The 454,316-nt window shown below is 64.9% G+C and carries 409 protein-coding genes, 7 tRNA genes and 1 pseudogene (1 of these 417 only partly in view); 223 read left to right on the top strand and 194 right to left on the bottom strand.

Features of this window, described 5'->3' with window-relative positions; all coding sequences use genetic code 11:
* From FHY55_RS14705 to glmM, 5 genes are all read left to right on the top strand, one after another.
* On the top strand, window positions 1-343 hold the 3' portion of the coding sequence (locus FHY55_RS14705) for a cell wall hydrolase (RefSeq protein ID WP_254695325.1). Its footprint begins 359 nt before the window's first position; the window shows 343 of its 702 coding nt (coding positions 360-702); the start codon falls outside the window, past its left edge; it ends in the stop codon at window positions 341-343.
* Window positions 344-473: 130 nt separating this feature from the next.
* Window positions 474-1,043: a L,D-transpeptidase gene (locus tag FHY55_RS14700; RefSeq protein ID WP_140014910.1), complete on the top strand. Its 570-nt coding sequence runs from the start codon at window positions 474-476 to the stop codon at window positions 1,041-1,043.
* A 52-nt stretch (window positions 1,044-1,095) separates the two neighbouring features.
* A complete protein-coding gene (locus FHY55_RS14695; RefSeq protein WP_140014909.1) occupies window positions 1,096-1,839 on the top strand; it encodes a dihydroneopterin aldolase in 744 nt (247 codons plus the stop codon).
* Window positions 1,836-2,831 (top strand): dihydropteroate synthase, encoded by a 996-nt coding sequence (gene folP / locus FHY55_RS14690; RefSeq protein WP_140014908.1) that lies wholly within the window; start codon window positions 1,836-1,838, stop codon window positions 2,829-2,831. The genes FHY55_RS14695 and folP overlap by 4 nt, the downstream gene beginning before the upstream one ends.
* Before the next feature lie 10 nt (window positions 2,832-2,841).
* Window positions 2,842-4,191: a phosphoglucosamine mutase gene (gene glmM, locus FHY55_RS14685; protein ID WP_140016129.1), complete on the top strand. Its 1,350-nt coding sequence runs from the start codon at window positions 2,842-2,844 to the stop codon at window positions 4,189-4,191.
* Between the two features lie 90 nt (window positions 4,192-4,281).
* Here the strand turns inward: glmM and FHY55_RS14680 are convergent, their stop codons facing one another.
* From FHY55_RS14680 to ilvC, 3 genes are all read right to left on the bottom strand, one after another.
* Window positions 4,282-4,848 carry a hemerythrin domain-containing protein gene (locus FHY55_RS14680; RefSeq protein WP_254695324.1) on the bottom strand — a complete coding sequence of 189 codons (567 nt, stop codon included), beginning with the start codon at window positions 4,846-4,848 and terminating at the stop codon, window positions 4,282-4,284.
* A gap of 70 nt (window positions 4,849-4,918) precedes the next feature.
* Window positions 4,919-5,836: a DMT family transporter gene (locus tag FHY55_RS14675; RefSeq protein ID WP_254695323.1), complete on the bottom strand. Its 918-nt coding sequence runs from the start codon at window positions 5,834-5,836 to the stop codon at window positions 4,919-4,921.
* Window positions 5,837-5,913: 77 nt separating this feature from the next.
* Window positions 5,914-6,936 carry a ketol-acid reductoisomerase gene (gene ilvC, locus FHY55_RS14670; RefSeq protein ID WP_140014907.1) on the bottom strand — a complete coding sequence of 341 codons (1,023 nt, stop codon included), beginning with the start codon at window positions 6,934-6,936 and terminating at the stop codon, window positions 5,914-5,916.
* Window positions 6,937-7,071: 135 nt separating this feature from the next.
* Here ilvC and FHY55_RS14665 point away from each other — a divergent pair, with 135 nt between their 5' ends.
* The 4 genes from FHY55_RS14665 (at window position 7,072) to FHY55_RS14650 (ending at window position 10,082) form a co-directional block, all read left to right on the top strand.
* Window positions 7,072-7,527 carry an Lrp/AsnC family transcriptional regulator gene (locus FHY55_RS14665; protein WP_140014906.1) on the top strand — a complete coding sequence of 152 codons (456 nt, stop codon included), beginning with the start codon at window positions 7,072-7,074 and terminating at the stop codon, window positions 7,525-7,527.
* Window positions 7,524-7,982 (top strand): Lrp/AsnC family transcriptional regulator, encoded by a 459-nt coding sequence (locus FHY55_RS14660; protein ID WP_140014905.1) that lies wholly within the window; start codon window positions 7,524-7,526, stop codon window positions 7,980-7,982. The genes FHY55_RS14665 and FHY55_RS14660 overlap by 4 nt, the downstream gene beginning before the upstream one ends.
* A gap of 75 nt (window positions 7,983-8,057) precedes the next feature.
* Window positions 8,058-8,879, top strand: a complete 822-nt coding sequence (locus FHY55_RS14655) for a universal stress protein (RefSeq protein ID WP_140014904.1) — start codon at window positions 8,058-8,060, stop codon at window positions 8,877-8,879.
* Between the two features lie 72 nt (window positions 8,880-8,951).
* Window positions 8,952-10,082 (top strand): aminotransferase class V-fold PLP-dependent enzyme, encoded by a 1,131-nt coding sequence (locus FHY55_RS14650; RefSeq protein WP_140014903.1) that lies wholly within the window; start codon window positions 8,952-8,954, stop codon window positions 10,080-10,082.
* A gap of 14 nt (window positions 10,083-10,096) precedes the next feature.
* Here the strand turns inward: FHY55_RS14650 and FHY55_RS14645 are convergent, their stop codons facing one another.
* Window positions 10,097-11,281, bottom strand: coding sequence for an FAD-dependent monooxygenase (locus FHY55_RS14645; protein WP_140014902.1), 1,185 nt, complete (start codon window positions 11,279-11,281; stop codon window positions 10,097-10,099).
* A 248-nt stretch (window positions 11,282-11,529) separates the two neighbouring features.
* Complete coding sequence (locus FHY55_RS14640) at window positions 11,530-12,174, bottom strand: pyrimidine 5'-nucleotidase (protein ID WP_140014901.1); 645 nt, start codon at window positions 12,172-12,174, stop codon at window positions 11,530-11,532.
* 102 nt (window positions 12,175-12,276) lie between these two features.
* On the opposite strand from FHY55_RS14640, the gene FHY55_RS14635 reads away from it, so the two are divergent.
* Entirely contained in the window at window positions 12,277-12,918 is a 642-nt protein-coding gene (locus FHY55_RS14635) for a GntR family transcriptional regulator (RefSeq protein ID WP_140014900.1), read from the top strand.
* On the opposite strand, the gene FHY55_RS14630 is transcribed toward FHY55_RS14635, so the two are convergent.
* Window positions 12,893-14,959 (bottom strand): glycosyltransferase, encoded by a 2,067-nt coding sequence (locus FHY55_RS14630; protein WP_254695322.1) that lies wholly within the window; start codon window positions 14,957-14,959, stop codon window positions 12,893-12,895. The two genes, FHY55_RS14635 and FHY55_RS14630, sit on opposite strands and share 26 nt — an antisense overlap.
* Before the next feature lie 155 nt (window positions 14,960-15,114).
* Window positions 15,115-16,269 carry a glutamine-hydrolyzing carbamoyl-phosphate synthase small subunit gene (carA, locus tag FHY55_RS14625; protein ID WP_140014899.1) on the bottom strand — a complete coding sequence of 385 codons (1,155 nt, stop codon included), beginning with the start codon at window positions 16,267-16,269 and terminating at the stop codon, window positions 15,115-15,117.
* Between the two features lie 225 nt (window positions 16,270-16,494).
* Here carA and FHY55_RS14620 point away from each other — a divergent pair, with 225 nt between their 5' ends.
* Entirely contained in the window at window positions 16,495-16,959 is a 465-nt protein-coding gene (locus FHY55_RS14620; RefSeq protein ID WP_140014898.1) for a GatB/YqeY domain-containing protein, read from the top strand.
* 48 nt (window positions 16,960-17,007) lie between these two features.
* Here the strand turns inward: FHY55_RS14620 and FHY55_RS14615 are convergent, their stop codons facing one another.
* The 5 genes from FHY55_RS14615 to FHY55_RS14595 form a co-directional block, all read right to left on the bottom strand.
* Complete coding sequence (locus FHY55_RS14615; protein WP_140014897.1) at window positions 17,008-17,919, bottom strand: hypothetical protein; 912 nt, start codon at window positions 17,917-17,919, stop codon at window positions 17,008-17,010.
* Window positions 17,920-17,927: 8 nt separating this feature from the next.
* The gene (locus tag FHY55_RS14610) at window positions 17,928-18,419 is read right to left on the bottom strand and encodes a DUF2244 domain-containing protein (RefSeq protein WP_140014896.1); all 492 of its coding nucleotides are present in this window, start codon (window positions 18,417-18,419) and stop codon (window positions 17,928-17,930) included.
* Window positions 18,420-18,599: 180 nt separating this feature from the next.
* Window positions 18,600-20,270 (bottom strand): cytochrome c oxidase subunit I, encoded by a 1,671-nt coding sequence (ctaD, locus tag FHY55_RS14605; protein ID WP_140014895.1) that lies wholly within the window; start codon window positions 20,268-20,270, stop codon window positions 18,600-18,602.
* A 182-nt stretch (window positions 20,271-20,452) separates the two neighbouring features.
* Window positions 20,453-20,851 (bottom strand): DUF5071 domain-containing protein, encoded by a 399-nt coding sequence (locus tag FHY55_RS14600; RefSeq protein WP_140014894.1) that lies wholly within the window; start codon window positions 20,849-20,851, stop codon window positions 20,453-20,455.
* A gap of 83 nt (window positions 20,852-20,934) precedes the next feature.
* A complete protein-coding gene (locus FHY55_RS14595; protein ID WP_168223020.1) occupies window positions 20,935-21,330 on the bottom strand; it encodes a DUF2177 family protein in 396 nt (131 codons plus the stop codon).
* A 294-nt stretch (window positions 21,331-21,624) separates the two neighbouring features.
* Between FHY55_RS14595 and FHY55_RS14590 the strand changes: the two genes are divergently transcribed.
* The 4 genes from FHY55_RS14590 (at window position 21,625) to FHY55_RS14575 (ending at window position 26,404) form a co-directional block, all read left to right on the top strand.
* A complete protein-coding gene (locus tag FHY55_RS14590; RefSeq protein WP_140014893.1) occupies window positions 21,625-21,993 on the top strand; it encodes a response regulator transcription factor in 369 nt (122 codons plus the stop codon).
* Entirely contained in the window at window positions 21,990-22,343 is a 354-nt protein-coding gene (locus FHY55_RS20975; RefSeq protein WP_371706931.1) for a hypothetical protein, read from the top strand. Before FHY55_RS14590 ends, FHY55_RS20975 begins: the two co-directional genes overlap by 4 nt.
* Window positions 22,333-25,023, top strand: coding sequence for an ATP-binding protein (locus FHY55_RS14580; protein WP_140014892.1), 2,691 nt, complete (start codon window positions 22,333-22,335; stop codon window positions 25,021-25,023). Before FHY55_RS20975 ends, FHY55_RS14580 begins: the two co-directional genes overlap by 11 nt.
* A gap of 112 nt (window positions 25,024-25,135) precedes the next feature.
* Window positions 25,136-26,404 carry a FliM/FliN family flagellar motor switch protein gene (locus FHY55_RS14575; RefSeq protein WP_140014891.1) on the top strand — a complete coding sequence of 423 codons (1,269 nt, stop codon included), beginning with the start codon at window positions 25,136-25,138 and terminating at the stop codon, window positions 26,402-26,404.
* Between the two features lie 75 nt (window positions 26,405-26,479).
* On the opposite strand, the gene FHY55_RS14570 is transcribed toward FHY55_RS14575, so the two are convergent.
* A complete protein-coding gene (locus FHY55_RS14570; protein WP_140014890.1) occupies window positions 26,480-26,905 on the bottom strand; it encodes a TIGR01244 family sulfur transferase in 426 nt (141 codons plus the stop codon).
* 128 nt (window positions 26,906-27,033) lie between these two features.
* Between FHY55_RS14570 and FHY55_RS14565 the strand changes: the two genes are divergently transcribed.
* Window positions 27,034-27,354, top strand: coding sequence for a TraR/DksA C4-type zinc finger protein (locus FHY55_RS14565; protein ID WP_140014889.1), 321 nt, complete (start codon window positions 27,034-27,036; stop codon window positions 27,352-27,354).
* Between the two features lie 130 nt (window positions 27,355-27,484).
* Entirely contained in the window at window positions 27,485-29,371 is a 1,887-nt protein-coding gene (locus tag FHY55_RS14560) for an enoyl-CoA hydratase-related protein (RefSeq protein ID WP_168223019.1), read from the top strand.
* A 27-nt stretch (window positions 29,372-29,398) separates the two neighbouring features.
* On the opposite strand, the gene FHY55_RS14555 is transcribed toward FHY55_RS14560, so the two are convergent.
* On the bottom strand, window positions 29,399-29,641 hold the full coding sequence (locus FHY55_RS14555; RefSeq protein WP_140014887.1) for a hypothetical protein: 243 nt from the start codon (window positions 29,639-29,641) through the stop codon (window positions 29,399-29,401).
* A gap of 102 nt (window positions 29,642-29,743) precedes the next feature.
* Between FHY55_RS14555 and FHY55_RS14550 the strand changes: the two genes are divergently transcribed.
* Window positions 29,744-30,022 (top strand): DUF2312 domain-containing protein, encoded by a 279-nt coding sequence (locus tag FHY55_RS14550; protein ID WP_140014886.1) that lies wholly within the window; start codon window positions 29,744-29,746, stop codon window positions 30,020-30,022.
* A gap of 66 nt (window positions 30,023-30,088) precedes the next feature.
* Here FHY55_RS14550 and FHY55_RS14545 read toward each other — a convergent pair whose 3' ends face one another.
* Together FHY55_RS14545 and FHY55_RS14540 are read right to left on the bottom strand one after the other, a co-directional pair.
* The gene (locus FHY55_RS14545) at window positions 30,089-31,162 is read right to left on the bottom strand and encodes a Hint domain-containing protein (protein WP_140014885.1); all 1,074 of its coding nucleotides are present in this window, start codon (window positions 31,160-31,162) and stop codon (window positions 30,089-30,091) included.
* 115 nt (window positions 31,163-31,277) lie between these two features.
* Window positions 31,278-32,153: a hypothetical protein gene (locus tag FHY55_RS14540; RefSeq protein ID WP_140014884.1), complete on the bottom strand. Its 876-nt coding sequence runs from the start codon at window positions 32,151-32,153 to the stop codon at window positions 31,278-31,280.
* A 131-nt stretch (window positions 32,154-32,284) separates the two neighbouring features.
* Between FHY55_RS14540 and FHY55_RS14535 the strand changes: the two genes are divergently transcribed.
* Both FHY55_RS14535 and FHY55_RS14530 read left to right on the top strand, forming a co-directional pair.
* Complete coding sequence (locus tag FHY55_RS14535; protein WP_140014883.1) at window positions 32,285-33,937, top strand: iron ABC transporter permease; 1,653 nt, start codon at window positions 32,285-32,287, stop codon at window positions 33,935-33,937.
* Window positions 33,938-33,981: 44 nt separating this feature from the next.
* Window positions 33,982-34,057: transfer RNA gene (locus FHY55_RS14530), tRNA-Thr, on the top strand.
* A 104-nt stretch (window positions 34,058-34,161) separates the two neighbouring features.
* Here FHY55_RS14530 and FHY55_RS14525 read toward each other — a convergent pair.
* The 10 genes from FHY55_RS14525 to xylF form a co-directional block, all read right to left on the bottom strand.
* Window positions 34,162-34,710 carry a fasciclin domain-containing protein gene (locus FHY55_RS14525; protein WP_140014882.1) on the bottom strand — a complete coding sequence of 183 codons (549 nt, stop codon included), beginning with the start codon at window positions 34,708-34,710 and terminating at the stop codon, window positions 34,162-34,164.
* Between the two features lie 107 nt (window positions 34,711-34,817).
* Window positions 34,818-36,041 carry an FAD-binding oxidoreductase gene (locus tag FHY55_RS14520; RefSeq protein WP_140014881.1) on the bottom strand — a complete coding sequence of 408 codons (1,224 nt, stop codon included), beginning with the start codon at window positions 36,039-36,041 and terminating at the stop codon, window positions 34,818-34,820.
* Between the two features lie 62 nt (window positions 36,042-36,103).
* Window positions 36,104-36,274 (bottom strand): hypothetical protein, encoded by a 171-nt coding sequence (locus FHY55_RS20565; protein WP_168223018.1) that lies wholly within the window; start codon window positions 36,272-36,274, stop codon window positions 36,104-36,106.
* Window positions 36,275-36,337: 63 nt separating this feature from the next.
* Window positions 36,338-36,682, bottom strand: coding sequence for a helix-turn-helix transcriptional regulator (locus FHY55_RS14515; RefSeq protein ID WP_140014880.1), 345 nt, complete (start codon window positions 36,680-36,682; stop codon window positions 36,338-36,340).
* Between the two features lie 12 nt (window positions 36,683-36,694).
* Window positions 36,695-36,946: a type II toxin-antitoxin system RelE/ParE family toxin gene (locus FHY55_RS14510; protein ID WP_140014879.1), complete on the bottom strand. Its 252-nt coding sequence runs from the start codon at window positions 36,944-36,946 to the stop codon at window positions 36,695-36,697.
* 52 nt (window positions 36,947-36,998) lie between these two features.
* On the bottom strand, window positions 36,999-38,303 hold the full coding sequence (gene xylA, locus FHY55_RS14505) for a xylose isomerase (protein ID WP_140014878.1): 1,305 nt from the start codon (window positions 38,301-38,303) through the stop codon (window positions 36,999-37,001).
* The gene (xylB, locus tag FHY55_RS14500; protein ID WP_140014877.1) at window positions 38,300-39,739 is read right to left on the bottom strand and encodes a xylulokinase; all 1,440 of its coding nucleotides are present in this window, start codon (window positions 39,737-39,739) and stop codon (window positions 38,300-38,302) included. The genes xylA and xylB overlap by 4 nt, the downstream gene beginning before the upstream one ends.
* On the bottom strand, window positions 39,739-40,515 hold the full coding sequence (locus FHY55_RS14495; protein ID WP_140014876.1) for an ATP-binding cassette domain-containing protein: 777 nt from the start codon (window positions 40,513-40,515) through the stop codon (window positions 39,739-39,741). Before FHY55_RS14495 ends, xylB begins: the two co-directional genes overlap by 1 nt.
* Window positions 40,515-41,807 carry a sugar ABC transporter permease gene (locus tag FHY55_RS14490; RefSeq protein ID WP_254695321.1) on the bottom strand — a complete coding sequence of 431 codons (1,293 nt, stop codon included), beginning with the start codon at window positions 41,805-41,807 and terminating at the stop codon, window positions 40,515-40,517. The genes FHY55_RS14495 and FHY55_RS14490 overlap by 1 nt, the downstream gene beginning before the upstream one ends.
* A 104-nt stretch (window positions 41,808-41,911) precedes the next feature.
* Window positions 41,912-42,931, bottom strand: coding sequence for a D-xylose ABC transporter substrate-binding protein (gene xylF / locus FHY55_RS14485; protein ID WP_140014875.1), 1,020 nt, complete (start codon window positions 42,929-42,931; stop codon window positions 41,912-41,914).
* Window positions 42,932-43,166: 235 nt separating this feature from the next.
* On the opposite strand from xylF, the gene FHY55_RS14480 reads away from it, so the two are divergent.
* Window positions 43,167-44,438: an ROK family protein gene (locus FHY55_RS14480; protein ID WP_140014874.1), complete on the top strand. Its 1,272-nt coding sequence runs from the start codon at window positions 43,167-43,169 to the stop codon at window positions 44,436-44,438.
* On the top strand, window positions 44,435-45,940 hold the full coding sequence (locus FHY55_RS14475) for a CRTAC1 family protein (protein WP_140014873.1): 1,506 nt from the start codon (window positions 44,435-44,437) through the stop codon (window positions 45,938-45,940). The genes FHY55_RS14480 and FHY55_RS14475 overlap by 4 nt, the downstream gene beginning before the upstream one ends.
* 9 nt (window positions 45,941-45,949) lie before the next feature.
* Here FHY55_RS14475 and FHY55_RS14470 read toward each other — a convergent pair whose 3' ends face one another.
* From FHY55_RS14470 to paaG, 4 genes are read right to left on the bottom strand one after another with little or no spacing between them, the layout of a single operon-like run.
* Window positions 45,950-46,558, bottom strand: a complete 609-nt coding sequence (locus FHY55_RS14470) for a TetR/AcrR family transcriptional regulator (protein WP_140014872.1) — start codon at window positions 46,556-46,558, stop codon at window positions 45,950-45,952.
* 3 nt (window positions 46,559-46,561) lie between these two features.
* Window positions 46,562-47,863 (bottom strand): phenylacetate--CoA ligase PaaK, encoded by a 1,302-nt coding sequence (gene paaK, locus FHY55_RS14465; RefSeq protein ID WP_140014871.1) that lies wholly within the window; start codon window positions 47,861-47,863, stop codon window positions 46,562-46,564.
* Window positions 47,860-48,297 (bottom strand): hydroxyphenylacetyl-CoA thioesterase PaaI, encoded by a 438-nt coding sequence (paaI, locus tag FHY55_RS14460; protein WP_140014870.1) that lies wholly within the window; start codon window positions 48,295-48,297, stop codon window positions 47,860-47,862. Before paaI ends, paaK begins: the two co-directional genes overlap by 4 nt.
* The gene (gene paaG, locus FHY55_RS14455) at window positions 48,294-49,076 is read right to left on the bottom strand and encodes a 2-(1,2-epoxy-1,2-dihydrophenyl)acetyl-CoA isomerase PaaG (RefSeq protein ID WP_140014869.1); all 783 of its coding nucleotides are present in this window, start codon (window positions 49,074-49,076) and stop codon (window positions 48,294-48,296) included. The genes paaI and paaG overlap by 4 nt, the downstream gene beginning before the upstream one ends.
* Before the next feature lie 79 nt (window positions 49,077-49,155).
* Here paaG and paaZ point away from each other — a divergent pair, with 79 nt between their 5' ends.
* Both paaZ and FHY55_RS14445 read left to right on the top strand, forming a co-directional pair.
* Complete coding sequence (paaZ, locus tag FHY55_RS14450; protein ID WP_140014868.1) at window positions 49,156-51,177, top strand: phenylacetic acid degradation bifunctional protein PaaZ; 2,022 nt, start codon at window positions 49,156-49,158, stop codon at window positions 51,175-51,177.
* A gap of 24 nt (window positions 51,178-51,201) precedes the next feature.
* The gene (locus FHY55_RS14445) at window positions 51,202-51,954 is read left to right on the top strand and encodes a PaaX family transcriptional regulator C-terminal domain-containing protein (protein ID WP_140014867.1); all 753 of its coding nucleotides are present in this window, start codon (window positions 51,202-51,204) and stop codon (window positions 51,952-51,954) included.
* A gap of 21 nt (window positions 51,955-51,975) precedes the next feature.
* Here FHY55_RS14445 and FHY55_RS14440 read toward each other — a convergent pair whose 3' ends face one another.
* The 5 genes from FHY55_RS14440 to FHY55_RS14420 all read right to left on the bottom strand — a co-directional run bounded on the left by FHY55_RS14440 (window position 51,976) and on the right by FHY55_RS14420 (window position 57,443).
* Entirely contained in the window at window positions 51,976-52,827 is an 852-nt protein-coding gene (locus FHY55_RS14440; protein ID WP_140014866.1) for a fumarylacetoacetate hydrolase family protein, read from the bottom strand.
* Between the two features lie 46 nt (window positions 52,828-52,873).
* A complete protein-coding gene (locus FHY55_RS14435) occupies window positions 52,874-54,328 on the bottom strand; it encodes an NAD-dependent succinate-semialdehyde dehydrogenase (RefSeq protein ID WP_305778334.1) in 1,455 nt (484 codons plus the stop codon).
* 170 nt (window positions 54,329-54,498) lie between these two features.
* A complete protein-coding gene (hpaD, locus tag FHY55_RS14430; protein WP_140014865.1) occupies window positions 54,499-55,479 on the bottom strand; it encodes a 3,4-dihydroxyphenylacetate 2,3-dioxygenase in 981 nt (326 codons plus the stop codon).
* Between the two features lie 69 nt (window positions 55,480-55,548).
* Window positions 55,549-57,051, bottom strand: coding sequence for a 5-carboxymethyl-2-hydroxymuconate semialdehyde dehydrogenase (gene hpaE / locus FHY55_RS14425; protein ID WP_140014864.1), 1,503 nt, complete (start codon window positions 57,049-57,051; stop codon window positions 55,549-55,551).
* Complete coding sequence (locus FHY55_RS14420; protein ID WP_140014863.1) at window positions 57,048-57,443, bottom strand: 5-carboxymethyl-2-hydroxymuconate Delta-isomerase; 396 nt, start codon at window positions 57,441-57,443, stop codon at window positions 57,048-57,050. The genes hpaE and FHY55_RS14420 overlap by 4 nt, the downstream gene beginning before the upstream one ends.
* Window positions 57,444-57,573: 130 nt before the next feature.
* Here FHY55_RS14420 and hpaR point away from each other — a divergent pair, with 130 nt between their 5' ends.
* From hpaR to FHY55_RS14400, 4 genes are all read left to right on the top strand, one after another.
* The gene (gene hpaR / locus FHY55_RS14415; protein ID WP_254695320.1) at window positions 57,574-58,050 is read left to right on the top strand and encodes a homoprotocatechuate degradation operon regulator HpaR; all 477 of its coding nucleotides are present in this window, start codon (window positions 57,574-57,576) and stop codon (window positions 58,048-58,050) included.
* A 158-nt stretch (window positions 58,051-58,208) separates the two neighbouring features.
* Window positions 58,209-58,844, top strand: coding sequence for an ATP-dependent Clp protease proteolytic subunit (locus FHY55_RS14410; RefSeq protein WP_140014862.1), 636 nt, complete (start codon window positions 58,209-58,211; stop codon window positions 58,842-58,844).
* Window positions 58,845-58,977: 133 nt separating this feature from the next.
* Window positions 58,978-60,243 (top strand): ATP-dependent Clp protease ATP-binding subunit ClpX, encoded by a 1,266-nt coding sequence (clpX, locus tag FHY55_RS14405; RefSeq protein ID WP_140014861.1) that lies wholly within the window; start codon window positions 58,978-58,980, stop codon window positions 60,241-60,243.
* 78 nt (window positions 60,244-60,321) lie between these two features.
* A complete protein-coding gene (locus tag FHY55_RS14400) occupies window positions 60,322-60,702 on the top strand; it encodes a RidA family protein (RefSeq protein WP_140014860.1) in 381 nt (126 codons plus the stop codon).
* Between the two features lie 88 nt (window positions 60,703-60,790).
* On the opposite strand, the gene FHY55_RS14395 is transcribed toward FHY55_RS14400, so the two are convergent.
* Window positions 60,791-61,096 carry a phosphoribosyl-ATP diphosphatase gene (locus tag FHY55_RS14395; RefSeq protein ID WP_140014859.1) on the bottom strand — a complete coding sequence of 102 codons (306 nt, stop codon included), beginning with the start codon at window positions 61,094-61,096 and terminating at the stop codon, window positions 60,791-60,793.
* The gene (gene hisF / locus FHY55_RS14390; RefSeq protein WP_140014858.1) at window positions 61,093-61,854 is read right to left on the bottom strand and encodes an imidazole glycerol phosphate synthase subunit HisF; all 762 of its coding nucleotides are present in this window, start codon (window positions 61,852-61,854) and stop codon (window positions 61,093-61,095) included. The genes FHY55_RS14395 and hisF overlap by 4 nt, the downstream gene beginning before the upstream one ends.
* A gap of 59 nt (window positions 61,855-61,913) precedes the next feature.
* Here hisF and FHY55_RS14385 point away from each other — a divergent pair, with 59 nt between their 5' ends.
* The gene (locus FHY55_RS14385) at window positions 61,914-63,002 is read left to right on the top strand and encodes a class I SAM-dependent RNA methyltransferase (protein ID WP_140014857.1); all 1,089 of its coding nucleotides are present in this window, start codon (window positions 61,914-61,916) and stop codon (window positions 63,000-63,002) included.
* 77 nt (window positions 63,003-63,079) lie between these two features.
* On the top strand, window positions 63,080-63,529 hold the full coding sequence (locus FHY55_RS14380; protein WP_140014856.1) for a DUF302 domain-containing protein: 450 nt from the start codon (window positions 63,080-63,082) through the stop codon (window positions 63,527-63,529).
* A 45-nt stretch (window positions 63,530-63,574) separates the two neighbouring features.
* On the opposite strand, the gene FHY55_RS14375 is transcribed toward FHY55_RS14380, so the two are convergent.
* Window positions 63,575-65,302 (bottom strand): GMC family oxidoreductase, encoded by a 1,728-nt coding sequence (locus tag FHY55_RS14375; RefSeq protein ID WP_140014855.1) that lies wholly within the window; start codon window positions 65,300-65,302, stop codon window positions 63,575-63,577.
* A gap of 169 nt (window positions 65,303-65,471) precedes the next feature.
* Window positions 65,472-66,191: a 1-(5-phosphoribosyl)-5-[(5-phosphoribosylamino)methylideneamino]imidazole-4-carboxamide isomerase gene (hisA, locus tag FHY55_RS14370; RefSeq protein ID WP_140014854.1), complete on the bottom strand. Its 720-nt coding sequence runs from the start codon at window positions 66,189-66,191 to the stop codon at window positions 65,472-65,474.
* Between the two features lie 294 nt (window positions 66,192-66,485).
* On the opposite strand from hisA, the gene FHY55_RS14365 reads away from it, so the two are divergent.
* Entirely contained in the window at window positions 66,486-66,875 is a 390-nt protein-coding gene (locus FHY55_RS14365) for a DUF2147 domain-containing protein (protein ID WP_140014853.1), read from the top strand.
* A 147-nt stretch (window positions 66,876-67,022) separates the two neighbouring features.
* On the top strand, window positions 67,023-67,418 hold the full coding sequence (locus tag FHY55_RS14360) for a DUF2147 domain-containing protein (RefSeq protein WP_254695319.1): 396 nt from the start codon (window positions 67,023-67,025) through the stop codon (window positions 67,416-67,418).
* Between the two features lie 24 nt (window positions 67,419-67,442).
* Here the strand turns inward: FHY55_RS14360 and FHY55_RS14355 are convergent, their stop codons facing one another.
* The 8 genes from FHY55_RS14355 to FHY55_RS14320 form a co-directional block, all read right to left on the bottom strand.
* Entirely contained in the window at window positions 67,443-68,093 is a 651-nt protein-coding gene (locus FHY55_RS14355) for an adenine nucleotide alpha hydrolase (protein ID WP_254695318.1), read from the bottom strand.
* Window positions 68,090-68,728, bottom strand: a complete 639-nt coding sequence (gene hisH, locus FHY55_RS14350) for an imidazole glycerol phosphate synthase subunit HisH (RefSeq protein ID WP_140014850.1) — start codon at window positions 68,726-68,728, stop codon at window positions 68,090-68,092. The genes FHY55_RS14355 and hisH overlap by 4 nt, the downstream gene beginning before the upstream one ends.
* Before the next feature lie 91 nt (window positions 68,729-68,819).
* Entirely contained in the window at window positions 68,820-69,407 is a 588-nt protein-coding gene (hisB, locus tag FHY55_RS14345; protein ID WP_140014849.1) for an imidazoleglycerol-phosphate dehydratase HisB, read from the bottom strand.
* A 109-nt stretch (window positions 69,408-69,516) separates the two neighbouring features.
* Window positions 69,517-71,580, bottom strand: coding sequence for a hypothetical protein (locus tag FHY55_RS14340; RefSeq protein ID WP_140014848.1), 2,064 nt, complete (start codon window positions 71,578-71,580; stop codon window positions 69,517-69,519).
* A 91-nt stretch (window positions 71,581-71,671) separates the two neighbouring features.
* Window positions 71,672-71,746 (bottom strand) — tRNA-Gly (locus tag FHY55_RS14335).
* An 85-nt stretch (window positions 71,747-71,831) separates the two neighbouring features.
* Entirely contained in the window at window positions 71,832-72,218 is a 387-nt protein-coding gene (locus FHY55_RS14330) for an MAPEG family protein (RefSeq protein WP_140014847.1), read from the bottom strand.
* Window positions 72,219-72,287: 69 nt separating this feature from the next.
* The gene (locus tag FHY55_RS14325) at window positions 72,288-75,725 is read right to left on the bottom strand and encodes a pyruvate carboxylase (protein WP_140014846.1); all 3,438 of its coding nucleotides are present in this window, start codon (window positions 75,723-75,725) and stop codon (window positions 72,288-72,290) included.
* 122 nt (window positions 75,726-75,847) lie between these two features.
* On the bottom strand, window positions 75,848-76,567 hold the full coding sequence (locus tag FHY55_RS14320; RefSeq protein WP_140014845.1) for a hypothetical protein: 720 nt from the start codon (window positions 76,565-76,567) through the stop codon (window positions 75,848-75,850).
* 213 nt (window positions 76,568-76,780) lie between these two features.
* Here FHY55_RS14320 and FHY55_RS14315 point away from each other — a divergent pair, with 213 nt between their 5' ends.
* Window positions 76,781-79,156: an ATP-dependent helicase gene (locus FHY55_RS14315; RefSeq protein ID WP_140014844.1), complete on the top strand. Its 2,376-nt coding sequence runs from the start codon at window positions 76,781-76,783 to the stop codon at window positions 79,154-79,156.
* Between the two features lie 193 nt (window positions 79,157-79,349).
* Here FHY55_RS14315 and FHY55_RS14310 read toward each other — a convergent pair whose 3' ends face one another.
* Both FHY55_RS14310 and FHY55_RS14305 read right to left on the bottom strand, forming a co-directional pair.
* On the bottom strand, window positions 79,350-80,234 hold the full coding sequence (locus FHY55_RS14310; protein WP_140014843.1) for an NAD(P)-dependent oxidoreductase: 885 nt from the start codon (window positions 80,232-80,234) through the stop codon (window positions 79,350-79,352).
* Between the two features lie 854 nt (window positions 80,235-81,088).
* Window positions 81,089-81,304 carry a DUF1127 domain-containing protein gene (locus tag FHY55_RS14305; protein WP_140014842.1) on the bottom strand — a complete coding sequence of 72 codons (216 nt, stop codon included), beginning with the start codon at window positions 81,302-81,304 and terminating at the stop codon, window positions 81,089-81,091.
* 248 nt (window positions 81,305-81,552) lie between these two features.
* Here FHY55_RS14305 and FHY55_RS14300 point away from each other — a divergent pair, with 248 nt between their 5' ends.
* The 14 genes from FHY55_RS14300 to FHY55_RS14235 all read left to right on the top strand — a co-directional run bounded on the left by FHY55_RS14300 (window position 81,553) and on the right by FHY55_RS14235 (window position 102,179).
* Complete coding sequence (locus tag FHY55_RS14300; protein WP_140014841.1) at window positions 81,553-82,632, top strand: Mrp/NBP35 family ATP-binding protein; 1,080 nt, start codon at window positions 81,553-81,555, stop codon at window positions 82,630-82,632.
* 652 nt (window positions 82,633-83,284) lie between these two features.
* Window positions 83,285-83,791: a division/cell wall cluster transcriptional repressor MraZ gene (gene mraZ / locus FHY55_RS14295; protein WP_140014840.1), complete on the top strand. Its 507-nt coding sequence runs from the start codon at window positions 83,285-83,287 to the stop codon at window positions 83,789-83,791.
* Between the two features lie 3 nt (window positions 83,792-83,794).
* Complete coding sequence (gene rsmH, locus FHY55_RS14290; RefSeq protein ID WP_140014839.1) at window positions 83,795-84,799, top strand: 16S rRNA (cytosine(1402)-N(4))-methyltransferase RsmH; 1,005 nt, start codon at window positions 83,795-83,797, stop codon at window positions 84,797-84,799.
* A gap of 6 nt (window positions 84,800-84,805) precedes the next feature.
* Entirely contained in the window at window positions 84,806-85,165 is a 360-nt protein-coding gene (locus tag FHY55_RS14285; RefSeq protein ID WP_140014838.1) for a cell division protein FtsL, read from the top strand.
* Window positions 85,162-86,943 (top strand): penicillin-binding protein 2, encoded by a 1,782-nt coding sequence (locus tag FHY55_RS14280; RefSeq protein WP_140014837.1) that lies wholly within the window; start codon window positions 85,162-85,164, stop codon window positions 86,941-86,943. Before FHY55_RS14285 ends, FHY55_RS14280 begins: the two co-directional genes overlap by 4 nt.
* A gap of 24 nt (window positions 86,944-86,967) precedes the next feature.
* Window positions 86,968-88,458 carry a UDP-N-acetylmuramoyl-L-alanyl-D-glutamate--2,6-diaminopimelate ligase gene (locus FHY55_RS14275; protein ID WP_140014836.1) on the top strand — a complete coding sequence of 497 codons (1,491 nt, stop codon included), beginning with the start codon at window positions 86,968-86,970 and terminating at the stop codon, window positions 88,456-88,458.
* Window positions 88,455-89,879, top strand: coding sequence for a UDP-N-acetylmuramoyl-tripeptide--D-alanyl-D-alanine ligase (gene murF, locus FHY55_RS14270; protein WP_140014835.1), 1,425 nt, complete (start codon window positions 88,455-88,457; stop codon window positions 89,877-89,879). Before FHY55_RS14275 ends, murF begins: the two co-directional genes overlap by 4 nt.
* 33 nt (window positions 89,880-89,912) lie before the next feature.
* A complete protein-coding gene (gene mraY / locus FHY55_RS14265; RefSeq protein WP_140014834.1) occupies window positions 89,913-90,998 on the top strand; it encodes a phospho-N-acetylmuramoyl-pentapeptide-transferase in 1,086 nt (361 codons plus the stop codon).
* Window positions 90,995-91,666 (top strand): SDR family NAD(P)-dependent oxidoreductase, encoded by a 672-nt coding sequence (locus tag FHY55_RS14260; protein WP_217524697.1) that lies wholly within the window; start codon window positions 90,995-90,997, stop codon window positions 91,664-91,666. The genes mraY and FHY55_RS14260 overlap by 4 nt, the downstream gene beginning before the upstream one ends.
* Window positions 91,667-91,872: 206 nt before the next feature.
* Window positions 91,873-93,276 (top strand): UDP-N-acetylmuramoyl-L-alanine--D-glutamate ligase, encoded by a 1,404-nt coding sequence (gene murD, locus FHY55_RS14255; protein WP_140014833.1) that lies wholly within the window; start codon window positions 91,873-91,875, stop codon window positions 93,274-93,276.
* 348 nt (window positions 93,277-93,624) lie between these two features.
* The gene (locus FHY55_RS14250) at window positions 93,625-97,314 is read left to right on the top strand and encodes an Ig-like domain-containing protein (RefSeq protein ID WP_210410491.1); all 3,690 of its coding nucleotides are present in this window, start codon (window positions 93,625-93,627) and stop codon (window positions 97,312-97,314) included.
* 82 nt (window positions 97,315-97,396) lie between these two features.
* Window positions 97,397-98,683 (top strand): TolC family protein, encoded by a 1,287-nt coding sequence (locus tag FHY55_RS14245; protein WP_168223017.1) that lies wholly within the window; start codon window positions 97,397-97,399, stop codon window positions 98,681-98,683.
* Window positions 98,680-100,977 carry an ATP-binding cassette domain-containing protein gene (locus FHY55_RS14240; protein ID WP_254695317.1) on the top strand — a complete coding sequence of 766 codons (2,298 nt, stop codon included), beginning with the start codon at window positions 98,680-98,682 and terminating at the stop codon, window positions 100,975-100,977. Before FHY55_RS14245 ends, FHY55_RS14240 begins: the two co-directional genes overlap by 4 nt.
* Complete coding sequence (locus FHY55_RS14235; protein ID WP_140014830.1) at window positions 100,974-102,179, top strand: HlyD family efflux transporter periplasmic adaptor subunit; 1,206 nt, start codon at window positions 100,974-100,976, stop codon at window positions 102,177-102,179. Before FHY55_RS14240 ends, FHY55_RS14235 begins: the two co-directional genes overlap by 4 nt.
* A 15-nt stretch (window positions 102,180-102,194) precedes the next feature.
* Here FHY55_RS14235 and FHY55_RS14230 read toward each other — a convergent pair whose 3' ends face one another.
* Genes FHY55_RS14230 through FHY55_RS14215 form a run of 4 tightly spaced genes read right to left on the bottom strand, consistent with a single transcriptional unit; the run spans window position 102,195 to window position 108,442 of the window.
* Window positions 102,195-103,190, bottom strand: a complete 996-nt coding sequence (locus tag FHY55_RS14230) for a hypothetical protein (protein ID WP_140014829.1) — start codon at window positions 103,188-103,190, stop codon at window positions 102,195-102,197.
* Between the two features lie 59 nt (window positions 103,191-103,249).
* Window positions 103,250-105,475, bottom strand: coding sequence for a S8 family serine peptidase (locus tag FHY55_RS14225; RefSeq protein WP_140014828.1), 2,226 nt, complete (start codon window positions 105,473-105,475; stop codon window positions 103,250-103,252).
* A gap of 42 nt (window positions 105,476-105,517) precedes the next feature.
* Window positions 105,518-106,702 carry a phosphatase PAP2 family protein gene (locus FHY55_RS14220; RefSeq protein ID WP_140014827.1) on the bottom strand — a complete coding sequence of 395 codons (1,185 nt, stop codon included), beginning with the start codon at window positions 106,700-106,702 and terminating at the stop codon, window positions 105,518-105,520.
* Between the two features lie 21 nt (window positions 106,703-106,723).
* On the bottom strand, window positions 106,724-108,442 hold the full coding sequence (locus tag FHY55_RS14215) for a FlgO family outer membrane protein (RefSeq protein ID WP_140014826.1): 1,719 nt from the start codon (window positions 108,440-108,442) through the stop codon (window positions 106,724-106,726).
* A gap of 169 nt (window positions 108,443-108,611) precedes the next feature.
* On the opposite strand from FHY55_RS14215, the gene FHY55_RS14210 reads away from it, so the two are divergent.
* On the top strand, window positions 108,612-109,859 hold the full coding sequence (locus FHY55_RS14210) for a glycerate kinase (protein WP_140014825.1): 1,248 nt from the start codon (window positions 108,612-108,614) through the stop codon (window positions 109,857-109,859).
* 26 nt (window positions 109,860-109,885) lie between these two features.
* Here the strand turns inward: FHY55_RS14210 and FHY55_RS20560 are convergent, their stop codons facing one another.
* From FHY55_RS20560 to FHY55_RS14145, 14 genes are all read right to left on the bottom strand, one after another.
* Window positions 109,886-110,053 carry a hypothetical protein gene (locus FHY55_RS20560; protein ID WP_168223016.1) on the bottom strand — a complete coding sequence of 56 codons (168 nt, stop codon included), beginning with the start codon at window positions 110,051-110,053 and terminating at the stop codon, window positions 109,886-109,888.
* 249 nt (window positions 110,054-110,302) lie between these two features.
* Window positions 110,303-113,116, bottom strand: a complete 2,814-nt coding sequence (gene tssH, locus FHY55_RS14205; RefSeq protein WP_140014824.1) for a type VI secretion system ATPase TssH — start codon at window positions 113,114-113,116, stop codon at window positions 110,303-110,305.
* Window positions 113,117-113,149: 33 nt separating this feature from the next.
* Window positions 113,150-114,232, bottom strand: coding sequence for a type VI secretion system baseplate subunit TssG (gene tssG / locus FHY55_RS14200; RefSeq protein WP_140014823.1), 1,083 nt, complete (start codon window positions 114,230-114,232; stop codon window positions 113,150-113,152).
* The gene (gene tssF / locus FHY55_RS14195; protein ID WP_140014822.1) at window positions 114,229-116,190 is read right to left on the bottom strand and encodes a type VI secretion system baseplate subunit TssF; all 1,962 of its coding nucleotides are present in this window, start codon (window positions 116,188-116,190) and stop codon (window positions 114,229-114,231) included. The genes tssG and tssF overlap by 4 nt, the downstream gene beginning before the upstream one ends.
* The gene (locus tag FHY55_RS14190) at window positions 116,187-116,741 is read right to left on the bottom strand and encodes a type VI secretion system baseplate subunit TssE (RefSeq protein ID WP_168223015.1); all 555 of its coding nucleotides are present in this window, start codon (window positions 116,739-116,741) and stop codon (window positions 116,187-116,189) included. The genes tssF and FHY55_RS14190 overlap by 4 nt, the downstream gene beginning before the upstream one ends.
* A gap of 161 nt (window positions 116,742-116,902) precedes the next feature.
* Window positions 116,903-117,385: a type VI secretion system tube protein Hcp gene (locus tag FHY55_RS14185; protein ID WP_140014820.1), complete on the bottom strand. Its 483-nt coding sequence runs from the start codon at window positions 117,383-117,385 to the stop codon at window positions 116,903-116,905.
* Window positions 117,386-117,613: 228 nt separating this feature from the next.
* The gene (locus tag FHY55_RS14180) at window positions 117,614-118,099 is read right to left on the bottom strand and encodes a type VI secretion system tube protein Hcp (protein WP_140014819.1); all 486 of its coding nucleotides are present in this window, start codon (window positions 118,097-118,099) and stop codon (window positions 117,614-117,616) included.
* Window positions 118,100-118,291: 192 nt separating this feature from the next.
* A complete protein-coding gene (gene tssC, locus FHY55_RS14175; RefSeq protein WP_140014818.1) occupies window positions 118,292-119,782 on the bottom strand; it encodes a type VI secretion system contractile sheath large subunit in 1,491 nt (496 codons plus the stop codon).
* 95 nt (window positions 119,783-119,877) lie between these two features.
* On the bottom strand, window positions 119,878-120,417 hold the full coding sequence (gene tssB / locus FHY55_RS14170) for a type VI secretion system contractile sheath small subunit (RefSeq protein WP_140014817.1): 540 nt from the start codon (window positions 120,415-120,417) through the stop codon (window positions 119,878-119,880).
* 95 nt (window positions 120,418-120,512) lie between these two features.
* Window positions 120,513-121,871 carry an ImpA family type VI secretion system protein gene (locus FHY55_RS14165; protein ID WP_140014816.1) on the bottom strand — a complete coding sequence of 453 codons (1,359 nt, stop codon included), beginning with the start codon at window positions 121,869-121,871 and terminating at the stop codon, window positions 120,513-120,515.
* 191 nt (window positions 121,872-122,062) lie between these two features.
* The gene (locus FHY55_RS14160) at window positions 122,063-122,578 is read right to left on the bottom strand and encodes an OmpA family protein (protein WP_140014815.1); all 516 of its coding nucleotides are present in this window, start codon (window positions 122,576-122,578) and stop codon (window positions 122,063-122,065) included.
* Between the two features lie 117 nt (window positions 122,579-122,695).
* The gene (tagH, locus tag FHY55_RS14155) at window positions 122,696-124,321 is read right to left on the bottom strand and encodes a type VI secretion system-associated FHA domain protein TagH (RefSeq protein WP_140014814.1); all 1,626 of its coding nucleotides are present in this window, start codon (window positions 124,319-124,321) and stop codon (window positions 122,696-122,698) included.
* Window positions 124,322-124,666: 345 nt separating this feature from the next.
* The gene (locus FHY55_RS14150) at window positions 124,667-125,260 is read right to left on the bottom strand and encodes a hypothetical protein (RefSeq protein ID WP_140014813.1); all 594 of its coding nucleotides are present in this window, start codon (window positions 125,258-125,260) and stop codon (window positions 124,667-124,669) included.
* 21 nt (window positions 125,261-125,281) lie between these two features.
* On the bottom strand, window positions 125,282-127,300 hold the full coding sequence (locus FHY55_RS14145; RefSeq protein WP_140014812.1) for a type VI secretion system Vgr family protein: 2,019 nt from the start codon (window positions 127,298-127,300) through the stop codon (window positions 125,282-125,284).
* 408 nt (window positions 127,301-127,708) lie between these two features.
* Between FHY55_RS14145 and FHY55_RS14140 the strand changes: the two genes are divergently transcribed.
* The 8 genes from FHY55_RS14140 (at window position 127,709) to aroQ (ending at window position 148,771) form a co-directional block, all read left to right on the top strand.
* On the top strand, window positions 127,709-136,237 hold the full coding sequence (locus FHY55_RS14140) for a hypothetical protein (RefSeq protein WP_140014811.1): 8,529 nt from the start codon (window positions 127,709-127,711) through the stop codon (window positions 136,235-136,237).
* Between the two features lie 228 nt (window positions 136,238-136,465).
* A complete protein-coding gene (tssK, locus tag FHY55_RS14135; RefSeq protein ID WP_140014810.1) occupies window positions 136,466-137,803 on the top strand; it encodes a type VI secretion system baseplate subunit TssK in 1,338 nt (445 codons plus the stop codon).
* The gene (gene icmH / locus FHY55_RS14130) at window positions 137,803-139,497 is read left to right on the top strand and encodes a type IVB secretion system protein IcmH/DotU (RefSeq protein WP_140014809.1); all 1,695 of its coding nucleotides are present in this window, start codon (window positions 137,803-137,805) and stop codon (window positions 139,495-139,497) included. Before tssK ends, icmH begins: the two co-directional genes overlap by 1 nt.
* Before the next feature lie 58 nt (window positions 139,498-139,555).
* On the top strand, window positions 139,556-143,152 hold the full coding sequence (gene tssM, locus FHY55_RS14125) for a type VI secretion system membrane subunit TssM (RefSeq protein WP_140014808.1): 3,597 nt from the start codon (window positions 139,556-139,558) through the stop codon (window positions 143,150-143,152).
* A 21-nt stretch (window positions 143,153-143,173) separates the two neighbouring features.
* Window positions 143,174-144,877 (top strand): type VI secretion system-associated protein TagF, encoded by a 1,704-nt coding sequence (tagF, locus tag FHY55_RS14120; RefSeq protein WP_140014807.1) that lies wholly within the window; start codon window positions 143,174-143,176, stop codon window positions 144,875-144,877.
* A gap of 74 nt (window positions 144,878-144,951) precedes the next feature.
* The gene (locus FHY55_RS14115) at window positions 144,952-145,731 is read left to right on the top strand and encodes a PP2C family serine/threonine-protein phosphatase (RefSeq protein WP_140014806.1); all 780 of its coding nucleotides are present in this window, start codon (window positions 144,952-144,954) and stop codon (window positions 145,729-145,731) included.
* A gap of 5 nt (window positions 145,732-145,736) precedes the next feature.
* Window positions 145,737-148,199: a serine/threonine-protein kinase gene (locus FHY55_RS14110; protein ID WP_140014805.1), complete on the top strand. Its 2,463-nt coding sequence runs from the start codon at window positions 145,737-145,739 to the stop codon at window positions 148,197-148,199.
* Between the two features lie 134 nt (window positions 148,200-148,333).
* Window positions 148,334-148,771, top strand: coding sequence for a type II 3-dehydroquinate dehydratase (aroQ, locus tag FHY55_RS14105; protein ID WP_140014804.1), 438 nt, complete (start codon window positions 148,334-148,336; stop codon window positions 148,769-148,771).
* Between the two features lie 9 nt (window positions 148,772-148,780).
* On the opposite strand, the gene FHY55_RS14100 is transcribed toward aroQ, so the two are convergent.
* Window positions 148,781-149,995, bottom strand: coding sequence for a threonine ammonia-lyase (locus FHY55_RS14100; protein WP_140014803.1), 1,215 nt, complete (start codon window positions 149,993-149,995; stop codon window positions 148,781-148,783).
* 72 nt (window positions 149,996-150,067) lie between these two features.
* Window positions 150,068-150,475: a RidA family protein gene (locus tag FHY55_RS14095; RefSeq protein WP_140014802.1), complete on the bottom strand. Its 408-nt coding sequence runs from the start codon at window positions 150,473-150,475 to the stop codon at window positions 150,068-150,070.
* Between the two features lie 319 nt (window positions 150,476-150,794).
* On the opposite strand from FHY55_RS14095, the gene FHY55_RS14090 reads away from it, so the two are divergent.
* From FHY55_RS14090 to FHY55_RS14060, 7 genes and pseudogenes are all read left to right on the top strand, one after another.
* On the top strand, window positions 150,795-151,898 hold the full coding sequence (locus FHY55_RS14090; RefSeq protein ID WP_140014801.1) for an ABC transporter ATP-binding protein: 1,104 nt from the start codon (window positions 150,795-150,797) through the stop codon (window positions 151,896-151,898).
* 82 nt (window positions 151,899-151,980) lie between these two features.
* Entirely contained in the window at window positions 151,981-153,096 is a 1,116-nt protein-coding gene (locus FHY55_RS14085) for an extracellular solute-binding protein (protein ID WP_140014800.1), read from the top strand.
* A 90-nt stretch (window positions 153,097-153,186) separates the two neighbouring features.
* Complete coding sequence (locus FHY55_RS14080; protein WP_140014799.1) at window positions 153,187-153,489, top strand: DUF1330 domain-containing protein; 303 nt, start codon at window positions 153,187-153,189, stop codon at window positions 153,487-153,489.
* Window positions 153,482-155,125, top strand: coding sequence for an ABC transporter permease (locus FHY55_RS14075; protein WP_140014798.1), 1,644 nt, complete (start codon window positions 153,482-153,484; stop codon window positions 155,123-155,125). Before FHY55_RS14080 ends, FHY55_RS14075 begins: the two co-directional genes overlap by 8 nt.
* Before the next feature lie 20 nt (window positions 155,126-155,145).
* Window positions 155,146-155,982 (top strand): annotated as a pseudogene (locus FHY55_RS14070) (ABC transporter permease); the annotation flags it as partial.
* Between the two features lie 135 nt (window positions 155,983-156,117).
* Entirely contained in the window at window positions 156,118-157,173 is a 1,056-nt protein-coding gene (locus tag FHY55_RS14065) for an MBL fold metallo-hydrolase (protein WP_140014796.1), read from the top strand.
* 154 nt (window positions 157,174-157,327) lie between these two features.
* The gene (locus FHY55_RS14060; RefSeq protein WP_140014795.1) at window positions 157,328-159,250 is read left to right on the top strand and encodes a TonB-dependent receptor domain-containing protein; all 1,923 of its coding nucleotides are present in this window, start codon (window positions 157,328-157,330) and stop codon (window positions 159,248-159,250) included.
* 15 nt (window positions 159,251-159,265) lie between these two features.
* Here the strand turns inward: FHY55_RS14060 and FHY55_RS14055 are convergent, their stop codons facing one another.
* From FHY55_RS14055 to FHY55_RS14025, 7 genes are all read right to left on the bottom strand, one after another.
* Window positions 159,266-160,195, bottom strand: a complete 930-nt coding sequence (locus tag FHY55_RS14055; RefSeq protein ID WP_140014794.1) for an AEC family transporter — start codon at window positions 160,193-160,195, stop codon at window positions 159,266-159,268.
* A complete protein-coding gene (locus tag FHY55_RS14050) occupies window positions 160,192-160,986 on the bottom strand; it encodes an MBL fold metallo-hydrolase (protein WP_140014793.1) in 795 nt (264 codons plus the stop codon). Before FHY55_RS14050 ends, FHY55_RS14055 begins: the two co-directional genes overlap by 4 nt.
* Window positions 160,983-161,768 (bottom strand): TatD family hydrolase, encoded by a 786-nt coding sequence (locus FHY55_RS14045; protein ID WP_140014792.1) that lies wholly within the window; start codon window positions 161,766-161,768, stop codon window positions 160,983-160,985. Before FHY55_RS14045 ends, FHY55_RS14050 begins: the two co-directional genes overlap by 4 nt.
* 15 nt (window positions 161,769-161,783) lie before the next feature.
* Entirely contained in the window at window positions 161,784-162,944 is a 1,161-nt protein-coding gene (locus tag FHY55_RS14040; RefSeq protein WP_140014791.1) for a DNA polymerase III subunit delta', read from the bottom strand.
* Window positions 162,941-163,570: a dTMP kinase gene (gene tmk / locus FHY55_RS14035; protein WP_140014790.1), complete on the bottom strand. Its 630-nt coding sequence runs from the start codon at window positions 163,568-163,570 to the stop codon at window positions 162,941-162,943. Before tmk ends, FHY55_RS14040 begins: the two co-directional genes overlap by 4 nt.
* Before the next feature lie 257 nt (window positions 163,571-163,827).
* A complete protein-coding gene (locus FHY55_RS14030; RefSeq protein WP_140014789.1) occupies window positions 163,828-164,991 on the bottom strand; it encodes a D-alanyl-D-alanine carboxypeptidase family protein in 1,164 nt (387 codons plus the stop codon).
* 88 nt (window positions 164,992-165,079) lie between these two features.
* Complete coding sequence (locus FHY55_RS14025) at window positions 165,080-166,177, bottom strand: SPOR domain-containing protein (protein WP_140014788.1); 1,098 nt, start codon at window positions 166,175-166,177, stop codon at window positions 165,080-165,082.
* A 239-nt stretch (window positions 166,178-166,416) separates the two neighbouring features.
* Between FHY55_RS14025 and FHY55_RS14020 the strand changes: the two genes are divergently transcribed.
* From FHY55_RS14020 to FHY55_RS13990, 7 genes are all read left to right on the top strand, one after another.
* Window positions 166,417-166,506: transfer RNA gene (locus FHY55_RS14020), tRNA-Ser, on the top strand.
* 185 nt (window positions 166,507-166,691) lie between these two features.
* The gene (locus tag FHY55_RS14015; RefSeq protein WP_140014787.1) at window positions 166,692-168,284 is read left to right on the top strand and encodes an alpha-amylase family glycosyl hydrolase; all 1,593 of its coding nucleotides are present in this window, start codon (window positions 166,692-166,694) and stop codon (window positions 168,282-168,284) included.
* Window positions 168,284-170,488, top strand: a complete 2,205-nt coding sequence (gene glgB / locus FHY55_RS14010; RefSeq protein ID WP_254695316.1) for a 1,4-alpha-glucan branching protein GlgB — start codon at window positions 168,284-168,286, stop codon at window positions 170,486-170,488. The genes FHY55_RS14015 and glgB overlap by 1 nt, the downstream gene beginning before the upstream one ends.
* A gap of 14 nt (window positions 170,489-170,502) precedes the next feature.
* Entirely contained in the window at window positions 170,503-171,762 is a 1,260-nt protein-coding gene (glgC, locus tag FHY55_RS14005) for a glucose-1-phosphate adenylyltransferase (protein WP_140014786.1), read from the top strand.
* Entirely contained in the window at window positions 171,759-173,183 is a 1,425-nt protein-coding gene (glgA, locus tag FHY55_RS14000; RefSeq protein WP_168223014.1) for a glycogen synthase GlgA, read from the top strand. The genes glgC and glgA overlap by 4 nt, the downstream gene beginning before the upstream one ends.
* Window positions 173,183-175,315, top strand: coding sequence for a glycogen debranching protein GlgX (glgX, locus tag FHY55_RS13995; RefSeq protein WP_140014784.1), 2,133 nt, complete (start codon window positions 173,183-173,185; stop codon window positions 175,313-175,315). Before glgA ends, glgX begins: the two co-directional genes overlap by 1 nt.
* Window positions 175,312-176,943, top strand: a complete 1,632-nt coding sequence (locus FHY55_RS13990; RefSeq protein WP_140014783.1) for an alpha-D-glucose phosphate-specific phosphoglucomutase — start codon at window positions 175,312-175,314, stop codon at window positions 176,941-176,943. The genes glgX and FHY55_RS13990 overlap by 4 nt, the downstream gene beginning before the upstream one ends.
* Window positions 176,944-177,000: 57 nt before the next feature.
* Here the strand turns inward: FHY55_RS13990 and FHY55_RS13985 are convergent, their stop codons facing one another.
* Genes FHY55_RS13985 through FHY55_RS13970 form a run of 4 tightly spaced genes read right to left on the bottom strand, consistent with a single transcriptional unit; the run spans window position 177,001 to window position 180,820 of the window.
* Window positions 177,001-177,696 (bottom strand): transporter substrate-binding domain-containing protein, encoded by a 696-nt coding sequence (locus FHY55_RS13985; protein WP_168223013.1) that lies wholly within the window; start codon window positions 177,694-177,696, stop codon window positions 177,001-177,003.
* 1 nt (window position 177,697) lies between these two features.
* Window positions 177,698-178,795, bottom strand: coding sequence for a tricarballylate utilization 4Fe-4S protein TcuB (gene tcuB, locus FHY55_RS13980; RefSeq protein ID WP_140014781.1), 1,098 nt, complete (start codon window positions 178,793-178,795; stop codon window positions 177,698-177,700).
* Window positions 178,785-180,176 (bottom strand): FAD-dependent tricarballylate dehydrogenase TcuA, encoded by a 1,392-nt coding sequence (tcuA, locus tag FHY55_RS13975; RefSeq protein WP_140014780.1) that lies wholly within the window; start codon window positions 180,174-180,176, stop codon window positions 178,785-178,787. Before tcuA ends, tcuB begins: the two co-directional genes overlap by 11 nt.
* A complete protein-coding gene (locus FHY55_RS13970; RefSeq protein ID WP_140014779.1) occupies window positions 180,173-180,820 on the bottom strand; it encodes a GntR family transcriptional regulator in 648 nt (215 codons plus the stop codon). The genes tcuA and FHY55_RS13970 overlap by 4 nt, the downstream gene beginning before the upstream one ends.
* A 63-nt stretch (window positions 180,821-180,883) precedes the next feature.
* On the opposite strand from FHY55_RS13970, the gene FHY55_RS13965 reads away from it, so the two are divergent.
* Together FHY55_RS13965 and FHY55_RS13960 are read left to right on the top strand one after the other, a co-directional pair.
* Entirely contained in the window at window positions 180,884-181,960 is a 1,077-nt protein-coding gene (locus FHY55_RS13965; RefSeq protein ID WP_140014778.1) for an AbrB family transcriptional regulator, read from the top strand.
* Window positions 181,957-183,762 carry a gamma-glutamyltransferase family protein gene (locus FHY55_RS13960; RefSeq protein ID WP_140014777.1) on the top strand — a complete coding sequence of 602 codons (1,806 nt, stop codon included), beginning with the start codon at window positions 181,957-181,959 and terminating at the stop codon, window positions 183,760-183,762. The genes FHY55_RS13965 and FHY55_RS13960 overlap by 4 nt, the downstream gene beginning before the upstream one ends.
* A gap of 9 nt (window positions 183,763-183,771) precedes the next feature.
* Here the strand turns inward: FHY55_RS13960 and FHY55_RS13955 are convergent, their stop codons facing one another.
* On the bottom strand, window positions 183,772-185,130 hold the full coding sequence (locus FHY55_RS13955; RefSeq protein ID WP_140014776.1) for a sensor histidine kinase: 1,359 nt from the start codon (window positions 185,128-185,130) through the stop codon (window positions 183,772-183,774).
* Entirely contained in the window at window positions 185,127-185,795 is a 669-nt protein-coding gene (locus FHY55_RS13950) for a response regulator transcription factor (protein WP_140014775.1), read from the bottom strand. Before FHY55_RS13950 ends, FHY55_RS13955 begins: the two co-directional genes overlap by 4 nt.
* Before the next feature lie 119 nt (window positions 185,796-185,914).
* On the opposite strand from FHY55_RS13950, the gene FHY55_RS13945 reads away from it, so the two are divergent.
* The 7 genes from FHY55_RS13945 to FHY55_RS13915 all read left to right on the top strand — a co-directional run bounded on the left by FHY55_RS13945 (window position 185,915) and on the right by FHY55_RS13915 (window position 194,988).
* Window positions 185,915-187,000: a tricarboxylate transporter gene (locus FHY55_RS13945; RefSeq protein WP_254695315.1), complete on the top strand. Its 1,086-nt coding sequence runs from the start codon at window positions 185,915-185,917 to the stop codon at window positions 186,998-187,000.
* 134 nt (window positions 187,001-187,134) lie between these two features.
* On the top strand, window positions 187,135-189,186 hold the full coding sequence (locus FHY55_RS13940) for a tripartite tricarboxylate transporter permease (protein WP_140014774.1): 2,052 nt from the start codon (window positions 187,135-187,137) through the stop codon (window positions 189,184-189,186).
* A gap of 58 nt (window positions 189,187-189,244) precedes the next feature.
* Window positions 189,245-190,333 (top strand): 4-oxalomesaconate tautomerase, encoded by a 1,089-nt coding sequence (locus FHY55_RS13935; protein ID WP_140014773.1) that lies wholly within the window; start codon window positions 189,245-189,247, stop codon window positions 190,331-190,333.
* Window positions 190,330-191,970, top strand: a complete 1,641-nt coding sequence (locus tag FHY55_RS13930; RefSeq protein WP_140014772.1) for a thiamine pyrophosphate-binding protein — start codon at window positions 190,330-190,332, stop codon at window positions 191,968-191,970. Before FHY55_RS13935 ends, FHY55_RS13930 begins: the two co-directional genes overlap by 4 nt.
* A gap of 117 nt (window positions 191,971-192,087) precedes the next feature.
* Window positions 192,088-193,065 (top strand): D-2-hydroxyacid dehydrogenase family protein, encoded by a 978-nt coding sequence (locus FHY55_RS13925; protein ID WP_140014771.1) that lies wholly within the window; start codon window positions 192,088-192,090, stop codon window positions 193,063-193,065.
* A complete protein-coding gene (locus FHY55_RS13920; protein WP_140014770.1) occupies window positions 193,062-193,808 on the top strand; it encodes a TSUP family transporter in 747 nt (248 codons plus the stop codon). Before FHY55_RS13925 ends, FHY55_RS13920 begins: the two co-directional genes overlap by 4 nt.
* 397 nt (window positions 193,809-194,205) lie before the next feature.
* Entirely contained in the window at window positions 194,206-194,988 is a 783-nt protein-coding gene (locus tag FHY55_RS13915) for a hypothetical protein (RefSeq protein WP_140014769.1), read from the top strand.
* A 225-nt stretch (window positions 194,989-195,213) separates the two neighbouring features.
* On the opposite strand, the gene FHY55_RS13910 is transcribed toward FHY55_RS13915, so the two are convergent.
* From FHY55_RS13910 to FHY55_RS13900, 3 genes are all read right to left on the bottom strand, one after another.
* Window positions 195,214-195,846, bottom strand: a complete 633-nt coding sequence (locus FHY55_RS13910; RefSeq protein WP_140014768.1) for a L,D-transpeptidase — start codon at window positions 195,844-195,846, stop codon at window positions 195,214-195,216.
* Window positions 195,847-195,946: 100 nt separating this feature from the next.
* The gene (locus FHY55_RS13905; RefSeq protein WP_140014767.1) at window positions 195,947-197,560 is read right to left on the bottom strand and encodes a long-chain fatty acid--CoA ligase; all 1,614 of its coding nucleotides are present in this window, start codon (window positions 197,558-197,560) and stop codon (window positions 195,947-195,949) included.
* A gap of 239 nt (window positions 197,561-197,799) precedes the next feature.
* A complete protein-coding gene (locus FHY55_RS13900; RefSeq protein ID WP_140014766.1) occupies window positions 197,800-198,558 on the bottom strand; it encodes an SDR family NAD(P)-dependent oxidoreductase in 759 nt (252 codons plus the stop codon).
* 114 nt (window positions 198,559-198,672) lie between these two features.
* Here FHY55_RS13900 and FHY55_RS13895 point away from each other — a divergent pair, with 114 nt between their 5' ends.
* From FHY55_RS13895 to FHY55_RS13855, 9 genes are read left to right on the top strand one after another with little or no spacing between them, the layout of a single operon-like run.
* Complete coding sequence (locus tag FHY55_RS13895; protein ID WP_140014765.1) at window positions 198,673-199,494, top strand: SDR family oxidoreductase; 822 nt, start codon at window positions 198,673-198,675, stop codon at window positions 199,492-199,494.
* A complete protein-coding gene (locus FHY55_RS13890; RefSeq protein WP_254695314.1) occupies window positions 199,491-199,949 on the top strand; it encodes a MaoC family dehydratase in 459 nt (152 codons plus the stop codon). Before FHY55_RS13895 ends, FHY55_RS13890 begins: the two co-directional genes overlap by 4 nt.
* Window positions 199,950-199,978: 29 nt before the next feature.
* Window positions 199,979-201,175 (top strand): acetyl-CoA C-acyltransferase, encoded by a 1,197-nt coding sequence (locus FHY55_RS13885; protein WP_140014764.1) that lies wholly within the window; start codon window positions 199,979-199,981, stop codon window positions 201,173-201,175.
* A gap of 11 nt (window positions 201,176-201,186) precedes the next feature.
* The gene (locus FHY55_RS13880; RefSeq protein ID WP_140014763.1) at window positions 201,187-202,422 is read left to right on the top strand and encodes an acyl-CoA dehydrogenase family protein; all 1,236 of its coding nucleotides are present in this window, start codon (window positions 201,187-201,189) and stop codon (window positions 202,420-202,422) included.
* Window positions 202,423-203,058, top strand: a complete 636-nt coding sequence (locus FHY55_RS13875; protein WP_140014762.1) for a histidine phosphatase family protein — start codon at window positions 202,423-202,425, stop codon at window positions 203,056-203,058.
* Window positions 203,055-204,077: a phosphotransferase family protein gene (locus tag FHY55_RS13870; RefSeq protein ID WP_140014761.1), complete on the top strand. Its 1,023-nt coding sequence runs from the start codon at window positions 203,055-203,057 to the stop codon at window positions 204,075-204,077. Before FHY55_RS13875 ends, FHY55_RS13870 begins: the two co-directional genes overlap by 4 nt.
* Window positions 204,070-204,855 (top strand): SDR family NAD(P)-dependent oxidoreductase, encoded by a 786-nt coding sequence (locus FHY55_RS13865; protein WP_140014760.1) that lies wholly within the window; start codon window positions 204,070-204,072, stop codon window positions 204,853-204,855. The genes FHY55_RS13870 and FHY55_RS13865 overlap by 8 nt, the downstream gene beginning before the upstream one ends.
* 8 nt (window positions 204,856-204,863) lie before the next feature.
* Window positions 204,864-205,667: an IclR family transcriptional regulator gene (locus FHY55_RS13860; RefSeq protein ID WP_210410490.1), complete on the top strand. Its 804-nt coding sequence runs from the start codon at window positions 204,864-204,866 to the stop codon at window positions 205,665-205,667.
* Window positions 205,664-206,092, top strand: coding sequence for a PaaI family thioesterase (locus tag FHY55_RS13855; protein ID WP_140014759.1), 429 nt, complete (start codon window positions 205,664-205,666; stop codon window positions 206,090-206,092). The genes FHY55_RS13860 and FHY55_RS13855 overlap by 4 nt, the downstream gene beginning before the upstream one ends.
* Here FHY55_RS13855 and FHY55_RS13850 read toward each other — a convergent pair.
* The 5 genes from FHY55_RS13850 to FHY55_RS13830 form a co-directional block, all read right to left on the bottom strand.
* Entirely contained in the window at window positions 206,083-207,123 is a 1,041-nt protein-coding gene (locus FHY55_RS13850; RefSeq protein WP_140014758.1) for an acyl-CoA dehydrogenase family protein, read from the bottom strand. The genes FHY55_RS13855 and FHY55_RS13850 overlap by 10 nt on opposite strands.
* Window position 207,124: 1 nt before the next feature.
* Entirely contained in the window at window positions 207,125-208,312 is a 1,188-nt protein-coding gene (locus FHY55_RS13845; protein ID WP_140014757.1) for an acyl-CoA dehydrogenase family protein, read from the bottom strand.
* A 9-nt stretch (window positions 208,313-208,321) separates the two neighbouring features.
* Complete coding sequence (locus FHY55_RS13840; RefSeq protein WP_140014756.1) at window positions 208,322-210,397, bottom strand: 3-hydroxyacyl-CoA dehydrogenase NAD-binding domain-containing protein; 2,076 nt, start codon at window positions 210,395-210,397, stop codon at window positions 208,322-208,324.
* The gene (locus FHY55_RS13835) at window positions 210,384-212,402 is read right to left on the bottom strand and encodes a TRAP transporter fused permease subunit (RefSeq protein WP_140014755.1); all 2,019 of its coding nucleotides are present in this window, start codon (window positions 212,400-212,402) and stop codon (window positions 210,384-210,386) included. Before FHY55_RS13835 ends, FHY55_RS13840 begins: the two co-directional genes overlap by 14 nt.
* An 86-nt stretch (window positions 212,403-212,488) precedes the next feature.
* On the bottom strand, window positions 212,489-213,625 hold the full coding sequence (locus tag FHY55_RS13830) for a TAXI family TRAP transporter solute-binding subunit (protein ID WP_140014754.1): 1,137 nt from the start codon (window positions 213,623-213,625) through the stop codon (window positions 212,489-212,491).
* A 269-nt stretch (window positions 213,626-213,894) separates the two neighbouring features.
* Between FHY55_RS13830 and FHY55_RS13825 the strand changes: the two genes are divergently transcribed.
* On the top strand, window positions 213,895-215,562 hold the full coding sequence (locus FHY55_RS13825) for a thiamine pyrophosphate-binding protein (RefSeq protein WP_140014753.1): 1,668 nt from the start codon (window positions 213,895-213,897) through the stop codon (window positions 215,560-215,562).
* Complete coding sequence (locus tag FHY55_RS13820; RefSeq protein ID WP_140014752.1) at window positions 215,562-217,208, top strand: long-chain-fatty-acid--CoA ligase; 1,647 nt, start codon at window positions 215,562-215,564, stop codon at window positions 217,206-217,208. Before FHY55_RS13825 ends, FHY55_RS13820 begins: the two co-directional genes overlap by 1 nt.
* Here the strand turns inward: FHY55_RS13820 and FHY55_RS13815 are convergent.
* Both FHY55_RS13815 and FHY55_RS13810 read right to left on the bottom strand, forming a co-directional pair.
* Complete coding sequence (locus FHY55_RS13815) at window positions 217,205-217,621, bottom strand: phage tail protein (RefSeq protein WP_140014751.1); 417 nt, start codon at window positions 217,619-217,621, stop codon at window positions 217,205-217,207. The two genes, FHY55_RS13820 and FHY55_RS13815, sit on opposite strands and share 4 nt — an antisense overlap.
* On the bottom strand, window positions 217,618-218,751 hold the full coding sequence (locus FHY55_RS13810; protein WP_168223012.1) for a phage tail sheath subtilisin-like domain-containing protein: 1,134 nt from the start codon (window positions 218,749-218,751) through the stop codon (window positions 217,618-217,620). Before FHY55_RS13810 ends, FHY55_RS13815 begins: the two co-directional genes overlap by 4 nt.
* A 244-nt stretch (window positions 218,752-218,995) precedes the next feature.
* Between FHY55_RS13810 and ytfQ the strand changes: the two genes are divergently transcribed.
* The 5 genes from ytfQ (at window position 218,996) to FHY55_RS13785 (ending at window position 224,344) form a co-directional block, all read left to right on the top strand.
* Complete coding sequence (ytfQ, locus tag FHY55_RS13805) at window positions 218,996-219,949, top strand: galactofuranose ABC transporter, galactofuranose-binding protein YtfQ (RefSeq protein ID WP_140014749.1); 954 nt, start codon at window positions 218,996-218,998, stop codon at window positions 219,947-219,949.
* An 89-nt stretch (window positions 219,950-220,038) separates the two neighbouring features.
* Window positions 220,039-221,565: a sugar ABC transporter ATP-binding protein gene (locus tag FHY55_RS13800; protein ID WP_254695313.1), complete on the top strand. Its 1,527-nt coding sequence runs from the start codon at window positions 220,039-220,041 to the stop codon at window positions 221,563-221,565.
* Window positions 221,566-222,624, top strand: a complete 1,059-nt coding sequence (locus FHY55_RS13795) for an ABC transporter permease (RefSeq protein WP_140014748.1) — start codon at window positions 221,566-221,568, stop codon at window positions 222,622-222,624.
* Window positions 222,621-223,613, top strand: coding sequence for a galactofuranose ABC transporter, permease protein YjfF (gene yjfF / locus FHY55_RS13790; protein WP_210410489.1), 993 nt, complete (start codon window positions 222,621-222,623; stop codon window positions 223,611-223,613). Before FHY55_RS13795 ends, yjfF begins: the two co-directional genes overlap by 4 nt.
* Window positions 223,610-224,344, top strand: coding sequence for a FadR/GntR family transcriptional regulator (locus tag FHY55_RS13785; RefSeq protein ID WP_140014747.1), 735 nt, complete (start codon window positions 223,610-223,612; stop codon window positions 224,342-224,344). Before yjfF ends, FHY55_RS13785 begins: the two co-directional genes overlap by 4 nt.
* 237 nt (window positions 224,345-224,581) lie before the next feature.
* Here FHY55_RS13785 and FHY55_RS20555 read toward each other — a convergent pair whose 3' ends face one another.
* On the bottom strand, window positions 224,582-224,737 hold the full coding sequence (locus tag FHY55_RS20555; RefSeq protein WP_168223011.1) for a hypothetical protein: 156 nt from the start codon (window positions 224,735-224,737) through the stop codon (window positions 224,582-224,584).
* Between the two features lie 27 nt (window positions 224,738-224,764).
* On the bottom strand, window positions 224,765-225,883 hold the full coding sequence (locus FHY55_RS13780; RefSeq protein WP_140014746.1) for a Gfo/Idh/MocA family protein: 1,119 nt from the start codon (window positions 225,881-225,883) through the stop codon (window positions 224,765-224,767).
* Between the two features lie 165 nt (window positions 225,884-226,048).
* On the opposite strand from FHY55_RS13780, the gene FHY55_RS13775 reads away from it, so the two are divergent.
* From FHY55_RS13775 to argE, 4 genes are all read left to right on the top strand, one after another.
* Complete coding sequence (locus tag FHY55_RS13775; RefSeq protein ID WP_140014745.1) at window positions 226,049-227,080, top strand: LacI family DNA-binding transcriptional regulator; 1,032 nt, start codon at window positions 226,049-226,051, stop codon at window positions 227,078-227,080.
* 190 nt (window positions 227,081-227,270) lie between these two features.
* Window positions 227,271-228,176, top strand: a complete 906-nt coding sequence (gene iolE, locus FHY55_RS13770) for a myo-inosose-2 dehydratase (protein ID WP_140014744.1) — start codon at window positions 227,271-227,273, stop codon at window positions 228,174-228,176.
* Window positions 228,173-228,382, top strand: coding sequence for a hypothetical protein (locus FHY55_RS13765; RefSeq protein ID WP_140014743.1), 210 nt, complete (start codon window positions 228,173-228,175; stop codon window positions 228,380-228,382). Before iolE ends, FHY55_RS13765 begins: the two co-directional genes overlap by 4 nt.
* A 372-nt stretch (window positions 228,383-228,754) precedes the next feature.
* Window positions 228,755-229,909 carry an acetylornithine deacetylase gene (argE, locus tag FHY55_RS13760; protein ID WP_210410488.1) on the top strand — a complete coding sequence of 385 codons (1,155 nt, stop codon included), beginning with the start codon at window positions 228,755-228,757 and terminating at the stop codon, window positions 229,907-229,909.
* Window positions 229,910-229,911: 2 nt separating this feature from the next.
* Here the strand turns inward: argE and FHY55_RS13755 are convergent, their stop codons facing one another.
* On the bottom strand, window positions 229,912-231,081 hold the full coding sequence (locus FHY55_RS13755) for a CaiB/BaiF CoA-transferase family protein (RefSeq protein WP_140014742.1): 1,170 nt from the start codon (window positions 231,079-231,081) through the stop codon (window positions 229,912-229,914).
* 79 nt (window positions 231,082-231,160) lie between these two features.
* Window positions 231,161-231,628, bottom strand: a complete 468-nt coding sequence (locus tag FHY55_RS13750) for a MarR family winged helix-turn-helix transcriptional regulator (RefSeq protein ID WP_140014741.1) — start codon at window positions 231,626-231,628, stop codon at window positions 231,161-231,163.
* A gap of 128 nt (window positions 231,629-231,756) precedes the next feature.
* Between FHY55_RS13750 and FHY55_RS20930 the strand changes: the two genes are divergently transcribed.
* The 8 genes from FHY55_RS20930 to FHY55_RS13710 all read left to right on the top strand — a co-directional run bounded on the left by FHY55_RS20930 (window position 231,757) and on the right by FHY55_RS13710 (window position 240,321).
* Complete coding sequence (locus FHY55_RS20930) at window positions 231,757-232,830, top strand: hypothetical protein (RefSeq protein ID WP_140014740.1); 1,074 nt, start codon at window positions 231,757-231,759, stop codon at window positions 232,828-232,830.
* Window positions 232,827-234,065 carry a 2-hydroxyacyl-CoA dehydratase family protein gene (locus tag FHY55_RS13740; RefSeq protein ID WP_140014739.1) on the top strand — a complete coding sequence of 413 codons (1,239 nt, stop codon included), beginning with the start codon at window positions 232,827-232,829 and terminating at the stop codon, window positions 234,063-234,065. The genes FHY55_RS20930 and FHY55_RS13740 overlap by 4 nt, the downstream gene beginning before the upstream one ends.
* Before the next feature lie 88 nt (window positions 234,066-234,153).
* Window positions 234,154-235,278, top strand: coding sequence for a CaiB/BaiF CoA-transferase family protein (locus tag FHY55_RS13735; protein WP_140014738.1), 1,125 nt, complete (start codon window positions 234,154-234,156; stop codon window positions 235,276-235,278).
* Window positions 235,275-236,270, top strand: a complete 996-nt coding sequence (locus FHY55_RS13730; protein WP_140014737.1) for a CoA transferase — start codon at window positions 235,275-235,277, stop codon at window positions 236,268-236,270. Before FHY55_RS13735 ends, FHY55_RS13730 begins: the two co-directional genes overlap by 4 nt.
* On the top strand, window positions 236,267-237,436 hold the full coding sequence (locus FHY55_RS13725; RefSeq protein ID WP_140014736.1) for a CaiB/BaiF CoA-transferase family protein: 1,170 nt from the start codon (window positions 236,267-236,269) through the stop codon (window positions 237,434-237,436). The genes FHY55_RS13730 and FHY55_RS13725 overlap by 4 nt, the downstream gene beginning before the upstream one ends.
* An 18-nt stretch (window positions 237,437-237,454) precedes the next feature.
* Entirely contained in the window at window positions 237,455-238,462 is a 1,008-nt protein-coding gene (locus FHY55_RS13720; protein ID WP_140014735.1) for a TRAP transporter substrate-binding protein, read from the top strand.
* A 57-nt stretch (window positions 238,463-238,519) separates the two neighbouring features.
* Window positions 238,520-239,008 carry a TRAP transporter small permease gene (locus tag FHY55_RS13715; RefSeq protein WP_168223010.1) on the top strand — a complete coding sequence of 163 codons (489 nt, stop codon included), beginning with the start codon at window positions 238,520-238,522 and terminating at the stop codon, window positions 239,006-239,008.
* A complete protein-coding gene (locus FHY55_RS13710) occupies window positions 239,005-240,321 on the top strand; it encodes a TRAP transporter large permease (RefSeq protein WP_140014733.1) in 1,317 nt (438 codons plus the stop codon). Before FHY55_RS13715 ends, FHY55_RS13710 begins: the two co-directional genes overlap by 4 nt.
* A gap of 74 nt (window positions 240,322-240,395) precedes the next feature.
* On the opposite strand, the gene FHY55_RS13705 is transcribed toward FHY55_RS13710, so the two are convergent.
* Window positions 240,396-241,817, bottom strand: a complete 1,422-nt coding sequence (locus FHY55_RS13705) for a diguanylate cyclase (protein ID WP_140014732.1) — start codon at window positions 241,815-241,817, stop codon at window positions 240,396-240,398.
* Window positions 241,818-241,916: 99 nt separating this feature from the next.
* Between FHY55_RS13705 and FHY55_RS13700 the strand changes: the two genes are divergently transcribed.
* The 6 genes from FHY55_RS13700 to FHY55_RS13675 all read left to right on the top strand — a co-directional run bounded on the left by FHY55_RS13700 (window position 241,917) and on the right by FHY55_RS13675 (window position 247,060).
* Window positions 241,917-242,195, top strand: coding sequence for a DUF3572 domain-containing protein (locus FHY55_RS13700; RefSeq protein WP_140014731.1), 279 nt, complete (start codon window positions 241,917-241,919; stop codon window positions 242,193-242,195).
* Complete coding sequence (locus tag FHY55_RS13695; protein WP_140014730.1) at window positions 242,192-242,893, top strand: HAD family hydrolase; 702 nt, start codon at window positions 242,192-242,194, stop codon at window positions 242,891-242,893. Before FHY55_RS13700 ends, FHY55_RS13695 begins: the two co-directional genes overlap by 4 nt.
* 106 nt (window positions 242,894-242,999) lie before the next feature.
* Window positions 243,000-244,559 carry a trimethylamine methyltransferase family protein gene (locus FHY55_RS13690; RefSeq protein WP_140014729.1) on the top strand — a complete coding sequence of 520 codons (1,560 nt, stop codon included), beginning with the start codon at window positions 243,000-243,002 and terminating at the stop codon, window positions 244,557-244,559.
* An 87-nt stretch (window positions 244,560-244,646) separates the two neighbouring features.
* Window positions 244,647-245,255 carry a heme NO-binding domain-containing protein gene (locus FHY55_RS13685; RefSeq protein WP_140014728.1) on the top strand — a complete coding sequence of 203 codons (609 nt, stop codon included), beginning with the start codon at window positions 244,647-244,649 and terminating at the stop codon, window positions 245,253-245,255.
* Complete coding sequence (locus tag FHY55_RS13680) at window positions 245,252-246,316, top strand: diguanylate cyclase domain-containing protein (RefSeq protein WP_254695310.1); 1,065 nt, start codon at window positions 245,252-245,254, stop codon at window positions 246,314-246,316. Before FHY55_RS13685 ends, FHY55_RS13680 begins: the two co-directional genes overlap by 4 nt.
* A gap of 33 nt (window positions 246,317-246,349) precedes the next feature.
* The gene (locus tag FHY55_RS13675; protein WP_140014727.1) at window positions 246,350-247,060 is read left to right on the top strand and encodes a M50 family metallopeptidase; all 711 of its coding nucleotides are present in this window, start codon (window positions 246,350-246,352) and stop codon (window positions 247,058-247,060) included.
* Here the strand turns inward: FHY55_RS13675 and FHY55_RS13670 are convergent.
* The 6 genes from FHY55_RS13670 to FHY55_RS13645 form a co-directional block, all read right to left on the bottom strand.
* Window positions 247,048-247,122: transfer RNA gene (locus tag FHY55_RS13670), tRNA-Glu, on the bottom strand. The genes FHY55_RS13675 and FHY55_RS13670 overlap by 13 nt on opposite strands.
* Before the next feature lie 78 nt (window positions 247,123-247,200).
* On the bottom strand, window positions 247,201-247,704 hold the full coding sequence (locus FHY55_RS13665) for an AAA family ATPase (RefSeq protein ID WP_140014726.1): 504 nt from the start codon (window positions 247,702-247,704) through the stop codon (window positions 247,201-247,203).
* Entirely contained in the window at window positions 247,701-249,446 is a 1,746-nt protein-coding gene (gene recJ, locus FHY55_RS13660; RefSeq protein ID WP_140014725.1) for a single-stranded-DNA-specific exonuclease RecJ, read from the bottom strand. The genes FHY55_RS13665 and recJ overlap by 4 nt, the downstream gene beginning before the upstream one ends.
* On the bottom strand, window positions 249,446-250,417 hold the full coding sequence (gene glpX, locus FHY55_RS13655) for a class II fructose-bisphosphatase (RefSeq protein ID WP_140014724.1): 972 nt from the start codon (window positions 250,415-250,417) through the stop codon (window positions 249,446-249,448). Before glpX ends, recJ begins: the two co-directional genes overlap by 1 nt.
* Window positions 250,418-250,516: 99 nt before the next feature.
* Complete coding sequence (locus FHY55_RS13650; protein ID WP_140014723.1) at window positions 250,517-251,803, bottom strand: homoserine dehydrogenase; 1,287 nt, start codon at window positions 251,801-251,803, stop codon at window positions 250,517-250,519.
* Window positions 251,804-251,860: 57 nt separating this feature from the next.
* A complete protein-coding gene (locus FHY55_RS13645) occupies window positions 251,861-252,154 on the bottom strand; it encodes a hypothetical protein (protein WP_140014722.1) in 294 nt (97 codons plus the stop codon).
* Window positions 252,155-252,253: 99 nt separating this feature from the next.
* Between FHY55_RS13645 and FHY55_RS13640 the strand changes: the two genes are divergently transcribed.
* Window positions 252,254-252,841, top strand: coding sequence for a TetR/AcrR family transcriptional regulator (locus FHY55_RS13640; RefSeq protein WP_140014721.1), 588 nt, complete (start codon window positions 252,254-252,256; stop codon window positions 252,839-252,841).
* A gap of 86 nt (window positions 252,842-252,927) precedes the next feature.
* Here FHY55_RS13640 and FHY55_RS13635 read toward each other — a convergent pair whose 3' ends face one another.
* Entirely contained in the window at window positions 252,928-253,839 is a 912-nt protein-coding gene (locus tag FHY55_RS13635; protein ID WP_140014720.1) for a pirin family protein, read from the bottom strand.
* A 134-nt stretch (window positions 253,840-253,973) separates the two neighbouring features.
* On the opposite strand from FHY55_RS13635, the gene FHY55_RS13630 reads away from it, so the two are divergent.
* Window positions 253,974-254,483 (top strand): hypothetical protein, encoded by a 510-nt coding sequence (locus tag FHY55_RS13630; protein WP_140014719.1) that lies wholly within the window; start codon window positions 253,974-253,976, stop codon window positions 254,481-254,483.
* 113 nt (window positions 254,484-254,596) lie between these two features.
* On the opposite strand, the gene FHY55_RS13625 is transcribed toward FHY55_RS13630, so the two are convergent.
* The 5 genes from FHY55_RS13625 to FHY55_RS13605 all read right to left on the bottom strand — a co-directional run bounded on the left by FHY55_RS13625 (window position 254,597) and on the right by FHY55_RS13605 (window position 260,769).
* Window positions 254,597-255,193, bottom strand: coding sequence for a TadE/TadG family type IV pilus assembly protein (locus FHY55_RS13625; RefSeq protein ID WP_140014718.1), 597 nt, complete (start codon window positions 255,191-255,193; stop codon window positions 254,597-254,599).
* Window positions 255,194-255,197: 4 nt separating this feature from the next.
* Window positions 255,198-255,812 (bottom strand): TadE/TadG family type IV pilus assembly protein, encoded by a 615-nt coding sequence (locus FHY55_RS13620; RefSeq protein WP_140014717.1) that lies wholly within the window; start codon window positions 255,810-255,812, stop codon window positions 255,198-255,200.
* On the bottom strand, window positions 255,812-257,239 hold the full coding sequence (locus tag FHY55_RS13615) for a TadE/TadG family type IV pilus assembly protein (protein WP_140014716.1): 1,428 nt from the start codon (window positions 257,237-257,239) through the stop codon (window positions 255,812-255,814). Before FHY55_RS13615 ends, FHY55_RS13620 begins: the two co-directional genes overlap by 1 nt.
* Before the next feature lie 365 nt (window positions 257,240-257,604).
* Complete coding sequence (locus FHY55_RS13610; protein ID WP_140014715.1) at window positions 257,605-258,993, bottom strand: TadE/TadG family type IV pilus assembly protein; 1,389 nt, start codon at window positions 258,991-258,993, stop codon at window positions 257,605-257,607.
* 381 nt (window positions 258,994-259,374) lie between these two features.
* Complete coding sequence (locus tag FHY55_RS13605; protein WP_168223009.1) at window positions 259,375-260,769, bottom strand: TadE/TadG family type IV pilus assembly protein; 1,395 nt, start codon at window positions 260,767-260,769, stop codon at window positions 259,375-259,377.
* A gap of 436 nt (window positions 260,770-261,205) precedes the next feature.
* Here FHY55_RS13605 and FHY55_RS13600 point away from each other — a divergent pair, with 436 nt between their 5' ends.
* On the top strand, window positions 261,206-262,636 hold the full coding sequence (locus tag FHY55_RS13600) for a Glu/Leu/Phe/Val dehydrogenase (protein WP_140014713.1): 1,431 nt from the start codon (window positions 261,206-261,208) through the stop codon (window positions 262,634-262,636).
* A 72-nt stretch (window positions 262,637-262,708) separates the two neighbouring features.
* Here FHY55_RS13600 and FHY55_RS13595 read toward each other — a convergent pair whose 3' ends face one another.
* Entirely contained in the window at window positions 262,709-263,083 is a 375-nt protein-coding gene (locus FHY55_RS13595; RefSeq protein ID WP_210410487.1) for a DUF1203 domain-containing protein, read from the bottom strand.
* Between the two features lie 303 nt (window positions 263,084-263,386).
* Between FHY55_RS13595 and FHY55_RS13590 the strand changes: the two genes are divergently transcribed.
* The 5 genes from FHY55_RS13590 to FHY55_RS13570 are packed head-to-tail and all read left to right on the top strand — an operon-like array spanning window position 263,387 to window position 269,407.
* Window positions 263,387-264,640: a sarcosine oxidase subunit beta family protein gene (locus FHY55_RS13590; protein ID WP_140014712.1), complete on the top strand. Its 1,254-nt coding sequence runs from the start codon at window positions 263,387-263,389 to the stop codon at window positions 264,638-264,640.
* Window positions 264,618-265,142 carry a hypothetical protein gene (locus FHY55_RS13585; RefSeq protein ID WP_140014711.1) on the top strand — a complete coding sequence of 175 codons (525 nt, stop codon included), beginning with the start codon at window positions 264,618-264,620 and terminating at the stop codon, window positions 265,140-265,142. The genes FHY55_RS13590 and FHY55_RS13585 overlap by 23 nt, the downstream gene beginning before the upstream one ends.
* Window positions 265,139-265,645, top strand: a complete 507-nt coding sequence (locus FHY55_RS13580) for a hypothetical protein (RefSeq protein WP_140014710.1) — start codon at window positions 265,139-265,141, stop codon at window positions 265,643-265,645. The genes FHY55_RS13585 and FHY55_RS13580 overlap by 4 nt, the downstream gene beginning before the upstream one ends.
* The gene (locus FHY55_RS13575) at window positions 265,642-265,905 is read left to right on the top strand and encodes a sarcosine oxidase subunit delta (protein ID WP_140014709.1); all 264 of its coding nucleotides are present in this window, start codon (window positions 265,642-265,644) and stop codon (window positions 265,903-265,905) included. Before FHY55_RS13580 ends, FHY55_RS13575 begins: the two co-directional genes overlap by 4 nt.
* 58 nt (window positions 265,906-265,963) lie before the next feature.
* Complete coding sequence (locus FHY55_RS13570; protein WP_140014708.1) at window positions 265,964-269,407, top strand: 2Fe-2S iron-sulfur cluster-binding protein; 3,444 nt, start codon at window positions 265,964-265,966, stop codon at window positions 269,405-269,407.
* Window positions 269,408-269,454: 47 nt separating this feature from the next.
* Here FHY55_RS13570 and FHY55_RS13565 read toward each other — a convergent pair whose 3' ends face one another.
* The 3 genes from FHY55_RS13565 to FHY55_RS13555 form a co-directional block, all read right to left on the bottom strand.
* Window positions 269,455-271,725, bottom strand: coding sequence for a glycosyltransferase family 2 protein (locus tag FHY55_RS13565; RefSeq protein ID WP_140014707.1), 2,271 nt, complete (start codon window positions 271,723-271,725; stop codon window positions 269,455-269,457).
* A 239-nt stretch (window positions 271,726-271,964) separates the two neighbouring features.
* A complete protein-coding gene (locus tag FHY55_RS13560; protein WP_140014706.1) occupies window positions 271,965-272,990 on the bottom strand; it encodes a hypothetical protein in 1,026 nt (341 codons plus the stop codon).
* 4 nt (window positions 272,991-272,994) lie between these two features.
* A complete protein-coding gene (locus FHY55_RS13555) occupies window positions 272,995-273,978 on the bottom strand; it encodes a hypothetical protein (RefSeq protein WP_140014705.1) in 984 nt (327 codons plus the stop codon).
* Window positions 273,979-274,432: 454 nt separating this feature from the next.
* Here FHY55_RS13555 and lon point away from each other — a divergent pair, with 454 nt between their 5' ends.
* From lon to FHY55_RS13525, 6 genes are all read left to right on the top strand, one after another.
* Window positions 274,433-276,844, top strand: coding sequence for an endopeptidase La (gene lon / locus FHY55_RS13550; protein WP_140014704.1), 2,412 nt, complete (start codon window positions 274,433-274,435; stop codon window positions 276,842-276,844).
* 170 nt (window positions 276,845-277,014) lie between these two features.
* On the top strand, window positions 277,015-277,923 hold the full coding sequence (locus FHY55_RS13545) for a MoxR family ATPase (protein WP_140014703.1): 909 nt from the start codon (window positions 277,015-277,017) through the stop codon (window positions 277,921-277,923).
* A gap of 70 nt (window positions 277,924-277,993) precedes the next feature.
* On the top strand, window positions 277,994-278,422 hold the full coding sequence (locus tag FHY55_RS13540) for a hypothetical protein (RefSeq protein ID WP_140014702.1): 429 nt from the start codon (window positions 277,994-277,996) through the stop codon (window positions 278,420-278,422).
* Between the two features lie 3 nt (window positions 278,423-278,425).
* A complete protein-coding gene (locus FHY55_RS13535) occupies window positions 278,426-279,682 on the top strand; it encodes a VWA domain-containing protein (protein ID WP_140014701.1) in 1,257 nt (418 codons plus the stop codon).
* A gap of 65 nt (window positions 279,683-279,747) precedes the next feature.
* Entirely contained in the window at window positions 279,748-281,757 is a 2,010-nt protein-coding gene (locus FHY55_RS13530; protein WP_140014700.1) for an OmpA family protein, read from the top strand.
* Between the two features lie 121 nt (window positions 281,758-281,878).
* A complete protein-coding gene (locus tag FHY55_RS13525) occupies window positions 281,879-283,006 on the top strand; it encodes a hypothetical protein (RefSeq protein ID WP_140014699.1) in 1,128 nt (375 codons plus the stop codon).
* Here the strand turns inward: FHY55_RS13525 and FHY55_RS13520 are convergent.
* The 7 genes from FHY55_RS13520 to FHY55_RS13490 form a co-directional block, all read right to left on the bottom strand.
* Window positions 282,986-283,495, bottom strand: a complete 510-nt coding sequence (locus FHY55_RS13520) for a paraquat-inducible protein A (protein ID WP_140014698.1) — start codon at window positions 283,493-283,495, stop codon at window positions 282,986-282,988. The genes FHY55_RS13525 and FHY55_RS13520 overlap by 21 nt on opposite strands.
* A 72-nt stretch (window positions 283,496-283,567) precedes the next feature.
* On the bottom strand, window positions 283,568-284,374 hold the full coding sequence (locus FHY55_RS13515) for a DNA repair protein (protein WP_140014697.1): 807 nt from the start codon (window positions 284,372-284,374) through the stop codon (window positions 283,568-283,570).
* 156 nt (window positions 284,375-284,530) lie between these two features.
* Window positions 284,531-285,109: a hypothetical protein gene (locus tag FHY55_RS13510; RefSeq protein ID WP_140014696.1), complete on the bottom strand. Its 579-nt coding sequence runs from the start codon at window positions 285,107-285,109 to the stop codon at window positions 284,531-284,533.
* A gap of 9 nt (window positions 285,110-285,118) precedes the next feature.
* Window positions 285,119-285,877 (bottom strand): ABC transporter ATP-binding protein, encoded by a 759-nt coding sequence (locus FHY55_RS13505; RefSeq protein ID WP_140014695.1) that lies wholly within the window; start codon window positions 285,875-285,877, stop codon window positions 285,119-285,121.
* Complete coding sequence (locus FHY55_RS13500; RefSeq protein ID WP_210410563.1) at window positions 285,874-286,605, bottom strand: ABC transporter permease; 732 nt, start codon at window positions 286,603-286,605, stop codon at window positions 285,874-285,876. The genes FHY55_RS13505 and FHY55_RS13500 overlap by 4 nt, the downstream gene beginning before the upstream one ends.
* A gap of 61 nt (window positions 286,606-286,666) precedes the next feature.
* Window positions 286,667-287,716 (bottom strand): alanine racemase, encoded by a 1,050-nt coding sequence (gene alr / locus FHY55_RS13495; RefSeq protein ID WP_140014694.1) that lies wholly within the window; start codon window positions 287,714-287,716, stop codon window positions 286,667-286,669.
* A 101-nt stretch (window positions 287,717-287,817) separates the two neighbouring features.
* Entirely contained in the window at window positions 287,818-288,612 is a 795-nt protein-coding gene (locus tag FHY55_RS13490; RefSeq protein ID WP_254695309.1) for a DUF1194 domain-containing protein, read from the bottom strand.
* A gap of 145 nt (window positions 288,613-288,757) precedes the next feature.
* Between FHY55_RS13490 and FHY55_RS13485 the strand changes: the two genes are divergently transcribed.
* Window positions 288,758-289,408, top strand: coding sequence for a hypothetical protein (locus FHY55_RS13485; protein WP_140014693.1), 651 nt, complete (start codon window positions 288,758-288,760; stop codon window positions 289,406-289,408).
* Window positions 289,409-289,677: 269 nt separating this feature from the next.
* Here the strand turns inward: FHY55_RS13485 and FHY55_RS13480 are convergent, their stop codons facing one another.
* From FHY55_RS13480 to FHY55_RS13460, 5 genes are all read right to left on the bottom strand, one after another.
* Window positions 289,678-291,168: a replicative DNA helicase gene (locus FHY55_RS13480; protein WP_140014692.1), complete on the bottom strand. Its 1,491-nt coding sequence runs from the start codon at window positions 291,166-291,168 to the stop codon at window positions 289,678-289,680.
* A gap of 232 nt (window positions 291,169-291,400) precedes the next feature.
* Window positions 291,401-292,078, bottom strand: coding sequence for an orotate phosphoribosyltransferase (locus FHY55_RS13475; protein WP_140014691.1), 678 nt, complete (start codon window positions 292,076-292,078; stop codon window positions 291,401-291,403).
* Between the two features lie 85 nt (window positions 292,079-292,163).
* Window positions 292,164-293,213: a dihydroorotase gene (gene pyrC / locus FHY55_RS13470; protein ID WP_140014690.1), complete on the bottom strand. Its 1,050-nt coding sequence runs from the start codon at window positions 293,211-293,213 to the stop codon at window positions 292,164-292,166.
* Window positions 293,214-293,265: 52 nt separating this feature from the next.
* The gene (locus tag FHY55_RS13465) at window positions 293,266-294,021 is read right to left on the bottom strand and encodes a hypothetical protein (RefSeq protein WP_140014689.1); all 756 of its coding nucleotides are present in this window, start codon (window positions 294,019-294,021) and stop codon (window positions 293,266-293,268) included.
* A 10-nt stretch (window positions 294,022-294,031) separates the two neighbouring features.
* Window positions 294,032-294,436 carry a hypothetical protein gene (locus FHY55_RS13460; protein WP_140014688.1) on the bottom strand — a complete coding sequence of 135 codons (405 nt, stop codon included), beginning with the start codon at window positions 294,434-294,436 and terminating at the stop codon, window positions 294,032-294,034.
* A 373-nt stretch (window positions 294,437-294,809) separates the two neighbouring features.
* Between FHY55_RS13460 and FHY55_RS13455 the strand changes: the two genes are divergently transcribed.
* Both FHY55_RS13455 and FHY55_RS13450 read left to right on the top strand, forming a co-directional pair.
* A complete protein-coding gene (locus FHY55_RS13455; RefSeq protein WP_140014687.1) occupies window positions 294,810-295,841 on the top strand; it encodes a transcriptional regulator in 1,032 nt (343 codons plus the stop codon).
* Window positions 295,842-295,935: 94 nt separating this feature from the next.
* Complete coding sequence (locus FHY55_RS13450) at window positions 295,936-296,373, top strand: hypothetical protein (protein ID WP_140014686.1); 438 nt, start codon at window positions 295,936-295,938, stop codon at window positions 296,371-296,373.
* Window positions 296,374-296,440: 67 nt separating this feature from the next.
* On the opposite strand, the gene FHY55_RS20900 is transcribed toward FHY55_RS13450, so the two are convergent.
* Complete coding sequence (locus tag FHY55_RS20900) at window positions 296,441-296,563, bottom strand: hypothetical protein (RefSeq protein WP_256377564.1); 123 nt, start codon at window positions 296,561-296,563, stop codon at window positions 296,441-296,443.
* 177 nt (window positions 296,564-296,740) lie between these two features.
* Here FHY55_RS20900 and FHY55_RS13445 point away from each other — a divergent pair, with 177 nt between their 5' ends.
* Together FHY55_RS13445 and FHY55_RS13440 are read left to right on the top strand one after the other, a co-directional pair.
* Window positions 296,741-297,358, top strand: coding sequence for a hypothetical protein (locus tag FHY55_RS13445; RefSeq protein WP_140014685.1), 618 nt, complete (start codon window positions 296,741-296,743; stop codon window positions 297,356-297,358).
* Between the two features lie 160 nt (window positions 297,359-297,518).
* The gene (locus FHY55_RS13440; protein WP_254695308.1) at window positions 297,519-297,746 is read left to right on the top strand and encodes a DUF1127 domain-containing protein; all 228 of its coding nucleotides are present in this window, start codon (window positions 297,519-297,521) and stop codon (window positions 297,744-297,746) included.
* A 102-nt stretch (window positions 297,747-297,848) separates the two neighbouring features.
* On the opposite strand, the gene FHY55_RS13435 is transcribed toward FHY55_RS13440, so the two are convergent.
* From FHY55_RS13435 to FHY55_RS13425, 3 genes are all read right to left on the bottom strand, one after another.
* Window positions 297,849-298,805 carry a phosphoadenosine phosphosulfate reductase gene (locus FHY55_RS13435; RefSeq protein WP_140014684.1) on the bottom strand — a complete coding sequence of 319 codons (957 nt, stop codon included), beginning with the start codon at window positions 298,803-298,805 and terminating at the stop codon, window positions 297,849-297,851.
* Between the two features lie 98 nt (window positions 298,806-298,903).
* On the bottom strand, window positions 298,904-300,091 hold the full coding sequence (locus FHY55_RS13430; protein ID WP_140014683.1) for an acyl-CoA dehydrogenase: 1,188 nt from the start codon (window positions 300,089-300,091) through the stop codon (window positions 298,904-298,906).
* A gap of 179 nt (window positions 300,092-300,270) precedes the next feature.
* On the bottom strand, window positions 300,271-303,204 hold the full coding sequence (locus FHY55_RS13425; RefSeq protein ID WP_210410486.1) for a VWA domain-containing protein: 2,934 nt from the start codon (window positions 303,202-303,204) through the stop codon (window positions 300,271-300,273).
* A gap of 125 nt (window positions 303,205-303,329) precedes the next feature.
* Here FHY55_RS13425 and FHY55_RS13420 point away from each other — a divergent pair, with 125 nt between their 5' ends.
* Window positions 303,330-304,472, top strand: a complete 1,143-nt coding sequence (locus FHY55_RS13420; RefSeq protein WP_140014681.1) for an MFS transporter — start codon at window positions 303,330-303,332, stop codon at window positions 304,470-304,472.
* Here FHY55_RS13420 and FHY55_RS13415 read toward each other — a convergent pair.
* The gene (locus tag FHY55_RS13415) at window positions 304,447-304,740 is read right to left on the bottom strand and encodes a DUF1330 domain-containing protein (protein ID WP_168223008.1); all 294 of its coding nucleotides are present in this window, start codon (window positions 304,738-304,740) and stop codon (window positions 304,447-304,449) included. The two genes, FHY55_RS13420 and FHY55_RS13415, sit on opposite strands and share 26 nt — an antisense overlap.
* A 125-nt stretch (window positions 304,741-304,865) precedes the next feature.
* Here FHY55_RS13415 and FHY55_RS13410 point away from each other — a divergent pair, with 125 nt between their 5' ends.
* Window positions 304,866-305,741, top strand: coding sequence for a LysR family transcriptional regulator (locus FHY55_RS13410; protein ID WP_140014679.1), 876 nt, complete (start codon window positions 304,866-304,868; stop codon window positions 305,739-305,741).
* A gap of 96 nt (window positions 305,742-305,837) precedes the next feature.
* Complete coding sequence (gene uvrA, locus FHY55_RS13405) at window positions 305,838-308,699, top strand: excinuclease ABC subunit UvrA (RefSeq protein ID WP_140014678.1); 2,862 nt, start codon at window positions 305,838-305,840, stop codon at window positions 308,697-308,699.
* Window positions 308,700-308,939: 240 nt separating this feature from the next.
* Here the strand turns inward: uvrA and FHY55_RS13400 are convergent, their stop codons facing one another.
* The 11 genes from FHY55_RS13400 to FHY55_RS13350 form a co-directional block, all read right to left on the bottom strand.
* Complete coding sequence (locus FHY55_RS13400; RefSeq protein ID WP_140014677.1) at window positions 308,940-309,671, bottom strand: hypothetical protein; 732 nt, start codon at window positions 309,669-309,671, stop codon at window positions 308,940-308,942.
* 61 nt (window positions 309,672-309,732) lie between these two features.
* Window positions 309,733-310,140 (bottom strand): RcnB family protein, encoded by a 408-nt coding sequence (locus FHY55_RS13395; protein WP_140014676.1) that lies wholly within the window; start codon window positions 310,138-310,140, stop codon window positions 309,733-309,735.
* A 112-nt stretch (window positions 310,141-310,252) separates the two neighbouring features.
* Window positions 310,253-310,456, bottom strand: a complete 204-nt coding sequence (locus FHY55_RS13390; protein ID WP_140014675.1) for a DUF2892 domain-containing protein — start codon at window positions 310,454-310,456, stop codon at window positions 310,253-310,255.
* A 120-nt stretch (window positions 310,457-310,576) separates the two neighbouring features.
* The gene (locus tag FHY55_RS13385; RefSeq protein ID WP_140014674.1) at window positions 310,577-311,083 is read right to left on the bottom strand and encodes a hypothetical protein; all 507 of its coding nucleotides are present in this window, start codon (window positions 311,081-311,083) and stop codon (window positions 310,577-310,579) included.
* 128 nt (window positions 311,084-311,211) lie between these two features.
* Window positions 311,212-312,081: a 3-hydroxyisobutyrate dehydrogenase gene (mmsB, locus tag FHY55_RS13380; protein WP_140014673.1), complete on the bottom strand. Its 870-nt coding sequence runs from the start codon at window positions 312,079-312,081 to the stop codon at window positions 311,212-311,214.
* The gene (locus FHY55_RS13375; protein WP_140014672.1) at window positions 312,078-313,133 is read right to left on the bottom strand and encodes an enoyl-CoA hydratase/isomerase family protein; all 1,056 of its coding nucleotides are present in this window, start codon (window positions 313,131-313,133) and stop codon (window positions 312,078-312,080) included. The genes mmsB and FHY55_RS13375 overlap by 4 nt, the downstream gene beginning before the upstream one ends.
* Window positions 313,130-314,269, bottom strand: coding sequence for an acyl-CoA dehydrogenase family protein (locus tag FHY55_RS13370; protein WP_140014671.1), 1,140 nt, complete (start codon window positions 314,267-314,269; stop codon window positions 313,130-313,132). The genes FHY55_RS13375 and FHY55_RS13370 overlap by 4 nt, the downstream gene beginning before the upstream one ends.
* Before the next feature lie 206 nt (window positions 314,270-314,475).
* Entirely contained in the window at window positions 314,476-315,246 is a 771-nt protein-coding gene (locus tag FHY55_RS13365; protein WP_140014670.1) for a hypothetical protein, read from the bottom strand.
* Between the two features lie 213 nt (window positions 315,247-315,459).
* Entirely contained in the window at window positions 315,460-316,593 is a 1,134-nt protein-coding gene (locus tag FHY55_RS13360) for a carboxylate-amine ligase (protein ID WP_140014669.1), read from the bottom strand.
* Window positions 316,594-316,838: 245 nt separating this feature from the next.
* The gene (locus tag FHY55_RS13355; RefSeq protein ID WP_140014668.1) at window positions 316,839-317,156 is read right to left on the bottom strand and encodes a hypothetical protein; all 318 of its coding nucleotides are present in this window, start codon (window positions 317,154-317,156) and stop codon (window positions 316,839-316,841) included.
* 65 nt (window positions 317,157-317,221) lie between these two features.
* Window positions 317,222-317,638 carry a hypothetical protein gene (locus tag FHY55_RS13350; RefSeq protein WP_140014667.1) on the bottom strand — a complete coding sequence of 139 codons (417 nt, stop codon included), beginning with the start codon at window positions 317,636-317,638 and terminating at the stop codon, window positions 317,222-317,224.
* Window positions 317,639-317,888: 250 nt separating this feature from the next.
* On the opposite strand from FHY55_RS13350, the gene FHY55_RS13345 reads away from it, so the two are divergent.
* Complete coding sequence (locus FHY55_RS13345) at window positions 317,889-318,893, top strand: glycosyltransferase family 2 protein (protein WP_140014666.1); 1,005 nt, start codon at window positions 317,889-317,891, stop codon at window positions 318,891-318,893.
* A gap of 48 nt (window positions 318,894-318,941) precedes the next feature.
* The gene (locus FHY55_RS13340) at window positions 318,942-319,718 is read left to right on the top strand and encodes a hypothetical protein (RefSeq protein WP_140014665.1); all 777 of its coding nucleotides are present in this window, start codon (window positions 318,942-318,944) and stop codon (window positions 319,716-319,718) included.
* Between the two features lie 68 nt (window positions 319,719-319,786).
* On the opposite strand, the gene FHY55_RS13335 is transcribed toward FHY55_RS13340, so the two are convergent.
* Entirely contained in the window at window positions 319,787-321,289 is a 1,503-nt protein-coding gene (locus FHY55_RS13335; protein ID WP_140014664.1) for a CoA-acylating methylmalonate-semialdehyde dehydrogenase, read from the bottom strand.
* 109 nt (window positions 321,290-321,398) lie between these two features.
* Here FHY55_RS13335 and FHY55_RS13330 point away from each other — a divergent pair, with 109 nt between their 5' ends.
* The 5 genes from FHY55_RS13330 (at window position 321,399) to FHY55_RS13310 (ending at window position 324,820) form a co-directional block, all read left to right on the top strand.
* Window positions 321,399-322,292: a LysR family transcriptional regulator gene (locus tag FHY55_RS13330; protein WP_140014663.1), complete on the top strand. Its 894-nt coding sequence runs from the start codon at window positions 321,399-321,401 to the stop codon at window positions 322,290-322,292.
* Between the two features lie 57 nt (window positions 322,293-322,349).
* Window positions 322,350-322,784, top strand: a complete 435-nt coding sequence (locus tag FHY55_RS13325; RefSeq protein ID WP_140014662.1) for a CBS domain-containing protein — start codon at window positions 322,350-322,352, stop codon at window positions 322,782-322,784.
* A 178-nt stretch (window positions 322,785-322,962) separates the two neighbouring features.
* A complete protein-coding gene (coaD, locus tag FHY55_RS13320; RefSeq protein ID WP_140014661.1) occupies window positions 322,963-323,454 on the top strand; it encodes a pantetheine-phosphate adenylyltransferase in 492 nt (163 codons plus the stop codon).
* An 18-nt stretch (window positions 323,455-323,472) separates the two neighbouring features.
* Complete coding sequence (locus FHY55_RS13315) at window positions 323,473-324,270, top strand: glycosyl transferase (protein ID WP_140014660.1); 798 nt, start codon at window positions 323,473-323,475, stop codon at window positions 324,268-324,270.
* 109 nt (window positions 324,271-324,379) lie between these two features.
* Window positions 324,380-324,820, top strand: coding sequence for a hypothetical protein (locus FHY55_RS13310; RefSeq protein WP_210410485.1), 441 nt, complete (start codon window positions 324,380-324,382; stop codon window positions 324,818-324,820).
* Window positions 324,821-324,853: 33 nt separating this feature from the next.
* Here FHY55_RS13310 and moaA read toward each other — a convergent pair whose 3' ends face one another.
* On the bottom strand, window positions 324,854-325,858 hold the full coding sequence (gene moaA / locus FHY55_RS13305; RefSeq protein WP_140014658.1) for a GTP 3',8-cyclase MoaA: 1,005 nt from the start codon (window positions 325,856-325,858) through the stop codon (window positions 324,854-324,856).
* A 98-nt stretch (window positions 325,859-325,956) separates the two neighbouring features.
* Here moaA and FHY55_RS13300 point away from each other — a divergent pair, with 98 nt between their 5' ends.
* On the top strand, window positions 325,957-326,454 hold the full coding sequence (locus FHY55_RS13300) for a hypothetical protein (protein ID WP_254695307.1): 498 nt from the start codon (window positions 325,957-325,959) through the stop codon (window positions 326,452-326,454).
* A gap of 150 nt (window positions 326,455-326,604) precedes the next feature.
* On the opposite strand, the gene FHY55_RS13295 is transcribed toward FHY55_RS13300, so the two are convergent.
* From FHY55_RS13295 to glmU, 3 genes are read right to left on the bottom strand one after another with little or no spacing between them, the layout of a single operon-like run.
* Entirely contained in the window at window positions 326,605-327,279 is a 675-nt protein-coding gene (locus tag FHY55_RS13295; protein ID WP_140014657.1) for a DNA alkylation repair protein, read from the bottom strand.
* 12 nt (window positions 327,280-327,291) lie between these two features.
* Entirely contained in the window at window positions 327,292-329,106 is a 1,815-nt protein-coding gene (glmS, locus tag FHY55_RS13290; RefSeq protein ID WP_140014656.1) for a glutamine--fructose-6-phosphate transaminase (isomerizing), read from the bottom strand.
* Entirely contained in the window at window positions 329,107-330,459 is a 1,353-nt protein-coding gene (glmU, locus tag FHY55_RS13285) for a bifunctional UDP-N-acetylglucosamine diphosphorylase/glucosamine-1-phosphate N-acetyltransferase GlmU (protein ID WP_140014655.1), read from the bottom strand.
* Window positions 330,460-330,591: 132 nt separating this feature from the next.
* On the opposite strand from glmU, the gene FHY55_RS13280 reads away from it, so the two are divergent.
* The 17 genes from FHY55_RS13280 (at window position 330,592) to FHY55_RS13200 (ending at window position 345,995) form a co-directional block, all read left to right on the top strand.
* Complete coding sequence (locus FHY55_RS13280) at window positions 330,592-331,248, top strand: HAD-IA family hydrolase (RefSeq protein WP_140014654.1); 657 nt, start codon at window positions 330,592-330,594, stop codon at window positions 331,246-331,248.
* Between the two features lie 31 nt (window positions 331,249-331,279).
* The gene (locus FHY55_RS13275) at window positions 331,280-332,473 is read left to right on the top strand and encodes a DegT/DnrJ/EryC1/StrS aminotransferase family protein (RefSeq protein ID WP_140014653.1); all 1,194 of its coding nucleotides are present in this window, start codon (window positions 331,280-331,282) and stop codon (window positions 332,471-332,473) included.
* Window positions 332,474-332,674: 201 nt separating this feature from the next.
* Window positions 332,675-333,316: an SH3 domain-containing protein gene (locus tag FHY55_RS13270; protein WP_140014652.1), complete on the top strand. Its 642-nt coding sequence runs from the start codon at window positions 332,675-332,677 to the stop codon at window positions 333,314-333,316.
* 151 nt (window positions 333,317-333,467) lie between these two features.
* Window positions 333,468-334,064, top strand: coding sequence for an SH3 domain-containing protein (locus FHY55_RS13265; protein WP_140014651.1), 597 nt, complete (start codon window positions 333,468-333,470; stop codon window positions 334,062-334,064).
* Between the two features lie 163 nt (window positions 334,065-334,227).
* Window positions 334,228-335,388, top strand: coding sequence for an isovaleryl-CoA dehydrogenase (locus tag FHY55_RS13260; RefSeq protein ID WP_140016107.1), 1,161 nt, complete (start codon window positions 334,228-334,230; stop codon window positions 335,386-335,388).
* Window positions 335,389-335,411: 23 nt separating this feature from the next.
* The gene (locus FHY55_RS13255) at window positions 335,412-335,705 is read left to right on the top strand and encodes a hypothetical protein (RefSeq protein ID WP_140014650.1); all 294 of its coding nucleotides are present in this window, start codon (window positions 335,412-335,414) and stop codon (window positions 335,703-335,705) included.
* Window positions 335,702-336,196: a lysozyme inhibitor LprI family protein gene (locus FHY55_RS13250; RefSeq protein ID WP_140014649.1), complete on the top strand. Its 495-nt coding sequence runs from the start codon at window positions 335,702-335,704 to the stop codon at window positions 336,194-336,196. Before FHY55_RS13255 ends, FHY55_RS13250 begins: the two co-directional genes overlap by 4 nt.
* Entirely contained in the window at window positions 336,193-337,011 is an 819-nt protein-coding gene (locus tag FHY55_RS13245) for an EcsC family protein (RefSeq protein ID WP_168223007.1), read from the top strand. Before FHY55_RS13250 ends, FHY55_RS13245 begins: the two co-directional genes overlap by 4 nt.
* Complete coding sequence (locus FHY55_RS13240; RefSeq protein ID WP_140014647.1) at window positions 337,008-338,612, top strand: carboxyl transferase domain-containing protein; 1,605 nt, start codon at window positions 337,008-337,010, stop codon at window positions 338,610-338,612. Before FHY55_RS13245 ends, FHY55_RS13240 begins: the two co-directional genes overlap by 4 nt.
* Before the next feature lie 10 nt (window positions 338,613-338,622).
* Window positions 338,623-339,102: a hypothetical protein gene (locus FHY55_RS13235; RefSeq protein ID WP_140014646.1), complete on the top strand. Its 480-nt coding sequence runs from the start codon at window positions 338,623-338,625 to the stop codon at window positions 339,100-339,102.
* Window positions 339,095-341,023 (top strand): biotin carboxylase N-terminal domain-containing protein, encoded by a 1,929-nt coding sequence (locus FHY55_RS13230; protein ID WP_140014645.1) that lies wholly within the window; start codon window positions 339,095-339,097, stop codon window positions 341,021-341,023. The genes FHY55_RS13235 and FHY55_RS13230 overlap by 8 nt, the downstream gene beginning before the upstream one ends.
* A 49-nt stretch (window positions 341,024-341,072) precedes the next feature.
* Window positions 341,073-341,723: a glutathione S-transferase family protein gene (locus FHY55_RS13225; protein ID WP_140014644.1), complete on the top strand. Its 651-nt coding sequence runs from the start codon at window positions 341,073-341,075 to the stop codon at window positions 341,721-341,723.
* The gene (locus FHY55_RS13220; protein ID WP_140014643.1) at window positions 341,717-342,589 is read left to right on the top strand and encodes a hydroxymethylglutaryl-CoA lyase; all 873 of its coding nucleotides are present in this window, start codon (window positions 341,717-341,719) and stop codon (window positions 342,587-342,589) included. The genes FHY55_RS13225 and FHY55_RS13220 overlap by 7 nt, the downstream gene beginning before the upstream one ends.
* Window positions 342,586-343,104: a DUF6653 family protein gene (locus FHY55_RS13215; protein WP_254695306.1), complete on the top strand. Its 519-nt coding sequence runs from the start codon at window positions 342,586-342,588 to the stop codon at window positions 343,102-343,104. Before FHY55_RS13220 ends, FHY55_RS13215 begins: the two co-directional genes overlap by 4 nt.
* A complete protein-coding gene (locus FHY55_RS13210) occupies window positions 343,097-343,879 on the top strand; it encodes a crotonase/enoyl-CoA hydratase family protein (RefSeq protein ID WP_140014642.1) in 783 nt (260 codons plus the stop codon). Before FHY55_RS13215 ends, FHY55_RS13210 begins: the two co-directional genes overlap by 8 nt.
* A gap of 140 nt (window positions 343,880-344,019) precedes the next feature.
* Entirely contained in the window at window positions 344,020-344,994 is a 975-nt protein-coding gene (locus FHY55_RS13205) for an XdhC family protein (RefSeq protein ID WP_140014641.1), read from the top strand.
* Window positions 344,991-345,995: a molybdopterin-binding protein gene (locus FHY55_RS13200; RefSeq protein WP_140014640.1), complete on the top strand. Its 1,005-nt coding sequence runs from the start codon at window positions 344,991-344,993 to the stop codon at window positions 345,993-345,995. Before FHY55_RS13205 ends, FHY55_RS13200 begins: the two co-directional genes overlap by 4 nt.
* A gap of 116 nt (window positions 345,996-346,111) precedes the next feature.
* Here the strand turns inward: FHY55_RS13200 and FHY55_RS13195 are convergent, their stop codons facing one another.
* The 3 genes from FHY55_RS13195 to infC all read right to left on the bottom strand — a co-directional run bounded on the left by FHY55_RS13195 (window position 346,112) and on the right by infC (window position 348,079).
* Window positions 346,112-346,534, bottom strand: coding sequence for a hypothetical protein (locus tag FHY55_RS13195; RefSeq protein ID WP_140014639.1), 423 nt, complete (start codon window positions 346,532-346,534; stop codon window positions 346,112-346,114).
* Window positions 346,531-347,364 carry a hypothetical protein gene (locus tag FHY55_RS13190; RefSeq protein WP_140014638.1) on the bottom strand — a complete coding sequence of 278 codons (834 nt, stop codon included), beginning with the start codon at window positions 347,362-347,364 and terminating at the stop codon, window positions 346,531-346,533. The genes FHY55_RS13195 and FHY55_RS13190 overlap by 4 nt, the downstream gene beginning before the upstream one ends.
* A gap of 169 nt (window positions 347,365-347,533) precedes the next feature.
* On the bottom strand, window positions 347,534-348,079 hold the full coding sequence (gene infC, locus FHY55_RS13185) for a translation initiation factor IF-3 (RefSeq protein WP_140014637.1): 546 nt from the start codon (window positions 348,077-348,079) through the stop codon (window positions 347,534-347,536).
* Window positions 348,080-348,311: 232 nt separating this feature from the next.
* Between infC and FHY55_RS20550 the strand changes: the two genes are divergently transcribed.
* Window positions 348,312-349,262 (top strand): hypothetical protein, encoded by a 951-nt coding sequence (locus FHY55_RS20550; protein WP_168223006.1) that lies wholly within the window; start codon window positions 348,312-348,314, stop codon window positions 349,260-349,262.
* Window positions 349,263-349,535: 273 nt separating this feature from the next.
* A complete protein-coding gene (locus FHY55_RS13175; protein WP_140014636.1) occupies window positions 349,536-349,742 on the top strand; it encodes a cold-shock protein in 207 nt (68 codons plus the stop codon).
* A gap of 122 nt (window positions 349,743-349,864) precedes the next feature.
* Here the strand turns inward: FHY55_RS13175 and FHY55_RS13170 are convergent, their stop codons facing one another.
* Entirely contained in the window at window positions 349,865-351,715 is a 1,851-nt protein-coding gene (locus FHY55_RS13170; RefSeq protein WP_140014635.1) for an ABC-F family ATP-binding cassette domain-containing protein, read from the bottom strand.
* 74 nt (window positions 351,716-351,789) lie between these two features.
* Window positions 351,790-352,485: an SDR family oxidoreductase gene (locus FHY55_RS13165; protein WP_140014634.1), complete on the bottom strand. Its 696-nt coding sequence runs from the start codon at window positions 352,483-352,485 to the stop codon at window positions 351,790-351,792.
* A gap of 123 nt (window positions 352,486-352,608) precedes the next feature.
* On the opposite strand from FHY55_RS13165, the gene ndk reads away from it, so the two are divergent.
* Window positions 352,609-353,031 (top strand): nucleoside-diphosphate kinase, encoded by a 423-nt coding sequence (ndk, locus tag FHY55_RS13160; protein WP_140014633.1) that lies wholly within the window; start codon window positions 352,609-352,611, stop codon window positions 353,029-353,031.
* Between the two features lie 81 nt (window positions 353,032-353,112).
* On the opposite strand, the gene FHY55_RS13155 is transcribed toward ndk, so the two are convergent.
* The 4 genes from FHY55_RS13155 to FHY55_RS20545 form a co-directional block, all read right to left on the bottom strand.
* Complete coding sequence (locus FHY55_RS13155; RefSeq protein ID WP_140014632.1) at window positions 353,113-353,634, bottom strand: hypothetical protein; 522 nt, start codon at window positions 353,632-353,634, stop codon at window positions 353,113-353,115.
* A gap of 85 nt (window positions 353,635-353,719) precedes the next feature.
* Window positions 353,720-354,130, bottom strand: a complete 411-nt coding sequence (locus tag FHY55_RS13150) for a DUF4112 domain-containing protein (RefSeq protein WP_140014631.1) — start codon at window positions 354,128-354,130, stop codon at window positions 353,720-353,722.
* Between the two features lie 59 nt (window positions 354,131-354,189).
* Complete coding sequence (locus FHY55_RS13145) at window positions 354,190-354,525, bottom strand: TfoX/Sxy family protein (RefSeq protein ID WP_140014630.1); 336 nt, start codon at window positions 354,523-354,525, stop codon at window positions 354,190-354,192.
* Between the two features lie 78 nt (window positions 354,526-354,603).
* Window positions 354,604-354,759, bottom strand: coding sequence for a hypothetical protein (locus FHY55_RS20545; protein ID WP_168223005.1), 156 nt, complete (start codon window positions 354,757-354,759; stop codon window positions 354,604-354,606).
* A 239-nt stretch (window positions 354,760-354,998) separates the two neighbouring features.
* Between FHY55_RS20545 and FHY55_RS13140 the strand changes: the two genes are divergently transcribed.
* Genes FHY55_RS13140 through FHY55_RS13130 form a run of 3 tightly spaced genes read left to right on the top strand, consistent with a single transcriptional unit; the run spans window position 354,999 to window position 358,084 of the window.
* The gene (locus FHY55_RS13140; protein WP_140014629.1) at window positions 354,999-356,651 is read left to right on the top strand and encodes a thiamine pyrophosphate-dependent enzyme; all 1,653 of its coding nucleotides are present in this window, start codon (window positions 354,999-355,001) and stop codon (window positions 356,649-356,651) included.
* 42 nt (window positions 356,652-356,693) lie between these two features.
* Window positions 356,694-357,413 carry a 3-oxoacid CoA-transferase subunit A gene (locus FHY55_RS13135; RefSeq protein ID WP_140014628.1) on the top strand — a complete coding sequence of 240 codons (720 nt, stop codon included), beginning with the start codon at window positions 356,694-356,696 and terminating at the stop codon, window positions 357,411-357,413.
* Window positions 357,413-358,084 carry a 3-oxoacid CoA-transferase subunit B gene (locus FHY55_RS13130; protein ID WP_140014627.1) on the top strand — a complete coding sequence of 224 codons (672 nt, stop codon included), beginning with the start codon at window positions 357,413-357,415 and terminating at the stop codon, window positions 358,082-358,084. The genes FHY55_RS13135 and FHY55_RS13130 overlap by 1 nt, the downstream gene beginning before the upstream one ends.
* Window positions 358,085-358,118: 34 nt before the next feature.
* Here the strand turns inward: FHY55_RS13130 and FHY55_RS13125 are convergent.
* Together FHY55_RS13125 and FHY55_RS13120 are read right to left on the bottom strand one after the other, a co-directional pair.
* Window positions 358,119-358,193: transfer RNA gene (locus FHY55_RS13125), tRNA-Asn, on the bottom strand.
* A gap of 69 nt (window positions 358,194-358,262) precedes the next feature.
* Entirely contained in the window at window positions 358,263-359,168 is a 906-nt protein-coding gene (locus tag FHY55_RS13120; RefSeq protein WP_140014626.1) for an MBL fold metallo-hydrolase, read from the bottom strand.
* A gap of 36 nt (window positions 359,169-359,204) precedes the next feature.
* On the opposite strand from FHY55_RS13120, the gene FHY55_RS13115 reads away from it, so the two are divergent.
* Window positions 359,205-360,530 carry an ATP-binding protein gene (locus FHY55_RS13115; RefSeq protein ID WP_140014625.1) on the top strand — a complete coding sequence of 442 codons (1,326 nt, stop codon included), beginning with the start codon at window positions 359,205-359,207 and terminating at the stop codon, window positions 360,528-360,530.
* Window positions 360,531-360,723: 193 nt separating this feature from the next.
* Here the strand turns inward: FHY55_RS13115 and FHY55_RS13110 are convergent, their stop codons facing one another.
* From FHY55_RS13110 to FHY55_RS13090, 5 genes are all read right to left on the bottom strand, one after another.
* Window positions 360,724-361,932, bottom strand: a complete 1,209-nt coding sequence (locus FHY55_RS13110; protein ID WP_140014624.1) for a methyltransferase — start codon at window positions 361,930-361,932, stop codon at window positions 360,724-360,726.
* Between the two features lie 50 nt (window positions 361,933-361,982).
* Window positions 361,983-362,738, bottom strand: coding sequence for a hypothetical protein (locus FHY55_RS13105; protein WP_140014623.1), 756 nt, complete (start codon window positions 362,736-362,738; stop codon window positions 361,983-361,985).
* Entirely contained in the window at window positions 362,731-364,173 is a 1,443-nt protein-coding gene (locus tag FHY55_RS13100; protein WP_140014622.1) for a hypothetical protein, read from the bottom strand. The genes FHY55_RS13105 and FHY55_RS13100 overlap by 8 nt, the downstream gene beginning before the upstream one ends.
* Window positions 364,170-365,270 carry a DUF4123 domain-containing protein gene (locus FHY55_RS13095; protein WP_140014621.1) on the bottom strand — a complete coding sequence of 367 codons (1,101 nt, stop codon included), beginning with the start codon at window positions 365,268-365,270 and terminating at the stop codon, window positions 364,170-364,172. Before FHY55_RS13095 ends, FHY55_RS13100 begins: the two co-directional genes overlap by 4 nt.
* 112 nt (window positions 365,271-365,382) lie before the next feature.
* Window positions 365,383-365,459 (bottom strand) — tRNA-Ile (locus FHY55_RS13090).
* A gap of 103 nt (window positions 365,460-365,562) precedes the next feature.
* Here FHY55_RS13090 and purM point away from each other — a divergent pair.
* From purM to rnd, 3 genes are all read left to right on the top strand, one after another.
* Window positions 365,563-366,609 (top strand): phosphoribosylformylglycinamidine cyclo-ligase, encoded by a 1,047-nt coding sequence (gene purM / locus FHY55_RS13085; protein ID WP_140014620.1) that lies wholly within the window; start codon window positions 365,563-365,565, stop codon window positions 366,607-366,609.
* Window positions 366,609-367,202 (top strand): phosphoribosylglycinamide formyltransferase, encoded by a 594-nt coding sequence (gene purN / locus FHY55_RS13080; protein ID WP_140014619.1) that lies wholly within the window; start codon window positions 366,609-366,611, stop codon window positions 367,200-367,202. Before purM ends, purN begins: the two co-directional genes overlap by 1 nt.
* 114 nt (window positions 367,203-367,316) lie before the next feature.
* On the top strand, window positions 367,317-368,471 hold the full coding sequence (rnd, locus tag FHY55_RS13075; RefSeq protein ID WP_140014618.1) for a ribonuclease D: 1,155 nt from the start codon (window positions 367,317-367,319) through the stop codon (window positions 368,469-368,471).
* Window positions 368,472-368,634: 163 nt separating this feature from the next.
* On the opposite strand, the gene FHY55_RS13070 is transcribed toward rnd, so the two are convergent.
* Entirely contained in the window at window positions 368,635-369,108 is a 474-nt protein-coding gene (locus tag FHY55_RS13070) for a hypothetical protein (protein ID WP_140014617.1), read from the bottom strand.
* A 123-nt stretch (window positions 369,109-369,231) separates the two neighbouring features.
* Here FHY55_RS13070 and FHY55_RS13065 point away from each other — a divergent pair, with 123 nt between their 5' ends.
* The 15 genes from FHY55_RS13065 (at window position 369,232) to FHY55_RS12995 (ending at window position 384,340) form a co-directional block, all read left to right on the top strand.
* Window positions 369,232-369,660 (top strand): SufE family protein, encoded by a 429-nt coding sequence (locus tag FHY55_RS13065; protein WP_140014616.1) that lies wholly within the window; start codon window positions 369,232-369,234, stop codon window positions 369,658-369,660.
* A gap of 14 nt (window positions 369,661-369,674) precedes the next feature.
* Window positions 369,675-370,661: an acryloyl-CoA reductase gene (gene acuI / locus FHY55_RS13060; RefSeq protein ID WP_140014615.1), complete on the top strand. Its 987-nt coding sequence runs from the start codon at window positions 369,675-369,677 to the stop codon at window positions 370,659-370,661.
* Between the two features lie 188 nt (window positions 370,662-370,849).
* Window positions 370,850-371,266, top strand: coding sequence for a universal stress protein (locus FHY55_RS13055; protein WP_140014614.1), 417 nt, complete (start codon window positions 370,850-370,852; stop codon window positions 371,264-371,266).
* 55 nt (window positions 371,267-371,321) lie between these two features.
* Entirely contained in the window at window positions 371,322-373,196 is a 1,875-nt protein-coding gene (locus tag FHY55_RS13050; RefSeq protein WP_140014613.1) for a BCCT family transporter, read from the top strand.
* Between the two features lie 143 nt (window positions 373,197-373,339).
* The gene (locus FHY55_RS13045; protein ID WP_210410483.1) at window positions 373,340-374,455 is read left to right on the top strand and encodes a VWA domain-containing protein; all 1,116 of its coding nucleotides are present in this window, start codon (window positions 373,340-373,342) and stop codon (window positions 374,453-374,455) included.
* A gap of 117 nt (window positions 374,456-374,572) precedes the next feature.
* Complete coding sequence (locus FHY55_RS13040; protein ID WP_140014611.1) at window positions 374,573-375,955, top strand: deoxyribodipyrimidine photo-lyase; 1,383 nt, start codon at window positions 374,573-374,575, stop codon at window positions 375,953-375,955.
* A gap of 157 nt (window positions 375,956-376,112) precedes the next feature.
* The gene (locus tag FHY55_RS13035; RefSeq protein ID WP_168223004.1) at window positions 376,113-376,598 is read left to right on the top strand and encodes a TrgA family protein; all 486 of its coding nucleotides are present in this window, start codon (window positions 376,113-376,115) and stop codon (window positions 376,596-376,598) included.
* Window positions 376,599-376,643: 45 nt separating this feature from the next.
* The gene (locus FHY55_RS13030; protein ID WP_140014609.1) at window positions 376,644-377,777 is read left to right on the top strand and encodes an NUDIX domain-containing protein; all 1,134 of its coding nucleotides are present in this window, start codon (window positions 376,644-376,646) and stop codon (window positions 377,775-377,777) included.
* A 216-nt stretch (window positions 377,778-377,993) separates the two neighbouring features.
* Entirely contained in the window at window positions 377,994-379,031 is a 1,038-nt protein-coding gene (locus FHY55_RS13025; protein ID WP_140014608.1) for a cysteine synthase A, read from the top strand.
* On the top strand, window positions 379,028-381,697 hold the full coding sequence (locus tag FHY55_RS13020; protein ID WP_140014607.1) for a DUF3772 domain-containing protein: 2,670 nt from the start codon (window positions 379,028-379,030) through the stop codon (window positions 381,695-381,697). The genes FHY55_RS13025 and FHY55_RS13020 overlap by 4 nt, the downstream gene beginning before the upstream one ends.
* Entirely contained in the window at window positions 381,694-382,410 is a 717-nt protein-coding gene (locus tag FHY55_RS13015; RefSeq protein WP_140014606.1) for an alanyl-tRNA editing protein, read from the top strand. The genes FHY55_RS13020 and FHY55_RS13015 overlap by 4 nt, the downstream gene beginning before the upstream one ends.
* A 118-nt stretch (window positions 382,411-382,528) precedes the next feature.
* Window positions 382,529-383,035, top strand: a complete 507-nt coding sequence (locus tag FHY55_RS13010; protein ID WP_140014605.1) for a hypothetical protein — start codon at window positions 382,529-382,531, stop codon at window positions 383,033-383,035.
* A gap of 139 nt (window positions 383,036-383,174) precedes the next feature.
* A complete protein-coding gene (locus FHY55_RS13005) occupies window positions 383,175-383,516 on the top strand; it encodes a hypothetical protein (RefSeq protein ID WP_140014604.1) in 342 nt (113 codons plus the stop codon).
* A 165-nt stretch (window positions 383,517-383,681) separates the two neighbouring features.
* Window positions 383,682-384,113 carry a hypothetical protein gene (locus tag FHY55_RS13000; protein ID WP_168223003.1) on the top strand — a complete coding sequence of 144 codons (432 nt, stop codon included), beginning with the start codon at window positions 383,682-383,684 and terminating at the stop codon, window positions 384,111-384,113.
* Window positions 384,114-384,250: 137 nt separating this feature from the next.
* A tRNA-Ser gene (locus tag FHY55_RS12995) sits at window positions 384,251-384,340 on the top strand.
* 273 nt (window positions 384,341-384,613) lie between these two features.
* On the opposite strand, the gene FHY55_RS12990 is transcribed toward FHY55_RS12995, so the two are convergent.
* The 9 genes from FHY55_RS12990 to FHY55_RS12945 form a co-directional block, all read right to left on the bottom strand.
* Entirely contained in the window at window positions 384,614-385,396 is a 783-nt protein-coding gene (locus tag FHY55_RS12990; RefSeq protein WP_254695304.1) for a GIY-YIG nuclease family protein, read from the bottom strand.
* Between the two features lie 198 nt (window positions 385,397-385,594).
* The gene (locus tag FHY55_RS12985) at window positions 385,595-388,636 is read right to left on the bottom strand and encodes a type I restriction endonuclease subunit R (RefSeq protein WP_140014601.1); all 3,042 of its coding nucleotides are present in this window, start codon (window positions 388,634-388,636) and stop codon (window positions 385,595-385,597) included.
* Window positions 388,633-389,256 (bottom strand): retron system putative HNH endonuclease, encoded by a 624-nt coding sequence (locus FHY55_RS12980; protein ID WP_140014600.1) that lies wholly within the window; start codon window positions 389,254-389,256, stop codon window positions 388,633-388,635. The genes FHY55_RS12985 and FHY55_RS12980 overlap by 4 nt, the downstream gene beginning before the upstream one ends.
* A 2-nt stretch (window positions 389,257-389,258) precedes the next feature.
* Window positions 389,259-390,506 (bottom strand): AAA family ATPase, encoded by a 1,248-nt coding sequence (locus FHY55_RS12975; protein ID WP_140014599.1) that lies wholly within the window; start codon window positions 390,504-390,506, stop codon window positions 389,259-389,261.
* A complete protein-coding gene (locus tag FHY55_RS12970) occupies window positions 390,503-391,741 on the bottom strand; it encodes a restriction endonuclease subunit S (RefSeq protein WP_254695303.1) in 1,239 nt (412 codons plus the stop codon). The genes FHY55_RS12975 and FHY55_RS12970 overlap by 4 nt, the downstream gene beginning before the upstream one ends.
* Window positions 391,738-393,714 carry a class I SAM-dependent DNA methyltransferase gene (locus FHY55_RS12965; protein ID WP_254695302.1) on the bottom strand — a complete coding sequence of 659 codons (1,977 nt, stop codon included), beginning with the start codon at window positions 393,712-393,714 and terminating at the stop codon, window positions 391,738-391,740. Before FHY55_RS12965 ends, FHY55_RS12970 begins: the two co-directional genes overlap by 4 nt.
* Window positions 393,715-393,787: 73 nt before the next feature.
* Complete coding sequence (locus FHY55_RS12960; protein WP_140014597.1) at window positions 393,788-393,991, bottom strand: type II toxin-antitoxin system Phd/YefM family antitoxin; 204 nt, start codon at window positions 393,989-393,991, stop codon at window positions 393,788-393,790.
* Window positions 393,992-394,449: 458 nt separating this feature from the next.
* Complete coding sequence (locus FHY55_RS12950; protein WP_140014595.1) at window positions 394,450-395,775, bottom strand: recombinase family protein; 1,326 nt, start codon at window positions 395,773-395,775, stop codon at window positions 394,450-394,452.
* Window positions 395,772-396,227 carry a DUF2924 domain-containing protein gene (locus FHY55_RS12945; RefSeq protein WP_140014594.1) on the bottom strand — a complete coding sequence of 152 codons (456 nt, stop codon included), beginning with the start codon at window positions 396,225-396,227 and terminating at the stop codon, window positions 395,772-395,774. The genes FHY55_RS12950 and FHY55_RS12945 overlap by 4 nt, the downstream gene beginning before the upstream one ends.
* Before the next feature lie 387 nt (window positions 396,228-396,614).
* On the opposite strand from FHY55_RS12945, the gene FHY55_RS12935 reads away from it, so the two are divergent.
* From FHY55_RS12935 to FHY55_RS12910, 6 genes are all read left to right on the top strand, one after another.
* Window positions 396,615-398,780 carry a hypothetical protein gene (locus tag FHY55_RS12935; protein WP_140014592.1) on the top strand — a complete coding sequence of 722 codons (2,166 nt, stop codon included), beginning with the start codon at window positions 396,615-396,617 and terminating at the stop codon, window positions 398,778-398,780.
* A 91-nt stretch (window positions 398,781-398,871) separates the two neighbouring features.
* Window positions 398,872-399,072, top strand: a complete 201-nt coding sequence (locus tag FHY55_RS12930) for a hypothetical protein (protein ID WP_140014591.1) — start codon at window positions 398,872-398,874, stop codon at window positions 399,070-399,072.
* Window positions 399,073-399,195: 123 nt separating this feature from the next.
* Window positions 399,196-399,903, top strand: coding sequence for a sigma-70 family RNA polymerase sigma factor (locus tag FHY55_RS12925; RefSeq protein WP_140014590.1), 708 nt, complete (start codon window positions 399,196-399,198; stop codon window positions 399,901-399,903).
* Window positions 399,904-399,983: 80 nt separating this feature from the next.
* Complete coding sequence (locus tag FHY55_RS12920; RefSeq protein WP_140014589.1) at window positions 399,984-400,163, top strand: hypothetical protein; 180 nt, start codon at window positions 399,984-399,986, stop codon at window positions 400,161-400,163.
* On the top strand, window positions 400,163-400,381 hold the full coding sequence (locus FHY55_RS12915; RefSeq protein WP_140014588.1) for an AlpA family transcriptional regulator: 219 nt from the start codon (window positions 400,163-400,165) through the stop codon (window positions 400,379-400,381). Before FHY55_RS12920 ends, FHY55_RS12915 begins: the two co-directional genes overlap by 1 nt.
* Window positions 400,382-400,384: 3 nt before the next feature.
* Window positions 400,385-403,417: a bifunctional DNA primase/polymerase gene (locus FHY55_RS12910; RefSeq protein ID WP_140014587.1), complete on the top strand. Its 3,033-nt coding sequence runs from the start codon at window positions 400,385-400,387 to the stop codon at window positions 403,415-403,417.
* Window positions 403,418-403,528: 111 nt separating this feature from the next.
* Here FHY55_RS12910 and FHY55_RS12905 read toward each other — a convergent pair whose 3' ends face one another.
* The 3 genes from FHY55_RS12905 to FHY55_RS12895 form a co-directional block, all read right to left on the bottom strand.
* A complete protein-coding gene (locus tag FHY55_RS12905; RefSeq protein ID WP_140012979.1) occupies window positions 403,529-404,914 on the bottom strand; it encodes an IS1182 family transposase in 1,386 nt (461 codons plus the stop codon).
* A gap of 127 nt (window positions 404,915-405,041) precedes the next feature.
* Window positions 405,042-405,293, bottom strand: a complete 252-nt coding sequence (locus tag FHY55_RS12900; RefSeq protein ID WP_140014586.1) for a DUF6552 family protein — start codon at window positions 405,291-405,293, stop codon at window positions 405,042-405,044.
* Window positions 405,283-405,987 carry an SDR family oxidoreductase gene (locus FHY55_RS12895; protein ID WP_140014585.1) on the bottom strand — a complete coding sequence of 235 codons (705 nt, stop codon included), beginning with the start codon at window positions 405,985-405,987 and terminating at the stop codon, window positions 405,283-405,285. Before FHY55_RS12895 ends, FHY55_RS12900 begins: the two co-directional genes overlap by 11 nt.
* Before the next feature lie 98 nt (window positions 405,988-406,085).
* Here FHY55_RS12895 and FHY55_RS12890 point away from each other — a divergent pair, with 98 nt between their 5' ends.
* From FHY55_RS12890 to FHY55_RS12860, 7 genes are all read left to right on the top strand, one after another.
* On the top strand, window positions 406,086-406,964 hold the full coding sequence (locus tag FHY55_RS12890; protein WP_140014584.1) for a LysR substrate-binding domain-containing protein: 879 nt from the start codon (window positions 406,086-406,088) through the stop codon (window positions 406,962-406,964).
* 305 nt (window positions 406,965-407,269) lie between these two features.
* The gene (locus tag FHY55_RS12885; protein ID WP_140014583.1) at window positions 407,270-408,529 is read left to right on the top strand and encodes a site-specific DNA-methyltransferase; all 1,260 of its coding nucleotides are present in this window, start codon (window positions 407,270-407,272) and stop codon (window positions 408,527-408,529) included.
* On the top strand, window positions 408,526-408,735 hold the full coding sequence (locus FHY55_RS12880; protein ID WP_140014582.1) for a hypothetical protein: 210 nt from the start codon (window positions 408,526-408,528) through the stop codon (window positions 408,733-408,735). The genes FHY55_RS12885 and FHY55_RS12880 overlap by 4 nt, the downstream gene beginning before the upstream one ends.
* Window positions 408,735-409,175: a hypothetical protein gene (locus FHY55_RS20765; RefSeq protein WP_254695301.1), complete on the top strand. Its 441-nt coding sequence runs from the start codon at window positions 408,735-408,737 to the stop codon at window positions 409,173-409,175. Before FHY55_RS12880 ends, FHY55_RS20765 begins: the two co-directional genes overlap by 1 nt.
* Before the next feature lie 215 nt (window positions 409,176-409,390).
* The gene (locus FHY55_RS12870) at window positions 409,391-409,780 is read left to right on the top strand and encodes a phage terminase small subunit P27 family (RefSeq protein WP_210410482.1); all 390 of its coding nucleotides are present in this window, start codon (window positions 409,391-409,393) and stop codon (window positions 409,778-409,780) included.
* A gap of 47 nt (window positions 409,781-409,827) precedes the next feature.
* A complete protein-coding gene (locus tag FHY55_RS12865) occupies window positions 409,828-410,313 on the top strand; it encodes a phage terminase small subunit P27 family (protein WP_254695300.1) in 486 nt (161 codons plus the stop codon).
* A gap of 73 nt (window positions 410,314-410,386) precedes the next feature.
* Complete coding sequence (locus tag FHY55_RS12860; protein ID WP_140014579.1) at window positions 410,387-411,091, top strand: recombinase family protein; 705 nt, start codon at window positions 410,387-410,389, stop codon at window positions 411,089-411,091.
* A 120-nt stretch (window positions 411,092-411,211) separates the two neighbouring features.
* Here the strand turns inward: FHY55_RS12860 and FHY55_RS12855 are convergent, their stop codons facing one another.
* The 6 genes from FHY55_RS12855 to FHY55_RS12830 form a co-directional block, all read right to left on the bottom strand.
* Window positions 411,212-412,504: a TRAP transporter large permease gene (locus tag FHY55_RS12855; RefSeq protein WP_140014578.1), complete on the bottom strand. Its 1,293-nt coding sequence runs from the start codon at window positions 412,502-412,504 to the stop codon at window positions 411,212-411,214.
* A complete protein-coding gene (locus FHY55_RS12850) occupies window positions 412,501-413,034 on the bottom strand; it encodes a TRAP transporter small permease (RefSeq protein WP_140014577.1) in 534 nt (177 codons plus the stop codon). Before FHY55_RS12850 ends, FHY55_RS12855 begins: the two co-directional genes overlap by 4 nt.
* The gene (locus FHY55_RS12845; protein WP_168223001.1) at window positions 413,031-414,059 is read right to left on the bottom strand and encodes a TRAP transporter substrate-binding protein; all 1,029 of its coding nucleotides are present in this window, start codon (window positions 414,057-414,059) and stop codon (window positions 413,031-413,033) included. Before FHY55_RS12845 ends, FHY55_RS12850 begins: the two co-directional genes overlap by 4 nt.
* A gap of 58 nt (window positions 414,060-414,117) precedes the next feature.
* On the bottom strand, window positions 414,118-414,999 hold the full coding sequence (locus FHY55_RS12840) for an NAD(P)-dependent oxidoreductase (protein ID WP_140014575.1): 882 nt from the start codon (window positions 414,997-414,999) through the stop codon (window positions 414,118-414,120).
* The gene (locus FHY55_RS12835; protein WP_140014574.1) at window positions 414,999-415,382 is read right to left on the bottom strand and encodes a carboxymuconolactone decarboxylase family protein; all 384 of its coding nucleotides are present in this window, start codon (window positions 415,380-415,382) and stop codon (window positions 414,999-415,001) included. The genes FHY55_RS12840 and FHY55_RS12835 overlap by 1 nt, the downstream gene beginning before the upstream one ends.
* Before the next feature lie 73 nt (window positions 415,383-415,455).
* Window positions 415,456-416,862, bottom strand: coding sequence for an aldehyde dehydrogenase family protein (locus tag FHY55_RS12830; RefSeq protein WP_140014573.1), 1,407 nt, complete (start codon window positions 416,860-416,862; stop codon window positions 415,456-415,458).
* A 182-nt stretch (window positions 416,863-417,044) separates the two neighbouring features.
* Here FHY55_RS12830 and FHY55_RS12825 point away from each other — a divergent pair, with 182 nt between their 5' ends.
* Window positions 417,045-417,980, top strand: coding sequence for a LysR family transcriptional regulator (locus FHY55_RS12825; protein ID WP_140014572.1), 936 nt, complete (start codon window positions 417,045-417,047; stop codon window positions 417,978-417,980).
* Window position 417,981: 1 nt separating this feature from the next.
* On the opposite strand, the gene FHY55_RS12820 is transcribed toward FHY55_RS12825, so the two are convergent.
* Window positions 417,982-418,911 (bottom strand): LysR family transcriptional regulator, encoded by a 930-nt coding sequence (locus FHY55_RS12820; RefSeq protein WP_140014571.1) that lies wholly within the window; start codon window positions 418,909-418,911, stop codon window positions 417,982-417,984.
* 81 nt (window positions 418,912-418,992) lie between these two features.
* Between FHY55_RS12820 and FHY55_RS12815 the strand changes: the two genes are divergently transcribed.
* Together FHY55_RS12815 and FHY55_RS12810 are read left to right on the top strand one after the other, a co-directional pair.
* Window positions 418,993-420,174: a cytochrome P450 gene (locus FHY55_RS12815; RefSeq protein ID WP_140014570.1), complete on the top strand. Its 1,182-nt coding sequence runs from the start codon at window positions 418,993-418,995 to the stop codon at window positions 420,172-420,174.
* The gene (locus FHY55_RS12810) at window positions 420,171-420,494 is read left to right on the top strand and encodes a 2Fe-2S iron-sulfur cluster-binding protein (RefSeq protein ID WP_140014569.1); all 324 of its coding nucleotides are present in this window, start codon (window positions 420,171-420,173) and stop codon (window positions 420,492-420,494) included. Before FHY55_RS12815 ends, FHY55_RS12810 begins: the two co-directional genes overlap by 4 nt.
* A gap of 43 nt (window positions 420,495-420,537) precedes the next feature.
* On the opposite strand, the gene FHY55_RS12805 is transcribed toward FHY55_RS12810, so the two are convergent.
* On the bottom strand, window positions 420,538-421,515 hold the full coding sequence (locus FHY55_RS12805) for a fumarylacetoacetate hydrolase family protein (protein WP_140014568.1): 978 nt from the start codon (window positions 421,513-421,515) through the stop codon (window positions 420,538-420,540).
* Between the two features lie 80 nt (window positions 421,516-421,595).
* Here FHY55_RS12805 and FHY55_RS12800 point away from each other — a divergent pair, with 80 nt between their 5' ends.
* From FHY55_RS12800 to FHY55_RS12780, 5 genes are read left to right on the top strand one after another with little or no spacing between them, the layout of a single operon-like run.
* Window positions 421,596-422,408, top strand: coding sequence for a helix-turn-helix domain-containing protein (locus FHY55_RS12800; RefSeq protein WP_140014567.1), 813 nt, complete (start codon window positions 421,596-421,598; stop codon window positions 422,406-422,408).
* On the top strand, window positions 422,405-422,869 hold the full coding sequence (locus tag FHY55_RS12795) for a nuclear transport factor 2 family protein (protein ID WP_140014566.1): 465 nt from the start codon (window positions 422,405-422,407) through the stop codon (window positions 422,867-422,869). Before FHY55_RS12800 ends, FHY55_RS12795 begins: the two co-directional genes overlap by 4 nt.
* On the top strand, window positions 422,869-423,669 hold the full coding sequence (locus FHY55_RS12790) for an alpha/beta fold hydrolase (protein WP_168222999.1): 801 nt from the start codon (window positions 422,869-422,871) through the stop codon (window positions 423,667-423,669). Before FHY55_RS12795 ends, FHY55_RS12790 begins: the two co-directional genes overlap by 1 nt.
* On the top strand, window positions 423,666-424,043 hold the full coding sequence (locus FHY55_RS12785; RefSeq protein ID WP_140014564.1) for a protocatechuate 3,4-dioxygenase: 378 nt from the start codon (window positions 423,666-423,668) through the stop codon (window positions 424,041-424,043). Before FHY55_RS12790 ends, FHY55_RS12785 begins: the two co-directional genes overlap by 4 nt.
* Window positions 424,043-424,882: a protocatechuate 3,4-dioxygenase gene (locus tag FHY55_RS12780; protein WP_140014563.1), complete on the top strand. Its 840-nt coding sequence runs from the start codon at window positions 424,043-424,045 to the stop codon at window positions 424,880-424,882. The genes FHY55_RS12785 and FHY55_RS12780 overlap by 1 nt, the downstream gene beginning before the upstream one ends.
* Before the next feature lie 386 nt (window positions 424,883-425,268).
* Here the strand turns inward: FHY55_RS12780 and FHY55_RS20970 are convergent, their stop codons facing one another.
* A complete protein-coding gene (locus FHY55_RS20970; protein WP_371706930.1) occupies window positions 425,269-425,565 on the bottom strand; it encodes a hypothetical protein in 297 nt (98 codons plus the stop codon).
* Window positions 425,566-425,581: 16 nt separating this feature from the next.
* Here FHY55_RS20970 and FHY55_RS12770 point away from each other — a divergent pair, with 16 nt between their 5' ends.
* Window positions 425,582-425,893, top strand: a complete 312-nt coding sequence (locus tag FHY55_RS12770; protein WP_140016104.1) for a recombinase family protein — start codon at window positions 425,582-425,584, stop codon at window positions 425,891-425,893.
* Window positions 425,894-425,964: 71 nt separating this feature from the next.
* Here FHY55_RS12770 and FHY55_RS12765 read toward each other — a convergent pair whose 3' ends face one another.
* Genes FHY55_RS12765 through FHY55_RS12750 form a run of 4 tightly spaced genes read right to left on the bottom strand, consistent with a single transcriptional unit; the run spans window position 425,965 to window position 430,111 of the window.
* Complete coding sequence (locus FHY55_RS12765; protein WP_140014562.1) at window positions 425,965-426,951, bottom strand: glycosyltransferase; 987 nt, start codon at window positions 426,949-426,951, stop codon at window positions 425,965-425,967.
* A complete protein-coding gene (locus FHY55_RS12760; RefSeq protein ID WP_140014561.1) occupies window positions 426,948-427,925 on the bottom strand; it encodes a glycosyltransferase family A protein in 978 nt (325 codons plus the stop codon). Before FHY55_RS12760 ends, FHY55_RS12765 begins: the two co-directional genes overlap by 4 nt.
* A 23-nt stretch (window positions 427,926-427,948) precedes the next feature.
* Window positions 427,949-428,869, bottom strand: a complete 921-nt coding sequence (locus FHY55_RS12755; RefSeq protein WP_140014560.1) for a glycosyltransferase — start codon at window positions 428,867-428,869, stop codon at window positions 427,949-427,951.
* Window positions 428,870-428,872: 3 nt separating this feature from the next.
* Window positions 428,873-430,111 (bottom strand): oligosaccharide flippase family protein, encoded by a 1,239-nt coding sequence (locus FHY55_RS12750; RefSeq protein WP_140014559.1) that lies wholly within the window; start codon window positions 430,109-430,111, stop codon window positions 428,873-428,875.
* A gap of 201 nt (window positions 430,112-430,312) precedes the next feature.
* On the opposite strand from FHY55_RS12750, the gene FHY55_RS12745 reads away from it, so the two are divergent.
* The gene (locus tag FHY55_RS12745) at window positions 430,313-431,512 is read left to right on the top strand and encodes a polysaccharide biosynthesis/export family protein (RefSeq protein WP_140014558.1); all 1,200 of its coding nucleotides are present in this window, start codon (window positions 430,313-430,315) and stop codon (window positions 431,510-431,512) included.
* A 7-nt stretch (window positions 431,513-431,519) separates the two neighbouring features.
* On the opposite strand, the gene FHY55_RS12740 is transcribed toward FHY55_RS12745, so the two are convergent.
* From FHY55_RS12740 to FHY55_RS12730, 3 genes are all read right to left on the bottom strand, one after another.
* Window positions 431,520-432,068, bottom strand: coding sequence for an Hpt domain-containing protein (locus tag FHY55_RS12740; protein WP_140014557.1), 549 nt, complete (start codon window positions 432,066-432,068; stop codon window positions 431,520-431,522).
* 73 nt (window positions 432,069-432,141) lie between these two features.
* Window positions 432,142-433,029, bottom strand: a complete 888-nt coding sequence (locus FHY55_RS12735; RefSeq protein WP_140014556.1) for a UTP--glucose-1-phosphate uridylyltransferase — start codon at window positions 433,027-433,029, stop codon at window positions 432,142-432,144.
* 54 nt (window positions 433,030-433,083) lie between these two features.
* Complete coding sequence (locus FHY55_RS12730; RefSeq protein ID WP_140014555.1) at window positions 433,084-434,463, bottom strand: WecB/TagA/CpsF family glycosyltransferase; 1,380 nt, start codon at window positions 434,461-434,463, stop codon at window positions 433,084-433,086.
* A gap of 232 nt (window positions 434,464-434,695) precedes the next feature.
* Between FHY55_RS12730 and FHY55_RS12725 the strand changes: the two genes are divergently transcribed.
* The 5 genes from FHY55_RS12725 to FHY55_RS12705 all read left to right on the top strand — a co-directional run bounded on the left by FHY55_RS12725 (window position 434,696) and on the right by FHY55_RS12705 (window position 440,343).
* On the top strand, window positions 434,696-435,313 hold the full coding sequence (locus tag FHY55_RS12725) for a response regulator transcription factor (protein WP_140014554.1): 618 nt from the start codon (window positions 434,696-434,698) through the stop codon (window positions 435,311-435,313).
* A gap of 86 nt (window positions 435,314-435,399) precedes the next feature.
* Window positions 435,400-435,807, top strand: coding sequence for a GFA family protein (locus FHY55_RS12720; protein WP_140014553.1), 408 nt, complete (start codon window positions 435,400-435,402; stop codon window positions 435,805-435,807).
* Window positions 435,808-435,965: 158 nt separating this feature from the next.
* Window positions 435,966-437,417, top strand: a complete 1,452-nt coding sequence (locus FHY55_RS12715) for a hypothetical protein (protein ID WP_140014552.1) — start codon at window positions 435,966-435,968, stop codon at window positions 437,415-437,417.
* Window positions 437,414-438,676, top strand: coding sequence for an O-antigen ligase (locus FHY55_RS12710; RefSeq protein WP_140014551.1), 1,263 nt, complete (start codon window positions 437,414-437,416; stop codon window positions 438,674-438,676). The genes FHY55_RS12715 and FHY55_RS12710 overlap by 4 nt, the downstream gene beginning before the upstream one ends.
* A 617-nt stretch (window positions 438,677-439,293) precedes the next feature.
* On the top strand, window positions 439,294-440,343 hold the full coding sequence (locus tag FHY55_RS12705; RefSeq protein ID WP_210410481.1) for a PleD family two-component system response regulator: 1,050 nt from the start codon (window positions 439,294-439,296) through the stop codon (window positions 440,341-440,343).
* On the opposite strand, the gene FHY55_RS12700 is transcribed toward FHY55_RS12705, so the two are convergent.
* Both FHY55_RS12700 and FHY55_RS12695 read right to left on the bottom strand, forming a co-directional pair.
* Complete coding sequence (locus tag FHY55_RS12700) at window positions 440,344-440,709, bottom strand: response regulator (protein ID WP_254695299.1); 366 nt, start codon at window positions 440,707-440,709, stop codon at window positions 440,344-440,346.
* A gap of 132 nt (window positions 440,710-440,841) precedes the next feature.
* Window positions 440,842-441,435 carry an acyl-homoserine-lactone synthase gene (locus FHY55_RS12695; protein WP_140014548.1) on the bottom strand — a complete coding sequence of 198 codons (594 nt, stop codon included), beginning with the start codon at window positions 441,433-441,435 and terminating at the stop codon, window positions 440,842-440,844.
* 333 nt (window positions 441,436-441,768) lie between these two features.
* On the opposite strand from FHY55_RS12695, the gene FHY55_RS12690 reads away from it, so the two are divergent.
* The 6 genes from FHY55_RS12690 to FHY55_RS12665 all read left to right on the top strand — a co-directional run bounded on the left by FHY55_RS12690 (window position 441,769) and on the right by FHY55_RS12665 (window position 449,785).
* Complete coding sequence (locus FHY55_RS12690; RefSeq protein WP_168222998.1) at window positions 441,769-443,220, top strand: cell wall metabolism sensor histidine kinase WalK; 1,452 nt, start codon at window positions 441,769-441,771, stop codon at window positions 443,218-443,220.
* Between the two features lie 132 nt (window positions 443,221-443,352).
* A complete protein-coding gene (locus FHY55_RS12685; protein ID WP_140014546.1) occupies window positions 443,353-444,297 on the top strand; it encodes a two-component system response regulator in 945 nt (314 codons plus the stop codon).
* 86 nt (window positions 444,298-444,383) lie between these two features.
* On the top strand, window positions 444,384-444,644 hold the full coding sequence (locus tag FHY55_RS12680; protein ID WP_168222997.1) for an Hpt domain-containing protein: 261 nt from the start codon (window positions 444,384-444,386) through the stop codon (window positions 444,642-444,644).
* Between the two features lie 211 nt (window positions 444,645-444,855).
* A complete protein-coding gene (locus tag FHY55_RS12675; protein WP_140014544.1) occupies window positions 444,856-446,454 on the top strand; it encodes an ATP-binding protein in 1,599 nt (532 codons plus the stop codon).
* 246 nt (window positions 446,455-446,700) lie between these two features.
* A complete protein-coding gene (locus FHY55_RS12670; RefSeq protein ID WP_140014543.1) occupies window positions 446,701-447,666 on the top strand; it encodes a response regulator in 966 nt (321 codons plus the stop codon).
* 319 nt (window positions 447,667-447,985) lie between these two features.
* Entirely contained in the window at window positions 447,986-449,785 is a 1,800-nt protein-coding gene (locus FHY55_RS12665) for a histidine kinase N-terminal 7TM domain-containing protein (RefSeq protein ID WP_254695298.1), read from the top strand.
* Window positions 449,786-449,919: 134 nt separating this feature from the next.
* Here FHY55_RS12665 and FHY55_RS12660 read toward each other — a convergent pair whose 3' ends face one another.
* The gene (locus tag FHY55_RS12660) at window positions 449,920-450,750 is read right to left on the bottom strand and encodes a helix-turn-helix domain-containing protein (RefSeq protein ID WP_140014541.1); all 831 of its coding nucleotides are present in this window, start codon (window positions 450,748-450,750) and stop codon (window positions 449,920-449,922) included.
* A 170-nt stretch (window positions 450,751-450,920) separates the two neighbouring features.
* Here FHY55_RS12660 and FHY55_RS12655 point away from each other — a divergent pair, with 170 nt between their 5' ends.
* Genes FHY55_RS12655 through FHY55_RS12640 form a run of 4 tightly spaced genes read left to right on the top strand, consistent with a single transcriptional unit; the run spans window position 450,921 to window position 454,297 of the window.
* Window positions 450,921-451,676, top strand: a complete 756-nt coding sequence (locus FHY55_RS12655) for an ABC transporter permease (RefSeq protein WP_140014540.1) — start codon at window positions 450,921-450,923, stop codon at window positions 451,674-451,676.
* 44 nt (window positions 451,677-451,720) lie between these two features.
* Window positions 451,721-452,542 (top strand): ABC transporter ATP-binding protein, encoded by an 822-nt coding sequence (locus FHY55_RS12650; RefSeq protein WP_168222996.1) that lies wholly within the window; start codon window positions 451,721-451,723, stop codon window positions 452,540-452,542.
* A complete protein-coding gene (locus tag FHY55_RS12645) occupies window positions 452,539-453,297 on the top strand; it encodes an ABC transporter permease (RefSeq protein WP_140014538.1) in 759 nt (252 codons plus the stop codon). Before FHY55_RS12650 ends, FHY55_RS12645 begins: the two co-directional genes overlap by 4 nt.
* Before the next feature lie 40 nt (window positions 453,298-453,337).
* On the top strand, window positions 453,338-454,297 hold the full coding sequence (locus tag FHY55_RS12640; RefSeq protein WP_140014537.1) for an ABC transporter substrate-binding protein: 960 nt from the start codon (window positions 453,338-453,340) through the stop codon (window positions 454,295-454,297).
* The last annotated feature ends 19 nt before the right edge of the window (window positions 454,298-454,316 follow it).

The following is a 454,316-nucleotide window of genomic DNA, read 5'->3' as shown; positions in this document are numbered from 1 at the left end:
GACGGTGAAGGGGCAGTTTGCCGTTGCCGAGGTGATCCTGAACCGCGTGGACTCGGGGCTTTACCCCTCGACGGTTTGCGCCGTGGTCAACCAAGGCACCGGGCGCAAGTATCAGTGCCAGTTTACCTACACCTGCGACGGCTACTCCGACGCCATCCGCGAACAGGCTGCCTATGACCGGGTGGGCAAGATCGCTTGGCTTGTGCTCAATGGCGCGCCGCGCCAGCTGACCGGCGGGGCGACCCATTATCACACCAACGCCGTGCGTCCGAGCTGGGCCCGTCAGTTTCCGCGCACCGCCCGGATCGGTGTGCACAGCTTCTACCGGCACCCGCGCTCGTAAGGCGCGAGAGCGGGGCACCGTTGCAATGCTGCACTGTCGCATTCATTTTCACTGATATGTGAGTAGCGGCGGAGCGCCCGACGTGGCAGGTGAGACGCAACCACGAGACGTTGAACGAGGCACGACTTCAATGATTTCCAGACGACGCCTTCTTGCCGGCACTGCCGCGCTGGCCGCCGCTCCCGCTGTGAGCTGGGCCGAAGAGATTGATCCGACCTCGGTAAGCCGCCAGGCACAGGTGCGCCGCAACGCATCGAGCTTTCAGGCGCAAAACTGGCGTGACCATTTCAGCGATTTGGGCAAAGCCACGATTGTTTGCGACACCATCAGCCGGGCGCTGCACTTTTGGTCGGGCGATGGCGCGACCTACAAGGTCTACCCGACTTCGGTGCCGCTGACCGACGACCTCAAGCGCACTGGCTACACCGAGATCGTGCGCAAGAAGGTTGGCCCGGACTGGACGCCGACCCCCTCGATGATGAAGCGCGACCCGAGCCTGCATTACATGCCGCCGGGCCCCGACAACCCGCTGGGCACCCATGCGATGTATCTCAGCTGGCCCGCCTACCTGATCCATGGCACCCATGACACCCGCAAGATCGGGCGGCGCTCGTCCTCGGGCTGCATCGGCACATACAACGAGCTGATCGCGGAGCTCTTCGAGCTGACGCCGATCGGCACGCAGGTGCGTGTGATCTGATCGGGCCGCGCGGCCATTGAACTTGGTCGCAGGTCGTGGAATTAGGCGAGGCATGGATGAAACCGGCCTCGCCTTTTCGCATCATGCCCCCCGCGATGTGATCGCCCTCAGGGAGCTTTACCGCGATGTTGAGATCGGCGCCTTTGCCGATGAGCGCGGCGTGGCGCAGCGGCTGTGCTTTGAGGTGCATGCCGAGGTGGTGGGCGCGCCTGCGGGTGATGATGTCGACAAGGTGGTGAGCTACGACACGCTGATTGGCGCGGTCGATGCCTCGCTGGCCGAGGGCCGGGTGGACCTGCTGGAAACGCTGGTGGACCGGATCGCCGCGCGGGTGTTCAGCGAGCCGCGCGTGGCCCGCATGGCCGTGCGGATCGACAAGCTGGAGCGCGGCGAGTTTGTGCTGGGCGTCGAGGCGCTGCGGGTGCGCGGTGAGGTGGAGCCAGTGGCGCTTCCCGCAGCCGTCCCCGAGGTGTGCCTGATGGTGCTGGGCTCTGCCGTGCCGCCCGCCGAGGGGCCGGTGCTTTACGTGGTGACACCCGGCTACGTGCCCAAGGCGCGGGGCGACGAGGCACGCGCGCGGGTAATGCTGCTGGCGATGGAGCAGGCGGCCTGGATCGCCGCAGAGAGCGTGGAGGGCGCGCGGGTGGTGGCGAGCCGCACCGAGATCGGTTTTTGCGCGGCGCAGGGCATCCCAGCCTTCTGGGCCCCTTCAAAGCTGGTGCTCACCGCCGTGGAGCCGCCCGAAGCGCGCCCTGAGGCGCTTGCGGCGTGGATCGCGGGAGAGTTGGCGACATGAGATACATCCGCCCCCTGGTACAGACAGACCCGGCCCGCCCCGAGGGCGCGTTGACGCTGGCCGGGGGGTGGTGCTGGTTTGACAGGGTGGAGGTGCTGCGCCGGGAGGCCGCGCCGGAGTTGCTGCCGGCCTCCGCGCTGCAGGAAGATGAGTTGGCCCGGCTGACTGCCCCGCGCTTTCCGGTGGCGGGGCTGACGATGGATGTGCCGCGGATCATGGCGATCCTCAATGTGACGCCCGACAGTTTTTCGGACGGTGGCCAGCACGAGGGCCGCGAGTTGGCCAATGCGCTGGCGCTTGCCGAGGTGGCCGACATCCTCGACATCGGCGGCGAAAGCACCCGGCCCGGCGCGGTGGAGGTCTCGGTGATCGAAGAACTGTCGCGCGTGGTGCCGGTGGTAGAGGCGCTGAGGGCCAAGGGCTGTGCCACGCCCATTTCGCTGGATACCCGCAAGGCCGAGGTGGCCCGCGCCGGGCTGGCGGCAGGGGCGGACATGGTAAACGATGTGTCGGCCATGCTGTTTGACCCGGCCATTGCCGGGGCCACGGCGGATGCGGGCGCGCCAATTTGCCTGATGCATGCGCAGGGCAGCCCCGAGACCATGCAGGATGACCCGCGCTATACCGACGTGCTGCTTGACGTGTACGACCACCTTGCAGAGCGCGTTGCCGCTGCCGAGGCTGCCGGGATCGCCCGGGAACGCGTGGTGGTGGACCCGGGCATCGGCTTTGGCAAGACCATGACCCACAACCTTGCGCTGCTCTCGCGGCTTTCGCTCTTCCATGCGCTGGGTTGCCCGGTGCTGCTGGGCGTGTCGCGCAAGGGCTTTATCGGCAAGCTGGCGGGCGAGGAGGTGGCGGCGGAGCGCATGCCCGGCAGCCTCGCGCTGGCCGTGCTTGCCGCCGGGCAGGGGGTGCAGCTATTACGGGTGCATGATGCGCGGGAAACGCGGCAGGGCCTGAGGCTCGCCGCCGCGCAATGGGGCATGTGAGGGGGCCATGATGGGCAGAACGCTGTTTGGAACCGACGGGGTGCGCGGCAAGGCCAATTCGGCCCCGATGACCGCCGAGGTGGCGCTGAAGCTGGGCGCGGCTGCGGGCCGCTACTTTCGCCGGGACGGGGCCAGTGGGCACCGGGTGGTGATTGGCAAGGATACCCGCCTGTCTGGCTACATGTTTGAAAACGCGCTGACGGCGGGGCTTACGAGCACAGGGATGAACGTGCTGCTGCTCGGCCCGGTGCCGACCCCGGCAGTGGGCTACCTGACAAGCTCGATGCGCGCCGATCTGGGCATCATGATTTCGGCTTCTCACAACCCGGCCCATGACAACGGGATCAAGTTTTTCGGCCCCGATGGCTTCAAGCTGTCGGACGAGGCGGAAGAAGAGATCGAAGGGCTGGTGGCGAGCGGTGTGGAGCCTGCGGCAGCCGAGAACATTGGCCGGGCCAAGCGGATCGACGATGGCCGCTTTCGCTACGTGGAACGGGCCAAGGCGAGCTTTCCGGTGGGGGGCTCGCTGGCCGGGCTGAAGGTGGTTGTGGATTGCGCAAATGGCGCGGCCTACAAGACCGCGCCCGAGGTGCTTTGGGAGCTTGGTGCGGAGGTGGTGCCATTGGGCGTTTCGCCCAACGGCTACAACATCAACGACAAATGTGGTTCGACCGCGCCGCAGGCCGCCGCCGAGGCAGTCGTGGCGCATGGGGCCGATGTGGGCATCTGCCTTGATGGCGACGCTGACCGGGTGATGATTATCGATGAGACTGGCGCGATTGCCGATGGCGACCAGGTGATGGCGCTGCTGGCGGCCCGCTGGGGCGACCTTGGCATTTTGAAGGGCGGGGCCTTGGTGGCCACCGTGATGAGCAACCTCGGGCTGGAGCGCTTTTTGGAGGGCCGGGGCCTGCGGCTGGAGCGCACCGGCGTGGGCGACCGCTACGTGGTGGAGCGGATGCGGGCCGGGGGCTTCAACCTTGGTGGCGAGCAGTCGGGCCATATCGTGATGACGGATTATGCCACCACCGGTGACGGGCTGCTGGCGGGCATTCAGTTTTTGGCGGCGATGGTGGGCACCGGGCGGCGTGCGAGCGAATTGGCGCGCAGCTTCGAGCCGGTGCCGCAGTTGCTGAAGAACGTGCGATACGCGGCGGGCGAGACCCCGCTGGAGGCGGCGCAGGTAAAGGCCCGGCTGGCGGAGGCGGAGGCCGAGCTGGCAGGCAAGGGGCGGCTGCTGATCCGCAAGAGCGGCACCGAGCCGCTGATAAGGGTGATGGCGGAGTGCGAGGACGAGGCGCTTCTGGAGCGCGTTGTTGATAGCATTGTGGCCGAAGTGGAGGCTGCAAGCGCGGCCTGACGGCTGATCCTCAAATCCCTTATTTTCTTGCAGGCCTGAGGCCCAACTGAGCCTTGTGCCGGGCCCACGCGTGGACGCGGGCCCGACAGATTAACCTCGGAGCTTGTGGTGCAGGATGATCGGCACCACGAGGTCTTCCTCATCGGTCAGATGCCTTGCGAGGAAGGCTTCGGCTGCGACGGCTTCGTTGTGGAAACCGCCTGCCTCTTCCGCCATGGAGGGCGGATCGAGGTGGGCGAGTTGGATGATGCGGTTGCCCTTGCGGGTGAACCGCTCCAGCAGCGCGTCCATCTCGACGTGGTCGCTTTCCAGCATCTCCAGCCCGGCTTCAAAGCGGTTGTCCGCCGCGTTCAGCTCGGGGAAGAACCGCCGGTCCTCCCAGGCGTGGTGGCCGTGGAGGTTGCGGACCAGCCGGTCGCCGAAGCGGGCGAGGGAGCTGGTGTAGGCATCATCGCTGATCTCCTTGTCGAGGTAGGCCTCGGTATCCTCCCGCGTCACACGGGCGAGGTCGCGGAACATTTGGTGAGCCCCCATCCATTTGGCGACGGAGGCGGCGAAGTTCGGGTGCCCCGGCCAGGATTCGCGCGGGGTAGCCCGAAGGAGGGTCTGCATCTCGGTTGGCAGGCCCTCTCTTTTGCTCACATGAAGGTTGGTCATGCAGGGCAGATGGGTGCGGTGTTATAATGTATCAATGCGCGGCCTGGCCCTGTGACCTGTGCGCTGGCGCTCACCTGCGGCGAAACAGGCGGGTGAGTGCGCCCCATTGGCTGATGAACACGCCAGAGAGGATAAGGGCCATGGCGATAAAGAGCGAGCCGGGCAGATCCTCTGACAGGATGAGCCAGCCGAAGAGGATGGAGCAGAGCGGGACGAGGTAATTCGTCAGGCTCATGAACACCGGGCCGGCGGAGCGGATCACGAGGATGCGCAGCAGGTTGGCACCGGCGGTGGGGACGAGGCCGAGCAGGGCGAGGATCAGCAGGCCTTTTGTGCCGGGGTTGGACGGTGCGCCGTGGACGAGAGAGGCCATAGGGATAACGAAGAGCGCGCCGATGGCCACGGTGGCGAAGGTGAGGCCGATGGGGTCGATCGGGGGCAAGCGGCGCATCATCACGGAGGAGACGGCATAGCAACTGGCCGCCGCGAGGCAGGCTGCGCGGCCCCAGCTTTCGTTTGCTGCGCCCGTGGCCGAAAGGGCTTCTGGCCCGATCAGCGCGGCCACGCCTGCGAAGCCGAGCAAGAAGCCCGCCGTGCGGCGCAGGGTCATCCGCTCGCCGGGCAGAAACAGATGGGCGAGGGGGAGGATAAAGAGCGTGACGCTGGCCATGGAGACCCCGGCAAATGCCGAGGGCACGAATTGCTGGCCCCAGCTCAGGCACATGAAGGGGATGGCCGAGGAGAGCAGGGCAACGACGGTGAGGCGGGGCCAGTCGGTGGCCGTGGTGGTGAACATGTGGCCGCCCCTCAGCCGCCAGACCAACGCCGTGAGCAGCGCGGCAAAGCTGACCCGCGCGGCAGCCACCCAGAAGGGCGCCGTGGTTTGCAGCGCAAGGCTCTGCACCATGAAGGTGCCGCCCCAGATCACACCGAGGGTGGCGATCATCGCCCAGCTTCTGGCCGTGATTTCAGGGGCTTGCACGTTCATGGGGCCTTCCGGAAAGCACAACCCCGGCGCGATGGCCGGGGTTGCTCAATTTTACATATGCCGGTGAAGGCGGCGCCTTAGTTGCGCTCTTTGTCCACCATCTTGCCGGCGGAGATCCAGGGCATCATGCCGCGAAGCTTCTCGCCGACTTCTTCGATCTGGTGCTCGTCGTTGATGCGGCGAGTGGCCTTGAAGTTGGGCTGGCCAACGGCGTTTTCCTGCATGAAGTCCCGCACGAACACACCTTTCTGGATGTCGGTCAGCACCTCTTTCATGCGCTTCTTGGTCTCTTCGTAGGGCAGGATGCGCGGGCCGGAGACATACTCGCCATACTCGGCGGTGTTGGAGATCGAGTAGTTCATGTTGGCGATGCCGCCTTCGTAGATCAGGTCCACGATCAGCTTCACTTCGTGGAGGCACTCGAAATAGGCCATCTCGGGAGCGTAGCCCGCCTCGACGAGGGTTTCGAAGCCCATGCGGATCAGCTCGACGAGGCCGCCGCAGAGCACGACCTGCTCACCGAAGAGGTCGGTTTCGCACTCTTCGCGGAAGTTGGTTTCGATGATGCCCGAGCGGCCGCCGCCAATGGCGGAGCAGTAGGAGAGGCCGATTTCCAGCGCTTTGCCGGAGGCGTCGTTGTGCACGGCCACGAGGCAGGGCACGCCGCCGCCCTTGGTGTACTCGCCGCGCACGGTGTGGCCGGGGCCCTTGGGGGCCATCATGATGACGTCGACGCCAGCGGGGGCTTCGATCAGGCCGAAGTGCACGTTGAGGCCGTGGGCGAAGGCGATGGCGGAGCCGGGCTTGATGTTGTCCTTGACGTATTTGTTCCAGGTTTCGGCCTGAAGCTCGTCGGGCATGGTGAACATCATCAGGTCGCACCAGGCTGCGGCTTCGGCGATGCCCATGACCTTGAGGCCTTCGCCCTCGGCCTTCTTGGCGGAGGGGGAGCCTTCGCGCAGGGCGACGACGAGGTTTTTGGCGCCGGAGTCGCGCAGGTTGAGCGCGTGGGCGTGGCCTTGGGAGCCGTAGCCGAGAATGGCCACCTTTTTGTCTTTGATCAGGTTAATGTCGCAATCGCGGTCATAATAAACGCGCATGTCTGTCCCTCCGGGAGTGGTTTCGTTGGGGCGGGTTGTAGCGATGCTTTGGCGGGCGGGGGAGAGTTGGTGTTGACGTATTTTGCGTTCTGAGTGAAAAAGTAATTCACCATCTTCCCTATTTGAGAGAAAACCATGCTAGACAATCACGATCGCCGCATTCTCCGTCATCTTCAGGCCGAGCCGAGCCTGAAGGCTGCCGAACTGGCGGAGCGTGTTGGCCTGTCTGCCCAGCAGGCCTGGCGGCGGGTGGAGCGGATGGAGCGCGACGGGGTGATTGGTGGGCAGGAGGCCGTGATTGACTGGGAGGCGCTTGGCTTTGCGGTGCGGGTCTCGCTCCGGATCACCCTCGACAAGACATTGCCACGCGCCTTTGACGATTTTCTTAACGCCGCGCGCGAGGTGCGGGAAGTGACGGAAATTCAGACCTTTCTCGGCAGGGTCGACGTGCGGCTGGAGGTGATCGCCCGTGACATGGGGCATTGGACGGCGGTCTATCGGGAAAAGATCATGGCGCTGCCCCATATCGCCGATATCGAGGCGCTGATGCATGTGAGCCGGATCAAGCGGCAGGAGGCGCTGCCGGTATGACGCTTGATGAGTTGGACTGGGAAATTTTGGCTGCGTTGCAGGCGGATGGCCGGCTGAGCGCGGGCGCGGTGGGCCGCAAGCTGGGGCTTTCGCAACCGGCGGCGTGGCGGCGGATCAAGCGGCTGACCGAGGCGGGGGCGATCTCGGGGCGGCGACTGCGGCTCGATGCCGAAAAGCTGGGCTTTGGTGTGACGGTCTTTCTTGGCGTCAAGCTGGCGACCAAGGGGCGGGTTTCGCTCGACGATTTTGAGCGGGCGGTGAGCGCCATTCCGGAGGTGCAGACGGTGGAGCACGTGCTGGGGCTCTACGATTACCGCCTGCGGGTGACGGCCCGCGACCTTGCCGATTTTGAGCGAGTGCTGCGGCGGCGGATCATGGCGATGCCCGGTGTGGGCAACGTGGAGGCCAATGTGCTGCTCACCGAAGAGCGCCGCCCGGGGCCGCTGGCGGGATAAGATGTCACGGTGGTGAATGCAGCGATTCAGGTTATCCTTGGGGCATCTTGAGGCCCGCTGCAGAAGGATCCCGAAATGACCCGAATCCTCGTCGCCACCGACCTTTCCGAACGTTCCGACCGCGCGCTGCGCCGCGCCTATCGCCTTGCAGAAGACATGGACGCAGAGCTGACCGTGCTTGCCGTTGTCGATGAAGATCTGCCGCGACCTGTCGCCTCGACGATGGCCGCCGAGGCGGAAAAGCAGCTTGGTGGGCAATGCGGGTCGATCTCGGAGCGCAAGGCGGAGATCCGGGTCGAGATCGGCGAGCCGGTGGCCACGATCACCGCCTGCGCGACGCGCATCGAGGCGGATCTGGTGGTGCTCGGGGTACATCGGACCCGCGCGTTCTGGGATTTTTTCAGCGGGACGACCATGGAGCGGATCGTGCGTGCCAGCGAGCGGCCGGTGCTGCTGGCGGCCGGGGCCGTGACCGGGGCCTACCAACGGGTTCTCTGCGGGATCGACCTTTCGTCGTCCTGCGCGGCTGCGGCGCAGGCGGCGGGCAGATTTGCCCCGGAGGCCATCCTCAAGGCGTTCCACGCGGTGCATGTGCCTTACCGCGGGCTAGTTGCCCCGCAGCAGAGCGCAAAGGCGCTTGCGCCCTTCGTCAAGGAGGCGGAACGGGAACTTGCCGCGTGGTGGGAGGCCGCGCAACTGCCCGAGAAGATGGCGCAGCCGGTGCCGATGGTGGGCTCGGTGTCGTTGAGCCTCGACCACGAAATTGAGAGCTTTCAACCCGAGCTCATTGCAGTGGGCGCCCATGGCCGGGCCGCGATTTCGATTTCGCTCCTCGGCCAGTTCACCGAGAGCCTCATCCGAACACCGCCCTGCGATGTGCTGGTGGTTCGCCGCTGAGCCGCAGTCGGGGCTTTGCCTCAGGCCGGGTTGGCGATAGCTATGGGCCGACCGAAAACGGAGGATCGCCCCATGACTGCCTTGCGCGGAGATATCGACCCGGATGGGCTGCTGGAGTTCTCGGTGGTGTTCACCGACCGCTCGCTGAACCACATGAGCAAGGCTTTTCAGGAGGTTATGCGCGACATCTCATCCGGCTTGAAAGCCTGCTACAACGCCGCTGCCGTTGCCGTGGTGCCGGGCGGTGGCACCTATGCGATGGAGGCCGTGGCGCGGCAGCTGGCCCGCGACGAGACGGTGCTGGTGGTGCGCAACGGGTTCTTTTCCTACCGCTGGAGCCAGATCTTTGAGGCGGGCGGGCTTCCGGCAGAAGAGATCGTGATGAAGGCCCGGCGGGCGGGGAATGACGCGACCGCAGCCTTTGCGCCCGCGCCGGTGGAAGAGGTGGTGGCCCGGATCAAGGCCGAGGCGCCTGCGCTGGTGTTTGCGCCGCATGTGGAAACCGCGAGCGGGATGATCCTGCCGGATGATTACATCGCCGAAATTTCCAAGGCCGTTCATGAGGTTGGCGGGCTGATGGTGCTCGACTGTATCGCCTCGGGCTGCATCTGGGTTGATATGGAAGCGACCGGGGTGGATGTGCTGATTTCAGCGCCGCAGAAGGGCTGGTCGGCACCGCCCTCGGCGGGGCTGGTGATGCTTTCGGCGCGGGCCGAGGAGAAGGTGGCGGAGACCAAGAGCGACAGTTTTGCCTGTGATCTGGGCAAGTGGCTGGCGATCATGCAGAGCTACGAGGCGGGGGGGCATGCCTACCACGCGACGATGCCGACCGATGCGCTGCGGGTGTTTCGCGACGCGCTGAAAGAGACCGAGGCCAGAGGCTTCGGCGAAGTGAAGGCCGCGCAGCAGGCGCTCGGCGATGGGGCGCGGGCCATGCTTGCCGCCAAGGGGGTGAAAAGCGTGGCCGCAGAGGGCTTTGGCGCGCCGGGCGTGGTGGTGGTCTACACCGACGACCCGGAGCTGCAGACCGGCCGCGCCTTTGCCGCAGAGGGCGTGCAGATCGCCGCCGGGGTGCCGCTGATGGTGGACGAAGGCGCGGATTACAGGAGCTTCCGCATCGGGCTTTTCGGGCTCGACAAGCTGGCGGATGTTGAGGCGACGCTCGGACGGCTTGAGCGGGTTCTCGACAAGGTTATCGCCTAGATCCTAATCACCGGTTAACCGCCCATGCCCGCACGCATCACCGCGCGGCGCAGGGGCGGCACATCGGCCACGACCTTGAGGCCGGAGAGGCGCAGCGATTGCAGCGGCGGCAGGCCGGAGCGGGTGAGGCGGTTGTAAAAGCCGATTGCCGCGACCCGTGCGGCCACGTCGCGGGCGCGGGAATTTTCATAAGCATCAAGATGTTGCCGGGAGCCGAGGGTTTCTGGCGTGGCGCTGCCCAGGAGGGCGGCGAGATCGTTCAGCGAGGTGTTGAGCCCCTGTGCACCGATGGGCGGAATCACATGGGCGGCCTCGGCGATGAGGGCGGTGCGCTGGGCTGTGAGGGCCTTGGCGTGCAGCGTGATGATCGGGAAGAGGGCGCGCGGGCTAGCAAGGGTGAGCGGGCCGAGGAGGCCAGCGGAGCGCATGGTGGCCTCGGCGGAAAAATCTTCCGGCTCAAGGGCTTGCAGGCGCAGGGCCTCGGGGCCGGGGTTCATCCAGACCACCGCTGAGGTGGGGGTGCCATCGTCATCGGGGAGGGGAATGAGGGTGAAGGGCCCGCCCTGATTGTAGACCTCGGTGGAGATGTTGTGGTGCGGCTCCGGGTGGGTGACGGAGAAGGCGAGGGCCTTTTGCCCGAAACGGGAGATTTCTGCCGCAATTCCAGCGGTTTCGCGCACCGCGCTCTCGCGCCCGTCGGCACCGATCACTAGCCGGGCGCGCAGGCCGGTGCCATCGCTCAGCCGGACGATCGCCTCGCCCTCCCGCGTGACCATTGAAGCAAAGCTCGCGCCCCAGTGGAGGGTGACATTTGGCAGGGATTCCAAAGCGTTGAGCAGCACATCCGCGATGCGCCAGTTCATCAGGTTTTGCGCGAGGGGCGGGGTGCCGGGCGCGCTGGAGCGGAAGGCGCGGGAATCGCGGATTTTGGGGGGCCAGCTAGTGGTATCGGTGATGTGCAACTCTTGCAGGGGCTGGGCATGGGGCGCGAGAGGCTGCCAGAGGCCGGCCTCTGTGAAGAGGTTGATCGCCGGGTCGAGAAAGGCGGTAGAGCGTTGATCTCCATCGGCTTTATCTCGGCTTGGGGGCCTTGGGGCGGCGAGGGTGACGCTGTATCCGGCATGGGCGAAACAGGCCGCAGCCGTCAACCCTGCGATGCCCGCGCCTGCGATGAGGATATCGGTTGTTTTACGTGCCATTGTGGGGATTTAGGGCGCTTGGGAGGCAATTGCCAAGGGGACGTATCGGCGCAGCGGAGGTTTTGCGAAAATGCCTGTGCGCGGCGCAGATTTTGGCGTTAACCCGGGAAAGTTAACGGGCAACATGTGATGCACAACCCATGCACATCCTATGCACAGGGGATTTTTGCAAAATGGCGAGAGGTTAACCGACCGAGCGGGCTCATCCGGGCCTCGCCGTGCTTTCCCCCTTACCAAAGGGCCGCGTGCTAGAGGCCAGTGAGGAAGCGGGTGAGGTCGGCGGTGTGGTGGTGGATGTGTGGGGCCGCCAGCGGCTCGGGCGCGACGTGGACGGTGCGCATGCCCATTGCGTGGGGCGCGGCGAGGTTGCGGGGATCGTCCTCGAACATGGCGCCGCGGGCCGGGTCGAGACCGGCCTTGGCAAAGACGGTTTCAAACGCCGCCCGCTCGGGCTTGGGCCGAAAACCCGCATGCTCGACCCCGAAGACCTCGTCAAAGAGGCCGGACAGGCCGCGTGCGGAAAGCACCCGCTCGGCATAGGGCTTGGAGCCGTTGGTGTAGACGAACTTGTTGCCGGGCAGGGCGGCAATGGCGGCGGCGAGGGCGTCATCCGCGTCCAGATGGTCGAGCGAGATGTCGTGGACATGGGTGAGATAGGGGGCCGGGTCGAGCCCGTGGACCTCCATCAGCCCGGCGAGCGTGGTGCCGTACTCGGCCCAGTATTTCTTGCGCAGCGCGTCGGCCTCGGGCTGATCGACGCCGAGCGCCTCCATCACCCATGCGGTCATGCGCACCTCGATCTGGTCGAAGAGGCGGGCCTCGGGTGGATAGAGCGTGTTGTCGAGGTCAAAGACCCAGGCGGCGACATGGGAGAAGAGGGGGGCGTGCGACATGGGGCGGACGCTAGGCGCGCGGGCGGTGCGGCGCAAGGGCCGCTTGCCTTGGGGCGGCGCGGGCGCATAGGCTCGCCGGACGAGACAAAGAGGAGTGGTTGGATGCCAAGCGCACGGCCCGCGCAGGGGGATGCCTACGGGCTTATTCTCGATGCGATTGATCTGGGCACCTACAAGCCCGGCGACCGATTGGTGGAGAGCGAGCTGGCGGAGCGGTTCGGGGTGTCTCGCACGCCGATCCGCGAGGCGTTGCAGCGGCTGGAAACCCAAGGCCTGCTGGTGCGCGACGGGCGCAGCCTGATTGTGGCCTCGCTTGACCACAACGAACTGGCGGAGCTTTACGTGGTGCGGGCCGAGCTGGAGGGGCTGGCGGCGCGGCTGGCGGCCCGCCATGCGACCGCCGAAGAGGTGAAAGTGCTGGGGCAGATGGTGCAGGAGGACCGGGCGAAGGTGGATGACCCGGCTGCGCTCAGCCGGTCCAACCGGCGGTTTCACCGGCAGATCCATTTGGCCAGCCACAACCGCTTTCTGATCCAGCAGCTTGATCTGGTGCATCGCTCGATGGCGCTGCTGGCCACCACCTCGCTGGCGGCCGAGGGGCGGGGCGAGGAGGCGCTGGCGGAGCATCAGGCGATTGTCGATGCGATGGCGGCGCGCGATGAGCCGGGGGCGGGCGAGGCGCTGCGCCGCCATATCTCGGCGGCCTTCGAGCAGCGGCTCAGGCTGGACGCGGCGCAGGACTGACGGCGGCCTCTTCCAGCACGATGATGGGCGCAAGCTCGTCGGCCTCCTCGTGGTGGAGGCCGTGGGTGGTTTTATCCCAATAGAAGGGCTTGGTGACGATCTCCCAGAGCGCCTTGTAAGAAGCCAGCGCCCCCAGCGGATAATAGAAGTGCAGCGTGGGCACCCATTTGCGCAGTTTCAGGTGGCCGGCCAGCTGGGTGCCAGCGATGCCGGTGGCGATGGTGATGGCCTCGGAGGCGAGAAAGGTGCCAGCCAGCGCCCAGAAGGCCCAGCCGGGCAGCGCTGCGGCGATCGGGTGCCAGACGCCGAGGAGGACGAGCCAGAAGCTCCACAGCAGGGGCGCGAAGATGAACTGGGTGAGCGCGCCGAGAAACAGCAGTTGGAAGCCGGCAAAGCGCCATGCGCCGAGGTCGCGCCAGAGGGCGCGGGGCGCACGCATGTGCACGGCCCATGTGATGGCGTAGCCCTTGAGCCAGCGGGAGCGTTGCTTGACCCAGGGCAGTGCGCGGCAGTTGGCCTCTTCGTAGGTGGTGCTTTGCACGAGTTCGGTGCGATAGCCCATGCGGACCAGCCGGATGCCCAAATCTGCATCTTCGGTGACGTTGTGGGCATCCCAGCCGCCGATCTTTTCCAGCGCTTCGCGGCGGAAGAACAGCGTGGTGCCACCCAGCGGGATCGGCCAGCCCAGCCGCGCCAACCCCGGCAGCACGACGCGGAACCAGCTGGCATATTCGACCGCGAAGCAGCGCGAGAGCCAGTTGGTGCCCGCATTGTAAAAGTCGAGCGCGCCTTGCAGGCAGGCCACTTCGGGCGGGCGCTCGTGGAAGCGTTGGACCACCTTGTGAATCTGGTCCGGGTCGGGGGCATCCTCGGCATCCCAGACGCCGACGATGGACCCGCGGCACAATTCGAGCGCGTAGTTCAGCGCGCGCGGCTTGGTTTGCACCGCCCCGCGCGGCACGGTGATGACGCGAATCCACGGTGGCAGGCGGGTGCGCGAGAGGGTGAGGCGGGTGGTGTCGTCGGAGGCTTCCATGACGAGGCAGACATCGAGAAGCTCCTTGGGGTAGGTCAGCCGCGACAGCCGCCGCACGAGGTGGGAGGCGATATGCTCTTCGCGGAACAGCGGCACCATCACAGAGACCACCGGCAGCCGGGCGATGGCAGGGCGATTGCGGCGGCTGTTGAAGGCGGGGAGGGCGGAGGCGAGCGTGAGGGGCGCAGGCGCGGTGCTGGCGCGGGCGGCCTCTTCCAGCGCGGCGGCGCGGTGCTGGCGATCGCGGGCTTCGGCGCGCATGCCGCGCCATGTAAACCATGTGGCCGCGCCCTTCATCGCCATTTGCAGGCAGAGCGTGACCACGGCCCATGCGGTGAGCAGGGCGAGGGTGAGCCACGGCGCGGCGAGGGTGGCGACGAGCGCGGCGAGGCAGATGGCCAGTAGCGCTCGCTGCTTTCCGCGCGTGAGGAACTCGCGGCAGCTGAGCGGCTCGGCGACCTTGGTTTCGGCCTTTTGAATCAGATCCTTGGCGCGGATCTGTTGGACTGCGCGGAACACCTCATGCTCCTGCGCGAGCGCCATGACGACCGGCCCGAAGAGGCGCGTCAGCTCTTCCTGATGGCGGGCAAAGAGGTGGGGCCGGGCGGTGACGATGACGGTGAGCGAGCCACGACGCCGCCACGGCAGGATGCAGTCGCGCAGGCAACGCTCGGGGCTGTAGCGATCCACCAGCCGGGGGTCGGGCGGCTCGAAGGCCGGGTCGATGACGCGGGCGCGCCATTGGGTGGCCAGAGCCTCCATCAGCTGGCTTTGGGTGACCATCTTATGGGCAAGGAGAATATCGCCGAGGCGGGCCTCTTCACGGGCCTGCATTGCGAGGGCCTTGAGCAGATCACCGGGATCGAGCACGCCCGTTTCGACGAGGATTTTGCCGAGCCGGGGGCGCATGGCCTCGGGCGGGCGTTTGGGCGTGACAAGCTGTAGCCCACCCTCGCCAGCGGCGGGTGCGACAACAGCCACGCGGCGCATTGGCTGCGGGCTCACGGAGCGTGTTTCCTTCCCCTGGTGGCGCCGGGGTGAAACAGAAGGCAGACCCGGCGGCAATTGCGGAGGCCCAGCAGCCCCCGCCCCGCCATATTGTCGCCCGATTGGTTAAGGAACCGTTAAGCAGTGAAGTGTCGGCCCGGATCGCGCGGCCCTCAGCCCGGCACCTTCTCCTTCATCGCCGCCGCGAAGCGCTCGAAGAGGTAGAAGCTGTCTTGCGGGCCGGGGCTGGCCTCGGGGTGGTATTGCACCGAGAACACCGGCTTGCCATCGACCGCGATGCCGCAATTGGAGCCATCGAAGAGCGACACGTGGGTTTCGCTCACCCCGGCGGGCAGGGTCTGGCTATCAACCGTGAAGCCGTGGTTCATCGAGGTGATCTCGACCTTGCCGGTCGTCAGATCCTTCACCGGGTGGTTCGCGCCGTGGTGGCCGTGGTTCATCTTGATGGTGCGCGCGCCGAGCGCCAGCGCCAGCATCTGGTGGCCGAGGCAGATGCCGAAGACCGGGATGTCCTTGGCGAGCACCTCCTTGATCATCGGCACGGCATATTCGCCCGTTGCCGCCGGGTCGCCGGGGCCGTTGGAGAGGAACACGCCGTCGGGGCCGTGGGCCAGCACCTCTTCTGCGGTTGCCGTGGCGGGCAGCACGGTGACATCGCAGCCCGCCGAGGCAAGGCAGCGCAGGATGTTGCGCTTGGCGCCGTAGTCGATGGCGACAACCTTGTGGCCCGGCCCCTCGCGCTTGGTGAAGCCCTCGGGCCAGGCCCAGCGCATCTCGTCCCAGCGGTAGCTCTGGGCGCAGGTCACGTCCCTTGCCAGATCGAGCCCTTCCAGCCCGGAAAACTCACGCGCCGAGGCGATCAGCGCCTCGATGTCGAAGTTGCCCTCCGGGTCATGGGCCAGTGCCACATGGGGCGCGCCCTGCTGGCGGATCGCCCGGGTCAGCCGCCGGGTATCGAGCCCGCCAATGCCGATGCGCCCGCGCCGGGCCAGCCAGGCCTGCAACTGCTCCGCGGCGCGCCAGTTGGAGGGCTCGGTCGGATCCCACTTCACGACCATGCCCTCGGCCACCGGATCGGCGGTTTCGTCATCTTCGGGGTTCACGCCGACGTTGCCGACATGGGGGAAGGTGAAGGTGACGATCTGGCCCGCGTAGGAGGGATCGGTCATGATTTCCTGATAGCCGGTCATCGCGGTGTTGAAGCAGAGCTCGGCGGTGCGCACGCCTGTCGCTCCGAAGCCTTGTCCGTAAAACAGCGTGCCATCAGCGAGGGCGAGGCAGGCGGTGGGTTTGGGCTGGCTGGGCATGGGCACGACTCCTTTGGCGGGAAGGCAAATCCGCCTGTGTCTAGGACCGTGCGCCGGGGGCGTCAACCCGCTGTTGGGCCCGGTGAAACGTGCTGTTTCCGTCACGTCGGCGCGCCCCCGGCTTGCCCCTCGCGGCGGCGCAGCGTAGGGTGCCGCCCTGTCTGGCCCGGGGGACGCGCAACCACTCACTGCGCAGCGGGCGCAAAACACTGGGACGTCAACCATATGGATATCCGAAATCGCGTCACTTCGGCGCTGAAGGAGGCCATGAAGGCCAAGGAGGCCGAGCGCCTCTCGACGCTGCGGCTCATCAACGCCGCGATCAAGGACAAGGACATCGCGGCCCGCGGCCAGAACGGCGCTGGCGAGGCCGGTGTGACGGATGCCGAGGTGCTGGCCATTCTGGGGAAGATGGTGAAGCAGCGGCAGGAAAGCGCGCGCGCCTATGAAGAGGGCGGACGGCTGGACCTTGCCGAGCGCGAGCTTGCGGAAGTGAAGGTGATTGAAGAGTTTCTGCCGCAGCAGCTTTCGGAAAAGGAAGCCGAGGCTGCGGTGAGCGAAGCGATTGAGACCACTGGCGCCGAGAGCATTCGCGACATGGGCAAGGTGATGGGCGTTCTGAAAGAGCGCTACACCGGCCAGATGGATTTTGGCAGCGTTGGCCCGATGGTGAAGGATCGTCTGGCCTGATTGGCTGGTGGGTTGGTGGGCAGATTGCCCACCCTACGGCGCCTTGCTTCAAGCGCCGAGCGTTGGAAATGCGGCCCTGATCCGTGCCACGATTTCCTCATCTACCGCGAATCTCTCTACGAAACGGGCCTTGAACGACACCCGCCCGCGTCGCGCCCCGAAGTTCTCGCCATGGTTCAGGATGTAGAGCGCGGCGGGTTGGTGCAGCGGTGCGAGCGGCCGCCCGGCGAGGGCGGCGAGGTAGGGAAACATCCGGTGTTCATGCGCGGTGGCGGCGGCGATGAAGGCCGCGTCGCCGGGATCGCGGGTGCAGCGGAAGGCGGCGCAGGAGCCGCAGAGCTTCCAGAACGGCTTTTGCCCCGGCCTCGTGAGGCTGCGGCGGGTGGCGCGGGCAAAGCGGCCCGAGCCTGCATCGAGCAGCCAGCCGCTTTCAACCAGATATCCACCGGGGCTGCGGCGGCGGCGCATTTCTTCCACCGCGCCTGCGGCCAGCAGATCATCGGCATCAAAGGGCATGGCATAGCCATCGCTCGGCCCGTGCGCGGGCAGGGCGTGGCAAAGCGTGGCGAGCTTGTGCCACTTGTCGTTGCCCTCCACGGATTCGGTGAAGGGCAGGAAGGTGATGCGGGGATCGTCCTGTAGCTCTGGCGGCAACGCGGGTGCATCTTGCCCGCAGATGAGGGCACGCCAGTGCCCGTCGCTCTGGGCGGCGAAGCTGGCGAGGGTTTCGTGCAGGCGCGCCTCCACGGCCTGCCAGTCGCCCACGTGATGCTTGCCGACCAGCGGAATCAGGAACACCACCTCGGGTGATGCAGGCGGCTGCCCCAAGCTCCCCCGGCGCGAAAGCGCGGCCGCCTCGGAGGGGGCGGGGTTGAGCGCGCGTGCCAGTGCGGGGGAGAGCTCAGCGGCGGCGCGGAGTGCGGCGCGTTTCCATTTGGGCGTGGCGGGGGCTTGGGCCATATGTGCGATCAGTCCCGAAGGGGCAGAAGGGCGGCGAGCTCGGCGTGGAGCGCGACCCGTTCGTCTTCGCTGAGAAAGGCGCCGATTTCAACCTCGCGGCCCTTGCCGGAGAGGGTGACGTAATTGGGCACCGGCCCGCCGGTGCGGTGCAGGGTGACCTGCACCCAATGCGGATTTTCCTCCCAGCTCTGGGCCGCGCCCTTCGGGTTTTGCCGGGTGAGCAGCAGGCGGTCGGGCCAGATGGTCAACTCTTCGAGGATTTCGCCGTCGCGGTAGCTTTTTTGCAGCAGGAAGTAGAGCAGCCAAAGCACGCCCAGCATGAAGGGCAGGAGGCCCCAAAGGACGGGGGTGCCGATGGCGGGGATGAGGGGCACGCAGAGCAGGGCCGCGGTGCCGCCGATGAACCAGACGAATCCCACCTTCGGCAGGGATCGGTGGGGCCATGCCGAGAGCGCGGCGCGGGTGCCTTCGGGGGGCGGTGTTTGCCAGCTATGGGGCATGGGGCCAGCCTGTTTGCGGTGGGGAACGGCGCTGCGATTTTTGGGCCGTCCGTTGGGGGGGAGCTTCGGGGTGGTCGTGTTTGGTGTGGTGGGCAGATTGCCCACCCTACGGGGGCATGCCCAGATGACAAAAGGCCCCGGACGCGATGCCGGGGCCTTTGATTTTCGTCTCGCGCCGCCTCAGTGGTGGCTCACCTTGTCCCACTCCTCCTGCTTGGGGAGGATCTCGAAGGTGTGCTCCGGGGGCGGGGAGGGCAGCGTCCACTCCAGCGTGTCGGCGTGCTCGTTCCACGGGTTGGCCGCGGGCGAGGGCGCGCCTTTGCGCATCGCGTAGATGATCGTGACGATGAAGAACAGGAAGCTGGCGAAGGACAGGAAGGCGCCTAGCGAGCTGATGTGGTTCCAGAAGGCGAAGGCTTCGGGGTAGTCGATGTAGCGGCGCGGCATGCCCTGACGGCCCAGGAAGTGCTGGGGGAAGAAGGTCATGTTGGCGCCGATAAAGAAGGCCCAGAAGTGGATCTTGCCTGCTGTCTCCGAATACATCCGGCCGGTGAACTTGGGGAAGTAGAAGTAGATCCCGGCAAAGATTGTGAACACAGCCCCAAGGCTCATCACGTAGTGGAAGTGCGCCACGACGTAGTAGGTGTCGTGATAGGCGCGGTCGATGCCGGCCTGGCTGAGCACGACGCCGGTGACGCCGCCCACGGTGAAGAGGAAGAGGAAGCCGAAGGCCCAGAGCATCGGGGTTTTGAACTCGATCGAGCCGCCCCACATGGTTGCGATCCAGGAGAAGATCTTGATGCCGGTGGGCACCGCGATCACCATGGTCGCCAGCATGAAGTAGCTCTGCTGGGTCAGCGACATGCCGACGGTGTACATGTGGTGCGCCCAGACGACGAAGCCGAGCACGCCGATCCCGATCAGCGCCCAGACCATCGGCAGGTAGCCGAAGATCGGTTTGCGGGCGAAGGTGCCGATGACGTGGGAGATGATGCCGAAGCCCGGCAGGATCACGATATACACTTCCGGGTGTCCGAAGAACCACAGGATGTGCTGATACAGGATCGGGTCACCGCCGCCAGAAGGCTGGAAGAAGGTGGTGCCGAAGTTCCGGTCGGTCAGCAGCATGGTGATGGCGCCGGCGAGCACCGGAAGGGCCAGCAGGATCAGCCAGGCGGTGACGAAGATCGACCAGCTGAACAGCGGCACCTTGAACAGGGTCATGCCGGGGGCACGCATGTTCAGGAAGGTGGTGATCATGTTGATCGCGCCGAGGATCGAGGAGGCACCGGAGACGTGCACCGCGAAGATCGCGAGGTCCATCGAGTAGCCGCTCTCATTGGTCGAAAGCGGCGGGTAGAGCACCCAGCCGACGCCCGAGCCGAGCTGGCCATTGCCGCCCGGCGAGAGCACCGAGGCCACGGCCAGCAGGGTGCCGGTGACGAAGAGCCAGTAGCTGAGGTTGTTCATCCGCGGGAACGCCATGTCGGGCGCGCCGATTTGCAGCGGCATCAGGTAGTTGCCGAAGCCGCCGAAGAGCGCCGGAATCACCACGAAGAACATCATCAGGATGCCGTGGGCGGTGACGAGCACGTTCCAGAGGTGGCCGTTGGGCGTACATTCCTCCGCAGAGGGGATCAGCCGCGAGCCTTCCATGCACATGAACTGCACATCGGGGCTCATGAGCTCCATCCGCATGTAGACGGTGAAGGCCACCGAAATGAACCCGACCGCCGCGGCAGTGAACAGGTAGAGGATCCCGATGTCTTTGTGGTTGGTCGACATGAACCAACGGGTGAAGAAGGACCGGTTGTCCTCGTGGTCGTGACCGTGAACGGTGGCGTCCGCCATAGGTGCTGCCTCCCGGCTTGCGTAGTTTGTCCGAGCGGTCGAGACATGGGCCAATGCGTCGCGCAGCACGGCCCGGCTCTCCCTTCAGGCTCCGCTTTTAGGCAACGTATTCAGGGACGGCAATGTTCAAACCGTCGCAGGGGGCGGAATTTTGGCGCGAAGGCGGCCTTTTGCGCCGCCAGTCAGGCCGAGGCGGCGGCCAGCACGGCGCGTGCCGCAAGGTGGACCTCTTCGATGCGGTCGTTTGTTGTGGGCGCGCGGGCGAGTCGGGCCAGATCGGGGCGGACCCCGGCGAGGAGGTCGGGCGGTAGCTGCGCGGCCAGAAGCTCGATCACCCAATATTTCCACGGGCCGTCCTTGCCGTTCAGAATCCGGCGCAGCGGTGGCAGCAGCTCGGGCCCGGCATTGCGCAGGCAGGCCGCCAAGGGCTTGGCGACCGGCCAGTTGGCATCTTGCAGCCACTCCAGCAGCTCGGGGAGGACCGGGGCGATCTTGCGGGGTTCCGCGCGGATGGCGGCGGCGGCCCGCTGAACGGCGTCGGTATCGTGCTTGTCGCGGGGGATGCAGGCGGAAAGGTCCATCCGCCCCAGTTATGAACTGCGCCGCCGCCTCGCAACCGGGGCCGGGGGAAGGCCGCTGCGGGCGGCAGGAAGCCGCCAGCCGCTCACCCCTGAAACCGCAGCATCAGCGCCACACCGGCCCAGGCCGAGACGCCGGTGAGCACGGCACCCCATGTGGTGTCGGTCACGACCATGGCCCAGGACCAGTCTTTCATGATCGCCATGGAGGTGAACTCGTAGGTGCCATAGGCCATGGCCCCGATCACCGCGCCGTGCAGCAGCGCGCGGCCCGGCGCGGCATCGCGCAGCGCGGGGGCGGAGACGAGGAAGACGAGGCCGGCGACATAGGCGAGGTAGAAGAGCCCGGCGGGCGCCAGCAGCGGCCCGTCGCGCATGGCGTCACCGAGGTGGCGGGTGAAGAGGGGCTTCATCACGAGGGTCAGCATCACCGCGTCGGCGGCGAGGAAGATGAGGGCGGTGGTGGTGTAAAGCTGGATCATCAGGGTTTCCCTATTGGCTTGGGCATAGTTAGGCCGCGTGGGGCGGAGGCAAATGGCTGCGCGGAGTTGGCTGCGCTATCAGCTCGTAGGGCGACGCGCGGCGGCGGCTTTTGCAGGCGGTTACGGCGGGGGGGCGTGGGCCACCGGGGGAGGGGCGACTGGGAGCTTTCCCTCCCAACGTCTGCCCGAGGGAGCCGGCGGTTGGGGCGCGGCAACGGCGCGTTTTGACAGCCCTGCCGATAGGGTGTCATAAGATGGCCGTGCTGCACGCGGGGCAATTGGGGAGGAGCTCGGTTGGGCAAGCGAGTTCTTTTGGTAGAAGATGAGCCGAATATCATCGAGGCGATCCGGTTCATCCTGAGCCGGGATGGCTGGCGTGTGGATACCCATTCGGATGGAGCCAGCGCATTGGAGGCGGTGGCGCGGGTGCGCCCGGATGTTATGATCCTCGATGTGATGCTCCCCGGCAAATCGGGGTTCGACATTTTGCGCGAGTTGCGGGCCGATCCGGCCACCCAAGCGCTGCCGGTGCTGATGCTCACCGCGAAGGGGCAGGGGAAGGACCGGGACCTGGCCCTGCAGTTTGGGGCCAACCGCTTCATGACAAAGCCTTTTTCCAACGATGAAGTGCTGGATTGCCTGCGCGAGTTGGCGGGCGCATGAGCGCGGAACAGGAGGCGCGGGAGGGGGCCGGGCAGGCCGCCCCGGAGCGCAGGCTCATCGACATTGCCGACCGTGTGGATGGCGAGGATATTCCGCTGTTTCTCGCCCGGCAGACCTATCGCCGCCGCCGCCTGATGGATGCTGCCCGCCTCCTGCCGGTTGTCGGGCTGATGCTGGTGCTCTTTCCGCTGCTCTGGATCGGGCAGGGCGCCGGGCCGCAGACCCGTGTGGGCGTGCTCTATCTCTTCGGGGTCTGGGTGTTGCTGATCGTGGTGGCCGCGCTGGTGGCCGCGCGGCTTTCGGCCCCGCTGCCGCCGGGAACCGGCGACGAGAGGGACGATGGCGTTTAATCTGCTCGTTGCGGTCTCGCTCCTTTACGTGGGCTTTCTGTTCCTTGTTGCCTTCCTCGCCGAGCGCCGGGCCCAGCGGGGGATGCCGCGGTGGCTGCGCTCGCCGATGGTTTATACGCTGTCGCTCAGCGTTTATTGCACCGCATGGACCTTTTACGGCGCGGTGGGCTACGCCGCACGTTCGGGGCTGGAATACCTGACGATCTACCTTGGCCCGACGCTGGTGCTCACCGGCTGGTGGCTGGTGCTGCGCAAGCTGGTTCGGGTGGGGCGGACACAGCGGATCACCTCGATTGCTGACCTGATCTCCAACCGTTACGGCAAATCCAACGTGCTGGGCGTGCTGGTGACGCTGCTCGCGGTGATCGGCACCACGCCCTACATTGCCTTGCAGCTTCAATCCGTCACCCTTTCGCTTGAGGTCTTTGCGCTGAGTTCGGGGGAGGAGGCGCTTTCGGCCCGCAATGCGCTTTGGGTCGCGGGCGGGCTGGCGCTGTTCACCATCCTTTTCGGCACGCGCAACCTTGATGCCAACGAGCGCCACCACGGCGTTGTCACCGCGATTGCGGTGGAGGCGGTGGTGAAGCTGGTGGCGCTGCTGGCGGTGGGGATCTTCGTGGTTTGGGGCATGGCGGGTGGGGTGGGCGACATGCTGGCGCAGATCGACGCCTCGCCGATGGCCGAATGGCCGTTGCACCCGAGCCGCTGGGCGGGGCTGATCTTTCTGTCCGCCGCCGCGATCCTCTGCCTGCCGCGGATGTTTCAGGTGCTCGTGGTGGAAAACTCGGACGAGGCGCATCTGGCCACGGCCTCATGGGCGTTTCCGCTTTACCTGATGCTGATGTCGCTCTTCGTGGTGCCGATTGCGGTGATGGGGCTGGAGCGCCTTCCGGCGGGCTCCAACCCCGACCTCTTCGTGCTGACGCTGCCGCTCAGCGAGGGCAAGGGCGGGCTGGCGATGCTGGCCTTCCTTGGCGGGTTGTCGAGCGCCACCAGCATGGTGATCGTCGCGGCGATTGCGCTCTCGACGATGGTTTCCAACCACATCGTCATGCCGCTCTGGCTCAGCCGCCAGCAGGTGGGCGCGGCGACGGTGGCGGGCGATGTGCGGGCGGTGGTGCTGACGGCGCGGCGGATCTCGATCGCGGGGGTGCTGCTGTTGGGCTACTTCTATTACCGGGTGTCGGGCGGCTCGGAGGCGCTGGCGGCGATTGGCCTGATCTCCTTTGCCGGGGTGGCGCAGGCGCTGCCCGCCTTGCTCGGCGGATTGTTCTGGCGCGGTGCCACGCGGAAGGGCGCGATGGCGGGGCTTGTGACCGGCTTTGTGCTTTGGGCCTGGACGCTGTTTTTGCCCAGCTTCGGGCCGGGCGGGCCGATCAGCGCCACGGTGCTTGCCGAGGGGCCGCTGGGGCTGGAATGGCTGCGCCCGCGCGCGCTGTTCTCGATCGAGGGAATGGACCCGCTTGTACATTCGCTGTTCTGGTCGGTGGGGCTGAACACGCTGGCGTTTCTGGTGGTGTCGCTGGCCAGCTTCCCCGGCCCGCTGGAGCGGCTTCAGTCGGCGCAGGTGGTGAACGTCTTTGCCCATACGATGGGCGCGCGGGGCTGGGCGCGGGGGAGCGCGGAGGCCGAAGACATGCTGATGATGGCGCAGCGGATCCTTGGGGCGAGCGAGGCGCAGGCGCTGTTTCGGCGGCAGGCGGAGGCGCAGGGGAAGGCCGGGCAACTGCCTGACATCACGCCCGAATTTTTGAGCCAGGTGGAGCGGGAGCTGGCGGGCTCGGTGGGGGCTGCCACGGCCCATGCGATGGTGGGGCAGCTTGCCGGCGGCTCTTCGGTGCTGGTGGAAGACCTGATGCGGGTGGCCGATGAGGCGCAGCAGATTCTGGAATATTCATCGCAGCTTGAGCAGAAGTCTGACGAGCTGGCCCGCACCGCGCGCCAGCTGCGCGACGCCAACGAAAAGCTCACCCAGCTGTCGATCCAGAAGGATGCCTTCTTGAGCCAGATCAGCCATGAGCTGCGCACGCCGATGACCTCGATCCGCTCGTTCAGCGAGCTCTTGAAGGGCGGCGGGCTGGAGGCGGAGGAGCAGGCGCAGTTTGCCGGGATCATCCACGACGAGGCGCGGCGGCTGACCCGGTTGCTGAATGATCTGCTCGACCTTGGCGTGATGGAAAACGCGCAGGTCAGCCTCAACCTTGAGCCGGTGCAGTTGAGCGCCTTGCTGGACAGGGCCGTGGCCTCGGCTTCGCCTGCGGGGGAGGGGCTGGCGATTCATCGCACACCTGCGCGGGAGGCGCGGGAGTTGGTCACCGATGGTGACCGGCTGGTGCAGGTGTTCATCAACCTCATCGCCAATGCGGCCAAATACTGCGATGCGCCGAAGCCGGAGCTCAGCATCGAGGTGGGCGAGGAGAGCGGCGATGACGGCAGCTGGCTGACCGTGGATTTCATCGACAACGGCTCGGGGATCGAGGCGAAGAGCCGGGAGATCATCTTTGAGAAATTCGCCCGGCTGACAGATACTTCGGCGGCGGGTGGGGCCGGGCTTGGGCTGGCGATCTGCCGCGAGATTATGGTGCGGCTGGGCGGCGAGGTGGCCTATTTACCGGGCAAGGGCGGCGCGGCCTTTCGGGCGCGTTTGCCGATGGCGCGCCGGGCCGGGCGGGCGGCCTGAGGGGCGGGCGAATTTCTGCGGCGAAAGCAAGCCGGGGTTAACCAATTTCAAACCTCGCCATGTCAGAACGGCCCAAATGCCCGCGTGACGCCGGGCCACGCCCGATGGAGCCATGACGGAAACACCACGAGAGCTCGTGCTGCGCCGCAAACTGGAGGCTGGCGCGCCCGACCCGGCCCTTGCTGTGGCCGGGCTCCCCCCTGTGCAAAAGGCGCTGGGCCTTGCGATGGCGCGCGTCTCCGACAAGCTGATGGAGCTTGTGGTTGCCGCCGAGAGCACCGGGCAGGTCACAAGGTCGCTGGCCGAATTGCTCGATGAGCTGCCGGAAAACGGGCTTTATGCGATGCTGGAAGGCCCGCAGGAGGCGCAGGGCGTTATGGTGCTCGACAATGCGCTGATGGGCGCGTTGATCGAGCAGCAGACGGCAGGCGCGCTTGCTGCAGGCTCGCCCACGGCGCGCAAACCCACCCGCACCGATGCCGCGCTGTGCGCCGATTGGATCGACGCGGTTTTGCGGGCGGTGGCCGAAACCTATGCCGAGGCCCCGGAGGCAAGCTGGCTGAGCGGATTTGCCTTTTCCTGCCACCTCCCCGATGCCCGCCCGCTTGGGCTGATGCTGGAGGATGAACCCTACCGGATGCTCGATTTTGCGCTCGATCTGGGGATGGGCGCGCGCAAGGGGGCGGGCAAGCTCATTTTGCCCGCGCAGGGCCGTGCGCCCGAGGGGCGGCCTGCCCGCAGCGCGGACGGGGCAGAGATGCCGCATCCTGATGCCCGCGCCGCCTGGGAGCGCCGGATCGAGGCGCAGGTGATGGAGGCGGAGGTGGTGCTTTCGGCGGTGCTGTATCGCTGTGAGCGCAGCATTGCCGAGGTGCTGGAGCTTGCGCCGGGCGACACGCTGACCCTGCCCGCCAGCGCGATTGGGGCGATGACGCTGGAAACCGGCGATGGCACCGCTGTGGCGACGGGCAAGCTGGGGCAGACCGGCGGGGTGAGGGCGGTGCGGATCGCGGAGGCGGGCGCAGAGGGCGACGGCCTGGAGGACGAGGTTGGCGCGGCCATGGCGCTGATGGATGACGCGCCGGAGGAGCTGGCCGAGCTGGCCGGTATGGATGACCTGCCGGACGCGCTGCCCGACATGCCGAAGACCGATCCGCTTGCCGATTTGCCGGACCTGCCGGAGCTGGGTGGCATGGACGAGCCGGGCGGGCTGCCGGAACTGGCCGGGGTGGACGAGCTGCCCGATTTGCCGGAATTGGAGGGCGAGCTGCCGGATTTACCTGAGTTGGATAGCGACTTGCCCAAACTGCGCGCGGGCGGCGGCGCGGGGGAAGGCGGGTTGCCCGAGATAGATGACCTTGGGGATCTGACCGGGACGTGACGCCTTGGCGCGGTGTTGCACCGGGGATCCGCAAGGGTGCAGGAGAGCGCAGGGCGGCGCGCCCGGCCCGGGGAGTTAGCCTTGGTGCAGGGCGTCGAGCCGGGGGGCGAGCGCGGCGAGGTCGTAGCCGGCGCGGGCGGCTGTGGCGATGAGCTCATCGGGCGGCGTTGTGGGTGCGGCACCCAGCATCCAGATCACTGTGCAGCGGGTGCCGGACTGGCAGTAGGCGAACACCGGGCCGGGCGACTCTTCGATGGCCACGCGCTGACGCTCGATCACATCGGGGGTCATCGAGGAATGCACCACCGGGTTGAGCACGAAGGCCAGCCCCGCCGCCTGCGCTGCGGCTTCAACCGAGGCCGCCTGAAGAGTGGGGGGCACTTCGCCATCGGGGCGGTTGCAGATGATCGTGGTGAACCCGGCTGCCGCGATGGCCTCGACCTCCTCGGGCGCGATCTGCGGCGAGACGGAAAGCTTCGGGGTGAGCTGGCGAGGGTCCATGGGCTGTCCTTTCTGCATCGGGGGGCAGACCTTTGTCGCCCCCGGGCTTGATATACCTCAATGAGCGCCGCGTTCCAGCGCCTTAGGCTTGGCGATGACAAGATGCCATGATGCAAGGAGCGCATGTGATGACCACCCCGATCTCTGCCCGCAAAACGACGCTGGAAACACGCCTGACCGAGCTGGACGACCGCCTGCACGAAATTCGCGACGAGTTGGTGAGCCACAACAGCCCCGATTGGGAAGAGCTGGCGGTGGAACGCGAGGAAGACGAGGTGCTGGAAGGGCAGGGCGTGCAGGGGCAGGCCGAAATGGCGGCGATCCGGGCGGCGCTGGCGCGGATCGAAGCGGGGGACTACGGCTTTTGCACCAAATGTGGCGGCGAAATTTCTGCCGAGCGGCTCGACCTGTTGCCGCATACGCCCTTCTGCAAGTCTTGCGCGAGGTGAGCCGCGCCGGGCGCGCGGCTGAGCGGCCCTAAACCCGCGCGCCCGCTTGTCTTTCCCCTCGGGCGCGGCTTTGATGCAAGACAGCCGCAGGGCAGGCGGCGGCGGGACGATGATGGGGAAGGGGCAGCCAATGGGCTCAGTGGTCAAGCTCAACGTGCAGGACGGCGTGGCGCGGATCGTGATCGACGCGCCGCCTGTCAACGCGCAATCGCTGGCGGTGCGGCGCGGGTTGTGGGAAGCGGTGCAGATCGCCGAGGCCGACCCGAAGGTGACGGCCTTGGCGATTGTCGGGGCGGGGCGCAACTTTTCGGCCGGGGCCGATATTGCGGAGTTTGACGCGCCCGGCGAAGACCCGTGGTTTGGCACGCTTTACACCCGGATCGAAGACTGCACCAAGCCGGTGGTGGCGGGCATTCGCGGCGCGGCGTTGGGCGGTGGGTTGGAGCTGGCGCTGGCCTGCCATTTTCGCCTTGCCGCGCCGGATGCGAAGCTGGGGCTGCCGGAGGTGAAGCTGGGCCTCGTGCCCGGTGGCGGCGGCACCCAGCGCGCACCCCGGCTGATCGGCGCGGAGGCGGCGCTGCGGCTGATGCTCAGCGGACAGCCGATGGGGGCGCGCTCGGCGGAGAAACTGGGGCTGGTGGATGGTGTGGTGGAGGGCGACCTTGCCGAAACCACGGTGCAGCTTGCCCGGCAACTCGGGCAGAGCGAAGACGGCGTGGCCCCGCGCAGAACGCGCGATGCGCGGCAGGGGCTTTCGGACCCGCTGGGCTATGAGGCCGCCGTGGCCCGCGCCCGCGCGGCGCTGGAGGGCGACGCGGCCCGCGCCGTTCTGGAGGCACCGCATCGGGTGATTGATTGTGTGGAGGGCGCGCTTTTGCTGCCCTTCGAGACCGGGCTTGCCTATGAGCTGGAGGCGTTCGAGGCGCTGCGGGAGGGGCGGCAGTCGGCGGCGCTGCGCCATGTGTTCTTTGCCGAGCGCGGCGTGGCACGGCCCGCGCGGCTGGGCGGCGAGGCTCCCGTTGCGGTGAGCCGGATCGGGGTTGTCGGCGGCGGCACGCGGGGGGCGGCGCTGACGGTGGCGGCGGCTGCGGCGGGGGTCGAGGTGCGGCTGATGGAGCAGGACGAGGCGCATCTGGAGGCCGCGATTGGCCGTGTGAAGGCGCATTTTGACGGTGAGGTCGAGGCCGGGCGGATGCGGGCCGAGGCGGGCGAGGCGGCGGTGGCCCGGGTGGAGAACGGCGGCGGCGAAGCCGGGCTGGAGGGCTGCGCGGTGGTGGTGGAGACCATGCCCGACGAGAGCGGCCTGAAGGGCGATTTGCTGGCGAGGCTGTCGGAGCTGTTGGGGCCGGAGCCGGTGCTGGCGACCAGTGCACGCAGCCCGGCTCTGGAAACGCTGGCGGCGCCGTTGGAACACCGCGACCGTTTCATCGCGCTGCGCTTTGACGGGCCTGCGCATCGCGCCGGACTGCTGGAAATTGGTGCTCTGCCGGAGGCCGGGGGCGCGGCGGTGGCGCGCGGCTTTGGGCTGGCGCGGGCGCTGGGGATCACCGCGATCTGGGCCGAGCCTGCTGTAGCCGGGCTGATCCATGCCGCAGGCCGCGCCGCGGCGGAGGACATGGTGGCCCGGGGCGAGGCGAGCGCGGAGGAGATGAACGCGGCCTGGGCGGGCTTTGGATTTAATGTGCCGCCCTATGCCGATGAGGGCCGGGCCGACCTTGCGGAGTGGCGGGTGGAAGAGATTATCGCGCCGGTCTGCCTTGCGATGGCCAATGCGGGGGCATTGCTTTTGGCGCAGGGCGCGGTGGAAACGGCGGCGGCGCTGGATGTGGCGATGATCGCGGGCAAGGGCTTTCCGCGCCATGAGGGCGGGCCGATGCATTGGGCGCAGGCGCGCGGGCTGGCGCGAGTGGAGGCAGAGCTGAAGGCGCGGGCGGAGAGCCACGGTGAGGCGCTATGGGCCCCGGCCCCGCAGTTTGCCGAGTTGGTGAAGAACGGGTTGGGCTGGGGCGACCTTTAGGGCGCCTGCTGCACGCCACCTGCGGCTTCAGCCGAGCAGCAGACCCATCACCATCAGCGCGAGGCCGATGGCCGAGACGCCGAGGGCGGCCATGTTCCATGCGCCCATCTTCTGCATATGCGCCACCATCTCCTCGTTGGAGAGCCCGGCGTTGCGGGCCTTCATGACCGAGCGCACGCAGGCGAGGATGGCGATGATACCCAGCAGGGCGATCAGCGCACCGGGCCAGACGAGAAGCGAAAGATCGAGCGAGGGGGCGGTTTGTTCCATGGGCGCGAGGTAGCACCGCGCGGTGGGGCTTTTCAAGCGCGCTGCGCGCCGCTACTCAGGGCGCCGTGGCCAAGAATGAGAACGAGGCAGAAGGAGTTTCACATGAGCGACGTTGATACCGGTGGCGATCAGGGCGGCACGCCCGGCAGCTACCGCGTGGCGGCCGACGAGCTGCGCCAGTTCATCGAGCGGTTTGAGCGGCTGGACGCGGAGAAGAAGGACATTGCCGAACAGCAGAAAGAGGTGATGGCCGAGGCGAAGGGCCGGGGCTATGACACCAAGGTGATGCGCAAGGTCATTGCGCTGCGCAAGCGCGAGCCCGACGATATTGCCGAAGAAGAGGCCGTGCTGGACATGTACAAGCAGGCGCTTGGCATGTGAGCAGGCGGTCAGCGCCGAGCGATTGCGCCGCCTCCGGGCGGCGTTTTCATGCGCGGGCCCCGGCGGTTAGGCCGCCACGAAGCTGGGGAGGGCGGCGCGCGGCTTGGCGGGCAGGTCAATATCCCACATCAGCGAGGCCAGCAGGCGCGCCTCGTAGAATTTGAGCGTGGGGCGGGCGAGTTGCAGGGCGTGCTGTGAGCCCGTTTCGCCGAGAGACATGCTGCCGGGAAGACCGGGGAAGATTTGGGCAATCTCGCGCTGGGCGGCGGAGCCGAGGCGGGCGCGGGCGATGTCGCCGAAATAGAGGCTTTCACAGGCCAGCCCCTCTGCCTCGATCACCTCGTGCCGGGGTAACATGAAATGGGCGTAGCCGATCTCGTGGACATTCACGAGCTCGATCCCCGGAACGCCGGCGAGCGCGCGGGCGGGCACGAAAACCTCCGGTGCGCCAAAGTGCAGCTCTGCCAGCGGGTCGGCCATGAGCACCCGGTGCTGTTGTGACAGGATCAGTGGCGACGGGTTGCCGAAGGCGCCTGCGGCGAAGCGCACCGGCGCGGCGTCATCCCGGCCCGGCACGAGGCTTTGCCCCATCCACATCACCGGTTGCGCGCCGTTGTCATGGGTCAGCACGCGCTGGCCCGCGCGCAGCCGCTCCACCGGCACCGGGCCATCTTCGGTGGCGATGCGGGTGCCGAAGCCGAAGCAGACATAGCCATATTGCTGCACCACGTCCTGATCGGTGGTGTAGAAGCCCGGCGGGTTTTGCGGATCGTGATTGTCCCAATACCATTGTTCGAGGTCGAAATCGGGCGACCAGACCACCTGAATGATCTCGCCATTGTCGTCGATCCCCTGAAACACCACCGCGCCGCCCTGATCGCCGTTGATGTCGACGAAATCTGAGCGCACCACCACCGCATCTTGCAAGGTGCTGCCGCCGCCGTTGCCGGTGTAGGAAACATCATAGGTATCCCCCACCGAGAACTGGAACGGCGTGTCATCGCCCTGATTGGAGGTGATGGAGAGATTGGAGGTGGAGTTTGGCGGGTAGTCGAACGTGGAGGTGCCGGGCCCGTTGTTGACGTTGGACCCGCTGGATATGGCAAACTCGTGGTCGACCGCATTGATCGTGACCGGCATCGGCACCCTCCGGTGGTTTATGCCGGGGATAGGCTGCCATTGGCGAAGGGTTGGTTAACCGTGCTGGGCGATATCGCTAAAATGCGAAGGAAATTGTGGGGCCAGCGGCGCGGCGTTATGGGGCGATGAAGGTGAGCCCCTCGATCATCCGGATGCGCTCGATGTCTTCGACATAGGCTTGGGTCATGGCCTCCACCAGCCCTTCGCTCCAGCCGGGCAGGTCCATTTCAACCTCGACGGCCTCGGGGCGGGCGTATTTGTCGAGGAAGGCGGTGACCACCCGCTGTCGTTGCTGCGCTGTCTTGATCGGGTGGGTGGCAAGATAGCTTTCCATCCGGCGCAGGCCCTCTTCGGACATGATGGTGCCGAGAAAGTCGTTTTCGCCCTGTATCGGCATGTCGGCGGGGATATTGCCCATGTCGCGCAGGATCTCGGGCCAGATCAGCGGGGTATCCTCGTTGCACCAAGCCACGATGCGGGCATCGGGCACGGCGGAGCGCAGGGTGGTGAGGGTATCGGACCAACGCAGGTCTGTCGGGGTAACGCCAGCGATGAAGGCGGAAAAATCCTCTTCCTTGCAGCGCCCGAAGAGGTCGGGGATGAAGGTGGCCGGATTGGCGATGCCGATGTGGAACTCGGCCTGCGCCTCGGGAAAGAGGTTGCGGATCCACTGGGCCTTTTCGCCGATCTGCGGGTAGATCCGGTTTTCGGCCAGAACGGAGTGGGCGGCGCAGATGAACTGCTGGTTGGAAAACACCAGCCGTTCGGCGTGGTCTTCATCAATCACGGCGGCGAGCATGTCTTCCTGAAGCTCCGCCCCGGCGGGCTGCCCCTTGAGCGCATTCATCGCCTCGCGCAGCACACGGCGATAGCGGCCCGGCCCGGAGACCATGGTGCCGAGCTTTGCAAGCTCACCCTTGTTCTTCAGCAGGCAGCGAAACAGCCTGTCTTCATCTGTGCCATGTGCGCCCAGGTGGTACACGACCTGCATCGGATCGTCCCCTTGTTACTCGTTTTGCCTCACCGCTCCCGGCGTTGCCGCACAATATGGTGGTTTTCCGCACAGATAAACCGCTTTCCACCACCATAAGACGGGCTATTAACGGGGTTTAGGGAGCGATTATGGCGGATGTAAGCACAGGGCAGGGCAGAGCGCGTCGCTGGCGGGTTGACGGTTGGTCGGCCGGCGCGGTGATGATTGCCGCGCTGGTGCTGATGCCGATCATCGCCGTGGTGGTCATTGCCTTTGCGCCGAAGGTGAATATCTGGCCCCATCTCGCGGCCACGGTGCTGCCCCGCTACCTGATGAACACCGGGGTGTTGATGGTGGGCGTGGCGGCGCTGGCGGCGGCGATGGGCACGGGCGCGGCATGGACCGTGGTGATGTATCGCTTTCCCGGACGGCGCTGGCTGGAGTGGGCGCTTTTTCTGCCGCTTGCGGTGCCGGCCTATGTGGGGGCCTACGCGCTGGTGGATTTTCTGGAATACGCCGGGCCGGTGCAGGGCGCGTTGCGCGAGGCCTTTGGCTGGGAGAGCGCGCGCGACTACTGGTTTCCGCAGATCCGCTCGCGCGGGGCGGCGGTGCTGGTGCTTGCGGCCTCGCTTTATCCCTACGTTTACCTGCTGGCCCGCGCCGCCTTTCGCGAGCAGCCCGGGGGCGCCTACGAGGTGGCCCGGGCGCTGGGCGCGGGGCCTGTCGCGCGGTTCTGGCGAGTCGGCCTGCCGCTGGCACGGCCCGCCATCGCGGCGGCCACGGCGATCGTGATGATGGAAACGGTGAGCGACTTTGGCACAGTGGAATTTTTCGCGGTGCAGACGCTGACCACCGGCATCTTCTCGGCCTGGCTGGAAGCGGGCAATGCGGGCGGTGCGGCGCAGCTGGCCTGCGTGATCCTCGCGCTGGTGCTTGTGCTGGTTACGCTGGAGCGGCTCTCGCGCCGCCGGGCCAAGGTGCATCAGGGTGCGCGCGGCGTGCGGCCCGTGGCCCCGCAGGAGCTGGGCCCGGTGCGGCGTTGGCTGGCCTTCGGGCTGTGCATGGTGCCGTTTGCGCTTGGCTTCGTGTTGCCGGTGGGCGTGATGGTGCACCACGGGCTGGGGCCAAGGGCCGACTGGCTGGACCCGCGCCTGCTGGAGGCGCTGGGCAACACGCTGGTGGTGGGCGGCACGGCGGCGGTGCTGACCGTGGCGGCGGGGCTTTTCATGGTTTACGGCGTGCGGCTTTCGGGCCACGCGCTGCCACGGGCGCTGCTGCCGGTGACGACGCTGGGCTATGCCGCGCCTGGTGCGGTGCTGGGCGTGGGCGTGCTGTTGCCGCTCGCCGCGCTCGACCATCGCGTGGCCGACGGGGTGCTGGCGCTGACGGGATGGGACCCTGGGCTGGTGCTGACGGGCTCGGCTGCCGCGCTGGTCTTTGCCTATGTGGTGCGCTTCTTTGCCATCGGACAGGGCGCGGCGGATGCCGCCTTTGGCCGGATTTCGCCCAACATCCCGCTCGCGGCGAGATCTTTGGGCCGCACGCGACGCGGCGTGCTGGCCGCCATCTACCTGCCGCTGATGCGTGCCTCGGTGGGCACCGCGCTGCTGCTGGTCTTTGTCGATTGCGTAAAAGAGCTGCCCGCCACGCTGCTGCTGCGCCCGTTCAACTATTCTACCCTCGCGGTGCGGGTCTATGAGGAGGCCTCGCTGGAGCACCTGCCCCAAGCCGCCCCGCCCGCGCTGATGATCTGCGCCACCGGCCTTGCCGCGGTGATGCTTCTGGCACGCGCGAACCGCTAGGGGGCTTGCACCGCGCAAAACTCCGCGCTATCGAGCCGCCGAGTGCCCCTATAGCTCAGCTGGTAGAGCAACTGATTTGTAATCAGTAGGTCCGCGGTTCGAGTCCGTGTGGGGGCACCATTCTTTCTCGCCAGACAAAAAAGCGCCCCCGTTGAGGAGGCGCTTTTTGGTTTTGGTGCTGCCCGCCGCGCGGGGCGGCGGGCGGCTGTTTTGTGAGTGGAGGGTTATTGCTTGGGCAGGAGCACGCGGTCGATCACGTGGATCACGCCGTTGGATTGCTCGACATCGGCCACGGTGACGGTGGCGGTGCGGCCGTTTTCGTCGGTCAGGGTGATTTTGCCGCCGGTCATCTTGGCCTGAAGGGTGCAGCCGCCGAGGGTTTCGACGGGGTGGTTGCCGCCGTCATCGGCGATCATGCCTGCGATGGCGTTCGACATGGCTTTGGCGCCAACCACGTGGCAGGTGAGGATCTCGGTGAGCTGCTTCTTGGCGCCGGGCTGCATCAGGGCGTTCAGCGACTCGGGCTTGACCATCGCGAAGGCGGCATCGGTCGGCGCGAAGACGGTGAACGGGCCTTCGGAGGCCAGCGTATCCACGAGGCCGGCTTGTTTGACGGCGGCGACGAGGGTGGTGTGGATTGGAGAGTTCACCGCGTTTTCGACGATGTTGCGCTCGACCAGCATCGGCGCGCCGCCGACGGTTGGGTTGGCGGCCATGGCGGCGCCGGTGGTGAGGGCGGCGGCGGTGGCGGCGAGTGTGAGAGTGCGAAGCATTGGAAAGTCCTTCCTGTTGGTATCCTGGGCGTGTTGCCCTTGAAGAGAGATACGGAGCGGGGTGGAGGACAGTTTCAAATCGGCGAAAGTTTTTTGCGCGGGCGCTCTCAGATGACGGCGGTTTCCATCTGTTCCGAGCAGGCGGCGATGCGGGCGTAGCCCATCGGGGAGAGGTCCAGCGTGGTGTAGCGACCGTGGGTGATCAGCTCGGCCAGCCCGCGCCCGACGGCGGGGGCCTGTTGCAGCCCGTGGCCGGAGAAGCCGTTGGCAAAGAAAAAGTTTTCGACCTCGGGGGAGGGACCGACGACGAGGTTATGGTCCAGCGTGTTCATCGCGTAGTGGCCGGCCCAGCAGTTGATCAGCTTGATCGCTTCGAAGGCGGTGGAGCGGGCGGCGAGGACAGGCCAGATGATTTCTTCGAAATCTTCGTGGCGTGGCTCGAAATCGTCGAAATCGACGGCGGTATCGACGGGCGGCGCGCATCCGGTGAGGAAGTAGCGGCCCTCGGGGCGCACGTAGATGCCGGAGGGGTCGATCATCAGCGGCAGGCGGCCCGCGTTGACGGTGGCGCTGCCTTCGGGGTTGGTTGCGCAGTCGAAGACGAAGGAGGTGCGTTTGCGCGGCTCGACCGGAATGTGCAGCCCGGCCATGCGGGCGGTGAGCGCGGCGCGGGGGCCGGAGGCGTTGACGACGTTGCCCGCGCTGATGACATCGCCGCTGGCGAGGGTGACATGGGTGATGCGGGGGCCAGAGCGCGTGAGGGCGGTGACCTCGCCCGTCAGCAGCTCTGCCCCGGCGTCGCGGGCGCGGGCGCGGTAGCCCTGCATCATCATCGCCGAGTCGAACCAGCCTTCGCCCGCGTTGCCGTAGGAGGCGAGGCGGATGTCATTGGTGATGAGGTGCGGGAAGGCCGCTGAGAGCTGGGCGGGGGACCAGAGCGATACATCGGCACCGGCGGCTCTTTGGGTGGCATGGTTTGCGCGCAGGGTGGCGTCTTGCGCCTCGGTCTCGGCCAAGAAGAGGTAGCCGCCGGGGTGGTAGCCGAGGGAGGGTTTGTCGGTTGCAGTGCCCATTTCCTCGGGCCAGCGGGCGATGACCTTACCCGCGTGGAGTGACATGGCAACGTTGGTGGGGTGTGAGAACTGCACCCGGATCGACGAGCTGGAGAGGGCCGTGGAGGCTTGGGCGAAGCTCGGATCGCGCTCGATCACGAGGATGGAGCCGCTGTAATCGGGAGAGGTGGCAAGGTGCCAAGCCACGGAGGCCCCGATGACGGCACCGCCGATGATCACGGTGTCATAGGAGGTGCGGGCAGGGCGGTGGTGCGGCATGGGTCATCCGGGCAGTGGGCTGCCCGGATGGTTTGGCCAAAAATGCCCGGTTGGCAAGGGCCTCAGGCGGTGATGCCGCGTTCGATCCGCGCGTATTGGTCTTTGCGGGCGGCGTCCGGTGCCGTGGTGCGGCGCAGGGCGGCCTTGGTGGCCGGGTGTGCACCCTCGGCAGGCTGGCGCTTGGCGGCCCCTATCATGTGTTTGAGGGTGGTATCGGGGGTCTTGTCGGTCATGAGTCGATCCTCCTTAGAGTCACAAGGTAGGGCCGGATCGGACCTTTATCAAGGGAAAGAAGGTCAGGGCACGAGGTCGTCGAGGCCGACCGAGAGGGCATCGGCGAGCTTGCGCAGGGTCGTAACCGAGCCGGTTTTGCGGCCGGATTCGATGTCGGCGATTTGCACACGGTTGACGCCGGAGGCCTCGGAGAGTGCGACCTGAGTCAGCCCGCGGTGCTCGCGATAGACGCGCAGCGGGTTGTCGCCATCAATCAGGCGGTTGGCGACATGGGTGGGCAGCAGTTCTTCCGCGCCGGTGGCGAGGGCGCTGCGGGCCGTGTCATGGGCCTGAAGGTCGGCCAGCAGCTCGGAGGCTTCCACAAGCGCTTCGTAATCGGCGCGGGGGATGGTGACGGTTTCATTCATCGCGGCGCTCCTTCAGTCATAAATGCCACCACGCGGCCCGACATCGAGCACGGCCAGCACCACGCCCTCGTCACTCATGATAACCCGCCACGCGCCAACCCGAAGCCGAATGCCTTCGCGGCCCTTGAGGGCGGTGACATTGTTGGCCTGCGACGCCGGATTTGCGGCGAAGGCTTCGATCTTCGAGCGGATGCGATCGCGCGTGTTGGCGGGCAGACGGGACAGCGCCTTGGCGGCGGCACGGGTGTAGCGGATGTCTATCAAACGGGCGAAATGTAGCCCATGGCGACAATGTCGTCAAGGGCTACATTGGGCGTCAGGCGACGAAACGGCTGACGAGGTTTTCGAGTTTTTCCTGCTTGCCGGAGCGGGGCTCGGGGTTGAGGCCGTCTTGCGCCACGCGCTCGGCGATGGTGGAGAGGTCGGAGGTGAGCATGGCCTTGCTGGCGGGGTCGTTCCAGCCGGCATAGCGCGCGTCGAGTTCCGCTTGCAGGGAGCCTTCTTCGATCATCGCGTGGGCCTTTTTCAGCCCCAGCGCACAGATGTCCATTGCGCCGATGTGGCCCGCCACGAGGTCTTCGGGATCGAGCGACTGGCGGCGCAGCTTGGCGTCGAAGTTGGTGCCGCCGGTGGTGAAGCCGCCTGCCTTGAGGATTTCGTAATAGGCGAGGGTGGTTTCGCGCAAGCTCACCGGGAATTGGTCGGTGTCCCAGCCGCTTTGGTAATCGTTGCGGTTCATATCGACGGAGCCGAGGACGCCGAGGGCGGCGGCGAGGGCCAGCTCATGCTCGAAGCTGTGGCCCGCGAGGATGGCGTGGCCCTGCTCGATGTTCAATTTCACCTCGCCCTCAAGCCCGAAATCCTTGAGGAAGCCGTAAACCGTGGCCACGTCGTAATCATACTGGTGCTTGGTCGGCTCCTGCGGCTTCGGCTCGATCAGGATGGTGCCCTTGAAGCCCTGTTTCTTGGCGTAATCGACCACCATGCAGAGCATCCGCCCGGCCTGTTCACGCTCGCGCTTCAGGTCGGTGTTCAGCAGGGTTTCATACCCCTCGCGGCCGCCCCAGAGCACATAGTTTTCGCCGCCGAGTTTGATCGTCGCGTCCATGCAGGTTTTGATGGTGGCGGCGGAGAAGGCGAACACATCCGGGTCGGGGTTGGTGGCGGCGCCAGACATGAAGCGGCGGTGCGAGAAGAGGTTGGCGGTGCCCCAGAGGAGCTTGGTCTTGGCGCTCTCCATCTTGGTGCCGATGTAATCGACCATCTCTTCGAGGTTTGCCGTGTTCTCGGAAAAATCCGCGCCCTCGGGGCGGATATCGACATCGTGGAAGCAGAAGTAGGGCTGGCCGAGGATGGCGAAGAGATCAAACGCCGCATCGGCCTTGGCCTTGGCCTTTTCCATCTCGTTGCCGAACCATGGCCGCTCGAAGGTGCGCCCGCCGAAGGGATCGCCCCCTTCCCATGCGAAGCTGTGCCACCAAGCCACGGCGAAGCGCAGGTGCTCTTCAAGCGTCTTGTCGCCTAGCTTTTCGGAGGGGTTGTAATGGCGGAAGGCGAGCGGATTGGTGGTTTCGGGGCCTTCGTATTGGGCGGCTTCGATACCGGCGAAATAGGACATCAAGAGAGGCCTTTCAGTGCTTTGTAGGTGGCTTGGTAGCGGGCGTGGGCCTGCGCAAAGTCGTCTTGCAGCGCGGGCACGGGCTCGATCACGCGGGCGATTTCGGGGCGTTTGGCGGCTTCCGGCCCGGCGCCGGTGGCGGCCATGAGGGCGAGGCGGGCAGCGCCGTAGGCTCCGCCGAAGTCGCCCGCGACCGGTATTTCCACCGGCACGCCGAGCGAGGTGGCGATGGCCGAAAGCCAGTAGTCGGAGCGCGAGCCGCCGCCGACGGCGAGGATGCTATCGTAGTGCGTGCCGGTGGCGGCAAGCGCATCGTGGCAATCGCGGATGGCGTGGGTGACGCCTTCAAGCACGGCGCGGGTGCCTGCATCGAGATCGGTCACATGCTCGATGCCGGTGAGCGAGCCGCGAATGGCTGCGTCATTGTGGGGTGTCCGCTCGCCGCCCAGATAGGGGAGAAACAGGGCGCGGCCCGGGGCCTTGAGCGGGCCAAGCTCGGAGGTGAGCTGCGCCGCCGGGGAGCCGGTGAGGCGGGCATACCATTCGAGCGCATCGGTGGCGGCGAGGATCACACCCATCTGGTGCCAGATGCCGGGGAGCGAATGGCAGAAGGTGTGCACCGAGGTTTCGGGGGCGGGGGCGTAGCTTTCGGTTGCAGCCAGCAGAACGCCGGAGGTGCCCAAGCTGACGAAGGCCTGCCCCTTGCCGACCACGCCGACGCCGACGGCGGAGCAGGCGTTGTCGCCGCCGCCGCCAGCGACCACCACGTTTGGCCCCATGCCCCAGCGCTCGGCCAGAACGGACCGCAGGGTGCCGGAGGGGGCGGAGCCTTCAACGAGGCTTGGCATGTGCTCGCGGGTGAGGCCAGAGGCGGCGAGCAGGGTTTCGGACCAGTCGCGCGCGCCGGTGTCGAGCCATGAGGTGCCCGAGGCGTCGGACATCTCAGACACGGCCTCGCCGGTCAACCAATAGCGCAGGTAATCCTTGGGCAGAAACACCCGGGCGATGCGCTCGCGCAGGGCGGGCTCATGCGCGGCCATCCAGTGCACCTTGGGCGCGGTGAAGCCGGGAAAGACGATGTTGCCCGAGATCGCGCGCCACGCTGCATCGCCGTCAAGCGCGGCGGCCTCTTCGGCGCTGCGGGTGTCGTTCCACAAAATTGCGGGGCGCAGCACCTCATCGGAGGCATCGACGCAGACTGCGCCGTGCATCTGTCCGGAAAGGCCGATGCCCTGCACCTTGGCCAGCGGGTGGCGGGCGGCCAGCGTATCGAGTGCGGTTTCGGTGGCGGCGAGCCAGTCGGCGGGCGACTGCTCGGACCAGCCGGGGTGCGGGCGCTGCACGGTGAGGGGGGCGTGGGCCTCTCCCACCACGTTTTGCGCGTCGTCGATGAGGACGACCTTGAGGCCGGAGGTGCCGAGATCGAGACCGAGGAACATCAGGCAGGTTCCTCAGCGCCGTCGCGCACCGGGTTTTTGCCGAGGATGATCATCGACAGGATGTCGTCTTCGGTTACGTCTTCGACGCGTTCGGTGCCCACCAGCTTGCCGTTCTTCATCACCGAGACACGGTCACACAGGTCGAGCATTTCGCGGGTGTCGTGGGAGATCAGGAAGATGCCGAGGCCCTGCGACTTCAGCTCTTGGATCAGGTCGGCGACCATCTTGGTTTCATGCACGCCGAGCGCGGCGGTCGGTTCGTCCATGATGAGGATCTGCGCGTTGAAATAGACCGCCCGCGCAATGGCGACGGATTGGCGCTGGCCGCCGGAGAGGGCGGAGACCGGCTCTTTGATCTTTTTGAAGTTGGGGTTGAGGCGCGACATGATCTTGCGCGTCTCGGCCTCCATCCGGTCGTCATCGACGAAACCGAGGGAGGTGGTCAGCTCGCGCCCGAGGAAGAGGTTGGCGGGGGCGTCGAGATTGTCGGCCAGCGCGAGGGTTTGGTAAATCGTTTCGATGTTGTAATCGCGGGCGTGGCGGGGCGAGGTGATCTCGGCCTTTTCGCCGTTGATGCGGATTTCACCGGAGTCGGCGGCATAGGCCCCCGAGAGGATCTTGATCAGTGTCGATTTGCCTGCGCCGTTGTGGCCCAGAAGCCCGACGACTTCGCCCGGGTAGAGATCTATCGACACGCCATCGACCGCCTGCACGCCGCCGAAGGCGATGCGGATATCGGTCATCTGGACCAGCGGGGTTCCTGTTCTGTCGACCATCACTTGACCCCCATGCGCTTGCGATAGACTTGGTCGATCCAGACCGCGAAGACGAGGACCGAGCCGACGACGATGTTTTGCAGCGGGGCGTCGACCCCGACCATGCCCATGCCGGAGGTGATGGACTGCATGATGAGCGCGCCGAGGATGGCGCCGTAGATGGTGCCTGAGCCCCCGGCGAGCGCGGTGCCGCCGATCACGGCTGCCGCGATCACCCGCAGCTCGTCGAGCGTGCCGATGTCGTTGGCGTGGTTTTGCAGGCGGGCCTGGGCGACCAGCGCGGAGAGGCCGCAGAGGAAGCCCATGATGGCGAAGACCTTGATCGTCAGCCGCTTGGTGTTGATGCCCGAGAGCTCGGCGGCGTCGGGGTTGCCGCCGGTGGCGAAGATATAGCGCCCGAGGCGGGTTTTGCGGGCGACCACCGTCATCACCACTGCAACGGCGATCAGGATGAGCACCGAGATCGGCAGGCCGTGGCCGGTGGTGAAGCCTTCGGGCAGCTCTTGGCCCTGTGCCTCGAACATGCGGCGCAGCTTGCCGCGCGGGATGTCGTAGCTGTTGAGCAGCCAGACGAAGCCGAGGATCGCCCCGGCGGCCAGCGTGGCCATGACGGCCTCGGCCCATGCGGGTTTGACGGGGAACTCGTGGCGCACCTTGTTGCGCCGCGCCGAGTAGATTGCCAGCACCGACAACCCGGCGAGCACCGCGCCGACGACCCAGGACCAGGTTTCACCGAGGATCCCCTCGGAGCCGCCGAAGAGCAGCACGGTTTGATCGAGCGGGCCGATGGTTTGGCCGGAGGTGAGATACCACGCGGCGAAGCGCCAGACGAGGAAACCGCCGAGGGTGACGATGAAGGCCGGGATGCCCTGATAGCCGATCAGCCAGCCGTTGAAGCAGCCGATCACCACGCCTGTGGCGAGGCCCGCCAGCACGGCCAGCGGGGCGATGAGGGGCGAGCCGAGCTCCAGCCCCAGGCCGGGCAGCCAGCGCGCCTGCAACATCGCCATGACGGCGGAGCAGAAGGCCAGCAGGGCACCGACGGAGAGGTCGATGTGGCGGGTCACGATGACGAAGACCATGCCTGTGGCCATGATGGCGACAGAGACCGTTTGGATCGTGAGGTTGAAGATGTTGCGGGCCGAGAGGAAGCGCCCGTCGGTGTAGAAGTTGAACACGATGCAGATCGCCAGAAAGGCGCCGATCATGCCGAGCAGGCGGACATCGACTTCCAGCGTTTGCAGGAGTGGGCGGCGAGGTGATGCCGCGTGGTCAGAAGTGGCGTCGCTCAAGGCTCGCTCTCCCCCGGAAATTAGGTGTGTTGTGTGGCCGCCTTAGCGGGCGAGGTGCCGGGGGCAGCGCGGTGGCCGCCCCCGGAGACGTCAGAAGCTGCGGATCACTCGCAGGGCGCGGGGCCGCCGGTGACACCCTGGCAGAGGGCGTCTTTCTCGATCCAGCCGGCGTCGGTGACGACGGTCAGGTTCTCGGCGGTGACGGGCACCGGGGCGAGGAACACGGCCGTCAGCTCGGAGCCGCCGGGCGAGGTCCAGGATTGTGCACCTTCGACGTCAGCCATGGCGGTGCCATTGGCGAGGGCCACGGCGATTTCGCCGGCTTTGTGGCCGAGGGCGCGCGCATCTTTCCAGACGGAGACCGTTTGGGTGCCTTGCGCGACGCGGTTCAGCGCGGCGTGGTCGCCGTCTTGGCCGGACACCGGGATGCCCTGCATGCCCTGCGCCGTGAGCGCGGCAACAACGCCGCCGGCGGTGCCGTCGTTGGAGGCCACGACCGCATCGACCTTGTTGTCGTTCTCGGTCAGGATCTGCTCCATGTTGCGCTGGGCGTTGGCGGGCAGCCAGCCATCGGTGTAGGCCTCGCCGACGATGGTGATGTCACCGGCGTCGATGGCCGATTGCAGCACTTCCTGCTGGCCGCCGCGCAGGAAATCTGCGTTCGGGTCGGTGGGCGAGCCCTTGATCATCACGTAGTTGCCCTTGGGCGCGGCTTCGAGCACGGCGCGGGCCTGCATGCGGCCAACTTCGACGTTGTCGAATGTCAGGTAGAAGGCGCGCGGATCTTCGATCAGGCGGTCATACCCGACGACCGGGATTTCCTCGTCAGCGGCGGCCTGCACGGCGGGGCCGATGGCTTGGCTGTCTTGCGCGAGAATGATCAGCGCGTCGACGCCCTGCGAAATCAGGTTTTCGACGTCGGTCAGCTGCTTGGAGGCCGAGCTTTGCGCGTCGGTCGACACATAGGTCGCCCCGGCGGCTTCGAGCGCGGCCTTGATGGCGGCTTCGTCGGTTTTCCAGCGTTCTTCTTGAAAGTTCGACCAGGACACGCCCACGGTCTGGGCGAAAGCTGGTGCGGTGATGGCCGCCGAAGCCAGAGCGGCGGCGAGAAGCGTCTTTTTCATGATGTCCTCCCAAAGGTTCAACCCGGCCCGCCCGGCGGCGTGACTGGGCACCCGACTCTTTCGTTCAGGCAGGATAAAACTGGCGACATTTCGTTTGGTTGTCAAAATAAATGTTCCACATTGTGACGCGGTGACTGCCATGTTGTTCGCTTCGTGATTAAAAACTTGCGTATCTCTGCCTCCATATGTCTAGCTGGAAGGCAGGGAGTGATCATTAACTTGATAAGTTGAAGTAATGCAGATTGAGATGTCGCATAATGACGGCGAGGCGGAGGCCCGGCTTGCTGGCTGCGGGCCGATCCGCGGACAGCCGCACGCTGAAGCGTCGGCCCCGTTGCTGCTTTTGGCCTATGAGGTCATTCGCAGCGCCGGGCTGATTGCGCGTGTCGATCTGGCCCGGGCGCTTGATGTCAGCCCTGCGACGGTGACGGCGGTGGTTTCTGAGTTGATCGGCGGCGCGCTGGTCGAGGAGGTTGAGGGCACCCCACGGCCCGGTGGGCGCGGACGCCCGCCGGTTTCGCTCCGGGTGTGTGGCGGCGCTGGCCATGTGATTGGGCTGAAGCTGGCGGAGTTCAAGCACACGGCGGTGATTACCGACATGGCGGGCAACACAGTGGCCTCAGCCACGCTGAGCCGCGATGCACAGGCGCGCTCGCTGGAGGTGGTGCTGCGCGAAATCGACCAGTTGGTGCGTGATGTTCTTGCCAAGGCGGGAGTCGATCCGGCTTCGGTGCTCGCACTGGGCGCGGGGCTTCCGGGGTTGGTGGATCATCCCGAGGGGCTGGTGCTGTGGTCGTCGGTACTGGAGGGCGAGGGGGTGCCGCTGGCACGACTGCTGACAGAGGCCACCGGCATTCCGACGTGGATCGACAACGACACCAACCTGCTGACGCTTGCCGAGCTTTGGTTTGGACGCGGGCGGATGGCGCGGGATTTTGCCGTTGTCTCGATCGAGCAGGGCGTTGGCATGGGGTTGGTGCTGGGGCAGGGGCTTTATCGCGGCGCACATTCGGTGGCGCTGGAGCTTGGCCACACAAAGGTGCAGCTGGACGGGGCGCTGTGCCGCTGCGGCCAGCGTGGCTGCCTTGAGGCCTATACCTCGGATTATGCCCTCGTGCGCGAGGCTCACACGGCGCTGGAACTCGACAGCCGCCTTCAGCTTTCGCCGCAGATGGTGCTGGAAAGCCTGCACGACCGCGCCAAGGCGGGCAACGAGGGGGCCATCAGCATCTTTCGCCGCGCCGGTCGCTACATGGCGGCCGGGCTTGCCAATGTGATCAACCTCTTCGATCCATCGCTCATCATCCTTTCGGGGGAGCGGATGCAGTACCAATACCTCTACGCGGATGAGGTGATGCGCGAGATGTCGGGGCTGATCGTGGGCAAGGGCCGCAAAGCACCGGAGGTGACGGTGAATACCTGGGGTGATCTGGTTTGGGCGCGCGGCGCGGCGGCGCTGGCGCTGGATGAGGCGGCGCAGCGACTGGTGGGGCGGCCGGCGGCATGATCCGACTTCTTTGCTTGGTGGCGCTGGCGGCCGGTCCCGCCATGGCGGAGCCCCGGTTTGAGCCGGTCGCCCTGCCGGTGAAGCACATTTACGCGGGCGGGTGGGAGCATTTCGTGGGCGGTGGCGTGGCGGTGTTCGATTGCTCGGGCGACGGGCTGCCGGAGATTGTGGCAGCGGGTGGCGAGGCCCCGGCTGTGTTGCTGCGCAACGGCGGGGATATGGCGTTTGCCCCCGGTGCCTTCCCCGAGATTACCCATGTGACCGGCGCCTTTCCGGTGGATATCGACAGCGACGGGCTGCGTGACCTTGTACTTACCCGGGTGGGCGAGAACATCCTGCTGCGCGGCACCGGCGATTGCGGCTTTGAGCGGGCTGGCTGGGGCTTTGACGGTGGCGCGCGTTGGAGCACGGCTTTTTCGGCCACATGGGAGGCGGGGCAGGATTGGCCGACGCTGGCCTTTGGCAACTACGTTGATCGCGATGATCCGGACGGCCCCTTTGAGGCCTGCGACGTGAACCATCTCTACCGGCCCGGGCCGGAGGGCTACGGGCCTGTGACCACGCTGGAGCCGGGGTTCTGCGCGCTTTCGATCCTGTTTTCGGATTGGGCGCGGCGCGGGCAGCAGGATTTGCGGGTGTCCAATGACCGGCATTACTACGTTTCGGGCGGCACGGAGCAGATGTGGCGGCTTGAGGCTGCGCCCCGTTTGCTGAACGAGGCCGAAGGTTTCGAGCCGGTTTCGATCTGGGGCATGGGCATTGCCAGCCGCGACCTGACGGGCGATGGGCGGCCCGAGGTGATGCTGACCTCGATGGGGGATCAGGTGCTGATGGGGTGGGATGGCGCGGGCTATGTGCGGGCGCCCTATGGCAGCGGCACCACGGCCACCACCCCCCACACCGGAGAGGATGGCCGCCCCTCCACCGGTTGGCATGCCGAGTTTGGCGATGTGGACAACGACGGGCGGGCTGATCTGTTTATTGCCAAGGGCAATGTTGATCAGATGCCGGGCATGGCGATGGACGACCCGAACAACCTGCTGATGCAGGGGGAGGACGGGGTGTTTCGGGAGGTGGCGGCGGACGCGGGTGTCGCCTCGCCGGAGCGCTCGCGCGGCGCGGCGCTGGCCGATCTTGATGGCGACGGGCGGCTGGACCTTGTGGTGGTGAACCGCCGCGCACCGATGGAGGTGTATCGCAACGTGACCGAGGGCACCGGGCATTGGCTGGCCATTGCGCCGGTGCAGCCGGGGGCGAACAGGGATGCGGTGGGCGCATGGGTGGAAGTGCGGGCGGAGGGGCTGAGCGAGGCGCAGGAGCGCACCATTGGCGGTGGCCACGCGGGCGCGCAATTGATGCCGCTTCACTTTGGGCTTGGCGCTGCCGATGGCGGACAGGCTCGGGTGATCTGGCCGGATGGCACGGTTGGGCCGTGGCACGCGGTTGAGGCCGGGCGGAGCTATCGTGTGGAGTATCCGGGCGCGGTTTGGCGGGGGCACTGAGGCCCGGCGTTACCGATCCGCCTGCACCCCGGCCAGACCGTCGAGCGCCAGCCGGGCCACCAGTGCGGCATAGTCATCGCGCTCGGCTGGCGTTGCGCGAGGTTGCCACATGTGGAACCAGTTCAGCATCCCGAAGACCGACATGGTGATATCGCGCATCCGCGCCTTGGAGGCCGCGAGTTTGGCAGGGGCCAGCATGGCGAGGGTGGCGGAGAGGCGGCGCACCATGTCGCGCTGATAGTCTTTGAGCACCGACTGGCTCTCTGCGGGCAGGGTGGCGAGCGCGTTCATCTGGAGCTGGTGCTTGTGGTCAGCCCCCTCGTAATCGCGCAGGATCACCCGCAGCATCGCCACGAGGCGCGTGCGGGGCTCGGCCTCTTCGGCCTCCACCGCGCGAATCCGGTCGCGCAGGCGCTTGAGGTGCACATCCAGGATGTCGAAGAGCAGCGCCTCCTTGCCCTGATAGTAGTGGTAGATATTGGCCTTGGAGATGCCGCAGGCCCGGGCCACCTCGGCCATCGAGGCCCGGTCATAGCCCCCTTCGGCAAAGACCCGCGCCGCCGTGAGCAGGATGTCACGGCGCTTTTCTTCGTGGTCTGCGGCAATCGGACGGGCCATGGCCTATTCCTTCGGGCGGTTGTCGACCACCCTTTGCGCCTTGCCCTGAGAGCGGGCAACCCCCTCGGGCTCATGCACCTCGATCCGTGCGGAAATGCCGACGACCGATTTGATGTGATGGGCCAGCTCCCGTGCCGATGCCTCGGCGGAGGCCGCCTCGCCGGTGTGCTCGCAATGCACGGTCAGTGCATCCATCCGGCCGGCGCGGGTCAGCTCGATCTGGAAATGCGGCGCGAGGCCCCGGCATTTAAGGAGCTGCTCTTCGATTTGGGTGGGGAAGACATTGACCCCGCGCAGGATGATCATGTCGTCGCTGCGGCCTGTGACCTTCTCCATCCGGCGCATCGACCGGGCGCTGCCGGGCAACAAGCGGGTGAGGTCGCGGGTGCGGTAGCGGATGATCGGCATGCCTTCCTTGGTGAGCGTGGTGAACACCAGTTCGCCCAACTCGCCATCTTCCACCGGCTCGCCGGTATCGGGGTTGATGATCTCGGGGTAGAAGTGATCTTCCCAGATGTGCAGCCCGTCCTTGGTTTCTACACACTCGTTCGCCACGCCGGGGCCCATCACTTCCGATAGCCCATAGATATCAACGGCGTGCATGTTGAACGCTTGTTCAATTTCGTCCCGCATTGCGTTGGTCCAAGGTTCGGCGCCGAAGATGCCGACCTTGAGCGGGCTCTTGGCCGGGTCCAGCCCGGCGGCGCGATACTGGTCGAGGATCGAGAGCATGTAGGAGGGGGTGACCATGATGATGGAGGCGCCAAAATCTTCGATCAGCGTCACTTGTCGCTCTGTCATGCCGCCCGAGACGGGCACGACGGTGCAGCCCAATTTCTCGGCCCCGTAATGTGCGCCGAGCCCGCCAGTGAAAAGGCCGTAGCCATAGGCCACATGGATGATGTCACCGGGCGTGCCGCCGCTGGCGCGGATCGAGCGGGCGACGAGGTTGGCCCATGTGTCGATGTCCTTGGCGGTGTAGCCCACCACCGTTGGCTTGCCGGTGGTGCCGGAGGAGGCGTGGACGCGGGAGATGCGCTCGCGCGGCACCGCGAAGAGGCCGAAGGGGTAATTGTCTCGCAGGTCGGATTTGACCGTGAAGGGGAATTTTGCGAGATCTTTCAGGCTCTTGAGGTCATCGGGGTGCACGCCCGCCGCGTCAAATTTGGCGCGATAGAAGGGCACGTTTTCATAGGCATGGGTAAGTGACCATTTGAGACGCGAGAGTTGCAGCGCCGCGATCTCGTCGCGCGAGGCGATTTCGATTGGGTCGAGGGTGTCGCGGGGGGGCGTGAGGTCGATCATTGCTCATTCCCTTCATCGAAGAGGGTGCCGGGGATGGCGCGGGAGAGGCCGCGGAACTGGGCGATCACGCGGCCTTCCTCGCCGGTGACGGTCACATCCGTCAGCCCGGTGCGGCCTTGGAGGGAGGTTTCGCGGGCCGTGGCGGTGAGGGTTTCGCCCAAGCGGCCGGGGGCGAGGTAGGTGATCTGGTTCTGCTGGGCCACGGTGGACTGGTTGCGGCTGTTGCAGGCGAAGGCGAAGGCGCTATCGGCCAGCGCGAAGATCACCCCGCCGTGGCAGATGCCGTGGCCGTTGCAGTGGTGCGGCGCGATGGTGAGGGTGAGGCTGGCTGTGCCTTCGGCGACTGCGCCCAGCTCCATGCCGAACCACTTGGAGGCCGCGTCCTGCGCCCACATCACGGCGGCGGATTGCGCGGCGCGCTCTTGCGGGGTCATGGCTTGGCCCCGAAGTTGGGCGCGCGCTTTTGCAGGAAGGCGGCGACGCCTTCGGCATAGTCGGGGTGCGCGCCGCAGCGCTTTTGGGTTTCGGCCTCAAGGTCGAGCTGCTCGTCCATCGTGTTGGTGATCGCGGCGTGGAGCGCCTGCTTGATCTGCCCTAGGCCGTGGGTGGGGCCGTTTGCCAACTTTTCTGCCAGCGCGCGGGCTTCAGGCATGAGGGCATCGTCGGGCAGGGCCTTCCAGATCAACCCCCAGTCGGCGGCGGTTTCGGCGGGCAGCGGCTCGGCTGTGAGAGCAAGGGCCTTGGCGCGGGCCATGCCAACAAGGTGGGGGAGGGACCATGTGCCGCCGGAGTCGGGCACGAGGCCGATCTTGCCGAAGCTCTGGATGAACTTGGCGGATTGCGCGGCGAGTACGATATCGCAGGCCAGCGCCACGTTGGCCCCCGCGCCGGCGGCCACGCCGTTGACCGCGCAGATCACCGGGCAGGGCAGGGCGCGGATCTGGCGGACCAGTGGGTTGTAGAAATTGGTGAGGGTTTGCGAGAGGTCGGGCGTGCCCTCCATCTTGGCCGGGTCACGATCGCCGAGGTCTTGCCCGGCGCAGAATCCGCGGCCCGCGCCGGTGAGCAGCACGGCGCGGGCTTCTGCCGCGCTCTCCAACGCGGCCCGCAACGCCAGATGCATCTCTTCGTTGAAACTGTTGAGTTTTTCCGGCCGGTTCAGGGTGATTTCCACCCAGTCGCCGCGTGACTCGACGCCTATTGTTTCGCTCATTTCGCTGTCCTCCCTGCGGAATCGTTTGCATAAACCGTCCGGTTGGTCAATTAATTCCGGCAACAGGGAGGATCTCAGCATGATCGAAGTTGGCAGCTATGTGGGCGGCGTGTGGATGGCACCGGGTGAGGGGGCGCGGGACATCCATGATGCGGTGACCGGCGAGCGAATTGGCCGCGCAGGCAATGCGGCGCTGGATGCGGGCGCGATGCTGGAGCATGGCCGCACGGTTGGCGGGCCGGTGCTGCGGGCGATGGGCTTCAAGGCGCGGGCGAAGATGCTGAAGGCGCTGGCGTTGCATCTGAGCGGCCAGAAAGAGGCGCTTTATGAGCTGAGCTACACCACCGGGGGCACGGCGGTGGATCACATGATTGATGTCGATGGCGGGATCGGCACGCTGTTTGTTTACGCCTCCAAGGGGGTGAAGGAACTGCCCGAGAACGGGCCGTTGCTGGACGGAGACGTTGAGTTTTTCGGCAAGGCGGGCAGCTTTGGGGGGCGGCACATTTGCGTGCCTCTTGAGGGGGTTGCGGTGCATATCAACGCCTTCAACTTTCCGGTCTGGGGGATGCTGGAGAAGATCGCGCCCTGCCTGCTGGCGGGCATGCCGGCGGTGGTGAAGCCGGCAACGGCGACCGCCCATGTGACAGAGGCCTGCGTGCGGATGATGCTGGAGGCCGGCGTGCTGCCCGAGGGGGCGCTGCAACTGGTGACGGGCGGGCTGGGCGACACGCTTGAGCGGCTCGGCCCACAGGATGTGGTGACCTTCACCGGCTCTGCGGAGACGGCGCTGAAGCTGCGCGGCACGCCCGCGCTATTGCGCAATTCGGTGCGGTTTACGGCGGAGCAGGACTCGCTCAACGCCTCGATCCTCGGGCCGGATGCGGGGCCGGACTCGCCAGAGTTTGACCTGTTTGTCAAAGAGGTGCACCGCGAGATGACGGCGAAGGCCGGGCAGAAATGCACGGCGATCCGGCGGATTTTGGCGCCTGAAGCGCGGGTGGAGGCTGTGATCGAGGCGATCTCGGCGCGGCTGGCCAAGACCACGGTGGGCGATCCGCGCGAGGAGGGCGTGCGGATGGGCGCGCTGGTGAGTGCGGGGCAGGCGGCGGATGTGCTTGAAAAGGCAGCAATTATCGGCTCCGAGGCGGAGCTGGTTTATGGCGGCATGGAAGGGTTCAGCCCGGTGGGCGCGCGGGCCACGGGCGGAGCGTTTGTGGCGCCACATCTGTTCCGTGCCGACCCGGATGCGGCGGTGCGCGTGCATGACACAGAGGCCTTTGGGCCGGTCAGCACGGTGATGGGCTATCGCGATATGGCCCACGCCTGCGAGATCGCGGCGCGGGGACAGGGCTCGCTGGTGGCTTCTGTCATCACCCATGATCCGGCGGTGGCGCGGGAGGCGGTGCTGGGGCTCGCGGCCTGGCACGGGCGGGTTTATCTGAACGACCGGGTGTCAATGAAGGAGAGCACCGGGCATGGTGCCCCGATGCCGCATATGGTCCATGGCGGGCCGGGGCGCGCGGGCGGCGGCGAAGAGTTGGGCGGTATCCGGGCGGTGACGCATTACATGCAGCGCACGGCGGTGCAGGGCTCGCCCGAGATGCTCAGGGCAGTGAGCGGGGTGCATGTGAAGGGCGCGCCGGAGGTTGCCAGCGAGGGCCATCCGTTCCGCCGCAAGTTTGATGAGCTGGAGGTGGGGCAGGTTTTGGAGACGAAAGCCCGCGAGATCACGCTTGAAGATATCGAACATTTCGCCGAGTTCACCGGCGATACCTTCTATGCCCATATGGATGAGGAGGCCGCCGCGCGAAACCCGTTCTTCCCGGGGCGTGTGGCCCATGGCTACTTGCTTCTGAGCTTTGCTGCCGGGCTGTTCGTGGATCCGGAGGAGGGGCCGGTGCTGGCCAACACCGGGCTGGAAAGCCTTGCATTTATGCAACCTGTGGTGCCCGGTGACAGCATTTCGGTGCGGCTGACCGTGGCGGGCAAGAAGCGGCGCACGGCAGAGCATGGCGAGGTGCGCTGGGCGGTGGAAATCACCAAACAGGACGGCGCTGAGGTGGCCGAATACGAACTGCTGACCATGGTGGCGGGCTGATCGGCGTGGCGCTATGCTTGCGGCATGAGCGCCGCCCCCGAACCCTCTGACCTTTCGCCCGAATTCCTTGCCGCTGCCGCGCCGCTCAGGCCGGGGGCGCATCGGGTGTGGTCGCTCATCGTCACCGTTTTCGGAGACCTTGCCCGCGCCGAAGGGGACGCGATTGACGGCGCTGCGCTGGGGCGGATCATGGCGGCGATGGCGGTGAAGCCCGAGGCGATGCGGGTGGCGCTGCACCGGCTGCGCAAGGAGGGCTGGCTGGAGAGCCGCAAGGCCGGGCGGGGTGCGGTGCACGCGCTGACCGCGCAGGGCCGGGCCGGCTCACAGGAGGCCGCGCCGAGGATTTATGCAGCCCGGGCGGAGGGGCCGGAGGCGTGGTTTTTGGCGCTGGGCGAGGGGGCTGTGGAGGCCGGGGCGGGCGAGGTGCAGCTCACCGCGAGTGCGGTGCTATCGCCCGCGCCTGCGGCGGGCCTCGCTGCCGGGCGGGTTGAGGAGCTGCCCGGCTGGGCGCGCGCTAGGCTTTGTTCTGAAGCGCTTTTCGAGGAAGCGGCGGAGCTAGAGCGCGCGCTGGCCGCGGTGCGTGTGCCTGCCGGGCTGGCCCCGGTGGAGGTGGCCGCCCTCAGGGCGCTGGTGGTGCACTCGTGGCGGCGCGTGGTGCTGCGCGCGCCGCAGGTGCCCGCGCGGTTCATGCCCGAAGGCTGGGCCGGGGAGCGGTGCCGGAGCCTCGTGGTCAGCCTGCTGGCGGCGCTTCCGAGGCCGGAGGTTGGCGAGATCTAGCGGTGGTGGGGGTCTCCTAGCCTACGCGTCCTGCACCGTGTTGCGCAGGATGCCGAGGCCGGGGGAGGTGACTTCGACCACGTCGCCGGGTGCGAGGAACTTCGGCGGATCAAAGCGCGCGCCCGCGCCGGTGGGGGTGCCGGAGACGATGATGTCACCGGGGACCAGCGTGGTGAAGGTGCTGATGTAAGCGATCTGGAAGGCGACGGGAAAGAGCATCCGCGCGGTGTTGTCTTGCTGGCGCAGCTCGCCGTTTACGCGGGTTTCGATATCGGCCTTGGTGATTTGCGCCTCATCGGTGAAGGGCACGATCCAAGGGCCCATTGCGCCGGAATTATCCCAGTTTTTCCCTTGCGTTACGTTGAACTTGGCGTGGCGGACCCAGTCGCGCAGGGTGCCCTCGTTGCAGAGCGTGAGGGCGCCGATGTGGCTCAGCGCCTCGCTCTCGGGGATGCGGCGACCGCCCTTGCCGATGATGACCGCGATCTCGCCCTCGTAGTCGAGCTGGGGCGTTTCGGGCGGGCGGATCAGCGGCTGCTCATGACCGGTGAAGCTGCGCGGGAAGCGGATGAAGAGCGAGGGCTTGGGCGGGGCCTCCTTGCCGTCTTTGTACTCGGCGTTCCGGTCGGGAAAGTTGACGCCGACGCAGATGATCTTTTCGGGCGAGGGGATCGGGATTTCATAGGTGAAATCGGTTTGCGCGGGCTGCTCATCGCCCGCTTGCGCGACCTCTTCGCAGGCACCGGCGGCCACCACCTCGCGCAGAGTGGGATACTGCGGGAAGAGCGGCGAGAGGGCGTGAAAACCCGCCTCGGAAACGGTGCCCCAGGCGGTTTCGCCCGAGGGCAGGGTAACGGTGGCGAGGCGGGTCATGATTAGCTCCTGGTGGGGTGGTGGGCAGGGCTGCCCACCCTTGAGATTAAACGTCCATGCAGAGGTATTTCAGCTCCATGAACTCTTCCATGCCGTGGGTTGAGCCTTCGCGGCCGAGGCCGGAGTGCTTGACCCCGCCGAAGGGGGCGACGGCGGTGGAGATGAGGCCGGTGTTGATGCCGACCATGCCGTAATCGAGCGCCTCGGACACCCGCCAGACGCGGGAGAGGTCGCGGGCGTAGAAGTAGCTGGCAAGGCCGAACTCGGTGGCATTGGCGGCCTCGATGGCCTCCTCTTCGGTTTCGAACTTGAAGAGGGGGGCGACGGGGCCGAAGGTTTCTTCTGTCGTCACTTTCATCGAGGTGTCGACGCCGGTGAGCACGGTGGGTTGCCAAAAGGTGCCGCCCTTCTCATGCGGCTCGCCGCCGAGGATGACCTTGGCGCCTTTGCTCTTGGCGTCTTCGACGTGGTCGCGCACCTTTTCCAGCCCGCCTTCGTCGATCAGCGGGCCAAAGTTGACGCCCTCGTCGAAGCCGTCGCCGGTTTTCATGGTGCTGACCTTGGCGGCCAGTTTTTCGGCGAACTCGTCGTAGATGCCGGATTGCACGTAGATCCGGTTGGCGCAGACGCAGGTTTGGCCGTTGTTGCGGAACTTGGCGATCACCGCGCCTTCCACGGCGGCGTCCACATCGGCGTCATCGAAGACGAGGAAGGGGGCGTTGCCGCCCAGTTCAAGGCCGAGTTTCTTGATCGTCGGCGCGCATTGCTCGTAGAGCTTGGCACCCACCTCTGTGGAGCCGGTGAAGGTGAGGGCGCGGACGGTTTCGCTCGCGGTCATCGCGCCGCCGATGGCCGAGGCCGAGCCGGTGAGGATGGAGAAGAGCTCCAGCGGCAGGCCTGCGCGCTCGGCCAGAACGCCGAGGGCGATGGCGGAGAAGGGGGTTTGTGAGGCGGGCTTGAGCACCATGGCGCAGCCTGCGCCGAGGGCGGGGCCGGCCTTGCGGGTGATCATGGCGTTGGGGAAGTTCCACGGCGTGATTGCGGCCACCACGCCCACCGGCTGCTTGAGCACGACGATGCGCTTGTCGGGCTGGTGGCCGGGGATGACCTCGCCGTTGGCGCGGCGGCATTGCTCGGCGAACCACCGGATGAAGCTGGCGCCATAGGCAACCTCGCCCTTGGCCTCGGCAAGCGGCTTGCCCTGCTCGGCGGTCATGATCGCGCCGAGATCGTCTTGCGCGGCCATCATCAGGTCATGCCATTTCATCAGCACGTCGGCGCGGTCTTCTGCCGTGCGCTTCGCCCAGTCCTTTTGCGCGATCCGGGCGGCCTCGATGGCCTCGTCGGTTTCCTTCGCGCCGAGCTTGGGCACGCGGCCGATCACTTCGCCGGTGGAGGGGTTGGTGACCTCGATGGCATCCTCGCCCGCGGGCACCCATTTGCCGGCAACGAGGCAGGCCTCTTTCAGCAGGTCGGGGTCGTTGAGTTTGGGCATCGGCATGGTCGGTCCTCTTCTGCTTTGCGTTGGGCTGGACTGTAGCGCCAAGTGGGCGGGCGGCAATCCCTGGTTCCTAGAGGCGATCATGCCTGCGCCCCGCCGTGGTGAGAATGCCCGGCGCCCCTACGGGGCTATCATGCCCGCGCCCCTACGGGGCTATTAAGCCCGCGCCCCTACGGGGCGACGATCGGGGTGGCGGCGAGGGTGGAGGCGACCGGGTCGGTGCCCTCAAACAGGGAGCCCTCCTCGAACCATGAGCGGGGAGCAGGGGCGCCCCAGAGGGTTTGGCGTTGCGGGTCTTTGAGATCCCATTTGATCGGCTCAAGGTCCGGGTCCACCGTTTGATAGTCGGAGCAGTAGATCTCGGTGCGGTGGCCGTCCGGGTCGCGGATGTAGAGGAAGAAGGCGTTGGAGATGCCGTGGCGGCCCGGCCCGCGCTCGATGTTGTCGACCCAGCCGGTGGTGGCCATCAGGTCGAGCAGGTCGATGATGTTGAGCGGGGTGGGCACCCAGAAGGCGGTGTGGTGCAGGCGCGGGCCGGTGCCGTTGGTGAAGGCCATGTCGTGCACGCCGCCCTTGCGGTGGCACCATGCGGCCCAGAGGCGGCCGGTTTCTGCATCTTCGGTGTACTCGGTCACCCGGAAGCCGAGCTCGTTGTAGAAGGCGACGGAGGCATCGACATCGGGTGAGAAGCAGTTGAAGTGGTCGATCCGCAGCGGTTTGACGCCGTTGTAGAGCTTGTATTGCTGGTGGATCGGGGGGAGGCGGTCCATCCGGGCGTAAAACTCCAGCGGAATGCCGTGCGGGTCGCGGGTGCGGAAGGTGCGCGACTGGTAGGGGCGTTCGACCCATTCGGTTGGGTGGCCCTTGCTGCGGAAGAAGTGCTCGGCTTTCTCCAGATGCTCCTCGTCGAAGAGCTTGAAGGAGAGATCGCGTGCACGCGGTTCATCCCCCTGTTTGAGCACGAGGCAATGATGCCCGCGCTCCTCCATCGCCCTTAGGTAGATGGTGGAGGCGTCTTCATCGGTGACTTGCAGGCCGAGGGTGTCGACATAGAAGGCGCGGCTCTTGGCGAGGTCGGTGACGATCAGCTCGACGTGGCTCAGCCGCAGGATGTTGAAAGCCGGGGTCAGGTTGGGTGCGGGAATGGGCATGGTTTCCTCCTCGGGGTGGCGGGCTGATTGCCCGCCGAAGCGGTGGGCAAATTGCCCACCCTACGGGTGTCAGGCGCCGAGGCGCGGGATCTTGTGGGTGCCGGTGGCGAAGCCGATGTGTTTTTGCTCCATGTAGAACTCGAAGGACCAGTCGCCGCCGTCGCGGCCGATGCCGCTGGCCTTTACCCCGCCGAAGGGGGTGGGCAGGTGGCGGACGTTTTCGGAGTTCACCCAGATCATTCCGGCCTCCAGCCCATCGGTGAAGCGCATGGCGCGGGTGATGTCTTGCGTCCAGACGTAGGCGGTGAGGCCGTAGGGGATGGTGTTGGCGATGCTCAGGGCCTCGGCCTCGTCGGCAAAGCGGATCGAGGTGAGGACGGGGCCGAAGATTTCTTCCTGCGCGATGGCCATGTCGTTGGTGGCATCGGTGAAGAGGGTGGGGGCCACGAAGTGCCCGGCCTCGCCGACGCGGGTGCCGCCTGCGGCGATGGTGGCGCCTTCGGAGGTGGCCTTGTCGAAGTAGCTCGCCACTTTGTCGAAGTGGGTCTTGTGGATGAGCGGGCCAACCTCGGTTTTCGGATCAAGCGGGTGGCCGACCTTTATATTTTTCACCCGGGCGGCCAGCTCGGTCTCGAATTTCTCGGCAATGCTCTCCTGCACCAGCAGGCGCGAGGAGGAGGTGCAGCGCTCGCCGTTGAGCGAGTAGATCATGAAGATGGCGGCATCGAGGGCGCGGGGCAGATCGGCATCTTCAAACACCACCACCGGGTTTTTGCCGCCAAGCTCGAAGTGGCAGCGCTTGAGGGTGGGCGCGCCCTGGGCCTGGATCATGGAGCCGGTTTTGCTTTCGCCCACGAAGGCGATGGCCTTGATGGCGGGGTGCTCGGTGAGGGCCTTGCCGGCCTCTTCACCCATCCCGTTCACCATGTTCCACACGCCCGGTGGCAGACCGGCCTCTTCTGCGATCTCGATAAGCAGGCGGGCTGTGACGGGGGAGAACTCGGCCGGTTTATGGACGATGGTGCAGCCTGCGGCGAGCGCGGGGGCGATCTTCCATGTGGAGAGCATGAAGGGGGTGTTCCACGGGGTGATGACGCCCACGGGGCCGATCGGCACGCGGGTGGTGACGTTCATCAGCGTGGGCGAGGGCAGGTGCTGGCCGTCGCGGGCCGATGGGGCGCGGTCTGCAAAGAAACGGAAGTTTTCAGCCCCGCGGAGCGCCGCCTTGGCCATGAAGCGGATCGGTTGGCCGGTGTCCCACGCCTCGCAAAGGGCGATCTTCTCGGCATTGGCCTCGATGGCATCGGCCACGGCGTGGAGCAGTTTCTTGCGGGCGGTGCCGGGCATGTCGCGCCAGGCGGGAAAGGCGGCTTTGGCGGCCTGAGCGGCGGCGTCGATATCGGCGGCGGTGCCGCGGGCGACCTGGCAGATTTCGCTTTCATCGACGGGTGAATGGTTGGTGAAGGTGGCGCCTGTCACATCCTGCCCGGCAATGCGGTGGGCGATGCCCTCGGCCTTCAGGCGGGCAAGGTGGGGGGCGAGGCTGGCGGTGTTGGTGGCGAGGTCGGTCATTGGGCCTCCTTAGCGGCGATATGGTCGCGCACGGTGTTGAGCTTGGGCGAAAGGGCTGGGTCAATGTCGCGCATTTCAAGGCTGAGCATGATCGGCTGGCTTGCGATGACCGGGGCGAGGAAGGCGCGGGCGGCTTCGAAGACATGGGCCGTGGCGGCTTCCTTGGCGTCCTGCGGGCGACCGCCGCGCAGGCGGATGGAGATATCGACGAAGATATTGGCCGGGTCGCCATCGGCGATGGCGTAGGCCTCGCACCGCGCCGCGCGCACGCGGATGCCGGCCATGGGAAACACGCCGGTTTCCAGCCCGGCCCGCCGCAGGGCCTCGCAAAAGGCGGAGATATCGGCGTGGGCCTCAAGGTTGGCCGAGTATTCGATGCGGATATGTGGCACGGGCTCCTCCCCAGAAGTTATTAACTCGTTAATTACATTCATCCCGGGTGTCAAGTTTTATTGACGCCAGACCCCACACCGGCTGATAACCTATCTTGATGCACTGTCACGAATAAGTCATACATAATACATGTCAGATGATACCCCGATGTCTGCTGGCGGGGCTCGGGAGGGTAATGTTTCGATGCGCCATACGTCACGGTCTCTGCCGATTGCGCTTTTGAGGGCGCGCGAAGCCGTGATGGCTCCGCTGCGCGGAATGCTGGCCTCCACAGGTGTGACCGAGCAACAGTGGCGCGTGCTGCGTGTGCTTGATGAGAATCGCAGGATGGAGCCCAAGGAGTTGGCGCATCAGGCCTGCCTCTTGCTGCCCAGCCTCACCCGCATCATGCAGTCGCTCGAAGAGCGCGGCTATATCACCCGAGAAAAAGACCCCCATGACGGGCGCAAGCTGCGGCTGGCGATCACCGAGGAGGGGCGGGCGCTGATTGCCCGGCATATGGGCGAGAGCAACCGGATATTCAGCGAGTTGGAGCAGGCATTTGGCCAGGAGAAGGTGGATGCCCTGCTCGATCTGCTCAATGATCTGGCGGAGCAGAAGACCTGAACGGCTTTGCGCGTCAGTCGCCGCCGTCTCAACCAATTGTTCACGGTTATGAGGTCTTTGGGCGTGGTGCTCTTGCAGCCCCCCCATGCCAGCACTAAGACAAGGGGAAGAGAACCACAGCCCCGCCGACCGGGGCCCATAAAGTCGAGGCCCGAGTTATGAACGACCCCGTTGAAACCTACATGAACCTCGTCCCCATGGTGGTTGAGCAGACCAGCCGTGGCGAGCGGGCCTATGATATCTTCTCGCGGCTGCTGAAGGAGCGGATCGTATTTGTGAACGGCCCGGTGCACGACGGCATGAGCCAGCTTATCGTGGCGCAGCTTTTGCACCTTGAGGCGGAGAACCCGAAAAAAGAAATCAGCATGTACATCAACAGCCCCGGCGGCGTGGTGACATCCGGTCTCTCGATCTATGACACGATGCAGTATATCCGCCCGAAGGTGAGCACGCTGGTGATCGGCCAGGCGGCCTCGATGGGCTCGCTGCTGCTGACCGCTGGCGAGACGGGAATGCGCTTTTCGCTGCCCAACAGCCGCATCATGGTGCACCAGCCCTCCGGTGGCTATCAGGGCCAGGCGACGGATATCATGATCCACGCGCAGGAAACCCAGAAGCTGAAAGACCGGCTTAACCAGATCTATGTTAAGCACACGGGCCAAAGCCTGAAGAAGGTGGAAGCCGCGCTTGAGCGCGACAACTTCATGAGCCCAGATGAAGCCAAGGACTGGGGCCTGATCGACGAGATCGTGGAGAACCGCGACAAGAGCGGCGACGAGAGCGGCAGCAAGTAAGCTGCGGCAAAGCGTGCGCCGTTCACTTTAATTTGGCGTTGTGTCCCGCTGGGTGCTGCCCTAGGCTTTTGCATCAGGGGCGCACACGGGGCAGAATGCAAGACAACGGGCAAGGCAGCCCGAGGGGTTATGAATGGCAACGAATTCAGGTGGTGACAGCAAGAACACGCTTTATTGCTCTTTCTGCGGCAAGAGCCAGCACGAGGTGCGAAAGCTGATTGCAGGCCCAACGGTGTTCATCTGCGACGAATGCGTCGAGCTGTGCATGGACATCATCCGCGAGGAAACCAAGAGTTCTGGCCTCAAATCCTCCGACGGCGTGCCGACGCCGAAGGAGATTTGTGAAGTTCTCGATGATTACGTGATCGGCCAGTTCCACGCCAAGCGCGTGCTCTCGGTGGCGGTGCACAATCACTACAAGCGGCTCAACCACGCGGGCAAGACCGGCGAGATCGAGCTGGCAAAATCGAACATCCTGCTGATCGGCCCGACCGGCTGCGGCAAGACCTTGCTGGCCCAGACGCTGGCGCGCATCCTCGATGTGCCCTTCACCATGGCCGATGCCACCACGCTGACCGAGGCTGGCTATGTGGGTGAGGATGTGGAGAATATCATCCTCAAGCTGCTTCAGGCCTCCGAGTACAACGTGGAGCGGGCGCAGCGCGGCATCGTCTATATCGACGAGGTCGACAAGATCACCCGCAAGTCTGACAACCCGAGCATCACCCGCGATGTGAGCGGCGAGGGCGTGCAGCAGGCGCTGCTGAAGATCATGGAAGGCACCGTGGCCTCCGTGCCGCCGCAGGGCGGGCGCAAGCATCCGCAGCAGGAGTTCCTGCAGGTCGACACGACCAACATCCTGTTCATCTGCGGTGGCGCTTTCGCCGGGCTCGACAAGATCATCAGCGCCCGGGGCAAGGGCTCTGCCATCGGCTTCGGGGCCGATGTGAAGGACAGCGAGAGCCGTGGCATTGGTGAGATCTTCACCGAGCTGGAGCCGGAAGACCTGCTGAAATTCGGCCTGATCCCCGAGTTCGTTGGCCGTTTGCCGGTGCTGGCGACGCTGCAGGATCTGGACGAAGATGCGCTGGTGACGATCCTGACCGAGCCGAAGAACGCGCTGGTGAAGCAATACCAACGCCTGTTCGAGCTGGAAGACACCGAGCTGACCTTCACCGACGATGCGCTGCGGGCCATCGCCAAGCGCGCCATCGAGCGCAAGACCGGCGCGCGTGGCCTGCGTTCGATCATGGAAGACATCCTGCTGGATACCATGTTTGACCTGCCGGGCATGAGCGAGGTGGACGAAGTTGTGGTGAACGAGGAGGCCGTCAACTCCGACGCGCAGCCGCTGTTCATCTACTCCGAAGAGAGTAAGGCCGAGAACGCCTCGGCTTGAGGAACGGAGCGAACGGTGGGCAGAATTGCCCACCCTACGGGCCTCGCGGAAGCGGGGCCTTTTTTGTTGGAGGGACGTATGGAACGGCGGTTGATATCTTCGGGTGGGCCTTATGAGGAAAAGATCGGCTACAGCCGTGCCGTGGTGTGCGATGGCTGGGTGTTCGTGGCCGGCAGCACCGGGGCTGACCCTGAGACCGGCGAAATGCCCGAGGGCGTGGTGGAGCAGTGCCGCAATACGTTGGAGACGATCCGGCGGGCATTGGCCGAAGCCGGGGCGAGCCTGGATGACGTGGTGCGGGTGAACTACGTGCTGCCGGTGGCCGCCGACTTTGAGCCCTGCTGGCCTGTGCTGGCGGAGGCCTTCGGCAAGGCGCGGCCTGCGGCAATGATGATCGAGGCGGGGTTGATCAGCCCGGCGATGAAGATCGAGATCGAGGTGACGGCGCGGCTGCCTTGAGCGGGGAGCTTCGCTGCGCCGTTGCGCAGTGGGGGCGCTGCCCCCACACCCCCGGGATTTTCGGAGGACCAATGAGGGGCGGGCGGGCCTAGCGGGAGGCCTTTTCGCTCAGGCCCGATTGGTGGGTGCGTGCGGCAAGCTCGGCTTCGATGTCGGCCAGGGTGACATCGCGGGCGGCGCACATGACCAGCAGGTGGTAGAGCGCATCGGCGGCCTCGGAGGTGAGCTTGGCGCGGTCGCCCTTCACCGCTTCGATGATGGCTTCCACCGCTTCTTCACCGAATTTCTCGGCGCATTTCTCCGGGCCCTTGGCGAGGAGCTTGGCTGTCCAGCTCGATTCGGGATCGGCGGATTTGCGGGCCTCGATGGTGGCGGCGAGGGCGGAAAGGCTCATGTCATCCTCACGGGAATTCCGGCGGCGGCCATGTGTGCCTTGGCCTCGCCGATGGTGTAGGTGCCGAAGTGGAAGATCGAGGCGGCGAGCACGGCGGAGGCGTGGCCCTCGGTGACGCCTTCGACGAGGTGATCAAGCGTGCCGACCCCGCCCGAGGCGATCACCGGCACCGGCACCGCATCGGCGATGGCGCGGGTGAGGGGCAGGTTGAAGCCGGCCTTGGTGCCGTCACGGTCCATCGAGGTGAGGAGGATCTCGCCCGCGCCTTTTTCGGCGATCATCACGGCAAATTCGACCGCGTCGATGCCGGTGGGGCGGCGGCCGCCGTGGGTGAAGATTTCCCAGCGGCCGGGCTCGACCGTTTTTGCGTCGATCGCGCAGACGATGCATTGCGAGCCGAAGCGCATGGCGGCCTCGGTGATCACGTTCGGGTCGGCCACGGCGGCGGAGTTGAAGCTCACCTTGTCGGCGCCCGAGAGCAGCAGTTTGCGGACGTCCTCGTGGGTCCGCACGCCGCCGCCGATGGTGAGCGGCATGAAGCATTGCTCGGCCGTGCGCGTGGCGAGATCATACATGGTGCCGCGGTTTTCATGGGTCGCGTGGATATCGAGAAAGCAGAGCTCGTCGGCGCCGGCGGCGTCATAGGCGCGGGCGGATTCCACCGGGTCGCCGGCATCTACGAGGTCGACGAAGTTGACGCCCTTGACCACGCGGCCATCGGCCACGTCAAGGCAGGGGATGATGCGGGTCTTCAACATGGGGCACGCGATAGCCGGTTTTGCTGGCGGAGGGAAGCCGGGGCGGCTAGGGCAGGGGCATGGAAAAGCTTGAGATCTTTCTGGTGGTCGCGCCGGGGCTGGAGGAGGTGGCTGCCGCCGAGGCCCGCGAGCAGGGCTTCGCAAAGGCGCGCGTGGTGGTTGGCGGCGTGGTGTGCCGGGGCGCGTGGAGCGAGGTTTGGCGGGCCAATCTGGTGCTGCGCATTCCGGGGCGGGTGCTGGTGCGGCTGGCGAGCTTTCGGGCGATGAGCTTCAGGGCGCTGGAGACCGGGCTGGACGCGGTGGATTGGGCCGCGGTGTTGGTGCCGGGCCAGCCGGTGCGAGCCGAGGCGGCGACAAAGCACTCCAAGCTCTATCACGCGGGCGCGGTGAAGGGGCGGCTGGAGGAGGCCTTGGGCCGCGCAGGCGCGGTAGTGGACCCGGAGGGGCTGCGGGTGCTGGTGCGGATCGAGGAAAACCGTTGCGTGGTGAGCGTGGACAGCTCGGGCGAGGCGCTGCATCGGCGGGGCTTCAAGACGGCGGTGAACGCCGCGCCGCTGCGCGAGACCATGGCCGCCGGGCTGCTGCGGGCGGCGGGCTATGCCGGGCGCGAGGCGGTGATGGACCCGATGTGCGGCTCTGGCACCTTTTGCATCGAGGCGGCGGAGATTGCTGCCGGGCTGGCCCCGGGACGGGGGCGGCGCTTTGCCTTTGAGGGGTTTCCGGGGTTCGATGCCGAGGGGTTTGCGGCGCTGAAGGCGAGGCCGTCGGTGGCGCGGGGGGAGGGGCCGATCATCGGCTCTGACCGCGATGCGGGGGCAGTGAAGATGAGCCGGGAGAATGCAGAGCGGGCGGGTGTGGACTGCCGCTTCGAGGAGGCCAGCGTGAGCGCCTTGGAGCGGCCCGATTGCGCGCCGGGGCTGGTGATTTGCAACCCGCCCTACGGCAGCCGGATCGGCAGCAAGGGGCCGCTCTTCGGGCTTTACGGCAGCTTTGGCAAAGTCATGAAAGAGCGCTTTGAAGGCTGGCGGGTGGCGATGGTGACGAGCGATGAAAAGCTCGCCCGCGCCACCGGCCTGCCTTGGGAGCCACCGGGGCCGCATGTGGCCCACGGCGGGCTGAAGGTGCGGCTCTGGATGGCGCAGATGTGATGTGGCTTTCATGGACGTGGGGAACGGGGCGGGCCTTGCTGGGTTGAGCTTGCGCGAACCAACCGGGAGAGACTGCCATGAAACCGCTGATAACTGCCCTTGTCCTGAGCCTCGCCGCCACCCCTGCGCTGGCGGATGATGACATCGTTAATGTGGAGGCCAAGGGAAGCGTGGCTGAGGTGGCTGACCGCTTGGTTGCCGCAATCGAGGGCGCGGGGGCGACGGTGTTTGCCCGAGTTGATCATGCGGGCGGCGCGGAGCGTGCGGGCATGGAGCTGGCACCGATGGAGCTGGTGATTTTCGGCAACCCCAAGCTGGGGACGCCTGCGATTCAGGATAATCCGATGGCCGGGCTGGTGCTGCCGATGAAGGTGCTGATCTGGGAAGATGCCGAGGGCGCGGTGATGCTCTCCTATCAGGATCCAGAAGAGATGCTGGACGAGGTGGGCGTGGATGACGACTTGCCGGTTATCGAACAGATGGAAGGCGCGTTGAAGAAGCTCACCGGAGCTGCCGCCGGAGAATAAAGTGCTGCGGGCGCGGGAGGGGAGATGCCCCCGCGCCCGCGCCGCTTAGCCGATGAGAGTGTCGGCCATGCGCTCGCCGATCACCACGGTAGAGGCCATTGTGTTGCCGGTGGAGACGCGGGGCATGGTTGAGGCATCTGCGATGGACAGCCCCTCGACGCCATGCACGGCGAGTGAGCCGGAGACGACGGACATTTCGTCTTTGCCCATCTTGCAGGTGCAGCTTTCGTGAAAGTAGGTGCCCGCCGCGTTGCGGGCAAAGTCGTCAAGCGCCGCGCCGGTGATCGGGCCGGGCATGACCTCGCGTTTCACGTAGTCCGAGAGTGGGCCGGAGTTGCCGATTTCGCGGCATAGCTCGATGCAGGTGGTGAGCGCCTTAAGGTCTGCGGGTTCTTTCAGGAAACCGCCGTCGATTCGCACCGGATCGTCAGGGTTGGCGCCGGTGAGGCGCACCTCGCCGGTGCTTTGCGGGCGCACGACGCCGGGCGCGATGGACCAGCTTCCGGCGGGTGGTGAATAGGCCGAGCCGTGCACTTCGGAGGCATAGGGCACCTCGATCTGGAAGGGCTGAAGGTCGGGCGTGTCGAGCGCGGAATCGGACTTCCAGAAGAAGGTTGCCTCGGCGGCGGAATTGCCCGGCGGAAGGGGGGTGTTGTATTCCCAGACGCAGCCTGCAGCGAGGATGTGATCTTGGAAGTTCTGGCCGACGCCGGGCAGATCATGCACCACTTCAATGCCGTGGTCGGCAAGGTGCTCTGCCGGGCCGATGCCCGACTGCATGAGGATTTTGGGCGTGTTGATTGCGCCTGCCGAAAGCACCGTGTGGCCTGCAGCCACCTCATGCACCTCGCCATCCTTCTCGAAGGTCAGGCCGGTGATGGTGGTGCCATTCAGGGTGAGCTTGTGGACCGTGGCGCCGGTTAGCAGGGTGATGTTGGGGCGTTTGAGCGCCTCCCAGAGGTAGTCGGACGGGATGTTGCGGCGCATGCCGTCCTTGATGCGGACATTGGCGAGGGCTGCGCCGCCGACCCCTTCCATCATCTCGCCGTTCATATCGTCGTAGGCGGGGATGCCCGCTGTGCCGCAGGCTTCGACGAAGGCGGGGGCGATTGGGTTTACGTCGCGCACGTCGGTGACGAAGAGCCGCCCGCCGGTGCCGCGCCGGGCGCTGTCGGGGGCGCCCTGCCAATCTTCGATGCGTTTGTAGATTTCGAGCACATTGTCGTAGGACCACGCGTCATCGCCGGTTTCATCGGCCCAGAAGTCGAAGTCGTTCTTGTGGCCGCGCGCCCAGATCATCACGTTGATTGAGCTGCCGCCGCCAACAACCTTGCCCATAGGCAGGATCAGCGAGCGGCCATTCACATGCTCGGAGGGCTCGGCGCTATAGCCCCAGTCGCGCTCGGAGCGGATGTTGGTGGGCCACAACAGCGGGTTCAGCACCGCGTCGATCTGGTCGGTGCCCCCGGCCTCCAGCACCAGCACGCTGGCGTCGGTTTCTGCAGCAAGGCGGCCCGCCACCACGGCCCCGCCGGAGCCGGAGCCGACAACGATGTAATCGTAGCGCGCGGCGATGTTTTGCGCGTTGTAGCGCTGGGTGACAGCTGCATCGCCCAGCTCTTGCGCCCAGACCTCGGCAGAGGCGAGCGAGGCCCCGGCGGCGAGGGCAAGCTGGATGAAGCGGCGGCGCCCGAGCCGCCCGTGGACGAGGCCGGATTGCAGCGCCATGAGGCGGTCGCCCTTGGCCAATGCCTGGGTGAAGATCGGTTTCATTGGAGTCCTCCCTTGGTCATTACACGATGCGAAAGCAGGCCTCCTCTCCCGCTTTCGCTCGTGAATGTTGCAATTTAATGCATGACTGGAGGGAATTCCCTAGCGTTAATCCGAAAGCCTACGACTAAAGTCGTAGGTAATGCCGCGGATGTGCACTATAGTGCGGGGGTTAGTTTCGCAGGGCGGCGAGGGCTTCGGCGAGGTCCAGCGCGCCGTCATAGAGGGCGCGGCCAGAGATGGCCCCGGCGATCGTGCCGCGCGCCTTGAGCGCCTCAAGGTCAGCCAGAGAAGACACGCCGCCCGAAGCGATGACGGGGATGGAGACGGCTTGGGCCAGAGCGTCGGTGGCCTCGACATTGGGGCCCTGCATCGCGCCGTCGCGCATGATGTCGGTGTAGATGATCGCGGCCACGCCAGCGTCTTCGAAGCTGCGGGCGAGGTCGGTGGCGTTGACGTCCGTTTCTTCGGCCCAGCCCTTGGTGGCGACCATGCCGTGCCGCGCGTCGATGCCCACGGCGACCTGCCCCGGGAAGGCGGCGGCGGCCTCGCGCACCAGGGCGGGGTTTTCGACCGCGACGGTGCCGAGGATCACGCGGGCGAGGCCTTTGGAGAGCCAGCGCTCGATGGTGGCCATGTCACGGATGCCGCCGCCAAGCTGGGCGGGGGTTTTGGTGGCCTTCAGGATGGCTTCGACCGGTGCGGCGTTGACCGGTTCCCCGGCAAAGGCGCCGTTTAGGTCTACGAGGTGGAGCCATTCACAACCGGCATTGACGAACTCCATCGCCTGAGCGGCAGGGTCTTCGTTGAAGGTGGTCGATTTACCCATGTCACCGCGCAGGAGCCGCACGGCGTTGCCGTCTTTCAGGTCAATGGCGGGATAGAGGATCATGGGCGGGGCTCCTTTTGGGCGCGGTTTGCCATGAGGGGCGGGCGAAGGGAAGGGGCCGCGCGCGGCAGAACGCCCGCCCGCCCACCCCGTTCTGCCACGCGCGGCCCTGATCGGATGTTGTGCGGGGTGGCAGATGTGGGAGCGGGGGCGCTGCCCCCACACCCCCGGGAGTATTTTCAGCAAGAAAATCTGCGGGGTGGTGGTTTGTGATCTGTCATCGACCCAACGTAACAGTTGCGTGCGACGGGCGCGGGGCGTGAGGATGCGGGCAGCGTACCGAATGGGAGGAGAACCATGCGCAAGATTACAATGACCCTGGCGGCCCTGCTGGTGGCGGCCCCGGCCTGGGCGGCGGACCCGCTTGAGGGCCTGTGGCGCACGGCCAGAGATGACAATGGCAACTCGGGGCTGGTGCAGGTGAAGCCCTGCGGCGGCGGGCTGTGTGGCACGCTGATCAAGGCCTATGGGCCGGGCGGCAAGGAGATCAAATCCGAGAATGTTGGCCGCCAGATCATCTCGCAGACCAAGCCGTCGGGTGGTGGGCAATACAAGGGCAAGGTGTATTCGCCCGACCGTGGCAAGACCTACAGCTCCAAGTTGGTGCTCTCAGGCTCCACGCTGAAGGTGTCTGGCTGCGTGCTGGGGATTTGCCGCGATGGTGGCACCTGGAAGAAGGTGAAGTAAGCGCAGCTTTTGCGGGCGTTTGCCGATTCTGGCGGCGCCCGCAGGAACTTCTTGCTTAGACTCACCGTTGGGCTCATATGGCAGACATGCTTTGCAGTAGCTGATTTTCAGCGAAGCGAGCCTGTGTCGCCAGAAGGAGTGATGCCGGTGACTGGACTTTTCAAATTGATGATGGCGGGCGCGGCGCTGGCGCTTGCGGCGGGTGCGGCGCAGGCTGCGACACCTGAGGGCGTTTGGCTGACCGGGCCTGACAAGAAGGGCAATGTGGCCCATGTGCGCGCCGTGAAGTGCGGCTCTGCGGTCTGTGGCACGATCATCAAGGCTTTCAACGCATCGGGCCAGCCGATCAAATCGCCCAATGTGGGCAAGCGCGTGTTTTGGGACATGACGCCTGCCGGGGCGGGCACCTATCAGGGCCGCGCCTATGTGCCTGTGATGAAGCGCGACTACGGGGCGCAGATGCACCTTCGCGGCAACAAGATGGTGGTGAAGGGCTGCGCCGGGCCGATCTGCATGGACCAGACCTGGACCCGGTTGAAGTGAGGCGCGGTGGGCCGATGGCCCGCGCTACAGCACCAGATCGGAATAGATGAAACCATCGCGCGTGACGGTTTCGCCGCGCGTGGCGGGAATGGGCGCTGCAAAGCAGGGCGCGTCGAGCACGCAGGTGTGAAACTCGCCGTTCTCGCCGCAGGGGTCCACGCTTTCGGGCAGGCTGGAGAGCAGCGCGGCATCAAGGCGGCGGCCTGCGAAGTCTTCGGGCAGTTTGGACGGGTCCAGCGTGACAATTCGTGTGTCGAACCCTGCGGCGATTTCGGTGGCGAGCGCGGTGGTATCCTCGCCCCATAGCGGGAACACCGGGCTGATGCCGCTGCCTTCAAGCTGCGCCACGCGATAGTCGCGGACATCCTCAAGGAAGAGATCACCGGAGATCATTTCGGTCACGCCAAGGGCCTTGAGCGCGTCGACCGCCTTGGCCATGCGCGCCTCGTACACCTCATTGGAGCAGGGCCAGGGCAGGGGCACTTCCATCAGCTCCAGACCGGCGGCCTTGGCCTGTGCGCGCAGAATGGTGGCGCGGGTGCCGTGCATCGCCACCCGGTCGAAGGCTTCGTTCAACGTGGTCAGCGCCACTTTTACCTCATGGCCTGCCGCGCGGGCGCGGATCAGGGCCATGCAGGCATCCTTGCCGGAGGACCAGCCGATGGCGGCTGTCATGGAGCCCATTTGAGGAAGTTGGCGATGATGCGCAGCCCGGTGGCTTGGCTCTTTTCGGGGTGGAACTGGGTGCCGAAACGTGTGCCTTCGCCAACGATCGCCGTTACCGCGCCGGCGTAATCCGCATGCGCAAGGCGATGGGCGGGGTGCTCGGTTTGCAGGTGATAGCTGTGTACGAAATAGGCGTGATCGCCGGTTTCCACACCCTCAAGACAGGGGTGCGCACCTTCGAGCACCAAGTCGTTCCAGCCCATATGCGGCACCTTCAGCGCCGGATCGGCGGGTGCGATGGGCACCACCTCGCCGGGGATCCAGCCAAAGCCCGGCGTATTCGCGTGCTCGCGGCCCCGCGTGGACATCATCTGCATGCCGATACAGATGCCCATGAACGGGCGGCCCTGTGTCTCGACGTGCTCGGTGATTGCCTCGATCATGCCCGGACGGGCGGCCAGGGCCGTGCGGCAGGAGGGGTAGGCCCCATCACCGGGCAGCACGATGCGGTCGGCCCGCGCAACCTCTTCGGCGTGGGAAGTGACGATGACCTCGCCCGCGCCCTCCTCGGAGGCCATGCGTTGGAAGGCCTTTTCGGCGGAGTGCAGGTTGCCGCTGTCATAGTCGATGAGGACGGTGCGCATGGGGGCTCCTTTCGCGCCGAGGGGTGGCGGGAAATGGCGGGGGGGTCAAGGGGGCGATGCGGCTGCGGTGGGGTGTGGCCGCTGGCAAACCCTAGAGCGTGCCCTTGGTGGAAGGGATCGCATCGGCCTTGCGCGGGTCAGCCTCCAGCGCATCGCGCAGGGCGCGGGCGACGGCCTTGAAGGTGGCCTCTGCGATGTGGTGGCTGTTGATCCCGTGCAGGGCGTCGACGTGCAGGGTGATGCCGCCGTGGGTGCTGAAGGCCTGAAAGAACTCGCGCACCAGCTCGGAATCGAAGCTGCCGATCTTGGCTGTCGGAAGATCGACGTTCCAGACAAGATAGGGGCGGCCCGAAAGATCGAGCGCGGCGCGCACGAGGGCGTCGTCCATCGGCAGCAGGCAGCTTCCGTAGCGGGTGATGCCGCGCTTGTCGCCCATGGCTTGGGTGAGGGCTTGGCCCAGCGTGATGCCCACGTCTTCGACGGTGTGGTGATCGTCGATGTGGAGATCGCCTTTGGCTTGAACTTTCATGTCGATCAGCGCGTGGCGGGCCAGTTGATCGAGCATGTGATCAAAGAAGCCAACCCCGGTGGAATTGACATAGCTGCCGGTGCCGTCGAGGTCGATTTCGACGGTGATCGCGGTTTCCGCAGTTTCGCGGGTGACGCTGGCTTTGCGCATTGGAGCCTCCGAAGCGGGTCGCAGGCTCTATAGGCGCGGGCAGCGCGCGGGGAAAGGGGGCGTGGGCGCTGAGGCGCAGCCTGTGGCGCGGCTGCCCCAGCGCAGCGGCTTAGTGTTCATCGCCGGGGGTTTTGTCTTCGTCGATCACTGGCAACGGCGCGATGACGGTTTTGGCGCTGGCTGCCGGGGGCGGCGGCGGGGCTTGCGGTGCCGGTGCCGGTTCTGGCGGCGGAGGAGCGGGGGCGACCTCGGCGGCTTCCTCCGGCGCGGGTTCGGGATCCGGCGGCGGCGGCGCGGCGGCCCATGGGTCGGCGATTTGGGCCGGGGTGGCCTCTGTCTCGGGGTCGTCGGCAAGCGGCTGCGGGGCCTGGGTGACGCTGGCACGCGGCGGCTCGGGTGCCGGTGCGGGCTCTTGCGCGGCCTCTGGTTCTGGCTGCGGGGTGGGCTCTGGTTCCGGCTCAGGCTCGGGTTCCGGTTCGGGCGGAGCAGGGGCCTCTTCGGGTTCTGGTGCGGCCCACGGGTCGCTGATCGCCGCCGGGATGGCGCTGGTGTCTGGGGCGTCTGAGAGCGCCTGCGGGTTTGAGGTTACGGCGTCTTCTGCTGTGAGGGGTGGCAGTTCGGCATCGGCAGTTTCCGGCGGAAGCTCCGGCGGGGTGGCAGGCGGCACTTCTTGCGGCGGCTCTGGCTGGGGCACCTCTGGCGGTGTGGGCACCGGGCTTTCATTGGGCGGGTCTGCCGGGGTTTCGGGCGGCGTTGGCGGATGCGCGGGCTGCGGCACGGGGGCCGGGTCTGGCTCTGGCGTTGGCGCAGGTGGCTCCACGGGTTGGGAGGGGGCCGGCTCTGGTGTGGGCTCTTTGGCGGCGGGCGCAGGGGCAGGGGCCGGGGGCACCGCTTCGGGTTCGGGTGTGGGCGCGGGGGCAGAGGCCGCGGGCGGCGGGGCGGCAGGTGTTGGCTCTGCGGGCGCCTCGGCGGCTGGCGCCGGGGCGGGCTTGGGCGGAACGAAGCCGCTGGGCATCAGCTCGGGGGGCGGAGCAAAGGCCGAGGCTGCGGCCTTCTCTTCAATCGTTGCGGCCATTGTCGCAGCTGTCGCTGCGGCGGCGGGCGCGGCGTGTGCCGCCGGTGCGGCCGGGCTGGCGGCCTCTTCTTCATCCGCCGGAAGCGCGCCGCCGATGACGGTTTTCTGCGCGGTGGCGGTGGTGCGATCGGCCCCGCCGGGCAGGGTGGCGGCCTCTTTGCCAAGCTCTGCAAAGGCCTCTGAATCCGTATCCAGCCGGGCCTCCCAATCGGGGTTTGGCCGCTGGCCGCGCGTTGCGCCGATGTAGATTTGCAGCAGGCAGGCGTTGGTGAAAGGGTCGATCAGCCCGGCCTTTGTGCCCCAAGCGAAAAAGCAGGAGATGATGACCACCAGCAGCCCCGCGCCGGGGGCAAGCAGGATGAACGGTGCGAAGATCACCAGCCAGACGACGAAGGCCAGCAAGGTGTAAGCCCAGCCAAGGCCCTGAAGGGTGAGCGCGTTGCCCACCACGGGTTTGCCGTTTTGCGCCAGAAGCACCAGCCCTTCGCGGGCGGCGGCATAGGGGTTTACGGCGCGTTTGCGCAGGCCGTGGGCCAGCACCATTTCATCCACCGGGCGCTCGGCCAGCCAAAGGTAGGGTGTGTTGATGCCCACGCCCTTGCCCTCGGGCTTCATCCGGAAGAGCGCCCGCAAGGGCAGCAGCGGGTTTATGGCGGGCAGGGTCTTTTCGACTTGGCCGCGCAGGGCCCAGAGGCGGTTCATGTCGCCGTAGCGGGCTTTGACGATCTCCATGCCGGCCTTGATCTGGCTGCCTTCGGGGAGGCGGCGGCCTTCGAGGATTTCGGCCATGAGCGCCATGTGCGGCACGCGGACATACCAGTAGAGGTGCTTGCGCAGAAACCACATGCCTATGCCGAGGCTACCGCAGAGCAGGATCATGAAGAGCGGCGGCATGGTGCGGGCGAGGGCGATGATCGTGGCAAAATCCGCGCCGTTGTTCATTGCGCCCCTGGTGATGGCAACGCCGATGATGCTCCCGATCCAGGCCAGAAGCGCATAGCAGAGCGCGATTCCGAGGAAGATCCCGGCGCGGTAGCCGGTAAAGGCGGCGGTCTTTTTCAGGAGTCCCCAGGCAAGGGAGGACTTGAAATTCCACATCGGTCAAATTCCCTCAGGCACAATCAATGCTGCAAGCCTAGCGAAAATCGCCTGAGCTTCAACTGCTTGTGGAGGGAAGAAAAGAACTCATTGGAGCGGGCGATGAGATTCGAACTCACGACCCTAACCTTGGCAAGGTTATGCTCTACCCCTGAGCTACGCCCGCGTCCGTTGAGTAGCGGTGAGATAACGGCGGGGCCGGGCGGGTTCAAGAGGTAATTTCACCGGTTTGGCGAAAAACTTTCTGACGCTCAAAACAGGCTGTGCAGCAAGAGGCCGAAGCCCATCAGCAGGAGCGCGAGAAATGTCAGCACCATGCCGCTGACGCGGAAGGGCAGGTTCATCTTTGGACCAAGCAGGGCGCGGGCGTGGAGCAGGCGGCCTGCGAAGAGCATGATGCCGAGGAGGTGCAGGGCAACGGTGGGCGCGCCCTGCGCCTCGCAGAGCGCCAGCAGCAGGATGCCGAGCGGCGCGTATTCGGCGCAATTGCCCTGTGCGCGAGAGAGCGCCCGCAAGCGCTTGTCTTCGCCGTCTCCCAGCGAAATGCCCCGGCTGCGCCGCCGGACGGTGACGGCATAGCTGAGGCCCACGAAGAACACCGCCAGCAGGCCAGCGTAGATGGATGTGACGGCGAACATTGGCAAATCTCCCTCGGGTTGCCGCCATCAGACGGCAACATGAGAGACGGATCAACCGGGAACGCCGCGTTATTCCAACTCGACCAGCAGGTCTTTCGCGTCGATCTGATCGCCGGGAGAGACGTGCACCGCTTTGACGGTTGCGTCGCGCTCGGCGTGGAGGCCGGTTTCCATCTTCATCGCCTCGATGGTCAGCAGCAGATCGCCTGCGCTGACCTTCTGGCCCGCCTGCACGCCGACAGAGGCGACAGAGCCGGGCATTGGCGCGCCGATGTGGTTGTCGTTGCCCAGTTCCGCCTTGGGGCGGGCCTGCACGGCGGCGCCAGCGCGGCGGTCGGGGATGCGGACGGTGCGGGGCTGGCCGTTGAGCTCGAAGAACACGCGGGCGATGCCTTCTTCGTTGGTTTCGCCTTGCGCCGACATGCGGATTTCGAGGGTCTTGCCCGGGTCGATCTCCACCGAGATCTCGTCACCCGGCTCCATGCCATAGAAGAAGGTATCGGTCGGCAGGGTGCGGACCGGGCCGTATTCTTCGTGCCGTGCGGCATAATCGGTGAAGACCTTGGGATACATCAGGTAACCGTTGAGATCTTCGTCATCCAACTCAAAGCCCAGCTTCTCGGAGGCCTCCTTGCGGGTGGCCTCGAGATCGATTGGCTTCATTGATTTGCCAGCGCGTTCGGTGAGCGGCTTTTCGCCCTTCAGCACCTTGGCCTGAATGGCTTCGGGCCAGCCGCCGGGGGGCAGGCCGAGGTTGCCCTTCATCATGTCGATGACCGAATCGGGGAAGGAGACCTCGCGCTTGGGGTCTTCGACCTCGGCGCGAGTGAGGCCTTGGCTCACCATCATGAGGGCCATGTCGCCCACGACCTTGGAGGAGGGGGTGACCTTCACGATATCGCCGAACATCTGGTTCACGTCGGCATACATCTGGGCGACCTCGTGCCAGCGCTCTTCCAGCCCCATCGAGCGGGCCTGCGCCTTGAGGTTGGTGAACTGGCCGCCGGGCATTTCGTGCAGGTAGACCTCGGAAGCTGGCGCCTGAAGGCCGGACTCGAAGGCGGCGTAATGGGCGCGCACGCTTTCCCAGTAATCCGAGATCTCGCGGATGGCGCCGATATCAAGGCCGGTGTCCCGCTCGGTGTATTGCAGGGCTTCGACCACGGTGCCGAGGGTGGCCTGAGAGGTGTTGCCCGACAGCGCGTCCATCGCGCAATCGACAGCATCCACCCCGGCTTCGGCGGCGGCGAGGATGGTGCCGCAGGCGATGCCTGCCGTGTCGTGGGTGTGGAAGTGGATCGGGATATCCACCGCGTCCTTCAGCGCCGGGATCAGCACCTTGGCGGCGGACGGCTTGAGCAGCCCGGCCATATCCTTGAGGCCCAGCACATGGGCGCCGGCCTTCTCCAGTTCCTTCGCCATATCGACGTAATACTTGACGTCATATTTGGCGCGGTCCGGGTCCAGCACGTTGCCGGTGTAGCAGACGGTGCCCTCGATGACCTTGCCGCTCTCGCCCACGGCATCCATCGCCACGCGCATGTTTTCGACCCAGTTGAGCGAGTCGAAGACGCGGAACACATCGACGCCGCTTTCGGCGGCCTGCTTCACGAAGCTCACCACCACGTTGTCGGGGTAGTTGGTGTAGCCCACGCCGTTGGAGGCGCGCAGAAGCATTTGCGTCATGATGTTGGGCATGGCGGCGCGAATGTCGCGCAGGCGCTGCCAGGGGCATTCCTGGAGGAAGCGGTAGGCCACGTCGAAGGTGGCGCCGCCCCAGCACTCCACGGAGAACAGCTGCGGCAGGTTGGCGGCATAGGCGGGGGCCACGCGGACCATGTCGATCGAGCGCATCCGGGTGGCGAGCAGCGATTGGTGGCCGTCGCGCATGGTGGTGTCGGTGATGAGGAGCTGTTCTTGCGCCTTCATCCAGTCGGCCACAGCATTGGGGCCCTTCTCTTGCAGCAGGTTCAGCGTGCCCGGCGCAGGGGCCTCGACGCGGGAGGCGGGGGCCTTGGGCGGCTTGGCCTCGGCGGGTTTGGGGCGGCCCGCAGTCTCGGGGTGCCCGTTTACGGTGATGTCGGCGATGTAGCGCAGGATCTTGGTGGCGCGGTCGCGGCGGCGTTTGAAATCAAAGAGTTCCGGCGTCTCGTCGATGAACTTGGTGTGGTAGGTGTTGTCGAGAAACGTGGGGTGTTTCAGCAGGTTTTCGACAAAGGCGATGTTGGTGGACACGCCCCGGATACGGAATTCGCGCAGGGCACGGTCCATCCGCGCAATGGCGGCCTCGGGGGTGGGGGCCCATGCCGTGACTTTCGTCAGCAGCGAGTCGTAATAGCGGGTGATCACCCCGCCCGCATAGGCGGTGCCGCCATCGAGCCGGATGCCCATGCCGGTGGCGGAGCGATAGGCGGTGAGGCGGCCGTAGTCGGGGATGAAATTGTTCAGCGGGTCTTCGGTGGTGACGCGGCACTGCAGCGCGTGGCCGTTGAGGCGCACGTCATATTGCGACGCGGTGCCGGTGGCCTCAATCAGCGATTTGCCCTCGGCGATCTTGATCTGGGCCTGCACGATGTCGATGCCGGTCACCTCCTCAGTGACGGTATGTTCGACCTGCACGCGGGGGTTTACCTCGATGAAGTAGAACTTGCCCGTCTCCATATCCATCAGGAACTCGACGGTGCCGGCGCATTCGTAGTTCACATGCTCGCAGATCTTCTTGCCGAGATTGCAGAGGTCTTCGCGCTGCGCTTCGGAGAGATAGGGGGCGGGGGCGCGTTCCACGACCTTCTGGTTGCGGCGCTGCACCGAGCAGTCGCGCTCCCAAAGGTGGTAGATGTTGCCTTGGCTGTCGCCGAGGATCTGCACCTCGACGTGGCGGGCGCGGGTGATCATCTTTTCCAGATAGCCCTCGCCATTGCCGAAAGCGGCCTCGGCCTCGCGTCGGCCTTCAAGGATTTTCTCTTTTAGTTCAGAGGGATCGTTGATGGGGCGCATGCCGCGACCGCCGCCGCCCCAGCTGGCCTTGAGCATCAGCGGATAGCCGATTTCTTCGGCCTCCTTGGCGATGGCTTCCATGTCGTCGCCCAGCACTTCGGTGGCCGGAATCACCGGCACGCCGGCCTCGATGGCGACCTTGCGGGCGCTGGCCTTGTCGCCAAGTTGGCGCATCGTCTTGGCCTTGGGGCCGATGAACTTGATGCCATTGGCCTCGCAGGCGTCGACAAATTCGGGGTTCTCGGAGAGCAGGCCGTAGCCGGGGTGGATGGCATCTGCGCCGCTCATCTTGGCAACGCGGATCATCTCTTCGATGGAGAGGTAGGCGGCCACGGGGCCAAGGCCCTCGCCAATGCGGTAGGCCTCGTCGGCCTTGAAACGATGGAGGCCGAGCTTGTCTTCCTCGGCATAGACGGCGACCGTTTTCTTGCCCAGTTCATTGGCGGCGCGCATGATCCGGATGGCGATTTCGCCCCGGTTTGCGATCAAGATCTTCTGGAATTCGGCCATTGTCTTCTCCGTATTTCCGCATTGCAGCGCGGATGATTGTTACGGAGATTTCATCTGAGGGAAAGGGGAATGCTGCATTGCAGCGGTAAGCGCGGCAGGTTTGTGTTTGGTGCAGGCCCGCCTTAGCCCTGCAAAACTTGGCTTTCCGCGCTGCGCAATGTGGCTGCAGGATCACCGGCGGTGTCGGGGCTCTTGTGCCAGGTGGTGGTGGTTTCCTCATTGGTGGCGCGCGGCGTGTTGCGCTCGATCCGCTCTGCGGTGCGGCGGAGTTGGCTGACAAGGCTGCTGACGTTGCGACAGGTGGCGGCGAGCCCCTCGGCCTGTACTGCGAGGCGCGCCGGTGACAGCTCGGCGGCCGCCATCGTGGCGATGCCTTCAAGAAAGACGGTGACGCGAGACAGGTGCCAATCTGCCTCCACCGCCTGATCGCGGATGGTGGAGAGCGAGCATTGCGCCAGCGTGGCCGCTTCCGGGCGCAGCACAAGCGCGGTGCCGATCACGCGCTCGCCACCATCGGGCAGACGGACCCGTTGAAGGGAGGTATCCCATTCTTGCCGCTGCCCGGCGATGGTGAGCTTTTCGACGTAGCGCAAAGGCTCGGGGCTGCGGGTGCATTCGTGATAGCGGGCGCAGGCCCAATCGGCATCGGCCTCGGGCAGCAGCGCCGTTACCTCGCGCCCGGCAACCTCTGTGGCGTTCATGCCGGAGGCGTTGGCGTGGGCGGTGTTGATGCACAAGAGCACCCAGGGCGCATCCGGCGCGCGCCGTTCAACCGCGAACATCGGCACCTCGAATCCATCAAGCAGTTGCTTCAAATCCCCCGGCTCGCGCTGCTGAAACATCAGTCTCTCCTTACTGGATGTTGGGGGATGCTAGGCCGAGGCGGTTAACGCTTGTTAAAGGTGGGGCGGCGAAACGCTGAGACTGAGGGGTAAAATATCAACGATATCGTAAGGTTAACCCAAGTTTACGATGATCCGCTTGGTCTGGCGAGCACGGAACACAACGCGAACGCGCATCTTCCCCTCGGAGGCGGGAGCGGTTACACTCGCGCCATGAGCAGTCCGCAACAAGAACAGGCCCTGTCGCTCTCGCAGCAGGCGGTGGCCGCCCGACCCGCGCCCTATCTTGATGGGCTGAATCCCGCACAGCGTGAGGCGGTGGAGCAGCTTGACGGGCCGGTGCTGATGCTTGCGGGCGCGGGCACCGGCAAGACGAAGGCGCTGACCACGCGGATCGCGCACCTGTTGCTGACCCAGCGCGCGCGGCCCAATGAAATTCTCGCGGTGACCTTCACCAACAAGGCCGCACGAGAAATGAAAAATCGCGTGGCCGGGTTGATGGGGCAGGCGGTGGAGGGGATGCCGTGGTTGGGCACCTTCCACGCGATCTGCGTGAAGCTGCTACGCCGCCATGCCGAATTGGCCGGGCTGAAGAGCAACTTCACCATCCTTGATACCGATGACCAGTTAAGGCTTCTTAAACAGCTCGTCGCCGCTGCGGGTATCGACGACAAGCGCTGGCCCGCGCGGATGCTTGCCGGGATCATCGACCAGTGGAAGAACCGGGCCCTCACACCCGACAAGGTGCCCGCCGCCGATGCCGGGGCCTATGACCACAAGGGCGTGGCGATCTACCGTGAGTATCAGAACAGGTTGAAGACGCTGAACGCGGTCGATTTTGGCGACCTGCTGCTGCACATGGTCACGATCTTCCAAGAGCATGAGGATGTGCTGGCGCAGTATCAGCGCTGGTTTCGCTACATTCTTGTGGACGAGTATCAGGACACCAACGTGGCCCAATATCTGTGGCTGCGGCTGCTGGCGCAGGGGCACAAGAACATTTGCTGCGTGGGCGACGACGACCAGTCGATTTATGGCTGGCGGGGCGCTGAAGTGGGCAACATCCTGCGGTTTGAAAAGGATTTTCCCGGCGCGCATGTGGTGCGGCTGGAGCAGAACTATCGTTCGACGCCGCATATTCTGGGCGCTGCCGGGGGCGTGATTGCCGCCAACAAGGGGCGGCTGGGCAAGGAGCTGTGGACCGAGGCCGAAGAGGGCGAGAAGGTGCGCCTCATCGGCCATTGGGACGGCGAGGAAGAGGCTCGCTGGATCGGCGATGAGCTGGAGGCGATGCAGGGCGGCACGCGGGGAATGCGGCCTATCGGGTTGAACGAATGTGCAATTTTGGTGCGTGCCAGCCACCAGATGCGGGCGTTTGAAGACCGGTTTCTGACCATCGGCTTGCCCTACCGGGTGATCGGGGGGCCGCGGTTTTATGAGCGGATGGAGATCCGCGATGCGATGGCCTACTTCCGCGTGGCCGTCAGTCCGGACGATGATTTGGCGTTTGAACGGATCGTCAATACGCCCAAGCGGGGCTTGGGCGAAAAGGCGATTCAGAAGATGCAGCGGGCGGCGCGGGCGAACGGGGTTTCGCTGTTTGAAGGCGCGCGGATTCTGGTGGCCTCTGGCGAGCTGACGGGCAAGGCCAAGGGGCAACTCGGGGCGCTGCTGGAAGGGTTTGGCCGGTGGCATGGCGGGGCGTTGAACGAGGACGACCACATCGAGCTGGCCGAGCAGATTCTTGAAGAATCCGGCTACACCGACATGTGGCAAAACGACAAAACGCCCGAGGCGCCGGGGCGGCTGGAGAACCTGAAGGAACTGGTGAAGGCGCTGGAATCCTTTGAGAATCTGCAAGGGTTTCTGGAGCACGTCGCGCTGATCATGGACAATGAGAGCGAGGATGACGGGCCCAAGGTTTCTATCATGACGCTGCATGCGGCGAAGGGGCTGGAGTTTCCCGCCGTGTTCTTGCCGGGCTGGGAAGACGGGCTGTTTCCGAGCCAGCGCAGCATGGATGAGAGCGGGGTGAAGGGGCTCGAGGAGGAGCGGCGGCTGGCCTATGTGGGGATCACCCGGGCCGAGGAGCTTTGCACGATTTCCTTTGCGGGCAACCGGCGGATTTATGGCCAGTGGCAAAGCGCCCTGCCGAGCCGGTTTATCGACGAACTGCCGGGCGAGCATGTGGAAGTGCTGACGCCTCCGGGGCTCTACGGTGGCGGCTATGGCGCGGCGGCCGGGCCGGGCATGGGCGGCGGCAGCGGCGGCGAAATTCGCTCGACTTTACACGAGGATGCGGCGCGGGCGGATGGCTATAAGTCGCCGGGCTGGAAGCGGCTTCAGGCGCGGGCGCAGGTGCGTGGGATGAGCCAGCCGAAGGAGAGCCGGAACATGGTGATCGACGCTGAGGCGGTGTCATCGCACAGCGTGGGGGAGCGGGTGTTTCACCAGAAATTCGGCTATGGCGCGATTACCGGAATCGAGGGCGACAAGCTTGAAATCGCTTTTGAAAAAGCGGGCGTGAAGAAGGTTGTGGCCAAGTTCGTGGTGCCTGCGTCGAGCGCGGCGGATGATATTCCGTTCTAGGCGCGGTGGGTTAGCTTTCGGCCATTAACTCCGAAAAGCTGTGGGCAACATCCTGTGCACAAGTGATGCACAGCCCATGCACATGTCATTTGACATGGGCGCGTTAATCAAAGTGGCGTGCGGTGGTGATGCGAGGGCCTCTTTTCGGCGAGATCCTTGGGTCAGACCCGAGGATGACGGTGGAGAGGGACGATCAGAGTTCGCTTCGCCAGTCATACTTCGGCGAAAACCCAACCAGCCGTTTGGCCTTCTCGTTGGTGAAGAAGGTCTCGTGCTCGCCCATCTCGCGGGTTTGCGGCACGCCCTCGTAGAATTGCGCGATCAACTCGGAGGTTGGCGCGGCGACGGAGTGAGTGTCGTTCGCCACGTTGAACACCTCGTAGCCAAGCCCATCGGTGCGCAGGCAGCATTCTACCATCTGCCCAAGATCCCGGGCGTCGATATAGGCAAAGAAGTTGCGGAGGCGCTTTTCGGGGGCGTTGATGAAGCCGGGGAACATCTCGGCGTATTCGTGCGGCTCGATCACGTTGTTGATGCGCAACCCGTAGATGTCGGCCCCGCTGCGGCGCTGGAAGCTGCGGGCCGTGGCCTCGTTGACCACCTTTGACATGGCGTAGCTGTCTTCGGGCTCGGTGGGGTGCGCCTCATCGACGGGGATATGTTCGGGCTTGCGCTCACCATCGGCGAAGCAGATGCCGTAGGTGGTTTCGGACGAGGCGAAAATCACCTTGCGGACACCGGCTTTGAGCGCGGCGTCGATCACGTTGTAGGTGCCAAGTGTGTTGACGCGGAAGCATTCGGCGTCGCCCGTCACCATGATGCGCGGGACGGCGGCGAAGTGCACGACGGCATCGAAGGCGGGCACGCCGGTGCCGGGCTCCAGCTCATCGAAATCGGCATAGGCGCGCATGGCGTCATGCATTGCGCCGAGGTCGGTAATATCGGCAATGCGGTTGAGAGCACCGGGGACATTGCAGGGGGTGAGATCGACGTTCAGCACGCGATGGCCCTGCTCGAGCAGGTATTGAACAGCGTGACGGCCGGCCTTGCCGGAGCCGCCGGTGAAGAGAATGCGCATGGGGGGTCTCCTTTTGCGCGCAGACTATCCGGGGGCGTCGGGGTGCGAAAGCAGAAGGCGGGCTGGGTGGGGGGAGATCCTCGGGTCAAGCCCGGGGATGACAGCCCGGGCCGGAAAATAAAAAGCGGCGATGCTCGGGAGGAGGTGAGCATCGCCGCCAATATCAGATCACCCAGGGAGGAGGTCGGGTGCCTGAATTCTGATCCCTTCCTGAAGGAAGGGTGGGGCGGCTGCCTCGGGAGGAGGTGAGGCGCCGCCCCTATGCTTCCGGGGGCCCAGGGAGGAGGTCGGGCGACCCGAAACCGGTTGTTAGAGCGGCGGGCACCCCGGGAGGAGGATGGGGGCCCGCCTGATATCGGTAGGCCCAGGGAGGAGGACGGGCCGTCCGAAACCGAATTGGGTGGCGGCCTGCCCGGGAGGAGGTGGGCTGCCGCCGGATCTCAAGGGCCCAGGGAGGAGGAGAGGGCACCTCGAAACCGAAACTTGGGGGCGGTGACCTCGGGAGGAGGATGAGGTCACCGCCTATCTCGGTAGGCCCAGGGAGGAGGACGGGCCGTCCGAAACCGAATTGGGTGGCGGCTTGCCCGGGAGGAGGTGGGCTGCCGCCGGATCTCGAAGGCCCAGGGAGGAGGAGAGGGCGCTCCGAAACCGAAACTTTGGGCGGCGGCGATGCTCGGGAGGAGGTGAGCATCGCCGCCTTATGACAGAACGCCCAGGGAGGAGGACGGACGTTCTGATCTCTAATACGCGCCTCCGGTTAACCGGAGGTTTGCGGCGGCGACACCGGGAGGAGGTGGTGTCGCCGCCGATACCGAAGAGCCCAGGGAGGAGGAGAGGGCTCTTCGTATCCTGTGTCAGGCGCCGTAAGCGGCCTGGTAGGCGACCGAGCGGATCATCGACGGTGCAATGCCGAGGTCGGCGAGGTCGCGGTTGGTCAGGCCCTGAAGCTCACGGAGCGTCTGACGGTACACGCGGCGCTTGGCTGCGTTTTCGCGACGGGCTTCGACGAAGGCTTCGATGCGGCCAAGGAAGCCGGTGTGGGCGGTGTTGTGTGCGGTTGCGTAAGCCATGGTGGCTGTGTCCTTAGTAATGTCGTAGCGGTGGTAGAGCCGTTCTGTGCTCCGTTTGTTGAGATCAATGTAGGCAATTGCTGCACCTGCACAAACCCCTTTTGCTGCAACGCGGCTATGCACGGGGTGAATAGGTCAAAGAGCTGGAGATTCAGGGCGTTAAGGCTAAATTTTGAGCGACGAATAAAGTGCAGCAGAAATGACGCCACGTTAAAACAGCGGGCGCCGGATGGAAAGAAGGGGGCGAAATGCCTGTAGATAAGGGCGATATCCAAAGCGCATTGACGAAAGTGGGGCTTGCGGATGGTGGCGACTTAGTATCTCGCGATATGATTCGTGCGTTGCAGATCAGCGACAGTGGCGAGGTTAAGTTTGTTATCGAAGCGCCGGATGCAGATGCGGCATCGCGCATGGAGCCGATTCTCGAAGCCGCCAAGGCGGCGGTGCGTGCGGTTGAAGGTGTTTCTTCCGTTTCGGCCTTGCTCACGGCGCATAGCGCGGCCCCGCAGGCCCCCAAGGCGCCACCCAGCCTCAAGGTGGGGCGGCATCCCACCCCGCAGGCCGGGCCACAGAAGATTCCGGGTGTGGAGCGGATCATTGCGGTGGGCTCTGGCAAGGGTGGCGTTGGCAAAAGCACGGTTTCGGCGAATCTCGCGGTGGCGCTGGCGCGCGAGGGCCGGAAGGTTGGCCTGCTCGACGCTGATATATACGGACCGAGCCAGCCGCGGATGATGGGGGTGAACAAGCGCCCCGCCAGCCCGGACGGTGAGCGGATTTTGCCGTTGCATGCGCATGGCGTCACTTTCATGTCGATCGGGCTGATGCTGGAAGAGGCGCAGGCGGTGATCTGGCGCGGGCCGATGCTGATGGGCGCACTCCAGCAGATGATGACTCAGGTGGAGTGGGGCGAGCTTGATGTGCTGATCGTCGACTTGCCGCCGGGCACGGGTGATGTGCAGCTGACGCTGTGCCAGCGCTACCCGATCACCGGCGCCGTGGTGGTGAGCACGCCGCAGGATGTGGCGCTGATAGATGCCCGCAAGGCGATCGACATGTTCGGCAAGCTCAAGACCCCGGTTCTGGGGCTGATCGAGAACATGACTACTTATATATGTCCGAACTGCGGACATGAGGCGCATCTCTTTGGCCACGGCGGCGTGGCGGCGGAGGCCGAGAAGATGGGTGTGCCGTTGCTGGCGCAATTGCCGCTGGAGCTGGAAACCCGGCTGGGCGGCGACAAGGGCTTGCCGATTGCGGCGGGCGCGGGGCCTGCGGCGGAGGCCTACGCCCAGCTTGCACGCGGGCTGGTGAGCGGCGGAATGGGCTGACACCGGGCCGAACTGGGAAATTGCCCCACCCATGGGAGATCATGGGATGCGATGTGGGAATTCACGGGATCACCAGTGAATCGCGGCGAATCGCGCGCCTGTGATGGGGCGGATTCGGGCCGTTAAGGGGGGATTCAGGCAGGAGATATGGCCTGAATCCCCCTTGATTTGGCCGTGCTGCAAAGTTTTTTAGGGAAAACGAGGGAATTTTTGCCCGCACAGAGCGGCACTATATCTAGTGGCTGCGTCGCGCTCCATCACCATAAATTCCGTGTTTTGGCTAAAAATCCTGTGATCGGACGGAACCGGCGGGGCCTTGCTTGTGCCTCCTTTGGCATTTGTGGGTGAAAGTGTTGTTGCCTCCCACGATTTCCCATGGCATACCTAATCCCAAGATGAAGACGGGAACACAAAGCGACGCAAGATCGCAAACTCCCAAAAGTCAGGCAGGCTTTCATACAGGCACCCGCTTTCATCTGAACGAAGAGATCCGGCGCGCGAGCGAGCAGACATCCCCCCAGGTGGCGCGCGCAGTCGGACACCCAGAAATGGGACGAGGGCGGCGGATTGGGCACATGGCAGCAGCTCAATCCGCCGTTTTCATTTTCGGGGTCCAAAACCGGGCCTCGCGGGACAATGAGGGAGCGACGATTTGGGTCGCAGGTTCAGAGGCGAGAGCCACCACAAGGTGGACACGAAGGGCAGGGTGAGCATCCCGGCCCTGTTTCGCCATGTGCTGGCCGCAGAAGACCCCGATTGCTCCGAGGGCGACGCGCCCAACCTCGTGATCGTTTATGGCGACAAGCGCCAGGATCACCTGAAGTGTTACACCGTCAACGCGATCAACGAGATTGACGAGAAGATTGCCGCCATGCCGCGTGGCACCAAGCAGCGGCGTTACCTTGAGCGGCTCTATTCCGGTATGTCCCTGCCCACGCAGGTTGACGAGACCGGGCGGCTGGTGCTGCCCGCCAAGTTGCGCGAGAAGATCGGCCTTGAGAAAGAGGCCTTCTTTATCGCCACGGGTGACAGCTTTCAGATTTGGAAGCCGGAGACCTATGACGAGGTTCACGGCGTGGATGACGAAGAGTGGCTGGACGAGATGGGCGATGATTTCGACCCGCTGGAGCTGCTCGACAGCGTCCAAAGCGAGGGTTGAGCGATGGCGGCGGCCGAAAGCCTTTCGCCAGACACGCCCGCAGGGCCGCCGCATGTTCCGGTTCTCATTGATCCTTTGATCGAGAACGCCGCACCGGTGGCTGGCCACTGGGTGGATGGCACCTTTGGCGCGGGCGGATATGCGCGCCAGCTTCTGGCGGCGGGCGCGGAGCGGGTGAGCGGGATCGACCGAGACCCGAGCGCCGTGGAAAACGCAGCGGAGATGATCGCGGAATTTGCGCCCCGGCTGGAGGTGCTTGAGGGCCGGTTTTCGCAGATGGGCGACTTGGTGGAGGGGCCGGTTGACGGCGTGGTGCTCGACCTTGGCGTCTCTTCGATGCAGCTCGATCAGGCGGAGCGGGGCTTTTCGTTCATGCGGGACGGTCCGCTGGATATGCGGATGGCCAGCGATGGCCCAAGCGCTGCTGACCTCGTGAACGAGGCCGATGAGGCGCATTTGGCGGATATCATTCACTTTTACGGCGAAGAGCGGGCAGCGCGGCGGATTGCCAAGGCAATCGTGAAGGCGCGGCCCTTCAGCCGGACGCTGGAGCTGGCCGAGGTGGTATCTTCCTGCCTGCCCAAGCCGCGACCGGGGCAGGTGCACCCGGCAACGCGCAGCTTTCAGGGCATTCGCATCGCAGTGAACGACGAATTTGGCGAGCTGATTGCCGGGCTTGAGGCGGCGGAGGGCCTGCTGGCCGAGGGCGGTGTGCTGGCGGTTGTCACCTTTCATTCGCTCGAAGACCGGGTGGTGAAGCGCTACCTCGCCGCGCGCTCGGGCGCCGCCCCGCGCGGCAATCGCTATGCGCCCGAGGTTGCGGCCCCGCCGGCCCCCTTTGCGCCGATCACGCGCAAGGCGGTGGCCCCCTCGGAGGAAGAGACCGCCACCAACCCGCGCGCGCGTTCGGCCAAGCTGCGCATGGCGCGGCGCACGGGCGAGGCGGGGGGCGAGGTTGACAGGGCACAAATGGGCCTGCCGGGCCCGAAACATTGGTGGAAAGGGTAAGGACGGATGCGTGGCTTCTTCTATGTCATCTCGGCGCTGGCGGTGATGGGCCTGGCCTTTTGGGCCTATCATGAGAACTACCAGACACAGAAAGCCCAGAAGGATATGGCCAAGCTGCGCGGCGAGATCCGCGCGCTCTATGACACCCGCGCGATGCTGCGGGCTGAATGGGCCTATCTCAACCGCCCCGAGCGGCTGGCCGAACTGGCGGAGCTGAACTTTACCCGGCTTGGGCTGCTGCCTTTCGGGGCCGAGCAGTTTGGACGGGTCGACCAGGTGGGCTTCCCGGCTGAGGAGCCGCTTCCGATTACCGATCCGGTAGAAATCAGCGGCACGCTGGATGACGAAGAGGAGCAGACCCCATGACCCGCACCCCGCTGCGCCCGTTGGCCCGCGTCATTGCTGCGCGCCAGAGCGGGCAGAACCCCGATGCCATCGAGCGCGAGAACCTGCGCAAGCGCAATGAGGAGCAGCGTGACAAGCTGCGATTCCGCGCCGAGGGGCGGTTGTTTGTGCTGGGCGTGTGCTTCTTTTGCGCCTTCGTGGTGATCGGCGCGCGGATGGGGCACCTTGCGGCCTCGGTTCCCGCCGAGCCGACCAGCGGCGGCGTGGCCGAGCTGATCAGCGCCACCCGGGCCGACATTGTTGACCGGCAGGGCCGGGTGCTGGCCACCAACCTTTCGACTCACTCTCTTTATGCCCAGCCGCCGCATATGGTGGAAAAGGAGCGTGCCGCCGAGGAGCTGGCGAAGATCTTCCCCGATCTGGACGTGGAAAAGCTGAAGCGGCAGTTCACCGGCAAGCGCAAGTTTGTGTGGGTGAAGAAGAAGATCAGCCCCGAGCAGATGCAGGCGGTGCATGACATTGGCGAGCCGGGGCTGCTGTTTGGCCCGCGCGAGATGCGGCTTTATCCCAATGGCAAGCTGGCGGCGCACATCCTTGGCGGCGCGAGCTTTGGCCGCGAGGGGGTGCATAGCGCCGAGGTTGTGGGCGTTGCGGGCGTGGAAAAGCAGTTTGACGAGCTGCTGCGTGACCCGGCCCGCGCCGGCAAGCCGCTTGAGCTGACCATCGACCTCACCGTGCAGGCGGTGACGGAAGAGGTGCTTTATGGCGGCATGAAGCTGATGAACGCCAAGGGTGCCAGCGCGGTGCTGATGGATGTGCACAGCGGCGAGATCATCGCCATGGCCAGCCTGCCGGACTTTGACCCAAACAACCGCCCGCGCCCGCTGACCAGTGGTGACCAATCTGACAGCCCGCTGTTCAATCGGTCGGTGCAGGGTGTGTATGAGCTTGGCTCGACCTTCAAGATTTTTGCCGCCGCTCAGGCGATGGAGTTGGGGCTGGTGAACCCGGACACGGTGATCAACACCAAGGGCCCGCTGACATGGGGCAAGCACCGGATTCGCGATTTCCACAACTACGGCAATGAGCTGAGTGTGACGAAGATCATCGTGAAGTCTTCCAACATCGGCACGGCGCGGCTGGCGATGGACATTGGCGCAAAGCGGCAGCGGGAGTTCCTCGGCCAGCTGGGCTTTTTGGAGCCGACCCCGGTGGAGATGGTAGAGGCCCCGACGGGCAAGCCGCTGCTGCCGCCGAATTGGTCGGAAATCTCCACGATGACGATCAGCTACGGCCACGGCCTTTCGGCCAGCCCGCTGCATCTGGCGACGGGATACGCCTCTCTTTTGAATGGGGGAACAAGGGTTTACCCGACGCTCCTGAAGCAGAGCGTGAACAAGACCGGGCCCCGCGTGGTGAGTGCGCGCACATCGGAGCGTGCGCGAATTATGCTACGCAAGGTTGTGACCGAGGGCACCGCCAGCTTTGGCGAAGTGGAGGGCTATGCGGTGGGTGGCAAGACTGGCACCGCCGACAAGCCCAAGCCGCGGGGTGGCTATTACAAGGACAAGGTGATTGCCACTTTCGCCACCGTCTTCCCGGCCCATGACCCGAAGTACGTGCTGGTTGTCAGCCTTGATGAACCGGTGGAACTGACCGGCCCCAAGCCGCGCCGCACGGCGGGCTGGACGGCGGTGCCGGTGACGGCAGAGATGATCCGCCGCGTCGCCCCGCTTCTTGGCCTTCGGCCAAGCGTTGAACCCGGCGCTGAAGCTGCGATAGTAAAGGCCTCGAATTGAGCAGAAAGCAGGGGTCAGCCAGCGATGAGCGAGAGAGCAAAAGTAAGATCGCTGGCAGAGCTGGGGCTGACCGCTCAGGGCGGGGCTGAAGCGCGGATCGCCGGGCTCGCGGTGGACAGCCGCGATGTGGAAGAGGGCTTTCTCTTCGCGGCGCTGCCGGGCGTGAACATTCATGGCGCAGAGTTCGTGGGCTACGCGTTGCGCATGGGCGCGAGCGCGGTGCTGACTGATGCCGAGGGCGCGGCGCTGGCCGCTGAGGCGCTGCGCGATTTCAACGCGGCGCTGGTGGTGGTGGAAGACCCGCGCGGCGCGCTGGCGATGGCGGCGGCGCTGTGGTTTGGCGCCCAGCCCGATGTGATGGTGGCCGTGACCGGCACCAACGGCAAGACAAGCGTGGCCAGCTTTACCCGACAGATCTGGATGGCGATGGGCCTTGCGGCGGTGAACCTTGGCACCACCGGGGTAGAGGGCGCGTGGGAATATCCGCTGAAGCACACCACTCCCGAGCCGATCACCCTGCACCGCGCGCTGGCGGCGGCGGTGGAGGAGGGGGTGACCCATGCCGCGATGGAGGCCAGCTCGCACGGGCTGGCACAGCGGCGGCTGGATGGCGTGGGGCTGGCGGCGGCGGGCTTCACCAATTTCACGCAGGATCATCTCGATTATCACGAGACCTTTGAAGACTACTTCAACGCCAAGGCGCGGTTGTTTCATCGGGTGCTGGCCGACGATGCGCCGGCGGTGATCAACATGGAAGATGCGCGCGGCCCCGAGATGGCGGCGATTGCCGAGGAGGCGGGCCATGCGGTGCTGCGGGTGGGCCGCGATGAGGGCTATGAGCTTTGCATCATTTCGCAGCGGTTCGATGCGACTGGGCAAGACCTGCGGTTTTTGCATGAGGGCACGCCGCGGCAGGTGCGGTTGGGGCTGATTGGGGGCTTTCAGGCGGAAAACGTGATGGTGGCCACCGGGCTTGTGATCGCCAGCGGGGCGGATCCGGTGGAGGTGTTCAACGCGCTGCCGCAGCTGGTGACGGTGCGGGGCCGGATGCAGCTGGCCGCCACCCGCCAGAACGGTGCGGCGGTGTTTGTGGATTACGCCCATACGCCGGACGCGCTGGAAACCGCGCTGAAGGCGCTGCGCCCGCATGTGATGGGCCGCCTTGTGGTGGTTTACGGCGCAGGCGGCGACCGCGACACAGGCAAGCGCCCGTTGATGGGCGAGGCGGCGCGAGACCATGCCGATGTGCGGATCGTGACAGATGACAACCCGAGATCGGAAGACCCATCGGCCATCCGCGCGGCCATTCTGCAGGCCGATCCGGAGGCCACCGAGGTGGGCGACAGGTCTGAGGCGATCTTGCGCGGCGTCGATGCGCTGGGGCCGGGCGATGCGCTGCTGATTGCGGGCAAGGGGCATGAGACCGGGCAGATCGTGGGGGATGATGTGTTTCCCTTTGACGATGTGGAGCAGGCCTCGATTGCCGTGGCCGCGCTTGATGGGCAGATGACATGAGCGCCTTGTGGACGGCTGCCGATGCGGCGCAGGCCACGGGCGGCCAGGCGCGGGGCGGCGATTGGGCGGCCACCGGGCTTTCGATCGACACCCGCAGCATTGTGCCCGGCGAGATGTTCGTGGCGTTGAAAGATGTGCGCGACGGGCATGACTTTGTTGCCGATGCGCTGGCCAAGGGCGCGGCGGCGGCGCTGGTGAGCCGCGTTCCGGAGGGCTGCGAAGAGGCCCCGCTGCTGATCGTGCCGGATGTGCTGGAGGGCCTTGAGGCGCTGGGCCGGGCGGGCCGGGCACGCAGCCGCGCCAAGGTGGCGGGTGTCACCGGCTCGGTGGGCAAGACCTCGACCAAGGAGATGTTGCGGGCCATTCTTGCGCGGCAGGGCAGGGTGCACGCGGCCGAAAAGAGCTTCAACAACCATTGGGGCGTGCCGCTGACGCTGGCGCGGATGCCGGTGGATGCCGATTTTGCCGTGATCGAGATTGGCATGAGCAACCCCGGCGAGATTGCACCGCTGGCGCGTATGGCGCGGCCCGATGTGGCGATGATCACCACGGTCGCCCCGGCCCATATGGCGGCCTTTGGCTCGCTGGAGGGGATTGCCCGCGAGAAGGCGAGCATCTTCGAGGGGCTGGAGCCGGGCGGCGTGGCGGTGATCAATGGCGATCTTGAGACCACGCCGATTTTGCGCGCTGCCGCCGAGGCGGCTGGCGGGACGGTTGTAACCTTTGGGAAAGACGGCGAATTTGCGCTGGGCAAGGTGGTGCTGACGGAGGGGCAGACGGTGGCGGAGGCGCGGCTGCACGACCGGTCGGCGCTGTTCAAGCTGACCACGCCGGGCACGCATTTTGCGATGAACGCGCTGGGGGCGCTGGCGGTGGCGGAGGCGCTGGGGGCCGATGCGGGGCTTGCCACGGCGGACCTTGCGAAGTGGACGCCCTATGAAGGACGCGGCGCGAAAGAAGAGGTCACCACAGACCCGGCCCATGCGGGTGGGTTTTTGACCCTGTTTGACGACAGTTACAACGCCAACCCGGCCTCCATGGCGGCCTCGCTGGAAATGCTGGCCACCACCGCGCCGCGCGATGGCATCGGGCGGGTGCGCAAGGGCCGCCGGATTGCGGTGATCGGCGATATGCTGGAGCTGGGCCCGGAGGAGAGAGCGCTGCATGCGGCGCTGGCCGGGCTGGGGCCGATGGAGGCGATTGACACGGTGCACACGGTGGGCCCGCTGAGCGAGGCGCTGCACGCTGCATTGCCGGAAGATCAGCGCGGACATCACGCACCTGATGGCGCGGCGATGGCCAAGGAAATCTCGCGGCTGGTGGATGCAGGCGACGTTGTGCTGGTGAAGGCCTCGCTGGGCACCGGGCTGGCGCGGGTTGTTGACGCGATACGGAAAATGGGCCAAGGCAGCCCGAATTAACGACAACGACAAAAGAGAAAGAGGGGCTGGGGCATGCTCTATTGGCTGGCAGAGCTTGGTGACGGGGGCGGGGCGTTCAACCTGTTTCGCTACATCACCTTTCGGGCCGGCGCGGCGTTTTTTACCGCGTTGGTCTTTGGCTTCATCTTCGGGCGGCCGCTCATCAACATGCTGCGCAAGCGCCAGAAGGGCGGCCAGCCCATTCGCGATGACGGCCCGGAAAGCCATATGCTGACCAAGGCGGGCACGCCGACAATGGGGGGCTTGCTGATCCTTTCGGCGCTGACGCTTTCGACGCTGCTCTGCGCAAGGCTCGACAACCCCTATGTCTGGATCGTGCTGCTGGTGACCATTGCCTTCGGGCTGATCGGCTTTGCCGATGACTATGCCAAGGTGAGCAAGCAGAACACCAAGGGTGTGTCGGGCAAGGTGCGCTTTGGCCTTGGCCTGCTGATTTCCGCGCTGGCGGGCACGGCGGCGGCCTGGGTGCATCCGGTGGAGTTGCAGGGCCAGTTGGCGCTGCCGGTGTTCAAGGATGTGCTGATCAACCTCGGCATCTTCTTTGTGCCCTTCTCGATGATCGTGATCGTCGGCTCGGCCAATGCGGTGAACCTGACAGACGGGCTGGACGGCCTTGCGATCATGCCGGTGATGATTGCGGCCGGGACGCTTGGGGTGATTTCCTACGCGGTGGGCCGGGTGGACTTTACCGAATACCTCGACGTGCATTACGTGCCCGGCTCGGGCGAGTTGCTGATTTTCTGCGCCGCGCTGATCGGCGGGGGGCTTGGCTTTTTGTGGTACAACGCGCCGCCTGCCGCCGTGTTCATGGGCGATACCGGCAGCCTTGCGCTTGGCGGGGCCTTGGGTGCGATTGCAGTGGTGACCAAGCACGAGATCGTGCTGGCGATCGTCGGCGGGATCTTCGTGGCCGAGGCGCTCTCGGTGATCATCCAGGTGCTTTACTTCAAGCGCACCGGCAAGCGGGTGTTTCTGATGGCGCCGGTGCACCACCATTTTGAAAAGCGCGGCTGGGCCGAACCGCAGATCGTGATCCGGTTCTGGATCATCTCGCTGATCCTTGCGCTGATCGGGCTGGCGACGCTGAAAATCCGGTGAGTGATGACGGGATCATCCGGCGGGCGCTTGTCACGGGCGGCAACCGGGGGATCGGCTATGCGATTGCCGAAGGGCTGATTGCGCGGGGCCATGAGGTGGTGATTGCCTGCCGCGACGAGGCGGCGGGGGAGGCTGCGGCGGATACGCTGGGGGCCGATCTCTTCGTGATGGACCTCACGCAGCCTGATGACATGCTGTCGCTGCTCGATGGCGAGCCCTTTGACATTCTGGTGAACAACGCGGGCGTGTTTCCGCAAGGGTCGCTGTTTGAAAACCCGGAGGGGTTGTTCGAGGCGATGCAGGTGATGGTGGAAGCGCCGTTTTTGCTGATGCGGGCGCTGGTGCCGGGGATGGCGCTGCGGGGCTGGGGGCGGATCGTGAATGTCTCTTCCGGCTACGGCAGCTTTGCGCAGGGGATGGCGGGGCCGAATGGCTATGGCGTGGCCAAGGCGGCGCTGAACGCGCTGACCTGTGTGTTGCCGAGGGATTTGCCGCCTCATGTGAAGGTGAACGCGATGGACCCGGGCTGGGTGCGCACGCGGATGGGCGGGCCGGAGGCGACCAGCTCGCCCGAGGAGGCTGCGGAAACGGCACTGTGGCTGGCGACCCTGAGCGAGGATGGGCCGACGGGCGGGTTCTTTCGCCGCAAGTTGCCGATTGAGTGGTGACGGGCGGGGTGACGGCGCTCCCCCCACCCACCCACCCCGCGCCGCCACCCCGCCCTTGGCGGCAACGCCTTGGGCCTGAAGGGCAGTGGCGCGTGGCGTTGGCGTGGGATTGAGTATTTTCAGCAAGAAAATGCAGGTGGTTCGGGCGCGATTGCGGGTGGTTGCGCTTAGTTGTAGGCAGGGATCGGGTTGAACGGGAGTTTGCGATGATCCCTGTGCGCGGGTTTGATGGGGCCACTGTGGCAGTTCTTGGGCTGGGGCGCTCTGGCCTCACGGCGGCGCGGGCGCTGGCGGCGGGCGGCGCCGAGGTGATTGGCTGGGACGATGGCGAGAGTGGCCGGGCAAAGGCGGAGGCCGAGGGGATTGCGCTGCGCGATCTGACCAAGCCGGGCGCCTTTGAGGGGGTGGCCAGCTTGGTGGTGTCGCCCGGGATCCCGCATTTGTATCCGGCGCCGCATGCCGCGATTGCCGCTGCGCTTGCGGCGGGGGTGCCGGTGGACAATGACATCGGGCTGTTCTTTCGCTCTTTCGCCACGCCGGAGTGGGACAGGTTTGACGTGGTGCCGAAGGTGGTGGCGGTAACCGGGTCGAACGGCAAGAGCACCACCTCGGCGCTGATCCACCATATCCTGAACGAGGCGGGGCGGGCCTGCCAGCTGGCGGGGAATATCGGGCGCGGGGTGCTGGATATCGAGCCGGTGGGCGATGGTGGCGTGGTGGTGCTGGAGCTTTCGAGCTATCAGACCGATCTGGCCCGGGCGCTGACGCCGGATGTGGCGGTGTTCACCAACCTCAGCCCCGATCACCTCGACAGGCATGGCGGCTTTGGCGGCTATTTCGCGGCCAAGCGGCGGCTGTTTGCAGAGGGCGGGCCGGACCGGGCGGTGATTGGGGTGGATGAGCCCGAGGGGCTGTTTTTGGCCGGACAGATGGCCGAGGGGCCGGGGGATGACCGGGTGATCCGGGTGAGCAGCGGGCAGAAGCTGGCCGGGGCCGGGTGGACTGTGTTTGCGAAGAAGGGCTTCCTAGCCGAATGGCGCAAGGGGCGGCAGGTGGCTTCGGTTGACCTGCGCGATATTCCGGGGCTGCCGGGCGCGCATAACCACCAGAACGCCTGCGCGGCCTATGCGGCCTGTCGCACGCTGGGGCTGGGGCCGAAGGACATTGAACGCGCGTTCCGCAGCTTTGAGGGCCTGCCGCACCGCTCGCAGCGGATTGCCGAGGCGGGGGGTGTTTCCTTCGTCAACGACAGCAAGGCTACCAATGTGGACAGCGCGGCCAAGGCGCTGGCGGCCTTCAATGGTATTCGCTGGATCTGTGGCGGGCTGGAGAAGGAAGGCGGGCTGGAGGGGCTGCAGGGCCAGTTGGGCAATGTGGTGAAAGCCTATGTCATCGGGCGCGAGGCCGAGGGCTTTGCGATGCGGCTGGGCGCGGGTGTGGAGGCGGAAGTGTGCCACACGATGGAAGCGGCCGTGGCGCGGGCGGTGGCCGAGGCACAGCCGGGCGAGACGGTGCTGCTGGCCCCGGCGGCGGCGAGTTTTGACCAATATGACAGCTTCGAAAAGCGGGGCGAGGACTTTGCCGAGCGCGTGCAGGCGGCCCTGCGCTGAACGCGGTCGATCCGAAATCGGGCATTGACGGCGATGCGGAAATGCAGGGTGGGCGAGGCCTGATCTGGCGGTTTTCAGGCAAGAAAACTTGAGTTTTCGATCCCGTTTTTGGCCTGCGCGGGCGGTTTGGGTGCCTCGAAATGAGGCTACAAGATATTGTATAGGCAGCTTTTTATGCCCCAAGGGCAAGTGTGGCAAAATTTCGGCAAATTTCCGCTTTGTTTTTCCGAATCATCCTGTATATCTGGCAGCAAGAGTAGTGAGTAACGCCCCTAACAACAAAATATAGGGCGGACGTATATAAACGCACTGGCGCATAAGACGCTGGGCTACACAAAGGCGGTTATGATGCAGGCAATTGAGTTTGTGGTCCGTGATGGCGCGGGCAACCTCTCCAATGGTACTTTCGGCAATGATGGTGTTGGCTCCCGGCTGAACGTGGGCAATGGGCAGCAAGTTTCGCTGCACCTCGCTGAAGCTGATGTGAAGAGCTACACCCGCGATGGCGACGATCTGGTGATCGAGCTGGCCGATGGGTCGATGATCCGGCTGGCGGGCTATTTCGACGGCGAGAACATGCTTTACCTCTCCAAGGGCGGCGACCTGATGGCGGTGGAGCTGACCCAAGGTGCGGATGAAGAGCTTTATGCGCTTTACCAGCACGAGGCGAGCTGGGGCAAATGGAGCCCGAGTGACGATCTGATTCACTACGAAGAGCCCGAGGTGATGGCGGCGCAGTTTGACACTGGGCTGCTTGGCCTTGGTGGCATTGGTGGCGGTGCGATCCCCGCGCTTGTGGGTGTTGGCGGTGTCATCACTGGCGTGGGTGGCGGTGACGATGGTGGCGGCGGTGGCCCCACCTATGACGTGACGGTTGAGCCGGGCGACTGGATCCTTGGCGGCGATGACGACCCCGAGCCGAGCTTCCCCGTGATCGGCACCGGCGTGCCGGGCGAGGATGTTGTGGTGACGGCGGGCGATGTGACCCAGGTTGTGACCGTGGGTGATGACGGCACCTGGGAGGTGATCTTCACCGGCGACACGCTGCCCGAAGATGGTGACTATGTGGTGGAAGTGACCACCAATGATCAGGGCGGCGACGAGGTGGTGCTGACCGGCCCGGACGTGCTGATCGACACCGTTGCCCCGGAGGTGACCTTTACCTCGGGCGTGGTTTCCACGGATGATTTCTTCAACGGCGACAGCTATGGCGACGGCGTTGTTGTCAGCGGCACCTCCGAGCCGGGCGCGACGCTGATCGTTACCGTCGGCGGCGTGGCCACCGAGCTGGTGGTGGGCGAAAGCGGCACTTGGGAGGTCACCTTTGGCCCCGACGCTGCGCCCGAGGGTGAGTATGAAGCCGATGTCAGCGTTTACGCTGTGGATGCGGTGGGCAACTCGGCCACCTATGGCGATGTGATCGTGGTGGACACGGTGGGGGGCGTCAGCTTTGACGATCTTTCCTTTGGCGGTGATTACACGATCAACGGCACCGAGGCCGAGGGCAGTATCAGCTTTACCGGCGTGACGCAGCCGGGGTCGACTGTGGTGATCAGCTTTGAGGGCACCGATTATCCGGCGACCGTGGCTGGCGATGGCAGTTGGTCTCTTACCTTTGGCCCCGGCGAGTTTCCGGGGGGTGAATACGAGGCCACGCTGGTGGCCACGGCAACCGATACCCATGGCAATGTGACCACGGCCAGCAGCAGCTGGACGGTGGACACGGTGACGAATGTCACGCTCACCCCGGGCTTTGCGGGCGCGGATGGCGTGATCAATGCCGAGGACCGCGAGGGCGGGTTGGTGCTGACGGGTAGCACCCAGCCGGGCAACGTGGTTGAGGTGCAGATTGGCGATGCGACCTATCCGGCAACCGTCAGCGCGACCGGAAGCTGGAGCCTGACGCTTGCGCCGGGTGACATCCCCGAGGGGGCCTATACCTCGCAGATTTCCGTGACCTCGACAGATGGCGCGGGCAACGTGGCCACCACCGGCGCGCCGCTCGTGGTGGACACGCTGGGCTTTGTGGAGTTTTCGGGCAATCCCGTTACCGCAGATGATGTGGTGAATGGCACCGAAGCGGGGCAGTCGATCTCGCTCACGGGCACCACGATGCCGGGCTCTTCCGTGATGATCACCATGAACGGGGCCAACTACCCTGCCGTGGTGGATGCGGGCGGCAACTGGGTTGTGACCTTCCCGCCGTCGAGCTTTCCGGCGGGGGAATACGACATGCCCGTCACCGCCACGGCCACATCGCCTGCGGGCAATGCCTCGATGGCAACGACCGTGGTGGATGTGGATACGATGGGCTGGGTGACGATTTCGGGCGCGCCGGTCACCGCTGATGACGTGGTGAATGCGGTGGAAGCGGCGGATGGCGTGACCCTCACCGGCATGACCGAGCCGGGCTCCACGGTGAACGTGCAGCTGGGCAATGTGACGGTGCCGGCCGTGGTGGCCGCCGATGGCAGCTGGACGGCAAGCTTTGCCCCGGGCCAGATTGCGCCGGGCACCTATCAGGCGCCGATCTCTGTGACCGCCACGGATGCGGCGGGCAACAGCTCGACCGCGCATGACACGCTGGCCATCGACACAGAAACCGCTGTGACGCTGAACACCCAGGTGGAAGGCGACGGCATCATCAACGAGGCCGAGGCCGCCAACGGCGTGGTGCTGACCGGCACCGGCGAGCCGGGCGCAGCGGTTCAGGTCACCTTCGCGGGGGTCACGCGACCGGCCACGGTGGATGGCGCTGGCAACTGGCAGGTGGCTTACCTCCCCGGCGACATTCCGGCGGGCGAGACCATGGCGAGCGTGTCTGTGACCGCAACGGATGCGGCGGGCAACATGGCCACGGCGGCGGGTGAGATCGAGGTGGATCGTATCATCGACCTCACGCTCGACGGGCCGATCGCGGTGGATGATATCGTCAACGAGGTCGAACATGGCGAGGGCGTGCAGCTTTCGGGCACGGTCGAGCCGGGCTCGACGGTTGAGGTCACGCTAGGCAACGCAACGCATACGGCGGTGGTGCTGGCGGATGGCACATGGTTCACCACCTTCGCGCCGCAAGAGGTGCCGGAGGGCGACTATCTGGCCAGCATCTCGGCGGTGGCAACCGACGGGGCGGGCAACATGGCCTCGATCACCGACTCGGTGCAGGTGGATACCTTTGTGGAGCCGCTGACCATTTCCACGGTTGAGGGCGACGACATCGTGAATGCCGAAGAGCAGGCCGATGGGGTGAGCTTTGCGGGCACGGTTGAGCCCGGGTCGAGCGTGATCGTCAGCTTTGAGGGCACCACCCATGCCGCAACTGTCGATGCGGCGGGCAACTGGACGGTGGCCTTTGCCGCGGGCGAGATCCCGACGGGCGAATACACCGCCGCTGCCACGGTTGTGGCCACCGATGCGGCGGGCAACACCCGCACCGAGACCACGGATGTATCGGTGGATACCGACAACCCCGATGCGCCGGTGATCCTGAGCTTCCGTCAGGGGGGCACGGGTGTGCGCGAGATTGGCGTGGATCAGAACGACGATATCACCGAAGTTCAGCAGATCGACGGCGCGGGCAATGTGTCTGCGGTGGCCTACGATCTGGAGATCGACGACGAGTGGGGCGAGGTGATCTTTGACTTCAACGAGGCGATCCCGACCGGCTCTAACCTTGTTGTCACCTCCACCGATGCGGCGGGCAACCACGCGGGCACGCTCTTCGTGATGGAAGATCCGGGCAACTCGGTGGTTGATCTTGCCAACCCGGGCCTTGGCCAGTTCGATATTCAGGCGGTGGACCTGCAGTTTGCCTCCGAGGCGGAGCTGACGATCACGGCCGATCAACTGGCGGAGCTTTCGGGCTTCACCAATGAGCTCGTCATTCACGGCGGCGATGATGACATCGTCAATGCTGCGGGGGCCACGGCCACCGGCGAGACGCGGGTGATCGAGGGCGAGAGCTACGATGTGTACACGCTGGGCGAGGGCACGCTTGTCGTCGACCAGGACATACAGGTGAACCCGGCGCTGGTGTGATCCCGTCAGCGTGGGAATGAGGTTTCCGGGACGGCGCCCACATAGAGGCGCCGCCCGGGCAGAGGCAGGGACAGGAGGCGTGATGCGCCCCGCGAGCAGAACCATATGGATGAGCTGTGCCGTGCTGGTGCTGCTGTCGGGCTGCATGGGCGGTGGCGACACTGCAGCGCGCGGCGCGAGTGACCCGGCGGCCCCGGCCCTGGGGCAGGCGGAGGCCTCCAAGAGCACCGTTATCGCAGACCTGTTGCGCCGTCGCTCGGTGATCGCGCCGGGCAGTGCCTATGCCAAGGTGGCGGGTGCGGTGCTGGAAGCCAACAGCCGCGCCGCCGAGGCCGACCTGCGCGCCGCGAAGCTGCGGGCGGTGGCGGCAGAGAAAAACTGGCTGCCCACCATCGGCCCCAGCGTTTCGCTCACCTCGCTGGGGGATCTGGTCTCCTCCATCATTCTCGATCAGGTGATCTGGCAGGGCGGCAAGAAGAAGGCCGAGCGGGCCTTTGCGGCGGCGGATGTGGAGCATGCCGCCGTGGTGCTGGCCGAAGATACCAACGCCCGCGTGCTCTCGGCCCTTTCACTCTACCTCGCTGCCGAGCAGGGCCGCGCCGAGGCGGCGGTGGCGGCGACCGGGCTGGAGCAGATGAAGCATTTCGAGTGGGTCATGGAGCAGCGGGTGAGCGGCGGCGTCTCTGACCTCTCCGAGCTTTCGGTGATGCGCCAGAAGCGGGCCGAGGTGGAGGCAACGATGAACGCGGGCGCAGAGGCGGCGGCCACCGCGCTGGCGGAGTTGAACGCGATGTCGGTGCGCCCCTTGCAAGATGTGCGGGGCCTCGGCAAGGCCAGCGTGCCCGGCGGCGAGCAGAAGGCGATTGGTGTGCTGAAGGCCGAGGCCAACAAGACACGGCTGGTGGCGCAGGCCAAGATCGAGCGTGCCGGATATCTGCCCGGCGTTTCGGCGCAGGCCGATCTCAGCAATGGCGGCGGGGCGCTGAATGTGGGCGCAGAGAACGGGCTGGGCTTTGGCACCGGCGCACGGCTGAAGGCGATCAAGGCCGCCGAGGAGGGCGCGGAGGCCAAGCTGGGGCAGGCGCGCGAAAAGAGCGCCCGTAGCCTCGCCGGGCTGCGCCAAGAGTTGGCCGCGACAGAGCGGCAGGCCGCCGAGCAGGCGACGCTCGCCGCTCAGGCCCGGCGCAATTACGAGATTTTCCGCCAGCAGTATGACGGCGGGCAGCGCAATGTGCTCGACGTGGTGAACACCTTTGAAACATGGCTGGATGCCGAAACCAAGCGCGTGGCCCTGACCCACAGGGCCGCGCTGACACATTTGAAAATCGCCGCGGAGCTGGGCCTGCTGGTGGATGGGAGCCGCATATGAACGCACCGCGCACCTCGTTGAAGCTGAAGATGAGCCGCGCCGGCATTCGCGGCGTTGTGGCGGGCAAGCAGGCATTGGGCAAGATTGCCCCGCTGGCGGCTGCGGAGGCGGCACCCGCTTCGGCGCCCGAGGCCACGCCCGCGCCAAAGCCCAAGGGCAACCCGGCGCAGCTGAAGGCCCGCGCAGAGCTGGCCGCCACCTATGCCGGTGTGCTGGGCAAGGCGCTTTTGGGGCGCGATATTGCAGAAGATATCGCGCGCAGTGGCGGGGCCGAGCGGCCGGTGACGGTGGAGGCGCTTGCAGGCGCGCTCAGCCAAGCCGGGATGCTGGCCGCCATTCGCCGCGAGGCAGAGCCGCTCCCCACCACATGGCCCGCCATCGCCCAGATGAAGCGCGGCCAGCTGGTGCTTGTGCTCTCGCAGCAGGGCGATGAGCTGACGGTCTATGACACCACCGGGCCGGACAATCGCACGGTGGTGCCGGTGGAAGAATTTGCCCCGCATTATGCGGGCCGGGTGCTGAAAGCCGAGATGCCGCTGGCCGAGGTGGCCGCCGCCCATGACACCGGCGCGAAGCAGCCCCATTGGTTTTGGGGCGAGTTCCCGCGCTTTCGTCGCTATATCGCCGAGATCGCCATTGGCTCCCTCGTCGCCAACCTGCTTGCCGTTTCGGTCGCCCTGTTTTCCCTCCAGGTGTACGACCGGGTGATCCCGCACCAGAGCATGGCCACCCTCTGGGTGCTGGCTCTGGGCGCGGGGCTTGCTATTTTGCTTGAAGGCCTGCTGAAGCTCGCCCGCTCGCGCCTGATGGATGGTGGCGGGCGGACCATTGAGTTGAGCGTTCAGCGCCTGCTGATGAGCCGGGTGGTGGGGATGCGCTCTGACAAGCGCAGCCAGTCGCCCTCGGAGCTGTTTGCCACGATGCGCGAGTTTGGCTCGGTGCGCGAGTTTTTCACCGCGGGCACCATCGGGACGCTGACGGACCTGCCATTCATCGGCCTGTTCCTGCTGCTGGTTGCGGCGATTGCCGGCCCGGTGGTGTGGGTGCTGATCATCGGCGGGGTGCTGATGGTGCTGCCCGGCTGGTTCCTCCAGCGGCGGATGATGCAGCTGACCCGCGAGACGCAGGGCGCCAATGTGAAGGCGGGCCGGGTGCTGCATGAGGCGATCTACGAGTTGGACACGATCAAGGCGCAGCGCGGCGAAGACCGGCTGATGCGGGCTTGGGACGAGCTGAACGCGCTCTCCTCGCTGAAATCCTCCGAGCAACGCCGCCTATCTGCCGCGCTCACTTTCTGGAGCCAGGGCGTGCAGCAGGCCACCTATGTGGCCGCCGTGGTGCTGGGCACTTTCCTTGTTTTCGCAGGCGACTTTACCGTGGGCACCATCATTGCCGTGGGCATCCTGACGAGCCGCACCCTTGCGCCGCTGAGCCAGCTTGCGGCCACCATGTCGCGCTGGTCGAATGTGAAGCACGCTCTGAGCGGCCTTGATGCGGTGGCCGAGGCACCGCAGGACGTGGCCGAGGGGCGCAAATATCTGCGGCGTGAGCATCTGAAGGGCAGCTACACCTTGCTGGGCACGCGCTTTGCCTATGACGAAGAGGCCGCGCCGGTGGTGGATATCTCTGCGCTGCAACTGAACGCGGGCCAGACGCTGGCAGTGCTGGGCTCCAACGGCTCTGGCAAATCGACGCTGATGAAGCTGCTCACCGGGCTTTATGCGCCCACCGAAGGGCGGGTGATGCTGGATGGCACCGACATTGGCCAGATCGCCCCCGCCGACCTGCGCCGTGGCATCGGCTACCTTGCGCAGGATGTGCGGCTGGTGGCGGGCACCCTGCGGGACAACCTCAACATGCACCTGCTGGAGCGCGATGATGACCGGCTGTTGGCGGCGCTGGACTTTGCCGGGCTGGGGCAATTTGTGCGCAGCCACCCCAAGGGGCTGGATCTGGATATTCGCGATGGCGGCGAGGGCCTGAGCGTAGGCCAGCGGCAGGGTGTGGGCTGGGCGCGGCTCTGGCTGCAAGATCCGCGTGTGCTGCTGCTCGACGAGCCGACGGCGGCCTTTGATCAGGCGCTGGAGGCGCAGATCGTGGCGCGGCTGGGTGAATGGCTGAAGGGGCGCACGGCGGTGATCGCAACGCACCGGCTGCCGATCCTGTCGCTGGCCGAGCGGATCGTGGTGCTTGGGCAGGGGCGGATCGTGGTGGATGGCAGCAAGGATGAGGTGCTGGCGCATCTCAAGCAGAGCGGCGCGGCCAAGCGCCTGCCGCTGGGCGGTGCCGCATGAGCGCTCGGAGCGCCTCTGGCTCTTCGGGGGGCGGCACCGGCTTTGACGCCCAGCTTGAAACCCGCCTCAACCGCCCCTCGCGGCTGATCTGGACTGTGGTGGCGGCGGTGGTGATCTTTCTGCTCTGGGCGGGTTTTGCCAAGGTGGATGAGATCGTGCGCGCCCCGGCAGAGCTTGTTTCGTCATCGCGCCCGCAGATCATCCAGAACCTCGAGGGCGGCATTCTGGCCGATCTGGCGGTGAGCGAGGGGGATGAGGTGGCCCCCGGCGATGTGCTGGCGCGGCTGCAGGGCACGGGCTTTCAGACCAACGTCGATGACATCCGTGACAAGATCACCGGGCTGGAGATCCGCCGCCTCAGGCTGGAGGCGGAGCTGGAGGGGATGTTTGACTTTACGGTGCCGGAGGCGCTGGCGGAGCGCAGCCCCGAGATTGTTGCCTCCGAGCGGGCATTGCTGGCCGCGCGGCAGGCGGATTACACCGCCCGCGCCGATGGCGCCCGCGCGGTGCTGGCGCAGGCCGAGGAAGAGAACCGGCTGATGGAACGGATGCTGGAGCAGAAGGTGGTGGCGCTGATCGAGGTCACACGCACCCGCAAGGCCGCCTCGGATGCGCGCGCGCGCTACGACGAGGTGGTGAGCACTGCAGAGCTGCGCCGTGCGGATGAATATGCCGAGACGCTGAAGGAACTGGCGAGCCTGCGCCAACAACTCAGGATCAGCGCCGACCAGTTGGCGCGGACCGAGATCAAATCACCGATGAAGGGGATCGTGAACAAGATCTCCGTGTCCACCATCGGTGGCGTGGTGCGGCCCGGCGAGGAGATTTTGCAGATCGTGCCGCTGGGTGATGACCTGTTCGTGGAGGCACGGGTGAAGCCGCGCGACATTGCCACCGTGCGCCCCGGCCAGCCTGCGACCATCAAGCTCTCGGCCTATGATTACACCATCTATGGCTCGCTGAAGGGGGAGGTTTACTTTGTCTCCGCCGACACGTTCAAGGATGAGCGCCGCCCCGAGACCGAGCCGCATTACAAGGTGGTTCTGAAGATCGACGACAGCGCCCGCACCGCACGGCAGGCCAGCATGGAGATGCGGCCCGGGCTGGTGGCGGATGTGGAGTTGCACACCGGCGAGAAGACCATCCTGAGCTACCTCACCAAGCCGCTGACCAAGGCGGGCGAGGCCTTTCACGAGCCATAGGTCGCGGCGGGGCCGTCAGGCCAGTGCCGTCTCCCAAGCCTGCAGCGTGCCTTCGGGCGGGGGGCTGTTTTCATCATGCGCCATCGCGGCGTTGCCTGCGTGGGCGATGAGGCCGACGATGCCTTCGGCCAGCAGCCGTGCACCTAGCGGGCCAAGCCGCCCTTCGGAGGCCAGCAGCGCCTTTTCGCGCCAAAGGTAAAACCACAGCGGCGTGCGCTTGTGCAACTCGTCCTCGACCAGCACCGCGCCTGCATCGCCCCGACTGAGATCGGCGGGTTCGAGGCGGGGCATCAGGGGGAAGCGTGCTTTGCGTGTGGCATCGGACTGGCGCAGGGCCGTCAGCACGCCCTGCGCGGTGGGAATGTTCAGCCAGTAGTTGATGGCAAGGTGGCGCGACGAGGGTTGGCGGAAGGGGGCCGCCGAGAGCAGCGCCGCTGCAAACTCCAGCGGCATCGCCGGCCCCTCGGGTGCATTGGTGAAGAGCGGCGCGCGGGCCTCGCGCACGGCAGAGACCATGGCACCATCGCAGAGCGCGGGCAGCAGCCGGTTGAGCAGCAGCCAGTGCAGTGCGGCGGCCGGATCGGGCAGGGCAGCGAGCGCCTGTTGCACCCGCGTGGCGGGCGGCGGCAGCACCGGGTCGGGCCGGGGGGCAAAGGGGGTGGCCTGCACGAGGTAATGCGACATTGCTTCGCGGTCGAGCGGCAGCAGGGCCTCACTGGCAAAGTCGGGTGGGCTGATGCGGGCGCGTTCGGTGGTGACGAAGCAGAGCGCGGCCTGCGCGGCGAGCGGCACAAGGGCCAGCGCCTCGGTGCGGGTGCCGCCCCATGCGATCTCCTCGCCATCCATCGCGTTGCCGAGCCGGGTGAGCAGCTGGTTGAGCCCCAGCCGCTCTTCATCGGCGGCATCGGGAAAGAAATACCCCGGACGAAGCGCCCAATCCGGTGCTGTATCGGTGTCGGGTGCGGTGTCGGGGCGGGGCCCGACGTCTCCGTTGGCGAGACAGATCTTCAACTCAAATGTCCTTCAACTGGCCCCTGAAAATACGATTGGGCCGATATGCGCTGCATTAACTATCGCTGCCCGGCCACGCTGCCCGGCTGCGGGGGGAGGGCGCGGGCACCAAGCCGCGCCACATGCTGGGTTTCGTTGGCCGCTGGCCAGAGAGCGGGGCCGGGAGGCGCGAGGCCGAGGTAGGTGTTGGCCAGATAGCGCGCGTATTGCGGCGCGGCGACGGAGCTTCCGTTCATCGGCATCCGGCTGCCCGAGGCCGCACCGGCGCCGATCACGCCGGGGCAGACGGCGGAACGGTCGCCCTCGGCGGAGTGGTCGGGCTTGCGCATCGGGGCGGTGGCGGCGGCGGCATAGGGCGCGGCGGCCCGTGGAGGGTGCCCGGCCAGAGGCGCATAGCCGGGCGCACCGGGCAGATCGCCAAGCGCGGCAAAGCCCTTGGCCAGCCGTTCGTCGCGCGTTGTCGAGGGGCCGACCACCTTGCTCGCCCGGCCGGTTGCAATGCCGTTGAGGCTGCCCTCGCGCTTTACCACTGAGGAGCCGCTATCATAGACGGCCACGCCGCCCATCGCATCCCAGCGCTGGTAGGCCGGGTCATCGAAGTAGCTTTGCCGCCCCTGTCGCCGGTAGCCGAGGGGGGCGTCATCGCGCTGGATCCAGGCTTCGATACGCTCGCCCTCGGAAATCCGCGCGCGCAGCTCCACCGTCCAGAGGCCGGAGGGCGCGCCGGGGCGGGCGACGGCGGCGGGCATGCAGGAGGGGGCGAGGGCGATGAGCACGCGCTTTTTGCGGGCGATGCCGTCGAGCGCCTTCTGGCCCTTCTGCCGGTCAAGCGAGATGCGCCCGATGACGGCGGTCGGGTCTGCGGCCTCGTGGATCACCACGGCCTGGGCGGCGTTGAGGCCGGTGACGCGTGTGGGCGTGCCGCCGGGCGGGGTGAGCCAAAGTTCCACCCCGGCGGCGTTGCGCGGCATCCAGAGCTCAAGGAAATTGGAGCTCTCATCCCCCGGCTGCACGCGCCAAGGCAGGGTGAGGGCGGTTTTGGAAGTGCGGCCAGCCGCGCCGCCTGTCACCTCGGCGTGGCCGCGCGCCAGAAGCCGGTTGCCGGAGGGCAGCACCACCTCCACCTCGGCCCGCCCCGGCTTGGTCGGGAACTGCCGCGCCAGCCGTTCGATATGGGCCTGCACCAGCGTATCAATCGCCCGCTCCAGAAAGTGCAGCCCGTTGTGCGGCCCGCCGGAGAGCGAATAGGAAAAGTTGATGACCACCGGGATCGGGAAGCCCTCGGCCAGTGACATCAGCCAGGCCCGGTCAAGGATATGCGCCGCGCCCGCCAGCACGAAGGGCGACATGAAGGCCCCGGATGTGGCCATGGTGACGGCGGCGGGCAGTTGCACGGTGAGCAGGCGCAGATGGTCTGGGCCGTCGCCCGCCGCGAGCGAGGCGACATGGGTGCCGTGCGAGAGGCGTTGGGCCACGGTATGCACGCCCGCGCGGGTAAAGTCGCCAAGGCCGAGAGCGGCGAGACGGTCGACCTCGGGTTTGGGGCCTGCGGCAAGCTCGGCGTCGATCTCTGCTTTGGTCAGCTCGCGCCCGAAGGGCACGGTGGTGGGGCCGGTGGGCGCGGCGGCGTCTTGCACCCATGCAAAATCCACCCGGGTGCCGCCGGACGCATCGTGGAAGGCGCTGTGGGCCGGGTTGATGCCGTCGTCGATCACGCCGACGATGGTTGCCGTGGCTTCGGGCAGGCCCTGCGCGGTGTATTCCATCACCCACTGGGTGCCGGTGGGCAGGGAGACCTTGCGCAGCGGAGCGCGAAAGCGGAGCGTGTCACGCGAGGCTGTGCGCGCCTCGTCTTCGGCTTCCTCAGCCTCGGCCTCTGCCAGCTCGCCCGCCTCGTCCATGTCAGGCGGCGCCGCCAGCTGCCTCTTGCCGCCCTCGGCCGGGGCCAGCAGACTGAAGTTGTTTTTCTCCGGGTCAAAGGGCGCGATGGATTGGAAGGTGCCCTGCGCGCTTTCGGTATTGCCGTCGATGTTGACCGACCGGGTGAGCAGCACCACGTCAGTGTCGCCCTCCATGCGGAAGGGCTCGGGCAGATCCTCGATGTCACCCGCCTGCATGGTGTCGACGGTGAACATGTAGCGGAAGTCCTGCGGATCATCGCGGTCTTCGGTTGCGGTCAGGTCGAACTCCAGCGCGTAGCGGAGCGACCATGCCGAGTAGGGATCGAACATCGCGGTGACGCTTTCAGGGTCGTCCTCGGGGGTGAAGCTGAGCGTGTCGGGCATGGCGCGGGCCTTTGTTGGGGTGGGGAGGGCAGGGGCGAAGGATCAGGCGTCTGCCCATTCCTTCCGCGCCTCCGACCAGAGCCAGGAGAGCATCGGCGCGGGTGACACCCCGGCCACGGCTGCGCCGCGTGTGATCAGCGTGCCGTGGGCCTTGGGCGCATCCGCCGCGAGGTCGTAGACCTTGGACAGGTGATAGTCTTCATCGCCGATGCCGACGCCGTTGAACTCTGCCTCCGACACCGCCGCGCCGTTGGCTCCGGCCCGCTGGGCGAGATAATCGGCCAGCGTGAAGCCAAGCGTGGCCCCGGCGAAGTTGTCTGCCGGAAAGTGCACCCCGGCGACCGTGCGGTTGACGGTGATGCGCGCTGCCGTGGCCATCAGCAGCTCGCTTTGCTTGGGCAGGGCGGCCTTGCCCTTCAGCAGATGGATCAGCAGCCGGGCGACACAGTGGCTTTCGGTGGCGTGGCCCGAGGGCAGGGCGCCGTGGCCGGGCGTGGGGATTAGCGGCATCATCTGGGCCGAGAAGCGATCGGGGCGCAGGCAGGCGAGGCGCTGCTTGAACTGCATCTCGGTGCTGATGGTCGCCGCCTGAACCACGCCGATCAGCTCCAGCGTATATTTGTGGATCCCCGCCCGCAGCCCGAGAATGGGTTGGAAGAAGGTCATGGCGTAGCCGACCTGATTGAAGATCTCCGCGGCCCGGTCGACCCGCAGGTCGGCGTAGTTGTGCACCACCGCCGTTTGGGCGAGGAAATCATCGGGGGAGGGGCGGGTGAGTTTGACGAGACGTTTGTATTCGGTTCCGGGCGGGGTATCGGCATCGCCGCCGGAGGTTTCGAGGTGGAAGGCCGCGCAGCTCTCGCCCGATCCGGTGACGCCGATGGAGCCGACGACCTCGCCGAGGATCATGTTGAGGCGCTCGGTGGTGCCCCATTCGGAGAGGGTTGCCACATCATTGGCGGGCATTTGCGTGGGGGCGTTGGCGAGGGCCTCGTAGGGCCCGGCAATCCCGTCCCGGCTGGTGAGGATCGAGCCGGACATGCCGGGCGAGTAGCCGCCGCCCACGCCAGCCACGCCCGCGACACCGGCAACCCCGGCAACCCCGGCGACACCTGCCACACCGGCAACGCCAGCAACCCCGGCAACGCCTGCCACCCCAGCGACACCCGCGACACCCGCGACGCCAGCAACACCGGCCACTCCGGCGGAAGTTGAAGCAATAGACATCCTGAAAATCCCCTTGTTGAACTAGTTCGGTATTCCAGCCTCCCGAAGGGCGCTGGCCCAGGTTCGCCCGCTCTCGTAATCGGCGGCGGGGTGATCCCTGAGGTAATTTCTGATGGTGAAGGACGGGTCGGCCCGCAGCAGGGTTTCCGCGGTTTCGCGGGCCTCCTGCATACGGCCGAGCTGGTGCAGCGCCACCACGCGCGCGCGCTGGCTGGAGGCGTGGCGGCGGTTGGCGCGGATCGAGCGATCGGCCAGCGCCAGCGCGCCCTCCGGGTCGCCCGCCGTCAGCTTGGCGGCGGCGGAGAGCGCATCATAGAAATAGGCCTGCGGATCGAGCGGCGAGAGCGCCCGGGCACGGTTGGTGAAGGTCACGGCCTTGCTGCCATCGTCGGTGAAGGCGTGGAGCACGCCCTTGAGCAGCCATGCCATGGCGTTGTTCGGATCCAGCTCGATAGCCTCGTCAAACCGGCGCATGGCAACGTCGTGGCGCTTGAGCAGGTTGTTGTTGACCAGCCCGTCCATGGTGAGCGCAAAGGAGCTGTCGGGCTGGAGATCGAGCGCGCGGGCGGTGTGGACGCGGGCATTGACGGCATCTTCATCCAGCCGCGACGACCAGCCCTGAACCACCGAGAGCACATGCCACTTGCCCATCCAGCTGTGCAGCACGGGGCTATCGGGCACGCGCTCGATGACCTCTTCGAGATAGGTCTTGGACTTGGCGAAGCTTTGCACCGAAAGCCGGTGCATGAGGGTGATCGAGCTCATCAGCAGGGCGTGGCTGTCGACATCGGGCAGCGGTGAGGTGGCGGCAAGGTCGAGCGAGGTATCCATCACCGCCCGGCCTATCTCGGCAGAGAGGCCACCGACCAGCTCGTCGCCGCCGCGCAGAAAATCAGACATCGAGCTGGTCAGCTCGCGGGTCCAGCTGATGCGGCCTGTCTTGATGTCGATGAAGTCGGCGTTGAGCATCATCTTGTCGCCTTGGGTGCGGTAGTTTCCGGCGACCACGTAATCGGCGTCGAGCTTGTCGCGGATCTCTTCCAGCGCCACCGAGCGGGCATCGAGCGTGCGGCAGGAGAGGTGCGAGATCACATCGAGCATGTGCGAGCGTGAGAGCGACCGACTGATCTCTTCGGAGAGCATGTCGCCCAGCTGCACCGGCCCCTGATAGCCACGCGCAGTGGCGAAGGGCAGGATGGCGATGGAGGGTTGCAGGTGAATCCCGCGATTGAGGATTTCCTGCGCCACGCGCCCGGGCCTTGTGCGGGCCACGGCTGAAAGCACGGTGCGGTTGCTTTTGCGCTGGCCCTCGATCCACTCTTCAAAGCCGTCTTCGGCGATTTCGGTGCCTTCTAGAAAGTCGCCATCTTCGAGCGTGCCGGTGATGCGGATGCGTTCGAGGTGCAGGCTGATCTCGGAATTGTTTACCTCGAAGAGATCGTTGAAATCTTCGCCGAAGAGGTTGCGCAGGTCGGTCAAGGCGCGGCGCAGGGAGGCCCGGCCATGCTCGTGCCCGGAGCGGCCCCAGAGCATATCTTGCAGCCAGGCGCGGGTGCGGGTGCCTTCGGGTGCCGTGGCCAGCATGGCCAGCATGGCGCGGATCTTGGTGGAACGGACGCGAATATCATCGCCGTCTTCCCAAGATAGCGCGAACACCCCGAATAGCCGGATGCACATGACCCGCACATCGACAGCCTGTGTCGCGGCGCTTGGCTGCTGTGCTTCCTGCGGCTGAGTCATCAGACGTCCCCCTGGCAATGACGTAAGGTTAACCAGATGAAGCCTCTTGAGAAGGTGGCTTCACGCTTTATTCACGATACCTGTTAACGCCCATCAGCGCGACTTTTTTGGGCGCGGGGTGAAAGGTTTGGCACTGGTGCTTCGGAAGTGACTGGGCGAGGGTAGGGGCATGGCAGAAGAAAGTGAGAGAGCGTTTGCCGCACGTGCGGCGGTGCGGGCGGAGGCAGAGCTGATCTTCCGCGCAGGGGTTGCGGCAGCCGATCCGGAGGCTGCGGTGGCGCGTGCGCTGGAGGCGGAGGGCTGGCAGGGGCGCATGGTGATCGCCGTGGGCAAAGCGGCGCCGTCGATGATGCGCGCGGCGCTGGCCCGCGTTGGGCCGGTCGAGGCGGCGCTGGTGGTGACCAACCCGGAAAACGCCTGCGAGGTGCCCGGTGCCCGGGTGATGCAGGCCGCCCATCCGGTGCCCGACGCGGGCGGGCTGGCGGCTGGCGAAGCGGTGCTGGAACTGCTGGCACAGGCCGGGCCAGAAGACAGGGTGCTGGCGCTCATCTCTGGCGGCGGCTCGGCGCTGCTGCCCGCGCCGGTGGAGGGCGTGAGCCTTGAGGACAAGGCCGCGGTAAACGCGGCGCTGCTGGCCTCGGGCGCGGATATTCACCAGATGAACCTCGTGCGCCAGCAGCTTTCACGCCTCAAGGGCGGTGGCTTTTTGCGGGCGGCGGCCCCGGCACAGGTGCGGGCGCTGATCTTGTCGGATGTGCTGGGCGATGACCTTTCGACCATCGCATCGGGCCCCACCGCCCCGCCTATTGGCACCCGCGAAGAGGCCGTGGCGCTCTGCGAGACGTTGGGCATTTGGGCCGGGCTGCCGGCCTCTGTTCGGGCGCATCTAGAGGCCGAAGCACCGGAGTTGCCCGCCCTGCCGCCGGCACAGAACGAGATTGTCGGCTCCAACGGGGTGAGCCTTGCCGCAATGGCGCGGGCCGCGCCGGGCGCACGGGTGGTGCAGGAGGCGTTGGAAGGCGACGTGAACGCGGCGGCGCAGGTGGTGGTAGAGGCCGGAAACGATGGCCCCGGGATCATCCTCTTTGGCGGCGAAACGACGGTGCGGCTGGGCGAAGACCCCGGGCTGGGCGGGCGCAATCAGCAACTGGCGCTAAAGGTGGCCGAGCTGGCCGACTGGCCGGGAGACTGGGTGTTTCTCAGCGGCGGCACCGATGGCCGGGACGGGCCGACCGATGCGGCGGGCGGCATGGTGGACCATGGCACCAAGGCGCGTATGGAGGCGGCAGGCAAGAGCCCGGCGGACTACCTTGCGCGCAACGATGCCTATCACGGGCTGAAGCTGACGGGGGATCTGCTGATGACTGGCGCGACCGGCACCAACGTGGCCGATCTGCAGGTGTTGATCCGGCGGTAAAGGTAGGGCTCAGGCCCTGCCGCGCGTTACTCGCCTTCGTGGCCCTCTGGCCCGGTGTCGATCAGCCAGCCGCCGGGGCCGGCGACGCTGTCGGGCAGAAAATGCGACACGGTATAGAGAACTTCGCGCAGCAGAACGCAGACGAGAAATGCTGAAATCACCTGTCCGATGGTGATGGTGTAAAGAAATTCCATGGGTCCACTCCCCTATACCGATAGGGGCAAGCTCGCTGGCAAATGGGGCGAAATAGAGACGGGCGGTGGACGTGGAAGGGGCCTTTTGCGGGGTTTTTCGGTGTTCCGCTACGTCACTTTTGGAGCTGCCGGAGGAGAAGGGCGCGCTTTGCGAGGCATGGGGCTGGATGAATAAAGGGGCAAGCTTGGTGGCTTGCCCCTATTGCTGTGCGGGTCTGCTCGGCGTGGGCAGATTGCCCACCCTACGGATCAGGCGAGCTGGTAGTCGAAGGCGTCGTCCTTCACATCGACCGTCACCGATGCCAGTTCTTCGCCGCCCACGGCCTTTTCGAGGATCGCGCGGGAGAGGTCGGGCAGGATGGTTTGGGTGATGATGTTGTCGATCATTCGGCCGCCCGAGTCCGGGTCGTTGCACTGGCTGACGATGTGGTCGATCACCGTGTCGGTATAGGTCATCGTTGCGTTGTGGTTGCCCTTCACGCGCTTGACGATGGAGCCGAGCTTGAGCTTGGTGATCATCGCCAGCACATCCTTGGAGAGCGGGTAGTAGGGGATGGTGACGATCCGGCCCAGCAGCGCGGGCGGGAAGACCTCGAGCAGCGAGGGCTTGAGCGCATCGGCCAGCGCCTCGGCATCGGGCCGGGCCTCGCCTTGGGCGCACATGTCCATGATCACATCGGTGCCCGCGTTGGAGGTGAGCAGGATCAGGCAGTTCTTGAAGTCGATGGAGCGGCCCGAGCCGTCTTCCATGTGGCCCTTGTCGAAGACCTGAAAGAAGAGCTCATGCACATCGGGGTGGGCCTTTTCGACCTCATCGAGAAGCACAACGGAGTAGGGCTTGCGGCGCACGGCCTCGGTGAGGCGGCCGCCTTCGCCGTAACCGACGTAGCCCGGAGGGGCGCCTTTGAGCAGGGCGACGGTGTGGGCTTCCTGATACTCCGACATGGCGATGGTGATGACGTTTTGCTCGCCGCCATAGATCGCCTCGGCCAGCGCCAGCGCGGTTTCGGTCTTACCGACGCCGGAGGGACCGGCGAGCATGAAGACACCGATGGGCTTGCCCGGGTTGTCGAGCTTGGCGGTGGAGGTTTCGATCCGCTTGGCGATCATCTCCAGCCCGTGATCCTGCCCGCAGACGCGCTCTTTGAGGCGGTCGGCGAGGGTGAGGATGGCTTGCAGCTCGTCGGCCACCATGCGGCCCACGGGGATGCCTGTCCAATCGCCCACGACCGAGGCGACGGCCTGATAGTCGACGTGGGAGTAGATCATCCGGTCGTCGGCGTCGCGGGCATCGAGCTCGGCCACCTTGGTGGCGAGCGCCTCGCGCAGCTTGGCGGCATCGTCGCCGGTGGCGGGGGCGGCGTGTTCGGCGGGGATTTCGACCGGCTCGGCGGCAGGGGCGGCCTCTTCGGCGGCTTCGCCTTCGGCTCCGGCGGCCTCATCGGCGGCGTCCTGCGCCTCATGCGCCTCCTCGGGGGTGGGGGGCACCTCGCCGGGCTCGTCGACGGGCAGCTTGGTGGAGCCTTCGCCGGTGAGCTGGGCGCGCAGCTCCAGCACCTCTTGCACGATGGCCTTTTCATCCTCGTACATCTTCTCGGCGGCGGCGAGATCGGCCTTGGCCTTCTCGATCTCCTCCTTCACTTCGGTGATCCGCTCTTCGGCGGTTTCGCCCAGCTCGGACTGGCGCTCTTTGCCCAGAAGCTCGGCCTCGTACTTGGAGATGGTTGCCTTGAGGTCGGCCACCTTTGCGGGGGTGGTGGATTGCGAGATCGCCACGCGGGCCGAGGCGGTATCGAGCAGGCTCACCGCCTTGTCGGGCAGTTGCCGGGCGGGGATGTAGCGGCTGGAGAGCTGGACGGCGGCAACGATGGCCTCGTCAGAGATGCGCACCTTATGGTGGTTCTCCATCGGGGCCATGATGCCGCGCAGCATGTAGCAGGCGCGCTCGATATCGGGCTCATCGACGGTGATCGGCTGGAAGCGGCGGGTGAGGGCCGGGTCTTTCTCGAAGTACTTCTGATACTCCATCCAGGTGGTCGCGCCGATGGTGCGCAGCGTGCCACGCGCCAGCGCGGGCTTCATCAGGTTGGCGGCATCGCCGGTGCCGGCGGCCCCGCCTGCGCCGATGAGGGTGTGGGTTTCGTCGATGAAGAGGATGATCGGGGTGGCCGAGCCCTGCACCTCGTCGATGAGCTGGCGCAGGCGCTGCTCGAACTCGCCCTTCATCGAAGCACCGGCCTGCATCAGGCCCATGTCGAGGGACATCAGCCGGTTGCCTTGAAGCTGGGGCGGCACGTCGCCCGAGGCGAGACGCTGGGCGAAGCCCTCGACCACGGCGGTTTTGCCAACGCCCGCCTCGCCGGTGAGGATCGGGTTGTTCTGGCGGCGGCGCATCAGCACGTCGATGATATTGCGGATCTCGTCGTCGCGGCCCACGATCGGGTCCATCTTGCCCGAGCTGGCCTGCGCGGTGAGGTCGACGCAGTAGCGATCCAGCGCGCCGGTGCCCTTGGAGGCGGTGTCACCGCCCTCGCCGCCGCCGCCACCGGAGGACAGGCCGGAGCCGTCCATCGGGCGCTGATCTTCCTCTTCGGACATGGCCCAGACGCCGCGCGCGTCATTCACCATCGTCTCCACGTTCAGCCCGCCGAGGGTAGGGGAACATTCCTTGAGGGCGCGGAGCAGTTCCTTGCTCTTCAGCGTGGCGACCAGCAGGTGGCCGGTGCGGATTTGCGGCTCTGCGAAGAGCAGGGTGCCGTAGTGCCAGCCGCGATCCAGCAGGTCGATCACCCCGTCGGCAAAGCCGGGCATCTCGGTGACGTTCTTGCGGTAGTCGTCGATCTTTTTCTGAAGCTCGCCAAGCACCTTGGAGCGGTCGATGGAGTAGTTTTGCAGGGCAACGGAAATGTCGCTCTTTTCATTGGCCACCATGTGGAAAAACCAGTGGCTTATCTCGACGTTGCGGTTGCCCTCGCTGCGCGCGTGGCGGTGGGCTTTCATGAAAGCGTCATAGCCGGAGCGGTTGAGCTTTCCGGCGACTGTTTCGAGGCTCACGTCTGACATTGTTCGGTCCGTCCCTATTGAAATGCTTGTTCTTTACTCGGTTTGAATGTCGCCGATCACAGCCTGATGAAGGCTGAAACGGGCGTCTGAAACATAATCATCTTCACGGCTGCCCTCGTCGTCGGCCTTCAGCGGCGTCCAGGTGGTATACCCCAGCCGCCCCTTGGTCCCGAGCTGGGCCTTGGGGCACAGCTGACGGGGCAGGGCGAGCTCGACGTCGAAATCAATCTGCTCACCCAGATAGAACCTTACCATATCTGCGAGCCGTTCAAACATTTCTCCGCCGGGCAGGAAGCTCTCGTAATCTTCGAGCTGCTCGGTGCGGATCTCGATGGCGGCCTTGTCGTTGATCGAATAAACCCGGCGACCTGCGTAGGTGTTGCGGCCAAGATCGGCCCCCGCCTCACCGAGGCGGGTGAGGTCGCTTTCTTCGAACTCCAGCCAGATGCCCTCGCGTTCGCGGATCTTGACGTCAACGCCGAGCACCCCTTCGAGCACCTGTTGCAGGCGTTTGGCCGATTTGACACGGCTGGCCATGACCCCGGCAAAGGGCAGCTTGGCGATGTCTGGCACCCTGTCGCGGTCGCGGAAGGGGGCGGTGCCGATGCCGATGGTGGAGCCGACATAGGCGGCGAAACGGTCCTCTTCGGGGCGGTCGAACTGGGCGATGGGGCGGGCATCGGCCCAGACCCGGTGGAAGAGCTGAAGGAAGCGCGTGGCAAAGATATCGGCGAAGCGCACGAAGGCATCATCGCCCGCCTCCTGCCAGCGCATGGCCTCCGCCGTCGTCAGGATGGGCAGGGGGCCTTGCGGGCCGAAGTAGCCAAGAAACCGGGTGCGCAGGCGCGGAATTTCGTCTTCGCGAACCTCGAAGGCCTTCACGTTGGAGGCGGGAAAATCCAGAAACGGGTCCTGCCCGATGTTCACGATTTCCTGGTTGAGCACCTGACTGCGGCCAATTCGGGGCCTGTCGGGATACATCCGCTCCATCTCGCGCAGGAGTGCGTGGATGTTGAAGCGGTAGGGCTCGGCCTCGAGCATCTGGCGGCGCGTCTGCGCCTCTTCCAGTGGCACCGGCTTGGCCTCATCGGCCACGGCTTTGCCCTTTTTGCTCACAGCAGCGGCCCGGTGCCCGAGCGGGGCGCAAAGCGCATCACCTCGCCCCGGCTGTCGGAGACGAGCACCGTCTCGGTGAAGCTGTTCATGTGGGCGTAATCGGCAAAGAACCTGTCGAGCACCGCGCCCAGAAGCATGATGCCGGTGCCCTCGAAGGCGCGTTCGTCAAACCGCAGGGTCACCTCGGTGCCCCGCGCGGCGTGGTAGCCGTCTTCGCGGCGCAGCGAGCGGGTGATGGGGCGGGAATTGATGCCGTTGATGCCGCGGATCTGCCGCTCGGTCACGGCATCGCCGATGTCGGAGAACAGGCCAAGCAACTCGCGCAGCCCGCCTGCCGGGTCGTCGCTGTGGCGGTCTTTAAGGCCCAGTTGGTTGAAGCTGAGCAGGTTGACCAGCCGCCACATGACCTCGCCGTGATGGCCAATGCGCGGATCGTTGTGATCGAGATCGGCAATCGACGCGCGCGGCGGGGTGGGGCCGGAGATACAGGCGAGCGGCACGTTTACATCGTCGGTCAGACGAAAATCCACCTGGCTCTGGCCGATGGGCAGCTGCTGCACGAGGTGACGGTTGGAGCAGAGCGCGATGACCTGAAGCCGCTGCACCCGCTCCTCGTCATCCAGCCCGGCGGGCTCGTAGATGCTGAGGTAGGTTTCGGTGCCAACGTAATCGCCGCCAAAGCCAAAGCGCCGCTCTTTCTCGGTCAGGCGGCGGGGTTTGCGCCGGTGGCTGTAATAGAGCGCATCACCGGGGCGCACCTCTCCATCGGGCTGCGAGTAGAGGCGGTTGACGCGCACCTTCTTTCGCATCCCCGGATAGTGGGCGTAAACCTCCTTGAGGCGATGGACCTCGTAATTCACCGAGGGGCTGCTGTCGGGGACGACGAGATATTCGTTGAACTTCGGGTCTGGCCGCACGCGGCTGCACCGCTCCTCAAAGAGGTTCACGGCGGGCGAGGCGAAGAGGCGGAAGTGGCTGGGCTCGATCAGGGCGGCGAGTTTGGGCTGGCTCTTGTCGAACTCGATCAGCACATCGAACATCGGCGCGGGGATACGGGCCAGCAGGCGGCGCAGCCCGCGCATGCGGAAGCCAAGGAACTTTTGCGGCAGGATCCAGTATTCGCGCAGGTGCGAGAAGCCCTCGAAGATCTTGTCTTCCTCAGGGAACAGCCGCTCTTCCTCGCGGAAGCCCACCTGCTCCAGAAAGTCAGGCGGGCAGGGCAGGAACACCGGGTCTCCCGAGCGATCAAGGTAGCGCAGGGTGACGCGGCAGGTGTCGGCAAAGAGCTGTTCGTAGAGCGTGACCATATCGGCGCGGGGGCCGTTGAGGTACACCGGCAGCTCGCGGGCCTGGATCTCGTTGACCAGCGCGGGCTTGTCGCCCTTCTTGGGGGGCAGCTCGGGATCACGCTCTTCGTTGTCGGTGCGGCGCACGAAACGCAGGCGCAGGCCGGATGCGGTTTGGCGAAGCACATCGAGCCCCAGCGCCTGCATTGGGCCGGGCGAGGGCATGTAGGTGGCGGTATCAATGTCGAGCGGCCAGAGCGTGAGCGGGGATGACAGCCGGAAGCGGGCCGACACGCGCTGCTCGCGCTCCACATAGGTGGCATCCAGATAGGAGCCGGCGGGGAAGCTCTCGCCCTTGACCAGATCCTTCTCGGTGTAATCCGGCTTTGCCTGCACGATCATCGCCGAGGGCGTGGGCGCGAGGTAGTCGGGCATGAGCTGGTCGAGCAGGGCGGTGGTGAAGGTTTCAAACTCGCCCTGAACCGCCACCTGAATCCGCGCGGCCATGAAGGCGGTGCCTTCAAAGAGCCCGCCCAGGCCCGGGTCTAGCTTGTCTTCGGTCAGCCCGCCGAGACGCTCGGCAATGCCCGGATACTCCTCGGCAAACTCCTTGGAGCGCTCGTAGAGGATCGCCAGTTCCTTGTTGTAGGCGTTGAGGAATTCGCGGTTCATCCGGCGCCTTCGATATTCGAGAATTTCATCTTGCCGGAGCCTACGTCGATTTCGGCCACAAATTCGAGAGGAATATCAACCGGCTTGCAGGCCATCTCGGCGTTGATGTCGAACATCAGCTTCTGGTTCACGTCGTCGAATTCCTCGCGCAGCTGCACATCCATCGTTTCGGGCACGAAGCGCGGCTCGTGGTTGATCAGGGCGCGGGCAAGTTGCTGGGGCACGCGCTGAACCTGGATATCTTCGGAGGTGAGGTTGGAGAGATCCACCACCCCGTAGTTGAGCACCGATTTCTGCACGTATTCGAGGTCGTCGACATCCATGCAGGCATCGAGGTTGATGGTGTTGGCGAGTTGCACGAGATCAATTTCGAGGTTGCGGCGCAGCTGGGCTTCATTGGCGCCACGGCGACGCACGGCGGCGCGATCTGTCAGAACGCGCTGGCCATCCTTGTAGCTGGTGCCATCAACCTTGGCATCGCGGGCACGAAACGCCTCGCGGAAGGCATACATGATCGGGATCTGCAGCTGTTGCTTGGCTTCGCGTGCCATGGGGCCTCGCATCGGGTCAATTGAGCTTTTCCGGTGGGCGCCGGGACTGCGCGCCGGGGGAGTGCCCGAACGCAACGTCAACGTTAGCGCCCGCGAGGGGTGCCGTGAAGGGGGAAGGGGCGGAGTTTTTCGTGAAATTCGCCGTCTTTGCGTGCAGTGGCTCAGCTGACGCCCGTGGCCACGTTATACTGGGCCATGGTTGTGCCCATGTCGGTGCCGTCTTCATTCTGTATGCGATACTCGACGGTGATCTGGCGGTAGCAAAGGCTGCCCGTCTCCACCATCTGGTCGTCCTTGCCCGCCGCGCCGAACTCCATGTGGGACACCAGGGCATGGTTCAGCTTTATGGTGAAATAGGGCAGCGGGACGCCGCCGGTGGCCTTGGTGACGTGGATCAGCACGTCGTCGTAGTGCTCGCCGAGGCAGAGCTTGCGCACGAGGCCCGGGGAACACTTGTCGCAGAGCTTGGTGAACGTCAGGTCATCCATCGAAACCTTGCCCGCGCCGCCACCGCGCCCGGTTCCGAGGGTGGTGGACTGGCTGCCGCCGAATTCCATGCGCAGCAGGTCGATCCAGCCTTCGTAGCCTTCAACGACGCACTCGCCTTCGACACCGTCCATTTTCATGTAGAGAGCTGTCGCCATGAATGGGCTCCTCCAGAATGATTTTGCGTAAAGGTCTTGGGTCTTGAATTAACTGACGCGGGCAAAAAACCGCCCGGCGCGGAAAGTATGACAACTGCCTGACGTTTGGGCAAGCTATGAAACGCCTGCGGCGGGGCAGTGACGGGGCAGTGAAAGAGCGGGCACAAAAGAAAACGGGGCGCATCGCTGCGCCCCGCCTCTGTAACGTCTGACAGAACCCGGTTGGGATCAGATGCCAGCGCCGGTGGCCACGTTGTAGCCAGCGGTGGTGGTGCCGGTTTCGGTACCATCTTCGTTCTGGATTTTGTACTCAACGTCGATCTGACGGTAGGCGAGCGAGCCGCTCTCGGTCATCACGTCGTTGCCGCCAGCGCCGCCGAAGCTCATGGAGGAAACCATGGCGTGGGTCAGCTTGATGGTGAAGTAGGGCAGCGGCTTGTCGCCGGTTGCTTTGGTGGCGTGGATGTCGACCGTGGCGTAGTGCTGACCGAGGGCCAGTTTCCTCACCAGGTCGGTGGAGCACTTGTCGCAGATTTTGGTGAACATCACGTCACCCATCGAGACTTTGCCCGAACCGCCACCGCGACCGGTGCCGATCGTCACAGACTGCGAGCCTGCGAAAGACATGGATTCCAGGTCGACCCAGCCTTCGTAGCCTTCGACCACGCATTCGCCTTCGACACCATCGAGTTTCATGTAAAGAGCGGTAGCCATTAGTTGATCTCCTTGTGGTTACCTTGTGGAAGCAAATAACTTGCCGTTTTGAAATAAAGACCGGTAATCCTCGGTCCCTACTGAGATGGGAAGCGATCCTTCCCGTTGCAAGGCTCCCTCACAAATTTTTTTACGAAATCGTGAAGGAACCGAACGGGCCCTGCAAAAACAGGGCCCGAACCCTTTGAAATATCAGCCGCCGGAGGGCAGGCGGGAGACGAGGCTCATGCCGATGTCCATGCCTTCCATCTGGAAGTGCGGACGCAGGAAGAACTTGCCCATGTAATAGCCGGGGTTCTCCTCGTCGGGGACGATCTTGATCTCGGCACCTGCGAGCGGACGCTTGGCCTTGGCGGTTTCCGAAGAGTTCTTGGGGTCGCCGTCGATATACTGGGCGATCCAGTTCTTCAGGTCGCGTTCAAGGACGTCTTGCTCTTTGGTGGAGCCGATCTGGTCGCGCACGATGCACTTGAGGTAGTGCGAGAAGCGCGACACCGCGAAGATATAGGGCAGGCGGGACGACAGGTTGTCGGCCGCGGTTGCCTCTGGGTCCACATAGGACTTCGGCTTGTAGAGCGACTGGGCACCGATGAAGGCGGCCTTGTCGGTGTTCTTGCGGTGCACGAGGCTGATGATGCCCGCCTTGGAAAGCTCGCCCTCGCGCCGATCCGAGATTGCAATCTCGGTGGGGCACTTCTGGTCGGTCGAGCCATCGCCGGTGTCGAAGGTGTGGGTGGGCAGGTTGATCACCTCGCCGCCCGACTGCACGCCACGGATGCGGACCGTCCAGCCATATTCCTTGTGCGCCCGGGCGATGTTGGCCGCCATGGCGTAGGAGGCGTTCATCCAGGCGTATTTCTTGCCTTCGTGGCCATCGGTCTCTTCTTCGAAGTTGAAGGCCTCGACCGGCAGCGAGTTTTGCCCATAGGGCTCGCGGGCCAGAACGCGCGGGGCGGTCAGGGCCACGTAGCGGGAGTTTTCGCTCTCGCGCAGCGACTTCCAGGCGGCGTAATCCGGGGTCTCGAAGATCGAGCCAAGGTCGGCCGGCTTGTTGAGGTCGTTCCAGCTGTCCATGTTCATCAGGCCGGAGTCTGCGGCAGCGATGAAGGGCGCCATGGAGGCGGCGGCGATTTTGCCGAGGTCACGCAGCAGGCGCACGTCGGCGGGGCTGTGATCGAAGTAGAAGTCGCCGATCAGCGCGCCGTAGGGCTGGCCGCCGAGCTGGCCGAATTCGTGCTCGTAGATCTGCTTGAACAGCGGCGACTGGTCCCACTTCGCGCCGGGGAAGCTGCGCAGCTCGCGCTCAAGCTCTTTCTTGGAGACGTTGAGCACCTTGATCTTCATCGTTGCGTCAGGTTCGGAGTTCATCACGCAGTGATGCAGCCCGCGCCATGCGCTTTCGATCTGCTGATATTGGTCGTGGTGGATGATCTCGTTGACCTGGCTGGTCAGCTTTTCATCCAGCTTGGCGATCATCTCGTCGACGGTGTCGAGGATGTCTTCCTTGATCACGGTGCTGTCGGAGAGCGCCGTTTTCACCAGCGTCGATACCGCGTTTTCCACTTCGGTGGCGGCGGTGTCGGAGCGGGGTTTGAAGTTGGTCTTCAGCGCTGCGGAGAAGGCGTCGAGTTCGTCGACCTCACCACCTGCGGCGCCGGCTTCCTGTTGGGCTTCGGTTGCCATGTGTCTGGTCCCTGTCTTTGGTTCTGTCCGGGGGAGGGGGCCTCTTGCAGCGGCGCCCCTTCCCGCGAGGTATCAGGAGGCGGTGTGCGCGGGCCTCAGCCCTCGCTCTCCTCGCCGCCCTCTTCGTTGTCGTCGTTGATGTCGGCGCGCTTCTCGGCGAGCAGCTTCATCATCTCGGGGTCGGCGAGCAGCTTGCGCAGCTGGTCCTGCGCGCCGGACTTGCCGTTCATGTAGCGCTGTAGGTTGGCCAGCTCGTCGCGGGCGTCCAGCAGCTTCTTGAGTGCGGGCACCTGTTTGGCGATCTCGCCCGGATCAAGGTCGGACATCTTGGAGAAGTTCAGGCTCACACCCAGCTTCTCGCCCTCTTCCTCGCCCAGCTTGTTGTCGACGTTGAACGACACGCCGGGAGCGACGGCATCCATGTAATCATCGAAGTTCTCGGTATCGACCTGGGTGAACTTGCGCTCTGCCATCGGGTCTTTCTCGACTGCCGAAGAGTTGCCGGACAGGTCTGCCATCACGCCCATCACGAAGGGCAGCTCGACATTCTTTTCGCTGTCATACGGGTCTTCGTAGGCGATCTGCACCCGAGGGGGGCGGTTGCGTTTGATGAATCGGGTTGCTGAATCAGCCATGTGAAAATCTCCCTAATACTTAAGCAATTGAAGCCACGTGGCCCCTGCTTTGTCAAATGTTTTGCCCCCGCAGAAGGGGGGTGGCTGACCGAGCGTCAGCCGGGTTGGTCCATGTGTTGGAACAGGTCACCAATTATCGACGAGAAATCGCGGTTGAGATAGGTCTTGGCCTTGAAGAGCAAGACCGGCACCGGGCTGGAAGGCTCGGTTTGCCGAAAGAAGTTCTCGACCGCCGTAAGCAGGGCGGCGGCCTGTTCGCGGTTTTCGCAGACAACGGGCTCGGCCGGGCCGGTATCAACCGCCGCGGCACCGGCGGGCAACTCGTAGGCCGCCAGCTGGCTCATCCGGCCAAAGTCGAGCATGAAGCCCTCCTTGGAGCCGAAATCGACAATCGCATTGCCCGACATGCCCGGCAGCAGGGCCTCAAGAGCCTCGGTCAGCGGTTTGCCGAAAAGATCCTGCGCCTGCCGGATCAACAGCAAGGCGGGGGCGGAGGGCTCGACGGAGGCAAAGTAGGCCTCGATCGCCTCCAGCGCCGCTTTTGCGGTGGCATGGTTGGGCACGGGGCCGACCATGGTGGGCGGGCCGGACGAGACCGAAACATTGCCGCCTGCCACGGCGGCGGGGGCGCCCTCTTCTCCGGGCTCGCCCGGGGTGCCATCGCCTGCCTCGGCCTCCGTTGCCGCGTCTGTGCCGCCGGCAAGGTCGGGGCGAGCATCGTCGAAGAGCGCGATCATGTCGCGCAGAGTTTCATCGAGGTTGTCGAACTGGGGCGAGAAGGCGCCGCTGTCACCCAGCATGCAGGTGTTCTTCATCGCCGCGCAGCCTGCGCGGGCCAGCGTCAGCGCCTCGTAGAGCTGATCGACGGTGGCGGCATTGTCGGCGCTTTGCAGCGCGGTGGTGATGGCCCCGGCATCGGCGGCGGCGGTTTCTGTGCCGCGCGGCTCCTTCTTGCCGGTCGAAAGCTCGTAGTCGCGGAACGAGAAGCGCCCGGCCCGCCGGTCTTCCAGCAGCGGCGCATGTTCCAGCGGCATCACCACCTGGCCCATCTCGTTGAGCAGCTCGATGGCGTTGCGCCGTTCGGTGGAATCGCCCTCTTCGATCTTGGGGTTCACATCGGCCCAATAGCGCTCCAGCAGGCCCTGCATGGCCTGAACGCATTCCGAGAAGCCCACGATCCGCCCGGCCAGCGCCTGAAACTGCGCCTCCAGCGCCAGCAGCCGCAGGCAGCGCGTGCGCCCCAGCAGCTTGTCGATCGCGGCGACCTCTTTCTTGATGTCGATGTTCTTGCGGTCAAAGACCTCGCCGGTTTCGCCACTGACGATGTAGCGCATCGGCACACGGTCGATCGCTTCGAAGTAGTATTCGATATAGTCGTCGTCATCTTCGAGCAGCAGGTCAGGGCCGCACGGCTGATCATCAGAGATCGGCTCGAAGAGATTGTCGTAGCGCATCTATCTTCCCGGTCGGTTGGGATGCTTTGCGGCACCCTCGTCTGTTTGGCGGCGATACTGGCCTGTTAAGGCCCCGAGGTCACTCTAAAAATTCAGCCTGCGGGCGGATAAACGGAATTTTCACCAAAAAGAAACGCCGCCCCGGGGCAGGGACGGCGTGTGAACTTGACCTAAGGGCATGACCCGAGAGGTTATTGCAGGTCGATCCGCAGTTCGACGCGCCGGTTTTCCGGATCCATCGGGTCTTCGGTGCGGGGCGTGCTCTCACCGAATCCCATGGCAGAGAGCCGCTCTTCGGTGACGCCGAGGCCGATCAGGTAGGCCTTCACGGAGGCGGCGCGATCCTCGGAGAGGTTGCCATTGTAGTTTTCGGTGCCGCGGGCATCGGTGTGACCTTCGATCATGAAGCGGGCCTTCTTGAGCCGCTCATCCTCGAACGCCTGCGCCACGACGGCGAGGGAAGCCTTGGCCTCCTCGGTCAGCTCGGCGCTGTCGAGTTCGAAGTTGATCATCATGTCCATGCCCTTGGGCTTGGGCGGGGCGCATTCCTCGGCGGTGCCGATGCAGATGCCGCGGTTCAGGCCGAGATCGGCACTGTCGACGAGGAAGTTGGCCACATCGTCAGCGGAATAGGGCGTTGCGGACTGGGCGTTGGCGGCCAGCGCGGAGGCTGCAACCAGAGCAGAAGAGAGGAGCAGATTGCGCATTTAAATCACCGTTTTGCTAAATAAGGCAGTGGAGCCAACCTATGAATTCAGGGCCGAAATGTCAAGGTATGGCCCTGAATTTAACGGTTTTGTCACAGGGCAGCTTCGCCGCGCAAACTATTGATTTTCTGTCTTTTCCATCACGTCGTCATAGGCCTCGGAAAAGTAGGCGAGGAAGACGTCGAGCATGCCGTTGTCATAGGGGTGGGTCTTGGCGTCCCAGCGCTCGACATAGATCTGCCAGGCGCGGGAATCCTTGCCGCCGAAGCGACCGCCCTCCACCTTTTCTTCCACGGCTTCGGGGCTCATGTCTTCCAGCAGGCGGGCCAGCGCGGGCTGAAGCGCCGCGTGCACGGCATATTGGTGCATCTTGATGTCGTTGAAGCTCTTCTGCACCGTCTCGGCGCCACGCATGTAGCCCTGACGGCCGGTTCCGAACATCACCTCAAGCTGCTCGGCGGCACCGGGCATGAACTTCAGCGGGTTGTTGGCATCGGCCCCAATCATCGTGCGGCTGCCCGACTTGAGGCTTTGCTTGGTGGCGGCGCGGGCTTTGAGCAGCCCGGCCAGCTCGCCGACCATGATCCGCAGGGCGCGACCGATTTCATGCGCCACTGCGCCCGGGTCCGGGCCTTCGAAGGCCTTGGGGCTGATCCCTGCGCCATCGGCGATGGCGGCCAGAAGGCCCGAGACATCGCCCACGCTGCCTGCCTTGGGCAGCGGGGTAGAGGGGGCCTGCACCGGCGGCGCCGCGAAGGCCTCGGCTGCGGGCGCCGTCGGGCTGACGGGGGGCGGCGCAGCGGGAGTCGGGGGTGGCGGAGCGGCGGGTGTGGGTTCCGGCGCGGGGGGCTGTTGTTGCTGCGGCGGCTCGGCCTGAGCCGGCGTTTCAGCCGGGCCCGGCCCAAAGGGCGAGCCTGTGGTTTCGGGGGGCTGCGGTGCCTGCTCCGGCGCTTCTGGCGGTGCCGAGGGCCCGGGGCCGAAGGGCGAGCCGGTGGTTTCCTGCGCCGGGGGCGGGGCCTGCGGCTCGGGCGCGCTGGGCGGCGGCACATCTCCGAAGGGCGAGGCGCTCTCGGAGACGGGCGGCTGCTGGGGCGGCGGCGCTTGGGGCGGCTGCTGCGGTGGCGGTGCGTCGCCAAAGGGCGAGCCGCCGCCTGCGCCACCCTGGGCGGGGGGCGGGGGCGTGCCGGTTTCGCTGCCGCCAAAGTCGGGCAGATCGATATGCTGATCGCCAAAGTCCGACATGCCGCCAACACCGCTGCGAGACGAGAAATCGCCGCTGCTGGGCGGGGCTGCGGCACCGGAGCCACCGCCGCCGCCACCGACAGACCAGATATCGCCGCCGCCACCGCCGCCGCCCTGATCGAAGGCAGAGGGGCCGGGGCTGGCGGGGGGAGGGGCCTCGAACGCTGGGGCGGGGGCAGATTGCGCCGCAGCCACCTGCGCCACCACAAGGTAGTGGCCGATCTGGAGCTTATCGCCCGATTGCAGCTGGTAGGGGCTCTTCACCCGCATCGAGCCACCGTTAACGAAGGTGCCGTTGGTCGACACGTCATAGAGCCAGTAGGTGCCGTTTTCGTAGCGGATCTCTGCGTGGCAGGAAGAGACGAAGCGGTTGGGGTCGGGCAGGGTCCAATCCATCGCCGGGTCGCGCCCGATTTCGAACCCGCCCTGATCGGTCGAAAACTCGATCGGCCCGCCGTCGGGCAGGGAGGGGAAATTGTCGATGCGAAGGGTCAGGGTCATGATCGGCGCCGCTCGGATAATGCCGCCCGCTGGGAGCGTTGGAAATCTCTGGTGATCAAGAGTTACGTCTCAGGGGGGTATGATGCAAGCCCGGAGGCTGCGGCGCGCGGCGGATCGCAGCTGGTGTTGCGGCAATTTGTGGTGCCAAGGTGGCCGGGCAGAGGGCCTTTGCAATCAATCGGTTGTCGGAGCTTTTTCACTTAATGAGTGAAGTTCTGTCTGCGCCGGTGTCGGCCCATGCGCCACGCCAAGCAGGAGAACGGCGGTGTTGGAAAAGGTCATGGCAATCGCGGGTTTGGTGCCATTCCGCCCGCAGCTATCGCGGTGAAAGGCGCGCCTGCCGCGTCAGCCTTCTTCGGTCAGCATCAGGGCCATGCGAATGAACCTTTGCAGGTGCTCCGCGCGGGTCTTCACGTCATACCGGGCGAGGGCCGAAAGCAGCCCGGCGTTCACCGCGCGGGCCGTTAGGAAGGGCGGGGGCGGCACCGGGGGCACATCGGCCCCGGCCATTGAGCCAGAAGACCAGCCCGCCCCGAGGGCCACCCAGACGCCGGGAGACTTTACCTTGGCCTCCATCGCCGCATCCAGCGCCCGGTAGCGGCTGTCTTCGTCGGGATCGCCCACCCATTTGGCGGCGAGCTCCAGCATGCTGCGGTCGGTATCATCCAGCATGTCGTCGATCTTCTTGAGGCACTCGTGCCCCCACCAGACGGCGAAACGCCGGGGCAGCACGTAGGCGCAATAGGTCAGCGCCTCCTCGGGTGTATCGCTTTGCGAGAGCGTCCCGATGAAATCGACGGAGGAGTGGCCGTTGGGCCGCGCCGTCACGTCTTCCTCGATCTCTGGGATCGCTTCATAGAGCTCGTGCGCCACCTCGAACCGAAGGTTCTTTCGCTTGGTGACGCCAGCTATGACGGTCTTTTCAGAGGAGTCCCCCACCTGCCGAATCCCTTCCGGTCCTTAGTTGATCTTAACCAGTCCAGCCTGAATCGTCATCATTCCTCCGGCCTTGTGCGTTGCCATCGCCCCACCGTTGGTTGTGAGCTGGGCGGAGGCGTTGACGTCGATCATCGGCGAACTGAGCTTGATGGACGCCGGTTCGATGGTGATCGAGGAGCCCCCCACCGTCAGGGTGATCTTCGTCAAGGAGCTGATGGATATATCGCTCTGAGCGTTCAGCGTGCTGGTGCCCGACACCTCGGTGAGCTGGTTGCCACCCACGTTGAGGGTCTCGTCGATGTCGATGTTGGTTTCACGGTTCTTGTTGACCGTCCGGTTCTCGTCGCCCTTGATCAGATAGGTGTTGTTGTTGTCGATCGTGTGGGTTTCGTCATTCTTGACGTGACGGGTCTCGTCATTGCCGATCGTTGTGGTGCGGTTGACATCAACTTCGCGGCGCTCGTTGTTGAGCACCTTGGTTTCCATGTCGTATTGCGCGTGCTGGCGGAACAGCTCGTCACCCTTGGTGTCGTTGAACACCAGCTCGTTGTAGCCGCCGCCGCCAAGGGTGGAGTTGGACTTGATGCCATTCCAGTTCTTGTCGCCGGGCTGTTCGTAGGGGGGCGCGTTGTCGCCGTTGTAGACACAGCCGGTCACCACGGGCTTGTTCGGGTCGCCCTCAAGAAACTCGACGATCACTTCCATCCCGATGCGCGGGATAAAGAGCGTGCCCCATCCGGCCCCGGCCCAGGGTTGGGCGACGCGGATGCGCATCGAGGACTTCTCGTCGTTTTTGCCCAGCCGGTCCCAGTGAAACTGGCAGACGATGCGGCCGAATTCGTCAACGTCGATCTCTTCGCCGCTCGCGCCGACCACGGTTGCGGTCTGCGGGCCGGTCATGCGGGTTTCGTGCGTTCTCCGTTCGGGAGCGAAGGGCACATCGCCGGGGGCCATTTCGTAGTTGCCGACAAACACATGCTCGCCCGCGCCGCCGCCGCCGCCAGAGACGTAGCCACCGGTGTGGAAGCTGTGCATGGCCCGGACGCAGATAAACTCTTCTCCGATCAGCGCCTCGTCCTGATGCTCGCCGGTGAGGGTGAACTTCATGCCCGAGGTCAGGCTCATGCAATCGCCAGAGGCCGTGTGATGCTTGTCGCGGGCGCGATACTGCTCGGCGCGCAGGCGGGCAACGTCCGAGCCTTGGCTGCCGTCAAGGTAGACGCCCGGGTATTCGTAGCTTTCCAGCTTGCCGTATTCGTGCTGGGCGTCGCCTTCCTGCTCCCCCTTCATGTTGGCCGCGACCGTCTTGAAGTTGTAATCGGTCAGGGCAACCTTGCCTGTGGTCAGGCGGCGGTTTGGCGTCCAGTCCCAGAAGTGCTCTTTGTCGTGCACATGCTGGCCTTCGTGGCCCATGTACTCGCGCTCCGACGGGGCGAGCTGCTCGAAGCCGTCGTTGTTGTCGGTCACAACCATCTTGTGGCTGCCCGCCTCATGCGTGAAGTAGTAGTTCACGCCGTAGCGCTCCATCAGGCGGCACAGGAAGTGAAAATCGCTCTCGTTGTATTGAACGATGTACTCCTGCGGCATGGTTGGAAGCGCACCGGAAATTCGCACATCGAGCCCGCCCGCGGCGTCATAGCCGAAGTCGGTGCAGACCTCGTTGATGATGTCTTCGAAGCTCTTTTCCTGGTAGATCTTGTTGTTTGTCCGCTTGGACATGATCCAGAACCAGGGCCGCAGCGTGAAGCGGTAGGTGTTGCCGCTGTCTCCGTCATCGGCCCAGCCGCATTCGGTGACGATGCCGTCGAAGAGCTTTTGCGCGCCATAAAGGTCTTCAAGCTCGACGGTCATATGGGTGCCGAGCAGGTCGTCGAGGTTGACGGCGACATTCTCATCTTCGGTGACGGCTTCGACGTGATACTCGAAGCATTCGTTGACGGCGTCCATGCCGTCAAAGCGGAGGAGGGCGAGCGTGTCGAAGGGCAGGACAGTGTGCAACTTCCCGAGGCGCTCAGACTGACTATGACTTGGAGTGCTCATCGCGGGGGCTTCCCAGTTTTGATTTTTGCAGGCCGACCCTCAAAATATCGGTCGTCTGCCAGAAGGAATAATTGAAATAACGTGACCTCAATGTAGGGAGCGTCAGGGGACCGCGCAAGAGGGAGTGCAGATTCCATGCGTGGCCGCAGGATGCCCCTGTGGCTGCCGTGGCGCAGGCCGGATGCTGCTTGTGCGCTGGTGGCATTGGCAATTCACATAGCGCCTGTTGCGGGGTGGCAACAAAATGTGGGGCGAGGGTGTTGGCGGGGCGGCACAAGAGGTTGTGGCGAAAATTCGGCATTGTCGCATGACTTGGCGGCAAGTAGTGTTCCGCACAAGTGCGCGGAGATCTGCCGAGGTGGGCGGTGAAACGTGCCGATAATTTGAAGGCGAGAGGACATAACTCCCATGCGCAGCGATTTCCGCACCCAACGCATCGTGGCTACTACTGCAATTTCGGCAGGTGCCACACATCCACGGCCACGCAAAGCAGCGGGCAAGGGCCAGATCCTCGCCACCACAGCCATGGCGCTGGCGCTCACCTTCGGAGCCGGGCATGGGGCGAACGCGCAGGAGCTGACCTGGGACGGCGGCGCGACGGGGACCTGGCAAAGCGGAAATATCGCTGGGGGTGATTGGGATGATGGCACCCCGGGTCCTGAGGATTGGGATCAGGGTGCCAACGCCACCATCGACATCACGACGACACTCACCCTCGACAACGACGGCACTCTGCTGGACCCCGTCGAAGTAGGCGACATCACCTTCGAGGCCGATGGAATCGTCATCGAGGAAGACCCGGTCGATGGCGGCGGGCTGACGCTGACGGGCGGCACCGCAACGCCTGGCGCTTCCACGCTGACCGTGACCACGGGCACGACAATCATCAACGCCGAGCTAGACGGCAGCGCTGGCGGGATCGACCTGATCACGGCCGGAGCCGGCAACCTCACCCTCAACGGCGATGTCACCGTCAACACGATGGACGTAACCGGCACTGGCACAGTGACCAATACCGGCACGCTGGCGACTGTTGATGCAGCTGCCGACGATGTGGACGTGCAGGCGGGCGCGACGCTCGACAACCAGGGCACCATCACCTCGGATGTCACCGTGGCCGACGGCGGCTCTTTCACCTCCAGCGGTCTGGTCACCGGCGAAATCGTAAATGACGGCAGCGCCGCGCTTTCGGGCACCGGCGGGACCGGTGTAGGCGGTGTTGATGGCAGTGTGACCAATCAGGGCACCGGCGCGCTCGACATCAGCGGTGCGCTCCAGATCACTGGCGATCTTGAGCAAAACAGCTCCAACGCCATCGCCGTCGACAACGCCACACAGGTTGGCACGCTCACCGTGACTTCGGGCACCGTCAACGTGAGCACGGGGGTGCTGACAGTCGATACCTCCGCGAGCAACGCAGGCACGGTTTCGGTTGACGGCACCACCGGCGGCCAGATCGCGATCAACAGCGGTGCGGGCACGCTCACCAACACGGGCACGCTCAATCTTGCCGGGGTCAGCGAAGCCAATGGCGGAGACGCCGGCGATCTCGCGGGCATTAACGGTAGCGTCACCAACGGGACTGGCGGCACAGTGGCGTTCACCGGGAATGCCGAGATCACCGGAACGCTGCAGCAGAATGGCGGCAATTCCATCGTGGTGGGCCATGATGTGACAGTTGGCGCGCTTGCTGTGAATTCGGGCACGGTCAATGTGACGGATGGAAATACGCTCGACTCTGCCGCGCAGGTGACCTTCGGTTCGACTGGTGCCGGTGTTCTCGATATCGACGACGGCGCGACCGTGACCTCCGATATCAACGTTTACGCCTTCTCGGGGACGGTGATCAATGATGGCACAATCGACACCGACCTGTTGACCGGCGGAGGGGCGGGCGCTGTTAGCCTCACCTCTACCGGGCGGGTGAACGGAAGCGTCACTCTCGGTCAGGGGACCACGGCAACCCTCTCGGGTGTTTCGGATGATGGCGATGGAATCACCGGCGGGTTGGAGATCAATACCGATGCCACCCTCACCATGGGTGGCGATCTGACGGTTGGCGGCCTTACCAATGTTCAAAACGGAGCAGGGCTTACCACGGCGGGCGACCTGACCACCGAAACGATGCTCATCGGCGGCGGCGGTGCGCCTACGGTCACCGTCTCCAATGGCGATACGCTGACGGCAACCGGCCTCGGGGCCGATGCGATCAACGTGGACAACGGTGCGCTCACCTCGACGGCAGGCGGCTCCGTCGATGGCAACGTGACCGTGGGTGCCAACGGCGATTTCACCTCCACCGGCCTTGTCACCGGCAACATCACCAGCGCCGGCGACCTTGATCTTGCAGGGACCGGTGCTGATGGCCTTGGCGGCGGCGCAGGCGTGGATGGCAATGTCAGCGCCACCGGCGGCACGCTCACCGTTTCTGGCGACCTCGACGTGACCGGCACCTTTGATGCAGCGAGCGTCGGCTTCGACCTCGGCAACACCCTCACCATAGGCGGCGCAACCGCCGCCGTGGGCGATGTGACCGCAACAGCGGATGCTTCCATCACCCTGACCGACGCCAATGGCTCTATCGCCCTCTCGGGCAATCTTGATACTACAAGCGGCGATCTGACCATTACTGCCGCCAGCATCACTCTCGCCACCGGCTATACCCAGACCGATCCGGATGCGCTCGACGGCAACGATCTGAGCTTCGTGACCGACGAAATTGTCGCTCAGGTGGCGCAGACAATTACCGACGACTACGACTATGACGTGGTGGCGGATGGCGCGACCGGCGTTGTGACCATCGACAATGGCGTCAACCCCGTCAGCGCAAACGACAACGACATCAGCGTGAGCAACGGCGGCACCGTGAACGTGGAGAGCACGCTTACCGATGTCGGTTCGATCTCGGTCACCGACAACAGCGTGCTGGCTGCCAATGCAGATATCACCATCGATAGCGATGGCGGCGGCACCGGCGACCTCAGCACCTCCGGCGCGGGCTCGCTTGTGATCGCCAATGGCGTGACCGTCACGGCCGAAACCATCAACACCGCCGGCACCGGTGGGGTTACCGTGGGCGATAACGCCAGCCTCGTGGGCACCGGCAACACCATCAACAACGACACCACCGTGAACATCGCGGCGGGCGCTGACGTGACTGACGTGGCCGGCGACATCAACAACGACAGCGTCGATGGCGCGCCGACCGGTATCTACAATCTCAACGGCGTGGGCTCCACGCTGGCGGCAACTGCGGTCACGGGCAACATCAACAACCTCAACGACGGCGAGATCAACATCAACTCGACCGGCACCATCGTCACGGCGGGCACCAACCTGACCCTGCAGGACGATTCCAGCTTCAATGTGGGCAATGGTAACAGCGTAACGGTCACCGTGGGTGGCACCGTGGAGATGACCGGCAACGCGTTTCTCGACAACGATGGCATCTTCCTTGCCGATGACAGCGATACCGGTGCTCCCAACGATGCAACCATCAACGTTTCCGGCAACGGTTTCATCGACCATGACGGCACCAACTTCGCCGCTGGCACGATCAACCTCACCGGCAACGGTGCGATGACAAGCAACGGCGCGGCCACGGTGGATACGCTCAGCCTCAACGGCACCGGAGCATCGCTGACCGTGGAGGGCGATACCTTCGAGGTGACGACCACCGCAACCAATACCGACGGCACCGTGACCATCAACAACGGTGGCACGCTGAGTGTGGCCAGCGGGGCAGGGGCCTTCAACAACGACGACGCGCTTGTGATCGCCTCGGGCGGCACGCTGGATGTGGGCACCGGCGCCAACGGGCTGGACACCTCCGGCACCTTCACGCTTGCCGGTACCGGCGCGGCCACCGGGGCTGTCACCGGTGACGTGACCGTTTCGGGCGGCTCGATGACCACCACCGACATAGCCACCGTCGATGGCGCGGTGACGAACACCGGCGGTGCCGTGGATGTCTCCGGCGGCACGCTCACCGTCACCGGTATCTACAGCCATGACGGCGGCACCCTCTCCGACATGGGCGGCAACGCCCTCTCGGCCGGTGACGTGGACATCGACGCCAATGTGGCTGTGACCAACGGCACGCTCAGTTCAGACACCGATGTGACCATCGACAGTGGCGCTATCCTCGCCGTTGCCTCCAATGGCGCGGTGGACGCGACCACCTCTGCCACCGGCACCCTTAACGTGACCAATGGCATTGTGAACAACTCGGGCGATGTCGATGCGGTGAACCTGGCGGTGAGCGCTGACGGTACCGTCAATAACCTTGTAGGGGCGGATGCCGATTTCTCAGGTACGCTTGGCAACTCGGGTGCGATCACCGTGCAGGGCACTTCGACCTTCTCGGTTGCGGGCGCCACGACCAACGATGGTTCTATCGACGTCTCGTCCAGCAGTGGCACCGCGCTGGTGTTGGGTGCGACGACGAACAATACCAATGGCTCAATCACCAACAATGGCGGAGGCACCGTGACCATCGCCTCGATCACCGGCACCAATGCGGGCGATCTGGAGAACCTCGACGACGGCACCTTCAACATCAATGCGCCGATCACCGGCAACACCGGGACCATCACCAACGGCGATGCAGCCACCGATACCGGCAACATGACGATCAGCGGCGCCGTGACCAACAGCGCAAGCGGCACCATCACCCAGGCGGGCAGTGGCACGCTGACCACCGGCGCCGTCACTAACAATGGCGCGGGCGCTTCGGTGAATGTGTCGGCTGGCACGATGGATACCACCACCTTCGCCAACAACCTTGGCGATGTAACTGTCAGCGGCACCGGCTCGCTCGATGTGACCGGCTTTGACAACAACAACACTGCCTTCGGCAACAACGCTGCCAATGCAACGGTAACGATCTCTGACACCGGCGACCTCAGCGTGAACGGCGGGGCAGGGACGTTCCTCAACACCGTGGGCACGCTCTCGGTCGACGGCGGCACGCTTTCGGCGGACCTCGACAACGAGGCGGGTGGTGTTGCCAACATCAACGGCGGCCAGATTGTTGGCGATGTGACCAATTCCGGCACTGTCAACGTGGAGGCAGGCTCCACCGGCACCAGCGACGTGACCGGCAACTACACCCAAGACAATGGCAGCACCGACCTTGCGGGCGACCTTGGCGTTGACATGGCCGTCGATATCAACGGTGGCGCGCTGACCTTCTCTGGCAGCGGCACGCTGGATGCGGGCACCACGTTCGATTACACTTCCAGTTCGGCCCTCGACATGAACGGCGGCACGATCAACGCGGGCACGACTGCGACGTTCAACAGCGTCGGCAACATCGACGTGAATGGTGGTGCGGTCGATGCGGCTGGGGCGCTTGCCTTCAATGGCTCCGGCACGCTGGCTCTAGGCGGCGGCACGCTTGAGGGCGATACCGTCACCTTTGCGTCGACAATGGGCGCGATCACCGCCGACGGCGTGATCACCGCCACCAATGGTGCGACCCCGAATATCACCAACAACTCGGTGAACGGCTTCAACTCCACCGCCCTGCTGGATGGCGATGTCATCAACAATGGCGTCATCACCTCGTCGGGCAACATCAGCGGCGATTTCTCCAACACCGCCGCCGCCACCTCGGCCACGCTCTCGGGCACCATCGGTTCGGGTGGCTCGGGTGACTTCACCAATAACAGCGCCACCACCCTCGCGGGCGATCTCACGGTCAACGGCACCTTCACCAACAACACCGGCGGCACCGTCGAGTTTGACGGCAGCGAGCTGAACGCCGACGACGTGGACGTGAACGCAAGCCTCATCGTGGACGACGCGGGCACCCTGTCTTCGGATAGCGCCATCACCCTCGTGGGATCGACTGTGACGGTCGCCAGCGGCTCTACCCTCGATGCGGCCACCGACCTGAACCTCGACGGCACCTCGGTTGTAACCAACAGTGGCACCACCACTGCGGATACACTGACGGTTGCGAGTGGCGGTGTCGTGAACAACTCGTCGATCTTCACGGTCGACAACGCCGTCGACAACGACGGGCAGATCAACAGCACGGCGGGCACGCTCACGACAGGCGCAATCGACAATGCCGCGACCGGCGATATCAACATCTCGGGCGTTGCGCACAACGGCACCACGTTGAATGGCAACCTCGGCACCTACACCCTGTCGAACGGTGCCAATGCCACCTTCTCCGGCGATCTCAACAACAACGCCAACCTGATTGAAAACACCGGCACCGGCACGCTTCAGGCGACCACGGCCACTGGCAATACCGGCACGATCCAGAACACCGGCACCGGCAACCTCACCTTCTCCGGTGACGTTTCCAACGGCGCGGCCGGTGCTTTGATCCAGTCGGGCGGGGGCACCACCAGTGCGGCCAGCGTTGAAAACAACGGGGCGGGTGCTGTTGTGACGGTAAGCGCCGGGCTGCTCGACGTGACCGGCGCCGTGACCAACACGGTTGGCACCATCAACGTGTCGGCCGGCGCGGAACTGGAGGCGGTTAGCCTCTCGAATGCCTCGGGCCAGACTGTCGACAGCGAAGGGCTCATCGACCTCGGCGGCACGGGCACGCTGACCAACGAGGGCACGCTGGACGCCGAGGGCACCGGTACGACCGCAGGGATCGACGGCGAGGTGATCAACCAGAATGGCGGTACGTTCAATGTGACCGCCTCGCTTGAAGTCTCGGGCGATGTCACCAACACGGATGGCGCGACCATCGTCATGTCGGGCGACCTCGCTGTGGGCGGCGACTTCATCCAGGACGATACCGGCGGAGACGGTGGTGCGGTGACCTTCGGCGGCTTCGAGCTGTCGGCAGTCAATGCCACCATCAACACCGATTTCACCGTGGATGACGGCACGCTGACGGCGACGGGCACCCTGAGCAACGAAAGCGGCGAGACGCTGACCATTGGCACCACGGGCGTTGTCAACACCGTGACCGGCACGATCAACGGCGTGCTGGACAACTCCGGCGACTTCAACGCCTCGGGCGACGTGACCATCGCACAGGCCTCCACCAACCAGGGCACGGGCACGCTGGATGCGGGCACGCTGACGCTGAACGACGACTTCACCAACCTTGGCACCGTAGGTGCTGATGCCAACGTGGGCACCGTGACGAACAACGCCACGCTGACCAACAGCGGCACGGTCAACGCCACAAGCCTCGTGAACAGCAGCACCATCGACAACACCGGCGCGATCAATGCGGCGGTGACCAACGGTGGCACCTTCAACTCCAACGGCGGCTCGATCGGCGGGGACTTCGCCAACAACAACACTTTCAACATCAATGGGGCCAGCACCATGTCTGGCACCTTCACCAACGATGGCAGCTTCCTCGATGGCGGGGCGTCGAGCCTTGCGATCACCGGGAGCTTTGTGAACAACTCCAACATCACGCTGGATGCGGGCGGCGGTTTCTCCACCACGGGCGGCACCACCAACGGCGGCACCATTACCGCGCAGGGCGCAGGTGGCGTGATTGGCGGCAATGTTTCCAGCTCGGGCACGATTGATCTGTCGGCGGCTGGCGCTGACAGCCTTTCGGTGGGCGGAAACCTCTCCTTCTCCGGCGGCACGGTGGCCTTCACCGGTGCGGACGGGGGAGGCAACCCTGTCAACGAGGCGATCCAGGTGGGCGGGGCTGTTTCGGGCACCGTGGCCTTGTCGTTCTCGGACACGGTGTTCACGGGGAACCTCACCAACCCGAGCGATTACGTGCTGTTCAATGCAGGCTCGTCGGGCGGCAACCTGACCTTCGACAACTCCCTGATCGCAGTGAACGGGGCCACCGCCTACTTCGCGGTCTATGATCCGTCGTCGGGCGATGCCTATGTGCTCTCCGACGTGAGCGCGGGCATCGGTGCCGTTGCCGGCAACATCGGCCTCGTGCAGTCGCTGATCGGCACCATCGTCAACCGCCCGTCCTCGCCCTTCGTTTCGGGCCTGGCCTATGAGGATGACGACAACTGCGGCACCGGCGCATGGGCGCGGGCCACCGGGGGCTCTGCCACCGGCACGGCGCGCACCAACAACGGTGTGTCGAATCTGCCCTCCACGGTGGAAGCCGACTATGCCGGCCTGACGCTGGGGATGGACTACGGCTGCTTTGATGTCTCCGACAGTCCGTTCGACATCGCAGGCGGCATGATCCTTGGTTACAATCAGGGTTCGACCTCGCAGGATGTGTTCAACATCGACTACACCTCCGGCACGCCGACGCCGACCACGCTGCTCTCGACCACCGAGACGGACTTCACCCAGACCTACGTGGGCGCCTATCTGGCCTTCGCCAAGGATGCCTACACGGCGGACGTGCAGCTGCGCACCGAGCAGACCTCGTTCACCTTCAACAACCCGGTTCTGGTGCTTCAGGCCGATGGGGTGACCCCGGCGGCGGGCTTCTTTGATGAAGATGTGGAGAGCCAGTCGACCACGCTTTCGGCCTCGATCTCCTACAGCTACCCGCTGTCTGACAGCCTGACGCTGGTACCCACCGGGGGCTTCGGGATCACCAAGAGCTCGACCGATGACGTGATCCTGCGGGATCCGGGCGACCAGACCACCGAAGTGGGTCGCATGGTGTTTGAAGATCACACCACCTCGATCGGCTTTGTCGGGGCCACGCTGGCCCGCACGGTGATTGGCGAGGCGGGCGACAGCGCGATCAACCAGTTCGTCACCGCGACCTACTACAAGGACTTCTCCGATCCGCTCGAGGCGACCTATATCAGTGGCTCTTCCGCGCTGCCGATCTCGACCGAGCCGCTTGGCGACTTCAGCGAACTTTCGGTGGGCCTGAGCTACATCAAGATCCTCGACGGGCAGGTGGGCAGCGCCAAGCAGCTCAACGCATCGGCGCGGGTTGACGGGCGCTTCTCGGATGACGTGGAGGCGCTGAGCCTCACCGCGCAGATCCGGTTGCAGTTCTGAGCCCGAAGCGCGCCGCAGCAAAGGCCCCGCGCCGGGCCCGAGGTGCAGCGTGAGCTTAACGTGACAATTAACGGGGTGCCCTTGCGGCACCCCGTCTGTTTCTGGCAAGGTGCCCGAGCATGTGCCGGGCCTTTTACCGGCCCTGTCAGTTATTTGTGCCTTTCAGGATAGGACTGATCCTGCCAGTATATTGCGAAACGACCATTGGAATGCGCTGCGAGCCCCTGAATGTCCTGGTTTTCTAAAGTCGCGTGGAAAGAGGGGCTGTTTCTCCAGCCTCACCATTTTCAACAGAGCGACAGATACTTCGAGAAATTGCTCGAGGCCCGCACGCGGTTGGCCTCCCCATACCCATGGGGGTTTTCCCAGATCGAGATTGATCGGGATGTCGCCCAACAGATGAAATTCGGCCTGCGCTCTGCGACCGGCATTTTCCCCGATGGCACGCCCTTCGATATGCCCGGCACCAGCCAGTTGCCCCCGCCCATCGACATCCCCGAGGGGAGCGAGGGCCAGAGCGTTTGGCTGACCCTGCCGATGGTGCAGGTGAACGGGCGCGAAGTGGGCACCGAGGATGAAGCCTCGCGCTCGGCCCGCTACCGCCTCTCGGCAGAGACCGTGGCCGATTCAACCGCCGCCATGCGGCTGGAGCAGGATATCGAAGTGGCCCACCCGCGGGTGGAGTTTGACGTGCGTAAGACCGAGAAGCCGGGCTACAACTGCCTGCGGCTCGCCCGCGTGGTCGAAGTGCGCGACAAGACGGTGATCTTTGATGAAAAGTTCGCGCCGCCGGTGCTCACCATCCACGCCCATCCGGTTGTGGCCGGCTGGGTCGAGCGCGTGGTGGGCTGGGTCGAGACCAAGCTCGAAAGCCTCGCACGTTTCGCCGCCGATCCCTCCTCGGGCGGCGGGCTTCAGGCGACCGACTACTTCATGCTGCTGGTGCTGAACCGCGAGATCGGCCTGTTGCGCCACTATCGCAACAGCAAGTATATCCACCCCGAGGAGCTTTATCAGCTGTTCCTGCGGCTGGTGGGCGAGCTCTGGACCTTCGATGAGAAGCGCCTTGCCATCGAATATCCGCCCTACGACCAGGACAACCTCGAAGAGATCTTCGAGCCGATCGTGCGCGATATCCAGCGCCTGCTGGCGCGCGATGTGGGTCGCGCCGTGCGGCTCAACGTCGAAGAGCTGCGCCCCGGTTCGGGCAGCTTCATGGCCAAGGTGGTGGACCGCAATCTGTTCCGCGATGCCGCCTTCGTGCTGGAAGTGGCCGCCGACAAGCCGCTCACCCAGATCCAGCAGCAGTTCCCCGCGCTCTGCAAAGTTGGACCTAACACCCAGATGAATGCTATCGTGAATAACAACCTGCCGGGTCTTGAGCTGGTGCATATGCCCATGCCGCCGCGTCAGATCAGGGCGGTCACGAGCCACGTCTACTTCAAGATCGACAAGAACAACCCGATGTGGCGCGAATTCTCGACGGCCCCGGCGATCGGCCTGCACTTTGCGGGCGACTGGCCCGATCTCAAGCTGGAGATCTGGGGCATCCAGGAGAATAGTTGATGACCGACGAGAAGGACGCCGGAAAGACCGTGATCCGCCCCATGCCGGGTGGTGCGTTCGGCGGCCAGAAGACGACCGGCCCCGGCTCTCAGAAAACCGTGATCGGTGGCTCCATGCCCGCACAGGGCGGATGGGGCAGCCCGCCGCCCGCCAGCCCGCCCCCGCCGGGGCAGGGCGGTGGCTTCAGCGGGCAGGACAGCGGGTTCGGCGGGCAGGATCAGGGCGGCGGTGATGTTTGGGGCGGCGGTGGCGGCCCGGGCACAAGCCAACCCCCGCAACAGACCCCAAGCCAGGGCTTCGGCCCGGCCCCCGGCCAATCAGCTGGCTTCGGCGGCCCGCAGGATCACAACAATTCCGGCCAGTGGCTGGGCGCGCAGACCAAGCAGGAAGGTTTCTTTCCGGAGATGCGGAAGGAAGAGCCGGTGCAGCGTGCGCCGGTCAAGAAGATCAGCCTCGATGCGGCGCTCTCGGCCAAAACTTCCGGCATGTCGGCCGATGCCAACCCCATCGTGGCCTCCTGCGCCTCTCTGCTGGTGTTGTTCGGGCGGCTCCGCAGCCAGGTTGTGGATATGCACGCCGTGCCGCTCATGCAGCACGTCACCGAAGAGATCGAAGCCTCCGAAGAGCGGATGCTGGAGGCCGGCGTTGACCAGACCGATGCGCTGATTGCCAAGTATTGCATCTGCGGCACCGCTGACGACATCGTGCAAAACCTGCCCGGCACCGACCGGGGCGTTTGGCTGCAGTATTCAATGTCGGCGCGGTTTTTCAACAAGCGGACGGCGGGTGTTGGCTTCTTTCAGGAGGTTGACAAGGCGCTTCAGAACCCGATTCACAAGTATCACCTGCTGGAGCTGATGCTGATCTGCATGCAGCTCGGCTTCGAGGGCCAGTATCGCGCCACGCAGGGCGGAGATGTGAAGCTCGGCCAGATCAAGCGCGGCATCTACGAGGCATTGCGCCGGGTGAAGTCGCGCGGTGATGATGATATTTCGCCCCGCTGGAAGGGCATCGAAATGGCTGCGCGGCGCAGCTTCACCAAGGTGCCGGTCTGGGCCTATGCCATCCTTGCATCTGCGGTGCTGGCGGGCGGCTACTTCGGGATGCGGCTGATGCTCACCACCGAGGGCAACGCGCTGACCACCGAGATGCGCAACCTGCACCCGCAGGAGATGATCGAGCTGGTGCGCCGCACCTCCGGCCCCATCGCCCCGCCGCCGCTGCCGCCCCCGCCACCCGAAACCGGCCAGCTGGACCGGCTGAAGGAGGCTTTCGCGGGCAACGGCGCTATCGACGTTGCGGTGAAGGGCGACTTTATCGTTATCAAGCTCGACAACTCCATCCTCTTCGATTCCGGCAAGGCTGACGTGAAGGAAGAGTTCATCCCGCTGGGCGAAGATATTGCGCAGGTGCTGGAGCAGGAGCCGGGCCCGATCCGCTTTATCGGCCACACCGACAGCGACAAGCTCTCGGGCCGGGGCAAGTACAAGAACAACTTCGAGCTCTCCGTGGCCCGCGCCAAGAGCGTGGCCGGGGTCATCACGCCGCTGCTGTCCAACCCTGAGCGGGTGGAGGTGGACGGGCGCGGCGAGGACGAGCCGATTGCTTCCAACGATACGTCGGAGGGCAAGGCCCAGAACCGGCGGGTGGAGATCATGATTCAGCGCGAAGAGACGCTGGAGCAGCAGATCTGAGTAACGGCGAGGGACGCCGGTTGAAAAAGATGCGCCCGAAGGGCGGAAGGGTATCGAGATGAAACGCTGGATCATCGGAATTCTGGTCGTGCTGTCCTTGCTGCTGTGGTTCGCGGTGGTCTGGTTTGCGCTGCCACTGGTGGGCTTTGGCGAGGCGACGCCGTTTGAGCCGGTCTGGGTCCGCATCCTGATGATTGCCGTGGTCTGGCTCACGGTGGGCACCGTCTATCTCATCAAGTTCATCCGCCGCCGCCGGGCCGCCAAGGCGCTGGAAGACGCGCTGACCGAGCAGGAAGTGACCGGCGATGGTGAGGTGCTGGGCGAGAAGATGGGCGAGGCGATGGAGGTGCTGAAAAAGTCCAGCGGCTCCAAGAGCTTTCTCTACGATCTGCCGTGGTACATCATCATCGGCCCGCCCGGCTCGGGCAAAACAACGGCGCTGCTGAACTCCGGCGTGAAGTTTCCGCTCGCCGAAAAGGGCGAGGGGGCCGTGGCCGGGGTAGGGGGCACGCGCTATTGCGACTGGTGGTTCTCCGAAGAGGCGGTGCTGATCGACACGGCGGGCCGCTACACCACGCAAGACAGCGACGCCGAGGCCGACCAGAAAAGCTGGGCCAGTTTCCTCAAGCTGCTCAAGACATATCGCGCCAATCAGCCGATCAACGGCGTCATGCTGGCGATCTCCCTGCAAGAGCTGATGACGGCGAGCCCGGCAGAGATCGAGGCCCATGCCGAAATCATCCGCGCCCGCCTCAATGAGATCAACGACGAGCTGCGGGTGGATTTCCCGGTCTATGTGATGTTCACCAAGGCCGATCTGATCAGCGGCTTCATGGAGTTCTTCAACTCCTTCTCGCAGAGCCGCCGCCAGAAGGTTTGGGGCCATACCTTCCAGACCGAGAGCAAGAAGGAACAAACCGTCGAGCGCTTCGACGAGGAGTATGACGCGCTGGTCAACCGGCTCTCCGAAGAGGTGACGGACCGGCTGCAGGAAGAGCCCGACGGGATCAACCGCATTGCCATCTTCTCCTTCCCCGGGCAGGTCGCCATGCTGCGCGACCGTCTGGGCGATTTCATGCGCGGGGTCTTCGGGCACACGCGTTACAAGGTGGCGGCCAACCTGCGCGGCTTCTACTTTACCTCCGGCACCCAGGAAGGCACCCCGATCGACCAGGTGCTGGGCGCGATGCAGCGCAACTTTGGCGGCATGGCGCAAGGCCAGATGTCTGGCAAGGCGAAGAGCTTCTTCCTGCATGACCTGCTGAAGAAGGTGATCTTCGCCGAAGCCGGATGGGTGAGCACCGACAAGCGCGCCGTGCGCCGCGCCGCGATCTGGCGCTACTCGACCATTACCCTCATCGTGCTGGCCACCATGGGCATGCTCGGGCTCTGGGGCCTGAGTTTTTATCAGAACCGCCAGCTGATCGACACCGCAGAGGCGGCGATTTCCAACTACGAGCTTCAGGCCCGCGACGAGATCGGCTCTGGCAAGGTCGAAGATATCGACCTGCTCACCGTGCTGCCGCACCTCGAAATGCTGCGCAACATGCCGATGGGCTATGCCGACACCGAGACCGAAGCGCCGCTCAGCGAGAAGTTCGGCCTCAGCCAGCGCGGTTCGGTGCGCTCTGCGGCCACCGTCACCTACCGGCAGGCGCTGGAGCGGATGTTCCGCTCGCGGCTGATCCTGCAACTTGAGCAACAGCTCGAAAACTTCATTCGCACCGGTGAGGTGCTGGCCGTCTACAAGACGCTGAAGGTGTACAAACTGCTGGGCAACCTCGCGCCGCAGAGCGATGACGAGCTGGTCATCGGCTTCTTCCGCGACGACTGGCGGCGCAACACCTATGCGGGCACCAACCCCGAGACCCGCGCCGCTCTGGAAAGCCATCTGGTGGCCATGCTGGAGCTGGACGCCGCGCAGCAGCCGAGCTTTGAGCTGAATGGGGCGCTGATTGATCAGGGCGAGCGGTTGCTGGCGCGGATGAACGTGGAAGATCAGGCCTACAGCCTCATCCTCGCCACCGCCGAGTTTGCCGGGATCGAGCCATTCACCATCGCAGGCCGGGGCGGGCGCGATGCTGACCTCGTGTTTGAAAGCGTCGACGGGCGGGCGCTGGATGATCTGGTGATTTCGCCGCTCTACACCTATGCGGGCTTCCACGAGTTCTTCCTGCCCCAGCTCAGCCAGATTGCCGAGAACCTGCTGGAGGACCAGTGGGTGATGGGCGAATACGCCGCCGATGCGCAGATCGAAGACCAGATCCAGGGCCTCGGGCCGATCCTGCTGAAGCGCTACACCAACGATTGGATCGAGGAGTGGGACAGGGTGCTTGGCCTCGTCAAGCTGCGCCCGATGAGCGCCGACAGGCCCTCCTATCAGGCGCTGGCGGCAGCCTCGGCCCCGCGCACTTCGCCGATTTTGCTGCTGACCACCGAGATCATGGAAGAGACCTCGCTGACGGCGGAATACAACAAGGGCGCCGACGAGCCGCCCGCCGGGATGGACCCGGACGCCGCAGCCGGGAAGGCCGCCGAAGCGGGCGGCGAGTTTGGCAAGCGGGCCGCGCAGATCTTTATCAACCGTCAGTCCGGCCTTGCCCGGATCGGCCTCGACGTGGCCTTCCGCAAGAGTCAGGATCGGGCGTCCTCCTCCGGTGGCGGCGGCGGCCAGACCCGCCTGCCGGGGGCCGAGATCGAGGCCTATTACGCCGATTGGCATGACCTGCTGATCGGTGACCCGCCGCAACGCCGGATCGACTTCTTGATCCAGACATTGGGCGACATGCAGCGCACGCTGATCACCGCCGTGGACTTCCCCGAGGTGGCCGACCGCGAACTGCCCGCCAAGCTGGGCGCGCTGAAGCAGGCCAGCTCGCGTTTGCCCAAGCCGATGGAGCGGATGATTCAGGAGGCGGTGGACGATTTTGAGGGCGATGCCGCCAATACCTCGGTCGCCCGGCTCAACGAGTTGCTGAACCAGCAGGTGACGCAGGTGTGCCAGGCCGCGATCGACAGCAAGTTCCCGTTTGCCAAGAACAGCGCGCGCGAGGTTGGCCTTGTCGACTTTGCCCGCCTCTTCGCGCCGCAGGGCGTGATCGACCGTTTCTTCCTCGAAAACCTCAGCCAGTTCGCCGACACGAGCGGCGGCAACTGGACGTGGAAAGATACCGGCCCGCTGGCTGGCAAGCTTTCGACCTCGACGCTCAAGCAATTTGAGCGGGCGGCAGAGATCCGCGATGCCTTCTTCCCGACGGGCGGGGGCATTCCGCAGATCGACATGGAAGTTTCGCCCACCTCGCTGCACGGCGCGGTGGAGACGGCGCAGCTCACCATCAACGGTCAGGTCATCCTCACCCGCAAGAAGGGCAACACGCCCGCCAATGTGACCTGGCCGGGCAGCATGGCCGGGGCCAATGTAGAGCTGGTCTTCACGCCAGATATGCGCGGGCGCAAGTCGAACATGAGCGAGGGCGGAAGCTGGGCTTTCGTGAAGTTCCTCAATGCCGGGCGGCCCAAGGTTTCGGGCAATGTGATCGCCGTGCGCTACACGATCGACGGGCGCCACATCGCCTACAAGATCACGCTCGCCTCCGCCGTGAACCCCTTCTTCATGAACGAACTCACCGAGTTCAAATGCCCGACTGGGCTCTGACTGGAGGCCGCTGACCCCACCATGCCCCTCGGCCTCTTCGGAAAACTGCCCGCCAAGGGCGACTTCATCACCCGGGCGATGCCGCCTGAGGTGCTGTCGTTTTGGGAAGGCTGGCTGGAAAAATCCATGGCCGGGGCCAAGCACCATCTGGCGGGAGAGTGGGGCCCGGTTTACGAGGCCAGCCCGGTGTGGCGCTTCTGGATCGGGCCGGGCGTGTATGGGCATGCAATGGCGGGGGCGCTGATGGCCTCTGTCGATAAGGTGGGGCGGCAGTTTCCGCTGACGCTGGTGCTTTCGGGGATGGGCCCGGCGCATCCGGTGCCACCGCTCTCGGACCCGATGGAAGATTGGTACGGAATGCTGGAGCGGGCGCTGCTTTCGGCCAAGGCGGCGCATTTTGATGGCGATGTCGATGGCTTCCTTGCCGCGCTGCCCGAGCCCAACGCCGCGCCTTGTGCGCTGGGCGAGGACCGGCGCAATGCCTTCTTTGCCTATGGTGAGCACGGGCTGGGGCAGATGCTGGCCGATGTGCGCGACCACGATCACCAGCTTGCCGCCTTTGAACGCAGCTATTGGTGGACGGCGGGCAACGACTATGTTGGCCCCGGCATGATCGCGCTGGATGGCATGCCGGATGCGGCGGGCTTTATGGCCATGCTGCGCGGCTTTGGTCCGCCCGCCCGGGTGCAGCAGCCCGCCGCCGCAGCGCGCCCGGCTGCCGCCGCTGCCGCGACCGCCTCCGCCGGGGCAGGTGCCGGCCAAACCCGCGCCCGCGAAACAACCGTGCCGCCCCGCGATCTGATCGGAGATGCCGAAGAGGCCGAGGCCGCCGCTGCATGGGGGGCCGAAGCCTCCCGCGAAGAACTGGCATGGGCCGCGCCCACCGATGCGGTGGACGATGCATGGACCGAGGCGAACACCGGCGACGAGGCCGAAAGCCCCTTTGATGCGCCCGAAGAAGAGTGGGACTTTCCCGATGCCGGGCCTGCCGAGCCGGAGCCCGAACCAGAGCCGGCCCCCGAACCGGAGCCTGAGCCAGAGGAGGACGCCGAAGAAGACCTCTTTGACGCCGGCCCTGAACCCTATGGCATTGGCGACACCGAAGCGGGCGAGGATGTTTATGCCAGCCTGAGCGAAACGGATGACGCGGATGAGGTTGAGGCCGAGGCAGAGGTTGTGCCTTGGCTGGACGAAGGCGTGCCTGCGGAAGACAGCGCCGATGCTGCTGACGAGGCAGGCGAAGCGGGCGAGGAGCCGGAGCAAGAGGTCATCCCTTGGCTAGGCGATCCTGATGACGAGCCGGGCGCCGAAACGCCAGAACCCGAAGCGGCAGAGGCCGTCGCGGCGGAAGACGATGCGCCAGAGCCCGAAGCGATCGGCCACGTGGTCGATGTGTCGATGGTGTCTGGCGAGGATGACTTCGAGATCCCCGGAGATCTGCCCGATGAGGCCCCGGATGCTGCGGACGAAGCCAGCGACGATGAGGACGCCACGCCCGAGCCTGCGGATGGGGGCGAGGACGAAACGCCTGTGGAGGCGGAGGAAGGCATCCCCGGCGGCAACGGCCTTGCCGATGCCGAAGAGGACGAGCCCGCACCCGCCGGTCTGGGCGAAGACAGCCCGTTTGGCGCGCCGGGCGATGCAAACCACGATGGCGAAGGGCTGGGCCAGAAGAAATCCGGTCTGAGGGGGTTCTTCTCCCTTCGCGGGCGCGGGAAGGATTGACCCTTGACCCCCCGTAACAGAAACTCGGCAAACGCGACCACACTCAAGGGCCCCAGGGCCGGGGCATTGATGCTATGAATGCAAAGCAGTTCAGGTTCGAGACCGGGGAGATCAGCCATACCGGCTACGCCCGCGACCATAACGAGGATAACCTCTATACCTACCCCGATGGGGGGATGTGGGTTGTGGCCGATGGAATGGGCGGGCACCACGGCGGCGATTATGCCTCGGGTGTGATCGTGCAGCACCTCGCCTCGGTAGGCCGCGCCACCTCTGCACCCGATCTGCAGGCGCGTTTCGTTGAGCGGATCACCCGCGCCAACGGCCAAATTCAGCAGCACGCGCTGAGCCAGGGGGCGACCATCGGCTCAACCGTTGTGTCACTTCTGGTGTTCGATCAGCATTTTGCCTGCGTCTGGTCTGGTGACAGCCGGGTGTATCTGATCCGCGATGGCCAGTTGACCCAACTCAGCCGCGATCACACCGAGGCCAACGAGTTGCTCGACCGGGGGGCGATCACCCCCGAGGAGGCCGAGAACTGGCCGCGCAAGAATGTCATCACCCGTGCCATTGGCGTGCATCCGGATGTGCACCTCGACCACAAATACGGCACGCTGCGCAACCGCGACACGTTCATCCTGTGTTCCGACGGGCTCACCGCCCACGTGGAAGACCACGAAATCCTTGAAATTGCACGGAAGCATCAACCGCAAAAAGCCTGCGACATGCTTCTCGACCTTACCTTGCAACGGGGTGCGTCCGACAATACCACCGTTGTTGTGGTGCGTGCGTTCGACAAGACCGAGGTAACGCCCATGACGGCGATCTTCGATCTGCCGCAAGAGGGGATCTGAGCCGAATGGCCAGCGACGAGCAGGAAAACTCGAAGCCCGACAGCCAGAAGACTGTCATCAGCACGGCGGCTCCGACCGGCGTGGCCATTGGCACGCAGATCATGGGCACCTTCGAGATCACCGAGCACATTGCCACGGGTGGCATGGGCGAGGTCTATCGCGGCTTCAACATCCACACCGAGGAGCCGGTCGCGATCAAGATCGTGCTGGCCGCACTGGCGCATGACGAAAAGATCCTGAGCCTGTTCCAGAAGGAGGCCACCGTTCTGGGCCGCCTCCATCATGACGCCATCGTGCGTTACATGCTCTTCACCGTGGATCCGGGCATTCAGCGTGCCTGCCTTGTGATGGAATTCGTCGAGGGGCGGTCGCTGGCGGATTACTACGCCGAAGAGGGCTCGATGCCCGTCGAGGACGTGAAGACGATGATGCGCCGGGTCGCCTCGGGCCTGCAAAAAGCGCATGACCTCGGCGTTGTTCACCGCGATCTCTCGCCCGACAACGTGGTCATCCAAGACGGGATGATCAGCCACACCAAGATCATCGACTTCGGCATCGCCAAATCGGCCAATTTCGGGGGCGGCACCCTGCTGGGTGGGCAGTTCGCCGGTAAATACGGCTATGTCAGCCCCGAGCAACTCGGTCGTTTCAAAGGCGTGATCGAGGGCACCTCCGACATCTACAGCCTCGCGCTGGTGGCCGCTGCCGCGTGCCGTGGCGAGCCGATCGACATGGGCGACAGCCCCGCCGAGGCTGTCGAGCGCCGGATGGATGTGCCAGACCTCTCCGGCGTCCATGACGAGCTGCGCCCGCTGCTGGAGATGATGCTTTCGCCCGACCCGGCCAACCGGCCGGAAAGCATGGCGAAGGTTCTGGAATTTCTCGACAATCCCGCCGCAGTCGGCGCGGGCGCTGTTGCGCCCACTGCCATGCCGGGGCCGGACCCTTCGCTGCCGCCGCAACAATCGGTGCCGCCGCAGTACGGATCGCAGCCGCCGCAGAGCATTCCGCCGCAGCACTCCTTGCCGCCGAGCGGCGAGGCCACGGTTATTTCGCAGCCGCCGGCCTATGCCTTCACCACCCCGCCGCAGCAAAGCATGCCGCCGCAAAGCGTGCCGCCTCAGGATGCGGGCGCTGGCGCGGGCACCGACAGCCCGTTTCCGGGGCCTGTTCCGCCGCAGCACACCGGCGTTGGCTCCACGCTGCCACCCGACCAGACGGTTCCGCCGCCGCAGCCCGCGAAAAAGGGCAAGGGCGGGCTGATCGCGGCCCTGCTGGCCGTGGTCCTTGTTGGCGGTGGCGGCACGGGGGCCTATTTTGCAGGGCTGATCCCCGGGCTAAAGCCGGATGACGGCACCACCACAGGCGGTGGCGGCACGACGACCGACAATGGCGCAGGCACCACCACTGGCTGCGGCACCACCGTGCGGTTTGACGAAAACGGCAACCCGATCGACGATTGTGATGAAGACGTGGCCGTGAACGACACGGACACAGACCCGGCTACCCCGACCCCCAACACCGATCCGGACACGCCCGACCCCGACACCGATCCTGATACCCCGGATCCCGACACGCCCGATCCGGATACGGACCCGGATACGCCTGATCCCGACACGGACCCCGATACGCCCGATCCGGACACCGATCCTGACACCCCGGACCCAGACACGCCGGACCCCGACACGCCCCCTGAAACACCGCCTCTCAACGGCGGTGGGATTGCGGCCATCGACGATACGCTCGACCCGAAAGAGGGCACGGTGATCGCCGAGGAAGAGCAGCAGGAGGAAAACAACGGCGAGATCGACTTTGGCACCATTGGCCGGATGATTGCATGGGTGCGCGACTATTCCACGCCGCGCTGCGTGCATGTCGGTATCCGCTCTGCCGTGCCCACCGATTTCGAGATCGAAGGCTATGCCACTTCGGTTGACCCGTTCTGGGAGCTGCTGACCGAATTCCGCGACGAGTTTGGCACCGAACCCAAGATCGGCGTCCGCCTCGTGGATGACAGCCAATGCGCCGTGGTGACCTTCGTCAAGAACCTCACCCGCTCCGAAGCCCGCGCCCCGGCGCTGAAGCTGGACCGCGACGTGCTGAAGGCGGGCGATCCCATTCGTGGCACCATCGACCTGATCGAAGGGCGCTCGATCACCCTCTTCCTCGTCGACAGCCGGGGCGGGGCCTACAACCTCACCTCGCGCCTTAAGCCGCAGGACGATGGCACCGCAACCTTCGCGCTGGCGCTTCGGCCCCAAGGCGCGGATGACCGAGAGATCGTGCCCTACCTGATGCTGGCGATTGCGAGCAACAGCAAGATCGGCAGCGCCGACACTCAGGCAGGCACGCCCACCAACAGCCTGATGCCGATCATTCAGGCCGAGATCCGCCAGCGCGGGCCGGAAGAGGAAAACGCCGCCTCCGCCGCGCTGGGCTACTTCCGCTTTGATGACAACGCCGAGTGAGCGGCTGTCAAATTGAGCGCCTGCGGCGCATTCCATCCTTTGCCGGGCGTGCGGCCTGATCTGGCCCGCGCCGTCATTGGGGTTGATCTTGGCGGCGGGGCCGGGGAGAAGGGCGCAGGATTGACGAGGGACATATGGCGAAGCGCATCTACATTCTGAACGGGCCCAACCTGAACTTGCTGGGCAAGCGGCAGCCCGAGATCTACGGCCATGAGACCCTCGCCGATGTGGTGGCGGCCTGTGTGAAGGTGGCGGGCGATGTGCCGATCCGCGACGCGCAGTCCAACCATGAGGGCGGGCTTGTCGACCTGATCCACGAAGCGCGCGAAGACGGGCTTGGGATTGTGCTGAACGCCGGGGCCTATACCCACACTTCCGTGGCCATCCTCGATGCGCTCAACACCTTTGAGGGCCCGGTGATGGAGGTGCATATCTCCAATGTTCACCAGCGCGAGGCCTTTCGGCATCACAGTTACATCTCGGCGCGCGCCGACGGCATTATCGTGGGCTGCGGCACGCAGGGCTATGAGCTGGCGGTGCAGCGCATCTTGCGGATGACGGGCAAGGGCTGAGGCTTAAGCCTAAAGCGCCTCGGAGCCGACACGCAGGGCAAACCCCGCGTCTCGCAGCGCCCCGGTGATCTCTTCCACATGGGTCGCATCGCGGGCCTCGATCACCACTTCAAGCTCGGCCTGTTTGAGCGCGACACTCTGCATCATCCGCTGGTGGATCACCTCCACCACGTTGGCCCCGGCATCGCCGATAATGCGGGCGATGTCAGCAAGCTGGCCCGGGCGGTCATCAAGTTTGAAGATCAGCCGGGTGATGCGCCCATCGCGCACGAGGCCGCGCAGGATGAGGGTGGAGAGCAGGCGGCTGTCGATATTGCCACCGCAGAGAACAAGGCCCACCTGCTTGCCCGCGTAATCGCCGGCATGGGCCTTCAGCACGGCAAGGCCAGCCCCGGCGGCCCCCTCGGCCACCAGCTTTTCGTGGCTCAGCAGGTCAAACACCGCGTCTTCGATCTCGGCCTCGGTGGCCAGTTCGATCCGGTCGACATTGGCGCGGATGACTTCGATATTGGCGGGGGAGGGCGCGCGCACGGCAATGCCCTCGGCAAGGGTGGAGCCCAGCGTGTGCGGCGCGGTGCCGTCGATGGCGGCTTTCACCGCGTTGAAGGGCTCTGCCTGTGCGCCGACAATCTCGATTTCGGGCTTTACCGCCCGCGCCGCCGTGGCCATGCCCGCAATCAACCCGCCCCCACCGATCGGCACCACGATGGCATCCAGCGCCGGGTTCTGCTCCAACATTTCTAGCGCCACGGTGCCTTGCCCGGCGGCGACGATCGGGTCATCGAAAGGGTGGATGAAGGTGAGGCCACGGGAGGCGGCCAGATCGAGGGTGAACTGCACGCTTTCGTCAAAGCTCGTGCCGTGCAGCACCACCTCGGCGCCGAAATCGCCGGTCCGCTTTACCTTGTTGAAGGGAGTGCCCTCGGGCATGACGATCACCGAGGGGATGCCCAGCCGGGTGGCGTGATAGGCAACGCCCTGTGCGTGATTGCCCGCCGAACAGGCGATTACACCCGCCGCCCGCTCCGCTTCCGAAAGCGTCAGCAGCTTGGCCAGTGCGCCCCGCGCCTTGAAGGCATTGGTGTGCTGAAGGTTTTCCAGCTTCAGGTAGAGGTCGAAGCCAAGCTGCATGGAAAGCCGGGCCGCGCGCACCAGCGGGGTGCGCACGGTATCGGCGGCGATGGCATCGCGGGTGGTGCGGATGAGGTCGGCGGTCAGCGTCATGGCGGCAGCGTCCTTTGGTGTCCGCGAGGCTTCACCGCGCAGACACCGATTGTCAACGTGCGCGCCGCCGCGTCAGCCGGGCACGCGCACCACCATCTCGATCTCGATCAGCAGATCGGCCCCGGCAAGCGCGGCCACGCCGATGCCGGTTATCGAGGGGGTCACACCGTTGAGAAAGCCCAGCACGGTGGGAAAGCACTCCCCCATGGCCGCATCATCAAGGCCGACAACATAGATGCGCATCATGGCTATATCCGCCGGTTCGGCCCCCAGCGCGTCCAGCGCGGCGGCGCAATTGGCCACGGCGGCCTCGGTTTGCGCCTTCAGCCCCTCAGGCACCGCGGCACCGCCGGGCAGGGCGGCGACCTGGCCGGAGACAAAAGCCATGCGCCCCGGCTCGACCACCGAGATCTGGGCATAGCCAAGTGCGGTGCTGTCAGGCATGGCGGCGGGGTTGTGGCGGGTGATCGTTGCGCTCATCGGTCTTTCTCCTTGAAGGGTACAGGCTCTCGCTACGGTGGATTGACGTTGCGGAACAGAGGCGGGGCAGGGCACTCCTGACAGGGTATTGTCAGGAGCCCTCCGCAAAGAGCCATCTCGCCACCGCGCAAGATTGGTGCAGTTCGGCGCAGCCCTGCGCCTCTATTGTGCAGCCCGCCGACCCATGACGACAGCACGTTTATTTGCTGAAATTTGTCGCGGTTGCCCATTGTAATGCAGAGCCGGGCTTGTTTTAGTCGGGGCACAGGGAGCGGCTGCCTGGGGAGGCAGCCGAAAATGAACAACAACAGGAGCTGCCTTGCTAGATCAGGCCGCCACCGACGCTTTCGTAGAGTTCGAACGCGTCCAGAAAAGCTACGACGGCGAAACGCTTGTCGTGAAAGATCTTAACCTCTCGATGCCGAAGGGCGAGTTTCTGACGATGCTCGGACCATCGGGCTCAGGCAAGACGACCTGCCTGATGATGCTCGCGGGCTTCGAGACTGCAACGCACGGGGAAATCAAGCTCGACGGCAAGCCGATCAACAACATCCCGCCGCATAAACGCGGCATCGGGATGGTGTTTCAGAACTACGCGCTGTTTCCGCATATGACCGTGGCCGAAAATCTCGCCTTCCCGCTGGAAGTGCGCAAGATCGGTGCGTCGGAGCGTGAGAAGAAGGTGAAGCGCGCTCTGGACATGGTGCAGATGGGCGAGTTCGGCGGGCGTCGCCCGGCGCAGCTTTCGGGCGGTCAGCAACAGCGGATCGCGCTGGCACGCGCACTGGTGTTCGAGCCGGAGCTGGTGCTGATGGACGAACCGCTCGGCGCGCTCGACAAGCAGCTGCGCGAGCACATGCAGTTCGAGATCACCCGGCTGGCGCATGAGCTTGGCATCACCACCGTTTACGTGACGCACGACCAGACCGAGGCGCTCACCATGTCTGACCGGGTGGCGGTGTTCGACGATGGCCGCATCCAGCAGCTGGCTCCGCCCGATCAGCTCTATGAGGCCCCGCAAAACAGCTTCGTTGCGCAGTTCATCGGTGAAAACAACACGCTGGAAGGCGTGGTGAAAGAGCTGAACGGCGATATCGCCACGATCAAGCTCGATGGCGCCGAAACCATGATCGAGGCCAAGGCGGTGAACGTCAGCAAGGTGGGCGATCGCACCCGCGTTTCGATCCGCCCCGAGCGGGTAGAGACCAACCCCGAGCGCCTGCAGGACGACGCCCATACGCTCAGCGCCGAGGTGCTGGAGTTCATCTACATGGGTGACATCTTCCGCACGCGTCTCAAGGTTGCTGGCAACGAGAACTTCATCGTGAAAACCCGCAACGCGCCCGATGTGGCACGGATGCAGAAGGGCCAGACCGTCAAGATCGGCTGGCTCCCCGAGGATTGCCGCGCGCTCGACGCTTGAGCGTGCCGCACAGCTTGCCGGCCTGCCCGGGGCGCGGCGAGCGGTGATATAACACGGGCATTACAACAAGGAGTGCAATCGCATGACTATGAAGAAAACCATTCTAGCGACGACCGCGCTGACCATGTCGGCCGGACTCGCCTTTGCTGAGGCGCATGGCGACATGGCCGACAGCATGACGCTGGTGAGCTGGGGCGGTGCCTACCAAGCCTCGCAGCAGAAAGCCTATGTCGAGCCCTATCTGGCCAACAACGAAGGCGTCACCTCGACCTGGGACGAAAGCTCCAACGAAGCCGTGGCCAAGCTGCGCGCGATGAACGAGGCCGGCAACGTGACCTGGGATCTCGTCGATGTGGTGGCCTCTGATGCCATCCGCCTGTGCGACGAAGGCCTGGCGATGGAATACGATCCTGACGAGCTGCTGGCCGACGCGCCCGACGGCACAAAGGCCTCCGATGACTTCGGTGATCTGATCGTTTCCGACTGCTTCATCCCGCAGATCGTCTACTCCACCACCTTCGGCTACCGCACCGACATGGTGGGTGACACCCCGCCGACCGACGTCTGCGCCGTGTTCGACACCGAGGCCTACCCGGGCAAGCGCTCCCTCGAGAAGCGCCCGATCAACAACATGGAGTGGGCGCTGATCTGTGACGGCGTCGCCAAGGAAGACGTCTACGACGTGCTGGAAACCGAAGAGGGTCAGGCGCAGGCGTTTGCCAAGCTCGATACCATCAAGGACGACGTGATCTGGTGGTCCGCCGGTGCCGACACGCCGCAGCTGCTCGCCGATGGCGAAGTGGTGATGGGCTCCACTTACAACGGTCGCCTGTTCTCGGTGATCGAAGAGCAAGACCAGCCGGTCGCCATGCTCTGGGACGCTCAGGTGTTTGACCTTGACGGCTGGATCATTCCTGCCGGTCTGCCCGAGGATCGTCTGGCCCGCGTGAAGGACTTCGTAAAGTTCGCCACCGACACCCAGCGCCTTGCCGATCAGGCCAAGTACATCTCCTACGGTCCGGCGCGTGCCTCTTCGGCTCCGCTGGTCGGCAAGCACGCCGAGCTTGGCATCGACATGGCTCCGCACATGCCGACCGATCCGAACAACGCCACCAACACCTTCCTCTACAACTACGAGTGGTGGGCTGATTACCGCGACGACCTGGACGCCAAGTTCCAGGCTTGGCTCGCGCAGTAAGCCATTGGCACGGTGGGCAGATTGCCCACCCTACAAGATCGGGTGGCCCCTTGCCGGGGCCGCCCCACCAAGAACACCAGGGGGACGACCATGCCCAAGGGCTACATCATCGGCCATATCGTCGTGAACGACCCGGAAGGCTACAAGGCCTACGTCACCGGCGACACACCCATCCTCAAAGCCCATGGCGCGCGCTTCCTTGTCCGGGGTGGCAAGTCCGAGGCGCCCGAGGGCGATGTGCCCGAAGGGATGCGCCATGTGGTCTTCGAGTTCGACAGTTTCGAGGCTGCCAAGGCCGCCTATGAAGACCCGGCCTATCAAGAGATCTCGCTGATCCGGAAGGCCACCGCCGAAAGCACCATCATTGTCGTGGAAGGCCATACGGATGTCTGAGGCCGCCACCTCCCCCGAAGTTCACGAAGAAACCGATTCCGCGGGCCGCCTTGTGGCCGCCGATGGCACGCCGCTCAAGCGCAGCCTTGGCCGTGCCCTGCGCCGCCAGAAGATGCGCGCGCTGGCGCTGATCGCGCCGCTGCTGCTCTTCATCCTCATCACCTTCATCGCGCCAATCGCCGACATGCTGTTTCGTTCGGTGGAAAACGACATTGTCGCCCGCACCCTGCCGGACACCGTCGATGCGCTGGGCGACTGGGATTATTCCAGCGGCGAGATCCCGGGTGATGAGGCCTTTCTGGCGCTCTACCGCGACCTCTCGGTTGCCGTCGAATACAAAACCCACACCCGACTGGGCTCGCGCCTGAACTACGAAACCACCGGCATCTCTTCGCTCTTCCGCAAGACGGGCCGGGGCGTGGAAGACATTGGCGAGCTCTATCAGGACCAGTTCGAAGACCTCGATGAAGCCTGGGAAGAGCCCGAAACATGGGCCCGGCTGATGGGCTCGGAAAGCTGGCTCGCTGCCGAAGACCGCACGGCAACTGCCTTTGAGCTGCGCGATGGCATTGCAGGGGCCCTCCCCAACACCGCACGCGCCTACAGCGAGTTTGCGACCTTTACCCAAAATGAAGACGGCGACGACCCGGCAGAAGAAGACCCTTGGGCCTATGTCTACGCCATGCTCTGGCTCGACCTCACCGGTCCGGCCCAGCTTGACGCCTATGAAGGCCCCGATGCCGCACTGCTGGCCGCGGCCGCAGAGGCCGCCCCCGGCTTTGAAAGCATCGGCTGGCGCGAGGGCCTTGTCGATATCGACGAAGACTGGGAAGACATCGACGTTTGGGGCACCATCAAAGCCTATTCGGGCGAGTTCACCTCGGGCTACTTCCTCAATTCGGTCGATCTGCAACTCACCCCCGCCGGGGTCGAGGCGCAGGACGAGAACCAGCGGATTTACATCAAGCTGTTCTGGCGCACGATCCTGATGTCGCTCGCCATCACCTGCTCCTGCATCCTGCTGGGCTATCCGGTGGCATGGCTGCTGGCCAACCTGCCGATGCGCACCTCCAACCTGCTGATGATCCTCGTGCTCCTGCCGTTCTGGACCTCGCTGCTGGTGCGCACCTCGGCATGGAAGGTGCTGCTGCAACAGCAGGGGGTGATCAACGATATCCTCGTCTGGGCGCATATCATCGCCGATGACAACCGACTGATCATGATCAACAACGTCACCGGCACGATCATCGCGATGACGCATATCCTGCTGCCGTTCATGATCTTGCCGATGTATTCGGTGATGCAGACGATCCCGCCAACCTACCTTCGCGCTGCCAAATCGCTTGGCGCGACCAATTGGGTGGCCTTCTGGCGGGTCTACTTTCCGCAATCGGTGCCGGGCATCGGCGCGGGCTCGATCCTCGTGTTCATCCTCGCCATCGGCTACTACATCACGCCCGAACTGGTTGGCGGCACCAAGGGTGTCTTCATCTCCAACCGGATCGCCTACCACATCTCGACATCGCTCAACTGGGGCCTCGCCGCGGCGCTTGGCACCATCCTGCTGGCAGCGGTGCTGCTGCTCTACTGGGCCTATGACAAGATCGTGGGCATCGACAACGTGAAGCTGGGATAAAGACCATGGCAATTCCGACATATGCGACGACGGGCCAGCGGATCTGGTATTACGGCTTCCGGGTCATCTGCGGGCTGATCTTCTTCTTCCTGATCGCACCGATCATGGTGATCATCCCGCTCAGCTTCAACGCGGAGGATTTCTTTACCTTCACGCCAGAGATGCTGAGCTTCGATCCGGAGGGCTATTCGCTCAAGCACTACCGCGACTTCTTCACCAACTCCGACTGGCAACAGGCCCTGCGGAACTCGGTGAGCATTGCGCCGGTTGCCACGCTGCTTTCGGTGAGCTTCGGCACGCTGGCGGCGATTGGCCTCTCATCCGAGCATGTGCCTTTCCGCCGGGCGATCATGGCGATCCTGATTTCGCCGATGATCGTGCCGCTGATTATATCGGCGGCGGGGATGTACTTTTTCTACTCCCGCGTTGGGCTTCAGGGCAGCTACTTCGGTGTGGTGCTGGCCCATGCGGCGCTTGGCATTCCTTTCGTCATCATCACCGTGACGGCCACGCTGGTGGGCTTTGACCGCTCGCTCACCCGCGCCTCCGCCTCGATGGGCGCAGACCCGGTGCGCACCTTCTTCAAGGTGCAGATGCCGCTGATCCTGCCCGGCGTGATCTCGGGCGCGCTCTTTGCCTTCATCACCAGCTTCGACGAAGTGGTGGTGGTGCTCTTCGTCGGCTCGGCGGGCCAGAAGACGCTGCCGTGGCAGATGTTCATCGGGCTGCGCGAGCAGATTTCTCCCACCATTCTCGCGGTGGCGACGCTGCTTGTGGTGATCTCGATCTTCCTGCTCGCAGCGGTCGAGTTGCTGCGGCGGCGCAGCGAACGGCTCAGGGGCATGTCGCCGGGCTGATCCCCGGTGGCAGCGCCGCTCCCCGCTTGACGGGGATTGGCGCTGCCGCTACCCAGCGCCCGACACTTCCGCAAGCCCGCCCCCACCGGGGCACAGCCAGCGGCCGGTTCTTCCCAAAGTAAGGATGCCCGCCCCATGGCTTGCCGTTTTCTATGCTCCGCCTTTGCCGCACTGGCCCTTTGCACCCCGGCCACGGCGCAGGAGCTTAAAAGCCCCAAGGCACACGCGCTGGCCGGTCTTCAGGCGGCGGTCGCATGGCCCGGCTATGCCAGCCTTTGCGCGCTGGATTCCCGCATGCGCAACGTGAACCTGCCGCGTGAACGCAAGCCCCGTGCCGCAGGCGAGGGGCGGCGCGAGACTGGCCAAGGGGGCGCAACGGCCCGGCGTGGCGGTGGCGGTGGCGGTGGTGGCGGGCGCGGCGCGCAGCCGCTGGGGCCGATGCAGGTGTTTGACAACCTCTATGTGCTTGGCACCTCCTCCGTCATGGCGTGGCTCTATGGCACGCCTGAGGGCTACATCCTGATTGACGGGCTGAACTCCGACGAGGAGGCGCAGGAGTATATCCTTGACGGGATGCAGCAGCTCGGCCTCGACCCTGCCGCGATCCGCCACATCGTTGTCAGCCATGCCCATGGCGACCACTACGGCGGTGCCGACTACCTGGCCGAGCAGCTGGGCGTGCCGATCTCGATGACCGCGCCCGACTGGGCCCTCGCGGCGACCCTTGGCGAGCACCCGCGCTTCGGCCCGGCCCCGACGGAGGGCATCACGGTGGAAGATGGTCAGGTGCTGGTGGCGGGCGAAACTGAAATGACGCTGCACATGACGCCGGGCCACACGCCGGGCACCCTTTCGCCAGTGCTCACGCTGCAGGACGGGGATGACACCCACAAGGCCGTTCTCTGGGGGGGCACCGGGTTCAACTTTGGCCCCGATGTGCAAACCTTCCTTGCCTACGCCCGCTCGGCGGCAAAGATGCGCGACATCGCGGCAGCGGAAGGGGTGGATGTGTTCATTTCTGGCCACGCCCGGCGCGATGGCTCTGCCGAACTGCTCGAAAAGCTGGCGGCCCGCGCGCCGGATGCGCCGCACCCGTTCGTGCGCGGGGTGGAAGGGCAGGGGCTTTTCACCGTGCTCGAACAATGTGCACGTGCTCAGGCCGCGCGCTTCACCGAGGACCCGCCAGAGTAGCGCTGTTGCGGCGTGGGCACAGGGCGCGTCAATTGCCGCCTTGCGCCTTCCGTTGCTCGGCCACCTGCACATAAGCACTATCCCAATCGCAAGGCATGGCCGCTCTGTCGGCAGCACCCAGCGTCGCACATCGACACTGACCTAAGGCTCCACCATGTCTGCTTTCCACCTGCCTCTCCGGGCGTCTCTCCTCCTTACCGCTGCTACGCTCGCCCCTGCCGCCGCCACGGCGCAGGAGGTCTATGAGCTCGATACAATCACCGTCACCGCCGCCGGGGTGCAGACCGATACGCTGACGGCCCCCGCCAGCGTGACCGTCATCACCGGCGAGCAGTTGGAGCAGGGCGCCGTGACCGACCTCACCGAGGCGCTGCGCGGGGTGCCGGGTGTATCGTCCGCCGGGGCCTCGGATGGGCAAAACATCTTTCTGCGCGGGCTGCCCTCGGAATACACGCTCATCCTCGTAGACGGAAAGCGGCAGGATACTCGCCAGTCGCGCACCAACGCCTCGGGCGGTGTGGATCAGTATTACATGCCACCTGCCTCGGCCATTGAACGCATCGAGATCGTGCGTGGCCCGATGTCGTCGCTCTACGGCTCCGATGCGATGGGCGGTGTGATCAACATCATCACCAAGCCCGTCGCCGAAACATGGGCAGGCTCGCTCACGGTTGAGGCGTTGAAGCCGCAGCAATCTGAAGACAGCTCGGAGCAGCAGCTTTCATTCTACCTCAGCGGGCCGCTTGTGGCAGACAAGCTCGGCCTCCAGCTCTGGGGCCGCCGGCTGGTGCGCGGCGAATCCGGCCGCGATGGCGGGCGCAGCGATCGTGAGTTGGATGATCTGACCGCCAAGCTCACTTGGACCCCGGCGGTGGGCCACGAGCTGGCGCTGCAATTCGGCAAAACCGATATCTGGACCGATCCGCGGATGAACACGCGCCGCAGCACCTCGCTGAGCTATGAGGGCGAGCTTGGCGCTTGGGATGTGACGGCCAGCCTCTCCGAGGAGGTGGCGCAGCGCACCACCACCGGCTCCGATCGTGCGCCGGAAGTGACCAACACCATCCTCGAAGCCAAAGCCTCGCGCAGCTTCGATTGGCGCGGCGAGCATCGCTTCACCTTTGGCGCGCAAGTGGCCGAGAACGCACTGAGCGATCAGAACCCCGGCCTCGGCGACGGGCTCGACTATAGCTTCACCAACCGTCAGTCGGCGCTCTATGCCGAAGATATCTGGAAGCTCAGCGACAGGTTCGAGCTGACGCTGGGCGCGCGTTTTACCGATGACGAGCGCTTCGGCGGCAAGCTCACCCCGCGCGTCTATGCGCTCTACGAGCTCACGCCCAACCTCTACCTGTCGGGCGGCATTTCGGCGGGCTATCGCACGCCCGAGCTTCGGCAGTTCGTGGAGGATTACTACAGCACCACCAACCGGGGCGCTGGGGTGATCCCCGGCAACCCCGACCTGATGCCTGAAGAGAGCCTGAGCTACGAGCTGGGCCTGCGGTTTGAAAACACGGTGAGCAGTATCACCGCCACCGCTTTCTACACCGACTTCGAAAATCAGATCGACAGTCGCGATACCGGCACCACTATCGACGTGGATGGCACCAGCTACGAGCTTTACGAGTATTACAACGTCGGCAAGGCGCGGGTGCAGGGCGTGGAGCTTGCGGGCAGCCATAGGGTGACGCCCGATCTCAAACTCTCCGGCAGCTACACGTGGACGGAGTCCGAGCGGCTCACCGGCGATCTGGCGGGCCAGCCGCTGTCGCGCACGCCCGAGCATCAGGCCAGCCTGCGGGTGGATTGGCAGGCCCCCAACCCCGATCTCAACCTCTGGGCAGCGGCCAATTACTTTGGCGAAAGCGTCTCGGTCAGCAGCTCCAGCCGGGGCAATGTGATCAACGCGTATGACGCCTACACCACGCTCGACATCGGGGCCGATTGGCGGATTGCCGAGAACGTGGTGCTGAAAACCGCGATCTTTAATGCCACCAATGAAGACATCAACAATGACGAGCAGGACAGCACGCAAAACGGCCGTGCGTTCTGGATGGCGCTGACCACCGAGTTCTGAGCCTCGGGGGGTGGGTCAGGGGAGCAGCGTGAGCCAGCCCCATGCGGTCAACATCGTTATCGCCGTTGCGATCAGCACGGCGGTGGCGGCCACGCGCTTGGCGCGGTCATACATGTTGGCGAAGATATAGGCGTTCACCCCCGGTGCCATGGCCGCGGTGATGGTGGCAGAGCGCAGGCCCGGCGTGTCGACCCCGGTGAGGTGGGCAAGGCTCCACGTGATCGCCGGGTGTAGCCCGAGGGCCAGCAGGCAGACCATCAGCGCCACGCGAATGTCGCCCTCTGGCCGGTAGCGATAAAGCACCCCGCCGAGCGCGAAGAGCGCAGCGGGCAAGCCAGCGCGGGCGATGAGGTCGGCAGCGTCCATGATCACAGCCGGCACCGGCAGGCCGGTGACGTTCACGGCGAGGCCCGCAAGGATGCCAATGATGAACCCGTTGCGAAACACGTTACGCGCCACCCGGGCGGGCAGGGCCGAGAGCGGCGTGCCGCGGGCGCGGGCGAGCTCCATTACCACGATCCCGCTGGTCAGCAGCACTGGCGCGTGCAGGGCGATGATGGCGTAGTTGCCGGTGAGCGCCTCGGTGCCATAGGCGCGTTCGGTGATCGGCAGGCCGAGCAGCAGCGAGTTGGAGAAGAGGCAGGCAAAGCCGATCACCACCGCATCCTCCCAATCGCGTTTGAAGATCAGCCGCGCGCCTGCGATCCCGGCGGCAAAACTCACGAACGCCCCGGCATAGAAGGAAAAAAGCAACGCCGGTTGGAACCCCACGGCAAGATCAAGGCGGGTCATGGCCGCGAAGAGCAGCAGCGGGATCGAGAAATTCTGCGCAAAGCCCATCAGCATGTCGGTCGCTTCGGGCCGGAAGTTCAACTTCCAGACCGCGAGGTAGCCAAAGCCGATAACGAGAAAGACGGGCAGGATAACAGAGGTGAGGGCGCTCATTCTGGCAGGCTCAGGGCCATGCCGTCATAGGCAGGTGTCACATGGGCCGGGGTTTCGGCCTCCACGCTCGCGTAGTCCATGTCGATATGCATGTTGGTCAGCACCGCGCGTTTGGGGGCGGCGCGTTCGATCCACTCCAGCGCCCGCTCAAGGTGCACGTGGCTGGGGTGCGGGGTGCGGCGCAGCGCGTCGAGCACCCAAATGTCCAGCCCCTCCAGCGCAGGCCAGGCGGCCTCGGGAATGGCGGACACATCCGGCAGATAGGCCAGCCCGCCGATGCGAAAGCCGAGCGCGTCGATCCGGCCATGCTCCACCTCGAAAGGCGTCAGCGTAATCGCACCGCCCGCGCCCTCCACGGTGAAGGGGCCGTCGATATGGTGGAGATCGAGGATCGGCGGATAGTCCGACCCCTCGGGCTGGGTGAAGGCGTAGCCGAAGCGGGAGATCAGATCATTGGTGGTGGGCCCATCGGCCCAAACCTTGACCCGCTGGCGCATGTTGAAAACCACCATGCGCAAATCATCGAGCCCGTGGGTGTGATCGGCATGAGGGTGGGTGAAGGCCACGCCGTCAAGGCTACCGACCTTTGCATCCAGAAGCTGGCTGCGCAGGTCGGGGGAGGTGTCGATCAGCACCCGGGTGGTGCCATCTGGCCCCTCACGCTCCACCAGCATGGAGCAGCGGCGGCGGGCGTTCTTCGGGTTGGTCGGGTCGCAATCTCCCCAATTGTCGGGCAGGCGCGGCACGCCGCCCGAGGAGCCGCAGCCAAGGATGGTGAAGCGGTAACTCATGCCACGGCCTTGGTGAAGAGGCGGGCGAAATTGGCTTGGGTGGCGGCGGCAAAGTCCTCGTAGCTGAGGCCAAAGACCTCGGCCCCAACCTTTGCCGTATGCGCGGTGTAGGCCGGTTCGTTGCGCTTGCCGCGATGGGGCGGGGGCGCGAGGTAGGGGCTGTCGGTTTCCACCAGAATCCGCTCCAGCGGGGCGGCGGCGAAGATGTCGCGCAGCTCTTGGCTCTTGGGGAAGGCGGCGATGCCGGACATGGAGAGATAAAAGCCAAGGTCCAGCGCGGCCTTCGCCAGTTCGGCAGAGCTGGAGAAGCAATGCATCACGCAAGAATAGGGGCCATCCTCATAGCCCTCCCGCAGTATGGCGGCTATGTCGTCATCCGCGGCGCGGGCGTGGATGATAAGCGGCAGGCCAGTCTCGCGGGCGGCCTCGATATGCAGGCGCAGCGAGGCTTGCTGTGCCTCGGCACTCTCGGCGGTGTAGTGATAGTCCAGCCCGGTCTCGCCAATGCCAACGCATTTGGGGTGGGCGGCAGCGGCCTTCAACTCGTCCACCGTGATCAGCGGCTCCTCGGCCACGCTCATCGGATGGATGCCAAAGGCGTGAAAGACGTCCGGATAGCTCTCCGAGATCGACTGAACATTCGCCAGCCCGGCCCGCTTGGTGCAAATCGTCACCATCTGGCCCACACCGGCGGCCTTTGCGCGGGCAATGATCTCGGGCAGCTCGCCGTCAAAGTCGGCAAAATCGAGGTGGCAGTGACTGTCGGTAATTTCAGGGTGCATTGGGGCTCCGTCGGCTCAGAGGCGCATGTCGGCTGCGGCCTCGGAGATTTTGAGGCAGATATCCGTGATGAGGGCAGGGGCGTCAAGGTTGACCGCCGCCCCGGCGCGGGCGCGGGCCCCGAGGGTGGCGGCCAGTTCGGCCCAGGCGCGAGCGCGGGCGGCATCGGGGGCAAGGCGGGTGAGCAGCGCGGCCTCACCGGGGGCAGCTTCGGGCGAGGGCGGGCCGAGCGCACCGGTGCGGGCGATGCGGGCAAGCAGCGTGTCGATCAGCCGGGTGGTCAGGCGAAACCGGTCTTGCGCATCGCGCCCGCCGCATTTGGCGGCCATCGCGAGGGTGGCAGGGCGGTCGAGCTTGGGCAGGTCGCGAAATAGCGCGATCAGCGCGGAATAAAGTGTCAGGCCCTCGTCGTCGATCAATTGCAGCGCGGTGGCCACCGACCCTTCGGAGAGCGCGGTGAGGGCCGCGCGCGCGCCCGGATCCTCCGGTGGCTCGGCCCCGGCCTCACGCAGCGCGGCAATCAGCGCCGCTTCCGACAGCGGCGCACAGGGCAGCACCTGACACCGCGAGCGGATGGTGGGCAGCAGCGCCGCCGGGGCGTGGGAGATGAGCAGCAGCACCGTGTTGAGCGGCGGTTCCTCCAACACCTTCAGCACCGCGTTGGCGGCGGGGGCGTTCATTTCATCGACCGAGTCGATCAGCACCACCCGGCGGGCATTTTCGGCGGCGGAATAGGCGAAGAAGCGTTTGAGATCGCGGGCGCTTTCCACGTCGATCACGGTCTTGAAGCGGGCGGGGGCGGGCTTTTCCACCCATTTGCGCCGCAGCAGCATCAGGTTACCTTCCGAGCCTGCGGTCATGCGGCGGGCAACCGGGTGGTCCGGGTCGATGGCGAGGCTTTGGGGCACTTCGGGCTCCCCAAACAACCCGGCCTCCTGCTCCAGAGGCGTGGCGATGAGAAAGCGGGCAATGCGCCATGCCAGCGTGGCCTTGCCAATGCCGCGCGGCCCGGTGATCAGCCAAGCGTGGGGCAGGCGTCCCGAGGTGAAGGCCGCCAAAAAGCGGGCCTCTGCCTCTTCCTGCCCATAGAGCGTTTCGGTGTGGCGCGGATGCGGGTAATCGCCCAGCCGGTCGGCTTCGGGCGGCGCATCGGCCAAGCCAAGGGGCGCGGCACTCATTGCATCAGCTCCGCTGCCGCGGCGATGACATCGGCGGTGATGGCCTCAGGCGTGCGATTGGCGTCGATCAGGCGGCAGCGCGCCGGCTCGGCCTCGGCCAGCGCCAGAAATCCCGCCCGCAGTCGCTGCTGAAACTCCAGCCCCTCTTCCTCAAACCGGTCCTCGCCGGAGCGCCGCGCCAGCCCACGGGCCAGCGCCACCTCCGGATCCATGTCCAGAATGAGCGTCAGGTCGGGCTCCCGCCGGATCGCCAGCTCGTGCAGCGTATCGACAAAGGCCCTCAACTCGCCCCGCGCCGCGCCCTGATAAACGCGGGTGGAATCGGCAAAACGGTCGCAGATCACCACCTTGCCCGCCTCAAGTGCGGGGGCAATCACCCGCTCCAGATGATCGCGCCGCGCGGCGGTAAACAGCAGCGTTTCGGTCTCGCCCGACCACCTGTCGGGCGCGCCCTCCACCAGCAACCGCCTGATCTCTTCGGCCCCGGCCGAGCCACCGGGCTCTCGGGTCAGCACCGCCGCGCGGCCCTCGGCTTCGCACCACGCGCCAAGCGCCCGCGCCTGGGTGGATTTCCCGGCGCCGTCGATGCCCTCGAAGGTGATGAAGAGGCCGGGAGCGGTTGACATGGGCGGACATTATCCCGCGCAGGGGAGGGCTGCAAACCAGATCGGCAAAAGAGCCGCGGGGCTCCGGGCAGGGAGAGTTTCCGCAAGAAAATGAAGCAGATCGGCCGCCCTGTTCATTTTCTTGCGGCAAATATTTCCGGGGGGTCTGGGGGGCTGGCCCCCTATGGTGCACCGCCGCCGCGCGGGCAACGCCGAATGCCGACCACGGCGCTCAAGGCCAGCCTGGGGCGGCGCTTGCCCCGCCGCTCCGACCAGCCCTACTGCGGCGCAGCCTGGCTCGCGAACTGCTTCATCAGCACGCCCGCCGCCGTTTTCAGCCGGGGAAGGAAGCCGCCTTTGGGCACATCGCGCTCAGCCACCAGTGGCACGGTGATCGCTTCCATGTCGGGCAGGGTCACGGTGAGCTGTGCCACCTCATCGCCCGCCACCACGGGCGCGCGCAACGGGCCCTCATAGCTCACCTCCGCCTTCAGGCTGTCCTGCGCAAGCGCAGGCATCAGCACATCAAGGTCGTTTGCCAGCACCAGCCCAACCCGGGGCTCTGCCCCGAGCCACACCGGCGCTTCGGCCACCCGGGTGCCCTCATCGGCCACGGTCTTCTGCACGAACTGGCGGAACGCCCAGTTGACGATGTTGATCGCCTCCTGCTTGCGTGCATCTTCCGAGGGCAGGCCGGTGATGACAAAAACGATCCGCCGGTTGCCCTGCTTGGCCGAGCCAACAAGCCCATAGCCCGCTTCGGAGGTATGCCCCGTCTTCAGCCCATCCGCGCCAATGCCGAGCTTCAGCAGCGGGTTGCGGTTGTTGTGATTGGTCGGCACCCGCCCGTCGAACTCAAACTTCTCCATCCCGAAGTAGCCGTAGTATTCGGGGAACTCGCGGATAAGCCGCAGCGCCAGAATGCCGAGGTCATGCATCGACATCCGCTGCCCCGGGTTGGGCCAGCCGCTGGCGTTGGCGAAGGTGGAGTTTTCCATGCCGAGGTCGCGGGCGCGCTCATTCATCAGCCGGGCAAAGCCGTCTTCGGTGCCCGCCAGCCCTTCGGCCACCACCACGCAGGCGTCATTGCCCGATTGCACAACGATCCCCTTGATCAGCTGTTCGACCGAGGGCCTGTCGGTGGTGTTGAGAAACATCGACGAGCCGCCCATGTTCTTGGCGCGCTCGCTCACGGTGAAGGTCGTGTCCAGCGTCACCCGCCCGTCGCGGAGCGCCTCGAACAGCATGTTCAGCGTCATCAGCTTGGACATGGAGGCCGGGGGCAGGGCGGTGTCGGCGTTTTTCGACAGCAGGATCGTGCCCGTCGTCTCATCGACGACCCAGGCCGAGGTGGCGCGGGTTTCGAAGGCGGCGGCGGCGGTGGTTGCGGCGGCAATGACCGCAGCGGCAATCAATGTTGCGAAGCCGTGGAGGCGAAGCATGGGGGCGGAAGTCCTTTCCTGTCCGGCCCCGGCGCGACTGGCCGGGGGGTGGTGCAGGGCGGGGCTTGGCTTGCGGCTGAGTCCCGCCTCAGTTGCTCACAAAATACGCGTCCTGGAAGCCCATCGCCTTAACTTTTTTGAGAAGTGCCTCGCGATCGGCGGCACTATGCGCAGGGCCGATCACGACACGCCAGAATGTTTTGCCGGCGCTCTGCTGCTCATAGACGGTGGGCACCACGCCGGACTTGCGCATATTGGCGGCGGTGCGATTTGCGTTGTCCTCGACCGAGAAGATCCCGATCTGCACATAGTTCTTGCCGCCCGACGGCTTGGGCCCGGCTGCCTTGGGGGCAGGCGCGGTGGCCGCTGCGGCGGTGGGGGCAAGCGGTGCTGCGGAAATCTCGGGCGTCGCCGTGCCAGCCGGGGCCACGGGGGGCGCGGCATCGGGGGCGGCAGAAATTGTGGCATCGGCCTTGGCGCGACGCGTGTTCTTGCCTTTCAGGCGCTGCCAGAAGCCCTTCTTGGCCTTGGGTTCCGGCCCTGCGGGGGCGGCAGCGCTTGCGGTATCAACAGCCGTGCCAGCGGCAGCGGCACCTGCGGCGCCCGTGCCCTCGGCCCGCGCAATGGCGGCCTCGGCAGAGGCCAGCGGTGCATCAAGCGATTTCTGCTCGATCGCTTCGGGCGCAGCGATGGTATCTGTGCTCACGGGGGCAGGGGCCGCGGCCGGAGCCGCCTCGGGCACCTCTTCGCGCACCAGTGCCACCACGTTCAGCTTGGTCGGCGCACCGGGCAACAGACCCAGCGCATTGGCCGCATCGGAGGAAAGCTGAAGCTTGGGCCCCGGGTTTTCGCGCTCGCGCTTGAACAGCGCACCGATCACGAATTTTCCGTTGGTTTCATTGCGGATGATAACCCGCTCGGGCTCTTTCACATCGGGGTGGGCAATCCAGACCCCGCCGAGCGAAGGCCGCCCGTCCCAAAGCCCGTCTTCGGTTTTCGAGAAAACTTCCGGCGCTTCCACGTCCCGTTCCACCAGCTTGGTGGTTGCCGGACGGTCCACTGCCGCCGTTGCTGGCCCGTCGGCCTTCTTGCCGCCGAACTTCAGCCCCGTGCCATCTTCACAGGCCGTCAGCGCCAATACCGACACCGAAATCACACCTACATGAAGGAGTTTGCCCTTGCCCATGCTTCGCCCCTTTGTCCGCCTTTTGGTCGGGTCTTTGCCCGCCATGGCATTTTTTGCCGCCGGTTTGCCCGGCTGAACTGCTCTCAGACGTCACAATACATACCAGAGGGCCGCATGGGAACCCGGGATGTCATGGCCAAGCAGAAATTGGCGCGTAGGGTGTTGCCTTTTTCGCGCCACCGGGGTTTCTGGGCCGCGCCCCTCCCGGTCGGTGATTTGCGCCGCAGGGAAGGCAGAGCGGAAGCGTGGCCGAGTGGTTGAAGGCACTGGTCTTGAAAACCAGCAACGGGGAAACTCGTTCGTGGGTTCGAATCCCACCGCTTCCGCCACCTCCAGCGTGCTCGACCCACAGGCCAAGCCGCAGGCCCCCCGTTCCTCATCTCCCTCCTAAACGCAAGCAGCACGCCGGTTGCTCGCACCGAAGCCTGTGCCAGCCCGTTGCACGCAGATGGCCAAAGACATAGTCAGGCGTGCATGTTAGGGCTAACATACTAAGCAGGAAAGGACATGGCGCATGGCGAACGGGCAGGAATGGTGGCGGGGGTCTGTCACATATCAGATCTACCCAAGATCTTTCATGGACGCCGATGGCGACGGGATCGGTGATCTGAAAGGCATCGCCCAGCGGCTGGATCATGTTGCCAGCCTTGGCGTGGATGCGATCTGGCTCAGCCCGGTCTTTCCCTCGCCGATGGCGGACATGGGCTATGACGTGTCGGACTACACCGATATCGACCCGACCTTCGGCACGCTGGAGGACTTTGACGCGCTGGTCGACAAGGCCCATGCGCTTGGCCTCAAGGTCATCATCGACCAGGTGCTCAGCCACGCCTCCGACCAGCACCCCTATTTCACCGAAAGCCGCCAGAGCCGCGACAATCCCAAGGCGGATTGGTTTGTCTGGGCCGATCCAAAGCCCGATGGCACGCCGCCCAACAATTGGCTGGCGATCTTCGGTGGGTCGTCCTGGGAGTGGGATGCGCGGCGGCGGCAGTATTACTTCCACAACTTCCTGCGCGAACAGCCGGATTGGAACTTCCACAATCCCGAGGTGCAGGACTACCTGCTGGACTGCGTCCGCTTCTGGCTCGACCGCGGGGTCGATGGCTTCCGGCTCGACACCGTCAACTTCTATGTCCACGACCAACTGCTGCGCGACAACGCCGCAAACCCCTTGCCCTGGGCGCAGGAGGCCGTGCGGCCCTTTGAAATGCAGTACACGCTGTTTTCTAAGAACCGGCCCGAGAACATTGCCTTTCTGGAGCGGCTGCGGGCGCTGCTGGATGAATATGAGGGGCGCACCATGGTGGGCGAGGTGGGCGACAGCCACCATTCGATCGACCTCATGGGCGAATATACCTCCGGCTCCAACCGTCTCCACATGGCCTACAGCTTTGAACTGCTGGGGCCGGATTTTTCGCCCAAGCACTTCCGCAGCCGTATCGAGGCGTTCTTCAAAGGCGCGCCCGATGGCTGGCCGTGCTGGGCCTTCTCCAACCATGATGTGCCGCGCCATGTGGGGCGCTGGCTGGAGCACGCGGGCGATCAGGAGGCGCTGGCCAAACAGGCCGCCGCCCTGTTGCTCAGTTTCGAAGGCTCGATCTGCATCTATCAGGGCGAGGAGCTGGGGCAGGTCGATACCGTGCTGAGTTTCGAAGAGCTGACCGATCCGGAGGGCATCAACTTCTGGCCGGAAAAGACCGGGCGCGATGGCTGCCGCACACCGATGATTTGGGAGGCGAATGCGCCGAACGGTGGCTTTTCAATCGCCAACAAAACCTGGCTGCCGGTGAAGCCGCCGCAGCAGGCGCGCGCGGTTTCGGCCCAGGGCGAGAACAGCGTGCTGGCGTTCTATCGCGCCATGCTGGCCCTGCGCCGGGCCGAGCCCGATCTGCGGCTCGGGAACACGGGCTTTGTGGATTTCCCCGAACCGGTGCTAGGCTTCCAGCGAGGAGACAGCTTGATGTGCATCTATAACCTTTCGCCAGAGCCGGTCACCGTTGATCTGCCGAGCCGGATCACCCCGGTTCTCGAGCAAGCGGCGGAGGTTGGTGACGGCTCCCTTTCGCTCGGGCCCAACGGCTTTGTCATCGGAAGGCTGGCGTAATGGCCGAGGCCGGGGCGAGCACCACGCCGCGCGCGCTCCCGCCGCATATGAGCGAGGGCGATGTTGAAGCCCTGCTTCACGCACGCCACGACCGGCCATTTGATGTTCTTGGCGTGCACAAGAGCGGGCGCAAAGCCTGGTGCGTGGCGCTGGTGCCTGATGCCACCTCGGTGGTGGCGAAGGTTGGGCGCAAGAGCGTGCCGCTTGAGCGTTTGGAAGGCCCGCTCTTTGCCGCGCAGGTGCCCAACTCGGAATCGGCGCATTCGCTAACGGCGCAGTTCGAGGATGGGGCGAGCTGGGCGTTTGAAGATCCCTACAGGTTTGGCCCGGTCCTTCAGGATATGGACCAATACCTGATCGGCGAGGGCACGCACCGGCATCTCTGGAAGGCGCTCGGCGCGCATGTGACCGAGCTGGAGGGCATTGCCGGCACGCATTTCGCCGTCTGGGCGCCCAACGCTGCGCGGGTTTCGGTCGTGGGGGATTTCAACACCTGGGACGGCCGCCGCCACCCGATGCGCCGGGTGGGTGTGTCGGGCGTGTGGGAGATCTTCCTGCCCGGTCTCGGGGAGGGCGAGCTCTACAAATACGAGATCGCGCCGACCGAGGGCGCCCCCTTCCTCAAGGCCGACCCTGTGGGCTTCGGGGCGCAGCACCCGCCCGAAACCTCTTCCGTCATCCGCGATATCTCGGGGTATGGCTGGTCCGATGAGGATTGGATGGCAACCCGCGGCGACAGGCAGCGCCGTGAAGAGCCGATGTCGATCTACGAGGTGCATCTCGGCTCATGGCGGCGGGCCGAGGATGGGCGCAGGCTCTCCTACAAGGAACTGGCGCGCGAACTGGTGGACTACGCCAAATGGATGGGCTTCACGCATCTTGAGTTTCTGCCGATCAGCGAATTTCCGTTTGATGGCTCATGGGGCTACCAGCCGCTTGGCATGTATGCCCCCACGATCCGCTTTGGGCCGCCACATGAGTTTCGGGATCTGGTGGAGGCGGCGCATAAGGCGGATTTGGGCGTGATCCTTGATTGGGTGCCCGGGCACTTCCCGGAAGACGCCCACGGCCTTGCCCGTTTCGACGGCACCCACCTTTACGAACATTCCGACCCGCGCGAGGGCTTCCATCAGGACTGGAACACGCTGATCTACAATTATGGGCGCACCGAGGTGAAAAACTACCTCACCGCCAACGCCTTGTATTGGCTGAGCGAATACCATGTCGACGGGCTGCGCGTGGATGCCGTCGCCTCAATGCTCTACCGCGATTATTCCCGCGCCCAGGATGCCTGGGTGCCCAACAAGGACGGCGGGCGCGAGAATTATGAGGCCATCGACTTCCTGAAGGAGATGAACACGCTTTGCTATGGCGAGGTGGAGGGCATCATGACGGTAGCCGAGGAATCCACCGCCTTTCCCGGCGTTTCCGCCCCGGTGGATGCGGGCGGGCTCGGCTTTGGCTTCAAGTGGAACATGGGGTGGATGAACGACACCCTGCGCTACATCGAAAAAGACCCGATCCACCGCAAATACGATCATCACCTGATGACCCTGCCGATCGACTATTCCTTTTCGGAAAATTTCATTCTGCCGATAAGCCATGACGAGGTGGTGCACGGCAAGGGCTCGATGATCGAGAAGATGCCGGGCGACGAATGGGAGAAATTCGCCAATCTGCGCGCCTACTACGGCTACATGTGGGGGCATCCCGGCAAGAAGCTGCTCTTCATGGGCTGCGAGTTTGGCCAGTGGAGCGAATGGAACCATGATGTCTCGCTCGATTGGGACGCCCTGCATGGCGAAAAGCAGCGCGGCCTTCAGAGCCTTGTGCGCGATCTGAACCACCTGCACCGCAACACGCCTGCTCTGCACCGGCGCGATTGTGACCCGTCTGGGTTTCGCTGGATCGCCAATGATCCAGAGCAGTCGCTCTCGGCTTTTGCCCGCTTCGGCGAGGAGGGGGACGCGCCGGTGGTGGTGGTCTGCAACTTCACGCCGGTCGAGCGCAACTGGCGCATCGGCGTGCCACGCCCGGGAACCTGGGAGGAGGTTCTCAACTCGGATGCTGCGGCCTATGGCGGCGGCGACCGGGGCAATGGCGGCGCGGTCCAGAGCCAAGCGGGCGACTGGGACGGGCTGCCGCAATCAATCGAACTCAAGGTGCCGCCTCTGGCCACCCTGATGCTTCGGCACAAGACTTAATGGAGGAAACGGACATGGTCGAAACCAAGAGGTTGTCTCAACGCTCGATGGCATTCGTGTTGGCGGGTGGGCGCGGCTCGCGCCTGAAAGAGCTGACCGACCGGCGGGTCAAACCGGCCGTGTATTTCGGCGGCAAGACCCGGATCATCGACTTCGCCCTGTCCAACGCCGTCAATTCCGGCATCCGCCGAATGGCTGTGGCCACCCAGTACAAGGCCCATTCGCTGATCCGCCACTGCCAGCGCGGCTGGAACTTCTTTCGCGCCGAGCGCAACGAGTTTCTCGATATCCTGCCCGCCTCGCAGCGCGTGTCGGAGTCGATGTGGTATCGCGGCACTGCCGATGCGGTGACCCAAAACATCGACATCGTCGACAGCTACGGCATTGACTACATCGTAATCCTTGCAGGCGATCATATCTACAAGATGGATTACGAGATCATGCTGGAGCAGCACGTCAAGGCCGATGCCGACGTGACGATTGGCTGCCTGACGGTGCCGCGCAAGGACGCCTCGGCCTTCGGGGTGATGGCGGTGGATACCGAAAGCCGCATCACCTCCTTCCTCGAAAAGCCCGCTGATCCGCCCGCCACGCCGGAAGACCCGACAAAGGCACTGGCCTCGATGGGGATCTACGTTTTCAAATGGAGTTTCCTGCGCGAGCTTTTGCTGGCCGATGCCGAAGATACCAACTCCTCGCATGATTTCGGCAATGATCTGATCCCCGACATCGTGAAGAACGGCAAGGCCATCGCCCACCGCTTCGATGACAGCTGCGTGCGCGCCGAGGGTGCGCCGAGCTACTGGCGCGACGTCGGCACGCTCGATGCCTTCTGGGAGGCCAATATCGACCTTACCGACTTCACCCCCGAGCTTGATCTCTGGGATAGGGATTGGCCGATCTGGACCTATTCCGAGTCTGCCCCGCCAGCCAAGTTCATCCACGACGAGAAAGACCGCCGGGGCGTGGCGATCTCGTCGATGGTGTCGGGCGGCTGCGTCATTTCGGGCACCGAGGTGCGCAACTCACTGCTGTTCACGCAGGTGCACACCAATTCCTACGCCGTGCTCGATCATTCGGTCGTCTTGCCCGATGTGGTCGTCCACCGCTCGGCCCGGCTGCGCAAATGCGTGATCGACCGGGGTGTCGAAATCCCCAAGGGGCTCGTGGTGGGGGAAGATCCGGTTGAAGACGCCAAGTTCTTCCGCGTCACCGAAAAGGGGACAACCCTCATTACCGCAGACATGGTTGCCAAATGGGAAGCTGCCCAGTGATCAAGGTTCTCTCCGTCGCCTCCGAGTGCGCGCCACTCATCAAGACCGGCGGATTGGCCGATGTGGCCGGGGCTCTGCCCGCCGCCCTGCATGAGCACGGCGTCGAGATGTGCACCCTCTTGCCGGGCTACCCGGCTGTGATGGCGGCGCTGGGCAAGGCCACGGAGGTGGCGCAGATCGACGGCTGCTTTGGCGGCGCGGCCCGCTTGCTTGCGGGGCAGGCAGCCGGGCTGGAGCTGCTGGTGCTCGATGCGCCGCATCTGTTTGACCGGGCCGGTAGCATCTACCTTGGCCCGGATGGCCTCGACTGGCCCGATAACCCCGAGCGCTTCGCTGCGCTCAGCCGCGTGGCGGCGGATATTGCCGCTGGCGAGCTGGGGGCGTGGCGCCCCGATCTGGTGCATTGTCACGACTGGCAGGCGGGGCTCGTGCCCTACTATCTCAAGCGGGGCGCGGCGGAGCCGGTGCCAAGCATCCTGACGGTTCACAACATCGCCTTTCAGGGCCACGCCCCGATGGCCCGCGCCCGCGCTCTGGGGATCGCCAAGGCGGACCTGAGCAAAGATGGCGTGGAATACTGGGGGCAGATTTCGGCGCTCAAGGCCGGGCTGGTCTTTGCCGATCACCTCACCACCGTATCGCCGACCTACGCCGAAGAGCTGAAAACGCCAGAGTTCGGCATGGGGCTGGATGGGGTGCTGCGCAGCCGCCGCGCTGATCTGTCGGGCATCCTCAACGGGATTGATCTCACCGTCTGGTCGCCCGAGGTTGATAGCCACATCCACACCTACAAAACGCCACGCGGCAAGCTGGCCAACAAAAAGGCCCTGCGCGCCGAATTTGGCCTGCCCGAAACCGATGGCCCGCTCTGCGTGGTGGTCTCGCGGATGACCGAACAAAAGGGGCTGGACCTTTTGCAACAGGCCTTGCCCGCGCTGCTTGGCGGCGGCGGGCAGCTTGCACTGCTCGGCTCCGGTGATCCGGGGCTGGAGGCGGCCTTTAAGGCGATGGACGATCCGAATGTTGCCGTGCGCCTCGGCTATGACGAGGCCCTCTCACACCGCATGATCGCCGGGGGCGACGCAATCATCGTGCCCTCCCGGTTCGAGCCCTGCGGGCTGACCCAGCTTTACGGGCTGCGCTACGGCACGGTGCCAGTGGTTGCCCTGACCGGCGGCCTTGCCGACACCGTCATCCCGATGACGCCAGCAACAATGGCCCGCGAGGTGGCCACCGGGCTCCAGTTCCACCCGATCACCGCAGAGGCGCTGGGCAACGCATTGTCTCGGCTTTGCACCCTTTTTCAGGCCCCCAAGCTGTGGTCAAAGGTGCAGCGCAACGCAATGGCGCACCCCGCTGGCTGGGGGCCATCCGCCGCTGCCTATGCCGCCCTTTATGCTGATCTGATCGAGGCCGCCTGATGACGTCAAACCAACTCAGTGCGGGCCGCCCGCATCCGCTGGGCGCAACATTTGATGGCCAGGGCGTCAACTTTGCCGTGTTTTCGCAGCATGCAACGCGGGTCACGCTCTGCCTGTGCGACGATCAGGGCCACGAGACCTTCCTGATCGACCTTGTCGAGCGCGAGGGGCACATCTGGCACGGCTATGTCGATGGGCTGCGCCCGGGGCAGCAATACGGCTACCGGGTGCATGGCCCCTATGCCCCGCAGGAGGGCCACCGGTTCAACCCGCACAAGCTGCTGATCGACCCTTATTCCAAGCAGCTCACCGGGCACCTGCAATGGCACGACGCGCTCTATGGCTACGAAATCGGCCACCCGGATGAAGACCTCAGCTTCGACACCCGCGACAGCGCCCCCTACATGCCGAGATCGGTCGTGGCCGACCCCTCCTTTGCATGGGGGCGACAGGAGCGGCTGCGGCTCGATACACCTTGGGTCGATACGATCATCTACGAAGCGCATGTCAAAGGCCTGACCGCCATGCGCAAGGACATCCCCAACGCGGGCAAATTCCTTGCGATGGCCTCCGAGCCGATGCTGAGGCACCTGAAAGACCTTGGCGTAACCGCGATCGAGCTGATGCCCGTTCACGCCTCGGTTGATGACCGGTTCTTGGTCGACAAGGGGCTCAGCAACTACTGGGGCTACATGACCTACGGGTTCTTTGCGCCCGATCCCCGGTTTCTGAGCCGAAAGGAAATTTCCGAGTTTCAACAGATGGTTGCCCGGTTCCATTCTGCCGGGATCGAGGTGATCCTCGATGTGGTCTACAACCACACCGCCGAGGGCGACCAGCGCGGGCCCACACTGAGCTTCCGCGGCTTCGACAACGCCAGCTACTACCGGCTGGCCGAAGACAAGCGCTGCTACATCAACGACACCGGCTGCGGCAACACGCTCGATATGGATCATCCCTTCGTGCTGCGAATGGTCATGGATTCCCTGCGCTACTGGGTCGAAACCATGCATGTAGACGGGTTCCGCTTTGATCTGGCCGCCACATTGGCCCGCAGCGGTGGGCAGTTTGACCGTGACGGCGCCTTCTGCCGCTCCATCCGGCAGGATCCGGTGCTCAATAAGGTCAAGATGATCGCCGAGCCCTGGGACGTGGGGCCTGATGGCTATCAGCTCGGGGCCTTCTCCTCGCCCTTCGCGGAATGGAATGACAAGTATCGCGACAATGTCCGCAAGTTCTGGCGCGGCGATGCGCTGAGCACCCGCAAGCTGGCCGGGCACGTGACAGGCTCGGCCATTCGGTTTGACCATGACGGTCGACCTGCCACCACCTCGATCAATTTCGTCACCGCGCATGACGGTTTCACCCTGATGGACACCGTCAGCTACAACCACAAGCACAACGAGGCCAATGGCGAAGACAGCCGCGACGGGCATGATCACAACTGCTCGGACAATTGCGGTGTAGAGGGGCCGACCGACGATCCGGCGATCATCGCCAAACGCGCCCGGCGGCGCAGAAATATCATGGCCACGCTGATGCTCAGTCAGGGCACGCCGATGATCCTCGCAGGCGACGAGCTGGGCAACTCGCAGGGCGGTAACAACAACGCCTACTGTCAGGACAACGAGATCGGCTGGGTCAACTGGGACGAGGCCGATCCTGATTTCCTCGCTTTCTGCCGCCAGATCATCGCCTTTCGCAAGGCCACGCCGATCTTGCGGCAAAAGCGCTTTTTGCACTCACGCACGCGGGCCGTCGATGGCAAGCCCGATGTCTTCTGGCGCCGCGCCGATGGCGATGCGATGGCCGAGGAAGACTGGGGCCGCGATGACCTGCATTTCGTCGGCGTCGAGATGCGCATGGCCCGGGGCACCCCGGCGTATGAGCCACGCTTCGGCGCGGTCTACCTTGTGTTCAACGCCGGTGCCGCGCTGCGCGTCACCTTGCCAGAGACCTTGCCCGGCCACCGCTGGCGCCGCGTCATCGACACCTCCAGCCACAACGCGCAGCCGGCCCGCGCCGGGGTTGCCAACGTCGCCGAAGACAGCGTGGTGGCCTTCGAACTCTGCCCAATCACCGACGGCAGGGATATGGCGGTAGAACATCGTGGAAGGAGGGCCAAAGCATGAGCCGTAAAACGGTAAAAACGCAGCCGATCGCCGGGCAAAAGCCGGGCACCAGCGGATTGCGCAAGAAAACCCGCATCTTCATGGAGCCGGGCTATCTGGAAAACTACGTGCAGGCCATCTTCGACGGCATCGGCGGTGTCGAGGGCAAGGTTCTGGTGGTTGGTGGCGACGGTCGCTATTTCAACGACACCGCCATCGAGACCATCCTGCGCATTGCCGAGGCCAACGGCGCGGCGCGCTGCATCGTGGGGCAGGGGGGCTTGCTCTCTACGCCCGCCGCATCGCACCTGATCCGCAAGCGCGGGGCCGATGGCGGCCTCATCCTCTCGGCCAGCCACAACCCCGGCGGCCCGGACGAGGACTTCGGGCTCAAATACAACGGCCCCAACGGCGGCCCCGCGCCCGAAGGCGTGACCGACGAGATCTTCGCCCGCACGCAGGACATCGCCGCCTACCACATCTTCGATGGCGGCGCGGTCGCGCTTGAGCAAATCGGCACCAGCCAGCTCGGCGAGATGGAAGTCGAAATCGTCGATCCGGTGGCGGATTACGCCGAGCTGATGGCCGGGCTCTTCGATTTCGAGGCCATTTCCGCCCTGTTCAAGGGTGGGTTTCGGGCCTGTTTCGATGCCATGCACGCCATCACCGGCCCCTATGCCCGCGACATCCTCGAAACCCGCCTTGGGGCACCTGCTGGCACGGTGATCAACGGCGTACCGAAACCCGATTTTGGCGGCGGCCACCCGGACCCAAACCCGGTTTGGGCAAAGCCCCTGATGGACAGGATGTATGGCGAGGATGCGCCCGACTTCGGTGCCGCATCGGATGGCGACGGCGACCGCAACATGATCGTGGGCGCCAACTGCTACGTCAGCCCATCTGACAGCCTCGCCGTTCTGGCCGATCTCGCCCATCTGGCCCCCGGCTATGCCAATGGCCTTACCGGTGTCGCCCGCTCCATGCCCACCTCCGCCGCAGCCGACCGTGTTGCAGAGGCCAAGGGAATGGCCTGCTTTGAGACGCCCACGGGGTGGAAGTTTTTCGGCAACCTGCTCGATGCCGGGCGGGTGACGCTCTGCGGCGAGGAGAGCGCCGGCACAGGCTCAAACCACGTGCGCGAGAAAGACGGGCTCTGGGCGGTGCTGCTCTGGCTCAACATCCTCGCTGCGACAGGCAAATCCGTTTCGCAGCTGATGGCCGACCATTGGGCGCGCTACGGGCGCAACTATTACTCCCGGCACGATTACGAGGCCGTCGAAACAGAGTCTGCCAATGTCCTGATGAACAGCCTGAGAGAGCGGCTTTCAACGCTCCCCGGCATGGAGGTTGCTGGCCTGACGGTGACCGAGGCAGATGAGTTTTCCTATCACGACCCGGTCGATGGCTCCGTCGCAAAGGGGCAGGGGCTGCGGATCTTCTTTGAAGGCGGCGGGCGCGTGGTGTTTCGCCTCTCCGGCACCGGAACCGAGGGCGCAACCCTGAGGGTCTATCTCGAACGGCTCGAAACGTCTCCCAACGCCCTCCACCAAGATCCGCAAGAGGCACTGGCCCCGATCATCGAGGCCGCAGACGCGCTTGCAGGCATTTCGCAGCGCACCGGTCGCAGCAAGCCAGACGTTATCACCTGAGGCCCCGCCGCTTTGGGAAATCTCGACCCGCACTCACCCCACGGCCCAAGGTGCGGGTTAGCCCGCCCCGGCGCCCTTTAGATGTGCGGCAACAAAACCGTCTTCAATCGCGCGCGCCACAAACCTGTCCAGGGCAGAAATCCGCGGGTTCCTCGGGCCGGGCAGCACCATCGTCTGCTCCACCTTGGTCAGAACCCCGGGCAGAATGCGAACCTCCCTGTCACCCTTGAAGTAACGCTCCAAGGAGGCCCGCACCCCGGCCACCACATCGCCGCGCCCGTCGCGAAACTCGGCAAAACTCTCAGTGGGGGTGCCGGAATGCTCCAGCCGGGCATGGGCCAGATTGGCGCTGAGATACATGTCATAGGCTGAGCCGGTCGAGGTGAGCACCGTCACGCCGGGGCGGTCTGCGTCCTTTGTATCATGGATGTCACTGCCCGCCCGCGCGGCGTAGGTGGCTTCGATCACGTGGTAGGGCCGGGCAAAGCTGATGCGCTCTGCCCGCACCGCATCAATCGCCAGAAAGCCCACATCCCAGATACCCCGTTCTGCATCGGCAAAGACCTTGCCCGCCCCGTCGTAGATAACCGGCTCAAACCGGGCGCCGATCTCATCGGCAAGGCGGCGGGCGAGTGCGGGGCTGATGCCTTCAAGGCTGGCGCCGTTCTGTTGCACCAGCGCTCGGTTGCCGGTGTTGATCGCCGCCCGCAGCCGCCCGGAAGGTGCGATGGCCGCCAGATCAGCTTCGGCCATGCTATGGCCCCTCCGCACCCAGCCGCTTGATCTGCGCGTCACGCAGCAGGGCGGCGGTGCGGTAAAACCCATGCGCCATCTTGGAGTAGGGCAGGGTGAGAAAGAAGGCGAGCACAGCGCCAAGATGCAGCGCCAGCAGGCCCGGCACCAGCGGTGTGCCGGTTGCAGCGTAGAGAATAAGGCCGGTCAGGCCGGTCACACCAAGCAGCAGGATGAAGCCCATCTCACCTCCCCACACGCGGTGATCTCCCAGCGCCGGATCGGCCTTTGTCTTCAGCCATGCAAGCCCGCCGGTGCCGACAACAAGCAACAGGCCGCCGGGGATGCCGAGCAGCTTGGGCAGGCTGAAGAGGGCGTAGGGCGCTTGCAGCCCGAGGAGGTAGTGCATCAAGGTGCCCGAGGCGGTGGAGGCGAAGCACAGCAAGAAGCCCCAGAGCACCGCCTGATGCGCATGGCGCCGCGTGTTCGAGAAACGGTCACCCTTTTCGAAGTTGCAGCCTTGCCCCTGTCCGCCATCAAGGTTGCGCATCTGGCCAATCATCCGCCCCGCCTCGGCCCAATCCGCCAGCGCAATGCGCCGCCCGCCCACCTCGCGCCAGTAGCCGCGCAGGCTGATGGCGATGGAGAGCAGCGGAAGCAGGAAGGCCGGGGCGAAGATCGCCACCATCGCCGCGTGCGAGAGGTAGGCGTAAAAACCCTCGCCCGTGCCACCAATGGCCGAGAAGGCCCAAAACAGCGCCGCGATCCCCACTACCAGCGCCGCCGCCAAAGCGGTGCCTTGGCGTTGAAACAGCCGGGCGAAGGCCCCCGGCCACGCATGGCGTTCCCAACTCTCGCTGCGCGCTTCGGCCAGAGCGGCAGGCAGGTTGAGCGCAAACTCATGCGGCTCGGTATACTGGCAGGCGTAGTAGCAGCCCCGGCAGTTGTGGCAGAGGTTGGCCAGTTGCGTGATGTCGCCGCCGTCAAAGGCGCGCTCCTTGAACATCGCCGGAAAGACCGAGCAATACCCCTCGCAGTAGCGGCAGGCGTTGCAAATCTCGATCTGGCGCGCGGCCTCGCCCTGCGCCTCTGTCAGGGGGGCGGTAAGGTCAACTGACATGGCCCGCGGCCTCCTGTCCTGCAATGCGTCCGAAGACGGTGCCAATCGTCATGCCGAAGCCGGCAAGATAGCCTTGGCCAAGGATCGACCCGGCCATGATCTCGCCCGCCGCCCAAACGTTCTCCAGCGGGTGCTCCGGCCCCTGCACGCGCGCGCCCTCGTCAACCCGCAGCCCAAGGTAGGTGAAGGTTACGCCGGGGCGCAGCGAGTATCCGTAGAAAGGCGGCTCGTTGATCGAGCGGGCCCAATTTGTCTTGGGCAGCTCCAGCCCCTCGGTGGCCAGCCCATCAAGCTCGGTGGGGTGGAAGGCACCGGGGCGGCAGGCATTGTTGAAGGTTGTGATCGTCTCGGCGAGCTTGGCCTCGGGCAAGCCCATCTGCTGCGCCAACCCTTCGATGGTGTCCGCCTTGATCGGTGGAAAGACCGACGGCATGAAAAGCTCAAGGGATTTGGAGTCGATGATCGCATAGCCCACCTGCTCGGGCTGCGCCGCCACCAGCCGCCCCCAAATGGCGTAGCGCTTCGGCCAAACATCCTCCCCCTCGTCGTAAAACCGCTCGCCATCGCGGTTGACCACCACCGAGAAGGGCACGCAATCGAGCCGGGTGACGATGCCACCATCAAACTTTGGCGCGCGCCCGTCGATGGCCACGGCATGGCACTGGGTCGGGTCGCCCACACTCTGCGTGCCTTGGTCGAGCATGTCTCTCAGCACGACACCGCGGTTATACGGCGTTCCGCGGATCAGGAAGTTGCGCGCCGCAGGCCCCCAGGCCCGCGCAAGCCAGTCGATATCACCCTGAAACCCGCCAGAGGCCAGCACCGCCGCCTTGCCCGCCATTCGCCGCGTCGTGCCGCCTATCCGCACATCCACCGCGTCAAACCGGCCGCCCTCAAGGTGCACATGGGTCACCTCCGCGTCGTAGAAAACCTGCACCCCAAGGTCTTCGGCGGTGTTGTAATAGGCATTCACCAGCGCCTTCCCTCCGCCGAGAAAAAACGCATTGGTCCGCGACAGCGACAAGGTGCCAGAGAGCGAGGGCTGAAACCGAACGCCATGCGCTTCCATCCACGGCAGGCAGGCTTCCGACTGGCGGATCACCATGCGGGCCAAGGCCTCGTCGGTTTCGCCCTTTGTGACGCGCAGCAGGTCGTCAAAGTATTCGTCTTCGCCGTAGGCATCTGTCAGCACCGAAAGGGGTCCCCGATGCATGCAGCGAAAATTGCGGGTGTGGCGCGAGTTGCCGCCCCGGTGCGACTTGGGCGCGCTCTCCAAAATGGCGACCCGGCAGCCACGCTCGGCGGCTTCGATCGCGGCGCAGAGCGCGGCATTGCCACCCCCGACAACGATCACATCCCAAAGCTCGGCTTCTTCGCTCATGTCTGTTGTCTCATCTGCTTCAGGCGGGCGCCGTGAGCCGCCATGATATGCCCGCGCATCGCCCGCTCTGCGGCGTCCTCGTCACGGGCTTGCAGGGCCGCGAGAATCGCGGCGTGCTCTTTCAGCGCATCTTCGGCGCGCTGGTCTTCGCGCAGGGTGGAGGGGCCAAGAATGAGCAGCGTCGTGTGAATCGAGGCCACCGCCTTTTTCAGAAAGCGGTTGCGGGCCGCATCCAGCAGCGCGGCGTGGAATTGCCGGTTGAGTACATAAACGTCGCCATCCCCCGTTGCCATTGCCTGCTGGATGGAGGCCAGTTCCGCCAGTTCCACCTCCGAGGCGGCGCGGGCGGCAAAACGCGCGGCGGTGCTCTCCAGCACGGCGCGCATGTCGTAAAGTTCCGAGATCTCGGCGTGATCCAGCCGCCGGATGGCCGCCCCCACGCGCGGCACATGGCTCACCACGCCATCGCTCTCAAGCTGGCGGATCGCCTCGCGCACCGGGGTGCGAGAAAACCCGAGCCGCTTGGCAAGCTCCACCTCCATCAGCCGGTCGCCGGGCAGCAGGCGGCCTGCGCGGATCTCTTCGAGAATCCGGCGATGGGCCTCTTGCCCTTGTGACAGCTCCGGCGGCTTCTGGTCGGTCATGGTGTGCTCCTTGCACAGATTGAATACCTGTGTATGCATGGGGATGCAATATAGGATCAGACCATGCCCGCCGCCCCCGACCAATCCCCCGCTCCCCGCACCAACACCTCCCGCCGGATCGAAACCGCGCTGATTGCCGCCGGTGGCGTAGCGCTGTTCATGGCCCTCGGGCTGCCCTTGCCCTTTCTCTTCGGCCCGCTCTTCGGCTGCCTTGGCGCGGCCTTGCTGCAACGCCCACTCAAGGGCTTCGGCCAGATTTCTACCGGCTTCCGCACCATTCTGGGCGTGGCTGTAGGCGCATCGCTTACGCCCGATGTGGTCGCCGCGCTGCCGGCAATGGCGGCCTCGCTGGCCTTCATCCCGCTCTATATCATCGCCATCGGGCTGATCGGCGTGCCCTATTTTCACCGCGTCCACGGGTTTGACCGGGTCACATCGTGGTATGCCGCCATGCCCGGCGGGCTGCAGGATATGATCATCTTCGGCACCGAGGCGGGGGGCAATCCGCGCGCCCTGTCGCTGATCCACGCCACGCGGGTGATGATCATCGTCACTGTCGCCCCGGTCATCCTGACCTTTGGATTCGGCTCCGCGCTGACCAATGACATCGGCGCCCCGGCCACCGAGATCCCGCCGCTGGAGCTGCTGCTGATGGCCGCCGCGGCGTTGGTCGGGTGGAAGGGCGGCGAGCGGATCGGGCTGTTCGGCGCTTCCATCCTCGGCCCGATGATTGTGACCGCAATCCTCAGCCTCTCGGGCCTGATCCACGCCCGCCCCCCGGCCGAGGCGATCCTCGCGGCGCAGTTCTTCATCGGCATAGCGATCGGCGTTGGCTACGTTGGCATCACGCTGGTCGAGCTGCGGCGCGTCGTGCTGGCGGGCGTGGTCTTTGTGCTGATCCTCGCCGTGCTGGCGACGATCTTCACCGAAATCGTCGTGCTGCTGGGGCTGGCGCCGCAGGTCGAGGGCTTCCTTGCCTTCGCGCCGGGGGGGCAGGCCGAAATGACGGTGCTGGCCATCGTCGCGGGGGCTGACCTTGGCTTTGTCATCGTGCATCATCTGGCCCGTGTCTTTCTCGTCATCACCGGCGCCCCGCTGGCCGCGCGGTTCTTGATGCCCTCTCGAAAGGATGAACCATGAGTTTCACCACGCGCCCGGAGTTGCAGGGCACCTTCGGCGTTTGTGCGTCCACCCATTGGATTGCCACAGCCGTTGGCATGAAGATGCTCGAGGCGGGCGGCAATGCCTTTGACGCGGCCGTTGCCATGGGCTTCACGCTCAACGTGGTGGAGCCGCATCTGAACGGGCCGCTGGGCGACATGCCCGCGCTGATCTGGCCCGCCGGTGCGCAGGCCCCGTCGGTAATCTGCGGGCAGGGCCCGGCCCCCGCCGGGGCTACGCTGGCAAAGTATCGCGCCGAAGGGCTGGAGCTGATCCCCGGCGCGGGGCTGCTGGCAACGGTGATCCCCGGAGCCTTCGATGCGTGGATGGTGATGCTGCTGGAGCACGGCACCATGCCCCTGCGCGAGGTGCTGGAGCCGGCCATCCACTACGCCGCCGAGGGCCACCCGATGCTGGCGAGCGTATCGGCGATGATCGCGCAGAATGCAGAACTGTTCCGTGAACACTGGCCAACCTCCGCTGACACATGGCTTGCCGATGGCGAAGCCCCCGCGCCGGGCGCCCTGTTTCGCAATCCTCAGTTGGCGGCTTTCTGGCGTCGGCTGCTGGACGAGGCGGAAGCCGTGCAGGGGCGCGAGGCGCAGATCGAGGCCGCCCGAAAGGCGTTTGCCGAAGGCTTCGTGGCCAGCGCGATTGAGGACTACCTGCAAGACGCCTGCGTGCTTGATGGCACCGGCGAGCGCCGCAAGGGGGTCTTGAGCGGGCAGGACATGGCCGGTTGGCGCGCCACCACCGAACCCGCAGTGTCGGTCGATTACCACGGCTGGCAGGTCTGGAAGGCCGGGCCGTGGTCGCAGGGGCCGTCCCTGCTGCAATCGCTGAGGCTGCTGGAGGCGCAGGGCTTCGGGGCCGAAGACCCGCTCTCGGACGTTGCCGTTCATCGCATTGTCGAAACCCTCAAGCTGTCGATGGCCGACCGGGAAGCCTATTACGGCGACCCCGATCACAGCGCGGTGCCGATGGAGGTGCTGCTGTCGCCCGCATACGCCGCGCGGCGCGCCGCGCTGATCGGCGAGGCGGCCAGCATGGCGCAGCGCCCCGGAGAGGTTGAAGGCTTCGAGGCGCAGGCGCGGGCCTTTGTCGAGCGGGCCGCCCGGGTGCAGCCCAGCGACGCCGGGATCGGCGGCGGGGAGCCAACCTTTGCGCATCTCGCCTCCACGCCCAAACCTCCGGCGGAGGGAGACACGGTGCACGTCGATGTCATCGATCGCTGGGGCAATATGGTGTCGGCCACGCCCTCGGGCGGCTGGCTGCAATCCAACCCGGTGGTGCCCGGCCTCGGCGTGCCGCTCAACAGCCGTGCGCAGATGTTCTGGCTGGACGAGGGCCTGCCAACAACGCTCGCCCCCGGTCGCCGCCCGCGCACCACGCTCACCCCGTCAATGGCCCAGCGGCCCGATGGCACGCGGTTCGCTTTCGGCACGCCCGGTGGCGACCAGCAGGAGCAGTGGCAGCTCACCTTCCTGCTCCGCCTCGTGCATCAGGGCATGAACCTGCAAGCCGCCATCGACGGGCCGCTGTTTCACACTCAGCACCTTCAGGCGAGCTTCTATCCGCGCGGCTGCAAACCCGGTGTGGTGATGATCGAGCCAAACTTTCCCGCGCCAACGCTGGAGGCCCTGCGCGAGAGGGGTCACCTGTTGAACGTGGCCGAGCCGTGGTCGATCGGGCGGCTCACGGCAACGAGCCGGTCACCGGAGGGGGTGTTGAAGGCCGCCGCAACGCCGCGCCTCATGCAGGCCTACGCCGCCGGGCGGTGAGCGGCGCGTTCAGGCCGCGCGCGGCAGGCTGATCTCTACGCCAAAGCCCTCGCCGGAGGGCTCCACCGTCAGCGTTCCGCCGTGGCGCACCGCCACGGCCTCGGCAATCGACAGCCCAAGCCCGCTGCCCGGCCCCGACCGCGCCTGCCCGAACCGCGAGAGGATCTTGGGCACTTCGCTGGCGGCCACGCCGCGCCCGTTGTCGCGCACCGAGACACGGGCCTTTTCGTCGGCCTGCAGGGCGAGGGAGACCTTCGTCATGCCGGGCCCGCCATGCATGAGCGCATTGTCGAGCAGGTTTGTCACAGCCTCACCCAGCATGATCGTATCGCCCAGCACAGGCAGCTCGCCTTCGGGCAGATCGACCTCCAGCTCCAAGCCCCGCGCTTTGGCCTTTGGCGCAAAGCCTGCCGCCACACCGGCGGCGATTTCTGCAAGGTTGAGGCGTTCAAACCCCTCCGTGCCGCTCTCGGCCCGCGCGCGCTCCAGCGTGAGCAGCCGGTTGGCCAGCTGCCCCGCAGCGTCAGCCTCGGCGGCCAGGTCTTCGGCCCGTTCCCGCGCGGCCTCCAGCGACGGGGCGGTGAGGATGGCGGCGGCCAAGGCCTGCAACCCGGCAATCGGATTGCGCAGCTGATGCGCGGCATCCGAAACGAAGGCCGCCTGCGCCTCCATGCTCGCGCCGAGCTTGGTGAACAGCGTGTTCAAACGCCCCACCAGGCCTTGGGTCTCTTCGGGCACGGCGCGGCGGATCGGGCTGAGGTCTTCCGGGGAGCGCCGCGAGATCGCCTCTTCGAGATCGGTCAGCGGTTTCAGACCGTGGCGCACCCCGAACCAGACAAGCAGCGCCACCGCACCGATGAGCGAGGCAATCACCGCGCCCGCTCGGAGCGCCAGTTGCAGGGCAAACTGGTTGCGCGCAGCCATGCTTTGCCAAACGGTCGTGGTGAACGTGCCGGAAATGCCGCCAATGCTGGCCTCTGTCTTGAGCCGCAACACCCGCACGCGTGCGCCCTTATAGAGCGCATCGGTGTACAGAAAAGTCACATCCTGCGGCAGCCGCCGGTCGACCGGGATCGGCGGCACCGCATAGCCCACCACCAGCACCCCATCTGGCGCATAGACATGATACCGCACCGAGCCGCCCGCCGTTTCACCAAGCAGCCTTTCGGTGTCGGGCGAAATCGCATCGCCATCCAGCAGGGCCACATCGCGCGAAACCGCCAGTGCGGTGAACATCAGGTTGCGATCAAAAAACTCGGTCGCCGTCTGCCGCGCCGCCTCCACCCGCCAGATGCCCACGATCAGCCCCAGCACCAACAGCGGTGTCAGGATGATCAGCAGCAGGCGCAGGCGCAATGAATGGGTCAAATGCGCTCCTGCAAACTGTAGCCAAGCCCGCGCTGCACCCGAATGTCCAATGCCGCCGGTGCCAGCTTCTTGCGCAGCCGCGAAACATGCGCCTCGATCGAGGTTTCGCCCACATCCGCGCCGGTGCCATAGACCTGATCCAGCAGGGCCCCCTTGGAGACCACCCCTCCGCGTGCCCGCAACAGCGCCTCCAGCACCGAAATCTCGCGCCGGGGCAGGGCAAGCAGCTTGCCGTCCAGCTCAACCTGACGCGTTTCGGGCATGAACCGCAGCTTGCCCAAGGCCAGCTCAACCTGAGGCGCCTGCGCGATCCGCCGCGAAAGCGCCCGCACCCTTGCTTCCAGCTCGTCCATCTCGAAAGGTTTGACAAGGTAGTCGTCGGCACCGGCATCCAGCCCATGCACCCGGTCGGATGTCTTGTCGCGGGCGGTCAGCAACAGCACGGGCCGCTGATCGCCGCGCAGGCGCATCTCACGCAAAATCGCCAGCCCGTCGAGCCCCGGCAGGTTGATGTCCAATATCACGATGTCATTGGCGTCGCTGCGCAGAAAGTCAGCAGCCTCCAGCCCGTCGTGCAGCAAGTCGGTCGCATGGCCACGGTCCTGCATCCGCCACGCAATCCCCTTCGCCAGGGCCTTGTTGTCATCGACGATGGCAATCCGCATCTGTTTTGGCTCTCGTCAGGTTCACGCAAGCTTCATGGAATACCTATCACGCATCAAGTGACGAATCGTTGCTGATGCAAGGGGCTCCTGAGGAGGGGCCTATATGGGAGGAACTACCTATGACCATCAAAACTGCCATCGTGGCGGCGGGCTTCGCCGTGACTGCAACCATGGGCGCTGCGCAGGAACTCGACCTGACCGGCAAGACCGTGGATTTCGTGATCCCCTTCTCCGAGTCCGGTGGCTCGGCCAAGTGGGCAAACTTCTACGCACCGCTGATTTCCGAGGCGCTGCCCGGCAATCCGACCGTCGTGGTAAAATACATGCCCGGCGCTGGCTCCACCAAAGGCGCAAACTGGTTTCAGGCGCAAACCTGGGATGACTCCGAAGGCACCGTGATTTTCGGCTCCTCCGGCTCCACGCAATTCCCCTATCTGCTGGGCGATCCGCGCGTGCGCTACGAGTACGGCGATTGGAACGTGGTTCTGGCCTCCGGCACCGGCGGCGTGGCCTTCCTGCCGCCCGAAATGGCCGAAAAGCTCGACGGTCTCGATGCATCCGGCCTTGCTGGCGAAGATTTCATCTGGGGCAGCCAGGGCGCAACCCGTCTGGATCTCGTTCCGCTGCTGGCGTGGAAGATGCTGGGCATGAACGTTGAGCCGGTGTTTGGCATCAAGGGCCGTGGCGATGGCCGCCTGATGTTCGAGCGCGGCGAAGCCAACGTGGATTACCAGACCTCCTCCGCCTATCTGGCTAACGTGACCCCGCTGGTCGAAAGCGGCGCAGCCGTGCCGTGGATGACCTGGGGCGCGCTGGATGATGCGGGCAACATCGTGCGCGACCCGACCTTCCCCGACATTCCGTCCTTCAAAGAGGTTTGCGAGGCAACCGAAGGGTGCGAAACCTCCGGCGAGGCTTGGGACGCATGGAAGGCCTTCATGATCGCGGGTTTCCCGGCGCAGAAGATGATCTTCCTGCCGGCTGGTGCCCCCGATTGGGCCATCGAAGGCTATGAAGCGGCGCTGAACGAGGTGATCGGGCGTGACGACTTCGCCGAAATCTCCGAAGCCCGCCTTGGCGTCTATCCGCAGATGACTGGCGAGGCTGCGCAGAACACCCTCAAGCTGGGCACGCAGGTTGCCCCCGAGGCGAAGGACTTCGTTATCAACTGGCTTCAGGAAGACTACGGCGTCACCCTGAAGTAACCATCCCGGCGGCGGCACCAGATGAGGGCTCCCATGCCCGATCGCTTGCCCGATCGGTGCCGCCGCCATCCTCCCGGATATGACCCCTCGGGCACGGGCGCTGCCCGCTGCACCCAGCCTTAACGGAGACCAAGATGGACCTGATCGCCACTGCGCTTCCGGCGCTGGGAGAAGCATTCTCGCTCATCCTTCAGCCACAACAGTTGCTGTATCTCACGCTTGGCGTCCTGTTGGGCCTGTCCGTCGGTGTCTTTCCCGGCCTTGGCGGAATCGCTGGCCTCAGCCTCGTGCTGCCCTTCATCTTCGGCATGGACCCAGTCTCGGGCCTCGCACTGATGGTCGGGCTGGTGGCGGTGGTGCCCACCTCCGATACGTTTGCCAGCGTCCTGATGGGCATTCCCGGCTCATCGGCCAGCCAAGCGACTGTGCTCGACGGGTTCCCACTGGCCCGCAAGGGCGAAGCCGCACGCGCATTGGCGGCGGCCTTCGTCTCCTCGCTGTTCGGCGGTCTGCTCGGCGCTACGATCCTGACCTTCTTCATCCTGATCGCGCGGCCACTGGTCTTGGCTTTCGCCCTGCCGGAAATGCTCGCGGTGACCGTGCTGGGCCTTGCCATGGTGGCCATCCTCGCCGGGCGCATTGCGCTCAAAGGCGTTGCCGCCGCCTGCCTCGGTTTGCTGATCGGCACCATCGGCGAGGCCGGGCATGGCGGATCGCTGCGCATGGTCCCGGAATCCTGGATGCTCGCGGCCACCGGCTCTGCGAGCTTTGAGAGCTACCAATACCTCTCTGACGGCATCAAGTTGGTGATCGTCGGCCTCGGCATCTTCGCCATCCCCGAAATCGTCAGCCTCCTGCGCCAGAATCAGGCCATCGCCCGCGGTGCGCAACTCGGGGCAGGGTGGGCACAGGGCCTGCGCGACTGGTGGGCGAATATCTGGCTCTCCGTTCGATGCTCCTCCATCGGCGTGATCGTCGGCGTCATCCCCGGCCTCGGCGGCTCGGTCGTCGACTGGATCGCCTATGGCCACACGGTGCAAACCTCGAAGGACCGTGACGGCTTCGGCAAGGGCGATATTCGCGGCGTCATCGGGCCGGAAAGCTCCAACAACGCCAAGGAGGGCGGCGGGCTGGTGCCCACGCTGATCTTCGGCATCCCCGGCTCCGGCTCCATGGCCGTGTTCATCGGCGGGCTGGCGCTTCTGGGCTACGAGGCCGGGCCACAACTGGTGCAGAACAACCTCGACATCACCTACACGGTGGTCTGGTCGCTGGCGCTGGCCAATGTGCTGGGTGCCGGGCTCTGTATCGCTCTCTCCGGGCCCATCGCACGGCTGACGACAATCCGCTTTGCCCTGCTCGCGCCCTTCCTCTTCATGCTGATCTCCTTCGCGGCCTTCCAGTCGCGCCAATCGCTGGGCGATCTGGTGGCCCTGTTCGGCATCGGCCTGCTCGGCATCTTCCTGCGTCGGTTCGACTGGTCGCGCCCGGCCTTCCTGATCGGCTTCGTCCTCTCCACGCAGGCCGAGAACTTTTCGGCCAATGCTCACCAGATCGCGAGCTTCAAGTTCAAGCGCGGGATGGAAGAGGGCCTTGGCTATATCGCAACCCCCATCGTCTTGGTGATCCTCGCTCTCACGGTGGTCTCTGTCTTCTACGGCATCCGCCAATCCAAACAGATCCGCTCCGAAGGAGAGGTCGCCACCGGCGCAAAACGGGCTCCGCTGATCTTCCTGCTGGCGCTGTTGGCCTATGTCGCAACGGCATGGATCAACGCCTTCTCCATTGATCTCGCCTCCGACAAGATCTTCCCGCTGACCGTGGCCAGCATCGGCCTTGTGGCGCTGGTGATCCTGCTGGCGCGGATGATGCTGGCGGGGGAAGACAGCGAACTCTTCGCTGACCGCGAAGCCGCGGGCGAAGACGCAGAGGCCCCGCATTCGCTCTGGGGCACGCTGGCGTGGTTCGCCTCGCTGCTCGTGCTGACGTCGCTGCTCGGCTTCATTCTCGCGCTGGCCCTCTTCATGACCACCTTCTTCCGGCTGCGCGCCGGGCTGAACTGGCTCTGGAGCCTCGGGCTGACGGCAGCGGGCATCGCCTTCATCTGCTTCCTCGCCGGCGCGCTGAACCGCGATTTCCCGCCGGGGCTGCTTCAGAACTTCGTCGATCTGCCTTGGCCGCTGTGAGGGGGGCTGCCCTCGCATCCGCCCGCGCCCAGACACGTCCCACCGAGGAGATCCGCCCATGACCCAAACCGCCATCCCCTACCTGTTCATGCGCGGCGGCACATCGCGCGGGCCCTACCTGCATGCGGACGCTCTGCCAAAAGATCGCGAAACCCTCTCGGAGGTGCTCATCGCCATCGTCGGCGCGGGCAATCCGCGCAACATCGACGGGGTAGGGGGCGGCACGGCGGTGACAACCAAGGTGGCAATCCTCTCCGCCTCAGAGGATCCCAAGGCCGATGTGGACTACTTCTTTGCCCAAGTGGCCGTCGAAGAGCGCATGGTCGATTATGCGCCCACCTGCGGCAATATCCTCACCGGCGTTGGCCCGGCGGCAATCGAGATGGGGCTGATCAAGGCGCAAGACGGGGTCACCCCGGTGCGCATTCGCGCGGTAAACACCGGCGCCTTGGTCGAAGCCGAAGTGCAAACCCCCGGCGGTGAAGTCAGCTACGAGGGGGAGGTGGCAATCGACGGTGTGCCCGGCACCGCCGCGCCCGTGTCGCTCAATTTTCTCGATGTGGTCGGCTCGCGCACCGGGGCGTTGTTTCCCACTGGCCAGCCGCAGGAAGAGATCGACGGTATCGCCGTCAGCCTTGTCGACGTTGCCATGCCGATGATGATCGCCCGCGCCGCCGATCTGGGCATCACCGGCTACGAGAGCCATGAGGCGCTGGACGCCATGCCCGAACTCTTCGGCAAGATGGAGGCTCTGCGGCTGGAAGCGGGGCAACGCATGGGGCTGGGCGATGTAACCAAATCCGTCACCCCCAAGATCGGCCTGCTCGCCGCGCCGCAAGGCGATGGGCACTTCAGCGCCCGCTACTTCATGCCGTGGACAACCCACCCGACCCTCGCCGTGACCGGCTCGCAGTGCCTTGCCGCCTGTGCGCTGGCCCCCGGCACGGTGGCCGAGGGGCTGGCCCGCCCATGCCCCGAGAGCCCCGCCACGATCCGCATCGAGCACCCGGTTGGGGTCATGGAAGTGCGGGTGCGGTTTGGCCGGGAGAACGGCTTTGAGTTTCACTCCGCCGGCCTGACCCGCACGGCACGCCTGATCGCACGCGGCGAGGTGATGGTGCCGCGATCTGTATGGCGCGGTGCATGACCCACACCTACGACATCCTCGCCCAAACCCTCGCGCAGGAGGCACCCGGCACCTGCTTTGCGCTTCTGGGCGACGCCAATATGGCCCTCGCAACCCGTCTGGCCGAAACCGGCTGCGAGATGATCTATGTGCGGCACGAGCATTGCGCGGTGGCCGCCGCCATGGCCTACGCCCGCAAAACCGGCCGCGTCGGGCTGGCCACCGTCACCTGCGGTCCGGGCGTGACCCAGTTGATGACAGCGCTGCCCGCCGCAGTCAGGGCGCGTTTGCCGCTGGTGGTGATCGCGGGCGAGGCCCCGCTGAAGGCGGGCTGGTATAATCAGGCGATCGACCAGGCCCCCTTCGTCACTGCCTGCGGCGCGGCCTATGTGCCCGCCCACTGGCCCACGCGGATGCCCGTGGTGATCCGCGATGCCTTCGTGCAGGCCCGGCGCGAGCGCCGCCCGGTGGTTGTCGGCCTGCCGTTCGATCTTCAGGAACTGCCGTGGGAAGGTGCGCCTGACCTGCCCGTGCCCTCGTCAGCACTGGCCCCCGCCACGGGGCCCATCCCGCCCAATCCGGCCGATCTGGCGCAGGTGGCGGGTGAGGTGGCGCAGGCGCGGCGCGTGGTCGTCATGGCCGGGCTTGGCGCGGCAGAGAGCGGCGCGGGCGATGCGGTGCAGGCCTTGGCCGCGCATCTCGACGCGCCGAGCGCAACCACGCTGCCTGCGCGTGGCCTGCTTCATGGCGATCCGTTCTGCCTTGGCGTGGCAGGCGGCTTTTCCTCAAAGGTCGCCCGCGACACCATGGCAGAGGCCGATCTGGTGATTGCCGTTGGCTGCTCTCTGGCCAAGCACAATTCCGACGGCGGAAAGCTATGGCCCAAGGCCCGCGTGTTGCAGATAGATACGGACCCGGTCGCGCTCAGTCAGGGCCGGGTGGCGGCTGATCTGCATCTTCGGGCCGATGCGCGGCTCGGCTGCGACGCGCTGCGCACCGCGCTCCCCGCGCGGTCCCCGCGCTGGCGCAGCGAAGCGCTTGCACAGCGCATCGCAACCGAACCCGCCGATGACGCGCAGTTCACCCTTGCGCCCGGTCAGCACGATCCGCGCGCGGCGGTCGCGGCATTGGATGCGGCCCTCCCGCAGGGCTGGCAGATGGTCAACTCCTCCGGCCATTGCTCTTTCTTCTTTGCGCATATGAACCGGCCCTACCGCGAGTTTCTGACGATCCGCGAGTTCGGCGCCATCGGCAACGGCACCAGCTTTGCAATGGGGGTCGCCGCCGCCTGCCGGGGCACGCCGGTGGTGATGTTTGACGGTGACGGCAGCTTCCTGATGCATGTGCAAGAGCTGGAAACCTACCTGCGCCACGCCCTGCCAATCCTCACCGTGGTGCTGAACGACGGGGCCTATGGCTCCGAGATCCACAAGCTGCGGGCCGAGGGCCTTTCGGATGCGGGCGCGGTGTTCGGCCAAACCGACCTCGCCTCCATCGCACGCGGCTTCGGCGCGGTCGGGGCGCGGGTGGATGACCTCGCCAGTCTGCCTGGGTTGGTCGAAGCCTTCGCCGCCGATCCCAAGCCAACCGTGTTGGATATTCCCATCTGCGACCGGGTCGTTTCGCCCGTGATCCGCCGGTCCCACGGGATCAAGTGACTTGGCGGCTGCGCTAAGTTGGTATACAGTGGTATACAAAGCGGAGAGTCCGATGGCCTACACACCCTCAATCCCAGCACCGCGCGCAAGCGCCGCCGTTCCCCGGGCCGAAAGCCGATGAAGGTCCATATCCTCGACGACTGGTTCGACACGCTCCGCACCCTGCCAAGCTTTTCGCGCCTCTCCGGCCACGATGTCACCGTCTGGACAAACCATACCGAGGATGTGGAGGTTCTGGCCGAGCGGCTGCAGGAGGCAGAGGCGCTGGTGCTCTTTCGCGAGCGCACCCCTATCACCGAAGCTTTGCTAACCCGGCTGCCCCATCTCAAGCTGATCTCGCAGCGCAGCGTCTACCCACATGTCGACGTCGCCGCCTGCACCGCCAACAATGTGCTGCTCTGCTCCAACATGCATTCCGGCACCCCCTCCATCGCCGCATCCGAGCTGACATTCGCGCTGATCCTCGCCGCCGCCCGCCAGATCCCGCAGCAGATGGCCAGTTTGCGTGCGGGACACTGGCAAATGGGCGTGGGCCAAACCCTCGCAGGCCGGCGGCTGGGGCTTTACGGCTATGGGCGCATTGCCAAACAGGTGGCCACCTATGCCGAGGCGTTCGGGATGAAGCTCTGGTGGTGGGCCTCCGAGGAGGGCAGGGCACGCGCCGCCGCCGAGGGGGCCGAGCTGGCCCCAAGCCGCGCCGCCTTCTTCGCCGAGAGCGATTTTCTAAGCCTGCATGTGCGCCTGAAGCCCGCGACCCGGGGCATCATCACCGCAGAGGATCTGCTGTCGATGAAAGCCTCCGCCAGCTTCATCAACACCTCCCGCTCCGGTCTTGTGGCCCCCGGCGCCTTGCAGGCCGCGCTGGCCGCCGGTCGCCCGGGCCGCCTTGCGCTGGATGTCTTCGATACCGAGCCCATGACCGATGCGGATGATCCCTTGGTCAACCACCCTGCGGTCATCGCCACCCCGCATATCGGCTACGTCACCGAGGATGAGCTCGATATGCAGTTTTCGGATATCTACGACCAGATCAACGCCTATGCGGCGCAGGCCCCCATCCACATGATCAATCCGGAGGTTTGGGACGCAAGTTGATCGAGCTGTTCTCGGCCGGGCTGGAACCCCCCGTTTTCTGGGCGCTGATCGCCGTCAGCTTCATATCGTCCTTCATCACGGTGGCGCTGGGCATCGGGGGAGGGGCGCTGCTGCTGGCGGTCATGGCCAGCGTCATGCCCCCGCTTGCGCTGATCCCGGTGCACGGGGTCATTCAAACCGGCTCGAATGTGTTGCGCATGGCGGTGCTCATCCGCCACGTGCACTGGCCCCCTGTCGCCCTGTTTCTGCTGGGCACAGTAATCGGCGTTGCCTGCGGCGGCTCGGTGGTGGTCAACCTGCCCCCCGGTGCAATCATGATCGGCGTGGGCGGCTTCGTGATCTGGTCGGTTCTGGCCCGCCCTCCTGCCTGGCTCTCACGCCTGCCGCTGGTGACAGGGCTGATTTCGAGCTTTCTGACCATGTTCTTCGGGGCCACAGGCGTTTTCGTGGCCAATTTCACCAAATCCCTGAACCTGCCACGCCAATCTCATGTCGCCAGCCATGCCGCCTTCATGACCCTCCAGCACCTCGCCAAAGTGCTGGTGTTCGGCATCCTCGGCTTCGCCTTTGGGCCTTGGCTTGGGTTTCTGCTGGTCATGATCCTCGCCGGGTTCCTCGGCACCCTGGCCGGTCGGCTCGTGCTTACCCGCCTGACCGACACCAGCTTTCGCCGCGCCCTCGACGTGGTGCTGATCCTCATCTCCATCCGGCTGATCTGGATGGGCCTGAGGTCGCTGTTCTAAGCATGCTGCACGCCCCTCGGCTGGCCTGTCGTTGCAGAATGCCGGCAATGCCAATGGGACTTCACCTGCCATCCTAGCCGATCACCTCCCGGCGTGCAGAAACTCATGGTGCCTCCGGGCTTTGGTTTTTCGCGCCGATGACGGGTCGGCACTACAGCCACAAAGTCGGGGCAACGTCGCGGGGCTGCCCAATCTGGGCCGACCGGGAGAACCATCGAACGCTGGTTTCACCGGACGCTAACCGCACCTCTTTAGGCACGTCAGGCAGCCTCAACGAACAAGGTGTTCGTATTGCCGCAAAACTGTAAACCTAAGGGGAGATCGTGATGCTCACGTCCTTGCTTCCATGCATATCGCTGTCGCGAGAGGGTCCACACCGGAACCGGAGGCCTATGTGATGTTGGGAACCGGCTTTTCGATCAAACAGTGCGCCGTCGGCGTGCGCAATCAGGGCAGCATCTTCAATGGTGCCACAGCGGTCTATATTCCATCGGTGCTGTCCAGCCTTTGGCAGGATGCCAGTGGGACCGTGCCTGTAATCTCCGATGGAGACCCGGTAGGGCGGATCGAGGATCAAAGCGGCAACGGCTATGACATGATCCAAACCACCGCCGCCGCGCGCCCGACCTATCGCACTGATGGCGCCCGGCACTGGCTGGAGGCCGACGGTGTGGATGATCAGATGACCGCCGCCACGCGCTTTGGCCTCTCCGCCAGCCCGGCCCTTACCATCGTCGCTGCCCTGCGTCCGATCAGCTACATCGGCAACGACGATCGCGTCTTTCATATTGGCAAAGTAGGCACTGGCACCAAGGTGCTGGCGGCCAGCCTTGGCGCCGAGGGGCAGTCTTGGCGCCATGATGGTGGCAATGCGCGCTTCGGAGCCATCGCCACCGGCTCCGACACCGTCCTCAGTTGGTGGCGCGCTGCCGCAGCCAGCTTCAGCGCGCAACACGCCGCTGTTGACGGGGTAGAGCGGGGACTGATTAGCGCCGCGAATGGCAGCGCAGAGCCTGTGGATACCACTTCGCAGGCATGCCTCTTCAATCGGGGGCCTGGTGGCGCCCAATGGGGGCATATGCGCCTCTACGGGCTGGTGCTTTATGCGCAGGAATTGCCCTCCGGATCGCGCCACGCAGTGGAGGCGGGTCTGGCCCAGCAAGCCGGTGTGACCCTCTGATCAGCTGTGTGCCAAGTCGCGTGGGGTGCTACTCCGGCGGTGGCCCCTGCGTGAGCGCTTCAACGCCAGTCTGACGCTCCTGGCCCAAAATACATTCTTAGCCGATGTCACGTTATGTCATCGCGGTTTTGCAAGCCCCTGGCAGCCGCAGCACCCCCGAAATCGCGCAGCGCCCGCCTCCTCTTTAGGGGGCGGGCGCTGCCGTATGTTGCGGTTCAGCCGGCCTCAGCTGCGGGTAACTGCTGGCTCCGCCGAAAGATCCACGCCGCCGTTTTCGGCCGCGGGATAAAGCACCACCTTCGCGTTCATCGGGGTGCGGCGATACAGGTGCACGATCTGGTTGTTCACCAGCCGGGCGCAGCCGTTGGAGACCCGCTTGCCGATGGTGCGCGGATCATTGGTGCCATGAATGCGCAGGAAGGTATCACCGATCTGCGGTTTGAAAAGGTAGATCGCACGCGCCCCCAGCGGGTTGCCGGGGCCACCGGGCATGCCGTCTTCAAACTTTTTGTACTGCTCGGGCGAGCGTTCGATCATGTCGGGCGTCGGCGTCCACGATGGCCACTGCTTGCGCGCACCAACATAGAACGTGCCCGGCTCATACAGGCCGGGGCGACCGATACCGCAGGTGTAGCGGATGGCACGGCCACCGCCGAGCGTGAGAAACAGCGCAAAGCGGCTCGGGCTCACATGAATTTCCTGCGGCGCCAAGTCCTTGGAAACATTAACGTAATGCGGCAGAAGGTGAATTGGCAGGCCATAGGGCTTCAGGGTTTCGTCATAGGCGAGGGCAGGAGCCCCAGCAACAAAGCCAGCGCCAACCGCGGCGGCGCCTGCAAGAAAGTCTCGTCTCTTCATGTGTCTCGAACCTTGAGCGATTTTTCGCGAATGTGCCCAAAACAGGCAACAAACCCAAGCCCTTTGTGGGTTTTTTCACGCAGAGGTCAACTCGCGGGGCCTATCCCGCCGCCGCATATTGCCGCCGCAGGGTGAGTTTTGAGACCTTGCCAGTTGCCGTCAGCGGCAGTTCCTCGACGAAAAGGATGTCGTCGGGCAGCTGCCACTTGGCGAAATGCTCTTCCAGCATGTCGCGCAGCGCTTCCGGGGCAGGGGGCTCGCCCTTGGCCACCACAATCAGCATCGGGCGCTCGCCCCATTTCTCGCTCGGCACGGCGATGGCGGCGCAATTGGCCACGTTCGGGTGGCCCATCACCACGTTCTCCATGTCGATCGAGCTGATCCACTCGCCGCCCGATTTGATCAGGTCTTTGCTCCGGTCGGTGATCGAAAGCGTGCCGTTCGGGCTGATCCGGGCAATATCGCCGGTGCCAAACCAGCCCTCGCCATCAATCGCCTCGGCGGTGGCCTCGGGGTTGTTGTAATAACCCGCCGCAATGGTGTTGCCGCGCACAAACAGCTCGCCCTCCGCCGTGCCGTCCTGCGGCTGGGCGCTGCCGTCCTCTCCGATGATCTTCATATCCACGCCAAAGGCCCGGCGCCCCTGCTTTCGCTTGATCTCCAGCTTCTCAGAAAGCGGCGCATCCTCCATCGACGGGGGGAGGTTGCCCACCGTGCCGATCGGGCTCATCTCTGTCATCCCCCAAGCGTGGCACACATCGACGCCCTCCTTCTCGAAGGCCTCGATCATTGCCCGCGGCGCCGCAGAGCCACCCACCACAAGGTGCCCAAAGCCTTCCGTCAGCCGCCCCTGCGCCGCGATCTCCTGCTGCAGCCCGAGCCAGACAGTCGGCACGCCCCAGGCCGAATAGACCTGCTCGGCATCCATCAGTTTGAACAGCGAAGGCCCGTCCAGCCCCGGCCCGGGCATCACCAGCGAGGCCCCGGTGAGCGGCGCGGAATAGGGCAGGCCCCATGCGTTCACATGAAACAGTGGCACCACCGGCAAAATCCGGCTGCCCTCGCGCAGCACCTTGGGCAGGCTGATCGCGGTGCACAGCGCATGCAACACCGTGGAGCGGTGCGAATAGAGCGTGCCCTTGGGGTTGCCCGTGGTGCCCGAGGTGTAGCAAAGCGCGGCGGCGGTGGTTTCGTCGAACTCCGGCCAGTCAAACTGCTCCGGCTGCCCGTTTAGCATCGCCTCGTAGTTCAACAGCTCCACCTTGCTCTCGGGCTGCTTGTCCTCGTCCGCCATGGCCACATAGCGCAGAGAGGGCGGAAACTGCCCGCTCAGCCCCTCGATGATCGGCAAAAAGGTCGTGTCAAAGAACAGCAGGCTATCCTCGGCATGGCCCACGATATAGGCCATCTGCTCTGCCGAAAGGCGCGGGTTGATCGTGTGGCACACCGCCCCGATCCCGCTGATCGCATAGTACAGCTCGAAATGCCGGTAACCATTCCATGCCAGCGTCGCCACCCGGTCACCGGGCTTAACCCCCGCCGCGATGAGCCCATGGGCAAGCTGCGCCACCCGCGCGGCGGTCTGCGCATAGCTCTGGCGATGAATGTCACCCTCGGTGCGCGCCGAAACGATCCCCTCCTCAGGGTAGATCTGCGCCGCATGTGCCAGAATATCCGCAATCCGCAGCGGACGATGCATCATCAGGCCTTCCATGACCTCTCCTCCCTGTATCGCGGCCTCCCCGCCGCGTTTGATTTCAGCCTAGGCGCCAATCCCGCGCCGCCGCAACACCGCCCATCGGAGGGGCGGCGCGACTGCGCCATGCCCGACCTCCCCCCCGAGAGGGCATTCTTGTCTCGGCCCGCAGCACGCGGGGCACGGGTGGAGCGGGCATCGGGTGCAGCGCGTGGGGCGCGGCCCTCCCGAGGTCGGGCATGACGCAGCCGCACCGCTCACCCCATCGCCGACCAGCCGCCATCCACGATCAACGTCTGCCCGGTCATCCAGCCCCCGGCCCGCGAGGCCAGCATCACCGCCACCCCGGCAATATCCTCCGGCACCCCCAACCGCTTCAGCGCATAGCTCTCCGCCACCCGCTTCGCCCGCTCCGGGTCTTCATAAAGCGCCCGGGCGAAATCGGTCTTCACCACTGCCGGGGCGATCCCGTTCACGCGTATGTTGTCGCCCCCGTAGGCCACCGCCAAATTCCGCACGATCTGCGTATCGGCCGCCTTCGTCACCGCATATATCCCCAGATGCTCCGAGCCCTTGAACGCCGCAATCGACGACACGATCACAATCGCCCCGCCGCCCTTCGCCTGCATCCCCGGCACCACCCCCTTGCAGAGCCGCATGTTGGCCCGGATGTTCACCGCAATCGTCTTGTCAAAGGCATCATCCGGCGTGTCCAGAAACGGCCCCATGTAGGGGTTCACCGCCGCGTTGCATACGAGAATGTCCACCGGCCCCAGCCGCGCCTCCGTCTCGGCCAACAACCTCGCAATCGCCCCGTCATCCGACACATTGCAGGCAATCGGCACCGCTGCCGCGCCAATCTCGCCCGCCACCTGCTCGCAGGCATCCGCCTTGCGCGACGAGATCACTACCTTCGCCCCGCGCGCCACCAGCGCCTCGGCAATCGCCCGGCCAATGCCCCGCGTCGAGCCGGTGACAAGCGCCACCTTTCCCGTCAAATCAAACAGATCGCCCATCGCATCCTCCCTCGCTTGAACAGACAGGGGGCCGGGCGGGCTTGTCAAGCAGGTGCGGAATTGTATTCTGCATTGCGAAACGGCGCGCGGGGAGGCGCGCTGGCGGAGGATCACATGGACGCGGCGAAGCTTTTCGACCTCACCGGCAAAACGGCGCTGGTCACCGGCGGCTCTTCCGGCATTGGAGAAATGGCCGCCGAAGGGCTGGTGCGTGCCGGGGCCCGCGTGCTGCTGGCCTCCCGCCGTGGCGATGCCTGCGAGGCGGTGGCCGACCGGCTGAACGGGCTGGGCGCAACCGGCTCTGCCGAGGGCTTCGCGGGCGACGTGAGCACCGCCGAGGGCGTCGATGCGCTCGCAGGCGCCACCCGCGCCCGCACCGACGCGCTCGACATTCTCTTCAACAACGCAGGCCGCAGCTGGGGCGCACCGCTGGATGACTTCCCCCATGCCGCATGGGACAAGGTGATGAGCCTCAACGTCGCCGGCCTCTTCGAACTCACCCGCACCCTCCTGCCGCTCCTGCGCGACGCCGCAAGCGATGAAAGCCCCGCCCGCGTGGTCAACACTGGCTCCGTCATGGGCGAGGTGCCGATGGGCGATGACGCCTATTCCTACGCCGCCTCCAAGGCCGCCGTGCACCATCTCACCAAGATCCTCGCCAAGGAACTCGCGGCAGATCGTATCACCGTCAACGCCCTCGCCCCCGGTCCCTTCGTCAGCAAGATGACGTCCTTCGCCACCGGCGACGAAGACATGCGCAACCGTGTTGGCGCCCAAGTCCCGCTTGGCCGTGTCGGCAAGCCAGAAGATATCGCCGCCGCGCTGCTCTACCTCTGCGGCCCCGGCGGCGGCTACGTCACCGGCGCCATCCTCCCCGTCTCCGGCGGCATCAACGTGCAGACCGGCCCCGACATCTTCGCCGAGGGCAAACCGTGACGCTGGACGAGATGAAAGCCCGCGTCGGAGAGGAGCTCGGCGTCAGCCGCTGGTTCCCCATCGACCAGTCGCTGATCGACAGCTTCGCCGACCTCACCGAAGACCACCAATATATCCACGTCGACCCGGCCCGCGCGGCGCAAACCCCCTTCGGCAGCACCATCGCCCACGGCTTTCTCACCCTCTCCATGCTCTCCGCCATGGCCTACGATGCTCAACCTCGGCTCGATACCGAGGGCATGGGCGTGAACTACGGCTTCGACCGCATCCGCTTTCTCGCCCCTGTGCCCTCCGGAGCCCGCCTGCGCGCGCGATTCACGCTGGCCGAGGTCAAGGAACTCCCCAATCAGGTCATCGCTCTTGCATGGGACGTCACGATGGAAGCCGAGGGCGCGGCCCGCCCGGTGCTCGCCGCCCGCTGGCTGGTGCGGCGCTACACCGAAGTCGCCGCCTGAACGGCCAGAAAAACAAGGAAAGCAGCCCAATGCGCGAAGCCCTCATCGTCTCCACCGCCCGCACGCCCATCGGCAAGGCCTATCGCGGCGCCTTCAACGCCACCACGCCACAGGCGTTGGCGGGCCATGCGATTTCGCATGCCGTCTCCCGCGCCGGGGTGGAGCCGGGCGAGGTGGGTGACGTGGTGCTGGGCGCGGCGCTCCAGCAGGGCTTCCAAGGCGGCAACATCGCCCGCCAATGTGCGCTGCGCGCCGGGCTGCCCGATGCCGTCGCGGGCATGAGCCTCGACCGGCAATGCGCCTCGGGCCTCATGGCCATCGCCACGGCGGCCAAGCAGGTGGTGCATGACGGCATGCCAATGGCCATCGGGGCAGGGGTCGAGAGCATCTCGCTGGTGCAAACCGCCGCCATGCGCCGCGACCCGGACCCTTGGCTGCGCGAGCATGTCCCGTCGATCTACATGACCATGCTGGAAACAGCCGAAACCGTCGCCGCCCGCTATGGCATCAGCCGCGAGGCGCAGGATGAATACGCCGCCCAAAGCCAGGCCCGCACGGCGGCGGCGCAGGAGGCCGGAAAGTTCTCTGACGAGATCGTGCCGCTGGTCAGCGTCATGAAGGTGAAAGACCGCGAAACCGGCGAGGTCTCCGACCAAGAGGTGACGCTGGAGCAGGACGAGGGCAACCGCCCCGGCACCACTGCCGAAAGCCTCGCCAGCCTCAAGCCAGTGTTCGAAAAAGGCATCTCTCTGGATGAAGGTCGCTTCATAACCGCCGGAAATGCCTCGCAGCTCTCTGATGGCGCATCGGCGGCAATGTTGATGGAAGCCAAGGAGGCAGAACGCCGTGGCCTCACCCCGCTGGGCCGCTACGTGGGCATGGCCGTCGCCGGATGCGCCCCCGACGAGATGGGCATCGGCCCGGTTTTCGCGGTGCCCAAGCTGCTCGAAATCCACGGCCTCAAGATCGACGACATCGGCCTCTGGGAGCTGAACGAAGCCTTCGCCTGTCAGGTGATCTACAGCCGCGACCGCCTCGGCATCCCCAACGATCTGCTCAACGTCAACGGCGGCGCCATTTCCATCGGCCACCCCTACGGCATGTCGGGCGCCCGCATGGTCGGCCACGCCCTGATCGAGGGCAAGCGGCGCGGCGCAAAATACATCGTCACCACCATGTGCGTGGGTGGCGGAATGGGGGCCGCAGGCCTCTTCGAAGTCTTGTAAGGGAGAACACGATGGATCTCGGGATGACCCCCCGCGTAAAGGAGCTGGCCGCCAAGGTGCGCCAGATGGTGGATGAAGAGATCGAGCCGCTCAACGCCGAGTTCGAGGCCGAGGTTGGCAAGCACCCCTCGGGCGACCGCTTCCAGCTCACCCCCCGCCAGATCGAAATTCTCGACGGGCTGAAGGCCGAGGCCCGCAAGCGCGGTCTTTGGAACTTCTGGCTCACCGACAGCGAAAAGGGCTACGGCCTTACCACGGTGGAATACGCTTATCTCGCCGAAGAAATGGGTAAGGTCGGCATCGCCGCCGAGGTCTTCAACTGCGGCGCCCCCGACACTGGCAACATGGAGGTGTTCGAGCGCTATGGCACCGAAGCCCACAAGGAGCGCTGGCTGAAGCCGCTGCTCGCGGGCGAGATCCGCTCTTCCTACGTGATGACCGAGCCCGGCGTGGCCTCGTCTGACGCCACCAACATCTCGCTCGAAGCCAAGCAGGACGGCGACGACTGGGTGCTCAACGGCGAGAAATACTGGATCAGCGGCGCAGGCGATCCGCGTTGCGCCGTCTACATCCTCATGGCCCAGACCGACCCGGACGCCGACAAGCACGCCCGCCACTCCATGTTCGTGCTCCCCGCCGACAGCCCCGGCATCGAAATCCTGCGCCCCATGTGCGTCTTCGGCCATGATGACGCCCCCCACGGCCACATGCACATCCGCTTCACCAACGTGCGGGTGAAGGGCGAAGACATGCTTCTGGGCCGGGGCAGGGGCTTCGAGGTGGCGCAAGGCCGTCTCGGCCCGGGCCGCATCCACCACTGCATGCGGGCCATCGGGCAGGCCGAGAAGGCGCTGGAGCTCTTCTGCAAACGCGCGATGAACCGCACCGCCTTCAAGAAAAAGATCGTCGACCTTGGCGCAAACTACGACATCATCGCCAACTGCCGGATGGAAATCGAGATGGCCCGCCTTCTTTGCCTGAAGGCCGCCTGGAAGATGGACACTGAAGGCACCCGCGCCGCCCAGCCGTGGATTTCCAAGATCAAGGTCGCCGCGCCCCAGATGGCGCTGAAGGTAGTGGATGAAGCCATGCAGGTGCACGGCGGGACCGGCATCAGCCAAGACACGCCGCTTGCCGCGATGTGGACAAACCTGCGCACGCTGCGCCTCGTCGACGGCCCCGATGCCGTGCACCGCCGTCAGGTCGCCCGGGCCGAATTACGCAAGTACTCCAACGAGAAGATCTGAATGCCCGAGCTCATCCTGATCCGCCACGCGCAAGCCTCCTTCGGGGCGGCGGATTATGATGTGCTCTCCGATCTCGGCCACGCGCAGAGCCACGCGCTGGGCGCAGCACTGGCGCGGCAGGGGGTGGAGCCGGTTGCCGTGTATCGCGGCGCGATGCGGCGACACCGTGAAACGCTGGAGGGCATCGCGCAAGCGCTCGATCTGCCTGAAGCGACCATCCATGAAGGCCTCAACGAGTTTGACAGCAAAGCCCTCCTCTCAGCCTTCGGCGGCGGCGTTCCGGGAGACCGGAAGGCCCATTTCCGCCGGTTGCGCGAGGCGGTGATCGCTTGGCAAAACGGCGAGATCAACGAGCCCGAAAGCTTCAAGGCCTTCACCGCCCGGGTCATGCAGGCCCAAGCGCAAATGGCCGCCCACGATGGCCCCGTGCTTGTCCTGTCCTCGGGCGGCGCCATCTGCCGGATGCTCGCCGCCGCCGTCCGCGCGCCTGCGCTCACCATGATCGAGCTGCAATTGCAGATGAAAAACTGCGCCGTCTCCCGCATCCTCGCCACTGGCAGCACAACATTCCTCACCGGCTTCAACGAAACGCCCCATATCGACGCGGAGGCAGCCCATATGCTGACCTTTTCATGACCGCGCTCACCCTTGATACCAAAGCCGTTTCCGTCTGGATCGAGGCCCATGTTCCCGGCCACATCGGTCCCGTCACGGCCGAGAAGTTCGCCACCGGCCAGTCCAACCCCACCTTCCGCCTCACCACCCCGCAGGGCAGCCTCGTGCTCCGGCGCAAACCCCCGGGAAAGCTGCTGAAATCCGCCCATGCGGTCGACCGTGAGTATCGCGTGCAAAGCGCCCTTGCGGCCACGCCCGTGCCGGTCGCCAAGATGATCGCCTATTGCAACGATCCAGCCGTCATCGGCTCCGAGTTCTACCTGATGGAGCACATCGAAGGCCGGCACTTCAACCAGCCCCACCTGCCACGGCTCGCCCCCGCCGAGCGTGCCCCGATCTTCGACGAGATGAACCGCGTCCTCGCCGCCATCCATTCCGTCGACCTCGACGCCACCGGCCTCACCGACTATGGCCGCGCGGGCAACTACTACCGCCGCCAGATCGACCGCTGGACCACCCAATACCGTGCCTCCGAGACCGGGGTGATAGAGGCGATGGATGGGCTCATCGCATGGCTCGACGCCAATGTGCCGCCCGATGACGGCCAGGTTTGCCTCACCCACGGTGACTACCGACTCGACAACATGCTCTTCGCCCCCGATGCCCCCCGCATCACCGCCGTGCTCGATTGGGAGCTGTCCACCCTCGGCCACCCCTATGCCGATCTCGCACAGGTCATCATGCAGTGGCACCGCCCGCCGGGCGAGGAGGGCAGGGGGCTGGCCGGGCTCAACCGTGCCGCCGAGGGCCTGCCGGAGGATGAGGCCTTTATCGAGGCCTACTGCGCCCGCCGAAACCTGCCCGGCATCCCGGGCTTCGGCTTCTACCTCGCCTTCGCCAATTTCCGCATGGCCGCGATCCTTCAGGGCGTCAAAAAGCGCGCGCTCGATGGCAACGCCTCCAACCCCGAGAAGGGCCTGCAACTGGGCCGCCTTGTGCCGGGGCTGGCCGAGGCCGGGCTGGAGGCTGTGCATGCCTAGCCGCCCCGACCCCCGTGTCGTGCTCATCACTGGCGCCGCCTCCGGCTTCGGCGCAGGGGCCGCGCGCGCCTTCGCAGCTCAGGGGTCGCGGCTCGTGCTGTGCGATATCGACGGCAAGAGCCTCGAAACCCTGGCGGAAGCCCTGCGCACCGAGGGCACCGAAGTGCTCGCCCGCCGTGTCGATGTCACCGACGAGGCCGCCCAATCCGCCCTCGTCGCCGCCACGCTCCAGCACTTCGGCCAGCTCGACGTGGCGATCAACAACGCCGGCCTCGGCCAGCCCTTCACCTCGCTGGCCCGCACCGACGCGCGCGACTTTGACCGCATCATTGCCACCAACGCCCGTGGCGTCTTTCTGGGCATGAAGCATCAGATCCCGCCGATGCAGGGGGCAGGGCAGGGGGTGATCCTTAACATCGCCTCCGCCGCAGGCCTCACCGGCGCGGGCCACCTCGCCGCCTATGCGGCGGCCAAACATGCCGTGGTCGGCCTCACCCGCGCCGCCGCCGATGAGCTGGCCCGCCACAACATCCGCGTCAACGCGCTCTGCCCGGCCTTTGCCGAAACACCGCTGTTTTCCGAAATGGCCGACCGTTTCGCCAGCAGCACCGGCGAGGACGCCGCGCAGGCCCGCAACCGCATCACCGCGCGCGTGCCGATGGGCCGCGTGGCCACAGTTGACGAGGTGGTGCAGGCCATGCTCTGGACCTGCGCGCCAGCTAACAGTTTCATGACCGGACAAGCCCTCGCCATCGACGGCGGGCTGACGGCGATCTAGGGGAAGACGTGGACGCACCAGACCAAATCGACAGCGGGCTCGAAAGTGACGACCGCAACTTCATCACCGCTCTGGCCCGTGGGCTGGAGGTGTTGCGCTGCTTCCGCCCCTCCGAAACCGAGCTGACCAATCAGGAAATCGCCGCCCGCACCGGCCTGCCCAAGGCCACCATCTCGCGGCTCACCTACACGCTGCGGCGGCTGGATTACCTTGTCCATTCCGAGCGAAACGGCACCTACCGGCTCGGCCCCGGCGTGCTGGCGCTGGGCTACGGCGTGCTGGCGGGGATGGAAACCTCCGAACGTGCCCGCCCCGAAATGCGTGCGCTCTGCGAAGGGCCGAACCCCCATGTCACCGCCGCCTTCGCCGAGCATCACCGGCTTCAGGCCGTCTATGTTGGCGTGCAGCGCTCGCAACAGGCCGTCTCGCTCACCATGAACGTGGGCGCCCGCTTGCCGCTGTTCCATTCCGCCATAGGCCGCGCAATCCTTGCTGCCATGACCGAAGAGCAGCACGAGCATCTTCTGCACCTCGCCGAACGCGAGCGCCCCGATGATGTGCCGCGCTACCGCCAAAGCCTCGCGCGCGCCATCGAAGATTATGCCACCCTCGGCTACACCACCGGCTATGGCGACTGGCGCCCCGAGATCAACGGCATCGCCGTGCCCGTCGTCTCGCTCAACGGTGACAGGATCTTCGCGATGAACGTCGGCGGCCCGTCCTTTCTGGTTTCGCCCGAAGAGCTGCGCGATGCCTATTCCGAGCGCCTGCTCACCGCCGCCGCCTCCCTCAGCCGGAGGGCGGTGGAATGAGCTGGCCGCCCGCACCGCCCATCGCGCCCGAGCTGATCGAGCCGCCCTATCCCTTTCAGTCGCTCATCGGCTTTGCCATCACCGGCTGGGGGGAGGGCTGCGCCCGTGTGGAGCTGTCGCCGCTGGACGCGGTGGAAAACCGCCACGGCATCCCCCACGGCGGCGCGCTCTCGGTGCTGCTGGATACGGCCATGGGCTATGCGGGCAGCTTTACCGGCGACGCGGAGGCGAAGCGCATGGCGATGACGCTTTCGATGACGGTCAACTTTCAGGGGCAGTCGCAGGGCAACCGCCTGATCGCGGAGGGCCGCAAAACCGGGGGAGGGCGCAAGACCTTCTTCGCCGAGGCCCGCCTCAGCGACGAGCAGGGCAATCTGGTTGCCACCGCCACCGGCGTCTTCCGCTACCGCACGCCTCAGGCGTAGCTGCCCGCCACTCGCGCAGTGTGAAAATCGGCATCGCCCAGCTGCGCATCCAGCATCACCAGCCGCTTGGCATAATGGCTCAGCGGATATTCCCAGGTCATGCCGATCCCGCCATGCAGCTGAATGGCCTCCTCGCTCACCTTCCGCGCCGTGCGCCCCACGAGACTCTTGGCCATGGCGGTGGTGTGGCCATCCATCCGGTCAGCGGCCAGAATGGTGATCGAGCGGGCCTGTTCGATGGCCGTCTTCATCTCCACCATCCGGTGCTGAAGCGCCTGAAAGCTGCCGATCTCGCGGCCAAACTGCTTGCGGCTCTTGAGGTAGTCGAGCGTGGTCGCATAGCACCAATCCATCGCCCCCACCGCCTCGGCACAGAGCGCCAGCCGCCCCCGGTCCAGCGCGGCGGCAATGGTCTCCCCGGCATCGGGGAGCAGGCAACGCGCCGGGGTGCCATCCAGCATCACCTCGCCCGCGCCACCGCCGTCGATCATCCCCCAGGGGGTCACGGCAGCATCCTCGGCCTTCACCTCAAACAGCGCCAACTTGCCAGCCTGCCGGGCGCTGACCAAAAAATGCGTGGCCGCATTGGCCCCATAAACAGACGTCTTGCGCCCGGTGAGCGCCGCGCCGCCCTCGGTGGTTCCGCCTTCTGCATCCCAAGGGGCCTCCAGCTCATCGACCGCCAGCGCATAAATCGCCTCACCCGCAAGCAGCGGCTCAAGGTCTTCTCCGGCCTCGGCCAAGAGCGGGGCCGCCATGGCTGCGCCCAGCAGCGGCTCCGGGCAAAGCGCCGCGCCCATTTGTTCGAAAACTGCTAGCAGGTCAAAGCCAGAGCCCCCCATGCCCCCCGCATCCTCGGAGACGAAGGCATAGATAATTCCCAGCTCCGCTAATGCGTTCCAGCCCGCTTTGTCATGAAACGGCGCTTCATAGGCCACAGCGTTGCGATGTTCGATTCCGTATTGGCTCCCAAGCAGCTTGCCCAGGCTGTCGGCCAGCATCCGGCGGTCATCTGTCATCTCAAAATTCATGTCAGAGCTCCAGCATGGCCTTGGTCAGAATGTTCTTCTGAATTTCGTTGGATCCCCCAAAGATGGAGATCTTGCGGTTGTTGAAATAGCTCGCCGCTGCCGCCTCATCCTCGGGCTCCACCAGCGCGGCATTGCCGCCCGGCGCCTCACCGGGGATCAGCGCCGCCGCCGGGCCGAGGGCGCGGCGGTAAAGGTCGTTCAAAGCCTGCCGCACCTCGGTGCCACGGATCTTCAGCATCGAGGTTTCCACCCCAGGGTGCCCCACCCGCTGCGCCTCTGCCAGCATCCGCAGGTTGAAGATTTTCATCGCCTCAAGGTCCATCTCCACCTCGGCCAGGCGCGCCGCAAACAGCGGGTCTTCGATCAGCCGTTTGCCGCCCCGCATCGTCCGCGCCGCCAGCGCCTTCACCCGCTCCAAGGCGGCGATGGAAAAGCCCACACCCGCAATCCCGGTGCGCTCATGCGTCAGCAGATACTTGGCCACCGTCCAGCCGTCATTCTCTTTCCACACGAGGTTTTCCGCGGGCACCCGCACGTCGGTAAAGAACACCTCGTTCACCTCATGCCCGCCCTCGATCAGCTTGATCGGGCGCACTTCGATCCCCGGTGTCTTCATGTCGATCAGCAGGAAAGAAATTCCCGCCTGCGGCTTTGCGCCCGCATCGGTGCGCACAAGGCAGAAAATCCAGTCGGCGTGCTGGCCCAGCGTCGTCCATGTCTTCTGGCCATTCACCACATATTCGTCGCCCTCGCGCACCGCCTTCGTCTTCAGCGACGCCAAATCCGAGCCAGCGCCGGGCTCCGAATAGCCTTGGCACCACCAGTCGGTGCCATCCAGAATCCGGGGCAGGTAATGCGCCTTCTGTTCGTCGCTGCCAAACTTGATCAGCACCGGCCCCAGCATTTGCAGGCCAAAGGGCAGGATGCGCGGCGCATAGGCCCGCGCGGCTTCTTCGTCGAAGATATGCCGCTCCACCGGCCCCCATCCCGGGCCGCCATGCTCTTCGGGCCATGTCTGCGCCAGCCAGCCGCGCGATTGCAAAATCGCGTGCCAGCGCTCGGTATCCGCCTTGGAAACCTCCTCACCGGCCTTCACCCGCGCTGCAATATCGGCAGGCAACTCATCGGCCAGAAAGGCGCGCACCTCTTCCTGAAAGGCTTGTTCTTGTGGCGAATAGCTCAGGTCCATGGGGCGTCCTCAGTTCATCTCGGCAAATGTGCTGCCATCGGCTGCCATTTTACGCAGCAGATCGGGCACTTGCCAATAATAGGGGTCTTCTTCGGCGTAGCGCTCGATCCGCGCCACAAGCTCTTCGGCACCGATCACATCGGCCGTGTGCATCGGCCCGCCGCGATGGCGCGGAAAGCCGTAGCCAAAGAGAAAAACCGCGTCGATATCAATGGGTCGCAGCGCAATGCCGTCCTCCAGCACCCGCGTCGCTTCCGAGATCATCGCGGTCAAAAACCGGGCCTGAATCGCCTCGGCGCTAAAGCTGCGCGGCGTCACCCCCGCCTTCTCCCGCTCCTGCGCGATGATCGCCGCAACCTCCGGGTCTGGCCGCTTGTCGCGCCCCTCGTAAATGTAAAACCCGCGCCCGGTCTTGCGCCCATAGTGGCCCGCCTCGCAAATCCGGTCGGCCACCGCCACGTAGCGCTCCGCCTCGGGCCGCTCCGGGGCCAGCCGCTTGCGGTTTGCCCAGCCAATATCCAGCCCCGCAAGGTCGCTCACCGCAAAAGGCCCCATGGCAAAGCCGAAGGCCTCCATCGCCGCGTCCACCTCCTCGGGGGCCGCGCCGTCAAGCATCAGGTAGTCGGCCACCTTCTTGTAATGGCTGAGGATTCTGTTGCCGATAAACCCGTCGCAAACGCCAGCCCGCACCGCCACCTTGCGCAGCTTCTTGGCCAGCGCAAAACCGGTCGCCACCACCTCGGGCGCGGTCTTTTCGGCCACCACCACCTCCAGCAGCCGCATGATATGGGCGGGCGAAAAGAAGTGCAGCCCAACCACATCCTCGGGGCGCGAGGTGCAGGCGGCGATCTCGTTCACATCAAGGTAAGAGGTGTTCGACGCCAGCACCGCGCCCGGCTTGCAAATGCTGTCCAGCCGCCCGAAGACATCGCGCTTCACGCCCATGTCTTCAAACACCGCCTCAATCACCACATCGCAATCGGCAAAGTCTTCCAGCGCGGTCGAGGGCAAAAACCGCTCCAGCGCCGCATCCCGCTTGGCCTCGCTCATCTTGCCGCGCTTCACCGCGCCCTCAAGATTGCCCGCCACCGTCTCGCGGCCCCGCTCCAGCGCCGCCTCGTCGCGCTCGTTCATCCGCACGGTCAGCCCGGCGTTGAGGCAGGCGGTCGCAATGCCCGAACCCATCGTGCCGCCGCCGATCACGCCCACCGTGGCCACCTCGCGCGGCGTGGCACCCGCCTCGGGGATCTTCTCCACCGCGCGCTCTGCGAAGAACGCGTGGATCAGCCCGGCCCGCTGCGGGCTTTCGATACAGGCGGCAAACTTCTCGCGCTCCAGCGCCAGCCCCGGTTCCAACGGGCCGGTGCCGGCCTCCACCGCTTCCACCGCGCGATGCGGGGCAAAGAGATGCGCCTGCTTCGCCGCCAGCGTCTCCTTCGTGGCCTCAATCGCCTCGGGGTCAGGCGTCACCTCGATCTCGCCGGTCTTGCGGCAGGGCAGGGTGCCCACCCGCGCTTCCTCGGCCATCGCCAGCGCCACCGCACGCGGCTCGCCCTCTTCGATCCGGTCCACCAGCCCGCAGCTCAGCGCATCGCCGTGCCCAAGCCGCTGCCCGGTGGTGATGATCGATAGCGCCGCGCCAATCCCCATCAGCCGTGGCCCGCGCTGTGTGCCGCCCGCACCGGGGATCACCCCCAGCGTCACCTCCGGAAAGCCCACCTTCACGCCCGGAATTGCCACCCGGGCGTGGCAGCCAATCGCCACCTCCAGCCCGCCGCCAAAGCAGGAGCCATGAAGCACCGCAACCACCGGCTTGGGGCAAGCCTCGATCCGGTTGCAGACATCCGTCAGGATCGGCTCCAGCCGTGGCCCGCCAAACTCCTTGATATCCGCTCCGGCAATAAAGGCGCGGCCCTTGCCATAAATCGCCACCGCCTCAATGCCCGCGTCAGTCTCCACCGCTTCAATCGCGTTCCACAGCCCCTCGCGCACGGCATGGCCTGCGGCGTTCACCGGCGGGTTGTCGATCACGATTAGCGCCAGCGGCCCCTCGCGTTCGATGGAAATGACGTCATTGATTTGCATGGCCTGCCTCCGCAATTTCTTCCCGTGCCGCACGCTGCCCCGCCAGCGCGGCGGCGACAAGGGGCAGGGCAGCCAGGGCCAGCCCGACCAGCGCGGTGGCCCCGTAGCCCAGCCCGGTCTCCTCGGTGTGGGGGATCGCAAAGGCCACGCCGCCTGCGCAAAGCGCCACCCTGAGCGGGATCGCGAAGGCCCCCTTGATCGGCCCCAAAAAGCTCACGTAGCCCTGCAAGCCAAAGCTCAGCAGCGCCACCCCGGTCAGCGCCGAGGCCAGCGCCACCGCCACCTCCGCGCCCGGGGCTTGGCCGATCAGCGCCGGGTTCAGCACAAAGAAGAAGGGCGCCACATAAATCACCCCGCCCAGCCGCATCGCCTCCAGCCCGGTTTTCATGGCCGAGGCGCCCGACATGGTCGCAGCGGCAAAGGCCCCAAGCGCCACCGGCGGCGTGATGTAGCTCACCATGCCCCAGTAGAGGATGAACAGATGCACCGCGAGCTGGTTCAGCCCGCCTTGCTCCAGCGCCGGAGCCAGCACCACGGCCAGGAAGATGTAGCAGGCCGTCACCGTCATCCCCATCCCGAAGATGAAGGAGGTCACCGCGCCCATCAGCAGCAGCACCAGCGTGTTGTCGCCGGCAATGAACACCAGCTCATTCACCAGCGTCCCCGCCAGCCCGGTGGCCGAAAACGCGCCCACGATCAGCCCCACGCCCAAAAGAATCGCGGTCAACTCCGCCAGCCCCGCGCCCACGCCCACGAACATCTGGCCCAGCCCGCGCAGCGACAGGCGGTTGCCCGGCAGCAGCTGGTTCACCACCAGCAGCAGCGCGGTGGCATAAAACGGGGCCGAGGTTTCGCGCCGCAGCACGATCAGCATGAAGATCAGCAGCGCGAAGACGCTGACATATAGCCAGCCGTCCTTCAGCACCGTCCGCAACCGCGGCAGCTCGGCCCGCGGAATGCCCTTCAGCCCGCGCCGTGCCGAATAAGCGTCGATCTGGGCGAAGAGGCCAAAGTAGAACAGCAGCGAGGGGATCGCCGCCGCAATCGCGATTTCCACGTAGGGGCGGCTCAGAAACGAGGCCATCACAAAGGCCGTCGCCCCCATGATCGGCGGCATCAGCACGCCCCCCGTCGAGGCGCAGGCCTCCGTCGCCGCCGCCGTCTCCTTCGAAAAGCCGGTGCGCCGCATCGCCGGAATGCTCACGGCCCCCGTGGTCAGCACATTCGAGATCACCGAGCCAGACATGCTCCCCATGAACCCGCTCGCAAAGATCGAAACTTTCGCCGCCCCGCCACGAAAGCCGCCCACGAGCCCAAGCGCGAGGTCGTTAAAAAACTGCCCGCCACCCGTGCGCTGCAACACCGCGCCAAACAGGATAAACCCGATCACCACGCCGCCGAAGGCCTTCATCGGAATGCCAAAGGAGCTTTCCGACGAGTAAACATGGTAGCTCACCGCCTCGCCAAAGCTGCTCTGAAACCCCGAAAACGGGTCAGGCACATGGCTCGCAAAGGTCGGGTAGAGCGCAAAGACCAGCACGATCACAAACAGCACCGTCCCCCCGGCGCGCCGCGTGCCTTCCAGCACCAGCGCGATGAAGGCATAGCTCACCCAAACAGCCACCTCCGGTGCGGCATATTCCCAGCCTTCCGAAAGGTTGCGCTGCGCGGTGGCGGTCAGATAGGCGGTGCAGCCCAGCGTTGCGGCGGCCAGGAGCCAGTCGATCAGCCCCGGCGTATCCCCCCTCACGCCCCGCATCGGGAAAACGAGGTAGGCAACTGCCAGAAACAGCCCGCCCAGCAGGTAGAGGTAGCGCCCCTCGATCAGCACCAAGCCGCCGATCTGAAGGTTGAAAAGCTGATGGATCACCATCAGCAGGCCCAGCCCGGTCGCCCCCCCAATTGCCCAGCGGGCGGCCACATCGGCAGGCCCGCGGCCCGCAGCGGGGGCGGCGTCCGGGTCGGCTATCTCGGCGCCCTTGGGGTGGGTCTCATCGGCGGTCATCGCGGCCTCATCCTGCTCGGAAATTCAGCCGGGGCGCGGCATCAAACCCGCGCCCCGGCCAATACTTACTGACCCGTCTCAGCGGCTCAGAACACCACCTCGAAGCCACCATCGGCCAGGGCCTTGCGGCGGGCTTCCGGCCAGGCTTCTTCCCAGTTGTCCGGGCCTTCGGCCTTCAGCGCCTCCCAAGCGGCAGAGAGCGCCTCCTGCCGGGCAATCAGCTTGTCATTATGGGCCTGCGCTTCGTCATTCCACAGGCCAGCCTCGGTGTAATAGCGGATCGCGCCATCGTGGTAGGGGGCCACCCACTGCATGTCCTGCTTGTCCAGCGCCCAACCGTTGATGCCCGGGGCCTTGCCCTCGAAGCTGGGGTAGAGATCCACCATCGCCTTGGTCATCGCATAGGCCATCTCTTCGTCGGTCTCGCTGGTGCCGATCAGCACGGGGTAGGCATAGCCCGCGCCCGCGTAGCCATCGGTGCCGTCAATCGTTGCGCCGACAACGGCCACGTTAGGCACGAAGAAGGGCGCGACAGACTGCATCCGCGCCAGCCCTTCGGCGTTGTCGGGGTCGATCGGCGGCCAGAACAGCCCGCGCGGGCTGGAGGCGGCCTCATAGGCAAGGCCCGAGTTGGTCGAGGCAAAGGCAGCATCCACCTGGCCTTCGATGAGGCCCTTCCAGCTCGCGCCAAAGCCGCCAAACTCCACCACTTCCACGTCGTCCCAAGTCAGCCCGCCATAGGCGAGATAGGCCTCGGTGTTCACGTTCAGCGCCGGTGCGCCCACAATATAGGCCACGCGCTTGCCCTTGAGGTCGCTGAACTCCTTGATGTCGAGGTCCGCGGCCACGCCCACCGCAAGGTTGATCGCCCCGCCGTTGTTGGCCGCAATCACGCGGATCGGCTGTGGCCCCCAGTTCTCGGCGCCAAAGTCAAACGCGCCTTCCTGCGACATGAAGCTGCCGCCAACGCCCGTGGCCGAAAATTCCACCCGGCCCTGCCGCAGCGGCTCGGTGCGGCTCACGTCGTTCTTGCCGGGCAGAACCCGCAGGTTGATCCCGTAGGTATCCTGAAGCGCCGCGCCAATGGCCACGGCCTGGTTGTAGCCCGCCGAGCCGGTGTCATAGGCCGTCCAGCTCATCTGCTTGGGCAGCGCCGTCTCCTGCGCCGCAACGGGGGTGGCCATCATCAGCACCCCGGCGAGCATTGCAATCGTCTGTTTCATTCATTCCTCCCAAATGGTGCGGGCAGCCCCGGTTGGCCCGGGTCTCCTCCTCCCGCGTCTCAACGTCTCCGGATTGGCGCTTGGTGCGCTCTGCGGAATTGCGTTTCGCAAATGGAGCATCTATCACGATGGGGCGTCGGTCAAGACGCTTACGGTCTTCGGAACGTCACCGAGGTTGGGCATCGCTTTGCGCGCCCAGCCGTGGCGAACGGCAGCAGGCAAGCAATGCCGCCCGTTTCCGAAGGGCCAACACGGGGAGGAGATACGATATGGTGCGAGCCGCCGACCTTATGGTGGAGTGCATGGTGGCCCATGGGGCCGACCGGCTGTTCTGTGTTCCGGGCGAAAGCTATCTGGCGTTGCTCGATGCGCTGCACGGGCAGGAGGCGGTTGATGTGGTGGTTTGCCGCCACGAGGGCGGGGCAGGGATGGCGGCGGTGGCCGATGCCAAGCTCACCGGCAAGCCCGGCCTTCTGGCCGTGTCACGCGGCCCCGGCGCAATGAACGCTGCAATCGCCCTGCATCTGGCCGAGCAAGATGCCGTGCCGCTGGTGGTTCTGGTCGGGCAGGTGGCCCGATTCGAGCGCGGGCGCGGGGCCTTTCAGGAAATGGATTATGCCCGTGTCTTCGGCAGCTTCGCCAAGCACGTCGAAGAAGTCACAGACGCCTTCCGCCTGCCCGAAGCCCTCGCGCGGGCATGGGCCGCGGCGCAGTCCGGCACCCCCGGCCCGGCGGTTCTGGCCCTGCCGGAAGACATGCTGACAGATGACGTCACCGCCGCCGTCGTCCCCCCCATCACCGTGCCCGTGCCCGGCCCGTCAGAGGCCGACATCTCCCGCGCCGCCGAGATGCTCTCGAAGGCAGAGCGCCCGCTCATCATCGCAGGCGGCGGCTTCGCCGAGCCCGCCACCCGCGCCGCCCTCAAGGCGCTGGCCGAAGGGCAGGGGATTCCCGTGGCAACCACCTTCAAACATCAGGAAGTGTTTGATAATTTCTCACCGCTCTACGCCGGGAACCTCGGTTTCAAGGTGCCCCCCTCGCTCTGGAAAACCCTCGCCGAGGCCGATCTGATCCTCGCGCTCGGCACCCGCCTCGGTGATGTGCCCACGCAGGGCTACAAAATCCCCGCCGCCCCCGAGCCGGCCCAGCCGCTCATCCACGTCTGGCCCGATCCGGCCGTGCTCACCCGCCTCTACAACGCCACCCTCGCCGTGGCCTCCGAGCCTTCCGCCTTCGCCGCCGCCCTCGCGCAGGCCGCCCCCAAAGCGCCCGACCGCGCCGCATGGGCCGCCCGCTGCAACGGCGCCGCGCTGGCATTGAAGCCGCAGGCGAAACCCCGCGAAGACGGCCTCGATTTTGGCGTGGTCGCCTCCGAACTGGCCCAGCAGGCCCCGCGTGATGCAATCGTCACAACCGATTCGGGCAACTTCTCCGGCTGGGTCCACCAATACTGGCCCTGGGATGGCACCCAACTCGCTGTCGGCGCGGTTGGCGGCGCGATGGGCCTTGGTATCCCCGGCGCGGTTGCCGCCTCCCTCCGCTTCCCGGGCCGCTGCGCGCTCGGCTTCGCGGGCGATGGCGGCACCCTGATGACCGGGGCCGAGCTGGCCACCGCCATCGCCAAGGGCGCCACCCCCAAGATCGTCGTGGCCGACAACGGCACCTATGGCACCATCCGCCTGCACCAAGAGCGCGACTATCCCGCCCGCATCTCCGGCACCGATCTGGCCAACCCCGACTTCGCCGCATGGGCCGCAAGCTTTGGGGCAGGGGCCTTCTCCCTCGCGCCGGGCGATGACATCGCGGTCACCATCGCCAACTTCCTCGCCCATCCCGGCGCGGCGGTTCTGGCGGTGCAAACCTCCGCCGAGGCGCTCTCGGCCTATGTCACCGTCACCCAATTGCGAGAACGGAGCAGCAAGCGGAGCAGCGCCTGATGGCCCCCTTCACCCGCCACCTCGCCAGCTGGCCCAAGGGCGTGCCGCACAGCATCGAGATTCCGGCACGCTCCATGGCGCAAAACCTCGCGCTCACCGCCGAGGCCACGCCAGAGGCCCCGGCGATCCTGTACTACGGGCGCCACATCACCTACGGCGCACTCGCCGCCGAGGTGGAGGCGCTCGCCGGTTGGCTCCAGTCCAACGGCGTGGCCAAGGGCGACCGCGTCCTGCTCTACATGCAAAACGCCCCGCAATTCATCGCCGGCTACTACGCAATCCTGCGCGCCGATGCCGTGGTGGTGCCCGTCAACCCGATGAACCGCGCCGCCGAACTCGCCTATCTCTGTGAAGACACCGGCGCCGAGGTGGCGCTGACCGGGCAAGAGCTCTTGCCCCACCTTGCAGGCACGCCCCTGCGCCACATCCTCTCCGCCGCCTACGCCGAGCACACCGACCCGGCCTTCCCCTTCACGCTCCCCGAGCCGCTGAACGCGCAGCCTCACCCCTCCGACGACCCCCGCGTTACCCCATGGTCCGCCGCCATCGCGCAGGGCCACCAACCCGGCCCGATCACCGCCGCGCCCGACGATCTCGCCCTCATCCCCTACAGCTCCGGCACCACCGGCCAGCCCAAGGGCTGCATGCACAGCCACCGCACCGTGATGAGCACCTGCGTCGGCAACACCGTCTGGAACCCCACGCGCGGCAACGGCACCACGCTCGCCAGCCTGCCGCTCTACCACGTCACCGGCATGCAGAACTCGATGAACGCGCCGATCCTCAAGGGCGAGCCGATCATCCTGATGACAAGGTGGGACAGGGCGCTCGCGGCCTACCTGATCGAACGCTACAAGGTCGCCCGCTGGCGCTCCATCACCACCATGGCGATCGACCTCGTGAACGACCCGGCGCTCGACAGCTACGACCTCACGTCGCTCGAAGTCATCGGCGGCGGCGGCGCCTCCATGCCCGAGGCGGTCGCGGCCAAGCTCAAGGATCTCACCGGCCTCGACTACATCGAAGGCTACGGCATGACAGAAACGATGGCCCCCTCCCACATCAACCCGCTCGACGCCCCCCGCCGCCAATGCCTCGGCATCCCGATCTTCGGCGTGGACTCCCGCGTGATCGACCCGGAGACGGGCGCAGAGCTCGGCCCGAACGAGCCGGGCGAAATCATCATGCACGGCCCGCAAAACTTCCTCGGCTACTGGAACCGCCCGGAAGAAACCGAAGCCGCCCATATCGAGATCGACGGCAAACGCTTCGTGCGCTCCGGCGACATCGGCCGCTACGACGAAAGCGGCTTCTTCTACATCGTCGACCGGGTAAAGCGGATGGTCTCCGTCTCCGGCCTCAAGGTCTGGCCCACCGAGGTCGAAGGCCTCATGCACGCCCATCCGCAAATCACCGAATGTTGCATCATCGGCCGCCCCGATCCCCGCACTGGCGAGCGCGTGCGCGCCTATATCGTGCCCAAGGGGGATGTGACGGCGGAAGAAATCACCACCTGGTGCCGCGCCAACATGGCCGCCTACAAGGTGCCCAAGGAGATCGTCTTTGTGCAGGCCCTCCCGCGCTCTCCCTCCGGCAAGGTGCAATGGCGCGAGTTGATGGAAGAGGCGGCACAGGAGAGCACTTAACCCCGCTCCATCCGGTCATAAACCAGCGTGAGCCTTTCCACCGTCACCTGGCCGGGGTGGCTCCCGTCGGGCACAAATCTGAAGTTCGTAGCCCAGGCCGAGAACAGCCGCCAAACGCGTGCCTCTGCACCATCCTCAAGCATCGCCAGCTCAACGTCCCGCGGGTCAGGCTCGCCAACCAATGAGCGCTCGGCCCAAGCGCAAAAACCGTCATCATTGGCTTGTCCAAAGCGCAGTTGCAGCGGCGTCACTCTGAACTTCCCCGGCAGGTGCCGCACAGCCCTGCCGCCCCCTTCACGGTAGGCGACAGTGTCCATCTCCGGGCCAAGCCCGCTCGCCTTGATGAAGCGGGCCACAGGCTCGCCCGCAAGGCGCAGCTCAAAGTTGAACCGGGTGTAAGGGGTGTCGCTCATGGGGCATCGCCCGCTTTCTGCACGATCCGAAATATGACGAACTCCGCAGGCTTCACCATCGCCACGCCGACAAGGCAGATCAGCCGCCCGTTGTCGATATCATCCTGCGTCATCGTGGTCCGGTCGCAGGTTGCAAAATAGGCGCTCTCCGGCGTTTCCCCGGCCAGCGCCCCGTCGCGCCAGAGCGCGTCCAGAAACGCCGCCACATCGCGCCGCACCGCCTTCCACAGTGGCTCGTCATTCGGCTCGAAGACCACCCATTCCAGCCCCCGGGTCAGGCTTTGCTCAATCATCAGCCCCAGCCGCCGCATGGGCACATAGCGCCAGTCACTCGCCGGGTCGCTCAGCGTGCGCGCGCCCCAGACCCGGAAACCATCCGTGAACTGGCGGATCAGATTTACACCCGTCGTTGCCAACACATCCTGATCGGCATCGTCAAAGGCCTCCGTGAGCTGCGTCACCCCGCGCAGCGCCACGTTCGCCGGAGCCTTGTGAACGCCCCTAGAGGCATCCACCTGCGCATAGATCCCGCAGATATGCCCCGAGGGCGGCACTGCTACCTGCTCGCCGGTCACCACATCCGGCAGGAGGATGCGTGGCGCATAAATCGCCGCCAGCCCGCTTTCCACCTGCGGCGGCAACAGCCCGCCGTCCGGCTCGCGCTGCTGCATCGCCGCCAGATCACCCCCCGTTTCGGCCATGTCGAGCACCGCAAACCGATCGCCCCTGTCCTCGCAGTGCTGCACCAGCGCCGCGTGGCTCTCTGCATCGTCAAAGCCCGGCGTGGCGACGAGTCGAATACTCTTCTCCTCATCCAGCGGCTGCAGGTCCTCCAGCGAAAGGCGCTCTAACCCGTCCGCAACCCGCAGCACGAAAAGCCGGGTGCCGCCGTTGTCGAAAAAGCCGCTCACCGCGGTGGCCAGCGTGCAGGGGCGGTCGCCGGGCAATCCCTCCAGATGCATTCGCTCAAAGGTGGTGTAGTTTGAGAATAATACCGGCTCCCCCACCGGCCCCTTGCCCTCTTCGATCAGCCCAACAAGCGCAGTGGTCGAGGTGCCCACCGTAGAGATCGGCCGCGCTCCTCCAGCCTCCTCCACAACATAAACTCCGGGCGTTCGGTACTCGGCCATCGGGGCTTTCCTCCTTGGCTGCCGTTGCGTCATCATGCGCCCGAAAGCCAGTGCTCACAACCGCGCGGAATCAGTCGCGCTTCTCGATGGGGCTCAAAAATTTGGATGAACAACTTGGCACAATATGCTGTTAAACAATGGAAATTCATGTAATTCACGCCGCCGTGACAAACCCCATTGCCAAAAATAATAAAGTAATACTTAATCGAATCCACGAACGACAATCGTTCCATGGGAGGAAATCATGAACGTCAAAGCAACGCTCCTTGCGAGCGCCATCGCCCTTACGCCCTTCGCCGCCATGGCCGCCGATATGACCATCGGTTTCAGCCAGATCGGGTCTGAATCCGGCTGGCGCGCGGCAGAAACCACCGTCACCAAGCAGGAAGCCGAAAAGCGCGGGATCGACCTCAAGTTTGCCGATGCCCAGCAGAAGCAGGAAAACCAGATCAAGGCGATCCGCAGCTTCATCGCGCAGGGCGTTGATGCCATCCTGCTCGCCCCCGTGGTCGCCACCGGCTGGGACGAGGTGCTGGAGGAGGCCGCCGATGCCGAGATCCCCGTGGTCCTGCTCGACCGCACGGTCGATGCTTCCGACGATCTCTACCTCACCGCCGTCACCTCCGACCTCGTCCACGAGGGCCGCGTGGCCGGGCAGTGGCTGGCCGATGAAATGGCCGGCGAGCCCTGCCGCATCGTCGAGCTGCAAGGCACCACCGGCTCCTCGCCCGCGATCGACCGCAAAAAGGGCTTTGAAGAGGGCATTGCCGGGGCCGATGGCCTCGAGATCGTCCGCAGCCAGACCGGCGATTTCACCCGCTCGCAAGGCAAGGTGGTGATGGAGAGCTTCCTCAAGGCCGAGGGCGGCGAGAACATCTGTGCGCTCTACGCCCATAACGACGATATGGCCGTTGGCGCGATCCAGGCGATCAAGGAAGCCGGTCTCAACCCCGGCACCGACATCAAGATCGTCGCCATCGACGCCGTGCCCGATGCCCACCTCGCCATCGCCAACGGCGAGATGAACGCCACCATCGAGCTGACGCCCAACATGGCCGGCCCGGCGCTGGATGCGCTCGAAGCCTACTTTGCGGACGGCACCGCGCCCGAGAAGTGGATCCAGACCGAGAGCAAGCTCTACACCGCCGAAGACGACAACCAAGCCGTCTACGAGGAAAAGAAGAACCTCGGCTACTAAGGCTCCCCCGGGCAGGGCATCTTCCTTTACCCGGCCCGTTCTCTCCCCGCGTCCGCCCGTGCTAGGCTTTCGCGGGGAGGGGCAACTTCATGAAAAGCAGACGCAAGATGCAAGATCAGCCCCCGCTGCTCCACGCCAGCGGCATCTCCAAGTTCTTTCCCGGCGCCGTGGCGCTCGATGAGGTAGAGCTCAAGCTCTACCCCGGCGAGGTGCACGCGCTTCTGGGCGAGAACGGCGCGGGCAAATCCACCCTCATCAAATGCCTCACCGGCGCCTACCGGCGTGATGGCGGGGTGATCCGGCTCGCGGGCCAAGAGGTCGATCCGCGTTCCACCGCCGATGCGCAGGCCCTCGGCATCGGCACCGTCTACCAGGAGGTCAACCTTCTGCCCAACCTGACCGTGGCCGAAAACCTCTACATGGGCCGCCAGCCCACCCGCCTCGGCCTCGTCAACCGCCGCGCCATGAACCGCGCCGCCGCCGAAGTGCTCGAAGGCTACGGGCTGAATATCGACCCCGGCGAGCCGCTCACCCGTTACTCTGTCGCCGTGCAGCAGGTGGTCGCCATCGCCCGCGCCGTTGCGCTCTCGGGCAAGGTGCTCATCCTCGACGAGCCCACCGCCTCGCTGGACCGGGATGAGGTCGATCTGCTCTTCGGGGTCATCCGGCAGGTGAAGGACGCTGGCCTGTCGGTTGTTTTCATTACCCATTTTCTCGATCAGGTCTTCGAGATATCCGATCGTGCCACCGTGCTGCGCAATGGCCGCGTGGTGGGCGAGCGCCTGCTGGCCGAGGTCTCGCAGCACGATATCATCACCCTCATGCTCGGCCGCCAACTGGAGGCCCGCGTGGCCGAAAAGAAGGGCGGCACCCCGGGCGAGTTGCTGTTGCAGGTCAACGATCTCGCCAAGCGCGGCATGATCGAACCCTTCTCGCTCAACCTCCATCGCGGCGAGGTCGTCGGGCTCGCCGGGCTGCTCGGCTCTGGCCGCACCGAAACCGCCAACCTGCTCTTCGGCGCCGTGCAGGCCGACCAAGGCAAGCTGCTGCTCGAAGGCCGCGAAACCCGCATCACCAACCCGCGCGAGGCCATCGCCCACCGCTTCGCCCTCTGCCCGGAAGACCGTAAAACCCACGGCATCGTCGGCGACCTTTCGGTGCGCGACAACATCATCCTCGCGCTCCAGGCCCGCCAAGGCTGGATGCGTCCGATCCCCCGCGCCAAGGTGAACGAGATCGCCGAACACTATGTAAAGGCACTCGATATTCGCCTCGCCTCGCTCGACATGCCGATCCGCCTGCTCTCGGGCGGCAACCAGCAAAAGGCGCTGCTTGCGCGCTGGCTCGCCACCGAGCCCGAGTTTCTCATCCTCGACGAGCCCACCCGCGGCATCGACGTGGGCGCCCACGCCGAGATCATCGCCCTGATCGAAACCCTGCGCGAGCGCGGCATGGCCCTGCTTGTCGCCTCCTCCGAGTTGGAGGAGCTGGTGGCCTATTCCACCCGCGTCGTGGTGCTACGCGACCGGCGACAGGTGAAAGAACTCACCGGCGAGGCCATCACCGCCGAAAACATCGTCACCGCCATCGCCGATGAAGAGCGGGGGGCCGCCTGAATGCTTGCCACCACGCCCTCCCTGCTCAAGCGGATCACCCCGCAACTTATCATTCTGGCCGTCGTTTTGGGCCTCAACACCCTCGTTTTCCCCGATTTTTTCGAAGTCAGCTTCCGCAATGGCCGCCTCTTTGGCAACCTAGTGGACGTGCTCAACCGGGGCGCGCCCGTGGCGCTGCTCTGCATCGGCATGACGCTGGTGATCGCCACCAAGGGCATCGACCTGTCCGTTGGTGCGGTCATGGCCATCGCCGGGGCCACCGCCGCTTCGCTCGTGACTGACGGTCACGGCTGGGGCACCGCGCTGATCGGCGCATTGGTCACCGGCCTGCTCTGCGGCCTCTGGAATGGTGTGCTGGTGGCGGTGCTGCGGATCCAGCCCATCGTGGCCACTCTGGTGCTGATGGTGGCGGGCAGGGGCATCGCCCAGCTCATCACCGAGGGCACCATCCTGACCTTCAACAACGAGGGCCTCATCCGCCTTGGCGCGAGCACGGTGCTCGGCATCCCAACGCCCATCGTCATCTGGCTCGCCCTCGGCACGCTGGCCACGCTCGCCGTGCGCCGCACCGCGCTCGGCATGCTGATCGAATCCATCGGCGTCAACGAGGCCAGCTCGCGGCTCGCTGGCATCAACTCCCGCGTCCTGCTGATCTGCGTCTACCTCGCCTCCGGCCTCTGCGCCGCGCTGGCGGGTGTGATCGTGGCGGCCGATATCAAAGGGGCCGATGCCAACAACGCCGGCCTCTGGCTGGAGCTCGATGCCATCCTCGCCGTGGTCATCGGCGGCAACTCCCTGCTCGGCGGGCGCTTCTCCATCGTCGCCTCGCTGATCGGCGCGCTCATCATCCAGTCGGTCAACTCGGTAATCCTGCTCTCCGGCATGCCGCCAGAGTTCAACCTCGTCATCAAGGCGGTGCTGATCCTCGCCATCCTCGTGATCCAGTCGCCCAAGATCGGCCATCTGGTCTACATGCTCCGCGCCTCCGGGCCCGAGCGCCTGCCAGAGCGCCCCCGGCCAACCTCGCCCTCCGCGACCCCCAAGGAGGACGCACCATGATCCGTTCCACCCACCTGCCGCTGATGGTCACGCTGGCCACCTTCGTGCTCGCCTACGCCCTCTGCGGCTGGCAATACCCCTCGATGCTCTCCACCCGCGTCGTCGCCAACCTGCTGACAGACAACGCCTTTCTCGGCATCGTCGCGGTAGGGATGACCTTCGTGATCCTCTCAGGCGGCATCGACCTTTCGGTCGGCTCCGTCATCGCCTTTACCGGCGTCTTCCTCGCCGTGATCCTGCGGGACACCTCGATCCACCCGCTCACCGCCTTCGTGCTCGTGCTGGCGCTCACCACCGCCTTCGGCGCGGCTATGGGGGCCACGATCCACTATCTTGAAATGCCCCCCTTCATCGTCACGCTGGCGGGCATGTTCCTCGCCCGTGGCGCGGCCTATGTGCTCTCCACCGACTCCGTGCCGATCACCCACGAATTCTACGACACCTTGCAAGATATCTACTGGAAGGCCCCCTCCGGCGGGCGCTTCCGGCTGATCGGCGGGCTGATGATCCTTACCTTCATCGCCGGGGCGCTGATCGCTCACCGCACCCGCTTCGGGCAAAACGTCTATGCCCTCGGCGGCGGCGCGCAAACCGCCCGCCTCATGGGCGTGCCGCTGGCCGCAACCACCGTGGGCATCTACGCCATATCGGGCGGCCTCGCCGGGCTCGCGGGCATCGTCTTCTCGCTCTACACCTCGGCAGGCTACAGCCTCGCCACTGTCGGCGTGGAGCTCGATGCCATCGCCGCTGTCGTCATCGGCGGCACACTGCTCTCCGGCGGCTACGGCTTTGTCGCCGGCACCTTCTTCGGCATCCTCATCATGGGGCTGATCCAAACTTACATCGTCTTTGACGGGACACTTTCGAGCTGGTGGACTAAGATCGTCATTGGCGCTTTGCTCTTCGCATTCATCCTGCTTCAGAAAGGCCTCACTTGGGCGACGACCACCCGACGAAAAAGAGCGACTGGCTCCGCACAGCCATCATGACAATCGTCGCGTCCGGCTCGCCGTCTGCGCGGGCCTCGAACCACACGCATTTCGTGGTGGATCAGCTCGGTCGTGCCATTGTGGCGGGGGAATACCCGGCTGACACGATGATCCCGCTCGATCCCGACCTTTGCGAGATGTTCGACGTGAGCCGCACCGTGGTGCGTGAGGCCAAGAAGACGCTCGCCGCCAAGGGCATGATCGCCTCCAAGGCCAAGGTGGGCACCCATGTGCGCCCCTCGGACGAGTGGAACATGTTCGACGAAGACGTGCTGCGCTGGCACACCTCGGTCAAAAACCCGGGCCGCTTCTACGACGAGCTTTTCGAAATCCGCCTGATCTTCGAGCCCGCCGCCGCCGCCTCCGCCGCGCGCCGCGCCAATGAGCTGGCCGACAAGGCAGCCTGCGACAGGCTCTTCACCCTCTGCGACAGCCTCGCCGGTGCCAGCAGCCGGGCCGATTTTGCCGTGGCGGACTACGAGTTTCACCACCACGTGCTAAAGCTTTCCGGCAACCGCTTCCTGCAATCGCTGGGCGACATGGTGCAAACCGCGCTCTATTCCCTGTTTCTCATCGAGACGGGCGAGCAGTTTCAGGAGGTGAAGGCCGAAGTGGCGCAAAACCACCGCGACATCGCCCGCGCCATCGCCTCCGGCCTGCCCGAAGCGGCCCATACCGCGATGCTCAAGGTCATCACCGAGGGCCACCACCGCACCCGCACCACCGCGTAGGGTGGGCAATCTGCCCACCATCCGCCGCGCCTGGCGCGGGCGCACCACCGTACCCGCACCACCACGTAGGGTGGGCAATCTGCCCACCATCCGCCACGCCTAGCGCGGGCTCACCATCGCACCCGCACCACCACGTAGGGTGGGCAATCTGCCCACCGTCCGCCACGCCTAGCGCGGGCTCACCACCGCACCCGCACCACCACGTAGGGTGGGCAATCTGCCCACCGTCCGCCACGCCTAGCGCGGGCTCACCATCGCACCCGCACCACCACGTAGGGTGGGCAATCTGCCCACCATCCGCCGCGCCTGGCGCGGGCTCACCACCAGCTCGTCATATCCCGAAGCAGGGCAGGGCGCCCGGCCAAACCGCAGCCCGTCCAACGCCACCACCACGATCTCCGCCTCCGTCCCGCGCGCGCCTCACACCAGCGAAACCCGCGTCTCCTGCGCCGCACTCTCCGCAATCGCATGGATCACCCTCTCAATCTCAAGCGCGGCTTCAAAATCCGGCCATGCCCTGTGCCGCCCCGCGATCGTCTCCACCAGCTCGGCGGCCTCCAGAATCTTCAGATCATTGAACCCCAGCTGATGGCCCGGCGCCGGGCAGAAGGCGGCATAGGGCGGATGCGCGGGGCCGGTGAGGATGGTCTTGAAGCCCTGTTCGGCCTTCTCGCCCTCGTTCACGTAGATCCGCATCTCGTTCAGCCGCTCCTGCTCGAAGGTGATCTGCCCCTCGGTGCCGTGGATCTCCAGATCAATCCGGTTCTTGCGGCCCCACGCGCTGCGGCTTGTGGTCAGCATCCCCCGCGCGCCGCCCTTCAGCCGGATCAGCGCCGTCGCCACATCCTCGTTCTCCACCGGCGCGCGCCCGCCGCCCTCCACCGGGCGGGTCTCGTGGATGATCTGGGTCTCCGCCAGCACGCTCTCCACCGGGCCGACAAGCTGCATCACCATCGAGATCAGGTGGCAGCCCATGTCGCCCAATGCGCCCAGCCCCGCCTCCGAAAGTTTGGCCCGCCAGGTCCAGGGCAGGGCGCCATCCGCCTGATAATCCTCGTCGTAAAACCCGCGCACATGCACCACCCGGCCAATCCGCCCCTCGGCGATGAGCTTGGCCGCATGGTGCAAAGCCGGGTTGCGCACGTAGTTGTAGCCCACCAGCGTGACCTTGCCGCTGGCCTTGGCCGCCGCAACCATCGCCTCTGCCTCCTCCAGCGTCAGCGCCATCGGCTTTTCGCACCACACATGCTTGCCCGCCTCCAGCGCGGCAATCGCCATCGGCGCGTGCAGCCCGTTCGGGGTGGTGATCGAAACCACATCCACTGCCGGATCTTCCACCAAGGCGCGCCAATCGTCCCCGGCGCGGGCAAAGCCCCAGTCGGCCGCAAGCCGCTCCGCCTTCTCCAGCGGCATCTCGCAGAGGTGCGCCAGCTCGATCTCACTGTCGCCCCCCATCACCGCCCGCGCCCCGCGCCACGCCAGCGCATGCGCCTTGCCCATGAACCCGGTGCCGATCAGCCCCACACCCAACTTTGCCATCGCCGGTCTCCTCCCTGCTTTGCCCCTGCCTAAACACCGCCTGCGTGTCGGGCCAAGCCAAAGCGGGCAGGGGGCTTGAAAAAACATCATTTCCCATCAAGGATGAGGCAGGCTTTGCGGGAAAACCATCACCACCCACCTCACACAGCACATAGGAGCCACATCATGGCCAGACGTCCGATCATCTCCGATGTCGCGCGCGCCGCAGGCGTCTCCGTGGCCACCGTCGACCGGGTGCTGAACGGGCGGCTGAAGGTGCGGGAGGAAACCGCGCGCAAGGTGCTCCAAGCCGCGCAGGAGGTGGGCTATCACGCCCGCAACCTGATCGAGCAGCGCCTGCGCGTCGATCTGCCCGAGGTGCGCCTCGGCTTCATCCTGCAAAAGGAAAAGCAGGCGTTCTACCAGCGCTTTGCCCACCAGATCGAGGCCGCCGTGGCCGAGGCCGATGGCATCCGCGGGCAGCTGGTGATGGAGTTTTCTGCCTCACAATCGCCTGACCATGTGGTGGAGATGATGGAGCGCATGTCGGGCAAGGTCGATGCGCTCGCGGCCACCGCCGTAAACCATGCGAAGGTGAGCGACGCGGTCGCCCGGCTTGCCAAGGCGGGCACCCCGGTGTTCTCGCTGTTGTCAGACTTCGCGCAGGGGCTCAGACGCAACTATGTAGGCTCCAACAACCTCAAGGTCGGGCGCATGGCGGCCTGGATGCTCTCCACCGCCGCGCCCCGTCCGGGCAAAATCGCGCTCTTCGTTGGCGGCTATCGCTGGCATGGCCACGAGCTGCGCGAAACCGGTTTTCGGTCCTTCTTCCGCGAGCACGCGCCCGAGCGTCCGCTGCTCGACACGCTGGTCAACCTCGAAACCCGCCAGCTCACCTATGAGGCCACGCTGGACCTGCTCCACCGTCACCCCGACGTCACCGGCATTTATCTAGCGGGTGGCGGGATGGAGGGCACCATCGAGGCGCTGCGCGAGGTGCGCAAACCCGGCGAGGTCGCGCTTGTCGTCAACGAGTTGACGCCCGACAGCCGCGCCGCCCTGGCCGACCGCTATGTGACGATGGCGCTGGAAACCCCGCTGGAGCCGCTCTGCCGCGAGCTGGTGCGTCTGATGTCGCAAGCCGCCCTCTCCACACAACCCGCCGTGCCCGGCCAGCTCTTCATCGACAGTGTAATCCATCTGCCGGAGTCGGTCTGACGCTCTGCAACGATTGATAGAAAAACATCATTGGGGAGTGGATTTTCGCCCCGCTGATTGCAATCCTTTCATCAATGATGCGAATGTGGCCCCTCAGCACCCCACGCGTTGACGCCCCCGGCGCAAGCATGCATTCACCCCGCAACGCCCCCGGCACAGCCCGCACAACTCAACTCGCAGGATAATGCCCATGCCCGTCAAAATCGGCATCTCCCCCATCGCCTGGCAGAACGACGACCTGCCCGATCTCACAGCCGCCTACACAATGGAGCAGGCGCTCAAGGAGGCGCGCGAAATCGGCTACACCGGCGTCGAGCGCGGCCAGCGCATGCCGCATGATACGCCGGGCCTGCGCCACTACCTCGACATCAACGATATCGCCCTCTGCGGCGGCTGGTGCTCGGGCAACCTGCTGGTCAACGACCTTGAGGCCGAGAAGGCTGCCGTGGCCGCGCAAGTCGAGCAGTTCATCGCGCTCGATGCTCCCTGTATCGTCTACGCCGAATGCTCCAACACCGTGCAGGGCGACCCGGCCACGCCGGTGGCCAACCGGCCCAAGCTCTCACGCGACGAGGTGGCGGCCTACGCTGCCAAACTCGGAGAGCTGGCCAAGTGGATGGCAGGGCAGGGGATGCCACTGGCCTATCACCACCACATGGGCTCGATCATCGAAAGCGAAGACGATGTGAACTGGCTGATGGAGGCCAGCCCCACCGAGGTTCACCTGCTCTATGATACCGGGCACCTGCGCTTTGGCGGGGCCGATGAGCTTGCGGTGCTCGACCGCTGGGCCAACCGCATCCACCACGTCCACTACAAGGATGTGCGCCCGAACATCGTGCAGCACATCCGCGAAACCAACGGCTCCTTCCTCAATGCCGTCATCGCCGGGGCCTTCACGGTGCCGGGCGATCCCGAAGGGTGCATTGATTTCGCCACCATCACCGGCAAACTGGCCGAGATGGATTACGCCGGATGGATCGTGGTCGAGGCCGAGCAAGACCCGGCCAAGGCCGATCCCTACGCGTATTCCAAACTCGGATATGAAACGATAATGGCTGCCTGTCGCGCCGCCGGATTGGACCTCGCCGCATGAAAGCAATGTTCGACCTTCAGCACCCGTTTTTCCGTCAGGTCTGGCGGCGCGTGGCGGTCGTCGCCATCTGTTTTGCCTGGGCCGGGGTCGAGCTTGCCTCCGGCGCGCAGATCTGGGCGGCGCTCTTCGCCGCCGCCGGGGCGTGGTGCGTCTATCAGTTCTTCGTGGTCTGGACGGATCCGGAGGATCCCGAGGACCAGCCGTGAGCAACCGAGCACTCTCGCCTCAGGCATCCGCGCCCTCGCTGCCCCGCTAAACCTCCCCGCCGAGCGCCGCGCCTCGTTGGCCAACCGCGCTTCTCTCCTGCGCGGCGCTTAACGCTCCCTTGCCCCACCGTCCCGGCGGGTTGCCGACCAAGCGCCCTCAGCCTGTGCATTTCGCACATGCATAGGATGTGCATGGCTTGTGCATAGGTTGTTGCCCGCTGCTTTTCGCCCTGTTTTCGCGTTTCGCAAAAGGGTTAACCCCCCGCACGCCGTGGCGCTGATGATGGGCCTTCCGCCGCCCACGCTCCCCTTCTGGCGTGTGAGCGTCCGCTTGGGCTGGCGGGCGAGGCACCTCGCGGCTAGGGTCGCGGCATGACACTGCTGGAAGATACAACCGCGCTTCTAGGCGAGCTCGTGGCCTGCCCAACCGTCTCGTCCGAGAGCAACCTCGCCTGCATCGACCTTCTGGCCGCCCGGCTCGAAGACGCCGGTGCGCGGGTTGAGGTTCTGAAGGATGATACCGGCGAAAAAGCCAATCTTTACGCCACCATAGGCCCGGATGTTCAAGGTGGCATCCTGCTCTCTGGCCATTCCGATGTGGTGCCGGTGGAGGGGCAAAACTGGTCCAACGATCCCTTCGTGATGACCGAGCGCGATGGTCGCCTGCATGGGCGCGGCACCTGCGATATGAAGGGCTTCATCGCCGCCTGCGTTGCAATGGCCCCGCACCTTGCCGCGCAGGTCAAAACCCGCCCCCTCCACTTCGCCTTCACCCATGATGAAGAGGTCGGCTGCCTCGGTGCCAAGGCCTTGGCCGAACAGCTGAAAACCCGCGAAATCCTGCCCTCCGTCGCCATCATTGGCGAGCCCACAACCATGCGCGTGGTCGAAGGCCACAAGGGCTGCTGCGAATATACCACCCGCTTTCAGGGCCGCTCCGGCCACGGCTCCGACCCGGGCGCAGGCGTCAACGCGGTCGAATATGCAACCCGCTACATCACCCGCCTGATGGAGCTTCGCGAGGCCCTCAAGGCCCGCACCCCGCCCGAAAGCCGTTTCGAGCCGCCTTGGACCACCCTCAACACCGGTGCGCTGATCGGCGGGTTCGCCCATAACGTCATCCCGTCAGAGGCCGAGGTGCAATGGGAGATGCGCCCCGTGGCCGATGCCGATGCCACCTTCGTGCGCAACGAAATGCAGCGCTATATCAATGACATATTGCTCCCCGAAATGCAGGCCGTCGCGCCCGAGGCGGCCATCAGCACCGAAACCATCGGAGATACGCCGGGCCTCATGCCGATGACAAACGGTGAGGCCGCCGCGCTCGCCTGTGCGCTCACCGGCTCCAACGGCGGGGCGCTGGTGCCCTTCAACACAGAGGCCGGGGTGTTTCAAAAGCTCGGAATAGATGTGGTCATCTGCGGGCCGGGCTCCATCGAGCAGGCCCACAAGCCCGATGAGTATGTGGAAATTTCGCAGCTCCAGCAATGCCTTGCCATGCTGGAGCGCCTCGGCCCACGGCTCTGAGGCTACTCGGCTGCGGGCTTCAGCCCCATGGCCGCCAGCACCTCTTCGGTATGCTCGCCCAAGCTCGGTGCCCCGCGTGCATGCCCCGGCCCGTCATGGGCAAAGCGAAAGCCCGCGTTGAACACATCCGCACGGCCATCGCCCGATGGCACGTTCATGAACAGCCCGCGCCCCTTGATCTGCTCCAGCTCCAGCGCTTCAGTGACCGTGCGCACCTTGCCCGCGGGCACCCCGGCCGCCGCCAGACGCGCCTCCAGGTCTTCAGAGTTTTCCTTCGCAAAATAAGGCCCCAGCGCCTCTTGCAGCGCCGTGTCATTCTCAATCCGTGCCTCCGGCGTGGCAAAGCGGTCGTCTTCCAGCAGCGCCTCGCATCCGAGCGCCGCCATCAGCCGCTCCACCTGCACCTGCTGCACCGCGCCAATGGTGATTTGCCCGTCGGCGCAGGCAAAGGTATCGGCCGTAGGAGCGCCGGAAAAGCCGCGATTGCCGCTCCGCGCGGGAGGCGTGCCGTTGATCAGCATCGCCCCCACGACCGAGCTCATCATCACCATCGTCGCATCAAGCATGGACACATCAATCACCTGCCCTTTGCCTTCCGGATCGGCGCGCTTTTGGGTGACAGCGGCGAGGATCGCAAAGGCGGTGAGCAGGGCGCAGTAGGTGTCGACTATGGGGAAGCCGACGCGCAAAGGCTTTTCGTTTCCGGGGCTTCCGGTCAACGTCATAAGGCCCGAGACCGATTGAATAACCTGGTCGATCGCCGGGAAATCGCGCATCGGGCCCTCTTGGCCAAAGCCCGAAACCGAGCAGCAGATCAGGCCCGGATTGGCCTCCATCAGCGACGCGCTGCCAAGTCCAAGCCTTTCCGCCACGCCGGGGCGAAAATTCTCTACAAAAACGTCGCTCTGCGCGACAATCGCCTGCGCCGCGGCGCGGCCTTCATCAGTTTTTAAGTCTAGGATGACAGACTTCTTTCCAGCGTTCGCGCCGATGAAAGGCTCGGCCATGCCCCGCCGCTCCGGGTCACGGGTATAGTAGCGCATCGCATCGCCCTGCGGCGGCTCCACTTTGATGATCTCGGCGCCCAGCAGGCACAAAAATTGCGTTGCCAGTGGTCCGGCAATGACATGGCTGAAATCGGCTATGCGCAGCCCGGCCAGCGGTTGTGCCACTAAGTCCTCCATCCCTGAACCAGCGGATCGGTTCCGCTCGGCTTTATAGTTCACTTTAGAAACTATATGCGGGAGGCGGTCAAGCCGAGCGCGGCTCCAGATGCGCGATCAGGCGCCATGTCAGGGCAAAATAGGTTTCCCGCTCCTCCGGGGAGAGGGGGGCAAGCAATGTGTCCTGCATCGCTGTGATGTCCGGCATGACCTCGTCAAACAGGCGCTGGCCCTTCGCGGTCAGATGCACCGCATTGTAGCGCCGGTCTCCAACGCCCTTGCGGCGCTCGATAAGCCCGCTGATTTCCAGCTCGTTCACCAGTTTTGTCAGGGCGGATTTTTTCAGCACCACCGCCCCGGCCAGGTCCTTTTGCGAGACGCCGGGGTTGAGCCCGATGAGACTGATCAGTGCAATGCCACCCTGCGGCACGTCATGCTCTTCGAAGACGCGAACATTGTGCCCCCGCAGGTGGGCACGCAGGGCGCGGGTGGCAAAAGAAAGGTCTCGGGCCAGCGGCCCCAGCGTCAGTTCAACCGCCGGAACATCGTCGTCCATCTTGTCCACTCCACCCCTCGCCGCCGTTTCGAGTGAGCTACAATGCAGGCGAAACCCTGTCAAACTCAGCGGTTGACACCTCCGCGTAAATAGTTTCCAAAGTGAACTAAGTTGCGCGTGGAGGAAAAGTGGACGCGAGGGAGGAACTGCGAAGGGCCTACGAAGGCCGGGCCGAGGGCATCGTGGCTGATGGCCTGCCGCTGGTCGGCCTCTTCGGCGACGGCTGCCCCGAGGCGCTGGTCTCCGGAGCAGGGGGGCAGCCCGTCGAAGTTAAAGCCGCGCCGCTCATGGACGGGCCAGAGGTGGCTTCCGTCAGCGCGGTGACCGAACCCTTCATGGATGGCTTCACCCGCCGCTTTCTCCACCGTTTTGCCAGCGGGGCCTTCGACGAGTACGCCGCAGTTCTCTTCGCGAGAGACGATGTGGCCGCGCTGGCCGCCTACCAATATGCATTGGAAATGCAGCGGCAGGGCATGGTCCGTAGTGGCCCCCGGTTGATCCTTTGGAACCTGCTGCACGGCACCGGCACGGCCTTGCATGCGTTCAACCTGTCCGAAGCCGAACGCGCCCTGCGCGAGCTTCGCGAGGCGCTCGGCACCGTGGCGGATAAAGGGCGCTTGGCGCGCGCCATGGCCGAAGAGCAGGCGCGCGCGCAGGCCTGTGCCGAGCTTGAGGCTATGTCGCTAACTGCCGGTGAAACCTTTGTTTTTCGCAATGCCGGCCGCTGGCTTTCCGCCGCCCGGCATGCGGAGCTCCTCACCCGGATCACCCCCACAGAGCCGCCCACCACCAAGGCTTCCGCCGCCCTCATCGGCACCGCCGCAGACACGTCTGCGCTGCCAGCGCTTTGCGCCGAGCTAGGCCTCGCCGTGACCGACCTCACCCCCTATGGCAGCCTCTGGCCCGCTTGCCACATAGGCCCGTCAGACATGCCGGGCTTGCTAAACGCCGTGGCCGAACAACCGCTCCATATCCGCACCAACCCACCCGCCCTTTTTGGCACCGCCCTCGATGCCGCCTTGGCCGGGCACGACCTTGTCATTGCCGCCGTCGATCGCAACGACGACAGCTTTGGCTGGGAGCTTCCGCGCCTCGCCCGCAGCCTCCCCATGCCGCTGGTCAACCTCGGCTTCCGCCCCTTTCGCCCCGGCGCGGAATGGCGTGCGACGGCCCGCCAACGCATTGAGGAGGCTCTGCCATGAGTTGCGCCAAAGCGGCAACGAGCTACCAGCGTGACTGGCTGAAAGGCCTGCGCAGCCGCATCACGGCGGGCGAGCCTTTCGCCTTCGTCAATGCCGACACGCCGCATGAGCTGTTCCATTTCATGGATGTGCCGATGGTCACCAACCAGTGGTGGTCAGCGGTGATTTCGGCCAAACAGCAAGCGCCGTTTTACTTTGATTTTATGGAGAGCGCAGGCTTTCACGCCCATCTGCCTCGCTACTCGTCTCTCGGCCTGATGGCGCAGATCGAGGGTGACACCAGCCGCCAGCCTTGGGGTGGCCTGCCGGCCCCAGCGTTGCTTTGCGCCCGTGCCTCTTCGGATGAACATCCGCGCATTTTTCAGCGCTGGGCCGAAGAGACTGGCGCGCCGCTGCACCTCATCTCCGCCCCTGCCGTGCCAAACCCCGCGCCCGAGTGGTGGGCACTGGCGCGGAACGATTGGGAGGGGCTCTACGGCACCGCGCGGCTTGATCTGGTTGTCTCCGAGATGCGCGAGCTGATCGCGGCGCTGGAGCGGCTGACAGGGCGCGACTTCGATGAAGCGGCCTTTGCTGCCTATATGGAAGCCATTGATCGGCAGGAGAAAATTCTGGAAGAGGCCAGCCAGCTCATCGCCGAGGCCCCGCGCGTGCCGATGGGGATCGGTGAGCAGATGCCCAATGTGATGATCCCGCAATGGCACCGTGGCTCCGATTGGGCGATTGCCCATTCAGAGGCATTCCGCGATGAGGTCGCAGGCCGGACCGAGCGGGGCGAGGGGCCTTGTGACAACGAGCGCATCCGCATGATGTGGATCGGCGCGGGCCTCTGGTTCGATACCGATTTCTACCGCGCCTTCGAAGCCTCGCATGGCGCTGTCTTCGCCTGGTCAATGTATCTGCCCTTCGCCGCCGATGGCTACATTCGCGCCAGCCACGGCAACCCGCTGCGCGCCCTCGCGGCCCGCGTCAGCGCGATGAACGAACAGCTCCACCAGCCGCCGTGGGTCAACGCGTGGATGGTGCGCGAGGCCAAGCGCGCCCGCATCGACGTGGCGCTGATGCTGATCCCCGAGCATGACCGCTTCTCCGGCTATGGCTCTCTGTTTGCCAAGAAGGCGCTGGAAGAGGCCGGGGTAAAGGTGGTCGAGATCTGGTCCGACATGGTGGACCCGCGCAAATGGAGCCGCCCGGAGGTTGAGGCAAGGGTGGCGGAGGCGTTGGACGGGCTGTGAGGTGCATTGACTTAGTTCACTTTGTTAACCAATCTAAATGCAGGGGCGTTGCCGAGGAGGAGTCGCGCGCCCACAAGGGAGGAAAACCGTGCAGGCTTTGACAGGTCTCAAGATCGCAGATTTCAGCTGGGTCGGGGCTGGCCCCCGTGCCACCAAGGACCTGGCCGACAATGGTGCCCTTGTGGTGAAGGTCGAAAGCGCACAGCGCCTCGATCTTGGCCGCAAGTCACCGCCCTTCGCAGCTGGTGCGCGCGGCAATCCTGACGCCTCTGCCTTCTTTGCCCAAACCAACACCTCCAAGATGAGCGTCACCATCAACCTCACCGACCCGGAAGGGCAGGCACTGGCGCGCAAGCTCGTGGCTTGGGCGGATGTGGTGGTGGAGAATTTCGGGCCGGGCTACATGGAGCGGATCGGCCTTGGTTGGCCGGACCTTTGTAAGATAAACCCCGGAGTTATCCTCGCTTCAGTCTCGGTGGCCGGGCGCACCGGCCCGATGGCGGGCTTTCGCGGCTACGGCAATTCGGCGGCGGCGCACTCGGGCCATGCCGATATGACAGGTTGGCCCGGCTCCGAGCCTCACATGCCGCCTTTTGCCTATGGCGATGTAGTCGCCCCAATGTTTCTGACGGTGGCAATCCTCGCCGCGTTGGAAGAGCGAGAGCGGAGCGGGCAGGGCTCTTGGGTGGATGTTAGTCAGATCGAGCCGATGGCGCATGTGATCGCCGATCTCTTCGCCGAAATGCCGGAGGACAAGCCCGGAAACTCCGACCCGGTGATGCACCCCCATGGCGTCTTCCCCTGCGCGGGGGAAGACAGCTGGATTGCCATTGCCTGTGAGGATGACACGCAGCGGGCTGCACTGGCGGAGTTGCTGGGCAGCGGTGATCTGGCCGGGGCAACGGCGGGCGAAGATGCGTTTGAGCTAGCGGAAAAGCTCGCTGCCGCCGGCATCCCGGCTGCGCCGGTGCGCGATGGCAAGGCGCTCTCAGAGCATCCCGCGCTGCGGGCGGCAGGGCATTTCGTGCAAGTGGACCATGCCGTGCTTGGCCCCTCCGCCATGCCTGCCCCGCCGATGGTGATGGAGACCACGCCCCATAGCGTTGGCCCCGCGCCGCTGCTGGGGGAGCACAACGGGCCCGTGTTCGAGGGTTTTCTCGGCATGGACCGCGCCGAAGTGGACAGGCTGAAAAGCGCGGGTGTGATCGCATGAACCAGCTAAAGGGCATTCGCGTGGTGGTGCTGGCCGATAGGCTGGTAGACCTTGGCGCACGTATGCTGGCAGAGCTCGGCGCCAATGTGGTGCTGGCCGAGGCAGGAGAGGGGCTGACACCCGAGCGACAGGCTGCGTGGCGGCGCGGTTTTTCCAATCCGCGCAAACCCTTGGCCGATCTCGTTGCAGAGGCCGACATCCTGCTCGATGACCGCCGTCGCACGCAGAACCGGCCTGAGTTGGAGGCATGCACTGCCGACAACCCGGCGCTCATCCATGTTGTCGCCACCGGCTTTCCCCTCGGCGATCCACGCCCGGTGACAGACCTCACCCTGATGGCCGAAAGCGGCCTGATGCATGTGACCGGCACACCGGATGCACCGCCCCTGCGCCTTCCCGGCGAGCAGGCCTATGCGCTTACCGGCATTCAGGTTGCTACCGCCGCGCTGATGGGCCTCGCCGCCCGTCGCCGGACGGGCGCAGGCCAGCGCATCACCGTTTCGGCCCTGCAGTCGGCGGCGCTGGCCAATTACCGCGAGGCGGTGATGTATGATTGGACGGGGCGCATCGGCACCCGGCGCGGCAATATGCTGGTGCGCGGCTCCTCAGGGGTGCGTCAGGTCTGGCCTTGCGCAGACGGGTTTGTGACGTGGTCGATGATCGATAATCCGAACATGATGCGTGCGGTCGTGCGGCAGATGGAAGCTGAGGGGGCGGCGGGCGAACTTTCTGATATCGAATGGGAAAACATTCTTGTTGCCGAGACGGAGCAGGCCACGATTGACCGTTGGCAAACTGTCGTTGCCGAATTCTTCCTCCGTCACAATCGGGCCGAGCTGGGGGCTTGGTCGCTGGCGCAGGGCTGGGGTCTTTCGACGATCTCCACGCTTGCCGAAGTGCGCGACAGCGAACATCTGAAGGCGCGCGGCCTCTTCCGCGACGGCCTGCCCGGCCCGCTGTTCAAAACGCACCCGCCCGAGGTGGCCTCATGAAACCTGCGCTTCAGGGCCTTCGTGTGCTCGACTTCTCCCGGCTCCTGCCCGGCCCTTATTGCACATGGCTGATGGCCGATCAGGGGGCCGAGGTGATCCGGGTGGAAAACCCAAGAGAGCTCGCCAAGCAGGCCCGCGTTTTTGGCTGGGACAGGCTCAGCCCAGAGGAGATGGCCCATCAGCGCGGACGGGACATGCTGGCGCGGGGCAAGCAGTCGGTAATGCTCGATATCGGCGATGCCGGGGCGCAGCAGGCCCTGCGCGACCTTGCCTCAACCTGCGACATCGTCATCGAGGATTACCGCCCCGGCGTGCTGGCCGGGCTTGGGCTGGGCTATGATGACATGGCGGCGGGCAATCCGACGCTGGTGTACCTCAGCCTCACGCTCACCGGGGCGACCGGGCCGCTGGCGGGCAAACCGGGGCATGACCCGGTGGCACTCGCGCTTTCGGGCGTGCTCTCACGCTGCGGCGAAGACCCGGAGGCCCCCGGCCTGCCCGGCATTCCCGCCGCCGATATTGCCACCGGCGCCCACGCGGCCTTTGCTGCGCTCGCCGCTTGGCAGGCCGCCAAGGTGACAGGGCAGGGGCGGCATGTTGATGTCGCCATGGCCGATTGCTCCATGACGATGCTCGCCAACATCCTGGCGCGCCACCAAAACCCAGCTGACGCCCCGGCGCGCGGCAGCCGTCGCGCCGACCTTGGCCTGTGGCAATGCGCCGATGGCAAATGGCTCTGCACTACCGATATGGAACCGCGCTATTGGGCCAAATTCTGCGAGGTGATGGGCAAGCCGGAGTTCATTGCCGCTCAGCTCGACCCGGCACGCCGCGACGAGATCCGCACCACGCTTGCCGCGATCTTCGCCGCCCAGCCCCGCGCCCATTGGCTTGCCCTCTTCGAGCGTGCTGGCACCCAGTTTGCCCCGGTCAACGATGTGGTCGAGGCCTTGGCCGAGCCTCACTTTCGCGACCGCGGCATGGTGGTGGAGGTCGAAGCGCCGGGCGGCACGCTCACCCAGCTTGGCCCGCCGGTGCGCCTTGGCGGCGAACCCGCGCCTGCCCCGGCGCGGCTGCCGGGGGCCGATACGCATGCCGTGCTCGCCCGCCTCGGGCTGGATGCACAGACCATTACCGCGCTCACCAGCGCTCCGCAGAAGACCTGACAGAAAGGGAGGAACCTTATGAAACTCGTCAGCACCCTCACCGCACTCGCCACCGCGCTCACCGCGCTGCCTGCGCTGGCGGCCGACTTCACGCTTACCTACGCCTCGCCCTATACCGAGGCTCACCCCTACGGCGCTGCCGATGCCGAGTGGATCGCCCGCATTGCGGAGCAAACGGACGGGCGGCTGGAGATCACGCCCTACTGGGGCCGCTCGCTCATCACCTCGCGCGAGGGGGTGGATGAACTGGCCGCCGGGGTGGCCGACATGGCCTATATCGCCCCGATTTATGCCCGCTCCGGCTATGACATGAACCGCCTCGTCCCGGGCATGTTCTATGGCTACACCGAGCCCAAGGATGTGCTCGACGTCTACATGAAGCTCTGGGGCGAATACCCTGTTTTCGCGGAAGAACTCGAAGGCATGAAGGTACTAGGCTACAACGTTGGCACGCCGATGCACATGCTGCTGCGCGAAAAGCCCGTGGAAAGCCTTGATGATCTGAAGGGCCTGCGCATCCGCGCCGCGGTGGACTTCATCGGCCCGCTCGCGGCCCATGGCGCCGAGGGTGTGACCATGCCGATGACAGAGACCTACCCGGCGCTGGAGAAGGGCGTGGTCGACGGGGTGATTGCGCCCTATGAGGCGTTGAAATCTCTCAGCTTTGCCGAGGTGGTCGGCTATTACTCCGAACTGCCCCACAGCCGCGGTGCCTATCCCTCACGCGGCATCAACACGGCGGCCTGGGACAAGCTGCCCGATGACATTCAGCAGGTGCTGATGGACAACGTCGAGTGGCTCTCGCTTCGCACGCTCGAACTGTCACAAGAGGCAGAGGCGGCGGGCCGCGCCTATGGCGAAGAGAAGGGGGTGGTGTTCAACTCGCTTCCCGAGGAGGCCAAGGCCGAATACGCCAAGGCCTTCGCGCCAGCGATGGAAGAGGTCGCCAAGGAGCTCGATGGCATGGGGAAGCCCGGCAGTGAGGTGCTTGGCAAGATCCGTGAAGCCCACGACGGCGCGATGTAGGTTTTCGGCAATCGGCGGCGGGCCATGCCTGCCGCCGGATGCGAGAAGGGGCAGGGCATGCAGGCAGCAGAACGAATATTGGGACGGATCGTGGCCATCGCGGCGCTGATCGGCGTGGCCGCACTGGTGGCGCTCATGGGGCTGACGGTGGTGACCGTCACGTTTCGTGCCATTGGCATCGCCTTTCCGGGCACTTACGTGCTGGCGGAACTGCTGCTCATACCGGCAGTCGCCTTTTCGCTCACCTACGCGGCGTGGTGCGGGGCGCATACCCGCGTGGAGCTGCTGACAGATCGCCTGCCGCGCCGGGTCTCCGGCCCGCTCAACGGGCTGATGCTGGCGGCGGGCTGCGCGTTTTGGGGCTTCGTCCTCTTCGCCGCGCTCGAAGAGGCAATCCGCCGGGGCGCGCAGGGCGAGGTGACGCCGCTGCTTGATATTCCCGTGGCCCCCTTCCGCTGGCTCATGGTGGCCGCGCTGGGGCTGCTGATCGTCACTATCCTCTTTCGCGCCCTCCAGGCGGCGCTTGGTCAGGAGCCAGAAGAATGACACCCGTTGCCGCCGGACTTCTTGGCGTTTCGCTGCTCTTCGGTCTTCTGGCGCTGGGCATGCCCATTGGGTTCGCCATGGGCTTGGTCGGGGCCTTCGGCTTCGCCCTGCTGATCACCTTTCATGCAGCGCTCATCAAGATCGGCGTGATCGCGTTTGACCTTTCGACCAACTACGCCATCGGCACTGTGCCGCTCTTCCTCTTCATGGCGCATGTCCTGTTTGCCTCCGGCATAGGGCGTGACCTTTATGACTTCGCCGCCCGCTGCCTCGGCCATCGCCGGGGCGGGCTTGCGATGGCGACCATTGGCGCTTCGGCGGGCTTTGCCTCGGTCAACGCCTCCTCGCTGGCGACCACGGCGACGATGGGGCTGGTGGCCTTGCCGGAGATGCGCAAGCACGGCTACTCCAACGCCTTGGCCTCTGGCTCGGTCGCGGCGGGTGGCACCATCGGCTCGCTCATTCCGCCATCGGGCATGTTCATCATCTATGGCATCCTCACTGAAACCTCGATTGGCGACATGTTCGCCGCCGGGATCGTGCCCGGCGTTCTGCTGGCGCTCTTTTACATGGCCGTCATCGCCATCCGCTGCCGTATAAACCCGGCCGCCGGGCCTGCAGGGCCGCGGTTTTCATGGGCCGAGCGGTGGGAGGGGCTGAAGAAGACGGGCGATGTGATCTTGCTCTTCGTGCTGGTGATGGGCGGCATCATTTGGGGCTGGTTCACACCCACCGAGGCCGGGGCAATGGGGGCCTTTGGCGCGCTGCTCATCGCAGGCCTGCGCGGGCGGCTAGGCTTCACCCAGGTGCGCGAGGCGGTTTATGACACGCTCAAGACCACGGGCATGATCTTCGGCATCCTCTTCGGGGCGCTGGTATTCAACGCCTTCGTCACTGTTACCACCATCCCCCATCACGTGGTTGGTTGGGTCACCTCCTCGGGGCTGCCGCCGCTCTCTGTCCTGTTGTTGATCCTGCTGGTCTACTTCTTCCTCGGTATGATCCTCGACGCTTCCGCGATGATGACGCTGACGGTGCCGTTGTTCTTTCCGCTTATCATGGGGCTCGACCTCTGGGTGGTGGGCGAGGGGGCGAAGGCGGTGTTTTTCGGCGTGCTGGTGGTGCGGATGACAGAGATCGCGCTGATTACCCCGCCGGTGGGGATGAACGTCTATGTTCTCTCCGGCGTGGCGCGCGATATTCCGCTTTCCACCATGTTCCGTGGCACGGCACCTTTTGTGCTGGCGGATGTGGTGCATGTGGCGCTGCTATTAGCGCTTCCGGCGCTCATCCTCTGGCTGCCGGGCCTCTGACCACGTTTTTTGAGGCCCGCAGGCGGCGACGCATGGGCCGCCGCTGTTTTGCCCGCGACCCTTTGCTCAGGCCGCTAGGCTGCGTCGCGCCCGAGCGTAACCGTATTGCGCCCCTGAGCCTTGGAGGAAAGAAGCGCGCGGTCGGCAAGGTCCATCATCGCTTCCAGAAGGGTTTCAGAGCCATCCTCGCCTTCCATGGGGGCCTGAGCCGTGCCGCCGCCGACGGCCACGCCAATCGAAACGGTTTGGCGAACGGAGCCTTTGGCCGGCAAGGGCAGGGGGATCGGCTCGGCTTCGATCCGGCGGCAGAGGCGCTGGGCGGCGGCGCGGGCCTCTTCTTCATTGGTGTCAGGCATGGCCACCAAAAACTCCTCCCCGCCGATCCGCGCCACCATGTCGATGCTGCGCAGGTTGGAAGAAAGCCGCTTTGCCACGGCGCAAAGCACGGCATCACCGGCAGCATGGCCATGGGCGTCGTTCACCTGTTTGAAACGGTCGAGGTCGAGCGCCATAACGGCAAAGCTGCGCCCGGTCTCAGCAGCCCGGTCGCGGATGCGCGCGAGGTGAGAGAGAGCATATCGCCGGTTGTAGAGCCCCGTCAGCGGGTCAATCACCGCCAGTTTCAGCCCATCGCGCACCCGGCGCCTCAGTTTGTCACTCTCCCGTTTGCGGGCCACCAGCGTCTTTAGTCGAACGGCAAGCTCTCGCCCGTCCACCGGCTCGTGGATCAGGTCAACCGCGCCGAGATCGAGGGCCATGGCCTCCTGCGCAGGGTCTTCCTGTTCGGTCACGATGAGAATGGAGGCGTGGCGCGACCAGCGGCGCGATCGTAGCTCGCTCATCAAGTGCAGCCCGTCACCGGCGTCTCGCAGCTTTGAAGCGATCACGTAAACATCCTGAAGCGCAGGGGTGGAGCCGTTGAGCACGGCATGACGGTCGAGGATGCTGATACGATGTTTCAGCCGCCCCTCCATCCCATCCCGCCAGCGCTGGGCCGTGGCGACATCGGCGGCCACAAGGGCAATCCGGGCGGGCCGCTCATAGGCTTCGGCCTCTTCGGCAAAGCCAAGCGCGCGGCTGGTGCTGCCTCTCAGGCGGAGTTCTTCGGAGACTTCGCGCATGCGCATCAGGTTGCGGATACGGGCGAGGAGCAAGGTTTCGTCGATGGGTTTGGCGTGAAAGGCATCGGCACCCGCCTCAAGGGCGCAGAGCCTCAGCTCTGCCGGGCTCACGTTTTGGCGCGGTGCGCCCGTCACGATGATCGGGATCGCGCTTGCCTCTTCGTCGGCCCGCAGGGCACGGCAGGCCTCAAGCTCCGGTGCATCCGGCCCGTCGCAATTGAGAATGACAAGCCGCGGCCGGATCGTGCGCACGAGGGCCACGATATCTTCATTGGTGCTGCAAGCGACCACATCATAACAGGCCGCGGCAAGTTTGACCTTGAGGACAACGCGATTGGTCGGCACGTCATCCACGATCAGGACTTTCCCTGGCATCGTCTCATCCTTCCACGCGTGTCCGCGCCTTTCCCCTGTAGGAGGCAGTCTGTATGGAGATGGTTAAGAAAACCTTTCCAAATGTTAACGAGGTTGGGAATGGAGCGTGAAAATGCCGAGACACTCGCGTTGAAGGCGCTCGCTTGGCTGGCCGGTAACGATGAGCTGTTGCCCGTGTTTCTCGGCTCCACAGGCGTTTCCGAAGGTGAAGTGCGGGCCCGTGCAGCCGATCCTGAATTCCTTGCTTCGGTGTTAGATTTCCTTGCGATGGACGATGCCTGGATCACCGGTTTTTGCGAGGCCGAAGGCTTGGACTACACCATGCCAATGCAGGCCCGCGCGGCCCTTCCGGGGGGAGATCTGCCGAATTGGACATGACTGTTCCAAAGCTGAAAGGCCTGCTCTTCGACAAGGACGGCACGCTTTTTGATTATCAGAAGACATGGGGCAGCTTCACGCTGGGGTTTGTCGAGGGACTGGCTGCGGGCGACGCAGATCTGGCCATCAGGCTGGCGCGCGCCATAGGGGTAAACCCTGAAACGGCGCAGTTTTCGCCCGACAGCCCAATTGTGGCCGGCACGCCGGAAGAGGCCATCGCGCCGCTGTTGCCTCTGCTGCCCGGGTGGAGTTTGGCGGCGCTGACAGACCATATCAACACCGCTGCGGCCCGTGCCCCTCAAGTGCCGGCCGCCGATCTTGGGCCATTGGTCGAGGCGCTTCGTGCCAATGGCCATACCCTCGGGATCGCGACCAATGATGCAGAGGCCGCAGCCCTTGCGCACGTAGAAAGTGCCGGGCTGCAAGGCCAGTTTGCCTTTCTGGCGGGCTATGATTCTGGCCATGGGGCAAAACCCTCGCCGGGCATGTGCCTTGCGTTCGCCAGCGCTGTCGGGATCGCGCCGCAGGCCTGCGCGATGATTGGCGATAGCCTGCATGATTTGGCCGCGGGGCGGGCGGCGGGGATGTTTTGCATCGCCGTGTGCACCGGGGTCACGCCGCCCGAGGAGTTGGCTCCCCACGCCGATCTCCTGCTTCCGGACATCGGCCATCTGCCGCAGTTTCTCCCAACGCCCTGACGGGTTTCGACGAAACAGAAGCGATTTGCGACATAAGGCGTCGCAAGCGGGAAACTTCGCTGCCGCGCGCAGGCGCACCCTGAGGCAACGAACTCAGGAGCCTGCGATGGATGAGACCGTCCCCAAGCGCCGCCGTGCCGGTGGCCGCGCCGCCAACCCGCGCCGCAACCGGCCCGAGGTGATCTCGCAGAGCCCGTGGCGCATTCCGCTCAACACCGACGCGCCGACCGAGCCACTGACGGAAGAGGGTGTGCAGGCGATCCACGAAGGGGCGATGCGCATATTGGAAGAGATCGGCATTGTCTTTCTCAACGACGAGGCCTGCAAGATTTTCGCTGAAGCGGGCTGTATCGTTGAGGACCAAGTGGTGCGGATGGGCCGCGAGTGGGTGATGGAGATGGTGGGCAAGGCCCCTTCCGAGTTCACCATCACCCCGCGAAACCCGGCCCGCGCTCTGCCGATGGGCGGAAAGGCGATCCTGTTTGGCAACGTGTCCTCACCGCCAAACTATTATGACCTCTCACTCGGCTCCAAGGTGCCGGGAAACCGCGCGCAATGTGCCAACCTGCTCAAGCTCACCCAATATTTCAACTGCATCCAATTTGCGGGAGGCTACCCAGTAGAGCCGGTCGACCTGCACCCCTCCACCCGCCATCTCGATGTGCTCTTCGACAAGCTCACGCTGACGGACAAGGTGCCCCACGCCTATTCGCTCGGGCCGGAGCGGGTGGAAGATGTGATGGAGATGGTGCGCATCGCTGCCGGGTTGACGGACGATGAGTTCGAGGCCCAGCCTCACATGTACACCAACATCAACTCCACATCGCCGCTCAAGCATGATTGGCCGATGATAGATGGCTGCCTGCGCTGCATCCGACGCGGGCAGGCAGTGATCGTCTCGCCTTTCACGCTGGCGGGGGCGATGGCACCGGTGACGATGGCAGGCGCGGTGGCACAGAGCATCGCCGAGGCCCTCGCGGCAATCGCGCTGTTTCAATACGTGAAGCCCGGCTGCCCCTGCGTGATTGGCACCTTCACCTCCAACGTCGATATGAAAACCGGGGCACCCGCCTTCGGCACGCCCGAGTATATGCGCGCCACCCAAATGACCGGCCAGCTTGCGCGCTTTTATGGCCTGCCAATGCGGGCTTCGGGCGCGTGCACCGCAAATGTGCCCGACGGGCAGGCGATGTGGGAGACCTCCAATTCGCTCTGGTCGGCGGTGCAATCGGGCACCAACATTGTCTATCACGCCGCGGGCTGGCTGGAGGGCGGGCTGGTGGCGAGCCCGGAGAAGTTCATCATGGATTGCGAGGTGATCCAGATGATTCAGCGCTATTTTGAGCCTGAAGTGGTGGCGACGGGACCGGACGAAATCGCCGTGGATGCCATCGCCGAGGTGGGCCACTACGGCCATTTCTTCGGGATCGAGCACACGCAGGCGCGGTATGAAACGGCGTTTTACCAGCCCATCGTATCCGATTGGTCGAACTTCGAGGCATGGCAGGCCAAGGGCGGGGTATGGACGGCGGAGCGCGCGCATGGGCTCTTTCACCAGATCATCGACAGCTTCGTGCCGCCGCCGATGGAGGAGGCTATTCGGGAAGAGCTGGCAGCATTCGTGGCCCGACGAAAGGCTGAAGGTGGCGCACCAACCGACTTCTGAAAACCGCTTGCAATCAGCGACTTACGACTTTCGGTCTTTGTTAACCCCGGGGGGGTAGGCTGCACAGCAGGTTGAACAGGTGCAGACATGCATGGGCTGATAAATCGCGCGGTGCAGTGCTTTGTCCGCGATATCTACGGTGCGGAGGCATGGGCCAAGCTCGGGGCAGCTGTGGGCGTTGGGCCCGGTGGCTTCGAGGCGATGCTGACCTATGATGACAAGGTCACATTCCGGTTGATCGACGAGCTGTGCCGCATGCGCGAGAGGCCGCCGGAAGATATCCTTGAAGACCTCGGCACCTATCTTGTGACGCATGACAACACCCGGCCCATCCGGCGGCTGATGCGCTTTAGCGGGCAGAGTTTTTCGGAGCTGCTGTTCTCGCTCGATGATCTGCCCGACCGCGCCCGGCTCGCTGTGCCTGAGCTGGAGGTGCCTGATCTGCTTCTGACCGAGTTGCAGCCCGGCCGATACAAGCTGCAGGTGTCGTCGCCCCACGGCGGGTTTGGCCCTGTGATGGCGGGGGCCCTGCGTGCTTTGGCCGATGACTATGGCGCGCTGGCCTTCCTTGAAGTGCAGGACGCCATGGGGCGGCATGAAGTGCTCTTGATCGACCTTCTGGATGCCGAATTTGCCGAGGCCAAGCAATTTTACCTCGGCGGGGGGCTGAAAAGCGGCAGCGAGGGCGTGCAATGAGTGTAGAGATCGAACGCGCTTCGCTGACTGTCCCGGGGCAGGCCGGCGGCGCCGTGTTTGAGCCCATCTTACGAGAGGCGCTTGACCGGCTGATGCCGATGCATTTGCAGCTGCGCCACAGCGGCCACATTGCCCACGCTGGCCCCAGCCTGCAAAAACTCCGCCCGGGCACAGAACTTCGGGGCCGCAGGTTCCTTGAGATCTTTGAGCTCAAACGCCCCAACAACCTCACGCGGGTCAGCGATTTATCTCGGGTAGAGGGCGGGCGGCTCAAGCTGGCGTTCCGCGATGCGCCGCGCACCGGGTTGGTGGGGCTGGTTGCGCCCATCACGGGGGTGGAGGGGCTGATTGTAAACCTCTCCTTCGGCTTCAATATCATCGACGCGGTGCAGGACCATGACCTGACCGGCGCTGACTTTGCGGCCACCGATCTGGCCGTCGAGATGCTCTATCTCGTCGAAGCCAAAACCGCTGCGCTCAGAGAATGGAAGGCGCTGAACCAGCGGCTTCAGGGCGCCATGACCGCAGCCGAGCAGCAGGCGTCTTCCGACATGCTCACCGGCCTTGCCAACCGCCGTGTCATGGATGAGGTGCTGGAGCGGCTGACCCTGGGGCGAACGCCCTTCGGCCTGATGAACCTTGACCTCGATTTTTTCAAATCGGTCAATGACACGCGCGGCCACGCTGCGGGCGATCACGTCTTGCGCTGCGTGGCCGATATACTGCGCGATCAAACCCGCTCCAACGACGTGATCGTGCGTGCGGGTGGCGATGAGTTTGTGTTGATCTTCGTCGGTCTCTCCGACCCCAAGCGCCTTGCCGATCTGGGGCGCCGCATTATCGCCCGCCTCGAAGAGCCGATTCCTTTCGAGGGGGACATGTGCCGGATATCGGGCTCCATCGGGCTGACGGTGAGCGATTTTTATGCCGCGACGGATCCCGAAGAGATGATGCAGCATGCCGATATCGCCCTCTACACCTCCAAGCGGAACGGGCGCGGGCAGGTGACGGTGTATTCCAATGAATTACCGGGGATCGGCGAGGCGGCCAGGCCCGATTGACAAGTCGGCCAGCGCACGGCCCCATGGGGCATGATGTCGTTCTTGCGTGGCCACTGGCAACTCTTTCTCCTGCTCGCTCTGGTCTTCGCGCTCTGGCGCACGCCGGTGGTCTACCCGCTCCGCATCTTCGTGATCTTCCTGCACGAGCTCTCCCACGGTCTCGCGGGGCTGATCACGGGCGGCAGTATTGTTGATATCTCACTTGATCCGCGAGAAGGCGGGCATGCTCTGATCCGCGGCGGAAACCGCTTTATCACGCTCTCGGCGGGCTACCTCGGCTCACTGGTTCTGGGTGCACTGATCCTTGTTACGGCGCTTCGGTCTCGCGCAGACCGGGCGGCCTTGGCGCTGTGCGGTGCGGCGCTGCTGATTGTCGCCTTGCTCTGGGTGCGCACACCCTTTGCCCTGATTTTCTGCCTCTCCACCGGCGCAATCATGCTCGCCGCTGCCCGTTACCTGCCTCACCAAGCGGCGGACCTTACGCTGCGCGTCATCGGTCTGACGAGCCTGATCTATGTGCCCTACGACATCTTCGATGACACCATTCGCCGTAGCGCACTGCAGTCGGATGCGCGGATGCTGGCCGAGGAGTTCGGCGGTGCAACGGTGCTCTGGGGCGGGTTGTGGCTTTTGCTCAGCTTGGGTGTGATCTGGCTGTGTCTGCGCCACGGGCTGGGGGCGCAAAGCAACATCCACTTTGGTCGATCTGCCACTGAGGGGGGTAAAACGGCTGGTACCCCGTAGGGGAATCGAACCCCTCTTTCCAGGTTGAAAACCTGGCGTCCTAACCGATAGACGAACGGGGCAGGGACCAGCCGTGGGGGGGTGTTTAGGCAAAGCTCCGATGGAGCGCAAGAGAATTTTGCGCCGCTGGAACGGAAATTTTATCCCGCCTCCATCGCCTTGAAAATCAGGCCCGCAGCGGCATCGGGCGTTCGCTCCGCGGTGTCGATCTGCAGCTCGGCGGCGTGCCAAGGGTGATAGTCACGCGCCAGAACGGCCTGCCAGTCTGGCAGCGCGTGGCCGGGCAGGTCCGCGCGGCGAGAATCGATGCGCGCGCGATGTTCGGACAGGTCCGAGCAAATGATTTCGCAGGTAACACAGCGCGCTGTGCCGGCCACCTCGACAAACCACTCACGGGTCATCTGCCATTGGTTCACGCAGTCGATGATCACCGAATGCTCCGCCGCCATTAGCTCTGCCGCCTGCGCCCGTGCAACGAGGTAGCCCGCGTCGGCGGCGTTCGCGGGGGCGAGCGTTGAGGCGCAGATCGCGGTTTCGATGGTGTCGATCCTCAGGTGAATCGCACCCGACTGCGCGGCAAGCGCACGGGAGATTGTTGTTTTTCCTGTGCCCGGCAGCCCGGCGAGGACCACCAGCGCGCTCATGCCGGGGCCGCGTCCTCGAGCCGCAACTGCGGACGTGAGCGGCCCTGCCAGTGGTTTACCTCAAGCCGCCCGGCGAGGTGCCATGCCCCGCCACGAGATTCCAGCATGGCCTTGCCGAGGGGCGTATCGGCGAGGCGAAAGCCGATGGCATCAAGCCGCTGCCCGGTGGCGGTGCGCACGGAAATTTTCAGGTGGTTCTCGCCCACAACGCGGGCATCGGCCAGCGCGGCTTCGGGCAGGGCAAAGCGCGGGGCCGGAGCGGCGGCGCCAAAGGGGCCTGCCTGCTCGAGCGCTTCGATCAGCTCGACCGTGGCAGCCGTTGGCAGGATCAAACCGTCGAGGCGCAAATCGCGCGGGCCGTCTGCACCGGCGCCCTGCCGCTCCAGCAACTCGGAGAGGCGGGCCATTGCCGGTTCAAGCTGACCTGCGGTGAGAGAGAGGCCCGCTGCCATCTTGTGGCCGCCGCCCTGAAGGATGAGGCCTTCGTCCTCCAGCCGGTGCACGCATCCGCCGAGGTCCACGCCAGTGATCGAGCGGCCAGAGCCCTTGCCCTCGCCACCTTCCAGCCCGATGACCACTGCCGGCCGCCCGGTGGCTTCCTTCAGGCGGGACGCAACGATGCCGACAACACCGGGGTGCCAGCCATCGCCCGCCGCCCAAACGAGGGGAGCCTCAAGACCACGCGCTTCAGCCTGCGCCAGTGCGGCTTCCTGCACGGCAGATTCGATTTCGCGGCGCTCCTTGTTCAGCCCATCCAGCTTTTCGGCGAGGGCCATGGCTTCTGCCGCGTCGTCGGTGGCCAGCAGTCGCGCACCAAGATCGGCCCGGCCAACACGGCCTCCGGCGTTGATGCGGGGGCCGAGCAGGTAGCCAAGGTGATAGGGGGTTGGCGCGCGGTCCACCCCGGCCACATCGGAGAGGGCCGCGAGGCCGGGATTGGCGCGTTTGGCCATGATCTTGAGGCCCTGCCGCACCAACGCCCGGTTGACGCCGGTGAGTGGGGCCACATCGGCAACGGTCGCAAGCGCCACCAGATCGAGCAGGCCCATGAGGTCGGGCAGGGGGCTTGCGCCGGCCTCCCGGCGCTGGCGATTGGCTTCGACGAGGCAGAGGAATACGACAGCGGCGGCGCATAAGTGCCCCAGTTCACCGCTTTCGTCCTGCCGGTTGGGGTTGACCACAGCGAGCGCGGGCGGAAGCGTTTCACCGCCAAGGTGATGGTCGAGTACCAGCACCTCGGCGCTGCCCGCAGCCGCAAGCGCCTCATGCGAAAGAGTGCCGCAATCGACGCAGATGATCAGGCTATGGCTTTGGGATAGCTCGGAAATTGCCGGGGCATTCGGCCCGTAGCCTTCCCCGATCCGGTCGGGAACATAGAGGGTGGCCTCGCGACCGAGCGCGCGCAGCCAGCGGATCAGCAAAGCGGCTGAGGCACCCCCATCGACATCGTAGTCAGCGAAGATGGCCAGTTTCTCGGCCCGTTCCACCGCGCTGTTGATCCGCGCGGCGGCCACCTCGATATCGCGCAGTCTGCGCGGGTCGGGGAGCATGTCGCGCAGGGACGGGCTGAGAAACAGCGCTGTCTCCTCAGGCGGCACACCGCGCTGCACGAGCAACCGGGCAAGCGGGCCGGGCAGGCCTGTGCTTTGGGCCATGGCCTCTGCCAGCCGGTCTTCTTCCGGGGCTGGCCCCACCCAGCGCCGCCCCGTGAGGGACTCTTCGACGCCGAGGAAGGCTGCCATCACATTGCGGAGGTCGGGTTGCGGTATTGCATCCGGCGGACCGAGCCGGTTTTGGAGCGCATCAGCAGTGTCTCGGCGGTCAGGTAGCCGACTTCGCGCTTGATGCCGGGCACGAGGGAGCCATCGGTCACGCCAGTGGCGGCAAAGATCACATCGTGCTGCACCATCTCGTCGCGCGAATAGATCCGGTCGAGATCTTCGATTCCGGCCTTTTGGGCGCGGCCCTTCTCGTCGTCATTCCGGAAGGTCAGGCGGCCCCACATCTGCCCGCCCATGCACTTGAGTGCTGCCGCCGCGAGCACGCCTTCGGGTGCGCCGCCAAGGCCCATATACATGTCGATCCCGGTTTTCTCGGGCTCGGCACAATGCATCACGCCGGCCACGTCACCATCGGTGATCAGCCGGATTGCGGCGCCGGTGGAGCGGACCTCTGCAATCAGATCCTCATGGCGGGGGCGTTCGAGAATGCAGACGGTGATATCGGCGGTGGTTGCCTGTTTGGCGGCGGCCAGAAGGCGGACACGCTCGGCGGGGGATTGATCGAGGCTGACGATATCGGTGGGATAGCCAGGGCCGACGGCGAGCTTTTCCATATAAACATCAGGGGCATGGAGCATCGAGCCGCGCGGGGCCATGGCGATGACGGTGAGCGCGTTGGGCATATCCTTGGCGGTGAGGGTGGTGCCTTCCAGCGGGTCGAGGGCGATGTCCACTTCCGGCCCTGTGCCGGTGCCAACCTCTTCGCCGATGTAGAGCATCGGGGCCTCGTCGCGCTCGCCTTCACCGATGACAACAGTGCCGCGAATGTCCAGTGCGTTCAACTGGTCGCGCATGGCGTTCACGGCAGCCTGGTCAGCGGCCTTCTCGTCACCCCGCCCGATCAGACGGGCCGAAGCCAGTGCGGCCGCCTCCGAAACGCGGGCAAGGCCCAGCGAAAGCAACCGGTCGTGGAATTCTGGCTTCTTGGTCATCGGATGCCCCTCATGGCTTTTCATGGTTGTAGATTGGGTAGCCTTCCCCCCCGAAGGGCGCAACCCTCTGGCGGGGTGTTAGCGCAAGCGGTGGGCGGCTCAGACCTGCTCGATCCGCAGCGCAACAGGATCGCCCAGAACCACACCTGTCTTGGTGATGGCATGAAGGGCCTCGGTGAGCGAGCCGTGGCTGGTTTTATGGGTGACGAAAAGCACCGGGGCGGCCTCGGCGTCATGCCCATACTGGCGCATCCGGTCGATCGAAACGCCTGCCTCGCCAAGCGCCGCGGCAACCTTGGCCATCGCGCCGGGTTTGTCTCGCAGGTCCATCCGCAGGTAGTAGGGTGCGGCAGAGGCTGAGCGGGCGGAGGGGGATTTTTGCAGCGTTTTCGCCGGTTTGCCGAACACGGGAAGGCGTGTGCCACGGGCGATATCGCAGATGTCGGCCATGACGGCAGAGGCGGTGGGCCCTTCACCGGCGCCGGGGCCGCGCAGCACGATTTGCTCGACGGCGTCGCCTTCGATCACCACCATGTTGGTGCCGCCTTCAAGCTGGCCGAGGGGCGAGTCGTAGGGCACGAGGCAGGGCGACATGCGCTGCTCAAGGCCGCGGCCCGTCATCTGGGCGACGCCGAGCAGCTTGATCCGAAAGCCCATATCGGCAGCATGGCGGATATCGGAAAGGGTGATCCGCTGGATGCCCTCGATTTCGATGCCATCGAAATTTACCTGCGTTCCGAAGGAGATAGAGCTGAGGATCGCGAGCTTGTGGGCCGCGTCGATGCCGCCGACATCAAGGTTGGGATCGGCCTCCAGATAGCCGAGTTTTGCGGCTTCATCGAACAGCGCTTCATAGCCTTGCCCGGTGGCCTCCATCCGGGTGAGGATGTAGTTGCAGGTGCCGTTCATCACGCCCATGACGCGGGTGATCTCATTCGCGGCCAGCCCCTCGGTGAGGGATTTGATCACCGGGATGCCGCCTGCAACGGCGGCTTCATAGCGGATCTGGCAGCCCTTGGCCTCGGCTGTCTCGGCAAGAGCCTGCCCGTGGACGGCGAGCATGGCCTTGTTGGCGGTGACAACCTGCTTGCCAGCGGCGATGGCGGCCTCGGTGGCGGCCTTGGCGGGGCCGTCTTCGCCCCCCATCAGCTCTACGAACACATCCACATCATCGCGGGCGGCAAGCTCTACCGCATTGTCTTCCCACGCATAATCCTTCAGCGGCACGCCGCGATCCTTGTCTCGGGTGCGAGCGGAGACGGCGGAGATGGTGATGGGGCGCCCTGTGCGGGCCTCAAGCAGGGCGGCGTGGCGGCGGACGATCTTGACGACTCCGGCGCCGACGGTGCCGAGCCCGGCGATACCAAGGCGAAGCGGGTCAGACATGTCGGGCCTCCATCTGGCAAAAATCTTGCGCGGGCATACCCGGTTGCGCGGGGAGGCTCAACCTGAATGGCGGCGCAATGCGGCGTTCATCCGGGCGCGGATGGAGGGCTCGACGATGGGGCCGCGCATACGGGCGGCGCGGGCGCGCAGGGCGGCGACGCGGGCGGCGAGGTTTCCGCGCACGGCGTCGGGGTCGTTGGTGGAGGAATTGGCGCGGGCGAGCACGCTATCCAGCGGTTGCAGCCGGGGGTAGGCGGCGGATTTGGCCGAAGCGCTCACCACCGCATCCAGCTCGGGGAACTGGGTGCAGCCTGCGAGGGCAAGGCAAAGGAGAAGGGCGGCGCGGCTCATGGCGGGCAGAGTATCGGGCGCGGGAAGGGGAGGGAAGCGGGATGTGGGCGCTAACATCCGCGCTTGAATTGAACGGCCGTTCAGGGTTTGCTGGCGGGCATGGCGAGAAAAACGGGTTCACACGCAGAAATCACGGGGCCGAAGGTGCGCGAGGCGGCCCTTCGGCTGTTTGCACAATATGGCTATGCCGCCGTTTCGATGCGCCAGATTGCGCGCGAGGTGGGGGTGCAGGCTGGAGCGCTTTATACCTATACCCCTGATAAGCAAGCGCTTTTGTTTGATCTGATGCGCGATCACATGAACGAGGTTCTCGCCGGGCTAGGCGAAATGCCCGATGGCAGCCCGGGTGAACGGCTGGAATGGATTGTGCGCTTTCACATCGGCTACAACCTCAGCCGCAAGGATGGTGTCTTCATCAATTACATGGAGTTGCGCAACCTTGAGCCTGAGAACCACAAGGCAATTTCCAAGCTGCGCCGACGCTATGAAGACGCGGTGGAGGCCGTTCTGGTCGACGGCCAGGAGAAGGGTGTGTTTCAGATTCCCGACACGCGGCTGGCCTCAATGGCGGTGATCGCCATGCTCAACGGTGTGAACACGTGGTATCGCGAAGGCGGACGCTTGAGCCAGGACCGCGTAGAGCGGATTTACTGGAACATGGTGCGGCGGGCTGTGAAGGGGGCGTGATCCTTTTGCTAGGTTGCGCCAGTATCCAGCCCGCCGGTTAATTCTGCGTTAAACGGCAGGTAAGGCGGGACGTGTCCCGCCTCACGTTAGTGCGCCGGTTTGACGAAAGTGCCATTGCGGAGATCGGCCATCGCCTGCTGCAACTCTTCGGGGCGGTTCATCACGATCGGCCCATGCCAAGCCACCGGCTCCTCGATCGGCGCGCCGGAGATGAGCAGGAAGCGGATGCCATTTTCGCCTGCCTGAACAGTCACTTCGTCGCCCGTGCCGAAACGCACGAGGGTTCGGTCACCCGAAAGGTCACGGATGTTCACCTCCTCGCCCATCACCTCTTTTTCAAGCAACACCCCACCCGGCGCGGAGGCGTCGGCAAAGCGGCCATCGCCTTCGAAAACATAGGCGAAGGCGCGGCGATAGGTGTCGACCTTGAAGGATTTGCGCACCCCGGCGGGCACGGAAATGTCGAGATACTGAGGATCGGCGGCGATGCCGTCGACAGGGCTCTTGTAGCCGCGATAGTCACCGATCACGACCTTGATGCGGGTGCCGTCATCGTCAATGATTTCAGGCAGTTCCGTGCCCTCGATGTCTTGGTAGCGGGGGGCTGTCATCTTCAGCGAGGCGGGCAGGTTGCCCCAGAGCTGGAAGCCGTGCATCTGGCCCTTGTTGTTTCCGGAGGGCATTTCCTGGTGCATGATCCCCGATCCGGCGGTCATCAGCTGGATCGAACCCGGGCCGAGAACGCCGCGATTGCCGAGGCTGTCACCGTGTTCGACGGTGCCCGCGAGCACGTAGGTGATTGTCTCGATGCCACGATGCGGGTGCCAGGGGAAGCCCTTGATGAAGTCTTCTGGCCGCTCGTTGCGGAAGTCGTCGAAAAGCAGAAAAGGGTCTAGTTCCTTGGGGTTATGGAACCCGAAGGCACGGTGCAGCTTGACGCCGGCGCCCTCCAGAGTGGCTTGGGCGGGGCGGAGTTCGGTGACGGGGCGGATGGACATGGAAGTCTCCTTTCACGGCTAAAGATAGGGCGCGGGGGGCATTGTCGCAATAAGCGCAGATATGCGCTTGCGGACTGCAGCGCGTGCATTTGCGCACAGGATTGCGCCGCGCCAAGGGGCTGCTATGAGAGGGCATGACAGAGCAACCAGACTTCCGCATCGGGGCCTCGCTCCTGCGCCGCATCTTCGCCGCAGCCATGTTTGCACTGCTGGCTATCGTCCTGTTCAAAATGGGATTTTCAGGCGAAGGGCCGCTTTGGGGGCGGGGGCTTTTGGTGGTGTTTGGGGGGCTTGTGGTGGCCATGGGCGTGTGGCTGTGGCAGGCGACCGAGGGCGGCTTGGTGCTTCAGGACGGGGTGCTGGCGCTGGAAGACGGGCGCGTGCTGGCGCGGTTGGAAGACGTCACCAAGGTTGAACGCGGCGCCTTTGCCTTGAAACCCGCGGGCGGCTTCGTGCTGAAAATGCAGAAAAAACAACCGTTTGGATGGGGTCCGGGCTTGTGGTGGGTGCGCGGGCGCACGGTGGCCATTGGCGGCGTTGTGCACCCTGCGGCGGGCAAGGCGATGGCGCAATTCATCGAGGCCGGGATGGCTGAACGCGCTTTGCAGGAACGCCCGGACGAGGGTGGCGACGAGGGGCGTTAACCCCGGAATTGCATGGGCAACATCCTATGCACAACCTATGCACATTCCATACCTATGCATAAATGCAAAACGGGCGGGGTTAACCGCCCGTTCGCTTAGCATTTTGCCCGGGATCAGCTACAGGTCTGGTAACAGAGCTGCGGTGCAAAGCGCGGGCGGGTGATGACGAAGTTTTCGAAACTCGAGGCGGGAATGCCCGCGTTGAACAGCGGCTCGTAGGCCATGAAGGTTTCGAGCAAGATCACCTGATCGCCTTTCGGCATCAGTGGGATATTGTCTTCATAGTCGGCAAGCGTGGCATTGGTGAGCTTAGAGCGACCTGTGGTGGCATAGGACCAATCGACCTGAAGATTGCGCGAGTCGGTCAGGCAATCGTCGATTTCGTCACCGTCGTTGTCGGTGCATTTGACCACGGTCACCCGGATGTAGGTGGGGTGCCGGGTGGTGGTGAGATAGTCGTACACGGTGTTGAGGCCCTTGAGGTAGGGCTCGGACACGGGATCCGTCTCGCGGCTCAGCATATCGGCAAGGGTGTAGGTTGCCTTGAGGTTGGAGTTCTGGGTGCGGAAGGCATCGAACCAGACGAAACTGGCCACGTAGAACCAGCAGAGCAGCGGCAGGATCAGCGCGGCCTCGACCGAGAGCGATCCGCGCGCGTCCACGGCGAAGGCCGCGAGACGGGCACGGAATGTGCGAAGAGTGGTCAGCATGGCATCAGCCTCCTGCGCCGGGTTCATTAACGAAGGCCGAGGAAGACACGATTGCGTAATTCTCCCCATCGACCAAAGGCAGTTTCAGACCGAGCGCCGTTGCGACGAACCAAGGCTTCGTGACAGCGCAGGCGCGCACGATCATCATTTGGTTTTCATTGCCACCGTTGAAGGTGGTCACCGGCTGGATCGGGGCAGACTTGTCAACGCAGGTGGCCTGTGGGGGAAGGGGCGTCCAGGTTGTCTTCGACACCGGTTGCAGCTCGATCAGCATTGAGTTCAAGCAATCGGGAATGACGCCCGCGCGGTCGCAGAGGGCCTTTTTCAGCTCGTCATGCGTGGGGGGCTTCCAGTGGCCAAGGCGCAAATCGCGAACCGAAAGGTCGAGCGCACGCTCCAGCATCACCTGCCGGGTCATCAGCATGCCCAGTTCGAAACAGGACATGAAAATAATGATGAAGATCGGGAAGAGGATCACGAATTCGATCGTGGTGTTGCCCTCTTCACGGCGACGGAAGCGGAGCAGACGGGCCGCGAGTTTGCTCGCGGGCCCGCCCGGGATGCGGCGAGGTCGCCGCTCCGGCTTGTGCATTTGGTCTGTCGGCATCAGGGCCCCCATCAGTTGAGCAGACGCAGCTGGTTGATTTGCCGTGCGATGGCCGAGAAGGCCTCGGAGATCTCGGTGCCTTCCACCCGGAAGAAGTGGGAGGGCGAGGAGGCGCAGTCTTGCATCACGCCGGCAGAGTGGTTGGTGACTTCAAAGCCAATGGTGAACACGGTGATCCCGGCGCTCTTGGCGGCGGTGCAGATGTTGTCGAGCATCGTGTCAGCCTGGCTGGCCGAGTACTTGCGGTAGTAATACTGCGAGCGGTTGCGCGAGTTCACGTAGCGGTAGAGGTAGTACCACAGCGGATATTTGTCCCAGTGGGCATATTCGGAGTTGGAGTTATAGGCCCAGCTCTGAATCCGGTAGGTATCCACGTTTTCGCCGTCGGTCATCAGCACCACGACCTTGAGGGTCTCGTCGTCGTCGTAGTCGGCGGGACGGTCGATGAAGGCATCATCCACCACGTTGGCGGCGCGCAGGTTGTTCACGATCGTGCGCATCGAAGGGTCGAGCAGGGCGGTGCCCCACTTCATGCCGATGTGGATCGCGGTGTTGGCGCGGGCGCGGTAGTCGTCGATGGTGTCTTTCAGCTCCGCGGTGTTCTTGCTCAGGGCCACGATACGCTCGTAGTCCCGCATCGGGCAGCCGGGGTTGCGGATCGGGCGGTAGTTTTCGCTCGACCACTCGAAGTGCTGCATCTGCTGGTAGTTCTTCGTCATCGAGATCGTCGTGGTGTCGAAGTCCGAGGAATCGAAGTCGATGCAGTGGGAGTAGCTGTGGCGGCCGTTGTTGTTTTTCTGGAGCTGGTTGAAGATGTTGGGGCCAGCGTTGACCTGGGCGGTGTAGGGCACGAGGCTGAGCGAGATCTGGCCATCAGCGTCATCGACGACGACTGAATCCACAAAGTCCTTGGCGGCGCTGCGCAGGTTGTTGATCTTGTGGTTCGAGCCCATCGAACCCGAGATATCGAGGACGAGGGAGATTTCGACGTTGGACACACGTTCTTCGGCGGTGCCCGAAGCTGGTGCGGTGAATGTCTTGACGCCCACCATGCGCATCAGCAGCGTTTTGATCTCGGCTTCGGTGGTGGCCTGAACGTTGCGGTAGTTCAGACCCTCATCAACGGTGACGTCGATGTTGAAGTCGCCGAGACCGGCGCGGGAGAAGTAATCGGCGACGACTTCCTCGGGGTCCAGCGTCTGGTCCATGTCGGCGGCTGCGAGAACGGCCCTGTCGAGGGTGTTCTGCAGCTTGGTTCGTGTCATCTCGAAGCGCATGACATCAATACCGATTCCGACGGCCATGCACATGCAGACGAGCAGGAAGAGCGCGAAGAGGATGAGGTTGCCCTCGGTCTCCTCGGCAAAGCGTTTCAGGCGGCCGATTGCCCCCTTCTGCGCTTGTTCTTTCTCCGCCCCCGCAGTGATCAGATTTTTCATCTGGGCCATACCGGCTGGTCCTTTGCATTTGCCGCAAGACCTGTGCCGTTCCGGGCAGTGTGCCCTTCATCAAACGCAGGTCGCGCTGGGGCATTTGCCGGTATGAGGGTGTCGAAAATGGGGCGAAACCCCGTCTCAAATCAGGAATTAACCTTTGCAATTGAGGCGCGGCGCGGCGGGCTGGGCGCTGATGGCCGGGGTGCGGGCCCCCCAGCCCAGCTCCCCGGCCACCGCCCCCCCGAGCGACCTGCAGCCCCTGCGCCGAGGCGCTGGCAGGCGTGGCCGAAGCGGGCTTCGGCAGCGGGTGCGGATCTTGCTTCATCATCTTTCGCATCCTCCAGCCCCCGGGTTGCGGTTGGGGGCCGTCAGTTGGTGAGACGGAGCGTGCTGATGTTACGTGCGATGGCGGCGAAGGCATCGGAGATTTCGGTGCCGCTCACATCGAAGTAGTGGGCCGGAGTGGTGGCGCAGTTGCGCATCACGTTGCCGCTGTGGGTGCTCACTTCGAAGCCGATGGTATAGACAGTGATGCCCTGCGCCTTGGCGGCGTCGCAGATGTTGCCGAGCATCGTATCGGCGGTGGAAGAGCTGTAGCGGGTTTCGACGTAGTTCTGCCAGTTCTGGCCTTTGCTGGACGCGTAGGCGACAACGGAGTGCTGGTACCAGCGCTCGATCTCATCGCCCGAGTCGTAATGCTGGGGCTTGAGGCGCACGGTGTTGACGTTTTCGCCATCGGTCATCAGCACGACGATCTTTTGCGTGTTGGCGCGGCTGTAGGAATAGGGCCGGTTGGCAAAGGCGGCATCGGCGTGGCCGGAGGCGGCGAGCGTTTGGATCACCGGCTGCATCGAGGGGTCGAGCAGGGCCACGCCCCACTTCATGCCGAGGTGGATGGCGGTGTTGGCGCGGGCCTGAAACTGGTCGATCTGGCCCTTGAGGGCGGCCCGGTTTTGCGAGAAGGGCGTGACCTGCTCGTAGCTTTGCTGAACGCAGCCGGGGTTGTCGATCGGGGTGGAGGCCGAGCTGTAGTATTGGAAGTGCTGCATGTGGTCGTATTGCTTGGTGAGCGATACGCTGGCGCTGGTGAAGTCGGCCGCCTCAAAATCCACGCAGTAGGAATGGGGGTGGGAGAGCGGCACGTTGAGTTCGCCGATCATCTCGGCACCGATGTTCACCTGGGCGGAATAGGGCACGAGGCTGAGCGAGACCGAGCCGGGCTGGTTTGGGTCCAGCACGGTGTCGACAAATTCCTTCGCGGCGGTTTTCAGGTTGGGCAGCTTGTTGTTGGAGCCCATGGAGCCGGTGACGTCGAGCACGAGGCTGACTTCCACATCGGTGTAGCCTGCGGTGGCGGTGCCGTGCGACTTGGCCTCCATCTTGTCGATACCGACCATGCCGAGGAAGAACATCGGCAGTTTGGTGTTGGTGTTGGCGGAGACGGTTTTGTAGTTGGCGCCCTGGGTGACGGTGATGCCTTCGAGGTTGTCGGCGAGGCCGGCCTTTTCGAAGTAGTCCTGCACCACGGTGTGGGGATCCATCGACTGTTCCATCGAGGCCGCGGCGAGCACGGCGGAGTCGGCGGTGTTTTGCAGGCGGGTGCGGGCCATCTCGGTGCGCATCACGTCGATGCCGATGCCAACGGCGAGCATCATGCAGACGAAGAGGAAGAGCGAGAAGATGATGAGACCGCCGTCCTCTTCACGCGCGAAGCGATCGAGGCGATCAAAGCGAGATGAATTTTGGATCTTGGTCATGGCATGCACCGCCGGAAACTGGGCCCCCACCCGGTTATTGAGACAATATTGCCCCAATTCGGTCACGTTCCGTTAGGGAAAAAGGCAGAGAGCCCGGAAAATCGCTAAATCGGGACTTAATTGAGGCGAAATGGACATAATTGCCCGTCAATTAGAAACGGAAACGGAAACAGTCTCGGTTCTGCGCGGAACTGTTGAAAATGAATGTGGCAGAAGGGGGAGAATCACTGGCCGGAGTGTTGGGCGGCAGGGAGCTTCAGGGGAGGTTCGGGAACCGCAGGTACGCTGGGCCGCCGGTCCATTGGAGGGCGCCACTCACGCACACGGCCCGCGCGGCCTTGTCGGGCGGCGCGGGCCGTTTGGTGGCTATGTGCGGTGCGATCAGTTGGTGAGGCGCAGCGAGCTGATGTTGCGGGCGATGGCAGCGAAGGCTTCGGAGATTTCGGTGCCGCTCACATCGAAGTAGTGCGAGGGGGTCGAAGCGCAGTTGCGCATCACGTTGGCGCTGTGGGTGCTGACTTCGAAGCCCACGGTGTAGACGATGATGCCCTGCGCCTTGGCGGCGTCGCAAATGTTGCTGAGCATGCTGTCGGCCTTGGAGGCGGAGTACTTTGTTTCGATGTAGGACTGCCAGTTGTGGCCTTTGCTGGTGGCGTAGTCGTAGACCGACTCCGCGTTCCAGCGGTCGATTTCGTTTTGGCTGTTGTAGTACTGATCCCTCAGGCGAACGGTATCGACGTTTTCGCCGTCGGTCATCAGCACGACCACCTTGGAGGTGTTCGGGCGGCTGTAGCTAAAGGGGCGGTTGGCGAAGGCGGCGTCTGCCTTGCCTTTGGCGGCCATGCTCTGGATCACCGGCTGCATCGAGGGGTCGAGCAGCGCCACGCCCCACTTCATGCCGAGGTGGATGGCGGTGTTGGCACGGGCCTGGAACTGGTTGATCTGGGCTTTCAGGGCCGCGTTGTTCTGGCTGTGCGGTGTGACCTGCTCATAGCTCTGCTGCACGCAGCCGGGGTTGTCGATCGGCGTGGTTTCCGATGGGTAATACTGGAAGTGCTGCATGTGCTTGTATTGCTGGGTGAGTGACACGCCGGTGCCTGTGAAGTCGGCCTCTTGGAAGTCGACGCAATGGGTGAAGCTATGCTCTTGCGGCACGTTCAGCTCGGCCATCATATCGGCACCGATGTTGACCTGTGCGGAGTAGGGGACGAGGCTGAGCGAGACAGAGCCCGGCTGGGACGGGTCGAGCACGGTATCGACAAAATCCTTGGCGGCGCTTTTGAGGTTGGGCAGCTTGTTGTTGGAGCCCATTGAGCCGGTGATATCGAGCACGAGGCTGACTTCGACGTCGGTATAGCCTGCGGTGGCGGTGCCTTCCGACTTGGCCTCCATCTTGTCGATCCCGACCATGCCGAGGAAATACATCGGCAGCTTGGTGTTGGTTTTGGCAGAAACTGTCTTGTAGTTGGCACCCTGAGACACGGTAACGCCATCGAGGTTGCTGGCGAGGCCGGCCTTTTCAAAATAGTCGTTGACCACGGTCTCGGGGGCGATCGTCTGTTCCATGGAGGCCGCGGCGAGCACGGCATTGTCAGCGACGTTTTGCAGGCGGGTGCGGGCCATTTCGGTGCGCATCACGTCAATCGAGAGGCCCACGGCGAGCATCATGCAGACGAAGAGGAACAGCGAGAAGATGATGAGACCGCCGTCTTCGTCACGCGCGAAGGCAGAGAAGCGGCTCTGGCTTTCGGTGGGGGTGGATCTCAGCTCGGTCATGGTCGGGGCACCGGTGTTGTCAGGCCCCCACCTGAGTTGTGAACATATATCTCCACATTCGAGCCTCATTTGAAGAGCGATTTAGGAAATTCCGCCATTTTTGCCGCTCCGGGGCCTTTTTTGGGGGGAATTTGCCGCAAATAGATCGGAATGTGGCATGTAATCGGAAACAGTGGGTGGTGAGGATTTGGGTTTGTTTCTTTTCGCCGTTGCTCCGTGCGGGGAATCACCCAGCGTAAACTCGTCGCTTTGGGCGGGAATTGCCCTGTTTTGGCCCGGGTGGGGCTGGTGAGGGGCGGGGGAATGTGGCGCGGATATGGTGGTGGGCGGCGGCCTACATGAAGTTTTCATGTGTCATCGGCTATAGGCCCCGTTAGCATCACCCCGAGTCCGCTCGCAGAATGCGGCGGGTCCATCGACAAGGGAGGAGTGCGCCATGGCGCCCAAGAACGAACCCACATTCCGTCAGTCCGTTGACATGATGTTCAACCGCGCGGTCGCGTTGATGGATCTTCCGCCGGGGCTGGAGGAGAAGATCCGGGTCTGCAACGCCACCTATACCGTGCGCTTCGGGGTGCGGTTGCGTGGCAAGATCGAGACCTTCACCGGATACCGGAGTGTGCATTCGGAGCATATGGAGCCGGTGAAAGGGGGCATTCGCTTTGCGCTCAGCGTCAATCAGGACGAGGTGGAGGCGCTCGCCGCGCTGATGACCTATAAATGTGCGCTGGTGGAAGCGCCGTTTGGTGGCTCCAAAGGGGGGCTGTGCATCAACCCGCGCGATTATGACGAAGAAGAGATGGAGCGGATTACCCGCCGCTTTGCCTATGAACTCATCAAGCGCGACCTGATCAACCCGGCCCAGAATGTGCCCGCGCCCGACATGGGCACCAGTGAGCGCGAGATGGCGTGGATCGCCGACCAATACAAGCGGATGAACACCACCGATATCAACGGCGCGGCCTGCGTGACGGGCAAGCCGATCAACGGCGGCGGCATTCAGGGCCGCACGGAGGCGACGGGGCGGGGCGTGCAATATGCGCTGCGCGAGTTCTTCCGCCACCCGGAGGATGTGAAGGCGGCCAAGCTGGAGGGCAAGCTTGATGGCAAGCGGGTAATCGTGCAGGGCCTCGGCAATGTGGGCTATCACGCTGCGCTGTTCTTGCAGAAGGAGGATGGCTGCAAGATCACCGGGATCATCGAGCATGACGGGGCGCTGTTTTCGGAGGCCGGGCTGGATGTGGAAGCGGTGCGGGCGTGGATCGTCAAGCATGGCGGGGTCAGCGGCTTTCCGGATGCCAACCACACGGCCGAGGGCGCCAAGGTGCTGGAGGAGGAGTGCGACATTCTCATTCCGGCGGCGATGGAGGGGGTGATCAACCTCGAAAATGCCGCGCGGGTGAAGGCACCGCTGATCATCGAGGCCGCCAATGGCCCGGTGACGGCTGGGGCCGACGAGATCCTGCGCGAGCGGGGCTGTGTGATTATCCCCGACATGTATGCCAACGCGGGCGGTGTGACGGTGAGTTACTTCGAGTGGGTGAAGAACCTCAGCCATATTCGCTTTGGCCGGATGCAGAGGCGGCAGGAGGAGGCGCGCCACCAGCTGATCATCGACGAGCTGGAGCGGCTCGACCGGCACCTGGGTGATGCGTGGTCGATGACGCCGACGTTCAAGGAAAAGTACCTGCGCGGTGCCGATGAACTGGAGCTGGTGCGCTCGGGCCTCGATGACACGATGCGGATTGCCTATCAGTCGATCTCGGAGATTTGGCATGAGCGCAAGGGCGTGAACGACCTGCGCACCGCGGCCTACCTTGCCTCGATCGCCAAGGTGGCGGCGAGCTACCGGGCCAAGGGGCTGTAGGACGGACCGGGCGGGAGGGCAAAGCGCGCTCCCGCCCGCCCACCCCGCGCGCTTTGCCCTCCCTTTGCAGGCTCAGGCGCGGGTGATCAGGCCCGAGTAGCAGCCGCGAGCTGCGTTATGGGCGTGAATTTCGGTAATTGCCCGGTTGGAGAAGAGGCGCAGGATGGCCTCGGCGATGGCGTCGCCCTCTGCCAGATCGGCTTCCAGCATCATGCCCGTATGGTCGAAGCCCCGCAGCGAGAGCATTCGGCGGTGCATGACTTGGGGCACCTCGCCGGTGGCGTCATAGGGCTTGCGCGCGCCCTCGCGCACGAAAATCGCGTGGCTGGTGCGGTAGGGCGAGGGTTTGGGCATGCAGGTGTGGTTGAGCAGGAGGACGGTTTCGCCCTTGGGGACGTCTTCCATTGTGATCCGGTCGGGGAAGCCGGGCTGGGCGTTGACCGTCATCCGGAGGGCACCGCGCTGGGCGAGTTCAGCCTCGGGGAGCCCTTAGAGCGGGCGGAAGGGGGCGGGATCGAGGCCGGTGATGCGAAAACTCATGGGCTGGCTCCTTGCTTTGCCGGGGTGTTGTGGCCCGGCATGCGCCCGGCAGGCGACCCGGAGCTTGCGCTTTGGGCGGGTACCGAAAGAGATTTGGTGGATATTTGCAGAAAAAAAATGAACCGGGGCCGTGAGCGACGCGGGGTGTCGTTAATGGCCTTGTTTTCGTGTGGGCGGGCTGGTTTTCTGGGGGCAGTTTAGGGGGCTGGTTTGCGCTACAACGCTCTGAAGATCCTGACTGAGGGGCTGACCGGCAACCGTGGCTGGCGGCCGGCGTGGCGCAAGCCGGAGCCGAAGCCTGACTATGATGTGGTTATCATTGGCGGGGGCGGGCACGGGCTGAGCACGGCCTATTACCTCGCCAAGGAGCATGGGCTGCAGAACATCGCCGTGCTGGAGAAGGGCCGCCTTGGCCTTGGCAATGTGGGGCGCAACACCACGATTGTGCGGGCCAACTACTTCTTGCCGGGGAATTCGGAGTTTTACTCGATGAGCCTGAAGCTCTGGGAGGGGCTTTCGGCGGATCTCAACTACAACGTGATGCATTCTCAGCGTGGGCTGATCAACCTGTTCCACTCCGACGGGCAGCGCGATGCCTTTGTGCGGCGTGGCAATGCGATGGTGAACCAGGGCGATGATGCGGTGCTGCTGGACAGGGACGGTGTGCGCCGGATGCTGCCTTATCTGGATTTCGAGCAGGGGCGCTTTCCGATCTACGGTGGTTTGTATCATCCGCGCGGCGGCACGGCGCGGCATGACGCGGTGGCTTGGGGCTATGCGCGGGGGGCCGATAGCCGGGGCGTGGACCTGATCGAGAACTGCGAGGTGACGGGGATCGACGTGGAGGCTGGCCGGGTGCGCGGTGTGCAGACCACGCGGGGCGCGATCCGGGCCAAGAAGGTGGCGATTGTTACGGCGGGGCGCAGCGGACAGGTGGCGGCGTTGGCCGGGCTGCGATTGCCGATTGAGTCCCACGTGTTGCAGGCCTTTGTGACCGAGGGGCTGAAGCCGGTGATCGACCATGTGATCAGCTTCGGCATGGGGCACTTCTACATCAGCCAGTCGGACAAGGGCGGCCTCGTCTTTGGCGGCGATCTCGATTTCTACCCAAGCTACGCCCAGCGGGGGAACCTGCCGATGGCGGAGCATGTGATGGAGGCGGGGATGACGCTGATGCCGATGATCGGCAAGGCGAAGGTGCTGCGCTCCTGGGGTGGGATCATGGATATGACGCCCGATGGCTCGCCGATCATCGACAAGGGCCCGATTGACGGGCTCTATCTGGATTGCGGCTGGTGTTACGGCGGCTTCAAGGCGGTGCCCGGCTCTGGCTTTGCGCTGGCGCATCTGATTGCGCAGGAGCGCCCGCACCCGGATGCGGCGGGCTTTCGACTGGATCGTTTCAGATCAGGTATTGGATTGATGGATGAGGAGGGAACAGGTGCGCAGCATAATCTGCATTAGCGCGGTGCTGGCGGCGGGGGTCGCCACGGCGCAGGAGTTTGAGGGCGAGTGCTGGGCGCGGGATTACAGTGCCGAACATCTCGCGAGCCAGCCGGAGCAGACCGTGGAGAAACTGCGGATCACCTTTCGCCCATGGGAGCACGGCGGCAATGTGGCAGAGATCCGCGCCACAATGGCGGACAACGCCTATACCCGGGTCCACGGGACGGCTGGGAAGACCTATTCGAACGTGTTGTTCTGTAGCCCGCATGAGGCGCGCTCGGGCTGGCCGGGTTGGATGGAAGACGGGGTGATGACCTGTCAGGGCGAGTGCGACGGGGGCTTCTTTCAGGTGGTGTCACTGGAGCCGGGCGCGCTCACGATCCGCACTGAGGGTGTGGCGGTGAGTGACGGGACGGGCTGTGGCTCGACCTTGGTGGCGGATGTGACGCCCGGGGACGGGAGCCGCTATGTGCTGACCGATTATCTGTTGGAGAGCGCACCGCCGGGGGTGTGCCAATGATCCGGGCGGGCGTGATTGCGATGCTGGCCGCCGGGCCTGCGATCGCGGGGCCGGATTGCTATCAGCGATTCTATTCGGATGCGCATATGGCGGCCAATCCGACGCAGGGCGTGCAGGGCTTGGTGCTGCATTTCCACCCCATCGAAGGGGGGACGCGCGGCGTTCAGCTTTGGGCAGAACTCACGCCCGAAATGGAAAGCCTTGCGTCGGAAACCTTGGGCCAGCGGTATTATTCCGACATGCGCTGCGAGGCGGCCGGGCCTGATGTGGAGGGCGCGGACCCGGCGGCGGAGACCTGTTTTGACCTGTGTGATCTGGGGTTCATCCAGATCGTCGAAGAAAGCGACAGCCGTTTGCTGATCCGCAGTTTCGGGCTGGGGCTGCATGGCAATAGTACGACGTGCAGCGGCGGCGCGGTGCTGGCCGATCGCGGCGAGACATCGGGCTACGTGGTGACGACCTTCCGGCTGGATGGCGCGGCGGAAGCGGACTGCGAGGGATGAGGATCGCCTGCCCTCTTTGCGGTGCGCGCGACAGCCGGGAATTTACCCCGGTGGGCGGTGCGGAGCTGCTTGACCGGCCCGATCCGGAGGCGGGGGCGGAGGCATGGGATGACTACCTGCACAACCGGGCGAACATCTGCGGGCCGAGCCGGGAGCTTTGGTATCACGGGGCGGGGTGCGCGAGTTGGTTGGTGGTGGAGCGGGACACGGCGAGCCATGAGGTGCTGGCCGTGAGCTTGGCGCGGCAGGTGGCGCGGTGAGGGCCCGGGGCGGGTGGGATTCACTCACCCTACAGCCAGCCGCAGCGGTGGCTGCGCCATGAGACTTCAGGGCCGGGGGCATGCGCTGGACCGGGGGCGGACGCTGCCGTTTTCCTTTGACGGGGAGATGCTGCACGGGCACCCGGGCGATACGCTGGCCTCGGCGCTTTTGGCCAATGATGTGCGGGTGGTGGCCCGGTCTTTCAAATATCACCGGCCACGCGGGCTTTACACTGCCGGGCCGGAGGAGCCGAACGGGCTGGTGACGGTGAAGGGCCATTGGGGGCCGGTGCCGAACAGTCGCGCCACCATGGCAGAGCTTTACCCCGGGCTCTGTGCCACCAGCCAGAACCGCTGGCCCTCGCTCGGGTTTGACCTGCTGGGGGCGAATGACCTGCTGCACCCATGGCTCGGGGCCGGGTTTTACTACAAGACCTTCATGTGGCCACCGAAGGCTTGGCTCAAGCTCTATGAGCCGCTGATCCGCCGCGCGGCGGGGATCGGGGCGCTTGAGAGGGCGCATGATGAGACGCCGCATGAGAAGGCCTTTGCCTATTGCGATCTGCTGGTGATCGGTGGCGGCCCGGCGGGGCTGATGGCGGCGCTCACCGCGGGGCGGGCGGGCAAGCGGGTGATCCTTTGTGACGAGCAGAGCCATTTTGGCGGGCGCTTGCTGGGTGAGCGCGAGGAGGTGGGGGGCCAGCCGGGCCATGTTTGGGCGGCAGGTGTGGTGGCTGAGCTTGAGGTGATGGAAAACGTGCGGGTGATGGCGCGCACCGCCGTGACCGGGGTGTATGACCAAGGCACTTTCGCCGCTGTGGAGCGGGTGGGCGAGCATCTGGCCGAACCGGGCGAGGGGGTGCCTGCGAGTTGCTTCTGGCGGATCGTGGCGGGCGCGAGCGTGCTGGCGAGCGGTGCGGTGGAGCGGATGATTGCCTTTCCGGGCAACGACCGGCCCGGCGTGATGTCGGGCAGCGGGGTGCGGGCCTATTTGGAGCGCTGGGGCGTTGTGGCCGGGCCGCGCGTGGCCGTCTATGGCAGCGGCGCGGCGGTGGCGCGCACGGCCCGAGACCTTGCAAGCGCGGGCCTGCCGCCGGTGGCGGTGATCGAGGCGGGCGAGGGCGGCGAGGCCCCTGTGGATGCGCCGTATTTCAGCGGTGCGCAGGTGGCGGGCACGACCGGGCGCATGGGGCTGACCTCGGTCACGGTGCAAGTGGCGGGCAGGCGGGAGAAGATCGGTGCTGATGTGCTGGCGGTTTGTGGGGGCTGGACCCCGCAGATTCAGCTGGCGACCCATTTGGGGGCCAAGCCGCTGTGGCGGGAAGGCATGTTTCTCGCCCCGCCGGGCGCGGTGCCGGGCATGGTGGTGGCCGGAGCCGCGGCGGGGTTGGCGGGCACGCATGCTGCCTTGGCCTCGGGCATGGCGGCGGCGCAGGAGGCGCTGGATCTGAGTGACGGGGGCGCGTTGCCGGAGGCGGAGGATGGGCCGAGGGAGGACGCGCCGCATTTTGTGGAGATCAAGGGCCGCGCCTTTTTGGACATGGCCAATGATGTGACGGTGAAGGACATTCGCCTTGCCGCGCGGGAGGGCTATGCGCGAGCCGAGCATACCAAGCGCTATACCACGCAGGGGATGGCGCCCGATCAGGGGCGGGTTTCGGGCGAAGTGGCGATGGCGGTGCTGGCGGAGGCGACCGGGCGGACGCTGGCGCAGACCGGGCTCACTACCCATCGTCCGCCTGCTGCGCCGGTGAGCATTGGCGCGATGGGGGCGGGCGCGCGCGGGCAGGGCTTTGCCCCGGTGCGCCGCACCACCAGCCATGCCGCCGCCGAGGCCGCGGGGGCGCCGATGGTGGAGGCGGGGCTGTGGTATCGGGCCAGCTACTTTCCGCGCGCGAGTGAAACCACTTGGCGCCAAGCCTGCGACCGGGAGGTGGGCATGGTGCGCCGCGCGGTGGGCGTGTGCGATGTGTCGACGCTCGGCAAGGTGGATGTGCAGGGCCCCGGCGCGGCGGCGCTGCTGGACTTGCTCTACACTGGCAAGATGTCGGGGCTGCGCGAGGGCCGGGTGCGCTACGGGCTGATACTGCGCGAGGATGGCCATGTGATGGACGATGGCACCGTGGCGCGGCTGGGGGCCGAGCATTACCTCGTGACCACAACCACCGGCGCGGCGGGGCAGGTGATGCGGCACACGGATTTTGCCGCGCAGGTGCTGGCCCCCGAGCTGGATGTGCAGATGATCTCTGTCACCGAGCACTGGGCGCAGTTTGCCGTGGCCGGGCCGCGCGCGCGGGCGGTGCTGGGCGCGGTGGTGAAAGAGGTGCCGGAGCTGCCGTTCATGGGCTGCGCGGCGGTGGATGTGGCGGGCGTGGCCGGGCGGCTCTTTCGGATCAGCTTTTCGGGCGAGGCGGGCTGGGAGATTGCGGTGCCAGCGCGGTTTGGCGCGGCGCTTTGGGGCGCGCTGGTGGAAGCCGCCGAGGCCGAGGGCGGCGGGGCCTATGGGATGGAGGCGCTGAACATTCTGCGGATCGAAAAGGGCTTTGTGACCCATGCCGAGATTCACGGGCGGGTGACGGCGGGCGACGTGGGCCTTGGCGGCATGGTGAGCCTGGCGAAGGAGTGCATCGGCAAGGTCATGAGCGCGCGGCCCGGGCTGGTGAACGGCCCGGAGCGCGAGCAGTTGGTGGGGCTGAAGCCGGTGGGCGCGGTGAAGGCGCTTTCGGCAGGGGCTTTCCTCTTTAAGGAGGGGGCGGAGGCCGTGCGGCAGAACGCGCAGGGCTACACAACCTCGGCCTGCTGGTCGCCCACGCTGGAAAGCGGCTTGGCGCTGGGCTTTTTGCGCAACGGGCGGGCGCGGCATGGCGAGCGGCTGCAGTGCGTCGATCATATGCGTGACATGCGGGCGGTGGTCGAGGTGTGCGAGCCGGTGTTTTTTGACCCCGAAGGCGAGCGGATGCGCGGGGCGGTGGAGCCGGAGGGGCAATGGGCCTTACCCAGCCTGCAAGCGATGCCTGCATTGGAGCGCGAGGCGCTTGAAGCGGGCGGGCTGCGGCTTTCGGCGTTGCCGCCGGAGCCGATGCAGGCGGTTTTGCCGCTCGGCGGGGCGCGGGTGAAGATTGCGGGCATGACGTTTCCGGCACCGGGCGAGAGCACGGCGAAGGGCGCAGCGCGGCTGTGCTGGTGGGGGGCGGGGCAGGCCATGCTGATCGGGGCCGCGGCGGAGCGGGTCGCGCAGGCGGCGCTGGTGGATCAGAGCGATGCCTGGGCCGGGTTTGAGCTGACGGGCGAGGCGGCGGCGGAGGTGCTGGCCCGTTTGGTTCCGCTGGATCTTGCCGCGATGGCCGAAGGTGCGACGGCCCGCAGCCTGCTGAACCACATGCCGCTCGCACTCTTGCGCACTGCCGATGGCTTTCGGCTGTATACGTTTCGCTCGATGGCCGGGACGGCTTGGGATGAGCTTGCCCACGCCCTCAAGAGCTTCGCGGCCCGCCAGCTTTGAGCTGCCCCTATTGGTCGTCGAAGATGTTTCGCCGGTCGCCGCAGCGTTCAAAGCCAGCGGGAGAGCAGGCGGCGGGCCCAGGGGCGCAGGCGAATGACGAGGCGGGGCTCGTGCCGGGCGGGGCGGGGGGGGCTTGGGGCGGTTGCCTTACCGTCTGTCATCAGGGCCGGGCTGGCGCTGCCCGCTTGCACAAGGTCGGCCAGCCGGGCCGGGTCGATCGGGGGAAGGGCGGACCATGGCTCTGCCGCAAGGTCGGATTGGAGGCGGGCAAGGTCAGGCTCATAGCCGCGCTCGGCGGCCCAGCTCGCGCTTGTGTGGCGGAAATCTTCGAGGAGCGCGGCGCGGGCGTTGGGGGGCAACAGGCTTGCGCGGTCGCGTGGCGCGGGGTTGAGGGCGAAGTAGCCGCGGATTATTTCGCGCCGGGTGTTGCGGCCCGGGGTCAGCAGGTTGACCAGACGGATCAGCTCTGTGCTTTCACGGTCAGGCGAGGGATAGCGGGGCAGGCCGGAGGGGGCCGGGATGGTGCCCGGCAGACCGGCCAGCGCGCAGAAGCCCTCCCAGAGCCGCCCCTCAGCTTTCAGCGCGTCGAAGTCGGCAAGTTTCACCCGGCTGCCCGCTGCGGCCTCCCAAGGGGCGAAGAGGGCGGGCCAGTCGGTGAGGCCTGCGCCGTGGTCGACGAGAAACTCCTGCGCCGTGCGCGCACCGCCGCGCCCGCCATCGGTGACCCACTCTTTATAGAGCGCTTCGGCATAGGCATCCGCCCTGCGCCCGAAGGCCACGAGTTCCACACGGCCAAAGCCTGCCAGCCGGGCCATCAGCGCCGGGATCGCCTTGGCACGGCTCGGATCGGTGGGCATCAGCATGTTCTCGCAGGAGATCACCGTGGTTTCGGGCCGGGCGGCGATGACCTCGCGGTAGAAGGCACGCCAGAGCGCATCATCGCCCTGCCGGTGCGCCGCCAGAAGCCCTTGGTGGCCGGGAAAGCCGCCGGGGCGCGGGCGGGCGGCATCGGGCTCGGCCAGCCCGGTTTCGGGCAGGAACACGCGAGCCTTTTCCAGCGCTGTGCGGCGACTGAGGAGCGCGTGCTGCAGGAAGGTGGTGCCGGTTTTGTGCAGCCCGAGGTGCAGCACCAACCGCCCGGGCAGCGCCGGGCAGGCGGCGACCGGCGCGGCGGGGCGGGGCGCGCGGGCCTCCAGCAGGTCAGCGGCCTCGGCAAAGCGGCCCTCGCGCAGCATCCGGTGCAGTTCGAAGAAATCGAGCCGGGTGATCCGCCCGCGCCGGGTGGCCATGCCGATGCGCGAGGTTTTCTGCACCATCGGATCATCGAAGAAGGCGTTGGCAAAGCTGTCCTCTCCCAGCAGCACTTGCACGCGCGGGCCGAGGGCGGCGGTTTCGGCATCGGGCGGGTCGGCCAGCAGGGGCAGGATCTCCATGTCCCAGATCAGCCGGGAGACGCAGTTGAAGAGCTCGCGCTTTTCAAAGCGGGGCGGCAGGCGCTCGGCGGCGACCTCGGCGCGGATCAGCGCCATGCATTTTTCCAGCAGTTGCACCTGAAGGCGGAGTGTTTCGGGGGTGGTGGGCGCAACAGAGATTGACCCGGCGCGCCGCCGCCAGACGCGGGCAGGGGTGCCGGTGTAGGCGATCTTGCGGGCGCGGGTGGTGGTCTGGAGCACGAAGAGGCGGTCTTCAAACCGGGGCTGCTCCTCGTCGAAGGTCAGCGTGTGATCTTCGAGAAAGCGCCGGGCGTAGAGCGAGGACCAGGACGAGACGATAAACTGCGCCTCCTCGGCATCGCGCAGCCCGTCTGTGACCCGTTCGGCCATGTGCAGGGCGGCATCACGATGCAGCACGGTCAGCTGAGGGCTGCCCGGGTGGGAGAGATAGCAGGGCGCGTGGGTGATGTCGGCACCGCTGCGCCGGGCCGCGGCGAGCTGGGCGGAGAGGCCATCGGTTACGTAGTAATCATCGGAATCCAGAAAGGCGATATAGTCGCCCCGCGCCGCTGCCATGCCGGTGTTGCGGGCTGCCGAGAGGCCACGGTTGGTTGCATGCCCGATCACCTCGACGCCCTGCATGGCCTCTGCCGCAAGCGCCTCCACCTCTGCCTGCGCGAAGCGCTCGGGGTTGTCGTTGACGACGATCACCTGCAGCCCGTCGATCCCTTGTGCCCGGATCGAGCGCAGGGCGGTGCCCAAGTAGGCGGTTTCGTCGTAGAACGGCAGGATGACGGTGAGCGGCGTGGCCTCGGCCAGCAGGGTCTTGCGGATATGCGAAGAGAGGGCGCTTGGCCGGGTAGTGGGCCCGGTTGTGCTGGTCATCGAAGATCAGAAACTGTCGAAGTCGGAAGACCGCCCGTCGTCATCATCGGTGCCGTCAGTCACGCCGAAAGAGAAGACCAAGCCAAGAAGTGACAGTAGGGCAATCGTTCCGATACCGTAGATCACTGTTCACTGTCCTGCGTTGTGCCCCATCAACGCCTGCAATTTTAGACAAGTTCGACCGTCGGTTCAAGCGCGGCGCTGCAGCAAATGCCGTGAATCGCAAGATTTTTTGCGTTTTATCCCGCTTGGGCAGCGGTGGCTTTTGCCGGGCGAAGGAGGGCGCGAGTGAAGGTGCCGTCTGGGCGGCCAGAGATTTGCGCGGCGGCGTGGGCCCAGTAGTCGGAGATCTGGTCTTCCATCGGGCCGGAGGCGAGGCTGGAGATGGTGTGGGGGGCGTGGGTTTGCACCTCTACGAGGGTGCCACCGCTGCCATGGGGCGAGAGGCGCAGGGTTTCGCCGTCTACCGCTGCGCCATCGAGGCCCTCGAGGCTGAGGGCGGCTGTGATGTGGACGCTCTGGCCGGGGTGTTCGTTGCGGTAGCGGATGAACATGCGTTGCGCCCCGGCGCGGCGGCGCACCTCGATTTGCAGGGTGCTGTCATCCCCCGGCACGGCCTCGGTCACTTCGGCCCAGCCCTTGTCCCAATGCGGCTGGCCGGGGCGGGCGCGCAGCCGATAGTAAGCCTCCAGCGGGGGCATCGGCAGGGTGAACCGCGTGCGGTGGTGCCGGGTCAGCCAAGGCAGGGGGCGGTGGGCGAGGCCGGATTTGATTAGCACGACATTCAATACCCAGCTCGTGGTGGCGAGGACAAGGGGCCAGCTTGGCAGGGCTTCGGGCACCTGAGGGGCGTAGCGGTGAAGGACGGCGCCGATGAAGACCAGCGTTGCCGTCCATTCCGTCAGCATGCGAAGCGGCAAAAGCAGCAGCATCGTCACCGCCCAGAGCACGGCATAGATCAGCGAAACGACGGCGGTGAAGCTCAGGCAGATGATGCCGGGTTGCAGCCCCGCAATGGGCGCGGAGAACCCCTCGCTCAGAAACCATATGACGGAGAAGGCCACATCGAGTGGTCCGTTCATCACGAGCCCGGTGAGGAAGGCCAGAAGCACGACGTAGAGCAGGCGTCCCCGGCTGTGACGCAGCCGGATGAGCCGGGCGGTGAAGCGGGCGCCCAGCCCCGGGGGCGTGGGCGCGAGATCGGCGCTGCCCGTCTGTGCTGTGCCGGTTTGCGCAGCGAAAGGGGGGTAGGCTGCGTCGCTCACACGGTTAGTCGCTCACCGCCTGACGCACTGCCTGCAAGGTCAGGTGATCTTCGGGCAGTTTGGCGAGGTCTTTCATCTGGCGCGGGGCCTTTGGTTTGGGCAGCATGGCCCTTGCCTCTGCCGGGGCCAGATTGGCAGCGGCCTTGGCCTCTGGCAGGCCTGCTGCAGCCTCGGCGCTGCGGTCGGCAGGTTCGGGCGGATTGACCTTGAGGAAGTGCGCCTGAAGGTGGCGCAGCTCGCCGGCCAGCACATCATCGAACCACCGCTCGATCACCTCGCCGGCCATCATCCCCTCGCGGGTTTCGTGCAGCTCGATATGGGTGGTGTCCGGGTCCATCTCGGTGACCTTTATCGTGAGGATCCCCGAGGACATGACGCCCATCGCGTCTTCGCCCTCGATGTGGATGCGCGCGGTGCCGGAGCTGTCTTGCTCCAGCAGGGTGAGCGTGACCTCCTCGGCCAGCTCGCCGCAGGCCATGAGCGCGCAGTAAAAAGTGTTGTGGCCCGGATCGTTCGGGTCGGCCTCGATGTCGATCAGGCGCTCAGAAACCAGACTATCGCCCGCGCCGGGCACAACGGCGGCCCAAAGCTCGGCCCCGTCGCCGCGCACGTGCCCGGCGGCGGAGGAGACGAAGGAGAGTTGCAGCGGCAGTTTGGAGGCCCATGCCTCATGCAGCACCATGACCAGCGCGGCAGAGATGGCGATGGCCAGTGGCAGGCCGACGAGCCCGTCAAACCGGGTGAGCGCGCCAAGCCCGCCCCCGAGCAGCACGCCGGTGCCGATACATTCCAGCCAGCCACGTTTTGACGGGGCCCAGGCCAGCACGGCGGCAGCCACGCCAGCCATGACGAAGGGGGCAAAGATGAAGGAGATGGCCTTGGTGTACCAGACCAGCCCGGGCAGCAGCCCGATCATCAGCAGGCCGAGGGACATGGTGATGGAGAAAAAGGCGATCCGGCGGCGCTGGGCCGAGAGGACAGGGAGCATTGGTATAACCCGCACGAATGTTGTTTTGCGTGAAGATGCGGGCAGATTGCGGCATGGGCTGGGCGAGAGCTGTCGGATTTGGTGGTATATTGTCGCCACGCACGGGGACAATCGCGCGGGGCGTTGCGGATTGTTTTGCCTTCGTGGCGGGCAGGGGCCTGTTTGTGGCCCGTTTTCCGCGAGGCCCGGGAAGATGATGACGCGGGTCTGTGCGGCCGTGTTTGACCCCTTGTGATGGTTGCGCATGGCAAGTGTTTTTGGCTCAAATCCGGTGCGATCGGCGCTTGTGCCCCCTGCGCCGGGCAGGCAGGATAGCCGGGCTGGAACGGTTGTGCTTGAAAAGCGGGTATGAGGCCCCAATTGAAGGTGCAGACCGGAGGGGGCCGTGGCTGCCGCTGAATGCCCGTGAAACGGGTTGGGGCCGGTGCCTCCTTGCCAATAACAAGGACATGACATGCACGAGCAATTGAGCCAATCCTACCCAGTGCTGCCGCTGCGCGACATCGTGGTGTTTCCGCACATGATCGTCCCGCTTTTCGTGGGCCGCGAAAAGTCTGTGCGGGCGCTGGAAGAGGTGATGGGGGATGACAAGCAGATCTTGCTTGCCAGCCAGATCGACCCGAGCGTCGATGAGCCGACGACCGAAGGAATCTACAAGGCCGGGGTGCTGGCCAACGTTCTGCAACTGCTGAAGCTGCCCGACGGCACCGTGAAGGTGCTGGTGGAGGGCCGCAAGCGGGTGCGGATCGAGGAATACCTTGAGAACGATGAGTATTTTGAGGCCTCCGCCGCGCTGCTCACCGAGATGCCGGGCAACGAAGAGACCGTGCTGGCGCTGACCGGCTCGGTGGCCGACGAGTTCGAGCGCTATGCGAAGGTGAAGAAGAACATCCCCGAGGAGGCGCTTGCCGCCGTGGCCGAGGCCGAGGCCGCCGACAAGCTGGCCGACCTCGTGAGCGGCCACTTGGGCGTTGAGGTGCACCAGAAGCAGGAGCTGCTGGAAACCCTCGACGTGGGCGAGCGGCTGGAGAAGGTCTATGGCCTGATGCAGGGCGAAATGAGCGTTCTGCAGGTCGAGAAAAAGATCAAGACCCGGGTGAAAAGCCAGATGGAGCGCACCCAGCGCGAATACTATCTGAATGAGCAGATGAAGGCCATTCAGAAGGAGCTGGGCGACGGCGAAGAGGGCCAGAACGAGGTTGCCGAACTGGAGGCGAAGGTCGCCGAGACCAAGCTCAGCAAGGAAGCCCGCGAAAAGGCCGATGCCGAGATCAAGAAGCTCAAGAACATGAGCCCGATGAGCGCTGAGGCGACGGTGGTGCGCAACTACCTCGACTGGATGCTGGCCATTCCGTGGGGCGTGAAATCTCGCGTGAAGAAAGACCTCGCCCGGGCCGAGAAGATCCTCGATCAGGATCACTACGGGCTGGAGAAGGTGAAGGAGCGGATCGTCGAGTATCTTGCGGTGCAGCAGCGCTCCAAGAAGCTGAAGGGGCCGATCCTGTGCCTCGTCGGCCCTCCCGGCGTGGGCAAGACCTCGCTCGGCAAGAGCGTGGCCAAGGCGACGGGGCGTGAGTTTATCCGTATCAGCCTAGGCGGTGTGCGCGATGAGTCCGAGATCCGGGGCCACCGGCGGACCTACATCGGCTCGATGCCGGGCAAGATCATTCAGGCGCTGAAGAAGGCCAAAACCACCAACCCGCTGATCCTGCTCGATGAAATCGACAAGATGGGGCAGGACTTCCGCGGTGATCCGGCCAGCGCCATGCTTGAAGTGCTCGACCCGGAGCAGAATGGCACCTTCGTGGACCACTACCTTGAGGTGGAATACGACCTCAGCAACGTGATGTTCCTGACCACGGCCAACAGCTACAACATGCCGGGGCCGCTGCTCGACCGGATGGAGATTATCCCGCTGGCGGGCTACACCGAGGACGAGAAGCGCGAGATCGCCAAGCAGCACCTGATCGAGAAGCAGAAGAAGAACCACGGGCTGAAAAAGGCCGAGTTCTCGCTGACCGACGAGGCGCTGACGGAGATCATCCGCCGTTACACCCGCGAGGCGGGCGTGCGGAACCTTGAGCGCGAGTTGGCCAAGCTGGCACGGAAAGCCGTGACCCGGATCGTCCGCAAGAAGGACGATGCGGTGGATGTGGACGTGGATCAGCTGGAGGACTTCCTCGGCGTGAAGCGGCATCGCTACGGGCTGGCGGAGATGGAGGACCAGATCGGTGTTGTGACCGGGCTGGCCTATACCTCCGTGGGCGGCGATCTGCTTTCTATCGAGGCGCTCAAGCTGCCCGGCAAGGGCCGGATGAAGACAACCGGCAAGCTGGGTGACGTGATGAAGGAGTCCATCGAGGCGGCCTCCAGCTACGTGCGCTCGATCAGCCCCCAGATCGGGGTGAAGCCGCCGCGCTTTGAGAAGTGGGACATCCACGTGCACGTACCGGATGGGGCGACCCCGAAGGACGGGCCGAGTGCGGGCCTCGCGATGGTGACGGCCATCGTTTCGGTGCTCACGCAGATTCCGGTGCGCCGTGACATTGCCATGACCGGCGAGGTCACCCTGCGCGGCAATGCCACCGCAATCGGCGGGCTGAAGGAGAAACTTCTCGCGGCGCTGCGGGGCGGCATCAAGACGGTGCTGATCCCGGAGGAGAACGAGAAGGATCTGCGCGACATTCCCGACAACGTGAAGGAGGGGCTGGAGATCATCCCCGTCAGCCATGTGCGCGATGTGCTGAAGCACGCGCTGGTGGCTGAGCCGGAAGCGATTGAGTGGGACGAGGCCGCCGAGGAGGCTGCTGCCGCCGCTGCTGCAAGCTCCAAGGGCGGCGAAAGCGGGAGTGCCGTGGCGCACTGATCGCCGCAAGGCATTGAGAAAAGAGGGGCGTGCCCGGCTGGGCGCGCCCTTTTTCTATGGGCCGGGCAGGCGGGCAGGGTGCAGCCAATATTGCCGTTGTCCTGCTTTGGTCGCCCTTGCAAGTCGCCGCCCCCCATGCAGCATGGGCGGGCAGAGGAGGACTGGCCCGTATGAAAGCAATGAATTCCATCGATGAGGTGCAGACGGCGCTGGGCGAAGAGGGCTACGTGTGCGGGCGGGCGCTGGCGACGGTGGTGTTTTTGAGCCTGAAGCTGGGGCGGCCGCTGTTCCTTGAAGGCGAGGCGGGCGTGGGCAAGACCGAGATCGCCAAGGCGATTGCCGCCGCGCTGGGGCGCAGGCTGATCCGGTTGCAGTGCTACGAGGGGTTGGATGCTTCCAGCGCGGTGTATGAATGGAACTTTGCGGAACAGATGATTGCCATTCGCACCGCCGAGGCGAGCGGCGGGGCGGACCGGGATGCGCTGAAGAGCGAACTTTTCACCGAAGAGTACCTCATTGCGCGGCCCCTGCTGGAGGCGATGCGCCCGCAGCCCGGCGGGGCGCCGGTGCTGCTGATTGACGAGCTGGACCGCACGGATGAGCCCTTTGAAGCCTTCCTGCTGGAAGCGCTGAGCGATTTTCAGGTGACGATCCCCGAGCTTGGCACCATCGCCGCGCCCGAGCCGCCCATCGTGATCCTCACCTCCAACCGCACGCGGGAAGTGCATGACGCGTTGAAGCGGCGGTGCCTCTATCATTGGGTCGACTACCCGAATTTTGACCGGGAGCTGGAAATTCTTCATGCGCGTGCGCCGGAGGCCGCCGAAGCGCTGAGCCGCGAGATCGTGGCCTTCGTGCAGAAGCTGCGCACCGAAGATCTGTTCAAGAAGCCCGGTGTGGCCGAAACAATCGACTGGGCCAAGTGCCTGCTCGCGCTCGACGTGCTCACCATCAGCCCTGATGTGATCGCCGACACCATCGGGGCGATCCTGAAATATCAGGACGACATCGCCCGGTTGCAGGGCGGCGAGGCTTCGCGGCTTCTGGAGGAAGTGCGGGCCGAGCTTGCACCGGCCTGATCTATATGAAACTTCTCTGTCACAAGCGCCGTGTATCTGGCGTGCAAGTGATTGAAACAGGAGTGATATGATGGGGATTGAAGGTAAGGCCGTTGGCGGTGCCGTGGATATGTTTGCCAACTTCATGCAGAGTCAGGTGAACCGGGCTGTCATGCATCAGGCGCGGCAGCAGTATCACGAATATCACCGGGAGCGGGTGATCAACACGCTCATGAACCCGCCCACCGAGACCGACGACCAATGCCTTGTCCCCGGCGCAATCACCGGCGTGCTTCTGGTGATCGGGGTGGAAGAGCCGCGCACCATCGACCTTGGGCTGGAGCCGCGCTGGCGGCGCTTTCTGGCCATTGGCGTGGCGGGCTATGGGAATGACCCGGTTCGGGTGAAAGAGGCCTATTTGCGCCAGCCCCGGATCGAGGCCATCCCTGAAAACAACCGCTCGCTGATGCGGGTGAACTATTACGTCTGGATGAACCTCACCCAAGCGATGACTTGGTAGGCGATGGCTGAACTCCCTGACCTTCAGATCCCTGAGCATCCCAGGCTGGTGGAAAACATCACCTGGTTTGCGCGGGCGCTTCGGAAGGCGGGGCTGCCAATTGGCCCGGGCCGCGTGATTGACGCGGTGCGGGCCGTGGAGGCGGCTGGATTTACGAGCCGTGCCGACTTTTTCCACGCGCTGCAGGCCTGTTTCGTCAATCGGCCAGAGCAACGCGCTGTTTTCGCACAGATTTTTCGGCTCTATTGGCGCGATCCGCGCTACATGGAGCATATGATGAGCCTGATGCTGCCATCGGTGCGGGGCGTGCAGGAGGAGAAGGCGGCGGAGGCGGCGGAGAAGCGGGCCGCTGAGGCGCTGCTGGACGGGGTGGAGCAAGAGGCGCCCGAGGTGCCGGAAGCCGAAGGCGAGGAGATCGAGATTGACGCTTCTGCCACGGCGAGCGGTGAGGAGCGGCTAAAGACCCTCGACTTTGAGCAGATGAGCACGGCGGAGGTGGCCGAGGCCAAACGCATCATCGCCCGGATCGAGCTGCCCGTGCGCCCCTTGGTCAGCCGGCGCACGAAGGCCGATGCGCGGGGCCGCGTGGCTGACTGGCGCGCGACGATGCGGGTGGCCCTTCGGCGGGGCGGCGAGATCCACCAATTTGCGACCAAGGAGCGGGTGCAGCGCTGGCCCGATCTGGTTGCGCTTTGCGATATTTCCGGCTCGATGAGCCAATACAGCCGCATCGTGCTGCATTTTCTCCATGCTGCCGCCAATGCCAAGGGCGCCGGATGGGCGCGGGTTCATGGCTTTACCTTTGGCACACGGCTCACCAACATCACCCGCCACCTTGCGACCCGCGATGTAGACGCCGCGCTGTCTGCCGCCGGGGCCGAGGCGCAGGATTGGGAGGGGGGCACGCGAATTGGTGACTGTCTGCATGCTTTCAACCGCGATTGGTCGCGGCGGGTGCTGTCTCGCGGGGCGGTGGTGCTGCTGATCACCGACGGGCTGGACCGGGGCGCACCGGATCGGCTGGCACGCGAGGTGGAGCGGCTTGGGCTTTCGGCCCGGCGGCTGATCTGGGTGAACCCGTTGCTGCGCTGGGATGGTTTTGCCCCCAAGGCGGCGGGTATCGCGGCGATGCTGCCCCATGTCTCCAGTTTTCGCGCCGGGCATAACATCGCCTCGCTTGAGGCGCTCGCGCAGGCGCTTTCGCGCGAAGACGGCGGCGGCGAAAAAGCGCGGCTCATGCAGATGCTCCACGCGGCCTGAGCGGAACCCGATGGTGTAGGGCCGCGTTGTAGGCCCAAGAAATACACATTGGAGGAGCAGCAGTCATGTCTGCGAAGATCCGAAACACGACAGCCCTTGTGGCCGTATTTTCCCTTGTAATGCCGGCAGTTGCCCCGGCCCAGCAGGTTGTCGACCGCTGCGACGCTGGCACTATCGGCATCAGCGCCGATGCGGCCGATGAGTTGCAGCTTACGTTGAGCGACGAGCAGAAGGCGGCGCTGGATGGCGAGGCCTCGGCGGATGCGCTGGTTGTCAGCACCTTCGGCGGCGAACGCGCACTTTGCATGACGATGGCGGAGTTGCAGGAGATGGGCGTCAGCGAGGCGGATGTTGTGACCGCCATGGAGGCCGAGCCGAGTGAAGCCGAGGTGACGGGCGAAGCGACGGCGGAGGCCGAAGCCGAGGAGCCCGGCCTGCTGGAGGGCGCTCTGGAGGCTGTGACCGGCAATGAGGACGAGACGGCTGAGGCGGAGCCAACGCCTGAGCCTGAGGCGACCGCAGAGGCTGAGGCTGAGGCGGAGCCGGAGGTTGCCGCAGAGGCTGAGGCTGAAGAGCCGGGTCTGCTGGAGGGCGCGCTGGATGCCGTAACGGGTGGCGGAGAAGACGCTGCAGAGGCCGAGGTTGAGGCTGCGCCCGAAGTGGCCGACGAGGCTGAGGCCGTTGCGCCGGAAGCGGAGGCCGAAACCACCGCTGAAGCAGAGGTTGAAGCTGAAGGCGGCGAGGGCGACCTTGCCGAGGCTCTGGGTGAGTTGACGGGTGGCGATGAGGCGGCTGAAGCGGAAGCTGATGTCGCCGCAGGCGCTGAAGCCACGGTTGAGGAAGACATGGCCACCGAAGGTGAGGCCGAGCCCGAAGCCGAGATGACGGCTGAGGCGGAAGCTGAGGTGGAGGCCGATGCTGAAGCCAACCCCGCGATTACCGGCGTTCTGGAAGAGGCCGCCAAGCGGATTGAAGCGCAATCTGCAGAAGAGGCTGACCCGGAAGCACAGGCCGCTGCCGCAGAGACGGAAGCCCCGAAGGCCTCGGCCGCGTCTGAGAGCGATGCGGAAGTGGCCGAGGTTGAAGAGACCACGGTGACGGAGGAAACCGCCCGATCGAGCTCGGAGGAGTTTTTGGACAAGGTAACAGGCGCTGCGAGCGGCAACGGCAGCGCTGGCAATGATGACGGTGGCCTGAGCGACCTTGAGAAGGCGCTTGTGGTTGGCCTTGGTGCCGTGGTCGTTGGCGAAGCTCTGAAGGGCAACGACAAGGCTCAGGTTGTCACCAAATCCGACGACCGTGTGGTTGTGCTGGAAGATGGGCGCTACCGAGTGATCCGCGACGACAATGAGCTGATCGAACGTCCCGGCTCGACCGTGCGCCGCGAAACTTTCGAGGATGGCTCGACCCGTACCATCGTGACACGCGAGAGCGGTGTGCAGATCATCACCATCCGCGACCCCGAGCTGCGCGTGCTGCGCCGCGTCCGGGTGGATGCAGAGGGCAACCGGACGGTGCTGATTGACGACACCACCAGTGTTGACCCGGTGGATGTGGCCGCGCTGCCTGATCCGGTGGAATACGAGGAGGTGGATGCCAACTCGGACGCTGATGCACTGCGTGCTGCGCTGTCGACCAAGAGCGTGGCCGACCGCCGCTTTGCGCTCTACCAAGTGCGCAACATCGAGCGGGTGCGCAAACTGGCCCCGGCGATTGATCTGGACGCGATCAACTTCCGCACCGGATCGGCCGTGATCGACCCGCAGGAGGCTGAAGAGCTTAGCGAGCTGGGCAACTTGATTGCCGCCTATGTGGAGGAAAACCCCGGTGAGGTGTTCCTTGTGGAAGGTCACACCGACGCGGTTGGCAATGCGGCCTACAACCTGGCCCTGTCGGACCGTCGCGCGGAGAGTGTGGCGTTGGCGCTGACCGAGTACTTTGACGTGCCGCCCGAAAACCTCGTGGTGCAGGGCTACGGCGAGGGCGACCTCAAGATCCGCACGCTGGAAGGCGAGCGCGCCAACCGTCGTGCCGCCGTGCGCCGGATCACCCCGCTGATCGCCACCGGATCGTAACTCCAGAACCCTTCGGTTAACGAGTAGAGAGGCGGGCCTTTGCGGGCCCGTCTCTTTTTATGCGCGCCAGAGTGGTGCGGTCTTTGCTGGCACGGCGAGGGCGCCCGCGCTATGCGGGGGCATGTTCGAGACCCTGACATTGGAGCCCCTGCGGCTGCCCAAGGATGCCCCGGTGCAGCGCAGGCCGCTGCTTCGCCCCGCCGCGCAGCCTGCGAATTTCGCCGAGCGCTACGATTTCTCAACGCTGGCCTATAGCGCGACCTTTTTGCCAGAGCGCGGCCGGATCGTGCTTGTCTGCCCGAAGCTGCTGAACCTTGCGGGGTTATTGCGCGGGGCAACGTTTCGCTCGGAGTTGGGCGTGCATCCGGTGACGGCGCTGCGCAGATATCGCCGCCATGACGAACTGTGGGTTCGGGCGCGGGCGTGCCCTTCGAGGCTGTCGGTGGTGCTTGATGGGGAGGAGCTTTCGATCTCGGTGGCAGTTCCTGACGAGGCGTTTGCCGGAAAGGTGGTGCTGTCTACGCTGTCGAGGAACAACCCGCTGCCATGGGTGCGTGATTGGGCGGCGCATTATGTTGCGTCTGCCGGGGTGGAGCATGTGCTGTTTTTCGACAATGGCAGCACGGAGTATGGGCTGGAAGATATTCGGGCCTGTCTGGCAAGCGTTGAGGGCCTAAGCGGGGCAACGGTGGTGGGCGTCGATGTGCCCTATGGGCCGATGGCCGCGAAGCCGCCGCGCGGGATTGCGCTGTTCTTGCAGCTCGGGATCATCAACACCATCCGGCACCGGTATTTTCCCCACGCGCGTGGGCTCATCTGGTGTGATGTGGACGAAATGCTTGTGGCCGCCGATGGCGCAGGGACGCTGGTTGAGCAGGCGGAGCGTTCGCGGCTGGGGTATGCCACAGCGCGGTGCCATTGGCGCTATGCTGTGGACGCGGCTGGTGAGGTGCCGATGCATGGGGATCATATCTGGCGGCGCGATCCGGAGACCTACAGCAAGGAGAAGTGGTGCATCACCCGAGGCAGTCCGCTTGCGCGGTTTGGCTGGGATGTGCATGGCGTGGCCGGCTATCTCTTTAACCGCGTTGCTATGTCGAGGTCGCATCGCTTTATGCATTGCGCCCAGATCAGCACCGGCTGGAAGGGCCAGCGGATTGCCGATGCCGAGAGCCTCGTGCGGGACGCTGGGACAGAGGCGCTCTGGCAACGGGCCGGGCTGGCTACCTCACTCGGAGGTGGGGCTTAGGGAAAGCGCTTCGGCACTGGGTTGCAGGGCCGGGCCGGGGGGCGGCAGGCGCTTGCGGCTCCTCTCGGTGGCCCATGAGATGCCGATGGAGGCGAGGATGCAGGCGGTGAAGAGGTAGAGCCCCCATGCCACCTCCACCCGGCCCACGCCGATGCCCTTGGCCACGACGATGTAGAGCGCGATCAGGAAGATATCGGCCATGGCCAGCTTGCCGAGCAGGTGCAGCGCGGGCAGCACCTTGCGGCGCATCAGCCCGAAGTGCAGCAGCGCGAGGCCGATGGTTTTGAGGTAGGGGGCAAAGAGGGCGAAGGCTGTGACCAGCAGGGCAAGAAACACGTCTTTGCCCCAGAGTTCTTGCAGGCCAGAAATGACCGAGATTTCGGACAGCCCGAACAGCGGCAGCAGCCCCGCACGCAGGAGCGGTGCGAACCATGCCAGCGGGAAGAGCAGGAGGAGCGAGAGGTTGGCGAGCTTGAGGGCGAGCAGCAAGGGGCCTGCCTTTGGCGGTTGCGGTCTAGTCTTCAGATAGGGGCTGGCAGGAGGCTTGTGAACCCGCTGGCGCTATTCGGCGGGTTTGGCCTTTGCGCTTTGTGGCTTGGCGGCCATGGGCACAACCTTGCGCTCGTCGGTGTGAGCGGGCGGCAGGGCCTCTTCTTCGACGTCGAAGCCAAGCTCGGGCAGAAGCTCCAGCAGATCTTGCTCCAGCTGGGCAAGCTGGGTGGCCTGAATGCTCTCTTCGACGTTGATTTGCTGGCTCCAGCGCTTGATTTCGTCGGTGGTCTTTTGCGCCAGTTTCAGCCTGTCCGAGAAGGCATCTATCTCTTCCTGTCGTTGACGCAGGAAGGTGGTGGCGCGGGTCATCTTCTCGTCGGAGTAGACGGCGGCGAGATCACGGGAAACCTCGCTCATCTGGGCGGCGACTTCGAGCACGCCCGGCTCCAGCCCGCGCAGGTCGGGGTGGTTGCGCATGAAGGCCATACGCTCGCGCACAGCGTCGAACTCGGAGGACATGGAAAAGGCGCCCTCCCGGTCTGCCGCGTGGCAGGTGGCATAGGCGCGGGCGATGTCATCCATCGAGAGGTGAAAGTCGCGGTGGCTTTTTTGAAGCGCCAGAATGTGCCGATTGGCGGGCAGGAAGGCGCAGAGGGCGAGGGCAAAGAGGGTGAGACCGGATTGGATCCAGATGCCGGCATTCTCATAGGTGGTTTCGCCGAAGGTCAGCGAGGCTTCCAGCCAGGGCAGCACCTTGAAGGCCGCAAGCAGGGTTGCGCCGATAAGGCCGATGGCAATGGCACCGAAGGCGGTAAGAGACAGCGCCCTCAGCGCCTGAAATAGACGGTCTGCGGGCGTCTCGTTTGTGGCAGTCATCGTATCCCCCATCAGCTTTGTGGCTCAAACAGTTGAGCCGCAACAAAAATCCCAGCCCGTTCAACCTAGCGAAGGATTTGGATTCGGTTAATCGGTTTCTGCCTGGACAGTTGTTGAAAGGGGGCGTGATTGTCGCCAAAGCCGAAACAATGGGCGTTAACCGGCCTCATCGAGGCAGGGGAGTTTGGCGCGGAAGTCTTTTTTCAGCAGGGCTTCGGACAGATCGAGGGCGCGGCTGCCCCGGTCTTTCCAGCTTTCGGAGATTCGGCCCTCGGCGGCGTCGCAGAGGCGCTCGCGCAGGGTGCTGCGGTGGCTTTGGGTAAGCAAAACGGCCACGAGGCCTGCAACGATGAGGATTGCGAAGCCGTAGAGCACGAACCCAGAGAGGTCTGGATGCTTGGCCACGGGGCCGGGTTTTGCGGGCGCTTCGGGCTCTGTTACCCGGTGTGCGGCGATGGACAGCGCGATGCCAAAGAGCATCATGACAACGCAGGTGGCGAGCACGGTGAAGGAAAAGGCACCGGAGAGGGCGATGGAGGGGCTGGCCCATAGCGGGGTGGAGACACCGGCAAAGAGCCAAGCGGCGGTGAGGGTGGTGATGGAGAGGGCCACACGCATGACGCCGCGCGCGTGGCGGGCCGCCCAGCCGAGCGACATGGTGATGGCGGCAAGGTGAACGAGGAGTTCGAGGAAGGCGGCGACGATGGCAAGAATGACTTCGGCGATGGCTTCCATAGCGGGTTCTCAGCGCAGGGTTTCGATCGGGCCTTCGGCGCTGCCGTGGATGAACTGCGTCAGGTAAGGGTCTGAGGCAGCGTCCATTTCTCCCACGGGGCCAGTCCAGCGGATCTTGCCGGCGTGGAGCATGGCCACGTCATCTGCGATGGCGCGCACCGAGGTCATATCATGGGTGATGGTCACGGCGGTGGCGCCCATTTCGGTGACGATCTCGCGTATCAGCTCGTTGATGACCCCGGCCATGATCGGATCCAGCCCGGTGGTGGGCTCGTCGAAAAAGATGATCTCGGGCTCGGCGGCGATGGCGCGGGCGAGGCCGACGCGCTTTTGCATGCCGCCGGAGAGTTCGCCGGGGTAGAGATCGGCGGTTTCCGGGCCGAGGCCGGTGCGGCGGAGCTTTTCGATAGCAATCTCGCGGGCCTCGGCCTTGGGGCGTTTGAGCGCCCCGCGCAGGAGGCGAAAGGCGACGTTTTGCCAGACCGGGAGCGAATCGAACAACGCGCCGCCCTGGAAGAGCATGCCGAAGCGGGCGAGAAAGGCCTCGCGGGCGGCGGCGGAGCGGGCGGAGGCCACGGGGCTGCCATCGACGGTGATGCTGCCCTGATCGGGCGCGACGAGGCCGAGGATGCACTTGAGGGTAACCGACTTACCGGTGCCCGAGCCGCCGATGATGACCATGCTGCGGCCCTTGCCGACCGACAGATCGACGCCGCGCAGAACATCCTTGGTTCCGAAGGACTTATGGACGTTGCTCAGCTCGATCATACGGAGAAGAACGCCTGTGTGAGCAGGAAGTTGGCGGCGAGGATCAGCACGGCGGCGGCGACCACCGAGAGCTTGGTGGCGCGGCCTACGCCCTGCGCACCTCTGCCGGAGTTCATGCCGTAGTAGCAGCCCATCAGCGCGGCGATGAAGCCGAAGGCAGCGCCTTTGACGAGGCTGGAGATGATGTCGAGCGCCTCAAGGAAGTTCCATGTGTTTTGCAGGTAGGCAGCGGGGTTGAAGCCGAGCCGCTCGGTGGCGACGAGGAAGCCGCCCATGACGCCGATCACATCGCCCACCGCCACCAGCGCGGGCACGGTGATGAGGGCGGCCAGCACGCGGGGGACGGTGAGGTACTTCATCGGGTGGGTGGAGAGGGTGACGAGCGCGTCGATTTGCTCGGTCACCTTCATCGTAGCGATTTCGGCGGCGACGGAGGAGGTGACGCGGGCGGCGATCATCAGGCCCACCAGCACGGGGCCAAGCTCGCGCACCATGCCGATGGCGACGATCTGGGGCACCACCGCCTCGGCGTTGAAGCGGGAGCCGCCGGAATAGATTTGCAAGGCAAGCGCACCACCGGTGAAGATGGCGGTGAGGCCAACGACTGGGAGCGAGAAATATCCCACGTTCAGAATGGCTTGCCAAAGTTCCTTCAGGTAGAAGGGCGGGCGGACCATGTGGCTGAGGGTGCTGCCGAGAAACATCGCGACGCGCCCGATGGCGGCCATGAGGGCAAGGGTGTTGCGGCCGATCAGAGCGAGGGGGTGCAGGACGGTGGCCAAGGGCCTGTCAGCCCGCCCGGCCGGCGTAGCGGCGCGCGTAGCGCGAGCCGAGGGAGGTGAGGATTTCGTAGCCGATGGTGCCCGCGTCATCGGCCACCGCATCCACGCCCTGTTCGGGGCAGAGCAGCGACAGCTCGTGGGGCACACGTTCGAGGCCAGAAATGTCGGCGACCACGGAATCCATCGAAACGCGCCCAAGGATCGGGCATTCCACCCCATCGGCCCAGAGGCTGCCCTTGTTGGTCAGCGCGCGCAGGATGCCATCGGCATAGCCGCTCTGGACCGTTGCGGTGGGGGTGTCGACCTCTGCCTGCCATGTGGCGTTGTAGCCAACGGTCTCGCCTGCGAGCACGGTGCCGGACTGGATAACCGGCAGGTCGAGCTGAGCCACCGCGCGCGCCTCGGTGAACGGGCGGCCGCCATAGAGGCCGATGCCGGGGCGGGTCAGCTCAAAGTGGAAATCGGGGCCGAGCAGGATGCCGCCGGTGGCAGAAAGGCTCCGGGGGATGCCGCAGCCTGCCGTCAACTCGCGGAACAGCTTGGCCTGCGCCCGGTTTTGCGGGCTCTCGGGCTCATCAGCGGAGGCGAGATGCGACATGATCAGGCGCGGGTTGCGGGGCACGGCCACATCGCGCAGGGCCATCCATTCGCCGGGCTCCATGCCGAGCCGGTTCATGCCGGTGTCGAGCTGGATGCCGAAGGGGGCTTGGGGCAGGGCTTCGATGTGGCGGGTGAGCTGGTCGATCGAGTTGATCATCGGGATCAGGTCGAGATCGTTCAGCATGTCGGTGTCGCCGCGCATATGCCCGGAAAACACGTAGATTTCAGGGCCGCGCCCGAGCGCATTGCGAATCGTCGCGCCCTCTTCGGCATGAGCCACGAAGAAGCGCCGTGCGCCTGCATGGGCCAGAGCCCGCGCCACCCGCGCCGCGCCAAGGCCATAGCCATTTGCTTTCACCACGGCACCGGTTTCGGTGCCACTTCCTGACGCAGCATCGAGAGCGGTCCAATTGGCCGCGATAGCGTCTAGATCAATCGTTAACTGCCCGGTTCCCATGAGGCCGGTTTGTGCGGGGGGCGGGGGGCGGCGTCAAGGCGGAAAGCGTGCTGCGGTGCGGCGATGCCGGGTTGCTTGCGCAGCGGCAGCAAAGGCGCGCTTCAGGGTTCGTCCCAATACCGGCGGCGCTCTTGCCACATCTTCTCACCGATCAGGCAATCGTAATGGCCTTGGGCGCGGATGATCTGTGCGGGGGGCGGCAGGCCAGCGATTTCGAGCACGAGCTTTCGGCGGACGGCGGAGGCGAATTCGCTCCACTCGTGCACGGGGATGACGAAGGCCCCGGCGCCGCCGATCACGCAGTCGCGATAATAAAGGTCGAGCCCGCCGATATCCCATGTGCCGCCGAGCCCTTCGTTGGTCATCAGCGGCAGCCCGTTGATGACGATTCCCTTGGCCAGCGCGGCGTTGCGGGCCGGTTCGACATGGGTGCCCTGATTGTTGGGCCCGTCGCCCGAGACGTCGATCACCCGGCGCAGGCCGGTGAAGGCGTTTCGCTCCATCGAGTCGGCGGCATATTCGATGGCTCCCGATATGGAGGTGCGGCGCATCCCCCCGGCGAAGGTTTGCGAGAGCGCCTCGGCAAAGGCGCGGGCGTCATCGGGCGTTTGAATGATGGTCCAGGGCACGATTTCGCGCTGGGTGTAGTTACCGGCCCATTCCACATAGGTCACCGCGATGGCCCCGAGCAGGCCCGATTGCACCGCCGTCATCACCTCATCCGAGAGGATCGCCTCGGCATAGCCCCGCCGCTGGATCTCGACCTCATTGGGGGTCATCGAGCGGGAGACATCGACCATCAGCGCCAGTTCGACATCGACCTCGATGGGCTGGGCCGTGGCCGGGGCGGTGAGGAGGAGGAAGGAGAGCAGGAACGCACGCATGAAGAGGATCATGCGTGAGCAGGTGATTCTGGGGAAGGGGGTCGCAGGGATGTGATTGTGGCCGGTCGGGGCAGGGCAAGACCGGGTGCGGTGCCTTGCATGGCGGAGCTGGCTGGCTACTATCCGCCGCGGTGCTCGGGTTTGTGTGGAGGTCCAGGTGGCCTTTTGGGAACGGTTGGTGATTGCATTGGTTGTGCCGCTCGTCGCCATGGCGGTGTGGTGGTGCAAGCGGTATCTTGACGATCAGAAGAGTCAGGAGCGGCGGAACAAGGCGCGCGACAAGCTGGTGCGTGCGATGTACGCGGAAATTGACTTCAACACCAATGACATGACGCGTTTTCTGGAGAAGTCGCTCGACAAGGCTTCGCTGCGCCAACGGTTTGAGGAAGACCCGGATCTGGTGCCGCATATCACCGATGCCCGGCACACCGAGATTTACCGGAGCCGGATTGGCGACATTGATGTGTTCGATAGTGATATTCTGCACATGATCGTCACCTTCTATGGCCTGCTTGAGAAAATCCGCGCGCAGATCGAGGGGATCAACCTGCCCAGCTACACCACTGTCAGCGTTGCCGGACGGTTGAACGCGGTTGAGGTGATCAGGAAAACAGCCATGGAGGCCGAGGTCTCGGGAAAGGAGTTGCTGCGAAGAATGGAGCAGCACAGCCCCAAGCTGAACATGCGCCGTGCAGAGCGCATGAGCCAAGTGCCATTGGAAGAGCTTTCGGAGCGTTTGCGGGGGCTTGATGCCCGCCTAACGGCTGCCTCCGAAAAAACGGTGGCAGCGGGAATGATCAGACGATGATGGGATCGGGACCAAAGGTCATTTGCCTCAACTTTCCGTTCACGTTCCGGAGCCGGAACTCAGATTCTCTAGCCGATACCAGCCTGCCCTGCAAGGAAACAGAGCGTTGGGGTGGCCGGTTCCCGCCCTCTGTGGAGCGGTGAGCTACTGCTCGTACCATATATATTGGGCCGCAGGAGGTAAAAATCAAGTAAATCCGGCAGGCTACACCCCATATATAGGGGGGTAGCTGCAAGATTTGGCGAAACTTTGACTGAACCTCGACGGTATCAAAACTGATCCACGCCGCCGCCGCCCTGCTGCCATGGCTGGACGAGGTTGCCGAAGCGGGTGAACTGGCTCTCGAAGCTCAGTTCGACCGTGCCGATCGGGCCGTGGCGCTGCTTGCCGATGATGACCTCGGCCTTGCCGTGCAGGCGGGCCATGCGCTCTTGCCATTCGGCCATCTTGTCGAGCTGGTCATCGGAGGGCTTTTCGCGCTCGGCGTAATATTCTTCGCGGAAGACGAACATCACCACGTCGGCGTCCTGCTCGATCGAGCCGGATTCCCTGAGGTCGGAGAGCTGAGGGCGCTTATCTTCGCGGCTTTCCACCTGACGCGAGAGCTGGGAGAGCGCGATGACCGGAATGTTCAGCTCCTTGGCGATGGCCTTGAGGCCCATGGAGATTTCGCCGATCTCCTGCACCCGGTTTTCGGCGGTGCCGCGCAGAAGCTGGAGGTAGTCGACGATAATCAGGTCGAGCCCGTGGGTGCGCTTGAGGCGGCGGGCGCGGGCGGCGACCTGGCTGATCGGCAGGGCGGCGGTGTCGTCGATGAAGAGCGGGCAGGATTCCAGCGCCTTGGCGGCCTCGACGAAGCGGCGGAACTCGGCCTCGTCCATATCGCCCTGACGGATCTTGTGGCTGCTGATCTCGGCGGCTTCGGAGAGAATCCGCGAGGCGAGCTGTTCGGCGCTCATTTCGAGCGAGAAGAAGCCAACAACGCCGCCATCCACCGCGCCCTCGGTGCCATCGGGGCGCATCCCGCGCTTGTAGGCCTTGGCGATGTTGAAGGCGAGGTTGGTGGCCAGCGAGGTTTTACCCATGGAGGGTCGGCCGGCGAGGATCAAAAGGTCAGACGGGTGCAGGCCGCCGAGTTTGCGGTCCATGTCATCAAGGCCGGTGGCGATGCCAGCAAGGCCGCCCTCACGCTGGTAGGCGGCATTGGCGACGTTCACCGCGTCTGTGACGGCCTTGAGGAAGCTCTGAAAGCCGCTTTCGGTGCGGCCCTGTTCGGACAGTTTGTAGAGCGCCTGCTCGGCCTCGACGATCTGGTCTTTCGGCTCGGAGGCCACGTTGATGTCGGAGGCCTTGGCGGCAATGTCGCGGCCCAGCCCCATCAGCTCGCGACGAATGGCGAGATCATAGACGATCTGGGCGTAGTCACGCGCGGCAAAGCTGGCCACGGCCACCCCGGCCAGTTTGGCCAGATAGGCGGCACCGCCAACCTCTTTCAGCCCCGGCTCATCCTCAAGGTAGCTCTTGAGCGAAACGGGCGTGGCGGCGAGGTTCTTGGCGATCCGCGAGGCGGCGACCTCGAAGATACGGGCGTGGAGCGGATCATAAAAATGCTCGGCGCTGACCACCATGGCGATACGGTCGAAGATATCGTTGTTGGTGAGGATCGCGCCGAGCAATTGTTGCTCGGCTTCGATGTTGTGTGGTGATTGATCCGCGTCGCCGGAAGCGCCTTCCGGGCGGAATGCCGTAATTTCGTTCATGCTGATCTGTCCCCTGCTGGGACGGGTTGTTGCAGATGCTGCGGGCTCATGGAAGCCTTGGTAACTCGGTGGATAACTCGGGTTTCCCTATGGTCGCCTGCGGTGACCTCTACCAGATGTTGTGATTCTAGTCGAGGTTTTCAGGACGGGCCGATCGGTCAACCCGGCAGTTCCCTTGGCGGGCGATTCTTTGTGGCGGTTATCCCCATGTTTCCACAGGCCGCCGCGGATTTTACCCAGCGTTATCTTCGCGCCATTTGGCCGGGTCGTTCAAAAAGGCTTCCACCCCGTCCAGCGTTTCGGCGTCAAAAGTGCCGCGCTCGCGGGCGACGGCCAGCACATCCCACCAGGTGCAGAGGTGGTGCAGGGTCACGCCGTGATCGCCCAGCGTCTTCTCGGTTTCTGGGAAGATCCCGTAGTAGAAGATCACCGCCGTGTGCGCGCAGGTGGCGCCGGTTTCGCGGATGGCATCGACGAAGGAGATCTTGGAGCCGCCATCGGTGGTGAGATCCTCCACCAGCAGCACCCGCTCGCCCTCGGTCATCGCGCCCTCGATCCGGGCGTTGCGGCCATAGCCCTTTGGCTTCTTGCGCACGTAGCTCATGGGCAGGGCCATCCGGTCGGCCACGAAGGCGGCGAAGGGAATCCCAGCAGTCTCGCCGCCGGCGATGTTGTCGAAGGCCTCAAAGCCCGCGTCGCGCATGACCTTCACCACGAGGAAATCCATCAACGTGGAGCGGATGCGTGGGAAGCTGATGAGCTTGCGGCAGTCGATATAGGTCGGCCCCTTGAGGCCGGAGGAATAGGTGAAGGGCTCGCGCTGGTTGAAGTGCACCGCCTCGATTTCCAGCAACATCCCGGCGGCGATGCGGGCGATGGTGGCGTCGTCTGGATGTGAGGTGGGGATCATGGCGCGGCTCCTGTCATTGTCTTGCTCATAAATATCCATAAGGCCACGCCTGCAACCCACGCGACGCGAGGGGCAGGGCGGGCGTTCAGAGCTCGTCCTCCACCTGCCAGTGCAGCGGGCGGCCCGGATCAAAGACCACGACGGGGCCGTTTTCGGTTTCGATCTGCGGGGCGAAGGTGAGGGGCTCGTCGCCCTTGGCCAGCGTGATCGACGCTTCATTGGCGGGCAGGCGGTAGAAGGCGGGGCCGTTGCGCGAGGTGAAGCCTTCGAGCTTGTCGAGCGCCCTGGCCTCCTCGAAGAGCTCGGCAAGGCAGCTCATGGTGACGGGGGCGGAAAACACACCGGCGCAACCGCAGGGGCTTTCCTTGTCGGTGGCGAGGTGGGGGGCGCTGTCGGTGCCGAGGAAGCAGCGCTCGAAGCCCGATGTGGCCAGTTCGGCCAGCGCCTCGCGGTGCTTTTCGCGCTTGACCACCGGCAGGCAGTAATAGTGCGGGCGGATGCCGCCAACGAGCATGTGGTTGCGGTTGATCATCATGTGGTGCGTGGTGATCGTGGCGCCCAGATCATCGCCACCATCGCGCAGATAGGCGGCGGCATCGGCGGTGGTGATATGCTCCATCACCACTCGCAGGCCCGGGGTGGCGCGGCGCAGCGGGTCGAGCACAGTGTCGATGAAAACTGCCTCACGGTCGAAGATGTCGACGTCGTGGGTGGTGACCTCGCCGTGCATGCAGAGCGGCATGCCGATCTCGGCCATCTTTTCCAGCACCGGGCGCACCTTGTCGAAGTCGCGCACGCCGGAGGCGGAGTTGGTGGTGGCGCCCGCCGGATAGAGCTTTACCGCCTTGACCAGCCCTGTGGCATGGGCGGCTGCCACATCTTCAGGGTCTGTCTCTTCGGTCAAGTAGAGTGTCATCAGTGGCTCGAAGAGGCCAACGCCGGGCGCAGCGGCGAGGATGCGCTCGCGGTAGGCCATGGCATCGGCCATCGTGACCACGGGGGGCACGAGGTTGGGCATGATGATGGCGCGCGAGAAATGGGAGACGGTTTCGGGGAGCACGGCTTTGAGCATCGCGCCATCGCGCAGATGCAGGTGCCAGTCGTCGGGGCGGCGGATCGTGAGGCGCTTAGTCATGGCGCAGGCATAGCGCGGACGGGGCACGGGCACCAGAGGCGCGCGGGTTGGCTCAGTTGAGCGAAATGCGGAAATCGCCGGTGCTGTCGTAGGTGTAGCGCAGCCAGGAGGCGGCGATGCCGAGCGGCACGGAGGTGCCCCGGGGCTGGACCCAGTTCATCCCGTGCGGGCTGAGCTGGAGCGAGCGGAACTCGGTCGGCAAGGATTGCGAGCCGGGGCAGGCGGAGGAGCTGAAGTAAATCGGCTGGGTGGTGCGGTTCTTGATCGCGCCGAGGCCGTTGGGCACCTGGCTGTCCCAGATCGCAAGGCTCTCGGCCTCGCCGACATCGCCGCAGAGCGCGCGCATATCGGCTTCACTTTTGCCGTGCAGGGCGCGGTAGAAGCCGACCATGTTGGACACGAGATCTTCGGCCGAGAAGCCGGAATCGGTGAGCACGCGCCAGACCCAGCGGTTCTGGTAGCTCTCAAAGGCGAGCGATTCGGAGAGGAAGATGGTGTAGGCGACATGCACCAGCATCGCAGAGGAGAGGCCGCGTTTGACGATCCATTGGCGAGTGTTCAGCGGCAACTGGATGTGCCGGTTGCCCATCCGCTGGGTGTAGCTGACGAGGAAGGCGGGCGAGCTGTTGAGATAGATGTTGGAGCTGGAGTTGGCTGGCCAGTCGTTGTGGCCTGCCTTCAGGCGGGTGAGCAGGCCCGCCGCCCCGGTGCCATTGGCGTGACCCCAGTCGATCCAGCCACAGCGGCAGGTGTAGGAGAGACGCCGGAAGCCGTTGGCGTCGGGGTGTATATCGGCGCGGTCGGTCATGACGGTTCACTCAGGATTGGGAGAAGATGAGGGCAGCGCGGCAGCCCTCGTCGGTGCAGGTGCCGCGCCCGCCGAGAAGCACCTCGCCGTCGAGTCGGCAGAGCAGCACGGGCCAGTCGTCGGTGCGGCCCGGTTCGGGCGCGTGGCCCAGCTCGGCGCAGCGCTGGCCGATGACGGTTATCAGATCTGGCAGTTCCGTGTAGCGTCCGGGCGGGGTGGTGAAGGGCACCGTGAGGCTGCGCAGCATGGCCCCATCGGCGGCGGTTTCTTCGGGCTCGCCACTGGCATCAGCGCCCGCGGGCAGGCCGAAGGCGAGTGCCGCCTGTTCAAGCGGATCGGGCCGAAGGGTGAACCAGCCGAGCGCAAGGGCGAGGAGCACGAGCGCTGCGGCGGGCAGAAGACGGGAAATATTCATCGCATCAACATATTTGGCGCGCAAGGCGGCAAGGCAATGCGGGCACTATGTGCGTAAGCCGTTGATTTGACAAGCTCACCGAGGAGGCGGGCGGCGGGGTGCGCCCGGATTTTTGCTGCAACGCGGCATTCTCGGGGTGCTTCATGCTTGGGCATTGGTGCCTTAACCATGCAAAAAAGGAAAAATATGAGCCCCTGCGACCAGATGGAGCCTTTTCGCGGGTGCAGCAATCGCATAGGTTGGACGCGAGGGAAGCCTCCCGCACACGGCAGGTTTCGGGCGGTCTGCATCGCAGGCTTGCCGACGAGAAAGTGGAACAACCGATCTTTCGGGGCACAAGGCCCCGAGAGGAAAGGACAAAGAGGATAGACCGATGAGGCATGCAATCACTGCAATCGACATGTGGCGCAACGGCGTTGTGCTCTGGAGCTCGATGGTGGAGACGCAGGTTGATATCGCGCGGGCGAGCTTTGGCATGATGGATTTCTGGCCGGGCAGCCCGGCGGAGCTTCTGGCCGGGCCCTTTGGGGTGACGCAAAAGCCGAAGCCTGCTGCCAAGGCTAAGCCGGCGGCCAAGGCGAAACCTGCGGCTAAGGCAAAAGCGGCCCCGGCGGCAAAGGCCAAGGGCGAAGTGGTGCAGTTGGGCGGGGAGGCTGCAGCCAAGACTGCGCCCAAGACGCCCGCCGCGAAAAAGCCTGCGGCGAAGGCCGCGCCTGCCAGAAAGCCTGCGGCGAAGAAAGCAACGGCAAAGACGGCACCGGCGAAGGCCCCTGCAGCAAAGACCGCACCGGCGAAGACGGCAGCTGCCAAGACTGGCACCGCGAAGGCTCCCGCCGCGAAACCTGCGGCAACGAAGGCTGCAACAGCAAAGACCGCGACGCCGAAACCGGCCACGGCGAAGCCCGCTGCGCCGAAACCGGCGAGTGCAAAGACGACGGCCAAGCCCGAGCCGAAGGCGGCTGAGGCTGCACCGAAGCCTGCTACCAAGGCGGCCCCCAAACCCGCTGCAAAGCGCAAGCCCGCTGCTCGGAAGGCGCCTGCCAAGGCAGTGGCTGCAAAGGCCAAGCCCGCCGCGAACGCCGAAGCTGCAAAGCCTGCGCCTGAAGTGAAGGCCGAGGCCCCCAAGCCCACGCCCGAAGTGAAGGCGGAAGCGCCGAAGCCCGCACCCGAGGTGAAGGCGGAAGCACCGAAGCCTGCGCCCGAGGTGAAAGCCGAAGCCCCGAAGGCTGCACCCGCGGTGAAAGCCGAGGCGCCGAAGCCGGAGGCCAAGGTTGATGAGGCTCCTAAGGCTGCGGCAATTGCGGCGGAACCGAAGGCCGAAACCTCCGAAGCCGAGCAGAAACCTGCGCAGCGGACGAGCGGCAAACCCAAGATCTCTCTCGCGCCGGACTTTGAGCCGCGCTGAGGCCGGATTTCGGCGGGCGGGCAGAGCAAGGCTCTGACCCCAAGCAAACGACGAGGGCCCGATTGGCGGGCCTTCGAACCCCCGGAGACCTGCCGTGTACCCCAATTTTTATGCTCCCGACGCCTCGCAATGGCCCGCGCTTTCACAGGTCAGGCCCGAGCGGTTGGCGCTTGAGGTTTGGGCAACCGGGCTTCAGGCGGCATGGCTTGTGGCCGAGAGCCACTCTGTGATCTCGCACCGGGTGATGGGGTTTTCGGGGCTGGAGCCGCGCGGACGCGATGAGGTTCAGCGGATGTTCGTGGAAAAGAGCACCGCATTTTCGGCGGCGGCCATTGCGGGTGCGATGCTGGCGATCAGCGGGCGGCGGCCCGATGAGATTTGGCGGGCCATGATGCACCCGCTACGCCATACAACGGCGCGCAACCTGCGGCGGCTGGGCCGCATTCGCAACCTCCACGGTGGCCAGCGCCGTGCCGCCCGCGCACGGCTTGCCGCCGGACTCTCACGGCAGGCGGAAGCCTCCCAAGCGTAAAGCCGGGAAGGCGCGTGCTTAAGCGAAAATACTGCTGTTCTTGTGAGTGCGGTTCTTGTGAGGTGGGTCAGCCGCGTGAGCTGCGGGTGCGGAGCCGCGCGAGGCGCTCTTCCTCGACGCGAAGCATCTCGGCTTCGCCTTCTTCGTCCTCAAACCACTCATCGGGCGGCAGCCGGGAAAGCCCCGGCATGCGCAGGTAAACGACACTTGGGCCATCGCCCTTTGTGCGGTTTTGGGGATCTGAAGGGTCATCCGGTTTTGACATGCCGCACCTTAGCACAAAACGATGAAGAATTCCTTGTGGCTTGGTCATCTGGAATCGGCGGAGTAGGGTTTAGGTAACACTTCTGCCGGGGGATGATCTCAGATGGGTTTTGCGACGCGATTTTCTGCGCTTCAAGCCGCGCTGTTTTTGCTGGCTGCGCCCGCCTTGGCGGCATGCCCGAAGCCGGGTGATCTGGCGGGCGGCATTGCCATGCGGGACGACAGCGGCGGCGTCACCGTCTTTCGCCCGGGGCCAGCGCCGGGTGAGGTGACGGAGACCACGCTTTTTGATGACAACACCGGCTTTTTCCTGCGCTCGGCGGGCGGCTTGCTGGTGCGTGAGACCCACGCGTTGGAAAACGGCGCGCCGGTGGAGGACACGGTGGTGACCACTCAGCTCGAGGAGCCGGGCAGGGCCTTCCCGGTGGCCGAGGGGCGGCGGGTGGAGCTTGGCGGCACCGAGCGGGATGCAGGTGGCGCGGAGCGGTCACTCTCGGTGGTGATCGAAACCTCGCTGCGGCGCCGGGTGCTTTATGGCGACTGCGCGGTAGAGGTTATTCCGGTGCGGTTGACCTATGCCTACGAGGACAAGGCCGCGCAGGTCGAGTTTTTGGATTACTTGCCGGAGTTTGGCATCTCTCTGTTCCTGGGCTCTGGCGGCGCAGGGCAGGCGCCGGATATTTACCGGGTCGTTGAGATATTCAAGGCGCCGCCTCAATAGCTCTCCTCGCAGGTGCGGCGTAAATTCTGAAAATTCTCTGCATTGCAGCACGCGCAACCCGGGCATGCGGGATTGTCTGTGGTGGATCAGGCACTTGAGGGCTTATGTTGCATGGCAAGGGAGGAAGCCGATGAGAAAAGCAGTTCCAGGAGGTTTCCAGATGGCAACGCAAGCAACCGACGTTCAATATTCCCGCCCCAGCTTCATGGCGCGCGTGGGAGCCGGGTTTGACCGGGTTCTTTCCGCTCTCGTGTCCTTGGCCGAGGCAAACCCGCGCATGAAAGCCGTGTCGCGCCTGAGCGCGATGAGCGACGAAGAACTCGCCGCCCGTGGCCTGAAGCGCGAAGATATCGTGCGCCACGTGTTCCGGGACATCTACTACGTCTGAATACGTCGCCGCGGGGCGCAAGCGCGCCCCACGAAAAGATAGGCCCCGCCGCAGGGCGGGGAGGCACGTTCCGGATGGGACGGATGCAAGAGGGGCTGCCGTTTATTCGGCGGCCTCTTTTCGTTTCAGCGGCTCAGGCAGGCTGCGGCCCTCTTCCCGCAGGGCGGCCTTGGCGGCCTCATGGGCGTTGCGCAGGCGGGGCCAGTCGAAGCGCGCAAGCGCGGCGCGGGCGGCGATGCCGGTGAGCCAAGGCCGCTCGGCGGCGTCGAGCCCGGTGACAAGGCGGCGCAGCCACGGCCCGTGACGGTGCCGGTCGCGCCAGAGGCGGGCAAAGCCGGCGGGGGTCAGCTTGCCCCGCAGGGCGGCGCGCAGCAGGGGTTCGAGCACGCCCATATCATCCAGCTCGGTATCGAGCTTGTTGCTCAGCCAGCGGGTGCGGAGCTTGTGGATGTTGGGGGCCTCGAAGAGTGAGGCGTGCATTGCATCACGGGCAAAGTCGGGGTTGTAGATGACAAAGGCGCTTTCGGCGGCTTCGAGCATGTCGGGTGCGTAGCCGTAGCGCGAGGTGAAATCGGTGCGCCTCATCTCGGGGTAGCGGCTTTCCCATTCGGTGCGGGCCGGGTCCAGCGTGGCCAGCGGGCGCAGGAGCACCGAGGTCGAGAAGGGGGCGGCGACCGAAAAGGCGGCCGCTGCATAGCCGCAGGGGCCGCAGCCATAGAAGACCACGCGATCGAACTCGTCGAAGAAGCCTTCGTCGATCAAACCGTCGAAGTAGTCAAACACCTCCTGAGCGCGGAAGAACCCGTCTGTCTCGGAGTAGAGGCAGAGCTGGGAGCAGCCGTCGCGCCCGGCGATCTGGAGGCCATAGGGCAGGCCGCCCTGTCCTTCATCGCGGATTGTCTCGGCCATCTCGAAGGTCACGAGGAGGGTTTCGCCATCCTCGGTGAACAGCGCGCCGTGATCGTCGCCCAAACGCAGGTGGACGCCGTGCTCGGCGCCATGTGCGTCGAGTGTCACGCGCCAGCGGGCGCGGCGAGTGGTTTCAGTATCTTGGGTCATGGCAGCCCCGGCGCACCCCACGTGCGTTTCCCGGGATTAACCATAAGTCCTTCGCGAGGCGGAATCCATCGCCTCGGTGTGCTGTTGACGAATGAGCTCTAGAAGAACGCCTGCAGCCCGGTTTGTGCACGCCCGAGGATCAATGCGTGGATGTCGTGCGTGCCCTCATAGGTGTTCACGGTCTCGAGGTTGGCGGCGTGGCGCATGACCTGGAACTCCTCGGAAATGCCGTTGCCGCCGTGCATGTCGCGCGCGATGCGGGCGATTTCCAGCGCTTTGCCGCAGTTGTTACGCTTCATCAGCGAGATCAGCTCGGGCGGGCAGCCCTCGCCATCAAAGAGCTGGCCCGCACGCAGGGCGCCTTGCAGGCCAAGCGCGATCTCGGTTTGCATGTTGGCGAGCTTGAGCTGAAAGAGCTGGGTGCCCGCGAGGGGTTTGCCGAATTGCTTGCGATCCAGCCCGTATTGCCGTGCGGCGTGCCAGCAGAACTCGGCGGCACCCATCGCCCCCCATGCAATGCCGAAGCGGGCGCGGTTGAGGCAGCCGAAGGGGCCGGAGAGGCCCTCGGTGGTGGGCAGCAGGGCGTCTTCGCCGACTTCGACATTGTCCATGACGATCTCGCCGGTGACGGAGGCGCGCAGGGAAAGTTTGCCGCCGATCTTGGGGGCGGAGAGGCCTTTCATGCCCTTTTCGAGCACGAAGCCGCGAATCTTGCCGCCGTGCTCTTCGGACTTGGCCCAGACCACGAAGACATCGGCGATGGGGCTGTTGGAGATCCACATCTTGGAGCCGTTGAGAGTGTAGCCCGTGGCGGTTTTGGTGGCGCGGGTCTTCATGCCGCCGGGATCGGAGCCTGCATCGGGCTCGGTCAGGCCGAAGCAGCCGATGAGTTCGCCCGAGCAGAGGCCGGGGAGGTACTTGCGGCGCTGCTCCTCGGAGCCGTAGGCGTTGATCGGGTGGATCACGAGAGAGCTTTGCACCGACATCATCGAGCGGTAGCCCGAATCGATGCGCTCTACCTCGCGGGCGATGAGGCCGTAGGAGGTGTAGGAGGCGCCAAGCCCGCCGTATTCCTCGGGGATGGTAACGCCGAGTAGACCAGCCGCGCCCATAAGCGGAAAGAGCTCCGGCGCGACAGTGGCGTCGCGGTAGGCCTCGATGATGCGGGGGGCCAGCTCGGCTTGGGCGAATTGGGCGGCGGCGCGGGAGAGCATCCGCTCGTCTTCACCAAGCTGGTCGTCGAGGCGGAAGGGATCTTCCCAAGTGAATGTGGCTTTGTCGGACATGATGGCTCCCTCCCGGTGGTTCGCTGCGCAAGGTAACGGATTGCGCGGCGAGGGGAAGGGGGTGCGGAACGCTGTTTCGCGTGGCGGACGTTGTGCCGCGCAGGCGGGGCGGGGTGAGCCGCCGCCCACCGCTAGGGCGCCCTATGCTGGGCAGCCGGCGATGGGCGGGAAAATCGGCGCTACTTCACGGTGATCGGCAGCTCCGCAATCGGCGTGTTATCGGCGTGGAGCACGTATTTCAGCACGTAGTCGCCGGGCGCATCGGGAAGCTTGAGCCGGAGTGGAGAGCCCGATTTCGTGTAGCTGTAGGCGGTGTAGGTGCCGCCCGCCGCTGGGTAGATGGCGATGTAATCCTGCCGGTTGTCCGGCCCTTCCCACTCCACCATCAGCTCACCGCCGGCCATGGCCTCGCCTTGCGGGGTGAGCGCGGCCGTAGAGGGGGTGACGGTGATGGGCACCTCGGCAATCGCGCCGCGCCCGACGTTCAGGATATAGCGCACCACGTAGCTGCCGGGGGTGGGCGGAACCGTCACTTCGGCGGGGTTGCCGCTGGAGGTGTAGGCATAGTCGAAATAGGTGCCGCCCGTCGCAGGGAAGATGGCGATATAGTCGTTGCGGTTGTCCGGCCCGGCCCACTCCACTTGCAGGGTGCTGCCGATGGAGGCTTCGGGCGGGACGGTGAGGGTGGCCGAGGTGGGCGAGACTTCGACCGGCACGCTTGTCAGCTCCTTGCGGTCCACGTTCTGCACATAGGCGATGCGATACTTGCCCGGCTCTGCGGGCACGGTCAGGTCGAGGGGCGAACCCTCCTTGGTGTAGGTGTATTCGGCGTAGCGGTCTTCGCCCTCGGGGAAGATGGCAATGAAGTCGTTGCGATCATCGGGGCCGGTCCAGCTGACCTTGACGGAGCCGCCTGCGGGCAGCTCGGCGGGCGGGGTGATAGAGGCGCTAACGGCGGTGACTTCCACCGGGACGCTGGTGAGTTCAGTGCGGTCTACGTTTTGCACATAGGCGATGCGGTATTTGCCGGGCTCTGCGGGCAGCGTGAGGTCGAGGGGCGAGCCCTCCCGGGTGTAGGTGTATTCGGCGTAGCGGTCTTCGCCCTCCGGGAAGATGGCGATGAAGTCGTTGCGATCATCGGGGCCGGTCCAGCTGACCTTGATGGTGCCGCCTGCGGGCAGCTCGGCGGGTGGGGTGATGGAGGCGCTGACGGCGGTGACTTCGACCTCGACGCTGGTGAGTTCGGTGCGGTCCACGTTTTGCACGTAGGAGATACGATACTTGCCCGGAGCCGAAGGCAGCGTGAGGTCGAGGGGGGAGCCCTCTCGGGTGTAGGTGTATTCGGCGTAGCGGTCTTCGCCCTCCGGGAAGATGGCGATGAAATCGTTGCGATCATCAGGGCCTTCCCAGCCGACCTTGACGGTGCCGCCTGCGGGAAGCTCGGCGGGCGGCGTGATGGAGGCGCTGATGGCGGTGACTTCGATCGGCACTGTGGCAAGGATCGTGCGATCCTGATTCATGACATAGCGCAGCTCATAGGAGCCGGGTTCGGCGGGCAGCTGGAGGTCGAGCGGCGAGCCTTCGCGGGTGTAGCTGTAGGCCTCGTATTTGGTGCCGCTGTCCTCCGCGCGGGCGATGGTGATGTGGTCGTTTCGGTAGTCCGGCCCGGTCCAGCGCACCTGCACGGTGCCACCGGCAGGCAGGCTCTCCGGCGGGGTGACACTGGCCTCGACTGGGGTGACCTCGATCGGCCGTGTGGCGAGCACCTTGTTGCCGTCGCGCAGGATGTAGCGCAGTTCGTAGGTGCCCGGCTCGGGCGGCATTTGCAGATCAAGCGGGGAGCCGTCGCGGATGTAGGTGTAGTTGATCTGGTTGCCATTGCCGGGGATGCCGACGGTGATGGTGTCATTCTTGCCTTCGGGGCCCGTCCAGCGCACCGGGATCGTGTCGCCCGCGGCGGCTGTGGCTGCGGCATCCAGCGTGGCAGCGGGCTTGTATTCGGGCAGTTCGACGGTGACCGTCTTGTTGACGGAGCCAACACCCACCACCGCCTCGGCGCTGGCCTCATCGGCGGGGCGCATCACGGTGACGCGGTATTCGCCCTTCTCCAACTCGGCGGTGAAGCCATCGACATTGAGCGGGCCTTCAATCAGCGCATCGCCCCGGTATAGATCCCAGACCAGCGGGTCGGAGATGCGACGGCCATGCTTGCCGTCGGTGGCCTGAAACTTCACCCGCACGGGTGGGGCGGGGAAGATGACGGTGACGGTTTGGGTGCCGGGGGTGACGGTAAAAGTGGCGCTGCGGGTGAGCTCATCGGAGGGGCGGGTGGCGGTGACATCGTAGATGCCCTCTTCGAGCGGCAGAGTTGGGGCGGGCTCAAGGATGGTGCTGCCGATGGGAGTGCCGTTGCTGGTGATCTCCCAAGCCAGCGTTTCGGAGATGAAGCTGCCGCCTTCGCCCGCCGTGGCGCGGAAGCGGACCTCGTGGGTTTCAGGCTCAGGCTCCGGCGCGGGCTCGATATCGACCACGGCGACCATGGCGGTGGCCAGCTCGGCAGCGTTGGAGGCCTCGATGAACTGGCCGCCGGTTTCATCGGCGATGCATTGCATCTGGCGCAGGGCCTCGGCCTCGGAGACATCGAAGCCGACGACATGGGCGGTGAAATCCACCCCGGCCTGCTCCAGCGCGGCGGCGGCGGCGCAGGGATCGGGGTCACAGGTTTCAATGCCGTCGGAGACGAGGATGACGGTGGCCTTTTCTTCCGTGTATTTAAGCGCTTCAGCGGCTTGGCGCACGGCCTCGGTCATCGGGGTTTTGCCCTTGGGCGAGACGCCGTTGACCGCGCTCTGGATGGCCGGTTTGGTGCCGGTGCCGGGCTGCACGACGGTTTCAATATCGCTGCAATCGCCTTTGCGGCGGTGGCCGTAGAGGGTGAGGCCAAGCTCCTGATTGTCGGGGATGGTGCCAAGCACGGTGCCGACCACCTCCTGCGCGATGGTGATCTTGGCCTTGCCGTCGATCTGGCCCCACATCGAGCCGGACCCATCCATCACCAGAATCGCCCGGGGGCGCTCCTGTGCCGTGGCGGCGGCTGCAAAAAGGGTGCACAAGCAAAGGGTTATCGCGCGAAGCATGGGGAAAGGCCTCTATGTCAAAATGATTTGCCCCAAAGTTAACCACGGGCCGGGGCTTGCGGCAAATTGACCTTGCAGCGGGCGCGGGCCACAAGCGGCGGATGACCGACTCCAACGCCCGTACAAACTGGCCGCTCGTCACCCTGCTTTACCTGCTGGGTCTGCTGGCGGCGGGGCATTTTGCCAAGGTTGCGCTGACGCTGGGGGCGCTGGGCACGCGCTACCCGGAGGCGGGCGGCGCGCTGCCACTGGCGGTGTCGATGACCTCGGTGGCCGGGGTGATCTTTGGCGCGACGGCGGGCATCGTTGTGGCCCGCTTCGGGGCGCGGCGGGTGCTGATAGCGGCAATCGTGGGCGGCGTGGCGCTGGGTGCGGCGGAGGCGCTGCTGCCCACCTTCGGGCTGTTTTTGGCACTTCGCCTGGCCGAAGGGTTTGCCCATCTGGCGATCGTCGTGGCCGCGCCAACGTTGATGGCCGCAAGCTGCGCCCCGGCCCATCGCGGCGCGGTGATGGGGCTTTGGGGCACCTTCTTCGGGATCGGGTTTGCGCTGATGTCGGTGCTGGAAATGGGTTTGGGAACAGGGCTTTACTGGGCGCATGCGGCGCTGCTTGCGGTGGTGGGCGGGGCGCTTGTGCCGCTGCTGCCGCGCGCCGTGGGGCAAGGGCCGGCGGTGGCCGAGGGCTGGCTGGCGCGGCATGTGGCGATCTACACCAGCGCCCGCCGCTTTGCCCCGGCGCTGATGTTCTTCTGGCACGCGATGATGTTCATGGCCCTGATCACCTTCCTGCCAGAGTTCCTTGGCACGTGGACCGCACCGCTGCTGCCGCTGGTCGCGCTGTTGGGCACCTTCTGGGCCGGAGCGGCGACGCAGCGGATTGCGCCGCAAAGGCTGGCGCTGGTGGCCTTCGCTGCCGGGGCGGCGCTGATGGTGCTGTTCTACCTGTTCCCGGGCGTGCGGCTGGCGCTTGCCGTGCCGATGCTGCTGGCCTTCGGGGCAGTGCCTGGCGCGGCCTTTGCCGCCGCGCCGTTGCTCAACCCCGACCCGGCCGACACCGCCCGCGCCAACGGGGCCATCGCGCAGTTCGGCAACATCGGCACCGCGCTCACCATCCCGATTTTCTCGCTCGCGCTGGGTGCGGGCCTCGGCGGCATGGCGGTGCTGGTGGTGGGGCTTTCGCTCGCCGGGATGTTGGCGGTCTGGCTGATCTTCGCTCGCGTCAGCCCTTTGGCGGAAGCAGGGTGATGGTGGTTTTGGCCGCCCGCCGCCGCAGCGCGTAAACCTCTGCAAATTCAGGGTCTTCTGCCCAAGCGCGGGCGGCTTCGGCGGAGGGGAAGGCGAGCAGGACGGAGGCCGGAGGGCCGCCGCCATTGTCTTCCAGCACCTCGCAATCTGGCCCGCCGGCGATCATCTCGCCGCCATGCTTGGCCACCGGCTCGAAGCCGCGTTCGCGGTATTGCTGCATCAACTCCGGGTCTGTCACCTCGAGCTGGACGGTCACGTAATGGGTCATGGTCTCTCCTTTTGCTGGGGGCACCATGCCGGGGGGCTGGCCTTTGTAAAATTGCTCGGATCGGCAAGGGGCCTGTGCAATATTGCAAGGGGCAGGCCGGGCAACTGTTGGAGGAGGATGGGGCGATGTTGGAATGGAATGATCTGCGCCTCGTGCTGGAACTGGCGCGCGCCGGGAGCCTTTCAGGCGCGGCGCGGGTGCTGGGGGTGAACCACGGAACCGTGTCGCGGCAGTTGGCCCGCTTGGAGGCGCGTGCGGGGCGGCGGTTTTTCGAGCGGTTGCCCGATGGGGTGCAGCCCACGCCAGAGGGCGCCGCAACGGCAGCGCGGGCGGAGGTGATGGAAGCCGAGGCCATCGCGCTAGACCTCGAACTGGCAGCCCGCGCCGAAAAGGGCGGGGTGCTGCGGGTAACGGTGCCCCCACTGGTGGCAGACGCCCGCTTTGCAGAAGATATCGCGCTCTGGCGGGCCGAGAACCCGCTGGTGGAGCTGCATATCCTCGGGGACAACCGCATCCTCGACCTGCACCGCCGGGAGGCGGATGTGGCCATTCGCGTCAGCCATGCGCCAGCCGAAAGCCTGTGGGGCCGCAAGATCGCCGACCAGCGTGCGGGGCTTTATGCCAGCCCGGGGTTTATAACTGGTTACCGTGCGGCGCTGACGGGCGAGGGGCCGCTGCCGGTGGTGGGCTTTACCGCCTGGAAAGAGCCGGTGGCCCGGAGCATCCGCGCGCGCTTTCCCAATGCCGTTCTGGCGACACTGTGCGATGACATGATGGCGGCGGTTAGCCTTGTGAAACAGGGGATCGGGCTCACCCGAATGCCTTGCTTCATGGAGGGTGAGGGGCTGGTGCGGGTGCCCGGCACGCCGCTGGAGCCATACATGCCGATCTGGGCGCTGACCCACCCTGAGCTGAGGCATGCGCCGCTGGTGGCGGGCTTCCTGCGCTACATCGCGCGCCGGTTTTCTGACCGGGCGGCGCATTATGCGGGGGCGTTGTGACGGGCTGTCAGCATGTTTACGTAATGTTCTCAATTTTATGTTGGCTGTTTCAAAGCGGTGCTCTATCTCTTGGCCTTGTGAACCGCCGGGGGTGACATGGCCGAGTTGAAGCATATCGAAGTGCGGGGTGCGCGAGAGCATAACCTCAAGGGGATCGACGTGGATATTCCGCGCGACGAGCTTGTGGTGATTACCGGGCTGTCTGGCTCGGGAAAATCGAGCCTCGCGTTTGATACCGTTTATGCCGAGGGGCAGCGGCGGTATGTTGAAAGCCTGAGTGCCTATGCCCGGCAATTCCTTGATATGATGGAAAAACCTGATGTGGATCACATCAGCGGCTTGAGCCCGGCGATTTCGATTGAGCAGAAGACCACCTCGAAGAACCCGCGCTCGACCGTGGGGACGGTGACGGAGATTTATGACTATCTCCGGCTGCTCTTTGCCCGTGCCGGAACGCCCTATTCCCCGGCCACCGGCCTGCCCATCGAGGCGCAGCAGGTGCAGGACATGGTGGACCGTGTCATGGCGATGGAGGAGGGCACGCGGGCTTACCTGCTGGCCCCCATCGTGCGTGACCGAAAGGGGGAATATCGCAAGGAATTCCTCGAGTTGCGCAAGCAGGGCTTTCAGCGGGTGAAGGTCGACGGGGCGTTTCATGAGCTTGATGACGCGCCGAAGCTCGACAAGAAATATCGCCATGACATCGACGTGGTGGTTGACCGGATCGTGGTGAAGGAAGGGATCGAGACGCGGCTGGCGGATTCGTTCCGCACGGCGCTGGACCTGGCGCAGGGCATCGCGATTTTGGAAACCGCGGTGAAGGAGGATGAGGAGCCGGAGCGCTTTACCTTTTCCGAGAATTTTGCCTGCCCTGTCAGTGGCTTCACCATCCCCGAAATCGAGCCGCGGCTGTTTTCGTTCAACGCGCCCTTCGGGGCCTGCCCGGAGTGTGACGGGCTCGGGGTGGAGCTGTTCTTTGACGAGCGGCTGGTGGTGCCTGACCAGGCGCTGAAGATTTATGACGGGGCACTGGCGCCTTGGCGGAAGGGCAAGAGCCCTTATTTTCTTCAGACAATTGAGGCGATTGCCAAGCACTACGAGTTTGACAAGAACACGGTGTGGAAGGATCTGCCGGCGCATGTGCAGCAGGTTTTCCTCTACGGATCGGGCGAAGAAGAGATCAAGTTTCGCTATGACGAGGGCGGGCGGGTTTATGAAATTTCCCGGCCTTTCGAGGGGGTTATCCCCAATATGGAGCGGCGCTACCGGGAGACCGACAGCAACTGGATCCGCGAGGAGTTTGAGCGGTTTCAGAACAACCGGCCTTGCGGGGCCTGCGGGGGCTACCGGCTGAGGGAAGAGGCGCTGGCGGTTAAGATCGCGGGCGACCATGTGGGGCAGGTGGTTCAGCTCTCGATCCGTGAGGCGCTGGAGTGGATCGACTCCGCGCCGAAGAAGCTGAGCAAGCAGAAGAACGAGATTGCCAAGGCCATTCTGAAGGAAATCCGTGAGCGGCTCGGATTCCTGAATAACGTCGGTTTGGAGTATCTTACGCTGTCACGTTCAAGTGGCACATTAAGTGGCGGCGAGAGCCAGCGGATCCGGCTGGCCTCGCAGATCGGCTCTGGCCTCACAGGCGTGCTCTATGTGCTCGACGAGCCCTCCATCGGCTTGCACCAGCGCGACAACGGGCGGCTGCTGACGACGCTGAAGAACCTGCGCGACCAAGGCAACACCGTGATCGTGGTGGAGCATGACGAAGAGGCGATCCGCGAGGCGGATTATGTCTTCGATATCGGCCCGGGGGCGGGCGTGCATGGTGGCGAGGTCGTGGCGCATGGCACTCCTGCGGAGATTGCGGCGAATCCGAAGTCTGTTACCGGGGAGTATCTCAGCGGAAAGCGAGAAATTCCTGTGCCCACCGAACGCAGGAAGGGCAACAAGAAGAAACTGACGGTGAAGAAGGCCAGCGGCAACAACCTGAAGGATGTGACCGTTGATTTCCCGCTTGGGAAATTCGTTTGTGTTTCGGGGGTTAGCGGGGGTGGTAAATCCACGCTGACGATTGAGACGCTGTTCAAGACGGCTTCGATGCGGCTGAACGGCGCGCGGCAGACGCCTGCGCCCTGCGAAACGATCAAGGGGCTGGAACTGCTGGATAAGGTGATTGATATCGACCAGCGGCCCATCGGGCGGACTCCGCGTTCAAACCCAGCGACTTACACCGGGGCCTTCACCCCGATCCGTGATTGGTTTGCCGGGCTGCCCGAAGCGAAGGCGCGGGGATACAAGCCGGGGCGCTTTTCTTTCAACGTGAAAGGGGGGCGGTGCGAGGCGTGTCAGGGGGATGGGGTCATCAAGATCGAGATGCACTTTTTGCCCGATGTCTACGTGACCTGCGAGACCTGTCAGGGTGCCCGCTACAACCGGGAGACGCTGGAAATTCGGTTTAAAGGCAAGAGCATAGCGGATGTTCTTGATATGACCGTCGAAGACGCGCAGGAGTTTTTCAAGGCGGTGCCGAGCATCCGTGAGAAGATGGATGCGCTGGTGCGGGTGGGCTTGGGCTACATCAAGGTGGGGCAGCAGGCGACGACGCTCTCTGGCGGTGAGGCGCAACGGGTGAAGCTGAGCAAGGAGCTCGCCAAGCGGAGCACCGGGCGGACGCTGTATATCCTTGATGAGCCGACGACCGGCTTGCACTTTGAGGATGTGCGCAAGCTGTTGGAAGTGCTGCATGAATTGGTGGATCAGGGCAACTCGGTGGTGGTGATCGAGCACAACCTCGATGTCATCAAGACCGCCGACCACATCATTGATATCGGCCCCGAGGGCGGCGATGGCGGGGGCACCGTGGTGGCCACGGGCACGCCGGAACAGGTGGCCGAGGTGGAGGCCAGCCACACCGGGCGATACCTTAAGGAAATGCTTGCGGCGAAGCGGGTGGCGGCGGAATGAGCCGGGCCACAACCCATGCACAAGTGATGCACATCCCATAACTCTGAGCTTGCGCACATTGGGCGCGGGTTTGGATGTTAATGTGCGGCTGCGCTGGGTTTGCTTGATCTTAACTGATCGTCCGGGGATGGCGTGGTTGGTTTTGGTGCGTGGCGTCCTGCGGCCGCTCCCGGGATCCAAACCCGCGGGCTACGCCGCTATCAACCCGGAGGTATGCCGCCGCTCAGAGGAAGGTGCCGGTTATTGCGCCGGATTGGCGGGTGTGGCGCGTAGGTAGTAGCTGCGCAGCATGGCCGCGAGGGTGGCGAGCGCGCCGAGGGCCGCGAAGAGGGCAACATCGGTGTGGGTGCCCCAATCCTTTATCGCGATGGCGGCGAGGGCCCAGGCGAGGGCAAGCGCGTAGGTTGGGTGCGGGCGCAGGGTGAGCAGGGCGGTCAGGCCAACCACCAGCGCGCCGGTGATGCAGGCGAAGGCCCATGCGGTTTGGCCCATCCAAAGGCCGAACCCGGCTGCGGTGATGCCGAGCGAGGCGAAGCTGGCGGCGGTGAGCCAACCCGCGAAGAGGCCGAGGGGCGCGCCGAGCAGCCAACTGTCGTGGGAGGGTGCGCGGGCGGCGGCGCCAAGGGCGAGGATCAGCATCACGAAGATCAGCACGGTGGCCCAGATGGGCGAGAGGGTTGCCGTGTAGAGCCAGAAAGTGCCGAGGGCGAGGGCGCCGAAGAGGGGCCAGCGGGGCCTGTCCCACGCCGGATCCATAGCGCGGGCGAGCAGGCCGTAGACTGCGGAGACGATGAGCCACGCGTAGATAAGCCCCCAGATGGAAAAGGCCCAGCCGGCGGGTTGCACAGGCGGGTCGATTTGGGGGACGGGGAAGAGCGCGGGATCGTAACCGGCAAAGTTGGTGACGAAGAGCGGCGAGGCGACGAAAGTGGCTGACGCGGCCAGCACGAGCAGGGCTTTGAGACGTTCCATGCCCAGATAACGCTGGAGAGGCGCGGGTGGTTTCATTTTCGCGCCTCTCTTGGTTGGTGCATCAGTTGGCGATGGCTTCAACGGCGCGGATCAGGTCGAGCACCTCGGCGGTGTCATTGTCGATCCGGACCAGAACGCCATCGGTGACCGCGTAGCGCGACCCGCGCGGCGCGGGCTCGAGGCCATATTGCCAAGGCTTCACGACCACGTAATCACGCCCGCCGAGATCGGTGCCCACGTGGATGCGCGGTGCATCGCGTTGCGCCTTCTTGGCCTGCCCGGGGGGCACGCAGGACGGGCTTTTTTTGGCCAAGCCGGGCGGGCAGCCGCGTGCTTGGCTTTGCTCGACGCGGTGCTTTTGCTTGGCGTTGGCCTTTTTCGCCTGGCCTTTGCCCTGCGCGAGCACCGGTGTGCCGAGCGCAAGGCAGATCGCCGTGGCGGCGGCTGTCAGTTTGGTCAGTCGGGTCATCTTGTGCCTCGCTCGATGTGCGGTGCCTCGTGGGGCGTTGGGGGCACAACACGGCGGGTCGGCTCAGGTTTCATCACAGCGGGTTGATGTTGTGATGTGGTGCAAATGCCGCTCAGCGCTTCATCGGGCAGGTGTTGAGGCCGAAGAGCGAATAGAGTGGGCAGGTTGCGAGCAGGCCGGTGACGAGGGGGATGATGCCAATCAGGTAAAGCCAGCTATAGGCGCTGTCACGGTTGAGCACGAAGCCGATGAGCAGGCCCGCTCCGACGAGGATGCGCAGGATGCGGTCGATTCCGCCTACGTTGTTCTTGAACATGGGTGCCTCCTGAAAAATATATTCGAATGTTAGAATACAATAAGCGAGGGTCGGATGGCAGAGGGCGAATGGACGCAGGGCCGCGGCGGATATAGGGCCGCCGCGGCCAGAGGCGGCGGCCTATGCGTCGCCTTTGGAGCGGGCGAGGTTGCAGTGGCGGTGGGTGATGCGCAGAGGCATGGCGTTGTAGGCGTTCATCAGCATTTTATACTGCTTTTGCACTCCGCCGCGCCGATAGACCGGATCCCGCTCCACCTTCCGTTTGCGGTGCCGCCAGTCGGGGCCGTAGTGATCAATCGGTGGGGCCTCGCGGTGGAGCCTGCCGCTTTTTGATTTGTAGCTGATCTTGCCTGCATCGTCGATGTCGATGGGCTTGCGGCAGATTGCGCAGACCAGCTTGCCACCGATGGTTTGCCCTTTCATCAACGAGCCGCGCACATGGGTGCGCCAGCGTAGCCCGGCGCGGTTGGAGAGGGAGAAGGTTCTGTCTCCGTCCGAGCGGATGGGGGTGGCGCGCACAATGTCGGCACCGGTTTCTGGGCAGGTCCGGCCAACAGGGCTGCCGCTGCACTTCATCTCGCAGACTTCGCAGTCTTCTTCGGCACATTCGATCGTCCATTCGGTCATTGGAAAATTCCTTATGGTGATAAAAATGACGTAGCGTCAATGTGGGGGCGCACCCGCAGCGGTGCAACCGTGGGGTGTGCAAAATTTTGGAGCGATGGGTGACGCCGGGGGCTGGGTAAGGCCCTTCGCTACGAGCGCTTGCGGCTTTCGAAGCGGGGGAGCATGGCGGAGAAGTCCTTGTCGCCCGCGCCTTCAGCCTCAACGAAGGCTTCGTAGAGCTTCATCGCGGCTTCGCCCATCGGGGTGTCGGCGTCGGCCTGTTCGGCGGCCTGTTGGGAGAGGCGCAGGTCTTTCAGCATGAGGGCGGCGGCGAAGCCGGGCTGGTAGCCGTTGTCTGCCGGGCTTTGCGGTCCAACGCCGGGGGCGGGGCAGTAGGTGTTCATGCTCCAGCTTTGGCCGGAGGAGGTGGAGACCACATCAAACATCGCCTGCCGGTCGAGGCCGAGCTTGTCGGCCAGTGCGAAGCTTTCGCAGGTGGCGATCATGGTGACGCCGAGGATCATGTTGTTGCAAATCTTGGCGGCCTGGCCCATGCCCGCGCCGCCGCAGTGGACGGACTTTTGCCCCATGATGTCGAAGAGCGGTTTGGCAGTGGTATAGGCTTCTGCCGGGCCGCCGACCATGAAGGTGAGGGTGCCTGCCGTGGCGCCGCCGGTGCCGCCGGAGACGGGCGCATCCAGCGCGGCGAGGCCGGAGGTTTGCGCCGCTTCGGCCACCGCTTGGGCGGAGGCGACATCGACGGTGGAGCAATCGAGGTGGATGGTGTTCTGGCCCATCGCCGGGTGGATCTGGGCGGCGACGGCGCGCAGGATGTCGCCATTGGGCAGCATGGTGATGACCACCTCGGCCCCAAGCGTGGCTTCGGCAGCGGAGGCGGCGAGGGGGATGCCCTCGGGCTTGGCCGCGGTGTCGAAGCCGGTGACATCATGCCCGGCGGCGATGAGGTTGAGGGCCATGGGCGCGCCCATGTTGCCCAGTCCGATGAAGCCGATTTTCATGGGGTATCCTCCGGAAATGTAAGTTCGTCATCGCCCAGTGGGGCGAGCATGGCCTGCACCTCGGCCTCCGTCACCTCGGCGAGCGCGGCGTGGGGCCATTTAGGCTGCTTGTCCTTGTCGATCACGGCGGCGCGGATGCCTTCGAGGAAGTTGCCGTGTTCCATGCAGCGGTGGGTGAAGCGGTACTCGAGGGTGAGGGCCTCGTGGATGGTGCTGCTTGGCCCGAGGCGGCGCAGGATTTCGATATGGCAGGCCGTGGCGAGCGGGTCGGCGCGGGTGAGGGCCTTGAGCGCGGCTTGGGCGAGGTCGGATGGATCGGCGGCGAGGGAGGCGGCGATCTCTGTGTGGGGCTTTTCGAAGTGGGCGGCGATGCCGCGCATCTGGATGTAGAAATCGGCCTGGGCGGCGAGGTTGGCGCCTTCGAGCTCGGGCGGCACGTGGGGGCTGCCGGTTTCGGACATGCGGGCTTTAAGGGCGGGCCACTGGGCTTCGGCGACGAGATGATCGGCGAAGCCGAAGAGGCCGTGCATGGCCTTGAGGCGGTGGCCGGTGGTGCCCAGCCACGCCCCCGCGCCGGGGTGGAGGGCGGAGAGCTTTGCAAGAATGTGGGAGCCGCCGACGTCTGGCACCAGCCCGATGGCGCATTCTGGCATGGCGATCTGGGTGCTATCGCCGATGATGCGGTGCGCGGCATGGCAGCCGAGGCCCACGCCGCCGCCCATGGTGAAGCCTTGCAGGAAGGCGACGACGGACTTGGGGTAGGTGGCGAGGCGGGCGTTCATGGCGTATTCGTCGCGCCAGAATTTGCGGCCGTAGTCGTAGTTTCCGGCGATGCCGGTTTGATACATCTCGACGATATCGCCGCCGGCGCAGAAGGCCTTTTCGCCTTCGGCGTCGATCAGGATGATCTCGACGGCCGGGTCTTCGGCCCAGTCTTTCAGGGCGGTGTCGATGGCGAGGCACATCTCGTAGGTGAGGGCGTTGAGCGCCTTCTCACGGGTGAGCGTGATGCGGCCTGCGCGGCCTTCGGTGCGGATCTGGATGTCGGTCATTTGGCGAGCATGCCACGGGCCACGATCATGCGCATGATCTCGTTGGTGCCTTCGAGGATCTGGTGGACGCGGAGGTCTCGGGCGAGCTTTTCGATGCCGTAGTCGGCGAGGTAGCCGTAGCCGCCGTGGAGTTGCAGGCATTGGTCGACGATGCGGCTGCCGGCCTCGGTGCAGAACTTCTTGGCCATGGCGCAGTGCTGGGTGGCGTCGGGGGCTTGGGTGTCGAGCTTCCAGGCGGCTTGGCGCAGGAAGGTGCGGGCGGCTTGCAGCTCGATCTCCATATCGGCGAGGCGGAACTGGAGGGCTTGGAACTGGTCGATGGAGCGCCCGAAGGCCTTGCGGTCGGCCATGTAGGCGAGGGTGGCAGTGAGCGCTGTTTGCGCGGCGCCGAGGGAGCAGGCGGAGATGTTGAGGCGGCCACCGTCGAGGCCCATCATAGCGTATTTGAAGCCAGCGCCTTCTTCGCCAAGGAGGTTCTCGGGCGGGACGGGGCAGCTATCCATCTGGACCTGCCGGGTGGGCTGGGAGCGCCAGCCCATCTTGTCTTCCAGCGCGCCGAAAGAGAGGCCATCGGTGCCGTCTTCGACGATGAGGGCGGAGATGCCGCGCGGGCTGTCGTCTCCGGTGCGGGCCATGACGATATAGGCATCGGAGTAGCCGCCGCCGGAGATGAAGGCCTTGGTGCCGGTCAGCTGGTAGCCTTCGTTGGTTTTGGTGGCGCGGGTCTTCAGCGCCGCCGCGTCGGAGCCGGAGCCGGGCTCGGTGAGGCAGTAGGAAAAGACCGTCTCCATGGTGAGGGCCTTGGGCAGATACTTGTCGCGGGTTGCGTCGGACCCAAACGCCGAGAGCATCTTGGCGCACATGTTGTGGATGGAGAGGAAGGCGGCGACGGAGGGGCAGGCCATGGAGAGGGCCTCGAAGACGAGGGTGGCATCGAGGCGGGAGAGGCCGGAGCCGCCGTGCTCTTCGGGGACGTAGAGGCCGGCGAGGCCGAGGGCGGCGATCTCGGGCCAGAGGGCCTTGGGGATGGTGCCCTCGGCCTCCCATGTGCGGGCATGGGGGGCGATGGCGTTTTGGCCAAAGCTGTGGGCCATGTCGAAGATGGCGGTTTGCTCTTCGGTGAGTTCGAAGTTCATGTGTGCTCCTCCCCAGGGGCGTTATTGAACGCTGGGTCAATTCTGGAGGTAAGGGGGAGGGTTGGCAAGGGGGTGGTTGAGGGCGAACCGGCCATTGACAGACTGTGGCGGCGCAACGATTCAGCTTCCGCAAGAGCAGTTCTTTACCAACGAACACCGGAAATAGTGTGGCCAACAACAGAACGCCAAGTCTTAATTTAGATTTCTTAGCTTCCTATTCCAAGCAACGCCAAGATTAACGCCAGTATCGCGGCAGCCAATTGTCCAACGCCGGCGTCCAAGAATTTTTCTGCAAGGTATTTCAAGGGTGACACAATTACCTCAAGCGCGGCCTTCACGCGCAGCAAACTGCCTCTCAGCAGTTGGCGTCCAGCGCTCAGTTCGGCTGGCACGAATTCTTTTACATCACCTTTAAGGCTGTTACTTTTTGAGATCTGTGTGGCAATCTCATCAAGCCCATCCGTGATCTCTTTTACCTCCGGCGCGTTGTGGTCAATGCGTACAAACCTATCAGATCCGGGAATCGATCCCCCTTGAACTCGTCGTTTCAAATATCGATCAAGTTCGCGTTGATGGGGAATGAATAAATTACTGACAAATTGGTAATTTGCATCGTTATAATCTCCACGATGCTCATAAAAATAGCTCGCAATAAATCCTTCATAGTTAATTAAATCTGCGGCTAGTGCCCGCACCAGGCATAGCTGAGCGGCGATCCTGCGATCCTTGTCCAACGGCCAGTCAAAAGTGTTGTTACCCATACCGCTCTGTTCAATCAGCATGGTCTCTGAAATCTCATCGAGAGTTATCAAACTACCCAACTCATTGAGGATAGCCGACAAGCGGTCTGGCGCATTGTCGATTAAGTGTAGCCAACGTGCCAAGATTTTGGGGCAATCCGTAAATTTCGTATCCAAAGCAAGTTGTGCGACTTCATCTAGTTCTTCAAGAAAATATAGTTCGTCATCTTCAATCATTGAGAATCTCCTGAACCGATTGGATCAATATGAATAATTTCTGAACCGGAGCACAAGTGTGGCAATCGTTGAAGGTCAGGCGTCTTTGTAGTTGGAGTCGCCCCACTGAACGGAATCTCAAATAACGTCCGCAAGTTCTCCAAAAGTCCGTTTTTGCTCTCGCGCCAAAGAAATTCGAATACGCAGCCAAAGTCCGGTTTAAGCCCTCCCCCCTCAAACCCCCTCCCCAAACTCGTCCATCAAGCTCTCCACCACCCCCCGCATGGCGGCCTCGTGCGAGGCTCCGGCTTCCACGTTGCCTGCATAGACGGCCCGCTGGCGGTCTGCTGCGTTTCCTGCGGCCACGATCTCTGGCAGGCGGGCGATTTCGGCCTCGCTGCCTAGGGCGTGGGCGTCTTCGGCGAGGATTTCCACCAGTTCTTCGGCCAGCGCGCGCATGGGGACGATCTCTCGGGCGCCGAAGTCTATCAGGCCTTCGCTCACGCCGTAGCGTTGGGCGCGCCAGCGGTTTTCCATGATCAGGAAGCGGTCGTAGCGGCGCCAGCGGAGGTTGCGGGTGCGCAGGCGCCAGAGCATGCGGAGCAGGGCTTGGGTGGTGGCGGCGAGGGTGAGCGTGTCTTCCAGCCGGGGGCTGACGTCGCAAATGCGGGTTTCCAGCGTGGGGAAGCGGTGGGAGGGGCGCAGATCCCACCAGATTTTGGTGCTGTCTTCGATCACCCCGAGGTCCACCAGCACCTGCACGGTGCGCTCGTATTCGGTGAAGCTCTCGAAGGCGGGGGGCAGGCCGGTGCGCGGCAGGTTGTCGAACACCGTGAGGCGATAGGACGACAGGCCGGTGTCTTGCCCCTGCCAGAAGGGGGAGGAGCCGGAGAGCGCCAGCAGGTGGGGGAGGAAGTAGGAGAGTTGCGGCAGCAGGTCTGCGCGCAGGTCGTCATCCTCGATGCCGATGTGGACGTGCATGCCGCAGATCAGCGCCCGGCGCACCACCCCGCCGAGGTCTTGGTGCAGCGTGTTGTAGCGGCTTTTGTCGGTGTGGGTCTGGTCTTTCCAGTCGGCGAAGGGGTGGCAGCTTACGGCGATGGGGGCGAGGTTATGCGCGGCGGCGCAGCGGGCGACGGTGGCGCGCAGGCGTTTGAGTTCTTCGCGGGCCTCGGTGATGTTGCCGCAGACGCGGGTGCCGATCTCGATCTGGCATTGCAGAAATTCGGGTGAGACCTGATCGGCCAGTTCGTCGGCGCAGGCCTCCATCAGCGCTTCGGGGGCGCGGGCGAGGTTGAGGGTGTCTCGGTCGACGAGAAGGTATTCTTCCTCGATGCCGAGCGTGAAGCTGGGGGTGGTTGTGGCCATGCGGGTTCTCCCTCGGTGCACCGCCAGATTGGCAGAGCGGGCGGCGCAGGGGAAGATGGAGCCGTGAGGGGGGATTTTGGCGCGGCGGCCCAGGGGAGGGATGGGCCGCCGCGCGAGCCCGGTGGTGAGGGGACCGCCGGGCATGGACCCCGCCGGGGAGGTGGCGGGGAAACTTGGCGCGGCGGCCCCGGGGAGGAGCGGGCCGCCGCGCGGGCCCGGGGTGAGGAGACCACCGGGCGGGGGGATCAATCGGCGATGACTGTGAAGTCTGTGTCGAGGTCGGTGACGAAGGTGCTGTTCTTGCGGATCACCACGCGCTCGCCCGTGCCGCGCGCGCCCTCAGCGTAGGGGCTGTCAGACGTGAGGTCGTAGACCTGCACGCTGTTGTCCTGCTCGATCTGGGGGATGGCGAAGCGTTGGACCACGGTGCCATTGGCCGCGCGGCATTCGTTGCCCACGCGCAGGGAGCCCTGGGGGCATTGCGGGGAAACGAAGGTTTGGGCGGCGAGCGGCGCGGCGGCGATGGTGGCCAGCAGCGCGGCGGGCAAGGTGCGGTTGATCATCTGTCCTGTCCTTTCGGTTGGAGCTCCAACGCGGGAAAGGGGCGACAGGTTCCGCCGAAGCGGGATCAGGCGGGGCGTTTGGCGAGAGCGTCGAAGGTTTTCTCGGCGAGACCGAGCACTTCGAGTGAGCCCGCCTCGGTATCTTGCACCACGGCGACGATGGCATCGAGCTCGTCCCAGCTGCGCATGACGATGTTGGCCATTTCGCGGGTTTCGGGCGTGGGGGCGTAGTAGCAGATGATCGTTTCGGGGCCGCGCAGGAAGGCCTCGGCCTTCTTGGCCTGAACCTCCAGCAGGGCGGCGTAGTCTTTTTCGAAGGAGGTGACGGCGGAGAGATCGACCAGCTGTTTCTGGCCGGGGCGGTAGGCCGGATCGGCCATGTAGCGGCCGAAGGCTTCGAAGGTTTCGGAGATGGCGGCGTGGCCGTGATACTTGACGAAGACGAGGCCGATTTGGGGGTGGATACGGTAACTTAGCGGCATCAGGGCTCCTTGACCTTTAGGTAAGTTTTGACCTTTCGGTCAAGGAGAGTCCAGCGGCTTGGCTGAGGTGCTGGCGCGGCTTGCCACTGCCTTCGCCGATGGGTTGAACCCGATTGGCGAAATGCCGCTGCAAAGGGTGCGTCAGGCTCTCGATTAATTGAATATTAACGTCGTGCGCCTTAGGCACGGGCAGGATAATGCGCAGTTTGGCGAAAAAATGAGCCATTCTGAATCGACGGGCGGTTGAGGCATGACGGAGATAGCAGTGCGAATAGCGGTGGGTGTCATCACACGCCGCAGGCCCGAGGGCCTGAGGCGGCTGTTGGAGAGTTTCGCGCAGATGGACCGCCCGGCTGGCGCGGATATCCAGTTTGTCATTTGCGAGAATGACAGCGAGGCCAGAGCCGGGGGCGTGGTTGAGGCGTTTCGGGCCAAGATTGGCCTGCCCGTGCACCTGCTGCTGGAAACGCGGAAGGGCATTCCGTTTGCGCGCAGCTGTGTGCTGGCCGAGGCTTTGGAGAAGTCTTTCGACTTTCTGACCTTCATTGATGACGACGAGGTTGTTGAGCGGGACTGGCTGGTGAGGATGATGGAGGCCGTCGAGACGCGTGGCCTTGATCTGGCGGCTGGCCCTGTGCGCTTCATCGCGCCGGATGAGCCCTTGACGGAAGTGAACCGCGCGATCCTTCAGCAGCTTCAAGCGCGCTTCAGTAAGGACGAGCGCGCGCAGGCGGCCAAGGTTGCGGCGGGGGACGATGGTGACACTGAGGCCTACACCGGGAATTGGTGCCTCAGGCTCGACACGGCCCGCCGGTTGGGCGTGACGAAGTTTGATGAGTGGACGGCGGAGAGCGGCGGGGAAGACTCGGCCTTTTGCGCCGCAATGCAGGCGGGCGGGGCCCGCATTGGCTGGGTGCCCGACGCCATTGCCCATGAGATACAGCCCGTTCGGCGCCTGACGCTCTCTTATGTTTACCGGCGCAACAGAGACCAAGAACGTACCAAGGTTCGCCTGCGGCCCCGCAGTTTGCGCAACCGCGCGTCTTATGTGGCAAAGCGATCTGCGGAGCTGGTGCTGATCGGCATCGCTGCGCCGGTGCTGCTTGTGCTGCGCCCGAAAGACCGCGGTGAGCTGTTGTTCAAGGTTGCACGGAAGGCCGGCAAAACGGCGGGGATGTTCGGCAGCATGTTTGGCATGAAGAGCCGGCATTATGCGTCATCCCAGGATCTTCTGCACATTGAACGCGGCGCTTAGCGCTCTAGTTACGCCGCTCTCGTTGGTATTTTGTCGTTGGAGGTAGGTTTGGGGATTCCAGAACGTTTGGGGCATATTTGGATCGGCCCGAAGCCCGTGCCCGAGAAGTGGCTCAGAACATGGCGCGAAAAGCATCCGCGAGCCGCCTATACGTTGTATGACAACGATTTTCTTGATCGCTTCCCGTTCAAGTGCCGGGCGCAGATTGACGCGATGCTGGAGCGGCGCTCGTATCCCGGTGTTGCTGACCTGATGCGCTACGAAATCCTGGCCGAATTCGGGGGGCTTCTGCCGGGGGCAGACTCGATTTGCCTGAGGTCAACGGATGGCCTCTTCGAGCGGGAGTGCGCCTACACCGTTTATGAGAACGAACTGCTGCGGGGGCGGCTGGTTTCACCGATCCTGGCTTGTGAGCCGGGCAATCCGTTTGTTGTGGCACTTGTTGAACGCTTGGCGGAGACCGACCCGGACCAGCTGGGAATGCCTTGGGTTGCAACGGGAAACCTGTTTTGCACCAGAATGATTGAAGAGCTGAACCCGGATATTGAGGTCTTCCCTTCGTATTTCTTCAATCCTTTGCATTACACCGGCGTGCTCGACCCGGATGCAAAGCAGGCATACGCGCTTCAAGTTTGGGGATCGACCGTGGACGCCTACAAGGATGCCTCTCAACGTGGGCTCTCCGGTTGGTGGGCCCGGCGCGCTGAGCGGCGCGCGCGGCGGCGCGGTGCTCAGGTGCTGAATGAGATCGAAAGGCGCAACATGCGCCAGAAGATGGCGGAAATGGAGAGGCTTTTCCCTGATGCGCTGGAGGGTGGCGCGTAACGCCGGTTCCGCAAATAGAATGGGCCCGGCGTTGAACCGGGCCCAAGCCAATTAGTTCGGGTCTACCGTCAGTCCATCTGTTTGAAGGCGAATTCGCCGCCGTCCTTGATGCCCGAGAACCACCGCGCGGTGACGGTTTTGGTGCGGGTGTAGAAGCGGAAGGCGTCGGGGCCGTATTGGTTGAGGTCGCCGAAGCCGGATTTCTTCCAGCCGCCGAAGGTGTGGTAGCTCAGCGGCACCGGGATCGGGAAGTTGATGCCGACCATGCCGACATTGACCCGGTGGGCAAAGTCGCGCGCCGTGTCGCCATCGGCGGTGTAGATCGCCGTGCCGTTGCCGTAGGGGTTGTCCATCACCAGGTTGAGGGCTTCGTCGTAGCTCTCGGTGCGCACCTGGGTGAGCACGGGGCCGAAGATCTCTTCCTTGTAGATGTCCATCTCCGGCGTGACCTTGTCGAAGAGGTGGGGGCCAACGAAGTAGCCCTCTTCGTAGCCTTGCAGCGAGAAGTCGCGGCTGTCGACCACCAGATCGGCACCTTGCTCCACGCCAGAGTCGATCAGGCCGAGGATGCGCTCTTTGGCGGCGGCGGTGATGACGGGGCCGTAATCAACATCGGCGCCCGCGGTGTAGGGGCCGACCTTGAGGGCCTCGATGCGGGGCACCAGCTTTTCGATCAGGGTGTCGGCGGTTTTCTGGCCGACGGGCACGGCAACGGAGATGGCCATGCAGCGCTCGCCTGCGGCGCCGTAGGCGGCGCCCACCAGCGCGTCGGCGGCTTTGTCCATGTCGGCGTCGGGCATGACGATCATGTGGTTTTTCGCGCCGCCGAAGCACTGCGCGCGTTTGCCGGTCGCGGTGGCGCGGGCGTAGATGTACTGCGCGATGGGCGTGGAGCCGACGAAGGCGACGGCCTGGATGGTTTCGTTATCCAGCAGGGCGTCCACGGCTTCCTTGTCGCCGTTGACGACTTGCAGCACGCCATCGGGCAGGCCGGCTTCCTTCAGCAGTTCAGCGAGGCGCATCGCAGTGGAGGGCACACGCTCGGAGGGCTTGAGGATCATGGCGTTGCCGCAGGCGAGTGCGCCGGCCATCTTCCAGAGCGGGATCATTGCCGGGAAATTGAAGGGGGTGATGCCAGCGACCACGCCGAGTGGCTGGCGCATGGAGTAGAGGTCGATGCCGGGGCCGCCGTCGTTGGTGTATTCGCCCTTCAGCATGTGCGGTGCGCCCATGCAGACTTCGACGAACTCGAGGCCGCGCTGCACATCGCCCTTGGCGTCTGGGATGGTTTTGCCGTGCTCGCGGGCGCAAAGCTCGGCCAGCTCGTCCATGTGCTTGTTGATGAGGGCACCGAAGGCCATCATCACACGGGCGCGGCGCTGCGGGTTGGTGGAGCCCCATTTCTTCTGGGCTTCGGCGGCGCGGGCGACGGCATCATCAACCTCGGCCTTGGTGGCAAGGGCGACGGTGGCCTGCACTTCGCCGGTGGCGGGGTTGAAGATGTCGGCAGCGCGGCCGGATGTACCTGCGGTTGGCTGGCCGTCGATGAAATGGCCGATCTGGGTGGTCATGGCAAAACTCCTCCTGTTTTCGGTGTCGCGCAGACCATACCCTTGCAATTATCCCGGTAGAAGCGGCAGTTTGACAAACACGTCTTGCAAAAATGCATGGGAGAGAAGAATGGCCGTGTCGTGGGACGACATGCGGATTTTCATTGCCGTGGCGCGAGAGGGGAGCCTTTCGGGCGCGGGGAATGCGTTGAAACTTGATCCGGCGACGGTGGGGCGGCGGGTGCAGCGGCTGGAAGAAAGCTTGGGTGCGCCGCTGTTTTTGAAGTCGCCGCAGGGCTATGCGCCGAGCGAGGCGGGGGAGCGGCTGATGCCCCATGCCGAGGAGCTGGAGCAGGCCATGCTGACCGCCGAGGATGCGGTGCGCGGGCAGGAAGACAGGCTGACCGGCACGATCCGAGTGGGCGCGCCGGATGGCTGCGCGAACTTTCTGCTGCCGCAAGTGATAACGAAGATCTGTGATGCCCATCCCGAGCTTGAGGTGCAGGTGGTTTCGCTGCCGAGGGTCTTCAACCTCAACCGGCGCGAGGCCGATCTGGCGATTGCTGTCTCGCGGCCCACGGCGGGGCGGCTGACGGTGCAGAAGATCACCGACTATCACCTCTATCTCGCCGCCTCCCGGCATTGGTTGCGGCACAACACGGTGGAGAGCCTCGACGATCTGCGCGGCAAGCGGCTGGTGGGCTACGTGCCCGACATGATCTTTGACAAGGAGTTGGACTATCTGGGCGAGCTCGGGCTGGAGCGGGTGCAGATGGCCTCCAACTCGGTGTCGGTGCAGTTCAACTGGGTGCGGCAGGGGGCCGGGATTGGGGTTGTCCACGGGTTTGCCATGGGCACCGCACCCCGGGTGCAGCGGGTTTTAGCGGATCAGGTGCGGCTGAAACGCACCTTTTGGCTGGTGCGCCACGCCGACGACCGGCGGGTGCGCCGCCTCAGCCGATTTGCCGAATTGCTCTGCGAGGGGCTCCGCGCAGAAGTGGAGCGGTTGGAAGCCGAGACTTGACAGGCCGGGGCGGGAGCGCAACGCTCAACCTGAACGGGCGACGTTGGAGGTTAAGCCATGCTTGTGCAACAGATTCTCAAGGACAAGGGCGGCGACGGCGTGTTGTGTGTGAAACCCGGAAGCTCGGTTTCGGATGCCGCCAAGCTGCTTTCGGAAAAGCGGATCGGCTCGGTCATCGTCTCGTCTGACGGCAAGTCGGCGCAGGGCATTCTCTCGGAGCGCGATATCGTGCGCGAGCTTGGACGGCGCGGGCCGGGGTGCTTGAGCGATGTGGTGGATGATCTGATGACGTCCAAGCTCATCACCTGCACCAAGGAAGAGACCGCGCTGAGCGTGCTGGAGAAGATGACCACCGGGCGGTTTCGGCACATGCCGGTGCTGGAGGGCGAAGAGATGATTGGCCTGATTTCGATCGGGGATGTCGTCAAGGCGCGGCTCAGCGAGCTGGCGATGGAGAAAGACGCGCTCGAAGGCATGATCATGGGGCATTGAGCCGCCGCAGCGCTGCGCCGGGGCTGACCGGGCCGGGCACGGGGCGGGCAAGGGGCCACCGTTTGCGCTAACGGACAGATGCGCAACAATGTTGCGCCGCGCCCCGGCTTTCGCCTTGCCCCTCCGGAAGTGCTGGTGTTTTCTGCCAAAGACCTGAGCCGCAAGAGGGGGAGCAGCGATGCGCGTGGGGCTTTATCCGGGCACTTTTGATCCGGTTACGCTGGGCCATATCGACATTATCACCCGCGCCACCGCGCTGGTGGACAGGTTGGTGATTGGCGTGGCCATCAACCGCGATAAGGGCCCGCTCTTCGACCTTGAGGAACGCGAGGCGATGGTGGAGGCCGAGTGCGCCGGGATTGCCGCCAGCACCGGCTGCGAGATCGTGGTGCACCCGTTCGAAAACCTGCTGATTGACTGTGCCCGGGATGTGGGCGCCGGGCTGATTGTGCGCGGTCTGCGGGCTGTGGCCGACTTTGAGTATGAATATCAGATGGTTGGCATGAACCGGCAGTTGGATGACACGATTGAAACCGTGTTTTTGATGGCCAGCGCCGAGCGGCAGGCGATTGCCTCCAAGCTGGTGAAGGAGATTGCGCGGCTGGGCGGCGACATATCGAAGTTCGTCAGCCCCTCGGTGCGCGACAAGCTTCTGGCCAAATACACCTGAGCCGGGTAGGGCAGCGCCATGGTTGCCAATGTCATCTGCATAAAATGGGGCACGCTCTTTGGGCCCGAATATGTAAACCGGCTTTATAGCGGGGCGCGTCGGCATCTGAGTGATGATGTGCGGTTTTTCTGCATGACGGAAGATCGGGCAGGGCTGCACCCGGATGTCGAGGTGCTCGATCTGCCTGTAGAGCCGTTCCTCGCGGATATGGACGCGGCGCTGGCCGTGGCCAACCGGCAGGGGGCAATGCGCAAGGTGTCGCTGTTTCGGCCCGGGTTGATCCCTGATCTCGATGGGCCGTTGCTGGGCTTTGATCTCGACGTGGTGGTGAGCGGCTCGCTGGACGGCTTGCTGAACTTCGCGCCGGGCAAGGTGGCGATGCGGGCCGATTGGGTGGAAGCGCGGCGGGGCCGCAAGACGGGCCATGGCTCGGTGTTCCGGTTCGATCCTGCCCTGCACGGCTGGCTCTACGAGGTGCTGGCGAATGATGCCAAGGCGCAGGTGGAGAAGGCGCGGGGGAGCGAGCAGCGTTATACCAGCACGCTGGCGCAGGAGCGGGGGGAATTTGCCTATTTGCCCGGTGATGAGGTGGTGAGCTTCAAGCATGATTGCCTTGGACTGCCGCCGATGAACTGGCTCAGGCCTGCGAAACTGCCGGAAGCCGCCAAGGTGGTGTGCTTTCATGGGCATCCCAAGATGCATGAGGCGGTGGCGGGTTATTCCGGGTCTTGGCTGCGGGCCTGTAGGCCGACGCCATGGTTGGCCGATCATTGGATTGACCGGGCGCGGGATGATCTTGGGCCCGAGTGGGCTTGAGGGCGCAACCCCTCCCAATGCATAGGAAATTCACGGAACGATCACGTCTCAGGGGTTGTTCTGCGCACCTTCCCGGCTAATCTGGTCGCGTTTGAGAAGGGGATGTTTCATGAGATTTAGTAGGGTGGCGCTTGCGCTTTTTACAGCGGCAAGCCTTGTGGCAGCACCGCTTGCGGCGCGGGAAAAACTGAGCCGACAGATCCCGGTGGACAAGAGGTTCGCCAAAACCGATGAGATCAAGTTTACCGGCACGCCAAAAGGATACAGCTTTCGCTGGGCGGTGATTGCGCCGGCGGGTGTGATTGAATTCTGCGGCGTGGGCTCAGGCGGCGACATCGCCATGCGGTCTGCCTACGATCAGATCCGGCAGAAGATGCAGCTGGAGATGAACGGTAAGGTGATCCACCGTGGGGTGCAATTTTTTGCGCGTGTGAACTCGGTGAAGAAGCTCGACAAGGCGGTGGCGAATTGCATTTCGACCGGGGTCAAGGTTCCGGCGAAGCGTCCGGACATTCGGCTGACGCTGGATCGGGGCCGGGTTAAGGGCTGAAGCGGAGAAGGCGTGAGCGACTTGCCCGGCGGACTACCCGCCGGTGTGGCTCATGTGGCGCGGCATCTGGCCGGTTATGTCTTGCCTTGAATAGTCGAAGTCGTGGCCCTTGGGCTTGCGGGAGATCGCGGCGCGGATGGCGGCTTCAAACTCGGGGCCGGGGCCGTATTGGCGCAGGGGCGCGCGCAGGTCGGCGCGGTCTTCTTGCCCCAAGCACATGTAGAGCTCGCCGGTGCAGGTCATCCGGACGCGGTTGCAGCTTTCGCAGAAGTTATGGGTCAGCGGGGTGATGAAGCCGATTTTCTGGCCTGTCTCTTGCAGCTGGACATAGCGGGCCGGGCCGCCGGTGCGCTCTGCGAGGTCGATCAGGGTATATTGCTCGGCCAGCTTGGCGCGCAGATCCTTGAGTGACCAGTATTGGCCGATGCGGTCTTCATTGCCGAGGTCGCCCATGGGCATGACCTCGATCCATGTCAGGTCCATGTCGCGGGCGGCGCAGAACTCGGCGAGGGTGAAGAGCTCGTCCTCGTTGAAGCCTTTCAGCGCCACGGCGTTGAGCTTGACGCGCAGGCCCGCCGTTTGCGCTGCGTCGATGCCGCGCAGAACTTGGGGCAGGCGGCCCCAGCGGGTGATGCGGGCGAATTTTTCTTCGTTCAGCGTGTCGATCGAGATGTTGATGCGTTTGACGCCGGCGGCGGCGAGTTGGGGGGCGAAACGCTCCAGCTGGGAGCCGTTGGTGGTGAGGGTCAGCTCATCGAGCGCGCCGGACTCGAGGTGGCGGGTCATCCCCTCGAAGAAGGTCATGATGCCCTTGCGCACCAGCGGCTCTCCGCCGGTGATGCGCAGCTTCTTCACGCCGAGGCCGATGAAGCCGGTGCAGGCGGCATCGAGCTCTTCCAGCGTGAGCAGTTCCTTTTTGGGAAGGAAGGTCATGTTTTCGGACATGCAGTAGACGCAGCGAAAATCGCAGCGGTCGGTCACTGACACGCGCAAATAGGTGATCGGGCGCTGGAAGGGGTCGATCAGGGGTGTTTTCATGAGGTATAGGTAGGCCGCAAGGGGCGAAGCGGCAAGGTGAATTGCGGCGCGTCCGACCAAGGTAGCCCAAGGTGGCAAGGAGCGGAATGGTGCAGGCGATGCAGAAATTGATGGGCGTGACGGCGGCGGCGCTGGTGTTGGCGGGCTGTGCGGAAGGACCGTTTGCGATGAAGCCGAAGGCGGAAGCGACCGAGGCGAAGGCTGGGGAAAGCGAAAGCAAGGCCCCGGTGGCCGCAGCGGCGCCGCCCCCGCCGGAGAATGCGCGCACCGCCGACCAGTTTGACACCACGACGGAAGAGGAAAAGCAGGCCGCTGCCGCCGCGCCTGTGGCTGCCGAAAAGGAGCTGGGCACGACAATTGCCTCGCTGGGCGATCCGACCGACCCGGGATTCTGGGCGGAGACGCCGCTGGTGACAGTCGCGCAATCGGGGCGGCTGGTTTATCCGGGCAATGGCAATTCGGTGCAGGTGGAGCTGCGGCCTTCGGGGGGTGAGCCGGGATCTGGCACGCGGGTGAGCCTGCCGGCGTTTCAGGTGCTGGGCGCGCCGCTGACGGGGTTGCCGGAGCTGGTGGTTTACGCCGGGTCTACGGGGTAGCTCGTTCGCCCTTTGAGGCGGCCTCGCGGGGTGGTGGGCAGATTTCCCACCCTACGGGACGCGGTTTGGGGGGTGAGCGCTGGTGGGCAGATTGCCCACCCTACGGGGCGCGGTTTGGGGGGGTGAGCGATGGTGGGCAGATTGCCCACCCTACAGGTGTTTGGCGGCTTCTTTCTGGGCGAAGGGTTTGAGGCCTTGGCCGGGGCCTTCGAGGAAGGCGCGGGTGGCCTCTGCATCGTGCTTGGAGAGGTCGCGCAGCCACCAGGCGACGGCTTTCTGGATGAACCATTCTGTGTCTGATACGTAGGTTTCGGCCCATGTGAGCACGCGGGCGCGGGCTTGTGCCTCGGCGGCGTTGGGGTTGTTCTTCTTGGCAAGCGGCAGGGTGACGGTGAGCGCGGCGCGGCGGGTCCAGAGGCTCTCGCTCGTGGTCCAGGCCTCGACCTCATCCATGCGGGACAGGTCGGCCATGAGGCGCTTTTGCCCGGCCATCATGGCGTGGTCGGCGATGGCCCATGAATCGAGGTCGGGCAGCCAGCTTTTGATCAGCGCCCAGGCTTCGGTGTCGGGGCGCAGGCGGGCTTGGGTGAGCAGCTTGGCTGCGGCGATGCTGGCCTCGAAAATGTCGGTTTTCCAAAGGCTTGCGGCGAGGGTGACGCGCTCTGGCACGGGAAGGGTGCGCCGCCACTCTGTGGTCACCTCGTTCAGCGCCCGGTTTGGGATGCCGATGACCTCTCGGGTCTGCTTGTGATAGGCGGACATGCCCTCGGCCCGGCCGGGTTCGGCGAGGGCGCGGAGGGCGGTGAGGGCATCATCAAGGGTCATCAGGCGGTGAGGTTATTCAACCGTCACCGACTTGGCGAGGTTGCGGGGCTGGTCGACATCGGTGCCTTTGGCAACGGCGGTGTGATAGGCGAGCAGCTGCGCGGGCAGGGCGTAGAGGATGGGGGCCAGCGCGGGGGAGACCTCGGGGAGGATGATCTGGCGCCATGTGCCTTCGGCGGCGGTTTTCGCGCCGCGGGCATCCGTGACGAGGACGACCTTTCCGGCGCGGGCCATGACCTCTTGCATGTTGGAGATCGTCTTGTCGAAGAGCCCGTCGGAGGGGGCCATGAAGACGACGGGTGTGTGCTTGTCGATCAGCGCGATGGGGCCGTGTTTGAGCTCGCCGGATGCGTAGCCTTCGGCGTGGATATAGCTGATTTCCTTGAGTTTCAGCGCGCCTTCCATGGCCAGCGGGTAGAGTGGGCCGCGCCCCAGGAAGAGGATGTCGCGGGCTTCGGCCAGCTTTTGGGCGGTGGCTTCGATCTCGGGGGAGGCGGCCAGAGCGGCGTTGAAGAGGCCGGGGAGGGCGTTGAGCTCGGCGAGGTGCTCCTGCGCCGCTTCGGGCGTAAGGGTGCCACGGTCGAGGCCCGCCTTGAGGGCGAGCAGGAAGAGCACGGTGAGCTGGCAGGTGAAGGCCTTGGTGGAGGCCACGCCGATCTCGGCGCCTGCGAGGATCGGCAGGGCAATGTCGGAGGCGCGGGCGATGGAGCTTTCGGGGACGTTGACCACGGAGGCGATCATCGCCTTGTCTTCGCAATAGCGCAGGGCGGCCAGCGTGTCGGCGGTTTCGCCGGACTGGCTGACGAAGAGGGCGAGGGTGTTGGCCGGGATCGGCGGCTCACGGTAGCGGAACTCCGAGGCGATATCGACCTCGACGGGGAGGCGGGCGATCTGCTCGAACCAGTACTTGGCGGTCAGGCAGGCATAAAAGGCGGTGCCGCAGGCGACCATGGTGAGGCGGTCGAACTTGGTGAAGTCGAGGCCCGGCTCGGGCAGAGCGATGCCGCTTTCGGTGAGGTAGTAAGAGAGCGCCTCGCCCAGAACGGTGGGCTGCTCGGCGATTTCCTTGGCCATGAAGTGCTTGTGGCCGCCCTTGTCGATCTGGGCTGCGTCGATGGTGACGGTTTTGACCGGACGATTGGCGCGGTTGTTCTGGGCGTCGAAGATTTCGACGCTCTCACGGGTGAGCACGGCCCAGTCGCCCTCTTCGAGGTAGGTGATCTTGTCGGTCATGGGGGCCAGCGCGATGGCGTCGGAGCCGACGAAGATTTCACCCTCGCCGTGGCCGATGGCCAGCGGAGAGCCTTTGCGGGCGGCGATGAGCAGGTTGTCTTCGCCCTCAAAGAGGAAGCAGAGCGCGAAGGCACCGGTGAGGCGGGCTATGACCTGCTCGCAGGCGTCGCGGGGGGCGAGGCCCTGGGTAAGGTAATGCTCGGTGAGCAGAGCGACGACCTCGGTGTCGGTGTCGGTCACGGTTTTGAGGCCGTGGGTGGCCAGCTCTTCACGCAACTCGCGGAAGTTTTCGACGATGCCGTTGTGCACAACGGCGACGGGGCCGGCGCGGTGGGGGTGGGCGTTGGTTTCATTCGCGGCGCCGTGGGTGGCCCAGCGGGTGTGGCCGATGCCGGCCTTGCCGGGGAGGGGATCATGCACCAGCAGGTCGGAGAGGTTGACCAGCTTGCCGACCGCGCGACGGCGATCGAGCGCCTCGTCGTTTACGGTGGCGATGCCCGCGCTGTCATAGCCGCGATATTCCAGCCGTTTCAGGGCCTCCACCAGCAGGGGGGCGGCTTCATGGTTGCCGAGAACGCCGACGATTCCACACATTTACTTGGCCTCTTTCTTTGCTGCCTTGGCGGCGCGGAGCCTGTCCATCAGTTTGCGGGCGAGGCCGGGCTTGTTGCTTTGGCGGCCACGGGCGACGGCGAGGGCGCCATCGGGGACGTTTTCGGTGATGACGGAGCCGGAGGCGGTGAGGGCCTCGGCGCCCACGGTGACGGGGGCGACCAGCATGGTGTTGGAGCCGATGAAGGCGCGGGCGCCAACCTCGGTGCGGTGCTTGAAGACGCCGTCATAGTTGCAGGTGATGGTGCCTGCGCCGATGTTGGCGGCCTCGCCCACGGAGGCATCACCGATATAGCTGAGGTGATTGACCTTTGCGCCTTCGCCGATCTCGGCGTTCTTCACCTCGCAGAAATTGCCGACCTTGGCGTTGTTGGCCAGTTCCGCGCCGGGGCGGAGGCGGGCATAGGGGCCGACTTGTGCGCCGGTGCTCACGTGGCAGCCTTCGAGGTGGGAGAAGGCGCGGATTTGCGCGCCGGTCTCGACGGTGACGCCGGGGCCGAAGACGACGTAGGGCTCGATGGTGGCATCGCGGCCTACCCATGTGTCCCATGCGAAGTGGACGGTTTCGGGGGCGGTGAGGGTGACACCGTTTTCCAGCGCCTCCGCGCGTTTGGCCTGCTGGAAGGCGGCCTCGGCGGCGGCGAGGTCGGCGCGGGAGTTGACGCCCATGGTCTCGGCCTCGGCGCAGCGGACCACGCCGCAGGAGAGGCCACGGCTGCGGGCGATGGCGACGATGTCGGTGAGGTAATATTCGCCTGAGGCGTTATCGTTGCCGACATTATCGAGCAGGGAGAAGAGCTGGGCCGCATCGGCGCAGATCACGCCGGAGTTGCAGAGCGGGATGGCGCGCTGGGCTTCGGTGGCGTCCTTGTATTCGATAATCGCCTCCAAGCTGTCGCCATCCATGAAGAGGCGGCCGTAGCGGGCCGGATCGGCGGGCTCGAAACCCAGCACCACAACGGCATGCTGTGCGCGGGCGTCCAGCATGGCTTGCAGGGTGTCGGGGCGGATGAAGGGGGTGTCGCCGTAGAGGATGATGGCATCGCCTTCGGCGCCTGCGAGGGCTTCGCGGGCCTGAAGGACGGCGTGGCCGGTGCCGAGGCGGTCTTCCTGAATGACGACCTGCGCGGTGTCGTCGATTTCGGCCACGGCGGCCTCGACCGCTTCGGCGCCGTGCCCGGCGACAACCACCACGCGCTCAGGTTCCAGCGCGTTGCCTGCGTGCATGGCATGGGCCAGCAGGGGCGCGTGGGCGACCCGGTGCAAGACCTTCGGCATGTCCGACTGCATGCGGGTGCCTTGCCCCGCGGCGAGGATGATCAGGCTGGTGCCCATGGCCCGCTGCCCCTTTTGTTCTGCTCAACACCGGTTATACCCGGAACTCTTGGCTCCGTTCTACTCGCATGATGCAGGGTGGCAAGGGGCTGGCGGGTCACATGTGGTGACGGATTGTGACAGGGGTTGCGAATGAAAACGGTGGTCTTCGATCTGGACGGCACGCTGGCGGATACCAGCAAAGACCTGATTGCCTCGGCCAATGCCTGCTTTCTTGCGCGGGGGCTGGGCACGCTGCTGGACCCGGTTGCCGATGCGCATACGGCCTTTCGCGGCGGCCGGGCGATGCTGCGGCTGGGCTATGAGCGGGCCGGGTTTGGCGCGGAGGAGGTGGAGGCGGATTATCCGCGGCTGCTGGCTTACTATGGAGACAACATCGACACCCACACGGTGCTTTACCCCGGTGCGATGGAGGCGGTGGAGGCGCTGCGCAGCGGGGGGTTTGCGGTGTCGATCTGCACCAACAAGCCCGAGGCGCTGGCCGAGGCGCTGATGGGGCGGCTGGGCGTGCGCACGGCCTTCGGGGCGCTGATCGGGGCCGATACGCTCCCCGTTCGCAAGCCCGACCCGGCGCCCTATTTCGCCGCCGTGGAGCGGGCCGGGGGCACGCGGGGCATCTTGATTGGCGATACGGAGACCGACAGGGAGACGGCGCGGGCGGCAGGGGTGCCCTGTGCGCTTGTCACCTTCGGCCCCGATGGGCGGGGGGTAGAGGCGCTGGAGCCGGAGGCGCTGATCGACCATTTTGACGAGCTGCCGGAGCTGGCGGCGCGGCTGCTGGCGGATTGACCGGCAGAGGCGTGCAAAGCAGGGTGGCAGCATGAGCGAAGTGTTCAAGGGCAATTTCACCCAGCAGGAGCCGCTGCCCGAGGCGGCGCGGGAGGCGGCGATGGGCGTGCTGCGCCATGGGCGGCTGCATCGCTATAACCTTGCGGGCGAGGATGCGGGCGAGGTGGCGCTGCTGGAGCAGGAGTTTGCCGCCTTTGTGGGGGCGAAGTATTGCCTTGCCACGGCGAGCGGCGGCTCGGCCATTGGCGTGGCACTCCGGGCCGTGGGCGTAAAGCCGGGGGACAGGGTGCTGACCAATGCCTTCACCCTTGCGCCGGTGCCCGGTGCGATTGCTGCTGTTGGTGCGGAGCCGGTGTTTGTGGAGGTCACGGACGGGCTTGTCATCGACCTTGATGATCTGGCCGCTAAGGCGGGCGAGGCGGGGGTGCTGCTGCTCTCTCACATGCGCGGGCATATTGCCGACATGGACCGGCTGATGGAGATCTGCCGCGCGGCGGGTGTGGTGGTGGTTGAGGATTGTGCGCATACGATGGGCGCAAGCTGGGATGGCGTGCCGAGCGGGCGGCATGGCGCGGTGGCCTGCTACTCGACCCAGACCTACAAGCATATGAACTCGGGCGAGGGGGGCCTGCTGGTGAGCGACGATGAGGACATCGCCGCCAAGGCGGTGCTGCTCTCGGGGTCTTACATGCTGTATGAGCGCCACCTTGCCGCGCCGGGGCCCGAGGTGTTTGCCCGCCATCGGATGGAGGTGCCCAACATTTCGGGGCGGATGGACAACCTGCGCGCGGCGATCCTGCGCCCGCAGCTTGCCGAGCTTCCGCGCCAGATCGAGCGGTGGAACGCGCGATACCGGGAGGTGGAAGAGGGGCTGCGCGGCACGCCGGGGCTGACGGTGGTGGAGCGCGGCGAGGCGGAGCGCTTTGTGGGCTCGTCGATCCAGTTTCTGCTCAAGGGCTGGAGCGGTGAGGCGGTGGGCGAGGTGCTTGCGCGCTGCCTTGAGCGGGGCGTGGAGTTGAAGTGGTTTGGTGGGCCGGAGCCGGTGGGCTTTACCTCGGCTTATGGGCATTGGCGCTATGCCGAAACGCCGGAGCTTGCCCGCACCGACGCCGTGCTGGCCGGGCTGGTGGACATGCGCCTGCCGCTGACCTTTTCGGTCGAAGATTGCGCCTTGATCGCGCGGATCATTCGGGCCGAGGTGGGCACGGTGTTTCAGGCGCGCTGAAGGCGGGTTTCATCACCTTTCATGACCGGGTTGAAACGGGTAACGGCGGGATCTCGCTGCAATTTCGCTCGTTCTGGTTGTGCCTCTGATCCGTGATGGAACGGGCCTGCACGCCCCGCTGTTGGTGCCCCACGCCAGCCGGGCGGCGATGTCTGATCGTGGAAGACCCGGCGGATTTGAGACGATGAACGGAGACATACGATGTTCAAGAAACTCACCCTGAGTGCTGCCGCCCTCTGCGTGGCCGCCACCCCGATGCTTGCCGCACAGGCGACCGCAACGACCGACCTCAACCTGCGTTCGGGCCCCGGCCCGGAGTTTGAGGTGATTGGTGTGATCGCTGGCCTCGACCAGGCCGAAGTGGAAGGTTGCCTTGACGGCGGTGCGTGGTGCGAAGTGACCTATGACGGCCAGACCGGCTGGGCGCACCGGCACTATCTGAGCGGCTCGGCCACCGAGGCCACGAAAGTGACCACGACCCGCACCGTGACCTACATGAAGGAAGGCGGCAACGAGGGGGCCGGCGCCGCAGCCGGTGCTGTAACAGGTGGCGCGATTGCCGGTTCGCTGATCGGCGGCCCTGCGGCCATTGCGGCAGGCGTGGTGCTTGGCGCCAATGCGGGCAGCGATGCCGTGCCCGAGCCGGAGACCAAAACCGTGACCTATGTGACCGAAAACCCGGTTGAGCCGGTCTATCTCGATGGCGAGGTGGTGCTGGGTGCGGGCGTTCCCGAGGACGTGGAGATTTATCCGGTTCCGGAGAGCGACTATTCCTACCTCAACGTGAACGGGCAGGATGTGCTGGTGAAGGAAGACCGGACGATCGTTTACGTTTACCGCTAAGCGCGGTGGAGGAGAGCAAGATTGGGCGGCCCCGGTGCGGGCCGCCCTTTTTGGTTGGGAACCGATTGCCCCTGCGCGGTGTTGTCTCACCAAGCAGCGGGGGCCGCCAAGCCGCCCTTCGCCCCCACGAACGAAATACGAGGACACGATCATGAAACCCCTTCTGACCGGCGCGGTTGCCGCGCTGAGCCTGACCGCTGTTGCCCCTGCCATTGCAGCCGAGGCGACTGCCACCACCGATCTGAACCTGCGCTCCGGCCCCGGCATCGAATACGCCGTGGTTGGCACCTTGGGGGCCAATGAGACCGCCGAGGTGGAAGCCTGCCTTGAAGCTGCGCCGTGGTGCCGGATTCAATCTGCCGATGGCACCGCATGGGTGCACAGCCGCTACCTCAGCGGCAGCCCCGAGGCGATGGTTCCGGTTGCGGCCTCGACCATCACCGTGCGCCCGGATGAAGACACCACCCCTGCCGAGCTTGATGCGGCTGTGGTGAACGGCACGCTGGTGGATGCGCCAAGCAATGTGGCACCGCTGATCGAGATCCCTGACGAGGCGGTTGCCGTTTACATGACAGAGCGCGCTGGCCCTGACACGGCTGCCGATGGCGAGACCGTGGCGCTGGGCAACAGCGAGGCTGGCGTCAGCGTGCACAATGTGCCCGAGGGCGGGCTGACCTACCTGACGATTGACGGCGAGACCCGCGTGCTGGAGCCGGGCACCAAGACGACCGTGTATATCAACCGGTAAACCATTGATCCGAACCCGCTGGCCTGTCCCTGTCAGTGGTCAAGCGAGAGAGCGGCCGTTGCCCCGGCCGCTCTCTCTGCGTTTCGTGCAGGGGAATCGTTGACCCGGCCCGCTGGCTCTTCTACTATTTGAACGCTTGTTCAATAAATGGGAGGAGCGGGCGATGTTTGCAGGGCAGTTGAAGTTTGACCTTGGCGAGGAGGTTGAGGCGCTGCGCGACATGGTGCACCGCTTCGCGCAGGAGCGGATCAGGCCGATCGCTGCGGAGGTGGATGCCAGTAACGAATTCCCCGCCGCGCTTTGGCAGGAGCTGGGTGAGCTGGGCTTGCTCGGCGTCACGGTGCCGGAGGAGTTTGGCGGGGCTGGGATGGGCTATCTCGCTCATGCGGTGGCGGTTGAGGAGATTGCCCGCGCTTCGGCTTCGATCTCTCTCAGCTATGGGGCCCATTCCAACCTCTGCGTGAACCAGATCCGGCTGAACGGCTCGCCGGAGCAGAAGGCGAAGTATCTGCCGGGGCTGGTGAGCGGTGAGCATGTTGGCGCGCTGGCGATGAGCGAGGCGGGGGCGGGCAGCGACGTGGTGAGCATGAAGCTGCGGGCCGAGAAGCGGAACGATCACTACCGCCTGAACGGCACGAAATACTGGATCACCAACGGGCCGGATGCCGATACGCTGGTGGTTTATGCCAAGACCGACCCGGAAGCCGGCAGCAAGGGGATTACGGCCTTTCTGATCGAGAAGTCGATGGTGGGGTTCTCCACCTCCAAGCATTTCGACAAGCTCGGGATGCGCGGCTCCAACACCGCCGAGCTGGTGTTTGAGGATGTGGAAGTGCCGTTTGAGAATGTCCTCGGCGAGGAGGGCGGGGGCGTGCGCGTGCTGATGTCCGGCCTCGATTATGAGCGTGTGGTGCTGGCAGCGATCGGGCCGGGGATCATTGCTGCCTGTCTGGACGAGGTTATGCCCTATCTTGCGGAGCGAAAGCAGTTCGGGAAGCCGATTGGCTCGTTCCAGCTGATGCAGGGCAAGATTGCCGACATGTATGTGGCGCTGAACTCATCGCGCGCCTACGTTTACGAGGTGGCCAAGGCCTGCGACCGGGGCGAGGTGACGCGCGCCGATGCGGCGGCCTGCTGCCTCTATGCCTCCGAGCAGGCGATGGTGCAGGCGCATCAGGCGGTGCAGGCGATGGGCGGCGCAGGTTTCATGGCCGATGCGCCGGTGGCGCGGCTGTTTCGCGATGCCAAGCTGATGGAGATCGGCGCTGGCACCAGCGAGATCCGGCGGATGCTGGTGGGGCGTGAGATGATGGGCTCGGTATGAGGGCGGTGCTTGCGCTCTTGCTGATGGCCACGGGATTGGAGGCGCAGATGATGACCAAGCAGCCTGGAACCTATGACGCGATTGTTGCGCGGCTGGACGCCTGCCTTGAGGCGGGCGGCGATGACCGGGCTTGCGTGGAGGCTGCGTTGGAAGACTGCGGCCAGGCGGGCAGTTACGAGGCCTGCATGGCGCATCTTGCCGAGGCGATGATGGCGCGGGCCGAGGCGGCCTGCTCGGGCGGGTTCCCGGACCCGGCCTGCAAGGCGCGGGCGGCGGGAGAGGCCTTGATCGGGGCACGCAAGGAGGCGGCGAAATGAGGTGGATGGCGATTTTGCTGGTGATGGCTGGCCCGGCGGCGGCGCAGGAACTGTCTTTCGATCCGATGATCGCGGAGGAGTGCGAGGAGCAGCGGGCCGAGCTTTCCGAGCGTGAGCAGTGCATCGGCTGGGCGGCGAACGCCTGCATGGAGAACACCGAGGGCGGCGGCTCGACCGTGGGGATGAACGGCTGCCTTGATGCCGAGTGGCAGTATTGGGATGCGCGGTTGAACCAGCATTACAAGGAGGCCATGGCGCGGGCGAAGGCGTTTGACGTGGATATGGCGACGGCGGAGAACGGGTTGCTCTCGGCGGAGGAGACGCTGCGGGGGATGCAGCGCGCGTGGATCACCTTTCGGGATGCCAAATGCGAGTTTGTCCGGTCGCAGTGGAGCGGCGGCACGGGGCAGGGGCCGGCGATGCTGAGCTGCCTGATGCAGGAGACCGGGCGGCAGGCGCTGTGGCTTCAGGTGCAAGCGGAGGGCATGTGAGCGAGAAGGGCGATCTTCCAGACCGTGACCGCCGGTTTGAGGCGGCCTTGACTGCTGCACTGGCGGAGCAGGAGAAATACGAGAAAAAGCGCTACAGCCGTATGGGGCGCGGGGCCGAGAAGGCGACTGCACCGCTGGGGGGCTTGTTGCGCCGTGTTGTGCCGTCTGGCGTGTTGCGCCGCGCTTTGGCGCTTGCTGACAGGGGCGCGGGGCTGACCTTGCCTGCGGCCAGCCATCACACCGATGATCTGGCCGCCTGCGATGCCACTGCGCTGCGGGTTCAGGGCTGGGCGGCGGGTTCTGGTGCGGCTTCTGGCGGGGCGGCGGGCTGGTTTGGCGGGCTGGGGATGACGTTGGACATTCCGGCCACCATCAGCCTTGCCGCGCGCACCGTGCGGGCGACCGGGCAGGCCTATGGCTTTGAGGGGGAGGGCGAGGAGGAGCTCGTGTTTCGGCTGATGGTGCTGGAGCTGGCCACGGTGCGCGGGCTGGAGGGGCGCAAGGAGAGCCTTGGCAAGGTGAACCAGTTGGCCAAGGAGTTGCAGGCTCCCGAGGTGCGCTATGTGCTGGAGAAGGGCGCCGATTGGGTGGTCGACAAGGTGATCGACCGGGTGGCGCGGGGCCTTGGCACCGATCTGCTCAAGCGCAAGGCGGCGCAGGTGGTGCCGCTGGCAGGCGCGGCGATTGGCGCGGGCGTGAACGCGAGTTTTCAGACGGATGTGGCGCGAGCGGCGCGTTATGGTTTTAGGCTGCGGTGGCTGATGCACCGGCGGCTGTTGCCTGCGCCGGAAGCGGAGGCCGGGGAGAAGGCATGAAGTTGCAGTCGAAGATATCGGTGAAATCCGAGGAGTATGCCGCCAACCGCGCGGCCTCGGAGGCGGCGCTGGCCCGCGCTCGCGCGGCGGCGGAGGCGGCGGCGCTGGGCGGCGGAGAAAAGTCGCGCGCGCGCCATAAGAGCCGGGGCAAGATGCTGCCGCGTGACCGGGTGGCCGGGCTGCTCGACCCGGGCTCGCCCCTTCTGGAGGTGGGCGCGACGGCGGCCCACGGCATGTATGACGGCGCGGCCCCTGCGGCGGGGATGATCGCCGGGGTGGGCCGGGTGAAGGGCCGCGAGGTGATGGTGCTGGCCAATGACGCCACGGTGAAGGGCGGCACCTATTATCCGATGTCGGTGAAGAAGCACCTGCGGGCGCAGGAAATTGCCGAGCAATGCCGCCTGCCGTGCGTCTACCTCGTCGACAGCGGCGGGGCGAACCTGCCGAACCAGGATGAGGTGTTTCCGGATCGCGACCACTTTGGCCGGATCTTTTACAACCAGGCGCAGATGAGCGCGAAGGGGATCGCGCAGATTGCGGTGGTGATGGGCAGTTGCACGGCGGGCGGGGCCTATGTGCCTGCGATGAGCGATGTAAGCATCATCGTGCGGGAGCAGGGCACGATCTTTCTGGCCGGGCCGCCTTTGGTGAAGGCGGCGACGGGGGAGGTTGTAAGCGCCGAGGAGCTGGGCGGCGGGGATGTGCACACGCGGCTGAGCGGCGTGGCGGATATGTTGGCGGAGGATGACGCCCATGCGCTGGCGCTGGCGCGGGAGGCGGTTGGCTCTCTGGGCGGCTCGGGTGGTGGGCAGATTGCCCACCCTACGGGGGAGGCGCCGCTCTATGACCCGGAGGAGATTTTGGGCGTGGTGCCTGCCGACCCGCGCCAGCCGTGGGACATTCGCGAGGTGATCGCGCGGGTGGTGGACGGCTCGCGGTTTGACGAATTCAAGCCGCGCTTTGGCGAAACACTGGTGTGCGGCTTTGCCCATGTGGAGGGCATGGCCTGCGGGATTATTGCCAACAACGGTGTGCTCTTCAGCGAGAGCGCGGTGAAGGGGGCGCATTTTGTTGAGCTGTGCTCCCAGCGGCGTATCCCTTTGGTTTTTTTGCAGAACATCACCGGCTTCATGGTGGGCAAGAAATATGAAAACGAGGGGATCGCGCGGCACGGGGCCAAGATGGTGACAGCGGTGGCCACGACGAGCGTGCCCAAGATCACCCTGCTGGTTGGCGGCTCATTTGGGGCGGGCAACTATGGCATGGCGGGGCGGGCCTATAGCCCCCGGTTTCTTTGGACATGGCCGACCAGCCGGATCTCGGTGATGGGCGGGGCGCAGGCGGCGGGGGTGCTGGCCACGGTAAAGCGCGATGCCATCGAGCGGGGCGGCGGAAGCTGGAGCGAGGAGGAGGAGGCGGCCTTCAAGCAGCCGGTGCTTGACCAGTTCGAGGAACAGTCGGACCCGCTTTATGCCTCTGCGCGGCTTTGGGATGACGGGATCATCGACCCGAGGAAGAGCCGCGATGTGCTTGCGCTCAGCCTGCGGGCGGCGTTGAACGCGCCCATTGAGGAGACGCGCTTTGGCGTCTTCCGGATGTGAGGGGTGCGAGATGAAGGGAATGCCAGAGGAAGGCCGCTTTGTAACAGGCCGCCGCGACCCGGTGAGCGGGCAGCGCTGGGTGCATGTGAGCCGGGCGATGGTGGAGGCGCATCCGCAGGGGCGGCTAAACCTGCCGCTCTACGCGGCGACGCTGTTCTTCATGGGAATGGCCGCATGGCGGCTGGTGCTGTGGACCTTCGTTTTTGGCGGGTTCTGGATGCCGCTGGAGGTGATCGTGCTGCTGCTGGCGGCCGCCGCGATCTTCTTTCGGCTACCGCCCGGCGGATGGCTCGGGGTGACGGCTTGCGGGATGATCCTTGTTGATTTTGCCACCGGCATGAAGGGCGCGTGGGGCGGCCAGCTTTGGGCCTTGGCAGAGGCCGTGGCGGCTGTGGTGGTGGGGTTTTATCTGCTCACCGGCGCGAGGCCGAATTTCATCTATCGCCACCGGTTCCTGAGCGAAGCCGGGGAGGAGGATGCGGATGTTTGACAAGATCCTGATCGCCAACAGGGGCGAGATTGCCTGCAGGGTGATCGACACCTGCCGCAGGCTGGGGGTGAAGGTGGTGGCCGTCTACTCAGAGGCTGATGCTGATGCCCGTCATGTGGCCATGGCGGATGAGGCTGTTTGCATCGGGCCTGCGGCGAGCGGTTTGAGCTATCTCGACATTGGCAAGGTGGTGGCTGCGGCGCAGCAGACGGGCGCGCAGGCGGTCCATCCGGGCTATGGCTTTCTGAGCGAGAACCCCGATTTCGTCGCGGCGCTGGAGGGGGCCGGGATCACCTTTATCGGGCCGGGCGCAGAGGCGATCCGCGCGATGGGGCTGAAGGATGCCGCGAAGGCGCGGATGGAGGCCGCGGGTGTGCCGGTGGTGCCGGGTTATCATGGCGCGGAGCAGGATCCGGGGCGGCTGGAGGCCGAGGCGGCGCTGATCGGCTATCCGGTGCTGATCAAGGCCGTGGCAGGCGGTGGCGGGCGCGGCATGCGGCTGGTGGAACGGGCGGAGGCGTTTGAGGACGCGCTGGAATCGGCCCGGGTGGAGGCGCTGGGGGCCTTTGGCAATGGCGATGTGCTGATCGAGAAGTTCATCGAGCATCCGCGCCATATCGAGGTGCAGGTGTTTGGCGACGGGCAGCGGGCTGTTCATCTGTTTGAGCGGGATTGCTCGCTGCAACGGCGGCACCAGAAGGTGATTGAGGAGGCGCCCGCGCCGGGGATGACCCAGGAGGTGCGCGCGGCGATGGGCGGCGCGGCGGTGCGGGCGGCGAAGGCGATTGGCTACAAGGGCGCAGGGACGGTTGAGTTTATCGTCGACGGTTCAGGCGGGCTCAGGCCCGATGGCTTTTGGTTCATGGAGATGAACACGCGGTTGCAGGTGGAGCATCCGGTGAGCGAAGAGATCACCGGGGTCGATCTGGTGGAATGGCAGCTGAGGGTGGCGGCGGGCGAGCCCTTGCCCTGCGCGCAGGAGGATCTGACGATCCGTGGCCATGCGATGGAGGCGCGGCTTTATGCCGAGGATGTGCCCGCGGGCTTCTTGCCCGCCACGGGGCGGCTGGAGCGGCTGCGCTTTGGCCCCGGGCGGGTGGATACGGGGGTGCGCGAGGGCGATGTGATCAGCCCGCATTATGACCCGATGATTGCCAAGCTCACCTGCCATGGTGCCACCCGTGCCGAGGCCCGCGCGGCGCTGGCCGAGGGGCTGGCGGCGACGGAGGTGGCCGGGGTTGTTACCAACCTTGGCTTTCTCGGGCGGCTGATTGACCACGCGGGCTTTCGCGCCGGGGATGTGGAGACGGGGCTGATTGCCCGTGACCTTGAGGCGCTGACCGCGCCCTGCACAGAGCCGGAGCTTTTGGCGCTGGCCGCGCTGGCGGCACTTGGGCTCAATGAGGGCGGGCCGGGCGAGGGGTTTGCGCTTTGGGCGCCGTTGAGCTGGCCGGTGACGCTGCTGCGCGGTGCGGAGCCGGTGGAGGGCCGGATCTCGGCGCTGGGCGGCGGGGCCTATGGCGTGGAGATCGGCGGGGCCGAGATGCGGGCCGAGCGCGGGCCGGAGGGATGGCGCATCGACGGGCGCAGCCTGAAGGCGCGGGCCGAGGTGATAGGCGGCGAGGTGCAGGTGTTTGGCGCGGAGCCGATGGTGTTTGCGCTGCCCGACCCGCTGGAGGTGGGCGCTGAGGCGGCGGGCGAAGGGGCGATCCTCGCGCCGATGCCCGGCGTGGTGCGCAGCCTGCATGTGCGGGCAGGCGAGACGGTACAGGCGGGGGACCGGCTGGCGGTGATGGAGGCGATGAAGATGGAGCATGTGATGCGCGCGCCCCATGATGGCGTGGTGGCCGAGCTTGCGGTGGCGGCGGGAGACCAGCTTGAGGCCGGGGCGCTGATTGTGCGGATCGAGGCAGAGGCATGAGCGCGCCGCTCATCCGCCCTTCGAGGCGTCTTCGCGGGGGATGGGCCGCATGATCCGGCTGCATCACTGCCACGAGACACGCTCGATGCGGGTGCTTTGGCTGCTGCATGAGCTGGGGGTGGAGTTTGAGCTTGTTGTTCATCCCTTTGACAAGACCTTGCGCTCGGAAGATTACCTTGCGCTCAACCCGGCGGGGCGGGTGCCGGCGCTGGAGATTGAGGGCGAGGTCTGGTGGGAATCCGGCGCGATCATCGAGTTGCTCTGCGAGCGCTTTGCCGAGGCCGGGCTGGGGCGCGGGCCGGGGCAGGCGGAGCGGGCGGATTGGTTGATCTGGCTGCATTTTGCCGAGACCATCAGCCAGCACCTCGCCGCGCTGACGCAGCAGCACATCATGCTTTACGATGACGATATGCGCAGCCCGGTGGTGATGAAGCTGGAGGCGGCGCGGCTTGGCAAGTGTTTCGAGGCGCTGGAGGCGCGGCTGCAGGGGCGGGCCTATCTGCTGGACAGCGGATTTTCGGCCGCTGATGTGGCGGTGGGGCAGGCGGTTTACATGGGCCGGCGCTTTGCCCGGCTGGATGCGTTTCCGGCGCTCAGCGCGTGGTGGGCGCGGATGGAGGAACGCCCGGCCTTTCAGGCGTCTTCGCCGCCGGAGGGGGCGGATTTGCTTTATAAACAGGAGTTTTATGCGCCGTGGTGAAGGTGGAGATCTTCGAGGTTGGCCCGAGGGATGGCTTGCAGAACGAGCCGGGCGTGATCGGCCTGCCAGAGAAGGTGGCGCTGGTGGATTGCCTGAGCCGGGCGGGGTTTGCGCGGATCGAGGCGGCGAGTTTCGTTTCGCCCAAATGGGTGCCGCAGATGGCCTCTTCCGCCGAGGTGATGGCGGGGATCGCCCGGGCAGAGGGCGTGGGCTACTGGGCGCTGACACCAAACATGAAGGGCTATGAGGCCGCGCGCGCGGCGCACTGCGATGGGGTGGCGGTGTTTGCTGCGGCCACCGAGGGCTTTAGCCGCGCCAACCTGAATTGCTCGGTCGACGAAAGCCTGGAGCGCTTCGCCCCGGTGTTGCAGGCCGCGAAGGGCGATGGGGTGCCGGTGCGGGGCTATGTTTCGGTGGTGACGGATTGCCCGTTTGAGGGGCTGGTTGCGCCAGAGGCGGTGGCCCGGGTGGCCGGGGCGCTGGCGGAGATGGGCTGCGCCGAGGTGAGCCTGGGCGAGACATTGGGGCGCGGCGCGCCCGAGCGGGTGGATGCGATGCTGGCCGCGGTGTTGGGTGAGGTGCCGGCGGAGCGGCTGGCCGGGCATTTTCATGACACAGGCGGGCGGGCGTTGGAGAATATCGAGGTGGCATTGGCGCGGGGCCTGCGGGTGTTTGATGCCGCCGTCGGCGGCTTGGGCGGTTGCCCCTATGCGCCCGGCGCGGCGGGCAATGTGGCGACCGAGGCGGTGGCGGCCCGGCTGGCGGCATTGGGCTATGAGACGGGGTTGGATATGGGCGTGCTCGAGGAGGCGGCCGCGATGGCGCGGGCGATGCGGGCCGGCGGGGCGCGGGGCGGTGTGACGTGAGCGATCTGTTTCGCGGCGCCGAGCGGCTGATGGCGATGGACGATGCCGTCTGGCGGCGCCATGCCAACCCGTGGTCCGGCTGGAGCCGGATGCTCACCACGCTCCCGCTGCTCGCGCTGGCGATCTGGAGCCGGGTCTGGCTGGGATGGGGCGCGCTGGTGCCGGTGGGCCTTGCCCTTGGCTGGATCTGGGTCAATCCGAGGGTGTTCCCCGAGCCGAGGCGTTTCGACGCCTGGATGAGCCGGGGCGTGCTGGGCGAGCGGGTGTTCCTGGAGCATCGCGGCGAGATCCCGGCGGAGCACCGCAGGGCGGGCCTGGTGCTGGGGGCGTTGTCCCTGCCGGGCGCGCTGGTGCTGGCCTGGGGGCTCTGGACGCTGTGGGCGGACTGGGTGGTCTTCGGGGTGGTGTTGACGGCGCTGCCCAAGGTCTGGTTCGTTGACCGGATGGCCTGGCTGCACGACGACTGGCGCCGGGCCGGGCGGCGGGTGCCGGGAATGGGAGGCGATCATGGGTGACCTGGTCAGGATCGACACCGACGCGCGGGGCGTGGCCACGTTTTGGCTGGCACGGGCGGAGAAGCACAATGCGCTCTCGGCGGATCTGATCGACGAGGTGCATGCCGGAATCCAGCGGCTGGGGGCCGATGAGGCCGTGCGCGTGGTGGTGCTGGCTGGCGAGGGTAAGAGCTTTTGCGCGGGCGGTGACCTTGGCTGGATGCAGGAGCAGATGGCGGCGGATGGCGAGACGAGGGCCTCGGAGGCGTGGCGGCTGGCGGAGATGCTGGGCGCGGTGAATGCCTGCCCCAAGCCGGTGATCGGGCGCATCCACGGCAATGCCTTTGGCGGTGGCGTCGGCATGGCCTGCGTCTGCGATGTGGCGATTGCGGTAGAGGGGGCGAAGTTTGGCTTTACCGAAACCCGCCTTGGGCTGATTCCGGCGACCATCGGGCCCTATGTGCTGGCGCGGATGGGCGAGGCGATGGCGCGGCGGGTGTTCATGAGTGCGCGGATCTTCGGTGCGCAAGAGGCGGCCATTTTGGGCGTTGTGGCCGAAGTGGTGGCAGAGGGCGAGCTGGACGCGGCGGTGGAGCGGCATGTTGCGCCCTATCTGGACTGTGCCCCCGGAGCGGTGGCGGAGGCCAAGGCGCTGGCGCTGCGTCTGGGCGCTGCGCCCTCGTTCGAGGCGGTGGAGACCAGTGTGGAGGCCTTGGTGACTCGCTGGGAAAGCGCGGAGGCGCAGGAGGGGATCACGGCGTTTTTCGACAAGCGCAAGGCAAGCTGGATGGGCTGAGCTAGGGCCGGCATCGGCCCGGCATTGGCCATGCTGCGCGCTTGCGGGGCTGGCGGGTGTGCCTGCAGCGGAATGCGACCAAGGTGGGCGAGACATTTGCGGTGTGCGTGCTAGGTTCTGCCCGCGAGGAGGGCCTTAAGATGGCTGAGATTTCCGACAATATTCCTGCTGTTGCACTGGACTGGCATCGCGCGGGCGAGGGCGCGGTGCTGGCGACCGTGGTAGAGACATGGGGTTCGGCCCCCCGGCCCGTTGGCTCGCATCTGGCGATTTCGGGGGGCGGAGCGCTTGAGGGCTCGGTTTCGGGCGGCTGCGTGGAGGGCGCGGTGGTGGCCGAGGCTTTCGAGGCGCTGGAGCGCGGCGAGAGCCGGTTGCTGACCTATGGGGTGAGCGATGACGAGGCCTTCGGCGTTGGGCTGGCCTGCGGCGGGACGATCCGGATCTTGGTGCAGCCGATCGGTGCTGGCATGAGCGAGGCGGCGCTGGCCGAGGTGGTGGGCGCAATCATGGCCCGCCAGCCGGTGGCCTATGTGGTGGATACCGAAAGCTGGGGCAGCCGGGTGGTGGGGCCGGAGGGTTTTGCCGAGCGGTTCCGCGCCGACCGCTCGGGGTTTGAGGAGGATGGCAAGACCTTTGTCAGCATTCACAACCCGCCGCTCAGGATGGCGGTGGTGGGTGCGGTGCATATTGCGCAGTTCCTCGTGCCGATGGCGCAGATGGCGGGCTATGACCCGTACCTTGTGGATCCGCGCGAGGCCTTTGCCACGCCAGAGCGCTTTCCCGGCACCACGATCAGCCATGATTGGCCCGATGAGGCGCTGGAAGGCTGGGGGCTGGATGCGCGCACGGCGGTGGTGACGCTGACCCATGACCCGAAGATCGACGATCCGGCGATTGCGGCGGCGCTGGCCTCGGACTGCTTTTACCTCGGTTGCCTTGGCTCCACACGAACCCATGCCAAGCGGGTGGAGCGACTGAGCGCGGCGGGCGCCAGCGAGGCCGATCTCGCCCGCATCCATGCGCCGGTGGGGCTGAACATTGGCGCCAAGAGCCCGGCGGAGATTGCGGTGGCTGTGCTGGCGCAGGTGACCGAGGTGCTCAGGGGGCGCAAATGAGGTTTGGCCCGGTGCCGCTGCGCGAGGCGGAGGGTGCGGTGCTGGCGCATTCGCAGCGCGCGGGGGGGCGGGTGTTGAAGAAGGGCGCGGTGCTGGACGCCGAGGCCGTGGCGGCGCTTGCGGACGCGGGGCTTTCGGAGGTTGTGGTGGCGCGGCTGGAGCCGGGTGATGTGGCCGAGGACGCGGCGGCGCAGGCGCTGGCCCGCGCGGCGGTGCCCGAGCCGGGCGCGGCGGGGCTGACGGTGACGGTGCCGCACACAGGAAGGGTGAACTTCAAGGCCACGGGCCCCGGCGTGCTGCTGGTGGATTCGGCGAAGGTTCGGGCGATCAACGCGGTGGACCCGGGGCTGACGCTGGCCACGCTCGCGCCCTTCACCCGGGTGACCAAGGGTCTGCTCACGGGCACGGTGAAGGTGATCCCCTATGCGGTGCCGGGCGCGGCGCTGGAGGCGGCGCTGGAGGTGGCGGGGGGGGCGATGCGGGTGGCACCCGTGGTGCTGGCCCGCGCGGCGGTGGTGCTGACCGAGGTGCCGGGGCAAAAGCCCAGCGTGACGGAAAAGGGCCGCGCTGCGGTGGTTGGGCGGCTGGACGCGCTGGGGATTGCGGTGACGGCGGTTGAGGTGGTGCCCCATGCGCCGGGCGCGGTGGCCGATGCGTTGCAAGGCACCAAAGCCGATCTGGCGTTGATCCTCACCGGCTCGGCCACCTCGGATGCCCATGACGTGGCCCCCGAGGCGCTGCGCCGGGCCGGGGGCCGGGTTGACCGCTTTGGCATGCCGGTGGACCCGGGCAATCTGCTGTTTCTGGGCGCGCTGGGTGACATGCCGGTGATCGGCCTGCCCGGCTGCGCCCGTTCGCCCGCGCTGAATGGTGCGGATTGGGTGTTGGAGCGGGTGGCTTGCGGAATGATCCCGGGGCCGGATGAGTTTGCCGCGATGGGCGTGGGTGGGTTGCTGAAGGAAATTCCGATCCGGCCGCAACCGCGCGAGCGGCGGGGGTAGGGCGCGCGGCTTGCGCGGCGCGGCGTCTCGGGGCGGCTCATTGGGCCTTGTGGCCCTCTTCGCAGCTGCGATGAGCGGGCGAAGCCCCCGAAGAGCGGCTGCTTCTGGCGCGATGGTTAGAGGCTGTCATGCTCCAGACGGAGCGGATCGGTGAAATCGACGTGGACCATGGCCGCACGCCCGGTGCCATCGGCCTGAATATGGCTGAAAGGCTCCAGCACCAGTTGCGCATCACGGCCTCCGCTGCGGAGCGTGACGGTGGTGGGCACCGGCGCTTCGGTGGGGTAGCCCGCCAGCGGCAGCGGGCGGTTGCCGCAATGCTCCCAGAGGCTGGCAGACACGCTGCCCCCCTGCCAACTGACGGCGAGCGTTGCGGGGGCTGGGTCGACAACGACGTTGGGCGCGGCTTCGGGCATCGTGCAGCGCAGGTAGAGCAGGGTTTGCGGGCCTGCGAGCAGGCGCCTCAGATCAGCGGCAAACCAGCCGAGGGTGGCCGCCGCGAGCAGAACCGCCAGAAGAGCAGTGCGGCGGAGGGTCATTTGACGACTTCGCCCACATAGGTCACCACATCTGCCTTGCCGAGCGCGGGCAGGGCGGCGGCGACCTTCGTCCAGAGCAGCTTGTCGGGGTTGGACATGCCAGCCTGCGCCTTGATCATGCTGGGCAGGGCACCGTGGTAGCGGGCAACGCCGAAGCGCACGGCATCCAGCGCGGTGCGGCCCGGCTTTTCGCTGCGTTTGATGCAGAGGGCGAGATAGGCGGAGACCACGAAATCTTCCAAGTCCTTGTCATTGATGACCCAGCCATAGGTATCGCGCGGCTTCACCGTGTGACAATTGGGATCGAACTTTGCGCCGAGGGTTACAAGGCCCTTTTTGAGCCGCTTGCCGACTGCCACCTTCTCGACCCAGGCCACCCAGGCGGCGGCGAATTCCTTGGTGACATCGGCAAAGGCAGTGCCGCCAAGCTGGCCGCGCCCGATGGTTTCGCCATCAATCCCGGCGCGTTCCAGCAGGCTGAGGCGCGACTTCTCGGCGGCGTAGAGGCGGGTGACCATGTCGCCTTTCAGGTGGGTCTGGTTGGCCTGGCTGGTGGGCACCGCGGCGCGCACGGCTGCCACGGCCTCGTCGGGCGGGCTGACCGGGGGCGAGAAGGGGGTGAAGGTGAGCAGGAGGGTGATTGCATGCTGATCTTCGGCGGAGCGATAGCCCCCGGCGAGGGCGTTGTAGAGCCGCAGGGCGCCCTCGGCCTCTAGCCCGGCAAGGTCGGCGGTGGAGGCGGAGGTGACAAGGCTGCGGGCCTCGTCATCGCTCTCCATGAAGCTGGCGCTGGCCAGCCTTGCCTTGATCAATGCAACTGTGAGCGCCATGAAACCGGCTTTCGTGCTGAAATGGGCAGCGCCGCCTGTGAGCGGCTGAATGGACCCAGAATAGCGACTGGCCGGTGGGCGCGGTGTGAGAAATGGGTGAGCCGGGCATGAAAAAGGGCGGCCTGCGCCGCCCTGTCGTCATCTTGCTGATGGTCCGGTGGAGCCGGGCTTATTTTGGCAGCGGGTTGATCATCATGACCATCTGGCGGCCTTCCATCTTGGGCATCGACTCGACTTTGCCAATGTCCTTCACGTCTTCGGCCACCCGCTGAAGCAGGCTGCGGCCCACATCCTGGTGCGCCATTTCGCGGCCACGGAAGCGCAGGGTGACCTTCACCTTGTCGCCATTGCCGAGAAACTTGAAAACGTTGCGCATCTTCACGTCATAATCGTGGGTATCGGTGTTGGGGCGAAACTTCACCTCCTTCACCTCGATGACCTTCTGATTCTTGCGCGCCTCGGCCTCTTTCTTCTGGGTTTCGTACTTGAATTTGCCGAAATCCATGATCTTGCAGACGGGCGGGGTGGCGTTGGGGGAAATCTCGACGAGGTCCAGACCGACCTGTTCGGCGAGTTCCATCGCGCGCTGGGGCGAAACAACGCCCACGTTCTGTCCTTCGTGTCCAATGAGCCGGATTTCACTGGCCGTGATGCGCTCGTTCACGCGGGGGCCTGTATCACGCACCGGAGGGGCGTTGTGGGGTCTGCGAGCTATGGGATGTCTCCTGTTTCAGCCTTGGGTCGAATGGGCGGCAAAATAGACCCGCGGCCACCGCGGTTCAAGCGGATTGCGAGGTGGCGGTGGGATAAGACGCCGGGCCGGGCCGATGCGGCGGAGCAGCGCTGGCTTTGCCGCAGTGCCGCAATCGCGCATTCCATTCCCCGGTCAGGTGGATTAAGGTAGGGCGGGCCTCTTGCGAGGCGATTGCGGGACAAGGAAAATTGTTATGGACAACAAGATGATCGGCGGCGTTGTTGTAGCCGCTCTGGCCATTGGCGGATACATCTACGCCACGAGCTCCGATGAGGAAGCCGCCCCCGAAACCACCGAAGCGGCTGCGTCTGCCGAGACCGAAGCCGAAGCTGCGGGCGAAGAGATGACCGAGGAGGCTGCTGAAGCCACCGAGGAGAGCACCGAAGAGGCTGCGGAGGCCACGGAAGAGATGGCCGAAGAGACCGAGGAGGCCGCCGAGGCCACCGAGGAGCCGGCTGAAGAGGCTGCCGAGGCCACTGAAGAGGCCGCAGAAGAGGCGGGCAACGCGGTGGAAGAGGCTGTCGAAACCGTTGTGGAAGAGACGGTTGAGGCCTCTGAGGCTGTGACCGAGGCCGCCGAAGAAGCTGCCGGTGAGGCGATGGACGCGGCTGAGGGCATGGCCGACGCCGCTGCCGACGCGAGTGCTGAGACCGCTGAAGAGATGGTCGAAGACACCGCCACCGCCGTGGAAGCTGCGGGCGACTCCGCCGATGCCGCGATGGAGCAGGCCGCCGATGCGGTTGAGGCTGCCGACGAAGGCGCCACCGAAGCTGCGGGCGAAGCAATGGAAGCGGCCTCCGAGTCGATGGAAGCGGCCTCCGAGGCCATGGACGAAGCTGCCGAAGCGGTGGAAGCCACCGAAGAGGCCGCTGCCAGCGCCAGTGCTGAAGGTGCGGAAGCTGCCACCGAGGAGATGGCAGAGACCGCTGATGAGGCCACCGAAGAGGCTGCTGGCGAGGCGATGGACCTCACCGCGCTCACTGCAGAGGGCTTTGACCTCGAAAAGGTGACCGAGATGATCGAAGGCTCCGATCTTGGTGACTTCCAGAAAACCGCGCTGGTCAAGGCCGTGGAAGCGGCCAAGGACAACCCGGAAGCCCTTGCGGGCGCACTGGGCAAGGTGAAAGAGGCGCTCGGCCTCTGAGGCTGATCGACGCTTCGGCACACACATCAGGGCCCGCGCCGATTGGTGCGGGCCTTTTTCGTTGACTGGGTGCGCGATAAGACGCCTGCTCAACCTGCGGCGATCGAATTTGGCTATATACAGGGGCGCTGCACTCTGTCAGAAGGGCCGGGCTACGTTACCTACGTCGATCCCCCTGCTTTCCCTACCGGACTACAGCGATTTCGATACCGGCCGACCGCGCCACGCTGTTGCACTTCCGCGAACAGGTTGAAAACTAAAGGAGATCTCACGATGGCTAATGGCACCGTGAAATGGTTCAACACCACTAAAGGCTTTGGCTTCATTGCACCCGAATCCGGCGGCAAGGACGTTTTCGTCCACATTTCCGCTGTTGAGCGTGCTGGCCTGACGTCGCTTGCCGACGATCAGAAAGTCACCTTCGACATCGAATCCGGCCGTGACGGCCGCGAATCCGCTTCGAACCTTCAGCTCGCCTGAACGGTCTGACCGGATTAGGAAAAGGGCGCCTTCGGGCGCCCTTTTTCATTTGACCTGCTCCGTTGTCGGGCGGGTTTTGGACTATCTGCCAAGGCGTTGCCGCGAGACCTTCAGGCGGTGAGTCAGGCGGGGGTTTGGGCCGTTTCCAGCTTTTCGGAGACGGAAAGCCAGATGGCCTCGGCCCGCTCCAGCGCTTGCATCACCTCGGCGTATTTCGCGTTCCAGGTGGCCAGCTCGTTCTTGCGGGACTCGTCGTAAAGCTCGGTGTCCGCGAGCTTGGAGGCGAGCTTGTCGCGCATGTCTTCGAGCTTGGTGACGCGGGCCTCGGCCTTCTTCAACTCAGATTTCAGCGCCTGAATATCGGCCTGACTGGTGCGTTTTTGCGCCTTGGGCTTGTCTTTGGCGGGCTTTTCCGGCGCGGCGAGCAGCAGGCGGCGATAAGCCTCCAGATCTTGCTCGAAGGGTTTGACCGTGCCGCCATCCACCAGCCAGAGCCGGTCGGCCACGTGGGAGAGCAGGTGCATGTCGTGGCTCACCAGAACCACTGCGCCGGTATAGGCGGTCAGTGCCTCCACCAATGCCTCGCGGCTTTCCATGTCGAGGTGGTTGGTGGGCTCGTCGAGGATGAGGATGTGGGGGGCCTCCAGCGTGGCCACGAGGAGCGACAGACGCGCCTTCTGCCCGCCCGAGAGCTTGCCCACCGGGGTTTCGGCCTGCGCGGCCATCACGCCAAACCCGGCGAGGCGGGCGCGGTGCTTGCCCGGGAGTTCATCGGGCTTCATCCGGCGCAGGTGCTCCAGCGGGGTTTCTTCGGGGCGCAGCTCATCAAGCTGGTGCTGAGCGAAGTAGCCGATGCGCAGCTTGCGGGCCGAGATCATCCGCCCGGACAGTGCTTCAAGTTTGCCTGCCAAGAGCTTGGAAAGCGTGGACTTTCCCTGCCCGTTGCGGCCGAGAAGGGCGATCCGGTCATCTTGGTCGATGCGCAGGGAGAGGCGTTGCAGCACCGGGGTGCCATCATAGCCTACGGCGGCGCCTTCCATGTTGATGATGGGCGGAGACAGCTCCTCGGGCTCGGGGAAGGAGAAGGCCTTCAGCGCGGCTTCCTGCGGGGTGCTGATGGGCTTCAAGCGGGCCAGCATCTTGATGCGCGACTGGGCCTGCACCGCCTTGGAGGCCTTGGCGCGGAAGCGGTCGACGAAGCTTTGCAAATGCGCGCGGCGGGCCTCCTGCTTGCGGTTCTCGGCATCGGCTACGGCGAGGCGCGCCGCGCGGGTTTCGGCGAAGCTGTCGTAGTTGCCTTGGTAGAAGGTCAGCTTGCGGTCTTCGAGGTGGAGGATGCCTCCAACGGCGCGGTTGAGCAGGCCCCTGTCGTGGCTGATGACGATGACGGTGTGCGGGTATTTCGCAAGGTAGGCTTCGAGCCAGAGCGCGCCTTCGAGGTCGAGGTAGTTGGTCGGCTCGTCGAGCAGCAGCAGGTCGGGCTGGGAGAAAAGCACGGCGGCGAGGGCCACGCGCATGCGCCAGCCGCCGGAGAAATCGGCGCAGGGGCGTTGCTGGTCGGCGTGGGAAAAGCCGAGGCCGGAGAGGATCGAGGCGGCGCGGGCCTCGGCGGACCAGGCGTCGATATCGGCCAGTCGGGTTTGCACCTCGGCGATGCGGTGGGGGTCGGTCGCGGTTTCGGCCTCTTCCATCAGCGCGGCGCGCTCAAGATCGGCGGCGAGCACGGTGGTGATGAGCGAGTCGTCAGTGGCGGGGGCCTCCTGCGCCACGCCGCCGATGCGGGCGCGGCTGGGCAGGGAGATGTCGCCGCCCTCAAGCGCCAACTCGCCCCGGATCAGCCGGAACAGCGTGGTTTTGCCCGTGCCGTTGCGCCCGACGAGGCCAACCTTGTGGCCTTCGGGGATTGCGGCGGAGGCGTGCTCGAAGAGCGGGCGGCCCTCCATGGCGAAGGATATATCGGAGATGCGCAGCATGGGGGGCGAGGTAGCAGGCTTGGAGGCCGGGGGAAATAGGGGATGCGGTCGGGGTGGTGGGCAGATTGCCCACCCTACGGGGCGATCTCCTGCCCATCCCAGGCGAAGAGCTTGCCGGAGTCCTCGGGTGTTGTGGTTTCGACCACGCGCCAGAGGTGGGCGGCGCTTTCGGCGGCGGTGAAGACGCGGGGGGCGTTGGCGCGGTAGGGCGCGGAGAGCGGGGTGGCGACGGTGCCCGGGTGCAGGCCGAGGAGGCGGGCTTTGGGGTGGGTGCGGGCCAGTTCGACAGAGAAGGTGCGGATCACCTGGTTCAGGGCTGCCTTGGAGGCGCGGTAGCTGACCCAGCCGCCAAGCGCGTTGTCGGAGATCGAGCCGACGCGGGCGGAGAGGGCGGCGGCGAAGGCGGGGGCCTTGCGGGGCAGGCGGGGGAGGAAGTGCTTGAGGATTGTGGCGGGGAGGATCGTGTTGATGCGGTAGATCTCGGCCATTGCGGCGGGATCGAGCGCTTTGAGGCTCTTCTCGGGGGCATAGCCTGCGGTGTGCAGGGTGCCCGTGGTGATGAGAAGGCCGGAGATTTCGGGGAGGGTCTGGGCGAGTGTGGCGAGGGCGGCCTCGTCGCCGGGGTCGATCTGGTGGGGCGTGCAGCCCTCTGGCGCCATGCCGCGGGTGACGACATGGACGGGCGGTGCATCGGGGCGGGCGAAGGCGGCTTGGGCCATGGCGGTGCCGATGGCGCCCGCGCCGAAGATCAGCAGGGGGGCGGTGTTCATGCGCCGGAGATAGCGCGCAGTTCGGAGCTTTCAAAAGGAGGCTTTCAAAAGCGGGGCCTCCATGTTACCGCAGCCGCGATTTATCGACCGGGCATGCCCGCCCGGCCAGCAAGGAGACGCCCCATGGCCACCGAACGCACCCTTTCTATCATCAAACCCGATGCCACCCGCCGGAACCTGACCGGCAAGATCAATGCCAAGTTTGAAGAGGCCGGTCTGCGGATCGTTGCCCAGAAGCGGATCAAGCTCTCGATGGAGCAGGCTGGCAAGTTTTACGAAGTGCACAAGGAGCGCCCGTTCTACGGTGAGCTTTGCGAGTTCATGGCTTCCGAGCCGGTGGTTGTGCAGGTGCTGGAAGGCGAAGGCGCCATTCTGAAGAACCGCGAAGTGATGGGCGCGACCAACCCCGCCGATGCAGCCCCCGGCACCATCCGCGCCGAATTTGCCGAGTCGGTCGGCGAAAACTCCGTGCACGGCTCGGATGCGCCCGAGACCGCGGCGGAAGAGATTGCCTATTTCTTCTCCGGGCTTGAGCTGGTGGGCTAAGCCTTCAAAGGGCATAGGCCGAAAAAAAAGAGGCCCCGCGCTGAACATAGCGCGGGGCCTTTTTTGTTTGGTTTTTTGGTGTCAGGGCAAGAGGTTGACCGGCACTGGCATCCAGCCGTTGGTAAAGTCCGGCGGATGCCCGGACTGGGGCTTGAGGGCCACGTCGAACCCGGCCCCGACAGCGGGCTCAACCTGCACGTCGTATCCGCCGTGGGGCGTGTCGACGTAGTAGGTTGGCACAGCCGGGGCGTTTACGAGGCCACGAACGGTGACGGCCTGCGCGGGCCAGTCGTAGCCGGGCTGCGTGTTCCAGCCGCCGAGCGTGTCGCTCATCCGGCCGACGTGGATCACGGCGGTGACGCCTCCGGCGAGATGCGGGCGCACCAGCTCGATCAGACGACCCGCCATTATGAGTGTGTCGGACATGGCCAGATGCAGGCCGGCGAGGTTTCCGGCCCCGTCGCGGAAGGTGATGGTGGTGCAGGAGGAAACGCCGGGATAGACAAGCCGCCCGGCATTCCAGCCACCGCAGGTTTCTCGGATGATTTCATCGGTGCCGCCACCGGCCCGAAACCCATACCTCGGGGAGAATTGAGTGCCCATGATTTGGTCCTGAAAGTTGGAGTGGTGAATAATGGACTCAACCTATGAGATAGCTTCCGTTGAGTAAACAGGGCGTGTGCATTGGTCAGCTCAACGGGGGCATAGCGCGGGTTGGGCTAGTGACATCGCGCGCGCGGGCGGCCTGCTTTGCGAGGTTCTTTTCCAGCAGAGCGACGTTGCGGATGTTGGCATTATAGGCGGCGTCGAAGATATCGCCGACGACCGGGATCGAGCCGATGGACCAGTCGAGCGCTGTGTTGAGCGCCATGTAGGCCAGCGCGCCGGGGCTGGCCCCGAGGCGATGGGCCTTGACGATGATGTAGACGCCGGGCGCTGCGGCCAGCGCGTCGCCGACCACGGGGACGAGCCCGAGGAAGGTATCGAGGCCGATATCGACAGAGGTTCCGGGGATGCGAAACAGCGCGTCCATCCGCCGGGCGAGACGGTGGAGCGCGGCGATTTCGGCGTCTACGGCGGGGCCGGTGAGGTGGGTCATACTCTTTATGTGGGGTCACGGGCGCGTGATGTGAAGGGGGTTCACATTATTTTTCGCGCTCAGCGCGGTCGAACGCCTATCTTGTCGAGCATTTTTTCCAGTTCCGAGAGCCCCGGGTCATGTGCCTCGGCAACGATGGCATCAAACCGGGCGCGCAGGCGTTCTTTCTCGACGCCTTTGCAATCATTCCACGGGCGGCCCTGTAGGCCCATTTCGATCACGTAATAGGCGATGAAGTGGGGACGTGCGCCGTTTTGCAGGAGGCGGCGATAGGTTTCATCCGCGCCCAGATCGGCCAGTTCTTCGGCGGAGTGGATGCCCGCGCGGGCGCAGGAGGCCTCCATGGCGGGGCCGAGATTGCGGATGGAAGAGATAGGGGTGCGTGTTTCGGCCATGGTGGCCGCAGAGTAGCGCCTTCAAGAAGCGCGATACAGGGGCGCAGACCGCCCCTGCTGACAGATCGTGTCAGCGGGTCAGATGCTGGCCCAGTCGGTGATGATAAACCGTTCATCGACGTCGGCATCGGGCTTAATATCCCAGATGTCGCGCGGGGTTTCGCGCCGGCGGGTATCGACCGCGCTGCGCTCTTCGGTTTTCGTCTCCGGCTTGCCGGATTTCTTCGGTGCCATTGCCTTGTTCCTTTACTCTGTTACCACCCCAACGAGCGTTTCGCCGTGATGGTTCCTGCCTCTCATGTGGGAGTTTTCCTCCTCTGTCTGGATATTGGGTGCCGCAAATGTGACAAAATTGGGGCGCAAATCCTCGATTTGCCGCGATTGTGAGGGGTGTGGCAGGAAGGCCTCGGGGATATTGCGGGGTGCTCGAAAATATGATTAACATGTGAAGTATATAAACGGGGGAGGATCAGATGAGCGGCAATGAAGTGGAACAGACCACGGGCGAGGCGCTGGCGGCGGGGCTTGCCGAGGCGGGGACCGAAGTGGTTTTTGGCATTCCCGGCGCGCATATGTATGCCTTCAATGATGCGCTGGCGCGGGAGGCGGGGCGCATCCGATTTATTCATACGCGCCATGAGCAGGGGGCGGGTTACATGGCCTATGGTTATGCCCGCTCGTCCGGTAAGCCCGGGGTGTTCACCGTGGTGCCGGGGCCGGGGGTGCTGAATGCGGGCGCGGCGATCTCTACCGCCTACGCCGGGGGCACGCCGGTGCTGTGCGTGACCGGCAACATCTTTTCTCACCTGATCGGGCAGGGCCGTGGGCAGCTGCACGAGTTGCCCGACCAGCTGGCCACGCTGCGCAGCATCACCCGTTGGGCGGGCCGGGTGGAGCATGCCAGCGAAACAGGCCGGATGCTGGGCCGCGCCTTTGGCGAGATGGCGCGGGGCCGGGGTGGGCCTGCGGCGATTGAAGCGCCGTGGGATGTGATGGCCGCCAAGGGCACGGTGCGTGGCGCTTTCGAGCGCGAGGAGGTGCTAGCGCCGCCCCTGAGTGAGGGCCAGATTACACAGGCGGCCGAGATGATTGCCGAGGCGCAGAACCCGATGATCTTTGTCGGCTTCGGCGCGATGGAGGCCGGTGCAGAGGTGCTTGCCCTTGCCCGCAAGCTGGGCGCGCCGGTGGTGGCGCATCGCAGCGGCAAGGGGGTGATCCCCGAGGATGATCCGCTCGCCGTGAACATGGTGGCGGGGTACGATCTTTACCGTGATTGCGACCTTGCAATCGGCATCGGCTCGCGACTGGAGCTGCCCTTCATGCGCTGGCAGTGGCGGCCCGAGGGGCTGAAGGTGCTGCGCATCGATATCGACCCGACAGAGGCGGTGCGGCTGAAGCCCGATTGCTTTGTGCTCGGCGATGCTGCCGAGGCCTGCGCGGCGCTTGAGGCGCGTGTGGCGCAGGGGCCGGACCGGGGCGATGCGATTGGCGCGGCGCGGGAGGCGGCTGAGGCGAAGATAGAAGAGATCCAGCCGCAGGTGGGCCATTTGAAGGCGATCCGCGCGGCGCTGCCGCGCGATGGATTCTTCGTGGAAGAGATCAGCCAGGTGGGTTTCACGGCGCGCTTTGCCTTCCCCGTCTACGAGCCGCGGACATATGTGACCTCCGCCTATCAGGAGAACCTCGGCTTTGGCTACAACACCGCGCTGGGGGTGAAGGTGGCCAACCCCGAAAAGGCGGTGGTGTGCGTAACCGGAGACGGCGGCTTTTTGTTTGGCGCGCAAGAGATGGCGACGGCGGCGCAGCATGGCATTGGCGTGGTTGTCGTGGTCTTCGACAACGGGGCCTTTGGCAATGTACTGCGCGATCAGGACACGCAGTTTGAGGGGCGCCGGATTGGGGCGGAGCTGGGCAACCCGGATTTCGTGGCGATGGCCAGAAGCTTTGGCCTGCATGCCGAGCGGGCCGATACGCCCGAGGCGTTGGAGGTGGCGGTGAAAGCGGCGATCGAGCGGGATGAGCCGGCGCTGATCTGCGTGAAGCAGGACCGCGGCTCGGATGGCTCACCATGGCCGCTGCTGATGCCCGCGCCGCATGGGGCGCCGCCCAAGAAGGGGTATTTCTGAGCACGGCTCCGGCGGCTAGGGTGGCCGCGAGGAGGACGGCGGATGGATAAGAGCGTGGCCAGCCTTGAGGCCGCTGTGGCTGACATAGCCGACGGCGATGTGGTGATGATTGCGGGGTTCGGCGGCTCGGGCATTCCGGTGGAGTTGGTGCATGCGCTGGTGATCCGGTTTCGCAAGACCGGGCAGCCGAGGAATCTGACCGTGGTCAATAACAACGCAGGCACCGGCGCGGTGGGCATTGCCGCGATGCTGGAGGCCGGGATGGTGGCGAAGGTGATCTGCTCCTTCCCGCGTTCCTCCCAGCCGCAGGCCTTTCAGCGCCGCTACGAGGCGGGTGAGGTGGCGCTGGAGCTGGTGCCGCAGGGCACGCTGGCCGAGCGGATCCGGGCCGGGGGCGCGGGGATTCCGGCGTTTTACACCGCAACGGGCGTGGGCACCGAACTGGCCGAGGGCAAGCCTTGCGAAGAGTTTGACGGGCGGATGTATCTGCGCGAGCGCTGGCTGAAGGCGGATGTGGCGCTGGTAAAGGGCGCACTCGGAGATGCCCATGGCAACCTGACCTATCGGCTGGCGGCCCGAAACTTTGCCCCCATCATGGCGATGGCTGCGGCGCGCACCATTGCGCAGGTCACGCGGCTGGTGGCGCCGGGCGGGATCGACCCCGAGCAGGTGGTGACGCCGGGCATCTTCGTGGACCGGCTGGTGGAAGTGCCGCAACCCGCGCAGGAAGAGGCGCTGGTGCGCGCCGGGGAGGCGATCTGATGGAGAAGCTCAGCAGCGCGGGCATTGCATGGCGTGCGGCGCAAGACATCGAAGACGGCGCCTATGTGAACCTCGGCATCGGCTTTCCCGAGATGGTGGCGCAGTTTCAGCCCGAGGGGCGGCATGTGACCTACCACAGCGAGAACGGCATCCTCGGGATGGGCCCCGCGCCGGAGGAGGGCGAAGAGGATTGGGACGTGATCAACGCCGGCAAGAAGGCGGTGACGCTGAACCCCGGGGCGAGCCTCTTCCACCACGCCGACAGCTTCGCCATGGTGCGCGGCGGGCATATCGACCTTGCGGTTCTGGGCGCCTACGAGGTGGCCGAAACCGGTGACCTCGCCAACTGGCGGATCGGCTCACGCGGCGTGCCAGCAGTGGGCGGCGCGATGGATATGGTGAGCGGGGCAAAGCGGGTGGCCGTGGTGACGGAGCATGTGACCAAGCACGGCGCGCCCAAGCTCGTAGACCGCTGCGCCAACCCGTTGACGGGGGTCGGCTGCGTCTGGCGGGTTTATACCTCGCTGGCGGTGGTGGACGTGGTGGAGGGCCGCTTCGTGCTCCGCGAAAAGCTGCCGGGCCTGTCGATGGAAGCGCTGCAATCCGTCACCGGCGCAAAGCTGCACGTGCAGGGCACGGTTGCGGACCTGAAGGTGCCCGAAGGCCTGTGACCGCGACGGCGCGTGCCGCATGTCTGATGGGAATTGGCTCCGGCGGTAGGGATCGAACCTACGACCAATTGATTAACAGTCAACTGCTCTACCGCTGAGCTACGCCGGAACACTGGCGGCGCGTATAGCAATGGCTCTGGGGGGCGTCCAGAGGGTTTTGTGGAAAAATTTTTCTGCGTCACTTGAGGGCGTAGCTGGCGGTGCTTGAGAGGGTCGGGGTGGCGGTGGCTTGGCCGGACTCCACGAGGGCGATGAGTTGGGCCAGCATGTTGCGTTCGGCGGCGGGCAGCAGGGCGGGGGGGACGTCTGTGTAGACGCGTGCGGTGAGTTCGGGCGGGGTGCCGGGGCCCTTGGCGAGGGCGTGCAGAACCTGGGCTTCGCGGGCGTTTCGGTGCTCGGTCAGCCAGGTGAGGCGGGCCGCAGGATCGGTCACGGGGGCGCCGTGGCCGGGGTAATAGATGCGGCTGTTGCGCCCGGCCAGCAGGGCGCAAGAGGCCATAAAGGCGGTGGCGTCGCCGTCGGGCGGGCTGATGAGGGAGGAGGCCCAGCCCATGACGTGATCGCCGGTAAACACCGCCTCCCCCGAGGTGCGGGAGAGGGCGAAGCAGAGGTGGTTGGAGATATGGCCGGGGGTGTGCAGGGCCGTCAGCTGCCATCCGGGGCCTTCGAGCACCGCGCCATGGGGCAGCCGGACGTCGGGTGCGAAATCGGGCTGCACCCCTTCGCCGCCCCCCGCCAGACCGGACGCGGCCAGCGCCTCCATCACCGGGCGGCGACCGTCGAGATGGGTGCCGAAGGCATGCACCTGCGCCCCGGTCTCGGCGGCGAGGCGGGCGGCGAGGGGGGAATGGTCGACGTGGGAATGGGTGCAGAGGATGTGGCTGATGTGCTGTCCGGGGCGCAGCGCGGCCAGAAGGGCCTCGGCATGGGCGGGCAGGTCAGGGCCCGGGTCGATCAACGCCAAGGCGGTTTCGCCTACGAGGTAGCTGTTGGTGCCCCAATGGGTCATCGGCGAGGGGTTGGGCGCGATCAGCCGCACCACACCGGGCTCAAGCTCTTCCGGTTTGCCTGCCTCGCTTTGCATCTTTCGTTCCCCTGCCGCGGCCCGTAACCTTCTGCCATGGATTTCTCGTGGTTGAAACGCTCGATGCCCAAGGGGATTTACGGCCGGGCCGCGCTGATCCTGCTGTTGCCGATCGTGGTGTTGCAGTTGGTGATCTCGATCGTCTTCATCCAGCGCCACTTCGAGGATGTGACCCAGCAGATGACCGACTCGCTGCTGTTGGAGCTGCGGCATCTGACGGCGGAAGTGGAGGCCGCGCCCGATGCCCCCACGGCGCTGGCGGAGGTGGCACCGCTGGCCGAGGCGCTGCGGCTTGAGCTGGCGCTGCCTGCGGATGAGATGCACGGGTTTCGCCGCCCGTTCTATGACGTTTCGGGGGCCACGGTGATTGCCGAGTTACGTGGCGGGCTGAGCGGTGTGGAGGCGGTGGACCTTTCGGAAAATTCGCGGCGGGTGATCTTGCAGGTCAGCACCGGGCATGGGCCGCTGACCATCACCTTTGATCGGCGGCGGGTGAGCGCCTCGAACCCGCATCAGTTTTTGGTGCTGATGGGATTTGTTGGCGTGGTCATGGCGCTGGTCGCCTTTATCTATTTGCGCAACCAGCTCAGGCCGATCACCCGGCTTGCGGCAGCGGCGGAGGCCTTCGGGCGTGGGCGGATCGAGCCCTACAAGCCTGCGGGCGCGGTGGAAGTGCGCTCGGCGGGCCATGCCTTTCTGGATATGCGGGCGCGGATCGAGCGGCAGACGGCGCAGCGGATGATGCTGCTTTCGGGGGTGAGTCACGATTTGCGCACGCCGCTCACCCGGATGAAGCTGGAGCTCTCTCTGGCAGAGGCCGATGGGGCGGATGTGAGCGACCTGTCACGCGATGTGGCGGAAATGGAAGCGATGCTGGACGGGTTCCTCGATTTTGTCCGCTCGGAGGCCGGGGAGGCGGCGGAGCCGGTGGATGCGGTGGCGCTGGCCGAGAAGGTGGCTGAGAACGCCCGGCGGGCCGGGGGCGTGGTGACGCTGGAGTGCCGCGGGGAGGGCGCGGCAGAGATCGCGCTGCGGGCGCTGTCGGTTGAGCGGGCCTTGGCGAACCTGCTTTCCAACGCGCGGCGCTATGGCAAGGAGGCGCGGCTGACGGTGGATCTGGGCGAGCGGATGGTGCGCTACACGGTTGAGGATGACGGGCCGGGCATTGCCGAGGAGCGCCGCGAGGAGGCTGTGCGTGCCTTCACCCGGCTCGATGAGGCCCGCAATCAGGACCGTGGCAGCGGTGTGGGGCTCGGCCTGGCGATTGCGCTGGATGTGGCCCGCAGCCAAGGCGGCACGCTCAGGCTGGGCGAGAGCGAGGCGCTGGGGGGGCTGAAGGCAGAGCTTGTGCTGGCGCGGTGACCGCGGAGGGGCGTTTGGCGTGGCTGGCCTTGGAGCGGGGGCGCTGCCCCCGCACCCCCGGGAGTATTTGCAGCAAGAAAATGGGGCTTGGGCCGCTCTGGCGGCGGCGCGTTAAGGTTAATGCCTGTTAAGGTTAACGCCCGGGAGGCGTGGGGCGGTTGGAGCGCCGGTGGCCGGGCGTGGCTGGTGGTGGTCAGGCAAGTGTGGCGGAGATGGCGAGGCCGGGAACGGGGCGGCGGAACTCGTTGCGCAGGATTTCCGGGCTCATCCGGTCGGGCGGGTTGAAGCCGGTTTGCGCCAGCGCCTCGCGGATCAGGTTTTCGCCGTGGCGGTAGCGCCCGGTTGGGGTCAACTGCCAGCTATCGGGCATGTCGGGCGCGGCCTCGCAGGTAAAGAGCACCCGGCCTCCCGGCTTTAGCGCCTTGGCCAGCGTGGCCAGCGGCAAGGCGATGTCGCCGGTGTAGATCAGCACGTCGATGGCGGCGATCAGATCGTAGATCCCCGGTTCGGGCGGTTCTTCGCGGGCGAGGTCAAGCGTGAAGAGTTTGGTGTAAGCGCCTGTCTTTGCAGCTTCTTCCAGAATTCCGGGGCTGATGTCCAACCCGTCGAGGCGGGCCGAAACCGGCGCGAGGACCGGGGCGGAGAGGCCGGAGCCGCAGCCTGCATCCAGCACGGTGAGGCCCGCGCCGGGGGCAATGTTGAGCCCGGCGAGGCTTGCCGCCAGCACCTCTGGGCCGCGATACTGCACGCCGGCGAGGCTTTGGTCATAGTGGCCTGCCGTTCTGTCGAAGAAACGGGCGATGTAGCCCGGGTCGGGCAGGGCTGGCGGGGCGTCTCCGGTGATGGCGGCGGCCATGAAGGCAAATTCGGCGGCGTCCCCATGCAGCGGGCGGGCTTGCTCGACGGCACGGCGGGCGGGATCGAGCGCGCCGAAATGGGCAAGCTGGGTGGCGGCGCGCAGGCGGATGTCGGCGTCATCCGGACGGGCAGCGAAGGTGCGGGCCCATGTTGCTTCGGCGGCGTCGGCATCATCCGCTTGCAGATGCAGATCAGCCAGCAGGAAGGCGCTTTGGCGGTCATCCGGGGCCATGCGCAGGGCACGTTCGAGCGCGCGAATCGCCGGGCCGGGCTTTCCAGCCTCGAAGTGGAGCGCGCCGAGGTGAGCAAAGCCGGCGGCGAGCGGGGCCTTGCCTTCACAGTGCTTCTTTAGGGCGCGGAGTGCGGCGGCACCGTGGCCTGCCTCGGTGAGATGGGACACGGCCTTGGCGAGCTCCGGCGCAGAGATCTCGCGCACCGTCAGGGCTTTCAGCGCATGGGCCTTCACGGCAGCGGTGTCGCCTGCCTTTGCGGATTTCGCGGCCGCGGCCAGAGACAGGCGGGCAGGGGAGAGATCATCAATCATGGCGCGACGCTATGGGAGATGGTCCTTGGTGGCGAGCGAAATCGGGGAGGTTACTGCCCAAGAGGCGGTGTTTGGCGCAGGGCGCGCAGCAGGCGGAGGTTGACGAGAACCCCGGTCAGCGAAGCCCGCAGCAGCCAGCCCGCGCCGAGGATGACCACGCAGAAGATCCAGGCTTCGCTGGCCCTGTCGGTATCGCCCGCTTGGGTGAAGACGATGGGGGCCACCACCATGAGCACCACGGCGAAGGTGCAGGCAAAGCCGATGTCGAGCCATTTGGCCCAGCGGAATGGGCGAAAGAAGGGGCCATAGGGGCCTGTCTTGGGGGTGCCGCGCATTCGGAATTCGGTGGTGCCGTCTGCCAGTGGGCGCAGGCCGCCGTTGCTCCGCAGTTCCTTCTGGAAGGCGTCGAGGTCGGCCATTTTGGCCTCTGTCCATGAGAGCGCAACCATGAAGACGAGCAGGGCGGCGAAGGCAAGGTGCACCAGCGGGGTGGCGAGGCCGAAGCCCACGGCGGAATACCAAGCGAGCAGCACCGCCATCGGCCCCATGAACCCCAGTGCGGGCAGCAGCAGGGCGAGGTGCAGGTGCGGGCTGCGCAGGGCGAAGGTGTTGGCGGTAAAGAGCAGGAGCCAGAGGCCTGAGGCCGCTGCAACGCCGAGCATATGCGCCCGGCTGGCAAAGCCGAAGCCTGCCACCGCGAGAAAGAGGGCGGTTGTGACCCCGGCCACGAAGACAAGCCCCCAGAAGCGGCTTTGGCGCTGCTCGGCGGGTTCGCGGTAAAGCAGGCGCGGGGGCTCGCTATTCAAGGCCAAACATTCTGTCCATGATGTATTGCTGCTCATCTTCGCCGGCGTTGTTGAAATACTCGATCCCTTCGACCAGCCCCATGTTCTGGATCGGGTGTGCGTCGGGGTCGTAGAAGGTTTGGCTCCGCGGCGGGAAGAGTTGCTGGGTGAAGGCGGCGAGGCTGTCGAAGAAGCGCCGTGCGGCGGTTTGCAGGCTTTCGCGGATGCCGGTGGCGTCGAGCGCCCATGACACCGCGAGGCCGATGCCAAGTGCAACCGCGCCGATGGCAAGGCCCGTCACCACCACCGGCGCGGCCATGCCCGCAGCAGCCAGGCCGAGCACGACGGCGGCGGTGGCGGCCACGCCCGAGAACACGCCGATGGCGACCATCAGCCCGAGGTTGACGCAAAGATCGGCCAGAAAGCGCTCGCTCTCGGGCAGGGTGAGCCAGTGAACCACCTCGATTACACCGCCGACGATCAGGAAAAATCCGCCGGTGCCCCTGAAGGTATTGCCCGCCGCGCTGCGGATGGCAGCGGCGTTTTGCCCCGCAGCGGTATTGGCGTTGAGCACCGTCATCGAATTGGCTGGAAAGGAGGTGCGGCGCAGGAACACGCGGTTGCCTGCCGGGCCGCGAAAGCTGATGAGCTTCTGGCCACGGTGGGTGTAGACCCGACCAATACGGGCCGAGAAGATCTCGCGCAGGAAGATCCGGCGCATCCGCACCTGATCGGCCATGCTGAGGTTGCGGCCCATAAGGTCGTTGACGTTTCGGAAGGTGGTTTCAAACTTATGCGCCTGCCCGACAAGCGCGCGACCGACTGCGCCACCCATCGAGTAGTAGACGGAGTGCAGATCATCCCAGAACACGCCGAAGGCCTCGCCAAGCTCGTCCGTGAGGGCAACAAGCGTGACCGGATCGAGGGTATCGGGGTTTACCTCGCCATCGCCGATGGGGGTGCGGGAGAGCGCCAGCAGAAAGACGCCCTCGCCGTTGCCGCCTTCCTGCTCCCAGCGGGCGGCGGCGCGCTGGCGGTCTTCCTCGTCCATTTGGCGCAGGCGGGTGCGATACTGGATGCGCATGGTTTCGGGCGTGGCTGGGCTTGCGATCATGTCTTGCAAGGCCTGCCGGGCCGGATCTTCCAGCGCGCGTTGGCCAATGTCGCGAGCCCCGACATACATTTGCAGGTCTTCCGGCGTCAGCGGGGTGCCGTCATCAATCTGCGGATAATAGGTTGTTTGCGAGGTGCCCGAGCCAACCAGATCAATCGCCGCCGTCGTGTTGCCCAGCGTGTTGGGGAAGCGATAGGTTTCGCCCCGGGGCAGCATCTCGGTGGGTTGGCCGTTGACCATGGCACGCAGCGAAAGCGCATCGTGATACTCGGCAGGAAGATCGCAGCGGAAGAAATTGACGGTTTCGCAATTGCAGGTCTCTTGCCCGCGTTCGGTTGTCATGGCTGTGTCTCCTTGCTGCGAGTGCGCACATAGGCCTCAGCGGCGCGCCGGGCGAGGCGGGCGCGGTCATTGGGGTGCAGGGTGCGGTCTTTCAGGTAGTGCATCGTTTCGCCGTGGCGGGTTGGGTCATCGCTGAGCAGATAGGCGCTGTGGGCAAAATCCTCGATCGCCCGTTCCTGCCGCAACTCGGCGTTCTCCGCCCCTGCGATAACGGTGGCCATCCAAGCGGTGGCCTGATCGCTGCGCGCCTGTGCCAGCCGGGGATAGGTGGCGCAAAGCGAGGCGAGGAGTTGCCTGTCAAACCGGTGCGCACGCCAGTGAGAGAGCACGCGCCTGTCGTCTTTTGACAGGGCAAAGGGGGCGTTGGCCTGCGGTGCCATCCCGGCAAGGGCGGGGGTGAGGGCGCGAAGCTCCCCGGCCGTCTCGCTGGTGCAAAGGAAGGTGATGGGCATGCGCCCGGCCTTGGTGCGCAGGCTCATGAAGGCCGCGGCCTTTTCCGGGTTCTGCCGCCACGATGAGAGCAGCACGGCGAGCGCGCCGGACTCCCAGAAGCGCCAGTAGAGCCATTCATCGGCAGGGCCGCGCACGCGGGTGAAGTGGCGCAGGTGCTTCCAGACCTCCTCAAACCCGGCGCGTGTGCGCAGGATCAGGCCCGGGGCCTTGTCCCAGAGCTGCCAGGGCGCATCGCCAGCGGTGAAGAGGTTGCGGCTGAAGCGGTTGCCCTCTTCGATCTGCACCAGCCACGGCGCGACCGTTTTCAGCTCTTCCTCCGCCGCGCCTTTGAAGAGGCAGCGATGGTCCAGCCCGGAGCCTTCCAGCAGATCGGGGAGGTTGGCGACCTTGCCCGCGTCGAGCACGGCGTATGTGGTAAGTGCGGGCAGGGCCGAGGCATCGCCCCCAGCGGCGGCGGTTTCATCGGGCGTGGCGGCAGGCTGGCCGAAGAGCAGCTCTTGCAGCGCATCGGGCACTGTTTTGGGCGCATCCACGCCAATCTGGGCATCCAGCGGCTGGACGCCCTCGATCTGCGTTTCGCCAAGGAAGGCCGCTGTGCCGGTATCTTGCGGCAAAGACGGGGTCTGGGCCTGCTCGCTCGTCACTCTCGCCTCAAGCTATCAACTTGTTATTGAACAAAGGCTTAGCCTGCCCGGGTGCAGGGCGCAACCGGGCAACGCAGGCCTTACGCGGCAATCCGGGGCGGGGCGGGGGAGGTGGTAGGCCCGGCAGGACTTGAACCCGCAACCAAAGCGTTATGAGCGCTCTGCTCTAACCAATTGAGCTACAGGCCCGCCGGGGGACTGATTAGGCCCGTCGTCGCAAGGGGTCAAGCGCGTCTGGCAATTGGCCCGCGCTTGGGTTACCTCCCCGGCGACGGCACCGAGGAGAGCGCGGATGAGCGACAGTAAGAACGGTTTGACCTATGCCCAGGCGGGTGTGGACATTGACGCGGGCAATGCGCTGGTGGAGGCGATCAAACCGGCGGTGAAATCGACCGACCGGGCCGGTGTGATGGGCTCGATCGGCGGCTTTGGCGGGCTGTTCGATCTGAAGGCGGCGGGCTTCAAAGACCCGGTGCTGGTGGCCGCGACCGACGGGGTTGGCACCAAGCTGCGCATCGCGATTGATACCGGCGTTGTGAACGGCGTGGGCGTGGACCTTGTGGCCATGTGCGTGAACGACCTTGTCTGCCAAGGCGCGGAGCCGCTGTTTTTCCTTGATTACTTTGCCACCGGCAAGCTCGATGTGGCCGCTGGCACGGCCGTGGTGGAGGGCATCGCGGCGGGCTGCAAGGCGGCCGGTGCGGCGCTGATCGGCGGCGAGACGGCGGAAATGCCGGGGATGTATGAGGGCAAGGACTTCGACCTTGCCGGGTTTGCCGTGGGCGCGATGGAGCGCGGCGCGGCGCTGCCCGATGGGGTGGCCGAGGGTGACGTGCTGCTCGGTCTCGCCTCGGATGGCGTGCATTCCAACGGCTACTCCCTCGTGCGCCGCGTGGTGGAGATGGCGGGCCTCGGATGGGAGGCGGAGTCGCCCTTTGGCGGCGGCACCTTGGGCGAGGCGCTGCTGGCGCCCACGCGGATTTACGTGCGTCAGGTGCTGGCGGCGATCCGTGCGGGCGGCGTGCACGGGCTGGCCCATATCACCGGCGGCGGGCTGACCGAGAACCTGCCGCGCGTTCTGCCCGAGGGGCTTGGCGCAGAGGTGGACCTTGGCGCATGGGAACTGCCGCCGGTCTTCCGCTGGCTGGCCGAGACCGGCGGGCTGGACGAGGCCGAGCTGCTGAAAACCTTCAATGCTGGCATCGGCATGGTGCTCGTGGTCAGCGCAGAACAGGCCGAGAGCCTGAAAGCGCTGCTGGAAGAAACCGGCGAGCAGGTATTCGAGCTGGGCCGCGTTGTGGCGGGTGAGGGGGTTTCCTACAGCGGGAAACTGCTTTGATGCGCAACTGCGCCATTCTGCTCTCGGGCGGCGGCTCGAATATGGTGAAGCTCGTCGAAAGCATGGGCGAGGCAGGCCATCCGGCGCGCCCCGTGCTGGTGATGTCGAACGATCCCGAAGCGGGTGGGCTGGCCAAGGCGCAGGCGATGGGCGTGGCGACGGATGCGGTGGATCACCGGCCCTTCGGCAAGGATCGCCCCGCCTTTGAATCCGAGCTGACGGCGCGGTTGGAGGCGGCGGACGCCGACCTGATCTGCCTTGCGGGCTTTATGCGGGTGCTGACGGAAGGGTTTGTGCGGCGCTGGGAAGGCCGGATGCTGAACATCCACCCTTCGTTGCTGCCCAAATACCGCGGATTGCACACCCATGCCCGCGCGCTGGAGGCCGGAGACGCCGAGGCGGGCTGCACGGTGCATGAGGTGACACCGGAGCTGGATGACGGGCCGATCTTGGGGCAGGCAAGGGTGCCGATTCTGCCCGGCGACACCCCTGATGCGCTGGCCGCACGGGTGCTAATCCGCGAACACGCGCTCTACCCGGCCTGTTTGCGACGCTTCGCTGCTGGCGAGCGGCAGCCGCTTTATCTGGCTTGAGCGGACGTCAAGGCAGGGTTTCCTTTCTTTCCTCATGGTCCTAGAAAGCGGTGAGCGGCAAAAACGAGTGGCGCAATCTGCGCCGGGAAAGAAAAAAGAGAGCCACCGCATCTTATGCGCACATTGACGACCACCGAGGAGCTGTCGGCATTCTGCCAGACGGCGGCCAAGGGCCCCTACATCACCGTGGACACTGAATTTCTGCGGGAAAGAACCTACTATTCCAAACTGTGCCTCGTGCAACTGGCCTTGCCCGGCGATGGCGAGGCGGTGCTGGTCGACCCGATTGTGGGCGAGTCCATGTCGCTGGAGCCGCTCTATGAGCTGTTCCGCAATCCTGACGTGGTGAAGGTGTTCCACGCTGCGCGGCAGGATCTGGAAATCTTCTTCATCGAGGGCGGGGTGATCCCCGAGCCGCTGTTTGACACGCAGGTGGCGGCGATGGTTTGCGGCTTTGGCGAGCAGGTGGGCTACGAGACGCTGGTGAAGCGGATCGTGAAAGCACAGGTGGACAAGTCGAGCCGGTTCACCGACTGGTCGCGCCGTCCGTTGACCGATGCGCAGAAGGAATATGCGCTGGCCGATGTGACCCATCTGCGGGTGGTCTATGAGTTTCTGGCCGCTGAGCTGGCCAAGTCGGGGCGCGCGCCTTGGGTGGAGGAGGAGCTTGCGGTTTTGCTGAGCCCCGACACCTATGTGGTGCAGCCCGATGAGGCTTGGCGGCGGGTGAAGACCCGCACGAACTCTGGCCGTTTTCTTGCAATCGTGCGCGAACTTGCCCGCTTTCGCGAGGGCTATGCAAAGAGCCGCAACGTGCCACGTAACCGGGTGTTCAAGGATGATGCTCTGCTTGAGCTTGCCTCTACAAAGCCCCGGAATGAAAAGGAATTGTCTCGCTCACGCCTGCTTTTGCGCGAAGCGCGGCGCGGCGATATTGCCGAGGGTATCCTGACGGCGGTTTCGGCCGGGCTGGAGGCGGACCCGGACGAGTTTCCCACGGTCGACAGGCGGCGGGAGAAGCTGCAGGTGAACCCGGCGCTGGCCGATTTGCTGCGGGTGCTGCTGAAGGCCAAGAGCGAGCGGTTCAACGTGGCGCAAAGGCTGATTGCCAGCGCGGCGGAGCTTGACGAGATCGCGGCGGGCGAGCGCGACATTCCGGCGATGAAGGGATGGCGGCGCGAGGTGTTTGGCGAGGATGCGCTGAAGCTTTGCGAAGGCCGCGTTGCGCTGGCTCTGAAGGGCGAGAATGTGGAGATCGTCGCGCTCTGAGGCCGGTGATGTGACGGGGGGATCACGACCCTCTGCGGCGGGGCGTTCCTTATACATTCGCGAACGCTTGCGGCGCTGTTGGAGTGGGGGCGCTGCCCCCACACCCCCGGGAATATTTAGAGCAAGAAAATGAACAGGGCGGCGCGTTAACCTTAATTGCGGTTTAACGGCCCGCGCTGCGCTGGTTTGCCTGCCCCCGCACGACGATGCGGCTGATCCGGGAGAGTTCGAGGTTGGAGAGGTGGAGGGCCACCGTCACTTCACGCGAGCGCTGTGTGCCCTCGATCTGAAACTCGAGCGGCTCTTCGATTCGGAAGTCATAGGCCATCACACCGTTTTGCGGCAGGCCGTCGCGGCTGACGGGCACAAGCGCGGCGTCCCAGTAGCCTTGGCTCGGGGGCAGGCCCACGGCGGTGATGATCGCGCCGTTCGGGGTGCGCTCGATGCGAAGCTCTGTGACCTGCGTGACCAGCTGGCGGCGGTCGACCACGGTGACGGTTTCTACGGATTGCGCGCTGCGGGCCTCGGAGCGTGATCCGCCGAACCAGTTGAACGGATTGATCCGGCTTTCGGCCAGCCGCGAGCATCCGGTGAGCGCTGTCGCCAGCACCATGGTGGCCAGAAGCGGTTTGATCATGCTCGTCCCTCGGCTTTTCGTTCTTTCCGGGTTAGCGCAAAGCCGTGCCGTTGAAAAGACTGTGTGGGGCTGGACCTTGGCCGCGAGTCGCCCTAGCTCTGAGCGGCGAAAGGAGCCCGGCGCATGGCGAGAGACGACTTCGAGGACATCGTTGAGACCTTTGAGTTTCTGGATGACTGGGAAGACAGGTATCGGCACGTGATCGAGTTGGGCAAGGCTATGGAGCCTTTGCCCGAGGCGCAAAAGGTGCCTGCGACCAAGGTTGAGGGCTGCGCCAGCCAGGTTTGGCTGGTGCCCGAGATCGAGGGGGCGGGGCAGGGCGCGGTGCTCACCTTCAATGGCGAAAGCGATGCGATGATCGTGAACGGCCTCATCGCCGTGCTGCGGGCGTTGTATTCCGGCGCCACGGTGGCTGAGGTGCAGGCGGTGGATGCGCCGGCGGAGTTGAAGCGCTTGGGGCTGGATGAACATCTGAGCAGCCAGCGCTCGAACGGATTGAGGGCCATGGTGGCGCGGGTGCGCGCCGTGGCCGAGAAAGCGGCAACAGCCTGAGGGGGAGACCGGCCATGCGTGCATTGATCGTGGAGAAGGACGACGAGGGAAAGACCTCGGCCAGCGTTCATGAGATTGACGAGAGCCGGTTGCCAGAGGGCGAGGTGACGGTGGCCGTGGAATACTCCACGGTGAACTACAAGGACGGGCTCTGCATCGGCCCCGGTGGCGGGCTGGTGCGCAATTACCCCCATGTGCCGGGGATCGACTTTGCCGGCACGGTCGAAGCCAGCGATGACGATCGCTACAAACCGGGCGATAAGGTGGTGCTCACCGGATGGCGTGTGGGCGAGGCCCATTGGGGTGGCTATGGCGAGAAGGCGCGGGTGAAGGCCGATTGGCTTGTGCCGCTGCCCGAAGGGTTGAGCACGCGGCAGGCAATGGCCGTGGGCACGGCCGGGTTTACGGCCATGCTCGCCGTGATGGCGCTGGAAAAGCATGGACTCACGCCCGGGCAGGGGCCGGTGTTGGTGACGGGCGCGTCTGGTGGCGTCGGCTCGGTGGCGACCGCGATTTTGGCCAAGCTGGGCTATGAGGTGGCCGGTGTGACTGGGCGCCCCGAGAGCGCGGATTACCTGAAGGACCTCGGCGCAACCCAGATCGTGCCGCGCGAGGAGATCGCCGAGACGGTGAAGCGCCCGCTGGAAAGCGAAACATGGGCGGGCTGCGTGGATGCCGTGGGCGGGGCGATGCTGGCCCGTGTGCTCGGCCAGATGAAATACGGCGGCTCGGTCGCCGCAGTTGGCCTTGCCGGCGGCGCGGGGCTTCCGGCGACGGTGGTGCCCTTCCTGCTCAGGGGCGTGAACCTGCTGGGGATCGACTCGGTGATGCAGCCCTACGACAACCGTCTTGAGGCATGGACCCGGATCGCAAGTGACCTGCCGATGGAGAAGCTGGAGGCGATGATCCAGCCCGCCACGCTGGAGGATCTGCCGCAGCTTGGGGCCGATATCCTCAAGGGGCAAGTGCGTGGACGGGTTGTTGTTGACGTTAACGCCTGAGGGCTAAAACCGCCTGTTCGCAGTCTTTTTGCGACACCCGTGTGTCGCAAAAAGACAAAAACTCGGCGTAGGCGGGTGTAAAACCCGGCTGTTCACAGGTAGCATACCCTCGAGCCGCCCAGAATTTGGGCATTGCCTCCGAAGTGACCGACACAGGCCGCGCGGAGGCCTCGAACGGGGAGCACTCTATGTATGCGAAAATAATGGTGCCGGTTGATCTGGCCCACAAAGACCGTATGGCCAAGGCGATCGACACCGCCTGCGCCCTTGCGAGCCTCTGGGGGGCGGAGCTTGTGTTTGTGGGGGTTGCGGGAAATGTGCCGGGCTCGGTCGCGCACAATCCGCAGGAATTTTCCGATAAGCTTGCAGCCTTCGCCGATGAGCAGGCTGCGGCGCATGGGATCGTTGCCACTGCACATGCCGCGATCAGCCATGATCCGGCGGTCGACCTTGACCCGACACTGCTGAAAGCGGTGGAGGACACCGGGGCCGATCTGGTTGTTATGGCAAGCCACATTCCCAAGCTCACCGATTACGTCTGGCCTTCCAACGGCGGCACTGTCGCCACGCGGGCCAGCGCTTCGGTGCTCGTCGTGCGCGGCTAAAGCTGCGCCCGATGAATGACAAGAAACACAGGTGCGCGGACAGGGAGCACAAGAAATGAGTAACGAGACGGACGATCAGGGCATACCCGCCCCGGAAGGGCCATCGGAGGTAATCGATACCGATTACGAGATTGGCCAGCAGAACGTGGAGGGCAGTGTTGGGCCCTTCGGATTTGACATTCACAACCCGGTGTTCCTGATTTCAGGGCTTTGCATCGTGGCCTTCGTGTTCTTCACGCTGGCGTTGCCGGAGCAGGCGGGGGCGACCTTCTCATGGTTGTTCAGCGCGGTGACCAAGGGGTTTGACTGGTTCTTCATCGGGTCGGCCAACATTTTCGTGCTGTTCTGCCTGTTGCTGATCGTAACCCCGCTGGGCAACGTGCGGCTGGGCGGCAAGGAAGCCTCGCCGGACTACAGCTACGTTGGCTGGTTTGCGATGCTCTTTGCCGCGGGTATGGGCATTGGCCTCATGTTCTATGGCGTCTCCGAGCCGATGAGCCATTACAGCTCTTCGGCGGGGGGCACCTCCTACGGGGTAACCTATAGCGGCGATGCTCCGGAAGAGGGCAACACGCCCGAGGGCTGGTCCAGCATCGATGAGTTCAACGCGGCGCAGAGCCTTTCCGGGCCGACGCCCGCGGATGTGCAGGCGCAGATCGACGCGGCGGTGCCGGAAGATCAGCGCGGGCTCTTCGCGCCGACGAGTACCCGCACCGACTGGGCCCCGCTGGGCGCCGCGGGCGGTGACGACGAGGCAGCGGTGCGGCTTGGTATGGCGGCGACGATCTTCCACTGGGGTCTGCACCCCTGGGCGATCTATGCCGTTGTGGCGCTGGCGCTTGCGCTGTTCAGCTACAACAAGGGCCTGCCGCTGACGATCCGCTCGGCCTTCTACCCGATCCTGGGCGACCGGGTCTGGGGCTGGCCGGGGCATGTGATCGACACGCTGGCCGTTTTTGCCACGCTCTTTGGCCTGGCCACCTCGCTCGGCTTTGGCGCGACGCAGGCGGCCTCGGGGCTGACCTATCTTTACGGGTCGGGCGCGGCGGAAGAAGGCACGCGGGCCTTGCTTGGCATGCCGTTCTCCAACGCGGCGGAAACCGAGGTCGAGGATTCGCGGCTGCTGCTGGTGCTGCTGATCTCGGCCATCACCGCGGTGGCGCTTGTTTCGGTGGTGCGCGGGCTGGACGGGGGCGTGAAGGTGCTCTCGGAGATCAACATGGGGCTGGCCTTCCTGCTGCTGCTCTTCGTGCTGATCGTGGGGCCGACGGTGGCCATTCTGACCGGCTTCGTGGATTACCTCTGGGCCTATCTCCAGCGGTTGCCGGCGCTGTCCAATCCGCTCGGGCGCGAGGATGTGAACTTCAGCCAAGGCTGGACCTCGTTCTATTGGGCATGGTGGATCTCCTGGTCGCCCTTCGTGGGCATGTTCATCGCCCGCGTCAGCCGGGGCCGCAGCGTGCGCGAGTTCGTGACCTGCGTGCTGCTGATCCCGAGCCTTGTCTGCGTGCTGTGGATGAGCGTCTTCGGGGGCACCGCGATCCATCAGGTGATCAACGACGGCTACACCGCCGCGCAGGATGCCGGTCTGCCGCTCCAGCTCTTCGAGATGCTGGCCGCGCTGCCGCTGGCGCAGATCACTTCGCTGGTGGGCATCGTCCTTGTGATCGTGTTCTTTGTCACCTCCTCGGACTCCGGCAGCCTGGTGATCGACACGATCACCGCAGGCGGCAAGGTGGACGCGCCGGTGCCACAGCGGGTGTTCTGGTGCATCTTTGAGGGGGCGGTGGCGATTGTGCTGCTGCTCTCCGCGACGGGGCTGCAAAGCCTGCAGTCGATGGTGATCTCCACGGGTCTGCCCTTTACCGTCGTGTTGCTGCTGATGTGCTGGGCGATCTACAAGGGGCTGCGGGCCGAACGTAAGGTCTGATCCGTCCCAAAGGCGAAAACGCGCCCGTCCGGAGTGATCCGGGCGGGCGTTTTTTGTGGCCGGGATTGTGATGCACGGGGAGCCTGCTAGGCTCCTTTGGTCGGGTTAATGTGCTTGGGGGTTTCATGCGACGGATTTCGGCAATGATCGGGGGCCTGCTGCTGGCGGGCACGGGCGGCGCGATGGCGCAGGACGAGGGCGGCGGCGTGGATTGCGTGGCGCTCTATGCCGAGCTGGCAAACCGCTGGCCAGTTGCGCTGGAGCAATGCGAGCCGCAGCCGGTGAGCTACGCGCTGGAAGAGTGCACCCCGCCGCATGACTTTAGCGGGGGCGGTGCGACGACCCATATCGTGCTGGCGATCGACGCCTCGGGCTCGATGGCGGGCAGCGCGGGGAGCGTTTCGAAGATGGAGGCCGCCAAGCGCGAGGCGCGGGCCTTCCTGGGCGATGTGCATGAGGACGTGGCCGTTGGGCTGATGGTGTATGGCCACAAGGGCAGCAACAAGCCGGAGGGCAGGGCCGAGAGCTGTGCGGCGGCGGAGATGGTGCATGGCTTTGACGCCCCGCGCCGGGCGTTGGGCGAGAGCATCGAGGCGCTGCGCCCGGTGGGCTACACGCCGATTGCCGGGGCGCTGGAGGCGGCCGGGCGTCAGCTTGCTGCCCTGCCGGAGCCCAAAGAGGGAGAAGCCGAGCACCGGGCAGTGGTTTACCTCATCTCCGATGGCGAGGAGACCTGCGAGGGAGACCCGGTTGGCGCCGCGCAGGCGTTGGCAGAGGCCGGGGTGGAGGCCACGGTGAACACCATTGGCTTTGCCGTGGATGCCGAAACCGAGGCACAGCTTGCCGCCATCGCGGAGGCGGGCGGGGGCACTTACTACCCAGCCGAGGATGCTAATGCCCTTCAGCGGCAGTTGAACGCGATTGCAGAGGCCGAGGCGTCGGGGCACCGATACGGCAATTGCGTGAACAGAAACGCCGGGCTGATCGGCGTCGCCACCCACAACGAGATTTTGCGCATCACGGCCTGCTACCAGAAGAACGGCCCGGCGCGGGGGCAGAATGGGGTGAACAAGTTCTTCCGTGAGGCCAAGAAAAGCAACGCGCCCGAGGCCGCCTGCGAGGGCGAAGTGCAGCTTATGGCCATGCGCGACAGGCGGGCGGCGTGGAAGTGGCTGCCTGAGCGCAGCGATGCGTTGAACGCCAAGGCGCTGGAAGAGATCAGGGCCTACCGCGACGGGGCAAAGCTCGGGGTGGAGTGACCGGCACCGGCGGTTTGGCCTGCTGGCAAGGCCGCAACGGGGCGCAACCGGTGCCGCGAAATTTGATCCGAACCGCGCTGTGCTGCGTTACCTCGGCAGAGATCGCAAGGAGCCCTCATGACCCGCATCACCATTCTTTGGCACCGCCGCGACCTGCGGCTTTCGGACCTGCCCGCGCTCACCGCCGCCCGTAAGAATGGCCCGGTGATCCCGGTGTTCATCCGCGAGCGCAAGGTGGATGCGCTGGGCGCGGCGGCGGCTTGGCGGATGGGGCTATCGGTTGAGGCGCATGGGCGCGAACTGGAGGGCGTGGGCAGCCGTCTCATTTTGCGATCTGGCAACGCGTTGGAGGTGCTGCGGGCGCTGGTGAAGGAAACAGGGGCAGAGGCCGTCTATTGGAGCCGCGAGTATGACCCGGTGAGCCGCGAGCGCGACAGCGAGGTGAAGGCGGCGCTGCGTGACGATGGGGTGGAGGCAAAGAGCTTTCCCGGCAAGCTGCTCTGGGAGCCTTGGGAGGTGAAGACAGGGCAGGGGACGCCTTACAAGGTGTTCTCTCCGATGTGGAAGACGATGAAGGGCGAAGAACCGGGCGAAGAATGCCCGCGCCCGCGGGAGCTGGCTGCGCCGACGAGTTGGCCCGCGAGCGAAACACTGGAAGACTGGCAGCTTGGCGCGGCCATGCAGCGCGGGGCCGATGTGGTGGCGCGGCATGTGGTTGTGGGTGAGAAGGCGGCACAGGAGCGGCTGCGGGAGTTCGTGAAAGAGCGGATGCACAACTACCCCAAGGGGCGCGACCTGCTGGCCGAACGCTGGACCTCGGGGCTGAGCGAAAACCTGACCTACGGCGAGATCTCCCCGCGACAGTGTTGGAACGCGGCGGAGGGCGAGGGCAGCGAGACCTTCCGCAAGGAGCTGGCGTGGCGCGAGTTCGGCTGGCAGCTGGGCTTTCACTTCCCTCACATGTTCGAGCGGGAGTGGCGTGAGGAGTGGAGCCGCTTTCCGTGGAAGGATGACGAGCGCGCCGCTGAGGTGAAGGCGTGGAAACAGGGGCGCACCGGGGTTGAGGTGGTAGATGCGGCGATGCGCGAGCTTTACGTGACCGGTACCATGCACAACCGCGCCCGGATGATCGTGGCCAGCTACCTCACCAAGCATATGATGACCGATTGGAAGGTGGGCCGGGATTGGTTTGCCGATACGCTGGTGGATTGGGACGAGGCCTCCAACGCGCTCGGGTGGCAATGGACGGCGGGCTGCGGGCCGGATGCTGCGCCTTACTTCCGGGTGTTCAACCCAGCCAGCCAGGCCGAGAAGTTTGACGCGCGGGGCCAGTATCGCGCGCGCTGGCTGGGCCGGGGCGAGGCGGCCCGAAGCTTTTTTGCAGCGGTGCCGGAGCGCTGGGCCCTGACGCCGGGAGAGGACAGGCCCTCAAAGCCGGTGGTCGGGCTGGCCGAAGGCCGGGAGGCGGCGCTGAACGCCTATGCGGAGCGCGATTTCTAGCAGCGGAACAATCGCGGCGCAGGGCCACCATCGTCGCCGCTTTCCCGCGGTTTCGCCTTAATTTTGCCGGTTTCACATGGTGATCTCGCCCCAATCGAGGGGGCGGACTGCGCCCTGTTATCGCCATGGAGTGCCCATGCCTACCGCGACCAAGCTGATGTCTGCCCTGGCCTTCGCCGTGCTGGCCTTCTTCGCGTCGGAAGTCTTCAAACCGCTGCTGCCGGAAGGCACGCAGACCGGAATGTTGTCGATCGTCGACGGGATCATCGGGTTTATCTGCGGCTGGCTCATCATGGGCCGTCTCGCGGGGCGCGGGGTGGTTGCCGCAGCGGGCGGCGGTGTGCGCACGGCGCTCGCCACGGCCTTCTGGTGCCTCGTGTTCTGGTCGATCTGGGACATGCTGAGGGAATCGACGCGCCCGGGCACATTTGCAGGACCAATGGAGGCCATCAACGGGGCCTTCGCGCAGATGTTCGACAATGCGTTGATCATCGTTTCAGACAGCAGATTGGCCTTTACCCTCGGGGAGGGAACCTATTTTCTGCCCCAGGTACCGCTGCTGCTGATTGTCGGCGGTATGCTCTGCGGTTGGTTCGCGGAGTGGACCGAGGAGCGGTCGGCAGACGCGGGCAAGATCGCCTGATTTCCCGCCTGCGCGCTCCTGATACGAGGCGCAGGTGAGGCAGGGATGGCCGATATTTTCATTTACGGAACGCTGATGCACATGCCGCTGCTGCGGGTGGTGCTTGGCGCGGGATTCGATGCGGTGCAGGTTCAGCCGGCGCGGTTGCCGGGCTGGCGCGTGGAGGCGGTGCCGGGCGAGGTCTATCCCATGGTGCGGGCCGATCCCGGCGGCGTGGCCGAGGGCCTGCTGCTGAGCGGCCTCACCGAGGAGGCACTGGCGCGGGCTGATTTTTACGAGGGGCTCGACAACTACGGCTACCTGCGCAAGCCGGTCGAGGTGCAAACCGATGGCGGCGCGGCAGAGGCGACAACCTATGTGCCGGTGGGCGAAGATGGCGCGGCGGCTGGGCCATGGTCTTTCGAGCGGTGGGAGGCCCGCTGGGGCGCGCTTTCGGTGCTGGCGGCGGAAGAGGTGATGTGGTGGATCGGTCGGGCGACAACGGCCGAGGTCGGGCGCCGCTACGGTGTGATCTGCACCCGGGCGCAGGCCCGGCTCAATGCCCGTAAAACCGCCCCCACCACCCTGCGTCGTGAAGCCACGCCCGGTGATGTGGACATATCCGACCTGGACCGGCCCTATGCCGGGTTCTTCGCAGTCGAAGAATATCAGCTGACCCACGAAAGGTTTGACGGCACCCGCAGCGCGCCGCTGGAGCGCGCGTCTTTCATCTCTGCCGATGCCGCCACCGTGCTGCCCTATGATCCGCAGCGCGACCGGGTGATGCTGGTGGAGCAGCTGCGCACAGGCCCGCTGGCACGCGGCGATGCCCAGCCATGGGTGCTGGAGCCGATTGCCGGGCGGGTGGACCCGGGCGAAACCCCCGAGGATTGCGCCCACCGGGAGGCGCAGGAAGAGGCCGGGCTGACGCTTGAGCGGCTGGTGCCGATCGGCGGCTACTATCCCAGCCCGGGCGCGAAGAGCGAGTATCTGCACGGGTTCATCGGCCTTGCCGATTTGCCCGACGGCAGTGCCGGTCTTGGCGGCGAGCCGGGAGAGGGCGAAGATATCCGCGCCCATCTGGTGAGTTTTGATGAGGCTATGGCGCTGCTGGAGAGCGGCGAAGTGAACGTGGGCACCACCGTTGTTTCGCTCCTGCACCTTGCTGCCCGGCGCGAGGGCCTGCGGGCGGCGCGCTGAGGAACAATCACGAAAATTTTGCAGTGCCGCGCCTTTTGGGGCGCCTGTCTTGCCAGCTGCCGTATCGGGCGGACCGGGTTGTGCTTTGCGCAGCGGAGCCGGTCTGCTGTTCTGCCGACTGGCCCCCTCTGCGGTGCGGGGCCGGTTGACCTCGCGAGCGGCTGGCCTATCAAGTGAAGCAGCGCCCGGAACGGGCCACACGGAAGGACGCTTGCCATGACCATCAAACCAGACCTCGCCGCAGCGGTGGGAAACACCCCGCTTATCCGCCTCAACAAGGTGAGCGACGCCACGGGCTGTGAGATTCTCGGCAAATGCGAATTTCTCAACCCGGGCCAGTCGATCAAGGATCGCGCGGCGCTGTTCATCATCAAGGATGCGGTCGAGAAGGGCACGCTGCGGCCCGGCGGCACCATCGTGGAGGGCACGGCGGGCAACACCGGCATTGGCCTTGCGCTGGTGGGCGCGTCGATGGGCTTCAAGACGGTCATTGTCATTCCGCGCACCCAGAGCGAGGAAAAGAAGCAGATGATCCGCCTTGCCGGTGCCGAGCTGGTGGAGGTGGATGCCAACCCCTATCGCAACCCCAACAACTACGTGCGCTACTCGGGCCGCCTTGCCGAGCGCCTCGCGCAGAGCGAGCCGAACGGGGCGATCTGGGCCAACCAGTTTGACAACACGGCCAACCGACAGGCCCATGTGGAGGGCACCGGCCCCGAGATTTGGGACCAGACCGATGGCCGCGTGGATGGCTTTATCTGCGCCGTTGGCTCGGGCGGCACGCTGGCCGGGGTAGCCGAGGCGCTTCAGCCCAAGGGCGTGAAGATTGGCCTTGCCGACCCGATGGGCGCGACGCTGTTCAACTACTACACCCAAGGTGAGCATAAGTCTGAGGGTGGTTCGATCACCGAGGGGATCGGGCAGGGGCGGATCACCGCCAACCTTGAGGGCTTCACGCCTGATATGGCCTATCAGATCCCCGATGCCGAAGCGCTGCCCTATGTGTTCGATTTGCTGGAGGAAGAGGGGCTTTGCCTTGGCGGCTCCTCGGCGATCAACATTGCCGGCGCGGTGCGCATGGCACGCGAGATGGGGCCGGGCCACCGGATCGTGACCGTGCTGTGTGACTATGGCACGCGCTATGCCACCAAGCTCTTCAACCCGGAGTTCCTTCGCGAGAAGGATCTGCCCGTGCCCGGGTTCCTCACCCGCGGCACCCGCCCGGACATGCCCGACGTAACGGTTGAGGCATGAGGGCGGGCACGCCTGTCTTGCGGCTCTGGTTGCTTCTGGCAACGCTGGCTTTCGCCTGCTGCCTCCCTGCGGCGCAGGGGGCGGTGGCGCAATCTCTGGCGGACGATCTCGTCAACGGAACCGGCGCAGCGGGCGGTGACGCGGCCAATGTAGAGCCGGTCAGCGAGGAAGATGGCACCGTGCCGCCCGTGACCGACTCGCTGGAAACCGCCTCGATGAGCATCGAAGGCGGGCCGGACTACGAGGCTTGGGAAAAGGTCGCAAAGCAGGCACGGGAGGTGCTGGAAGCCGACCGCGCCTCCTCACTGGCGCTGGAGCAGCTGCGCGAAAGGCTGGCGGAGTGGCGGGCGCAGTTTCAGGATGCGCAATCGACCAACTCCAACCGTATCGACATTCTGCGCCGCCAGATCGACGCGCTTGGCCCGGCCCCCGATACCGATGCGGGCGAGAGCGAAGCCGAGGAACTGGCAGAACGCCGCTCGGAGCTGAATTCGCAGCTCTCGCGCCTGCTGGTGCCGGTGCGGGCGGCACAAGAGGCCTATATCCTTGCTGACGGGCTCATCGGTGAGGTCGACGCGGTGCTGCGCGACCGCCAGACCCGCGAGCTGCTTGATGTTGGCCCCAGCCCGCTGTTTCCGGCCAATTGGACCGAGCCGCTCAGCCAGCTTGCCGGGGTTGGGGACACCTTGCAGGCCAACCTGCGCTCTAGCTGGCAAAACACCGCGCAACAGGACGCCCTGCGCAAGAACCTCGCGCCCGCGATCCTCGTGGCCCTGATCGGGCTGGTGCTGGTTGTGCGCGGGCGGGCGTGGAGCATGGCGCTTTCGGCGCGGCTCCTGCGCAGCTCGGGGCGGCAACAGCGTACGATGATCTTTGCCATGCTTGTCTCGGTTGGCCAGCTGGTGCTGCCACAGATCGGGCTGGTGCTGATCGTTCTGGGGATAAGGATCACCGGGATCGGCGGGTTGCTGACCGATCAGATCCTGCAAACCATCCCGATTATGGGCATCATGATTTTTGGCGCGCGATGGCTCGGCTCTCACAGCTTTCCCAAGATCGAAATCCTGCCGCCACCGCTGGAGCACGACGAGGGCCAACGTGCCTCTGGCCGCCTTTGGGCAACGCTTGCGGGCGTGTCTGGCGCGCTTTCGGCGCTGCTGGTGTCGCTCACGGCCTTCTCGGGGATCACCGAAGAGGCGGCGTCTTTCCTCAACTTCCCGATCCTCCTGCTCGGCGCAGTCGCCCTGTCGCGGCTTGGCCATCTTCTGGTGGTGCACGCCCGCGCCAGCGAAGAGGATGAACCCGATGAACTGACGTCCAGCGGCTTCCGCGCGAAGGTTGTTCACCTGATCGGGCGGGCGGCGGTGCTGTTGGCGCTGGCAGGGCCGGTGCTTGCGGTGCTTGGCTACCTGAAGGCGGGAGATTTCCTCGTGTCCGCGCCGCTCTCCACCCTCGCGGTTCTGGCCGTCGTCTCGCTGTTCCAGCGCTTTTTCACCCACCTCTACGCGCTCTTCTTCGGGCGGCAGGCCGATGGGTCTGACGGGTTGGTGGCGGTGCTCATCTCCTTTGTCATCATGCTGCTGGCCCTGCCGTTCCTCGCCTTGATCTGGGGCGCACGCGTGGCCGACCTGACCGAGCTTTGGCAAAGGTTCATGGCCGGGTTCTCGATTGGCGAAAGCACCATCAGCCCATCGAACTTTCTGCTCTTCGCGGTGGTCTTCGTGCTGGGCTACATGCTCACCCGGCTGTTGCAGGGGGCCCTGCGCACCTCGGTGCTGCCCAAGACCCGGATCGACACCGGCGGGCAAACGGCGATCCTCTCTGGGGTCAGCTATGTTGGCATCTTTCTGGCCGCTGTCGTCGCCATCACCGCCGCGGGCATCGACCTGTCGAGCCTTGCCATTGTGGCTGGTGCGCTTTCGGTGGGTATCGGCTTTGGCCTGCAAACCATCGTCAGCAACTTCGTGTCGGGGATCATCCTGCTGATCGAGCGGCCCATCAGCGAGGGCGACTGGATCAGCTCGGGCGGGGTTATGGGCATCGTCAAGAAGATCTCGGTGCGCTCGACCCGGATTGAGACCTTTGACAGGACAGATGTGATTGTGCCCAACGCCGATCTGATCAGCGGGCAGGTGACGAACTACACCAAAACCAACATGTCCGGCCGCCTGATCGTGCCGGTGGGGGTGGCCTATGGCTCCGACACCCGCCGCGTGGCCGAGTTGTTGCAGGAGGTGGCGGAAGAGCATCCCATCGTCATCCTCAACCCGCCGCCACAGGTGGTGTTTACCGGCTTCGGGGCCGACAGCCTCGATTTCGAGGTGCGGGTGATCCTGCGGGATGTCTTCTCGATCATCGCGGTGCAAACGGAGATACGCCACCGGATCGCGGAGCGCTTTGCCGAAGAGGGGATCGAGATTCCCTTCGCGCAGCGCGACCTTTGGCTGCGCAACCCCGAGGCACTGGCCGGTGCCATCGCGGGCGGGGCCAGCGTGGAGGCGCCGGGGGCCGACGGCCTCGCGGCAGCGGCTGACGGTGAAGAGCCAACACTGGCCGAGCCCGAGGCGCCCTCCCGCGCTGCGGCGCGCGTTGGTCTGACGAAGGACGATGTGGACGGCGCGGATGGAGACGGCGTGAGCGACGGCGACGGAGGAGGAGACAGATGACGCTGCATCTTTACCGGGATGATCCCTACATGCGCGATGCCAAGGGCACGGTGGTGGAGCATACATCCGAGGGCGGTGTGGTGCTGGATGCTACCATCTTCTACCCCACGGGTGGTGGCCAGCCGGGCGACGCGGGGATGCTGCACTGGGACGGCGGCCAGCTGGAGATTGCGACCGCCGTGAAGGGCGAAGGCGATGCCGTGGTGCTTGTGCCCGCCGGGCCGGGCGCGCTGCCCGAGGTGGGCACCGAGCTGCGCCAGTCGCTCGACTGGGAGCGTCGCTATAGCCACATGCGGATCCACACAGCGCTGCACCTGCTCTCGGTCGTGCTGCCCTTCCCGGTGACGGGCGGCAGCATCGGGGCCGAGAAGGGGCGGCTGGACTTCAAGATGGAAACGCCCATCGAAGACCGCGAAGCGGTGGAGGCGGCGCTGAATGCGCTGGTGGCGCGGGATCTCCCGGTCAGCGAAGAGTGGATCACCGAGGCCGAGCTGGACGCAAACCCCGGCCTGGTCAAAACCATGTCGGTCGCCCCGCCGCGCGGCGCGGGCAAGGTGCGGCTGGTGCGGATTGGCGCAGGCGAGGACCAGGTGGACCTGCAGCCCTGCGGCGGCACCCACGTGTCCCGGCTGGGCGAGATCGGTGCGCTGAAGCTCGGCAAGCTCGAAAAGAAGGGCCGCGAAAACCGCAGGGTGAACATCACCTTCGCCTGATCGCGGCAGGGTTGCGCGCGGGCCTACATAACAGCTTTCTTCACGTTGCCGGGGCCTGATGGCGTGCTAGGCTTTTTGCCATTGCACGATCCCGATTTTCAGACCCAAGGAGTTCTTCATGGAATTCGGCTACAACATGAAAAAGGACTACCCGCGCTGCACCACCTTTCTACAAGGCGATCTGCCCACAATGGTCTATGACCAGAAGGCGTTTGAGGCTTTTAAGAAGCACGGGGAAATGAGCGATGAGCTGGCCAAGAAAACCCTGCGCATCGGCGCGCCTCCCACAATCCGGCCTGCGTTCCTGAAGGAGGCACACGGCAAATATTACGGGGCAGGCTCGCCCAAGCTAAAGGACACCATCTTTCTCTCCACCGAATTGCTGGCCTGGTACGAGTTCTGCGAAGAAAACCGCAATGACGTGCTGCTGCGGAAATACATGCTGATAAAGACGATGCACGAAATGGTGCATTGGGGCGACGAGCAGGATGGCGTCGATCAGGCCCCGGAAGAGGGCGAGGAGTTCGAAAAGGAAGCCTGCGGCTACTACCTGTTCTTCTACAGGGCTTGGGCCGAACGCACGGAGCGTGAGTTTCGTCGCCGGTTTCCGCGGGCCGTTAAGTAGCAGGCAGGCCAGCAGGCACCCCCGTCCAAGGCTTCAGGCCCGTCGGTTGGATGGACGGCACGTGCAACGTGTTTGTCTGTCGGCACGGGGGGAACGCAGGGAGAGCGGGCTGCGTTTGTCTGCAAAGAGGACGCTCCCGATGACAAACCAGCCGATCGAACCCAGCCTTGCCATGATCGAGCACCTGCTCGCCCATCCCGACATTTCGCGACACATTGCCGGGCTCAAACGCCTTCGCGTGGCGGTCACCGCCGAAGCAGGCGCTGTGTCCGGCCATGGCAGGGCAGGGGGCACCGATTTGGTTGTGACCGGTCCGGTAGATGCCGAAATCGCCGAAGAGGCATTTCACATCACCCGCGTTATTCCACGCGACGGCGGGCACCTGCGGCTCGACTTTGCGTATCCGCCCGCTGACCTCTCGGGCAGCGCCGAGGTGAATGGAGAGGGCCAGATTGTGGATGTGGAAACATCAGAAGGCTGACGCGCTCGCCCGTCCTCGCTGCTACTGCTCCGGCGGCAGGAAACAGCCCAGCCGGGGGCCAGCAGCCTGCGCACGCCATGGGGGAGCCGCATCTGTGCTACTCTGGTCGCGCCACCGCGTCAGAGTCGAGAGAGGCAGATTGCTATGAGAATCGGGCCGAAGATCATGGCGAAGTTCCAGCGCGTCGCCAGACAACTTACATACGCCATTCCGCGGCAAGGGCAGCGGCAAAAGGTGATTGAGGTGTTTTGCGAACTCTCCGAGCTGGATGAAATCCGCGCCAAGGCCTGTTTCCGCGATGGCACGCTGCCGATCATCGATTGCAAACCCATGGTGGCTTATGGCGAGACCAACCGCGATGAGCCGGATCGGGTGTGGATTGCAACAGACCTCTGCGAAAAATTGGAGGCGCTTTCACCGATGCATCGCGAAACCCTGCATCTCTCTGCCCTGATCGAACACACCGCGCTGCACGAAATGGTGCATTGGGCCGACCTCAAGAACAACGGCAGCTTCCACGGGCGCTCCGGCCCGGCAGACATTGGCGCCGAGTTTGAATATCGGGTCTTCGGGCGGGTGCTGCACGAGCACCCCTGAGCGCGGCAAACACCGCAGCGACGCATGGTGCCCGGCAAGCGCACCAGCCCGCACGCGTGTGCCTCTGAAGCCCCGCGCATTTCCTGAGCCAAAGCCTCTTGCACGCCGCGCCGCAGATGCGCTAAGAGGCGCGGACCGGAGAGGTGGCCGAGTGGTCGAAGGCGCACGCCTGGAAAGTGTGTAGGCGGGAAACCGTCTCCAGGGTTCGAATCCCTGTCTCTCCGCCACTTGCCCCAGCGAAAGCGTTCTCCCGATCCGGCTGCGGCCGGATTGTTCCGTTATATTCAAGGGTTATACGGGATGGGCTGAGCACTGGCCTTGGCTCGAGGAGGCTCGGAAGCGGTCTCTTAGGGTCAATATTCTCCGGACCTTTCAACTAGGTCCATTTCGGTTCAATGGCGTAAGCATTTGTTTTTTAGAAATATATCTTTGGCGCTCACGTAGTCGGAGTTCTTGTTCCGTCTGAATAGAGAAAGCGACCGACGTCTAACCCTGCACCGTTACCCGCCGCGTACATCCCCTTGTGACAAAGCGCCTTCAGCTTCCCAATCCGCATAGCATCGGCCATCTGCAAGCTTCCAAAGGATGCGTCCATTCGCACTGGCTCCGATTACGGTTGCCGCCGCAGCAGATGCCGACGTGAAGCTATAGTTACTGGCGAATATCAGGGACCCAGCATCCTCTCGAAGAACGCCTGATTTCAGAAGGGTATCTCTCAGAGCAAGGGTTCCCTTCGGAATGGTCGGCGTAGTGCGCGAGCGGGCCTTCGAACCCTCCTTGACCACGTAGTCGCCTGACTGCGCGATCGTCATTTCCGCATTGAAGCCTTCCCCCCTGAAAAAAAAGACTGGGCTAACGTCTACTCCGGCCGCGTCCAACTGCTCTGTTGGCTCAGCCGGTCTACCGCGCATGTCACGGAACAAGTCCCACCCGAGCGCGCCCACAAGCGTCTTCGTCTGGTCGACGAACTCCTGCATGGCCGCCCGGTCTGGCAGCGGAAGTTTACCGGCATCTTCTGAAGGCCGCTTGCTATTCGGTACAAGCCATCGCGGATTCCTTCCCACCGCCCGGATGAGGCAGGCCTCCACGTATCGCGCGTGGCTCTTCGTCAGGTTCTCATCCTTGCTGATGAGCACCACGGTGTCAGTCCAAAAGCCCTTCGGATCTCGTCCCGCATCATTCGAATTATGAGTGTATAATCGCGCGCCTATACCTTCTGATTCCCCTATATAGGCAATCAGCCGGTCGGGTTCATTCTCGTCTGTGCCGATAAGAAGGTACACTCCTGGCCGCTCAATCTCTGGGAAGGCCTCCCTGACGCGTCGAAGTTGATTCCTTCGGAAAGCGATTGCCTGAATTGTAGACATAGATATCTGTGCGACACGGATTCCGTTTGGGTCGCCATCAAGCAGGAAAATGTTGATCGAACGAGGCTTCAAATTTAGCGACTCCCGCTGTGGATGATGAGGTGGCGTCGCGCGTCACTTTCCCTCAGCTTGATCTTCTGCCGAGCTGTTGAGCTTGCGATAGGCTTCAGATGAAAGCCAACCCGTCACAACTTTTTGAAACGATATATCGTTCATGAATCGCGCAAAAATCTCCTCGTTCTGATCCATCCGCTCGACAAATAGCGCCTCCAAAAGGTTCTTGAAAACGAGCTCAAACTTGTCGCCAGGGTTCACCATGGCTGCCTGGCGAAGCGCATTGTCAGAGATCGCTGCCTCTATTATTTGATCGAAGAATAGTTGGTCCGCCTGGTTGAAGTCTGTCCCAAATCGATCATTTACGACGTCGATCAGGCGCGACAGCGGAACGGCCTCTTCACGCAGCACGCCACTACCAACCTCCGAAGGGCCATCGAGCCGATTAGACTGTCCGTCGTTAAGGCTGATTGAGCCTTCGCTAATTTTCTGAAGACGATAGTATTCAAGCCGCACCTCGTCATCGAACTGGTAGGAAGGTCCAGCGCCGCGTTTCGGCAGCTTTGTCGCGAGGTGTCGTAGAAATACATACAGGCGCTCGAGATCCGTATCCTGATAAGGAATGATCTGACTGAGGAAGCCATAGAGGCTGCAGAAAGCGAGCAACTTGCCGCGCCATAGCTCGGCCTCGTCCGGTTTCTCTTGTTGAAGTTCCTGGAAGCGCGCGACAGAAACATCGAGCGCCGCGTTCATCAACTGATGATCGTTCGGGCTCTGGCGCTGGCGCGGCTTGAAATAGACGGCGCTGAAACTCTCAACATCTGCAGACACATAGACGCCCTCGGCATCAAGTTCGCTCTTGATCTCGTACATTCGAGCAGGGTCGACGTCTTCACCGATTTCCGCCCCTTCAAAGTAGGTCTTGAACGCCTCTCGGATTTCATCCCGATCGTTGACAAAATCGAGGACAAACGTGTCTTCTTTTAGCGGGTGTATGCGATTCAGGCGCGAAAGAGTTTGAACGGCCTGGATCCCAGCAAGCCGCCGGTCGACATACATCGTATGGAGCAAGGGTTGGTCGAAGCCCGTTTGGTATTTCTCGGCGACGAGTAGGACCTGGTATTCTTGGGTGGCGAACACTTCCGGCAATTCCTTTTCCCGGATGCCGAGATTCATGCCTTCCTCAGTGTATGTAAGATCCTCCACCTTGTCGTCCGAAACGACACCTGAAAAGGCCACAAGAGACTTGATGGCGTAGCCCTTCTCCTTGATGTAGCGGTCAAAGCTCTGTTTGTAGCGGACTGCTTCAAGTCGGGATCCAGTCACCACCATGGCCTTAGCGCGCCCTCCAATCTTGTGTTGGGTGGCGGCGTTGAAATGCTCGATCATCACTTCGGTCTTCTGTGCGATGTTGTGGGGATGGAGCTTCAGGAACCGTGCAAGTGCACGTGCAGCTTTTTTCCGCTCAACGTTCGGATCATCCTCACTGGCCTTCAAGAGACGAAAATAAGTAGCATAGGTCGTGTAGTGTTTCAGAACGTCGAGGATGAAGCCCTCTTCGATGGCTTGGCGCATCGAGTATCTATGCGCAGGTGTACCGTCTCGTCCAAACACTTTGAGCGTCTTGTGCTTGGGTGTAGCGGTAAACGCGAAGAAGCTGAGGTTCGCTTGCCGGCCGCGTTTCGCCATTGATCGGTAGAGCTCGATCATGTCCTCGTCTTCGTTCTCGGCCATATTCCTCGCTGCCGCTTCGCGAAGACCTTGACCGCCAAGAACCTCCTTGAGATCAGTCGCCGTCTCGCCGCCTTGCGAGCTGTGCGCCTCATCGATGATCACAGCACAGTGGCGGGATTTGAGGACGCCCACCTCTGGCTCGCCTCGCTCCTCCGCCATTTTTGCGAGCTGGCGCGAGACGAAGGGAAATTTCTGCAATGTGGTGATGATGATCGGGACCGCACTTTCAAGCGCCTCCGCCAGCTGGCGCGAGTTTTCATCGATCTTTTGCACCACGCCGTGCTTGTGTTCGAATTGGTAGATCGTGTCTTGAAGCTGCTTGTCCAGCACTACACGATCAGTGATCACAATTACGCTGTCAAAGACGCGATTGTTCTTATGGTCATGCAGGGACGCCAGCCGGTGCGTCAGCCAGCCTATAGTGTTGCTCTTGCCGCTGCCGGCCGAGTGCTCGACCAGATAGTTGTGGCCAACAGCTTCGCGCCGCGCCTGATCCACCAGAGACCGAACCGCTTCTAGCTGATGGTAGCGCGGAAAGATCATCGTCTCCTTCTTGACCCTCCTTCCTTCGTCGTCGCGCTTGTCCTCGATTTGCATGTGGATGAACCGTGCCAACAAATCGAGCAGGCTGTCCCTTTGAAGGACCTCTTCCCAGAGATAGGCAGTGCGATAGCTGCGACCCTTTATGTCGGTCGGATTGCCCGCGCCGCCTTCGCATCCTTTGTTGAAGGGCAAGAAGTGGGTGGCTGGACCAGCCAATCGTGTTGTCATGAACACCGTGTCGGTGTCTGCGGCGAAGTGGACGAGCATACGTCGCTTGAACTCAAAGATCGGTTCACGTGGGTCGCGATCATTGCGGTACTGGCGCAAGGCATTCTCAACGGTCTGTCCTGTCATCGGATTCTTGAGTTCAACCGAGGCGATTGGAATGCCGTTGATACTCAGCGCCACATCCAGCGATTTCTCTGAGACTTTCGAGAAGTGCAGCTGCCGAGTGATGCTCACGCGGTTGGCGGCATAGCGCGCCTCAAGTTCAGGGTTGAGTCCATGCGCCGCCTTGAAGAAGGCCACGCGGAGAGTCTTGCCATAACACTTGAAGCCATGGCGCAAGGTGGCGAGCGAGCCCTCCCTATCCATCCACTTCGTCAGGTCGGTGAGGATCTGCGCTCCCGTCTTGTCCCCGTGCAGCGCTTCCAGAGCCTTCCATTCCTTCGGCTGGGTGGCGCGAATGAATTCAAGTACGGTCTCCGGAAAGATCGCCCGGTCTCGGTCAAGCTCTGCCGCCGGCTGAGAAACGTAGCCGTTCTCAAGCAAGGTCGCCTCGATGACGGTCTCGAAGGCACCTTCTGAATGTCGAGCGTGGTTCATGACGCCTTGCCTCCCGCTTTCTGTCGAAGGAACCAGATCGCAACTGGACTAAACGGCTGATACTCTGCCGCATTTATGCGGTGATCGATCTGTTGTTGAACCTTCTGTCGAGCTTTCGGCGTGGAACGCCACCACTGCAATACCGAATCCAAGACCGCCTTTCGGCTGTTCTTCAGGTAGCTTAAATTTAAACCCAAAATGTCATTTAGCTCTGGATCGAATTCGTCATCAGAACTTTTTACTGTTCCGTCCACGAGATATTCTAACCTAGTTTCAATGGCATGTGCCGTGTCTGCTGGATTCCACTTTATATCACGGTCGCCTTTCCTTGTGTCGCAGTGCTGCTCGTTTGGAGACTTTCCATTGCCACCAAGGCACGCGCCAAGCAAATTCCCGTACACTAGCTGCAGGTCGCTATGGTCCGCCTGGCACTTCCAATGCTCAATCTTCATCGCTGTCCGTTCGGCTCGGATACGCCCGGTGCAGTAACAGCATAGGCCCTTCTGCTCACTTACAAGCGCAGCACGCAGCTCTCCCTTCTGAGTATAATTGTCGTAGTTGCTGTGGGGCTGCGCTCGGTGCTGTGTCAGGCTCTTTGGTTCGGCGCCCTTGGTGATCATCCTCACTCGTCTCCCTCCATAAAATCGAGAAGGGTTATGGCGCGCGTAATCTCTGGGTCGTCTTCTCCAATTGCTTCAGACAGAGTCTTGATTGCAGCCCTGGCTTCCTCTGCCTTGCCACTACCGATGAGCTTTGCAATTTTCGCAATCGTGTCCTCTACGCTTGCGTTACGTGACTTGGTGTCCATCACCTCTTCGAGGACTCGACTTGAATCGACGCCAAATGAGCGCTCCGGCGAGTAGACTTTGCCATCTTTGATCATCTGGATTCTGTCGTGGGGAACTTCGCCAATCACTTGAGGAGAATGGGTGGTGGCGATGAACTGGCACTTTCGGAACGTCTCGGTGAGAAGAGGCACGATCTGCCGCTGCCAAAGCGGATGCATGTGCATGTCGATTTCGTCAATGAGGACGATCCCAACACCGTCCTTGACCGGATCATCCAACGCTGGATTGGCTTGAGACAGCCGGCGGGCCAGGTCGAGTGCGAGTGCCAGCACTCCGCGCTCACCTTCAGACAGATATCGCACGTCGAGCTCGATACCGTCTTTCGAGATCAGCAGGCGTGGCTTGTCTGCACCATTGGCCGCCCGCAGTCCCGTGCAGGTAGGAAGAAAGCTAGCGGCTGCTGATTTCAGTGCCTCAAGGTGCGAGCCCGCACGCGGCAATTCTTCTGCCAGCGCCTCCTGTGCCAGCATCCAAGAGGCCATGTCCCGAAGGTGGAGCGGCCGGACATCGGACAGCGCATCGGCAAATGCCGCAGCCTGCCCGCCGCGGCTCCGCCCGACCTTGATTTGCTCGTCTGTGGGGTGCGACCGACGAGTTCCGAAGTAGATCGCGATCGGCTGATTGCCGGATGGATCCGCTTTGGGCCATTGTGAGGGCGAAAGTTCTTCCCTCTCAGGGGTGTCGAACGTCGCCTGTCGAACAGAGCCTTCCTCGTCTGGAACGAACTGTTCCCTTGGCTTGTGTAGCAGAAAGTGCCGTTCCCCTTCAGGGAAGTCGAAATCCACATCGACGGTCAGCGAGGCGCTTCCCAGCCGGATATCCTCAGAGGCGAATGCAAGAGGCGCCGAACGACTAACTGTAAACTTCGGCAAGACTCGCGACAAGGAAACCCGCAGAGCCTCGAGGACGCTGCTCTTGCCGACACCGTTGATACCCACCAGCAACGTGAAGCGCGGATCGAATTCAAACGTCGCCTGTTCGAAGCCGCGAAGCCCCGCAATGCTGAGCTGTTTGATCTTCATGCCGCCTCCGGAATTACGAGCTGGCCAGTCACGGCCGCTGCGATCAGGGCTGCGCGGCGCTCTTTAAGCAATGCGATGGACTTCTCCGTCGCGGTGCGCAGGCGGTCGATCTTGGCGGTCTCGGCGCTAATGTGATCGACGATCTGCTGCTGTTCATCCAGCGGCGGCACGGGCCACCAGGTTTCGAAGAAGCCCTCGGGATAGAGCCGCAGGCGGGAGGACCAGACGCCCTTGGAGTAGCGGGTTACTTCCTGCGCGAAGACGGGGATGCGGACCAGAGCATCGACGTAATCGGGCAGCAGGCACGGGCCTGGGGTGTAGACATTGTAGGCGGGGCTGACGATGCCATCGACGCGGGCGGTGCCCATGGCGCCCATCCAGGCCCAGAGGGTGTTGATGGCTAGGTCCCCGACAAAGCACAGTTTGTAGCCAGCCGTGCTTTCTGCCTCGAACATGTTCACGTCCTTCTCGGACCGGGGGGTGACGCCGGTCAGGTGCGAGACCGTCAGCATTTCCTCTTCGCCGGTCTGGGATCTCTGGTCGCGTTCGCTGAAAAGCCAGCGGGAGCGCTCCACCTCCCAATGCGCAGGGATATCGCCGAGCCAGTCGATGCCTGATGGGCGCAGCCGTGCGGAAGGATCGAGGCCGCGCAAAACGGCCTCGGCCACGATGGAACGCCGCTTCTCGGCCATCAAATCAAGCAACCGCTGCTTTGCAGCGATGAGTGCGTCGATGTCGGCAGTTTCTCGGTCGAGGAAGTCCGCAATGCCCTCCTGCGTCGGCTGAGTGGGACATGGTATCGGCACATTTCCAATGAACGCCCAATCAGCACGGGGCATCTTTGAGCCGAAGGTCGACGCATCAACAGCGTCAATGAATTCGCGAGAAAGCATGACGTAAAGACCGAACCGGGAATTGAGCCGCTCAGGCCTTAGGGGAAGCAACTCCGTCGAACATCTTCCATCAAAGTCGGCAACCCACGCCTTCGCCAAGTATGGCCTCAGCTTGCCAAAAAGAATGTCGCCCGCTTGAAAAACTGAGGAAAGCGACTCGCCACCAACAGCCGTGGACGGATCATCATTTTCTTGCCCGCTGGCAGAAGTGATAAGTCTTCCTGTGCCGCTCTCGATATTTTCAAGGCCGACATATGGCAGCTCGCTCTCGCCGCCTTCCGTTCGGTTGCGCCGCAATTCGACGGCATACTTTAGGCGAAGTCTTGGATAGGCTTCGGTCACTCCGTTACCTCCTGCAACAGCCGCAGGATCTCGTCCTCCGCCTTCTTCAGGTCCGCGTCGATCTCGGTCAGCTTGCGGGGCGGCGTGAATTGATAGAAGTGGCGGTTGAAGTTGATCTCGTAGCCGACCTTGTCCTTGCTCCGGTCCATCCAGGCATCCGGCACATGCGGCAGAACCTCATGCGCCAAGTAGGCGTCGATATCCTTCTTCAGAGGGATGTTCTCGAAGTCGCGCAGGTCGGGGTCTGCCTCGAAGCCCTTGCCAGCCTTCACCCGCTCGGCCTCAGCGTCCTTCTTCGTGAACACATTGCGAAACAGCTTGACTTCGGGCGCGCGCCAGCGGGACTCCCGCTTCTTCAGCAGCTTGTCGATGCTGCCCCAAACCGTGTTCCAGTCGAGCTCTGGTTCGCGTCCCAGCGCCTTGTCGATCGCCTGAATGTCATCGAGCAGATGCGGTGCCGCGTCGAGGAAGCGGGCCTTGTCCTCGACCGTCATCCGGTAGCATAGCCGCAGTGGGCGCTCGACGGTGACGCGGGTATAGCCGAAGTCGGCATTGTCGAAGATCTTGGACTTGGCGTTCTGGGTGTAGCCTCCGTAGAGTCTTACGATCTCGGCGATCTGATCGGGTTCGTCCGGGCGAGCATCCCCTTCGGGCGCCTTGCCAGCGCCGATCTTGCGGCGTTTGTCGCCCTGACTGCGACGCATCGGAAGCCAGATGTCGCGGGCATCGACGAGCTGGATCTTGGCCTTGCGCTCCGCAGGCTTGTTGTTCGTCACGATCCAGATGTAGGTGCCGATCCCGGTGTTGTAGAACATCTGCTCTGGAAGGGCGACGATGGCCTCGAGCATGTCGCGCTCGATGATCCACTTTCGGATATTGCTTTCGCCGCCGCCAGCACCCCCGGTGAACAGCGGCGAGCCCGAGAACACGATGGCCGCGCGCGAGCCGTACTTCTGGGCCTCGGTATCGACGTCCTCGAACTTGGAGATCATATGCTGCAGGAACAGCAGCGAGCCATCGTTGACACGCGGCAGGCCTGCGCTCCATGGGCTGTCCTCCGGTGCCTTCTCGTGCCGCTGGACGATCTCTTTCTTCTGCTTCTTCCAGTCCACGCCGAAGGGCGGGTTGGCGATAAAGTAGTCGAAGGTCTGATCTTCGAACTTGTCATCAGTGAAGCTGTCGCCAAAACGGACGTTCTCGCCACCGCCGTTGTGATCGACCTGTTTCATAAGCATGTCGGAGGCGGCCGTCGCAAAGGCACGCTTGTTGTAATCCTGGCCGTAGACGTAAAGTTTTGCCGCTGTGTTGTGTCGGCGCATGTATGCTTGGGCTTCGGCCAACATCCCGCCGGTGCCACACGCCGGGTCGAGCATTCTGACCGCGTAGCCCTCCTTGGTCAGGAGGTTGTCGTCGCCGATGAAAAGTAGATCGACCATGAGGTGAATGACTTCACGAGGGGTGAAGTGGTCACCGGCAGTCTCGTTGGCCAGTTCGTTGAAGCGCCGGATCAGGTTCTCGAAAACGAGCCCCATCTGCTCGTTCGGCACCTTGTCCGGGTGCAGATCGACATCGCAGAATTCCTTAACGACCAAGTAAAGGATGTCCGCGTCATGCATCCGTTCGATTTCGTTTCCGAACTCGAAATACTCGAAGATGCGGCGAACATTGGCTGAGAATCCGTTAATGTAGCTCGTCAAGTGGCTGTGGATGTTGTCGGGGTCACCTTTCAGCTTCTGGAAATCCAACGGCGAACGGTTGTGGAACCGGTGACCAGCGGCTCGATTGAGAATGCGGTCAAGAGCGTCGTCCTCCAGCTTGCCACCCCTGCGGCGAGAATACTCTGCGAGAACCTGGTCCTTGGTGTCGGCCAGCACGCAATCGAAGCGACGCAGAACTACCAGAGGCAGCATGACGCGCTCATATTGCGGCGGGCGATAGGGCCCACGCAGGAGGTCAGCGATCTGCCAGATCAAGTTTGCCAGGTCCGAGTGGCTTGCCATATCGTTCAGTCCTCCGCCGGTTCGTCCGGTCTATTTTTCTTTTTGATCAGTCTTCGGGCCCTGAGCGTCGACTTGACGCCGCAGCAGCCACTTGTTTCTTTGCCCTTGCCGTCAGCCGCTCAAACTCTTCAACCGCCATCACGACGACAACGGGGCGGCCATACTTCTCAACGGCCACTGGCTCCGCCCTTGCCATATCAATCAAGCGTCCGAAGGCGTTCTTCGCGTCACGCGCCGACATGCTTTGCATGAAGTAGCTCCTTCTCAATTTGGAGCTACTTTAGCCAAGATGTTCTGTGGAGGATAGACGTTAACGCGCTGATTCGTATGCTAGAGACAGCGATCTCTGCGCTTCCCATTCGGAGGGGAAGTCCGCTTGGAGAGCTGCCTTTTGAAGGTCTGTCCCGAAGTACCCCTCGAGCGATTTCTCCACGAGGTCAGGAGCCAAAAGTGTCAGACGGAGGATGCGAGCAAGGTACGTTGTAGAGATCTTCTCCCGTTCCGCGAGGTCTGCGATTGTCGAAAATTGCCCAGTATCGAGCAGTTGCTTCCATCGGAAAGCCCGAGCCAATGCCTTTACAAACGTCGCATCTGCGTGCCGTTGGACAGTCCGAGCGGTAGGCACAAGCATCTCCTTCCGGCCGCCCCGCTTCACGATACGGAAGGGAACGTGCACTGTCACCGTGTCAGGAAACGGCGCACCGCGTGTCATGCGGCTTCTCCAATTTCGCCGGCCAGCATCTCGTGCGCGAGGCCGCCGAGACCATCCACGCGCAGCCGTACGTTCAGGCCCTCCGCCCCAAGATCGACGCGCTCGACCAACAGCGCTACGATGCGGGCTTGCTCGGCAGGGAACAGTTCGTCCCACAGCGGGTCAAGTTGCTGCAGGGCCGCGCGGGCGTCGGTTTCGGTGATATCGCCGACACGCGCCCGGGCGGCCTTCCATGTCCCAGCCACGATCTCGGGCTGGCGGAATACGGCGCGGAGTTGGTCGATGACGGCGGTTTCAATTTCGCCCGCCGGAACACGGCCGACCGGGCATGATCCTGCACCGTGCTTCAAAACCGTCTGGCTGACATAGTATCGGTAAAGCTTGCCGCCCTTGCGCGTGTGCGTCGGCGAAAAGGCCGCCCCGTCGGGGCCGTAGAGCAGACCTTTCAGCAGCGCAGGAGTGTCTGCCCGGGTGCGCGCTGCACGCTTGCGGGGGCTTTCGGTCAGGATGGCGTGGACCTTGTCCCAGACATCCCTGTCGATGATGGCATCATGCTCGCCGGGATAGCTGTCGCCCTTGTGGACCGCCTCGCCGATATAGGCGCGGTTGTTAAGCATGCGGTAGATAAACTTCTTGTCCATCGGGTTGCCCTTGGGGGTCAGTATGCCCTTGGCAGCGGTTTCGCGGGCCAGTTCGGTGCCAGATCCGATTTTGATAAACCGCTCGAATGCCCAACGGACATCGGCTGCGCGCTCCTCGTCGATGATCAGTTTGCGACTTTCAACGCGATAACCGTAGGGCGGAACCCCGCCCATCCACATCCCCTTTTTGCGGCTCGCCGCGACCTTGTCGCGAATGCGCTCGGCCGTGACCTCGCGCTCGAACTGGGCGAAGGAAAGCAGGATGTTTAGCGTCAGCCGCCCCATTGATGTGGTGGTATTGAACGACTGCGTCACCGAGACGAAGGTCACGTCATTGCGGTCGAACACCTCGACCAGCTTGGCGAAATCGGCCAGTGAGCGGCTGAGGCGGTCGATCTTGTAGACAACGACCACATCGACAAGCCCGTCCTCGATGTCTTCCAGCAGCCGCTTCAGGCCGGGCCTTTCCAGCGTGCCGCCCGAGATGCCGCCGTCGTCATACTGGTCGCGGACCAGCACCCAGCCCTCCGAGCGCTGGCTGGCGATGTACGCCTCGCAGGCCTCCCGCTGGGCATGGAGGCTGTTGAATTCCTGCTCTAGCCCTTCCTCGGAGGATTTCCGGGTGTAGACCGCGCAGCGCAGCTTGCGGACGACCTTCGACTTTTCAGGCAGCTTGGTCATGTCCGACCCCGGTGGTTCTTGAGCCCAAAGAAGACCCAGCCGTTCCAGCGCGTGCCGGTGATGGCGCGGGCGATGGCGGACAGCGATTTGTAGGGCCGCCCCTGCCATTCGAAGCCGTCGGCGGTGACGGTTGCGACGTGCTCGACCCCTTGCCATTCTCGCAGCAGCCGGGTGCCGGTGATCGGGCGGTCGCGGTCGAGACAAATGCCGCGCTTCTTCCTGTCGCCGCCGTCCAGTTCCTCTCCGAGCCGCTCCAACCGCCGGACCGTCTCGGGCTTCAGCCCGCCATAGGCCAGTTCCTGGATGCGATAGGCGAGGCGGCTTTCCAGGTAGCGGCGGTTGAAGGGCGGCGGCTCGCTGTCGAAGAGGTCCCGCCACTGCGCCTTTAGCTCCGGCGTCGGGGTGGTTTTCAGCGCGGCCAGGCGCGCGGGGATGGGATTGTTTGTGGTCATGCGGTCTCCTCTTGCGTTGGAGTTGCATGAGCGCTCTGGTCGGGCGGGTTGTGTAGCGGAAATTCTCCAGCGTTGGCAGATAGTTGAGCGCGGTCGCGCATCTGGAGTCGGACCAACCCGAGGGCCAGCAAGCGGCAGAGTTCGGCGCGGCGTTCGGCCGGGGTTAGCTTGTCCGGGGAGAGAGGGTTCGGGCGTTTCATGCGGCATCCCTGTTGGTGTCACTGGGATGGAAAAGCCGATCGAGGTCGCCATTTGGGACAGCCGGAAAGTGTGAATTGCGTGAACGTCGTGATTTATTCGCGAATTGCGCGGCCGCGCTCGGTGCGCCACCTTAAGGCACGGCTCTGAGTACCCACCTGTTCTCTGGCACCTGACGGAGAGCATTAAATGGCCAGAGCCCCTTACAAGACCTGTCCCGGACTTTTTCGTTTGGCTGAATTCGCGCATCCAGGCGACATCCTCGGGTTCCTCAGGCAGGAGGAGTTCCAACGCGAGAAATGGCTGGGGAAATACCTGCCCGAGCAGGGAGACGAGCTGGCGTCGGGCACGCTGGATCAGATTCTGCAACAGGAGAAGAAGACCCGCCTCGATCCCCTGGAACGGGAGGCCTCGCGCATTCTCAAGGTCATCGAACCCCGCGGACAGTTCGCCTTGGAAGGCTTGGTCAAATCAAGGATGCGGCCAAATGAGCAGGCTGAATTCGGGCGCGCAAAAGACCAATTCTGTCGAAGCTTGTGGTCCTATCTGAACCACCGGCTCATCTTCGAGGCAGTCGAGAGCGAGATCCATCGCAGGCTCTACCGGACCTACGCCAAGCACTACAAATCCTACCCGGTCGTTCAAGCCAGGAACGTGCGTCCAGACCAGAGGGACGCGGCAATTGCGGCGTTCATCGAGGACATTCAGATCAGGCTGGACAAGGGCGATGGTTGCCGCGTCGAACGTTTCGACATTCCCGTCGGTCCCGAAGAACCGGCAGCGGAGATGTACATCATCTATCACCCGAACGCGCTGGCCAGCGCCAGGGAGATCAACGAAGAGGGCGAGCGCCGGACGATCTATTTCCGTCCGCCCGGAGAGGCGACGGTCATTTACACGCCCTCTACTGGCGTCGCAGAAATACGTGCCGACACGCAGCTTATCCGCGAGGAGGTTGCTGAGAGTTTCGCGTGTTCACTACTGGACGGCCAGCTTTCGAAGGAACCGCTCGGGTTTCGTGAGTATGACCTGTCGCGATTCCTGGAGGGGCTGGAACTGGATTGCCCAGAGTTAAGCGGCTTTCAGGTGAAGTCTGCGCGGGTTCTGAAGGCCGACATCTGCGTCGGTTCGCTCGCCAATCGCCTGAGCCTGTCGACCACCAAGCAGCACCACCTGGACGATCTGATCGACCGGATTCCGGGCTTGCGCAATGCGTTCAGGAATGCGGTCGCCATGCGTTTCGTGGATATTTTTGTCGAATACACCATGTCCGGCGACGCGGAGCCCAGAACCCTAGACTTCACGATTTCAGACCAGAACACCTGCAGCCTGCAGAGTTTGCCGGAGGAGCACGAGCGCGTGCTTGGCCATCGGTTACTCAAGCGCTGGGGAATCCTGCGCGAGTTTCGGCGGCTGACCGCCGCAGAAGCGAATGCGACCATGCCGGTTCTTCTGGAGCTCTGGAACGCCGGTCTGGCTGAAGTTTCCGGATCATGGATCGGAACGCGGGGCCTGGACGAGACCATCCTGACTTCTACGGGGTTCCTGACGCCCGTTGGTTGGGAGGACGTCGACCTCGTGGAAGAAAACGCCGTTCAGATGGATGCTCAAATCGTCGTTGAAGGCAGTCGGGCTCTCCAGGTGCTGACGCGCGGAACGCAAATGGATGGCGGCGATGCCTTGCACTACCGGCGTTTCAAGGTCGACCAAGGCTGGGTCCTGCAGCATCTCCGAGACGTCCTGCCGGATGCACTGGACGAGGTGTTGGTCGAGTCGCTGTCCCCGGACCTCCATGCCCTTGGAGCATTGCACGTCGACGACGGATTGGTGCCAGTCTACCTCGCACGCAGCCTGTCGGACCCCAGAGTTCTGGCAGCGAGTGACCAACTCACTCGGGCTCGAAGCGATCGGGGCACAGGGTTGGTGCTCAGTGCGGTCCGGGAGCCCTTCAGGTGCCTTGCGTCAAATGTCCTTGCCCCGCTGGTCGATCACATCGGTACGGACATCGACATGAAGACCATGTCGCGTGAAATGCTCGTCCAGGCCTTCCGCAACAACAGGGTCCTGGCACAAGGCGGTCGTGCCGTTGAATTGGTCTGGGATGGGGGCGACATCGGCGAGCTGTTCGTGCCAGGGAAGGGAACGGTCCAGATCAAGGGCAGGAGCAGGTTGATCCCTGTCGACAAGCTGGTGAAGGCATACAAATCCGGCGTGAAGGCGGTCAGGACCGGCACGCTAACAGAGCACTGCCCGGGCACGCAGTTCCGCAATGTCTTCGGCGCGGCGCTCTGGACGACGCTCGAGGGGAATTTCATTCGCTCGGCCGGACACGGCGCGTGGGAGATTGCCGCCTGAACTCGACTAACAACCAGCTAACTTTCAGGGGTCTGACGAACTAACGAATCGGCTGCCACATACGTCGCCATCCGAAACAAGGAGGCGAAACATGCCGACATTTCAAAGATCCCCGAACCTCGACCACGCTGACACCGGCCACCTCGACTGGCGCTGCACCTGCTGCGGCAAGCTGATGGGCCGCCGGGCTGGTGCCGTGGTCCTGATCCAGTTCGCGCGAGGCCACCGCTACCGCGCACCGCGCCCGGTCTCCGCGGTCTGCCGCGCCTGCGGCACCCTCAACGAAACCTGATCCCTAGAAGCGCGGGCGGTGAAGAGCCGCCCGCCTTTCCTTTTTTTCCCAACCCGAGAGGCGCGCGACGCCCTGACCTGGCCACGATGAGGCGCCTGACGCCCGGCCGCAAGGCAGGCGTCTTTGTCCCATCGTTGGCACGAGGTCCACGCGAACCTCCTCACCCAGATCGCGCGTCCAACCTTTCATCTTCAGTTCAGGGCACTCACCCGGGTCGAACCGGCGCTGGCCGGGTTCTCCGACGCGGGTGGGGTGCTCGGGTTTCTTCACGGGCCCGAGGCCGACCCGGAGGCCAGGAACCGGCTTCTCACGGCGCTGGTGCGGCAGGCACAGGCCCATGAGACCTCATTGCAGGCAGCGACTACGCTCCTTCTCCTGGCGCTCTGGCCCGGGCTCGATGCGATCCGCAGTCGACTGCTGCGGTACTATCGCCGGAATCCAGACCTACTTGCAGGCGAGTTGACCGGTCGGCTGACCGAGCAGGTTCTCAACGTCGATCTCGGAAGGGTTAGCCGTATTGCCGCGACGGTTCTCCGCAATGTCGAGCGTGACCTGAAACGGGCGCTGATGCGCGAGCGGGACCGCTGCGAGGATCCACTCGAACCCGAGCAGCACGCGGAAACGGGCGCCGATGCGCTACCGAGCGGCCTGCGTCGGCGCCTCCGGATCCTGATCGGACCGGACGCCGACCTGGTCATCGCTGTCACCCTTTTCGGCTTCAGCCAGAAGGAAGCCGCGAATGCACTCGAGCTCAGCCATGAGGCGGCCCGCAAGCGCTACCAGCGGGCCATGGGCCGTCTCGTGAAGATTGCTGCGGAGATCGAGCAGTGAGCTGTCCCAATCCCGGGGCCGGACCGGCTTTTCCCCATCGTGAGCCGCCAATCGGCGGCGCGAGCACGAAGGAGATCGGTATGGGGCATCGCTCCGAGCATGACTATCAGCAGATCCCGGGGCTGTTCCGGCTCTGGGATCTGCAGTTCCTCTTCAGCAGGGACGATGACTATCACGTCCACTACGCCGAGCAGACCGGGGACGGCACGCCGCTCTTCGCGGTCTACCGGCGGGCAGTGGGCGAGGGGAGGGCGCGTTGATGGCGTATCCCTTCTCATCCCAGGATCCGGGAGCCGGTGAGCAGCTACTGCGAAAACGCGAGCTGGCAAAGCGCTGGAAGATCAGCATCCGCACGCTCGAACGCTGGCAAGCGGATGGCTTCGGACCGCGCTGGCTGCTTCTGGGCGGGTCGGTGCGATACCGCCTGAGCGACGTGATCGCCTACGAGGACGCACAGTCCCGCGGAGGCCAGTCGTAAACCATGGGGGCAGCGCCGGATACGCGCCGCCCTGACACAAGAGAGACAACCGACCGGGTGGCCAGCGGCCGCCCCGTTGGCGCTGGCATCTCGGGATACGGTGATCTTGCGCCGCCACTTCTCGAGAACGGCTACGAGCCCCTTCCCATCATACCCCGAGAGAAACGGCCCGCGCTTTCCCGGTGGACGTCCTGTCCCGTCGACAGTGACGCCGTCGAGACCTGGTCCCGCCAGTTTCCCGGTCATTCGGTGGGCCTGAGGACCGGCGCCCTGGTCGGGCTTGATATCGACGTGCTGGATCCCGACCGGGCGCACGAGGTGCAGGCCCTGGCCGAGCACCGGTTTGGCGCGACGCTGATCCGGGTCGGGCTCTGGCCGAAGCGCCTGTTGCTTTATCGCACGGTGGTGCCGTTCGGGAAGTTGAAGGCAGGCCAGGTGGAGTTCCTCGGGGCCGGGCAGCAGTTTGTGGCCTTCGGGACGCATCCCGGCACGGGGCAACCCTATTACTGGCCCGAGGGCGAGACGCCGCTCGATGTACCACTCAGTGACTTGCCCACACTCGATGCAGCATCGGCCGGGAGCTTCCTCGCGGAACTGGGAGGCGGGTTGACGAAACCGGTCTCAATCAGACGCGGGACCTGCCGGCCCGAGGACCGAGGCACCGGTCAGATAGAGCGGAACGCCCAGGGGCTGGTCACCGATGGCCGGGATAGCTGGCTCAGCAGCATCGCCTTCCATGCCGTGCATGACGCCCTGGCCATGGGGGCCACGCTGGACGCCTGCAGCCTCGCGGCAGGGGTGTGGAACTGGTTCTGCTCGACCGCTGACTTGGATCGCCCCAGGAAGGCCGGAGGCCGCGACTATGGTCTCGCCGACGCCCTGACCAAGGTCACAGACAAGCTGCGGCTATTGTCCGAGGGTCGGCTGCCGTCTCGCGACACAGCGACACCGGAGCCGGACCACGAACTACCGACGCTCAATGCGGATGAGGGCAGGACGCGGCTCCGCGAGCTGCTGGAGAGCTTCGCCGCCCAGGTCAGGGACTGGCATGCCGGCGACCAGTTCGACGTGCCGGCGCTCGGGATCCGCGCGACGGTCGGCCTCGGAAAGTCGCACATGTCCAGGACGGTTCTGTTGAAGCTCCAGCAAGACCTGAGAGCGGCCGGGCAGCCTCACAGGCTCTTCGTCTTCGTGCCGTCCCACGCCCTGGCAGAGGAAGCCGCGGCAGAATGGACTGCTGCCGGTGCTGCAACCGCAGTTCTCAGAGGCTACGGGCGCAAGCACCCGGTCTCCGGCGAACCCATGTGCCGCGACCTCGATATGGTGAAAATGGCGATTGCAGCGAGGCTGCCGGTGCACGAAACCGCCTGCAGTTCCGCGGCCGGTCGCTGCCGTTTGTTCGAGGCCTGCGAGAAGCAGCAGAACCGGCGTGAAGTTGCTGCAGCTGATGTCGTGGTCGCACCCTATGACACGCTGTTCTCGGGCCTCTCCTTTGAAAAGGATGACGTGGCTCTGCTGGTGATTGACGAGGCGTGCTGGCCCCGCGCGATCGAGCAGCAGAACGATCTGACGATCGACGCCATTCTCGCGGAGCCGGTGTCCGGGCTTGGCAGGGGCGGGATCGAGCGAAGCGGGGTCGCGGCGACGGCTGACCTGGTCGCTTATCGCGAGCGTCTCACCACGGCCCTGAAGGCCAATGGGGCCGGACCGCTAAAGCGCTCTGCGCTGCTGGCCGGTCGGCTGACCGCGGATGATGCACGCCACGCTGCACGGCTGGAACGGGCGCGGGTTGACGCACCCAGTTTACATCCTGGGATGACCATCGCGGAGCGGCGGAAGGCTATGGACGTCACAGGCGATACTGAACGGGCAGAACAGCTTGCAGGGCTCTGGACGGCGGTCGCACGGTTCCTGGAGGCAGGCTCGGCGCTGTCCGGAGCGATCCGTCTTGGTACGGCTGCCACTGGCTTCGACCAGTGCATCGAGGTCAGACAGGTCCGGTCGCTGCACGAGAGCCTGCGTGGCCGCCCGGTCCTGCATCTCGACGCGACCCTGCGGCCAGACCTGGCGCGCCTGGTGCTGCCCGGACTTCAGGTCGAGGAGATCGAGGTGGCCGCACCGCACATGCGGGTGCGCCAGGTGGTCGGCAGCTTCGGGAAGTCGATGCTCTGCCAGGCGCCCGGTCTCACTCCCGAAGAAGCCAAAAGGCGCGAGAACCGGCTCGGCGAATGCGTGGACTACGTGCGCTGGCAAGCGGCGATCCACCGGAACGAGCGGGTGCTGGTGGTAACCTACAAGGCGGTCGAGCAGGCCTTCCAGGGCATCCCCGGCGTAGAAACGGCACACTTCAACGCGGTGGCGGGGTTGGACGCCTTCAAGGACGTAAGGCAGCTGATTGTCATCGGGCGCCCTATGCCGGGAACCAATGATCTGGAGGCGATGGTGGGCGCCTGCTTCGATCACGTCGGCAGAGGCAGCTACGAGAAGCTGCGGGCCGGGCTACGCAGCCAGTCGGGGCAGCCTGTGTCGATGCCGGTTCTCAGGCATACGGATGAGCGGGCGGAACTGCTGCGGCGCGCGATTTGCGATGACGAGTTGGTCCAGGTGGTCGGCCGGGGCAGGGGCGTGAACCGAACAGCGGATGATCCGCTTGACGTGCACATCCTGGCCGATGTCGCGTTGTCGCTGGTCTACGATGAGATCACGGTGTGGGAGGCGGTGAAGCCGGACCTGTTCCAGCGGATGCTGCTGGCAGGGTTGGCAGTGGATAGTCCCGGGGACGCCGCAGTACTTCATACCACCCTGTTCACGAGCAGCAACCAGGCAAAGCAGGCATTCGAAGCCGCGTTATTTAAGTGTCAAACCCCTATGTATGACTCTTATAGGGAAATGACCCTTAAATCTGCTGCCTACCGGCGTGCCGGACGAGGCCGGGGATGGCAGTGTGCTTGGTGGATCGGAGACGACCTAGGAGCAACAATGCGAGCGCGGATAGAGCGAGCGTTGGGGCACGTGGCCGGATGGGGAGAAGAATAGCAGCGCTTGCGTCGCTGCAGCGAATGACCGCTTCGAGCCGATACTGTGGAAAAACACCCGTTCGCGAGCGCAGAATCCTGGCATCCGAAAGCGGCGCGAGCGCCTTTCCCGTCAGGCTGTCCGCACTTGCTGCGGTGCAGGAAGTATCCTGGCCAGTTTCCTGAGGTTCTGGGCGGTGGCGGCGAGGAGGAATTCGTCATTTGCTCCGCATGGACCACGTAATCGGAGCCTGTTCAGGCCGAGGATGCGTTTGAGGTGAGCGAATAGCATTTCGACCTTCTTCCTCAGCTTCATCGAGATCGCGTATTGCTCGGTTTTCGCAATGTCGCGGGCAACCTGGCGGGCGTCTTCGTGTTCCTCGCGGGTGATCGACCGGAAGTCCATGTTGGGGCAGCAACGCGACTTCGAGGGGCAGGCCTGGCAGGTGTGCTTCAGGCACCGGTATTTGGCGACGCCCTTGCCGGTCGGCCCGCGGTTCGGATCGGAGTAGTTCCGGCGGAATTGCTTCAGCTCGTGGCCTTCGGGGCAGATGTATTGATTGTTCTCGGCATCCCACTCGAAGTCGGCCCGGGTCCAGGTCCCGTCGCTGCGCCCCGACTTGTCGAAGACAGGGATGTGCGGGGCAATTTTGCGGTCAACCAGCCATCCTAACATCGGCGCGGTGCCATAGGCCGTGTCCGCGATCAGGCGCTCTGGGTGCAAGTCGAACTTGGCCTTCACCCGCTCAAGCATGGTCTTCGTCGATCCGACCTCGGCTTGACGGATCGACCTCGTGGCCTCCACGTCCACAATCACGCCATGGTCCGTATCGATCAGGTAATTGTCGGAATAGCTGAAGAACGCCGGACCTTTACGGGCGGCCGTCCACTGGCTGGCCGGGTCGGAATGCGAGGTAAACTTGGGCTGCACCTCGCTGGCCGCGCCAAAGGCGGCTTCGTCCAGCGTCTCCAGATACTCACGGACGGCCCGGCGCGCGTCGGCAGGGTCGATCTGCCTGGCGTCCCAATCCTCTTTCGGCGTCGAGTTCTGCTTGTTGGCATCCGCTTCGATCAGACTTGCGTCGACCGCCATGCGCTGCCCGCTGACCAGGCCCTCAGCGATGCACCGTGCGACCGTCACCTCGAACAGATGGCGCAGCAACTCGCTGTCCCGGAACCGGCCGTGTCTGTTCTTGGAAAATGTCGAGTGATCGGGAACCCGGTCGGCGAGATCGAGGCGGCAAAACCAGCGATATGCCAGGTTCAGATGCACCTCTTCACACAGCCGCCGCTCCGACCGAATGCCGAAGCAATAGCCGACCAGCAGCATGCGGATCAGCAACTCGGGATCGACCGAGGGGCGGCCAGTGTGGCTGTAGAAATCTGCAAGATGGGCGCGGATGCTGCTCAGGTCGACAAAGCGGTCGATGGATCGAAGCAAGTGGTCTTGCGGGACGTGATCATCAAGCGAGAACTCGTAGAACAACGCCGGTTGCGCCTCCTGCCGCGGTCCCATCATCGCCGATCCTCCCACCCATTGCAGGAATTGAATCAGCCAGAAGCCCCCCGATCAAGCGTGAGTTTTTCAACAAAATAAGCCCCGCCTGCCAAATGCTGCACAACGCCCGAATGGCTGCTCTCGCCAATCAGCCGCTTGCCATTCCGGCAATCATCGCGCCAAGGGCGACAAGGTGGACAAGCATGAGCGCCTTGTCATTCCACAGCGCGCCGACGGCGAACCATCCCACGACACCGATGAGAAACAGGTAAAGGTTCCAAGGTGTCAAGCCAAACCCCGTCGCGGTGTATCCCATGATCTGGATGGCGGATGCGCTCCACTTGACCGCGAAGACAAGGCGCTCGCGCGCTGAGGCAAAGGCCAAGGTATCAAACGGCACGGGTCAACCCTCCGTCGATACGCAGGTTTTGTCCCGTCATGTAGCCACCATCTTCCGAGGCGAGCCACGAAATCAGAGAAGACACCTCCGAAGCGAAGCCGTAACGTCCCATGGGAATACGCGCTTTGCGGTCTCCGGCTTCGGGCAGGCTGTCTATGAAGCCGGGAAGGACGTTGTTCATGCGAATGTTCTCTGACGCATATTTGTCCGAATAGAGCTTCGTGAATGCGGCGAGCCCGGCCCGGAAGACCCCCGACGTTGGAAAAAGAGGGTCGGGTTCGAAAGCGGCATAGGTCGAAATGTTGATGATTGCCCCACCGCCCTGCTTCTGCATCAATGAGGTGACAAGCCGTGTCGGACGGATGACGTTCATCAGGTAGACTTCCATGCCTTGATGCCAGTCGACGTCGCTGATTTCGAGAACCGGTCCCTTGGGGCCGTGGCCAGCAGAGTTCACCAAGACATCGATACGGCCCCAACGATCCTTCGCACCATCGATCAAAGCGTTCAGCGCTCCACCATCAAGGTTGGAGCCCGTCACACCAAAGCCGCCCAGTTCGCCGCCGAGCGCCTCTCCCTTACCGGACGAGGACAGGATGCCGACTTTGAACCCATCTTCTGCCAGTTTACGGGCTGCATCCGCCCCCATGCCGCTGCCGCCAGCTGTGATCAGAGCTACTTTTTCTACTGCCATACTGAGCATCCCTTCATGGTTATGGCATATATAATGGCCCATTCTGGGAGGTTCGATTGAGAATTGATGCTACATGACAGTAGAAATACTATTGCAGAGTGACTGAACTACCCCCACTCAACAGTTTGCGTGCGTTCGATGCCGCAGGCCGCCGCCTCAGTTTCCGCTCAGCAGCGGAAGAACTGGGCGTCACGCAGGGGGCCGTTGCGCAACATGTGCGCCAACTCGAAGCGCAACTTGGTGTGGTCTTGTTTGAACGGGTGCCGAAAGGCCTGAGGTTCACATCGGTCGGGCGAAGCTACCACAACAGGATTGCGGGAATTTTTGCCGACCTTCGATCCGCAACGGCAGAGCTGAAGCCAGAGCCGAACAAGGTTCTTATCAGCGTCACTCCGACCTTTGCTGCGAAATGGCTGATCCCCAACCTACCAGACTTCACCTCTGCACACCCGAACATTGATTTGCGGATCATGGCGACCGAGAAAGTTTCCAGCTTCCATAGTGACGGGATAGACCTTGCAGTGCGCCAAGGATCGCCGCCGTTCGGCGCGTCACTGGACGTAACCCTTTTGTTCAAGCAATCGCTTATCGCGGTCGCAGCGCCAATGTTTGCGGACGAGGGCGATATCCCTCTTGAACCAGAAGCGCTCAGCAAACTGCCGAAGGTCCATGACACCCATGACCTATGGCCCAGCTATCTTGCGCAACTGGGCGTAAAGAACCAATCTGCTCGGCACCTTCGTCTGAGCCAAACGTCGCTTGCGGTGGATGCAGCCATCGCCGGGCAAGGTGTGGCCCTGGTAAGCCGGTTTCTGGTGACCCCTGACCTCGAAGCAGGCCGTTTGATCGAGGTTGGCCCAGCCTGGGACGCGGACAGAAGTGACTTCTATGTCCTCATCCCGCGAACCGCCAGAAACAATCAGTCGGTGACCAACGTCTTGACGTGGCTCAAGTCGCGCTCCGCGTCAGACACCTGACGCCTTGGATCAAAGCGGCCATTCAGATCATTCGGACGAACGGCAGCAAGGTCCCGCACAGCCGACGTTCAAGTAGTCACAAGTGGCTCTCACGACCATTGACCATTCAGTCGCTGTCGGCGCCAAGGCGCGTCACTCTTACGCCTGGCCACCGTCCGCATTCGCTAACCGCCGTATGGCTTTCCGGATCATCGTCGCCTCCTGTCGCCCATTGTCAATTATTGTCATAATTACAATGGTTTGAAACCTTGCTATACTCCCCTTGAGGCAAGCAGCCAGTCGCGGATCAATTCGGGGGCGGGGGTATGGCGAAGGCAAGGACGGCACCCATTGGGGCACAGGCGATCGAGCAGCGGGCGGTGGAAGCGCTGATCCCCTACGCCAACAACGCGCGGACGCATTCGGAGGCGCAGGTGGCGCTAATCGCGGGCTCGATCCGGGAGTTCGGGTTCAACAACCCGGTGCTGGTGGACGGCGAGAGTGGCATCATCGCGGGGCACGGCCGGGTCTTGGCGGCGCGCAAACTGGGGCTCCAGACTGTCCCGGTGATCGAGCTTGCCCATCTCACCGAAGCGCAGAAGCGGGCCTACATTCTGGCGGACAACCGGCTGGCCGAGCAGGCGGGCTGGGACCGTGACCTGCTGGCGCTGGAACTGGGGGAGCTCGCTGACCTGGAGGTGGATCTCGGCACGCTCGGCTTCGACGGTGCGGAGCTCGATGCATTGCTTGATCACGGCGCTGCAGACCCGAAGGAGGAAGCCACCCCGCCGGTCCCCGAGGTGCCAGCCTCCCGGCCGGGCGACCTCTGGGTGCTCGGGAACCACCGACTGATCTGCGGCGACGCTACCGACGGGGCGACGGTCAAGCGCCTGCTCGGGGATGTGCGCCCCCATCTCATGGTCACCGATCCGCCTTACGGCGTCGACTACGACCCGGACTGGCGCAACAGGGCAGGGGCTTCGGAGACGAAGCGGACCGGCAAGGTGCTAAACGACCACCGGGCCGACTGGCGCGAGGCCTGGGCACTGTTTCCGGGCGAGGTGGCCTATGTCTGGCACGGGGCCTTGCATGCCATGACCGTGGCCGAGAGCCTCACCGCCTGCGGCTTCGACATCCGCAGCCAGATCATCTGGGCGAAGGAGCGGCACGTGCTGAGCCGGGGACACTACCACTGGCAACACGAGCCGATGTGGTATTGCGTGAAGGGCAAAGGCCACTGGTCTGGGGACCGAACGCAATCGACCCTCTGGTCCATCCCCAGCCAGGACCAGGATGCGACCACGGTGCATGGGACGCAGAAGCCAGTGGAGTGCATGCGCCGCCCCATGCTGAACAACTCCAGCCCCGGACAGGCCATCTACGAACCCTTTTCTGGATCGGGAACGACGGTAATCGCCGCGGAGAGCACCGGGCGGCATTGCTACGCGGTGGAGCTGGACCCCGGTTACGTCGACGTGGCCGTTCAGCGCTGGCAGGCGTTCACGGGGCAGGAGGCTATCCTCGACGGGGACGGTCGCAGCTTCGACGAGATCGCGGCCGAGCGCCGCGAGAGTGAGGCGGCATGAGCCAGTCCCGGTCCCTCTCGGCCTTGGAAGCGGCGGCCAACGTGGTCGTGGACTGGATGCTTGCCCTGGCCACGCAACTGGCCGTCTTCCCCGCAATTGGCCTCCAGGTGACCCCGGCGCAGCATCTCTGGGCCAGCCTCGCCTTCACCTCGGTCTCCTTCCTGCGGGGTTATGCTCCACGACGCCTGTTCGTGAGGTTTGGCTGATGGGACGCCCTCCGATCACACTCAGCGAGGCGCAGACGCTGGAGGTCGAGACCCTCGCCGCCCTGCTGAACCAGGACCAGATCGCCGACTACTTCGGGATCTGTCGCAACACCTTTCGCGCCATTTGCGAGCGGGACGCAGAGGTTGGTGCACGGTATAAAAGGGGCAAGGCCAAGGCGATTGCCCATGTTGCCAATGGGCTGCTGCAGAAGGCGAGGTCCGGCGACACCACCTCGTCGATCTTCTATCTCAAAACCCAGGCCGGCTGGCGCGAGACGGCCGAGCTCCGTCATTCCGTGGAGGAGCGCCCCTTGGAAGCCCTGAGCGACGATGAGCTATGGGGACGCCTTGATGAGACGCTGGTCAAACTGGATGGCTTTCGCCCTAGGCTCGTGAACCGGCTCCCAGAGCCCGTCACCGCAGAGGAGCCTGGCGCCTGACCCCCGGGGGGGGGAGGGTCAATCTCTGGTGCTGGGGAGGCCCGGACCGACGTGGGGGGCTTTGCGCGCGCACGGCCATGATTGCGACCGGGGGGCGGATGTAGAACAGGAGAATGCCAATGGCCCCGCGTGGCCCGAAGCCAATACCAACACAGGTCAAGCTGGTGACTGGGACAGCCCGGGCGCACCGGCTCAATCCGCAGGAGCCCATGCCCATGCCGGAGGTGCCGGAGCCACCCGACCACCTCAACGAGGACGCACGCGCCGAGTGGGCGCGGATTGCCGACGAGCTCTCCGCCCTCGGCATTTTGACGCGCCTCGATCGCGGGTCGCTCGCGGCCTATTGCCAGGCTTACGGAAGGTGGCGGCAGGCGGAACAGGCACTGGCGCGGATGGCGGAACGCGACGCGACGACGGACGGCCTCATGATCCGGACCAAGAGCGGCAACCTGATCCAGAACCCCCTGGTGGGATCCGCCAATAAGGCCATGGCGGACATGATGCGCTACGCAGCGGAGTTCGGTCTGACACCTTCGGCGCGATCCCGCGTGGAGGGGCTCTCACCAGATGCGGGCTGGTCCCCGGCCGACGAGTTCCTCGCGTGATGGCCCGGCGCGGTCGCAAACCCCTGCCCAAGGCAGTTCCGGCCTCAATGGCGGTCGCAGCGCTGCCCCGCTGCCCCCCGCACCTGTCGGACACGGCACGAAGGGAGTGGCGACGGCTCGCGGCCCCGTTGCACGAGATCGGTGTGCTGACGCTGGCAGACCGGGCGGTCCTCGCGGCTTACTGCCAGGCTTACAGCCGCTGGGTCGAAGCAGAGCAGAACCTGTCGAAGACACCGATGCTGCTGAAGACCCCGAGCGGTTATGCCCAGCAGTCCCCCTGGCTCTCGATCGCGAACAAACAGCTGGAGCTGATGGCGCGGTTCATGGGCGAGCTCGGGCTGACCCCGGTCGCGCGGCGGCGGGTGGAGATCGAGACCGCGACTGGCCCGGAGCCGATCACCAAGATCGAGTTCGTGACCGTCTACACCGATGAGAACGGCAAGAGGGTCGAGCGGTCGGCCGGCACGTGGGATCCGGACGCGAACAACAACGCTTCGAACAGCAAGCGCATCGGCGTGAAGTGGCAGGATTAGTCCTGAACCGACTACACTGGGGCCCCCAACTCACCGTACACACCTGCCTAACCAACGTTGCGCAGGTTTGTACATGGTCAGGGAAACTGCCACAAAACCGAAGTTCGTCGCCTACCAACGGGTCTCCACCGCCCGGCAGGGGAGGTCCGGCCTCGGGCTCGAAGCTCAGCGGAAAGCCATCGACGGCTTCACAGCATCAAGGGGAGCGCAGGTCATCGCCCGTTTCACCGAGGTCGAGAGCGGCAAGCGCAATGACCGGCCGGAACTGGACCAGGCCCTAAACCTCGCCCGGCTCACCGGTGCCACCCTGGTCATAGCCAACCTCGACTGCCTCTCACGCAAGGCCGCCTTTCTGCTCACTTTGCGCGACAGCGGCGTGCGGTTCCTCGCGGTCGACATGCCCGAGGCCAACGACCTGACCGTCGGCATCATGGCGCTCGTCGCCCAGCAGGAGCGCGAGGCCATATCCAGACGCACGAAAGAGGCGCTAGCCGCCGCGAAGGCGCGTGGGGCGAAGCTGGGCAACCCGAATGGGGCAGCGGCGCTCAGGCGGGCAGGGGAGGGCGGTGCGGCGCTCAGGGCGACGGTGAGCCGGAATGCGGATCAGTTTGCCGCAGGGCTAGCGGAAGTGGTCGAGGCTATCCGGGCGGAAGGGCATGTGTCGCTTAGGGCGATCGCGCGCGAGCTCAACGCACGCGGGATCCTCACCCGGCGGGGTGGGCGGTGGCAGGTGTCGAATGTACGGGCACTTGTCGGCAGGTTGGACGCTGACACATAGAACTCGCCAGTGACTGATGCTGTAGATTATCTCTCCTTTAGGGCACGCAGCCGTATTACCGCCAAGTAAATTTGAGGTTTTGTATAGCGTCTTCTCAGTAGAGGGGGTTTGGCAGCCAATCTAATTAGCCATTTGCTCGGGCAGGAAAAGGACAATAGCCGGAAACAGCAGAATGAGCGCGAGTCGGACGACATCGGCGGCGACGAAGGGCAGGACGCCCTTGAAGATGGTCGTGGTGGGGATCTCCGGGTTTACCGAGCGGATGATGAAGATGTTCATACCGATCGGCGGGGTGATCAGGCTGATTTCGACCACGACCACCAACAGGATGCCGAACCAGATCGGATCGTAGCCCATTTCCTGCACCAGCGGAAACACCACTGGCACGGTCAGCAGGATCATCGCAAGGCTGTCGAACACACAGCCAAGGATAAGGTAGAAGAGGATCAGCAGCATCAGCACGCCGGTCGGGCCGAGGCCGGTGGCGCGGATCGCCTCCGTGATCATGCGCGGGGCGCCTGCCATGTTGATGAAGCCGGAGAAGATCAACGCCCCCACCAGAACCGCCATCAGCATGGCGGAGGTGCGAACGGTTTCGGCGAAGATGCGGAACAGCGCGGCAGCATCCAAAGTGCGTTTGGCCAGCGCGATCACGAAGGCGCCCGCCGCACCGACACCGGCGGCCTCAGTGGCGGTGAAGACGCCGAGGTAGATGCCGCCGATCACGAGCGCGAACAGAAGCAGCACCTGCCAGACACGCCCGATTTCACGCAGGGTCTGGCCGAAGGGCAGCGCCTCGCCCGCGGGGCCGGCGGCGGGCTTGCGCCAGACCACCGCGCGCACCGCCAGTGCGTAGAGCAGGATGCCGAGGAGGCCGGGCAGCACGCCTGCGATGAAGAGCTGGCCCACGCCCGTTTGTGTCATCGTGCCGTAGATCACCATGATCACAGAGGGCGGAATGAGAATGCCAAGGGTGCCGCCCGCTGCCACGGAGCCGGTGGAGAGGGCAGGGGAGTAGCCGTATTTCTTCATCGAGGGGAGCGCGATGGAGGACATGGTGGCCGCTGTCGCAAGGCTGGAGCCCGATACGGCGGCAAACCCGCCGCAGGCGAAGACGGTGGCCATTGCCAGCCCGCCCTTGAACCGCCCGACCACGGCGTTGGAGGCGCGGTAGAGGTCGCGCGACAGCCCGGCATGATTGACCAGGTTGCCCATCAGCACGAAGAGCGGCAGCACCGAGAGCGAGTAGGAACTGAGCGTATCCCAAAGGATCTGGGCCGAGACCGCCCCCGCCGGCTGGATCGAGGTGAGCATGGCGAAGCCGACGAAGCCGACCACGCTGAGCGAAAAGGCCAGCGGCAGGCCGAAGAACAGCAGGACGAAGAGGGCGAAGAAGCCGTAGATTGCGATCATTTGGGTGACTTGTCAGCGTGATGGGCGCGGCGCAGGCGCAGGGCGGCGAGGAAGAGAGCGGCAAGGGCAGCCAGTGCGAGGCAGATCACCCCGAACCATGCAATCCAGCCGACTGGAACGTGCAGCACCGAGGTGCGGTCGCCGTAGCGCAAAAAACGCGCGGCGAGGGTGGAGAGCTTCCATGCCGCCCCGGCGAAGCAGGCGGCGATGACGAGGTGCCACGCGAGGTCACGGATCAGCCGCAGACGCCCTTTGAAAAGCGACTCGAAGAGCCCAACGGTCACATGTGCGCCGCGTAGGGTGACGGAAGGCAGCGCGGCGAAGACCAGCACGGCCATGCCCACTTCTGTCATCTCGAAGGCAAAGCCCAGCGGCGCGTTAAAGAGGTAGCGGCCGAGCACGTCGAGAAAGGTCATCGACATCATCGCGAAGAGCACCAGCCCGGCACCCGCCACGGCTACGACGTCGAGCCAGTGTGCCGGCCCCGGAAGGGGCTCCGGGGCCGGCGTGTTTTCATCCTCGTGGCTCATTCCTCGGCCTCGAGCTCCGCTGACTGGGCACGGAAGAAGTCGAGGGCGGCCTGCCCGTCCACGCCCTTCTCGCCAGCGGCGGCGATCCAGGCCTCGTGCAGCGGCGCGGTGGTCTCGCGGAACTCGGCCATGAAGGCCTCGTCGGCCTCGATGATCTCGACGCCATCGGCCTTCATCTGCTCGACGGCGGCGGCATCGCCCGCGTCTTGCTGGGCGCCTGCCATACGGGCCAGCGCTTCGCCGGAGACCGACATGATCTGCTCCTGCACCTCCGGCGAGAGGCCATCCCAGCTGGCGCGGTTCATCACGACGAACCAGGCCGAGGTGTAGAAGCCGCCGGGGATGGTCGTGTCATGGGCGATCACGTCCTTCAGGGCGAAGGAGGTGTAGGCATCGGGCGCCAGAAGCACGCCATCGGCCACGCCCTGCTCGAGGATCTCGTAGATCTCGCCTGCGGGGGCGGCCACGTTCACGCCGCCCAGCGTGGTGTTGATCTCTTGCACCATGCCGCCGCCAACGCGGAACTTGGTGCCGCGGTAATCGTCCATCGAGGTGACGGCGCCCTTGCCCTCGGTCGAGAGGATATGCCCCGTGCCGTTGCAGAAGAAGCCGAGCAGCACCACCTCGTCAAACTCGCCGGCCTCGGCGAAGTGTTCCTGATGGGTGCGCCAGAGCGCCACGCTGAGGGCCTCGCCACTGGTGCCCATCTGGGGCAGCTCAGAAACGGCAGGCAGCGCGAAGCGGCCGGGGGTGTAGCCGGTCACGCCGAAGGAAATATCAACGATGCCATCGACGGCGAGGTCGAACTGGCGCGGCGGGGCGCCCAGCGACGCATCGGTGAAGCGCACCTTCACTTCGCCGCCTGTGGCTTCTTCGATGGCCGCGAACCACGGCTCGAAGATGCCGGTGTTCATCGAGTGCGTCGGCGGCAGCCAGCTGTTGACGAGCAGGTTTGTCTCGGCGGTGGCCGGCAGGGCGGCGGCGGAGATCAGCAGGGCCGCGAGGCCCGATTTCATGAGTTTCATTGCAGGTTTCCTCCCTTGGATTTGATGCCGCCCGGCGCGAGCCGGGCGGTTCTTGCGTTCAGCTTCCCGCCTTTTCCTCCCAGTGGCGGTAGGCGGTGGTGTGATCGAGCGTGCCTTCGGTGGCAGAGAGGGCCGAGTCCCACCAGGCATCGGTCTGGGCGACAAGCGGCAGGTTGGCCGCGCTCTCGGTCGAGAGCGTCGCGGCGATATGCACGTCCTTGGCCAGAAGCCCGAGCTGGAAGCCCGAGGCAAAGCGCCCCTGCAGCACCTCGTTGGGGATAGTCATCTCGGTCGAGAAGTTGCGCCCGGTGGAGGTGTTGAAGATCTCCACCATCTTGGCCGGGTCGAGCCCGTACTTCTTGCCGAGGATGATGGCCTCGGAGGCGGCAGCAAAGCCCGCCGCGGCCACGTAGTTGTTGAGTGCCTTCATCGCGTCGCCGGTCCCGGGGCCGCCGGTTTCGAAGATGCGGTTGCCCATCGCTTCGAGCACCGGGCGCGCCTTTTCCAGATGGGCCGGATCGGCGCAGCCTACCATGATCGAGAGCGTGCCATCCGTGGCGCGGGGCACCGCGCCTGAGACAGGCGCATCGATAAAGCCGATGCCCTTGGGTTTCAGCGCTTCGACCAGCTCGCAGGTCACGGCGGGGACGGAGCTTGTCATGTCGACAATCACCGCGCCTTCGGAGAGGCCTTCGGCAAGTCCGCCTTCCAGCACAGCGGAACGCACGATAGCGCCAGTCGGCAGCATCGAGACGATCACATCGCTGGCCTCGCCAAGCTCCTTCGGGTTTGCGGCGGCCTTGGCGCCGATCTTGGTGGCCAGTGCCTCGGTGCGGGCGGTGTCGGTGTCGTAGACGGTGAGCTCAAAGCCCTTCGCGGCGATGTTGCTTGCCATCGGGGCGCCCATGTTACCGAGGCCGATGAAACCTACGCGCACCATTATTCGACCCCCAGTTCGTCGAGGATTTCTTCGCAGGCCTTCATCGCGTCGACCATCAGCGGGATGCCGCAATAGAGATAGGAATGCAGGAAGAGGTCCTGCAACTCGGCGCGGGTCACGCCATTGGCGATGGCGCCGCGGGTGTGGATCTTGATCTCGTGTGTGCGCCCCATTGCGGCGAGCATGGCCAGAGTGACCAGCGAACGGGTCTTCAGGTCGAGCGCCTCGCGCTGCCAGCCTTCGCCGAAGCAGATACGGGTGACGATATCTTGCAGCGGGCGCATGAAATCGGTGCAGGTTTCGGTCTGACCTTCGGCGCCTTCGACGCCAAACATCTGGCGGCGCAGGTCGAGGCCGAGTTCTTCGGGGGATTTTTCGCTCATCGCGGGGTCCTTCGTGTGCATTGATGCCGGGGGCGGACCAAGCCGCCGCCGCCCGGCGGGGGAGAGGGGCGGGTCAGCCGAAAACGACCTGACGGTCGCAGTATTCATCGAGACCGGCCTGGCCGAACTCGACGCCGAGGCCGGATTGCTTGGTGCCGCCAAAGGGAACGTCCGGTCGGATCGCGCCGTGGGCGTTGATCCAGACCGAGCCGCATTCGAGCCGGAGTGCGAGGGCGCGCCCCTGCTCCAGATCGCGGGTCCAGATCGAACCGCCGAGCCCGTTGGGGTTGTCGTTGGCGCGGGCGATCACCTCGTCGACATCGCTGTAGCGGATGATCGGAAGGGCGGGGCCGAACTGCTCTTCGTCGACCAGCGGCACGCCGTTGTCGAGATCGGCGACCAGAGTGATCGGGTAGAAGTTGCCCGGGCCGGTGGAGGGCGCGCCGCCGGTCAGCACCCGGCCGCCTTTGGCCTTGGCGTCTTCTACCAGCGCCACCACCTTGTCGAACTGCATGCGGTTCTGGAGCGGGCCGAGGACGTGGTTCTCATCCAGACCGCTGCCCATCGGCATGGCCGCGACGAGCTTTGTCAGCGCCTCGCATACGGCATCGTAGACATCGTCATGCACGTAAAGCCGCTTCAACGCGCCGCAGGTCTGGCCGGTGTTGATGAAGGCGCCCCAAAAGAGCCCCTCGGCAATCTCCGCCGGGTCCACATCGGGCAGGACGATGCCCGCGTCGTTGCCGCCCAGTTCGAGCGTGAGCTTCTTCAGCGTGTCGGCGGCGGAGCGCATCACCTTGACGCCTGTGGCCGAGGAGCCGGTAAAGACCATCTTGGCGATATCGGGATGGGCCGACATGGCGGCGCCGATCTCGTCGGGGCCGGTTACCACGTTGACCACGCCAGCGGGCAGGATGCCGTTGATGATCTCGATCAGCCGCAGCGTGGAGAGCGGGGCCATCGGCGAGGGCTTCACCACGATTGTGTTGCCCGAGCGGACGGCGGGGATGATGTGCCAGATGGCAATGAGCATCGGCCAGTTCCACGGCGTGATCGAGCCGACAACGCCGACGGGCTTGCGGTGCATGGACACCCGGCCCTCGTTGTCATCCTGTATCATCTCAGGCGCCATGGAGAGCGAAGCCGCATATCCCGCCCAGCCGCAGGCGCCCCCAACCTCGAAGCGCGAGCCAAGGCCCTGCAGCGGCTTGCCGGTCTCCCGGGTAATCAGTTCGGCGAGTGCTTCGGTCTCGGCTTCGATCGCTGCCGCGATTTGTGTGCAGTAGTCTCGGCGGGTCTCGTCGGAAAGCGCGGAGTATGCTGGAAAGGCGGCCTTGGCGGCGGCAACGGCGTCTTCGAGATCGGCCAGTGTGCCTTTCGGGGCTTGCCCTGCGACATCACCGGTGGCCGGGTCTGTTACATCAAAGCTGCTGGCGGCCATGCGTTTTTGGCCGCCGATGATCATCGGGTAGTCGGTCATATGGTATCCTCCCTTGCGGGGTGGCCGGCCCAGAGGGCAGGCGGGCACGCCCTCCAGCATGCGCCCCGTGGGGACAGTTCTGGGCGATGGACGGGGCGGTAAGCAACGGGACGGCTCCGAATTGTGGTATCGATAATTTCGATGGAAAGGCGCCTTAACCTTCGAGTAGCCTGTGCTGTGATATGACGAGCGACCTACATCTCAAGACCGATTTCCACAGCCTTCGCGTGCTGATCACAGTGCACGAAAAGGGCTCCATCAGTGCGGGCGCCGATAGCCTCGGGCTGAGCCAATCCTCTGTCAGCTATACCATCGAGCGCCTCCGCGACGTTTTCTCCGACCCGCTCTTCGTGCGGCTCGGGCGGGGGATACGGCCCACCGAGCGATGCGATTGGCTGGCGGAGGAGGGGCGGCGGCTGATCCAGCACTACGAGGAAATGGTGGTTCCGACCCGGTTCGACCCCGCCCAGGCGACTGATCGCTTTACCATCTCCTGCAACTTCTATGAACGTGCGAGTTTGCTGCCCCAGCTCGTGAGCCAGTTGGCGGTCGAGGCGCCCGGCGTCACGCTTTCCATCGTCTCGGCAGTTGGCGACGGGTTGGCTCAGCTGGAGCGGAACGACTGCGATCTTTGCATATCTCCCGTGCCTGCGCGGGTCTCGGGGCTCTATTCGGAGGAGCTGCTCTCGGAGCGCTATGGCTGCTTCGTCTGTCCGCAGAGCCGTTGGGCCGAGAAAGGGCTGGATCTCGCGCTTTATGCGGGTGCGCGGCATATCATGGTGCGGCCAGCGCCGAATTGGCGGCCCTACTACCTTGCCACGCTTCAGCGGCTCGGGGTGGAAATCCGCCCGCATATCGAGGTCTCGTCCTTCGGCGAGATTGACCGGATCGTGAACGGGACCGATCTGATCTTGACGGCGACAGAGGGCTTTGCCCGGATCTATGCGCCTCGGGTGGTTGCCGTGCGCGCACCCTTCGACGCTCCTTTTCGGGTGCATATGGCCTGGGCCGGGCGGACGCACCGGGCGCCTGCGCACCTTTGGCTGCGCCAACGCATGCGCGAAATCGCGGCCGAGCTGCCCGAACCGGAGATCCGAGCCCCGGTCGGTGCGGGCTGACTCAGCCTGCGTCCGGTCCGGGCATGGGCCGCGGTGGATCGTTGGCTACGGCGCGGATCATCTCGCGGATGCGTCGGTGGCGCGCGCTGTTGTCGGTGCGCGGGGTCCACATCATGTTTACGTCGAAGCTGCATGCAAATGGGGTAGGCACTGCCGTCAGCGCAGGTGTGAACAGGCGGGCTAGACCAGAGGGTGCCGTCAGGATCAGGTCGGAGCCGGCAAGGATGCGCTCGACCCCGCCGAAGGAGGGCACGGTGACTGCGGGCGTCAGCCGGACACCGAGGCGCAGCATCTCGTCCTGCCAGAACGGCCGCCACCCTTCCGAATAGGCAATGGTCAGGTGTTGACCGGTGGCAAAGCGTTCCAGAGTGAGCCCCTCCGTGGCGATGGCGGAGGCCGGATCGACAAAACAGGTGTAATGCTCGCGAAACAGCCGTTCGACACGGAGCTTGTGCGCGCCCGGCGCGACCGGCGAGATCGCCACGTCGCATTGACCGTCCTGCAACATCCGGTGGGGCGCGCTGCTGGCGGGAACCATTGCAACCGGCATATGCGGCGCGGCGGCGCGCAGCCGGGCGAGCAGAGGTGGCAGCAGCAGGCTGCGCTCGTAGAAGTTGCCGGCGATGGTATAGGGTGTGGTTTCGCGGGCCATATCGAAGCTATCTTCGGAGCCGAGCTCGCGCAGGTCGTCGAGCGCAGGGCGCAGCGCGGCCACGATGGCATCGCAGCGTACGGTGGGCACCACCCCCCGTGCCGCGCGGTGGAAGAGGCTGTCTCCGAATGCCCTGCGAAGGCGCTCCAACGTATAGCTGGCCGTGGATTGGGCAATGCCTGCCCGCTCGGCGGCGAGCGTCAGCGACCTGGCCTCATGGATCTTGCAGAGCAACCCGAGCGCCTTGAGATCGAGTCCCATGATATCGAGATCATCCATATCGGTTATCTCCTACTTCGTGTTGCTCGATACATGAGGCCAGTGCAGACCGGAGGCAAGGTAGACTTCAGGGAGGAAACCATGCCCAGGCCAATGCCTGTGATCGACGACGTGTCGCTGGCCGAGATGTACGACGATCCCTACCCGGTTTACGCGCGGCTGCGGCGAGAGGCGCCGGTGGCTTGGCTTGCACCCGCCAACATCGCGCTGATCACGCGCTTCGATGACATGATCGCAATCGAGCGCGATGAAGAGACCTTCCCCGCCAACGACCCGCGCAGCTTGCAAATCCGCTCGATGGGCCATTCGCTGATGCGTCGCGATGGCGCGGAGCACGCGGCCGAGCGGGCGGTGCTGGTGAAGTCCTTCAGCCCGCCGATGGTGAAGAGCCACTGGTCGCCGCTGTTTCGCGAGATCGCGGAGGAGCTGGTGGGCGAGACCGCGCCAAAGGGGCAGGGCGACCTCTTCACCGAATTCGCTGCGCCGATGGCGGCCCGCGCGTTGGCGCAGATTATCGGGATCCCCGAGACAGATTGGCAAGACCTGCTGTGGTGGAGCCAGGCGCTGATCGACGCCACCGGCAACTACGCCGACCTGCCCGAGCCGTGGGAGCGCTGTGCCCGCGCGAGCGAGGGGATCGACACGGCGATTGACCATCATGCCGCGCTCTGGGCTAAGGCTCCCAACCCCTCGGCACTGTCTGCCATGGTCGCGGCGGACTGGCCGATCGAGCGTATCCGGGCAGACATCAAGGTGATCATCGGCGGCGGGCTGAACGAACCACGCGATTCCATCGGCACCGTGCTGCTGGGACTGCTCTCGGATCCGGCGCAGCTGGAGGCGGTCAAGGCCGACCCGGCGCTGGGCCGCAAGGCCTTCGAGGAGGCGGTGCGCTGGGTGGCGCCGATCGGGATGTATCCGCGCCGGGTGGCGAAGGAGACAGTGCTTTCGGACACCGTGCTGCCCGCAGGCACGGCGATTGGCCTGAGCGCCGCGTCCGCCTGCCGCGACGAAAGCCACTTTGGTGACAGCGCCGGACGGTTCGACATGAACCGCCCCAAGGCGCAGCACCTCGCCTTCGGCTCCGGCCCGCATTTCTGCCTCGGTACATGGATGGCGCGTTCGATGGTCGGTGACGTGGCTGTGCCTGCACTGCTCGCACGCCTGCCCGATCTGCGCCTCGACCCCGACAATTCGCCCCGCATGGGGGGCTGGGTCTTTCGCGGCCCGCTTTTCCTGCCAGCCAGATGGAGCCCGAAATGACCAAGCTCACCGTGATCACCCCCACAGGCGAGAGCCGTCCTATGGAGGCAGACCCATCGACTTCGCTGATGGAGGCGATCCGTGATGCGGGTATCGACGGCATCGTGGCCGAATGCGGGGGCACGGCGGCCTGTGCCACTTGTCATGTCTTCGTTGACGAGGCCGCGCAGGCCGCGCTGGACCCTGCCGACGAGCATGAGGCGGGGATGCTGGAGTTTGCTGCGGTGGAGGCCACGCCCGCCAGCCGCCTTTCTTGCCAGGTGCGTGTTTCCGACCTGCCGGAGGGGGCGGTTGTGACGCTGCCCGAAACCCAGCTGTGACAGCGCGGCGGGGCGCGTGAAGTGCCCCGCCGCGTTTTTTCTATCAGGGAGCCGCGATATGCCGAACATCATTTTCCAGCCGTCCGAGGCCCTCGACCGTGATGCCGATGCGCCCGGTCACCCGGTTCAGCAGCAGGCTCTTGTGGCCACGCGGAAAGCGCCCCTCGCCCTTGCCGGTGGTGCCGAAGGAGATCATGTCGCCCGGCTCCAGTGTGAAGTAACGGCTGGCCTCGGCAATGCAGGTCTCGACACGGAATCGATAGTTTCCGGTGTTGTCGCGGGCAAAGACCTCGCCGTCGATGTCGGCCACCACGGCGAGCGAATTGGGGTCGGGCACCTCGGCGGCAAGCGTCACCCAGGGGCCAACCGGGCCGAAGGTATCGGCGCCCTTGGAACGGGTGTGGTAGACGTAGAACACGTCTCGATCTTCGGGGCCTTGCAGATTGCGCCACTTGTAGAACTCGGGGTGCGCAAGATCGGGCGCGTAGGTGACGGCAATGGAGTCTTTGCCAAACTTCAGCCCGTGCGAGGTGACGTCGTTCAGGATGGTCCAGCCGAAGACGTGATCGAGCGCCTCGGCCTCGGTGATCCGCGAGGCGCGCTTGCCAATGATCGCGCAGATCTCGGGCTCGGGGATCGTAGGCCCCCAGTTGGGGGCGACCTCGATGGTGCCGCCGTGGCCGATGAGGCAGGACGGCGGCTTGAGAAAGAAGTTGGGCACGCCCGGGTCGTTGTGCGCGGTCTTCATCAGTTCGCGGTTATTGAAGGCAACGCCGAGGATTTTGGAGGGCCGACGCACCGGGGGCGCATAGCTGAGCGCAGATTGCGCAACGGTCGCACCGGCAAGGGAGTTCACCCGTTGAGGCAGGGCAGGGTCGTCCTGCGCTGTGTCGAGCAGGTCGCCGAGATCGCGCAGCGGCAGATCGGGCAGCGCGGCGGTGACGTCAAGCGCGCGGCCTTCGCCCGCGGCGCGCCAGAGGCGGTTCGGCTGGCCTTCGAGATGGGCAGTGGCAAGTTTCATTCGGGTCTCCTCCCTGCGGTGTCGCCAGGCAGAGTATCTGCGCCGTGCGCTGGGCGGGCTGGCGTAAGCGGACGTTTCACATGTTGAAACACCCGCCCGCCGCTAAGGCACCGGCACCGGCGCCGGGGTGCTATGCGCCGCTCAAGTCGGTGCAGAAGACAATGGCGATCCTCGAGGAGTTGAGCCGTCATCCGGCACGGCGCGTACGGGAACTGTCACAGGCCACAGCCATACCCGCGCCCACGGTGGTTCGGGTGCTCGAAACCCTTTGCGCGATGAACTACGCCGCACGGCTTCCGCATCGGGCAGGCTACTGCATCGCCGAACGCGCTGGCCGGCTCGCCGAGGGGCTGCAAGGGCTGCCCGCGATCCTGCCAGCCGCACGCACAGCGGCCGAAGCGCTGACCGCTGCGCTGCGCTGGCCCGCCTCGATCTGCACGCCCGAGGGTGCGGCGATGGTGGTGCGGTATTCGACCATTCCAAACAGTCCGCTCGCGCACAAACCCTCTACTGTCAACCACCGGCTGAGCCTGCTCACCCGCGCCCACGGCAGGGCGTGGCTTGCGTGGTGCGACGAGGCGGAGCGGGCGCAGCTTCTTACTGCGCTGGTGCACGAAGGGGAGCACCCCGGCCCGGTTACACGTTTGGCGGCGGAGATCGAGCCTGTGCTCACCTCGGCGCGGGTCAATGGAGTGGCCCGCCGCGATCCGTCGCTGGAACCTGAAACCATGACGCTCGCGGCGCCGGTGCTCTCGGGCGGGCGGTTGATGGCGACGCTGGGCATCACCCATTTCATCCGCGCTGTGCCTGACCCGTTGCCACTGGTGCGCCGCCTGCGAGCACTGGCGCTGGAGGCGGGGCGCGCTTGCGAAACTGAGGGAGGCACCAGATGACAGAGAAAGCTTTGCAGCAAATCCTTGATCGACAGGAGATCGAGGCGATGAACCGACAATTCGCCGGCGCGCTCGACGGCGGCACAGTGGAGCAGTTCCTGGCGATCTTCACCGAGGATGTTGACTATCGCAGTGGCGGGCGGGTTCTTCAGGGGCATGCCGCTCTGCGCGAGTTTTTCGAGGTGCGGGCGGCGGCCGGGCGGGTCACACGCCATCTGATGAGTGGGCTCGACATTGCCTTTGACGGGTCGGAGGCGGCCCTCGCCCGTAGCACGTGGCTCACATTCGCGGGTGCGGGGGCGGTACCGGTCGCAAACTGCACGCCGTTCCTCGTCGCGGACGTGGGGGACGACTGTGTGCGCACCGCAGAGGGCTGGCGCATCAACCGAAGGGTGATCACGCCGATCTTTCGCAATCCCGAGATCGCGGGACCGGTCGGCCAGATTGCGGGAAGGCCATGATGCGGCGGGTCGAGGTGCCGGGCGGTTGGCTTTCCGTCGCCGATCAGGGGGCAGGCGCGCCTGTAGTATTCCTGCACGGATTCTCGCTCGACCATCGGTCCTGGGCACCGCAGTTGGCCGCTTTCAGCGAAAGATACCGCTGCATCGCCTACGACCTGCGAGGATTTGGACAAAGCAGTCTGCCGGAGGGCGACTATGATCATGTGGCCGATCTGGAGGTGCTGCGCAGGTCCGTCGATCTGGACCGGTTCGGTCTTGTCGGCCTCTCGCTAGGGGCCAATGTGGCCCGCGCCTATGCCGCCCTTCACCCGGAGCGCGTGACAGGACTCGTTTTGGCTTCCAGTGGTCTCGCGGGGCACAACTGGGGCACCGCACCGCGCCCTCCCGAGGAGGTCTCGCGGGTTGCGCAGGCGCAGGGGCCGGAGGCAGCGCGGGCTTTTTGGCTGGCCCATCCGATCTTTGCTTCACTGACCGATGCACCCGAAGCGCGGGCCTCGGTGCATCGTCAGGTGGCAGATTACTCGCTCTGGCATTGGCGTGCGCCCGGCCGAGGGGCGCGGATATCGGATGCCGGGGCGCTGTCTGGGCTCTGCGTGCCCACGCTGGTCGTTTCGGGGGACCGCGATGTGCGGGGCTACCGAGACATTGCCGACACGCTTGCCGGAGAGATTCCCGGCGCGCGCCTCGAGCGAATTGCGGCGGGCCACATGGTGAACCTCGAGGCTCCCGAGGCTTTCAATACCGCACTTGGGCTGTTTCTCGCCGCCCATGGCACCCGAAGGGAGGAGATCAAGACATGAGCAATTCGATGGCGCTCACACTCGATCCGCCGGGCACCTTTGTCTACACCGCCGAGATGGCGCTGAAGGGGCACCGGCTCACCGCCTTCGGTCTGTCGCTGAGGCAGGCGCAGAACCGCGAGGCCTTCCTCGCCGACGAGGCGGGGTACATGCGCCGCCACGGCCTGAGCGATGCTGATATTGCACATGTTCTGGCCCGCGACTGGACCGCACTGATTGCGGCAGGCGGGCATCTTCAGTCCATGCTCAAGGTGGCTGCGACCGTGGGGCAGAACCTCTGGCATATCGGCGCGCATAACGCCGGGATGACCGTGGAGGAGCTGATGGCGATCTGCCCGCGCCGGATCAGCGCTGTGCCGGGGGAGGAGAGCTGATGGCGCGCATCGTCGGTGGCTTCGGCATTTCGCACACGCCTTCGATGGGGCTGGAGTTCGATAAGGGTATGGCGGGCGCATGGGCACCGCAGTGGCAACCGTGGTTCGAAGGCACGCGGCCAGTGAAGGACTGGCTGGAGCGCGTGGCGCCCGACCGGCTGATGATCGTCTACAACGATCATCTCAACCATTTCGATTTTTCCGCCTGTCCGACCTTGGCCATCGGCGTTTCAGAACGCTACCCGCAGGCGGACGAGGGTTGGGGCCCGCGTCCTTACCCCGACCTTCTGGGCGATACGGCCATGTCGCTGCACATGACGGAACGCCTCGTGCGCGGCGGGTTCGACCTGACTGTCTGCCAGGACCTCTCGGTCGATCACGGGATTTACTCGTGGTTGCCCTACCTGTTCGACGCGCCCTGGCAGGTACCGGTTTGCCCCGTGGCTGTGAACATGGTGCGCCACCCGATCCCGACCAACCAACGGCTATGGGACTTGGGCCGGGCGATCGGAGCGGCGATCCGTGCCATGCCCGGCGATGAAAGGGTGGTTGTGGTGGGCACCGGTGGCATGTCACATCAGATCAGCGGAGCACGCTTCGGAATCGCGAACGAGGGGCTCGATAGGTGGTTCCTGCGCCATTTGGGAAATGATCCGCAGATGCTCATCGACACGCCGCAAGAAGAGTTCATGCGGTTTGGAGGCACCGAGGCGTCGGAACTGGCGATCTGGTTCGCGATGCGAGGCGCTCTCTCGAAAAACGTACTGGAAGCCTACTCTTATTACACATTTCCCGCCGTCACGGGGTGTGGTGTCGTCGTATATGAAGAGAAGACTTAAGGTTCCGAAGGGCAAAGTACGTACGGAGTGGATACCGAGTCCCGCTTTTGAAGCGCTACGTAGATCTGTCGCCTTCCAATGATGGCCGTCCGGTGTGCAGTTTGCTTGCACGAGAACTGGACTGTTCATGCACGGATTTACGGGCGCCAACGAAGGAGAAGGTTCGACACCAGTCCCGTTCCCTCCGCCACTTGCCCCCGCCAAAGCGTTCTCCCCATCCGGCTGCGGCCGGATTTTTCAGTTGTTCTCGAGGAATGTGCGGGACGGGCAGTTAACCGGCCCCGGTGCCAAGAGCCTCGGAAGCAGTCTCTCAGGGCCAATATTCTCCTGACCTGTTAACCGTGCGCGGTTCGGTTCAGAGCGGCATGCTACTGAAATCATTAGGCTTAGAGTGGGGACGCACTGGGCGGGATTTGCAGTTCCGCTCGCCAAGCCGCTGGAACCCGGATCGAACGATCAGCGAACGGCCCTAGGCCGCCTGTGCCATCATCACCGAGCGCGTATTGCGCGAGCGCTGCTCGCAGGCTGGCTAGCATTCCATTGTAGTCGACAATCAGGCCGCAATCCTTTCCAGGATACGCCCTGTTCGCGCGCGCTATGGCCTGCATCAGTGTGTGGGCCTTCATCGGCTGGTCAATATAGAGCGTCGACAGGCATTCCACGTCGGAGCCGGTCAGCCACATCGCACAGACGATTGCGATGCGGAACGGGTGCTTGGGGTTCTTAAATGCCGTCTCGACATCGATCCGTTCGCCATTCCCGGCAGGGGAGGGCGGTGTGGCTCTCAGGGCGACGGTGACGTGGAACGCAGACCAGTCCGCGGCGGGGCTGGCTGAGGTAATCGCGCAAATCCGGGCGGAGGGACGTGTGTCGCTGCGTGTGATTGCGGCGGAGCTGAATGCCCGTGGGATCCTCACCCGGCGGCGGGGGCGGTGGCAGGTGTCGAATGTGAGGGGGTTGGTTCTGAGGCTCGCTGTTTCAGGTTTGTTGCAAGCACGACGCAGCCATTAGCTAGCTTGTGGGAACGATGCACGTGTTGGGCTTGTCTCGTCATAGGGTAATGAATTGACGGCTCGCGTTCCCTAAAGCCGGAATTCAGAGATGAGCCTGTTCCACTCGCTTAAGAAACGTTCTTCAAGCCGAAAGACCGACGTGGGTTCGGACACGGGAGGCTGCGCTGTGCCTGCTGCAACAGCTTGCATCAGATTGGCCCATGCGGAGCTTGTGCGCTCCTCGGCCACGTGCGCTCCGAGTGGCAGGTGGTCGGTCAGACCGTCTACGCCTTGCACCAGCAGGGCGCGTCCTGCTGCGCGGGCTTCGATTGCGACAAGGCCGTAGGCTTCCCAGCGGGAGGGCATGGCGACGGCATCGACCGCGGCGAAGGCGTCGCAAGGGTTGACGGCCCGGCCCTTGAAGACGATGCGCCCATCACCAGCAGCGAGTGAGCGGAGCCGCGCCTCCTCGGGGCCCTCGCCGTAGATGTGCAGGGAGAGGTTCGGCTCCGGGATCGTGCGAAAGGCGGCAATCAGCGTGTCGAAGCCCTTTTGAGGGTCGAGCCGGCCGATGGCGCCGAAAGTGCGGATGGGGCCGGAGCGCCGGGGCAGGGCGCGGAAGGCCGAAAGGTCGACGCAGGAGGGGATGATGGCGAGGCGGCCCGGGGTGACGGCACCGCTCCGGATGAGCCATTTGCCCTGTGCCCGGCTCACCGCGACCACCCGGTCGAACAGGCGGTAGGCGGTGCGGAGGAGGAAGGCGAAACGGCCCTTGCGGCGGACGCATTGGTTCACGAAGCCCTCGGTGTAGCTGTGCTCGACATGGACCAGCCGGGCGTGAGGGTTCCGAAGTCGGAGCAGGGCCAGCATGGGTAGCGAGCGCCAGCTTACCGCAAGGTGAGAGACGATCATATCCGCATCGAGACGGCCAAGGCGCAGGCCGCCACGAGGCACGTGGCGCAGCGTGTGATCGGCCTGTTCAGCCAACTCGGGCGAGGTGACGAGGTAATCGAGCACGCGCATGACGCCGCCAGCGGTTGCGTCGTCGACGAGATGGAGGATGCGGGGGCGGGTCATCGGGCGGGCTCTGCGCTGAGCGTGACGGGTTTCCGGCCGGAGCCGATCAGGCGCAGCACGAGGGCCGCCGCGAGGGTGGTGAGGGTCTTGCCCGGCTCTTCGAGCAGCGGCAGGCGGGATTTGGAGAGGGCGTCGCGGATGAGCCTTTGGGCGCGCGCGCCGTCCCGGTCGGAGATGGCCCGGCGGGCGAGGTAGCGCAGCTGGTAGGCGCGGGCGGCGGGGGTGTTGACCTCGAAGAAGGCCGGGTTGAGGGGTGCGAGCTTGGTGACCATCCGCTCCCAGGCGGCCAGCTGGCGCTCGGTGTTGGCGGAGAGGCCGCCGGAATTGACGCGATAGCGGGTGAGCAGCCCCTCGATGCCCTCGAAGCGCCAGGAGGTGGAGAGGGCGATGCGGAGCCAGCATTCGATATCTTCCGACTGGCGGAAGGTTTCGTCGAAAAACCATGTACGACCGGGCTCTTGGCGAGGCGCGTAGCCGATCTCGTCGAAGACGGCGCGGCGGATGACCGGGGCGGAGCCGTTGCCGATGGGGTTGCGCTTGAAGATGGTGCTGGCATCTACCCCGGTGAGGCGCGGACGCTGGGCGGTGCGGAGGGGGCGGGAGGCCTCGTCGATCAGTGCGGAGCCGGAGTAGCTGACGCCGACCTGCGGATTGGCGGCCAGGTGGGCCGCGTGCCGGGCCAGTTTTTCGGGGTGCCAGAGGTCATCGGCGTCACAGAAGCCGATCACCTCGCCCCGCGCGGCGGCGATGCCCGAATTGCGCGCCCCGGCGAGGCCTCGGTTGGCTTGGCGGACAATGCGCACACGGGCATCGCGGGCAAAGCGGCGGGCGATCATCGGGGTGCGGTCGGTCGAGCCGTCGTCGACCACGATGATCTCGAAGTCCGGGTGGGTCTGGGCGAGCAGCGCGGTCAGCGTCTCGGCCAGGGTGGCTTCGACGTTGAAGGCGGGAACGATGATGGAGGCGAGGGTCATGGGAGGGCCTTTCTGGCGGGCGATCAGGAGAAGAGTGCGCGGCGCAGGGGGCGCGGCAGGACGGGCGCGAGGCCGGCCCCCGCGAGCGTGAGCAGGCCGCGGCGGGCGGGCGAGAAGAAGCCTGCGGGGCTGTGGCGCAGGCCGGCCAAGGCGTGGCGCAGGGCCTCGCGCGGATCACCCCCAAGCCGCAGGGCGCGGCGGGCGAGATAGCGGGCGTGGATGGCGTGGCTCTCCTCATCCGGTTCAAAGCCGTAGCGTGCGGCGGTCTCCAGTGCCGTGGCACGGCCTGCGGCCATGGCGTCGAGGTCGGTGGAGAGCCCGCCGGTGCTGGTGCGGTAGAAGGTGTGAAGCGCGGGCAGGCCGATGACTCGGGCGCCGTCACCCACCAGCCGGATCAGCCACTCGAGGTCTTCGTTATGGACCATCGCGCTGTCAAACCCGCCTGTGGCGGCGAAGGTCGCGCGCCGGACCGAGAGGTTGGACATGGTGCAAACCGGGTTTTCGCCCAGCAGCATCGGGATGGTCAACGGCCCGGCGGGCACGGTGGAGCGCACGCGGCTGTCGCCGGGGGCGTGGCGGAAAAACTCGATCTGGCCGTAGACCGCGTCGATTGCTTCGTCGTCGAAGGCCTCCACGATCTGCGCCAGTTTCTCCGGGTGCCAGAGGTCATCGGCATCGCAGAAGGCCACCAGCGGCGCGGTGGCGTGGCGGAGAACACCGGCGTTGCGGGCCACGCTGGGGCCTTTTCCGAGGTTGGCGACTTGGCGGATGCGCGGATCTTGCCATGCGGCGGAGCGCACGAGGGTCATGGTGGCATCGGTCGAACCGTCGTCGATGCAGATGGCCTCCCAGTCGGCAAAGCTCTGGCACAGCAGGCTTTCGAGCGTCGCGAGTATGGTCGCCTCGGCGTTGTAGCAGGGGATGACGATGGAGATGGCAGGCATGGGTCAGACCTTTGCGAGGTGGGGGCGGGCGAAGGCCGCGTGGAGGGCGGGAAGCGAGGCCAGCACCATCACCACCGTGGCGGTGAGGGCGTAGCCGGTGGCGACGGGCAGCAGGCCGAAGGGCGCGAGGGCGGCGGTGTTGAGCATGAGCGCGGCGGTCATCAGCGCGGTCACGCGGAACTCGGCCCCTGCGCGGCCCTGCGCTCGCATCCAACCGGCGGCGGCGGCCCAGAGGGTGGTGGGGATGGCGACGAGGCAGAGGATCGAGACGATCTGGGGCAGCTCCTCCCAGCCGGCGCCGAGCAGCAGCGGCACGTAGACCGGGGCCAGCAGCGCCTGCGCCAGCACGGCGGGGGTGATAAGGCCGAGGGCCAGCACCATCGCCTGCCGCAGTGCCTGCGCCCGGTCGGTGCTGGTGCAGAGGTGCGGAAAGAGCACGGTCGAGAAGGCGGTGGAAAAGGAGGTGGCCAGGCTGAGGCCGGCGTTGAAGGCCATGAAGTAAAGGCCCAGTGCCTCGGCGCCCATGAGCGTGCCGACGATCAGCTTGTCGGCCTGCATGCGAAGCGCCTTGACCAGCTCTACCCCGAGCACCGCTGCGCCGAAACGAGCGAAAGGCGCGAGCGGGGCCCGGGGGCCGGACGGGTCGGGAGACCAGGGGTGCAGGCGGCGCATGGCGACGAGCCAGAAGGGCGCGGTGAGCAGGCGCGGCAAGATCAGCGCCAGCGCCGAGGGCCAGGCCAGCGCCAACGCCGCCGACATGAGGTTGGCCGCCACGATCTGGCCCCCGGAGATGGCCGCCGTTTGGCGCAGCTTGCCGGCGCGCATGGCCAGCGCCGTCTGCACCAGACCGCCCGGCATGAAGAGGTATTCGCCCGCCAACAGGAGGATCAGAAGCAGAAGGGTGAGGCTGCCGCCAGCGGCATAGAGTGCAAAGCCCACCGCCGATTGCAGCACGAAGAGGCCGAGGCACCACGCCCAGAAAATTCGGTGGGCGGTGGCGCAGGTGGCCTTCAACTCGTCGTCGGGCGCGGCGATGATGCGCTGGCCAACGCCGTTCTCGGTGAGCGATTTCAGGATGTCTGCAGCAGCAAGAGCCGCCGCCGCCACACCGATCTGCTCGAGATCGAGCGTTCGGGCGACGGCGACGACCACCAACAGCCGCGAGACCTTGGCCGCAACCTCCGACGCCCCGTAGGCGAGGAGGTTGTGCACGATACGAGATGTTCCGTGAGTGGTAAGCATCTGTCTGGTCCCTTGACGGTTGGTAACCAAGGTCTATGCCAGTCTCACCGCGCCGTCTTGCGCGCCCAAGGAGAGGTGAAAGGCGCAACAGTTGTGCATCATATCCCAACGGATAGGGTGCACGCGCCCGACGCTCTCTCGACCGGGGCGAGGGAAGGATTTAACAATCACTCAACCGCAGGCGACAAGGCGAAAGCAGTGATGGTGCAGGTATTCAAGTCTTCCACGGCGCTCGTTGCCGCGCTGGCCCTTGCGGGCTGCGCCGCGCTCGATGCGCCCGACAACCTCGAACCGGTTGCCGAGGGCGATGCCTATCAGGCGCAGTATCGCCAGCCCGACGTCAGCCGGGATGAGGCGCAGTTTCTCCGTTCGGCCACCATCAACGCCCAAAAGTGCCGCGCCCCGCGCGGCGGTGCAGGCGGCAAGGGCAGCGGCGTGGCGGCGGCTTCGGCGCTGCGAGGCGAGCGGCTCACCCGCAACGACCTCGTAAATATTCGCGTGGGCGATGATGAAACCTTCAATGGCGATTACGTGGTCTCCCGCGACGGCACGCTGAAGCTGCCCTTCCTTGCGCCGATCCGGGCGCAGGGGAGGCTGACCTCGCAGGTCGAGGCCGATATTGCCCGCCTGCTCCTTGCCGGAGATTTCTTTGCCGACACCCCGCGCATCTCGGTGCGCGTGGCCGACTTTGCCTCCGTGACCGTGGGCGTCTCGGGGGCCGTCTTCGAGCCGCGTGCGGTGGAAATCGGCGGCGTGCCCGGCGATCAGGTAGATGGTCGTCGCCAGCAGGCGCTGGGCGCCTCGACCGAGGGGCGCAACCTGTCAGCGGCGCTCCGGGCGGCGGGCGGCGTGCGGCCCGATGCCGACATTTCCGCCGTCGAGGTGCGCCGCGGCGGCACGCTCTACACGCTCGACATGCGCGGCGTTTTCGAGGGGCAGAACGCGGTGGATATCATGCTGCTCACCGGCGACGAGGTGAACGTGCCGAGCCGGGGCTGCTTTCAGGAAGACCTGATGCGCCCCAGCCCGATCAGCCCGCCGGGGATTTCGCTGTTCCTGTCCAACCTCACCCAGCCCGCCACCGGCAACGCGCCCTCGGCCATCGGGCGCGAGACCCGCGAGGTGCCCTATGGCACCCGCTACCTGCAGGCGGTGGTGAACACCAACTGCGTTGGTGGAGCACGGGCGACCAGCGCCAACCGCTCGTCGGTGCTGTTCTCGCGCAACCCGATCACCAAGGTCTCCGTGGTCATCGAGCGAGATATCGAGAACCTGCTGCGCCGCGCCGACCGTGACGACTACGACCCCTTCCTGCTGCCCGGCGATTCCATCGCCTGTTACGACAGCACGGTGACGAACGTGGCCGAGATCGGGCGGGTGCTGGGAATCCTGCGGCCCTGAGCCCGGGCTAGCTTGCGGACGGGCGGGGGGCCTTGCGCCGCTCGGCCACGAGGGCAGGGCGCGTCTCGGACCAGACCCGGGGCAGGGCGGCGATGCTGTCGCGCAGGGCGGTGCCATCACCCGCTTTCGCGGCCTCCTCGATTGTCACGAGCGCCGATCGCAGGGCGACCGCGCCGAGCGTGGCTGCGCTGCCGGCGATCTTGTGAGTGCGGGCGGCGGTCTCTGCCAAATCTTCCTCGGCCGAGCGTTCGAGAAAGCCGACGAGCGTCTCGACTTCCTCACCGAAGCGGTCCAGCAGCCCGCTCAGCGCCTCCACTCCCAGCGTGTCGCACAACCCGTCGATGTAGCTGCCCGCCACTGCGGGGGGGGCCTGCCCACGTCCCGGCGCGCCCGTACCGGCGTGATCCGCAATCACCCGCTCCAGCGCCGCGCGGGAAAGCGGCTTGGTTACGATGTCGTCCATCCCGCCCGCGAGAAACGCGTGCCGCTCTTCGGCCACCGCGTTTGCGGTGAGCGCGATGACCAGCACGCGGGCGCAGGGGCCTTCCTGTGGCACTCTTTCTCACGGATTACCCGCTCGACCCAAAGGGTCAGGCGGATAGGGATCTGTCCTTTGGAGCAGGGTGGGTTCAGGCGACTTGGCGCAGGGGGGTGCTGCGCTCGGCGAGAAAGTCGCGAAGCTCGCCCGCCAGTTCGGCGCGGTCCAGCGCGAAAGCGGCGGTGGCCTGCACAAAGCCCTGGATCGAGCCGCAGTCAAACCGCTCGCCCTCAAAGGCGTAGCCGTAGACGCCAGCGCGAGCCAGATCGGCGTTAATCGCATCGGTCAGCTGCAACTCGCCACCAGCACCCGGGCCGAGGGTGTCGAGCTTTTCGAAGATCGACGGCTCGAGGATGTAGCGGCCGATCACGGCGCTGGTGGAGGGGGCCACGTCGGCGCGGGGCTTCTCGACCATGCCACGGGCCACCGCGACCCGGCCTTGCCGCTCGGCAACGTCGAGTACACCATAGGCCGAGACCTTGGTGCGCGGGACATCCATGGTGGCGACCATGTGGCCTCCGGTGCGGCTATGAGCCTCGACCATCTGGGCCAGCGCGCCGCGGCGGGCGCGGATCACGTCATCGGGGAGCAACACGGCGAAGGGCTCGTCGCCCACCAGCTTGCGGGCCAGCCGGACGGCGTGGCCGAGGCCGCGCGGGTTGGGCTGGCGGAGGAAGCTGAGCGCGCCTTCGGGCATCCGTGTGCGCTCCAGCGCGGCGAGGGCATCGGCCTTGCCGGCGGCCTCGAGACGCTGCTCCAGGGCGGCGGCGGTATCGAAGTAATCCTCCAGCGCTCCCTTGCCAGCGGCGGTGACAAAGATGAATTCCTCGATCCCGGCCTCGCGGGCCTCGTCCACCGCGTATTGAATTAGCGGGCGGTCGATTAGCGGGAGCATCTCCTTGGGAATCGATTTGGTGGCGGGCAGGAAGCGGGTGCCCATTCCGGCGACGGGGAAGACGGCTTTGCGAACGTGGGTCATGGCAGGGGTCCTTTGATTGAGCAGATGGGGTGGTGTGAGGTGGCTGGGGTGGGGTCAGTAGGCGCCCCGGCCGCCGAGCACGGCGCCGAAGGTGCGGGCGATGAGGGAGAGGTCGAGCAGCAGGGTGCGCGAGGCGGCGTAGGAGAGATCCATCTCGACCATCTTGTCGAAGCCGACGGAGGCACGGCCCGAGACTTGCCAGACACCGGTGAGGCCTGGCTTGACGGCGAGGCGGCCCAGCGCGCGCGGCGGGTAGGCGGCCACTTCGGTCGGCAGGGCAGGGCGCGGGCCAACGATGGCCATCTCGCCCTTCAGCACGTTGAGGATTTGCGGCAGCTCGTCGATGGAAAACCGGCGGATGAAGCGGCCGACGCGGGTGATGCGCGGATCGGACTTGGACTTGAAACACACGCCCTCACGGTCGGAGGTGGCGAGCAGAGCATCGCGGCGGGCCTCGGCATCCACGCTCATGGAGCGGAACTTCAGCATGGTAAACTCGCGCCCGTTCCGACCCACGCGGGTTTGCCGAAACAGGACAGGCCCCTTGCTGTCGGCTTTGATCGCGAAGGCAGTGATTGCCAGCAGGGGGGCGAGCAGAACCAGCGCGGTGAGCGATAGGGTCACGTCAAGGAAGCGGCGTTGGGCGGCGGCAGCGCTCTCCGGTCCCCAGGCCCGCAGGGCAGCATTGGCGAGAAAGCTGACATTGCCCGCAAGGTAGCGCTTGGCCAGGCGACGCGGCTCCTGCGCCAGACGCCAGACCCATTCGGCCTTCGCTCTGCGCACCCATCCCGGCGCGCGGCTCACGTTGCCAGCAAGAAAGTCGAAGAGCGCACCAACACCGAGGGTGAGGGCCGTATCAAGCCTCATCGCGTGACGGTGCAGCCAGATTTCCTGCATCGGCACGCCGAGCGCCACAAGCAGAATATCGGCGCCAGAGGCGTTGACATCGTCGATAACGGCTTCGGCATCTGCCGCGCCATCGTAGCCATCACGCGTACCGGCAACCCGGAGCGCGGGGATCTTGGCCTGCAGCGCGGCGGCGGCGGCCTCGGCGGTGCCCGGTTTGCCACCGAAGAGATAAACCGACTTGCCCTGCGCGGCGGCCTTTTCGAGCAGCGTGGGGACGAGGTCTGTGCCGTTGAGGTTGGCGGTCAGGCGCTGACCGGTCATCCGGCCAGCAAGCTCCACCCCGATGCCGTCGGGCAGAAGCACGTCGGCGCAGGCCACGGCCTCGCGGTAGCCACGGTCACGGCGGTGCAGATTGCAGCAATGCGCGTTCATGAAGAAGGCGCGGCGGCGGCCCGGGGCGAGCAGAGTGGCGATCGTCTGCGCGGCGGTGGCATCGACAAGATCGAGGCCGAGGGCGGGCAGGCGGGTGGTGGGCAGGGCCGGGGTGACGGCGGTGAAGTTGGTATCGAACGTGGCGGCTTTCATGGGGCAAACCCTTCTGGTTCAGGAACTTGCCCTTTCATGCCCGCTGGCCCCGACACGCCTCAACGGAGCGGGAGGAGAGGTGCGAGGCGCGTTGGTTAACCGATCACTACCAGCGGCGCGGAAACCTATCCGAAGGAGATAGCGGCTGGCCGAATTCTCCGTGCCTTTCGGTCCGCCAGCTGGTTAGATAGGAGTGAAAGCGTTCTGCCAGTGCGGAATCCGGGAGCCTTTGATGCGCGTTCTGATTGCCGATGACCATGATCTTCTGCGCGATACCCTTGTGATGTTCTTGCAGAGCCAGGGCGACATCGAAACCGAAACCGCGCCGGACCTGCCCGCTGCCCACAAGCTGATCGAGGGGGCCGACACGCCCTTCGACCTGGTGCTGCTCGATCTGAACATGCCGGGGATGAACGGGCTCGACGGGCTGAAGGCGACGCTAGCGGTCGGTTCAGGTCAGCGGGTGGCGCTGCTTTCGGGCGAGGCCACCAAGGAAATCGCCGAAAAGGCGCTTGAGGCGGGGGCGGCGGGCTTTGTGCCCAAGACCCTGCCGGCCAAGTCGATGATCAACGCCGTCAAGTTCATGGCGATGGGAGAACAATACGCCCCCATCGACTTCATGACCGCCGCCGACGACGCCTCTACGCATCCGATGGCCGAAAAGCTCACCCCGCGCGAGATGCAGGTGCTGAAGGGGCTGACCGAGGGCAAATCCAACAAGGAAATCGCCCGCGACCTCGACATCACCGAACCCACGATCAAGCTGCATATGAAAACGCTCTACAGAAAGTTGGGGGCCTCCAACCGCACGCAGGCGGCGCTGATGGCGCGGGAGGCGGGGCTGTTTTGATGGGGCCGTGGGGGATGCGCGGGCAGGCCGCCCGTCAATCCATATCTTACGGGCGGCTTGATGGTTGAGTTTTGATGGATATCCCGATGACCGACCCCGCAATTGGGCAGTGCCTGTGTGGCGATGTGACGTTCTCCATATCCGGCGCTTTCGAAGCCTTCTTTCTTTGCCATTGCTCGCGCTGCCGCAAGGATACCGGGTCAGCCCATTCGGCAAACCTGTTCTTCTCGACGGCCAGGATCACCTGGCTGTCGGGCGAGGCAAATGTCAGGAGCTTCCGGCTTTCCGGGTCGCGACACGCAAAATGCTTCTGCACCAGGTGCGGGTCCGCGCTGCCCTTTGAAGATGCAGACGATGGCATGGTTGTTGTGCCGGCAGGGTCACTCGATGGCCTGATCGGAATGAAGCCCAACGCGCACATCTGCTTCGCCGATCGCGCGGATTGGGACGACGACCTTGCCGCCCTCGAGAAGATCGACGGGCTCCCCGGTTGAACCTTGATCCGGCGGCGCGCTCACCCAGACCGCAGGCACGGCCCCGCAACCTACCCCATCGGATAGCCTCCACCCCCTGATACCCCACGGGCCTCCCCACCCGCGCAGCGGCGGTGCCCGGCCCCTCCCTCTATGGTCCGCCGTGAAGGAGAAGCCTGATGACCCTGCAAGACACGTTTCACGCCACCAGACCGGCCCGCAAGCGCCGCCTTACCGGCAAGCGCATTCTCTTGGGTGGGCGGATCGGAGATCTCGGGCGGTTTCCGCGCTATCTTGCCTTCGCCCTGATGGGTGGGGCGCTGATTTGGGCGCCGATCACGGGCTATTTGAAGACCGCGCCGCTCACCTTCAAATCCACGGCCTCGCTGATCCTCCCCGGCTCGGGTGCCTCGGCCTCCATGAACCTCAACGGGATCGGGCAGGCCTCCTCTTATGCCAACTCCGCCTTCGCCAGCAACGCGGTCAGCCCGACCGAGACCTACAAGCGCCTGATCGGGGCCGACCGGATCGTGGATGCCGCCGCGGGCGCGATGGGGATGAACCGCCGCGAGTTCGGCGCCCCGCGGATCAACCTCGTTGACCAGACCAGCCTGATCCACGTCGAGATGGCCGGCGGCAGCCCGGAAACAGCGCAGGCGCGCGGCGATGCGCTGATCGCAGCCTTCTTCGCTGAGATCGACGCGCTGCGCGCCGACGAGATGGCCACGCGCGAAGACAGCGGCCTTGCCGCGATCTCCGAATATCGAAGCTCGGTGGCCGCGACCCGGGAGGACATCGCCGCGCTGCAAGACGAAACCGGTCTGATTTCGCCCGGCCAATATGACGCGATGGTAGAGGAAACCCGCCAATTGCAGAGCCGGGTGCGTGACGTGGAGGCCACGTTGAGCGAGAAGATCCAGAGCGTGACCGCGCTCGAAGCCACGCTGGGTGTGCCCGCAAGCGCCGCCGCGGCAACGCTGAAGCTCTACGCCGATGCCGAGTTCACCGCGCTCACCGAAGAGGCCGCCACCCATGCAGCGGCGCTGGCCGAGGCACGCTCGGCCTACGGCGAGGGTCACCCCAAGGTGCAAGTGGCCCGTGCGGCCCATGCCTCGGCGCGGGGAGCGATTCTTGCCCGTGCGATTACTGTGACCGAGCTGGGCGAGGCCGATCTGGCCGCTCTCGACCTCGCGCCCGACGGCGCCCGCGCCGAGCTGCTGGCTCAGCTGGTGCGGATGGAGGCGGAGCGCGCGGGCGTGGCCCGGCAGCACGAGACGCTCTCGGCCCGGCTCGAGGGCGAGCTGGCCGAGCAGAAGCGGCTGGCCGCCCCCGCAGCCCGGTTGCAGGACCTGCAGCGCGACTTCACCGTGGCCGAGGCGGTCTTTGCAAGCGCCATCGCCAAGGCTCAGTCGACCAAGTCTGACGTTTATGCCTCCTACCCGCTGGTGCAGGTGCTGGAGAACCCTTCGCTGCCCGAGACCCCCTCATCCCCCAACCGCAAGCTGGCTCTGGCCGCAGGGGTGGCGGCGACCTTCATGATGCTGCTGGGCCTGCTGCTGGGCTGGATGCGCGGGGCCCTGATCGGCCGCCTGCTGGCGCGGCCCGAACCCGGCCCGGATGCGCGCGCATGACCGGGCTCACCGGCCCCGAGCGGATGGTCTACAAGACGCTTGTTTGGACCTGGCCGTTCTACGCGGTGGGTGCGCTCTATGTGGTCGGGCCGGTGCTGGCATGGCTGCTCGGCGGGCTGGCAGCGCTGGCGCTCTATCTCGGGCCGGCAATGCGTGCCGACTTGCGCCCGACCGGGCCGGTGCCCGCCCTTGTCTGGGCGTGGTTCACCGGCATGGCGGTCATGCTGGTGGCGCTCTGGATTGGCCACCTCGACTGGGGCCTCGGCCTGAAGCAAACGATCAAGAGCTCCATCGGCTGGGCCAAAGGCTGGGCGTTGCTGGCGCTGTTTCCGCTGGCCGGGGCGGTGCTGCAAATTCGCCGCGAGGTTCTGATCCGGGGCCAATGCGTGGTCGGGCTCTGGACCCTCGCGCTCGCGCCGGTGCTGCTGGCCGCCCCCTACATCGGCCTGCCCGAGCGCATCTTCACCTCGCCGCTCAAGGCCATCGGCGGGCCGGGACCGGAGTATTTCAGCGTGTACTTCTTCACATGGGATCCGGCGAGTTGGACCCCGCGTTGGCAGTTCTATGCGCCTTGGTCACCCTTCGCAGCGCTGCTCGGGGTTATCATGGTGCTCTTCGCGCTCGAAGAGAAAGACCGGCGGTGGATGGCGGCGGGCGTGGCGGCGGGGGTGCTGATGATCCTCGCCTCCAAGTCCCGCATGGGGCTGGTGGGGCTGGTGGCCTGCACCGTGGCCCCGCGGATGCTGCCACTGATCCTGCGCGGCTGGGCGTGGCAGGTCACGGCGGCGCTGACCGCTTCGCTGGCAGTCGTCGGCACCACCCTGATGACGCTGGCGGCCGATGCCGTCTCGGCCTTCAAAGGCGCGCGGGCCGACAGCACGCGGGTGCGCGAAACCCTCCAGCGTATCGCCCGCGAACGCTGGGAGAACGAGGCTCCCTGGTTTGGCCACGGCACCGTGCATCCCGGCTCGCACGCGGTGGAATACATGCCGATCGGCAGCCACCACACGTGGTTCGGGCTGCTCTTCGTGAAGGGGCTGGTCGGGTTCTTCGCGCTGCTGGTGCCGCTTGCGTGGCACGTGGGTTTCGCGCTCATCGACGCCGCGCGCCATCCGCGCGGGAGGCTGCCGCTTGGTATCCTGATGACGATGGTGCTGCTCTCGTTTGGCGAGAACATCGAGATCGAAGCCTATATGCTTTGGCCGGGCCTCGTGCTGCTCGGGGTGCACCTACGCGAAGTCATCAACGCCCGCGCTTAGTTTCGCTAAATGATTGCCCTGGCAGCGTGCGTTTAACTCTTGGCACTGCTAGCGGCTTTGCGCTGTCGGTGTGTCGTGCATGCGAGATACATGACGCTGGCCGAGGCACGAATGCAGGCAAAATCGAAATGGGGATGATGCCGCTCTTGATCAATTCCGCTACCTGTCGCGTTTCAATCGGCTGAGCGTCGAACCGTGACCCTCCCAAACGACAATGACGGCTTAAGGTCGAGAGAAGGTTCGACGTCAGGCCCATATCCTCCGCCATTTCCCCTTGAGAAACGTTTCTCCCCATCCAGTCGCGGCCGGATTTTCTCGTTTTTCGTCGGCTTTGCTGAACGGCCGAGCGCCGGTAGTCTCAAGACCTCATGACCGCACCAATCTGGTGACCTGATCCTGTGCCAAACCTGGGGGCCCCCACGGGTGTATCGCTCGGGCTGGCGCCTTGGATGTGCGCAACCTCCGCCTTCCCCTACGCAACCCGCCGAGAAAGGGCTCAATCCAGCCAGACTTATGACAGATTCTTCATACAACTTTTGCGTTAGTGAACCCCAGCCGCAACGCGCAATGGGGGATTTTTCATTTCAGAGGGCTTGCTGGGGATAAGGATGGACGAGATGAGGGAGCAAGATTTGCGGATACTTGCAGTCGACGATGACGAGACCTTCTTGCAGCTGCTGCGGACTGTCCTCGCCGAAGCCGGCTATCAAGATCTGGACACTGCGCTCCACGCGCAAGACGCAATGCAAAAGATCACAGAGGCCAAGCAGCCCTTCGACTGCGTTTTGCTCGATATCGCTATGCCCGGTATCGACGGTATTGAGCTGTGCGGCAAGGTCCGGGCTCTGCCGGATTATCGCATAACGCCGATCCTCATGCTCACGGCCAAGCTTGATGACGCTTCGATCGAACGGGCTTTCGATGCGGGCGCCTCGGACTATGTGACCAAGCCGATCCGCGGCCTCGAGCTGGGGGCCCGCATACGCACAGCCCGTCTACTGGCCGAGCAAATGCGACGGTCGGTTGGCCTCGAGCGATCCGCCGCGCAGCTCGCGTCCCGGCTGGAAACGCTGGCGCGCAGGTCGCTCGATGAGGGGTTCACCATCCAAGGCGTGGCAGCCTGCATGCCCGATCGCGATCTTGAGCAAATGCTTGAGCTTTTGCCCAAGACGACTGTCGCCACCGAGGTCTTCGCCCTGCGCATCGAGGGTATTCAGGACATCTATCGCAATAGCACCGCCGAACAGTTCAACGCGCTGCTGACCGAAGTTGCAGGCAACATCTCCGCAAAACTGGCCTCCAGTCAGCACTTCATCTCCTACGTCGGAAGCGGTGTTTTCGGCTGCGTGGTGCTGGGCAATGGCCGGCGCAATCTGGAGGTCGACGTGACCAGGCTGGAGTTCTGGAACCTGAAGACCGACGTCTTCGGCAATGGGCCGCAGAACATCCGCGTGACCATGAGCCGAACGCGCCGGCCCAAGGTGGAGCCGGGCAAGGTATGCGTGCAGACCCTGCGCACCGCCATTGCGCGCGCCACCGAAGAGCGCCTGATGCGTCGCCTGCAACTGGAAATCGATCAGACCAAGCGGCGCGATGGCATCATCGTTCCACGCCGACCGCGCCTGGGGGGCACCCGGCGCCCGAGGCCAACGCCGCCCGAAGCCTGATCAGGCCTCGTTTGCGCTCTGTTGCCAGATCTCGACCACTTCCGACGCTAGCGTGAGCGGGTCGAAGGGCTTTGCAATGACACGCTGCGTGCCGAGTTGCATCAAGTGCTCTACGTCGTCAGAATGTGCCTTCGCCGTCATGAAGATGACCGGGACATCAGCGAGACCGTCGAGTTGGCGCAACCCGGCGAGAGTTTCTTCTCCCGTGATGTCGGGCATCATGACATCCAGCAGAAGGATATCGGGGGAAAATTCCTGCGCGACTTCCAGAGCCTCTAGCCCACTGGAACATTGAAGAACCTCGAGTTCACCCACCACTGCCAGAGCAATCTGTGTAATTGCGCGAATGTCGTCGTCATCGTCCACATGAAGTACGCGCGGGCGGGCCGTTGCAGGATCAGTCATCCAGTCAATATTTCCGTAGTTTTTGAAGCACCTTCCTAGTCACACACTAAACCTTTGGTGGAACGATAGCATAGATATGACCGAGCGGTAAGCTCAGTTGACCTCAGGTGAATGGGGGGGCGGGGCCATGCTGACGTTGAACATTGCGGCCTGCGAGCGATCACCATCGAGCTCGAAGCGTGGCCCCATGGGCACGGCCTCCATGCCGATCCTCTTCAGCCAGCGCTGGAAGACCGCCGGAACGATTCCGATAACGCTGTGGGCACCTTCCGCACGGGCCGCCTCTGCCATCTTCAACATGAGCAGGCGCTGCACCTCGGCGCGTCGTTGCGCAGGCACCGTATCGAGCAGGAACAGGCGAGTGGCCTCCCAGATCTGGTCTGACACTGGCGCCTCCTCGAAAAGCGGATCGAGTGGGAGCCCCTTGAGCAGCCCCAGTTGCGCATCGCGGATCATGTAAGAATGTAGCCCGCACTGTGCCGTGGTGGGAGCGATGCGTATGCCGGCCAGTACCTCGCCATCCTCGTGAACGGCGATCCACCGTGCCTCGGGGGTGTCGTATTGATCAAACTCCATGCCCCGGGTTTCGGAGAGTTGCCAACCCTTCGACACGATGAAGACCTGTCGCCGTGCCTTGAGGTAGTTCACGATCAGATTGCCATGCAGATGCATCGTTTCGACCGACATGGATGTAGCCTGAAGACCGCCAGCCAAGGGCAACCTCGGCCCGCTCTGCGCTCGCGGCTGCGGCTTTACGGTGCGCTCTAGCGCGAAATGTTTCACAACTCCCGGTGTCACGAGCTCAGGGAAGACCCTCTGAGCTTTGGTCAGGTCATGACCGTGTGAATGATGCATTTTTTCCCCAGCATTTCGTAGACAGCCCACGAACCACTATTCGTATTGTTGTATGCTGGCGCCATATTTTTGCCACGTCATCCCCGTACTCTGCCTATGAGTGTGTCGGAAAGGCACCGTTCAAGCGCAGGTAATGACCCCTGCGCCGAGGTTCGGAGAGGCAGGTTGACGAAAGAAGCCAAACGAGAAGGGCTGGGACTCGGAGCGCGAAAGAACGTGGTCCGGGCCAAGCAAATGAAGGATTATGCCGAGGTCGGACGAAAGCTCGTTTGGCAGCGGCAGATAATTTTTGCGGCTGCCCTTGGACTGGCAGGCTATTACTACAGCATCGCGCTCGCTCTGATGACCGGCGCCCTTATCATTTTGTCGGAGATCTACGACTTCACGGTCTTCAAGCGCATCCTCGTGTGGGACGGGCGCGACGCAGCCGTGGCACGACGCCTCCTAAACCAGCTTTATGTTGGAACGGTGCTCAGCGCCTCGGTCATAGTCTTCTATTCTATCGCGATCGCCTTGGCGCAAGGGCCGGGAACGCACTTCATGTCGCTGTTCTTCCTGTTCGCTGCAGCGCTCTTCGCGGCCATGAACAACCACCACATCCTGCCCATCCTCGTTGTCCGGATCGGCATGTACGGGGCGACGTTCCTCTTCATTCCGATCTATGACATCTGGGTCACGGGTGCGACGATTCAGTCGGAGCTTTGGGCGCATCTCTTCACCAGCCTCTTCGTGCTGTATTTCGTGATCGATTGCTCGCGGATCTACCTGTCATTCTACCAACGCAGCCTTGAGCAGATGGAAGCTCTGACGGTCGAAAACAACAAAGCCCAGCAGGGCTACGAGGCAAAGAGCGAGTTCATCTCGACGATGAGCCACGAACTTCGCACGCCTCTGACGTCGATCAAGGGGTCTATCGACCTCACCCACGCCGGACACTTGGGCCCGATCAGCGAAAAGGCTGAACAAGTGATGGGCATCGCCAAGCGCAACTGCACCCGATTGATCGAGCTGATTGATGAAATTCTCGACCTTCAGAAGATCGAGGCGGGACGCATGCCCTTCAATATGAAACGGTTCGACCTGCGAGATTTGGTGGAGCAGTCCGTTGCTGCCAACGCTCCCTTTGCTGCACGCTTGGGCGTGCGGCTCACCTGCGAGGCGGAAGCCGATCATCTGCCGGTGGTGGGAGACTCGGCGCGTATCGAGCAGGTGCTTACCAATATCGTGTCCAACGCGGCCAAGTTCTCTCCTGAGGGCAGCCAGGTTCGCGTGCGTCTGACGGTCGAGGAGGGGCGGGCGCGGGTGTCGGTGATCGACGTAGGCCCCGGCCTTGCCGACCATGACCGCGAGCGCGTGTTCGACAAATTCAGCCAAGTCGACTCGTCCGACACCCGCAAAATCGGTGGCACGGGTCTCGGCATGAACATTTCAAAGCAGATAATGCAGGCTCACAACGGCTCCATCGACTATCGAAAGAATGAAGGCGCCGGTACGACCTTCTACTTCGATCTGGACCTCGCCGATGACGATGAGGAGGGGAAGCCTGCAAGGTTGGACCCTTCGGCAGAAGCGGCAGAAGCCGACGACCTTGTTACGAAATGCGTCGCCGCCAGCTGACCAATCCTGCGCTCGTGCGGCAAGCTCCAGACGTCTTGAGAAAAACTTCAAAAAACTGCTCGCAACTTATGGGCGATCCAAATTTCGCCTCAATCGCCTCCTAGGGTACACTTGATTAGAAGGAGAAGATTGATGAAAATCCTCGCAGTAGACGACGATCCTATCTTCCGGGCGGCGTTCGAGGCCGTCCTCCAGCATAATAATATCGATGATTTCGCGATGGCCGCATCGGGGCCGGAGGCCCTGAGGCTGGTGAGCCAGCAGGCGGCACCCTTCGACTGCATCTTTGTGGACATCCAGATGCCCGAGATGAACGGTATTGAGCTCACCGGGATTCTGCGTGCGATGGACCCGGAAGGCCTTTCCCAGATCGTCATGGTCACCGGCATGTCCGGTCGCCAGTACATCGACGATGCCTTCATGGCGGGCGCGGTGGACTACATTACCAAGCCGCTCGACAACCTCGAATTCAAGACTCGCCTCGCGTCGATCCGGCGCGTGCACGAAAGCCGCCTTCGGGCTTCCGCGATCAAGGATCAGCTGGAAGAGGTGACCTCCCACCAGCACCAACTCGACTTCGAAGACGCCGAAACACCGCCTGATGTAAAAGGGCTGATCTCCTTCACCGCGTTGCGCAACTACCTGAAGGCCGTCGGGCGTCCGCGTTACTCGATCAGCCAGCGCATCGGCCTGAGTGTCGAGAACGCCGCAAACATTTACGTGCGCACAAATGATGAGGAGTTCCTCGACATCATGGCCGATGTTGCTGAGGTGATTGTGGATACGATGAAATCTCAAAACCTGCTCGTGGCCTATGCCGGCTCGGGTGAGTTCATGGCGGTAACCTCGGCAATCCACCTTGCTTCGCAAGAGCAACTGGAAAACCAGATCAACACCGCGCTCGAGGCCTACCAGGAAACCTATCTCATCAACTGCGCCCCCGTCGTAAGGGTAGGCAAGCCCACACGCGGTTCCTTCTTTTCCCGGCGGACGATTGATGAGAGCATTGAGGAAACCCTGAGTTCCGCGCGCGCCCGTCCGGCCATGCAGGGATTCGCCAGAAAAAGGTTCGCCTGATGAGCAGCACGTACCGGTCGCACAGACCGTCAGAATCGGCCCAGAACGACTTCGCCCAAATGCTCGCGCCTGTCCGGATGGCCTTCTTGAGCTCTCTGCCCGAGCATATCGAAGCCTTCGAGAATTACTGCGCCCTCGAAGCCCAAGCGGCACGGCTAGAGGTTGCCGATGGCTTGGCACGCCGCGCGCACCGGATCTTCGGTGTTGCTGAAACGCTCAGCTTTCCCAAACTGGGGCAAACAGCGCTGAAGCTTGAGGTCGAGATATCAAATGACAGCACCGGCACAGATCTTTCGCATCTTGCTGGCGAACTCGTGTCGGAAATGTATCAAGCCCTCAATTCCTGACTATCCGAAGTCCGTTCAGATAAAGCGGCAGCCCGGGCGGCATTTGTGCGGGTGCATACGCGACTGGCTCTGAAAGCCCTGCATTTTGCAGTTCGCCTGTCACGCTGGCACCACTCTGGCTCCGTGATTTCAACCGTAAGATGAAAGAGTTATTGACAGGTTCGCGCCGAATTCCGCAGCTTGTTGCAATGGTATAGGGGGAGGAGGTTTTGTGCTGAACCGAGTTGAGAAAATACCCGAAGATCGGGCCTGCGATATCGAGCGGCACAACCTTGCGCTTCGTCAGCTGTTCTTTCTGTCGCTCGATCCGGACATCGAGTTTGAAACCAAGGTCTTCAAGCTGCTGGGGATCGGCTGCGCGGCATTCGGGCTTCCACTCGGAATCGTCAGCCGGGTCGAGGGCGATACCTATACGATCGACCAAGTGAGAGGCCCCGACTGGGCGCCTACAGCGGGCACCGAATTTCGCCTGGCGGAGACCTACTGCTCTCACACCTTCTCGTCCGACGGCGTGCGTCACTTCCACCATGCCGGTCAGTCGGAGATCGCGGAGCACCCCTGTTACATTTCCTTTGAACTCGAAAGCTACATTGGAGTGCCGATACGAGTAGGCGGTGATCGGGTTGGAACGCTCAACTTCTCTGGGCCCGATGCCCGGTCACCCTTTACGCCGCAGGAGGCCGAGTTCGTCGATCTCCTTGGCCGCTGGCTGGGGCAGGAGGCGCTGAAGGACCGCAGGGCGAGGGAACTTGCCGACAAGACAATGGTGCTCGATGCCATTGTCGATACCGTGCCTGACGCGATCCTGACCGTCGACGAAGAGCGCCGCATCACCCGGGTCAACCGCGCAGCCGTAAGCACCTTTGGCCGCTCGCGGGAAGAGATGCTCGGCCAAACAACTGCGATGCTCTACACTGACCCGGAGTCGTACAGGAAGCAGGGCGAAACCATTTATCGCGAGGCGCGGCGCGCCGGCACTGACCGCCTCGAAATGATAGCCCGGCGCAAGTCGGGTGAGAATTTCAACGCAGAGATCTTCATCGCCCCTCTCAATGAGGAGGGTGGTCAGCGGCTTGGTGTGCTGGGTGTCATCCGCGATATAACGCAGCAAAAGGCTGTAGAGGCAGCGCGCGAAGAGCTTATTTCCACTGTCTCGCACGAGCTGCGCCAGCCAACCACCTCGGCCCAAGCTGCTGTTCAATTGCTACAGGCCGAAAAGCACAATCTATCCCCCGCTCTGCAACCCACGCTCGACATCGCCGCGCGGAACCTGAAGCGTGTGGAACGGCTCGTGCGGGATATTCTGGACTTCGAGCGCCTCAGTACCGGGCGGGGCAAACCAAACCTTCGCCTGGTCGACCTTACGACGCTCTTGGCACAAGCGCGGGACGATATTCAGCCCTTCGCGGCGCAATATGGCGTGGAAGTGAGCGTGGTGCCCGGCGCGGCCGGGCAGTGCGAAATCCAAGGCGACGAGATACGGTTGGTTCAAGTGCTCAACAATCTGTTGTCAAACGCGATCAAGGCCTCGGAGCACGGGAGCCGTGTCGAAATCGGTCTAACCGAAACGCAGCCCGGGTTCTGGGTGCGCGACCACGGCTCCGGCATACCCGCAGAGCTGCAATCCCGCCTATATGAAAGATTCACCCGAGCGCCGGAAAGTTACGCCAGCGGCCATTCCGGCTCCGGCCTCGGCCTTGGCATCGCAAGGATGATCCTTGAGCACCACGACGCGACCATCGCCTTCGAAACTGCGCCCGGCGTGGGGACAACTTTCACAGTGAACTTTCCTGAAAACCTCGACGCGTAGCTCTCGCCGATGCGGTGTGGGTTTCCATTTAGCAGCCCGCGCTCGCGAGCCGCTTTTTGACCGAGGCATGCACCTCGGCTTTTGGCGCCTCCGGAGGCCAACCGTGCTGCTACCCTCCGGCCCTTGGAGTGTTTCCAGTTAGGAAAAGGTGAATGCCTAAACTCAGCCACAAGTTGTATTTACTGTGGCCTCATTCCCCAAATAGTCTAGCTGCAAAACAGGGACCGCAATAGGGTAGAGCAGCGCATGAAAATTTTGGCAGTCGATGATGAGCAAGTGGTTCTCGATCTTCTGACGGTCATGGTGCGGAAGGTCGGGTTCTCCGACATCACCACCGTGTCATCCGGCGCGAGCGCGTTGGAAACCATAGCAAACGCGCCAAGCACCTTCGACTGTGTATTGCTCGATATCAGCATGCCCGACTTGGACGGCATCGAGCTCTGTGCGCTCATTCGAACCATTCCGACCTATCACAAGATCCCGATCATCATGCTCACGGCCAGGTCCGCCGAGGAGTACATCGACCGTTCGTTCAGGGCCAAGGCTACGGACTACTTGAACAAGCCGTTAGACATTGTGCAATTGGCCAACCGGCTCCAGAAGGCGCAAGAGATGATCGAGGGGCTGCCGAAGCGCTCCTTGGCTTTGGCCCGCGACACAAAAGATGATGGCGCGGAAGAGGTCAGTCTCGAGCGGGAAGTTTCCATCGACGGCGTCGAGGATATCGTCACCTTCACCGCGCTGCAAAACTACCTCACCCAGTTGTCCCACGTGGGCATCGCCGGATCGCAGGTGGTGGCCGTCAAGGTTGAGCCGATCGAGAGCATCTTCAGCAGAGCGTCTCGAGAAGAATTTCTCTACGTTCTCTCCGAGGTCGCCGATGCCATCTCAAGAGCCTTCGCATCTGACCGGCACTTGATGGCCTATACCGGCAACGGAACCTTCGTAGTGGTGTCCAACAAGGTCGAAATGGAATCCTCGATACCGCTGGAAGCCGAGATTCAGGCCATGATTGAGGAGAGGCAGATTGAATACGACAACGGCCAGCCGATTGATATAGATGTCTCCATCGGCAACCCAATCCGCCCAAGTTTGCACCGGACCCAGCGCGTGAAGCACACCTTCGAGCGCGCCATTGCCCGCGCTGAGAGCCGGGGGCAGAAAAAACGCGGCTCCGTTCAGCCACAGCGGTTTCGCGTGGTCAACTCCTAGCGGCACTACCGCTGGCGAGATGCCCAGAGCAGTGTGACAGGACCATCATTGGAGGCCCGGTTTTTGCGGGGGCCGAGCGGCGCTCGCTGCGGTGCCGCGCCGGTAAGGGCACCGCCTAATCCGCAGGGCACAGCTGTAAACTGCGCAAGGCAGAGTTCCAGCACAGAGCAACCCGCCCGCCCGCTCATTGCGGCATCTTCGCAACCCAAATTTTGGGCACAAAGCGCCAGCGCCGGTACCTACATGGTGAGAAAGACAATCCACCGCCGAACTTTCACCACATCCTGATGCGAGTGTTTGACGTAACGACAACTTTCGTTTGGGGCGGGCCAGGATGACATGTTTGGAAGGACTGCTTGCGGACCCGATCTTTCTGGGGACAGGCGGGGTCAGTTTGATCGCACTCCTTGCGATGATCCGCATGCTGAGGGTGCCGCACTTCAATGGTCAGGCGTTCTTGGCGCTCACATTCGTCGGCGTCGCTTGGGCCCTTGCGATGGTGGGCCTTGAGGCCGCATCGACTGGCGTTTCCTGCCAGATGACCTGGGCAACCCTCGCTTGGCTTGGAAATGCGCTGGTACCTGTCGCTTGGTGCTTCTTCGTATTCGCCTACCTCAATGAGGCTGGTGGGTTTGCCAAGAGTCGCCTGCGCATCCTGATTGCCGTGGTGCCGGCTGTGGTCTTTGCCGTGGCTGCCACCAACCCCTGGCACCATCTGGTTTACGGCGAAGAGACGGCCATTCCCGCTGGCCAGGACACCATACGATACAGCCATGGGCCCGCCTTCTTTGCGATTATCGCCAGCCTTTATGTGTTCGTGATGGCGGGGCTGGTGTGCATCGCGCGGGCCTTTACCCGGGCGAGGCGAACGGCGTGGCCGCTTCTCGCTGTGTTGGCGCTTGTCACCATAACCCCTCTGCTGACCAATGCGGCCTATGTTGGCCTTGGGCTGACCGTGTTCGGGCTGGACCCGACGGCCTTCATGTTCACCCTCGGCATTCTGGTCTTCACCTGGATGCTGATGACCAGCAAGACGATGGACATGGCCAATGTCGGCCAATCGGTTCTCTTCGACAAGATGAGCGAACCGGTCGCGCTGATCGACCGCCGAGGGGCCGTGGTGCTCATGAACTCGGAGGCAAAGCGCCGGGATATGAACGAGCTGAAGAGCGCTGTACAGGCCATCATGCGTGCCAAAGACGGATCGGACCCGGTCAGGGAAAGCTCGCCGCATCTCACCATTGGTCAGCGGGTCTACGAACCGCGCATTCAGGAGATTGAAAATCCTCTAGACCCGCTGGGCAACGTTCTCGGCTGGAGCATCACCTTTGTCGACATCACCGATCGCCTCGCGATCAACTCGGCACTGGAACAAGCGCTGAAACGTGCAGATGACGCCAACCGGGCGAAGGACGAGTTTATCTCCTTCGTGAGCCATGAGATGCGCACGCCTCTCACCTCACTGAGAGGAGGGCTGACGCTGGCGCTGAGCGGTCACCTCGGCGACTTGAGCCCGCCTCTCAAGGCTCCGCTTACCATCGCTCACCGCAACTGTGTCCGTCTTGCGCGGCTTGTCGACAACATCCTTCTGGCGCAAAAGCTCGAGATCGGAGCGCTATCGCTGGAAGAGGATGTGGTCGACCTTGAGAGCCTTCTCGACGAGAGTTTCCAAGAAAACTCGATGTTCGCAAAAGAGCGCGATGTGCAGCTTTCGAAGGGCAGTATCGAGACGGCCACGCTTATCAAAGGCGATGCCTTCGCCGTTCGCCAGATAATCGACAACCTTGTTTCTAACGCCATCAAGTTCTCGCATCAGGGCGGCATTGTGGAAGGCCGTCTGGAAGCGGCAGATGGGCAAGTGCGGCTTTCGATCAGGGATCACGGCAGGGGCATCCCGTCGGGTCTTGAAAGCAAGGTGTTCGGCCGGTTCGACCAAGTCCCCGGCAAGGGCCCCGGCATGACGCAGGGCTCTGGTCTCGGGCTGCACATCTCAAGGCAATTGGCTGCGAAAATGGCAGGCAACATAACCTACGAAAGCAGCCCCGGCGCGGGCACGACCTTTTTCATCGAGTTTCCGCAAGTAGAGCCGCAAAGGAAGGCGCCTGCCCGTTGCGCTTGATGTGTCTGGCCTTTGCTCCCGCGAAACCGCCCGCCCGATCCGGCCGTAGCCGCGTGGGTTTGGGTGCGAAGCCGAGTGAGGCACGCGTCTTCCCGCTCACCCTCCACACAGCCTCTATCAATGCCGGGCGAGTGTCAGCTCGGTCCCGATGTGGGTTGGTGCGCCTCAGAGAGGGTTTTTGCCCTTGCCGATTCCATGACGTGTGACGCCTCGCGCGCGGTGGCGTGCACCGTGGCGAGGTGTTTGGCTGCAAAGGTTTCGGCATCCATATAGGTGGCCGTCCAGGCAACGCTGAGGCAGGCGGCGACGGTGCCGTCTTGGTAGACCGGCACGGCAATCGCGCGCATGCTGCCTGCATAGGTGGTGTTCTGAGCGCTGTAGCCGACTGACCGTGTGGCGTATCCAAGGCTCCGGACCTCCTCGACGATGGCCTCAACCTTCTCTCGATCTCGTGCCAAGGCGTCGTACGGGTCCGTTGAGCGGGAGAGGCGGCCCAGAAGAGCGGTGCGGTCATCCTTGCCGATAAAGCTCAGATAGGCGCGGCCGACGGCGGACTGGAGCAGATGCACCTGATAGCCGGAGGTGATCAGGTCGACGGGATACTGCGACTGCCGCCGTGTTGTTTCGCAGAGGGTCATCTTGTCTCCGTCAAGAACAGCCACGTCGACGGGCCAACCGATCTGGTCGGTCAGGTCGCTCAGGCTGGGGCCGATTGTGTCGGCAACCAGCGTGAGCCAGGCGATGTTGCGGTTGTTCCCGGGGCTCAACGTGTTCACTCGGTAAAGCCCGTCATCAAGCCAGCGGCGGATGAAGCCTTCGGCCTCCAGGGTTGCAAGAAGCCTCAGGATTGCGGGGCGAGAGAATCCGGTGGCGTGGTGCAGATCGGCGAGCGAAACGGCGCCGCGCTGATTGATCAACGTGAGGACGCGGAGGCCGCGTGACAGGGATTGAATGGTTTCTGGCATCTTCTGACCTGCCAATGCTTGATTTGAGGGCGATAGGGAAAGCCCCAGCGACAATACCTTTCCGCAGAGCGGAAAGGTAGGTGCAGACTGTGGCTTGGTTTCAAGTTGGGCGACAACCTGACTTTCAGAACAGCTACTCCCGGCCACAGCGCCATGCAAAGGACTGACGGATGAAGAATCTCGGACACAGGATTTGGGGCTACCTGCTCGTCGCAGCTCTCCTCGTGCTGTGGGAAGTCTCCGCGCGCCTCATCGTTCCGGGCAGCACGACATGGCCACCGTTCACCACCGTCCTGTCGAGCCTTGTCACCGGCCTCCTTGGCGGCGAGTTGCTCTATGTTGTCGGCTCCAGCCTGTTCCGGATGGGGAGTGGCTTTGTCATCGGCAGCACGCTCGGCGTTGTGCTCGGCCTCGCCATGGGCCTCTCCACGCCGCTGCGCCAGATGCTGGGCAGCCTTGTCGAGATCATGCGCCCGATTCCGGCTGCCGCGATCATTCCGCCGCTGATCTTCATCCTCGGCATTGATGATGCGCTGAAGGTTTTTGTCGTCAGCCTCGCGGTGTTCTTTCCGGTCGTCATCAACACCCTGTCGGGCACGCTGAACGTGGAAACCACCTACCTCGACGTTGCCCGAACCTTTGGCGTCAACCGGTTGCGCACGGTGCGGCGCGTGGTGCTGCCCGCGGTGATGCCCTACGTCTTTGCCGGCATGCGCACGAGCCTCGCCATTGCGCTCATCACCACCGTCGTGGCCGAGATGATCGCGGGCTCGGGGGGCATCGGCTATTACATCATCAATATGCAATACGCGATGCGCCCGGGCGATATGTACGCCGCCGTCATCGTGCTCTCTCTTCTTGGATACACGCTCAACCAGCTGTTCCGCCTTTGGGAACGCAACACGCTTGCCTGGTCGAGAAAATGACCTCCGAAGCCAAGCCAAACACCTCTCAGCAACGGACCGATGACATGATCAGCGATACCCCAAAAACAGGCCAGACCGTCGGTGGCGCGGCCATGCTCTCGGCGCGGGGCGTGAGCAAGACCTACGGCGTGAGAGAGGATGTTCCGGCCATCGGCTCGGTGGACCTAGAGGTGCGGCGCGGCGAGTTTCTTTCCATCGTCGGCCCCTCGGGGTGCGGCAAGTCGACCTTGCTCAAAATCCTGGCTGGCCTGCTGCCGGCCAGTGCGGGGGAGGTCACGCTCAATGGCCACGCTGTAGACGGCCCGCCCGACGAGCTTGTCTATCTCTTTCAGCAGTATTCAAAGTCGCTCCTGCCGTGGCTGACGGTTGGCGAAAATGTCGCCTTCGGCTTCGAACACCGGATCAAGATGTCTGCGGCGGACAAGCGGGCACTCTGCATCGACTATCTTGCCAAGGTCGGCCTTGAGAACGTGGCCGACAAGCATCCGGCAGAGCTTTCGGGCGGGATGCAGCAGCGTGTGGCCATCGCGCGTGCCTTGGCTGCCCAGCCCGAAATCCTGCTGCTGGATGAGCCGTTTTCTTCGGTGGATGCGCTCACCCGGCTTGAGCTGCATGACCTCATCCTTGACCTCTGGGCCGAAAGCGAGCTGACCATCGTGCTCGTCACCCATGACGTTGAAGAGGCGGTTTATCTCTCCGACAGGATCGCCGTGCTCAGCAAGCGCCCCTCCACCGTGGCGGACCTGATCGAAACCGAGCTGCCGCGCCCGCGCGACCCGGTGAAAACCCAAGCCTCCGAGCGGTTTCAGGATCTGCGGGCGCAGCTCCTCGGGCAGCTGCTCGACGGGCGGGAGTTTCACCGGTGAAGAAGTTCGATTTTCTCCTCGGGCCGGGCTTCATCCTCGCGCTTCTTGCGGCGCTGGAGCTTGCGTGCCGCAGCGGTCTCATCAGCCCCTTCATGGTGCCTGCTCCAACCGTGGTGCTGGCGGCGCTGGCTCAAATGGTGGCCAACGGGCAGGTGCTTTCGCCGCTTGGCTACACGATCTACCTCCTGCTGAGCGGCTTTGCGCTCGCGGTGGTGTCGGGCATCGGCTTTGGCCTCGCGATGGGCGTCAGCAACCGGCTGTTCTACCTCTTCGAGCCGCTGGTCGAGATGCTCCGGCCCATTCCCAAGCCTGCGCTGCTGCCCCCCTTGATGCTCTTTCTGGGCTTTGGCGCAGAGATGAAGATATTCGTGATCTGGCTTTCGGCCTTCTTCCCGATCCTGATCAACACCATCGAAGGCGTGCGCAGCACCGATCCGGTGCTCCTGCAAACCGCCCAAACCTTCAAGATCGGGCGGACCAAGCAGATCTTTCGCATCGTGCTGCCCAACGCCGCCCCGATGATCCTTGCCGGGGCCAAGGTGGGGCTGGGGCTGGCGCTGGTGCTTGCCGTGCTGGCCGAGATGCTCGCCTCATCCGGCGGGCTCGGCGCCCAGATCATCGACATGCAGCGCTCGTTCAAGCTGCCGGAAATGTACGCGTGGATCATCGTTGTTTCGATCCTTGGTATCGGACAGACGGCCGTCTTCCGCCTGTTCGAAAGGCGCTACGCCTTCTGGGTTCGGTCGCGCCAGTGAAAGACTCTCGCCAACTCACGTAGCTCAAAGAGGAACCACAATGACAATCAGAAATGCCATTAGCGCTGGCGTCCTGGCCGCAGCGACCGCCCTTCCTGTGTCTGCTCAGGAAACGTCGGACCTTCGGATCACCCTCGTGCCGATCTTCGATACCATCCCCTTCCACGCCGCTCAGGCCGAGGGCTATTTCGCCGAAGAGGGGCTGACGCTGGATGGCACGCCATCGCAGGGCGGCGCGCGCGGTGTGCCTGCCGTGATGTCGGGCTCGGTGCAGATCGTCTTTACCAACATCGTGTCGATCCTTCAGGCCAAGGCACAGGGTCTGCCGCTCAAGATCATCGCCCCCGCGCAGCAAACCATGGCGGTGGAGCCTGACAATGCGGGCCTGATGGTGGGCGCAGGCTCTGGCATCAAGACCGGGGCCGATCTGGAAGGCAAGCGCGTTGCCGTGAACACCCGCAACAACATCATCTGGCTCTACGCCCGCCACTGGATCGATTCCAACGGCGGCGACTCCGAGAAGGTGACCTTTGTCGAGGTGCCCTTCCCGCAGATGCCCGATGCGCTCCTGAACGGGCAGGTCGATGCAGCCTTTGTCAGCCAGCCTTTCCTTGGCCGCCTGATGCAGGACGATGGCGCCGAGGTGCTGGGCTGGCCCTACGGGTTTGAGGGCAAGCGCACCGCAACCTCCTTCTACGCCGTGACCGAGCAGTTCGCCGCCGAGAACCCCGAAACCATCGCCGGCTTCACCCGGGCGCTTGAGAAGGGGATCGAGTGGACCAATGCCAACTACGACACGCCCGCGGCCATCGAGGTTGTCACCGGCTTCACCAAGATGGACCCGCAGGTGATCGACACGATCATGGATGTGCCGTGGGAATACAGCCCCGAGATCAACCGTGGCTCGGTGGAAACCACCATGAGCCTGCTGGTGAAATACGGCCTGATCGACGCCCCAATTGACCTTGACGAGGCCATCTACTCGGCACCGTCCAACTGATCCCAAGGCCCGATGGGCT

It is taken from the genome of Oceanicola sp. D3, assembly GCF_006351965.1.
Taxonomy (GTDB): domain Bacteria; phylum Pseudomonadota; class Alphaproteobacteria; order Rhodobacterales; family Rhodobacteraceae; genus Vannielia.
Note: the sequence above shows the minus strand (reverse complement) of the source record. Positions and strands in the feature narration are given on the sequence as shown.

Coding starts and splice junctions, on each gene's coding strand:
- FHY55_RS13865 (WP_140014760.1), top strand. CDS start 204,070: ATGCCTAGCCGCCCCGACCCCCGTGTCGTGCTCATCACTGGCGCCGCC.
- hisH (WP_140014850.1), bottom strand. CDS start 68,728: ATGCGCACCGTCCTCATCGACTATGACAGCGGCAACCTGCACTCCGCC.
- FHY55_RS13725 (WP_140014736.1), top strand. CDS start 236,267: ATGAAACCTGCGCTTCAGGGCCTTCGTGTGCTCGACTTCTCCCGGCTC.
- FHY55_RS13915 (WP_140014769.1), top strand. CDS start 194,206: ATGTTGGGAACCGGCTTTTCGATCAAACAGTGCGCCGTCGGCGTGCGC.
- FHY55_RS13005 (WP_140014604.1), top strand. CDS start 383,175: ATGACAAACCAGCCGATCGAACCCAGCCTTGCCATGATCGAGCACCTG.
- FHY55_RS12655 (WP_140014540.1), top strand. CDS start 450,921: ATGAAGAATCTCGGACACAGGATTTGGGGCTACCTGCTCGTCGCAGCT.
- FHY55_RS12755 (WP_140014560.1), bottom strand. CDS start 428,869: ATGCCTGCCATCTCCATCGTCATCCCCTGCTACAACGCCGAGGCGACC.
- acuI (WP_140014615.1), top strand. CDS start 369,675: ATGCGTGCATTGATCGTGGAGAAGGACGACGAGGGAAAGACCTCGGCC.
- FHY55_RS12750 (WP_140014559.1), bottom strand. CDS start 430,111: ATGCTTACCACTCACGGAACATCTCGTATCGTGCACAACCTCCTCGCC.
- FHY55_RS13740 (WP_140014739.1), top strand. CDS start 232,827: ATGAGTTGCGCCAAAGCGGCAACGAGCTACCAGCGTGACTGGCTGAAA.
- FHY55_RS14225 (WP_140014828.1), bottom strand. CDS start 105,475: ATGCCCGACACGCTCAGCTTCACCCCCGAGGACGACCCTGAAAGCGTC.
- FHY55_RS14635 (WP_140014900.1), top strand. CDS start 12,277: ATGCCAAGCGCACGGCCCGCGCAGGGGGATGCCTACGGGCTTATTCTC.
- FHY55_RS14250 (WP_210410491.1), top strand. CDS start 93,625: ATGCAGGCAATTGAGTTTGTGGTCCGTGATGGCGCGGGCAACCTCTCC.
- FHY55_RS14025 (WP_140014788.1), bottom strand. CDS start 166,177: ATGGGCAAGGGCAAACTCCTTCATGTAGGTGTGATTTCGGTGTCGGTA.
- FHY55_RS13635 (WP_140014720.1), bottom strand. CDS start 253,839: ATGTCCATCCGCCCCGTCACCGAACTCCGCCCCGCCCAAGCCACTCTG.
- FHY55_RS12870 (WP_210410482.1), top strand. CDS start 409,391: ATGCCGGAGGTGCCGGAGCCACCCGACCACCTCAACGAGGACGCACGC.
- rnd (WP_140014618.1), top strand. CDS start 367,317: ATGCGCACATTGACGACCACCGAGGAGCTGTCGGCATTCTGCCAGACG.
- folP (WP_140014908.1), top strand. CDS start 1,836: ATGAGATACATCCGCCCCCTGGTACAGACAGACCCGGCCCGCCCCGAG.
- FHY55_RS13175 (WP_140014636.1), top strand. CDS start 349,536: ATGGCTAATGGCACCGTGAAATGGTTCAACACCACTAAAGGCTTTGGC.
- FHY55_RS13410 (WP_140014679.1), top strand. CDS start 304,866: ATGTTGGAATGGAATGATCTGCGCCTCGTGCTGGAACTGGCGCGCGCC.
- FHY55_RS13150 (WP_140014631.1), bottom strand. CDS start 354,130: ATGACCCACCTCACCGGCCCCGCCGTAGACGCCGAAATCGCCGCGCTC.
- FHY55_RS12855 (WP_140014578.1), bottom strand. CDS start 412,504: ATGATCGCAATCTACGGCTTCTTCGCCCTCTTCGTCCTGCTGTTCTTC.
- FHY55_RS14440 (WP_140014866.1), bottom strand. CDS start 52,827: ATGACCCGCCTCGCCACCGTTACCCTGCCCTCGGGCGAAACCGCCTGG.
- FHY55_RS13525 (WP_140014699.1), top strand. CDS start 281,879: ATGTTCGAGACCCTGACATTGGAGCCCCTGCGGCTGCCCAAGGATGCC.
- FHY55_RS14355 (WP_254695318.1), bottom strand. CDS start 68,093: ATGACAGCCGCCATCGGCTGGTCCTCCGGCAAGGATGCCTGCATGGCC.
- FHY55_RS14560 (WP_168223019.1), top strand. CDS start 27,485: ATGGGCTCAGTGGTCAAGCTCAACGTGCAGGACGGCGTGGCGCGGATC.
- FHY55_RS20975 (WP_371706931.1), top strand. CDS start 21,990: ATGAGCGCGGAACAGGAGGCGCGGGAGGGGGCCGGGCAGGCCGCCCCG.
- FHY55_RS12660 (WP_140014541.1), bottom strand. CDS start 450,750: ATGCCAGAAACCATTCAATCCCTGTCACGCGGCCTCCGCGTCCTCACG.
- FHY55_RS12850 (WP_140014577.1), bottom strand. CDS start 413,034: ATGAGCCACGAGGATGAAAACACGCCGGCCCCGGAGCCCCTTCCGGGG.
- FHY55_RS13435 (WP_140014684.1), bottom strand. CDS start 298,805: ATGACCCAAGATACTGAAACCACTCGCCGCGCCCGCTGGCGCGTGACA.
- FHY55_RS13845 (WP_140014757.1), bottom strand. CDS start 208,312: ATGGACCTGAGCTATTCGCCACAAGAACAAGCCTTTCAGGAAGAGGTG.
- FHY55_RS14400 (WP_140014860.1), top strand. CDS start 60,322: ATGGAACGGCGGTTGATATCTTCGGGTGGGCCTTATGAGGAAAAGATC.
- FHY55_RS12950 (WP_140014595.1), bottom strand. CDS start 395,775: ATGACCAAGCTGCCTGAAAAGTCGAAGGTCGTCCGCAAGCTGCGCTGC.
- FHY55_RS13650 (WP_140014723.1), bottom strand. CDS start 251,803: ATGTCTGACCCGCTTCGCCTTGGTATCGCCGGGCTCGGCACCGTCGGC.
- FHY55_RS13970 (WP_140014779.1), bottom strand. CDS start 180,820: ATGACCGACCAGAAGCCGCCGGAGCTGTCACAAGGGCAAGAGGCCCAT.
- FHY55_RS14675 (WP_254695323.1), bottom strand. CDS start 5,836: ATGAACGTGCAAGCCCCTGAAATCACGGCCAGAAGCTGGGCGATGATC.
- FHY55_RS14665 (WP_140014906.1), top strand. CDS start 7,072: ATGCTAGACAATCACGATCGCCGCATTCTCCGTCATCTTCAGGCCGAG.
- FHY55_RS12810 (WP_140014569.1), top strand. CDS start 420,171: ATGACCAAGCTCACCGTGATCACCCCCACAGGCGAGAGCCGTCCTATG.
- FHY55_RS13780 (WP_140014746.1), bottom strand. CDS start 225,883: ATGGCAAAGTTGGGTGTGGGGCTGATCGGCACCGGGTTCATGGGCAAG.
- FHY55_RS14435 (WP_305778334.1), bottom strand. CDS start 54,328: ATGCCGATGCCCAAACTCAACGACCCCGACCTGCTGAAAGAGGCCTGC.
- FHY55_RS13505 (WP_140014695.1), bottom strand. CDS start 285,877: ATGATCGAGCTGAGCAACGTCCATAAGTCCTTCGGAACCAAGGATGTT.
- FHY55_RS13625 (WP_140014718.1), bottom strand. CDS start 255,193: ATGCTGACCACTCTTCGCACATTCCGTGCCCGTCTCGCGGCCTTCGCC.
- FHY55_RS13785 (WP_140014747.1), top strand. CDS start 223,610: ATGACAATCGTCGCGTCCGGCTCGCCGTCTGCGCGGGCCTCGAACCAC.
- FHY55_RS12820 (WP_140014571.1), bottom strand. CDS start 418,911: ATGGATGATCTCGATATCATGGGACTCGATCTCAAGGCGCTCGGGTTG.
- FHY55_RS13140 (WP_140014629.1), top strand. CDS start 354,999: ATGAGCGGCAATGAAGTGGAACAGACCACGGGCGAGGCGCTGGCGGCG.
- FHY55_RS13640 (WP_140014721.1), top strand. CDS start 252,254: ATGGCGAGAAAAACGGGTTCACACGCAGAAATCACGGGGCCGAAGGTG.
- FHY55_RS13910 (WP_140014768.1), bottom strand. CDS start 195,846: ATGAAGAGACGAGACTTTCTTGCAGGCGCCGCCGCGGTTGGCGCTGGC.
- paaZ (WP_140014868.1), top strand. CDS start 49,156: ATGATCGAAGTTGGCAGCTATGTGGGCGGCGTGTGGATGGCACCGGGT.
- FHY55_RS13145 (WP_140014630.1), bottom strand. CDS start 354,525: ATGGCCGAAACACGCACCCCTATCTCTTCCATCCGCAATCTCGGCCCC.
- glmU (WP_140014655.1), bottom strand. CDS start 330,459: ATGGGCACCAGCCTGATCATCCTCGCCGCGGGGCAAGGCACCCGCATG.
- FHY55_RS13880 (WP_140014763.1), top strand. CDS start 201,187: ATGGATCTCGGGATGACCCCCCGCGTAAAGGAGCTGGCCGCCAAGGTG.
- FHY55_RS12835 (WP_140014574.1), bottom strand. CDS start 415,382: ATGAGCGAAAAATCCCCCGAAGAACTCGGCCTCGACCTGCGCCGCCAG.
- FHY55_RS14340 (WP_140014848.1), bottom strand. CDS start 71,580: ATGTGGAATTTCAAGTCCTCCCTTGCCTGGGGACTCCTGAAAAAGACC.
- FHY55_RS13775 (WP_140014745.1), top strand. CDS start 226,049: ATGGCCAGACGTCCGATCATCTCCGATGTCGCGCGCGCCGCAGGCGTC.
- tcuB (WP_140014781.1), bottom strand. CDS start 178,795: ATGTCAGTTGACCTTACCGCCCCCCTGACAGAGGCGCAGGGCGAGGCC.
- FHY55_RS13685 (WP_140014728.1), top strand. CDS start 244,647: ATGCATGGGCTGATAAATCGCGCGGTGCAGTGCTTTGTCCGCGATATC.
- FHY55_RS13325 (WP_140014662.1), top strand. CDS start 322,350: ATGCTTGTGCAACAGATTCTCAAGGACAAGGGCGGCGACGGCGTGTTG.
- FHY55_RS12975 (WP_140014599.1), bottom strand. CDS start 390,506: ATGAAGATCAAACAGCTCAGCATTGCGGGGCTTCGCGGCTTCGAACAG.
- FHY55_RS14680 (WP_254695324.1), bottom strand. CDS start 4,848: ATGACCAACCTTCATGTGAGCAAAAGAGAGGGCCTGCCAACCGAGATG.
- FHY55_RS13765 (WP_140014743.1), top strand. CDS start 228,173: ATGAAAGCAATGTTCGACCTTCAGCACCCGTTTTTCCGTCAGGTCTGG.
- tssM (WP_140014808.1), top strand. CDS start 139,556: ATGAAACGCTGGATCATCGGAATTCTGGTCGTGCTGTCCTTGCTGCTG.
- FHY55_RS14100 (WP_140014803.1), bottom strand. CDS start 149,995: ATGACGCTGACCGCCGACCTCATCCGCACCACCCGCGATGCCATCGCC.
- tssB (WP_140014817.1), bottom strand. CDS start 120,417: ATGGCTGATTCAGCAACCCGATTCATCAAACGCAACCGCCCCCCTCGG.
- FHY55_RS13260 (WP_140016107.1), top strand. CDS start 334,228: ATGTTTGCAGGGCAGTTGAAGTTTGACCTTGGCGAGGAGGTTGAGGCG.
- FHY55_RS12880 (WP_140014582.1), top strand. CDS start 408,526: ATGAGCCAGTCCCGGTCCCTCTCGGCCTTGGAAGCGGCGGCCAACGTG.
- FHY55_RS13190 (WP_140014638.1), bottom strand. CDS start 347,364: ATGGCGCTCACAGTTGCATTGATCAAGGCAAGGCTGGCCAGCGCCAGC.
- clpX (WP_140014861.1), top strand. CDS start 58,978: ATGGCAACGAATTCAGGTGGTGACAGCAAGAACACGCTTTATTGCTCT.
- FHY55_RS13800 (WP_254695313.1), top strand. CDS start 220,039: ATGAAAAGCAGACGCAAGATGCAAGATCAGCCCCCGCTGCTCCACGCC.
- FHY55_RS14040 (WP_140014791.1), bottom strand. CDS start 162,944: ATGAGTGCCGCGCCCCTTGGCTTGGCCGATGCGCCGCCCGAAGCCGAC.
- FHY55_RS13925 (WP_140014771.1), top strand. CDS start 192,088: ATGAAGGTCCATATCCTCGACGACTGGTTCGACACGCTCCGCACCCTG.
- FHY55_RS14650 (WP_140014903.1), top strand. CDS start 8,952: ATGACTGCCTTGCGCGGAGATATCGACCCGGATGGGCTGCTGGAGTTC.
- FHY55_RS13515 (WP_140014697.1), bottom strand. CDS start 284,374: ATGACTGCCACAAACGAGACGCCCGCAGACCGTCTATTTCAGGCGCTG.
- FHY55_RS13390 (WP_140014675.1), bottom strand. CDS start 310,456: ATGTTCAAGAACAACGTAGGCGGAATCGACCGCATCCTGCGCATCCTC.
- yjfF (WP_210410489.1), top strand. CDS start 222,621: ATGATCCGTTCCACCCACCTGCCGCTGATGGTCACGCTGGCCACCTTC.
- FHY55_RS14245 (WP_168223017.1), top strand. CDS start 97,397: ATGCGCCCCGCGAGCAGAACCATATGGATGAGCTGTGCCGTGCTGGTG.
- FHY55_RS14660 (WP_140014905.1), top strand. CDS start 7,524: ATGACGCTTGATGAGTTGGACTGGGAAATTTTGGCTGCGTTGCAGGCG.
- FHY55_RS13480 (WP_140014692.1), bottom strand. CDS start 291,168: ATGAACGAAATTACGGCATTCCGCCCGGAAGGCGCTTCCGGCGACGCG.
- FHY55_RS12935 (WP_140014592.1), top strand. CDS start 396,615: ATGGCCAGAGCCCCTTACAAGACCTGTCCCGGACTTTTTCGTTTGGCT.
- tssH (WP_140014824.1), bottom strand. CDS start 113,116: ATGTCAGACGTGAGCCTCGAAACAGTCGCCGGAAAGCTCAACCGCTCC.
- hisA (WP_140014854.1), bottom strand. CDS start 66,191: ATGATCCTCTATCCCGCCATTGACCTGAAAGACGGCAACGCCGTGCGG.
- tssK (WP_140014810.1), top strand. CDS start 136,466: ATGTCCTGGTTTTCTAAAGTCGCGTGGAAAGAGGGGCTGTTTCTCCAG.
- ytfQ (WP_140014749.1), top strand. CDS start 218,996: ATGAACGTCAAAGCAACGCTCCTTGCGAGCGCCATCGCCCTTACGCCC.
- tmk (WP_140014790.1), bottom strand. CDS start 163,570: ATGTCAACCGCTCCCGGCCTCTTCATCACCTTCGAGGGCATCGACGGC.
- FHY55_RS14620 (WP_140014898.1), top strand. CDS start 16,495: ATGGATATCCGAAATCGCGTCACTTCGGCGCTGAAGGAGGCCATGAAG.
- FHY55_RS14160 (WP_140014815.1), bottom strand. CDS start 122,578: ATGCGCAATCTGCTCCTCTCTTCTGCTCTGGTTGCAGCCTCCGCGCTG.
- FHY55_RS13055 (WP_140014614.1), top strand. CDS start 370,850: ATGTATGCGAAAATAATGGTGCCGGTTGATCTGGCCCACAAAGACCGT.
- FHY55_RS14570 (WP_140014890.1), bottom strand. CDS start 26,905: ATGGACCCTCGCCAGCTCACCCCGAAGCTTTCCGTCTCGCCGCAGATC.
- FHY55_RS13835 (WP_140014755.1), bottom strand. CDS start 212,402: ATGACCGCCGATGAGACCCACCCCAAGGGCGCCGAGATAGCCGACCCG.
- FHY55_RS13720 (WP_140014735.1), top strand. CDS start 237,455: ATGAAACTCGTCAGCACCCTCACCGCACTCGCCACCGCGCTCACCGCG.
- FHY55_RS14235 (WP_140014830.1), top strand. CDS start 100,974: ATGAGCGCTCGGAGCGCCTCTGGCTCTTCGGGGGGCGGCACCGGCTTT.
- FHY55_RS20560 (WP_168223016.1), bottom strand. CDS start 110,053: ATGGAATTTCTTTACACCATCACCATCGGACAGGTGATTTCAGCATTT.
- FHY55_RS12825 (WP_140014572.1), top strand. CDS start 417,045: ATGACGAGCGACCTACATCTCAAGACCGATTTCCACAGCCTTCGCGTG.
- FHY55_RS13465 (WP_140014689.1), bottom strand. CDS start 294,021: ATGACCGACCGCGCCGATATACACCCCGACGCCAACGGCTTCCGGCGT.
- FHY55_RS20900 (WP_256377564.1), bottom strand. CDS start 296,563: ATGCCGGGGCTTTCCCGGCTGCCGCCCGATGAGTGGTTTGAGGACGAA.
- FHY55_RS14115 (WP_140014806.1), top strand. CDS start 144,952: ATGAATGCAAAGCAGTTCAGGTTCGAGACCGGGGAGATCAGCCATACC.
- FHY55_RS12685 (WP_140014546.1), top strand. CDS start 443,353: ATGAAAATCCTCGCAGTAGACGACGATCCTATCTTCCGGGCGGCGTTC.
- paaI (WP_140014870.1), bottom strand. CDS start 48,297: ATGACCCCGCAAGAGCGCGCCGCGCAATCCGCCGCCGTGATGTGGGCG.
- FHY55_RS13035 (WP_168223004.1), top strand. CDS start 376,113: ATGTCTGCCCTGGCCTTCGCCGTGCTGGCCTTCTTCGCGTCGGAAGTC.
- argE (WP_210410488.1), top strand. CDS start 228,755: ATGACACTGCTGGAAGATACAACCGCGCTTCTAGGCGAGCTCGTGGCC.
- FHY55_RS12735 (WP_140014556.1), bottom strand. CDS start 433,029: ATGACCCACGTTCGCAAAGCCGTCTTCCCCGTCGCCGGAATGGGCACC.
- FHY55_RS14080 (WP_140014799.1), top strand. CDS start 153,187: ATGCCCAAGGGCTACATCATCGGCCATATCGTCGTGAACGACCCGGAA.
- FHY55_RS12920 (WP_140014589.1), top strand. CDS start 399,984: ATGGGGCATCGCTCCGAGCATGACTATCAGCAGATCCCGGGGCTGTTC.
- FHY55_RS14215 (WP_140014826.1), bottom strand. CDS start 108,442: ATGACTCAGCCGCAGGAAGCACAGCAGCCAAGCGCCGCGACACAGGCT.
- FHY55_RS13265 (WP_140014651.1), top strand. CDS start 333,468: ATGAAACCCCTTCTGACCGGCGCGGTTGCCGCGCTGAGCCTGACCGCT.
- FHY55_RS20550 (WP_168223006.1), top strand. CDS start 348,312: ATGGACAACAAGATGATCGGCGGCGTTGTTGTAGCCGCTCTGGCCATT.
- uvrA (WP_140014678.1), top strand. CDS start 305,838: ATGGCCGAGTTGAAGCATATCGAAGTGCGGGGTGCGCGAGAGCATAAC.
- FHY55_RS12960 (WP_140014597.1), bottom strand. CDS start 393,991: ATGCAAAGCATGTCGGCGCGTGACGCGAAGAACGCCTTCGGACGCTTG.
- FHY55_RS14280 (WP_140014837.1), top strand. CDS start 85,162: ATGACCCGCACCCCGCTGCGCCCGTTGGCCCGCGTCATTGCTGCGCGC.
- FHY55_RS13965 (WP_140014778.1), top strand. CDS start 180,884: ATGCCCGCCGCCCCCGACCAATCCCCCGCTCCCCGCACCAACACCTCC.
- FHY55_RS13645 (WP_140014722.1), bottom strand. CDS start 252,154: ATGAGCCGCGCCGCCCTTCTCCTTTGCCTTGCCCTCGCAGGCTGCACC.
- FHY55_RS13855 (WP_140014759.1), top strand. CDS start 205,664: ATGAGCTGGCCGCCCGCACCGCCCATCGCGCCCGAGCTGATCGAGCCG.
- FHY55_RS14375 (WP_140014855.1), bottom strand. CDS start 65,302: ATGAAACCGATCTTCACCCAGGCATTGGCCAAGGGCGACCGCCTCATG.
- FHY55_RS13300 (WP_254695307.1), top strand. CDS start 325,957: ATGCAGAAATTGATGGGCGTGACGGCGGCGGCGCTGGTGTTGGCGGGC.
- alr (WP_140014694.1), bottom strand. CDS start 287,716: ATGGGAACCGGGCAGTTAACGATTGATCTAGACGCTATCGCGGCCAAT.
- FHY55_RS14315 (WP_140014844.1), top strand. CDS start 76,781: ATGAGCAGTCCGCAACAAGAACAGGCCCTGTCGCTCTCGCAGCAGGCG.
- FHY55_RS13345 (WP_140014666.1), top strand. CDS start 317,889: ATGACGGAGATAGCAGTGCGAATAGCGGTGGGTGTCATCACACGCCGC.
- FHY55_RS13195 (WP_140014639.1), bottom strand. CDS start 346,534: ATGACCCTCCGCCGCACTGCTCTTCTGGCGGTTCTGCTCGCGGCGGCC.
- FHY55_RS13940 (WP_140014774.1), top strand. CDS start 187,135: ATGGACCTGATCGCCACTGCGCTTCCGGCGCTGGGAGAAGCATTCTCG.
- FHY55_RS13110 (WP_140014624.1), bottom strand. CDS start 361,932: ATGATTGATGATCTCTCCCCTGCCCGCCTGTCTCTGGCCGCGGCCGCG.
- glmS (WP_140014656.1), bottom strand. CDS start 329,106: ATGTGTGGAATCGTCGGCGTTCTCGGCAACCATGAAGCCGCCCCCCTG.
- FHY55_RS12845 (WP_168223001.1), bottom strand. CDS start 414,059: ATGAAACTCATGAAATCGGGCCTCGCGGCCCTGCTGATCTCCGCCGCC.
- FHY55_RS14060 (WP_140014795.1), top strand. CDS start 157,328: ATGTCTGCTTTCCACCTGCCTCTCCGGGCGTCTCTCCTCCTTACCGCT.
- FHY55_RS13605 (WP_168223009.1), bottom strand. CDS start 260,769: ATGACCGAGCTGAGATCCACCCCCACCGAAAGCCAGAGCCGCTTCTCT.
- FHY55_RS12765 (WP_140014562.1), bottom strand. CDS start 426,951: ATGACCCGCCCCCGCATCCTCCATCTCGTCGACGACGCAACCGCTGGC.
- tssC (WP_140014818.1), bottom strand. CDS start 119,782: ATGGCAACCGAAGCCCAACAGGAAGCCGGCGCCGCAGGTGGTGAGGTC.
- FHY55_RS14545 (WP_140014885.1), bottom strand. CDS start 31,162: ATGCCGGTCACGATCAATGCGGTCGACCACGAGTTTGCCATATCCAGC.
- FHY55_RS13700 (WP_140014731.1), top strand. CDS start 241,917: ATGGAGCGTGAAAATGCCGAGACACTCGCGTTGAAGGCGCTCGCTTGG.
- FHY55_RS13440 (WP_254695308.1), top strand. CDS start 297,519: ATGGCAACGCAAGCAACCGACGTTCAATATTCCCGCCCCAGCTTCATG.
- FHY55_RS14410 (WP_140014862.1), top strand. CDS start 58,209: ATGAACGACCCCGTTGAAACCTACATGAACCTCGTCCCCATGGTGGTT.
- FHY55_RS13070 (WP_140014617.1), bottom strand. CDS start 369,108: ATGATCAAACCGCTTCTGGCCACCATGGTGCTGGCGACAGCGCTCACC.
- FHY55_RS13395 (WP_140014676.1), bottom strand. CDS start 310,140: ATGACCCGACTGACCAAACTGACAGCCGCCGCCACGGCGATCTGCCTT.
- FHY55_RS13490 (WP_254695309.1), bottom strand. CDS start 288,612: ATGATCCTCTTCATGCGTGCGTTCCTGCTCTCCTTCCTCCTCCTCACC.
- FHY55_RS13355 (WP_140014668.1), bottom strand. CDS start 317,156: ATGATCAACCGCACCTTGCCCGCCGCGCTGCTGGCCACCATCGCCGCC.
- FHY55_RS14015 (WP_140014787.1), top strand. CDS start 166,692: ATGGCGAACGGGCAGGAATGGTGGCGGGGGTCTGTCACATATCAGATC.
- tagF (WP_140014807.1), top strand. CDS start 143,174: ATGCCCCTCGGCCTCTTCGGAAAACTGCCCGCCAAGGGCGACTTCATC.
- ctaD (WP_140014895.1), bottom strand. CDS start 20,270: ATGGCGGACGCCACCGTTCACGGTCACGACCACGAGGACAACCGGTCC.
- FHY55_RS13155 (WP_140014632.1), bottom strand. CDS start 353,634: ATGGGCACTCAATTCTCCCCGAGGTATGGGTTTCGGGCCGGTGGCGGC.
- FHY55_RS13570 (WP_140014708.1), top strand. CDS start 265,964: ATGAGACTTCAGGGCCGGGGGCATGCGCTGGACCGGGGGCGGACGCTG.
- glmM (WP_140016129.1), top strand. CDS start 2,842: ATGGGCAGAACGCTGTTTGGAACCGACGGGGTGCGCGGCAAGGCCAAT.
- FHY55_RS20765 (WP_254695301.1), top strand. CDS start 408,735: ATGGGACGCCCTCCGATCACACTCAGCGAGGCGCAGACGCTGGAGGTC.
- FHY55_RS14085 (WP_140014800.1), top strand. CDS start 151,981: ATGACTATGAAGAAAACCATTCTAGCGACGACCGCGCTGACCATGTCG.
- FHY55_RS13985 (WP_168223013.1), bottom strand. CDS start 177,696: ATGGCCGAAGCTGATCTGGCGGCCATCGCACCTTCCGGGCGGCTGCGG.
- FHY55_RS13900 (WP_140014766.1), bottom strand. CDS start 198,558: ATGGGCGATCTGTTTGATTTGACGGGAAAGGTGGCGCTTGTCACCGGC.
- FHY55_RS13960 (WP_140014777.1), top strand. CDS start 181,957: ATGAGTTTCACCACGCGCCCGGAGTTGCAGGGCACCTTCGGCGTTTGT.
- FHY55_RS12790 (WP_168222999.1), top strand. CDS start 422,869: ATGCGGCGGGTCGAGGTGCCGGGCGGTTGGCTTTCCGTCGCCGATCAG.
- FHY55_RS13250 (WP_140014649.1), top strand. CDS start 335,702: ATGAGGTGGATGGCGATTTTGCTGGTGATGGCTGGCCCGGCGGCGGCG.
- FHY55_RS12785 (WP_140014564.1), top strand. CDS start 423,666: ATGAGCAATTCGATGGCGCTCACACTCGATCCGCCGGGCACCTTTGTC.
- FHY55_RS14145 (WP_140014812.1), bottom strand. CDS start 127,300: ATGAGCACTCCAAGTCATAGTCAGTCTGAGCGCCTCGGGAAGTTGCAC.
- FHY55_RS13600 (WP_140014713.1), top strand. CDS start 261,206: ATGGCGCCCAAGAACGAACCCACATTCCGTCAGTCCGTTGACATGATG.
- FHY55_RS12885 (WP_140014583.1), top strand. CDS start 407,270: ATGGCGAAGGCAAGGACGGCACCCATTGGGGCACAGGCGATCGAGCAG.
- tssF (WP_140014822.1), bottom strand. CDS start 116,190: ATGAACCGCGAATTCCTCAACGCCTACAACAAGGAACTGGCGATCCTC.
- FHY55_RS14395 (WP_140014859.1), bottom strand. CDS start 61,096: ATGAGCCTTTCCGCCCTCGCCGCCACCATCGAGGCCCGCAAATCCGCC.
- FHY55_RS20970 (WP_371706930.1), bottom strand. CDS start 425,565: ATGTGGCTGACCGGCTCCGACGTGGAATGCCTGTCGACGCTCTATATT.
- FHY55_RS13365 (WP_140014670.1), bottom strand. CDS start 315,246: ATGATTGAAGATGACGAACTATATTTTCTTGAAGAACTAGATGAAGTC.
- FHY55_RS14210 (WP_140014825.1), top strand. CDS start 108,612: ATGGCAGAAGAAAGTGAGAGAGCGTTTGCCGCACGTGCGGCGGTGCGG.
- FHY55_RS14700 (WP_140014910.1), top strand. CDS start 474: ATGATTTCCAGACGACGCCTTCTTGCCGGCACTGCCGCGCTGGCCGCC.
- FHY55_RS14480 (WP_140014874.1), top strand. CDS start 43,167: ATGCAGATTGAGATGTCGCATAATGACGGCGAGGCGGAGGCCCGGCTT.
- hisF (WP_140014858.1), bottom strand. CDS start 61,854: ATGTTGAAGACCCGCATCATCCCCTGCCTTGACGTGGCCGATGGCCGC.
- FHY55_RS14165 (WP_140014816.1), bottom strand. CDS start 121,871: ATGCGCTACGACAATCTCTTCGAGCCGATCTCTGATGATCAGCCGTGC.
- FHY55_RS13135 (WP_140014628.1), top strand. CDS start 356,694: ATGGATAAGAGCGTGGCCAGCCTTGAGGCCGCTGTGGCTGACATAGCC.
- FHY55_RS13385 (WP_140014674.1), bottom strand. CDS start 311,083: ATGACCGAATGGACGATCGAATGTGCCGAAGAAGACTGCGAAGTCTGC.
- FHY55_RS14365 (WP_140014853.1), top strand. CDS start 66,486: ATGCGCAAGATTACAATGACCCTGGCGGCCCTGCTGGTGGCGGCCCCG.
- FHY55_RS14285 (WP_140014838.1), top strand. CDS start 84,806: ATGCGTGGCTTCTTCTATGTCATCTCGGCGCTGGCGGTGATGGGCCTG.
- FHY55_RS14075 (WP_140014798.1), top strand. CDS start 153,482: ATGTCTGAGGCCGCCACCTCCCCCGAAGTTCACGAAGAAACCGATTCC.
- FHY55_RS13555 (WP_140014705.1), bottom strand. CDS start 273,978: ATGCTCCCTGTCCTCTCGGCCCAGCGCCGCCGGATCGCCTTTTTCTCC.
- murF (WP_140014835.1), top strand. CDS start 88,455: ATGAGCGCCTTGTGGACGGCTGCCGATGCGGCGCAGGCCACGGGCGGC.
- FHY55_RS14030 (WP_140014789.1), bottom strand. CDS start 164,991: ATGCTTCGCCTCCACGGCTTCGCAACATTGATTGCCGCTGCGGTCATT.
- FHY55_RS12795 (WP_140014566.1), top strand. CDS start 422,405: ATGACAGAGAAAGCTTTGCAGCAAATCCTTGATCGACAGGAGATCGAG.
- FHY55_RS13020 (WP_140014607.1), top strand. CDS start 379,028: ATGAGGGCGGGCACGCCTGTCTTGCGGCTCTGGTTGCTTCTGGCAACG.
- FHY55_RS14550 (WP_140014886.1), top strand. CDS start 29,744: ATGAGCGACGTTGATACCGGTGGCGATCAGGGCGGCACGCCCGGCAGC.
- FHY55_RS14600 (WP_140014894.1), bottom strand. CDS start 20,851: ATGGACCTTTCCGCCTGCATCCCCCGCGACAAGCACGATACCGACGCC.
- FHY55_RS13455 (WP_140014687.1), top strand. CDS start 294,810: ATGAGGCATGCAATCACTGCAATCGACATGTGGCGCAACGGCGTTGTG.
- FHY55_RS14275 (WP_140014836.1), top strand. CDS start 86,968: ATGAGCGAGAGAGCAAAAGTAAGATCGCTGGCAGAGCTGGGGCTGACC.
- FHY55_RS13045 (WP_210410483.1), top strand. CDS start 373,340: ATGATCGGGGGCCTGCTGCTGGCGGGCACGGGCGGCGCGATGGCGCAG.
- FHY55_RS13730 (WP_140014737.1), top strand. CDS start 235,275: ATGAACCAGCTAAAGGGCATTCGCGTGGTGGTGCTGGCCGATAGGCTG.
- FHY55_RS12730 (WP_140014555.1), bottom strand. CDS start 434,463: ATGAAAGCCGCCACGTTCGATACCAACTTCACCGCCGTCACCCCGGCC.
- FHY55_RS12915 (WP_140014588.1), top strand. CDS start 400,163: ATGGCGTATCCCTTCTCATCCCAGGATCCGGGAGCCGGTGAGCAGCTA.
- FHY55_RS13130 (WP_140014627.1), top strand. CDS start 357,413: ATGGAGAAGCTCAGCAGCGCGGGCATTGCATGGCGTGCGGCGCAAGAC.
- purN (WP_140014619.1), top strand. CDS start 366,609: ATGCGCAACTGCGCCATTCTGCTCTCGGGCGGCGGCTCGAATATGGTG.
- FHY55_RS12670 (WP_140014543.1), top strand. CDS start 446,701: ATGAAAATTTTGGCAGTCGATGATGAGCAAGTGGTTCTCGATCTTCTG.
- FHY55_RS13270 (WP_140014652.1), top strand. CDS start 332,675: ATGTTCAAGAAACTCACCCTGAGTGCTGCCGCCCTCTGCGTGGCCGCC.
- FHY55_RS13255 (WP_140014650.1), top strand. CDS start 335,412: ATGGCCACGGGATTGGAGGCGCAGATGATGACCAAGCAGCCTGGAACC.
- FHY55_RS13100 (WP_140014622.1), bottom strand. CDS start 364,173: ATGACAACCGAACGCGGGCAAGAGACCTGCAATTGCGAAACCGTCAAT.
- FHY55_RS13530 (WP_140014700.1), top strand. CDS start 279,748: ATGTCTGCGAAGATCCGAAACACGACAGCCCTTGTGGCCGTATTTTCC.
- FHY55_RS13000 (WP_168223003.1), top strand. CDS start 383,682: ATGGCGAAGTTCCAGCGCGTCGCCAGACAACTTACATACGCCATTCCG.
- FHY55_RS13030 (WP_140014609.1), top strand. CDS start 376,644: ATGGCCGATATTTTCATTTACGGAACGCTGATGCACATGCCGCTGCTG.
- purM (WP_140014620.1), top strand. CDS start 365,563: ATGAGCGACAGTAAGAACGGTTTGACCTATGCCCAGGCGGGTGTGGAC.
- FHY55_RS12840 (WP_140014575.1), bottom strand. CDS start 414,999: ATGGTGCGCGTAGGTTTCATCGGCCTCGGTAACATGGGCGCCCCGATG.
- FHY55_RS14045 (WP_140014792.1), bottom strand. CDS start 161,768: ATGCACCCTGAAATTACCGACAGTCACTGCCACCTCGATTTTGCCGAC.
- FHY55_RS13595 (WP_210410487.1), bottom strand. CDS start 263,083: ATGACGGTCAACGCCCAGCCCGGCTTCCCCGACCGGATCACAATGGAA.
- glgX (WP_140014784.1), top strand. CDS start 173,183: ATGACGTCAAACCAACTCAGTGCGGGCCGCCCGCATCCGCTGGGCGCA.
- FHY55_RS14645 (WP_140014902.1), bottom strand. CDS start 11,281: ATGGCACGTAAAACAACCGATATCCTCATCGCAGGCGCGGGCATCGCA.
- FHY55_RS14580 (WP_140014892.1), top strand. CDS start 22,333: ATGGCGTTTAATCTGCTCGTTGCGGTCTCGCTCCTTTACGTGGGCTTT.
- FHY55_RS12780 (WP_140014563.1), top strand. CDS start 424,043: ATGGCGCGCATCGTCGGTGGCTTCGGCATTTCGCACACGCCTTCGATG.
- FHY55_RS13335 (WP_140014664.1), bottom strand. CDS start 321,289: ATGACCACCCAGATCGGCCATTTCATCGACGGCCAGCCAACCGCAGGT.
- pyrC (WP_140014690.1), bottom strand. CDS start 293,213: ATGACTAAGCGCCTCACGATCCGCCGCCCCGACGACTGGCACCTGCAT.
- murD (WP_140014833.1), top strand. CDS start 91,873: ATGATCCCTGTGCGCGGGTTTGATGGGGCCACTGTGGCAGTTCTTGGG.
- FHY55_RS14515 (WP_140014880.1), bottom strand. CDS start 36,682: ATGAATGAAACCGTCACCATCCCCCGCGCCGATTACGAAGCGCTTGTG.
- FHY55_RS13990 (WP_140014783.1), top strand. CDS start 175,312: ATGAGCCGTAAAACGGTAAAAACGCAGCCGATCGCCGGGCAAAAGCCG.
- ndk (WP_140014633.1), top strand. CDS start 352,609: ATGGCCACCGAACGCACCCTTTCTATCATCAAACCCGATGCCACCCGC.
- FHY55_RS14535 (WP_140014883.1), top strand. CDS start 32,285: ATGGCGGATGTAAGCACAGGGCAGGGCAGAGCGCGTCGCTGGCGGGTT.
- FHY55_RS13680 (WP_254695310.1), top strand. CDS start 245,252: ATGAGTGTAGAGATCGAACGCGCTTCGCTGACTGTCCCGGGGCAGGCC.
- FHY55_RS13280 (WP_140014654.1), top strand. CDS start 330,592: ATGAAAACGGTGGTCTTCGATCTGGACGGCACGCTGGCGGATACCAGC.
- FHY55_RS13420 (WP_140014681.1), top strand. CDS start 303,330: ATGACCGACTCCAACGCCCGTACAAACTGGCCGCTCGTCACCCTGCTT.
- FHY55_RS14240 (WP_254695317.1), top strand. CDS start 98,680: ATGAACGCACCGCGCACCTCGTTGAAGCTGAAGATGAGCCGCGCCGGC.
- iolE (WP_140014744.1), top strand. CDS start 227,271: ATGCCCGTCAAAATCGGCATCTCCCCCATCGCCTGGCAGAACGACGAC.
- FHY55_RS14610 (WP_140014896.1), bottom strand. CDS start 18,419: ATGCCCCATAGCTGGCAAACACCGCCCCCCGAAGGCACCCGCGCCGCG.
- FHY55_RS13615 (WP_140014716.1), bottom strand. CDS start 257,239: ATGAAAAATCTGATCACTGCGGGGGCGGAGAAAGAACAAGCGCAGAAG.
- tcuA (WP_140014780.1), bottom strand. CDS start 180,176: ATGAGCGAAGAAGCCGAGCTTTGGGATGTGATCGTTGTCGGGGGTGGC.
- FHY55_RS12815 (WP_140014570.1), top strand. CDS start 418,993: ATGCCCAGGCCAATGCCTGTGATCGACGACGTGTCGCTGGCCGAGATG.
- FHY55_RS14565 (WP_140014889.1), top strand. CDS start 27,034: ATGACCACCCCGATCTCTGCCCGCAAAACGACGCTGGAAACACGCCTG.
- coaD (WP_140014661.1), top strand. CDS start 322,963: ATGCGCGTGGGGCTTTATCCGGGCACTTTTGATCCGGTTACGCTGGGC.
- FHY55_RS13820 (WP_140014752.1), top strand. CDS start 215,562: ATGGCCCCCTTCACCCGCCACCTCGCCAGCTGGCCCAAGGGCGTGCCG.
- FHY55_RS12930 (WP_140014591.1), top strand. CDS start 398,872: ATGCCGACATTTCAAAGATCCCCGAACCTCGACCACGCTGACACCGGC.
- FHY55_RS13120 (WP_140014626.1), bottom strand. CDS start 359,168: ATGCAAAGCGAGGCAGGCAAACCGGAAGAGCTTGAGCCCGGTGTGGTG.
- FHY55_RS13815 (WP_140014751.1), bottom strand. CDS start 217,621: ATGAGCGACACCCCTTACACCCGGTTCAACTTTGAGCTGCGCCTTGCG.
- FHY55_RS14320 (WP_140014845.1), bottom strand. CDS start 76,567: ATGTTTCAGCAGCGCGAGCCGGGGGATTTGAAGCAACTGCTTGATGGA.
- FHY55_RS13540 (WP_140014702.1), top strand. CDS start 277,994: ATGGGGATTGAAGGTAAGGCCGTTGGCGGTGCCGTGGATATGTTTGCC.
- FHY55_RS14575 (WP_140014891.1), top strand. CDS start 25,136: ATGACGGAAACACCACGAGAGCTCGTGCTGCGCCGCAAACTGGAGGCT.
- recJ (WP_140014725.1), bottom strand. CDS start 249,446: ATGGCAGCCTTCCTCGGCGTCGAAGAGTCCCTCACGGGGCGGCGCTGG.
- FHY55_RS13945 (WP_254695315.1), top strand. CDS start 185,915: ATGACCATCAAAACTGCCATCGTGGCGGCGGGCTTCGCCGTGACTGCA.
- hisB (WP_140014849.1), bottom strand. CDS start 69,407: ATGCGCAAAGCCAGCGTCACCCGCGAAACTGCGGAAACCGCGATCACC.
- FHY55_RS12705 (WP_210410481.1), top strand. CDS start 439,294: ATGAGGGAGCAAGATTTGCGGATACTTGCAGTCGACGATGACGAGACC.
- mraY (WP_140014834.1), top strand. CDS start 89,913: ATGCTCTATTGGCTGGCAGAGCTTGGTGACGGGGGCGGGGCGTTCAAC.
- FHY55_RS14190 (WP_168223015.1), bottom strand. CDS start 116,741: ATGGCACGCGAAGCCAAGCAACAGCTGCAGATCCCGATCATGTATGCC.
- FHY55_RS13510 (WP_140014696.1), bottom strand. CDS start 285,109: ATGGAAGCCATCGCCGAAGTCATTCTTGCCATCGTCGCCGCCTTCCTC.
- FHY55_RS13580 (WP_140014710.1), top strand. CDS start 265,139: ATGATCCGGGCGGGCGTGATTGCGATGCTGGCCGCCGGGCCTGCGATC.
- FHY55_RS13690 (WP_140014729.1), top strand. CDS start 243,000: ATGGATGAGACCGTCCCCAAGCGCCGCCGTGCCGGTGGCCGCGCCGCC.
- FHY55_RS13230 (WP_140014645.1), top strand. CDS start 339,095: ATGTTTGACAAGATCCTGATCGCCAACAGGGGCGAGATTGCCTGCAGG.
- FHY55_RS13795 (WP_140014748.1), top strand. CDS start 221,566: ATGCTTGCCACCACGCCCTCCCTGCTCAAGCGGATCACCCCGCAACTT.
- FHY55_RS12945 (WP_140014594.1), bottom strand. CDS start 396,227: ATGACCACAAACAATCCCATCCCCGCGCGCCTGGCCGCGCTGAAAACC.
- FHY55_RS13875 (WP_140014762.1), top strand. CDS start 202,423: ATGCCCGAGCTCATCCTGATCCGCCACGCGCAAGCCTCCTTCGGGGCG.
- FHY55_RS13205 (WP_140014641.1), top strand. CDS start 344,020: ATGGCTGAGATTTCCGACAATATTCCTGCTGTTGCACTGGACTGGCAT.
- FHY55_RS13445 (WP_140014685.1), top strand. CDS start 296,741: ATGGGTTTTGCGACGCGATTTTCTGCGCTTCAAGCCGCGCTGTTTTTG.
- FHY55_RS12745 (WP_140014558.1), top strand. CDS start 430,313: ATGGTGCAGGTATTCAAGTCTTCCACGGCGCTCGTTGCCGCGCTGGCC.
- FHY55_RS13360 (WP_140014669.1), bottom strand. CDS start 316,593: ATGGCCACAACCACCCCCAGCTTCACGCTCGGCATCGAGGAAGAATAC.
- FHY55_RS13275 (WP_140014653.1), top strand. CDS start 331,280: ATGAGCGAAGTGTTCAAGGGCAATTTCACCCAGCAGGAGCCGCTGCCC.
- xylB (WP_140014877.1), bottom strand. CDS start 39,739: ATGTTCCTCGGTCTCGATCTCGGCACCTCCGGCCTCAAGGTCGTCCTC.
- FHY55_RS14300 (WP_140014841.1), top strand. CDS start 81,553: ATGCCTGTAGATAAGGGCGATATCCAAAGCGCATTGACGAAAGTGGGG.
- hpaD (WP_140014865.1), bottom strand. CDS start 55,479: ATGCCCATTCCCGCACCCAACCTGACCCCGGCTTTCAACATCCTGCGG.
- FHY55_RS13565 (WP_140014707.1), bottom strand. CDS start 271,725: ATGACCAGCACAACCGGGCCCACTACCCGGCCAAGCGCCCTCTCTTCG.
- FHY55_RS20545 (WP_168223005.1), bottom strand. CDS start 354,759: ATGGCACCGAAGAAATCCGGCAAGCCGGAGACGAAAACCGAAGAGCGC.
- FHY55_RS14445 (WP_140014867.1), top strand. CDS start 51,202: ATGAGCGCCGCCCCCGAACCCTCTGACCTTTCGCCCGAATTCCTTGCC.
- FHY55_RS14385 (WP_140014857.1), top strand. CDS start 61,914: ATGGAAAAGCTTGAGATCTTTCTGGTGGTCGCGCCGGGGCTGGAGGAG.
- FHY55_RS13430 (WP_140014683.1), bottom strand. CDS start 300,091: ATGTCCGACAAAGCCACATTCACTTGGGAAGATCCCTTCCGCCTCGAC.
- FHY55_RS12905 (WP_140012979.1), bottom strand. CDS start 404,914: ATGATGGGACCGCGGCAGGAGGCGCAACCGGCGTTGTTCTACGAGTTC.
- FHY55_RS14095 (WP_140014802.1), bottom strand. CDS start 150,475: ATGAGCGCAACGATCACCCGCCACAACCCCGCCGCCATGCCTGACAGC.
- FHY55_RS12710 (WP_140014551.1), top strand. CDS start 437,414: ATGACCGGGCTCACCGGCCCCGAGCGGATGGTCTACAAGACGCTTGTT.
- FHY55_RS14380 (WP_140014856.1), top strand. CDS start 63,080: ATGAAACCGCTGATAACTGCCCTTGTCCTGAGCCTCGCCGCCACCCCT.
- FHY55_RS13500 (WP_210410563.1), bottom strand. CDS start 286,605: ATGGCCGCCATCGGGCGCGTCGCGATGTTTCTCGGCAGCACCCTCAGC.
- paaK (WP_140014871.1), bottom strand. CDS start 47,863: ATGATCGACCTCACGCCCCCCCGCGACACCCTCGACCCAATCGAAATC.
- FHY55_RS14220 (WP_140014827.1), bottom strand. CDS start 106,702: ATGTCTATTGCTTCAACTTCCGCCGGAGTGGCCGGTGTTGCTGGCGTC.
- FHY55_RS14655 (WP_140014904.1), top strand. CDS start 8,058: ATGACCCGAATCCTCGTCGCCACCGACCTTTCCGAACGTTCCGACCGC.
- FHY55_RS13375 (WP_140014672.1), bottom strand. CDS start 313,133: ATGACCGACATCCAGATCCGCACCGAAGGCCGCGCAGGCCGCATCACG.
- FHY55_RS13400 (WP_140014677.1), bottom strand. CDS start 309,671: ATGGAACGTCTCAAAGCCCTGCTCGTGCTGGCCGCGTCAGCCACTTTC.
- FHY55_RS14050 (WP_140014793.1), bottom strand. CDS start 160,986: ATGAGTTACCGCTTCACCATCCTTGGCTGCGGCTCCTCGGGCGGCGTG.
- FHY55_RS13825 (WP_140014753.1), top strand. CDS start 213,895: ATGGTGCGAGCCGCCGACCTTATGGTGGAGTGCATGGTGGCCCATGGG.
- FHY55_RS12895 (WP_140014585.1), bottom strand. CDS start 405,987: ATGGCAGTAGAAAAAGTAGCTCTGATCACAGCTGGCGGCAGCGGCATG.
- FHY55_RS14310 (WP_140014843.1), bottom strand. CDS start 80,234: ATGCGCATTCTCTTCACCGGCGGCTCCGGCAAGGCCGGCCGTCACGCT.
- FHY55_RS14695 (WP_140014909.1), top strand. CDS start 1,096: ATGGATGAAACCGGCCTCGCCTTTTCGCATCATGCCCCCCGCGATGTG.
- FHY55_RS14475 (WP_140014873.1), top strand. CDS start 44,435: ATGATCCGACTTCTTTGCTTGGTGGCGCTGGCGGCCGGTCCCGCCATG.
- FHY55_RS13025 (WP_140014608.1), top strand. CDS start 377,994: ATGACCATCAAACCAGACCTCGCCGCAGCGGTGGGAAACACCCCGCTT.
- FHY55_RS12640 (WP_140014537.1), top strand. CDS start 453,338: ATGACAATCAGAAATGCCATTAGCGCTGGCGTCCTGGCCGCAGCGACC.
- FHY55_RS14330 (WP_140014847.1), bottom strand. CDS start 72,218: ATGTTCGCCGTCACATCCATCTACGCTGGCCTGCTGGCGGTGTTCTTC.
- FHY55_RS13665 (WP_140014726.1), bottom strand. CDS start 247,704: ATGAGCGCGCTGGTGGTCCTCGCCGGGCTGCCGGGCACAGGAAAAACA.
- mmsB (WP_140014673.1), bottom strand. CDS start 312,081: ATGAAAATCGGCTTCATCGGACTGGGCAACATGGGCGCGCCCATGGCC.
- FHY55_RS13310 (WP_210410485.1), top strand. CDS start 324,380: ATGAGATTTAGTAGGGTGGCGCTTGCGCTTTTTACAGCGGCAAGCCTT.
- hpaE (WP_140014864.1), bottom strand. CDS start 57,051: ATGACCGACCTCGCCACCAACACCGCCAGCCTCGCCCCCCACCTTGCC.
- moaA (WP_140014658.1), bottom strand. CDS start 325,858: ATGAAAACACCCCTGATCGACCCCTTCCAGCGCCCGATCACCTATTTG.
- FHY55_RS12770 (WP_140016104.1), top strand. CDS start 425,582: ATGCGGAACGGGTGCTTGGGGTTCTTAAATGCCGTCTCGACATCGATC.
- FHY55_RS12760 (WP_140014561.1), bottom strand. CDS start 427,925: ATGACCCTCGCCTCCATCATCGTTCCCGCCTTCAACGTCGAAGCCACC.
- FHY55_RS14595 (WP_168223020.1), bottom strand. CDS start 21,330: ATGATCCAGCTTTACACCACCACCGCCCTCATCTTCCTCGCCGCCGAC.
- ilvC (WP_140014907.1), bottom strand. CDS start 6,936: ATGCGCGTTTATTATGACCGCGATTGCGACATTAACCTGATCAAAGAC.
- FHY55_RS14525 (WP_140014882.1), bottom strand. CDS start 34,710: ATGCTTCGCACTCTCACACTCGCCGCCACCGCCGCCGCCCTCACCACC.
- FHY55_RS12805 (WP_140014568.1), bottom strand. CDS start 421,515: ATGAAACTTGCCACTGCCCATCTCGAAGGCCAGCCGAACCGCCTCTGG.
- FHY55_RS13905 (WP_140014767.1), bottom strand. CDS start 197,560: ATGGAAGGCCTGATGATGCATCGTCCGCTGCGGATTGCGGATATTCTG.
- FHY55_RS13575 (WP_140014709.1), top strand. CDS start 265,642: ATGAGGATCGCCTGCCCTCTTTGCGGTGCGCGCGACAGCCGGGAATTT.
- FHY55_RS13200 (WP_140014640.1), top strand. CDS start 344,991: ATGAGGTTTGGCCCGGTGCCGCTGCGCGAGGCGGAGGGTGCGGTGCTG.
- FHY55_RS14180 (WP_140014819.1), bottom strand. CDS start 118,099: ATGGCTACCGCTCTTTACATGAAACTCGATGGTGTCGAAGGCGAATGC.
- FHY55_RS14540 (WP_140014884.1), bottom strand. CDS start 32,153: ATGCAGGTCGTGTACCACCTGGGCGCACATGGCACAGATGAAGACAGG.
- FHY55_RS13840 (WP_140014756.1), bottom strand. CDS start 210,397: ATGCAAATCAATGACGTCATTTCCATCGAACGCGAGGGGCCGCTGGCG.
- FHY55_RS13895 (WP_140014765.1), top strand. CDS start 198,673: ATGGACGCGGCGAAGCTTTTCGACCTCACCGGCAAAACGGCGCTGGTC.
- tagH (WP_140014814.1), bottom strand. CDS start 124,321: ATGACCCTGACCCTTCGCATCGACAATTTCCCCTCCCTGCCCGACGGC.
- FHY55_RS14555 (WP_140014887.1), bottom strand. CDS start 29,641: ATGGAACAAACCGCCCCCTCGCTCGATCTTTCGCTTCTCGTCTGGCCC.
- FHY55_RS13935 (WP_140014773.1), top strand. CDS start 189,245: ATGACCCAAACCGCCATCCCCTACCTGTTCATGCGCGGCGGCACATCG.
- FHY55_RS13675 (WP_140014727.1), top strand. CDS start 246,350: ATGTCGTTCTTGCGTGGCCACTGGCAACTCTTTCTCCTGCTCGCTCTG.
- FHY55_RS13810 (WP_168223012.1), bottom strand. CDS start 218,751: ATGGCCGAGTACCGAACGCCCGGAGTTTATGTTGTGGAGGAGGCTGGA.
- FHY55_RS13950 (WP_140014775.1), bottom strand. CDS start 185,795: ATGCGGATTGCCATCGTCGATGACAACAAGGCCCTGGCGAAGGGGATT.
- FHY55_RS13330 (WP_140014663.1), top strand. CDS start 321,399: ATGGCCGTGTCGTGGGACGACATGCGGATTTTCATTGCCGTGGCGCGA.
- FHY55_RS12695 (WP_140014548.1), bottom strand. CDS start 441,435: ATGTCGGTCGAAACGATGCATCTGCATGGCAATCTGATCGTGAACTAC.
- FHY55_RS12715 (WP_140014552.1), top strand. CDS start 435,966: ATGACCCTGCAAGACACGTTTCACGCCACCAGACCGGCCCGCAAGCGC.
- FHY55_RS12980 (WP_140014600.1), bottom strand. CDS start 389,256: ATGATCACCAAGGGCGCCGAACCAAAGAGCCTGACACAGCACCGAGCG.
- FHY55_RS12800 (WP_140014567.1), top strand. CDS start 421,596: ATGTTGAAACACCCGCCCGCCGCTAAGGCACCGGCACCGGCGCCGGGG.
- FHY55_RS14325 (WP_140014846.1), bottom strand. CDS start 75,725: ATGGCCGAATTCCAGAAGATCTTGATCGCAAACCGGGGCGAAATCGCC.
- FHY55_RS13695 (WP_140014730.1), top strand. CDS start 242,192: ATGACTGTTCCAAAGCTGAAAGGCCTGCTCTTCGACAAGGACGGCACG.
- FHY55_RS20565 (WP_168223018.1), bottom strand. CDS start 36,274: ATGACCGACAAGACCCCCGATACCACCCTCAAACACATGATAGGGGCC.
- FHY55_RS13050 (WP_140014613.1), top strand. CDS start 371,322: ATGAGTAACGAGACGGACGATCAGGGCATACCCGCCCCGGAAGGGCCA.
- FHY55_RS13170 (WP_140014635.1), bottom strand. CDS start 351,715: ATGCTGCGCATCTCCGATATATCCTTCGCCATGGAGGGCCGCCCGCTC.
- FHY55_RS13535 (WP_140014701.1), top strand. CDS start 278,426: ATGGCTGAACTCCCTGACCTTCAGATCCCTGAGCATCCCAGGCTGGTG.
- FHY55_RS13010 (WP_140014605.1), top strand. CDS start 382,529: ATGGAATTCGGCTACAACATGAAAAAGGACTACCCGCGCTGCACCACC.
- FHY55_RS13750 (WP_140014741.1), bottom strand. CDS start 231,628: ATGGACGACGATGTTCCGGCGGTTGAACTGACGCTGGGGCCGCTGGCC.
- FHY55_RS14055 (WP_140014794.1), bottom strand. CDS start 160,195: ATGAGCGCCCTCACCTCTGTTATCCTGCCCGTCTTTCTCGTTATCGGC.
- FHY55_RS13015 (WP_140014606.1), top strand. CDS start 381,694: ATGACGCTGCATCTTTACCGGGATGATCCCTACATGCGCGATGCCAAG.
- FHY55_RS12650 (WP_168222996.1), top strand. CDS start 451,721: ATGATCAGCGATACCCCAAAAACAGGCCAGACCGTCGGTGGCGCGGCC.
- FHY55_RS14520 (WP_140014881.1), bottom strand. CDS start 36,041: ATGCCGCACCACCGCCCTGCCCGCACCTCCTATGACACCGTGATCATC.
- carA (WP_140014899.1), bottom strand. CDS start 16,269: ATGCCCAGCCAGCCCAAACCCACCGCCTGCCTCGCCCTCGCTGATGGC.
- FHY55_RS14640 (WP_140014901.1), bottom strand. CDS start 12,174: ATGTCGCACGCCCCCCTCTTCTCCCATGTCGCCGCCTGGGTCTTTGAC.
- FHY55_RS13870 (WP_140014761.1), top strand. CDS start 203,055: ATGACCGCGCTCACCCTTGATACCAAAGCCGTTTCCGTCTGGATCGAG.
- FHY55_RS14470 (WP_140014872.1), bottom strand. CDS start 46,558: ATGGCCCGTCCGATTGCCGCAGACCACGAAGAAAAGCGCCGTGACATC.
- FHY55_RS12910 (WP_140014587.1), top strand. CDS start 400,385: ATGGGGGCAGCGCCGGATACGCGCCGCCCTGACACAAGAGAGACAACC.
- FHY55_RS13210 (WP_140014642.1), top strand. CDS start 343,097: ATGGGTGACCTGGTCAGGATCGACACCGACGCGCGGGGCGTGGCCACG.
- FHY55_RS13165 (WP_140014634.1), bottom strand. CDS start 352,485: ATGAACACCGCCCCCCTGCTGATCTTCGGCGCGGGCGCCATCGGCACC.
- FHY55_RS14495 (WP_140014876.1), bottom strand. CDS start 40,515: ATGGTCGACAGAACAGGAACCCCGCTGGTCCAGATGACCGATATCCGC.
- FHY55_RS13630 (WP_140014719.1), top strand. CDS start 253,974: ATGACAGAGCAACCAGACTTCCGCATCGGGGCCTCGCTCCTGCGCCGC.
- FHY55_RS13475 (WP_140014691.1), bottom strand. CDS start 292,078: ATGATCCCCACCTCACATCCAGACGACGCCACCATCGCCCGCATCGCC.
- FHY55_RS14305 (WP_140014842.1), bottom strand. CDS start 81,304: ATGGCTTACGCAACCGCACACAACACCGCCCACACCGGCTTCCTTGGC.
- FHY55_RS13705 (WP_140014732.1), bottom strand. CDS start 241,817: ATGCCAGGGAAAGTCCTGATCGTGGATGACGTGCCGACCAATCGCGTT.
- FHY55_RS13225 (WP_140014644.1), top strand. CDS start 341,073: ATGATCCGGCTGCATCACTGCCACGAGACACGCTCGATGCGGGTGCTT.
- xylF (WP_140014875.1), bottom strand. CDS start 42,931: ATGAAAAAGACGCTTCTCGCCGCCGCTCTGGCTTCGGCGGCCATCACC.
- FHY55_RS13240 (WP_140014647.1), top strand. CDS start 337,008: ATGAAGTTGCAGTCGAAGATATCGGTGAAATCCGAGGAGTATGCCGCC.
- FHY55_RS13370 (WP_140014671.1), bottom strand. CDS start 314,269: ATGAACTTCGAACTCACCGAAGAGCAAACCGCCATCTTCGACATGGCC.
- FHY55_RS13460 (WP_140014688.1), bottom strand. CDS start 294,436: ATGAATATTTCCCGTCTTCTGCCCGCCGCAGCGCTCGTGCTCCTCGCC.
- FHY55_RS13930 (WP_140014772.1), top strand. CDS start 190,330: ATGACCCACACCTACGACATCCTCGCCCAAACCCTCGCGCAGGAGGCA.
- FHY55_RS13315 (WP_140014660.1), top strand. CDS start 323,473: ATGGTTGCCAATGTCATCTGCATAAAATGGGGCACGCTCTTTGGGCCC.
- FHY55_RS12865 (WP_254695300.1), top strand. CDS start 409,828: ATGGCGGTCGCAGCGCTGCCCCGCTGCCCCCCGCACCTGTCGGACACG.
- FHY55_RS12860 (WP_140014579.1), top strand. CDS start 410,387: ATGGTCAGGGAAACTGCCACAAAACCGAAGTTCGTCGCCTACCAACGG.
- FHY55_RS13065 (WP_140014616.1), top strand. CDS start 369,232: ATGGCGAGAGACGACTTCGAGGACATCGTTGAGACCTTTGAGTTTCTG.
- FHY55_RS14110 (WP_140014805.1), top strand. CDS start 145,737: ATGGCCAGCGACGAGCAGGAAAACTCGAAGCCCGACAGCCAGAAGACT.
- icmH (WP_140014809.1), top strand. CDS start 137,803: ATGACCGACGAGAAGGACGCCGGAAAGACCGTGATCCGCCCCATGCCG.
- FHY55_RS14065 (WP_140014796.1), top strand. CDS start 156,118: ATGGCTTGCCGTTTTCTATGCTCCGCCTTTGCCGCACTGGCCCTTTGC.
- glgC (WP_140014786.1), top strand. CDS start 170,503: ATGGTCGAAACCAAGAGGTTGTCTCAACGCTCGATGGCATTCGTGTTG.
- FHY55_RS13830 (WP_140014754.1), bottom strand. CDS start 213,625: ATGAAACAGACGATTGCAATGCTCGCCGGGGTGCTGATGATGGCCACC.
- hpaR (WP_254695320.1), top strand. CDS start 57,574: ATGTCAGATGATACCCCGATGTCTGCTGGCGGGGCTCGGGAGGGTAAT.
- FHY55_RS14185 (WP_140014820.1), bottom strand. CDS start 117,385: ATGGCGACAGCTCTCTACATGAAAATGGACGGTGTCGAAGGCGAGTGC.
- glgB (WP_254695316.1), top strand. CDS start 168,284: ATGGCCGAGGCCGGGGCGAGCACCACGCCGCGCGCGCTCCCGCCGCAT.
- aroQ (WP_140014804.1), top strand. CDS start 148,334: ATGGCGAAGCGCATCTACATTCTGAACGGGCCCAACCTGAACTTGCTG.
- FHY55_RS13415 (WP_168223008.1), bottom strand. CDS start 304,740: ATGACCCATTACGTGACCGTCCAGCTCGAGGTGACAGACCCGGAGTTG.
- FHY55_RS13610 (WP_140014715.1), bottom strand. CDS start 258,993: ATGACCAAGATCCAAAATTCATCTCGCTTTGATCGCCTCGATCGCTTC.
- FHY55_RS13885 (WP_140014764.1), top strand. CDS start 199,979: ATGCGCGAAGCCCTCATCGTCTCCACCGCCCGCACGCCCATCGGCAAG.
- FHY55_RS12720 (WP_140014553.1), top strand. CDS start 435,400: ATGACCGACCCCGCAATTGGGCAGTGCCTGTGTGGCGATGTGACGTTC.
- FHY55_RS14615 (WP_140014897.1), bottom strand. CDS start 17,919: ATGGCCCAAGCCCCCGCCACGCCCAAATGGAAACGCGCCGCACTCCGC.
- FHY55_RS13235 (WP_140014646.1), top strand. CDS start 338,623: ATGAAGGGAATGCCAGAGGAAGGCCGCTTTGTAACAGGCCGCCGCGAC.
- FHY55_RS13710 (WP_140014733.1), top strand. CDS start 239,005: ATGACACCCGTTGCCGCCGGACTTCTTGGCGTTTCGCTGCTCTTCGGT.
- FHY55_RS13350 (WP_140014667.1), bottom strand. CDS start 317,638: ATGCCGCTAAGTTACCGTATCCACCCCCAAATCGGCCTCGTCTTCGTC.
- rsmH (WP_140014839.1), top strand. CDS start 83,795: ATGGCGGCGGCCGAAAGCCTTTCGCCAGACACGCCCGCAGGGCCGCCG.
- FHY55_RS13715 (WP_168223010.1), top strand. CDS start 238,520: ATGCAGGCAGCAGAACGAATATTGGGACGGATCGTGGCCATCGCGGCG.
- FHY55_RS13850 (WP_140014758.1), bottom strand. CDS start 207,123: ATGAATTTTGAGATGACAGATGACCGCCGGATGCTGGCCGACAGCCTG.
- FHY55_RS14140 (WP_140014811.1), top strand. CDS start 127,709: ATGCGCAGCGATTTCCGCACCCAACGCATCGTGGCTACTACTGCAATT.
- FHY55_RS13040 (WP_140014611.1), top strand. CDS start 374,573: ATGACCCGCATCACCATTCTTTGGCACCGCCGCGACCTGCGGCTTTCG.
- paaG (WP_140014869.1), bottom strand. CDS start 49,076: ATGAGCGAAACAATAGGCGTCGAGTCACGCGGCGACTGGGTGGAAATC.
- FHY55_RS13295 (WP_140014657.1), bottom strand. CDS start 327,279: ATGACCCTTGATGATGCCCTCACCGCCCTCCGCGCCCTCGCCGAACCC.
- FHY55_RS12830 (WP_140014573.1), bottom strand. CDS start 416,862: ATGACCGACTACCCGATGATCATCGGCGGCCAAAAACGCATGGCCGCC.
- glpX (WP_140014724.1), bottom strand. CDS start 250,417: ATGACCAAGAAGCCAGAATTCCACGACCGGTTGCTTTCGCTGGGCCTT.
- lon (WP_140014704.1), top strand. CDS start 274,433: ATGCACGAGCAATTGAGCCAATCCTACCCAGTGCTGCCGCTGCGCGAC.
- FHY55_RS13115 (WP_140014625.1), top strand. CDS start 359,205: ATGGATTTCTCGTGGTTGAAACGCTCGATGCCCAAGGGGATTTACGGC.
- FHY55_RS13545 (WP_140014703.1), top strand. CDS start 277,015: ATGAAAGCAATGAATTCCATCGATGAGGTGCAGACGGCGCTGGGCGAA.
- FHY55_RS12725 (WP_140014554.1), top strand. CDS start 434,696: ATGCGCGTTCTGATTGCCGATGACCATGATCTTCTGCGCGATACCCTT.
- FHY55_RS12985 (WP_140014601.1), bottom strand. CDS start 388,636: ATGAACCACGCTCGACATTCAGAAGGTGCCTTCGAGACCGTCATCGAG.
- FHY55_RS13620 (WP_140014717.1), bottom strand. CDS start 255,812: ATGGGGGCCCTGATGCCGACAGACCAAATGCACAAGCCGGAGCGGCGA.